Annotated in this window: 397 protein-coding genes, 2 tRNA genes, 8 pseudogenes and 6 riboswitches (2 of these 413 cut by a window edge); of the genes and pseudogenes, 102 read left to right on the top strand and 305 right to left on the bottom strand. The window is 52.3% G+C overall.

All coding sequences use genetic code 11. The features are described from left to right. The 12 genes from bioB to BA6348_RS04935 all read right to left on the bottom strand — a co-directional run. Window positions 1-912: the 5' portion of a biotin synthase BioB gene (gene bioB / locus BA6348_RS04990; protein ID WP_005827772.1), read on the bottom strand. Its footprint begins 84 nt before the window's first position; 912 of the gene's 996 nt are visible here — the first part of the coding sequence; it begins with the start codon at window positions 910-912; the stop codon falls past the left edge of the window. Beyond that, window positions 909-1,652 (bottom strand): dethiobiotin synthase, encoded by a 744-nt coding sequence (gene bioD / locus BA6348_RS04985; protein ID WP_007786062.1) that lies wholly within the window; start codon window positions 1,650-1,652, stop codon window positions 909-911. The genes bioB and bioD overlap by 4 nt, the downstream gene beginning before the upstream one ends. Then, entirely contained in the window at window positions 1,649-3,046 is a 1,398-nt protein-coding gene (gene bioA / locus BA6348_RS04980; RefSeq protein WP_122952871.1) for an adenosylmethionine--8-amino-7-oxononanoate transaminase, read from the bottom strand. Before bioA ends, bioD begins: the two co-directional genes overlap by 4 nt. A gap of 126 nt (window positions 3,047-3,172) precedes the next feature. Then, entirely contained in the window at window positions 3,173-6,337 is a 3,165-nt protein-coding gene (locus BA6348_RS04975; protein WP_122952858.1) for a phosphodiester glycosidase family protein, read from the bottom strand. Between the two features lie 219 nt (window positions 6,338-6,556). Next, window positions 6,557-7,705 carry a non-hydrolyzing UDP-N-acetylglucosamine 2-epimerase gene (wecB, locus tag BA6348_RS04970; RefSeq protein ID WP_005827778.1) on the bottom strand — a complete coding sequence of 383 codons (1,149 nt, stop codon included), beginning with the start codon at window positions 7,703-7,705 and terminating at the stop codon, window positions 6,557-6,559. 18 nt (window positions 7,706-7,723) lie between these two features. Then, on the bottom strand, window positions 7,724-8,353 hold the full coding sequence (upp, locus tag BA6348_RS04965; protein ID WP_005827780.1) for a uracil phosphoribosyltransferase: 630 nt from the start codon (window positions 8,351-8,353) through the stop codon (window positions 7,724-7,726). Window positions 8,354-8,768: 415 nt separating this feature from the next. Beyond that, window positions 8,769-10,019, bottom strand: coding sequence for a serine hydroxymethyltransferase (locus BA6348_RS04960; protein ID WP_122952856.1), 1,251 nt, complete (start codon window positions 10,017-10,019; stop codon window positions 8,769-8,771). A 43-nt stretch (window positions 10,020-10,062) separates the two neighbouring features. Continuing rightward, a complete protein-coding gene (locus BA6348_RS04955) occupies window positions 10,063-10,632 on the bottom strand; it encodes a TIGR01440 family protein (protein WP_122952855.1) in 570 nt (189 codons plus the stop codon). Then, the gene (gene rpiB / locus BA6348_RS04950; RefSeq protein ID WP_007786074.1) at window positions 10,633-11,088 is read right to left on the bottom strand and encodes a ribose 5-phosphate isomerase B; all 456 of its coding nucleotides are present in this window, start codon (window positions 11,086-11,088) and stop codon (window positions 10,633-10,635) included. Window positions 11,089-11,239: 151 nt separating this feature from the next. Then, entirely contained in the window at window positions 11,240-11,698 is a 459-nt protein-coding gene (locus tag BA6348_RS04945; protein WP_005827788.1) for a low molecular weight protein arginine phosphatase, read from the bottom strand. Between the two features lie 33 nt (window positions 11,699-11,731). Continuing rightward, complete coding sequence (locus tag BA6348_RS04940; RefSeq protein WP_035317499.1) at window positions 11,732-12,292, bottom strand: manganese efflux pump MntP; 561 nt, start codon at window positions 12,290-12,292, stop codon at window positions 11,732-11,734. A 55-nt stretch (window positions 12,293-12,347) separates the two neighbouring features. Next, window positions 12,348-13,427, bottom strand: a complete 1,080-nt coding sequence (locus BA6348_RS04935; RefSeq protein ID WP_007786081.1) for an L-threonylcarbamoyladenylate synthase — start codon at window positions 13,425-13,427, stop codon at window positions 12,348-12,350. Window positions 13,428-13,658: 231 nt separating this feature from the next. On the opposite strand from BA6348_RS04935, the gene BA6348_RS04930 reads away from it, so the two are divergent. Then, a complete protein-coding gene (locus BA6348_RS04930) occupies window positions 13,659-14,453 on the top strand; it encodes a DUF3298 and DUF4163 domain-containing protein (RefSeq protein WP_035317500.1) in 795 nt (264 codons plus the stop codon). Between the two features lie 76 nt (window positions 14,454-14,529). On the opposite strand, the gene spoIIR is transcribed toward BA6348_RS04930, so the two are convergent. The 15 genes from spoIIR to BA6348_RS04855 all read right to left on the bottom strand — a co-directional run bounded on the left by spoIIR (window position 14,530) and on the right by BA6348_RS04855 (window position 27,674). Then, a complete protein-coding gene (gene spoIIR / locus BA6348_RS04925) occupies window positions 14,530-15,372 on the bottom strand; it encodes a stage II sporulation protein R (RefSeq protein ID WP_122952854.1) in 843 nt (280 codons plus the stop codon). Window positions 15,373-15,516: 144 nt separating this feature from the next. Next, the gene (gene prmC / locus BA6348_RS04920; protein ID WP_007786089.1) at window positions 15,517-16,407 is read right to left on the bottom strand and encodes a peptide chain release factor N(5)-glutamine methyltransferase; all 891 of its coding nucleotides are present in this window, start codon (window positions 16,405-16,407) and stop codon (window positions 15,517-15,519) included. After that, complete coding sequence (prfA, locus tag BA6348_RS04915) at window positions 16,391-17,467, bottom strand: peptide chain release factor 1 (protein WP_005827797.1); 1,077 nt, start codon at window positions 17,465-17,467, stop codon at window positions 16,391-16,393. Before prfA ends, prmC begins: the two co-directional genes overlap by 17 nt. Before the next feature lie 171 nt (window positions 17,468-17,638). After that, the gene (locus BA6348_RS04910; RefSeq protein WP_007786092.1) at window positions 17,639-18,136 is read right to left on the bottom strand and encodes a hypothetical protein; all 498 of its coding nucleotides are present in this window, start codon (window positions 18,134-18,136) and stop codon (window positions 17,639-17,641) included. Window positions 18,137-18,230: 94 nt separating this feature from the next. Further along, complete coding sequence (locus BA6348_RS04905) at window positions 18,231-18,806, bottom strand: thymidine kinase (RefSeq protein WP_005827801.1); 576 nt, start codon at window positions 18,804-18,806, stop codon at window positions 18,231-18,233. Between the two features lie 29 nt (window positions 18,807-18,835). After that, complete coding sequence (locus tag BA6348_RS04900) at window positions 18,836-19,177, bottom strand: FAD-binding domain-containing protein (RefSeq protein WP_242507491.1); 342 nt, start codon at window positions 19,175-19,177, stop codon at window positions 18,836-18,838. A gap of 195 nt (window positions 19,178-19,372) precedes the next feature. Next, window positions 19,373-19,573: a 50S ribosomal protein L31 gene (gene rpmE / locus BA6348_RS04895; protein ID WP_005827805.1), complete on the bottom strand. Its 201-nt coding sequence runs from the start codon at window positions 19,571-19,573 to the stop codon at window positions 19,373-19,375. 104 nt (window positions 19,574-19,677) lie between these two features. After that, window positions 19,678-20,943, bottom strand: a complete 1,266-nt coding sequence (locus tag BA6348_RS04890) for a radical SAM family protein (RefSeq protein WP_005827807.1) — start codon at window positions 20,941-20,943, stop codon at window positions 19,678-19,680. Between the two features lie 70 nt (window positions 20,944-21,013). Then, window positions 21,014-21,916, bottom strand: a complete 903-nt coding sequence (locus tag BA6348_RS04885) for a M23 family metallopeptidase (RefSeq protein WP_007786096.1) — start codon at window positions 21,914-21,916, stop codon at window positions 21,014-21,016. A gap of 69 nt (window positions 21,917-21,985) precedes the next feature. Next, on the bottom strand, window positions 21,986-23,266 hold the full coding sequence (gene rho / locus BA6348_RS04880; protein WP_005827812.1) for a transcription termination factor Rho: 1,281 nt from the start codon (window positions 23,264-23,266) through the stop codon (window positions 21,986-21,988). Window positions 23,267-23,327: 61 nt separating this feature from the next. After that, window positions 23,328-24,290: a class II fructose-bisphosphatase gene (gene glpX, locus BA6348_RS04875; protein WP_005827814.1), complete on the bottom strand. Its 963-nt coding sequence runs from the start codon at window positions 24,288-24,290 to the stop codon at window positions 23,328-23,330. Window positions 24,291-24,318: 28 nt separating this feature from the next. Next, the gene (locus tag BA6348_RS04870) at window positions 24,319-25,602 is read right to left on the bottom strand and encodes a UDP-N-acetylglucosamine 1-carboxyvinyltransferase (protein ID WP_005827816.1); all 1,284 of its coding nucleotides are present in this window, start codon (window positions 25,600-25,602) and stop codon (window positions 24,319-24,321) included. A 79-nt stretch (window positions 25,603-25,681) separates the two neighbouring features. After that, entirely contained in the window at window positions 25,682-26,326 is a 645-nt protein-coding gene (gene fsa, locus BA6348_RS04865) for a fructose-6-phosphate aldolase (protein WP_005827818.1), read from the bottom strand. 14 nt (window positions 26,327-26,340) lie between these two features. Further along, window positions 26,341-27,195 (bottom strand): class II fructose-1,6-bisphosphate aldolase, encoded by an 855-nt coding sequence (gene fba, locus BA6348_RS04860; protein WP_005827820.1) that lies wholly within the window; start codon window positions 27,193-27,195, stop codon window positions 26,341-26,343. A gap of 104 nt (window positions 27,196-27,299) precedes the next feature. Then, window positions 27,300-27,674 (bottom strand): response regulator, encoded by a 375-nt coding sequence (locus BA6348_RS04855; RefSeq protein WP_005827822.1) that lies wholly within the window; start codon window positions 27,672-27,674, stop codon window positions 27,300-27,302. Between the two features lie 137 nt (window positions 27,675-27,811). Here BA6348_RS04855 and BA6348_RS04850 point away from each other — a divergent pair, with 137 nt between their 5' ends. Both BA6348_RS04850 and BA6348_RS04845 read left to right on the top strand, forming a co-directional pair. Further along, window positions 27,812-29,002 (top strand): ISL3 family transposase, encoded by a 1,191-nt coding sequence (locus BA6348_RS04850; RefSeq protein ID WP_129552170.1) that lies wholly within the window; start codon window positions 27,812-27,814, stop codon window positions 29,000-29,002. Window positions 29,003-29,190: 188 nt separating this feature from the next. After that, on the top strand, window positions 29,191-29,985 hold the full coding sequence (locus BA6348_RS04845; RefSeq protein WP_005827824.1) for a lipid II flippase Amj family protein: 795 nt from the start codon (window positions 29,191-29,193) through the stop codon (window positions 29,983-29,985). 66 nt (window positions 29,986-30,051) lie between these two features. Here BA6348_RS04845 and BA6348_RS04840 read toward each other — a convergent pair whose 3' ends face one another. The 18 genes from BA6348_RS04840 to speE form a co-directional block, all read right to left on the bottom strand. Continuing rightward, the gene (locus BA6348_RS04840) at window positions 30,052-31,653 is read right to left on the bottom strand and encodes a CTP synthase (protein ID WP_005827826.1); all 1,602 of its coding nucleotides are present in this window, start codon (window positions 31,651-31,653) and stop codon (window positions 30,052-30,054) included. 208 nt (window positions 31,654-31,861) lie between these two features. Next, window positions 31,862-32,416 carry a DNA-directed RNA polymerase subunit delta gene (gene rpoE, locus BA6348_RS04835; RefSeq protein ID WP_007786103.1) on the bottom strand — a complete coding sequence of 185 codons (555 nt, stop codon included), beginning with the start codon at window positions 32,414-32,416 and terminating at the stop codon, window positions 31,862-31,864. Window positions 32,417-32,731: 315 nt separating this feature from the next. Further along, window positions 32,732-34,261, bottom strand: a complete 1,530-nt coding sequence (gene ahpF / locus BA6348_RS04830; protein ID WP_005827831.1) for an alkyl hydroperoxide reductase subunit F — start codon at window positions 34,259-34,261, stop codon at window positions 32,732-32,734. A 12-nt stretch (window positions 34,262-34,273) separates the two neighbouring features. Further along, window positions 34,274-34,837 carry an alkyl hydroperoxide reductase subunit C gene (gene ahpC / locus BA6348_RS04825; protein ID WP_005827833.1) on the bottom strand — a complete coding sequence of 188 codons (564 nt, stop codon included), beginning with the start codon at window positions 34,835-34,837 and terminating at the stop codon, window positions 34,274-34,276. Window positions 34,838-35,111: 274 nt separating this feature from the next. Beyond that, window positions 35,112-38,363: a fused isobutyryl-CoA mutase/GTPase IcmF gene (icmF, locus tag BA6348_RS04820; RefSeq protein WP_005827834.1), complete on the bottom strand. Its 3,252-nt coding sequence runs from the start codon at window positions 38,361-38,363 to the stop codon at window positions 35,112-35,114. Window positions 38,364-38,398: 35 nt separating this feature from the next. After that, complete coding sequence (locus BA6348_RS04815) at window positions 38,399-39,031, bottom strand: TetR/AcrR family transcriptional regulator (RefSeq protein ID WP_005827837.1); 633 nt, start codon at window positions 39,029-39,031, stop codon at window positions 38,399-38,401. Between the two features lie 207 nt (window positions 39,032-39,238). Beyond that, window positions 39,239-40,381: an acyl-CoA dehydrogenase gene (locus tag BA6348_RS04810; protein WP_005827839.1), complete on the bottom strand. Its 1,143-nt coding sequence runs from the start codon at window positions 40,379-40,381 to the stop codon at window positions 39,239-39,241. 73 nt (window positions 40,382-40,454) lie between these two features. Beyond that, entirely contained in the window at window positions 40,455-41,597 is a 1,143-nt protein-coding gene (locus tag BA6348_RS04805; protein WP_007786110.1) for an acyl-CoA dehydrogenase, read from the bottom strand. Between the two features lie 30 nt (window positions 41,598-41,627). Then, the gene (locus BA6348_RS04800; RefSeq protein ID WP_122953087.1) at window positions 41,628-42,479 is read right to left on the bottom strand and encodes a 3-hydroxybutyryl-CoA dehydrogenase; all 852 of its coding nucleotides are present in this window, start codon (window positions 42,477-42,479) and stop codon (window positions 41,628-41,630) included. Window positions 42,480-42,492: 13 nt separating this feature from the next. Then, complete coding sequence (locus tag BA6348_RS04795; RefSeq protein WP_007786114.1) at window positions 42,493-43,671, bottom strand: acetyl-CoA C-acetyltransferase; 1,179 nt, start codon at window positions 43,669-43,671, stop codon at window positions 42,493-42,495. 187 nt (window positions 43,672-43,858) lie between these two features. Next, complete coding sequence (locus BA6348_RS04790) at window positions 43,859-45,934, bottom strand: (Fe-S)-binding protein (RefSeq protein ID WP_026557571.1); 2,076 nt, start codon at window positions 45,932-45,934, stop codon at window positions 43,859-43,861. A 401-nt stretch (window positions 45,935-46,335) separates the two neighbouring features. Continuing rightward, window positions 46,336-47,694 carry a lysine 2,3-aminomutase gene (gene kamA / locus BA6348_RS04785; protein ID WP_005827844.1) on the bottom strand — a complete coding sequence of 453 codons (1,359 nt, stop codon included), beginning with the start codon at window positions 47,692-47,694 and terminating at the stop codon, window positions 46,336-46,338. Window positions 47,695-47,866: 172 nt separating this feature from the next. Next, window positions 47,867-49,297, bottom strand: a complete 1,431-nt coding sequence (locus tag BA6348_RS04780; protein WP_005830247.1) for a sigma-54 interaction domain-containing protein — start codon at window positions 49,295-49,297, stop codon at window positions 47,867-47,869. A gap of 75 nt (window positions 49,298-49,372) precedes the next feature. Then, entirely contained in the window at window positions 49,373-49,765 is a 393-nt protein-coding gene (locus tag BA6348_RS04775; protein WP_005830249.1) for a hypothetical protein, read from the bottom strand. A gap of 76 nt (window positions 49,766-49,841) precedes the next feature. After that, the gene (locus BA6348_RS04770) at window positions 49,842-50,255 is read right to left on the bottom strand and encodes a YwiB family protein (RefSeq protein WP_005830251.1); all 414 of its coding nucleotides are present in this window, start codon (window positions 50,253-50,255) and stop codon (window positions 49,842-49,844) included. A 61-nt stretch (window positions 50,256-50,316) separates the two neighbouring features. Continuing rightward, a complete protein-coding gene (locus BA6348_RS04765) occupies window positions 50,317-51,558 on the bottom strand; it encodes an MFS transporter (protein ID WP_005830252.1) in 1,242 nt (413 codons plus the stop codon). A 201-nt stretch (window positions 51,559-51,759) separates the two neighbouring features. Next, complete coding sequence (speB, locus tag BA6348_RS04760; RefSeq protein ID WP_005830254.1) at window positions 51,760-52,629, bottom strand: agmatinase; 870 nt, start codon at window positions 52,627-52,629, stop codon at window positions 51,760-51,762. 19 nt (window positions 52,630-52,648) lie between these two features. Next, the gene (gene speE, locus BA6348_RS04755) at window positions 52,649-53,482 is read right to left on the bottom strand and encodes a polyamine aminopropyltransferase (protein ID WP_005830256.1); all 834 of its coding nucleotides are present in this window, start codon (window positions 53,480-53,482) and stop codon (window positions 52,649-52,651) included. A 324-nt stretch (window positions 53,483-53,806) separates the two neighbouring features. On the opposite strand from speE, the gene BA6348_RS04750 reads away from it, so the two are divergent. After that, window positions 53,807-55,861, top strand: coding sequence for a transglycosylase domain-containing protein (locus BA6348_RS04750; RefSeq protein ID WP_005830258.1), 2,055 nt, complete (start codon window positions 53,807-53,809; stop codon window positions 55,859-55,861). Window positions 55,862-55,913: 52 nt separating this feature from the next. On the opposite strand, the gene BA6348_RS04745 is transcribed toward BA6348_RS04750, so the two are convergent. From BA6348_RS04745 to BA6348_RS04665, 16 genes are all read right to left on the bottom strand, one after another. Continuing rightward, entirely contained in the window at window positions 55,914-56,171 is a 258-nt protein-coding gene (locus BA6348_RS04745; RefSeq protein WP_005830260.1) for a hypothetical protein, read from the bottom strand. A 311-nt stretch (window positions 56,172-56,482) separates the two neighbouring features. After that, window positions 56,483-56,980: a YwhD family protein gene (locus BA6348_RS04740; RefSeq protein WP_005830262.1), complete on the bottom strand. Its 498-nt coding sequence runs from the start codon at window positions 56,978-56,980 to the stop codon at window positions 56,483-56,485. Window positions 56,981-57,072: 92 nt separating this feature from the next. Next, window positions 57,073-57,405 (bottom strand): hypothetical protein, encoded by a 333-nt coding sequence (locus BA6348_RS04735; protein WP_026557573.1) that lies wholly within the window; start codon window positions 57,403-57,405, stop codon window positions 57,073-57,075. Between the two features lie 241 nt (window positions 57,406-57,646). Beyond that, window positions 57,647-60,472 carry a lipase/acyltransferase domain-containing protein gene (locus BA6348_RS04730; protein WP_005830267.1) on the bottom strand — a complete coding sequence of 942 codons (2,826 nt, stop codon included), beginning with the start codon at window positions 60,470-60,472 and terminating at the stop codon, window positions 57,647-57,649. Between the two features lie 70 nt (window positions 60,473-60,542). Then, window positions 60,543-64,523 (bottom strand): ABC transporter permease, encoded by a 3,981-nt coding sequence (locus BA6348_RS04725; RefSeq protein ID WP_122953088.1) that lies wholly within the window; start codon window positions 64,521-64,523, stop codon window positions 60,543-60,545. Then, complete coding sequence (locus BA6348_RS04720) at window positions 64,524-65,453, bottom strand: S-layer homology domain-containing protein (RefSeq protein ID WP_307723490.1); 930 nt, start codon at window positions 65,451-65,453, stop codon at window positions 64,524-64,526. It lies immediately after the preceding gene. A 40-nt stretch (window positions 65,454-65,493) separates the two neighbouring features. Next, the gene (locus BA6348_RS04715; RefSeq protein WP_122953089.1) at window positions 65,494-65,877 is read right to left on the bottom strand and encodes a thioredoxin family protein; all 384 of its coding nucleotides are present in this window, start codon (window positions 65,875-65,877) and stop codon (window positions 65,494-65,496) included. Window positions 65,878-66,104: 227 nt separating this feature from the next. Next, window positions 66,105-66,629 carry a YwgA family protein gene (locus BA6348_RS04710; protein ID WP_005830274.1) on the bottom strand — a complete coding sequence of 175 codons (525 nt, stop codon included), beginning with the start codon at window positions 66,627-66,629 and terminating at the stop codon, window positions 66,105-66,107. Next, on the bottom strand, window positions 66,622-67,917 hold the full coding sequence (locus BA6348_RS04705) for an HD domain-containing protein (protein WP_005830276.1): 1,296 nt from the start codon (window positions 67,915-67,917) through the stop codon (window positions 66,622-66,624). Before BA6348_RS04705 ends, BA6348_RS04710 begins: the two co-directional genes overlap by 8 nt. A gap of 588 nt (window positions 67,918-68,505) precedes the next feature. Further along, a complete protein-coding gene (locus BA6348_RS04695) occupies window positions 68,506-71,616 on the bottom strand; it encodes an efflux RND transporter permease subunit (RefSeq protein ID WP_007786138.1) in 3,111 nt (1,036 codons plus the stop codon). Between the two features lie 108 nt (window positions 71,617-71,724). Next, window positions 71,725-72,852 (bottom strand): efflux RND transporter periplasmic adaptor subunit, encoded by a 1,128-nt coding sequence (locus BA6348_RS04690; RefSeq protein ID WP_242507449.1) that lies wholly within the window; start codon window positions 72,850-72,852, stop codon window positions 71,725-71,727. A gap of 42 nt (window positions 72,853-72,894) precedes the next feature. Next, window positions 72,895-73,521 carry a TetR/AcrR family transcriptional regulator gene (locus tag BA6348_RS04685; protein WP_005830281.1) on the bottom strand — a complete coding sequence of 209 codons (627 nt, stop codon included), beginning with the start codon at window positions 73,519-73,521 and terminating at the stop codon, window positions 72,895-72,897. 329 nt (window positions 73,522-73,850) lie between these two features. Next, a complete protein-coding gene (locus BA6348_RS04680) occupies window positions 73,851-74,576 on the bottom strand; it encodes a polymer-forming cytoskeletal protein (RefSeq protein WP_235694598.1) in 726 nt (241 codons plus the stop codon). A gap of 18 nt (window positions 74,577-74,594) precedes the next feature. Next, window positions 74,595-75,218 carry a YhbD family protein gene (locus tag BA6348_RS04675; protein WP_007786144.1) on the bottom strand — a complete coding sequence of 208 codons (624 nt, stop codon included), beginning with the start codon at window positions 75,216-75,218 and terminating at the stop codon, window positions 74,595-74,597. Window positions 75,219-75,439: 221 nt separating this feature from the next. Then, window positions 75,440-76,375, bottom strand: a complete 936-nt coding sequence (locus BA6348_RS04670; RefSeq protein WP_005830285.1) for an RluA family pseudouridine synthase — start codon at window positions 76,373-76,375, stop codon at window positions 75,440-75,442. A gap of 195 nt (window positions 76,376-76,570) precedes the next feature. After that, entirely contained in the window at window positions 76,571-77,683 is a 1,113-nt protein-coding gene (locus BA6348_RS04665; RefSeq protein ID WP_005830287.1) for an aminopeptidase, read from the bottom strand. Window positions 77,684-78,383: 700 nt separating this feature from the next. Between BA6348_RS04665 and BA6348_RS04660 the strand changes: the two genes are divergently transcribed. Together BA6348_RS04660 and BA6348_RS04655 are read left to right on the top strand one after the other, a co-directional pair. Then, window positions 78,384-79,622 (top strand): MDR family MFS transporter, encoded by a 1,239-nt coding sequence (locus BA6348_RS04660; protein WP_005830290.1) that lies wholly within the window; start codon window positions 78,384-78,386, stop codon window positions 79,620-79,622. A gap of 45 nt (window positions 79,623-79,667) precedes the next feature. Continuing rightward, on the top strand, window positions 79,668-79,886 hold the full coding sequence (locus BA6348_RS04655) for a hypothetical protein (protein ID WP_129552168.1): 219 nt from the start codon (window positions 79,668-79,670) through the stop codon (window positions 79,884-79,886). Between the two features lie 153 nt (window positions 79,887-80,039). Here BA6348_RS04655 and BA6348_RS04650 read toward each other — a convergent pair whose 3' ends face one another. Both BA6348_RS04650 and BA6348_RS04645 read right to left on the bottom strand, forming a co-directional pair. Further along, complete coding sequence (locus BA6348_RS04650; protein ID WP_122953091.1) at window positions 80,040-82,736, bottom strand: DUF4855 domain-containing protein; 2,697 nt, start codon at window positions 82,734-82,736, stop codon at window positions 80,040-80,042. A gap of 36 nt (window positions 82,737-82,772) precedes the next feature. Further along, complete coding sequence (locus BA6348_RS04645) at window positions 82,773-83,930, bottom strand: THUMP domain-containing class I SAM-dependent RNA methyltransferase (protein ID WP_122953092.1); 1,158 nt, start codon at window positions 83,928-83,930, stop codon at window positions 82,773-82,775. A gap of 200 nt (window positions 83,931-84,130) precedes the next feature. Here BA6348_RS04645 and BA6348_RS04640 point away from each other — a divergent pair, with 200 nt between their 5' ends. Continuing rightward, window positions 84,131-84,940 carry an Fpg/Nei family DNA glycosylase gene (locus BA6348_RS04640; protein ID WP_005830296.1) on the top strand — a complete coding sequence of 270 codons (810 nt, stop codon included), beginning with the start codon at window positions 84,131-84,133 and terminating at the stop codon, window positions 84,938-84,940. A gap of 17 nt (window positions 84,941-84,957) precedes the next feature. On the opposite strand, the gene BA6348_RS04635 is transcribed toward BA6348_RS04640, so the two are convergent. Further along, on the bottom strand, window positions 84,958-85,866 hold the full coding sequence (locus tag BA6348_RS04635; protein WP_122953093.1) for a GNAT family N-acetyltransferase: 909 nt from the start codon (window positions 85,864-85,866) through the stop codon (window positions 84,958-84,960). Between the two features lie 146 nt (window positions 85,867-86,012). Between BA6348_RS04635 and BA6348_RS04630 the strand changes: the two genes are divergently transcribed. Both BA6348_RS04630 and BA6348_RS04625 read left to right on the top strand, forming a co-directional pair. Then, the gene (locus BA6348_RS04630; protein WP_025843677.1) at window positions 86,013-86,438 is read left to right on the top strand and encodes a 2Fe-2S iron-sulfur cluster-binding protein; all 426 of its coding nucleotides are present in this window, start codon (window positions 86,013-86,015) and stop codon (window positions 86,436-86,438) included. A gap of 14 nt (window positions 86,439-86,452) precedes the next feature. Continuing rightward, the gene (locus BA6348_RS04625) at window positions 86,453-87,094 is read left to right on the top strand and encodes a thiamine diphosphokinase (protein ID WP_025843678.1); all 642 of its coding nucleotides are present in this window, start codon (window positions 86,453-86,455) and stop codon (window positions 87,092-87,094) included. A gap of 62 nt (window positions 87,095-87,156) precedes the next feature. Here the strand turns inward: BA6348_RS04625 and BA6348_RS04620 are convergent, their stop codons facing one another. Further along, window positions 87,157-87,843: a uracil-DNA glycosylase gene (locus BA6348_RS04620; RefSeq protein ID WP_007777264.1), complete on the bottom strand. Its 687-nt coding sequence runs from the start codon at window positions 87,841-87,843 to the stop codon at window positions 87,157-87,159. Window positions 87,844-88,068: 225 nt separating this feature from the next. On the opposite strand from BA6348_RS04620, the gene BA6348_RS04615 reads away from it, so the two are divergent. Then, window positions 88,069-88,584 carry a stalk domain-containing protein gene (locus BA6348_RS04615; RefSeq protein WP_007777268.1) on the top strand — a complete coding sequence of 172 codons (516 nt, stop codon included), beginning with the start codon at window positions 88,069-88,071 and terminating at the stop codon, window positions 88,582-88,584. 159 nt (window positions 88,585-88,743) lie between these two features. Continuing rightward, window positions 88,744-89,073, top strand: coding sequence for an antibiotic biosynthesis monooxygenase family protein (locus BA6348_RS04610; RefSeq protein ID WP_005830305.1), 330 nt, complete (start codon window positions 88,744-88,746; stop codon window positions 89,071-89,073). A 74-nt stretch (window positions 89,074-89,147) separates the two neighbouring features. Here BA6348_RS04610 and BA6348_RS04605 read toward each other — a convergent pair whose 3' ends face one another. The 4 genes from BA6348_RS04605 to BA6348_RS04590 all read right to left on the bottom strand — a co-directional run bounded on the left by BA6348_RS04605 (window position 89,148) and on the right by BA6348_RS04590 (window position 94,550). After that, a complete protein-coding gene (locus BA6348_RS04605; protein ID WP_005830307.1) occupies window positions 89,148-90,602 on the bottom strand; it encodes a sigma-54 interaction domain-containing protein in 1,455 nt (484 codons plus the stop codon). A 28-nt stretch (window positions 90,603-90,630) separates the two neighbouring features. Further along, window positions 90,631-91,842 (bottom strand): trans-sulfuration enzyme family protein, encoded by a 1,212-nt coding sequence (locus BA6348_RS04600; protein ID WP_122953103.1) that lies wholly within the window; start codon window positions 91,840-91,842, stop codon window positions 90,631-90,633. 229 nt (window positions 91,843-92,071) lie between these two features. Then, the gene (locus tag BA6348_RS04595) at window positions 92,072-93,787 is read right to left on the bottom strand and encodes a GMC family oxidoreductase (RefSeq protein WP_005830310.1); all 1,716 of its coding nucleotides are present in this window, start codon (window positions 93,785-93,787) and stop codon (window positions 92,072-92,074) included. A 19-nt stretch (window positions 93,788-93,806) separates the two neighbouring features. Further along, entirely contained in the window at window positions 93,807-94,550 is a 744-nt protein-coding gene (locus BA6348_RS04590) for a gluconate 2-dehydrogenase subunit 3 family protein (RefSeq protein WP_007777280.1), read from the bottom strand. A gap of 155 nt (window positions 94,551-94,705) precedes the next feature. On the opposite strand from BA6348_RS04590, the gene BA6348_RS04585 reads away from it, so the two are divergent. After that, window positions 94,706-95,401: a hypothetical protein gene (locus BA6348_RS04585; RefSeq protein WP_005830315.1), complete on the top strand. Its 696-nt coding sequence runs from the start codon at window positions 94,706-94,708 to the stop codon at window positions 95,399-95,401. A gap of 105 nt (window positions 95,402-95,506) precedes the next feature. On the opposite strand, the gene BA6348_RS04580 is transcribed toward BA6348_RS04585, so the two are convergent. The 4 genes from BA6348_RS04580 to BA6348_RS04565 form a co-directional block, all read right to left on the bottom strand. After that, window positions 95,507-95,800 (bottom strand): alpha/beta fold hydrolase, encoded by a 294-nt coding sequence (locus BA6348_RS04580; protein WP_005830317.1) that lies wholly within the window; start codon window positions 95,798-95,800, stop codon window positions 95,507-95,509. 43 nt (window positions 95,801-95,843) lie between these two features. Next, window positions 95,844-97,178 (bottom strand): APC family permease, encoded by a 1,335-nt coding sequence (locus tag BA6348_RS04575; RefSeq protein WP_005830319.1) that lies wholly within the window; start codon window positions 97,176-97,178, stop codon window positions 95,844-95,846. A 147-nt stretch (window positions 97,179-97,325) separates the two neighbouring features. Next, on the bottom strand, window positions 97,326-98,993 hold the full coding sequence (locus BA6348_RS04570; RefSeq protein WP_035316699.1) for a glutamine--tRNA ligase/YqeY domain fusion protein: 1,668 nt from the start codon (window positions 98,991-98,993) through the stop codon (window positions 97,326-97,328). A gap of 84 nt (window positions 98,994-99,077) precedes the next feature. Further along, window positions 99,078-99,695: an SET domain-containing protein gene (locus BA6348_RS04565; RefSeq protein WP_005830323.1), complete on the bottom strand. Its 618-nt coding sequence runs from the start codon at window positions 99,693-99,695 to the stop codon at window positions 99,078-99,080. 222 nt (window positions 99,696-99,917) lie between these two features. After that, a riboswitch (cyclic di-GMP riboswitch) is annotated at window positions 99,918-100,006 on the top strand. A gap of 184 nt (window positions 100,007-100,190) precedes the next feature. On the opposite strand from BA6348_RS04565, the gene ggt reads away from it, so the two are divergent. Both ggt and BA6348_RS04555 read left to right on the top strand, forming a co-directional pair. Further along, window positions 100,191-101,909, top strand: coding sequence for a gamma-glutamyltransferase (gene ggt / locus BA6348_RS04560; RefSeq protein ID WP_007777292.1), 1,719 nt, complete (start codon window positions 100,191-100,193; stop codon window positions 101,907-101,909). A 119-nt stretch (window positions 101,910-102,028) separates the two neighbouring features. Next, window positions 102,029-104,017: a methyl-accepting chemotaxis protein gene (locus tag BA6348_RS04555; RefSeq protein ID WP_122953094.1), complete on the top strand. Its 1,989-nt coding sequence runs from the start codon at window positions 102,029-102,031 to the stop codon at window positions 104,015-104,017. Window positions 104,018-104,079: 62 nt separating this feature from the next. Here BA6348_RS04555 and BA6348_RS04550 read toward each other — a convergent pair whose 3' ends face one another. Genes BA6348_RS04550 through BA6348_RS04520 form a run of 7 tightly spaced genes read right to left on the bottom strand, consistent with a single transcriptional unit; the run spans window position 104,080 to window position 110,317 of the window. Then, window positions 104,080-104,799: a glycerophosphodiester phosphodiesterase gene (locus BA6348_RS04550; protein WP_007777298.1), complete on the bottom strand. Its 720-nt coding sequence runs from the start codon at window positions 104,797-104,799 to the stop codon at window positions 104,080-104,082. Between the two features lie 31 nt (window positions 104,800-104,830). Then, a complete protein-coding gene (locus tag BA6348_RS04545) occupies window positions 104,831-106,165 on the bottom strand; it encodes an ABC transporter substrate-binding protein (protein ID WP_005827586.1) in 1,335 nt (444 codons plus the stop codon). Window positions 106,166-106,194: 29 nt separating this feature from the next. Then, a complete protein-coding gene (locus BA6348_RS04540) occupies window positions 106,195-107,022 on the bottom strand; it encodes a carbohydrate ABC transporter permease (protein ID WP_005827584.1) in 828 nt (275 codons plus the stop codon). Between the two features lie 27 nt (window positions 107,023-107,049). Further along, window positions 107,050-108,006 (bottom strand): carbohydrate ABC transporter permease, encoded by a 957-nt coding sequence (locus tag BA6348_RS04535; protein WP_005827582.1) that lies wholly within the window; start codon window positions 108,004-108,006, stop codon window positions 107,050-107,052. Continuing rightward, window positions 108,006-109,073 (bottom strand): ABC transporter ATP-binding protein, encoded by a 1,068-nt coding sequence (locus BA6348_RS04530; protein WP_005827580.1) that lies wholly within the window; start codon window positions 109,071-109,073, stop codon window positions 108,006-108,008. Before BA6348_RS04530 ends, BA6348_RS04535 begins: the two co-directional genes overlap by 1 nt. A gap of 4 nt (window positions 109,074-109,077) precedes the next feature. Then, complete coding sequence (locus BA6348_RS04525) at window positions 109,078-109,740, bottom strand: HAD family hydrolase (RefSeq protein ID WP_005827579.1); 663 nt, start codon at window positions 109,738-109,740, stop codon at window positions 109,078-109,080. After that, entirely contained in the window at window positions 109,718-110,317 is a 600-nt protein-coding gene (locus BA6348_RS04520) for a glycerol-3-phosphate responsive antiterminator (RefSeq protein ID WP_005827577.1), read from the bottom strand. The genes BA6348_RS04525 and BA6348_RS04520 overlap by 23 nt, the downstream gene beginning before the upstream one ends. 102 nt (window positions 110,318-110,419) lie before the next feature. On the opposite strand from BA6348_RS04520, the gene BA6348_RS04515 reads away from it, so the two are divergent. The 3 genes from BA6348_RS04515 to BA6348_RS04505 are packed head-to-tail and all read left to right on the top strand — an operon-like array spanning window position 110,420 to window position 112,722. Next, on the top strand, window positions 110,420-110,560 hold the full coding sequence (locus BA6348_RS04515) for a hypothetical protein (RefSeq protein ID WP_155808538.1): 141 nt from the start codon (window positions 110,420-110,422) through the stop codon (window positions 110,558-110,560). 56 nt (window positions 110,561-110,616) lie between these two features. Next, entirely contained in the window at window positions 110,617-112,371 is a 1,755-nt protein-coding gene (locus BA6348_RS04510; RefSeq protein ID WP_026557585.1) for a SulP family inorganic anion transporter, read from the top strand. A 24-nt stretch (window positions 112,372-112,395) separates the two neighbouring features. After that, complete coding sequence (locus tag BA6348_RS04505) at window positions 112,396-112,722, top strand: ArsR/SmtB family transcription factor (RefSeq protein WP_005827573.1); 327 nt, start codon at window positions 112,396-112,398, stop codon at window positions 112,720-112,722. Between the two features lie 62 nt (window positions 112,723-112,784). On the opposite strand, the gene BA6348_RS04500 is transcribed toward BA6348_RS04505, so the two are convergent. From BA6348_RS04500 to BA6348_RS04470, 7 genes are all read right to left on the bottom strand, one after another. Further along, window positions 112,785-113,510: a nucleoside phosphorylase gene (locus BA6348_RS04500; protein ID WP_007777312.1), complete on the bottom strand. Its 726-nt coding sequence runs from the start codon at window positions 113,508-113,510 to the stop codon at window positions 112,785-112,787. A 1-nt stretch (window position 113,511) separates the two neighbouring features. Further along, on the bottom strand, window positions 113,512-114,174 hold the full coding sequence (locus BA6348_RS04495; RefSeq protein WP_005827568.1) for a sulfite oxidase-like oxidoreductase: 663 nt from the start codon (window positions 114,172-114,174) through the stop codon (window positions 113,512-113,514). A 42-nt stretch (window positions 114,175-114,216) separates the two neighbouring features. Next, window positions 114,217-115,131: an ABC transporter permease gene (locus BA6348_RS04490; RefSeq protein WP_122953095.1), complete on the bottom strand. Its 915-nt coding sequence runs from the start codon at window positions 115,129-115,131 to the stop codon at window positions 114,217-114,219. Next, entirely contained in the window at window positions 115,118-116,188 is a 1,071-nt protein-coding gene (locus tag BA6348_RS04485; protein WP_007777317.1) for an ABC transporter permease, read from the bottom strand. Before BA6348_RS04485 ends, BA6348_RS04490 begins: the two co-directional genes overlap by 14 nt. Further along, window positions 116,163-117,692 carry an ABC transporter ATP-binding protein gene (locus BA6348_RS04480; protein ID WP_122953096.1) on the bottom strand — a complete coding sequence of 510 codons (1,530 nt, stop codon included), beginning with the start codon at window positions 117,690-117,692 and terminating at the stop codon, window positions 116,163-116,165. Before BA6348_RS04480 ends, BA6348_RS04485 begins: the two co-directional genes overlap by 26 nt. Before the next feature lie 121 nt (window positions 117,693-117,813). Continuing rightward, window positions 117,814-118,842, bottom strand: coding sequence for a BMP family lipoprotein (locus tag BA6348_RS04475; RefSeq protein ID WP_005827564.1), 1,029 nt, complete (start codon window positions 118,840-118,842; stop codon window positions 117,814-117,816). A 194-nt stretch (window positions 118,843-119,036) separates the two neighbouring features. Beyond that, window positions 119,037-119,158, bottom strand: a riboswitch (SAM riboswitch). 99 nt (window positions 119,159-119,257) lie between these two features. Next, complete coding sequence (locus BA6348_RS04470; protein ID WP_005827563.1) at window positions 119,258-120,733, bottom strand: methyl-accepting chemotaxis protein; 1,476 nt, start codon at window positions 120,731-120,733, stop codon at window positions 119,258-119,260. Window positions 120,734-120,896: 163 nt separating this feature from the next. On the opposite strand from BA6348_RS04470, the gene BA6348_RS04465 reads away from it, so the two are divergent. Together BA6348_RS04465 and BA6348_RS04460 are read left to right on the top strand one after the other, a co-directional pair. Then, window positions 120,897-121,520 carry a DUF3298 and DUF4163 domain-containing protein gene (locus tag BA6348_RS04465; RefSeq protein ID WP_005827561.1) on the top strand — a complete coding sequence of 208 codons (624 nt, stop codon included), beginning with the start codon at window positions 120,897-120,899 and terminating at the stop codon, window positions 121,518-121,520. A gap of 201 nt (window positions 121,521-121,721) precedes the next feature. After that, window positions 121,722-122,138, top strand: a complete 417-nt coding sequence (locus BA6348_RS04460) for a MarR family winged helix-turn-helix transcriptional regulator (protein WP_005827560.1) — start codon at window positions 121,722-121,724, stop codon at window positions 122,136-122,138. A gap of 101 nt (window positions 122,139-122,239) precedes the next feature. On the opposite strand, the gene BA6348_RS04455 is transcribed toward BA6348_RS04460, so the two are convergent. After that, the gene (locus BA6348_RS04455) at window positions 122,240-123,673 is read right to left on the bottom strand and encodes an NAD(P)/FAD-dependent oxidoreductase (protein WP_005827559.1); all 1,434 of its coding nucleotides are present in this window, start codon (window positions 123,671-123,673) and stop codon (window positions 122,240-122,242) included. A 131-nt stretch (window positions 123,674-123,804) separates the two neighbouring features. Next, a riboswitch (purine riboswitch) is annotated at window positions 123,805-123,904 on the bottom strand. Between the two features lie 283 nt (window positions 123,905-124,187). Between BA6348_RS04455 and BA6348_RS04450 the strand changes: the two genes are divergently transcribed. Next, window positions 124,188-125,375 (top strand): amino acid deaminase/aldolase, encoded by a 1,188-nt coding sequence (locus BA6348_RS04450; RefSeq protein WP_005827558.1) that lies wholly within the window; start codon window positions 124,188-124,190, stop codon window positions 125,373-125,375. After that, window positions 125,363-126,256: a D-arabinono-1,4-lactone oxidase gene (locus BA6348_RS04445; protein ID WP_026557589.1), complete on the top strand. Its 894-nt coding sequence runs from the start codon at window positions 125,363-125,365 to the stop codon at window positions 126,254-126,256. Before BA6348_RS04450 ends, BA6348_RS04445 begins: the two co-directional genes overlap by 13 nt. A gap of 83 nt (window positions 126,257-126,339) precedes the next feature. Here the strand turns inward: BA6348_RS04445 and BA6348_RS04440 are convergent, their stop codons facing one another. Continuing rightward, on the bottom strand, window positions 126,340-127,749 hold the full coding sequence (locus BA6348_RS04440; protein ID WP_005827554.1) for an amino acid permease: 1,410 nt from the start codon (window positions 127,747-127,749) through the stop codon (window positions 126,340-126,342). A 63-nt stretch (window positions 127,750-127,812) separates the two neighbouring features. Further along, window positions 127,813-128,577 carry a dimethylarginine dimethylaminohydrolase family protein gene (locus BA6348_RS04435; protein ID WP_026557590.1) on the bottom strand — a complete coding sequence of 255 codons (765 nt, stop codon included), beginning with the start codon at window positions 128,575-128,577 and terminating at the stop codon, window positions 127,813-127,815. Between the two features lie 435 nt (window positions 128,578-129,012). On the opposite strand from BA6348_RS04435, the gene BA6348_RS04430 reads away from it, so the two are divergent. The 4 genes from BA6348_RS04430 to BA6348_RS26495 all read left to right on the top strand — a co-directional run bounded on the left by BA6348_RS04430 (window position 129,013) and on the right by BA6348_RS26495 (window position 132,584). Further along, window positions 129,013-129,753: an IclR family transcriptional regulator gene (locus BA6348_RS04430; RefSeq protein WP_005827551.1), complete on the top strand. Its 741-nt coding sequence runs from the start codon at window positions 129,013-129,015 to the stop codon at window positions 129,751-129,753. 57 nt (window positions 129,754-129,810) lie between these two features. Continuing rightward, window positions 129,811-131,448, top strand: a complete 1,638-nt coding sequence (locus tag BA6348_RS04425) for a M20/M25/M40 family metallo-hydrolase (RefSeq protein WP_122953097.1) — start codon at window positions 129,811-129,813, stop codon at window positions 131,446-131,448. 161 nt (window positions 131,449-131,609) lie between these two features. Beyond that, window positions 131,610-131,993, top strand: coding sequence for an OsmC family protein (locus BA6348_RS04420; RefSeq protein WP_005827547.1), 384 nt, complete (start codon window positions 131,610-131,612; stop codon window positions 131,991-131,993). 30 nt (window positions 131,994-132,023) lie between these two features. Next, window positions 132,024-132,584 carry a hypothetical protein gene (locus BA6348_RS26495; RefSeq protein WP_141333634.1) on the top strand — a complete coding sequence of 187 codons (561 nt, stop codon included), beginning with the start codon at window positions 132,024-132,026 and terminating at the stop codon, window positions 132,582-132,584. 181 nt (window positions 132,585-132,765) lie between these two features. Here BA6348_RS26495 and cls read toward each other — a convergent pair whose 3' ends face one another. Then, complete coding sequence (gene cls / locus BA6348_RS04405; protein ID WP_005827542.1) at window positions 132,766-134,214, bottom strand: cardiolipin synthase; 1,449 nt, start codon at window positions 134,212-134,214, stop codon at window positions 132,766-132,768. An 83-nt stretch (window positions 134,215-134,297) separates the two neighbouring features. Beyond that, a complete protein-coding gene (locus BA6348_RS04400; RefSeq protein WP_081494676.1) occupies window positions 134,298-135,242 on the bottom strand; it encodes an aminopeptidase in 945 nt (314 codons plus the stop codon). Between the two features lie 313 nt (window positions 135,243-135,555). Between BA6348_RS04400 and BA6348_RS04395 the strand changes: the two genes are divergently transcribed. After that, a complete protein-coding gene (locus BA6348_RS04395) occupies window positions 135,556-136,845 on the top strand; it encodes a haloacid dehalogenase-like hydrolase (protein ID WP_122953098.1) in 1,290 nt (429 codons plus the stop codon). Between the two features lie 148 nt (window positions 136,846-136,993). Here the strand turns inward: BA6348_RS04395 and mdh are convergent, their stop codons facing one another. From mdh to eutL, 15 genes are all read right to left on the bottom strand, one after another. Beyond that, entirely contained in the window at window positions 136,994-137,935 is a 942-nt protein-coding gene (mdh, locus tag BA6348_RS04390; RefSeq protein WP_005827536.1) for a malate dehydrogenase, read from the bottom strand. A 36-nt stretch (window positions 137,936-137,971) separates the two neighbouring features. After that, window positions 137,972-138,895 carry an ethanolamine ammonia-lyase subunit EutC gene (eutC, locus tag BA6348_RS04385; RefSeq protein WP_122953099.1) on the bottom strand — a complete coding sequence of 308 codons (924 nt, stop codon included), beginning with the start codon at window positions 138,893-138,895 and terminating at the stop codon, window positions 137,972-137,974. A 20-nt stretch (window positions 138,896-138,915) separates the two neighbouring features. Further along, window positions 138,916-140,277: an ethanolamine ammonia-lyase subunit EutB gene (locus BA6348_RS04380; protein WP_026557593.1), complete on the bottom strand. Its 1,362-nt coding sequence runs from the start codon at window positions 140,275-140,277 to the stop codon at window positions 138,916-138,918. Window positions 140,278-140,297: 20 nt separating this feature from the next. Continuing rightward, window positions 140,298-141,758: an ethanolamine ammonia-lyase reactivating factor EutA gene (locus BA6348_RS04375; RefSeq protein ID WP_122953100.1), complete on the bottom strand. Its 1,461-nt coding sequence runs from the start codon at window positions 141,756-141,758 to the stop codon at window positions 140,298-140,300. Between the two features lie 155 nt (window positions 141,759-141,913). After that, window positions 141,914-142,510, bottom strand: a complete 597-nt coding sequence (locus BA6348_RS04370) for an ANTAR domain-containing response regulator (protein ID WP_429777001.1) — start codon at window positions 142,508-142,510, stop codon at window positions 141,914-141,916. Next, on the bottom strand, window positions 142,476-143,936 hold the full coding sequence (locus BA6348_RS04365; RefSeq protein WP_005827526.1) for a sensor histidine kinase: 1,461 nt from the start codon (window positions 143,934-143,936) through the stop codon (window positions 142,476-142,478). The genes BA6348_RS04370 and BA6348_RS04365 overlap by 35 nt, the downstream gene beginning before the upstream one ends. Before the next feature lie 74 nt (window positions 143,937-144,010). Beyond that, the gene (locus BA6348_RS04360; RefSeq protein ID WP_005827524.1) at window positions 144,011-144,454 is read right to left on the bottom strand and encodes a EutP/PduV family microcompartment system protein; all 444 of its coding nucleotides are present in this window, start codon (window positions 144,452-144,454) and stop codon (window positions 144,011-144,013) included. After that, window positions 144,451-144,792, bottom strand: a complete 342-nt coding sequence (gene eutS, locus BA6348_RS04355; protein WP_005827522.1) for an ethanolamine utilization microcompartment protein EutS — start codon at window positions 144,790-144,792, stop codon at window positions 144,451-144,453. Before eutS ends, BA6348_RS04360 begins: the two co-directional genes overlap by 4 nt. Before the next feature lie 2 nt (window positions 144,793-144,794). Further along, a complete protein-coding gene (locus tag BA6348_RS04350) occupies window positions 144,795-145,082 on the bottom strand; it encodes a EutN/CcmL family microcompartment protein (RefSeq protein ID WP_005827520.1) in 288 nt (95 codons plus the stop codon). A 4-nt stretch (window positions 145,083-145,086) separates the two neighbouring features. Beyond that, entirely contained in the window at window positions 145,087-145,905 is an 819-nt protein-coding gene (locus BA6348_RS04345) for a hypothetical protein (RefSeq protein WP_005827519.1), read from the bottom strand. Between the two features lie 16 nt (window positions 145,906-145,921). Continuing rightward, entirely contained in the window at window positions 145,922-146,701 is a 780-nt protein-coding gene (gene pduL / locus BA6348_RS04340; protein ID WP_005827517.1) for a phosphate propanoyltransferase, read from the bottom strand. Between the two features lie 6 nt (window positions 146,702-146,707). Further along, on the bottom strand, window positions 146,708-146,995 hold the full coding sequence (eutM, locus tag BA6348_RS04335) for an ethanolamine utilization microcompartment protein EutM (RefSeq protein WP_005827515.1): 288 nt from the start codon (window positions 146,993-146,995) through the stop codon (window positions 146,708-146,710). A gap of 42 nt (window positions 146,996-147,037) precedes the next feature. Beyond that, window positions 147,038-148,531, bottom strand: a complete 1,494-nt coding sequence (locus BA6348_RS04330; RefSeq protein ID WP_007777369.1) for an acetaldehyde dehydrogenase (acetylating) — start codon at window positions 148,529-148,531, stop codon at window positions 147,038-147,040. After that, window positions 148,531-149,022 carry a BMC domain-containing protein gene (locus tag BA6348_RS27625; RefSeq protein ID WP_007777371.1) on the bottom strand — a complete coding sequence of 164 codons (492 nt, stop codon included), beginning with the start codon at window positions 149,020-149,022 and terminating at the stop codon, window positions 148,531-148,533. The genes BA6348_RS04330 and BA6348_RS27625 overlap by 1 nt, the downstream gene beginning before the upstream one ends. 35 nt (window positions 149,023-149,057) lie before the next feature. After that, window positions 149,058-149,708 (bottom strand): ethanolamine utilization microcompartment protein EutL, encoded by a 651-nt coding sequence (gene eutL / locus BA6348_RS04320; RefSeq protein ID WP_005827509.1) that lies wholly within the window; start codon window positions 149,706-149,708, stop codon window positions 149,058-149,060. 334 nt (window positions 149,709-150,042) lie between these two features. On the opposite strand from eutL, the gene BA6348_RS27130 reads away from it, so the two are divergent. The 3 genes from BA6348_RS27130 to BA6348_RS27120 are packed head-to-tail and all read left to right on the top strand — an operon-like array spanning window position 150,043 to window position 151,534. Next, entirely contained in the window at window positions 150,043-150,825 is a 783-nt protein-coding gene (locus tag BA6348_RS27130) for a histidine kinase (RefSeq protein WP_242507448.1), read from the top strand. Further along, entirely contained in the window at window positions 150,716-151,189 is a 474-nt protein-coding gene (locus tag BA6348_RS27125; RefSeq protein ID WP_237716577.1) for a sensor histidine kinase, read from the top strand. Before BA6348_RS27130 ends, BA6348_RS27125 begins: the two co-directional genes overlap by 110 nt. Window positions 151,190-151,219: 30 nt before the next feature. Continuing rightward, window positions 151,220-151,534 (top strand): ATP-binding protein, encoded by a 315-nt coding sequence (locus BA6348_RS27120; RefSeq protein WP_242507447.1) that lies wholly within the window; start codon window positions 151,220-151,222, stop codon window positions 151,532-151,534. A gap of 135 nt (window positions 151,535-151,669) precedes the next feature. Here BA6348_RS27120 and BA6348_RS04310 read toward each other — a convergent pair whose 3' ends face one another. After that, a complete protein-coding gene (locus BA6348_RS04310; protein ID WP_122953101.1) occupies window positions 151,670-152,566 on the bottom strand; it encodes a LysR family transcriptional regulator in 897 nt (298 codons plus the stop codon). 131 nt (window positions 152,567-152,697) lie between these two features. Between BA6348_RS04310 and BA6348_RS04305 the strand changes: the two genes are divergently transcribed. Together BA6348_RS04305 and BA6348_RS04300 are read left to right on the top strand one after the other, a co-directional pair. Further along, window positions 152,698-153,768 carry a YeiH family protein gene (locus tag BA6348_RS04305; RefSeq protein ID WP_007777386.1) on the top strand — a complete coding sequence of 357 codons (1,071 nt, stop codon included), beginning with the start codon at window positions 152,698-152,700 and terminating at the stop codon, window positions 153,766-153,768. Window positions 153,769-153,883: 115 nt separating this feature from the next. After that, window positions 153,884-155,599 (top strand): sulfatase family protein, encoded by a 1,716-nt coding sequence (locus BA6348_RS04300; protein WP_005827502.1) that lies wholly within the window; start codon window positions 153,884-153,886, stop codon window positions 155,597-155,599. Window positions 155,600-155,681: 82 nt separating this feature from the next. Here BA6348_RS04300 and BA6348_RS04295 read toward each other — a convergent pair whose 3' ends face one another. The 7 genes from BA6348_RS04295 to BA6348_RS04265 all read right to left on the bottom strand — a co-directional run bounded on the left by BA6348_RS04295 (window position 155,682) and on the right by BA6348_RS04265 (window position 163,412). Next, window positions 155,682-155,942, bottom strand: a complete 261-nt coding sequence (locus tag BA6348_RS04295; RefSeq protein ID WP_005827500.1) for an HPr family phosphocarrier protein — start codon at window positions 155,940-155,942, stop codon at window positions 155,682-155,684. 14 nt (window positions 155,943-155,956) lie between these two features. Then, on the bottom strand, window positions 155,957-157,684 hold the full coding sequence (gene ptsP, locus BA6348_RS04290) for a phosphoenolpyruvate--protein phosphotransferase (protein WP_007777390.1): 1,728 nt from the start codon (window positions 157,682-157,684) through the stop codon (window positions 155,957-155,959). Window positions 157,685-157,703: 19 nt separating this feature from the next. Beyond that, a complete protein-coding gene (locus BA6348_RS04285) occupies window positions 157,704-158,864 on the bottom strand; it encodes a mannitol-1-phosphate 5-dehydrogenase (protein ID WP_007777392.1) in 1,161 nt (386 codons plus the stop codon). A gap of 6 nt (window positions 158,865-158,870) precedes the next feature. Further along, window positions 158,871-159,305 carry a PTS mannitol transporter subunit IIA gene (locus tag BA6348_RS04280; RefSeq protein WP_007777394.1) on the bottom strand — a complete coding sequence of 145 codons (435 nt, stop codon included), beginning with the start codon at window positions 159,303-159,305 and terminating at the stop codon, window positions 158,871-158,873. Further along, on the bottom strand, window positions 159,302-161,410 hold the full coding sequence (locus BA6348_RS04275) for a BglG family transcription antiterminator (protein ID WP_026557599.1): 2,109 nt from the start codon (window positions 161,408-161,410) through the stop codon (window positions 159,302-159,304). The genes BA6348_RS04280 and BA6348_RS04275 overlap by 4 nt, the downstream gene beginning before the upstream one ends. 64 nt (window positions 161,411-161,474) lie before the next feature. Continuing rightward, on the bottom strand, window positions 161,475-162,908 hold the full coding sequence (locus BA6348_RS04270; protein ID WP_007779330.1) for a PTS mannitol transporter subunit IIBC: 1,434 nt from the start codon (window positions 162,906-162,908) through the stop codon (window positions 161,475-161,477). A 195-nt stretch (window positions 162,909-163,103) separates the two neighbouring features. Beyond that, window positions 163,104-163,412 carry a PepSY domain-containing protein gene (locus tag BA6348_RS04265; RefSeq protein ID WP_025844602.1) on the bottom strand — a complete coding sequence of 103 codons (309 nt, stop codon included), beginning with the start codon at window positions 163,410-163,412 and terminating at the stop codon, window positions 163,104-163,106. A 343-nt stretch (window positions 163,413-163,755) separates the two neighbouring features. Here BA6348_RS04265 and BA6348_RS04260 point away from each other — a divergent pair. Beyond that, a protein-coding gene (locus BA6348_RS04260; protein ID WP_170206163.1) for an IS5 family transposase occupies window positions 163,756-164,531 on the top strand; the annotation gives its coding sequence in 2 pieces (ribosomal slippage) (window positions 163,756-164,083 and window positions 164,083-164,531; 777 coding nt in all). Window positions 164,532-164,810: 279 nt separating this feature from the next. Continuing rightward, window positions 164,811-165,857, top strand: a complete 1,047-nt coding sequence (locus BA6348_RS04255) for a GrpB family protein (protein WP_025846879.1) — start codon at window positions 164,811-164,813, stop codon at window positions 165,855-165,857. Between the two features lie 98 nt (window positions 165,858-165,955). Here BA6348_RS04255 and cshA read toward each other — a convergent pair whose 3' ends face one another. From cshA to BA6348_RS04185, 14 genes and pseudogenes are all read right to left on the bottom strand, one after another. Next, the gene (gene cshA / locus BA6348_RS04250; RefSeq protein ID WP_026557602.1) at window positions 165,956-167,467 is read right to left on the bottom strand and encodes a degradosome RNA helicase CshA; all 1,512 of its coding nucleotides are present in this window, start codon (window positions 167,465-167,467) and stop codon (window positions 165,956-165,958) included. Between the two features lie 309 nt (window positions 167,468-167,776). Further along, window positions 167,777-168,634, bottom strand: a complete 858-nt coding sequence (locus BA6348_RS04245) for a transporter substrate-binding domain-containing protein (protein WP_026557603.1) — start codon at window positions 168,632-168,634, stop codon at window positions 167,777-167,779. A gap of 122 nt (window positions 168,635-168,756) precedes the next feature. Then, the gene (locus BA6348_RS04240; protein WP_005835144.1) at window positions 168,757-170,730 is read right to left on the bottom strand and encodes a methyl-accepting chemotaxis protein; all 1,974 of its coding nucleotides are present in this window, start codon (window positions 170,728-170,730) and stop codon (window positions 168,757-168,759) included. Between the two features lie 73 nt (window positions 170,731-170,803). Next, window positions 170,804-170,903, bottom strand: a riboswitch (cyclic di-GMP riboswitch). A gap of 214 nt (window positions 170,904-171,117) precedes the next feature. Next, window positions 171,118-172,745: pseudogene (locus tag BA6348_RS04235) on the bottom strand (formate--tetrahydrofolate ligase). A 138-nt stretch (window positions 172,746-172,883) separates the two neighbouring features. Continuing rightward, the gene (locus BA6348_RS04230) at window positions 172,884-174,248 is read right to left on the bottom strand and encodes an FAD-binding oxidoreductase (RefSeq protein WP_007779314.1); all 1,365 of its coding nucleotides are present in this window, start codon (window positions 174,246-174,248) and stop codon (window positions 172,884-172,886) included. A gap of 17 nt (window positions 174,249-174,265) precedes the next feature. Further along, the gene (locus tag BA6348_RS04225) at window positions 174,266-175,540 is read right to left on the bottom strand and encodes a TRAP transporter large permease (protein WP_005835148.1); all 1,275 of its coding nucleotides are present in this window, start codon (window positions 175,538-175,540) and stop codon (window positions 174,266-174,268) included. A 6-nt stretch (window positions 175,541-175,546) separates the two neighbouring features. Then, complete coding sequence (locus BA6348_RS04220; protein ID WP_005835149.1) at window positions 175,547-176,014, bottom strand: TRAP transporter small permease; 468 nt, start codon at window positions 176,012-176,014, stop codon at window positions 175,547-175,549. A 63-nt stretch (window positions 176,015-176,077) separates the two neighbouring features. After that, window positions 176,078-177,148 carry a TRAP transporter substrate-binding protein gene (locus BA6348_RS04215; protein WP_122952852.1) on the bottom strand — a complete coding sequence of 357 codons (1,071 nt, stop codon included), beginning with the start codon at window positions 177,146-177,148 and terminating at the stop codon, window positions 176,078-176,080. A gap of 78 nt (window positions 177,149-177,226) precedes the next feature. Next, window positions 177,227-177,997: an SDR family oxidoreductase gene (locus BA6348_RS04210; protein WP_005835152.1), complete on the bottom strand. Its 771-nt coding sequence runs from the start codon at window positions 177,995-177,997 to the stop codon at window positions 177,227-177,229. Further along, window positions 177,994-179,418, bottom strand: a complete 1,425-nt coding sequence (locus tag BA6348_RS04205; RefSeq protein WP_122952851.1) for an aldehyde dehydrogenase family protein — start codon at window positions 179,416-179,418, stop codon at window positions 177,994-177,996. The genes BA6348_RS04210 and BA6348_RS04205 overlap by 4 nt, the downstream gene beginning before the upstream one ends. 21 nt (window positions 179,419-179,439) lie before the next feature. Continuing rightward, entirely contained in the window at window positions 179,440-180,516 is a 1,077-nt protein-coding gene (locus tag BA6348_RS04200) for a tartrate dehydrogenase (protein ID WP_007779288.1), read from the bottom strand. A 193-nt stretch (window positions 180,517-180,709) separates the two neighbouring features. Further along, entirely contained in the window at window positions 180,710-182,572 is a 1,863-nt protein-coding gene (locus tag BA6348_RS04195; protein ID WP_122952850.1) for a sigma-54 interaction domain-containing protein, read from the bottom strand. Then, window positions 182,569-184,344 (bottom strand): sigma-54-dependent Fis family transcriptional regulator, encoded by a 1,776-nt coding sequence (locus tag BA6348_RS04190; protein ID WP_026557607.1) that lies wholly within the window; start codon window positions 184,342-184,344, stop codon window positions 182,569-182,571. The genes BA6348_RS04195 and BA6348_RS04190 overlap by 4 nt, the downstream gene beginning before the upstream one ends. Before the next feature lie 208 nt (window positions 184,345-184,552). Beyond that, window positions 184,553-184,909: pseudogene (locus BA6348_RS04185) on the bottom strand (RNA-guided endonuclease TnpB family protein); the annotation flags it as partial. A 136-nt stretch (window positions 184,910-185,045) separates the two neighbouring features. On the opposite strand from BA6348_RS04185, the gene BA6348_RS04180 reads away from it, so the two are divergent. From BA6348_RS04180 to BA6348_RS04165, 4 genes are all read left to right on the top strand, one after another. Further along, window positions 185,046-185,432 carry a hypothetical protein gene (locus BA6348_RS04180; RefSeq protein ID WP_005835158.1) on the top strand — a complete coding sequence of 129 codons (387 nt, stop codon included), beginning with the start codon at window positions 185,046-185,048 and terminating at the stop codon, window positions 185,430-185,432. A gap of 413 nt (window positions 185,433-185,845) precedes the next feature. Continuing rightward, a complete protein-coding gene (locus BA6348_RS04175) occupies window positions 185,846-186,118 on the top strand; it encodes a hypothetical protein (RefSeq protein ID WP_005835159.1) in 273 nt (90 codons plus the stop codon). Between the two features lie 739 nt (window positions 186,119-186,857). Next, entirely contained in the window at window positions 186,858-188,378 is a 1,521-nt protein-coding gene (adh, locus tag BA6348_RS04170) for an aldehyde dehydrogenase (protein ID WP_007779273.1), read from the top strand. 3 nt (window positions 188,379-188,381) lie between these two features. Next, window positions 188,382-188,723: a DUF779 domain-containing protein gene (locus BA6348_RS04165; protein WP_005835162.1), complete on the top strand. Its 342-nt coding sequence runs from the start codon at window positions 188,382-188,384 to the stop codon at window positions 188,721-188,723. A 72-nt stretch (window positions 188,724-188,795) separates the two neighbouring features. Here the strand turns inward: BA6348_RS04165 and BA6348_RS04160 are convergent, their stop codons facing one another. Together BA6348_RS04160 and BA6348_RS04155 are read right to left on the bottom strand one after the other, a co-directional pair. Continuing rightward, window positions 188,796-190,418, bottom strand: a complete 1,623-nt coding sequence (locus BA6348_RS04160; protein WP_122952849.1) for a DEAD/DEAH box helicase — start codon at window positions 190,416-190,418, stop codon at window positions 188,796-188,798. A 27-nt stretch (window positions 190,419-190,445) separates the two neighbouring features. Next, entirely contained in the window at window positions 190,446-191,069 is a 624-nt protein-coding gene (locus BA6348_RS04155) for a class I SAM-dependent methyltransferase (protein WP_005835165.1), read from the bottom strand. A 153-nt stretch (window positions 191,070-191,222) separates the two neighbouring features. On the opposite strand from BA6348_RS04155, the gene BA6348_RS04150 reads away from it, so the two are divergent. Together BA6348_RS04150 and BA6348_RS04145 are read left to right on the top strand one after the other, a co-directional pair. Next, window positions 191,223-191,915, top strand: a complete 693-nt coding sequence (locus tag BA6348_RS04150; protein WP_005835167.1) for a response regulator transcription factor — start codon at window positions 191,223-191,225, stop codon at window positions 191,913-191,915. Continuing rightward, entirely contained in the window at window positions 191,893-194,082 is a 2,190-nt protein-coding gene (locus tag BA6348_RS04145; RefSeq protein WP_007778412.1) for a sensor histidine kinase, read from the top strand. Before BA6348_RS04150 ends, BA6348_RS04145 begins: the two co-directional genes overlap by 23 nt. A gap of 148 nt (window positions 194,083-194,230) precedes the next feature. Here BA6348_RS04145 and BA6348_RS04140 read toward each other — a convergent pair whose 3' ends face one another. From BA6348_RS04140 to BA6348_RS04105, 8 genes are all read right to left on the bottom strand, one after another. Continuing rightward, a complete protein-coding gene (locus BA6348_RS04140) occupies window positions 194,231-194,494 on the bottom strand; it encodes an HPr family phosphocarrier protein (RefSeq protein ID WP_005835170.1) in 264 nt (87 codons plus the stop codon). 20 nt (window positions 194,495-194,514) lie between these two features. Next, window positions 194,515-194,892 carry an HAD-IIB family hydrolase gene (locus BA6348_RS04135; protein ID WP_007778407.1) on the bottom strand — a complete coding sequence of 126 codons (378 nt, stop codon included), beginning with the start codon at window positions 194,890-194,892 and terminating at the stop codon, window positions 194,515-194,517. A gap of 135 nt (window positions 194,893-195,027) precedes the next feature. Continuing rightward, window positions 195,028-196,350, bottom strand: a complete 1,323-nt coding sequence (locus BA6348_RS04130) for a 6-phospho-beta-glucosidase (RefSeq protein ID WP_122952848.1) — start codon at window positions 196,348-196,350, stop codon at window positions 195,028-195,030. Further along, window positions 196,347-196,673 (bottom strand): PTS sugar transporter subunit IIA, encoded by a 327-nt coding sequence (locus tag BA6348_RS04125; protein ID WP_005835173.1) that lies wholly within the window; start codon window positions 196,671-196,673, stop codon window positions 196,347-196,349. The genes BA6348_RS04130 and BA6348_RS04125 overlap by 4 nt, the downstream gene beginning before the upstream one ends. A 12-nt stretch (window positions 196,674-196,685) precedes the next feature. Next, the gene (chbG, locus tag BA6348_RS04120; RefSeq protein ID WP_122952847.1) at window positions 196,686-197,432 is read right to left on the bottom strand and encodes a chitin disaccharide deacetylase; all 747 of its coding nucleotides are present in this window, start codon (window positions 197,430-197,432) and stop codon (window positions 196,686-196,688) included. Window positions 197,433-197,454: 22 nt separating this feature from the next. Next, entirely contained in the window at window positions 197,455-198,798 is a 1,344-nt protein-coding gene (gene celB / locus BA6348_RS04115) for a PTS cellobiose transporter subunit IIC (RefSeq protein ID WP_005835176.1), read from the bottom strand. A 12-nt stretch (window positions 198,799-198,810) separates the two neighbouring features. Then, entirely contained in the window at window positions 198,811-199,113 is a 303-nt protein-coding gene (locus BA6348_RS04110; protein WP_005835177.1) for a PTS sugar transporter subunit IIB, read from the bottom strand. Window positions 199,114-199,318: 205 nt separating this feature from the next. Then, window positions 199,319-201,997, bottom strand: coding sequence for a sigma-54-dependent transcriptional regulator (locus BA6348_RS04105; protein ID WP_122952846.1), 2,679 nt, complete (start codon window positions 201,995-201,997; stop codon window positions 199,319-199,321). A 236-nt stretch (window positions 201,998-202,233) separates the two neighbouring features. On the opposite strand from BA6348_RS04105, the gene BA6348_RS04100 reads away from it, so the two are divergent. The 4 genes from BA6348_RS04100 to lplT all read left to right on the top strand — a co-directional run bounded on the left by BA6348_RS04100 (window position 202,234) and on the right by lplT (window position 207,678). After that, window positions 202,234-203,628: a sensor histidine kinase gene (locus BA6348_RS04100; RefSeq protein WP_122952845.1), complete on the top strand. Its 1,395-nt coding sequence runs from the start codon at window positions 202,234-202,236 to the stop codon at window positions 203,626-203,628. A 2-nt stretch (window positions 203,629-203,630) separates the two neighbouring features. Further along, window positions 203,631-204,269: a response regulator gene (locus BA6348_RS04095; RefSeq protein ID WP_005835181.1), complete on the top strand. Its 639-nt coding sequence runs from the start codon at window positions 203,631-203,633 to the stop codon at window positions 204,267-204,269. Window positions 204,270-204,377: 108 nt separating this feature from the next. Then, window positions 204,378-206,486, top strand: a complete 2,109-nt coding sequence (locus BA6348_RS04090) for an AMP-binding protein (RefSeq protein WP_122952844.1) — start codon at window positions 204,378-204,380, stop codon at window positions 206,484-206,486. Window position 206,487: 1 nt separating this feature from the next. After that, window positions 206,488-207,678 carry a lysophospholipid transporter LplT gene (gene lplT / locus BA6348_RS04085; protein ID WP_007778375.1) on the top strand — a complete coding sequence of 397 codons (1,191 nt, stop codon included), beginning with the start codon at window positions 206,488-206,490 and terminating at the stop codon, window positions 207,676-207,678. A 135-nt stretch (window positions 207,679-207,813) separates the two neighbouring features. Here lplT and recQ read toward each other — a convergent pair whose 3' ends face one another. From recQ to BA6348_RS04030, 10 genes and pseudogenes are all read right to left on the bottom strand, one after another. Next, a complete protein-coding gene (recQ, locus tag BA6348_RS04080; protein ID WP_122952843.1) occupies window positions 207,814-209,589 on the bottom strand; it encodes a DNA helicase RecQ in 1,776 nt (591 codons plus the stop codon). A 310-nt stretch (window positions 209,590-209,899) separates the two neighbouring features. After that, a pseudogene (locus BA6348_RS27940) lies at window positions 209,900-210,241 on the bottom strand (transposase); the annotation flags it as partial. After that, the gene (locus BA6348_RS27935) at window positions 210,214-210,522 is read right to left on the bottom strand and encodes a transposase (protein ID WP_371861791.1); all 309 of its coding nucleotides are present in this window, start codon (window positions 210,520-210,522) and stop codon (window positions 210,214-210,216) included. The gene BA6348_RS27935 and the pseudogene BA6348_RS27940, both read right to left, overlap by 28 nt. 93 nt (window positions 210,523-210,615) lie before the next feature. Next, on the bottom strand, window positions 210,616-210,909 hold the full coding sequence (locus tag BA6348_RS04065) for a hypothetical protein (RefSeq protein ID WP_007778365.1): 294 nt from the start codon (window positions 210,907-210,909) through the stop codon (window positions 210,616-210,618). 666 nt (window positions 210,910-211,575) lie between these two features. Continuing rightward, entirely contained in the window at window positions 211,576-212,112 is a 537-nt protein-coding gene (locus BA6348_RS04055; RefSeq protein WP_174768828.1) for a hypothetical protein, read from the bottom strand. Between the two features lie 296 nt (window positions 212,113-212,408). Next, window positions 212,409-212,813: a hypothetical protein gene (locus BA6348_RS04050; protein ID WP_005830112.1), complete on the bottom strand. Its 405-nt coding sequence runs from the start codon at window positions 212,811-212,813 to the stop codon at window positions 212,409-212,411. A gap of 299 nt (window positions 212,814-213,112) precedes the next feature. Next, a protein-coding gene (locus BA6348_RS04045) for an IS5 family transposase (protein ID WP_170206163.1) occupies window positions 213,113-213,888 on the bottom strand; the annotation gives its coding sequence in 2 pieces (ribosomal slippage) (window positions 213,113-213,561 and window positions 213,561-213,888; 777 coding nt in all). Between the two features lie 232 nt (window positions 213,889-214,120). Beyond that, window positions 214,121-215,509 (bottom strand): class II fumarate hydratase, encoded by a 1,389-nt coding sequence (gene fumC / locus BA6348_RS04040; protein WP_005830113.1) that lies wholly within the window; start codon window positions 215,507-215,509, stop codon window positions 214,121-214,123. A 192-nt stretch (window positions 215,510-215,701) separates the two neighbouring features. Continuing rightward, on the bottom strand, window positions 215,702-216,379 hold the full coding sequence (locus tag BA6348_RS04035; RefSeq protein WP_007778358.1) for an MgtC/SapB family protein: 678 nt from the start codon (window positions 216,377-216,379) through the stop codon (window positions 215,702-215,704). A gap of 191 nt (window positions 216,380-216,570) precedes the next feature. Next, window positions 216,571-217,926 (bottom strand): MATE family efflux transporter, encoded by a 1,356-nt coding sequence (locus tag BA6348_RS04030; protein ID WP_005830117.1) that lies wholly within the window; start codon window positions 217,924-217,926, stop codon window positions 216,571-216,573. A gap of 282 nt (window positions 217,927-218,208) precedes the next feature. Between BA6348_RS04030 and BA6348_RS04025 the strand changes: the two genes are divergently transcribed. The 6 genes from BA6348_RS04025 to BA6348_RS04000 all read left to right on the top strand — a co-directional run bounded on the left by BA6348_RS04025 (window position 218,209) and on the right by BA6348_RS04000 (window position 223,866). Continuing rightward, window positions 218,209-219,564, top strand: a complete 1,356-nt coding sequence (locus tag BA6348_RS04025) for an LLM class flavin-dependent oxidoreductase (protein WP_122952568.1) — start codon at window positions 218,209-218,211, stop codon at window positions 219,562-219,564. Between the two features lie 84 nt (window positions 219,565-219,648). Then, entirely contained in the window at window positions 219,649-220,149 is a 501-nt protein-coding gene (locus BA6348_RS04020; protein ID WP_005830121.1) for a GNAT family N-acetyltransferase, read from the top strand. A 52-nt stretch (window positions 220,150-220,201) separates the two neighbouring features. Continuing rightward, window positions 220,202-221,005: an amino acid ABC transporter substrate-binding protein gene (locus BA6348_RS04015; protein ID WP_007778352.1), complete on the top strand. Its 804-nt coding sequence runs from the start codon at window positions 220,202-220,204 to the stop codon at window positions 221,003-221,005. 14 nt (window positions 221,006-221,019) lie between these two features. Then, a complete protein-coding gene (locus tag BA6348_RS04010; protein ID WP_007778349.1) occupies window positions 221,020-221,691 on the top strand; it encodes an amino acid ABC transporter permease in 672 nt (223 codons plus the stop codon). 12 nt (window positions 221,692-221,703) lie between these two features. Continuing rightward, window positions 221,704-222,456: an amino acid ABC transporter ATP-binding protein gene (locus BA6348_RS04005; protein WP_025848081.1), complete on the top strand. Its 753-nt coding sequence runs from the start codon at window positions 221,704-221,706 to the stop codon at window positions 222,454-222,456. A gap of 24 nt (window positions 222,457-222,480) precedes the next feature. Next, entirely contained in the window at window positions 222,481-223,866 is a 1,386-nt protein-coding gene (locus BA6348_RS04000) for an MmgE/PrpD family protein (RefSeq protein WP_122952567.1), read from the top strand. An 81-nt stretch (window positions 223,867-223,947) separates the two neighbouring features. On the opposite strand, the gene BA6348_RS03995 is transcribed toward BA6348_RS04000, so the two are convergent. The 7 genes from BA6348_RS03995 to BA6348_RS03965 all read right to left on the bottom strand — a co-directional run bounded on the left by BA6348_RS03995 (window position 223,948) and on the right by BA6348_RS03965 (window position 231,151). Then, window positions 223,948-225,657 (bottom strand): adenine deaminase, encoded by a 1,710-nt coding sequence (locus tag BA6348_RS03995; RefSeq protein ID WP_122952566.1) that lies wholly within the window; start codon window positions 225,655-225,657, stop codon window positions 223,948-223,950. A gap of 17 nt (window positions 225,658-225,674) precedes the next feature. Continuing rightward, window positions 225,675-226,736: an ABC transporter ATP-binding protein gene (locus BA6348_RS03990; protein ID WP_007778343.1), complete on the bottom strand. Its 1,062-nt coding sequence runs from the start codon at window positions 226,734-226,736 to the stop codon at window positions 225,675-225,677. Window positions 226,737-226,752: 16 nt separating this feature from the next. Continuing rightward, the gene (locus tag BA6348_RS03985; protein ID WP_005830134.1) at window positions 226,753-227,541 is read right to left on the bottom strand and encodes an ABC transporter permease; all 789 of its coding nucleotides are present in this window, start codon (window positions 227,539-227,541) and stop codon (window positions 226,753-226,755) included. Window positions 227,542-227,546: 5 nt separating this feature from the next. Beyond that, entirely contained in the window at window positions 227,547-228,368 is an 822-nt protein-coding gene (locus tag BA6348_RS03980; RefSeq protein ID WP_005830136.1) for an ABC transporter permease, read from the bottom strand. Window positions 228,369-228,394: 26 nt separating this feature from the next. Next, complete coding sequence (locus BA6348_RS03975) at window positions 228,395-229,327, bottom strand: nucleoside hydrolase (protein WP_005830139.1); 933 nt, start codon at window positions 229,325-229,327, stop codon at window positions 228,395-228,397. 78 nt (window positions 229,328-229,405) lie between these two features. Continuing rightward, the gene (locus tag BA6348_RS03970) at window positions 229,406-230,479 is read right to left on the bottom strand and encodes an ABC transporter substrate-binding protein (RefSeq protein WP_007778336.1); all 1,074 of its coding nucleotides are present in this window, start codon (window positions 230,477-230,479) and stop codon (window positions 229,406-229,408) included. A gap of 321 nt (window positions 230,480-230,800) precedes the next feature. After that, window positions 230,801-231,151 (bottom strand): hypothetical protein, encoded by a 351-nt coding sequence (locus BA6348_RS03965; RefSeq protein ID WP_025848092.1) that lies wholly within the window; start codon window positions 231,149-231,151, stop codon window positions 230,801-230,803. 219 nt (window positions 231,152-231,370) lie between these two features. Continuing rightward, a riboswitch (SAM riboswitch) is annotated at window positions 231,371-231,473 on the top strand. A 122-nt stretch (window positions 231,474-231,595) separates the two neighbouring features. On the opposite strand from BA6348_RS03965, the gene BA6348_RS03960 reads away from it, so the two are divergent. The 6 genes from BA6348_RS03960 to BA6348_RS03935 all read left to right on the top strand — a co-directional run bounded on the left by BA6348_RS03960 (window position 231,596) and on the right by BA6348_RS03935 (window position 236,135). Next, on the top strand, window positions 231,596-232,429 hold the full coding sequence (locus BA6348_RS03960) for a MetQ/NlpA family ABC transporter substrate-binding protein (protein ID WP_005830145.1): 834 nt from the start codon (window positions 231,596-231,598) through the stop codon (window positions 232,427-232,429). A 40-nt stretch (window positions 232,430-232,469) separates the two neighbouring features. Beyond that, window positions 232,470-233,528, top strand: coding sequence for a methionine ABC transporter ATP-binding protein (locus tag BA6348_RS03955; protein WP_005830147.1), 1,059 nt, complete (start codon window positions 232,470-232,472; stop codon window positions 233,526-233,528). Further along, window positions 233,507-234,169 carry a methionine ABC transporter permease gene (locus BA6348_RS03950; RefSeq protein ID WP_007778332.1) on the top strand — a complete coding sequence of 221 codons (663 nt, stop codon included), beginning with the start codon at window positions 233,507-233,509 and terminating at the stop codon, window positions 234,167-234,169. The genes BA6348_RS03955 and BA6348_RS03950 overlap by 22 nt, the downstream gene beginning before the upstream one ends. A 155-nt stretch (window positions 234,170-234,324) precedes the next feature. Continuing rightward, window positions 234,325-234,765 carry a hypothetical protein gene (locus BA6348_RS03945; protein WP_005830151.1) on the top strand — a complete coding sequence of 147 codons (441 nt, stop codon included), beginning with the start codon at window positions 234,325-234,327 and terminating at the stop codon, window positions 234,763-234,765. Next, on the top strand, window positions 234,753-235,052 hold the full coding sequence (locus tag BA6348_RS03940) for a YxcD family protein (protein WP_005830153.1): 300 nt from the start codon (window positions 234,753-234,755) through the stop codon (window positions 235,050-235,052). The genes BA6348_RS03945 and BA6348_RS03940 overlap by 13 nt, the downstream gene beginning before the upstream one ends. A gap of 207 nt (window positions 235,053-235,259) precedes the next feature. Further along, a complete protein-coding gene (locus BA6348_RS03935) occupies window positions 235,260-236,135 on the top strand; it encodes an ABC transporter ATP-binding protein (protein WP_005830155.1) in 876 nt (291 codons plus the stop codon). A gap of 139 nt (window positions 236,136-236,274) precedes the next feature. Here BA6348_RS03935 and BA6348_RS03930 read toward each other — a convergent pair whose 3' ends face one another. The 6 genes and pseudogenes from BA6348_RS03930 to BA6348_RS03905 all read right to left on the bottom strand — a co-directional run bounded on the left by BA6348_RS03930 (window position 236,275) and on the right by BA6348_RS03905 (window position 242,527). Continuing rightward, entirely contained in the window at window positions 236,275-237,255 is a 981-nt protein-coding gene (locus tag BA6348_RS03930) for a siderophore ABC transporter substrate-binding protein (RefSeq protein ID WP_007778327.1), read from the bottom strand. Window positions 237,256-237,361: 106 nt separating this feature from the next. After that, window positions 237,362-238,120: an iron ABC transporter ATP-binding protein gene (locus tag BA6348_RS03925; RefSeq protein ID WP_007778323.1), complete on the bottom strand. Its 759-nt coding sequence runs from the start codon at window positions 238,118-238,120 to the stop codon at window positions 237,362-237,364. After that, complete coding sequence (locus BA6348_RS03920; protein WP_007778320.1) at window positions 238,117-239,058, bottom strand: iron chelate uptake ABC transporter family permease subunit; 942 nt, start codon at window positions 239,056-239,058, stop codon at window positions 238,117-238,119. The genes BA6348_RS03925 and BA6348_RS03920 overlap by 4 nt, the downstream gene beginning before the upstream one ends. Then, the gene (locus BA6348_RS03915; RefSeq protein WP_122952564.1) at window positions 239,055-240,008 is read right to left on the bottom strand and encodes an ABC transporter permease; all 954 of its coding nucleotides are present in this window, start codon (window positions 240,006-240,008) and stop codon (window positions 239,055-239,057) included. Before BA6348_RS03915 ends, BA6348_RS03920 begins: the two co-directional genes overlap by 4 nt. Window positions 240,009-240,270: 262 nt before the next feature. Next, entirely contained in the window at window positions 240,271-241,023 is a 753-nt protein-coding gene (locus BA6348_RS03910; RefSeq protein ID WP_007778317.1) for a DUF4097 family beta strand repeat-containing protein, read from the bottom strand. A gap of 133 nt (window positions 241,024-241,156) precedes the next feature. After that, window positions 241,157-242,527: pseudogene (locus tag BA6348_RS03905) on the bottom strand (MATE family efflux transporter). A 349-nt stretch (window positions 242,528-242,876) separates the two neighbouring features. Between BA6348_RS03905 and BA6348_RS03900 the strand changes: the two are divergent. Continuing rightward, complete coding sequence (locus BA6348_RS03900; RefSeq protein ID WP_005830165.1) at window positions 242,877-243,233, top strand: response regulator; 357 nt, start codon at window positions 242,877-242,879, stop codon at window positions 243,231-243,233. A 43-nt stretch (window positions 243,234-243,276) separates the two neighbouring features. Here the strand turns inward: BA6348_RS03900 and BA6348_RS03895 are convergent, their stop codons facing one another. Next, window positions 243,277-249,273, bottom strand: a complete 5,997-nt coding sequence (locus BA6348_RS03895) for an AAA family ATPase (RefSeq protein ID WP_122952563.1) — start codon at window positions 249,271-249,273, stop codon at window positions 243,277-243,279. A 127-nt stretch (window positions 249,274-249,400) separates the two neighbouring features. Here BA6348_RS03895 and BA6348_RS03890 point away from each other — a divergent pair, with 127 nt between their 5' ends. Next, window positions 249,401-250,012, top strand: coding sequence for a cupin domain-containing protein (locus tag BA6348_RS03890; protein ID WP_005830173.1), 612 nt, complete (start codon window positions 249,401-249,403; stop codon window positions 250,010-250,012). 293 nt (window positions 250,013-250,305) lie between these two features. Here the strand turns inward: BA6348_RS03890 and BA6348_RS03885 are convergent, their stop codons facing one another. Genes BA6348_RS03885 through BA6348_RS03855 form a run of 7 tightly spaced genes read right to left on the bottom strand, consistent with a single transcriptional unit; the run spans window position 250,306 to window position 263,576 of the window. Next, window positions 250,306-252,810: a GAP1-N2 domain-containing protein gene (locus tag BA6348_RS03885; protein ID WP_122952562.1), complete on the bottom strand. Its 2,505-nt coding sequence runs from the start codon at window positions 252,808-252,810 to the stop codon at window positions 250,306-250,308. Next, window positions 252,810-254,075: a TRAFAC clade GTPase domain-containing protein gene (locus tag BA6348_RS03880; protein ID WP_007778303.1), complete on the bottom strand. Its 1,266-nt coding sequence runs from the start codon at window positions 254,073-254,075 to the stop codon at window positions 252,810-252,812. Before BA6348_RS03880 ends, BA6348_RS03885 begins: the two co-directional genes overlap by 1 nt. Window positions 254,076-254,087: 12 nt before the next feature. Beyond that, entirely contained in the window at window positions 254,088-254,723 is a 636-nt protein-coding gene (locus tag BA6348_RS03875; protein ID WP_005830179.1) for a hypothetical protein, read from the bottom strand. Window positions 254,724-254,740: 17 nt separating this feature from the next. Beyond that, the gene (locus BA6348_RS03870; RefSeq protein ID WP_005830180.1) at window positions 254,741-256,021 is read right to left on the bottom strand and encodes a vWA domain-containing protein; all 1,281 of its coding nucleotides are present in this window, start codon (window positions 256,019-256,021) and stop codon (window positions 254,741-254,743) included. Then, window positions 256,018-258,366, bottom strand: coding sequence for a hypothetical protein (locus BA6348_RS03865; RefSeq protein WP_026557640.1), 2,349 nt, complete (start codon window positions 258,364-258,366; stop codon window positions 256,018-256,020). The genes BA6348_RS03870 and BA6348_RS03865 overlap by 4 nt, the downstream gene beginning before the upstream one ends. A gap of 14 nt (window positions 258,367-258,380) precedes the next feature. After that, window positions 258,381-261,764, bottom strand: a complete 3,384-nt coding sequence (locus BA6348_RS03860; RefSeq protein ID WP_122952561.1) for a tubulin-like doman-containing protein — start codon at window positions 261,762-261,764, stop codon at window positions 258,381-258,383. A 12-nt stretch (window positions 261,765-261,776) separates the two neighbouring features. Further along, on the bottom strand, window positions 261,777-263,576 hold the full coding sequence (locus tag BA6348_RS03855) for a vWA domain-containing protein (protein WP_122952560.1): 1,800 nt from the start codon (window positions 263,574-263,576) through the stop codon (window positions 261,777-261,779). A 176-nt stretch (window positions 263,577-263,752) separates the two neighbouring features. Here BA6348_RS03855 and BA6348_RS26490 point away from each other — a divergent pair, with 176 nt between their 5' ends. The 6 genes from BA6348_RS26490 (at window position 263,753) to BA6348_RS03830 (ending at window position 269,647) form a co-directional block, all read left to right on the top strand. Further along, a complete protein-coding gene (locus BA6348_RS26490; protein ID WP_007778284.1) occupies window positions 263,753-263,902 on the top strand; it encodes a hypothetical protein in 150 nt (49 codons plus the stop codon). Further along, entirely contained in the window at window positions 263,899-264,834 is a 936-nt protein-coding gene (locus BA6348_RS03850; RefSeq protein ID WP_005831161.1) for a hypothetical protein, read from the top strand. Before BA6348_RS26490 ends, BA6348_RS03850 begins: the two co-directional genes overlap by 4 nt. 14 nt (window positions 264,835-264,848) lie before the next feature. Then, window positions 264,849-266,600: an SH3 domain-containing protein gene (locus BA6348_RS03845; protein ID WP_122952559.1), complete on the top strand. Its 1,752-nt coding sequence runs from the start codon at window positions 264,849-264,851 to the stop codon at window positions 266,598-266,600. Between the two features lie 273 nt (window positions 266,601-266,873). Then, window positions 266,874-267,506: a LysE family translocator gene (locus BA6348_RS03840; protein WP_007778278.1), complete on the top strand. Its 633-nt coding sequence runs from the start codon at window positions 266,874-266,876 to the stop codon at window positions 267,504-267,506. A gap of 208 nt (window positions 267,507-267,714) precedes the next feature. Next, window positions 267,715-268,905, top strand: coding sequence for an ISL3 family transposase (locus tag BA6348_RS03835; protein ID WP_081592107.1), 1,191 nt, complete (start codon window positions 267,715-267,717; stop codon window positions 268,903-268,905). Between the two features lie 88 nt (window positions 268,906-268,993). After that, the gene (locus BA6348_RS03830) at window positions 268,994-269,647 is read left to right on the top strand and encodes a YHYH domain-containing protein (RefSeq protein WP_122953022.1); all 654 of its coding nucleotides are present in this window, start codon (window positions 268,994-268,996) and stop codon (window positions 269,645-269,647) included. A 338-nt stretch (window positions 269,648-269,985) separates the two neighbouring features. On the opposite strand, the gene BA6348_RS03825 is transcribed toward BA6348_RS03830, so the two are convergent. Beyond that, window positions 269,986-270,939 carry a PGAP1-like alpha/beta domain-containing protein gene (locus BA6348_RS03825; RefSeq protein WP_122953021.1) on the bottom strand — a complete coding sequence of 318 codons (954 nt, stop codon included), beginning with the start codon at window positions 270,937-270,939 and terminating at the stop codon, window positions 269,986-269,988. Window positions 270,940-271,140: 201 nt separating this feature from the next. Between BA6348_RS03825 and BA6348_RS03820 the strand changes: the two genes are divergently transcribed. Then, window positions 271,141-272,772, top strand: coding sequence for a family 10 glycosylhydrolase (locus BA6348_RS03820; RefSeq protein WP_005831151.1), 1,632 nt, complete (start codon window positions 271,141-271,143; stop codon window positions 272,770-272,772). A gap of 68 nt (window positions 272,773-272,840) precedes the next feature. Here the strand turns inward: BA6348_RS03820 and BA6348_RS03815 are convergent, their stop codons facing one another. The 25 genes and pseudogenes from BA6348_RS03815 to BA6348_RS03700 form a co-directional block, all read right to left on the bottom strand. Continuing rightward, entirely contained in the window at window positions 272,841-273,809 is a 969-nt protein-coding gene (locus tag BA6348_RS03815) for an iron-hydroxamate ABC transporter substrate-binding protein (protein WP_007778264.1), read from the bottom strand. 217 nt (window positions 273,810-274,026) lie between these two features. After that, the gene (locus tag BA6348_RS03810) at window positions 274,027-275,124 is read right to left on the bottom strand and encodes a nitric oxide synthase oxygenase (protein WP_025848125.1); all 1,098 of its coding nucleotides are present in this window, start codon (window positions 275,122-275,124) and stop codon (window positions 274,027-274,029) included. Window positions 275,125-275,341: 217 nt separating this feature from the next. Then, window positions 275,342-276,367, bottom strand: coding sequence for an MFS transporter (locus BA6348_RS03805; RefSeq protein WP_007778261.1), 1,026 nt, complete (start codon window positions 276,365-276,367; stop codon window positions 275,342-275,344). A 622-nt stretch (window positions 276,368-276,989) separates the two neighbouring features. Next, window positions 276,990-277,727 carry a hypothetical protein gene (locus BA6348_RS03800; protein WP_005831142.1) on the bottom strand — a complete coding sequence of 246 codons (738 nt, stop codon included), beginning with the start codon at window positions 277,725-277,727 and terminating at the stop codon, window positions 276,990-276,992. A gap of 360 nt (window positions 277,728-278,087) precedes the next feature. Further along, window positions 278,088-279,002 (bottom strand): LPXTG cell wall anchor domain-containing protein, encoded by a 915-nt coding sequence (locus tag BA6348_RS03795; protein ID WP_242507445.1) that lies wholly within the window; start codon window positions 279,000-279,002, stop codon window positions 278,088-278,090. 37 nt (window positions 279,003-279,039) lie between these two features. After that, entirely contained in the window at window positions 279,040-280,005 is a 966-nt protein-coding gene (locus BA6348_RS03790; RefSeq protein WP_122953018.1) for a hypothetical protein, read from the bottom strand. Then, a complete protein-coding gene (locus BA6348_RS03785; protein WP_005831136.1) occupies window positions 279,998-280,873 on the bottom strand; it encodes a cell division protein FtsX in 876 nt (291 codons plus the stop codon). The genes BA6348_RS03790 and BA6348_RS03785 overlap by 8 nt, the downstream gene beginning before the upstream one ends. Beyond that, the gene (locus BA6348_RS03780; protein ID WP_025846938.1) at window positions 280,870-281,517 is read right to left on the bottom strand and encodes a cell division ATP-binding protein FtsE; all 648 of its coding nucleotides are present in this window, start codon (window positions 281,515-281,517) and stop codon (window positions 280,870-280,872) included. Before BA6348_RS03780 ends, BA6348_RS03785 begins: the two co-directional genes overlap by 4 nt. Then, window positions 281,517-282,122, bottom strand: a complete 606-nt coding sequence (locus tag BA6348_RS03775) for a hypothetical protein (protein WP_005831130.1) — start codon at window positions 282,120-282,122, stop codon at window positions 281,517-281,519. Before BA6348_RS03775 ends, BA6348_RS03780 begins: the two co-directional genes overlap by 1 nt. Further along, a complete protein-coding gene (locus tag BA6348_RS03770) occupies window positions 282,119-282,766 on the bottom strand; it encodes a hypothetical protein (RefSeq protein WP_005831128.1) in 648 nt (215 codons plus the stop codon). Before BA6348_RS03770 ends, BA6348_RS03775 begins: the two co-directional genes overlap by 4 nt. Window positions 282,767-282,810: 44 nt before the next feature. Then, window positions 282,811-283,638, bottom strand: a complete 828-nt coding sequence (locus BA6348_RS03765) for an ABC transporter ATP-binding protein (protein ID WP_007778241.1) — start codon at window positions 283,636-283,638, stop codon at window positions 282,811-282,813. 19 nt (window positions 283,639-283,657) lie between these two features. Next, window positions 283,658-285,373: a dipeptide/oligopeptide/nickel ABC transporter permease/ATP-binding protein gene (locus BA6348_RS03760; protein ID WP_005831125.1), complete on the bottom strand. Its 1,716-nt coding sequence runs from the start codon at window positions 285,371-285,373 to the stop codon at window positions 283,658-283,660. After that, window positions 285,370-286,380, bottom strand: coding sequence for an ABC transporter permease (locus BA6348_RS03755; RefSeq protein ID WP_005831122.1), 1,011 nt, complete (start codon window positions 286,378-286,380; stop codon window positions 285,370-285,372). The genes BA6348_RS03760 and BA6348_RS03755 overlap by 4 nt, the downstream gene beginning before the upstream one ends. Window positions 286,381-286,395: 15 nt before the next feature. Continuing rightward, window positions 286,396-287,723, bottom strand: a pseudogene (locus BA6348_RS03750) (ABC transporter substrate-binding protein). Between the two features lie 731 nt (window positions 287,724-288,454). Continuing rightward, entirely contained in the window at window positions 288,455-289,351 is an 897-nt protein-coding gene (locus tag BA6348_RS03745) for a LysR family transcriptional regulator (RefSeq protein WP_242507444.1), read from the bottom strand. A 157-nt stretch (window positions 289,352-289,508) separates the two neighbouring features. Continuing rightward, window positions 289,509-290,075: a glycerol-3-phosphate responsive antiterminator gene (locus tag BA6348_RS03740; RefSeq protein ID WP_005831112.1), complete on the bottom strand. Its 567-nt coding sequence runs from the start codon at window positions 290,073-290,075 to the stop codon at window positions 289,509-289,511. Between the two features lie 20 nt (window positions 290,076-290,095). Then, window positions 290,096-290,908 carry a sugar phosphate isomerase/epimerase family protein gene (locus BA6348_RS03735; protein WP_026557649.1) on the bottom strand — a complete coding sequence of 271 codons (813 nt, stop codon included), beginning with the start codon at window positions 290,906-290,908 and terminating at the stop codon, window positions 290,096-290,098. 18 nt (window positions 290,909-290,926) lie between these two features. Further along, on the bottom strand, window positions 290,927-291,730 hold the full coding sequence (locus BA6348_RS03730; RefSeq protein WP_026557650.1) for a carbohydrate ABC transporter permease: 804 nt from the start codon (window positions 291,728-291,730) through the stop codon (window positions 290,927-290,929). A 12-nt stretch (window positions 291,731-291,742) separates the two neighbouring features. Continuing rightward, window positions 291,743-292,630: a carbohydrate ABC transporter permease gene (locus BA6348_RS03725; protein WP_026557651.1), complete on the bottom strand. Its 888-nt coding sequence runs from the start codon at window positions 292,628-292,630 to the stop codon at window positions 291,743-291,745. A gap of 33 nt (window positions 292,631-292,663) precedes the next feature. Then, window positions 292,664-294,013: an ABC transporter substrate-binding protein gene (locus tag BA6348_RS03720; protein WP_025846923.1), complete on the bottom strand. Its 1,350-nt coding sequence runs from the start codon at window positions 294,011-294,013 to the stop codon at window positions 292,664-292,666. Further along, complete coding sequence (locus BA6348_RS03715; protein WP_122953016.1) at window positions 294,001-295,146, bottom strand: ABC transporter ATP-binding protein; 1,146 nt, start codon at window positions 295,144-295,146, stop codon at window positions 294,001-294,003. The genes BA6348_RS03720 and BA6348_RS03715 overlap by 13 nt, the downstream gene beginning before the upstream one ends. A gap of 90 nt (window positions 295,147-295,236) precedes the next feature. Beyond that, window positions 295,237-296,046 (bottom strand): HAD-IIA family hydrolase, encoded by an 810-nt coding sequence (locus BA6348_RS03710; RefSeq protein ID WP_242507443.1) that lies wholly within the window; start codon window positions 296,044-296,046, stop codon window positions 295,237-295,239. A 194-nt stretch (window positions 296,047-296,240) separates the two neighbouring features. Continuing rightward, window positions 296,241-296,507, bottom strand: a complete 267-nt coding sequence (locus BA6348_RS27110) for a hypothetical protein (protein WP_242507442.1) — start codon at window positions 296,505-296,507, stop codon at window positions 296,241-296,243. A 24-nt stretch (window positions 296,508-296,531) separates the two neighbouring features. Continuing rightward, on the bottom strand, window positions 296,532-296,855 hold the full coding sequence (locus BA6348_RS27105; protein ID WP_242507441.1) for a TetR/AcrR family transcriptional regulator: 324 nt from the start codon (window positions 296,853-296,855) through the stop codon (window positions 296,532-296,534). A gap of 330 nt (window positions 296,856-297,185) precedes the next feature. Next, window positions 297,186-298,376, bottom strand: a complete 1,191-nt coding sequence (locus BA6348_RS03700; protein WP_081592107.1) for an ISL3 family transposase — start codon at window positions 298,374-298,376, stop codon at window positions 297,186-297,188. A gap of 143 nt (window positions 298,377-298,519) precedes the next feature. Between BA6348_RS03700 and BA6348_RS03695 the strand changes: the two genes are divergently transcribed. From BA6348_RS03695 to BA6348_RS03645, 11 genes are all read left to right on the top strand, one after another. Next, window positions 298,520-299,260 carry a (Fe-S)-binding protein gene (locus tag BA6348_RS03695; protein WP_005826890.1) on the top strand — a complete coding sequence of 247 codons (741 nt, stop codon included), beginning with the start codon at window positions 298,520-298,522 and terminating at the stop codon, window positions 299,258-299,260. Further along, entirely contained in the window at window positions 299,247-300,755 is a 1,509-nt protein-coding gene (locus BA6348_RS03690) for a LutB/LldF family L-lactate oxidation iron-sulfur protein (RefSeq protein ID WP_122953490.1), read from the top strand. Before BA6348_RS03695 ends, BA6348_RS03690 begins: the two co-directional genes overlap by 14 nt. Continuing rightward, window positions 300,748-301,428, top strand: coding sequence for a LutC/YkgG family protein (locus tag BA6348_RS03685; protein ID WP_026557656.1), 681 nt, complete (start codon window positions 300,748-300,750; stop codon window positions 301,426-301,428). The genes BA6348_RS03690 and BA6348_RS03685 overlap by 8 nt, the downstream gene beginning before the upstream one ends. Window positions 301,429-301,531: 103 nt before the next feature. After that, complete coding sequence (locus BA6348_RS03680) at window positions 301,532-302,248, top strand: FadR/GntR family transcriptional regulator (protein ID WP_122953489.1); 717 nt, start codon at window positions 301,532-301,534, stop codon at window positions 302,246-302,248. Window positions 302,249-302,532: 284 nt separating this feature from the next. Further along, window positions 302,533-303,420 carry an iron uptake system protein EfeO gene (efeO, locus tag BA6348_RS03675; protein ID WP_025846910.1) on the top strand — a complete coding sequence of 296 codons (888 nt, stop codon included), beginning with the start codon at window positions 302,533-302,535 and terminating at the stop codon, window positions 303,418-303,420. 4 nt (window positions 303,421-303,424) lie between these two features. Continuing rightward, complete coding sequence (gene efeB, locus BA6348_RS03670) at window positions 303,425-304,699, top strand: iron uptake transporter deferrochelatase/peroxidase subunit (RefSeq protein ID WP_005826883.1); 1,275 nt, start codon at window positions 303,425-303,427, stop codon at window positions 304,697-304,699. Window positions 304,700-304,726: 27 nt separating this feature from the next. Next, window positions 304,727-306,514 carry an FTR1 family protein gene (locus BA6348_RS03665; protein ID WP_122953488.1) on the top strand — a complete coding sequence of 596 codons (1,788 nt, stop codon included), beginning with the start codon at window positions 304,727-304,729 and terminating at the stop codon, window positions 306,512-306,514. A gap of 262 nt (window positions 306,515-306,776) precedes the next feature. Beyond that, entirely contained in the window at window positions 306,777-307,703 is a 927-nt protein-coding gene (locus BA6348_RS03660) for a decaprenyl-phosphate phosphoribosyltransferase (protein ID WP_005826880.1), read from the top strand. A 27-nt stretch (window positions 307,704-307,730) separates the two neighbouring features. Next, window positions 307,731-308,087, top strand: a complete 357-nt coding sequence (locus tag BA6348_RS03655; RefSeq protein WP_005826878.1) for an SMR family transporter — start codon at window positions 307,731-307,733, stop codon at window positions 308,085-308,087. 24 nt (window positions 308,088-308,111) lie between these two features. After that, window positions 308,112-308,546: a divergent PAP2 family protein gene (locus tag BA6348_RS03650; RefSeq protein ID WP_122953487.1), complete on the top strand. Its 435-nt coding sequence runs from the start codon at window positions 308,112-308,114 to the stop codon at window positions 308,544-308,546. Between the two features lie 23 nt (window positions 308,547-308,569). Next, entirely contained in the window at window positions 308,570-310,255 is a 1,686-nt protein-coding gene (locus BA6348_RS03645; protein ID WP_122953486.1) for a hypothetical protein, read from the top strand. Between the two features lie 131 nt (window positions 310,256-310,386). Here the strand turns inward: BA6348_RS03645 and BA6348_RS03640 are convergent, their stop codons facing one another. The 4 genes from BA6348_RS03640 to BA6348_RS03625 all read right to left on the bottom strand — a co-directional run bounded on the left by BA6348_RS03640 (window position 310,387) and on the right by BA6348_RS03625 (window position 315,834). Next, complete coding sequence (locus BA6348_RS03640; RefSeq protein ID WP_122953485.1) at window positions 310,387-311,811, bottom strand: aldehyde dehydrogenase family protein; 1,425 nt, start codon at window positions 311,809-311,811, stop codon at window positions 310,387-310,389. Between the two features lie 18 nt (window positions 311,812-311,829). Further along, on the bottom strand, window positions 311,830-313,179 hold the full coding sequence (gene gabT, locus BA6348_RS03635; RefSeq protein ID WP_122953484.1) for a 4-aminobutyrate--2-oxoglutarate transaminase: 1,350 nt from the start codon (window positions 313,177-313,179) through the stop codon (window positions 311,830-311,832). A 196-nt stretch (window positions 313,180-313,375) separates the two neighbouring features. Then, window positions 313,376-314,779, bottom strand: coding sequence for a sigma-54 interaction domain-containing protein (locus tag BA6348_RS03630; protein ID WP_007778177.1), 1,404 nt, complete (start codon window positions 314,777-314,779; stop codon window positions 313,376-313,378). Window positions 314,780-315,036: 257 nt separating this feature from the next. Beyond that, entirely contained in the window at window positions 315,037-315,834 is a 798-nt protein-coding gene (locus BA6348_RS03625) for an arylamine N-acetyltransferase family protein (protein WP_005826864.1), read from the bottom strand. Between the two features lie 600 nt (window positions 315,835-316,434). Between BA6348_RS03625 and BA6348_RS03620 the strand changes: the two genes are divergently transcribed. After that, complete coding sequence (locus BA6348_RS03620) at window positions 316,435-317,718, top strand: hypothetical protein (protein WP_005826861.1); 1,284 nt, start codon at window positions 316,435-316,437, stop codon at window positions 317,716-317,718. 140 nt (window positions 317,719-317,858) lie between these two features. On the opposite strand, the gene BA6348_RS03615 is transcribed toward BA6348_RS03620, so the two are convergent. The 15 genes and pseudogenes from BA6348_RS03615 to BA6348_RS03545 form a co-directional block, all read right to left on the bottom strand. Further along, window positions 317,859-318,950, bottom strand: coding sequence for an acyltransferase (locus tag BA6348_RS03615; protein WP_005826859.1), 1,092 nt, complete (start codon window positions 318,948-318,950; stop codon window positions 317,859-317,861). 14 nt (window positions 318,951-318,964) lie between these two features. Further along, window positions 318,965-320,392, bottom strand: coding sequence for a hypothetical protein (locus BA6348_RS03610; protein WP_122953483.1), 1,428 nt, complete (start codon window positions 320,390-320,392; stop codon window positions 318,965-318,967). A gap of 292 nt (window positions 320,393-320,684) precedes the next feature. After that, window positions 320,685-321,737 carry an enoyl-CoA hydratase/isomerase family protein gene (locus tag BA6348_RS03605; RefSeq protein WP_122952406.1) on the bottom strand — a complete coding sequence of 351 codons (1,053 nt, stop codon included), beginning with the start codon at window positions 321,735-321,737 and terminating at the stop codon, window positions 320,685-320,687. A 21-nt stretch (window positions 321,738-321,758) separates the two neighbouring features. Continuing rightward, window positions 321,759-322,058, bottom strand: coding sequence for an enoyl-CoA hydratase-related protein (locus BA6348_RS03600; protein WP_242507440.1), 300 nt, complete (start codon window positions 322,056-322,058; stop codon window positions 321,759-321,761). 35 nt (window positions 322,059-322,093) lie between these two features. Further along, window positions 322,094-323,137 (bottom strand): annotated as a pseudogene (locus tag BA6348_RS03595) (acyl-CoA dehydrogenase family protein); the annotation flags it as partial. 164 nt (window positions 323,138-323,301) lie between these two features. After that, a complete protein-coding gene (gene prpB, locus BA6348_RS03590; RefSeq protein WP_005826849.1) occupies window positions 323,302-324,210 on the bottom strand; it encodes a methylisocitrate lyase in 909 nt (302 codons plus the stop codon). A gap of 13 nt (window positions 324,211-324,223) precedes the next feature. Then, the gene (locus BA6348_RS03585) at window positions 324,224-325,663 is read right to left on the bottom strand and encodes a bifunctional 2-methylcitrate dehydratase/aconitate hydratase (protein ID WP_005826847.1); all 1,440 of its coding nucleotides are present in this window, start codon (window positions 325,661-325,663) and stop codon (window positions 324,224-324,226) included. A gap of 27 nt (window positions 325,664-325,690) precedes the next feature. Further along, window positions 325,691-326,800: a citrate synthase gene (gene mmgD / locus BA6348_RS03580; protein ID WP_122952405.1), complete on the bottom strand. Its 1,110-nt coding sequence runs from the start codon at window positions 326,798-326,800 to the stop codon at window positions 325,691-325,693. Continuing rightward, complete coding sequence (locus tag BA6348_RS03575) at window positions 326,790-327,035, bottom strand: hypothetical protein (protein WP_122952404.1); 246 nt, start codon at window positions 327,033-327,035, stop codon at window positions 326,790-326,792. Before BA6348_RS03575 ends, mmgD begins: the two co-directional genes overlap by 11 nt. A gap of 153 nt (window positions 327,036-327,188) precedes the next feature. Beyond that, a riboswitch (cobalamin riboswitch) is annotated at window positions 327,189-327,388 on the bottom strand. 126 nt (window positions 327,389-327,514) lie between these two features. Next, complete coding sequence (locus BA6348_RS03570; RefSeq protein ID WP_122952403.1) at window positions 327,515-330,190, bottom strand: YhgE/Pip domain-containing protein; 2,676 nt, start codon at window positions 330,188-330,190, stop codon at window positions 327,515-327,517. A 207-nt stretch (window positions 330,191-330,397) separates the two neighbouring features. Further along, window positions 330,398-330,943, bottom strand: coding sequence for a hypothetical protein (locus BA6348_RS03565; protein ID WP_122952402.1), 546 nt, complete (start codon window positions 330,941-330,943; stop codon window positions 330,398-330,400). A 20-nt stretch (window positions 330,944-330,963) separates the two neighbouring features. Beyond that, complete coding sequence (locus BA6348_RS03560; RefSeq protein WP_122952401.1) at window positions 330,964-331,677, bottom strand: amidase domain-containing protein; 714 nt, start codon at window positions 331,675-331,677, stop codon at window positions 330,964-330,966. Window positions 331,678-332,079: 402 nt separating this feature from the next. Further along, the gene (locus BA6348_RS03555; RefSeq protein ID WP_005826834.1) at window positions 332,080-332,418 is read right to left on the bottom strand and encodes a zinc ribbon domain-containing protein YjdM; all 339 of its coding nucleotides are present in this window, start codon (window positions 332,416-332,418) and stop codon (window positions 332,080-332,082) included. Between the two features lie 77 nt (window positions 332,419-332,495). Then, window positions 332,496-333,281: a gamma-glutamyl-gamma-aminobutyrate hydrolase family protein gene (locus tag BA6348_RS03550; protein ID WP_025846962.1), complete on the bottom strand. Its 786-nt coding sequence runs from the start codon at window positions 333,279-333,281 to the stop codon at window positions 332,496-332,498. Between the two features lie 86 nt (window positions 333,282-333,367). Next, window positions 333,368-334,855: an alanine/glycine:cation symporter family protein gene (locus tag BA6348_RS03545; protein WP_235694723.1), complete on the bottom strand. Its 1,488-nt coding sequence runs from the start codon at window positions 334,853-334,855 to the stop codon at window positions 333,368-333,370. 93 nt (window positions 334,856-334,948) lie between these two features. On the opposite strand from BA6348_RS03545, the gene BA6348_RS03540 reads away from it, so the two are divergent. From BA6348_RS03540 to BA6348_RS03520, 5 genes are all read left to right on the top strand, one after another. Continuing rightward, window positions 334,949-335,722, top strand: a complete 774-nt coding sequence (locus BA6348_RS03540) for a transporter substrate-binding domain-containing protein (protein ID WP_005826827.1) — start codon at window positions 334,949-334,951, stop codon at window positions 335,720-335,722. 45 nt (window positions 335,723-335,767) lie between these two features. Continuing rightward, entirely contained in the window at window positions 335,768-336,424 is a 657-nt protein-coding gene (locus BA6348_RS03535; protein ID WP_007778144.1) for an amino acid ABC transporter permease, read from the top strand. Next, window positions 336,421-337,143, top strand: a complete 723-nt coding sequence (locus tag BA6348_RS03530) for an amino acid ABC transporter ATP-binding protein (RefSeq protein WP_005826823.1) — start codon at window positions 336,421-336,423, stop codon at window positions 337,141-337,143. Before BA6348_RS03535 ends, BA6348_RS03530 begins: the two co-directional genes overlap by 4 nt. Window positions 337,144-337,243: 100 nt before the next feature. Beyond that, complete coding sequence (locus BA6348_RS03525; RefSeq protein WP_005826821.1) at window positions 337,244-337,921, top strand: response regulator transcription factor; 678 nt, start codon at window positions 337,244-337,246, stop codon at window positions 337,919-337,921. After that, window positions 337,918-338,913, top strand: coding sequence for a sensor histidine kinase (locus BA6348_RS03520; protein ID WP_122952400.1), 996 nt, complete (start codon window positions 337,918-337,920; stop codon window positions 338,911-338,913). Before BA6348_RS03525 ends, BA6348_RS03520 begins: the two co-directional genes overlap by 4 nt. Before the next feature lie 103 nt (window positions 338,914-339,016). On the opposite strand, the gene lpdA is transcribed toward BA6348_RS03520, so the two are convergent. The 23 genes from lpdA to BA6348_RS03395 all read right to left on the bottom strand — a co-directional run bounded on the left by lpdA (window position 339,017) and on the right by BA6348_RS03395 (window position 367,332). Continuing rightward, window positions 339,017-340,396 carry a dihydrolipoyl dehydrogenase gene (lpdA, locus tag BA6348_RS03515; RefSeq protein WP_005826817.1) on the bottom strand — a complete coding sequence of 460 codons (1,380 nt, stop codon included), beginning with the start codon at window positions 340,394-340,396 and terminating at the stop codon, window positions 339,017-339,019. Window positions 340,397-340,408: 12 nt separating this feature from the next. After that, window positions 340,409-341,725 (bottom strand): dihydrolipoamide acetyltransferase family protein, encoded by a 1,317-nt coding sequence (locus BA6348_RS03510; RefSeq protein ID WP_122952399.1) that lies wholly within the window; start codon window positions 341,723-341,725, stop codon window positions 340,409-340,411. Between the two features lie 97 nt (window positions 341,726-341,822). Further along, complete coding sequence (locus tag BA6348_RS03505) at window positions 341,823-342,860, bottom strand: alpha-ketoacid dehydrogenase subunit beta (RefSeq protein WP_005826813.1); 1,038 nt, start codon at window positions 342,858-342,860, stop codon at window positions 341,823-341,825. Between the two features lie 18 nt (window positions 342,861-342,878). Further along, window positions 342,879-343,871 carry a thiamine pyrophosphate-dependent dehydrogenase E1 component subunit alpha gene (locus tag BA6348_RS03500; protein WP_005826811.1) on the bottom strand — a complete coding sequence of 331 codons (993 nt, stop codon included), beginning with the start codon at window positions 343,869-343,871 and terminating at the stop codon, window positions 342,879-342,881. 273 nt (window positions 343,872-344,144) lie between these two features. Continuing rightward, complete coding sequence (locus BA6348_RS03495) at window positions 344,145-344,978, bottom strand: lipoate--protein ligase family protein (RefSeq protein ID WP_005835593.1); 834 nt, start codon at window positions 344,976-344,978, stop codon at window positions 344,145-344,147. Window positions 344,979-345,015: 37 nt separating this feature from the next. Then, window positions 345,016-346,926 (bottom strand): sigma-54-dependent Fis family transcriptional regulator, encoded by a 1,911-nt coding sequence (locus BA6348_RS03490; protein ID WP_005835594.1) that lies wholly within the window; start codon window positions 346,924-346,926, stop codon window positions 345,016-345,018. A 333-nt stretch (window positions 346,927-347,259) separates the two neighbouring features. Next, window positions 347,260-348,957 carry a DUF262 domain-containing protein gene (locus tag BA6348_RS03480; protein ID WP_007778117.1) on the bottom strand — a complete coding sequence of 566 codons (1,698 nt, stop codon included), beginning with the start codon at window positions 348,955-348,957 and terminating at the stop codon, window positions 347,260-347,262. A gap of 137 nt (window positions 348,958-349,094) precedes the next feature. Beyond that, window positions 349,095-349,640, bottom strand: coding sequence for a hypothetical protein (locus tag BA6348_RS03475; RefSeq protein WP_005835597.1), 546 nt, complete (start codon window positions 349,638-349,640; stop codon window positions 349,095-349,097). 184 nt (window positions 349,641-349,824) lie between these two features. Beyond that, complete coding sequence (locus tag BA6348_RS03470) at window positions 349,825-350,874, bottom strand: LLM class flavin-dependent oxidoreductase (RefSeq protein ID WP_122952397.1); 1,050 nt, start codon at window positions 350,872-350,874, stop codon at window positions 349,825-349,827. Between the two features lie 267 nt (window positions 350,875-351,141). Beyond that, window positions 351,142-352,527: an amino acid permease gene (locus tag BA6348_RS03465; protein ID WP_005830611.1), complete on the bottom strand. Its 1,386-nt coding sequence runs from the start codon at window positions 352,525-352,527 to the stop codon at window positions 351,142-351,144. 461 nt (window positions 352,528-352,988) lie between these two features. After that, window positions 352,989-353,708, bottom strand: coding sequence for a sensor histidine kinase (locus tag BA6348_RS03460; protein WP_122952407.1), 720 nt, complete (start codon window positions 353,706-353,708; stop codon window positions 352,989-352,991). A gap of 43 nt (window positions 353,709-353,751) precedes the next feature. Further along, window positions 353,752-354,498 (bottom strand): response regulator transcription factor, encoded by a 747-nt coding sequence (locus BA6348_RS03455; RefSeq protein ID WP_025844687.1) that lies wholly within the window; start codon window positions 354,496-354,498, stop codon window positions 353,752-353,754. Then, entirely contained in the window at window positions 354,470-355,396 is a 927-nt protein-coding gene (locus BA6348_RS03450; RefSeq protein WP_122952396.1) for a VanZ family protein, read from the bottom strand. Before BA6348_RS03450 ends, BA6348_RS03455 begins: the two co-directional genes overlap by 29 nt. 277 nt (window positions 355,397-355,673) lie before the next feature. Continuing rightward, complete coding sequence (locus BA6348_RS03445; RefSeq protein ID WP_122952395.1) at window positions 355,674-356,489, bottom strand: alpha/beta hydrolase; 816 nt, start codon at window positions 356,487-356,489, stop codon at window positions 355,674-355,676. Then, window positions 356,486-357,514, bottom strand: a complete 1,029-nt coding sequence (locus tag BA6348_RS03440; protein ID WP_122952394.1) for an ABC transporter substrate-binding protein — start codon at window positions 357,512-357,514, stop codon at window positions 356,486-356,488. Before BA6348_RS03440 ends, BA6348_RS03445 begins: the two co-directional genes overlap by 4 nt. A 61-nt stretch (window positions 357,515-357,575) precedes the next feature. Next, a complete protein-coding gene (locus BA6348_RS03435; RefSeq protein WP_122952393.1) occupies window positions 357,576-358,766 on the bottom strand; it encodes a helix-turn-helix domain-containing protein in 1,191 nt (396 codons plus the stop codon). Between the two features lie 437 nt (window positions 358,767-359,203). Continuing rightward, window positions 359,204-359,428 carry an ABC transporter substrate-binding protein gene (locus BA6348_RS03430; protein WP_005830628.1) on the bottom strand — a complete coding sequence of 75 codons (225 nt, stop codon included), beginning with the start codon at window positions 359,426-359,428 and terminating at the stop codon, window positions 359,204-359,206. Window positions 359,429-359,794: 366 nt separating this feature from the next. After that, window positions 359,795-361,297 (bottom strand): malate:quinone oxidoreductase, encoded by a 1,503-nt coding sequence (locus BA6348_RS03420; RefSeq protein ID WP_122952392.1) that lies wholly within the window; start codon window positions 361,295-361,297, stop codon window positions 359,795-359,797. Between the two features lie 499 nt (window positions 361,298-361,796). Next, on the bottom strand, window positions 361,797-362,438 hold the full coding sequence (locus BA6348_RS03415; protein ID WP_122952391.1) for an ABC transporter ATP-binding protein: 642 nt from the start codon (window positions 362,436-362,438) through the stop codon (window positions 361,797-361,799). Then, window positions 362,435-363,355: a DUF1430 domain-containing protein gene (locus tag BA6348_RS03410; protein WP_242507489.1), complete on the bottom strand. Its 921-nt coding sequence runs from the start codon at window positions 363,353-363,355 to the stop codon at window positions 362,435-362,437. Before BA6348_RS03410 ends, BA6348_RS03415 begins: the two co-directional genes overlap by 4 nt. A gap of 4 nt (window positions 363,356-363,359) precedes the next feature. Beyond that, window positions 363,360-364,483, bottom strand: a protein-coding gene (locus BA6348_RS03405; protein WP_129552164.1) for an IS3 family transposase whose coding sequence is annotated in 2 segments (ribosomal slippage) — window positions 363,360-364,234 and window positions 364,234-364,483 — 1,125 coding nt in all. Because the reading frame shifts where the segments join, the coding sequence is not laid out codon by codon here. 318 nt (window positions 364,484-364,801) lie between these two features. Continuing rightward, window positions 364,802-366,184, bottom strand: coding sequence for a hypothetical protein (locus BA6348_RS03400; protein ID WP_007780435.1), 1,383 nt, complete (start codon window positions 366,182-366,184; stop codon window positions 364,802-364,804). A gap of 200 nt (window positions 366,185-366,384) precedes the next feature. Beyond that, window positions 366,385-367,332, bottom strand: coding sequence for a recombinase family protein (locus BA6348_RS03395; RefSeq protein WP_122952389.1), 948 nt, complete (start codon window positions 367,330-367,332; stop codon window positions 366,385-366,387). Window positions 367,333-367,496: 164 nt separating this feature from the next. Between BA6348_RS03395 and BA6348_RS03390 the strand changes: the two genes are divergently transcribed. After that, complete coding sequence (locus tag BA6348_RS03390; RefSeq protein ID WP_025845287.1) at window positions 367,497-368,642, top strand: IS4 family transposase; 1,146 nt, start codon at window positions 367,497-367,499, stop codon at window positions 368,640-368,642. A gap of 137 nt (window positions 368,643-368,779) precedes the next feature. Here BA6348_RS03390 and BA6348_RS03385 read toward each other — a convergent pair whose 3' ends face one another. Further along, window positions 368,780-369,388: a recombinase family protein gene (locus tag BA6348_RS03385; RefSeq protein ID WP_005837104.1), complete on the bottom strand. Its 609-nt coding sequence runs from the start codon at window positions 369,386-369,388 to the stop codon at window positions 368,780-368,782. 494 nt (window positions 369,389-369,882) lie between these two features. On the opposite strand from BA6348_RS03385, the gene BA6348_RS03380 reads away from it, so the two are divergent. Next, window positions 369,883-371,085, top strand: a complete 1,203-nt coding sequence (locus BA6348_RS03380; RefSeq protein ID WP_129552163.1) for a transposase — start codon at window positions 369,883-369,885, stop codon at window positions 371,083-371,085. Window positions 371,086-371,279: 194 nt separating this feature from the next. Here the strand turns inward: BA6348_RS03380 and BA6348_RS03375 are convergent, their stop codons facing one another. The 11 genes and pseudogenes from BA6348_RS03375 to BA6348_RS03325 all read right to left on the bottom strand — a co-directional run bounded on the left by BA6348_RS03375 (window position 371,280) and on the right by BA6348_RS03325 (window position 388,789). Next, window positions 371,280-372,239, bottom strand: a complete 960-nt coding sequence (locus tag BA6348_RS03375) for an IS30 family transposase (protein ID WP_129552162.1) — start codon at window positions 372,237-372,239, stop codon at window positions 371,280-371,282. Window positions 372,240-372,312: 73 nt separating this feature from the next. Beyond that, a complete protein-coding gene (locus BA6348_RS03370; protein WP_005837343.1) occupies window positions 372,313-372,684 on the bottom strand; it encodes a hypothetical protein in 372 nt (123 codons plus the stop codon). Between the two features lie 411 nt (window positions 372,685-373,095). Then, a pseudogene (locus tag BA6348_RS03365) lies at window positions 373,096-373,632 on the bottom strand (aldo/keto reductase); the annotation flags it as partial. Between the two features lie 44 nt (window positions 373,633-373,676). Continuing rightward, window positions 373,677-378,023, bottom strand: coding sequence for a coiled-coil domain-containing protein (locus BA6348_RS03360; RefSeq protein ID WP_122953493.1), 4,347 nt, complete (start codon window positions 378,021-378,023; stop codon window positions 373,677-373,679). Window positions 378,024-378,036: 13 nt separating this feature from the next. Continuing rightward, on the bottom strand, window positions 378,037-378,756 hold the full coding sequence (locus BA6348_RS03355) for a DUF6063 family protein (protein ID WP_005835512.1): 720 nt from the start codon (window positions 378,754-378,756) through the stop codon (window positions 378,037-378,039). Beyond that, window positions 378,753-380,321, bottom strand: coding sequence for a hypothetical protein (locus tag BA6348_RS03350; protein ID WP_005835513.1), 1,569 nt, complete (start codon window positions 380,319-380,321; stop codon window positions 378,753-378,755). Before BA6348_RS03350 ends, BA6348_RS03355 begins: the two co-directional genes overlap by 4 nt. Continuing rightward, window positions 380,273-381,328: a Wadjet anti-phage system protein JetD domain-containing protein gene (locus BA6348_RS03345; protein ID WP_005835515.1), complete on the bottom strand. Its 1,056-nt coding sequence runs from the start codon at window positions 381,326-381,328 to the stop codon at window positions 380,273-380,275. Before BA6348_RS03345 ends, BA6348_RS03350 begins: the two co-directional genes overlap by 49 nt. Before the next feature lie 539 nt (window positions 381,329-381,867). Further along, window positions 381,868-384,231 carry a DEAD/DEAH box helicase gene (locus tag BA6348_RS03340; RefSeq protein ID WP_198508392.1) on the bottom strand — a complete coding sequence of 788 codons (2,364 nt, stop codon included), beginning with the start codon at window positions 384,229-384,231 and terminating at the stop codon, window positions 381,868-381,870. Further along, the gene (locus BA6348_RS03335; RefSeq protein WP_005835518.1) at window positions 384,228-384,917 is read right to left on the bottom strand and encodes a Hachiman antiphage defense system protein HamA; all 690 of its coding nucleotides are present in this window, start codon (window positions 384,915-384,917) and stop codon (window positions 384,228-384,230) included. The genes BA6348_RS03340 and BA6348_RS03335 overlap by 4 nt, the downstream gene beginning before the upstream one ends. Before the next feature lie 11 nt (window positions 384,918-384,928). Next, complete coding sequence (locus BA6348_RS03330; protein WP_005835520.1) at window positions 384,929-387,148, bottom strand: DEAD/DEAH box helicase family protein; 2,220 nt, start codon at window positions 387,146-387,148, stop codon at window positions 384,929-384,931. A 3-nt stretch (window positions 387,149-387,151) separates the two neighbouring features. After that, a complete protein-coding gene (locus BA6348_RS03325; protein ID WP_122953492.1) occupies window positions 387,152-388,789 on the bottom strand; it encodes a site-specific DNA-methyltransferase in 1,638 nt (545 codons plus the stop codon). Window positions 388,790-389,243: 454 nt separating this feature from the next. On the opposite strand from BA6348_RS03325, the gene BA6348_RS03320 reads away from it, so the two are divergent. Then, on the top strand, window positions 389,244-389,561 hold the full coding sequence (locus BA6348_RS03320) for a hypothetical protein (RefSeq protein ID WP_005835521.1): 318 nt from the start codon (window positions 389,244-389,246) through the stop codon (window positions 389,559-389,561). A gap of 5 nt (window positions 389,562-389,566) precedes the next feature. Beyond that, a complete protein-coding gene (locus BA6348_RS03315; protein WP_005835522.1) occupies window positions 389,567-390,250 on the top strand; it encodes a hypothetical protein in 684 nt (227 codons plus the stop codon). Window positions 390,251-390,660: 410 nt separating this feature from the next. On the opposite strand, the pseudogene BA6348_RS03310 reads toward BA6348_RS03315, so the two are convergent. Together BA6348_RS03310 and BA6348_RS03305 are read right to left on the bottom strand one after the other, a co-directional pair. Beyond that, window positions 390,661-391,875 (bottom strand): annotated as a pseudogene (locus BA6348_RS03310) (IS256 family transposase). Between the two features lie 183 nt (window positions 391,876-392,058). Continuing rightward, a complete protein-coding gene (locus BA6348_RS03305) occupies window positions 392,059-392,319 on the bottom strand; it encodes a hypothetical protein (protein ID WP_005835523.1) in 261 nt (86 codons plus the stop codon). A gap of 475 nt (window positions 392,320-392,794) precedes the next feature. Between BA6348_RS03305 and BA6348_RS03300 the strand changes: the two genes are divergently transcribed. Then, complete coding sequence (locus BA6348_RS03300) at window positions 392,795-393,469, top strand: hypothetical protein (protein WP_165328973.1); 675 nt, start codon at window positions 392,795-392,797, stop codon at window positions 393,467-393,469. Window positions 393,470-393,754: 285 nt separating this feature from the next. Here BA6348_RS03300 and BA6348_RS03295 read toward each other — a convergent pair whose 3' ends face one another. Together BA6348_RS03295 and BA6348_RS03290 are read right to left on the bottom strand one after the other, a co-directional pair. After that, window positions 393,755-394,714: a reverse transcriptase family protein gene (locus BA6348_RS03295; RefSeq protein WP_122953243.1), complete on the bottom strand. Its 960-nt coding sequence runs from the start codon at window positions 394,712-394,714 to the stop codon at window positions 393,755-393,757. Next, the gene (locus BA6348_RS03290) at window positions 394,689-395,009 is read right to left on the bottom strand and encodes a helix-turn-helix domain-containing protein (RefSeq protein ID WP_122953253.1); all 321 of its coding nucleotides are present in this window, start codon (window positions 395,007-395,009) and stop codon (window positions 394,689-394,691) included. The genes BA6348_RS03295 and BA6348_RS03290 overlap by 26 nt, the downstream gene beginning before the upstream one ends. A gap of 807 nt (window positions 395,010-395,816) precedes the next feature. Here BA6348_RS03290 and BA6348_RS03285 point away from each other — a divergent pair. Beyond that, on the top strand, window positions 395,817-396,101 hold the full coding sequence (locus BA6348_RS03285) for a hypothetical protein (protein ID WP_122953245.1): 285 nt from the start codon (window positions 395,817-395,819) through the stop codon (window positions 396,099-396,101). A 31-nt stretch (window positions 396,102-396,132) separates the two neighbouring features. Here the strand turns inward: BA6348_RS03285 and BA6348_RS03280 are convergent, their stop codons facing one another. Beyond that, the gene (locus BA6348_RS03280; RefSeq protein ID WP_122953246.1) at window positions 396,133-396,495 is read right to left on the bottom strand and encodes a helix-turn-helix domain-containing protein; all 363 of its coding nucleotides are present in this window, start codon (window positions 396,493-396,495) and stop codon (window positions 396,133-396,135) included. A 143-nt stretch (window positions 396,496-396,638) separates the two neighbouring features. On the opposite strand from BA6348_RS03280, the gene BA6348_RS26485 reads away from it, so the two are divergent. Together BA6348_RS26485 and BA6348_RS03275 are read left to right on the top strand one after the other, a co-directional pair. Continuing rightward, a complete protein-coding gene (locus tag BA6348_RS26485; protein WP_165328972.1) occupies window positions 396,639-396,794 on the top strand; it encodes a hypothetical protein in 156 nt (51 codons plus the stop codon). Between the two features lie 18 nt (window positions 396,795-396,812). After that, the gene (locus BA6348_RS03275) at window positions 396,813-397,919 is read left to right on the top strand and encodes a DUF2628 domain-containing protein (protein ID WP_122953247.1); all 1,107 of its coding nucleotides are present in this window, start codon (window positions 396,813-396,815) and stop codon (window positions 397,917-397,919) included. Between the two features lie 185 nt (window positions 397,920-398,104). Here BA6348_RS03275 and BA6348_RS03270 read toward each other — a convergent pair whose 3' ends face one another. The 6 genes from BA6348_RS03270 to BA6348_RS03245 all read right to left on the bottom strand — a co-directional run bounded on the left by BA6348_RS03270 (window position 398,105) and on the right by BA6348_RS03245 (window position 403,651). Beyond that, the gene (locus tag BA6348_RS03270) at window positions 398,105-399,079 is read right to left on the bottom strand and encodes a hypothetical protein (RefSeq protein WP_122953248.1); all 975 of its coding nucleotides are present in this window, start codon (window positions 399,077-399,079) and stop codon (window positions 398,105-398,107) included. A gap of 509 nt (window positions 399,080-399,588) precedes the next feature. Beyond that, window positions 399,589-400,107, bottom strand: a complete 519-nt coding sequence (locus BA6348_RS03265) for a DUF669 domain-containing protein (protein ID WP_122953249.1) — start codon at window positions 400,105-400,107, stop codon at window positions 399,589-399,591. A 254-nt stretch (window positions 400,108-400,361) separates the two neighbouring features. After that, on the bottom strand, window positions 400,362-400,631 hold the full coding sequence (locus BA6348_RS03260; protein ID WP_129552161.1) for a hypothetical protein: 270 nt from the start codon (window positions 400,629-400,631) through the stop codon (window positions 400,362-400,364). A gap of 630 nt (window positions 400,632-401,261) precedes the next feature. Continuing rightward, entirely contained in the window at window positions 401,262-401,549 is a 288-nt protein-coding gene (locus BA6348_RS03255; protein WP_122953251.1) for a hypothetical protein, read from the bottom strand. After that, window positions 401,531-401,947, bottom strand: coding sequence for a hypothetical protein (locus BA6348_RS03250; RefSeq protein ID WP_122953252.1), 417 nt, complete (start codon window positions 401,945-401,947; stop codon window positions 401,531-401,533). The genes BA6348_RS03255 and BA6348_RS03250 overlap by 19 nt, the downstream gene beginning before the upstream one ends. 408 nt (window positions 401,948-402,355) lie before the next feature. Next, window positions 402,356-403,651: an IS110 family RNA-guided transposase gene (locus tag BA6348_RS03245; protein ID WP_023555147.1), complete on the bottom strand. Its 1,296-nt coding sequence runs from the start codon at window positions 403,649-403,651 to the stop codon at window positions 402,356-402,358. Window positions 403,652-404,277: 626 nt separating this feature from the next. Here BA6348_RS03245 and BA6348_RS03240 point away from each other — a divergent pair. Beyond that, window positions 404,278-405,837: a recombinase family protein gene (locus BA6348_RS03240; RefSeq protein ID WP_122952685.1), complete on the top strand. Its 1,560-nt coding sequence runs from the start codon at window positions 404,278-404,280 to the stop codon at window positions 405,835-405,837. 206 nt (window positions 405,838-406,043) lie between these two features. On the opposite strand, the gene BA6348_RS03235 is transcribed toward BA6348_RS03240, so the two are convergent. The 6 genes from BA6348_RS03235 to BA6348_RS03210 all read right to left on the bottom strand — a co-directional run bounded on the left by BA6348_RS03235 (window position 406,044) and on the right by BA6348_RS03210 (window position 411,692). Continuing rightward, window positions 406,044-407,132: a hypothetical protein gene (locus BA6348_RS03235; protein ID WP_122952686.1), complete on the bottom strand. Its 1,089-nt coding sequence runs from the start codon at window positions 407,130-407,132 to the stop codon at window positions 406,044-406,046. After that, the gene (locus BA6348_RS03230; protein WP_122952687.1) at window positions 407,098-407,724 is read right to left on the bottom strand and encodes a hypothetical protein; all 627 of its coding nucleotides are present in this window, start codon (window positions 407,722-407,724) and stop codon (window positions 407,098-407,100) included. The genes BA6348_RS03235 and BA6348_RS03230 overlap by 35 nt, the downstream gene beginning before the upstream one ends. A 61-nt stretch (window positions 407,725-407,785) precedes the next feature. After that, complete coding sequence (locus tag BA6348_RS03225; RefSeq protein ID WP_141333642.1) at window positions 407,786-409,030, bottom strand: hypothetical protein; 1,245 nt, start codon at window positions 409,028-409,030, stop codon at window positions 407,786-407,788. A gap of 164 nt (window positions 409,031-409,194) precedes the next feature. Continuing rightward, entirely contained in the window at window positions 409,195-409,674 is a 480-nt protein-coding gene (gene rlmH / locus BA6348_RS03220) for a 23S rRNA (pseudouridine(1915)-N(3))-methyltransferase RlmH (protein ID WP_007780437.1), read from the bottom strand. A 6-nt stretch (window positions 409,675-409,680) separates the two neighbouring features. Beyond that, the gene (locus BA6348_RS03215; RefSeq protein WP_007780439.1) at window positions 409,681-409,923 is read right to left on the bottom strand and encodes a CxxH/CxxC protein; all 243 of its coding nucleotides are present in this window, start codon (window positions 409,921-409,923) and stop codon (window positions 409,681-409,683) included. Window positions 409,924-410,471: 548 nt separating this feature from the next. Then, window positions 410,472-411,692 (bottom strand): S1C family serine protease, encoded by a 1,221-nt coding sequence (locus tag BA6348_RS03210; RefSeq protein ID WP_005831709.1) that lies wholly within the window; start codon window positions 411,690-411,692, stop codon window positions 410,472-410,474. Window positions 411,693-411,968: 276 nt separating this feature from the next. Here BA6348_RS03210 and BA6348_RS03205 point away from each other — a divergent pair, with 276 nt between their 5' ends. Then, window positions 411,969-412,205 carry a hypothetical protein gene (locus BA6348_RS03205; RefSeq protein WP_122952689.1) on the top strand — a complete coding sequence of 79 codons (237 nt, stop codon included), beginning with the start codon at window positions 411,969-411,971 and terminating at the stop codon, window positions 412,203-412,205. On the opposite strand, the gene BA6348_RS03200 is transcribed toward BA6348_RS03205, so the two are convergent. The 6 genes from BA6348_RS03200 to BA6348_RS03175 form a co-directional block, all read right to left on the bottom strand. Continuing rightward, on the bottom strand, window positions 412,200-412,988 hold the full coding sequence (locus BA6348_RS03200) for an MBL fold metallo-hydrolase (RefSeq protein WP_007780446.1): 789 nt from the start codon (window positions 412,986-412,988) through the stop codon (window positions 412,200-412,202). The genes BA6348_RS03205 and BA6348_RS03200 overlap by 6 nt on opposite strands. Before the next feature lie 43 nt (window positions 412,989-413,031). After that, entirely contained in the window at window positions 413,032-413,805 is a 774-nt protein-coding gene (locus tag BA6348_RS03195; protein ID WP_005831717.1) for a two-component system regulatory protein YycI, read from the bottom strand. Then, the gene (locus tag BA6348_RS03190) at window positions 413,792-415,174 is read right to left on the bottom strand and encodes a YycH family regulatory protein (RefSeq protein ID WP_005831719.1); all 1,383 of its coding nucleotides are present in this window, start codon (window positions 415,172-415,174) and stop codon (window positions 413,792-413,794) included. Before BA6348_RS03190 ends, BA6348_RS03195 begins: the two co-directional genes overlap by 14 nt. Then, on the bottom strand, window positions 415,171-416,994 hold the full coding sequence (walK, locus tag BA6348_RS03185) for a cell wall metabolism sensor histidine kinase WalK (RefSeq protein ID WP_025846297.1): 1,824 nt from the start codon (window positions 416,992-416,994) through the stop codon (window positions 415,171-415,173). The genes BA6348_RS03190 and walK overlap by 4 nt, the downstream gene beginning before the upstream one ends. After that, on the bottom strand, window positions 416,994-417,704 hold the full coding sequence (yycF, locus tag BA6348_RS03180; protein ID WP_005831723.1) for a response regulator YycF: 711 nt from the start codon (window positions 417,702-417,704) through the stop codon (window positions 416,994-416,996). Before yycF ends, walK begins: the two co-directional genes overlap by 1 nt. A gap of 184 nt (window positions 417,705-417,888) precedes the next feature. Beyond that, window positions 417,889-419,385 (bottom strand): LysM peptidoglycan-binding domain-containing M23 family metallopeptidase, encoded by a 1,497-nt coding sequence (locus tag BA6348_RS03175; RefSeq protein ID WP_122952690.1) that lies wholly within the window; start codon window positions 419,383-419,385, stop codon window positions 417,889-417,891. A gap of 257 nt (window positions 419,386-419,642) precedes the next feature. Between BA6348_RS03175 and BA6348_RS03170 the strand changes: the two genes are divergently transcribed. Continuing rightward, complete coding sequence (locus BA6348_RS03170; protein WP_122952691.1) at window positions 419,643-420,014, top strand: hypothetical protein; 372 nt, start codon at window positions 419,643-419,645, stop codon at window positions 420,012-420,014. A 75-nt stretch (window positions 420,015-420,089) separates the two neighbouring features. Here BA6348_RS03170 and BA6348_RS03165 read toward each other — a convergent pair whose 3' ends face one another. The 10 genes from BA6348_RS03165 to ychF all read right to left on the bottom strand — a co-directional run bounded on the left by BA6348_RS03165 (window position 420,090) and on the right by ychF (window position 429,028). After that, complete coding sequence (locus BA6348_RS03165) at window positions 420,090-420,299, bottom strand: hypothetical protein (protein ID WP_007780462.1); 210 nt, start codon at window positions 420,297-420,299, stop codon at window positions 420,090-420,092. 170 nt (window positions 420,300-420,469) lie between these two features. Beyond that, complete coding sequence (locus BA6348_RS03160) at window positions 420,470-421,756, bottom strand: adenylosuccinate synthase (protein ID WP_005831731.1); 1,287 nt, start codon at window positions 421,754-421,756, stop codon at window positions 420,470-420,472. Window positions 421,757-421,937: 181 nt separating this feature from the next. Continuing rightward, window positions 421,938-423,287 carry a replicative DNA helicase gene (gene dnaB / locus BA6348_RS03155; RefSeq protein WP_005831733.1) on the bottom strand — a complete coding sequence of 450 codons (1,350 nt, stop codon included), beginning with the start codon at window positions 423,285-423,287 and terminating at the stop codon, window positions 421,938-421,940. Window positions 423,288-423,311: 24 nt separating this feature from the next. After that, window positions 423,312-423,755: a 50S ribosomal protein L9 gene (gene rplI, locus BA6348_RS03150; protein WP_025846303.1), complete on the bottom strand. Its 444-nt coding sequence runs from the start codon at window positions 423,753-423,755 to the stop codon at window positions 423,312-423,314. 26 nt (window positions 423,756-423,781) lie between these two features. After that, window positions 423,782-425,719, bottom strand: a complete 1,938-nt coding sequence (locus BA6348_RS03145; protein WP_007780468.1) for a DHH family phosphoesterase — start codon at window positions 425,717-425,719, stop codon at window positions 423,782-423,784. Window positions 425,720-425,723: 4 nt separating this feature from the next. Continuing rightward, window positions 425,724-426,611 (bottom strand): DUF2232 domain-containing protein, encoded by an 888-nt coding sequence (locus tag BA6348_RS03140; protein WP_242507439.1) that lies wholly within the window; start codon window positions 426,609-426,611, stop codon window positions 425,724-425,726. A 105-nt stretch (window positions 426,612-426,716) separates the two neighbouring features. Further along, entirely contained in the window at window positions 426,717-426,947 is a 231-nt protein-coding gene (gene rpsR, locus BA6348_RS03135; RefSeq protein ID WP_005831740.1) for a 30S ribosomal protein S18, read from the bottom strand. Between the two features lie 41 nt (window positions 426,948-426,988). Then, window positions 426,989-427,468 carry a single-stranded DNA-binding protein gene (locus BA6348_RS03130; protein ID WP_007779761.1) on the bottom strand — a complete coding sequence of 160 codons (480 nt, stop codon included), beginning with the start codon at window positions 427,466-427,468 and terminating at the stop codon, window positions 426,989-426,991. Window positions 427,469-427,497: 29 nt separating this feature from the next. Then, on the bottom strand, window positions 427,498-427,785 hold the full coding sequence (gene rpsF / locus BA6348_RS03125) for a 30S ribosomal protein S6 (RefSeq protein WP_005828370.1): 288 nt from the start codon (window positions 427,783-427,785) through the stop codon (window positions 427,498-427,500). A 142-nt stretch (window positions 427,786-427,927) separates the two neighbouring features. Next, the gene (gene ychF, locus BA6348_RS03120; protein WP_005828368.1) at window positions 427,928-429,028 is read right to left on the bottom strand and encodes a redox-regulated ATPase YchF; all 1,101 of its coding nucleotides are present in this window, start codon (window positions 429,026-429,028) and stop codon (window positions 427,928-427,930) included. A gap of 245 nt (window positions 429,029-429,273) precedes the next feature. On the opposite strand from ychF, the gene BA6348_RS03115 reads away from it, so the two are divergent. Further along, a complete protein-coding gene (locus BA6348_RS03115) occupies window positions 429,274-429,897 on the top strand; it encodes an NAD(P)-dependent oxidoreductase (RefSeq protein ID WP_005828367.1) in 624 nt (207 codons plus the stop codon). A gap of 621 nt (window positions 429,898-430,518) precedes the next feature. On the opposite strand, the gene pepF is transcribed toward BA6348_RS03115, so the two are convergent. From pepF to BA6348_RS03080, 6 genes are all read right to left on the bottom strand, one after another. Then, the gene (pepF, locus tag BA6348_RS03105) at window positions 430,519-432,429 is read right to left on the bottom strand and encodes an oligoendopeptidase F (protein WP_122952692.1); all 1,911 of its coding nucleotides are present in this window, start codon (window positions 432,427-432,429) and stop codon (window positions 430,519-430,521) included. A gap of 189 nt (window positions 432,430-432,618) precedes the next feature. Continuing rightward, complete coding sequence (locus BA6348_RS27930; RefSeq protein ID WP_025846312.1) at window positions 432,619-432,924, bottom strand: hypothetical protein; 306 nt, start codon at window positions 432,922-432,924, stop codon at window positions 432,619-432,621. 178 nt (window positions 432,925-433,102) lie between these two features. Next, window positions 433,103-433,879: an Ig-like domain-containing domain gene (locus BA6348_RS03095; protein WP_241764822.1), complete on the bottom strand. Its 777-nt coding sequence runs from the start codon at window positions 433,877-433,879 to the stop codon at window positions 433,103-433,105. Window positions 433,880-433,984: 105 nt separating this feature from the next. After that, entirely contained in the window at window positions 433,985-434,194 is a 210-nt protein-coding gene (locus BA6348_RS03090) for a DUF951 domain-containing protein (protein WP_005828358.1), read from the bottom strand. Window positions 434,195-434,213: 19 nt separating this feature from the next. Further along, window positions 434,214-435,107, bottom strand: a complete 894-nt coding sequence (locus tag BA6348_RS03085) for a mechanosensitive ion channel family protein (RefSeq protein WP_005828356.1) — start codon at window positions 435,105-435,107, stop codon at window positions 434,214-434,216. After that, on the bottom strand, window positions 435,104-435,385 hold the full coding sequence (locus BA6348_RS03080) for a putative Se/S carrier protein (protein WP_005828354.1): 282 nt from the start codon (window positions 435,383-435,385) through the stop codon (window positions 435,104-435,106). The genes BA6348_RS03085 and BA6348_RS03080 overlap by 4 nt, the downstream gene beginning before the upstream one ends. Window positions 435,386-435,601: 216 nt before the next feature. Between BA6348_RS03080 and yyaC the strand changes: the two genes are divergently transcribed. Next, complete coding sequence (gene yyaC / locus BA6348_RS03075; protein WP_122952693.1) at window positions 435,602-436,207, top strand: spore protease YyaC; 606 nt, start codon at window positions 435,602-435,604, stop codon at window positions 436,205-436,207. A gap of 81 nt (window positions 436,208-436,288) precedes the next feature. Here yyaC and BA6348_RS03070 read toward each other — a convergent pair whose 3' ends face one another. The 16 genes from BA6348_RS03070 to rpmH all read right to left on the bottom strand — a co-directional run bounded on the left by BA6348_RS03070 (window position 436,289) and on the right by rpmH (window position 454,087). Next, complete coding sequence (locus BA6348_RS03070) at window positions 436,289-437,188, bottom strand: diacylglycerol/lipid kinase family protein (RefSeq protein WP_026557679.1); 900 nt, start codon at window positions 437,186-437,188, stop codon at window positions 436,289-436,291. Between the two features lie 572 nt (window positions 437,189-437,760). Continuing rightward, window positions 437,761-438,471, bottom strand: a complete 711-nt coding sequence (locus BA6348_RS03065; protein ID WP_005828347.1) for a DUF554 domain-containing protein — start codon at window positions 438,469-438,471, stop codon at window positions 437,761-437,763. Window positions 438,472-438,494: 23 nt separating this feature from the next. Beyond that, window positions 438,495-439,649, bottom strand: a complete 1,155-nt coding sequence (locus BA6348_RS03060; protein WP_005828345.1) for an aminotransferase class V-fold PLP-dependent enzyme — start codon at window positions 439,647-439,649, stop codon at window positions 438,495-438,497. A gap of 15 nt (window positions 439,650-439,664) precedes the next feature. Further along, window positions 439,665-440,510 (bottom strand): ParB/RepB/Spo0J family partition protein, encoded by an 846-nt coding sequence (locus tag BA6348_RS03055; RefSeq protein WP_005828344.1) that lies wholly within the window; start codon window positions 440,508-440,510, stop codon window positions 439,665-439,667. Continuing rightward, window positions 440,507-441,265 carry a ParA family protein gene (locus tag BA6348_RS03050; protein ID WP_007779793.1) on the bottom strand — a complete coding sequence of 253 codons (759 nt, stop codon included), beginning with the start codon at window positions 441,263-441,265 and terminating at the stop codon, window positions 440,507-440,509. Before BA6348_RS03050 ends, BA6348_RS03055 begins: the two co-directional genes overlap by 4 nt. A gap of 1,775 nt (window positions 441,266-443,040) precedes the next feature. Further along, a complete protein-coding gene (gene noc, locus BA6348_RS03045; RefSeq protein WP_007779796.1) occupies window positions 443,041-443,886 on the bottom strand; it encodes a nucleoid occlusion protein in 846 nt (281 codons plus the stop codon). A 906-nt stretch (window positions 443,887-444,792) separates the two neighbouring features. Next, window positions 444,793-445,353: an MgtC/SapB family protein gene (locus tag BA6348_RS03040; RefSeq protein WP_005828340.1), complete on the bottom strand. Its 561-nt coding sequence runs from the start codon at window positions 445,351-445,353 to the stop codon at window positions 444,793-444,795. A gap of 851 nt (window positions 445,354-446,204) precedes the next feature. Continuing rightward, window positions 446,205-446,921: a 16S rRNA (guanine(527)-N(7))-methyltransferase RsmG gene (rsmG, locus tag BA6348_RS03035; protein WP_007779804.1), complete on the bottom strand. Its 717-nt coding sequence runs from the start codon at window positions 446,919-446,921 to the stop codon at window positions 446,205-446,207. Window positions 446,922-446,934: 13 nt separating this feature from the next. After that, window positions 446,935-448,833: a tRNA uridine-5-carboxymethylaminomethyl(34) synthesis enzyme MnmG gene (gene mnmG, locus BA6348_RS03030; RefSeq protein WP_005828336.1), complete on the bottom strand. Its 1,899-nt coding sequence runs from the start codon at window positions 448,831-448,833 to the stop codon at window positions 446,935-446,937. A gap of 106 nt (window positions 448,834-448,939) precedes the next feature. Next, complete coding sequence (mnmE, locus tag BA6348_RS03025; protein WP_005828334.1) at window positions 448,940-450,316, bottom strand: tRNA uridine-5-carboxymethylaminomethyl(34) synthesis GTPase MnmE; 1,377 nt, start codon at window positions 450,314-450,316, stop codon at window positions 448,940-448,942. A gap of 345 nt (window positions 450,317-450,661) precedes the next feature. Beyond that, the gene (gene jag / locus BA6348_RS03015; protein WP_005828332.1) at window positions 450,662-451,291 is read right to left on the bottom strand and encodes an RNA-binding cell elongation regulator Jag/EloR; all 630 of its coding nucleotides are present in this window, start codon (window positions 451,289-451,291) and stop codon (window positions 450,662-450,664) included. Further along, window positions 451,288-452,046, bottom strand: a complete 759-nt coding sequence (gene yidC, locus BA6348_RS03010; RefSeq protein WP_007779807.1) for a membrane protein insertase YidC — start codon at window positions 452,044-452,046, stop codon at window positions 451,288-451,290. The genes jag and yidC overlap by 4 nt, the downstream gene beginning before the upstream one ends. Before the next feature lie 37 nt (window positions 452,047-452,083). Beyond that, entirely contained in the window at window positions 452,084-452,308 is a 225-nt protein-coding gene (gene yidD, locus BA6348_RS03005; RefSeq protein ID WP_005828328.1) for a membrane protein insertion efficiency factor YidD, read from the bottom strand. Window positions 452,309-452,312: 4 nt separating this feature from the next. After that, entirely contained in the window at window positions 452,313-452,681 is a 369-nt protein-coding gene (gene rnpA, locus BA6348_RS03000) for a ribonuclease P protein component (protein ID WP_005828326.1), read from the bottom strand. Window positions 452,682-452,821: 140 nt separating this feature from the next. Further along, window positions 452,822-453,790 carry a nucleotidyltransferase domain-containing protein gene (locus BA6348_RS02995; protein ID WP_007779814.1) on the bottom strand — a complete coding sequence of 323 codons (969 nt, stop codon included), beginning with the start codon at window positions 453,788-453,790 and terminating at the stop codon, window positions 452,822-452,824. 162 nt (window positions 453,791-453,952) lie between these two features. Next, window positions 453,953-454,087 carry a 50S ribosomal protein L34 gene (rpmH, locus tag BA6348_RS02990; RefSeq protein ID WP_005828322.1) on the bottom strand — a complete coding sequence of 45 codons (135 nt, stop codon included), beginning with the start codon at window positions 454,085-454,087 and terminating at the stop codon, window positions 453,953-453,955. Between the two features lie 582 nt (window positions 454,088-454,669). On the opposite strand from rpmH, the gene dnaA reads away from it, so the two are divergent. The 8 genes from dnaA to BA6348_RS02945 form a co-directional block, all read left to right on the top strand. Then, on the top strand, window positions 454,670-456,031 hold the full coding sequence (gene dnaA / locus BA6348_RS02980) for a chromosomal replication initiator protein DnaA (RefSeq protein WP_005828320.1): 1,362 nt from the start codon (window positions 454,670-454,672) through the stop codon (window positions 456,029-456,031). A gap of 206 nt (window positions 456,032-456,237) precedes the next feature. Beyond that, window positions 456,238-457,377 carry a DNA polymerase III subunit beta gene (gene dnaN / locus BA6348_RS02975; protein ID WP_005828319.1) on the top strand — a complete coding sequence of 380 codons (1,140 nt, stop codon included), beginning with the start codon at window positions 456,238-456,240 and terminating at the stop codon, window positions 457,375-457,377. Between the two features lie 48 nt (window positions 457,378-457,425). Then, window positions 457,426-457,641: a S4 domain-containing protein YaaA gene (gene yaaA, locus BA6348_RS02970; RefSeq protein ID WP_005828317.1), complete on the top strand. Its 216-nt coding sequence runs from the start codon at window positions 457,426-457,428 to the stop codon at window positions 457,639-457,641. A gap of 16 nt (window positions 457,642-457,657) precedes the next feature. Continuing rightward, complete coding sequence (gene recF, locus BA6348_RS02965) at window positions 457,658-458,776, top strand: DNA replication/repair protein RecF (protein WP_005828315.1); 1,119 nt, start codon at window positions 457,658-457,660, stop codon at window positions 458,774-458,776. 9 nt (window positions 458,777-458,785) lie between these two features. Next, a complete protein-coding gene (gene remB / locus BA6348_RS02960) occupies window positions 458,786-459,073 on the top strand; it encodes an extracellular matrix regulator RemB (protein ID WP_005828313.1) in 288 nt (95 codons plus the stop codon). Between the two features lie 8 nt (window positions 459,074-459,081). Then, window positions 459,082-460,998 (top strand): DNA topoisomerase (ATP-hydrolyzing) subunit B, encoded by a 1,917-nt coding sequence (gyrB, locus tag BA6348_RS02955; protein WP_369750389.1) that lies wholly within the window; start codon window positions 459,082-459,084, stop codon window positions 460,996-460,998. A 225-nt stretch (window positions 460,999-461,223) separates the two neighbouring features. Next, window positions 461,224-461,300 (top strand) — tRNA-Ile (locus BA6348_RS02950). 55 nt (window positions 461,301-461,355) lie between these two features. Next, a tRNA-Ala gene (locus BA6348_RS02945) sits at window positions 461,356-461,373 on the top strand (it continues 58 nt past the right edge of the window).

Below are 461,373 nucleotides of genomic sequence, written 5' to 3'. Positions count from 1 at the left end.
ATAGTCGCCGACAAACAGCGAATTGGCCGCGTAGAGCGACAGCGGCTGCAAGCTGCGCAGATTCACCTCGCGTCCGCCTGCCACGCGAATTTCCTTGTCAGGGCAGACGAAGCGGAACAGCGCCAACACCTTCAGCGCCTTTTGCGCAGGCGTGCGGCCCTGGTTTTGCAGCGGAGTCCCCGGAATCGCATTCAAAAAGTTGACCGGGATCGAATCCGCATCCAGACTGCGCAAGGCAAATGCCATCTCGACGATCTCCTCGTCGCTCTCCCCCATGCCGACGATGACGCCAGAGCACGGTGACATCCCGGCTTTTTTCACCGTATCGACGGTTTCCACCCGCTGATCGTATGTATGGGTCGTCGTGATCGCCGAGTAATGGTTGCGGCTTGTGTTCAGGTTGTGGTTGTAGCGATGCACGCCCGCTTCCTTCAGCCGCTGTGCCTGCTCGTCGCTCAGGATGCCGAGACAAGCGCATATTTTCAGCGGCATTGTCTCGCGAATTTCTTTGACTGCTTCGATCACCTGGCCCAGCTCCTTTTCGGTCGGACCACGGCCGGAAGCGACGATACAGTACGTCCCTGCCTTCCGGTTCAGCGCTTCCCGCGCTCCTGCCAGCAGCGTGTCTTTGTCGAGCATGGTGTACTTGGCTACAGGAGCTGTGGAGACGATCGACTGCGAGCAGTACCCGCAATCTTCCGGGCACAGGCCGCTTTTGGCGTTCAGGATCATGTTCAGCTTGACCTTTTTCCCGAAAAAGTGCTTCCTGACCTGAAAAGCGGCGTGCAATAGCGGCAGCAGCTCATCGTCTGGCGCTTGCAAGACGCGCAACGCCTCCTCCTGCGTCAGCGCTTCCTTTTGCACAGCCTTCTCTGCATACTCGTTCCAGTTCACGGCAACCGTCTTGTTCATCCTTGTATCTCCCCTTTAATAGTTTGCTTTTTCAGCACACTCTCGACAGGCGACACGTTCACATGCGCCCTCACCGATTCAGCCAATTGCTGTTGGGTAAACGCTCCGCCCATGTACGGCAGCACTCCCCAGACAGACACATTTCCGTAACGCTCGATCATCGCGGCATTCGTGGCGATACTCTGGTCGGTCGCCGTTGCGGGGGCTGCTTCATTTAAAATCACGCCGGCCACCTCAAGCCCCCGGGAGCGCGCATACCAGACCGACAAGAGCGTGTGGTTAATCGTGCCAAGCCCTGCGCGGGCGACCAGCAACAGCGGCAGGTTCAGCCTGACGGCGAGGTCGATCATCATCTCCGTTTGCGTCAGAGGCACTGCCAGCCCGCCGGCCCCCTCTACCAGCAGCCAGTCGTGCTTCGCCATCAAGGAATGCCCGCCCGCAACCACTTCGTCGAGCGCGAGCGTCCTGCCCTCGGCTTGTGCTGCCAGCCAGGGCGTCAGCGGCGCGGAAAAAGCCAGAGGCGCAATTTCCTCGCACAAGTCCTCTACACCGCTCCAGGCCCGCAAGCGAAAAGCATCGCTCGTCTGCTCATGCGCCAACGCCCCGGACTGAACGGGCTTCCACACACCGAGATCGCAGCCTCTCTCGCGCAGCGCCGCCGCGATTCCAGCGGTGACGACAGTTTTGCCCACATCCGTATCCGTCCCGGCAACGAACAATCCTGCAAATGGCTTGGTCATCGCACTTCCTGCTCCTTTTGTTCCAGCGTGACCTCGCGGATGGATTCGGCCAAAATTTGCACCATTTCCGCAATCTCGCCCATTCTGGAGGCAAGCGGCGGGATGAAGACGATCACATTGCCCAGCGGTCTGGTCAGCAGCCCTTTTTCTCTCGCCCGCTGGCAGACGCGGACGCCGATGCGCTCGTTCCAGTGGTACGGCTCCTTCGTTTGCTTGTCCCGGACCAGCTCGATTCCTGCCATCAAGCCTTTTTGCCGGATATCGCCGACGTGCGGCTCTGCCTTTAGCGGCTGCAAAAGCTGCTTTAGACCGACCGCTTTTTCTGCCACCTGATCGACCAGTCTTCGCTCCTCCATCAGCCGCAAGTTTTCCAGCGCTACGGCACAGCCGAGCGGATTCCCGGTAAACGAGTGGCCGTGGAAAAACGTCTTCTGTTCCTCGTAGTCCGCGTAAAAAGCGTCGTAGATGTTTTCGGTAACAAGCGTGGCGGCTACAGGCAAATAGCCTCCGGTCAGCCCTTTGGCAACGGCCATGATGTCTGGCACTACGCCGTCGTGCTCACAGGCGAACATTTTTCCCGTCCGTCCAAAGCCTGTCGCCACCTCATCCGCAATCAGCAACACGTCATGCGCGCGCAAAAGCTCGGCAATCCGTTTCAAACAGCCGTCCGGCATGACGATCATTCCGCTGGCTCCCTGGACGACAGGCTCGACAATCATGGCGGCAATCTCGCCTGCTTTTTGCTGCAGCAAGCTCTCCAACTGGCTCAAGGTTGCTTCCATGGCCGCCTGTTCGCCTCCATCCCGGTACGGATACGGGTAAGGGATGACGTGCGGAGAAAACAACAGTGGCTTGTAAACCTGATGGTACAGCGGGATTGCGCCCACGCTGGTCGCTCCGATCGTGTCGCCATGGTAGGCGTTGTTCATCGTGATAAACGAATGCTTGCCCGTCTGCCCGCGGTTTTGCCAATACTGGAACGCCATTTTCAGGGAGATTTCTACCGCAGTCGCGCCGTTGTCCGAGTAAAACACTTTGCTGAGTCCAGGCGGAGCGATTCGCACAAGCTGCTCGGCCAGCAGGATGGACGGCACGTTTGCCATTCCCAGCAGAGTCGAGTGCGCGATTTGCGATAGCTGCTCCATGATCGCCTGGTTCAGCTCGGGGACATTGTGGCCGTGAACGTTCAGCCATACGGAAGAAAAGCCGTCGTAATACGCCTTGCCATTGACGTCGATCAACTTGACTCCTTCGCCTCTGGCAATAATCAAAGGCTCCTGCGCGTTGTAGTCTTTCATCTGCGTAAATGGATGCCACAAAAATTGCTTGTTCTTTTGCGCCAGCTCGTCATAGTCATAAGTATGTAACAACCATACCACATCCTTGGTTAACATATATTTGTTAACTAAAATGTTAATTCGGTTTACCATTTTTGACAACGATTTTTTCTTTGGAGCGGGAAACAAAAAAAGACCACGCTCCCCCGTGATTGGAGAAGCATAGTCTTTGCTTTGTGCGCTTTATTTGGTTTGCTGCAAAATGCGATAGAGCGCCACGACACATACCGCTCGGGTCGTCGGCTTGTTCGGCTGGTATTTTCCGCTGACCGGATCAATCAGGCCGAGCCCAACCATGTTGGTGATGGACGAGGCAGCCCAGGACGGCCATGTTCCTTTGTCGGAAACCGTTTTGGCCGCTCCCTTTTTGTTTACCAGACGGTCCAGGATGACAGCCGCTTCTGCCCTCGTCACAGGTTGGTCCGGACGGAACGTCTTGTCCTCGTAGCCTTTTACCAGGCCTTTGGCAACGGCCACCTGGACCGCTCCCTGCGCATAGGCAGGCACCTTGTCCTTGAAGCTGAGCTTCGGCGAGTCGGGCAGCTCCCAGTGGAACGTACGTGCCAGCAAGGTGACGAATTGCGCTCTGGTAAGCGAAGTTTCCGGTCCGAACCTCGTTTCCGTCAATCCTTTGACGTATCCGTTCTCCGCCATAAACATGATTTCCTTCTTGGCCGGGTGGTTGGCGATATCGGTGAACGACGGACTCGCCGCGCCTGCATCGTCCATATAGTACGGAACGTATTTGCCGTAGCTGTTCACCTCATACACCCACTGCCCTTGCGCGTTTTTGGTGCCCAAGAGCGGATCGAGCGTCTGGTTGGTTTCGTTGACGTACAGAAGTCCGATTCCTTTTCCGGCAATCCACTTCTTCGGCACAAGCGTCAGCTTGATCGGGGAAGTCGAGATCGCATCGTCCGTGCCTGCCTTGCGCTCTCCCGGCTTGATCGTGAACGAGTAGTCCGCAGGGACATACCCGGGCAGTTGCTGGTTGACGATCGAGTCGATTTCCACCAAAGCGCTGTCCAAAAACGGAGCGGTTTTCTCAAACGAGTAGGCAAGGTCAAGCTCCGCGCCCAGCGACGTGCTGCCCGGCAGCTCAGGCACGACAACCGCATTGCTCGGCTGGCCTGTCTGGTTCGGCAAAAGGAGCGACAGCTCGTCGAAGTACAGCGTTCCTTTGTCATGCGTAATGCCGTCGTTCGGCTGGTCGACTACGTAGATGCTTTTCAGCTTCAACGGATAGGCGGCGTTGCTCGGGAAGTAGCCTTTTACCTGCTTCCAGCCTGTCCAGTCGATTTCTTTGGCCAGATCGACGTAGACAGTTTTGCCGTTGGCATCGAGCACTTCTGCGCGCAGCCAATGTCTGCTGTTGTCCCCGTTTACCCACAAGCCGATTCCGAGCGGCTTGCCCGGGATGGCGACAGGCTGGGCGCCCAGCACGCCGTAAGAGATGCGCATGTTGTTCGCTGGCGCTCCGGAGAAGTTGTAGACGAGCTTCGCCGCTTTTTTCGTGCGGAACACCTGGTCCTGAACGAGCGCAAACGAGCCTGCCGAGCTGATGCTGCTCGGGTTGGCCGCGTGGTACATGCCGACCTGGTTGTCAAATGTCAGCCATGGCTGTTCGAATTGACCGACCGCAAACGGAACGGTTGTCGACACACCGTCATACGCAATCGTCAGGTGTCCATTTCCCGGTTCGCTTCCTGCTATCAACTGCAGCTTGTCGTTGACGGTAGCGACTGCGGAGTCTACGCTCGCTTTGACGCTGAGCGGCGTCGCCTGAATCGTCGCTCCTTTTTTCGTCTTGATTTTCACATCAAGCGTCACGGCTTGTCCCGGTGCGATCGTGACCGGATTCGGGGAGACGACGATTTGTTGGACTTCGCTGCCCGCAATGACGTGCACCTCTTTGTTTTGCGCCACGTTGCCCAGGCGACCCGTCAGTGTAATCTGGCCGGAGCGGGCTGGCGTAAAGCGTTGTCCCTCTACTGTTCCTGCATCGGCTTGCGGGATTTCCCACGTGACGTTCGCCGGATTGATCGCGTATGGCTGGTAATGCGTGTCGTACCCTTTGGAGGCATTGAGCGTCACGGTTTGGCCGATGAGGATGTCCGCTGGCACGTCAATTTGGAATCCTCGCAATTCTCCTGGCGGAGCGGTGTTGTACACAGCAAGTCCGGTCGGCACGCGGCGTTCGGCACCGCCGCTCGGCTTGTTGGCGAGGTTGGCATGCGTCTCGCCCAGCATGCGCGCAGCCAATGTCGTAGAGCCGCCACCGTCAAAATTCACGGCACGGTAGGAGCCGAGCTCTGCCATGATTTTTGCCAGCTCGTCCAGGTAAACGCCTTTGCTGGCATCAATGGTGACCATGTACAGCGTCTTGCCATCCTGGGACACGCCCACTGCCGTGCGTGCATTGACAGAAGTGATCGACTTGTCCGCCTGGAACGACGTCAAAGCTTTGCCCTGATCCACGAGCAGCACGTTGCCCCCGACGGCTTGCTTCAGGTCGAGTGTTTGCGGAGTTGTTTGGTACTCGATGGTCGCTTTGGCGCCCACCGGGAAATTTTGTTTGAGGAAGGCCGCTGCCGCGCCGTGTCCCCACAAGACGTATCCGTTGTAAGGTATGTAGACTCCCGGTTGGTTGACGCGCACTTCCTTGGCGACGTTGTCCACGAACAAAATCTCGACGACGTCCTTGTAGCCCGGAATTGCGCCGAGACTGGTTTTGCCAAAGGAAGGCGTGTAGACGTTCAGTTGGTTCTGGTGGCTTTTGCGGCCGTCGCTCGGATTGTACTCTTCTTTGTTGACGCCTTGAATCGAGTAGACAGCCCCGTTCGGCGCGGTGACTTTTCCGCCAAACCCGAACTTGTCGATGATCGCGACCTTGTCCCCGGTCAGCCCCAGGCTATACCAGTACGAGATCAGCCCCATCGAGGAAATCAACTGCTCGTCCTTTATTACGATGCCAAACGGCGCGCCCCGCTTGGACATGTTGAAAAAGTCGGCGTTGATCGCCGCAACCGCGCCTGTTTCGCGCGCCATCTGGGTGACGGTCTGTCTTTCCGTCAGCTTGCCGGCGGTCCCGTAGACGGGCTTGACCTCTACGTACGGGTTGTTCAGGTCGACCTTGGTAACCATGATGGTCACGACCTGATTCGCAAACGATTTCGTATATTTGAGCAAAGTGGTCCCCTCGCCAATCGGGGTTTGCCACACCATATTCAATGCACTGGTTTCCGCCCTGGCGTGCGCGACATTCGTCGCAAGGGGCACAAACGGAACAAAAGCTCCCCAGGCCATCGTCGTAGCCGTGAGCAGCGTCACTATCCTTTGCGCTCTCATGTTGGTGACTCCTCTCCATTTTCCAAACTCTGTCTGTTCCCTATGTAAGTCGGTAACTATTCGTTAGACGCACCGAAGTAGTGGATAGTTTCGCCAATTTTGCAGATTCTCTTTTGGGAAAACAAACCAAATCGTCAGTCTGCCAAAACAGCAGAAAAACCCGTCCGGATGATAGCAGTCGATACCGGACGGGTCACTCTTGGCTGTATGGGCAAATGATTACTGTCCCGGCTTGAACGGCTCAGGACGCTCGGAACGCAATCCAAAATGATGCAGGATCGCTTCTACGATACGGCGGGAAGCCTCTCCGTCCCCATACGGATTCGCAGCGTGCGCCATTGCATCGTAGGCTGCCTGGTTGGTCAGCAGCTCGTGTGCCATCGCGTAAACTTGTTCTTCGTCTGTACCCGCCAGCTTGAGCGTACCGGCTTCGATCCCTTCTGGGCGCTCGGTTGTATCTCTGAGAACCAGAACAGGCACGCCAAGGGACGGCGCTTCTTCCTGGACTCCGCCGGAATCGGTCAGGATCAGGTGAGCACGGCGGGCGAAGTTGTGGAAATCGAGCGCATCAAGCGGTTCGATCAGTATGATGCGCTCGTGATCGCCCAAAATTTCCTGCGCTACTTCCTGCACAGCCGGGTTGAGATGGACCGGGTACACGACGGCAATCTCGGGATGCTCGTCCACCAGTCTTCTGACCGCACGGAAAATGCGGCGCATCGGCTCGCCCAGGTTTTCGCGGCGGTGGGCCGTCATCAGCACCAGTTTGTAGTCGCCTACACGGTCGAGCACCGGGTGTGTGTAATCTTCGCGCACTGTCGTTTTCAGCGCATCAATCGCGGTGTTTCCGGTTACGTAAATGCTTTCCTCCGGCTTCGCTTCCCGTCTGAGGTTGTCAGCAGACCCGTTTGTCGGGGAGAAGTGCAGGTCGGCCATCACGCCTGTCAGTTGGCGGTTCATCTCTTCCGGGAACGGCGAATACTTGTCCCATGTGCGCAGGCCCGCTTCCACATGGCCGATCGCTACCTGGTTGTAAAAAGCGGCCAGGCTCGCAACGAATGTAGTCGTCGTATCGCCATGCACCAAAACGATATCCGGCTTTACTTCCTTGATCGCCGCATCGAGACTTTGCAGGGCGCGCGTGGTCACATCAACGAGCGTCTGGCGGTCTTTCATAATGTTCAAGTCAATGTCCGGCGAAATATCGAAAATCCCCAACACCTGGTCGAGCATTTGGCGATGTTGGGCGGTCACGCAGACGACCGATTCGATTTGCCCGTTGTACTTTTTCAGCTCATGCACAAGGGGGGCCATCTTGATCGCTTCCGGACGCGTCCCGAATACCGTCATTACTTTTACTGTTTTCATCTGGAATACCCTCTCCGCCTACTTTGTGCCGTACAAGCGGTCGCCCGCATCGCCGAGGCCAGGCACAATGTATCCATGGTCATTTAAATATTCGTCAATGGCAGCTACGTAAATATCTACGTCCGGATGCTCGTCCTGCACCATTTTGATGCCTTCCGGAGCAGCAATCAGGCACATGAGCTTGAGATTTCTCGCTCCGCGTTTTTTCAACGCGGCAATCGCCGCGACAGCAGAACCGCCAGTCGCAAGCATCGGGTCAATCACGATCAGTTCGCGCTCGGCTACATCGGAAGGCAGCTTGACGTAGTACTCTACTGGCTGTAAGGTTTCCGGGTCACGATACAGTCCCACGTGGCCGACTTTTGCAGCCGGGATCAGCTTGAGCAGTCCGTCGACCATGCCAAGTCCTGCACGGAGGATCGGTACGAGTCCAACTTTTTTGCCGGCAATCACGTTAGACTTACAGGTGGCTACCGGGGTGTCGATGGTGGTTTCCTCAAGCGGCATGTCGCGGGTGATTTCGTAGCCCATCAAGGTTGCTACTTCGTCTACGAGTTCGCGAAATTCTTTGGTTCCTGTATTCTTGTCACGAATAAACGTCACTTTATGCTGAATCAGCGGATGGTCAAACACATATACACGGCTCATGTACGTTCCTCCGTTTCCCTATCAATGCATCTTTTCCATCATAGCGAAGGAGAGAGTCGCCGTCAATTTGCCTAATCTTCGTACTTTTTCTTTCTTTGTCTGGGAGGGGCTGTAGTGGGGAGAAGACGGTTTCCAGGCTAGGCTTCATTCTACGTCCCGCTGTGGGATTGACTGTCCGCTACGCGACGAAGCGCGGGGGAACGTAAAAGTGGTAGCCGCTTCGCAGTTTATTCAGGGTTACGTTCCTTTTTCCCTCGCTTCGTCGCACCGCTGGGTCGGACTTCGCAAGTCGCGGCGCCTGGAAACCGTCTTCTCCGCGTGGCTGTTTGTCAGGAAAAGACAGAAAGAAAGCCAAAAAACAGACCCGCGCGAGGTTGCTCACGGGGTCTGTCTGCTTGAGAAATTTTCTTGAAAATTAAATCGTCAAGCCTTCGTACATCGGGAAGCGTTGGCACAGCGCGGCTACGCGTTGGCGGGCTTCGTCGTGTTTGGCTGCGTCTTCCGGGTTTTTCAAGGTCAGCGCGATGATGGCTGCTACTTCTTTCATCGCTTCTTCGTCAAAGCCGCGGCTGGTGACGGCTGGGGTACCCATGCGGATACCGCTTGTGACGAATGGGCTTTGCGTATCGTAAGGGATGGTGTTTTTGTTGGTGGTGATGCTCACTTCGTCCAGGAGGTGCTCGGCTACTTTACCAGTCAGGCCGATTTTGCTTACGTCAACCAGTACGAGGTGGTTGTCGGTTCCGCCGGAGACGAGTGTCAGGCCTTCTGCTTGCAGCGCTTCCGCAAAGACGCGGGCGTTGTTCACGATGCGTTTTGCGTAGTCTTTGAAGTCAGGTTGCAGCGCTTCGCCAAAGGAAACGGCTTTTGCCGCGATCACGTGCATCAACGGACCGCCTTGCACGCCTGGGAACACGGATTTGTCGATCGCTTTTGCAAACTCTTCTTTGCAGAGGATCAGACCGCCGCGAGGGCCGCGCAATGTTTTGTGCGTAGTGGAGGTGACGAAGTGCGCGTGCGGAACCGGGTTTGGATGCAGGCCAGCCGCAACCAGACCAGCGATGTGCGCCATGTCTACCATGAAGTACGCGCCCACTTCGTCCGCGATTTCACGGAATTTGGCAAAATCAATCGCGCGCGGATAAGCACTTGCTCCCGCTACGATCAGCTTAGGCTTGTGCTCCAGAGCTTTTGCGCGCACATCCTCGTAGTTAATCAAGTGGGAGTCTTGATCTACGCCATACTCTACGAAGTTGTACAGCGTACCGGAGAAGTTCACAGGGCTTCCGTGCGTCAGGTGGCCGCCGTGGGACAGGTTCATCCCGAGTACAGTGTCGCCTGGCTGCAAAATGGTGAAGTAAACCGCCATGTTAGCTTGCGCGCCAGAGTGTGGCTGTACGTTCGCATGCTCGGCACCGAAGATTTCTTTTACGCGATCGCGCGCAATGTTTTCCACGATGTCGACGTATTCGCAACCGCCGTAGTAGCGACGGCCCGGATAGCCTTCTGCGTATTTGTTGGTCAGTACCGTTCCCATCGCTTCCATAACCGCACGGCTAACGAAGTTTTCGGATGCAATCAGCTCGATTTTGTCACGCTGTCTTCCCAGCTCCAGTTGAATGCCTTCCAATACTTGCGGGTCCTGTTTACGCAAAAATTCTAGCATGATTTATTCTCCTCCTTGAAAATGGGCTTGTCCCACATTCTTTTTAGGTACAGCTTTCATTTTGGGGTACAACTTCATAGACAGCTCGCGCGCCGCCGATCAGCTTGGGGCGAGTCCGCGCGGCTGTGACGTGCGCTTCTCCCACAGTCCGCTGCGAGGGGCGCACAGGCACGGCCACTTGCTTCAGGTGCATGCCAATCAACGTGTCGCCGATATCAATGCCAGCATGGGCGCGAATCTGCTCCACCACAACCGCATCGGCAAGCTGCGTAAAAGCGTGCGCAGCCATGGAGCCGCCAGCAGTCGGCACCGGAACGACCGAAACCTCTTCCAGCCCGTAGCGTTCCATAACTTCGCGCTCCAGCACCAGCGCTCTGTTCAAATGTTCGCAACATTGAAAGGCCACAGCAAAGCCGCGCTGCTCCTGCACAGTGCGGATGCCGCGATAAATGGCGGCGGCCACTTCCCGGCTGCCAGCTTTTCCAATGTGCTTGCCCAGCACTTCACTTGTACTGCACCCGATCACCATGACTTGTCCGGCCCGAAGCTCGGCCAGCCCGGCCACTTCCTCCACCAACTGACGAACCTCTTGTTCGATAGCGGATAGGTCCACTTACTTCACTCCCGCGTGCTTCGCTTCGATTTGCGTGATCTTTTCCACACGGCGCTCGTGGCGGCCGCCCTGGAACTCCGTCTCCAGCCAAATTTTCACGATATCCAACGCCAGGCCAGGGCCAATCACCCGCTCACCCATAGCCAAAACGTTCGTGTTGTTATGCTCGCGGGTAGCACGTGCAGAAAAGGTATCGTGCACCAGCGCACAGCGAATGCCAGGAACCTTGTTGGCTGCGATCGACATGCCGATGCCGGTTCCGCAAACCAGGATGCCCCGGTCGAACTCGCCTGCTGCCACTTTTTCCGCTACGGGCAAGGCGTAATCAGGGTAATCTACCGAATCCTCGCAAGAGCAACCGAAGTCTTCCGTCTGGATGTTCATGGAGGTGAGCAGAGTCTTGATTTCCTCTTTCAGCTTGTATCCACCGTGATCTGCAGCAATCGCCACTTTCATTCTGCCATCCCTCGCTTGTTTCATGATCTCACTCATTATACATCAAAAAGCCGTAAGTAAAAAGTGAACATTTAGGTTGATTGATTAAAAAATGTTCGTACTCTCACAAGAAACAAGGTCCTGGCTACCAACCAGCACCTCCTATGTCCCGTTATTTACGAAAACGAACTTCCATCAACCGCTCCAAAAGCCTGTCCAACGACTCCTCGATTTCCTCGGCGCACCGGCGGTAATCCTCCAGCGCTCCGCCAAACGGATCGGCAATATCCCGCAAGCCTTCCACTCCCGCAAACTCCTGCAGCGTATGCACCTTGTCTGCCGCCGCCGGAAAAAAAGTCAGGATGGCGTGCTTGTGATTGTTCGTCATCGTCAAAATGAGGTCGGACCACTCGATCAGCGCCTCATCCAGTTGGCTTGACTCGTGCGCATGCGAGATGCCCCGCTCTGCAAGCACCGCCTGGGCGTGTGCAGAAGCAGGCTGGCCTGCGTAGGCCGCCACTCCGGCCGAGCGTACTTCAAATTCTTGTCCGGCTGTCTTGGCGCGAAACATCGCCTCCGCCATCGGGCTGCGGCAAGTATTTCCCGTGCAGACAAATAAGATTCGTTTCAATGATCGCCCCTCCTTTCTGTCAGCATCCGTCTCCTAGATGACAAACTTCAACCCGAAGCAAAACAAAATAAGTCCTCCTACTAATTCGCTGTAATCGCCCAACCATCCTCCCACGCTTCTGCCGAGCAAAAGCCCAAAATAGGACATGGCCGCCCCCATGATGCCGAACAGGGAGATCGCGAGAATTTTGTTTACTTCGATCAGACCAAATGAAAAACCGACCGTCAACGCGTCGAGACTGACGCTAAATGCAAACAGCAGCAGCCCGATTCCTCTTGTCTTCAAGACGCTTTTTTGATCGCCGTGAATCAGTCCGTTCCACAGCATATGCAAGCCGATCAGCATCAGGACTCCTCCGCCGATGAAAACGGCGATATCCCCAACCAAATCGGACAAATAAGTGCCGACAGCAATCCCGACGACAGGCATCATAATATGAAAAAGCCCAATAGTAATGCTCACTTTTACAATTTCCCGCAAGCGTATTCCAACCATGCCTACGCCGATCCCAAGCGAAAAGGCATCCATGCTCAAAGCAAAGGCAATAATGAGCAACGTCAAAAATTGCCCCCACTGAAACAACACCTGGTCCAAGCCGCCTCCCCCCCGTCTCTTCACCTTATGCGGACAAGGAGGAGTTTAGACTGTTTTAGACGGACAGGATACGTCCGCCCGCCGCTTTCTCCAGACGGTTCATCACGGCCATGCCCAAGCCTTCGCGTGAAAAAGTTTCCCCGACAATGAACTGAACGCGCTGATGGTCAAACTCGCGCAACACTGCGTAAAGCTGCTGGGCGACTTTCTCCAGATCGTGCCTGGAGCCTACGGACAAGACGACGTCCACCGCCGCCTGTTCCTGCCAGTAAGCAGCCGACTCTTCTGTCGCCAGCACCCCGGTTTTTTGCCCATGCCGTTTTGCTTCGGCGAGCAACTCCGCCATTTTCGCGCGAACCTGTGCTTCGTCGCCTGTCACCAGCCACATTTCCCCCTCAGGGGCGTAATGCGTATATTTCATCCCTGGCGCACGCGGCGTCTCTACCGCGCCCACCTGAAAAGAAGGATCGAGCTCGACTGGGCCAATCACGCGTTCCATCTGCTCGCGGGTAATGCCTCCAGGCCGCAGGATGACAGGCGGGTCGACCGTCACGTCAACTACCGTCGACTCGACACCGACTCCGGTAGCTCCGCCATCCACAATCCCCGCTACCCGTCCGTCCAGATCGGCAAACACGTGTGCAGCCGTGGTCGGACTCGGACGGCCGGAGCGATTCGCACTGGGAGCTGCGATCGGCACGCCCGCTTCCTTGATAAGTGCGAGAGCGATCGGATGGTCCGGCATGCGCACCCCGACTGAATCCAGCCCTGCCGTCACCAGCGATGCGACCTGATCGTTTTTCGGCAGGATGATCGTCAACGGCCCCGGCCAAAATGCGTCCATCAGCTTCTGGCCTTTTTCCGGGACGGTGCCTGCGACTGTGGACAACTGCTCCCGTTCTCCGACATGCACAATCAGCGGATTATCGCTCGGTCTGCCTTTCGCTGCAAATATTTTCTCCACTGCTGCATCAGACAATGCATTCGCGCCCAGGCCGTACACCGTCTCTGTTGGAAAAGCGACCGCTTCCCCGGCGCGTAGCAAACGGGCTGCATCCACAATCTGTGTACAACTAGGGATGTTTTCCACATCGTTATCCACAGACCACACCTTTGTCACTAAATTGATTTCCATCGTAAAAAAATCCTTTCTCTAGCTCGTTTCTTTTGTAATAAGTGCCTTTAGTATAGATGTGCATCCAGAAGTTTTCAACAGGCTGTGGGTAACTTGTGAATAACTTTTGGAAAAGTGTTGGGAAAAGTCTTTGTTACCAATTCTTAACATCATCCGTCAAAACGATGTAGTAGAATAAGTCCATACAAGCGAGGAACATTTTCCCTTAGATCGAAAGGATCGTGAATGAATATGACATTGTTGAAATCCGTTACTTCCAGCCTGCTCGGCACAGCCGTATTGCTGACCGCCGCTACTGCACCCGTCCTGGCAGCTTCTCCTGCCGCGACAGCCAAGCCTGTGCCTGCCGTACAAGCGCAAAAGCCGCAAGCAGCCGGAGTGGTGTTCACCCCGAAAACTTTGACCGTCAAATCAAAAGAGTTCGAGGGCAAGGTGACGATCCCGGTCATTAGCGGGTTGAAGGATAAAGCTTTTGAAGCCAAATTGAACGCCGACCTGCTCAAGCAAGCACAGACAGGTCTTGCCGAAGGCCAAAAAGCAGGCAAGCAAGATGCGGCAGAAGCGAAAAAATACGGCTGGGAGCCGCGGCCGCACGCACTCGATATTTCCTATGAAGTACACCAGGCTGGCAAGCTCGTGTCTTTCTCCATCCAGTCGTACATCTATACTGGCGGAGCGCACGGCATGACCGACGTCACCTACTACACGATCGACAACCAGGCCAAAGCGAAAACGCTCAAGCTCGCCGACCTGTTCCAGTCCGGCTACGACTACCGCAGCATTATCAACCAGCTCATCAGCCAGCAGATCAAAGCACAAACAGCAGCGGACGGCTACAATCCGTACAGCTTTGAGAGCATTACAGACGACCAGAGCTTCTCGTTTGAAAACGGCAATCTCGTCATTCATTTCGGACAGTACGAAATTGCCCCATACGCAGCAGGAATGCCTGCCTTCACCATCCCTGCCCATCGCTTCCACAGCTTGCTGAAGCCGGAAATTCTCGCTGCCCTGACTCAGAAGTAAGCCGTTTTTCAATCCAAAACGACACCTGCGCCATGACAGCGGGGTGTCGTTTTTTTTACGGAAAGACTTTAAAGGCTCAGGAGAACCAGCTTTCGAGCTTTTCCCACAGGTAGAAGCGCACCTCTACTTGCGGCGCAGGGGCTGCCGGCTCGCTCGTCCCTTGCCCCTCGATCTGCTCGTTTCCTTCCTCTTTTGTTTCATCGTCTACGGCCACTGCATGTCCCGCCCGGGAAACGCTCGCAGCCTGATCGTTACGGTCCGCAGCGTCTTCTCTTTCCAGACGCTCTTGCCGCCATTCTTGCCATTCCTTGCGCTCTGCGACTTCCTGGTCGAGCTTCAATACGGAAGCTGCGGAAGTCGGCTCCGGATTCATCACTGGCCGAAGCTGCTCTGTCCCGGTCTCCGCTGTTGGTTCTGCCGCCTGTACGGCATCTCCGTTTGCCATGTCGATAAAGCAGAGCGGGGGGAACAGTACGCACCACCAGTTTTGCCCTTTCGCCTCGCCGATTTGCACCCGCAGCGCCTCGTAGTTGCCAGCCGGATACACATAAGAGCCGTACAACTTTGTCGGAAAAGGCACTTGCCCGAAATCGACGACTGCTTTATAGGAAAAGCCGCGTTCGCGGATCGTTTTATCCACAACCTCTTGCAAAACAGGCAACTGGGACGCGACCATTTGCTCTGCTTCCTCAAACGACTTGATGTCTTCCGCCCACGTGTTCATCTGGGCGATCAGCGCATCGCGCACTTCACGCTTCAGCCACTGGTCCTGAACAGAGTCGCTGTTGGCGATAATGCGCAGACGAATTGATTCCTGAGGGATCGGCCCATTATCGAGTACATTGGCCGAAGTAAGCTGTCCCTCCCAGCACATCATAAGCATAAACAAACTGAACGCGATCAACAGCATCCGTTTCATATCAAACCGTCTCCCTCTCTACTGAGTCTTTCGAGCCTTTTCTCTTCTCTCTATAGCCTCAGTATGGACAAGGAGCCGAAAATCCAAACCTCAAAGCACAAACATTCATACAATTTTAGCAAAAAAGGCGAGACGCCCGGGCCATTACCGCCTTACGCCGATAACGACCCGCTCGATTCCCGCCAAATCCGGCACGATCTGCACCTGCTCGATTACGCCAGATGCCTGCAGCAACGTCGCCACATCCTGCGCCTGATGGATGCCTACCTCGAAAGCGACGACTGCTTTGTCCTTGAGCAGAGCTGGCAGCGCCTCGCACAAGCGGCGATAGCAATCCAGCCCGTCGTCGCCTCCGTCCAGCGCCAGACGCGGTTCATGCAGGCGAACCTCTTCGTCCAGCTCGTCCACATCCCGGCTCGGAATATACGGGGGATTGGAGACGAGAATATCTACCTTCTCCCCGGCTGCAAGCAACGGCTGCACCAGGTCGCCTTGCAAAAAGCGCACGGAGGCACCCAGACGCTCTGCGTTTTCCCGCGCGACCGCTGTCGCATCCGGCGATAAATCGACGGTCGTCACCTGCCAGTGCGGCTTCTCCAGAGCAAGCGTGATGCAGATGGCCCCGCTGCCTGTCCCGATATCCGCCACGGCGAGCGCTTCGCTTTCCGGCCAAATAGCCGCTGCCGCAGCCAGCACCTGCTCGACGAGTATTTCTGTCTCCGGCCGAGGGATCAGGACTCCGGGCCGCACCGTGAAGGCGCGTCCGAAAAACTCCTGCTCGCCAAACATGTACTGCAGCGGCTCGTGCCTGCTGCGGCGCTGGCACAGCTCGTCCAGCTTCGCCAGTGTCTCTGCGGCGATCGGCTCTGCCATCGAGATCAAATAGCGCGTGCGGTCCCAGCCCAGGCAGTGGCGAATCATCAGCTCCGCTTCGAACAGCGGGTCCTTTGCCCCTTTTTCCCGCAAAAAGGAAGAAGCCCGTACCTGGGCTTCTCGAATCGTCGTGACATCAGACCAATCAAGCTGAGTGTGCATGGCTTTTCAGAAGCTCCGTCTGTTCATGCAAAATCAGGTTGTCGATCACTTCATCCAGTTCGCCTTCCAGCACCGATTCCAGACGGTGCAAGGTCAGACCGATGCGGTGGTCGGTCACGCGGCTTTGCGGATAGTTGTACGTGCGGATGCGCTCGCTGCGGTCGCCGGTACCCACCAGGCTTTTGCGCGTAGCATCTGCTTCCGCGTTTTGTTGTTGCATGTAGTAGTCGTACAGACGCGCGCGGAGTACGCGCAACGCCTTGTCTTTGTTGGAGTGCTGGGATTTCTCATCCTGACAGGACACCATGATCCCTGTCGGAATGTGCGTTACGCGAACGGCAGACTTGGTCGTATTGACGCTCTGTCCGCCAGCGCCGCTGGAGCAGAACGTATCAATGCGAATGTCTTTTTCGTGAACTTCCACTTCCACATCTTCTGCCTCTGGCAGTACCAGTACGGTAGCCGTAGACGTGTGGATGCGTCCGCCGGATTCTGTCGCCGGAATGCGTTGTACGCGGTGCGCACCGCTCTCGAACTTCATTTTGCTGTAGGCGCCGCGGCCGGACAGCGAGAAGACGATTTCCTTGTAGCCGCCGATGTCTGTCGGGCTTGCTTCCAGCACTTCGATTTTAAAGCCGTGACGCTCGGCAAAACGGGTGTACATGCGGAACAAAACAGCCGCAAACAGAGCCGCTTCATCGCCGCCTGCTGCACCGCGCACCTCCACGATCACGTTTTTCTCGTCGTTTGGATCTTTTGGCAGCAGAAGAATTTTCAGGCGTTCTTCCAACTGCTCCTTGCGCCCAGTCAATTCGCTGATTTCAAGCTTGACCATTTCACGCATTTCATCGTCCAGCTTTTCTTCCAGCATGGCTTTGGCATCATCTATTTGACTCACAACTGATTTATATTCACGGTAGGTCGTCACTGTTTCTTCCAACGAAGCCTGTTCCTTGGACAGCTCACGCAAGCGTTTTGTATCGCTGATGACGTCGGGGTCACATAGGAGATTCGTTACTTCTTCAAAACGCTCTTCAACTGCGGATAAGCGTGCAAACATTGTACTTCACCCCATCGCAAAGAATACTAAGAAACGATTATAACAGATAAATTATAGGAGGAAAGCGAAAATAAGTCAAAGCGCATTATTTCAATGGAAATTTGTTCTTTTTTCGATGCGAAACAGGCCCGGCAATGCCGAGCCTTGTCATACCAGTTCTTGCGTCGCCTGTCAACGGTGAAAGCCTTCATTGGAGGTGACGTGGAAGTCATAGCGCGGAATTTTTTGCTGGAGAAGCGCAATTACCTCCTGCTCCACCGCTCGCGCCTGACTCGCCGTAATGTTATGCACAAGGTCAAGAGTAACATATGCATTGCCGCCATTCAGTGTGATGCGGGCGTCCTCGACGCCTTTTACGGACTTGGCCATCATCTCCATGTTGTTCATGTCGATTTGCGTATTGCGCACATTGGATTGGCCGATGATGACGTTTGGATTTTGATTGCGCCCCATCAGCGAATCACGATCGGCCGCAGGCGGAGCAGGACGATGGAGAATATCCCCGCTGCGCTCGCCTCTGATCGCCGCCGGATACTGCCCATCCATCGCCTGTGTATTGGTCCCTTTCTCCTGAGTCGCGTTCCGGCCACACCCGACAGTCAAGGCAGAGGAAAGCACGAGGATGCCCAGCACTGTCAGCGCGCTTTTTCCCAAAGGCTTCATTCGCACGAAAAAGCCACCTCCTGTTTTGCTTAGTCTGCGCAGTGCCTTTCAGGCTCATGCACACCTGCAGCCAGGGGTGGCTTTTTCCTGCTGATTTTCGTCAGCGATTTGCCGGGGGATGGTAGTAATGCTTGCGACAGACGCTGCTGTACGTGTCGTTGCCAGCAATTTCAATCGTCTCTCCGGTGTAGACAGGTTGTCCGTTTTTGAATTTGAGAATATGCGTCGCTTTTTTGTTGCAGTACACGCACACTGTTTTGATCTCTTCGACTTTGTCCGCTTCACAGAGCAAGGCGGCGCTGCCGGGGAAAAGCTCGTTCTTGAAGTTTTTCAGCAAGCCGTAGACGATGACGGGAATGCCCAACTGATCGACAATCGCCACGAGCTGATCCACGTGATGGCGGCTGATGAACTGCGCCTCGTCGACCAGCACACAGTGCGGCTTTACCGTCTCGGCTGCGACTATTTCGTACAAATTCGTCTCTTCGCTGATCGGAATTGCCTCTCTGCTGATGCCTACCCGCGAAGCCACTTTTCCCACCCCATACCGATCATCGACGGCTGGCGTGAACACCACTACTTTTTTGCCGGATTGCTCGTAGTTGTGAGCGACTGTCAGCAACTGAATAGATTTGGAGGCATTCATTGCCCCGTAACGAAAATATAATTGTGCCACGTCTCTATCTCCCTTTGCCTAAAGCTGATTCATTTTCGCGTCATGGCGTAGCGGTCTTTTGCCTCTTGAAACAAAGACATAGCCAGCTTCCGTCTGCTCGCATGATCGACGCGCGGAACGGGATAGTCAATTCCTAGCCTGCATCCCGCTTTTTCCTGCACATGCTCAGGCATCTCCCAAGGCTTATGGATATATTGTAGAGGGACTTGCCGCAGAACGGGAAGATATTTTTTGACAAAGGTTCCGTCCGGATCGAATTTTTCCCCTTGCGAAACCGGATTGAAAATGCGGAAGTACGGCTGCGGGTCCGTCCCGGTAGAGGCGCTCCATTGCCAGCCGCCGCAATCATCCGCAACCGATTGTGCATCCAGCCCGTTTCGTTCAACTGCTTCATCGCGGCATCGACAATCGGATAGCCCGTCTCGCGAGCGAGCTGGCAGAGCACGTCAGCCGGATTCCCCCGATGGCCGTCATCGTTTGCCCCCTTGCTGCCCGAGATGATTTTTGCTCCAGAAAAAGACAAAACCAGGCAGATCGCTCTACCTGGTTGCTCCAATCCCGTCTGATTAGGACAGATTGTATTTGCGTTTGAAACGGTCTACACGGCCGCCAGCATCCACGAATTTTTGTTTTCCAGTGAAGAAAGGATGGCAGTTGGAGCAGATCTCCACTTTCAGCGCTTGTTTCACGGAACCGGATTCAAATTCGTTACCGCATGCACATGTAACGGTTACTACATTGTACTTAGGATGAATACCTTGTTTCATCTCGCTACACCTCTTTCCGCCCTGAATCGTTTGCCGAAACAGAGTTATATAAACACATACAAGATAGTAGCATGCTGTCAGCCGAAATGCAACAGGTTGACCGCTCAGGCCATGTTTTTCCTGCGGCGCAGCTCTGCCGGCGGAATGTGCGTAAACGACCCGATCACGACATCCGGCAGCTCTTGCTGATAGATTTCAATCGCCTGCTTCATGCCGAAGACTTCGCCCTGCGCTTTTGGAATCATCGCCAGATAGCTTTCCGGATCAATGTTCAGGTTGCGCATCTGAATCAGCTTGATACCTGTGCGGCGGATGAAGTTAATCATCGCTTCCATTTCTTCTTCGCGGTCAAAAACACCCGGGAAGCACAAGTAGTTGATCGAGGTGTACACGCCCTTGGAGGCCGCGTATTCCGCAGATCGCGCTACGTTTTCCAGCGTGTAGTTGCGCGGGCGGTAGTAGGCGTTGTAATGCTCGTCAATCGCGCTGATGATGCTGACGCGCATCAAGTCCAGCCCCGCGTCGACGATCCCTTTGATATGGTCGGTCAAGCCTGCGTTTGTATTGATGTTGATAAAGCCCATGTCGGTCGTCGCTCGCACGCGGCGCATCGCCGGAACGATGATCCCGGCCATGGTCGAAGGCTCGCCTTCACAGCCCTGGCCGAAGCTGATAATGCTCTCCGGCGTCTGCAAATGGTGCAGCATGACCTCTACCAGCTCGTCCTCTGTCGGCTTGAAATTCATCCGCGTCTGCGGAGACGGGAAGCCGCTGTCGTCTGGTTGCTCGGAAATACAGCCGTAGCAACCGGCATTACAGGTATAGGAAACAGGCAGGCTGCCTTCCCAGCGGTGGAAAAAGTTGTTGGAGGCCGTCAGACACTCGTACTCCAGCGCACAGTGCGACAGGTGATGCAAAATCCGGTTGTTCGGGAACAGCTCCAACGTCTTTTCCACTCGCTGCCGCAACTCATCCATCGGGAAGTTCAGCGGGTCCCATTTGTAAATGTCGTCGCTCGCTCTGCCTGCTACCCAAAAACGGTCGTCTTTCCATACGACTGCCGAATACCCGAACAGCGGCAGCTTGCTCTCCCTGTTTGTTTTCACATAACCCGGGAGCAAAAGTCGGGTAATCCCTTGCGGAACGAGCGCCCCGACCGCCGTACAGCCGTCCAGCTTAATCATTTCGCCCGTCTCCGGGTCCATTCCGATCGGTACTGTATCCGGCAGGCTGACCAGCGTCGCCCCTTCCGGCAGCGGGATCAGCTCTTCCTCGAGAATTTCTGTCAATATATCGCCGTTGCGCGCCACCGCGAACAAGCCCGGGTGGTCGTAAACATTGCCCTTTTCATCTGCGTACACTAAATACATGGGAAAATCGCCTCGCTTCTTTGCTTTGCCCATTGTAACGCATTGAAAAAGCAATGTAAATTGTGAAGGGTTACCTGCCGAGGTACGGGAGCGGGTTGACCGGCACATCGTCCTGCCTGACTTCAAAATGCAGGTGATACCCGGTGGAATCGCCTGTCTGGCCCATGTATCCGAGGACGTCGCCCGCTTCTACGCTCTGGCCGGGCGTGACCAAAATCGTGCGCATATGGGCATAAAAGGTTTGCAGGCCGTCTCCGTGGTCCAGTACGACCATCCGCCCGTATCCGGAGCGGTTGGCGCCCGCTTCGACCACCCTCCCTGCTTTCGCGGCCAAAATCGGCGTTTTGGCCTCCTGCTCGTTCCACAAATCCACGCCTTTATGCACCTTGCCCCAGCGTGTTCCGAAGCCGCTTGTAATCGTCGCTCCCTCTACAGGCCAATCCATTCGGCCGCGAATCCGCGCCACCACTTGCCTGCTTGCCGCCTGGGTAGTGTTTCGCTTTTGCTGCAGCTCTTCTGCCTGCATCGGCGGCCCTCCGGCAACAGGGATGTACACAACCTGTCCCACATACAGGTTGTCCGACAGCCATTTTAAAAGCGGGTTGCGTTCCAGCATTAGCTCACGGCTGACTCCGTACCTTCTCGCTATGTAATCGAGCGTCTCTCCGCGCTTCACCATATGTGTCACTTCGTCTTTGGTAATAATCAGCTTCATCCCGACAGAAAGCAGATGCGGATTGCTGATTTTGTTCATCTCCACCAGCTTTTTCAGCGTAAGGCCGTAGCGTTCGGCAATTCCGGAAAGAGTGTCGCCCTGGCGCACTGCGTACACCATCGTATTGCTTTTGGCAGCAGGCGCTTGCTTTGTCAAACTCGCGTACGGATTGAACGCTTGAAACAACGCTTGCTCCACGACAGCCTTTTTCGCTTCCGTCTGGCTCTCGATGGGCACAGGAACCTGCACGTACTCCACTGACTCTCTCCTCCCTCTCTTCCAACTCTCCTTACGGTATGCAAAACAGGCAAAAAAAATGACGGCGAGTCATGAACTCACCGTCGTGCCAGCCGTTTTCCCCCGGCCTTGCTGCTTGCTTTCCAGGGTCTGCAAAAATTCTTCGTTTGTTTTCGTGTCCGCCAGCTTTTTGATAAACGAATCGACAAACTCGTTCGTTTCGTTCATGTTTTTGCGGATCATCCACAGCTTATCCAGCTCTTCTTTGGACAGCAGCAATTCTTCGCGGCGCGTTCCCGAACGGCGAATGTCGATCGCCGGGAAGATACGGCGCTCTGCCAGCTTGCGGTCCAGATGAAGCTCCATGTTGCCCGTTCCCTTGAACTCCTCGTAGATCACATCGTCCATGCGCGATCCGGTCTCGACCAGAGCCGTCGCGAGAATCGTCAGGCTGCCGCCCTCTTCGATGTTGCGCGCCGAACCGAAAAAGCGCTTAGGACGGTGGAACGCCGCCGGATCAATACCGCCAGACAACGTCCGGCCGCTCGGCGGGATCACCAGGTTGTAGGCGCGAGCGAGACGGGTAATCGAATCGAGCAGGATGACGACATCCTTTTTGTGCTCAACCAGACGCTTTGCCCGCTCCAATACAAGCTCCGCCACCTTGATGTGATTCTCCGGCAACTCGTCAAACGTAGAGGCGACCACCTCGCCTTTGACAGAACGCTGCATATCCGTAACCTCTTCCGGACGCTCGTCGATGAGCAGCACAAACAGATGAATATCCGGTCGGCTTTCCGTAATACTGTTGGCGATTTCTTTCAGGAGCATGGTTTTGCCCGCTTTTGGCGGAGCGACAATCAATCCACGCTGACCCAGCCCAACAGGGGCAAGAAGGTCCATCAGGCGGGTGGAAACACGCTCGGGCGCGGTCTCCAGCACTAGCTTGGTTTGAGGATATAGCGGTGTTAAGGCGGGGAAATGAAGACGCTCTGAAGCAGTCTCCGGGTCTTCTCCGTTCACTGCTTCTACTTGCAACAGTCCAAAATAGCGCTCGTTTTCTTTTGGCGGCCTAGCCTTGCCCGACACCACATCCCCCATGCGCAGATCAAAACGGCGAATCTGCGACTGGGAGATGTAGATGTCTTCCGAGCTGGGGAGATAGTTGATCGGTCGGAGGAAGCCGTAGCCCTCCGGCAAGATTTCCAGCACCCCTTCCATAAACATCAGGCCATCCCGCTCCGCTCGTGCCCGAAGGATTGCGAAGATCAATTCCTTCTTCTTCAGTTGGGAGTAATACGGGATATGGTACTCCTTGGCCAGCTTATAGAGATCGGTCAGTTTCTTCTCTTCGAGTTCAGAAAGTAACATACATCCACCACTCTTTATTTACTCTTGGAAAGCATGATATAAAGCCAAGCTGTTCGTTTTCCTACAAACCGAGTGACGGTTTGCGTTCCAGGCGGTGGTTTCCTTCAATGAAGCGAACCGTACCCGTTTTTGCCCGCATGACGACAGAATGGGTAGTAGCGCGAGTTCCCTGGAAGCGAACCCCTTTCAGCAATTCCCCATCTGTTACGCCCGTTGCCGCAAAAATGGCATCGTCGCCCTTGACCAAATCATCCATAAACAGCACCTGGTGCGGGTTGCTGAGACCCATCTTGACACAACGCTGAATTTCTTCTTCGCTTTGCGGCAACAGCTTGCCCTGGATTTCGCCTCCGAGGCATTTCAACGCCACCGCAGCCAATACACCTTCTGGCGCTCCGCCGGAACCGAACAAAATGTCTACGCCCGTGTCCGGGAATGCCGTGTTGATCGCAGCCGCCACGTCCCCGTCGGAAATGAGGCGAATGCGGGCACCTGCCTCGCGAATTTCGTGAATGATGCGAGAATGACGGTCACGATCAAGCACGATCGCCACCAGGTCGCTGATGTCTTTGCCCTGTGCCGCAGCAACGGCTTTCAGGTTGTCGCGAATCGGCGCGTTGATGTCGACCTTGCCAACCGCTTTTGGCCCTACTGCCATTTTTTCCATATACATGTCAGGAGCATGCAGCAAATTTCCGCGGTCCGCAATCGCAATGACAGAGATTGCGCCCCATGTGCCTTTTGCCAGGATATTCGTCCCTTCCAACGGGTCGACAGCCACGTCTACTGCTGGCGCTACCCCTTGGCCGAGACGCTCGCCGATATAGAGCATCGGCGCTTCATCCATTTCGCCTTCCCCGATTACGACTACGCCGTCCATTGGCACTTTTTCAAATTCCTTGCGCATGGCGGTCGTCGCCGCGTCGTCGGCCTCGTCTTTTCGTCCAAGCCCCATCCAACTGGCGGAAGCCAAAGCAGCCGCTTCGGTTACACGTACCAGTTCAAGTGTTAAACTGCGTTCCATTCTGGAAGACTCCTCTCCTGATGATTGGTTAACGCTGCGGGCTTTCTGTGTGCTGCAAGCCTACCCGCGTCACATCGGCACCCAGCATTTGCAGCTTGCCCACCAAGTTTTCATAGCCGCGGTCGATATGTTCAAGACCTTCCAGCTCTGTCGTGCCGCTCGTAGCCAGCCCTGCGATAAACAGCGCCGCTCCGGCCCGCAGGTCAGAAGCTACTACCTTGGCTCCGTTCAGCTTGCTTCCGCCTTCGATGACAGCGGAACGTCCCTCTACCTTGAGCGTCGCTCCCATGCGCCGCAGCTCATCTACATGGCGAAAACGCGAGCTGTAGATGTTGTCCGTCACGATGCTCGATCCTTTGGCAAGGGTCAACAGCGTCGTGATCGGCTGCTGCAAATCGGTCGGAAACCCAGGGTACGGACTTGTTTTCACATCAATGGGACGATAGGAATCCCGTCCGACCACCTGAATGCAGTCATCCATTTCCATCACTTGCGCGCCAATTTCGCGCAGCTTCGCCGTCAGCGACTCCAGATGCTTGGGGATCACGTTTTCGACCAGTACATTGCCGTTCGTCGCCGCTGCGGCAATCATGTACGTCCCCGCTTCAATCCGGTCCGGAATAATCGTATGCCGGCAGCCGCGCAGACGCTCCACGCCCTGGATGCGGATGACATCGGTGCCTGCGCCTTTGATGTTTGCCCCCATGTTGTTGAGCAGTGTCGCCACATCGACAATCTCCGGCTCGCGGGCAGCGTTTTCAATAATGGTCACGCCGTCTGCCTTGGAAGCAGCGAGCATGATGTTAATCGTCGCTCCGACGCTGACGAGATCGAGGTAAATTCTCGCGCCTTGCAGACGACCGTTCTTGGCCCGAATAGTCATCACGCCGTTTTTGTTCTCCACCTCGGCGCCCATCGCCTCAAAGCCTTTGATGTGCAAATCGACAGGTCGTGGCCCCAGATCGCAGCCGCCAGGCAATCCGACCTGTGCCTCTCCGAATTTGGCGAGCAAGGCTCCCCACAAATAGTAAGAGGCGCGCAGCTTTTTGATCTTGCCATTGGGCATGAGCATCAGCTTCATCAGGCGCCCATCGATTTCCATCCAGTCATCTTCAAACAGCACGTCAGCTCCCATTTCCCTCAGAAGCCCGTGGTAAATATCTACATCCTGAATACGGGGCAGATTTTCAATAACTACAGGTCCATCCGCCAGCAACGCGGCTGGAATCAGTGCGACTGCGCTGTTTTTGGCTCCGCTGATGGTTACCGTCCCCGCGAGCGGTTTTCCACCATTGATAATCAGCTTATCCATGCATCGCTCTCCTCAGGTGTAATCGGGAAAGAAGCACCTTCCCCAATGGAAAAGGTGCTTGAACTTTCGATCCTTGTCCTTATTTTTGCATGCTTGCCCAATCAGCGAGGAACTTCTCCAGGCCGCTGTCAGTCAGCGGATGGGCAATCAGTTGCTTGAACACTTTCGCCGGGATGGTCGCGTAGTGAGAACCGCGGCGGGCAGCTTCTGTCACGTGCACAGGGTGACGAACAGATGCCGCGATGATTTCGGTATCAATGCCATGCACAGAGAAAATCTCTGCAATGTCTTCGATCAACTGCATGCCGTCTTGTCCGATATCATCCAGACGTCCCAGGAACGGAGACACGAAGCTCGCTCCTGCCCGAGCTGCGAGCAGCGCCTGGTTTGCGGAGAACACCAGCGTGACGTTTGTTCTGATTTTGCGCTTGGCAAAATACTTGGTCGCCTTCAAACCTTCGGCAGTCATCGGCAGCTTGATGACGATGTTTTTCGAGAGGGAAGCGAGCTTCTCGCCCTCTTCGATCATGCCTTTTGCATCGGTGCTGATAACTTCGGCGCTGATCGGACCGTCTACGATGTCGATGATTTCCTTCAATGTCTCGATGAAGTCGCGGCCTTCCTTGGCAACCAGCGAAGGATTCGTGGTTACTCCGGCCAGGACTCCCCATTCGTGAATCTCGCGAATTTCATCAACGTTTGCTGTATCAATCAAAAAACGCATGATTAGCCTCCTAGTTACGCGCGGTTGCTGCTACCGAACAGGCGCATTTTTCCTTTTACAACTTCCTTGATCGCGTCGCGAGCAGGGCCCAGGTATTTGCGCGGGTCGATTTCGTTAGGCTTCGCAGCTAGCACTTTGCGAACCGTTTCGGTGCATGCGACTTGGCTTTCTGTATTTACGTTAATTTTTCCGACACCCAGGCGGATCGATTCTACAATCGCTTCGTCCGGTACGCCGGAACCGCCGTGCAGAACGATTGGCGCTCCAATGTTGTTCGCTACTTTTTCGATGATGTCGTAGCGGATTTTTGGCACGCCTTTGTACATGCCGTGAGCTGTGCCCACTGCAATCGCCAGGTAGTCTACTTTTGTTTCTTCCCAGAAGCGGATCGCTTCCTCAGGGTTTGCCAGCGTAGCGTCTTCCTCGTCAACAGACAGGTCGTCCTCTACCCCGCCGATGGTACCGAGTTCACCTTCTACAGAAACGCCAACAGCGTGAGCAGCCTCAACAACCTGTTTGGTCAAGCGAAGGTTATCTTCAAACGAGTGATGGGAACCATCGAACATGACAGAAGAGAATCCTGCGCGAATGCACTTCATTACGATATCAAAGTTGCTGCCATGATCGAGGTGCAGGGCAACAGGTACTCCTGCGCGCTCCGCCGCCACTTTTGCAATGGCGACCGTGTAGTCCAGTCCCATGTATTTGAGTGCTCCCTCGGAAACACCGAAAATCACAGGCGATTTTTCTTCCATCGCAGCTTCGGTAATCGCTTGAGTAAACTCCAGATTGTTCAGGTTAAATTGTCCGACGGCGTATTTATGCAATTTGACGTCTTCGGTAAAAGCGGTCATAGGTACCAGTGGCATTTGGTAAATCCTCCTCTGCTAGCTTCAATCACGAGGCTTATTATATCACAGACAGGCGTTTGTTAACAGGTACGCTTGTCCCCACGCATCCGTTACCAAAAGGACTAGCAGGCGAGTTGCTGCTGTACGGCCATTCTCAGCTCGTCAATATCAAACGGTTTGGTAAAATGGGTCAACGCTCCCAACTGGGTCGCTTCCTTAATCATGTCCAGCTCACCGTAAGCCGTCATCATGATTACCTTGATATCCTGATTGATCTTTTTGATGTGCTTCAAAATCTCAATGCCGTCCATGCCTGGAATCTTCATGTCGAGAATGACCAGATCTGGCGACTCTTTTTCCACGATCTCCAGGGCCATTTTCCCGTTTGCGGCCTGGAAGGTTTTGTACCCTTCTTTTCCCAGTACCTCATACAACAAAATGCGAATACCATACTGGTCATCGACAACCAGCACCTTTTTATCATGTTTGTCGAACACGGTTACTCCCCCTTGACGAATCCATTTCCTTAATTTATTGATTCATCACCATAACCCGTGCTAGACATTGAAAAAACGCAGATGTTCCTTTATCGTGGGAGTTGTCGAGACAACCACTGAAAAGGAGGAAATCTGCGTTGTGCCTTGATTTTAGCACAGACTTTATCAGACTTCCATCATTCCATCTCACACATTGGGAAAAAACAAAGGAAACGGATTGGATCGCTGTTCTGGAACCGCATTCTGCCTGTCATCTTTGTCCGATCTGCCTCGGAGCCAGTACCAACCATGCACGTCCTGGACGGCGTATTCTTCGTCATCGTTTCGTTCCTGCTTGGGGGACCGTCTGGGTATCCGTTCCCGTGTATCGCCAGCGCTGTGCGAGTTGTGGGCTTACATGGACAGTGGAATGGAACGGTATCCCGCCTCGAGGATCCGTCACCTCTGCTTTTCAAGAGATGGCGGTGGATATGTGCCACAGTCGGGATTTGCTCTCGGTTGCCAAGCAATTGAGTGTGGCCTACTCGACACTTGAACGCTGGTACTACCAACTGGCCCCCCAACGCCTTGCTCAACCAAAAGAACATGAAGCTCCTGAAGTGGTCTGTCTGGATGAGTTTGCTCTGCAAAAAGGACATAAGTATGGCGTGAACCTCATGGATGCTCAAACCGGTCATATCTGGCAAGTCACAGAAGGACGTTCACGTGAACAAGTACGAAACGCGCTGCAGCAATGGCCTTTTCGTAAGGTTCCCCAGGTAGTTGTCACGGATTTGGCTCCAGGAATGGCTGAAACCGTACGCCAGGTCTGGAAGCATACCCTTGTGGTAGCAGATAAATTTCACGTGATCCAGCTTTTCTCTAAAGCGTTGGAAGCTACCCGAAAACGCACTCATGCTCGTGGAACACATCGTCGGGGCAGACATGAGCAACGCCTGCTCCATACGATCCCTGACAAGCTGAAGCCCGAAGAGCTTCAGGAACTGAAGATTTGGTTAGCAGAAGATCCACATCTGGAACGACTCTACTTTGCGCTTCAAGACATAAGAACCGTGTATGCCGTTGAAACCCAAGAGGCAGGGGAGGAAGCGCTTCAGAAATGGATTGTCGACCATCTCTATTCTCCGACTCCTGCGGTTCGTTCCATTGCCAAAACGATTGTCCAGTGGCAAGAGCCCATTCAGCATTATTTTTCCTTTCGGGTAACGAATGCCAAGATTGAAGGGACACACAACAAAGTGAAGGTAATCAAACGAAGAGCCTACGGCTACCGCAATCTAGAGAGATTCAAGATTCGCATTAGACTGGAGTGTAAACCGGCTACATAACTACGAAAAACTGCGATAGAGGGAGATCAAGCACGTTTTATGGTGAAGAGCTAATTTATTAGGTTTTCGCCTAAAAACAGGAAACTCCTGCACATTTTGCGTATCTGCTGCTGAAATTTTCCCGCGATGTCCATTTCGAGTATAATAGGGATACTATTTTCGCACCAAGCAAGGAGCCAAAAAACAAGATGGATGCGCTCTGGTTGATCTGCCTGTTGACGTTTATTATCCATACGACAGAGACACTTTCCTACGCCATTCGCTTCGCAGGGGTCAAGACAGGAAGAATCGCAGTCGCCATGTCGCTCGTCGGCATCACGCTGCTTCTCTCCCGCACCTCCAACCTGATTCAAGGGCCGTTTACCGGAGGACTGATGGATCAAGCGGCCCTTTTGCATACCGACCCAAGTTGGCAGCTACATATGATTATAGCGGCTTCCTCTGTCGGGACGCTGGCTGCCATCGCGCTGTTTCCCACGTTCGTCCAGATTTCCAGACGAGTGATCTCGCACCTTGAGCTGGCCGGCTCGATTCCGCAAATGCTGCGCACAGCCGTCACCGTAGACAGCCTCCGCCGCGTCCGCCACCACGTGCGAATCCCGAGCTGGCAAGTCATCTCCCGTTTTCGCTTCAAAGGCATTCCCAAGCGCCTGCTGCTGCTCAACTGCCTGGGAACGGCGATTTACACCAGCAGCGTGCTCTCCGTGCTCTACGCGACGTTGCTGGCCCCCGACTACAAAGCAACGGTGCTGATGTCGTCCGGCATGATTAACGGCTTCGCTACGATTTTCATGACGATTCTGGTAGACCCGCAGGTGGCCCTCCTGACCGAGAAAGCCATGCAGGGAAAAGCGACGCAGGAATCGATCCGGGACATGTATTTGTGGCTGATGATTTCCCGATTTTTCGGGACGCTTCTGGCTCAGCTCCTGCTCGTCCCGGCCGCCTACTGGGTTGCCTGGCTGTCTCCGCTCTTTCACTGAAAAAAGCGGCAACCGAAAGAAGACGCACCGACGGTTTCAGTCGCCGGTGCGTCTTTTTGTCTCTATTTATTTATTCAGGTTCAGGGAAGCTTTGACGAAATCGCGGAACAATGGCTGCGGACGGTTCGGACGGGAAGTGAACTCCGGATGGAACTGGGTAGCCACGTACCAAGGGTGGTCTGGCACTTCCACGATTTCCACCAGACGGCCGTCCGGGGATGTACCCGCAAAGCGCAGGCCCAGTTGAGCCAACTGCTCGCGATATTCGTTGTTGACTTCATAACGATGACGATGACGCTCATAAACGAGTGTGCTGCCGTAAGCAGCTTCGGTCAGCGTGCCAGCTTCCACTTTGGAAGGACCGATGCCAAGGCGCATGGTTCCGCCTTTGTCTTCGATTTCTTTTTGCTCTGGCAAGAGGTCGATGACCGGATAAGCGGTGTCCGGGTTGATCTCGGAGCTGTTGGCGCCGTCCATGCCTGCCACGTGACGGGCAAATTCGATAACGGCAATTTGCATACCGAGGCAGATGCCCAGGAACGGCACTTTGTTTTCGCGAGCGTAGCGGGTCGCGATAATTTTGCCTTCGATACCGCGATCGCCGAAGCCGCCTGGTACCAGTATGCCGTTTACATCGCCGAGCAGTTCGGCTACGTTTTCCGGCGTCACTTCTTCTGCGTGCACCCATTTGATTTCCACTTTGGAATCATTCGCATAACCGCCATGGTACAGCGCTTCTGCTACGGACAAATAAGCATCGTGCAGCTCCACGTATTTTCCGACAATCGCGATCGTGGTCGTTTTCGACAGGTTCTTGATTTTGTTTACCAAGGACTTCCACTCGGTCATGTCTGCTTCCTGGCAAGTCAGGCCGAGGTGGCGGCAAACATAGTCGTCCAGACCTTGCGCTTGCAGTTGCAGCGGCACGTCGTAGAGAGTTTCCGCATCCACGCACTCCACAACCGCGTTTTTGTCGATGTCACAGAACAGTGCCAGCTTGTCCTTCATTTCCTGGGTCATTGGCTGTTCGGTACGAGTCACGATCACAGTTGGCTGAATGCCCAGGCTGCGCAGTTCCTTCACGCTGTGTTGGGTCGGCTTTGTTTTCATCTCGCCTGCTGCCTTGATGTAAGGAACCAGTGTCACGTGAATGTACATGACGTTTTCGCGGCCAATGTCGCTCTTGATTTGACGGATGGCTTCGAGGAACGGCAAGCTCTCGATGTCCCCTACAGTTCCGCCGATCTCGGTGATAACCACGTCTGCTCCGGTTTCACGGCCAGCGCGGAAAATGCGGTCTTTGATCTCGTTGGTGATGTGCGGGATTACTTGAACCGTTCCGCCCAAATAGTCGCCGCGACGTTCTTTGGCGATGACAGTCGAATAGATTTTTCCTGTCGTTACGTTAGAGTTGGCGCTCAGGTTGATGTCGATAAAACGCTCGTAGTGCCCCAGGTCCAGGTCGGTTTCCGCTCCATCGTCCGTGACGAACACTTCCCCGTGCTGATACGGACTCATTGTTCCTGGGTCCACGTTGATGTATGGATCACATTTCTGGATGGTTACCTTCAAGCCCCTATTTTTCAGGAGTCGGCCCAGAGAAGCCGCTGTAATTCCTTTTCCCAACGAGGATACGACCCCGCCTGTCACAAAAATATACTTCGTCATCGTTAACGTCCCCTCTTTCCCTAACCCTTTAGTAGTAGTAAAAAACGTATGAAGACGGCTCCCAAAAAAAGAAAAACAAAAGCGAGTCCTATCCCTTTTGGCAATGGGGTAGGGGCACTTTTGTTTTATAGTTTCCCTTATTTAATCCTTCTTCATGTGAAGCCCAAGGAGTATTTTATCTGTCCCTCAGGCGGAAGTCAAGGACTTATCACTTATCCTCGTCATCTTCCAGCTCTTCGTCAACTTCCTCTTCTTCGAGTTCCTCGTCAAACAGCTCGTCTTCCTCTTCTTCGAGCTCTTCTTCGTCGATTTCAGCATCAATCTCTTCGTCTTCGATATCCGCATCATCATCCACGAATTCTTCTTCGTCCTCGAAAATGACCACGTCGTCGTCTTCGTAATCCTCGACAATTTCGTCTTCGGTGTCGTAATCGTCGAAGTCGTCGTCGAGAATAACTTTTTTCTTCTTCGTTCCGCCGCCCTCTTGCGTTTCTTCCACCGTGTCAGTTGGGTACCAGCGCTTCAGTCCCCACACGTTGTCTCCAAGGCACACAAAACGGCCGTCAATATTAATCTCAGTGTATACTTGCGCGATGATAGCCATGAGTTGTTCGTTTGTCAAGTTACGAACGGCAGCCAGTTCATCCATCAGCTCGCGGAAGTTGTAAGTGCGATTGGTTTCACGCAAAATTTCATACGCAATATCAACCAACGCCATCTCGCTCAGTTTCTCGGGATCAATATGAGCAAACAATTGACTCACCCAGGGCACGTCCTTTCCATTAGAAAACTATTGGCTTGAATACCGACCTCGCCCTTTGCTGGGGGACGCAGGCTTTGCTTAGGCAACTCATAAATGATGTCGATCGCCTCACTCGTATATCGTACAACATACGAAGGCTAACATACAGTATTCCTTATTTTAGACGAAAATGCAAGGCTTTCAAACACGCAAAAGACCATTTATTCTCGACACTTGCCTCTCGGCCGTTTTCCATGCGAGTCCGCTCTGTACAGCAGCACAAAAAAAGAAAGCCGCTCCGCTACCGTACAGATAGCAAAGCGGCTCTCGTGTTCATTAGTTTCGGATTAGATAATCAAATGCACCCAAGGCTGCGGTTGCACCTGATCCCATCGAAATAATGATCTGCTTGTATGGACTATTCGTGCAGTCGCCTGCAGCAAATACGCCCGGAACGGAAGTAGCGCCGTGTTTGTCGACAACGATTTCGCCCATCCGATTGCGTTCGACTGTGTCTCCCAGCCAATCGGTGTTCGGCACAAGACCGATTTGGACAAACACACCTTCCAGTTCAATGTGATGAACCGTTTCCGTCTCGCGATCCTTGTAGGAAATGCCGTTGACCTTGTCGGTGCCGGTGATTTCCGTCGTTTGCGCATTGGTGATAACCGTTACGTTTGGCAAGCTGTGCAGACGATCTTGCAAGACGGAGTCGGCTTTCAGCTCTGCAGCAAACTCAAGAACCGTGACGTGCTTGACGATACCCGCGAGATCGATCGCTGCTTCAACGCCGGAATTGCCGCCGCCAATGACGGCTACGCGCTTACCGGCGAACAGCGGACCGTCGCAATGCGGGCAATACGCCACGCCTTTGTTTTTGAACTCGGCCTCGCCAGGCACACCCACATTGCGCCAACGCGCACCCGTCGAAAGGATAACGGTTTTGCTCTTGAGCACAGCACCGTTTTCCAGTTCGATCTCGATCAGGTCTTTTTTCTCCAGACGTTTGGCACGCTGCAAGTTCATGACATCGACATTGTACTCTTTGACGTGCTCTTCCAGACTCGCTGCGAGCTTCGGACCTTCGGTGTATTTGACACTGATAAAGTTTTCAATACCCAAAGTGTCCATGATCTGGCCGCCGAAGCGTTCAGCCACAATGCCGGTGCGAATGCCTTTGCGTGCGGCGTAGATGGCCGCACTTGCTCCGGACGGGCCGCCGCCGATAACGAGCACATCGTACGGCTCTTTGTTCGCAAATTCGGCTGCATCTGGAGCAGATCCGAGCTTGGCGAGAATTTCTTCGAGCGTCATCCGGCCGCTGCCAAAAGGTTCCCCGTTCAGGAAAACCGTCGGCACTGCCATGACGTTTTTGCTTTCGACTTCTTCTTTGAACGCAGCACCGTCAATCATAGTATGTGTAATACCAGGATTGAGAACACTCATCGCGTTCAGTGCTTGAACTACATCAGGACAATTGTGGCAGCTCAAGCTGACATACGTTTCAAAGTGATATTCGCCTTTCAGACTCTTCACTTGATCGATGAGCTTCTGGTCAACCTTTGGAGGTCTGCCGCTCACTTGCAGCAAAGCTAACACCAAGGAAGTGAACTCATGTCCCAATGGTACGCCCGCAAAAGTTAATCCGGTATCTTCACCGATACGATTGACACTAAAGCTAGGTGTACGCTGCATGGAGGTTTCTTCAAGCTTTATTTTCTGTGACATGGTTGCCAGTTCTTCCAGCAAAAGCATCATGTCACGAGATACGCTATCGGAACCAGCGCTGTACTTCAGCAGCACTTCGCCTTCCATAAGCTGAAGGTATTGCCCTAGTTGCGCTTTAATTTCTGCGTCCAGTATCATTTATCCCACTCCTTAGATCTTACCAACAAGATCAAGGCTTGGTTTCAGGGTAGCAGCACCTTCTTGCCATTTCGCCGGGCAAACTTCGCCTGGGTTGTTGCGAACGTATTGAGCTGCTTTCAGTTTGCTTACAATGGCGCTTGCATCGCGACCGATGCCGCCTGCGTTGATTTCGATTGCTTGGATAACACCATCTGGGTCGATGATGAAAGTACCGCGATCAGCCAGTCCCTCTTCTTCAATCAGTACATCGAAGTTGCGGGAGAGCGTGTGAGTTGGGTCGCCAATCATGGTGTAAGTAATTTTGCCGATTGTCTCGGAAGTATCGTGCCATGCTTTGTGAGTGAAGTGAGTATCTGTGGAAACGGAGTAAACTTCAGCTCCCATGGATTTCAATGTTTCGTATTGGTTTTGGAGGTCTTCGAGTTCAGTCGGGCAAACGAAAGTGAAGTCTGCTGGATAGAAGCAAACAATGCTCCATTGACCTTTAAAGTTTGCTTCGGTAACTTCTACAAAATTGCCTGCTTTGTAAGCTTGAGCTTTGAAAGGCAGTACTTCTTTTCCGATAAGGGACATAGTGAACATCCTCCTACATGATTGTTTTAAGAATTATTAAATGTAATAATTCTAACTTGATAACAATTATCATTCAAAACTTCCCGTTTGTCAACCTCTATTATAATAACTTTAATTTAGAATTTGTGCCTACATTAGTCTTGAATATTTAACGGAAGAATATACGCGTTTACATTGGTCCTTTTTCCGCGGCTCCCCCGTAAAAACAAACGATACAAGGACTGCCTCTGCAAAAAGAAGTGGTCCTTGTATCGTTTTGCCTTGCTCTAGCCTGTTACATATTTCTCCGGTACTGGCCGCCGACCTCGTACAAAGCGGCGCTGATCTGACCGAGCGAAGCGACCTTCACTGTCTCCATCAGCTCGGCAAAAATGTTTTCGCCTGCCATCGCCACCTCTTGCAAGCGGCGCAGCGCTTGTGGCGCTACGTGGCGGTTGCGCTCCTGGAACGCGCGCAGATTGATGATCTGCTGTTCCTTTTCTTCCTCTGTCGCCCGCGCCAGCTCGATCTCGTAATCTTCCTCAGACGCGTTCGGATTGATAAAGGTGTTGACCCCGATGATCGGCAGCTCGCCAGTGTGCTTTTTCATTTCGTAGTACATCGACTCATCCTGGATTTTGCCGCGCTGGTACTGCGTCTCCATCGCTCCCAGCACGCCGCCGCGCGAGCTGATCCGCTCGAACTCCTGCATGACGGCTTCCTCCACCAGATCGGTCAGCTCGTCGATGATGAATGCGCCTTGCAGCGGGTTCTCGTTTTTCGCGAGCCCCATCTCCTTGTTGATAATCATCTGGATCGCCATGGCCCGGCGCACAGAGTTCTCTGTCGGGGTCGTAATCGCCTCGTCGTAGGCGTTGGTATGCAGAGAGTTGCAGTTGTCGTAAATCGCGATCAACGCTTGCAGCGTCGTCCGAATGTCGTTGAAATCCATTTCCTGCGCGTGCAAGGAACGTCCAGAGGTCTGGATGTGGTATTTCAGCTTTTGGCTGCGCTCGTTGCCGCCGTAGCGGTTTTTCATCACAGTCGCCCACACGCGGCGCGCCACCCGGCCGATGACCGTATATTCCGGATCGAGGCCATTGGAGAAAAAGAACGACAAATTCGGCGCAAAATCGTCAATGTGCATGCCTCTGCTCAAGTAATACTCCACGTACGTAAAGCCATTCGCCAACGTAAACGCCAACTGCGTGATCGGGTTAGCCCCCGCCTCCGCGATATGGTAGCCGGAAATGGACACGGAGTAGTAGTTGCGCACTTTATGGTCGATGAAATACTGCTGAATGTCGCCCATCATCCGCAGGGCAAACTCTGTCGAGAAAATACAAGTGTTCTGCCCCTGGTCTTCTTTCAAAATATCCGCCTGAACGGTTCCGCGAACAGTCGACAAAGTGTACGCCTTGATCTGCTCCGCTTCTTCCTCGGTCGGCTGGCGGCCTTCCCGCTGGACAAACTTCTCGATCTGCTGCTCAATCGCCGTGTTCATAAACATCGCCAAAATCATCGGTGCCGGGCCGTTAATCGTCATCGACACAGACGTGCTCGGCGCGCACAGGTCGAAGCCTGCGTACAGCTTTTTCATGTCGTCCAGCGTGCAGACGCTCACTCCGCTCGTCCCGATTTTCCCGTAAATATCCGGGCGGTAATCCGGGTCTTCGCCGTACAAGGTCACAGAGTCAAAAGCCGTACTGAGCCGCTTCGCTTCGTCGTTTTGCGAAAGGAAATGGAAGCGCCGGTTCGTGCGCTCAGGCGTGCCTTCGCCAGCAAACTGCCGCTTCGGATCTTCGCCCTCCCGCTTGAACGGGAACACGCCTGCCGTGTAAGGAAACTCGCCCGGCACATTTTCCTTCAGCGACCATTTCAAAATCTCGCCCCAGTCCTCGTAGTCCGGCACCGCTACTTTTGGAATGCGCGTACCCGACAGCGATTCCGTGAACAGTTTCGTGATGATTTCCTTGTCCCTGATTTTCGTGACAAACTGGTCCTTTCTGTACGCTTCCTTGAGCTTCGGCCAGTTGTCGAGAATCCGCCGGCACTCGGGATGCAGTTTCTCCTCAAACAGCCTGATCTGCTTGTCGAGCACCGCAACCAGCTCTGTCGCTGCCTCTTCCTGCGCCGCGAGCAGCGTCTCCTTTGCGCCGTGCAACTGATACAGCTTGCGGGCGATGGCAGACTGCTCCTCGGTGTACGCGCGGTATTGGCGGACCGTGTTGGCGATTTCCTGCAAGTAGTTGATTCTTTCTGTCGGAATCAACGAAGTTTTATGAATTTTTACCGGAGTCGTATCCAGATTCTCCACAGGCCAATCCACGCCTGTCTTTTCCACGATCCGATGCATCAGGGCAGCAAACAGCACATTTGTCCCCGGATCGTTAAACTGGCTGGCGATCGTTCCGTAGACGGGAATCTTCTCGTCAGGCAGATCGAACAACTGGTGGTTGCGGCGGTACTGCTTGCGCACCTCGCGCAAGGCATCCTCCGAGCCTTTTCGCTCAAATTTGTTGATCGCGATCACGTCGGCAAAATCAAGCATGTCGATTTTTTCCAGTTGGGACGGCGCGCCAAACTCGCTGGTCATGACGTACATGGAAACGTCGCACACCTCAGTCACTTGTGCATCGCCCTGGCCGATCCCGCTCGTCTCTACGATGATGAGATCAAACTGAGCCGCACGGGTAACCTGGATCGCGTCCTTCAAAGCGGCGGACAGCTCCATGCCGGACTTTCTCGTCGCCAGACTGCGCATGTAGACGCGCGGCGTATTGTTGGCATTCATACGGATGCGGTCGCCCAAAAGCGCTCCGCCCGATTTCTGCTTGGACGGATCGACAGACAAAATCGCGACAGTTTTTTCCGGATACGTGCGCATAAACCGGCGAACAAGCTCATCTGTCAGCGAGCTTTTTCCGGCCCCACCTGTGCCTGTGATCCCGAGCACCGGAATCGAGTCTCGCGCTTCCCGCACGCACTCCTTGAGCGGTTCCTTCCACTCCGGCTGATCGACGGCGTACTCCGCCACAGAGATCAGGCGGGCAATCGCCTTGTGGTTTTGCTCGCGCAAGCCAGCGACTTCGTTTTCCAACTGCTTGACTGTCGGAAAATCGCTGTTTCGAATCATGTCGTTAATCATGCCTTGCAAGCCCAAGCGTCTGCCGTCATCCGGCGAGTAAATTTTACAGACGCCGTATTCTTCCAGCTCCCGGATCTCGCGTGGAACGATGACACCGCCTCCGCCTCCGAAGACGCGGATATGCCCAGCTCCCCGTTCGCGCAAAAGATCAATCACGTATTTGAAATATTCCACATGGCCGCCCTGGTAGGAGCTGATGGCAATGCCTTGCACGTCCTCCTGAATGGCGGCGGTCACGATATCATCGACAGAGCGGTTGTGACCCAGATGGATCACTTCCACTCCCGAAGACTGCAAAATACGGCGCATGATATTGATCGAGGCGTCGTGACCGTCGTACAAGCTGGCGGCGGTCACGAAGCGAACCTTGTTTTGCGGACGATACACTTCGGTTTCCATCGTTCCACTCTCCCCCGAGATTCAATTAATTGACGTCAGTCGGAGACACTGATTTCCCGAAGCAGCAGCGTAATCTGCTTCTCGGTGTACTCCTCCAACGTATAGTGCTTGTGCAGAGCCCAGCGGCGGAACACCCACATTTCGCCCAACACCATGATATTGTCAGCCATCAGCTTGACATGCTTCTCATCGAGGCGCAGCGAGCCGTCGGCAATCCCTTTTTGCAGGATCTCGACAAAAATTTGCGCAATTTCTTCCTCACGTCCGAGAACGTAGCGCAGCGTTTCTTTTGGCAACGACTTCGACTCCTGGTAAATGAGCAGGACGCGGTCGCTCATCTGATCCATCACACGAAAGAAGCTGCGGATGGCGAGCTTTAAAATTTTCAGCCCTGTGCCGTTAAAATTGATCGCTTCGCGCAGGCGCGTCTCCATCTCGGCATGAATCGCATCGCAAACGAGATAGAGTACGTCTTCCTTGGATTCGATATATTCGTACAAGGTTCCGATACTGAACCCCGAAGCCCGGGCAATCTCCCTTGTCGTCGTCTTGTGAAAACCTTTATTGATAAAGAGATGAACGGCAGCCTCAATAATTTGCTCTCGCCGTTTTTCAATCAGTTTCGGGTCCTTTACCAAGGACGGTATGGTTTTTCTCTTTTCGGACACAACAAATCCACCTTTCCAACCGACTGAGCGTTTAGTCAGACACTTTCAGGAAAAGAAAGGAGCAAACGCTCTTCTTGCGTATCTTTTCGCACACCATTATACGCGAGGAAGAGCGCAAAGCCAAACCTTTCTTTTCCGCAGGCCCTATCAAAAAATCTTTTTGCTTTCAGCTAGTTGGATTGATCGTGGCTGCCGGTTGGCGCCTCGCTACTCTTTCAGCAGGTAGTTGCTGATGACGACACGCTGGATTTCATTCGTGCCTTCGTAAATTTGCGTGATTTTCGCATCGCGCATGAAGCGCTCCACCGGATACTCGCGGGTATAGCCGTAGCCGCCAAACACTTGCACCGCTTCGGTCGTAACTTCCATCGCGATATCGCCCGCGAATACTTTGGACATGGCCGATGCTTTTCCGTAAGGCAGTCCCTGATCTTCCAGCCACGCCGCCTGATAGGTGAGCAGGCGCGCCGCTTCAATCTTGGTCGCCATGTCAGCCAGCTTGAACTGGATCGCCTGCAACGAGGCAATCGGCTTGCCGAACTGGTTGCGCTCCTTCGCGTAGTTCAGCGCGTGCTCGAAGGCGCCCTGGGCAATTCCGACCGCTTGAGCGGCGATTCCGTTCCGTCCGCCGTCCAAGGTCATCATCGCGATTTTGAAGCCTTGGCCTTCTTCGCCCAGCCTGTTCTCTACCGGCACTCGCACATCTTCGAAATTGACAGCGAGCGTCGGCGAGGAACGGATGCCCAGCTTCTTCTCTTTTTTCCCCATCGTAAAGCCGTCCATGCCTTTTTCCACGATAAAAGCGGTGATTCCTTTGTGCTTCAGCTCTGGCTGGGTTACGGCAAAAACGATGTAGATTTCCGCTTCGCCCGCATTGGTGATGAAAATTTTGCTGCCGTTCAAAATGTAGTGATCGCCGTCGCGCACCGCTGTTGTGCGCATTCCTGCCGAATCGGAGCCGGAGCCTGGCTCAGTCAGACAGTAGGCCCCCATCTTCTTGCCCTCTGCCAACGGGCGCAGAAACTTTTGTTTCTGCTCCTCCGTTCCGAACTTGTAAATCGGCCAGCTAGCAAGCGAGACCTGCGCGGACAAGGTTACCCCGATTGACGCATCCACACGGGAGAGCTCTTCTACTGCAATGACGTAGCTCAAGTAATCCGCGCCAGCGCCTCCGTATTTTTCCGGCCAAGGGATGCCCGTCAGGCCAAGCTCAGCCATTTGCTCGAAAATGGATCGGTCGAAGCGCTCTTCCTCATCGCGCTCGGCTGCTGTCGGAGCTACCTGGTTTTCTGCGAAGTCGCGGATCATTTTGCGCATCATGTCATGTTCTTCGGTAAGCTGGAAATTCATGTTTTTCACTCCCCCATGTGCTTTGCGCCGGTCCTTGTCAGGCTACACAACTCTGACCGGACAACAGGCTCTATTAATCAGCAAGCAAATGCTTGGCGATGACGATTCGTTGAATTTCGTTCGTACCTTCGTAAATTTGCGTTACTTTGGCGTCGCGGAACAATCGCTCAACCGGGTATTCCCGGGTGTAGCCGTAGCCGCCGAACACCTGGACCGCTTCTGTTGCCAACTCCATCGCCGTGTCCGTTGCAAACCGCTTCGCCATAGAGGCTTCCATGCCGCAGGAGATTCCCTGGCTGCACAGCGACGCCGCGCGGTACACGAGCAGTCTGGCTGCCTCCGCCTTGGTCGCCATGTCCGCGAGCTTGAAGGCGATCGCTTGTTGCTTGGCAATCGGCTGGCCGAACTGCTTGCGCTCCTTGGCGTACTCTGTCGCGTAGTGAACCGCAGCCTCGGCGATGCCCAGCGCCTGTGCGGCAATCCCGATGCGTCCCGTATTCAGATTGGCCATCGCGATACAGAAGCCTTCTCCCTCCTGCCCCAGCAGGTTTGCAGCAGGCACACGCGCGTTGTCGAAAACAAGCTCGGTCGTGTAGGAGCCGTGCAGCCCCATCTTCTTTTCCTTTTTGCCGACGGTAAAACCTGGCGTATCTTTTTCCACGATGAAGGCGGAGATGCCCTTGGTGCCTTTCGTGGAATCGGTGACGGCAAACGTGATGTACGTATCCGCTTCGCCACCGTTCGTGATAAACACCTTGTTGCCGTTCAGGATGTATTCGTCGCCTTTTCGCACAGCGGTCGTCCTGATGCTGCTCGCATCCGATCCGGCATGCGGCTCGGTCAAGGCAAAAGCGCCAAGGTATTCGCCGCGGGCAAGCTTTGTCACGTATTTGCGCTTCTGCTCATCCGTTCCGAAGTACAAAATCGGATTGGTCCCTACAGAGGTGTGCACGGACAGAATCACTCCTACCGTTGCGCTCACTTTGGAAATTTCGTGAATCGCCAAAATGTAAGAGACAAAATCCGCTCCGGCACCGCCCCATTCTTCGGCGATCGGGATTCCCATCAGCCCCATTTCGCCCATCTTTTTGATGACCTGGCGGGGAAACTCATCCTTCTCTTCCATAATCGGAACAAACGGCGCAATTTCTTTTTGCGCAAAGTCGCGCACCATGCGGCGCATCATTTCCTGTTCTTCATTCAACCTGAAATCCATGTCCGTCCTACCTTTCTGCCGAATCATCAGTTAGTTGTACACGTAGAATCCTCGACCGGATTTTTTGCCTAGCCAGCCCGCTTTTACATATTTGCGCAACAACGGGCAAGGACGGTATTTGGAATCGCCGAAGCCTTCGTGCAGCACCTCCATGATGTAGAGGCACGTATCCAAACCGATGAAGTCCGCCAGTTGGAGAGGGCCCATCGGATGGTTCATGCCGAGCTTCATCACTTCGTCGATCGCTTCCGGCGTCGCCACACCCTCATATACACAGTAGATCGCTTCGTTGAGCATCGGCATCAGCACCCGGTTGGAGACAAAGCCCGGAAAATCATTGACGCTTACAGGCACTTTGCCCATTTGCTTGGACAAATCCTCTGTCAGTTGGTACACCTCATCTGCGGTTTGCAGTCCACGGATGATCTCGACCAGCTTCATCACGGGAACCGGGTTCATGAAGTGCATGCCGATCACTTTTTCCGGGCGCTTCGTCACAGCCGCAATCTCCGTAATCGGCAGAGACGAAGTATTGCTCGCCAAGATCGTATGCGGCGGACATACCTCGTCCAGCTTGGAGAAAATTCCTGTTTTCACCGCCATGTTTTCCGTCACAGCTTCGATGACAAAATCCGCTTCCGCAGCGTCCGCCAAGTCCGTCGACACGACGAGACGGGACAAGATCGCCTGCTTGTCGTCCTCGCTCAGCTTGCCTTTTTCCACGTTGCGCGACAGGTTTTTCGCAATCGTCGCCAGACCGCGCTCCACAAACGGCTGCTGCACGTCGTTCAAATAAACGCGAAAGCCTGCCTGCGCCGCTACCTGGGCAATCCCGCTGCCCATCTGTCCTGCTCCGATGACCATAATCGTTTGTACGTTCATGTAAAAGGCCTCCCTATTCCACTTTAATCAGGATAGCGTCTCCCTGTGCGGCACCGCTGCAAATCGCCGCGATCCCCAATCCGCCACCGCGTCTCTTCAATTCGTAAGCGAGGTGCATAATAATCCGCGCTCCGCTCGCGCCAATCGGGTGACCGAGCGCGATCGCTCCCCCGTTCACATTCACTTTTTCGTCGTCCCAGCCGACGATTTTGCCGCTCGTCAACGTCACGGCCGCGAACGCTTCGTTCACCTCGAACAGATCAATCTCGCCGAGCGACACCCCTGTTTTTTCAAGCAGCTTGTTGATCGCAAGACCCGGTGTTGTCGCGATGTAGGGCGCTTCGGCCCCCACCTGCGCATGCCCGAGAATCGTCGCCAGCGGCTTGATGCCCAGTTGCTTCGCTTTTTCGTCGGACATCAGCACCATCGCTGCCGCTCCGTCGTTGATTCCCGGCGCATTGCCTGCCGTAATTGTGCCGTCCTTTTTGTAGACCGGAGGCAGCTTGGCGAGTCCTTCCCTGGTGGTATCCGGGCGCGGTCCCTCGTCTTTTGTGACCAGCACCGGCTCTCCTTTTTTCTGCGGAATGGAGACGGCGACAATCTCTTCGGCAAAAAGCCCGGATTCCACTGCCTTGGCAGCCCGCTGCTGACTGCGCAGCGCCCACTCGTCCTGCGCTTCCCGCGTAATTCCGTACTCTTCGGCTACGTTGCTGCCGTGAATCGCCATCGGCACCTGGTCAAACGGACATGTGAGGCCATCGTACATCATCAGATCGCGCACGGTGGCATCGCCCATCCGCATTCCGTAGCGCGCATCCGGCAGAGCGTACGGCGCGTTGCTCATGCTCTCCATCCCGCCTGCGACGATGATTTCCCCGTCCCCTGCGCGAATAATCTGGTCGCCCATCGTGACGGCGCGCATCCCGGAGGCACATACTTTGTTGATCGTCTCGCTCGCCACATTCCAGGGCAGTCCGGCTTTGCGAGCGGCCTGGCGGGAAGGCACCTGACCCGCGCCTGCCTGTACGACCATTCCCATGATGACTTCGTCGACCTGGTCGCCGGAAATGCCGGAGCGCTCCACTGCCTCCTTGATGACGACAGCGCCGAGTTCTACCGCAGACAACGCTTTCAAAGAGCCGCCAAATTTACCAAACGGGGTACGTGCCGCCCCTACAATCACCGTTTTCATCGCATGCCCTCCATTCGGCTTTTTCGTAGCTTATTAACGAAAAATAAATTGATCGAGCGTTCGTTCATTTTATCTGCTATCTTCATTTTGCCGTCTTCTGTTCGATTAGTCAATGAATTAGGAAAAAAAGAACAGCCTGAGTTTTCCCTCGTATCAGGCTGTTTTCGCGGTGCCGATCCTCTCTGTTTTAGATCGCGTCCGCCAAAATTTCCGCTACATCGCGCGTCTTGACGTCGTCTTCCTTTTCCTTGGTCTTGATGCCGTCATTTATCATGGTCAGGCAGTACGGGCAGGCACTGGCGATTGCGGTCGGATTGACCTCCAACGCTTGCTCTGTGCGCGCCACGTTGACCCGCGTGCCCTCATGCTCTTCCATCCACATCAGACCGCCGCCCGCTCCGCAGCACATGCTGTCGCAGCCGCTGCGCTTCATCTCGACTACTTCCACCCCAGGAATTGCTTCCAGAATGACGCGCGGCTTGTCGTAAATCTCGTTGTAGCGCCCCAAATAGCAAGAGTCGTGATACGTAATGCGCTCCTTGACTTCCTTGGTCGGCTTCAGGCGGCCTTCCTTCACCCACTGGGCGAGCAGCTCGGAGTGGTGGTACACTTCGGCAGTCAGACCGAACTCCGGATACTCGTTTTTGAACGTATTGTACGCATGCGGGTCGCAGGTCACGATTTTTTTGACTTCGTAGCCTTCGAACAGCGCGATGTTTTCCTGCGCCAACTGCTGGAACAAAAACTCGTTTCCGATGCGGCGCGCTGTGTCTCCCGAGTTCTTTTCCTCGTTGCCGAGGATGGCGAACTTGACGCCTGCTTCGTGCATGAGCTTCACGAACGCCTGGGAAATTTTTTGGCTGCGCAAGTCAAACGACCCCATCGAGCCTACCCAGAACAAATACTCGAAGTCCTCGACCTGTTTGACCGTCGGCACTTCGTATTGCCCGTTCAGACCTTCGATCCACTTCATCCGGTCTTTGCGGTTGATTCCCCACGGGTTGCCCTGGCGCTCGATATTGTTCAAGGCGCGTTGCGCTTCGGCTGGCATGCTGCCTTCCGTCATCACCAGGTAGCGGCGCATGTCGATGATTTTTTCCACGTGCTCGTTCATGACCGGGCATTGATCCTCGCAGTTGCGACAGGTCGTACAAGCCCACAGCTCCTGCTCGGTAATCACATCGCCAATCAAGTTTTTCTCGTAGACAGATGTCGCCTCTTCGGCTGTGGCCGCTACTTCGGACGCTTGCAAAGCGATCTGGTTGGCCGTCGTTTGCGAAAACGCGAAGTTCGGCATCCACGGCGTGCGGGAGGTGACAGCCGCCCCTTTTTCCGTCAAATGGTCGCGCATTTTCGTAATCAGGTCCATCGGCGAAAGCATTTTTCCGGTACCGGATGCCGGACACATATTCGTACAGCGTCCGCACTCGACACAGGCGTACAGGTCGATCAACTGCGTTTGCGTAAAGTCCTCGATCTTGCCTACGCCGAACACTTCCTGCGTCTCGTCCTCGAAGTTGATGCTGGACAGCTTGCCGGGCGGGTCGAGCTTTTTGAACCAGACGTTTACCGGAGCAAACAGCAAGTGCGCATGCTTGGACTGCGGCACGTAGACGGCAAAGCCCAGCAAAATAATCAGATGCGCCCACCAGAATACGTAAAACAGAACCGCTCCACCTGTCGTCCCTACGCCAATCGCGGAAAACGCCATCGCGATCACGGAGGAAATCGGCGCAAAGACGGATGCTTCATGGCCGAGCCAGATTTGCTCGAAGGCGAGGGAAAGCAGCACGGTCGCCATCAGGGAAGAGATCAGAAGCAGGACGATCCCTGACTTGAAGCCGCGCTTCAACCGCTTCAGCTTCTCGATATAGCGGCGGTAAAAGGCGTACCCGACGGCGGCCAGGATGAGAAACGTAGTAATCTCCTGCATGAGCGAAAAATATTTGTGAGCGCTGCCAAACGGAAGCTCGAAGCCTTTGGACAGCCCCTTGATAACCAGCTCAATCGCGCCGAACTGGAGGATAATGAAGCCGTAAAACATCACGACGTGCATGATCCCGCTCTTTTTGTCCTTCAACAGCTTCTTGTGGAAAATGACGTTGTCCAGCATCAGGTTGATACGTGCGCCAAAGTCATCTTTCACATCTGGCTTTTTGCCCAGCTTGATGAACAAATATCTGCTGTACACAACATGTCCGGCCAGATACAGCCCGTAAGCGAGCACCAGGAAAAACGCGATCAGATTGATAAGTGCCAGCATGTTTCTACTCCCCCACTTTCACGAGTTGTCTTTACTTTCTATCTTATCAGAATCAAAAAGAAAAATGAATGACTATTCAGTCGGTTAGTTTGATTTTTTAAAAGAATGAAATAAAACCGACTGAACGTTCGCTCATATTGCTGTAATCTGATCTTATCACATAAGTGGCAAATCAACCATCCTCCAAATAAAGTTGGAAATATTCTCATTAGAAAAGTGGGCGGCGCCAGGCTGTTTAGCGCAGCCTTCGTACCGGCATTGCTGTCTCACTTCATGCGGAGTGTGGAGTTCGGAGTTCGGAAGTCTCGCTCTCGCTATGCTGCCCTTTTTTTCGGATGTACAAAAAACAAGCGGCCGCCTGTTCGTAGCAGGCAGCCGCTTTACGTTCCTTTTTGCTCTCTTTATTTGCCGGACGCTTCTTTTGTTTCTACTGCGCTTTGTTCCTTTTTCGCCTTTTGCTCCATGCGCACATCGGCCAGCGACTTGACTTTTGTCGCCTTGATGCGCTTGTTGCGCGGCAGGTCGGCCGGCTCCAGGTTGTCTGCTTCATCCTGCATGAGCGCAGCGATACCGACTGCCTTGCCTTTTGCCGCGATGCAGTATTCGCAGTTTTCCTCGTCGTGCTCATGGTACTGCTTCGGCTCCGGATACGAAGTGATTACGCCTTCGAAGTTGCGCAGCACCACTTTGTCGGACGCCTGGGAAATAATGTAGTTCGGGCTGACCGGAATTTTCCCGCCGCCGTGCGGAGCATCCACCACGAAGGTCGGTACGGCGTAGCCGGAAGTATGGCCGCGCAGGTGCTCGATGATTTCGATTCCTTTGCTGACGGGAGCGCGGAAGTGGCCGATCCCTTCAGACAGGTCGCATTGATAGATGTAGTACGGACGGACGCGAATTTTTACCAGATCCTGCACCAGCTTTTTCATCGTGTTGGGGCAGTCGTTGATTCCGGCGAGAATGACGGCCTGGTTGCCCAGAGGCACGCCCGCGTTTGCCAGCATTTCGCAAGCCTGCTTCGCTTCCGGCGTAATTTCCTTAGGATGGTTGAAGTGTGTATTGAGCCATACAGGATGGTATTTTTTCAGGATGTTGCACAAGTTTTCCGTAATCCGCTGCGGGAATACAACAGGCGCACGGGTACCGATGCGGATGATCTCCACATGCGGGATCGCGCGCAGGCTGCTGATGATGTATTCCAGCACGCGGTCGTTGATTAACAGTCCGTCTCCGCCAGAGAGAAGCACGTCACGCACTTCCGGTCTGCTGCGGATGTATTCAATACAGGCGTCGAGCTGTTTCTTTGGCACGCCCATCCCGATCTGGCCGGAGAAGCGGCGGCGCGTGCAATAGCGGCAGTACATCGAGCATTGGTTCGTGACAAGGAAAAGCACGCGGTCCGGATAGCGGTGCGTCAGGCCGGGAACCGGAGAATCCGTGTCCTCGTGCAGAGGGTCTTCCATGTCGTACTTCGTGCGCACCATTTCCGAAGACAGCGGTACGGATTGCATGCGCACCGGATCTTTCGGATCGTCCACGTCCATCAGGGAAGCGTAGTACGGCGTAATATTCAAAGGAATGGTTTGCGTCGAAATGCGCACGCCCTCTTCCTCTTCCGGCGTCAGGTTGATGACCTGCTTCAAATCATCTACGGTCTTGATGGTGTGGGTCAACTGCCACATCCAGTCATTCCACTTTTCTTCCGGCACGTCCTTCCAAAGCTCAATGGAACGCCAGTCACGTCTTGTCGCTACTGTCATCTGCTTCACATCTCCTCTCGTCTGTAGTGAACCCTCATGCGTTTCACTCGACCAAGTAAAGATGCAAGGGTCGTGCCAATCAAATCTAAAGATTTAGAAAATAAGAAATAGATCGTTTTGTAAGCGTTTCGCTCGTCTAGTCTGTCTGTTTGGGCTGCCGAATTTTCGGCATTCAACAGGGCGGGATCATCCGTTTCGAAAGCTTGTATTGCAGCGTTTGCCTGGGGATTCCCAAAAGCTTCGCCGCGCGCAGTACGTTGCCATCAGTCTTTTTCAGTGCGTCCCCGATGATCCGCTCCTCCAGCTCGCGCAGAAGCTCGGGCAGTGTACAGCCTTCCTTTACCGCGAGCAAGGAAACCGGGTCTGACGAGAGTGTGTGCAGAGGCGTTTCCGGCAGCGCACGCTCCAGCATATGAGCGGGCAGATGCTCCAGCAGCAACATGTCGCCCTCGACCATGTTCATCGCAGCCTCGACGACGTGCTCCAGCTCCCGGACGTTACCCGGCCAGTCGTAGCGCGCAAACAGTTGGGCCACCTCCTGGCTGACTCCGCGCACATTCATGGCGAACTCGCGGTTGAATTTGCTCAAAAAGTGCTCCACCAGCAGTTCCACATCTTCTCTGCGCTCGCGCAACGGCGGCAATTCAAAGGAAACGACATTGATCCGATAGTACAGGTCGGTTCGCATCAGGCCGCGCTCCACAAGCGATTGCGGAGCTTCGTTGACGGCCGCAATGACGCGGACGTCGACTTTGGTCGACTGGCTTCCGCCGATTCGCCGAATCTGCCCATCCTGCAGCACGCGCAGCAGCTTTGCCTGCAAATCGAGCGGCATGCTGTTCAACTCATCCAAAAACAACGTGCCGCCGTCTGCCAGTTCAAACAGCCCGGGGCGATCGTCCGCTCCCGTAAAGCTTCCCTTCACCGTGCCGAACAACAGGCTCTCCAGGAGAGACGCGGGAAGCGCCGCACAGTTTTGCGCGATAAACGGCTTGCCGCTGCGCGAAGACGCCTGGTGGATGGACTGGACAAACAGCTCCTTCCCCGTCCCCGTCTCGCCGTAAATCAGCACGGGCGAAGTCGTTCGCGCCGCTTTTTTCGCCCGTTCCTTCAGCCGTTTCATCTTTTCGCTCTTCGTCAAAATGTCGTCGAAGTGAAAGGCAAGCTCCTCCGCTCCCCGCTTGGCGCGCTTCGGCTTGCTGATCTTCGCCTGCAAGTCGACGAGGCGCTCCGACAGCTCTTTCAGCTTGCCGATATCTTTGGCGACCTCGACTGCGCCGACCAGCCTTTTGCCGACGCGTACCGGAAGCGTCGTGTTGACCGTCTCGACCCGCATCCCTTTCCAGTTTTTGTACGTCTGTGTCTGATTGTAGATCGCGTCCCCGCTCTCGATTACGCGCAGCAGCGTGCTCGAATGCCGATCAAGCGACGGAAACACCTCCAGAAGCGGCTTTCCGAGCACTTCCTCTGGCGTAAGCCCGTCAAGCCTGGCCGCGACGTGGTTATAGAAAATCGTGATTCCATCCGCATCGACTACGTGAATCCCCTCATCAATTGCCCCCAGTATCGCCTGCAACATTTCCACCGTATCAGACAACGGCATGCTGGCCTCCACTCCTTTCAACCTTGCTGCCAAAAAACCATCACTATGCCGAAAATTCGGCAAATGCGCATCAGCCTACCGATTTCGCGCGACCTGAATCGAGAGCATCATCGTGTACAGCAAATGTCCCAAAACCCATATAAAAAACGCGGTCCACGTCATTTGCACCTTGCTCAGCAGGCTAAAAGGCAAAAAGGCGACCGCGAACGCAAGCATCCAGCACAGCAAATAGCGGATGGTTTTGCCGCGATTATCCCGCGGGTAAAAATACATGAGAAAAAAGGCGATGATGACACTGATGAAAAGGTGAATCAACAGCTCTGCAATCGACGGCAAATTTTCCATGCCCGGGACGTAGCTGACATCGATCAGCACAGGAAACGTACTGGTTTCGAACAAACCGTCCCCCAGCGCCAAAAAGGCAGCCAAACCAAGCCCGGCAATGAGGCCATTTACGAGTACGAACACGCCTGTGCCCTCCTTCCATATCCTGCCGCGAGTCCTTCTATTGTACGTGCAAAAAACCGCCCTTGCAAAGAGCGGCTTATTTTCCAAGTTCGATTTTCAGTTCGTGCTCGCCCGCGTACTGCTCGTTCATCCAGGTCTGGTAAAAAATTTCCACCTGCACCGGCGCTTCCTCCGCATAGCGGATGCGCAGCTTGCTCGTGTGCGTCTCCATCGCAAACGGGCCGTACGGGCTTTGGTAGGTACCGTGCGTGCTGGCCCCTTTTTCAAAATGCTGTCTGGTCGACACGCCTCCCTGGCGCACGAGTGTAACGGCTCTGTCCGTCAGCTTGAGCGTCGTACTGACTTCCCCCACGCCTTCCAACTGTTCTTTGTACGTCAAATACCAAGCGCTGGCTTTTTGCACGAGCTTCCCTTCGTACTGATGCGTCGATTCATCCCATTCGCCGTTGACGCGATGTCTGGCTGACAGCTTCATCTGTACTTCTTGCATGACGACTTCCACACTCCATGATTTCTACTTTCTGTCCGCAAATCATCCATTCATTTTACGATCATCCCTCGTGGGTTGCAACCGCCTGTTCTTTTGCGTCAGCCAAAAGGAAGCGCATCGTCGCCGCGACACCGATCGCCGCCAGCAAGAGCAATCCCGCGAGAACGAGGTAGCCTGCACCTGCTCCCGTGTAGTCGATCATGACGGTAAAGACGCCGATGAGCACAAGGCGCATCATCATGCCAAGCGAGTTGAAAAAGCTCATCACTCGCCCCATAAACTGCTTCGGCACGACGGTCATGTAGAGCGACTGCCGGATGAGGCGGACAGAGGCGTTGCTCCAGCCGTAAAACGTGTAGGCAGCGATCAAAGCCCAGCCGTAGGGCAAAGCCACCATCGCCACAATCACTACGGCAAACAGCAGCGTATTTCCGACCATGGCCGCAAGCTGTCCCATTTTGCGCACAACGACCGACACCAGGATGCCGGCTGCGACCGCTCCCAGCGCATACGCCATCTCCCCGAAGGAATACACCGAGACATCCGCCTTCAACGTTTGGCTGACGTAGACAGGCTTCAGCAGATTGCTCGCCATGACGGCGATAAACGGCATCAGCGCACAAATCCCGAAGACGAGAAAGCCTTTTTTCTCCTTTATGTAGCGCCAGCTTTGGCCGAACTGGCTGACCCAGGATACGCCCTGGCTCAGCTTCGCCTCGCCCTCCAGCGTGAACGTGTATTTCATCGTAGAGAGCAGACAGAAGGCAAACAGATACGTCAGCGCATTGAACAAAATGACAATGTGCAAGCCATAGTGGCCGAGCAAAATGCCGGAAAAAGCCCCTGCCAGTACAGACGCCGTCTGCCCCTCGATCTCCAGCAGGCTATTGATATCGCTGTAGTGCCTTGGCTCAAACGTTTCCTGGACAAGCGCAGACTGTGCCGGATAGTGAATCTGGTACATGAAGGTCGTCACCAGGTAAATCGTAATCAGCATCCACTCGTAGTACTCTCCGAAAAATCCCCAGGCAGCCAATATCCCGAGCACGCCGAAGCCGATCAGGTTTTCCACGAGCAGCATTTTTTTGCGGGAAAAACGGTCAATCAGCGTCCCGATGTACGGCCCGATGAAAAACATCAGGACCGCAGAGCTGAACATGGTAGAACCCAAAAGCTGTGCAGAGCCTGTCGTCTCCACCAAATACCAGGCAATCCCGATCATCGTCATGCCCTGACCGAAGCCGGAAAAAAGATTGGAGAAAAACAGCTTGCGAAACTGGACGTGAGCAAAAACCTCTCTCATACGAAACAACTCCCTTGAAAAAAGCTTCGGCAGCTTTTTACTCTGTATGGCAATTTTATCTATTTTTATATACTTTGTAAACAAAAATGTTGTTTAAGTGACTGAATGATAGGACTGCCTCCAGTTACCTCTAGGCGGGACAGCATGAAAAAAGCCCCCGGCTTTTTGCGAAAACCGGAGGCTTGTCTGTTGTTCGTATTGTTATTTTACAAAGCTGAGCAGCAGCTCGCGCACGATTTTCGATGCCACGATTTGCGTCATCTCGCTGTGATCGTACACAGGAGCCACTTCCACCAGGTCGCAGCCGATGACATTGGCGCCGTTTTTCGCCATGTAGTGGATGGTGTCCAACAGCTCGCGGGAAGTAATGCCGCCTGCTTCGGTTGTGCCTGTGCCAGGTGCGTGCGCCGGGTCCAGAACATCAATGTCGATGGTCAGGTAGATCGGACGGTTGCCGATCGTCGGCAGCACTTGCTTCACTGGCTCCAGCACATCGTATTTGTACAGGTGCATGTTTTCCTTCGCCCAGTCGAACTCTTCCTTCATGCCGCTGCGGATGCCGAAAGAATACACATTTTTGCCGCCGATCAGGTTGCACACCTTTTTGATTGGCGTGGAGTGGGAATACTGGTATCCTTCATAGTTGTCGCGCAGGTCAGTATGCGCGTCAAAGTGGAAGACTACCATGTCCTTGTACTTTTCATAAACGGCCTGGAATACCGGCCAAGACACGAGATGCTCGCCGCCCAGTCCGAGTGGGAACTTGCCGTCTTCCAGCACTTTTGCCACGAACGTGCGGATTGCATCCAGGCTGCCTTCGACGTTTCCAAAAGGAAGCGGAATGTCGCCTGCGTCAAAGTATTTGATGTCTTCGAGCAGCCTGTCCAAGTACGGGCTGTACTCTTCCAGACCGATCGACACTTCGCGGATACGGGCAGGGCCGAAACGGGACCCCGGACGGAAGCTGACTGTCCAGTCCATCGGCATGCCGTAAATCACTGCTTGGCTTTCTTCATAGCTGCTGTGGCTGCGGATGAAGACATTGCCGGAGTATGCTTCGTCAAAACGCATCAGGGTTGTCCTCCTCCGATTAGTCGCGGGTCAGCTCAGCCACAAAGTTTGGCAGTTTGAAAGCAGCGTGGTGAACTTCCGCATTGTAGTATTTGGTACCCAGGTCTTTGATTTTCGCCGGATCTACTTCCAACGGATCGTACTGCTTGGAAGCGATGGTGAAGCTCCACAGACCGGATGGATAAGTAGGGATGCTGCAAGTGTACAGACGAGTAACCGGGAAGATGGATTTCAGGTCTTTGAATACGCGTTTGATGAGATCGCGGTTGAACCATGGAGATTCGGTTTGCGCCACCATGATGCCGTCCGGTTTCAGCGCATCGTGAATGCCTTGGTAGAAGCCTTTTTCGAACAGACCTACCGCTGGTCCCACTGGCTCTGTCGAGTCAACCATAATCACATCGTACTCGCCTTTGTGGTCATGGATATGCTTGATCCCGTCAATTACTTGCACGTCGACCTTTGGATTACCAGTCAGTGCGCTTGCAATTTCAGGGAAGTATTTTTTGCAGGATTCTATTACGCCACCGTCGATTTCGGCCAGAACTGCTTTTTCCACAGCCGCATGCTTCACGATTTCACGGATTGCACCGCCGTCGCCGCCACCGACAACCAGAACCTTTTTCGGGTTTGGATGCGTATTGAGAGCGATGTGAGAAATCATCTCGTGGTAAACAAACTCATCGACATCGGTGGTCATAACCATGCCATCAAGTACTAACATGCGACCAAACTGCTTCGTAGTAATGACGTCGATTTGTTGAAACTCGGATTTCTCACTGTATAGGGTATCAGTAATTTTCGTTGTTATCCCGTGATTTTCCGTTTGTTTTTCGGTGTACCACAATTCCATATTCATGGTTATGTAACCTCCTTCAATTGACCGCATGAAAATACAATATAACAAGAAAATTATAGTAGCTGCCAATCAAAAAGCAAGTTTTTTTTCTGTGCGGCCGAAAAAGCTGCTCTCCCTGCCGTTTTTCAGGCGACAGGCAAGTTTATCCAGCAAACGGCTTACCCATACTAGAAGTATCATGCGTCCTTTAGTATGTCCTCTTTTGGGCGAAAAACGTCTCGCTGTTTTTTCAAAAAAAGGAGATGGGACCGCCAGTCAGTCAGCAAAACGACCATCACCGTTTTGCTCATTCAAACGATAGAAAGGAGGAGAGGCAAAATGGAAGTCATGCGCGAGCACTCCCTGCTCCGTTATTTACGCTGGGTCAAGAAATTTGTAAAATTTTCCATACTCAGCCTATTATGCTTATCTTTTGCCATTTTGCTGTTGATTTTGTACTTGCGTTCCCAACCGCTTCCCGAGACATTCGTGAAGCAGACGACAACGATTTACGCCTCTAATGGAGAAGTGCTGGACACGATGCATCGGGGAGAAAACCGCATTTCTGTCCCGATCCAGGAAATATCGCCTGCGCTCATCAACGCGACAATCGCCATCGAAGACCGTTCGTTTCGGGAGCATTACGGCTTCGACTGGAAACGGCTGGCCATGGCCGCCTACGTCGACGTCATCAACATGGACATGCGCCAGGGAGCCAGCACGATCACCCAGCAGTTGGCGCGCAATCTGTATTTGACGTTGGACAAGACATGGGAAAGAAAGATCAAGGAAGCGCTGCTCGCTATTCAGTTGGAGCTGAATTATAGCAAAGATGAAATTTTGGAAATGTACATGAACCAAATTTATTACGGTCACTCTGCCTATGGAGTCCAGGCGGCCGCCCAAACGTATTTCGGCAAGGACGCCAAAAACTTGACCGTAGCCGAAAGCGCGATGCTGGCAGGCATTCCGAAAGGCCCTACTTACTACTCTCCTTTCGTTGATTTTGAGCGGGCAAAATCGCGGCAAAAGCTCATTCTCGAAGCGATGGAACGCGACGGGATGCTCACGGCCAAAGAAGCCGAGCAAGCTTATGCGGAGCCGATCAAGCTGAAACAGCGCACTGCGGAAAATATCGCCGAGCAGGCCCCGTATTTCCGTGATTACATCGCGAATCTGGTGAAAAACAAGTACGGCATTGACGAGGAAAAATTCATCCACGGCGGCTTGAAAATCCATACGACGCTCGACCCGGTCATGCAAAAAAAGGCGGAGGAAATCATCGCTTCGACGCTGCCAAAGGACAATCCGAACCTGCAAGCCGCATTGGTTGCCATGGACCCTGCTACCGGTCATATCAAAGCAATGGTCGGGGGACGGGATTACAAAACGAGCCAGTACAATCGCGTACTCGGCAAAAGACAGCCGGGCTCTTCCTTCAAGCCGATCATGTACCTGGCAGCCCTGCAAAACGGCTACACGCCGCTGACGATGATGAAAAGCGAGCCGACCGTGTTCACCTACGACAATAACAAGCAGTACATTCCGAGCAATTTCGGCGGACGGTATGCAAACGCGATGATTAACATGCGCGAAGCCATCAAAACTTCCGACAACATTTACGCAGTGAAAACCATTGATTTTCTCAGTCCGCAAAAAGTCGTCGAGCAAGCCAAAAGCTTGGGCATTACCAGCCCGATGCAAGCCGTACCTTCTCTGGCGCTGGGAACGTCTCCCGTCTCCCCGCTGGAGCTGAATGCGGCTTATGCGGCCATCGTCAACAAGGGAGAAGCTGTTCAACCAATCGCAATCACCTCGATTGAGGACAGCGAAGGCAACATTTTGGTCGAAGAAAAGACGGAAAAAACCCGTGTAGCCGATCCAGTCGCCTCAGCGCTCTTGGTCAATATGATGCAAAGCGTATTTGAGCGCGGCGGAACCGGGTATCGAGTCGCAAACGAGTTGAATCGGCCCGTGGCCGGGAAGACAGGCTCTACCGATTATGATGCCTGGCTGAGCGGATTCACGCCTCAACTGGTAGCGACGGTCTGGGTAGGATACGACAAAAATCAAAAAGTGGACGATGTGAAAGAAGGCTATATGTCCAAAAAAATTTGGGCCAGCTTCATGGAAAGCGCGCTAAAAGGACAACCACCCGCCCTCTTTGACATGCCGGCAGGCGTCGTGTCCGTCTACATTGATCCGGCATCCGGGAAATTGGCGACCGAGCATTGCCCGAACCCCCAGTTGTTTTATTTCGCCAGCGGAACAGAACCGCACGATTACTGCACCGATCACATTCCGGCCGACCACCAGGCGCCTACACCGCTCACTCCACCTGATTCGTCGACGTTTTGGCAGCGGATGGGCAGTTGGTGGAAGCCTGAGCAATAAGGGGGCAAAAGGAAAAGGACGCACTCGCGAGGAGTTGCGTCCTTTTTTTCATTCACGAAAACGACTGGTTGTTGTCTCCGCCGCCTACAACGCCGTCTCCATCTGCGAAGACGTGGTCGTTGACGACCGTAATCAGCCCGGCCTGATCGAGTTGCTCCAATACTTCAAACAAGCTTTCCCGTTTGCCCGCCGGGAGCTTCCGGACGAAGTTGTTGATTTCAACAGGTGACACATGCGTGCGGAAATGGACGCCGCCGTGCTTCACAAAATGGTCATGGGACTGCTCCTGCTCACGCGGATTTTCACTCATTCGTACCGCCCCTTCCGTCAGACAGTTTGGTTCGAGCCTCATTAGTGTTCCGCGTTCGCCACAAAGCATGACCTGTAAAAAAAGCCTGATGTGTATTTACTCCAATGTGTATTTGCTGAGGGGAACATGCTTGCGCCATTGGCTTGAATCACAACGGCAGCATGAACACAAACAGGGAAAGAGTGACGGCTCTTTCCCTGTTTGTTGACCCAGTGTACATGTACACAGATATAGAAATAAGTTTACCTGACTTCAATTCTGGTAACAATTGATTTCACAATTTGTTCACAGACCGTTCACGATTTCCAGCATTAGGACAAACTTCGCTTTAATTCCTCTGAAGAATTTTCAAACATGGCCGCATTGTTGTCGATCAACAATTTTTTCAGCGCCGCTTTTTCCTTTTCGCCCAGTTCTTCGAGCATGATACGGCGCTTCATGGAGTAGTCCATCCGATTCACATGGTCCGCCAAAATTTTGTATCCGCGGCGCGCTTCCCGATCAATTTCCATATAGCACGCAGTCGCACCAGCATAGTACGGGCCATTTTCGTTGCGGTCAACGGTTACCCAAACGAGCCAATAAGGCTTTCCGTTCGGCACTTCTTCTTTGTTCGTCGTCCATTTGATCCCTTTTTCAACCGAGCTTTTCGCATGCAAAGCGCCCATGTCGATGTACGCCTCGTCGCCGTCGATGATGACCGACGATACCGCATTCAAGTCGAGTACACCTTGACCAAACCCGCCATGAACATCGGTTTTGCCGCTCATGATCGTAAAGCCGCCTTTTTTGTTATCAAAAATATCCATTTACACGCCCTCCAGACACAGATTCTCCTTTCTTTATTCTACTCGGAAACCAACAGCGACGCAATTTGCCCATGTGCCCGGTTATTTCCCGTTCATTTTTCGAGCGGTTCGTTGCCCGCCGCCTGCTTTCTTCGGTATCGCTTCATGACCTTGTCGAATAGCCACATTATCAAGGTAAGAAGCAGAGCAGAATGAACCGCCATCGCGGCTTTGATAATCAGCAGCGAGCCCAGCATAGTACTGGAAGGAACGGCTATCATGTAGTACAAAAAACTGGTGAGAAACGCCGCGCCAAACGTCGGCCAGCCGCGAAACCCAAACACCGCCCACATGCAGCCTGTCACAATCAGCCCGATGATCGGTCCTCCCAATTCAATGGAATACATAAACGGGCCGAGAAATAGCCAGACAAATAAGTTGTCCATTTTTCAGGTCCTTTCTAAACTTTTACTTTTTGGCTTTACTTTTTGGCTGTCGCCTGATACTGGTGGACGATCCTGTCGTCCGCTCCCGGCGCAATGTTGTTGCTTGTTGCGGTTGCGGATTGTAGCTGTTTGCGTTATTTTACTGGGCACCATTTGTTGCTTGCGAATGGTTCTCTGTGTTCGTTGTATTAGCTTCGTTTGTTGTGTATGAGTGGTTCTCCGCTTCGTTCTATGAATGCGATTAGTCTACTGAGTGCTTTTCTTGCGACAGGCCATGCTCGTCCAGGCGGTAGCGCTTGCCGTGTTCCTCATCGTCTCGCGAATCTTCTGACGAAAAACGTTTGATGATAAACTTCGGCGAGTTTTCATCCTGTTGCGGTGGAGGCGTTTCAAACTCCAGCTCCTCTTGGTCGAGCACATGGATGACGACAATGTTGCCGTGGTACTCGATAGCGAGATCGTCCCGCACTTCCTTTTCGTCGGCAGCAAGGGTGATGATACTGCCATTTTTGTGGAACGTCAGCTCAGGAAACGTTCCGTCCTCTTTGGAAATAATGTAGTACAAATACTTGGCGCTTTTCCCCGGGACTTGATTGCGCAGCCCAGGCTGTGTTTCCTCGATTCCTTTCAGCAGTTGGGTCACTTGCTTCATGACTTCCGGAATGGTCGGCAGCTTGGCATGCTCTCCTGTCACATAATACCTTTTCTTTATGTCTTTTTGGGCGTAGTTGGCGCTGATATAGGGGACGGTTCCGTCTCCCAGTCCCTGGTCGTAATAAGGCACCCATTCGTTGTGGTACGCGTCGAAGAAGTAGCCTAAAAAAGTCGTTTGACCTGTGCCGACAATGGAATACTGCGGCACATTGATCGTCTTTTTGTCCCATTTTTCATGGAGCGATCCGCCTTGCTTGACCAGTGGAGCGTAATCCAGGCGAATTTTTTTGTCCTGCAAAAATTCTGTGTAGCTGTAAGTATCGTTACGGTTTTTTCTCAGGAAACCAGCCGTTTCAAAGTACTTTTTGGACGGCAGCAGTTCGTACACAGCCGGAGCGTATTCCGAAATGATTTTTCCTGTCTCCTCATCCATCCACGGAATCGAGAAATTGTACCCGTACTTGATGGCCTGATAAGCTCGCGGGGAACCGAGAAACGGCGTACCCATGTAGACGATGCGATTGATTTTTGGCTGATACGAAACGTTTGCAAGCAGCGTCTCTCTCGTCAGCAAGCCGCCCATGCTGTGCGCGACCAAATGAACCTGCCGTGCCCCTGACCGCTCCAGGGCGAGATCGATTTTTTTCTTCAACTCGGTCGCATTTTTCGTACTGCTGTATCGCCAGTCATACGGCATGGCGAAAATGGTGCGGTGCTTTTTGTAGCCCATCCTCTCCAGTTCCTTTACCATGCTGTAATACTGCTCCGTCATATTGCGGACAGGGTCCAGCGGAGAATAGGAAAGATACTCAATGGCGCTGAATCCTTCATCGTCACGTTCCGGGTAAATAGTGACGCCCGTTTCCCTCGGCCGCACCTCGACACTGTTCGGCCTCGTCGGCTCCAGGGAGAGCAGGCGCCGATGCTTAGGGTCATTGATTCCAAGCAGACTGTCGCCAAGGCCAAGCCATATTTCTGAGGCTTTGCCGTTTTCCTCTGCAACCAGACGGGAGCCACCTATCCCCGGGATCAAGATGACCGGAATCGTCTTCGCAGCCACGTTAAGCTTGTAGGAATTGGGCGTGAAGCCGGATCGCTTGCTGGCCATTACTTTGATGATGTAGCTTCCGGGATTGACGTTCATGATGATTTGCTCGTTGGCGTTTTTCGGTTTTTCTGATTTCGCCAGTACTTTGCCTTGTTCATCCTGCACATACAGGTCCATGTCCATCCCCGCGGGAATGTCTTTTAGATCGACCATGAAAGTCGATGTCAGCGAAAAGGAATAGCGGTAGTAATCGACGTCTGTGTTCGCATGCAGATTCCCGGTAAGCGACGCAGAAAAATCGGCGGGCAGTTCATGCGCCTCCTGTAACGTGTTGTTAGGCTCGTACCCATCGGCTTTTGCATCCGACTGGTCAGCCAGAAAATCAGCCCGCAGGCGGTAGTAGAAATCTTTATGGTGGGATTCCCGTTGCCCTTTTACTGCGATGTAATACCATTGGTCTTTTTCCAGTCCGATGCCTTCGACGGACTCGTCGCTCTCTTCTGGGCGTTCGGAACGGCCAAGCTCGTTTTGCTCTGCATCAAATACGTACAGTTGATAGTCTTGACCGTATGGAATCTCGCGCAAGGAAACATTCATCCGCCCGTGCTTCGTCCCTTTGATCTTCCAATAATCCACGTCGCCTGCCGCCCCGATCTTCCCTCTGGCATCCTTTCCGTCAAACAGCCAGTCGGCTTTTCCAAACGTATCGTTAGGCTCCAGTTCAAAAATAACCTCTCTGCTGCGCAGCTCGATTTCTTCCGGCTTGCCGCTGGCTGCAAAGTCGGCGTAAAACTCTTGCGCCAACTCGTCCAGCGTCTGGTCGGCATCGTTGGAGTCAGACTCGTCTATGCCGGACTCATCCTCGTTGTGGCTGACTGCTTCAACCTCGTCTGCCTGGCTTGTCGTTTGCCCTTGCCTCTGCTCGAAAAGCGTGGTTAACGCCAGCAACTCCGCATTCACCTCTGCACGTCTGCCCCAGGACGCCTTCTTCACCGTCAGCTTTTCCGCGTAAGTCATGTCTCTACCAGCCAGATCAAGCTGCCAGCTTACCAATGGCTCGTCCTCATCCGGCTCGCGCAGGCTTATCAGTAAAGGGCTGTCTCCTGTAGGCTGTACAGCGGCGGATATACGTGAATCGTTGCGAAAGGTGCGGCTCTTGTTTTCGCCATCCTGGGCAATTTCCAGCTCGATCCGCTCAGGACTTGTTGACAATTGCGCCTGAATGCGCACCTCGCCCTTTTCCACCCAAGCCCACGCCGCTTCGACGAAAAGCTCACGCTCTCTGGCCCATCCGGTCCCGACAGCATTCGTCCAGCACATCACCAACAAAAAAAGGAAATAAGACAGGCGCTTGGCCGTTTTCATCGTAACACTCCCCCTCATCCTCCATCTACCTAAAACAGTAAAAAAAGACAGATAAGGGGTGCAAATATATTTACTGCGTCGTGTGGTTGCGGATTCCTTGCCGCTCCCAGGCATTGGCGATAATCCGGAAAGGCACCCGGTAATCCGCCTGCTCATGGCCTTGCCCGGCCGTTTTGTTCAAATAAGGAAAGCCTTTGTCAACGCCAAACCGAAACTGCACCTGATAGTAAACCGCATAGGAGCCGCCCTTTGCAAAGCCGTGCTGCTTGTCTCCCATCAACGGTGTATCTACGCCCACCTCGCGCGTCCCCAGCTTGGACGCTGAAAAGGACTGTCCGCCCCAGCGCTGGTTTGAAAATGCTTGCAACGAAAGCAAAGACTGCAATGGCGTCTGCCTCCGTCCCGTCTCGGATATCCATGCTTTTGCCGAAACAATCAGCGGAAACTGGCCGCTGACCGGATGGCGGTGACGCTCCTGCAGTTCCACGCGCGCCAAAATCCGCTCGCCCGCATAAAAATCGTTGGGCGCACTGTCCTTATAACGGTCGCGCGCATGGTATTCTGACCATTCCGGCGTATGCTGAATGAAGCTAGTCGCATTCGGCTCAAACACCTCAAAGCTGCGCTCTCCCCCTTTTACCGTAATCGTGTAGCGACCCGTCATCGAGCGAACGGCAGTTTGCGCTTCGCACGTTTCCTGGTCCTCCTCGTTTGTGGAACACACATCGTAGGTCAGCGTAAAATCAATTTTGTAATCCATGGCAATGACAAAGCCGTTGATTTGCGCTTTGTATGGCTGATTTTGCAGCACTTGTCTCCACGTCGTTTGGGTGGGGACATGCGTGCCCGTGTACAAAAAGTCTCCCCCCATGGACGTACTGGCTACCTGCCATTGCTGCGGGATTCCCGGACCTGTCACTTGTAAATCCAGCAGAGCGGGCGTGTAGACAGCAAGGCTTTTGGCGTCTGTGATCCAGCCGGGGCTGGCCGTAACGGCAATGTTTTTGACGTCCTCCCCGCTGACCGCCTGCTCCAGTTGCAGCTTGTATTCCGTAATTTTTTGATTGATCTGCTGCTGCGTCTTTTGAAAGCCTTCGTTGATTTTCGCCTGATCGATCACTACGCGAATTTTGGCTGGCTCGCGTTCCCATACGCCATCTGCTTGTACCGGCAGCTTTTGTAACTGGCGATTCTCGCTGTCGTATATCTCCAGCCCGATTTCGCCGCCATCGTAATTCTCCCCTCCCCCGGGAGGCTGCGGGATATTTCCGCCGACGATCTTCACAGGCCATTGGGCGCGGTTATCTGGCCAGATCGTTTCGTTATCCGGTTTGTTCTTGGACGGATTGATATTCGCAATGAAATCCTCTGTTTTTTGCGGATACTTGGTTGGTACAGTGATTTTGCGAACCTCGCCTGCTTTAAAGTCATTTACATCGAGAATTGTTTCTTTTGTTGAACTTTCCCATCTGATCGCCAATTTTGTATCGTGTGTCAACTTACCAGCGTTTTTCACGCTGAAAGTAATCGTCGCTTCCGTTCCTGGCGCTTGCGGATCGCCTGGATCAATGTCGAAGCTGCTCTTGACGATCAAAAGGTTCTCTCCATCGGGATCTGGACCTGGACTGCCTTCACCAATTTTCACGAAAAAGAAGCCGTGACAATTCTCGTCTTCATATGAACTTATTTCTACTTTGTAGAGTCCGTCCAAAAGTAGACCTCCATTACCTGTTGGAAAGAGAATCCAGTGGTCTTCACCTGGACTACCTGAACTGTACAAAGATTTGCCATCCCTTTTTCTTTCCCACATTCCTGTGTTCGGATCAAACCACTTTACCATGTACGAGCTGTCCTGGCTCAAAAACATCCTGAACCAGTATTCCCCTTGGAGTTCATTTGCTGCCAGCTCGATGGTTTCTCCACGTTTTATATTCTTACTCCATTTTTCGGAGTTTAATTTGGTTTCAACAGATACAAGAATATCCGGGCATTTACGGTCCGATACAATGGTAAACGTCAATTCACCGACACATCCATTCTCGGATTCAAACGAGATGAGAATGGTATCACCAACGTCAACATCGCTTGGTAGTCTGAGATCGAACTTTTGATTGGCAGGTACTACACCATCGGTCAAAGGTATCTTTTGTCCATCCCGTTTCAAGTACCATTTTCCCGACAGCTTCGTGGAGAAGCCCATGTTTGTCTCGTAGTGATCTCCTGCATCAGTGAAGTACCTCATATAGACAGGTTCAGTGAGTGTGCTTGGACCGTTAGGAGAACTATCCAGCGCGTCTCCTTCGGGTGAAAAAGGATTCGGGTATTGCCCATGGACAAAAAACACGACTTTTCGAAGATCAGCTATAGAGCAGGATGCATCTTTTACAACGATTGTTATTTCAAAGTCGCATTCAGGTTTACCATTCCATTGCGATGCGGAGTAGTTTAACCTGAGTTTGTATGTTTTTCCTTTTTCAAACACGACTTCAGGAGGATATGGCAGATTTAGTTTTTCAGCGTTGTATGGACGCCACCTGTCTTTATCGTCGTACTGGCCGGGCAAAGTGACGACGCTGCCATTTGGTTTCGTAACGTCCCACATGATTTCTGCCGGCCCCGTTTCACCGTTCTTATCTGTATAATTGGCCTTGAAATACAGAGTGTCTATCGGCAATATTTCAATCGTATGCCCGTTACGAATAACAGAATTGTTTAGGGTGATGATGGGGCATTTATCTTCGCCGTCTTTGGCTTCTACGCGAAAGTATTTTTCCCAACACTCGGTCCCGTCGTCGCTTCTGTAAACTACCTTTACTCGTCCAGATGAGCCTATACTGCCTATTCCGACCTTTTTGTTCCCTCCGGAACCAGTAGCCATTGGTGAACCATTCATCGTGAATGTGCCGTTTTTCTTCGCAAAAACAGTGATCTCTGCATTTTTCTCTACCACGATATCCGATCCACCGCTGGAAACAGCCGTATGATTTTTTATGTCTTTGTCGCCAACTACCTGAATATCCATTTTTGTTTTCGTTGTTTCTATGGAGCAGGATGGATTTGGATCTGGCTCTTCTGGATCAGGTTCTTCCGGGCCGGGTGTTACTTCCCCAACGGTAAATTGAGCTATATATGGAGTAGAAACGCTTATACTACTCGAACCTTGACGGCTCCGCTGGTGCAAATCGGTAATCGTCAAAGATACTTCGTACACTCCTGGCTCCGTCGGCTTATACTCGGTGTTTCTGTAGGTCCAAGTGTATCCAGGCGGATTGCTCGTTTCACTTACGGTAGGAACGGTGCCGCTTGGATCGCGGAAATCTTTGTTGGACAGGAAGCTTTTATAGCCACGGCCTGTCGTTTTATTGATTACGCTTAACGACCAAACAAAAATGCCGCGGTCATAGTAAGAATAGTCCGTAGCATTTGCACTGATCGTCACTGTTTCGTTGACGTTGTATTTTGTTTTGTCGGTCGTTACCGCGCCTGTCGGCTGCGGCGTTGTCCGGAAGTGGCCGACTGAAATGTACCCGCCTGAACCATTTGGAACCAAGTTATCGCCTTTTGTGTAGCCGGCACCGCCTGATGCGGATGCTAGTTCTGCGAGATTGTAGGCTTGATATTCGTTAAAAGTTGTCTTATTGGAAACTGTCTTACTATAGACGTTGGCAGATCCACCAAGAATGTAGTTCGGGTTCCCTCCAAAACGGGCGATCCAATAAGCAGCCTCACTATTATCTACAAAGTACCATCCTCTATCTGCTTTTTGATGAATGTCAGCAAAACCCAATACTCTAGTGTCATCCACTGTCCTATCTACCTCAATTTGTGATACGGTTGCGCCCAGGTTCGCATCAATGTCCTCGATCCTAAGAATAGTGAATCCCCCTTTTGGCGCAAGCTCTTTATTTTGATCGATAGTAGCAACAACAATGCCATGATAGTTAGGCGAGGCATCCGCTAATTTTGGATGAGTAGTGATTACCCCAAAAAGAAGGCAAAAAGAAAGCACAGAGAAAATTAATTTCCTGTACTTAAACAAGAGTGTTCGCACTTAGTTCTCACCCTTCGCTTGCTTATGGAATTTAGTATTGTTATTCACTCGTTCCAAAGAAGGTAATTTTGTGTATAAATAAGTTCCTGCATCGGTTGAGTCATTAACATTGCTTACTAACAAGCCAATGGAACTTACTTCATTGACAGGAATGCTAAAAGACATACCATTTATAAAGCCTTCTAGTCCACCTTGCTTTTTATTGAACTGTACAATAACCATGAAATTTTTATCTGCCTTTGGTACTTTGCCAGTTAATTTACCATTCTGGATCTTCAGGTTTCTATGAAATTCATCTGCATATTTCGCGCCTTGCTCAAGCTGCCACTTGTCAGTCCAAAGATACCGTAAAATTTCCGCCGCATCCCCACGAGTTACAGGTAAATCCTCACGGAACTTCGGTTGCCCACTAGGAGCAGCTTTCATCCACCCCCAGGTAATCAGTGCCCCAGTATTCGTTAAATTCGGATTCTTCTCCCCCCGAAACGGCCTCCACGCATTAAACACCAACGCGGCCGCCTCTTCCTTTGTCAACGGCTTGTTCGGATCAATCTTTACATTCGCCAAAATTCCCGCCTTCTGCGCTCGCTTGTAGATGTCTTTCGCCCAATGGCCCGCCGCAAGCTCTGGCACGGGGGCCTTTTCGCTCACTTGGCGGATCGCTACCAGGCTGGCTACGAATTGCGACTGGGTCACCGTTTGCTCCGGATGAAATTTTTCGTCTGGATACGTCCAAATGTACCCTTTTTGCAAGCCAAACGCGATGGCTTCTTTGGCTGGATGACTGGCGTAGTCGGAGGCGGCTGCGGGCTTAATGGCACCCGCCGCTTCCACTTTATGTACCAGCACCCCTGCGCTTCCCCCGCTTTGACCCACCGTTATCCCCAGTAGCAACAGGCTTGTCCACAATGCTTTTCCCGACAGCTTCACGGCTGATCCCCCCTCTTATCACTTGGTATTTTATCTAATTTTATCCATTTTTAGAAAGAGGCTGCGTCAAGTTTCTTTGCAAAAAGCTTTGCAGCAGCTCCTCCGGCACAGCTCCTTCCAGCTTGTCCTTCACTCGCCCGCCCTCCACGATGAAAACGGTCGGAGTCGCCTGCGCTCCCAAACGGATAGCCTCGTTCAGCTCCTGTTCGTTGTGGATGTCCAGGCGCTCGACCAGATGCTGCGGATAATCTTTTGTCACCTGCTCAAAGGTAGGTGTAAACGCCGTGCAATACCCGCAGTTTTCGCTAAAAACGTAAACGATCCTCGCCTCCCGCGCGCTGGCAACGGCCAGCCAGGCCAGCGCGACAAGCACAAAAACGCCGCAAAACAGGCTCCACCGCCACAATTGCTTGCTTCCTTTCATCATCTTCCCTCCCTAGATACTACTGAATCAGCACAAAAATGATCGCTATGCTTTTGTCAAAGAACGATGCTCGTATTATGCAGCGCCGCCCTGAGACAAAAAAAGCCGACCCGCGATGTGGTCGACTGCAAGAAAAAAACGGATTCTGTTGAAAAAAGACAAAAAAAATGACGTACCACAACTGTAGTAAGTTCGTACGCCGTGCTGGTCGGTCTATGCATAATCGGCTACATCGGTTTCGTGCCGTCTCCTTGCACCAATGAGCGCAATTCCTCAATAAACGCCTGACCCTTCTGGATTTCCTCCTCGGTGTAGCGCTGCTTGCTCTTAAAAGTAAAAATTTTGCCCTTCATTTCTTCGTAGGGCAAATGGCTGAAGTACAGGATGGTGGATACCAGTTCAAGAAAGCGGGAGTTTTCCTCGTTCATTCGCAAAATGGCCCGCTCTCCCAGCCCGAAGTCGACTTCGTGAAAACGGAGGAAGTCGCGTCCCGTTTCGTTCAGAGAATAGCGGTACATGTGAATGGCGCCCTTGCTCTCCACCTGCTCGTCCAAAAGCCCCATGTTGCACAGCTCGTCCACCCTGAGCGTCAGCTCCTCCGAATACGGGCCGTACATGTGAAACTCGTAGCGCTCATCGAAATCCATCTCCAGATGTTTTCCTATGTACACCATTTTCTGCAATTTTTTTCGCCCGCTCACTTCGCCGACAATTTCGATCAGACGAATGATCTTGGCGTGACGATTAAGCATCCTCCATCACTCCCAGACGTTCTCGAATCTTCCGGGAGAGCTCCCCCGGCAAAGCCATGACTTTATCCAATGGAAAGTACAATTTGTAGTCAAATCGCCGCTTTCCGCTAATGGCCTGTACAATCTCAGACTTCTGCGACAGTTCTACCAGCTCGCCGGAAGGCATCTGGAGCATAATCGGAATCCGCTCCTCTTCTTCTCCGGCACGGTAAAAATCATACGGAAGATCGGAGGTCGTGTCTACCTCCAAATAATACATCGGGTCGATGCCCGCCTGTTGGAACTGCTTTTTCAGTTCTGCCAGCAAGCGGAAATCTCTTGGATTATATTCGACGTATTTGAAGAGATTCCTGTCCAGAAAACGGGCGCATAAATCTTTCAAAATCGGGTCGTCTTCCTTGCGCCAAAGCTGCATGTAAAACAAAATGACCGACTCGTCCAACGCCAAATAATCGGCCAGCTCCACTTTTTCCTGCAAAAACGGCAGCAGCATGACCGGCTCCTGGGAAAACGCGTAGCCGTTCGCAAACAGCCACTTGGCCCGCTGAAAAATTTTGCAAAGCACGACTTCCGCGCTGCGCGTCACCGGGTGGAAATAAACTTGCCAGTACATTTGGTAGCGCGACATGATGTAGTCCTCGACCGCATGCATTCCGCTGAACTTGAAGACGATCCCGTCCTCCTGCGGCCGCATGACGCGCAAAATGCGCTCGATCTCGAAATTGCCGTAGTTGACGCCTGTGTAGTAGGCATCCCGCAGCAAGTAATCCATCCGATCCGCGTCCAACTGACTGGAGATCAAGCTGACAATCAACTTGTTGTCGTATGTTTTGTTGATGACTTCCGCCAGCTTCTTCGGGAACTCTTCATCCAAACGGCGCAAAATCCGGTTGATCTGCGTGTCTCCCAGCAAGATCGCACGCGTCCAATCCTCGTGATGGTATTTGAACACCTTTTCAAACGAATGGGAAAACGGCCCATGCCCGACATCGTGGAGCAGGGCTGCGCACAGACACAGCAACTTTTCCTCATACGTCAATTGAATCCGGCCTTCAAATGTCTCCAAAATTCTCCGCATCAGCTCGTACACGCCAAGCGAATGGTTAAAACGGCTGTGCTCTCCACCGTGAAAGGTAAAAAAGCTGGTGCCCAGTTGCTTGACCCGGCGCAGACGTTGAAATTCTGGCGAGTTGATTAAGTCCCAAATGAATTTGTCCCGCACGTGGACGTAGCGGTGAACGGGGTCTTTGAATACCTTTTCTTCATGTAGAAGCTGGGGCTGTTGCATCCTGGACACTCCCTTCCTGTTTTGCGTTCTCTCTCTATTTTCTATGAGTACAGTATCGTTGATTCTATCATAACACACGTCTGGGTGTGTTTCTTGCGGCAAGCAAACTCTTGCAAAAATTTGAAAAATGTACCTTTAGCATAGATCAATAGTCGTATAAATAGGAGGAAAAAAGGAAAAAACATCGAAAAATCACGAAATAATACCCAGTCAAAGAGAATCACTCCACTTTGTGTCCACCTGCATTTCCGGACAGCTTGTTAATGGCAATGCTCCTGCTGCCGCTGATTGTCTCCTAGGGACAATTCATCGCGTCCAGCTTCTGGAAAAAACGTCCCTGTCGCGCTCTGGCACAACCTTTTGTGGCAGAAGCTGTTTTTTTTCGTGGGCAGCCCGCTCTTGCTGGTCGTCTCGCTTCCCTTGCTGTAGTTCATCGGGTGGCGCAGGGCGAAAATGGCACATGCCCAATCGGTAAGCAATGTCCTGCTGCCGCTCGTGCTCGCCTCCCCCTTCACAGCCAGCAACCAAAACGAAACAGCGGCGTCCCTGTCGCAAATTGCGCGAGAGACTGCCGCTGCTGTATTTTCCTTACATCATCTCTGCCTCCGGCCCGTACAAGTCCGGACGCTTTGCCGCTTTTTTCGCCTGCTTTTTCAGCTTGCGCTGGGTCAGCACCGTGTAGAAGGACGGCACGACTATCAACGTCAACAGCGTCGAGAACAGCAGGCCGGAAATGATCGTGACGGCGAGCGGCTTGAACAGAACGTCGCCGGAAATCGCGAGCGGCATGAGACCCGCCACCGCAGTAAACGAGGTCAGCAAAATCGGCCGCAAGCGCGCCTCGCCTGCCGAAATGACAGCTTGCTTCAGCTCTGCCCCTGCATGCCGCGCCTCTTCGATGAACTCGATGAACACAATTCCGTTGCGCACGACGATTCCCGACAGCGAGATGACTCCCATCATCGTCATGAAGCCAAGCGGGGTCTGGGTCACGAACAGTCCGATCAGACTGCCCGCTACCGCCAAGTAGACGGTGCTCATGACCAGCACCGGGATGGACAGCGAGTAAAATTGCATCGCAATCAAAATCAAGATCAGGAACACGACGAGAATGGACAGTTTGCCCATGTCGATAAAAATATCCGTCTGCTCTGACGTTTCCCCGCCGATGTCAATGCGATAGCCTTCGGGCAAAGACATGCTGTCGAGCATCGGCTGAATTTCCGTCATCACTTCTGTTGCCGTGCGGTTTTTGACATCAGCCGATACCGTTACGCTCCGCGACAAATCGCGATGCGGAATCGCCTGCGTGCTGAAAGTCGGCTTTACTTCCGCCAGTTGCGACAGCGGAATCAGCTCGCCACGGGCGTTGGCGATGCTCAGACGCTGAAACAACAGAGCAGGGTCTTCTTCGCCTTTTTGCAGGAACAGCTTCATGTCGATCAATTCGTCGCCGGTGTCGAACTCGCTGACGCTGATCCCTTCGCTGACCAACCTGAGCGTCGTCGACAGGTCCGTGTAGTTGACCAGCTTTTGCTCCATCAGCTCTTTGTTGACGACAAATTCAAGCGTGTAGCGCTCTAGGCCGAAATTATCCTGCACGTCGTAGGTGCCTGCAATCCCCGCCACCTTGTCTTTGATTTGCGCCGCAAGCGAGCGGAGCGTCTCGATGTCTTCCCCGTACACGCGGATGACAACCGGCTTGCCGACAGGCGGTCCCGCCTCCAACTGCTTAGGCAAAACAGTCGCTTCCGGGTACATTTTCTTGAACTCTTCCGTCCAAGGCTCCAGCATGTTTTCGATCTTCGTTTCCTTTTCATTAAAACGCACGACGAGCTGCCCGACGGTGATGCCGCTTCCCGCCTCTGTGTCGCCGCCAAACATTTTCGGAGCGCTGCCCCCGGCGTAGGAGGCGACCGATTCGATTCCATGCTGCTTCATGATCCAGTCGGATACGCCCCGCACGACCCGATCTGTCTCCTCCAGACTGCTCCCTACTGGCACGCGAATATCTACGAGAAACTGCGGGCGGTCATCGTTCGGGAACAACTGCACGGGAGTGAGCGGAATCAAGCCGTATGCGGCCGTCCCGATCAAAACGCCAATCATCCCGGCCAACAGCGGACGCTTGAGAATTTTCGGCATCAGCTTGCCTGCGTACCAGTTCGTCAACTGCGTCAGTTGTTTGCCCAGCAGCCCCGCAGGCTTGCGGTACCCTTCCGCGCCTGCTTTGCGCCGCTCTTCATACCATTGCCGGAAAATCGGAATGATCGTCAGCGACATAATCATGGACGCCAGCATCGTCAACGAAATGATCGCCGGGACGGGGCGAATGAACTGGCCTGCGTTTCCGTTCAAAAACATCAGCGGGGCAAACGAGGCAATCGTCGCCAATGTCGCGGTCACAATCGAAATGGACACTTCCCTGGCGCCGTTGACTGCTGCCGCCAGCGGCTTTTCGCCCAGCACGGACAAGCGCCGCTCAATGTTGTCGTTCACTACCACGGCGTCATCGACCAAAATTCCCAGCACGATAATGAGCGAGACAATCGAAATCATGTTCATCGTGATGCCAAGCGACGGTAGGAACAAGAGCCCCACCGCAAGCGAAATCGGGATCGCCAAAGCCACGACAAACGAAGTAATCAGGTTCAAGCCCAGCGTGCAGACGAGCAAAACCGCGATGACGGCAATAATCATTTCCCGGGTAAGATCGCTGAACAGCTCATCCACGCGCTCGTTTTGGCTGTAGATCGAATGTCTTTCCGCCCAGACTGGCAGCGATTTGTCCAGCGTCAGCATCATTTCGTCCACGCGCTTTTGCAGCGATGGCACGTCGCTTCCTGTCTCCGCATTGATGCTGACCGAGATCGAAGGCTTGCCGTTGTAATAAGAGACCGATTTGACTGTCTCCGTCGTCAGCTTCGCCTGCCCGATGTCCTTCAAATAGATCGGGAAGCCCGCTTGTGTGCGGGAGATCAATACGTTGTTCAGCTCTTCCACATTCACGTTTTCCGCCAGCTTCAATTGATAAGTGCGTTTGTCGGTCGTCAAATCGCCCAGCGGGATTTTTTCATTTTCCCGTTTGACCGCCATCATTACCTGGCTCCACGTTATGCCGTATTGGCTCAGCTTTTGCGTATCCACCTCGATGTGAACTTCCTGCTTCGGCAAGCCTTCTACCTGGACGTCCGCCACATTGGGAATCGTGCGCAGTTGCTCTTTCCACGACTTCAGCATGTCGCGCATGCTGTACAGTTGCTCCCGCGAATCTGCCGTCACCGCAAACGTCTGGACAAACGTGCGGTTCAGGTCGTCGTTGATGATCGGCTGCTTTGCATCTGCCGGAAGCTCGGCCTCTGCGTCTTTTACCTTTTTGCGCAGCTCATCCCATTTTTGCTTCGGGTCCACATCGCTTTTCGCTTCCACGATGATCGAGGAGACGCCTAGCGAAGAGGTGGAGGAAATATAGCTCAGTCCTTGCAACTCGTTGATTTTTTCCTCCAGCTTCTTCGTCACCGTCTGCTCGACCTTCTCTGGCGAAGCTCCCGGGTAAATGGTTGTCACGGTCGCCAGGTTGACGATGATGTCAGGCGACTCCTGCTTCGGTAGCTGAAAAAAGCTAAGGAAGCCGACCAGCACGACCATGACAAAAAACAGCAGTGTGATCTTGCGTTTCTTGACAATGTACGTAATCACGGCTGGTTCCCTCCTGCCGACTCAATCGGGTCGCCGTCAAACAAACGGTCGACACCTTTGACGATCAGTTGGTCCCCCTCTTTCAGCCCGCTTTTAATTTCCAGTTTGTCATTGGAAATTGGAAATCTGTCCGATCTCTACCTTTGTTTTTACAGCCTTGCCGCCCGCATTGAGAAACACATGGGCGTCGTCTTTTCCTCGGCTGATAACGGCCTCAACCGGAACATAGACGCCAGCCTGCCCTTTGATCGTCTTGGTCGCCTTGACGACTTGCCCGGCAAACCAGTCGTGCGCGGAGTTGGCCACCTGCACTTCCACACCGATCGTCCCTGTGCTCTGGTTGGTCGCCGGGTATATTTTGGTGACCTTGCCGTCGCGCTTCTGGCCGTACAGATCGAGCGAAATCGTCTCGCCTTCCTTCCAGACGGAAATCTCGCGGTCAGGTACTGGCAGCACGACTTTTAGCGTGTCGATATTGCCGACCTTGTACACAGGAGTCCCGGATCCGACCAGATTGCCCGCAGATGTGAGCTTGGCGATGATGGTGCCATTGATGGGAGAGCGAAGCTGTGTTTTTGCCAGGGTGCTTGCCGCCACTTGTTTTGCGATCACAGCCTGGTTGTAGGTGGCCCGGCTCAGCTCCTTGTCTTCTGGACGCGCCCCCTGGGTCACCAGCGAGTACGCCTGTTGTGCATTTTGCAAATCTTTTTGCGCAAGCGTCAGCCCGTTCTGCGCCGTCTCGAACTCGCTTTGCGAAATCGCCTTTTGCTGATAAAGCTGTTCAATCCGTTTGAAATCATCCTGCATTTTTTGCAGAGCAACCGTTGCCTTTTCGACCAGCAGCCGCGCCTGGGCGATCTCCTGCTCCCGCGCTCCGTTGTTGACCTTGCTCAGATTGGCAGCGCTCTGTTGAACCGCTGCGTCCGAGGAAGCGACCTGCAGCGAATAGTCCTGCGCGTTGAGCCGAGCCAGCACATCCCCCGCCTTGACCTTGTCGCCCTCGTTTTTCGCCATCTCCACGAGCTGGCCGCCCACTTCAAAAGAGACGACAGCCTCTTCCAGCGGCTCCAGCGTTCCAGACAGCTCTGACACCGTTTCCGCCTGTTCCTTTTTGACTGCGGCCACGACGACCTGCTTGACTTCCTTTTCCGGGGCTGCGGCAGGCTGCTGCTCACTGCATGCCGTTGTTGTCAACAATCCCATCATCATTACAGACACAAGCCATTTTCTCTTCATGACTTCCCCCGCTCCTATGTACCATCACACGATTTTGTTTTTTTACGCCCGTTTGATTCCTTCCAGCAAAATTTCTGACGCATGCTCATACAGTTGTTCCTCGTCATTGATGATCGGGGCATCAAGGCTGACGCGGTACTTGGCCATGAACGCATAAAAGAACGTCGAAATGAACATCAAAGCCGCTGTGCAAGGATCAGATTTGGGCAGGTGTCCCTGCTCCTGAAATTCGGCGAGCTTTGCGCTCAGCACGTCTACGGCGGTCATCGGCAAACTGCTGAACAGCTTGACGACCTCCGGGTAATTGTCTGCCTCGACAATGCAAATCATCAAAATTTCTTTGCGCTCCACCAGCAAGTGGTAATACGTCCTTGCATACGTAATAAGCATCTCTTTGACGTTGGCGAACTCGCCCTGCAGCCCTTGCTCCAACTGCTCCCGCACGTCGAGAACGTCTTTGAGCAGCTCTTCGAGAATTGCCACCTTCGTTTTGAAATGGCGAAAAATCGTCACCTCATTAACTCCGGCCAGTTCGGAAATTTTGCGGGTCGTCGCTCCCTTGTAGCCTTTTTGCGCCATCAACTGGCGGGCCGCAGACAAAATTTTCTCCCGCGTCTCCTGCTCCTCTCCCCTCCCTCCAGAAGCCTGATCTATATGTGGGTGATCCATAATGCACCTCCGAACCATGCAAGCAATTGCTTTCATTTTCATAAATTTCCATGCACATTATATCCCGGCGATGCATGCATGTAAATACTTGCATGCGTTCGCAAACGAAAAAATTCACTTCATCTCCCCTAACAAAAAAACAAGCTCTCCCTCAGCTTGTTTTTTGTCCGGCTGCATAGCATCCACCCGCTACTCTAGGCCGTTTGTTGCTTTGCCAGAATGAGTTTTCGCATGCTTTTTTTGCAACTGCTCTTTTCCCAGAGATGTACACCACGGCATATGGCAGCCGGATATCCAAATGCCAAGCCGAGGGTTTCAACCTGTCGGCCTCACCGCTTTACATGCTGCTTGACCTGGGAGTCGGGATCGAGACGAAACTCTTCCGAAGACTCGACCAGCTCAATCTCGCAGCCCGGTCCAATCTCGACGTTTTTGCCGCGAACGACCTTGGCGTGTGTATATTCCAAATAAATGTCATCGCCTTCAATCGTGTCTACCGAGAGGATGAAGGCGTTGTTAAAAATGTGCTTCAACAGCTTGTTGAGCGTGCTGCTGCCTCCTTTGCGGACCTCGATGTACTCTCCGCCCATTTCCTTTGCCTCGCAGCCGGCGTGCAGATAGACTTCGATCCGCCCTGCATTCAGCAGGCCGCCAACGGTAAACGCGCCTTTTGCAGAGAACACTTCTGCTTCGCAATCCCCTGTCGTCTTCAGCATGCCGCGCACCTTCACTTCTTCGCCTGTCAGGCTGCCGCGCACCTTCGTGTTGCCGTCTACTCTCATTTTGGTAAAAGACAAGTCACCATCCACATCGAGCTGGCCGTACACCTCGATCGTTTCCAGCTCGGCGTTGCCGCTGATGGACGAATTTCCCTCCACCTTTGCCGATGCTCCCCGCACATTCCCGGCGATGCCGAGATGGCCCGCGCAATGCAGCGTCTCGCACTCCACATCCCCTTTGATTTTGCCAAAGCCCTGCACATCTACTTTGTTATACGTGCCTCCCGAAGCATTCACCGAGCCGTGAATGACGAGGTCTGGCTTGTTTTCGCTCATCGCCTTCATCTCCTATGCCTACAAGATTTTTGCTTTCAACTCTTCTATGCATGCGGCCAAGTTCAGCCGAACCACCCATTTCGTCCCGCTGTCAAAATGCAGATCAGCGGAGCCTTGCACCAGCGCAAACGTGGAAATCCCCATTTTCCGCACAAAAATCAGTTCGCAAGCCTTGCCCTCAAAGCTCGGATAGTGATCGACCAGCACCTGCAACAGCCCGCCGCTCTCGTCGACGCTCATTTCCCCCGTTTTCAACAACCGATCCAGGACGTAGACGTACAGCATCTGCTCGAACGAGTACACCTCCGGCTTGCCGTAGTACTTTGCAAACAGCTCCAGGGAATGCACAGAAACAATGTTTCGCGCAAGCAGCTCGTCGGAGGTCAGTTGCGTACTAGCCAAATTGGGGGAAAACATGTCGGCCAGCTCATCGAGAGACAAGTCGTCTTTCATGTGAACGATCTTTTCGATCCTGTTCATGATCTGTTCTCGCGGGAAAAAGGTTTCCTGTCCGGTAAAAGTCGCCCGCCGAATAAACCAGTCCTCTGGAATCAGGTTTTTGCGCTTCCAGCGGTACAGTTGGCCGTACGATATCCCCGTCAGCTCCAGCAACTCCTTTTTTGAGATCAGGTTAGGGTCCATGTAAAGCACCTCCAAAAACAATGTAACATAACACTGTTACGTTATTCAACTCCCTTTCGTTTTGCCCATTAGAAAATTTGGCTGAGCCAGGCCATTGACGCGGCCTTGAGTCTTGCTTCTCCCTTCGTCCCCAGTCTCGCCATCTTGCACGCATGCCGGATAAACATCGGCTCTATACGAAAAAAAGGACTTCTGGCAAAGTCCTTTTCTTTTCCTCACACCTATGCAAATTCAGCCTGCAGCAACCGCCTCATGTCTGCTGGCACCGGAGCTTCTACCGCCAGCTCCTTTTCGAGCAGCGGATGCACAAAGCGCAAGCTGGCGGCATGCAATGCCTGCCTGCGCAACAGCCCTCTCGCTCCGCCGTACAGCGTGTCTCCTGCGAGCGGGTGGCCGATATGGGCGAAGTGTACGCGTATTTGGTGCGTTCGCCCCGTCTCCAGCCAGACGCGGACGAGAGACATCCCTTCCGAAGTCTGTTTCACCTCGTAGTGCGTGACAGCGTGATCTCCGCCGTCTGTCACCCGCCTTTTCGTCGGATGGCGCGGGTCTTTGCCGATGGGCGCTTCAATCGTCCCCGTGCCATCTGCCAGCCGTCCGCTGACTACGGCCAAATATTCGCGGTGCAGGCCTCCTTCGCGCAGGACCCGGTCAGCCAACTGATGGCCGTAGCTGCTCTTTGCCACGAGGATGGCCCCGGAGGTGTCTTTATCGAGTCGATGCACGGGATGGATGCTGACGCTCTCTCCCCTTTTGGCGAACAGATCAGCCAACGAGTGCAACAATGTTTCATTATGCTCCTGCTTGACGGGATGCACCATCAAGCCTGCCGGTTTGTTTGCGACCAGCAAATGATCGTCCTCATACAAAATGTCCACCGGAACAACCTTGCTGTCCGTGGTCAACGGTTGGGCAGCAAGCTGCGGCGGCGGTTGAAGCTGCTCCTGCCGATCGGCTACGCGCACAGCGATCACATCTCCCGCCTTCACCTGCCGCTGCAAAAAAGGCGGCTTGCGGTTGAGCAAAATCCCTTTGCTTCTCGTCAGCCGCTGCATCATGCGCCCGGATACGCTCAGCTTTTGCCGGACAATTTGTTCCACGTTCATTCCGGTGTCTTCTTCCTTGACGGTGTATTCCATCCAGTCTTTGCGGCTCACGTCTGATCCCTCTGTTCCATGCTTTTTCCCTATTGTAGCAAAAGGACGCCTGACATGCCCGCCTCCCAAATTGCCCGCGCTCCCGCAAGCTGCCTGCAGGCCACAGCAATCTCGGCTGCGCCAAGCCTTTGGCGGAAACTATCGTTGCCAAAAAAACCACCATGCTCGTAGCATGATGGCTTGTTTTTCTCGTGGTTACCCTTTCAGGTTTTCCGGGTTCAGCCCTTGCAGCTCAGGCAGGACAAACAGGCCGTCCTTGCGAATCAGGACGTCGTCAAACCAGATTTCGCCGCCGCCGTACTCAGGGCGCTGGATATTCACCATGTCCCAGTGGATCTGGCTGCGGTTGCCGTTGTCCGCGTTTTCATACGCGCGGCCTGGCGTGAAGTGGAAGCTGCCCGCAATCTTCTCGTCGAACAGGATGTCGTTCATCGGATGCAAAATGTACGGGTGCACGCCGATCGCAAACTCGCCGATGTACCGCGCGCCTTCGTCCGTGTCGAAAATTTGGTTGAGCTTCTCGGTGTTGTTGGCGGTCGCTTCTACGATTTTGCCGTTTTCAAACGTCAGGCTGACATTTTCAAACCGGGTGCCCATATAGCTGGTCGCTGTGTTGAACGTAATCTTGCCGTTCACCGAATCGCGCACAGGTGCGGTGAAGATTTCGCCGTCCGGGATATTGCGCAGTCCGGAGCAGATGACGTTCGGGATGTCCTTGATCGAGAAGCGCAGGTCGGTTCCCGGCCCGACCAGACGCACTTTGTCTGTGCGGTCCATCAATTGTTTCAACGGGAGGAATGCCTCGTGCATCTTTTTGTAGTCCAGGGAGCAGACATCGAAGTAAAAGTCTTCGAACGCCTCTGTAGACATGTTGGCACTCTGGGCCATCGCCGTTGTCGGGTAGTTGAGCAGCGTCCAGCGCACATTCGATACGAGGTAATCGTTCAGCTCTTGCATCACGCTCTGGTGGGCGCGGCGACGGTCTACCGGCACATCTGACATTTCGCTGTCATTGGACGGGCCGTTGATAACGATATACGTATCGAGATCCTTGAACATCGGCTCTTCCCACTTGGCCAGATGGGTCGCCCGCTCTGCGCTTGTTCCCATCATCAGCTCCCGCTGGATTTGCATGTCCAGAACCCGCACAAACGGATAGGCTCCCTTGGCGTACGCTTGCTTGACCAGCTCTTTTGCCAGCGCGTGGCCTTCCCCGCGCACTTCAATCAACAGCGTTTCCTTTTCCTGCAACCGCACGGAATGACTGAGCAGATTTTCTGCCAGCTTGACAATTCGAGTGTCCAACATTCAATCTCCCCCGTTTTCATCATGAACTTAATAAAAAATATTTTACCGAATGTGCGGCGCTTTTTCAATCAGGCTCCGACTCTGTCCGCCTCGTCCTGACTATCATACCACCTGCGAGCGCGCAACGGGGCGGAAGCTGACAGCGCTTGGTACAATTCCAAAAAAAGCGAAAATTTCTCTTGCCTAAAATCATTTCCGTAGAGTATTCTAATCAACAAGAGTTTACCTGTTCAAATATTTTGAAAGACGGGAGTGCTGAGTTCATGGTGTTTTCTGTAGTTATCACTGCTTAGGTAGGGCCTTTTGCTGAGAGGCCCCGCCTCTTACCAACCCTATCTATCGTTTGATACTGCAGGATGCCTGAACCGCTTCCGTCTTTTTCCCGATATGACTGGTGGGTGCCGATACGCGGTGTGAGCAGTTGGCTTTTTGTACCCTTTTTTCGTGGGCACAAAGCCTTCTTTGCTCCCCGATTTTTCGGATTTTCCTGCCACCCTTGTATCGTCCGATCAAGCGCAAGCGGAAAAGAGCATTGTCTCTCCAGCCGTTTGCGCTTTTTGTTGTGGAAAAACCCGCGAAGAGCCGTGCATCGAGATGTTTGGCCCAAAAAGAGCAGCCGCCTTGTCCTCTTTCGGAAAAAAGCGCGGTCACGGCACCTGCTGATTATTTGAACGTAAAAAGAAATGGAGGAATTTGTGTCATGCAATGGCGTTCGTGGGATTTGAACTTAAAGGTGCGTCTTTTTGGCGAACTGATTACCCATACTTTTTTCTGGATGTACTTTCCGTTTATGGCGCTTTACTTCAGCGATACGTTCGGCAAGGACGTAGCCGGGCTGCTCCTGATGGTGCCGCCGCTGCTCGGCATGCTGTTCAATCTGTTCGGGGGCTATTTGGCTGACCGGGTAGGGCGGCGATTTACGATGCTGCTCTCGCTCTGTACGTCGACGGCGATGTTTGCCCTGTTTGCTTTCTCCCCATCGCCGTGGATTGACTATATCGCGTTTATCGGGATCGGGATTGGCGGGGCGCTTTACTGGCCTGCCAGCTCTGCCATGGTCGCCGACCTGACGACGGAGGAAGACCGCCGGATCGTCTTCGCCACGTTTTACACCGCGATGAACATCGGGGTCGTGGCTGGCCCTGTTCTCGGCTCGTTCTTTTTCGTCCACTACCGCTCAGAGCTGTTGCTCGTCTGTACAATCATCGAGTTTTTGTTTGCGCTCGCCCTCTTTTTCCTGATAAAAGAGACGCTGCCCGATCACATTCGCCAGGAAAAGGCCAAGGAACGTTTTTCCCTGACCCAGCAATTCAAAAGCTACGCGATTATTTTCCGCGACAAGGCTTTCGCCCTCTACATCGTCGCGGGCATCCTGATCGCTTTCGCCTTCATGCAGCTCGATATGTACATGGCTTTGTACATCAAAGAGCACGTCTTTGACCAGACGCTGCTGTCCTGGGGCGACTGGAAGCTGTCTGTGGGGGGCACGAGCGCATTCGGCTGGCTGATGGGACTAAACGGCCTGCTCGTCGTCCTGTTCACCCTGCCTGTCACGCGCTGGTTTGAAAGCTGGAACGACCGCAACAGCCTCGTGATTTCGTCTGTCCTGTACGGATTCGGCATGTTTTTCATGGCCTTTACCACAAATATTTGGCTGCTGTTCGCCTGTATGGGCGTACTGACCTTGGGCGAGCTGATCCGCACGCCGGTCGCGCAAAGCTTCATCAGCAAATACTCGCCAGAAGACGCGCGCGGGCAGTATATGGGGGCTTCTTCGCTGCAGTTTTCCATCGGACGCTTCATTGCCCCGCTGACGATCGGGCTGTCCCAATGGCTCTCTCCGCTGGGAGTGTTCAGCGTGATTCTCGGGATTACCTTGCTCAGCGCCTATCTGTATATCGTCTTGTTCCGCATGATCCCGGCCAAACAGGCAGACTAGGCACAGGTCAGGGACGAGTGGCAGCCTGTACGTAATAAAAGGTGCTTGCAACGAAGGTCATGGCGGCACTTTTCTGCGCTGAAAAGCTTGTGGAAAAAGCAAATTGCCTTGTCCGGTGTCCCTGTTTTCGGCAAAAAATGCTCCAACGGCCAAGACTACTATCACCCGTGTCCGCGGCTCGTTTCGATGCGAGCGGCGATCTTGCGCGATCTGGTAGCGATCCGTGGGCAGACGCTCGGAAAAATGCCGTCTTCTCCCGTGTAGCGAACAGCGCTGCTGCTGCAAGCAAGCTTGAAGGGGCCTGACTCTGTCCGATGCTACACGAGCGAAGTCCGCCCTGACCTCTAATCCGCCCACGCACCAAAAAAGAGTCTGTCTCCCACCACACGCGGGGAAACAGACTCTTTTTTTCACGCCCTAAGGCAGCTCGGTCGCCTCAAAATATTCTTCCCGGTCAAAACGTCCGCGCATCCATTTGTACGTATCGTCGTAAATGGCGCGCATGACCGGGTCCTTGCTGTTCGCCGACTCGATCAGCGTCTTGGAGCCGTAGTAGTAAGCGTGGATGTTGTTTTTGTCCATCCCCAGCTTGTGGGCAGCTACGAGCTGGTTGTAGTAAGTCTGGTAGAACTTCGGATCGCGGTACATCCGCTCGTCCCCTTCGATCTCTACGCCCATCCCGTACTTGCTGACGACGTCCAGCACGCCTTCGATCCGGTCGAGCTGCACAGGCTTGTCGCTGTAGTAGTTAGGCTGCAGGAACGCGTAATCGAAGGACAACGACTTCCACTCGGCCACGCCCGGCGCCCCGTAGTAAGGAATCCAGTAAAAACGCAGCGCTTCGTTATGCACCATGCTGGCCATGTCGCGAATGAGGGTGCGCTCTTTCGGGGCGCTGTCCTCGATCAGCTCGTGGAACCAGTAGATGCCTTCCAGCTTCAGATAGGCGTACCCTTCCTTGTTCCAGCGCTTTTGCAGCTCCTGGAAGTACCATTCCAGCGCCGCCTTGCGGTTCAGGTAAGCCTGTTCCTCCCCGATTCCCGCAGGATTGAACGACAAGGACGGCTTGTTGTCCGCAATCTGGCCGAAGTTGGTTTGAGCAGCGTTTGGATACGGCAAGGCCAGCACGACATTTTCCTGGGTCGGCGTCGTGTACAGCGTACCGCGCAGGCGATTGTACTCCCGCATCGCCTGGTTCAACGCATCGAGCTGCTTGCCAGTACCGAACAAGTCATTCATGTAGCCGCGCCAGCCGTCTTTGGTGACAGGCATGTTCTGGTACGGCAGGAAAAGGATCGTGTCGAACATCTGGTCGCGCATGTAGCCGTCCGCAGTGCGATAGCCGACCATCGGCAGAAAATCTTCCTTCGTCCACGTTCCGCGCTCTCCATACGCTCCCGAGTAAGCGAGCAGCATGTTTTCCACGCGGCGCGTCGCTTTTTGGTCCTGCGTCGCTTTCGCCGGGCTTGGCGGCGGCAAGAGGACAGCTCCGCCTTGCCAGTCGCTCTCGTTTTTCGCCCAGACCTCCAATTGGCGGGCAAAAGCAAACACCTTCACCGGGAACGATACCCGGACGTAACGCGTTTGTACATCAGGCAGCGTGACGGCGAGCGTGCGCACGACCACCTGATTCTCGCTAGCAGGAACGTCGTGGACAGCGCGTCCGGCGTACGACCACGCTTTACCGTCGCGGGACACTTCGACTTCCATGTATTCCGGCAGCGTGATCCCGGACGTTTTTTGCTGCTTGAACGTCAACGCGACCCGCTCCAGCGGCTTTGCTTCGTTGAGCGCAACCGTCACCTTGCGGCCGAACTGACGGTTGTACCCGGTCCATTCCTCGGAAGGCGTGACCAGTCCGCCTACAGGGCCTGGATACTGCTTTTCCACCTGCTGGAAATACGAGTCCGGCGGTCCAAAAGTAGCGACCGAGGTGAAGCTGCCAGGAGCGATGTTGACCAGCTCGTCCTGCTCGGCAGGCTCGACCGCTTCTTTCTCTTCTGCTGGTTGCTGCGCATCGTCGGCAGCCGTTGCCGGGTCAGTTTCCGTTTTCTCGCTCTCTGTCGCTGGCTTGCTCTCGCCAGCTTGCGGGCTATCGGCAGGAGCAGTGACAGTCGGGGCGGTTGTGCCAGTTGAGCCAGACTCTCCCGCCTCTGCGACAGGCGGTTTGCCAGCGTCCTTGATCTCCACCGGGACCGTCACGGTTTTATAGCCCACTGTTACGGTCAAGTTCCCTTTTCCCGGAGTCGGGCCTGCGACGAAGGTTCCGTCTGCCAACACCGTACCCAGCTCAGGGCGATCAAAGGCGAAGATCGGGGTAAAAGGCAGCTCGTCCCCTTTGGCGCTTTTTACCACCAGCCGCTCGCTCGTACCTGCAAGCACGCTCAGACGCGGCGTGTCTACCGTAAAATCCACCTGCTCCGCCTGCTGGTAGCGGGCATCGAGCACGCGCTCCGCGATGACTGCCGCCTCCGCGCGGGTCACGGTTCCGCCCGGGTTGAATTTGCCAGCCGCGCCCTGCATCCAGCGCTGGTTGGTCACTTCCTCGACCGCCGCTTTGGCGTAGTCGGCGATTTCCGCTTCGTCGCTGTAGGCGACCGTACTTTGTGCCGGCGCTTTTGTGACGCCGCTCGCCTTCATCAAGCGAGACAAGATGACGGCCAGCTCCTGCCGGGTAAGCGGATCGGAGCCGCCGAGTGTCTGATTGCCTCTGCCAGTCATCACGCCAAGGTCGGCGAGTCCGTAAACAAACGGAGCATACGGGCTTTCCTTCGGCACGTCGGCAAACACAGCCTGTTCAATCTGGCTCGGCTGCAAGCCCACTACCTTTGTCAGCAGCACCGCGATATCCTGGCGCGACATGGTGTTTTGCGGATTGAAGCGGCCATCGCCCTGACCGCTGATGAGGTGCAGCCCGGCCAGCCGATTGACGGCGTTACGTGCATAGCTGTTCCCCAAATCGGTAAATTCCACAGTCTCCTGCGCTGCTTTTCCGGTCTCTGCCTTCTGCTGTGGCTCATTTGCCGCATACGATGGCGGAGCCACCTGAACCAGCAAGGCAGACAGCGCCAGACAGGCAGTAAGCATCTTGCTCCCAAATGTTCTCTTTCTCATTGCAAACTTCTCCTCCAATATGCCCCTCTGCTGCGTTTATTCGGTCGGGGAAACCATGGGCTGACGAGGCGGCTTGGGGCCGAAAAACTGATAGTAGTCCACCTTGATGTTGCCGTTGTAGAGCTTGCGCTTCTTGCTCGCCGTCCGCCCGAAATGCTCCTCAAACTGCTCGTCCGAAGTGATGATGTAAAAAGACCACGTGTCCATGGCAGCAAACGTTTTCCCCATTTCGCCGTACAGCCTGCTGACCTGCTTCCACTCGCCCAGGCGCTCCCCGTACGGCGGATTGCAAATCAGATAGCCGTACTTGCGCTTGGTCCGCACATCGCGCACGTCCATGCGCTGGAAATGAATCAGCTCGTCCACGCCCGCTTCGGCGGCATTGCGGCGCGCGACTTTGAGGATTTCGTCATCCAGGTCAGTTCCGATAATCTCCAGCTTCTGGTCGTAGCGGGCCAAATCGTGCGTCTCGGCGCGCGCCCCTCTCCAGGCTGTCTTCGGAATGACGGGCCACGCTTCGGACACAAATTCCCGGTTCATTCCCGGTGCGATGTTTTGTCCGATCAGCGCTGCCTCAATCGGAATCGTGCCGGAGCCGCAAAACGGGTCAATGAAGACGCGATCCGGTTTCCAGCGGGACAGCAAAATCATCGCCGCCGCCATCGTTTCCTTCAATGGAGCCGTACCGATCAGCTCGCGGTAGCCGCGCTTGTGCAGCCCCGGTCCCGAAGTGTCAATCGTCAGCGTCGCCACATCCTTGAGCAGCGCTACCTCGATTTTGTACAGCGGCCCTTTTTCCTCAAACCAGTCGCGCTTGTACGTTTTTTTCAGACTCTCCACCACCGCTTTTTTCACGATGGCCTGGCAGTCCGGCACGCTGAACAAGGTGGATTTGACCGATTTTCCTTCGACCGGAAACGCGGCGTCTTCCGTAATCCAATCGGCCCAAGGCAGGGCCTTTGTCTGTTCAAACAGCTCGTCAAACGTCGTCGCTTTGAATTCCCCTATCTTTAGACGCACGCGGTCGGCCGTTCGTAACCACAAATTTGTGCGAGGAATCGCAGAAATATCGGCGGAGAACGTCACTTTGCCGTTTTCCACCTGAACCGGGCCGTAGCCGAGCGCTTTTACTTCCTCCGCCACCACCGATTCCAATCCAAAAGTCGCCGTAGCGATCAATTTTACTTTTTGCATATGTAATCTCCTGTCCGTCCAAATTGCTTCGGGGCTTACCCTTATACTATATTACCCGATTTACGAATGGGGTTGGTAATCTTGTGCAAAAACAATACCAAAAGACCCGCCACCAAAAAGAGAACGGGTCTGGCATGCTGACTGCCCATACTGGGAATCCTATGAAAATACATTCACTTCCAGGAAGGGGAGAATCGCCAATGCCGGAATTGCCAGAGATGGAAACGTATCGCGGGCTGCTTCATCAGCAAATCTGCGGCGCTGCCATTACCGCTGCCACTGTCCAGCGGGAAAAGACGATTAACGTACCCCCGGCGCAGTTTGTTCAGACTGTACAGGGCAACCGCCTGACGCTCATCGAACGGCGCGCGAAGCACCTTTTGTTTCATTTGCAGAGCGGGCACGTCCTGCTGCTGCACCTCATGCTGGGCGGCTTCCTCTACTTGGGCACAGCGGAAGACAAGCTGGCGCGAACAGCCCAGGTGACGCTGTCCTTTGGCGAGCGCATCCTTTATTTTCACGGGCTGCGCCTTGGCTATTTGCACCTTTTGACCCCCGACCAGATCGACGAGAGGATGGCCTCGCTCGGCCCCGAGCCGCTGGAGCCGGGCTTTACGCTCGATCGTTTTCTTGAGCTGCTCGCAGAAAAACGCGGCGTGCTGAAAACAACCTTGGTCGACCAGCATTGGATCGCAGGCATCGGCAACTGCTACTCCGACGAAATCTGCTTTCACGCGGGAATTTTGCCGACGCGGCGCATTCCCGAGCTGACTGCCGGGGAGCGAGCGAGACTGTACCATTCCATGCAGACGGTGCTTACGGAAGCGATCCGCTTCGGCGGCTACATGGACCAGCCGCTGTATCGCGGCGACCGCTTGACGGGTGGATTCGACGAGCGCTGCCAAGTGTACGACCGGGGTGGAGAGCCTTGCCCGCGCTGCGGACAGCCGATTGAAAAAGGCGAGCTTTCGTCCCGCAAAGTATTTGCCTGTACCAACTGCCAGCATTGAAGGGGCAAATTGCCCGGTCACTGCCCGACTTGTTCTGCCGCCTTCATCTGTTTGACCATGTACACCTGCTCGGTTTCCGACGGTCCGAAGCCCGCTGCCTCAAGCGCATCGAGCAGCAGCCCTTCCGTTGCCCGCAAATTGAATGTGGCCCTGCGGCAATCCCGCTCATACGGGGCAAACACATGGGCAAGGGCGACGTTCAAAATGCCGAGGGCATCTTCATGGTCCGGCTGTGCCACGCATTGCCGCAAAACGACGGCGTTCACCTGTCCGGCTTCATTGACCATCGTTTTGTACATCGCATACCCGACTGCCTGTCCGCGACGGTCCTCCACCACCAGCGCCTGTGCGTCGCGCAAGCTCTGCCACTGGTTTTGCCAGGCCACATCCCCCGCGTAAAACGGCAGAGCCGCCACTTCCTGGGCCAGCACGCCTCTGATCCGGTAGTCAGACTGGGTCGGCTCGTGAAAAGCGTGCTCTGGCAGCGGACCGCTTCGTTGCCAGAACAAGAGGCGGTCTACCACTTCGTAGCCTTTTTGCTCGTACAAGGCAATCGCTTTGCTGTTTTGGCTCATCGCTTCCAGAGTGGCAACCTCCACGCCCGCTTCTTGGTACAGCGCAAGCGTAGCGTCAATCAATTGACGGCCCACTCCTTGCCTGCGGTATTCGGTGGCGACACCTGTCCCCCCGTTCCACGCGACTTTTTGGCCGCCAATCGTCCGCAGTCCGCTTGCGACAAGTCCAATCGGCTCGGTTCCGTCAAAAGCGACGACAGACAACGACAGTGCATAGCCCTCGCTGCCCAGGCGCTGCACCAGCATTTCCTCCGTCATGACGATCGGAATAAAATAGCCTTCAAATCCTCTGTTCCACGCTTTCGTCACTTCAGCAAACGTACAGTCACTCATCCGCTTGATGGTAATCATCCCATCACCTTCCATTCTTTTCGATAAAATTATTTTAATTGAAGAGGTCGAAAAATTCAATCTTTTCTGTTCGGCCATTTGCTTTCTTTGTCACGCCTGCTTTTCGCGTGGTAAGATAGAAAAAATCACGTACCCGGGAGGTTCCTATGCGCAAACAGCTCACCGTAGGCTCTCTTATCGCCGGACGCTCTCCCGTGCAGACGCCAGCCCCTACTCCTGTGTCCGGTAACATGCCGGAGACAACCGGGCGAGCTGGCAGCTTTTCCAGACTTCAGACCAAGCCCCAGACTACCATAAAGCGCAAACAGGTGACGGTCAAGCAGCACGACCAAACGATTTCGGTTGAACAGGCCCCCTGTCAGACGCTGCTGCAAGCCGCACTGGCACAGGGGCAGCCGCTTTCCTACAAATGCCGGCAGGGCTATTGCGGGAAGTGCCGTGTCCTGGTCGTATCAGGCACCTCTCTGCTCGATGCCCCGACCAAGCAGGAATCGGAAAAGCTGGACCAAAAGCTTGCCTCCGGCTATCGCCTCGCTTGTCAAAGCACTTTTCGCTCTACGATATTGGATTAAAAGGTGGCAGCAGCATGAAACCAACACGCATCCTACTTTTCGCAGGAGGGAAGCTGGGTGACTGGGCCATCCGCCACATTCGCCCAGACGACTGGCTCGTCGGCGTCGACCGGGGCGCAATGTTCCTCGTTCGCCACGGCTTCGCGCCACGCCTGTCGATTGGCGATTTCGACTCTGTCACAGCCGAAGAAATGGCGGAAATCGAGCGCCACAGCCTACACGTCTCTTCATGCGACCCCGTGATGAAGGATTTGACCGATACCGAAATGGCGCTCGCCTGGGCGATTCAGCAAAAGCCCGCGGAAATTGTGCTGCTCGGTGTGCTTGGCTCGCGCTTCGATCATACGCTCGCCAACGTCCAACTGCTGCACAAAGCATTGCAGGCGAAAGCTTCCTGCCGCATTGTCGATGAGCGAAATGAAATTCGCCTGGTCGACAGCCATTGCCGCATCGAGCAGGACCATTTTGCCCACGTCTCCCTGCTGCCTTTGACGGCGGAAGTCAGCGGCATTACTTTGCGCGGCTTCATGTATCCGCTGGAAAACGCCACGCTGCGCATCGGCGACACGCTCGGCATCAGCAACGTGCTCACGGAACAGACAGGAACGATTGACGTCGCTACAGGCCAACTGCTCGTCATCAAAAGCAAGGATTGAGCCGCACAGGAAAAAAAGGATCTGCGCCGTTACAACCAAACGGTGCAGATCCTTTTTTGCGACTATTCTTCTTCGACGTGCAGCGGCAGTTGCCAATCGATCTCTTCCATTCCTTGCGAGCGCAAAAACGCATTCGCTCGGGAAAACGGGCGGCTGCCGAAAAAGCCGCGATTGGCCGAGAACGGGCTTGGATGAGGCGAAGCGATGATGCAATGTCTCGTTTTATCAATAAAAGCGGCCTTCTCCTGCGCATGCCTTCCCCACAGGATGAACACAAGCGGCTTCTCGCGCTCGTTCAACAGATGGATAATCTGATCGGTAAACTGCTCCCAGCCGATGCCCTTGTGCGAATTAGGATTGCCTGCCCGCACGGTAAGCACGGCATTCAGCATCATGACGCCCTGCTTTGCCCAGTGGCTCAAGTAACCGTGCTCGGGAATGGTGCAATTCAGATCGCTTTGCAGCTCCTTGTAAATGTTGACGAGCGACGGCGGCGGCTTGATGCCCGGCCTGACGGAAAAGCTCAGACCATGTGCCTGTCCCGGACCGTGGTACGGGTCCTGTCCCAAAATGACTACTTTGGCCTGCTCGTAGCTCGTCAGGTGGAGCGCGGTAAAAATATGATACATGTCCGGGTAAATCGTTCGCGTCTGGTACTCTTCCTTCAAAATCTGGCGGAGCTTCAAATAGTACGGCTTCTCAAATTCCCCCGCCAATATCGGCGCCCAGTCGTTTTGCAATATTGCCATTTTCCTCACCTTGTCCGCTATTCTTTCTATTACCTTACCACAGACTGGCGAATCTCTGAACCATCGTTTCGTCCTGCCCCCACCCGGGACCTGGCTCTGCCAGTCCTATCTTTCCCCCCGTTCTTAGTCTATGTTTCCTATTACCCTCGTTTGATAGCTTTTCTCCCATGATCTTTGACATAATGTTTTCTGGGAAGATTTAGACAAAGGGAGAGGTTTTTCGACATGAAATGGGACTTGAAATCATTTTTTGGGGGAATTATTGTCGGTTCAGCACTCTTTTCGGGAATCGCCATTGCGGCTCCGAACTATCCGGATGTGGCAGGAGACACAAAAACGCCGTTTACCTACTACTTTGAAGGCGTGCCAAAATCGCCAAACAGCGATGTCCAGGGCATCATGTACAAAAACTCCGTGTACGTGCCAATCCGCTTCGTAGCAGAAAACCTGAACAAGCCAGTCATTTACGATGCCAAAACCAAGTCGATTTTCATCGGCAAGCTGCCGGTTGCGAAAATGTATTCGAAAATGGAAGCAGTCGAGCTGGTCAAAAAGAAATACGCCGCCAGCCTCACTCCTACACACGTAGTCGAATATGACCACGATGACGAAAAAGGACACTACGTCATTCAGGTGTACCAAACGGTCGTGAACAACTTCCAGTCCGGAGACAGCTACACCAGCACATACGGCTGGTTCGTGGTCAACCCGAACACAGGAGAAGTGAAGTCTTTGCTGTAAGCAGCACTTATTCCTATATACCCAAGAGGACAGCGGCATTTAGGGGAGCCGCTGTCCTCTTTTACTTCCAGTAACTGGACAACTTCCGATTGACTTCGAGAATCCATCTCCCTACGATGAGAAAAGACAACATTCAATAGGGGAAGGGTGTTTTTGCTCATGATGGTCGAAATCAAGACGATCGTTGTTCAGGAAGGGTACGCCGATGCAATCGTAAAAGGCTTCGGAGAGCCAGGCGTGGTGGAAGAAGCTCCGGGCTTTGTAGATTTGAGCATTTTCGTGCAAAAGCCGCGCAAAGGCGAAGAAGAAGTGGTCGTCATGATCCGCTGGGAATCGAAAGAAGCGTGGAAGCAGTGGGAGCTGAGCGAGCCTCATCTCGAAGGCCACCGCAAAGCGCGGGAACAAAAACGGCCAGAGTACATCATCAGCTCCAAAAGCGGTCATTATGAGCTGAAAGCAAGCAAACACCCTCGCCAACCGCAAGTCTAGCTTTTGCCTGATCGCACAAAACCAGCCCTGTTTCGCGGCGCAGTTCAAGCCCGTTCGAAACAGCGGCTGGTTTTTTACAATTCAAGGCCGTACTTTTCCATTTTCCGATACAACGTAGAGAGGCTGATTTGCAGCTCGCTGGCGATTGCCGCCTTGTCCTTGCTATGCCTTTCGTCCGCCAGATGCTTTTGCAAAATGGCGCGCTCGTAATCAGCCAGCAACTGCTCCAGCCCCGCTCCCGCCTTTTCAGCGTCCACCGTCTCCTCGCCTGTGAGCAAGTACTCCGGCAACTCCGCATCGCCAATCGTCGGCCCCTCTGCCATGTTGACCATGTATTCCACGGCATTTTCCAACTGGCGGATGTTTCCCGGCCAATCGTACGCGACAAGCCGCCTGGCAAGTCCGGCGTCCAGTTCCAGCCTGCCTTTTTGCAAAATCGTCCCGTACCGATACAAAAAATGCTGCAAGTAAAGCGGGATGTCCTCGCGCCGTTCGCGCAGCGGCTTCAGGCGAAGCGGAATGACGTTCAGCCGGTAGTACAAATCTTCGCGGAACGTCCCCTCTCTGACCATGCTCTCCAAATCTTTGTGCGTAGCCGCAATGACCCGGACGTCCACCTCCAGCGTCTTGACGCCGCCGACCCGGTCGACCGTTTTTTCCTGGAGGACGCGCAGCAGCTTCGGCTGCAACGACAACGGGATATCGCCTACTTCATCGAGAAAAATCGTGCCTTTGTGCGCCAACTCGAATTTGCCCGGCTTGCCTTCGCGCCGCGAGCCTGTGAACGCCCCGCCTTCGTAGCCGAACAGCTCGCTTTCCAGCAACGTCTCGGGAATCGCCGCGCAGTTGATGGCGACAAACGGCTGTCTGGCTCGCTGGCTCTCGCTGTGGATCGCCTTTGCCAGCAACTCTTTCCCCGTTCCGCTCTCCCCTCTGAGCAACACCGTAGAGATGCTGTTTGCCACTTTTTTCGCCTTGGCGATCACATCGCGCAACCCCGTATCAGCGCCGATGAGCTGGGCGAAGTACACCGGGCTGACCGCTGCCTGGGGCATTTCCTCCTGAATGTTGCAGCCCTTTTCCCGCTCCGCGTCCAGTTCCAGCAGCTTGTGCTCGATCAGTGCGCTCGTATGCTGCAAAAAAGGCATCCATTTTTCCGAATGGTGCAGCATCTTTTCCTTTTGCTCGGGGGAAAACCCGATAATGCCGATCACGCCGACCGTCTTTTCCCGCTTGTGTACCGGAAAACCGATTGTCGCCAGCTCCCGGCATTGCGGCAAAAACTTGCAGTTCATACACTGCGAGTCGTTCTTTTTCATGTCAAAAATCATGCCCGGCTGTCCGGTCTGCAAAATCATCCGGAAAAACGATCCTTCCGGCGCAGGCAAGCCAATCAGATCCGAATAGTAGCCCGTGCCGCTCACCCGTATCCCCTGCTCGTCGAGGATCGTGACATCCAGCCCGAGCACTTTGGCGATATTGTCTGCGTATGATTGAATGAACTCCTCTATCCGGGAAAATTCGGTCATGAGCGGCCCTCCTGCCAAGTTGCGTTCCTTACCCTCTGCCCGCAGCATCCGCCGCAGGCACGCGGGAAAGCGCCTGCTTTAGATCAGCAATAATGTCGCGCGCATCCTCCAACCCGGTAGACAGGCGAATCAAACCGTCCGTGATGTTGAAGGCAAGACGGTCCGCAACGGGAACAGAAGCATGCGTCATCGAGGCGGGATGCTGGACAAGCGTTTCGGGATCTCCTAAGCTAAACGATATCATACCCAGACGCAGCGCGTTAATGAAAGATTTGGCCGCGTCGTACCCTCCCTTGACCTCAAACGAGACGATTCCGCCCATTCCCGCCATCTGGCGTTGCGCCAGCTCGTGTTGCGGATGAGACGCAAGGCCGGGGTAGTAGACGCGGGAAATCGCCGGGTGCTGCGCCAAATATTCCGCGACAACCTGGGCGTTGTGGCAATGCTGGCGAACGCGCAAGCCGAGCGTCTTCAAGCCGCGCAAAATAAGAAAAGCATCCCAGGCGTTCAAGTTTTGTCCCAGGTCGCCCATAATGTGTTTGCGCATGAACTGAATCTGCTCTTGTTTCCCGACGATAAACCCGGCAATGACGTCCCCGTGTCCGTTCAAATATTTGGTCGCGCTGTGCACGACGACGTCAGCGCCCAATTCCAGCGGCCGCTGCAAGTACGGGGTCATGAACGTATTGTCCACGATCACGACAATCCCCCGCGCGTGGGCCAGACGGGACAGCGCGGCGATATCCAGCACGGTCAGGCACGGATTGGATGGCGTTTCGATGTAGAGCACGCGGGTATTCAGGCGCAGCGAACGCTCTACCGCCTGCAAATCGGTGCAATCGACGAAATCGGCGGCGATCCCGTAGCGCGGGGCCATCGTCGTCAGAAATTTGTAGCTCCCGCCGTAAACGTCCCGTGTACACACCACATGGTCGCCCTGCTGCAAAAAAGCGAGCAGCGCCCCGGAAATGGCCGCCATGCCGCTCGATACGCCCAAAGCGGCCTCGCCGTTTTCCAACGCGGCGATTTTTTGCTCCAGCGTCTCAATCGTCGGGTTGCCGTACCGACCGTAGTACGTCCCTGCCCGCTCTCCGGCCACGCAGGCAGCAGCGGAATCCGCGTCCGGAAACGCGTAGGCTACCGCAGGCACGACAGCAGCCGCGACCGCCCCAGTCTTTCGGCAAGGCTCCTGAGCAGTGTGAATAATCGCGGTGTCCAGCTTCCAGTCGTTTGTCTTCATCATCGTCTCTCCTTTTTCGCGATCCTCTCCATCATCCTTTGGCGAATGGTAGTAGCAAGGAGCGTGCCAACGAAAAAAGCGCATCAAACCGCCCTTTTCCGCTGCTCACGGCGGGGTGTTTTCGCATTTTCGCAAAAAAAGTTTGGCCTCGAACGAGAAAAAGCCGTCAGATACACTAACGGCTTTTTGCAAAGCTGACAATGAAGTTTTGCACGGGCAAAAAAACGGCTTAGACGAGGATGCCGCCGCTCTTGTGGTACTTCAAAATTCCTTCTGCAGCGCGGTACGAGAGCGCCCCCATCGTGCCTGTCGGGTTGTAGCCGCTGTTGTGCGCAAAGGCGGAAGCGCCGACGACGAACACGTTTTCCGCGTCCCACATTTGCAAGTAGTTGTTGACCGCAGAAGTTTCCGGCGATGCCCCCATGATGACCCCGCCTGTATTGTGCGTCGATTGGTACGGGGTAATATCGTAAGGCCCCAGTTTGCCGCGCACCTCCACTTTGCTGGCGCCCATTTCCCTGGCAATTTCCCCGCATTTCTCGGACAAAAAGGCGGCCAACTGCCTGTCCTGTTCCTCGAAGTCAAACGTAATCCGCATCAGCGGATCGCCAAAGGCGTCTTTGTACGTCGGGTCGAGATCGAGGAAATGATGGCGGAACGGCATGGAAGCTCCCTGCGCCCCGACGTTGACCGTGCGGTTCGCGTATTTGATTGAAGCGGCCTTGAACTCCTTGCCCCAGCTCGGCGTGCCTTCCGGAACCGTGTTGTTGGCGATCGGGCGCTGGCCGTACTGGGAGACGCTGATGTTGGCACCGTGAATGAAGTTCAGGCTGGAATGGTCAAAATTGTCGCCGTTGTAATCGTCGAGCACCATACCGAGCGAGCCGGCGCCAGCGTAGTTGTTGAACTCTTTGTCCTCGAAAAAGCCTGTCGCTCCGCCGCGCATGACCTGATAGCAGTAGTTTTTCCCGATGACGCCCTTGCCTGTATTCGGGTCGTACGGTCTGCCCAGCTTGGACATCAGCAGCAAGCGGGCATTGTTGAATACGTAGCTGGTCAGCACCACGATATCGGCTGGCTGCTCGATTTCCTCGCCCGTCGTCACATCCGTGTACAGCACGCCTGTCGCTTTGTTGCCCGTATGTAAAATGCGGCGCACGTGGGAATGCGTGCGGATTTCGAACTTCCCGGTCTTCTTCGCCACGGGAATGACCGTGACAACCGGGTCTGCCTTCGCGCCGTATTCACAACCAAACCGCTCGCAAAAGCCGCAATATTGACAGGCGGCCCGGGAAATACCGTCTGGATTGGTGTACGCTTCCGACAGGTTCGCGGACGGGAGCGGATACGGATGCAAATTCAGCTTTTTCGCCGCTTCCTCAAACAGCTTCATGCTCGGCGTCGTTTTCATCGGCGGCGTCGGGTACGGCTGGGAACGTTTGCCCCCGAGCGGATTTTCTGCTCCCGAAATGCCCGCCATTCGCTCGAATTTGTCAAAGTAAGGTTCCAGTTGATCGTACGTGATGCCCCAGTCCTGAATCGTCATGCCCTCGGGAATTTTCTTTTCGCCATAGCGTTCGACCGTCTTGCTGCGTATCTCAAAATCGTACGGCAAAAACCGGAACGTGTGGCCATTCCAGTGAACGCCCGATCCGCCCAGCCCCGTTCCCAGCAAAAAAGAGCCGTACGAGCGCATGGGGAGCGCGCGAACGTTGGTGTTGCTGCGGAAGGTGATCGTTTCCTTGGACAAGTCCTGCATCATTTCATAGCGGAGCGCGTAGCGCAGTTCGTCGTGTACCATGAAGTAATCTTCTGTTTTCCGCTCTTTGCCTCGCTCCAGTCCAACGACTGTCAGCCCCTGCCTCGTCAGCTCCGAGGCGATAATCCCTCCGCCCCAGCCTACACCCACGATGACGACATCCACTTTGGGCAATTTTTTGGCCATGTTGTTTCACCCCGTGTTGTCAGTGTTGATGATCCCGCAAACTCAAGGGCTCCATCTTCACGAATTTGTCTTGCTCGATCACCTGTGTATAGGTCATCTGATTACCTGGGTAATTTTTTAATCTCCAGCCATCCATATTTTTATTGCCGCCGTACAGCGGGTCAGCGTAGATCCCTTCGATTGTGCTGGCGCGCAGCATTTTGAAGAAAGCGCTGGCCGAGATCGTGGTCAGCTTCACCTCGTCTGTCTCAAACGCCTTCAGCACGGCGTCCTGCTGCTCAGGCGTGATCTCGTAAAAGCGTTTGCCATGTGTAGACTGGCTGTAGTTGTTCAGCTCCTGAATTCCGATGTCGAATATTTCCCGCCGCTTCAGCCTGCCCTGATAGCCCTGGGTCACTTCCCCCGGATAAAACGGACCTTGCATGTATTCGCGCGAGTTGAACCCCCAATCGCCCGCCAACTGGTGGTCGATGAAGTAAGCCGCGCCCAACGCTTTTGCCCCCGGGCCTAGCTCGTCTTCGGGGAAAATTCGCTCGCATGCGGCGTCCACTACCTTGAACTGCTCCGGACTGAAATACATCAGCGCCTGATTATAATCGGCAGCAGGAGCCGGTGTCGCTCCCGGTTGCGGTGGTGCTTCCGGCTTGCGGAGCAGGCTTCCTGCCACTCCCCCGACAACCAGACCACCGAGCACCAGACCAGTGTTTTTCAAAAAGTGCCGACGCGACACTGGCTGCTCATGCCTGTTGTTTGATTCTGCCAAATCTACCACCTCCAGTTCTCTCTTCCCTTGGTTTGCGCATTTTTTCGACAGGCTAAACGCATTTCCCGGAAATTTTCCCAACATGCTCCACACATAGTTTCCAGAGGCAAACAAAGGATATGGTTACCTATATAGCAACAGTTGGAGGGATTACGATGAAACGCTTAGGAACATGGGTGGGCAGCACCGGATTGGGCATCGCGCTTCTGCTTTCGGCCTGCAACAACCAGGCTGCGCCGCAAGAACCGGCCCGGACACATACCGTACATCCGGACAGAGCGGGCGAGACGGTCATTCCCAGCGTAGACCGCGACAAAAAGCTGACAACCAACTCTCACGGCACGACTTTCAGCGGAATGGGCAACGGCGTGTACAGCTCCATCGGCAGCTCGCATCTGCACAGCGGCGGCCCCTCGACCAAGCTGGAAGCACAGCTCGGCGCAGCCGGAGTTCACGGCATCCAGGCATTGATCGTCGGCGATGCTATTTTTCTTGCGCCGACGACCGCCAACCAGGCTTCGATCAATTCGATGGACCCGATGCAGTCCCACCTGCTGAGCAGCTATGCGGGCAGCAGCAGCAGAGGCAACGATACGGCGAACGGCATCGCAGGGGCGAAGGCGAGAACCAACACGACAGGCGTGCTGGGCACCAGCGATCGGAACGCTTTGTTTACGCAAGCGCGCACCGTCGTAGAGCGCCTGTACGGCACCGATGCGAAAGTCTGGACGGTCAACTCGAAAAAAGGGATCGACTCGCTGGAAAAAGTGAAAAAACATTTGCGAGACAACAACCGGGACAAAAAAATGGCGGACGAGCTGGACAGGCTCTTCCGCGAGGCGAAGCGATAGACAGACCGGCAAGCGCTGACCGGCCAGTTCATGAGAAAACATGGCTGCGTCAAGCCATTGGTCAAGACAAAAAGGGACAAGCAGCGCGCGCTTGTCCCTTTCCCTTTAGCTATGCAAAAATTCATCGATGGCCTTCACCGTCTCCTGTGGATGAGTCACCATCAGCAAATGAAGCGAATCCGGTATCGTCCTCACTTTTGCCTGCGGTACGGCATGCTGATAACGGACAGCGGCTTCCCGGCAAAAGGTCCGCTGCGCTTCATCAGGCAGCTTCGTTTCATCGGCGAGCAGCAACAGCACAGGGGCATCCGCTCTGCCTGTTACGCTGTATTCCAGCTCCCCTCCCGCGATCGGGATGCGGCTTGTCCGCACTACACTCGCTCCGGTTCCCCTCTTCATTTTGCCCGCGCTCCTTTCATCCCCGCTTTCGTCTGTGAAGCTGCTACTCATCGAATTTCACCAGCTCCAGCCTGGCTCCCTTGATTTTGACCAAATAAAACAAATAAACAAGGCCGACAAACGTCCACAACAGTCCGAGCATCATCGACTTGATATCAAGACTGATCCATAAAAACGCGATAAAAGCGGTCCCGATCAGCGGCGCCAGCAGATAGCCCCACCAATCGGCCATGCGCCTTTCCTGCTTGAGCCTGAGATAGTAGGCGATGACACTCAGGTTGACAAAGCTGAAGGCGATCAGCGCCCCGAAGTTGATGAACGACGTCGCGGTCAACAGGTCCAGGTAGAGCGCGGACAGCATCAGCGTCCCGACCAAAAGGACGTTGAGCAAAGGCGTTTTCAGCTTCGGATGCACATAGCCAAACCATTTTCGCGGCAAATAGCCGTCCCGCCCCATCGCGTACAAAAGCCGCGTGACGCTGGTCACCGACACAAGCCCGGAGGCGAGCGTAGAAGACAGCGCTGCCGCCAAAAACAGTAGCTGAAACACGGAGCCGCCGATAAACAGCGCGATTTCCGCGGAGGCCGCTTCGGGGTCAGACAATACAGAAACATCAGGAAACAACGATTGCATAAAGTACGAAGCGGTAATGAACAGCGCTCCCCCTGCCAGCGCGACCAGCAAAATCCCCCGGGGAATCGTCTTTTTGGCCTCGACCGTTTCCTCGGTCAGCGTGGTCACGGCATCGAAGCCCAAAAAGGAAAAGCAAAGAATCGAGGCGCCCGACAGTAACGCGACTACGGACAGATCGGGCGAGAAGAACGGCTGGATGTTGAATACGTGCCCAAGCCCCTCTCCCTGAACCAGACTGCGAATGGACAACCCCGCGAACAAAATGACAAAGGCGATTTGAAACAGCACGAGAAACGAGTTGACAGAAGCCGTCACGGTGACCCGGAACACATTCAATAATGTAATCAGTGCGATAAATCCGATAATCCACCACCTGGTCGGCACCTCGGGGAAGACGGACGATAAATACACCCCTGTCAGCAGGGCGTTAATCATGGGCAAAAACAAATAATCGAGCAGCGACGCCCATCCGACCAAAAATCCCGCATACGGATGGATCGTTTGCTGCGTGTACGTGTACGCGGTCCCTGCCGACGGGAACGCGCGGACCATTTTCCCGTAGCTCGCGGCGGTAAACAGGATGGCGAGCAGCGTCACTGCGTAGGCAGCAGGAACGTGTCCACCGGTTTCCTCGGCTACAATGCCAAAAGTGTCAAAGACGGCCATCGGAGCCATGTACCCCAGGCCAATTACGACGATATGCCACAGCTTCAAGCTGCGTGTAAGCTCTGCTCCCCCATTCACTGCCTGTCCTCCTTCTCTGGTGCAACACGAATAATTATACACGCGAATGAGAAAAGTTCCACGCCTTGCCTGATGAAAAAACGCTGTTGCACACGGTTTTCCCATGCCGCAACAGCGTTTTTGTGTTTGTCACAGCCTGCGCCTGTACTACGCTTTTGGCAGTTCGAACGAGCTTTTCAGCGAAACGATCCGGTTAAAGACCAGCTTGTCCGGCGTCGTATGCTTCGGATCGACGTTGAAGTATCCGTGGCGGAAAAACTGGTATTTGTCCTGCGCCTTCGTGTCTTTCATGTTCGGCTCGACGAATCCGTTCAACACTTCCAGCGAGTTCGGGTTGATGTTGTCCAGGAAGCTTCCTTCCGTGTCCTCATCGTCGAGAATCAGCGGCTCGTACAAACGGAACTCGGCAGGTACTGCCTGGCTCGCATCTACCCAGTGGATGGTCCCTTTTACCTTGCGTCCTGTAAACCCGCTTCCGCTCTTCGTCTCCGGGTCGTAGGTGCAGTGCAGCTCGATGACATTGCCATCCGCGTCCTTCACCACGTCGTTGCATTTGATGAAGTAGGCGTGCTTGAGACGGACTTCATTTCCCGGGAACAGGCGGAAATACTTGCTTGGCGGGTTTTCCATGAAGTCGTCCTGCTCGATGTAGATTTCGCGGGAGAACGGAATTTGACGATTGCCCATCTCCGGATTTTCCGGGTTGATTTCCGCTTCGAGCATCTCGACCTGGCCTTCCGGATAGTTCGTGATGACGACTTTCAGCGGATTCAAAACAGCCATCGTGCGCGGTGCTTTCAGCTTCAAGTCCTCGCGGATGAAATGCTCCAGCATTTTCGCGTCGACTGTACTATTGCTGCGCGCTACCCCGACTTCACGGGCAAACGTGCGAATCGCTTCCGGCGTAAAGCCGCGACGGCGGAAGCCTGCAATGGTCGGCATGCGCGGATCGTCCCAGCCATCGACGACGTTTTCGTCTACGAGCTGTTTCAGCTTGCGCTTGCTCATGACCGTGTTGGTCAGGTTCAGGCGGGCAAACTCGTACTGGCGCGGAACGTGCTCCATCTCGCACTCGCTGATGACCCAGTCGTACAGCGGACGATGGTCTTCAAATTCGAGCGAGCAGAGCGAGTGGGTCACGCCTTCAATCGCATCCTCCAGCGGGTGCGCGTAGTCGTACATCGGGTAAATGCACCATTTGTCTCCCGTGTTGTGGTGGGTCGTATGGGAAATGCGGTACAAAACCGGATCGCGCATGTTGATGTTCGGGGAGGACATGTCGATTTTGGCACGCAGCACTTTTTCCCCGTCCTTGAACTCTCCGTTGCGCATGCGCTCGAACAGGTCGAGGTTTTCCTCCACAGAACGGTTGCGGTACGGACTGTCTACGCCCGGCTCCGTCAACGTTCCGCGCAGCTTGCGCATCTCTTCGGCAGACAGATCGTCCACGTAGGCTTTGCCTTTTTGAATCAACAGCACCGCACGCTTGTACATCTCTTCAAAGTAATCCGATGCAAAAAACAGCCCGTCCCATTCAAAGCCAAGCCATTTGACGTCTGTTTTGATCGCTTCCACGTACTCAGTGTCTTCTTTCACCGGATTGGTATCGTCAAAACGGAGGTGAGCCTTGCCATTAAATTCGCTTGCCAGTTCAAAATTCAGGCAGATGGCTTTTGCATGTCCAATATGAAGATACCCGTTCGGCTCCGGCGGAAAGCGGGTAATGACTTCCTTGACCTTGCCTGCTTGCAGGTCGTCAATCACGATATTGCGGATAAAATTGGATGACGCTACCTTGTTTTCCAATGAAATCAACCTTTCACTTCACCTTTACATTCCATAATACTGATTCTCTTCCCAGAGTTCAACAAAATCGGGCCGTTGTCCGGCCCGCTGCGTCTACCACTCCTGCTCTTTTGGCCATCGCGATTGCGGCTGGCAGTACAGCGAAATGATCGAGTCGAGCGACCGCTGCTGTTCGGTAATGCCGCGAATGGTTTGCAAATGCTTAGGTCTTACGAGGTGGAGCAGCGGCTGTTCAACCTGATTGAACCGCTCGAAGGCGGCGGCTGCGATCTCATCCCATTGGCGATAGTAGCGCAGCAAGTCGTCAGGCATCACCCTTGAACGGCTCGTGCCCGGCTCCGGCAAACAGTCAAACGGTTCATCCAGGTTCAGCGTTCCGTAATCATCGGTCAGTTCCTCGCCCGGCAAAATGTCCCGCGCCGCCAGTTCCAGATCGTACATCGTCGCCACACAGGTCGCATGGAAGCTGTGGTTGACAAACCGGGCCTTATCCCAGCACAAGATGTATTTGCCGAACTGATTTTTGAACGAATATTTTTGCACGTCCTGTTTTCTTAATGGATCCAGTTTTTCCACAAATGCCGGGTCTAATACCTGATCGAGATCATCCTGGACCCAGACAATCGTGCCTTTGGGAATGAGCTTTGTCGCAAACACACCGTACCCGATCTCGTCGTTGATATAGCGAAGCTCTGTATCGGGATGCATCATGGTCGTTGTTTCACTCCTTGGCAAATGTGCCTTTTTATCATCATAAGCAGTTCGGCCAACAGAGGTGTGTGAATGTCGGTGAAAAACGCGTATTTCCCTGATGCTTCCTTTTTTCTAGATAAAAAGAAATTTCCTTATTTACCCCAATCGACAAATCGTCTATATTATTGACAAACAGGTTTAGGAAATTTTACCTGCAACATTTGCATTAATTTTTCATTGATATCGAAACGGCAAACCCGGGGAAATCCGGCGACGCAAAGCTAGAGGGGCTACCTCCGCACGAGCGGGCATGCCAGCCAGCTACCGAAATATTGATGTAGGACAAGACCAATGATCCTATATCATTGGTCTTTTTTTGCGCACTCATTGTCTGTTTTTGTCCATTTTTGTAGGTATAAGGAATTTTCTGTCTGTCCCGGTCAAGGAGGTGAGGCTGCGAAAAGCTGTCGGATTGTTGAACCTTTTCACCAAAATACAAGGAGGCTTCATGAGATGTCACTTTGGAAAAAACTTTCTGCCGTCGCATTGACCGCCGCTATCGGCCTGACAACATTCGCTCCGGTCCAAGCTGCCAATCGTCCAACATCAATGTCGCCAAATGCCATGGTCACAACACCTCACTATCTGGCTACAGCCGCAGCCCTGAAAACGTTGGAAGACGGCGGAAACGCAGTAGACGCCGCGATTACCGCCGCCTCTACCCTCGCCGTCGTCTATCCGCACTACACGACCATTGGCGGGGATAACTTCTGGCTCATTTACAACGCCAAAACAAAAGAGCTGAAAGCATTGAACGGCAGCGGACGAGCTGGCGAAAAGGCAACCATCGAATACTACAAAAGCAAAGGCTACGACAAAATTCCTTCCCGCGGCTATGAGTCTGCCAACACGGTTCCCGGCGTTGTTTCCGGCTGGTGGGAAGCCTACAACTACGCGCACAAAAGCATGGGCAACAGCAAGCTGCCTTGGCACAAGCTGCTGGAGCCTGCGATCGGGTACGCCGAAAACGGCTATCCCGTCTCGCCCAACCAGGTTTACTGGACCAAGTACGCAACAGACCCGACTGACAACGAGCTGAAAAATCTCCAGCGCTTCGAGGGCTTCCGCAAAACGTTCCTGAAGCCGAACGGAGAGCCGTATGCCGCAGGCGAAATTCTCAAGCAAAAGGACCTTGCCAAAACGTTGCGAATCATTGCCCAAAAAGGCGCCGACGGATTTTACAAAGGCGAAGTCGCGCAAAAAATCGTCGCCGACCTGCAAAAAAACGGCGGGCTGCTCACGCTGAAAGACTTCGAGAAGCATACCTCCACCTGGGCGGAGCCGATTACGGTAGACTATCGCGGCTACAAGGCGTACAACGTGCCGCCCAACTCCCAGGGCATGGCCTCGCTCTCGATTTTGAACGTGCTGAACAACTTTGACCTCAAGAGCATGGGCGAAGGTACGCCGGATTACTACCACACGATCGTCGAAGCGACCAAACAAGCTTTTGCCGACCGTGACAAATGGCTGACTGACCCGGCATTCGTGGATATTCCTGTGGACGAGCTGTTGTCCAAGCAGCACGGAAAAGAACTGGCAGCGCGCATTGACATGAAGCAAGCGGCAAAAGCGGTCGAGCCGCTCGATCCAAAAGGCGATACTACGTGGTTTGGCGTCGTGGACAAGGACGGCAATGCCGTGTCGATCATCCAGAGCCACTACTTTGACTGGGGCTCCGGCATCGTCGCGAAAGACACGGGCGTCCTGTTGCAAAACCGCGGCAGCTACTTCTCTCTGGACCCGAAACACATCAATCACCTGGAACCGGGCAAACGCACCTTCCACACGATCAACCCGGCGATGCTCTTTAAAGGAGACAAGCCTTACCTGCTCTACGGAACACAAGGCGGCGAAGGCCAGCCGCAAACGCAGGCGGCGCTCGTCACGCGCATCGTCGACTTCGGCTTCAGCGTGCAGGACGCGATTGAAGCGCCAAGATGGCTGCACGGCCGCAACTGGGGCTCTGCCTCCAACAACCTGAAAGTCGAAAGCCGGATTCCGCAGGACGTTCTGGACGAGCTGGTGAAGCGCGGCCATCCGGTCGAAAAGCTGGAAGCAGCCTACACCGATGCGATGGGCCAGTCCGGCGCGATCTTGATTGATCCGCAAACGAATGTGAAGTTTGGCGGCGCTGACCCTCGCGGGGAAGGCGCGGCAATGGGATATTAATCGCTCGTCAGGCTGCTGAGTCTTCTCGGCAGTCTGACTGTGCATTTCTTTCGGGCAGGCAGCGTTCTACGCAAGACAGAAAGAAATTGCCAAGCACGAATTTAGGAGTGGAAAAGCCTATGTTTTTGTTCAAAAAGCTGAGGAACAAAATGATTCTCTGGTTTCTCACCGTTGCAGTCATTCCTCTGGCCGTCGTTTCGCTGTTTATTACGAACAGCTTTTCATCCATCCTGATCGACAAGCAAAAAGCGTCGTATGTCGACCTGACCTCCAGTACCGCGATGGCGATGGATCAATATTTGGACCGGCGCATGACCGAAATTCAGGTGTTGGCCCGCACCTCTGATATTCAATCGGCTGACGCGGCGGCGAAAAACGAGTTCATCCGCAAGTTTACCGAAGAAATGAAGCTGTACGACGGCAATACGTTTATCGGCAGCGACGGAAAAGTATCCGCCGATACGTTCCCGAAAAGCGTCGGGATCGACCTTGGCGAGCGGCAATTTTTCAAGGACGGCATGCAGGGCAAACCGAGCTACTCCGATGTCCTGGTCGCCAAAACAACGGGCAACCGTTCGATCATCGTCGCTGCTCCCGTCACCGGCAAAAACAAGGAGGCGCTCGGCGTCCTGACCGGGCTTGTCAACGTGGACGAGTTCGCCGCGACGTTTCTGGCCAATCTGAACGTCGGCAGCGACGGTTACCCGATTCTGGTGGACAACAAGCACCAGATTCAATACCACCCCAACCAGGAGCTGATCGGAAAGCCGCTTGCGGAATCGGCTCTGCCCCAGCCTTTGGTCGACATTTTGCAAGCGGACAAAGCCGAGAAAGGCTCCTACAGCTACTCCGACCAAGGCAAGGAATACGTCGTCACATACTCGCCGATTTCGAAAACGAACTTTGGCCTGTACTTGCACATTCCGGTCGAATCTATCACGGCCGCCGTTTCTTCCGTCAGCAACAACGTCATGCTGATCGTTTTTGGCGTAGTTGCTGTAGTCATCGCCATCGCGTATGCGATCTCGCGCCAGATCACCCGTCCGATTGTGGATGTGGCCTCTGTGGCGAACCGCATTTCCGAAGGCGAACTCACCGTGCAGCCTCTGCGAATCCGCTCGCAGGATGAGGTCGGACAGCTATCCCAGTCGGTAAACACAATGGTGCACAACTTGCGCACGATCATTCAACAGGTCAACGACACAGCTACCGATCTCGCCTCTTCCGCAGAAGAGCTGTCGGTGAATGCGGAACATACCAGCAAGGCGACGGAACAAATTGCGATTACGATTCAGGAAGTGGCCTACGGCGCGGAAAAACAGGTGAGGAGCGTAGAAGACAGCGTGCACGCCATGCAAGGGGTGTCACAAGGGGCGCAGCAAGTAGCGGCGAATGCCCAGTACGCGGACGAATCGGCCATGAGCGCTTCCCGGATCGCCGTGGAAGGCAACGAGACGCTGCAGGTCGTCATCAGCCAGATGCAGTCCATTGAAAATACGGTCAGCAACATTGCGGATATCGTCAAACGGCTGGGAAACAGCTCGCAGGAAATCGGGCAAATCGTGCAGGTCATCACGGCGATCGCGGAGCAAACGAACCTGCTCGCGCTAAACGCCGCCATCGAAGCCGCCAGAGCGGGCGAGCAAGGCCGCGGTTTCGCGGTGGTGGCAGACGAAGTACGCAAATTGGCCGAGCAGTCCGCCCAATCGGCGCAGCAGATTAAAGAGCTGATTACCGCCATTCAACTGGAATCCAATCAGGCTGTGCTGTCGATGGAGCAAGGCACCAAGGAAGTCGCGCTCGGCTTGACGGTCGTAAACAACGCCGGAAAATCGTTTGAGCAGATTCAGGATGCAGTCGCACAAGTAGCGAGCCAAATCCAGGAAGTGAAGCTATATTCCGAACAAATGTCTGCCGGAACCGAGAAGGTCGTCGAATTGGTCAGCGTCATTGAACAGGTCGCTGAAAGCTCGGCAGACGGAACCCAGAGCGTGTCAGCCGCCACTGAGGAACAACTGGCCGCCATGGAGGAAGTGAACTCCTCTGCTGCTTCCCTGGCGAGAATCGCAGAAGAGCTGCAATCTCATGTGAGCCGGTTCAAAATATAGCGGGAACATGCTTAAAAGCCGTCGGGACCGATTCTCCCCGACGGCTTTTTGTTCATGCTCGCTTAGCCCAGTGTCAGCATCCGGTCAGGATGGTTGGTGCAAATTTGCACCTCGGGATGCCAGGACATGACTTCCCGGATGTACGCAGGCTCATCTAGCGTCCAGGCTATGACCTTGAACCCTTTTTCAATCGCGGCGGCTGTCAGCTCCCGCGTCAGATACGGATAGCCCATGGACAAGATGCTGGCGCCTGCCGCCTCGATCTGCTCCAGCATGAGCACGGGACGGCCGTAGACGATCAGCCCCGTCTGCACCTCCTGATCGAGCGTGCGCACGTGGCGAATCAGTTCGTGGTCAAACGACGTCACATACACTTCCTGCTTCATTCCGTACTGCTCCACCAGCGCCAGCACCTTTTCCGCAATTCCCGGGTACATGTCGCTCGTCGCCTTCAGCTCGATGTTCAGCGTGCAGTGGCCCTTGATCGCAGCCAGCGCTTCCGCCAGAGTCGGAATTTTTTCGCCTGCAAACTTCTCGTCGAACCATTTGCCCGCATCGAGCTGGCGCAGTTCCTCAAGCGTGTGGTCTTTGACTAGCCCGCTTCCGTTCGTCGTGCGCTCCAGCGTAAAATCGTGAATCAGGACCGGAACACCGTCACGCGTCAACTGCACGTCAATCTCCATCGCCTGGATCGCAGGCTCGGCCAGCGCCAGTTGAATCGCAGCCATCGTATTTTCCGGTGCTTTGCCCGACCAGCCGCGATGGGCCATACATATGTTCATGTCGCGAGCTCCTCTCTGTATCGTGCCGCTCTTATTTTTTCAGCAGCTTGCTGCCTTTGTCCGTCGCATTTTGCAGTGCTTCGTCAATCGTTGCCTGTCCGAGCATGGCGCGTTGCAGTTCTTTCTGGATGACATCCTGCAGTTCTTTGTAGCCAGGGGCCATCGGACGTGGATAGCCGTATTGCAACTGATCGACCGCGACCTTGAAGTTCGGATCTTTTTCATAGAATGCCTTCATCTCCGGCGAATCTACAGCGTCAGTCGTCACAGGCATGTATCCGGAAGCGATCGACCACGGCACTGTTTGCTCGGTGTCGGTCATCCACTTCATGAACTCCCACGCCGCTTTTTTCTCGGCGTCAGACGACTTCGCCAGCATCACCAGGTTGGCGCCGCCTGTAGGCGTACCGTAGTTTTTATTCGCTGGCAGGAAAGCTGCCCCCATGTCAAATTTGGCATTTTTCTTCAACTCCGTCAAGGAGCCTGTCGTGGTGAAAATCATGCCGACCTTTTGGTTCAAAAAGTCCTGTTCCGCTACATCCCACGCGTTGTAGTTTTCGCCTGGAGGGTTTTTCATCAGCCCTTCCTTGACCATTTTGGACCACAGCTCAAGCGGTGCCTTGCCCGCCTCGTTGTTCAGCGTCAGCTCCTTGCCGTCCTCGCTCAAAATGCTGCCGCCGCCCTGGAATACAAGCGCCTCGTAGAACCAGATGTCAACAGGTGTGGAGAAGCCGTAGCGGGTAACTTTGTCGCCTTCCTTCTTGGTCAGCTTTTGCGAAAAGCTGATAAGCTCATCCCATGTTTTCGGGCCGTTCGGATCGAGCCCCGCTTCCTTGAGCATGTCGCGGTTGATGTACAGAAGCGGTGTGGAACGGTTGAAAGGCACGGCGTACAGTTTGTCTTTCCAGTAGGAGTTTTTCATCAGGCCGGGAATGTATTTTTTCTCCTCGCCTTGCGAGTACGGCGTCAAATCTTCCAGTACTTTCGCATCGGCAAAGGCGGCGATCGACGCGATCTCTACCATCGTCACATCGGGATTGTTGCCCGCCGCGACAGAGGCGAGCACCTTGGAGTGGTTCTCCTGATAAGCGCCCTGGTATGCCGCTTTTACTTTAATATCCTTATGTGTCTCGTTGAACTTTTTGACCATATCTTCAATCGTTTTCCCGCGCACGCCGCCGAGCGCATACCAGAAGTCGATCTCCACCGGGCCGTTTTCTGCCGCTGTTTCCGCTGCCGGCTGGGTAGTCGCGTTGCCCGTGCCGGCAGCCTGCTCCTTGCCAGTCGAGCCGCAGCCAGCCAGTACGCCTGACAAGCCGAGAGCAAGTGCACATAGAATCGTTCCTGTCTTTTTCATCGCCTTCATGATTTGGTTTCCTCCCACATCGTTTTCGATTATTTGGATTGGTAGACAAACGCTTTGATGATATGGCGCTGGGCCACGAAGAAAATGACGAGAATCGGCAGGATGAGGATCATGTTCCCCGCCATCATGACGTTCCACAGCGTGCCGCCGTCTGACATGTGCAGACTCGAAATCCCGATCGGCAGTGTGCGCACCTCGTCGCTGTTGGTCATAATCAGCGGCCAGAAGTAGTCGTTCCAGTGATAAATGAAGCTGAACAGCCCGAATGTGACCAGCACCGGCTTCGCCATCGGCACCATGATCGTCCACATGATTTTCCACTCCGAGGCATTGTCCAGCCGCGCCGCCTCGATCACCTCGTCCGGCACCTGCATGAACGCCTGGCGAAGCAGGAAAATTCCGAATGCGCTCGCCGCGTATGGAATAATCAGCGACCAGAGCGTATTGACCAGCCCCCAGCCGCTCAGTTGCACGTAGATCGGCAAAAAGATCACCTGTCCGGGAATCATCAGGACGATCAGCACGAGGCCAAACAACAAGTTGCGGCCGGGAAACTGATAGCGGGCAAACGCATAGGCAGCAGGAACTGCGGTCAAAAACTGCAGCACCAAAATTCCGACGGCCACCAAAATGCTGTTCACCGTGTACATGAGAAACGGCCCAGACTCCCAGGCGTGGGCAAAATTGCTCCACTCCCACGATTCAGGCAGCATGGTCGGCGGAAACTGCCTGACCTCCGGCATCGTCTTGAAGGCGGTAGAGGCCATCCATAAAAACGGAAACACAAACAACAAAGCGACAACCAAAAGCCCGACCCACTCTGCTGTTTTCAAAGAGATTGCACCCACTCGTTTCATGCTGTTCCTCCTTTCTCTCGCATGTCGTCAACGATAGTGCACACGCTTGGACATGAACACGAAGTGCAGTGCCGTTAAAATCCCTACCAGAATCAACAGGATGACGGATGCAGCCGCAGCCAGCCCGCCGTTGTAAAAATCCATCCCTTGCTCGTAAATGTAGTAGACGAGCATGTTCGTGCTGTTGATCGGCCCACCTTGGGTCATGATCGCAATCGTATCGAATGCCTGAAACGACGAGATCGTATTGATGATGAGCAAAAAGAAGATCGTCGGTGACAGCATCGGTACCGTAATCCGCACAAGCGTCCGCCACCAAGGCGATTGATCGAGCGCGGCCGCCTCGTAAATGTCTCCCGGAATGCTTTGCAGCCCGGCAATGAAAATGAGCGTGTTGTACCCGACGCCTTTCCAGATGCTGACGATGATGAGAGACAACAACGAGCTTTTCGGATCGGTCAGCCAGGTGTATCCCGGCAGCCCGACAGCTTCGAGCGCCGCGTTCAGCAGCCCGAACTGCGGGTCCATCAGCCACATCCAGAGCATAGAGACAGAAACGAGCGAGATGATGTGCGGGCTGAACACTGTTGCCTGGATGATTCCGTACACTTTTGCCTTCTTGTTCAGCCACAGCGCGAGCAAAAAGGAGAGCGTCAAGCCGATTCCCACTGTCGCGACGGTGAAGACCGCCGTATTGCCCAGCACTTGCCGAAAATCTTGGTCGCCGAGCAAATCGCGGTAGTTTTGCAGCCCGACCCAATCCATTTCTTCGAGGTTAATCAGCGACCAGTCCAAAAAGCTCAAATAGATGATCGACCCGATCGGGTAAAAAAAGAACAGCAAAAAGCAGATCATCGCAGGCGCCAGATAGAGGTACGGGCGAAGACGCGTCGCGAGCTCCAGCCATGCCGCAGGCTTCACAGCCGCTTTTGCCTGCACCTGTCCGGTACCCGGCAGCTCGTGGGCAGTTGCCGCCTTTCGCATCAGCTCACCCCTCCTGCAAGCGTCGATACTTGCTCGCGTCCGCCCAGTCGGCCCACTCTTTTTCCGCTTGCCCGATCAAACACGTACATGTGCGGCTTTGCGACTGTGACGGTAACGGCTGCGCCAAGCTGCCCCGCTTCCTCGGTGTCGGCCTTGACGATTACCCTGCCTTTTTCCGTCTCCACATGGAACAGCGTGTCCGAGCCGAGTATTTCCCGGGAGACGATCTGGCCTTTTGCCACCCATCTGTCGTCGGCCGGAACCGGGGAGACCGCTGCAGGCAAAAGCAGCGCTTTTTCCGGGCGAAATCCCCACAACTGCTCGCTTCTGCCTTCCGCCGGCACGACGTTCATCGCGGGCGAGCCGATAAACTGGGCGACAAACAAGTTTTCCGGCTCCTGGTACAAATCCATCGGGGCCGCCACCTGCATGATGTGTCCGTCGCTCATGACGACGATCTGGTCGCCCATCGTCATCGCCTCCACCTGGTCGTGCGTCACGTAGATGAAGGTGCTTCCGAGTTGTTTGTGCAGGCTGGTCAGCTCTACGCGCATCTGGTTGCGCAGCTTCGCGTCCAGGTTGGACAGCGGCTCGTCCATCAAAAATACTTTTGGCTTTTTCACCATCGCCCGGGCGAGAGCGACGCGCTGCCGCTGACCCCCGGAGAGCTGGGACGGCTTGCGCTTGAGATAGTCGGACAACCCGACGATTTCCGCGATTTCCTCTACGAGCACCTTGCATTCTTTTTTGGAAGTTCCCCGGTTTCGCAAGCCGTAGGCGATATTGTCGAACACGTTCATCGTCGGGTAGAGCGCGTAGTTTTGAAACACCATGGCGACATCGCGCTTTCCGGGCGGCAACGCGTTCACCGCCTGATCGCCAATGAGAATGTCCCCGCCTGACACCGTCTCCAGACCTGCGATCATCCGCAAAGTCGTCGATTTTCCGCACCCCGATGGCCCTACCAGAACGGTAAAGGAGCCGTCCGGAATCACCAGATCCAGTCCTTTGACCACCTTTTGGTTCTGAAAGGTTTTCGTTACCCCTTGCAATACCACTCGCGCCATTTCTTCATCTCCCTCCTTGCGCCTTGGCGGCCAGCATATCAGTGACAAATGACTCAAAATCGGCATAGCGGAAATCAGGCACCGCGTAGAGCCATTCCTCTTGCCCGTACCACTCCAGCACTGCGGCCGACACCCCGCCGGCAACAGCCGCCAGCACGTCGTAGCGGCTATCTCCAATCATCATCGCCTGCTCCGGGTATCTGCCCAGACTTGCCAGCGCTTTGTGCACAGGCTCGGCAGCAGGCTTGCCTCTCGTCACGTCGTCGACGGTGACGATCACGTCGAACAGCCTGTCAATCCCCGCCTGCTCCAGCCCGGCCAGCGCAAATTCCCGCTGCTTGTTGGTGACAACCGCCAGTTGGTAGCCCGCCTGCTTCAATTTTTCCAGCCCTTCTCGCACGTAAGGAAACAGGCGGACGTGCCGGGCATGGTTTTCGCGCACGTAGGCAAAGTACTTGTCCAGCACCTCGCGCTTGTCAGGCACGCCTGCTGCCGCAGCTACAGCCGCCAAAAAATCGTCAAACGACTCGCCAAAGCGCGCGAGCAGCTCTTCCCGGCTGAAGTGCCCCGGCGCATACTCTTCTGCTGTATAGGCGACCGCGTCGATGACCGCATCCCGGCTGTCCAGCAGGGTGCCATCCAGATCAAACAGCAACGCTTGAATCATGCAAAAAACTCTCCTTCCACAATAGGGGGCTGCCGACTGACACCGCAGTCGCTCCATGCTGCCATACTTCCTCCATTTGTTCCCGCTTGCGGATTAATCCTCCAGCAATAATCGGAATATCAATCACCCGCTTGTACTCCGCGATGTACTCCGGCAAGAGGGCAGGCATCAGCTCGACCGCGTCAGGCTGCGTTTCCTGCAGAGACGACAGCCCGGACTTGAGCGAGTCGCTATCGACGAGAAACAGCCGCTGGATCGTCAACAAGCCTTGCTTTTTCGCCAGCTTGACCAGCGTATTGCGCGTGGTCACAATCCCGTCCGGCTTCACGTAATGCGCCAAAAAGGCGATGCCTTCCCGGTCGTAGCTGATGCCGCCGATTCTTTCCAGGTGAAGAAACACCGGGATATTCCTGCTTTTGAAAAAGTCCACGTAGCCTTTTATCACACCGATATTGCCGATCGAGAGCACCGCGGCACTCACCTGCGCCTCGGCCGCTTTTTCCAGGTACTTCGCCTCCTTCACGGAAGCGATCAGCTTGTACGCGGCCAGCCTGGCATGAAACTGCTCCTGATTCATTCGTAAGCCTCCTTTGCCCTCAACAAAAAAACCCACAGCGACATGACAATTGCCAAAGAACTCTCGATGAAAGTGCTTGGAAAGGCTGTCGGGGGTTTCTCCATGGCTCCAACCGAAGGGATGTATTCACTTGTTACTTTGAATGGTAATGCACCAGCATTAAGAGAACTTGAAGCGTTTGTAAAAAAAGGGCAAAGTTCCTGTAAGGATGCGATTGACGAAAATCGCCGAGCAGGAGTATGATCCATCTATATTCAAATAATCAAATATTCGAATATACGAAAAGAAGGGTTGCTACCATGAAGTGGGCCGCTAGATTTGAGGGCTACAATACGCAAGCATTCAGAAAAGACTGCGTGTCAGGACTAATCGTAGGGATTATCGCAATTCCGCTTGGCATGGCGTTCGCGATCGCCTCAGGCGTCAAACCGGAGTACGGGATTTACACCACCATCATCGCGGGTACGCTCATCTCGCTTTTTGGCGGCTCCCGCTACCAGATCGGCGGGCCGACCGGGGCCTTTATCCCGATTTTGTTTGCCATCGTCATGCAGTACGGCTATGAGGATTTGCTGCTCGCGGGCTTCATGGCCGGGATTCTTCTCGTCCTGATGGGGCTGCTCAAGCTTGGCGGACTTATCAAATTCATCCCCCGCCCCGTCACCATCGGATTTACTGCCGGGATTGCCGTCATTATTTTTACGGGGCAGATCGCCAATTTCCTCGGTCTGTCGCAAGTGCAGCGGCACGAGGACTTTTTGTCCAACATGAAGGAAGTCGCCGTTCACCTCGATACAACCAGCTTGTACAGCGTAGCGACGGCAGTCTTGAGTCTCGCCATTATTTTAATCACGCCGCGCTTCGTGCGAAATATTCCAGGCTCGCTCGTCGGCCTGGTCATTTCCAGCGTCGTTGCCTTCCTCTTTTTCGAAGGAAAAGTCGCGACGATCGGTTCGACCTTCGGAGAGATTCCCAACGCGCTGCCCGGCTTCCATTTTCCTGAAATTACGCTGGAGCGCGTCCAAAAACTGCTGAGTCCCGCTCTAATCATTGCTATACTAGGAGCGATAGAGTCTTTGCTGTCTGCGGTAGTCGCGGATGGCATGACACGCAGTCGCCACAACAGCAACCAGGAGCTGATCGGGCAAGGCATCGCCAACATGGTGACGCCGCTTTTCGGGGGAATACCCGCTACAGGCGCGATTGCCAGAACCGCGACGAATATCCGCAGCGGAGCGACCTCCCCTGTGTCCGGAATCGTCCACGGCATCGTCGTCCTGCTCATTCTCGTCCTGCTCGCTCCTTACGCCTCGCACATTCCTTTGGCGAGCATGGCGCCGATTCTGATGCTGGTCGCCTGGAACATGAGCGAGCGCAAGGAATTTGCGCACATCCTGAAAGCAAGGACGAGCGACTCTCTCGTGCTGCTGATTACTTTTTTGTTGACTGTCTTTACGAATCTGACTACCGCCGTCGAGGTCGGGCTGGTGCTGGCCGTGCTGCTGTTTATCAAACGAATGCGCGAAAGCCTGCGAGTAGCCAAAGTATTGCCCGACCCTTCCTTGAAGCATGAGAAGGTCACGCCTCACATGGTGACGTCCCAGCACGATTGCCCGCAAATCAGCATCTACACGATCGAGGGACCGCTCTTTTTCGGGGATGCCGATCTGTTCGAAAGCTCGCTTGCGAACACGTTGCAGCATCAGCCAAAAGTGTTGCTGCTGCGAATGGGCAAAGTACCGTTTCTGGACATGACGGGCGAAGCCAATTTGTCGCGGATCGTGAAACAATGCATGAGTCAGGGAACAACGGTACTCGTCTCCGGAATCCAAAACGCCCCGAAACAAATTTTAGAGCGCACGGGCCTTTATGCGCTCATCGGCGAAGCACACTTTTTCGACCACACCGGAGAGGCAATCGAGTACGCCCTGCGCCGGCTGGACGTCGGCAAATGTCTGGGCTGCCAGCACTTTGCTTTCCGGGAATGCGCGAGCCTGGCTGATCCTCACTCGCAAACGGCTTGCGTGCAGCAAACATCCCAAACGTCGGTATGACGAAAAGATCGGAGGAACCTGCTATTGAATTTGGAGCTACAGCAATTTAAAGCGAATTTCTTCAAAGCACTGGGGCATCCCCTGCGGATTCGGATTCTGGAGCTCTTGGCGGAGGGAGACAAAAACGTGAACGAGCTGCAAACGCTCATCGGCAGCGAAGGCTCGGCCGTTTCCCAGCAACTCGCTATTTTGCGCAACAACAACATCGTGTACGGAACAAAGGACGGAAACAAGGTGACGTATTCCTTGCGCGACCCGATGATTATCGAGCTGCTCAGCGTTGCCCGGCAAATTTTCAACAACCACCTGATCGACACGATCTCGATGCTGGATCGCTTCAATGAAGAATAGCGGCTGTCGTATGGCAAAAGAAAAAGCCCGGGACTTCTCATCGTCCCGGGCTTGCTTCATTTTTATGCGGAAACGGACACTAGCGCATCCAGCGCAATCAGCGCCTCGGCTTCAATCGCTTTGGCCATCGTCTCTGTGTGCGGGTTGTACGAGGCAAGCAAATCGGCATCGGCGTAGCCGTCAATCGCGAGGATCGACCCGGCCTTCATGCCGCGCAGCGCGGCAATGACGAACAGCGCGGAGTTTTCCATCTCGACAGCCAACACCCCTGCTTTTTGGTACAGCTTGTGCGGAAATTCGAGGACGCCGCTGTAAAAAACATCGAGCGTCAGCGTGATGCCTTCCGCTACGTGCAGCCCCGATTCGTGCGCTTTTGCTGCTTGCACGAGCGCATCTGCCACGCGGCGATTGGCGACAGCCGGGAAACCGGGCGGAACCAACTGGCTTGTAAGCCCGTCCTGGCGCACAACAGCCGAGCTGATGACGAGGCTGCCCGGCTCGATTTCTTGCTGATACGATCCGGCCGTCCCGACGCGGATGATGACCTGTACGCCACCCTTCGCCAGTTCTTCAAAGCATACAGCCGCTCCAGGCGAACCGACGCCGTGGCTGACTACCGCTACCTCCGTGCCCCTCCAGCTTCCGGCATAGCTGTGGTACTCGCGATTTTCCCCAATTTGCCGCGTGTTTTCCAGCTTGGAGGCGATCAAGGCAGCGCGTTTCGGATCGCCGCAGACGATAGCGCGTTTTGGCAGTTGTTCCGGGTCTACTTTCAGATTGGTCAGCATCTCAATCAAACTCCTTTTTCTCCCATTCGTCTTCCGGGATCGGCAACGCCTCACCGGAAAACCGCTCTTCGCGGAACGGGTCTGCGATCAGGTGAAAGCCGTTTTGCTCCCAGAAGCCGGGCTTGTTTTCGCGCATAAACTCAATGCCGCGCAGCCACTTCACGCTTTTCCAGAAATACAGGTGCGGGACGACCAGGCGCAGCGGCCAGCCGTGCTTGTCCGTCAGCGGCTCCCCGTCAAAGGAATGGGCCAACAGCACATCGTCGCGCATCAGGTCGGCCAGCGGCACATTCGCCGTGTAATCGTGATCGCCGTGCAGCATGACGTAGGACGCGGCGGGCACGACACCGATTGCCTGCAAAAAATCACGGAAGCGCACGCCTGTAAATGCATTGTCAAACCGCGACCAGCGCGTCACGCAGTGAATGTCGCTTTTCACCGTCACCTGCGGCAGCGCCATGAGCTGTTCGTAGTTGAGCGTAACTTCCCGGTCGACCTCGCCAAACACGCGCAGCGTCCAGTCCTTCATGTCGTAGGTGGGCACTTCGCCCTCGTGCAAAATAGGAAAGCGCTCTGTCAATACTTGTCCTGGCGGAAGCCGTTTGGCCAATGCCGGGTCGACCGCCGGCACCTTCATCCGTTTGATCCGATCTGCCTTGTTCATGTTGCGTACCCCCTTGGTCTTTGCTGACTGCACCCTCTTTTGTTACCGGGTGCTCTGCTGATTATGGCTGGCGCCTTTCATCCGATCCTTCAGGAAGAACATCGCCACCACCGTGAGCAAATACGGCAGCATCGAAGTAAACTGCGTCGGAAGCGAGAAGCCTTGCAGACGAATGCTCAGCGCATCCATCAAGCCGAACAGGAAGCTCGACGCCAAAATTCCCAGCGGGTGAGACTGCCCCATCATCATCGCGACCAGGGCGATAAAGCCGCGACCCGCGGTCATCCCTTCCGAAAACATCGTCACTTGCCCCAAAGAAAGCTGCGCTCCGGCAATCCCGCACAAAGCGCCGCACATGACGATCGCGAGCACCTGCAAGCCTGCTACCTTCAACCCAAGGCTGCGGGCAGCCACCGGATTGGAACCGACGGCGAGAACCCGGAAGCCGGTAACCGTCTTGTAAAAGAACAAATAGAGCGCAATCGCGGCCACAAACGCGAGGTAGACGAGCGGCGAATGCCCCGATACGACCTCGCCCACGACGGGAATGTGCTGTAGCCCCGGAATGTCCCACTTCGGCAAGCCTGCCATGTCTTTATCGTAAAAAGCTCCCTTGACGCCAAAAATCGCCCGCAACGCAAACGTCGTCAAACCGAGCGCGAGGAAATTGATCGCCACCCCGACGACGATCTCGTTTGCTTTCAGCTTGATCGTCATATAGGCAAACAGCAGGGAAAAAAGAACGCTCGTCAGCGCCGCGATCAAGATCGCGAGGAACAGATTCCCGGTAAAGTGATTGCCGACGATGGCGGAAAAGGCGCCAACGAGCACCATGCCTTCCAGCCCTACATTAAAAATGCCAACCCGCGCGCACAGCGCTCCCCCCAATGCCGCGAGCAAAATCGGCGTCACCATCCGAATGGTAGAACTGACGAGGGACCAATCAAGCAGTTCCATGAGATTCTCCCCCTTTTGCTTTCCGCTTTTTCCACCAGTCGTAGCTGAATTTAGCCGAGATAAACAGGATCAGCACGGCTGAAATCACACTGGCCAGCTCCAGCGGTACCTCTGTGTTGCGCTCCACGCCCATCGCTCCCGTCTGGAACGCAGCCAGCAGAATCGAGGTAAACACGACACCCACCGGATGGGAGTTCGCCAAAAGCGTTGCCATCAGCCCTGTCCAGGCGAAGTTCGGCACCGTCAAAGCGCCGTCGACAAAACGATAGTGCGCCCCCAGCACCTCGACCGTTCCTGCCAGGCCGGCCAATCCGCCGCTCGCAAACATGCCCGTCAGCATGACGCGAATGCCGTTGATCCCCCCGTACTGGGCAAACAGCGGGTTTTGTCCGAGCATTTTCACTTCATAGCCAAACGGCGTAAAGCGAATCACCCAAAACAGGATCGCGGCACCGACGATGGCAAACAAAAAGCCCGCGTGCACACTCATCCCCGCAAACAACTTGGGCAACCAGACGCTTTTATCGAGCATGACCGTCTGCGCCAGCGCCGCCGAACCGCTGCGGTCGCGAAACGGCTCGGTTACGAGGTAGCTTGCGAACAGAACGGCGATATAGTTGAACAGCAAGGTGGAGATGAGCAGCGGTATGCGGAATCTCGCCTCCATAAAGCCCGGCAGCAGCGCCCACAAACCGCCTGCCGCCATCCCCGTGAAAATCGCCGCCACCAGCTTCACGACTCCCGGTGCGGGCAAATAGATCGCCACGAGCGTAGCACTGATCGCCCCGAGCACCATCTGTCCTTCTGCCCCCAGGTTGAACACTCCCGCCCGAAAAGCAAGCGACAGCCCCAAGGCGATCAGCATGATCGGCGTCGCTCTCGCCAAGGTAGAGGTGAAGAAGTAGAAGCTGCCGAAGGCCCCTTTCCACATTTCCTGATACGTGCCCAGGATAGATTCCCCTACCGAAGCGATGACGAGCGCCCCGATCAACAGCCCGATGACAACCGCCAAAAGCGGCTGAACCAGTGATTTACCCAGCTCTTTGATTGCTGCCATGAACGCTTCCTCCCGCCATTAACACGCTGATTTTTTCCTCGGTTGCCTCTTTGCGCGAAAGCTCTCCGGCGATCCGCCCTTTGTACATCACCAAAATCCGGTCTGACAGCGCCAAAATTTCCGACAGCTCGGACGAGACCAGCAAAATCCCGTCGCCTGCGTTGCGCTTGTCGATCAGCGCCTGATGGATGTACTCCATCGCGCCAATATCAACACCCCGGGTCGGCTCTGCCGCGATCAAAAACGGAGTCTCATGTCCCAGCTCGCGCGCCACGATCAGCTTTTGCAGATTTCCGCCCGACAAATTCCCGGCCAGCTCCTGAAGCTGTCTGGAGCCTGTCTTGATCGCGAACTTTTCTACCCAGCCTCTGACGACCTGGCGAAAAGCTTCGCGCAACACGACGCCGCGCCGATTGAACGCAGGCTTTCGCTGGTAGCCCATCAGCGCGTTTTCCTCGACGCTCTCCAGCTTGGCCGTCCCCCACAAGTAGCGATCTTCCGGGATGTGCGCCAAGCCCGCCTCGCGAATCGTCGCGACAGTCTGGTTGGTAACGTCCTTGCCGCCCAGCCGAATCGTTCCCTCCTGTACCGTCCGCAAGCCGCTGATCGCTTGCAGCAGCTCGGATTGGCCGTTGCCCGATACGCCCGCGATGCCGACGATTTCCCCGTGATGCACGGTAAAGCTGACCCGGTCGAGCAGCGTCTGTTTTTCCCGAACCGTCAAGTTCTCCACCTGCAAAAGCGGCCCCCGCTCCAGATCGACGCGCTCGCTCAGCTCCCGCAGCTCGCGTCCGACCATCAGCCGGGCCAGATCGTCCACATTCGTCTCGTCGCGCGCTACCGTGCCCGTCACCTTGCCGCCGCGCAACACCGTGATCCGATCTGCGACCTCCATCACTTCCTGCAGCTTGTGCGTAATCAAAATGACGCTCTTCCCGCTCTCCGCCAGATTGCGGATCGTCTGCAACAGCTCGCGAACTTCAAGCGGCGTCAGCACGGCAGTCGGCTCGTCCAGCACGATGATGTCCGCTCCCTGGTACAGCACCTTGAGAATTTCCACACGCTGCTGCTCGCCGATGGAGCAGTTGGACACTCTAGCCTGTGCATCTATCGGAATCCGGTACTGCTCGCTTAGTGCGCGGACCTTTTCCACGGCGTCCTTCCGGCGGAAAAATCCGGCCTGCTGCGGCTCGTAGCCGATCACGATATTTTCCGCCACGCTAAACTCGCCAAACAGCATGAAGTGCTGGTGCACCATCCCGATCCCGCTGCGAATGGCGTCCTGCGGCCCGCGAAAAGCGACAGGCTTGCCGCCTAGCACGATCTCGCCGGACGTAGGCTGCTCCATGCCGTACAGCATCCTCATCAGCGTCGTCTTGCCCGCGCCGTTTTCCCCGACGATGGCGTGGACTTCTCCCGCAGCAAGCGAAAACGAGACCTTGTCGTTTGCAATAAAATCTCCGTATTTCTTGGTCATGGCCCGCATTTCCAAACGATCGGTCATCCTTGCTCCTCCTTCTTTGCGCCTAGCCTTTCTCTTCCTTGCCTCTGCTCCTTGCCTTGCATATAAGGAAGACCGACTACACAGTTGTAGTCGGTCACAATCATGCACTGTGCGCTAGCTGTTAAAACGAGTCTGGCACTTTGCGGGTACCAGCGATGATCTCCTCGCTGATCGCTTTTACTTTGTCCACGACTTCCTGGCCAATAAAAGCGTTCAGAGGCGTCTGGCTCTCGTGCGTCACATACGTTACGCCTACGCCTTTTTCTTTCAAGCCGTAAGTGACGACGCCCGGCTTGAACGAGCCTTCTACGAACGACTTCACGGTTTCATACGCAGCGGCATCTGTCCCTTTGAGCTGGGACAACACGATGTGCTCAGGGTCGATCGTGGTGCGGTCAACGTCCTGTCCCGATGTATAGAAGCCTTTTTCCTTCGCGGCCTCGAACACGCCGAGGTCGCCTACTGCTGCCGCTCCGTTGATGAAGTCGGCGCCTTTGGATGCTTGCAGCAGCGCCAGCTCCTTCGCTTTTGCCGGGTCAGAGAAGCTTCCTACGTAGTTCACCAGGAACTCCGCGTTTGGATTGGTTGCTTTCAAGCCTTCCTGGAAGCCGCCTGTCCATTTTTTCAACAGCGGAATATCCATGGCGACAACCATGCCGACCTTGTTTGTCTTCGTGGCAAGACCTGCCGCAGCGCCCATCAGGTAAGCCGCTTCCTGCTCGCGGAAGGTAACGCTGCGCACGTTTGGCAAATCTACTACGGTATCAATAATCGCGAAGTTGCGGTCAGGATTTTCGGCTGCCACTTTTTTCAGCGCGTCTTCCGCTTCAAAAGAAGAAGTGATAATCAGATCGTAGTTTTCCGCTACCGCAACGCGCAAATTTTCTTCGATGGCGCCGTGGTCAGTAGACTCGATGCTTTTTACTTCTGCGCCAAATTCCTGTCCTGCTTTTTTCGCGCCTTCGTCCATTTGCTGGAAGAACGGGTTTACCCCGATTTTTTCCGGCAAAATCAGCGCAATGCGCTTCTTCGCCGCGCCTTCTTGCCCTGCCGCTTCTTCCTTTGGCTTGTCAGCAGGCGCATTTCCGCCAGCCGAACAGCCCGCAGCCAAAACAGCAAAAGTGGTGAATGCTAACAACAACTTCTTCATGGTGTCTTCCGCTCCCATCCGAACGTTCTACGTTTTTTCTGTATCCTACTACGTAATGTACGGCTTTTTTCCGAAAAAATCAATACTAAACACGAATATTTTGCAATAAAAATATTTTATCGTTCGTGTATTACCCCTCCTGACAACAAAAAAACTCTTCCCGAAGGAAGAGTTTGCGTCCGAAGCCGTCCTCTTCCTCATCTGTCAAAACCCCGGTACAGGTTTTGCAGGAATTGGCACCTTTCTGTCCATGTCACGCATGTCCAGTGGTTGCCGGGCTTCATCGGGCCAGTCCCTCCGCCGCTCTCGATAAGGAGATAAAAACTATCAAGTTACAATGCATTCATTCTAGCAGAACAAACTGAAAAAGCAATTGTTTTTTCAGACTGTTCTCGCCAATTTTACACTTTGGCGCCTATTGTCTGTGAAACGTTTCCTGCAGCCGATGCGACAGATTGTTCAGTTCCCCCAGCTCTTCGGTAATTTCCCGCACCTTTTGATGCTGGTTTTCCGCTGTGGCGAAAAGCTCCTCCAGATTGGCGACCGACTGCTCGGTGACAGCGGTAATGGTCGACATTTCCATCGCCACTTCGCCCGAGCGCATTTTTACCCGGTTCATGCTGGAGCCGACCTGCTCCGCTGCCTGCAGGAAGGCCATCATGCCGGAGCGCACCGCCTCGATCGACGCCACTGTTTTCACAGCCAGCTCCTGGCCTTTTGCCACCGAAGCTTCCCCATTGCTGATCTGCTGTACAGCGTTCTCGCTTTCCTGATGGAGCGATTTGAGAATCTCGGTAATTTCCTGTGTAGCGGTTGCGCTCTGCTCCGCCAGCTTGCGCACCTCGTCTGCCACCACGGCGAAGCCGCGGCCGTGCTCGCCTGCACGCGCCGACTCGATGGCGGCGTTTAGCGCAAGCAGGTTCGTTTGCGTCGCAATCTGGTTGATGGCTCCTACGATTTCCTCGACCCGATTGGCCTGGCGGTTGAGCTGGTGAATCGTCGACGCTGCCACGTTGACGGCAGAAACGATCTGTTCCATTTGCTGCGACAGCTCTTTCATCATGTCGACGCTTTCTTTCAGGCGGCGGTTGTTCTGGTCGGACTCGCTCTTCATCGCGTTCGTCTGCGTGGTGACCGCCACGATCTCCTGGTCGATCGACTGCACCTCTTCCTCGATCTTCACTGTCGAGTTCGCCTGCGACTCCATGCCCGTCGCCACTTCCTTGAAGGCGATCATCATTTCATCCGTATTGCGTTTCGTTCCTTCGGCATGCTCGTGTACGTGCTCTGTCGTACGGTCGATCTGCTCGGTCATCTGTTGGATATGGACGAGCATCTCTCCCAGGCGACGCTCTTTTTCTTCCGCTTCCTGGCGGGCGATGTTTGCCTTCTGCAAGGACGCTTGTCCCGCCAGACAGAGGTACGTCACCGCTCCCATCATCATCAGAATCGCCATGATGCGTAGCACCAGATTCAGCTCGGTGAAATCGCCGCTGAAAATCTCGTACGATCCTGTGTAAAATCCGACCAGCGTCACGATGATTTGCGCAATTCCGGCTGTCACTACGAGCTTCCAATCCAGGTAAGCCGCGAGAAAACCCATGACCACAAAAGCGAGAAACGTAACTTCTGGATACGTCGTGAAATGATCGAACGAAATCGCGTAAAACATAAGTCCGATCGCTACCAGATAACGAATGACATGGCTGTCTCTTTTGATGAAGTAAAAAGGCGAAACAATAAGGGTGACCAGCAATCCGAGGGACGTCACTTTCCAGAAATTAGCGTCGACTTGATAGGCAATGAGTCCCGCCATCCACAGATGGTTCCATAGGATAAAAATCATAAAGCCTTCTTTGTCCGTTAATGTGTTGCGAACCAATTGAATCATAGTTGCCCCCCTTTTCCCTGCTACTTATGTATCGGATTCTTTTTCCATTATATCGCGCTCAGATTGACTAATTTGTGAAAAAAGTGAGAACAGCCAAAACCAGTGACGAATAGGCTACTATCATACCCCTTATTTTAAGACATCTGGAAAGGAACTAAGAACCGTGGAAGAACAACGCAATCTTTTGCCAGCCACCGTGCTGACGCGGACGATCCAACGTCCGAATACCACGATTTATTACCCGCAACTGGCGGGGCTAGCCAATCAGCAAGCAGAAAAAGACATCAACCGCGCCATTTTGCAAACGGTCCAAGGATTGATTCACGAACAGCAACGGGTACAAGTACCGGGAAATACCCAAATGCAAGGAAGCTACGAAATCAAAACGAACGAGCGCGGCATTTTCAGCGTCACCATGAGCAATTACGCGTACACTCCGCAAATGGCCCACGGCATGACCTTCCTCGGGTCGGTGACGGCAAACATCCATACAGGCAAGCTCTATACGCTGCGCGAGCTGTTCAAGCCGGGCAGCGACTACGTCAACGTCCTGTCCGCGAACATCAAACGCCAGATCGAGGCGCGGCAAATCCCGACGCTGAACGGTTTTACCACGATCAAGCCCGATCAAGATTTTTACGTTGCCGACAAATCATTGGTCATTTACTTCCAACTGTACGAAATCACCCCGTACTATGTCGGCTTCCCGATGTTTCCCATCTCCATCTACGAGTTGGAGCCCATCATTGACGAAAACGGGCCGCTTGGCATTTTGGCTGCCGATTAACAGCCCTCCTTTTACCTTCTTCCCCGAGCTGATGCCCTTGAAACGGCATCGGCTTTATTTTTGTCAGAAAAACGCCTTCTTTTCCACTCGAATAAACATTTACTTATATGTCCTGAACTGCTACTATGTTATTTGTACATATTTACTTAAGCAATCAAGCGCTTCGTCTTTCGAACCAGCTTTTCCTGGAGGTCTGATATCATGCAACATTACGGTCACAAGATCGGCCAAGCTGCCAGAGTCTTCAGTAAAACATTGAATGGAATCATGTCCCCGATGGGATTATATAGCTCGCAATGGAGCATTATTCTTTGCCTGCACTACCGCAACTCTTTGACGCAGGTGCAACTGAGCAACTACCTGAATGTCGAAGCCCCGACGATTACCCGGACATTGACCCGGCTGGAAGAGATGGGCTGGATCATCCGCTCCGAAGGCGACGACAAGCGGGAACGGTACGTGTCGCTCTCGCCTGCGGCAATCGAGCGTTTTCCCCAGTGGCTGCAAGCGGCGCGCGATTTGGAAGCGGTTGCCTTGCGCGATCTGGACGAGAACGAGCTTGCCGTCTTCAACCGGGTGCTGAAAAAGATGACAGAAAATTTGAATACGCAAGCGTAGGCTTGTTTTTGATACGACGACACGACAAAAGGGCTTCTACTCCTGAGCGGCTAAGCAGCCGTGTTCAAGCAGAAGCCCTTTTCCCTGTTGCGGGTTGCTGTTTACATCATCCGTTTGACCATGCTGCGCGCCATCCAGACGCCTGCCGCACCCGCCTGCGCCAGTCCGCGCGTGATCCCTGCCCCGTCGCCCCCGCAGAACAGTCCTTTGATTTCCGTCTCAAACTCCTCTGTCAGCTTGGGACGCGCCGAGTAAAATTTCGCTTCGACGCCGTAAAACAGCGTGTGCTCCGAGGCAATTCCCGGCGTGACCTTGTCCAGCGCTTCCACCATTTCAATGAGGCTTTTCATCGTATTGTAAGGCAGCACCAGTCCGAGATCGCCCGGCACGGCTTCCTTCAAGGTCGGCTCGAGGAAGCCTTCCTTGATCCGCGCTTCCGTAGAGCGGCGCGCCCGCAAAATATCGCCGTACTTTTGCACGATCACGCCGCCGTTGGACAAATCGTTGGCGCGTTTGCATATCTCTCGCGCGTACTCGTTCGGCTTGTCAAAAGGTTCCGTGAACGTATGCGAAACGAGCAGCGCGAAGTTCGTATTGGTCGAGCCGAGCGCCGGGTCTTTGTAGGAATGCCCGTTTGCCGCCATGACCCCGCTGTGGTTTTCCACGACGACGTGCCCGGACGGATTGCTGCAAAACGTGCGGACCCGCGTGCCGACGGATGTGTTGAAAATAAACTTGCCCTCGTACAAATGCTCGTTGATTTCGCGCATAACGACATCGGACGTCTCTACGCGCACCCCGACGTCCACCTGGTTGTTGTACATTTTCAGGCGGCGCTTTTTCAGGATGTTGGTCAGCCAAGCCGAGCCGTCCCGGCCAGGTCCGATCACGACAAAGTCGCTCTCGTACTCTCCCCCGTTTTTCAGGACGACGCCTCTCACGCGATGGCCGCCGTCTTCCTTGACCGTCAAAATGTCCTCGACCTCGGTCTTGAACATCATGTCGATCCGTTCCTTCAAATATTCAAAAATCGACTGCAAAATCTCCAGGTTTTGCTCTGTGCCCAAATGGCGCACCTGTGCGCGCAGCAGCTTGAGCCCTGCCGCGTACCCGCGCTGCTCGATGCTTTTGATCGTCTCTGTCGTCGGATCGGTAATCGTGCGGGTCGCGCCGTGCTCCAGGTTGATTTCGTCGACGTATTTGATTAGACCAAGCACAGTGGAAGGACTGAGGTAATCCGTCATCCAGCCGCCGAACTCCGTCGTGATGTTGAATTTGCCGTCACTGTAAGCGCCTGCTCCACCAAAACCGCTGGTAATCGAACAGGCCGGCAGACAGCCCGCATAGTCCTTTTTCCCGGCAGGCGGCGGACAAAGCTTGATTTTTTCTTCCAGGATCGGACAGCGTCTGCTGTAAATGTCGTGCCCTTTATCAATGAGAAGCACCTTGGCATTCGGCGCTTTTCGCGTCAGCTCATAACATGTAAAAATTCCGGCTGGTCCTGCTCCTACCACAATCGCATCGTATTTCTTCACTTCCAGTTCCTCCCCGTAAGCATGTTGGAATACTAGGCTTTCACCAAGCATAGATGGCTCTTGCGCTGTCTATCCCTGCCCGCGGCAACAGACGACAACGCAAAAAATTCCCGGCCGACGAATAAGGTATGTCAAAAAACACCCTCATTCGTAGCCGGGAATTTACGGTTCCCTGTAGAGACCCTCAAACCATATCTTTGAGGATATACGAATTTGTCATGTATTCATCAAGCCAGTCTTGTAGCCAACAACAATATGTATAGTAGCGTATAAGCTGAATCAAGTCAATATTCTTCAGCCCATTTATTCGCGTTTACATTTTTTTAATATAAAAAATACGATTGAAAAACGGTTTCACAAAGCAAAATCCGAACATTACATCCGAACGTTCGTCATTTCCGGTGAGTCTCTCCGAAAAACCCGGGAGGAATCGACACAAAAAGATAGAATATATAGAATTTTAAGAAATTATTTTCGTATTACTACTCTCATACAAAAAGGATGAGGCTTGCCCATGCGGGATTATCGCTATTACCAGTCTGCCTTTGCCGGTATTCCAAAGCCGTTCGCCTTCGTCGACCTGGATCTTTTGGAGCAAAATGCAGAGCAAATCGGGTTGCAAAGCAATGGAAAGCCGATTCGGATTGCCAGCAAATCCATCCGCAGCGTCGGTATTCTCAAACACCTTTTGCAACTGGACGACTGCCTTTCCGGGCTGATGTGCTTCTCCGCGCCCGAAGCGCTCCATTTGTGCGCGGCGGGCTTTGACGATTTGCTGCTGGGATATCCTGTCTGGGAAAAAAGCTGGCTGATCGCGCTTGGCGAGCAAATCCAGCAAGGGCGCTCCCTCACCCTCATGATCGACTCTGTCTCGCACGTGGAGCATCTGGAGCAAATCGCCCGCGAGCAAGGCGTCATTTTCCCCGTCTGCCTGGACATCGACATGTCGTCCGATATATTGGGCCTGCATTTCGGCGTGTGGCGCTCCCCTCTGCGCTCGCTGGAACAAGCCGTCGCGCTTGCTTCCCGCGTCGCTTCCTCCAAACACCTCAAACTGGACGGCATCATGGGCTACGAAGCGCAAATCGCAGGCGTCGGCGATCGCTACCCCCGGCAATTTTTCAAAAACAGCCTGATTCGCCTGCTGAAGCAGCAATCGGTCAAGGAGGTGGCTCATCGCAGAGCGGAGCTGGTGAAGGCGATCGGCGAGCTGGGCATTTCGCTGCGCTTCGTCAACGGCGGCGGAACGGGCAGCCTGCATCATACGGGAAGAGAGGACGCGGTTACCGAGCTGACAGCCGGCTCCGGCTTTTTTTCGCCCGGCCTGTTCGATTACTACCAGGACTTTCATTTTCAGCCGGCTGCCGGATTTGCGCTGGAAATCATTCGCAAGCCTGCCGAGCATATTTACACATGCGCGGGCGGCGGCTATATCGCCTCCGGTTCCGCAGGGGCGGATCGCTTGCCTAAGCCGTATTTGCCAACGGGCGTTCGGCTTATGCCCAACGAGGGCGCCGGCGAAGTGCAGACGCCCATCCAGTATCGCGGCATGGAGACGTTGCAGTTGGGCGATCCCGTCTTTTTTCGCCACGCCAAAGCGGGAGAACTATGCGAACGCTTTTCACGGCTCTACTGTGTTTCAGGCGGAAAAGTTGTCGAGGAAATGACGACCTATCGGGGGGATGGACAATGCTTTCTATAAGCAAAAAGGCAAACCGCTTTCGCAACTGGACAGGAAATGTGCAAAGCCAGCCGCGGCAAATCGCGCTGCCGCAATCGCTGGACGAGGTCGTCTCCATCGTCCGCGTCAAGCTCCGTGTTCTTCCCGCCTACCGTCTTCGCTACCAGAGCCTGCGCATGCCGCTGGACGAATGCTTGTCCTCCCTGGATACTTTCAAGCAATCACACCGCCATTTCGAGTTTTTCTCCTTCCCTTACTCCGACACCGTGCAAGTGAAATTCATGAACGAAACCTCGGAGCCTTCCAGCGCGAATCAGCAATGGAGCTACCTGAAAAAAATGGTCGTGGAAAACGGGCTGTTTTGGCTGCTGTCCGAAAGCTGCCGCCTGCGCCCCGCGCTCGCCCGCTCCGTGAGCAGGCTGTCCGCCCAAAGCGTGCCGGCGGTCAACGAAAGCGGCTACAGCCACGAGCTGTTCGCCACCCCGCGCCTCGTCCGCTTTTACGAGATGGAATATTACCTGCCCGCCGAGCATATGGGCGAGGCCATCCGGGAAATGCGCCAGGCCATCGAACAGGAGCGCTTCAACGTTCACTTCCCCCTGGAATGCCGCTACGTGAAAAAAGACGACATCTGGCTCAGCCCCGCCTACGAGCGCGACAGTGCCTTTATCGCCGTGCACATGTACAAAGGAATGCCCTATGAAGCGTATTTCGCCCGCATGGAGCAAATTTTCCGGCGCTATGGCGGCCGCCCGCACTGGGGAAAAATGCACAACATGACCGCCGACGAGCTGCATCAAGTCTACCCGCGCCTGCCTGATTTCCTCGCCATCCGCTCGCGGCTCGATCCCGAAGGCATGTTCGTCAATCCGTACTTGTCCGAGCTGTTCGGGCTTTCCTGACGCCTGGAGCCATTCGCATGTCCGCGCACGCAAAAATGCCCCTGCCATTTGCCGTGGCAGGGGCATTTTGTCTGGTCGGGCGCTTAGCCTTGAGTCGGGATGTCCGGGTTGCTTTTCTTGCCGCGGCCATAGCGCACATAATAGTAGAGATAAAACAGCGCCAGTGCGCCAAGTCCGTAGAACAGCCCCACTCGCTGCGTCGGATCGAACGCCGGGAAAATCAGGATGAACGTGCACAACGCCAGGCACAGCAGCGGCATCACCGGGTAAAACGGCGCCACGAACTGCAAATCCTCCAGCTTGCCGCCCTCCCGCAAATATGTCCGGCGGAAGTTGAATTGGGACAGGGCAATGCCCATCCAGGTGAAGGTGACCGCGATCCCGGAGACAGACATCAGCAGGACATAAACGGTATCGGCAGCAATCACGCTGGTCAGCAGCGACAAGAGCGAGAAAGCCAATGTCGCCAGCAGGCTGTTGAGCGGCACGCTTCTTTTCGTCAGCCTGCCGAATACAGGATGCGCCATGCCGCTGTGCGACAAGGCCCACAACAAGCGCGTGGCCGCGTACAGGCACGAGTTGCCGACAGACAACAGCGCCGTCAGGATGACGAAGTTCATGATATCTGCCGCAAACGGAATCCCTACAGAATCAAACACCGTCACGAACGGACTCTCCAACAGCCCCAGCTCGCTTGCCGGGAACAGAGCGGACAAGATCGTCACAGAAGCCACGTAGAACACGAGGATGCGGAAAACGACGTTGCGGATCGCTCGCGGGATGTTTTTTTGCGGGTTCTCGGCTTCACCCGCAGCAATCCCGATCAGCTCAGAGCCTTGGTAGGAAAACACGACGTTCATCATCGTGACAAAGACAATGGTAAACCCGAACGGAAACAGACCGCCCTCCGCTGAAAAGTTGGTGAAGAACGGGGCTTCCCGGCCTTCCATACTGATAATACCGAAAATAGCACCTAGCCCGACAATAATGAAGATGAGGACAGCCAGCACCTTGATCCCCGCAAACCAGTATTCGGTTTCCGCGAATCCTTTCGTTGTCAAAGCGTTGAAGGTAAACAGCAAAAGAATAAACAGGGCGCACCAAATCCAGATTGGCGTATCCGGGAACCATCTCTGCATGACCATCCCGGCGGCGGTAAACTCCACGCCAGCCGTCGTCGCAGAGCCGAGCCAGTACATCCAGCCGAGCGTAAAGCCGCTGGCCGGGCCAATGTACTTCGTCGCATACGTTTGAAAAGAGCCGGTTACAGGCATTTTCACAGACAGCTCACCCAGGCAGGTCATGACCAGGTAGAGCAAAATGCCTCCGACGAGAAACGCGACGAGCGCACCGCCCGGCCCCGCCTGGTTGATCGTATAGCCTGCGTTCAGAAAAAGCCCCGTTCCGATGACCCCACCCAAAGACAGCATAAACAGGTGGCGGCTTTTCATCGAGCGCTGCAGCTCTTTGTCCTTGTGAATCCCACCGTTCATATGATCCCTCTCTTTCCCCGCTCGGGAATGGCAAAATAAGATGCCGGGAAGGAACTGCCTGCGTTAGAAGCGCAGGGACAGGCAGCTCAATCCTCCGTCTTGCTTCTGAAATTCGGACATCTCCAGCTCGATCACCTGGTAGCCAGCATCCGTAATTTGCTTTTTCGTGCTGTCGTAGCCTTTCGGAATGATGACGTAGTCGTTGATGTGGATGCAGTTCGCGGAATACTCCGCTTCTTTTTCCACGATCAGGTGCTTGTAGTCTTTGAACACGGGGGAATCAATAAATTCGCCTGCCAGTACCAAGGTGTTGTTGCCCAGGTAGGCGATTCCGGTTTTCAGATGGAAAAACTCCTTCAGCGGAACGATCGTGACTTCGTAGCCGTACTTGGAGAGAATGTCCCGGAACTGCTTCGCGCCTTCCTCGTTCGTGCGCGTGGACAGTCCCACATAAAAATGGTTTTCTACCTGCATGACGTCGCCGCCATCGAGGAAGCCGGGAGCCTGAATATATTCAATCGTGTCAAAAAAGCGCGGGAGCACTTGCTTCATGTCCTCGATCTCACCGTTGCGGCTTTCCGCGCCAGGGTTGGTGATAACCGCGCACTTTTCCGTCAGGACAGCCGTATCTTCGACGAATGTGGAGTCCGGGAAACGCTCGTCCGCTTCCAACACGGTCACTTCCAAACCGGCTTGCTTCAAAGCCTCTATGTAAGCAGCATGCTGCTTTAGCGCCAGAGCGTAGTCCGGCTTTCCGAGATCAGATGTCGTCAGGCCGTTCACATAGCTTTGCCCCGGTTTTCTTACAATCGCGCGAGAAAATCTCATGATAGTCGTTCTCCCTTCTTTTTTTGAAATCATTCTTGAGATCTGCAAATCGTTCAGGTGCCCGCTTCCGTTCAGGCGCACCGGCTTTGCCTGGAAACGCTTCCGCATAAGCCCGCGCCCTGCTGCCCGTGCGCTGCCACTGATAGCGTCGTGCCTTTGGCGGCGGCATGCTCGGCTGCAAGCCATTCTGCCTGGATCGGCCAGTGCGTTTGCTGCCTTACGCCGCCACCTTTTATTCCGTATCGTGGAATCGCTTCTACAATACAAAATCACACCCTTAATGTAAAATAGTTTTAAATTTTTTGTCAATGAATTTTTACCTGCTCGAAATCTTGTTGATTCGCCTGAACAATTCTGATAGATTGATCTCATAAAATGCTGGCGAGACAACTGGCAAGCAGTCCTACGTCACTAGAAAGCCAGGAGGGAAACACGTTGGTACAATCGATTGACCGGGCAATGAGCATCATCTTTGTCCTGATATCTGACGAGAGCAAAACGCTCTGGTCCATCTCGGAAATCGCTGAGAAAACGTCTCTCCCGCTCAGTACGGTACACCGTTTGATTAGCAGCCTGATGAAGTACGGCTTGATCCAGCAGGTTCCGGAAACCAAGCAATACAAGGTCGGCCTGACCTGGATGGAGATCGGGCTGCGCATTTTGGACAAAATTGATGTGCGGGCAGTCGCCAGAACCGTCATGGAGCAATTGGCGGCAGATGTGCGCGAGTCTGTCTATCTGAATATTCCGCACGGCCATGACGCCATCGTGCTCGAACGGGTGGAAAGCTCCATGACGGTGAGAAGCATCGACAATTTGGGCGAGCGCATCCCGCTGCATATCGGAGCCGCCAACAAAACGATCCTGGCCAACATGGAGCCACAGGAAGCCGAACGGATCGTCGCCGCGCTGATCCCGGAACCCGAGCGCCGCCGCGAACTGCTTCTGCTGCTGCCGCAAATCAGGCAAAATGGATACGCTGTCAGCTACGGGGAGAAAACGGAAGGTACCGCTTCCATCGCGGCTCCCATCATCGGCTACAATCAGCGGGTAGTCGGCGCATTGAGCATCGGCGTCCCCAGCTATCGCATCACCGACGAGCTTTTGTCCACCCTGATTGAGCGGGCCAGACAAAGCGCCAAGGAAATTTCCCATAAGATCGGCGCATTGCCTTAATTTTTTACCCACCAAACGGAAATAGTTTTCACTATACGGAAAACGGAGGCATTTATCATGCAAAAATGGCAGACAAAAGAACAACTCGTCGATCTCCTGTGCAACCTGGTCAACATCCCGAGCGTGACCGGATCGCCTGCCGAAAAAGACTTGCCCGGTTACGTCGTCGATCAGCTCCGCTCACTGCCTTACTACCAGGCCAATCCCGACCATGTCCGGGCCAACCCGACCGAGGATGGACGGCACTTTGTCACCGCTCTCGTCAAAAAGCCGGGCGTGCGCGACACCGTGATTTTGGTCAGCCACTTCGATGTGGTCGATGTCGAGGATTACGGCGGCTGGATGAAGCACGCCTTTGACCCGAAAACGCTCACTCCGCTCTTCCAGCAAAACCAAGCTGACATGCCTGCCGAAGTTCAGCAAGATTTGCGCACAGGCAACTGGCTGTTTGGCCGCGGGACGATGGATATGAAATGCGGGCTCGCCCTGCACATGTCGATGATCGAGCGGGCGTGCGCCGGGGAATTTGACGGCAACCTGCTCTTGCTGACCGTTCCCGACGAGGAAGTAAACTCTGTCGGCATGCGCGCGGCTGTCCCTGAGCTGTTGAAAATTGCCGCGGAATTTGATTTACGCTACACGACTGTGCTCAATTCGGAGCCGATGTTCACCCGTTTCCCGGGCGACCAAAACAAGTATTTGTACACTGGCTCCATCGGCAAGGTGCTGCCGGGCTTTTTGTGCTACGGAAAAGAAACGCACGTGGGCGAGCCGTTTGCCGGGCTGAACGGCAACTACATGGCCTCGCAGATTACGTGCGAGCTGGAGCTGAACACTTCTTTTTGCGAAGTCGTCGAGGGGGAAGCTTCCCCGCCTCCTACCAACCTGATTCAAAAAGACTTGAAAAAAGAGTACTCGGTGCAAATTCCGCATCGCGCCGTGACGCTGTTCAACCTGTTCCTTTTGGAAAAGAAGATGGAGGAAGTCGTGGAGCCGCTCCTGGACGCAGCGCGAAATGTAGCCGAGCGCATCCGGGAAAACTACCTTCGCCATGCCAGCCAGTTCGCCAATTTTGCTCCTTTTAGCCCGCGTGACCTGTCCATCTCCGTAATGACCTACGAGGAGTTGTACACGTACGCCCTGAAAACATACGGCGAGGACAAGCTGCGCCAGCTCGAGGCAGACGTCATCGCCAACCGCCACGACAAAGACGATCGCGACACGACCATCGAGCTGGTCGATCGACTGGCGATTCTCTGCAAAGAGTTGTCTCCGATGATAATCCTGTTCTTCGCTCCGCCGTTTTACCCGGCTGTCAGCTCGCGCAATCACCCGCTGATCCAGAAAACAGTGGCCGAGATGGAGGCGTATGCGCGGGAACAGCACCAGGTCACTTTGCGCAAACAAAACTACTTCGGCGGCATCTCCGACCTGAGCTACGTCGGACTGCAATACCCGGCAGCCTCCATGCAGCCACTGGTCGCCAACATGCCGCTGTGGGACAACGGCTACTCCATCCCGCTACAGGAGCTGGAAGCTTTTGACGTGCCCGTCATGAACCTCGGCCCTGTAGGCCGCGATGCGCATCAATGGACGGAGCGGCTCGATGTGGACTACGCATTCGACACGTTAAAAGACATGCTGCCTCGCTGCATCCAGTCTCTGCTGCAAAATGGGCAGGCGGCAAAGGAATGAGATAGCTTTTTCCCCGCTTCCAAACAGAAAGGTTCTTACGTCGCCGCGGCTGGCTGCCGTCTCACGCGTAAGAGCCTTGCTGTTTTCCGGCGCTTTTTTTCTGCCTTGCCCCCCGCTTTTTCTTTATAATGAAGAAAAGTGATCGCTGAGGAGGACTCGTCATGAACTTTGAAGCAAAAGAAAAAGGATTCGTCACCCATTTATCGTACGGCGACCTGCACGTCTCCGGCGATGAAGCATACGGCTTTCGCCCGTACCAGTTGCTGGTCTCCTCGATTGCCGCTTGCAGCGGCGGCGTGCTGCGCAAAGTGTTGGACAAGATGAGAATGCCGTGCACCGATATGAAAATCACAGCCGATGTCACACGCAACGAGGCAGAGGCAAACCGCGTCGAGAAAATTCACCTGCACTTCATCATTACCGGGGAAAACTTGAAGCAGGAACGAGTGCAAAAAGCTGTAGAAGCCGCCAGCAAAAACTGCCCGATGGTCCAGTCGGTAAAAGGCAGCATCGTCGTGACCGAGTCTTTTGAGCTGGTTTCCTGATCGGCTCGCTTTCCCTATGCGCCATCATTTTTGGAAAGGAGAGGTCATCATGGGCGACCAGCACGCAAAAAATCCTTCTCCTCCCTTTTTGGCTGCGGCCTTGTTCCTCCTGAAAAGCATGCAGCACGTCGTTTTGCCGCCGAGGAGGCTGTCGCTTCCGTCGCAGCCGCCAGCGGAGCATCCCTGTCTTTTTTCGCGTTCTTTTTCGATGTCCTGGAACCAGATGAAACCGCGCCCGGCAGCTACTCGCCCAGCCGCTCCTGGAAGCCGCACGAAGACAGCTATCAGCTTCACTCGCTCCATCGCTGCACAGAGCTTGTCCTCGCCTTGCAGGCCGACCAGCAGAGCACAAATCCGCTGGACCTCCTGCAAAATCAGATCCGTTTTCAGCAACTGCTGCACACGATCTGGAGCGCCGCCAGCACGCAACCTTCAGTCGATTCGGCAAAAGCAATCGAGCAGACGCTTTCCTACATCCATGCGAATTTTGCAGCGCCGCTCTCTTCCGGCCGATCTGGCGAACAAGGCCGGACTGACACCGCGCTACTACACCGAGGTTTTCAAAAAGAACATCGGCAAATGCCCGATTGAATATGTGACCAGCTACCGGATGGACCAGGCGAAGAAGCTGCTGCGCGAATCGAAAAAACCGTAGCCCTGTCCCGCTGGCGGCTGCCGCAAGCAGCAGTCCGTGCCCCTGCCTAAACCATGCACGTGCAAAAGGACCCTCTGCCCCGCGAAAATCCACAAGGCCAGAGGGTCCTTATTCTGTTTATAAAATCGGAGACAACAATCGCGTCAATGATTCTTGCATACGCGTGCGAAGCGGGCGGTTGAAATACTCTTCCACCGTCATTTCCCGGCAATCGGCGAGGTCTGCCACGAACAGCTCCTCCAACTGCCGCGCCATCTGCGAATCGTACAAGAACACATTGGTTTCAAAATTGAGCTTGAAGCTGCGGATGTCGACGTTCGCCGTCCCTACCGAGGAAAGCTGGGTGTCGACCACCATCGTCTTGGCGTGCATGAAGCCTTTTTCGTACAAATAGCAGCGCACGCCGCTTTTCAACAACTCGCCCAGGTAGGAGTGCGTCGCCCAGAAAACCATCAGGTGGTCCGGCCTGCCCGGCACCATCACGCGCACGTCCACCCCGGACATCGCAGCCATTTTCAACGCGGTCAGCATGCTGTCGTCCGGTATGAAGTACGGGGTCTGCAAATAAATCTTGTGGCGCGCCTTGTAGATCATTTTCAAAAACGCGTGCTTGATCTGCTGCTTTTCCGAATTTGGCCCGCTCGACACGATCTGGCAGCCGATTGTGCCCTTTGGCTCCGGCATCTCCGGGAAGTAGTCGAACGACTCCTGCATTCTTTTCGGGGCGGACAAATTCCAATCCAGGAAAAAGCGCGCCTGCAGCATGTAAACGGCTTTCCCCTCAATTTGCAGGTGCGTATCCCGCCAGTACCCCAGCTTCTTGTCCTTGCCCAAATATTCGTCGCCGATGTTGAAGCCGCCAATATAGCCGCTTTTTCCGTCAATGATCGTCAGCTTGCGATGGTTGCGAAAATTGACCCGGAAATTGAGGAACGGAATCGACGAAGGAAAAAACGAGACGACTTCTCCGCCTGCCTCTACCAATGGCCGGAAAAACCGGGAAGAGACGCCCGCCGATCCGACCGCATCATAGAGCAGCCTGACCTCTACGCCTTCCCGCGCCTTTTTCGTCAACAGCTCCAACAGCCGCGTCCCAAGTTCATCATCATTGAAAATATAGTAGAGTAAATGAACGTGCTCCTTGGCCTCCTCAATCTGCCTGAACATGAGGTCGAACAAGCTGTGCCCTTCGGCGAACACCTGGACGGCATTGTCCTGTGTATAGTAGGCGCCGTCGCTCACCACGTTCATGAAAATCATGTCGCGATGCCGCTTCATCTCCGGATCGTTCACCTGCAGCTCGCCCTGCTCCAACAGCTTCTTCTGCTTGTCGACAGCCGCACGGAAATGGGAAAACTCTCCCTGGCGCAGCCGATACAGCTTTTTCTTGCTCAGTCTTTGCCCAAAAATCAGATAGAGGAGAAACCCGATACCCGGCAAAAACAGAAGAACCATCAGCCAGGCCCAGGTAGCCGCAATGTTGCGCCTCTCCATGAAGATGAGAACAGCGGCCAAGATCAGATTCCCTATCGTAATGACCGCCACAATTTGCTCCAGCAACAACATCACACCACATCCACCCTCACAAGATATCTCCCATTTTACACCATTTCCTCCCGGGATTCATCCTGGGCCCCGGACCGGGTCGGTTACTGCCCCAAAAGCTTCCCGTTTTTCATGATGCATGTATCGTCCAAGTAAACATCCGGCTCTTTGACCACCAGATCAATGTGCACCCCTGCCACAATCGTTCCGCCGAACGTATTGTTGCTGCCGAAGGCCACGTGAATCGTTCCGTACACCTTCTCGTCCTCCAGCACGACTCCCGTAATCCGCGCCTTGTCATTCGTCCCGATCCCAAATTCGCCGAGCATGCGTCCGTCCTGGTCGCCCAAAATTTGCAACAGCCGCTCGGCGGACGTGCCTTCGGCGTGGGTAATCCGCCCTTTTTCAATCGTCAGCAGCAGCGGCGAGTCGATTTTGCCGATCCCGGAAATCGAGCCGTCCACCACGATTTGCCCTTCTGCCGTGCCCTCCAGCGGCGCCACGTAAGCTTCCCCCGACGGCAGGTTGCCCGATTCGCCTGGATTGACGTACATGCCTGTGCTCGGCACGCCATTGCGTCCAGCGATGGAAAAAGTGAGCGACTTGCCCGCCTTTTCGATGCGAACGGTGCTGGCTGCGGTCAGCAGTTCGGTCACTTTCTCCGTCAGCACTTTTACTTGCGCGTAGTCGGCAGAGATCGCGCCCTCCAAAAACATGTCGGCCGTAATACTCGGCATGGTGGCGAGTCTTGCGCCGTTGGCCGCCGCTTCTTTTCGCGCTTTTGTATGCGTCAAGGAATGCTCGGTCACGCACACGACCACATCGGCGCTTTTCATCGCCGCAGCTACAGCCGCCGGAGGCTCCTGGCCTGATTTTTCCCGCTCTTTCATCACCATCAGCATCGCCTCTGCCCCGAGCTGCTTGCCAGCCTCGAAGAGCACTTCGCCAAGCTCTCGCTTAGGCTCGTCCGCGACCACCAAAAAAGCTTCGTTCGCCTGAAGTGCCATGCAGTTTGTCAAAATAGCCTTGCTCGTCTCTATCAGCTTCATCCGATTCATCATCCTCTGCCTCTTTCTCTCTATCATTATGTCCATCACGATCCTGCAAACCATGTTGTCTTCGCTTTCTTTTGCTGCCACTCCTGCTCGCGAAGAAACTGGCGAAATTTTCTTGATTTTTTCTTCGGATTTAGTATGATGAATGTACAAATAAAAACGCAAAAGACAACGGGGTCTTTTTCTGCGCTTGTGATAGAGCGCCGGGAAGGGCCCTGTTTTTTTGCCTGGGGCCAACTTCCCGAAAAATGAGAGCGTTTTCATTTGGGGTTCCTGACAATCTCAGAAAGAAAAGGGGATGACAACAATGTCACACACACTGGCAAAGCGCAGCTTTTGGTGGCTGACGCTGCTGATGGCCGCTGCACTGCTCGCAGCGTCGCTGCCTGTCTTGGCGCACGCGGCAACACCAGCTCCACAAGTGTTCGACAAGGGGAAATGGGCACCTGCCACCTATCAGGCTGTCAACGCATTGATCGAGAAAAACGGCAGCAAAAATCCTGCCTACAACGCGGCCAAAAAGCCGTATGTCGTCTTTGACTGGGACAACACCAGCATCATGCACGATACGGAAGAAGCCCTCTTTGTCTACCAGATCAACCACCTCGCCTACAAGCTCACGCCGGAAGAGTTCGGCAAGGTGATTCGCACCAACGTGCCGGAAGGGCCTTTTTCCGATGCGTATAAAAACGTGGACGGCAAACCTGTCACTCTCGACGCGATCGCAAGCGACCTGGTTGCCGACTACACTTACCTGTACCAAAATTACGAAGGGCTCAAAGGCAGCAAAACGCTGGAGGAAGTGAAGGCAACGGAGCAATTCGCCGACTTCAGAGCGAAGCTGTATTTTCTCTACGAAGCGATCAACGACACACACAGCAACACCATCGGCTATCCGTGGGTGCTCTATCTGTTCACCAACATGACGATCGACGAGGTTCATCAGCTTGCCGAGGTTTCCAACGATGCGAGCCTGGGCATGGCGATTGAAAAAGTAACCTGGACGAGCCCGAAAGCTTTGGCAGGCAAAGCAGGCGTAGTAAAAGCTTCCCACACAACCGGGCTGCGCCTGACTTCGGAAGTGGCGAACCTGATGAACACGCTGCGCGCAAACGGCATTGACGTCTACGTCGTGTCCGCTTCGCTCGAGGACGTGGTGCGCGTTTTCGCCACCCTGCCGAAATACGGCTACAACCTGCCATCGGAAAACATCATCGGCATGCGGCTGAAAACGGAAAACGGGCTGATTACGAACGTGTACCAGCCAGATTACCCGATCACTGTCGGGCACGGCAAAACAGAAGTAATCGAGAGCGTGCTGGTCAAAAAATACGGCTATGGGCCAATCTTTATCGCGGGCGACAGCAACGGTGATTTTGAGATGATGACCGAGTTGGACAGCGTACAGCTCGCCCTGGTCGTCAACCGCGTCAAAGGCGGCAAAATCGGCCAGCAGGCAGCCAAAGCCGCCGAGCAGCTCGGCAAAGCCAGCCCAACGGTTGTCCTGCAAGGCCGTGACGAAAACACCGGCATGTGGATTCCGAGCGAGTCGACCATTCGGCTGGGCGAAAAAGAGCCGCAGTTGATCTCCAAATAAACGAGCTAGAAACGAGAAAAAACCGCCCGTACAAGCAGGCGTTTTTTTCTGTTCAGCCCATTTTTTTGCCTAGCCCAAGCCCATTCCACGCCCATGAGAAAAAGCCCCGCCAAGTGCAGGTGGCAGGGCTTCCCTCTATCACACGCTGTTATTGCATCGCTACTTTCAATACAGCACGAACAGAGTCAGCCGATTTGTCCAGCGCTGCCTTCTCGGAGGCAGTCAGATCCAGCTCGATGACTTTCTCGATGCCGTTGCCACCCAACAAGGTAGGCACGCCGAGGTACAGGTCGTGGTAGCCGTACTCGCCTTCGAGATAAGCGATGGACGGCAGGATGCGCTTCTTGTCTTTCAGAATCGCTTCCGCCATTTCCACCAGGGCGGCCGCAGGCGCGTAGTAGGCGGAGCCGTTGCCGAGCAGGGCGACGATCTCGCCGCCGCCTTTGCGCGTGCGCTCGACGATGGCATCGAGGCGATTTTGCGGGATCAATTTGTCGAGCGGGATGCCGCCTGCGTAGGAGTAGCGCAACAGCGGCACCATTTCGTCACCGTGTCCGCCAAGCACGAAGCCTGTCACGTCTTCCACGGAGACGTTCAGCTCCATGGCGACAAACGTGCGGAAGCGCGCCGTATCGAGCACACCGGATTGACCGATGACGCGGTGTTTCGGGAAGCCGGATGTTTTGAAGAACGTATAGGTCATCGCATCTACCGGGTTGGACAGGATGAGTACGATGGAGTTTGGCGCGTAAATTTTCACTTGCTCCGCTACCGAACGCATGATAGCCGCGTTCGTCGCCACCAGGTCGTCGCGGGACATGCCTGGCTTGCGGGCGATCCCTGCTGTAATGATGACGATATCGGAGCCTTGAATATCCTTGTAGTCGGACGTTCCGGTGATGTTGGCATCAAAGCCGAGCACCGGCGAAGACTCCATCATGTCCAGCGCTTTTCCTTTGGTCGGGTTCTCAAGCTGCGGAATATCGACCAAAACGATGTCAGCCAGTTCTTTTTGCGCCATGATGAACGCCGTTGTCGCTCCGGTAAAGCCGCTGCCGATGACGGCTACTTTTTTTCTGCGGAATGTCATGGTAGTTCCTCCTCGTCGTGTCGTTTCCCACATATGTTACAAGACCAGCTTCACACCGCTTGCTTTTTGCTCCAGCATTTTGGAGAGAATCGTACCGATGTGGGCGCCTGCCTCGATCGGCGACGTCCCTTGACGATGAATATTGGAAATTACCGTGCGCTCGGACTCTACCATTCCTTTGCGCGGACGGTAGCACATGTAGGCGCTCATGGAGTGGGCCGTAACCAGACCCGGACGCTCTCCGATCAACAGCACCAGCACTTCCGGCTCCAAAATCTCGCCGATATGGTCCATGCTCGCGACGCGTCCGCCTTTGACAAAAAACGGAGTCCCGCAACTCAGGCCGTAGCTTTTCAACGAGTCCATCAAGGAGGGAAGCACGTCTTTCAGGTTGGCGTCGACCGCGCTGGCACTCAGGCCGTCGGAGACGACGATTTGTACCTGCGGCTTCTTTTGGCAACGCTCCTGAAGCAAGCGCACGCCTTCCTCGGTGAGAACGCGTCCCATGTCCGGGCGCTTCAAATAGTTTTCGGTGTTGTCGTACTGGGTTTCTACCGTGAACAAGGAAAACTGGTCGAGCACTTCCTGGCTGACTTCCCCGTAGACGGCATCGACTGCCGCTGCGTGGTCGCGGCGGAGTTGCAGCATCGTTTTCGTCAGCGGTCTTACCCCTGTACGCCATACGCCGATCCGCGCAGGCGTGCTGGCCAACAACTCATCCAGCCCTTCCTTCCATTTCGGATTCGGGATTTGCGCTGTTCGCTCCGGCTCCGCTGGCGCGGCGTGTGTCTCCTGCGGGCGGGAAGCCATTGGTGCCGGAGCTGCTTCCTGCTGTGCCCCGGCTTTCGCGTCCGCCGCTGCTGCCGCTTTTGGCTCAGGCGCTTTTTCGCCCAGCTCGGCCAGCTTTTTTTGCAGCTCGGCCACTACTTTGTCTACCAAAAAATCCAATTGTTGTTCCATCCCTCATACACCCCCGCTTCTTACATGAAGATTGTCGGATCGCCTGCTATTGGCGTCAGCTTGCCGTTTTCCATGATCCCCATTTTTTCCAGCCACTTTTCAAAAGCAGGTGCCGGACGGAGGCCGAGAACCTCGCGGAACGCGGCAATATCGTGGAAGCTGGTCGATTGATAGTTGAGCATGACGTCGTCCGCCATCGCCACCCCGATGACAAAGTTCACCCCTGCCGCCGATAGCAAAATTCCGAGATTGTCCATATCGTTCTGGTCAACCTTCATATGGTTTGTGTAGCAGACGTCGCAGCCCATCGGCAGCCCGTGCATTTTGCCCATGTAGTGGTCTTCCAGCCCGGCGCGGATCACTTGCCGGCTGTCGTACAAATATTCCGGTCCGATGAAGCCGACTACCGTATTGACGATAAACGGGTTGTACTTGCGAGCAAGACCGTAGCAGCGCGCCTCCATCGTCACCTGGTCGATGCCGAAGTGCGCCTCGGAGGACAGCTCGGAGCCTTGGCCCGTCTCGAAGTACCAGAAGTTCGGCCCGTAGGAAGTGCCTTCCTTGCGCATCAGCTCGTCGGCTTCGTCCAGCAGCTTGACGTCAATCCCGAAGGCGTTGTTGCCTTTTTCGCTGCCCGCAAGACTTTGGAAAATCAGGTCGGCAGGCGCCCCCTGACGGATGGCGCGCATCTGCGTGGTCACGTGAGCGAGTACACAGTTTTGCGTCGGAATCGCCCATTTGTCCATTACCTCTTTGGTCATGTTGAGAATATCCTTGACGCTGTCCGCTGTATCAATAACCGGGTTGATTCCGATTACCGCGTCGCCGATTCCGTAGCTGAGTCCTTCGTACAGCGATGCCTTGATGCCTTGTACGCTATCGGACGGGTGATTGGGCTGAACCCGCGATGCCAGTACGCCTTGCTGACCAATCGCGGTATTGCAGTGAGTCACCACGCGAATTTTGGCCGCAGCCGTAATCAGGTCGAGGTTGCTCATCAGCTTAGCGGTAGCCGCGATCATTTCGCTGGACAAGCCGCGGCTGATGCGCTTGATCTCGTTGTCGCCCGCCTCGTGGCTCAAAATGTACTCGCGCAACTCGGCGACGCTCCAGTTTTTGATTTCGTTGTAAATTTTTTCGTTGATGCCTTCTTCAATGACGCGGGATACTTCGTCTTCCTCCGGAGGAAGCATGGGGTTGTTGCGAATGTCGGCCAACGTCAGATCAGCCAATACTTGCTTGGCAGCAACGCGTTCCCGGGAATCGGAAGCGGCGATTCCAGCCAGTTGGTCGCCGGATTTGTCTTCGTTTGCCTTCGCGAAAATTTCTTTCAAATCGCGAAATTGATAGGTCTGTCCAAGCACAGTCGTTTTCGTGTTCATTTCGTCCACCCCTTTGTACGTTACGCCTTCTCATCAAAAGCGAGGGTTTTTACCACGACCGGGATAATCGTTCCCGAAATCGGCTCACCCAGGTCGATATAATCGCCATACTCCACCCGCACCTGATCGATGCAAATAATCTCTGGCTCTCCCTTGCAGCGCAGTGCCAGTCCCTGCCCCAATGCTTTGGCCATGTCTGTCTCGCAGATGACGACCATCGTCCGGCTCTCGGCAAAATAATGCCGATATTGGTCCGACAGCTCCTGAGCGATCGTTTGCAGCAGCGCATACGAGCAATAGCCGATGCCTGAGATCGCGAGCGCGAACGGGATGCCTGTTGTTTTATCAAAAAGCCGTTCACCGAGCTGGTAGATCGCCGCTACCTCCTGATGAATCCGCGCCGGGTCCGACAGTTGTTCCTGGGTAAGCTCCAGCTTGAGAATCGGAATGTTTTTAATCGGCAAAAGCTCCGGCTTGATATGCACCGTCGAGCCGCTGATTTCCGTGCTTTGCATTCCAGCCCCGATCACGGTGGCCCGCACGGTTTGCTCCGGATCGAGCCAGCGCACCGGGTACGTTCCTTTTTCCCGCTCCTGCTGCAGCACATAGCCCAGCAGCGGACCAAAATCGCCGTAGCGGCTGACATCTGCCATGCTTTTCACGGGCGGTCCCGTCATCAACTGTCCGACCCCACCGGAGACGGTCAGCTCTTCTACCGGAAATTCCCCGCGCAAATGCGGCCCTACGACGAGCAAGCCCGATACGTGCCGTTCTTTGCCCGTCAAATAATCCAGCATGCTGCGGGCCATCTGCTGGGCCACTTCTGTTATTTCTGGCAGTCCGACTTTTTGCCCGACCGCGATGCGCAAGCCTTTTGCCTTCAGCCATTCCTGAATGTTTGGCGACACGTAGGTGACGACGTCCTCCCGATCCAGGCGAATCAGCCTGCCGCCGACGTGGAAGGTCACTGTCGCAATCGCTCGGCCGCGCTGAAAATAAGCCGCATTGGCCGTACCGCCGCCGATATCCACGTTGACGATCGTTCCTTGCAGCGTTTGCGAGCGTTTTTCCGCACCCGCGCCTTTGCCTGCCAGCACGCCTTCGAGGTCTGCCCCCGCCGTTGCCACTACAAAATCGCCGGATCGCTCTGCCAGCAAATGCACGATGTGTTGCGCGTTTTTCTTGCTGGCCGTCTCCCCGGTGATGATGACGGCCCCCGACTTGATGGACGACAGACTGATTTGTGCTTTTTCGTACTCCGCTTGCAAAATCGCCCCGATGCCTTCCGCGTCAATCTCATCGAACCCGATCAGCGGAGTGGAATGCACTTGACTCGCATACAGCAACTGGCGCTCCACGATCTGGTAGCGCGGCAGCGAAAAGGTGCTGGACATGCGCCCCAGGCGCAGACGACTGACGATCATTTTGGTCGTGCTCGTTCCTACATCGATGCCGACGCTTTGGATCCATTGTTCATCCATCGTGAACCTCCTTGAACCATTGGCGTGCCAGACAAGGCCGCAAAAGAAAAACGCCTGAACAGCCGAAAAAATCGCTTCCGGTCTGACTCAAGCGCCTTTGCTTTGCTTGCTATCTACTTGTTTCGTTTCCCGCATTTGTTTATCGGTCAGGAAAATCAGCCTTGGGAAAACAGCGTCTCCTCGCCGGCGAGAATTTCCTCGGCGAGCTTCACAAGCGGCATGCGCCGTTGCATGCTTACTTGCTGCATCCATTTGTAAGCGGCCTCTTCCTCCAGGGAGAGTGCGCTCATCAGTTTGCCTTTGGCCTTTTCCACGCATTTTCGATCCTCGATCTTCTGTTTCAGATCGCTAATATCTTTCTTCAACGACACGACTTTTTCCTTTTGGCTGAGCGCGATCTCCACAGCCGGAATCAGGTCATCCTCGGATACGGGCTTTACCAGATAAGCCGTCACTCCGGCTTTCCGCGCATCGATCACCAGTTCCTTCTGGCTGTACGCGGTCAAAAGAAGGATGGAGCAGTCCGAAAAGGAGCGGATAATCCCGCTTGCCTTGATGCCATTAAGGCCAGGCATTTTCACATCCATGATAATGAGGTCGGGTTTGTGACGATGAGCGAGTTCGACCGCCTCTTCCCCGTTTTTCGCCTCGGCCACAACCTGATAGCCTTCGTTTTCCAGCATCTCGCGCAAATCCATGCGAATGATCGGCTCGTCGTCAACCACCATAATCTTCGGCTGTGTCATCTTCATCCTCCTTCTGGATCGGATAGAGAATGGTAACTTCCGTTCCGTTGCCTGTGTTACGGAAATGCATCGTTCCCTCCAGGTCTTCCTTGACGAGCGTGTCGACGATTTTCAAGCCAAGGTGACCTTTTTTGAGAATGTGCTCCATGTCCTCGATACCTACCCCGTCATCCGTGACAGACAGACTGACGAAATCCTCCTTCGAGACGAGCGCAATGGAGATTCGCCCTTCATGAAGCTCGCGAAATCCGTGGATCATGCAGTTTTGAATCAGCTCCGTGACGATTAGGGCACAGGATGTCGCCTTGTTGGACGGCAGGTACACGGATTCTCCCGTCACGACGACGTGTATAGCTTGCTCTGAACGTCTCATGGAAGAGACGATTATTTTCGATATTTTGGTTAAAATCTCTTTGAAGTCGATCTGCTCCAGACCGTCCTGCGCCAAATATTCGTGAATAATGGCGATGCTGTTGATCCGGTTGATGCTTTCCCGGTAGACTTTCTCGATCTCGTTCGACTGCGAACGCCGCATTTGCAGGCGCAGCAGGCTTGCGATCGTTTGCAAATTGTTTTTCACGCGATGGTGAATCTCTTTGATGACAGCCGACTTAATCATCAACTGCTTTTCTTTTTCGCGGATGTCCGAAATGTCCCGGAGCAAGATGATGCCTCCGATGATGTCGAGCTTGCGCACGGACGAAACCGCTTTCATCATGATAAAATGCTTTCCTTTTGACAACTCATCCTGAATGTAGCCCCCGTGACGCACGAAGTTTTCCGGGGAAACTCGCCAGGAAAAAATGCGTTCGATGCTCACGCCCTTGTCCGGTCTCTCAAAGCCGATCAAGGAGAGCAGCTTGTGGGCGCGCCCGTTGGCGTAGGTGATGATCCCACTCTGGTCAAACAAAATCATGCCTTCATGCAAAAGTGAAGAAATCGGCATATCAGGCACTGCGAACTGAATCAGCGTCTCGCTCAGATGTTCGGTCGTTTCCTTGAGCATCTCGACATTTTTTTCTTGTTCGACCTGCTTGGAAATATCCTGCTCGGTAATCAGCGTCCCGATCGTTTTGCCCTCGGCGTTTGTAATCGGCACGACGCTTTGACGCATGACGACCTGCTCCTGCGAGACACCTCTCGACCCGATCACCGGCTTTCCTGTAGTCAGGCAGTACATGACAGCAGGCTCGTTGATCGCGGTCGCCAGATGCCCCACGACGGAGCCGCTGTACATGGATCGCGCGGTGCTAGGCTTGGCCTGCGCGACCACCAAAGCAGCACTTCGGTCTACTGTCGGGCAGTCGATGAACATGTCTGCCTGCGACAGATCGGCAAAAATCTGCAATTTGGAAGCGAGGTCCTCCACGATCTGGATGTCGTCCTCACTCAATATCGTAGACGCTTTGCACAGTTCCCGTATGGATTGCATGCGAACCTCTTTTCACCTGCTAGGAGTTGATATTGCCTTCATTTTCTCACAGACTCGCTACGGCGGAAAGAGGCTTATTCGCTTACCATTTCTTGCAAATACGCGCGCAATTCCGGCACTCCCTCACTGGTGTAGGAGGACGTCCGAAAAATTCGCGCGTCGCCCAGCGACTGGCGCAAAAAGCCTTCCGCTCGTTGCACATCGGCAGCGGGGTGATCTACCTTGGTGATGACTCCTACGCACGCCTGGGGAAAGCCGTGCGCGAAGCCCGGGGGAAAGTAGTTGCGCTCGCGTGTGGCATCCTGGACCATCACCACGATGGTCGCCTCCAGCGCGGTTGCCATCAGGGTGCGGTAAAACATCGGATTTTCGCTGTACTCGCCCGGCGTGTCGATCACCCAGTCCCGATATTCCAGCGCTTGCGTCTTCCTGGCCGGCTGTTCATCGTTGAACAGCGCTTTGACCAGAGAAGACTTGCCCGCTTCGATGGCCCCGATAATCATGACACGGCCTGTCATGATTTCGTCACCAATGCCGGTGTGAACCGCAGTTTTTCGCTCAGCACCTGATTGACCGCGTCCACTGCCATCTCTACAGCAGAGACATCCCCCACGACAATCAGTGAACCTGTGAAACGATCGAGAAACCCGAGCTCGACACCTGCTGCCTTCGTTGCGATGTCGGCAGCAATAATGGCCGTTTCCGTCGGCGTCAGGGTCAGAATGCCGATCGCTCCGGCCTCCTTGATCCCCAGCTTGGTATAGAGCATAGGGTCAGGGTTTGCGATCACATGAGCCAACGTGACCTGTTTCCCTGGGACAAATTCCTGTATGACCCGTGAACGTTCCTGTTCCATCGCTATCCCTCTCCTCCTGCGGCACCCGGCACCTCAAACGAATCGACGATGCCCACGATGATCGCATCGATCGGCACGCTGTTGCCAGTAAAAAGGATACGGGCAGGCGTCCCGCGCGAGACGATGACCTGCTCGCCGATCCCTGCCCCGATCCGGTCTGCTGCGATGACGGTTTGCCCGCTCTCTTCGCCGCGCCAGTCAATGGGCTGGACAACCATCAGCTTGAGATTTTCCATGCCGGTTTCCTTTTGGGTTGCCCAAACGCTGCCGATCACTTTTCCCAAAAACATGCGATCACCCTTTTCCTAAATAGCTGACCGTAATGCCGCGCTCTCTCATGCTGTCGTAAGCCAGCGGAGAGACAATCGCTCCTTTTTTCACATGCAAGGTCGTATCCCGCAACTCCGGCTGGGATTTGATCCAGTCAGCCGTCAGCAGCTTGCCGGAGAACACCGCTTCTGCCTCGTCCAAGGCCGTCAAGGTCGGCTGCTCAGGCTTTGCCTCTGCTTTTTGCAGTTGGGACTTCAGTTTGGACACGACGCGGTCAGCCAAGCGTTTCTGCTCCACGAACTCCACGCCAAGCTCCTTCATCGCCTCGACATGGCGCAGGAACAGCCTTTCGTATGCTGGCGTCAGCGTCAACGTTTGCAGGGTGCGGCGGTCGGCGCGCTTGATGCCCGGCACGTCGGAACCTGCGATGACGAACTTGCCTGTCACCAGTGCGGAGAAGACGATTTCTGCCTTGATCGTGCCTTTCAGGCCGGAGGCGATTCGCGCCGCATTGTCCAGATCAATCTCCGGAATGACGATCCCGGCGTAATCTTTCGGCACTTCCAACGGGGCGGGAGCATACTCATCCGCTGTGAGAATTTTGCCTGCTCCCCCGCATTCGATCTTGTGCATCCCCAGCCAGGAGGAAGTTTCCCCGTCCAGGAAAAGGATGTCGTGGCAAATCCCGTGGTTTTTCAGATGGATAAAATGATCCTGGAATGCCTCATGTGCCTGGCTGTCGCAAAAGACATACAGGACACGAGGCGCTTCCGGTTTCTTTTCTGCATTCATGGAAAGCAAAATTTCTTTCGTAATCGATGCCACCATTTCTCTGATGTCCATCAAAGCTCTACCTCCGTTAGCCGGAGTAAAACTGGCCGTTTTTGCCGATCACTTTTACCCGGTCGCCCGTTTTCAAATTGGCGGCATTCCCTTCATCCAGATCGACGTGGAAATCGAGCGCGAATTGTGGATGTACGCGAACGACCACATCCGGATAGATGACAGGGCGGTCACTCTGCGTCGCAAGGATCAGCGTGTCGCCGTCCTTCACCTGGAACTGCTCGGCATCCGCAGGCGACATGTGAACGTGCCGCTTGGCTACAATCACACCTTTGTCCAGTACGACTGTGCCTTTTGCTGTTACGAGTACCAGACCCGGTGTTCCTTCAATATCTCCAGACATCCGCACAGGGGCATGCACGCCCAGCGTAAATCCGTCCGTGCGGGAGATTTCCACTTGCGTCGCTCCGCGCGCCGGTCCGAGAATGCGCACGCCGTGAATGCTGCCTTTTGGCCCGACGATGGTCACCGTCTCCTGGCAAGCGAACTGGCCAGGCTGCGACAGATCGCGCATCGGCGTCAATTGGTGTCCTGCGCCAAACAGCTTCTCTACATCGGCTGGCGACAAATGAACGTGGCGATTGGAAACGCCAAGGGGAATTTCCTGTACGGCCCCGGCAGTTTGATTGGTGGAAGGTTGCTGCTGTTGTTCTTCAAAAGATTTCACTTGAATCCCTCTTCCTTTCAAGAAATCTGCCGCTGCTGGTGTGATTTTATCCCCTTTCTCCAGGAGAAAGGGGTTTGGGATGCCTGTCTTATGCATGGCTCGCAAAGATGCTTCTGTAATAACTGCCATAGGGGATTACCCTTCGAGCTTAGGCAGGATCAGTTCAATGTCTCCGTGCGGGCGTGGGATGACGTGTACAGATACGAGCTCGCCTACTTTTTCGGCAGCAGCGGCGCCTGCGTCCGTGGAAGCTTTTACTGCACCTACGTCACCACGTACCATGACTGTTACGAGACCGCCACCTACGTGTACTTTACCAATCAGTTTTACGTTCGCTGCTTTTACCATTGCATCAGCAGCTTCAACTGCTCCTACCAGACCTTTTGTTTCTACCATTCCCAATGCGGACATTTCTCCAGCCATTTTTTTATTCCTCCTTAATTATATGGACAAATTTTCACTAATTTACGACGTCATTTCTGTTAAAACCGATTTAATAATGTTTTTGATCTCTTCGCGGCTCAAGCCGACGTTCAGCGAAGAGACTGCTTGCAGCACGGCTTCCTCTGCCTTTGTCGCTTGTGCAGCTTGCACTGGCGCAGACTCAGGCATTTCTCTTACGCCGAAAGCGACGCGCTTGATGTTGAAAAGATGCTTGGGACCGATGTTGTCGGATGTGATGTTGTTCCCGAAAGAACCGCATCCGAGCGTAAAGGACGGCTGCACGCCAGTCGTGGCCCCGATGCCCCCGAAGGTGGTTCCGGTATTGACCGGGATGCGGGAAGCCGGCATCGCCTGGCCGTAAGATGCGATGATGTTTTCATCCTGTGCGTGAATCCCTGCGGTGTGGCCCAAGCCGCCGTGCGTGAGCAGCTCGCGGCAACGGGCAAACGCCTCGTTGTCTCCTTGAACGGTGTAGAGAGCGAGAATCGGCGCCAGCTTTTCCACGGACAGCGGATACTCTTTGCCTACGCCAGTCTCTTCCGCCACCAGCACGCGCGTTTCGGCCGGAATCGAGATGCCTGCCATTTGCGCGATGACGTGCGGGGAGCGGCCGACGATTTTGGCGTTGAGCGAGCCGTTCACCATGATGATGGCGGCTACTTTTGCCTTCTCGTTCTCGTCCAGGAAGTACGCTCCTTCGCGCTTCAAAGCGGCAATCATCTGATGCTTGACCGCTTCCTCAACCACTAGTGCCTGCTCCGAGGCGCAGATGGTGCCGTAGTCAAAGGTCTTGCTCTGCACAATGCGCTTGGCAGCGGCAGCGAGGTCAGCGCTGTGGTGGATGTAGACCGGAACGTTTCCGGGTCCGACACCGTAAGCAGGCTTTCCGGAGCTGTACGCAGCCCGCACCATTGGCGTACCACCTGTTGCGAGAATCACGTTGGTCAGCTTGTGCTTCATCAGCTCGTTTGTAGCCGGGAGCGTCGGCTTGCTAACGCAATGGATCAAGCCTTCCGGCGCTCCAGCCTGCACAGCGGCCTGTGCCATCAGCCGCGCTGCTTCCAGCGTGCATTTGGCTGCCGACGGGTGCGGGCTGAAGACAATCGCGTTGCGCGCCTTGAGCGCGATCATCGACTTGAAAATAACGGTCGATGTCGGGTTGGTCGACGGCACGATACCAGCCACGATCCCGACCGGCTGCGCCACTTCCCACACCTTGTTCTCTTCGTCCTTGCGAATGATGCCTACGGTCTTCACATCTTTGATGGAAGCATACACATCCTGGGAAGCGAACAAGTTTTTCATCCGTTTGTCCGGAACGTTTCCGAAGCCAGTCTCTTCAACCGCCAGAGCGGCCAATCGCTCGGCATTCTCTACGCCAGCCTTGGACATGGCAGCGATGATCCGGTCGATCTGCTCCTGGGTGTAGGTAGCAAGCTTCGCCTGCGCTTCCTTCGCTTGGGCGAGGTACGTGCGCACTTCCTGAATGGAATACAAATCAGCGTCCAGTGTCATTAGGCTTTGTCACCTCCGCCTTGCTGCTTTTCTTCAATCAGGCGAATCAGGTCTTCTTTCTTCGCCGTATTGATGTCATTGGTCGAAAGCGGGAAATCCGCAATCGAGCGGGCCAGCTTGCGCAAGTCGTTGATCGATTGCTCTGCCAGCGCCGGCTCTGCCTTTGCCTGTGCAGGCTGTGGCTTGGCTTCTTCCTTCGCTTCCGAACGCATCAGATTTTTAATCATTTTGGGAACATTCTCATCAGGACGCGGGATGACGTGGGAGTGCAGCAACCGTCCGACGCGTCTTGCTGCGTCAGCGCCAGCGTCTACAGCCGCCTGAACCGAAGAAACATCTCCGATTACGTACACGGTCACAATCCCTGCATCCGCGCCTTCATAAGTAACGACCTTGACGTCTGCCGCTTTGGCAGCAGCATCGGCGGCCGCGATGAGCGCGGGCAAGCCCAGCGTCTCAATCATGCCCAGTGAGTATGCATGAGCGCGCATTTACATTTCCTCCCCTTCAAGAGGGAAAATCCCTTTTATCGTTTGACTGGCTGTCGGGCGACGCTTCTTACTGCGTCGGCAAAGGCAGCGGCTGCTGCGGTGCATGCCGATTGGCTTCCTGTAAGCAGCGCTCCCCCGAAGTTGGTTTCCGTGGGCGGGCCAAAAAACTGCACCATCTGTACATCTGCTGCCTTGAGAGCGGCATCTATCCCGTACATGGCCTCAAGCGGCGGAGCGATCAGATAGGCGAGCGGCTCCCCTTCCCTGATGCCGGCAAGCCCAGACAAGTAGCTGCCCGTCCGCGACACGACATGTGCGTAATACGCATGCGTCCCCTCTTCATTCAACGAGTAAAAGCATGCTCCGCTTTCCATGAAGGCAACGGCTGCATCAATACCGCTCTGTACCTCTGATGGCGTCGCTCCCCCGATGATCCCGATGAACTCGCCGGACAACGGACCGGAAGCGTGCCCAGAGCCTGCGTAAAACGACTTGGCGTAAATCACTTCGACTGCTGCCTTTTTCGTCGCTTCATCAATGGCTGTATAGCCCACATCGTCAATGGTGGATGTCAGCATCCCCACACTGCGGATATGGGAAGGCAGGTTCAGCTTCTCCGCAAATTGTGGATCGACGTTGGGAATCATTCGGATCGCAAGCGGCGTCGCTCGAATTGGTTTTTCCATGCGTGTCACACTCCTTTCAGACAACTTCCCTTTTCAAAACGCAAAAAAAGGTGCCTAAACACGAAAGAACAAGACTCGTGTTCAAGGGCACCTTTGCCTTTTGTCTATTCACTTGTTCGGATAAGATTCACGCCAATTCTGCGATCTTATTCCTGCTTCTAATGTATGACAAGGCAAGAAAAAATGCAAGCGTTTTCGGTATTCCACGACTTTTCCATATTCCGGTCATTTGACGGACACACGGCCTGGCTATCTTGGTTGTGTAGCCGGGACGGGCAAGCCCGCAAGCTGGCACAAACAAAAAACAAACCGAAACCCCAAGGAGGAATTTTTCATGAAAAAGAAACTCGCAATGTCCGTAATCGCTCTGGCCGTATCCGCAATGGCAGGCTCTGCATTTGCCGCAGATGAATCCACAGTGCAAAAAGCTGTCGCGACTTTCCCTGCCAAAACCGTTACCGTCCAAAACGACGGCATGCAAGTGCCAATGCAGCCGGTCATTAATCTGGAGCAGATGGCAAAGGAAAAAGGCATCTCCGTGGACGAACTGCTCAAGCAGCTTGAAAAAGAAGGCAAGTTTATGAAAGCGGCGCTGACACTCGCAGTTCCCGCGACAGAGGCGGACTCTGACAAAGCGCCTGTAGCCGTAAAAATGGTGAAGCTGGCGGACGCTACCGCAAACAGCGCGGCGTTGCCGGCGATCAGCCTGGAAGAAAATCTCGCTATCGCCAGCACTGCGGTCACCTTGCCTGCCCCTGTCCAGCCCGCCGACATCCGCCAAGAAACGCGCGAGATCATCACGCTGAAAGACGCCACATGGCTGCGGGTCGGGGTGCCGTACTACGAGCAAAACACAGTGGCGGGAACGTATTACGTCAGCACCCGCCTCAACAACGATCTGGTGCATACGTACATCACAATCATGGTTTCGATCGGGATCATTACGCTTTGCGGCTGGGCGATTGGTCTACGTCCTGTCGCGTTCGCTTACGCAGCCGCTTCGCCAATTGGCGCTGGCAGCGGAGCAAATCTCTTCCGGCAACTACGAGCCAGCCCTGCCCGACTCCACCCGGGTCAAAGAAGCCGAGATCAGCCAGCTCGTCTCCCCGTTCGCTGACATGGCCAAGCGGCTGGGGCAGTTGGAGCGGATGCGCACAGACTTGCTGGCCGGAGTCTCCCACGAGTTGCGCACCCCGGTTACGTCGATTCGCGGGATGATACAGGCTGTAAAGGACGGGGTCGTCAAAGGCCCCGATGCCGACGAGTTCATGCAGATCAGCATGGATGAAGCAAAGCGGCTGCAGACGATGGTTAACGACCTGCTCGACTTTTCCTCGATGGAGGCAGGCGCTGTCTACGCGGAAAAGCAGGAAATCAAGCTCGCCAGCTTGCTGGAGCAGGTCGTCGCGCAAGTCGGCACCTTGCCTGCCTTTGCCGAAACCGCCATCGAAATCACGCTGCCCCAGCCGGAAATCGTCTGAATCGGAGACAGCGCGCATTTCAAACAAATTTTGCTGAATTTGCTCAACAACAGCGTGGCCGCAGCAGCGACGCGCATCGAAGTGGTCGCCCGGCAAACCGACAAGCTCATCCTCGACATCATCGACAACGGCAAAGGCATTCCCGCTGAAGAAGCCCCGTTCATTTTCGAGCGGTACTACCGGGGGGACAGCAAGCGGAAGAAAAAGCACGGCCTCGGGCTTGGCCTGACGATTTGCCGCCTGCTCGCCAGGGCGCATGGCGGCGAGGTAGAGCTGGTGCAGAGCAGTCCGGCGGGCACTACCTTCCGCCTGACGCTCGCCACGCCCCCTGCCGGGAAAGCATGACCGCAGGCAACAAGGCAGCAAGCAAAAACAAACCGCCAGGCGCGTTACTCGCATCTTGGCATGACCGAGAATGCCCACCTCCCAAAAATGCGGCGCGTCTGGCAGACTGCGCCGCTTGCCTGCTTTAGACGCGTTTCAGACGTGCGATCCCTCCGGCACGTGCGAGCGAATCAGATCCATGAAAATCTCCAACGCTCTCGTCTGGAACTCGTTCGATTTCGTCACCAGCGAAAAATCCCGCGTCACGGGCGTGCCCGCTACTTTCAAGGTACAGAGCGTCCCCAACTGGCGCTCTTTGCGGATCGCCCAATAGGACAAGAGACTGATCCCGAGGCCCGCTTCTACCGATTCCTTAATCACCTGTGTGCTGCCGAACTCCATTCGCTTCTGCGGCTGGAATTTGAGCTGGCGAAACATCTTTTCCGCCGCCTCCCGCGTCCCGGAGCCTTCCTCCCGCACAATCCACGTCTCCTGCATCAGCTCGCTGACCGCAACCTTCTCCTTGCCTGCCAGCCGATGCTGCGGGGAGACGATCACGTACATGCGATCGTCGGCAAACGGCTCGATGCACATTTTTTCGTTCACGTACTCCCCCTCCACGATCCCGACATCCAGTTGCCGGGTCGCTACCAGGTCAGCGATGACGGTCGAATTGTGAATCGTGATCGTCGGCGTAATCAAAGGGTAGTCTTTGCGCAGCCTCGCGATCACGTGAGGCAGGACATACTCTCCATACGTGTAGCTGGCGCCAATCGTCAAATGCCCACTCGGCGTGTTCATCAAGTCGTCGACCAGGCTCTGCATGCGCGTGTACAGCCCTAAAATTTCCCGGGCATGATGGTAAACGATCTCCCCCGCCTTGTTCAACCTGACGTACTTGTTGCTGCGCTCCAGCAACTTCGACCCGATCGCCCGCTCCAGCGAGAGAATGTACTGGCTGACGGCTGGCTGTGTCATGTGCAATTCTTCGGCGGCCCGCGAAAAGTTTTGCCTGTCTGCGACCGTGACAAATACGCGCAGTTGCTGATCCATGCAGCATCCCCCTCTTCTTTTTCCAACAACTATACGCTTTTACTTATCATCATCATAGCAATGATTTATTTTTCTTATTGTTATAGTTGTTTTATGCTTTGGTTGTCAAATCTGTTCGAGGAGTGATCGCAATGGCCTCCCCGCTGCATGAAAGCGCGCCATTGAACGACAACGACCAGGCATCTGTCAAAGCTGAAAGCAAGCCTCACAACATACCTGCCCCTGTTTCCTTCTGGCTCGGCGGTGTCGCCTTCACCTTTGTCATCGCGCTACTGGGTTACGGCTTAGCTTACATTCCCGGCTTTGACCGGGTCGGACCGTTGGCCTGTGCCATCCTGATCGCCGTGGCCTATCGCCAGTTTTGGGGATATCCGGAGCCGCTGCGGTCAGGGATTCAATTTTCCGCCAAGCGTTTGCTGCGGCTCGCCATCATTTTGTACGGACTGAAGCTGAATATGGGCGTCGTTTTGCATCAAGGACTTGGACTGCTTGTCTACGACGCAGGAGTCATCGTTTTTTCCATCGCGCTCACCATGCTGATCGCCAAATGGCTGAAAGCCGACACCTCGCTCTCGCTCATGCTCGGCGTAGGAACCGGAGTCTGCGGAGCAGCGGCCATCGCTGCCGTCTCGCCGATCATCCAGGCCAAAGACGAAGATACCGCCATTGGCGTAGGCATCATCGCGCTCGTCGGAACCGTTTTCGCAATCGCCTACACCGTCCTGCGCCCTTTTCTGCCTATGACTGCCGTCGATTACGGGATGTGGTCGGGCATCAGCCTGCATGAAATCGCCCACGTCGCACTCGCGGCCGCGCCTGCCGGGCAGGACGGCCTGGCAATGGGACTGTTGGCCAAGTTGGGACGCGTGCTCCTGCTGGTCCCGCTCTGTTTTCTCTTGATGTTCTGGATGAAGCGCAGCGGGAAAAGGCAAGGCGCAGCCAAAATCGAGTTTCCCTGGTTTTTGATCGGCTTTCTGGTCATGAGCCTGTTCGGAAGCTACGTGCTCGGCAAGCACATTCCTGTCTCCGCCGCCTTCAACGCCGGAGTGGCCCAATTGACCACCTTCGTGCTGACCATGGCGATGGTCGGTCTCGGACTGAACGTCAACCTGCGTGCCCTGCGCTCAAAAGCGGCAAAGCCGCTGATCGCCATGTCCATTACCTCGATCCTGTTATCCGCGCTGTCCTACATGCTGATCTAGCCTGTGGAGAACCCATCATCGCCTGGTGCGCAGCCAGGCGTTTTTTTGTGGATAAGGACAAAGCTTATCCCCATATGTTGATAACAGTGTGAACATCTCACCTGGAGGCGTCCATATGTTGAGTCGCTTTTTTCAAACCCGTCCGAACATCCTGTTGATAATTGTCGATCAGGAGCGCTATCCGCCCGCTTACGAGGAAGCCTCTGTGCGGGCATGGCGCGATGCAGAGCTTCCCGCTCATTCTTTTTTGCGCAGCCACGGCCTGGAGTTCAAGCGCCACTACGCAGGCGCGACAGCCTGCTGTCCCAGCAGGGCCACGCTGTTTACCGGGCAGTACCCGTCCCTGCACGGCGTCACCCAGACGAGCGGCGCCGCCAAAAGCTCCCCTGACAGCGACATGTTTTGGCTCGATCCAAACACCGTGCCTACCATGGGCGACTACTTCCGCGCTCTCGGCTACCGCACGTATTACAAAGGCAAATGGCACATATCCGATCGCGATATTTGGGTACCGGGCACGCACCTGCCCATCCTGAGCTACGATTCCGGCACAGGCATGCCCGACCCGGAAAAGGAGCGCCTGTACTGGCTCGCCAATCGGTTAAACGACTACGGCTTTTCCGGCTGGATCGGCCCTGAGCCGCACGGCAGAGCCCCGCACAATTCAGGCTCATCAGCCGCCATCGGCGTAAACGGCCGGGACGTGGTGTACGGCAGCGAGGTTGTCAGCCTGCTCGGTTGGCTCGATCAGGAAAAAAGTCGGCTCACACGCCCGGAGACGTACCAGCCGTGGCTCATCGTCGCTTCTTTTGTCAATCCACACGATATCGCCCTCTATGGGGATATCTCGGCACAAGTTCCGCTTTTTCGCTTTGAAGTAGAGCCATCCGTGCCCGCAATCGCTCCGCCTCCGACCCGGCACGAATCGCTTGAGACGAAGCCGCGCTGCCAGGCGAGCTATCGCGAGGTTTATCCACAAGCGTTCCAGCCGATCTCAGACGAGCCTTTTTACCGCCGCTTGTATTACCAGTTGCAAAAAAATGCCGATCAACAGATCATGCGCGTGCTGCAAGCATTGACGGCAACGTCCTTTTACCCGGAAACATTGATTTTGTTCACATCCGACCACGGCGAACTGCTGGGGGCACACGGCGGGCTCCATCAAAAATGGTATTGCGCCTACGAGGAAGCGATTCACCTCCCGCTCATCATCCACAATCCGCTGCTTTTTCCACAGCCTCTGTCTACCGAAATGCTGACCAGCCATGTGGATATCCTCCCGACCCTGCTCGGCTGTGCCCATGCGGATGTGGCGGCCATTTCCGCAGAATTGCAGTTGACTCACAGCGAAGTCCGCCCGCTTGCGGGAAAAGATTTCTCTGCGCTGATTCTCGGCAACGGCGAAACAGACGCAAGCGATACCGGGCCGCTATACTTCATGTCGGAGGATGATGTGACAAAAGGACAGCACCAGATCAGCCTGTTCGGCCAGCCCTATCACTCCGTCATCGAGCCGAACCGAATCGAAACCGTCATAGCCTGCCTGCCGTCTGCTGGACATGGACACCGGGAGTTGTGGAAATACTCTCGTTACTTCGCGGTGCCCCCATCACCTGCCGAGTCTTCCCCGGCCATCGAACCCGAATACGAATTGTACAATCTCAGCACAGATCCATCTGAAATGCGCAATCTCGCCGCACCTGCCTATGCCAATCCTTCCGCAGAGCCTGTGCGCCGCCAGATGGAGCGGATGCTGGTCGAACAGCGAGAGCAGAAGCGGCTCACGCCTCGACGCGCGTCACGGCAGCAAGGCAACGGAGCGCACTCTTGAAGAAAGCAAGCTTGCTGTCACGAAGCGCTTTGCTTTGTGTCAAAAGAAAAACCCCCTTTCTGACAGGGGGTTTTTCCGGAATTTATCCTTCTTGCGACAGCAACACTTTTTCCAGCGCAGCAATCGCTTCGTTCTCGTCTACGCCATCGGCAATCAGGGTAATTTCCTCCCCTTTGGCGATCGCCGAAGCCATGATGCCCATGATGCTCTTTCCGTTGACCGTCTTTTCCTGTTTGACGATCTTGATCTCGCTGGAAAAGGACGTGGCCATCTTCACAAAATTAGCTGCCGGTCTCGCATGCAAGCCGTGCGGCAATTGGACTACAATTTTCTTCTCCACCATCCTGTTGTGCCTCCTTAGATGTCTTCTTGCAAAATTGTTTCTTTGACAAACGCTTCTACCTGCGCGGATGTGCTCATCTGCAAAATCGCGTCGATATGCTTTGCCATTTCCTCCCGGCTCAACTGGCTGATCTGCTTGCGGGCTGGCAAAATGCTGCTCGCGCTCATGCTGAACTCGTCGAGGCCGAGTCCCAAAAGGATCGGTACGGCAACAGGATCGCCTGCCATTTCTCCGCACATCCCTACCCATTTGCCTTGGCTGTGCCCTGCCTCGATGACGTTGCGCAACAGCCGCAGGACCGCAGGGTGATACGGCTGGTACAGGTAGGCTACCCGTTCGTTCATTCGATCCGCTGCCATCGTATATTGAATCAGGTCGTTGGTTCCGATGCTGAAAAAGTCTACTTCCCGCGCGAATACATCTGCCATCATGGCGGCAGCAGGGATCTCAATCATGATACCCACTTCGATGCGATCGGATACAGCGACTCCGCTGTTTTGCAAGCCCTGCTTCTCTTCTTCCAGGATCGCTTTGGCCGCGCGGAACTCCTCCAGCGTCGCTATCATCGGAAACATGATCTTCAGATTGCCATGCGCGCTCGCCCGCAGCAGGGCGCGCAGTTGCGTGCGGAACAGCTCCTGTCTGTCGAGACACAGCCGGATCGCGCGATAGCCGAGGAACGGATTCATCTCCTCCGGCATGTCCAGATAGGAGAGGTGCTTGTCGCCCCCGATGTCCAGCGTGCGGATGACGACAGGCTTGTCGCCCATGCCCGCGAGCACCTGCTTGTAGGCGAGGTACTGCTCTTCTTCTGTCGGGAAATCATCCCGTCCCATGTATAAAAACTCGGTGCGGAAAAGGCCAACCCCTTCTGCGCCGTTTGCGAGCGCGCCTGCCACATCGGCCGGGCTTCCGATATTGGCCGCCAGCTCCACGTGATGCTGATCTGCCGTAATGGTCGGGTTGTGGACCAGCTTTTCCAGCTCGGCCTTTTGCTCGGCGTACTCCGCCTGCTTCCTCGTATAGAGCGCGATCTCTTCCTCGCTCGGGTCGATGATGACCACGCCTTCATGCCCGTCCAAAATAACGAGTGTAGACGGCTGAACCGCGCTTGTGATCGTCTGCGTCCCGACCACGGCCGGAATCTCCAGGGAACGCGCCATGATCGCGGAGTGCGAAGTGCGTCCGCCAATGTCGGTCACGAAGCCTTTTACATAGCGGCGGTCAAGCTGCGCCGTGTCCGACGGAGTCAAATCCTCCGCCACAATGATGACTTCCTCTGTCAAAGAGCCGGGATGAAAAAAGTTCACTCCAAGCAAATACGCCAGGACACGCTTCGTCACGTCGCGAATGTCGGCTGCCCGCTCGCGCATGTAATCGTTGTCCATCTGTTCGAACAAGCCGATAAACGCCTGCGCGACGTCGTGCAGGGCGCTTTCTGCGTTCGTCATTTCTTGTGTAATCTTGTCTTTTACGGTGTCGACAAGCTCAGGGTCCTCCAAGACAAGCAGGTGGGCTCTGAAAATGTCGGCCTGCTCCGCGCCCATCTCTTTTTCCACGCGCAGCGCAATTTGCTGCAAGTCTGCCTTCGCCCGTTCCAGCGCTTCCTCGAAACGATGAATCTCACTGGCAGCATCTTCTACCGCTACCGTCTTGATTTGCATGTCAGGAGCGGTCAGCAAAAACGCCTTGCCGATGGCTACCCCTGCGGAAGCTTTTACCCCTACGATTTTTTGGGACATTCCTTGCACCCACCTTTCTTTACTTGGTACTGGTCCACTCCTGCATCAGCCGGGCTTGTCTGCGCACCACTTCCTCCAGCGGATGGCCTGCCGGAATGCCCGTGTTGTTGTGCAACGCATATTCCCACCCGAACAGTTTCAAGTCTGACTGGATGCGCACCGCTTCTTCGTCCTCTGGCGAGTCGAACAACAGCGCTGCGGCAATCGCCAACCCCAAATGCTCGGGACTGATTCCTCTCTCCATGCATTCCAGCGCAGGGCCTACCAGCCGATCGTGGCGGGACAGCTTGCGCAGCGGCGAACGCCCTACCCGGACCACTTCGTCCGAGAGCAGCGGATTCGTGAAGCGCGCCAATATTTTCTCGATATACTGCGTATGCGCCTGCTCGTCAAAGCCGTACTTGGCTACCAAAAGCGCTCCTGTCTCCTGCAAGGCGCCTCTCGCAGCCTTCGCCACCTTCTCGTTTTGCATCGCTTCATCAATCGTTTTCAATCCCAACTGATAGCCGAGATACGCAATCACGGCATGGCCGGTATTGACGGTAAACAGCTTTCTCTCGATGTACGGAGCCAAATCGTCTACATAGGTGACGCCTTCGATCTGCGGCACGTCTCCTACTAACTGCGAACGGTCCACGACCCACTCGAAAAACGGCTCTACCACAACGAGCAGCTTGTCTTCATGCTGCTGGATCGGCACGATGCGGTCTACCGCCGCATTCGGGAAACCGATCAACTCCGTCGCCTGTGCCTGCAGCTCTGCGGAGAGCCCCGCGAAAACGTGCTCCTTCAGCTTGGCGCTCCCGCCAATCATGTTTTCGCAGGCGATTACATTGAGCGGACGCGGATTGTCTGCCAGTCGCTTCGCAATGCCTGCCGCAATCGCTCCCGAAATCTGCCCGAGGACGTTTGGCCCTACAGCCGTAGTCACCAGATCGGCGGAAGCGATAGCAGCAGCGACAGCTTCGACATCCTGCCCGTGAATCGCCCGCACTCCTTCCACGACCGACTGGGGATTTCCTGCTGTTGCCAATTGCACGTGATACATTTTTCTCTGGTTCAGCTCGTCGACCAGCGCTGTGTTCACATCGACAAACACAACCTCGTAGCCTGCCTGTCTCAACAGTTGCCCGATGAAACCGCGCCCGATATTGCCTGCTCCGAAATGGACTGCCAGCATGAGCGACTACACCTCCTCGGTGAACATCGCCATGATTTCTTCTGCTGTAGAGGCTTGGACGATCCGCTTCACGTTTTCTTCCTCAGAGCAAAGGATGGCGATATTGGACAGCACCTCCAGATGCTCATCGCCTACTGCCGCAATCCCGACCAATAGGTACGCCGTATTCCCTTCGCCAAAATCGACGCCATCCGGCACCTGCACAACCGAGATTCCGGTGGATTGGATCTCTGCCTTTGCTTCGTTCGTTCCGTGCGGGATCGCTACGCCGCTGCCGATGTAGGTGGTCGCCAGCTCTTCGCGCTCCAGCATTTTTTCCACGTATTGAGCCGTCACGTGTCCGGCGCGAACCAGCAGCTCGCCTGCCAGTCTGATCGCTTCTTCCTTGTTCGCTGCCTTTGCATTCAGCATGATTTTCTCTGTGGTCAGTATGTTTTTCATTTTGTTCTCTCCCATCCTGTCTTTTTCAGGCAAAAGGCATATAGCCTGCCTGCTATATAATCAGCAATGCGCTGTGGTTCTCCTGTCTGCAACAAGTTCTGCATGTCTTCCTCGATCAAAAGTGAGCTGACCTCGCTGAGCACCTCCAGCCCTTCCTTGGGCACTTCCTTTGGCCCCAGCAGAAGCAGCAGCAGGTCAACCTGCATCTCCTCTTCATCCATCGAGCGAAGCAATACGGGCTGCTCCAGGCGGTGAAAAGTGAACGACGCTTTCTGCACCGCCTCGTTTCTGCCGTGGAACAGCGCCATGGACGTGCCGGGGATGCCTAGCCCGCCGAGCTTTTCGCGTGCGATCAATTGCTCGACGACCGCCTCTGCCGCAAGGACGGTTTCCCGTTTTTCCAGCTCTGTGCAAATGTCCCGCAAAAGAGCTGGCATATCGTGCTGGCTGTTACTGACGCGCTGTCCCCATAAGCCATCGAGAATTTGATTGGCGTAAGTGGCATAGAGCTGCATCGCCTTCAACTGCTCCTGCGACTGCCTGCCAGGCGGCACAATTTTGCTTTCCTTTTTCGCCGCCCCCACCTGGACCGGGCGGTTGTGCAGATGAAACTTGATTTTTTGAATGTCGTCCTGCGGCAGCAGCGGGCTGACGACTACGTATTCTGCCGGGTCAAGCGCCAGCGGCAGGGTGGAAATAATCAGATCGTAGTCGCTGCGCGGCACGTTGCCCAGATCAAACATGGACAAGTTGCGCAAGCTGACGATCTCGGGAATTTCCTTTTTGATGCGCGTCGCCAAAATCTTCGACGAGCCGATGCCGCTGGAGCAGACGACCAGTGCGCGATAGCGATGGTGCTCCAGCCGCCCCCTCTCCAGCGCTGCCCCCAGATGCATGACCAGATAGCCAACCTCTTCCTCCGGCACTTGCAGCTCAGGCAGGAGGACCGCCACCACCTCCTTCGCCACCGTAAACAGCTCCGGGTAGTTTTGCTTGATCTGGCCGAGGATCGGATTGTGAATCTCCATCTGACGCCTGAGCCTGTACAGCGCCGGCTCCAGATGCGTCAGCAGGCCATGAAACAAAGACGTGTCCTCCCGCAGCGAAAGCCCCAGACGCTCTTCGCACAGGGCAATGAAGCGTGCGGTCAAGGCGGCCAGCTCGGTATTTTCCGGCCAGACGGCGTCCTCGGGGGACTGCCGCAGCTTCGCTCCACGCAAATGCATCGTAATATAGCCGATTTCATCCTGCGGAATCTCCATCTGAAAGATGTGCTGCAGCCGTTCCATGATGTTTTTGGCGACGACGTATTCGGGGGTTCCCGCCAGCTCGCTCAGCGTATGCTCGTCGAAGCGAATCTTTTCGCCTTTTTCAATCCGCTCCATCGCCAGTGCCAAATGCGCGACCAGGCCGATATAGGCGCTGTCCGCGAGCGGATACGGCAGCTCGGCTTCGAGGTGGCTCAGGGCATTTTCCACCTTCATCAGCTTTTCCCGGTCGATCAGTGACAAAAGCCGCCGGGAAATCGAGTCCATGTCCCGCGAAGATTTGTTTTGAATGTTTTCCTTAATAATCCCGATCAGCTCGTGGTCATCGAGATGCTCGGCAATCAAACGGCTGATCGCCTTTCTTTTGGACGCCTCGTTTCCCAGCAGCTCGACTCCGTATCCTCGCTTTCTCAGCAAGGTCAGGTCGTAACGGCCGAGCAGTTCCTCGAGATCGTCCAGGTCGTGGCTGATCGTGGCGGTCGTTACCTTCAGATCAATCGCCAGCGAAATCAACTTGACGGGTTCTGTGGCTGCCAGCAGGGAGCAGAGGATGATCGCCTTGCGTTCCTCGGCGGTAAACTCCGTCGTCGTCTGGTGCAGGACAGACATTTTCAGCGCCAGCTTTTGCTCGGGTGTGCCTACAACCTCTACCCCGGCCCCCGTCTTGCGCACCAGTTCCAGACCGCTTTCGGCAAACAGCGGGTCGAGGGCGTCCAGCTCCCTGTGGACGGTTCGCGTGCTCACGCCGATTCGCTCGGCGATCTGCGCTACGGTTATGCCCTTTTTCTCCTGCAATAAAATTTCCATGATCGATCGCTGCCGTGAGGATACATGCATGCCCTTGCTCCCTCCTTAACGCCAAAGAGGGAAAACGCTAGCTTTCACTAGCGTTGATCCCCTTTTACCCCAGCCGTTTGACCAACTTGTCATACTCCGGACTATTCAAGAAGTTATCAATGGAGATGTGCTCGGCAGACGGTGCTTTTGCCCGCGCTCTCTCTGTCAGCGACTTGTGCGTAATGACGATGTCGGCATCGTCAGGAATGTCGTTGATCGCGGTGTTGATAACCGTGATCTCGCCAAGTCCGGCATCCTTGAACTTTTTGCGCAGGGATGCCGCCCCCATTGCGCTGGAGCCCATACCAGCGTCGCAAGAAAAGACTACTTTTTTCACATCGGCAGCCACCACTGCTTTCGCCGCCGCTACCTCTTCTCCTTCTGCTGCTGGTTGCTTTTTGCCTTTCAGTTCCTGCATTTTTTCCGTCGCTTTTTCCAACTCGTCCTCATCAGACTTGCCGCCCATTTTCAGCAATGCAGCCGCGATGACGAAGGAAACGACTGTCGCTGCAACAACCCCTGCCAACACTGGCAGCAAGCCGCCCCGCGGAGCCATTGCACTGAGAGCGAAAATGCTACCTGGCGATGGCGATGACACCAGTCCTGCTCCAAGCAGCGTGAAGGTGAAGACCCCTGCCATTCCGCCGCCTATTGCCGCCAAAACGAGGCGCGGATTCATCAAGATGTAAGGGAAGTAAATTTCGTGAATACCACCGAAAAAGTGAATGATAACCGCACCTGGCGCCGACTGCTTGGCGTTGCCGCGCCCTGCCAGCCAATATGCCAATAGGATTCCCAAGCCAGGCCCTGGATTTGTCTCCATGAGGAAAAAAATTGATTTCCCTGTTCTCACTGACTCTTCCAGTCCAATCGGACTAAAAATACCGTGGTTAATTGCATTGTTCAAAAACAGCATCTTCGCCGGCTCGACTAAAATGCTTGCGAGCGGCAGCAATCCTGCATCCACAATCACTTGAACACCGGAAGCGAGTGCTTTGCTAAGACCAGTCACGACCGGACCAATCGCTAGGAATGCTATTATCGCAAGCACCCCCCCAATTATTCCCGCCGAAAAATTGTTAATCAGCATTTCAAAACCAGAACGAATTCTGCCTTCAAGTAGTTGGTCCACTTTTTTCATGATCCAACCACCGAGAGGTCCCATTATCATTGCTCCCAAAAACATCGGGATGTCTGATCCAACTATAATCCCCATTGTGGCAACGGCCCCTATGACACCGCCACGTACATCGTGAATCATTTTCCCACCCGTGTATCCGATCAAAAGCGGTAGCAGATACGTAATCATTGGAACAACCAACTTGGCCAGTTCCTCATTAGGCCATCGCCCCGTGGGGATAAACAACGCCGTAATCAGTCCCCAGGCGATAAACGCACCGATGTTCGGCATCACCATCGCACTGAGAAACCGCCCAAATTTTTGTACCGAGACTCGCACACCGCCGGAAGATTGGTTCTTTGTCGCCAAGTTCTCCATACTGGACCCTCCTTTACCCTCTCTATAAATTGTTGACAAGATTAAATTAATAATGTGCACACCTCAAATATAAAGCGTTTACATAAGCGTCACAACAAAATCAAAGCGCGAATTTGTCGTTCTCATTGTTGCCAAAACTTAATAACCGGCACACATAAAAAAGACTCCAGCCCCCAAAGCCGAAGTCTCTTCTCCTTAAAAATCTTCTCTTTCCACCTTCATTACTTTTCCCGTTTCCGCATTGACCTCTACTTCGTACACCTGGTTCTGGTCGGTCAAAATGATGAACTCGTACACAAGCACGCCGTTTTCCGTGTCCAGCTCCGCGTGCAGCACGCGGCCTTGCACTTGCTGCAGGGCGATTTGCCTTGCCTGCTCCTGCGTAATACGCATCGGCTCTACTGCTGCTGTCTGGGTGTTTACTGCGTGAATCGGCGCAGGTATTGCCGCTCCGAGTGCCACTGCCAGCGCGACTGCTGCGGTCCAGGGGATTGGGGTTTTCATGGATGGGCTTCCTCCTTTGATGTATCGCATAACAAATCATTCAGTAGTCTGACCAATCTGCTCGGTTACATGCAAGTGAAAGCCTCTGTTCATCACTCTAAGCTTTACAAAGTGATACTCGTTCACTCCACAAGAAGGATTGGCTTGTCCAGCTTTGGATTTTCAAAGCCAGGCATTTGCACTTCTGCAAACATAACAATAGAAGTTGAATAGTTATCTTGAAGTTATCCGAACTCGTATTAAGCACGATTTTGATGATTTTGTGAAAGGATTCATACTAGGACGTGTCTGAAAACTAAAGAAAATGTGGTATGATTTAGGAAAAACGAATGGAGCAACGAGCATGATTCAAAGACGGTACGAAATAAACGATGAACAGTGGGAACAAATTCAGGACATGTTCCCCCCCTATCGAACAGGACGTCCGTCCAAATTAAGTAATCGTACCATGTTTAATGCCATTCTTTGGATTGCCCGAAGTGGTGCGGCTTGGCGAGATTTGCCGGAAGAACGTTATGGTTCATGGAAAACGGTCTACAGTCGCTTCTGCAAGTGGAGAGATACCGGATTACTTGTCGCCATCTTCCAAGCTCTTCACGTAGAACCTGACTTTGAAAACTTGAGCATCGATTCTACATCGGTCAAAGCTCATCAACACAGTGCGGGTGCTAAAAAAACGCAGAAGGACACGAAGTAAATCAGCACATAGGCGTCAGCCGTGGCGGAAAGACAACCAAACTTCATACCGTCGTCGATGGATTAGGGAATCCCCTCGCTTTTCTTCTCACGGGGGGGCACGTCTATGATTCCGTTCCAGCGATCAATTTGCTTCAAGGGTTTGATCTTACGGGAAGCCATATTGTTGGTGACAAAGCCTACGGCTCAGAAGGCATTCGGCATTGGATTACGGCTAAGCAGGCAGCGTACACCATCCCGCCTAAAGCGAATAATAAAAATCCTTGGAAAGTGGATTGGTACCGCTATAAAGAACGGCACTTGGTGGAGTGCTTCTTCAATAAAATCAAACATTTTCGACGAATCGCTACTCGTTACGACAAGCTGGCCAAATCATTCCTAGCGTTTGTATATGTCGCGTCCATCTTTAAACTAACTCAATAATGAGTTTTCAGACACATCCTAGATTATGTAATTAAAAAATATAAAAGTAAAATTTCTCAGGATGGATTTAAGAATGGTGAACAAGCATTTAGTGTTATTGGTAGTGACGGTAGAAAATATAAACTTGTAATAAAAGGTGGTAAGGTAATCACCTTCTATCCAGATGGCTGGAACATTGCGAAAATTGAATAGCAAAGAAATAAAAGATTTTTGATCTAAATGATAACAAGGAGGAAAAGTCAATTCTCCTCCTTGTTGGATTGTATAGGGGGGATATTAATGGAGGTAATTTCCTATCTCAAATATCCGGATAAAAAATTTGACAGATTCCCACCGGAAAATGAACTTGGGACATTCTTTTTTGATATTGATTCTGATGAGCTTACCCTTATTAACGATATAAGGGTGGGTATTAGAGGCTTCATTTTGATGAAATGTGACAATACTCTAATTTTGAACTCCCAACTATACGGCTGGGTCGATGCCTTATGGATTACATTACTTGAGATCGTTGAAAAACTTATTAAATTTGGATACGGTAGTAAGCTAATCGGTTCGATTAATAAAAGAATCATTGTGGAATCACTCTCTGAGAATGCATTATGCTTAACAGTTACTGCTAATCAAGAGATTACTCACCGAGCTTTTATTCCTTCCCAGGAAGAATTTATTCATGCAGTAATTGATGGTTCCAGCCTGTTCTTTGGTAGAATTAAAGAACAATTGCGCACCGATTCCTACGATGATGTCATCCAATTCATTAACTGCTTAAAAGGCAATATGAAAAATTTTTCTCCTGTCGAAAAGTATTACCATTATCCTCAAAGCAATCTAAAGGTAAATGACCTCTTATACAATTATTCTACCGATTGGATGAAAATGTTTGATAAGGAACGGGAATATTTGGAAAGTATCATTACTGAACCGGGTGTAGTAATTCAACATATTGGAAGCACTACTATGCAAGCTGTATCTTCTCGCCCAATTGTTGACATACTCATTGGAACTCAAACATCCCTATCAGCAGAAATGGTTTATGACGACCTGAAACATGACTACTTCAGTACAGAAGATTTCCCAGGCCCAATGCCTATATTCTACTTAACAAAAGCTACACCCAAAGAGGTCTATTATAATGTCTTTATCACCACAATAAATAGTTCATTTTGGGAGTCTGTATTAAATTTTAGAGATCTGATTAATTCAAACGATCAATTAGCCAAACAATTTAATGAAATGAAAATTAGTGCTAGTAATATTAGCTATGCAAAATATCAAACGCAAAAAAATCAATTTATTACGAGTATACTAAAACATAATGGATAACAACCCATTCCATACAGGCTTCAATGGAAACGTAAAAAGGGGCCGTCTCAAAAGCCGAGATTTCGACTTTGAGATGCCCCTTTTCTTATCCACAGCGCTTACCGCTGCTTGTTATACGGTCTTCCTGCCGACTCGCTGCTGCGGGAGCGGGACTCGCCGCCGCGCGGGCGGGAATCGCCACTGCGAGGACGGAACTCGCCGCTGCGCGGGCGAGGTGGGCGTTTGCCGCCGAAGCCGGAGCCAGAGCCGTATCCGCCTTTTCCTTTCGGGAACGTCTTTTTCTTGCCTACGCGCAGAGGCGCTTCTTCGGTCAGGCGAACCGGAGTCATATCCGGCTCTTTGGTCAGCAGCTTGAGGGCAGCAGACACGAGCGTCACAGAATCAATATCCTCCAGCAATTGCTCCGCCAATGTTTTGTAGGCGCTCAAGTCTTCGCGGCCGGACGCCTCCAAAATTTTCTCCACGGTCAAACGCTGCTGGCCTTCCAACGCTTCTGCCATCGTCGGCACCGAGCGGCGCTCCATGCGGCGGTTTGTCGCGCGCTCGATCAGACGCAGATGGTCGATTTCGCGGGAAGTGACAAACGTGATCGCCAGACCTGTTTTCCCGGCACGGCCCGTACGGCCGATGCGATGAACGTAGCTCTCGGAGTCTTGCGGAATGTCGAAGTTGAATACGTGCGTTACGCCGCTGATATCCAGACCGCGGGCAGCAACGTCCGTCGCCACCAGCACCTCGATCGTGCCTTCCTTGAACTTGCGCAGCACGCTGTCGCGTTTTGCCTGGTTCAAATCGCCGTGGATTCCTTCAGCGCCGTAGCCGCGCTTGGTCAGCGCTTCCGACAGCTCATCTACACGACGCTTGGTGCGCCCGAAAATAATCGCCAGCTCAGGCGAGTGAATATCGAGCAAGCGGCAGAGCACGTCGAATTTTTGCTTTTCGGCAACTTCCATATATTGCTGTTCGATGTTTGGAACGGTGACTTCCTTCGGCTTGACGGAAATCAGTGCCGGCTCTGTCATGAACTGCTGCGCGATTTCCTGAATCGCTCTCGGCATAGTCGCAGAGAACAGCAACGTTTGACGGTTGTCAGGCACTTCTTGCAAAATTTCCTTGATGTCATCAATGAAGCCCATGTTCAGCATTTCATCCGCTTCGTCCAGGACGACGATCTCGATCGCGTCGAGGCGGATGGTTCTTCTGCGCATATGGTCCATAAAACGGCCCGGCGTTGCCACGATGATTTGCGGACGCTTTTTCAGCGCCTTGATCTGGCGGGTAATGTCTTGACCGCCGTAGATCGGCAGCGCGGAAATGTTTTTGAACTGGGCGATCTTGTTGATTTCTTCTGCTACCTGCACAGCCAGCTCGCGAGTCGGCGTCAGGACAACCCCTTGAATGTTGCCGTTGTTTTCATCGAGGCGTTCCACCAGCGGAATCCCGAATGCAGCCGTTTTCCCTGTACCTGTTTGCGCCTGTCCGATCAAGTCCCGGCCTTGCAGAGCAACAGGAACGGTTTGCTCCTGAATCGCAGTCGCCTCTTCGAATCCCATATTGCCAAGCGCTCTTACAACAGAATGATGCAAACCAAAATCATAAAATGTAGTCAATGAACGTCAGTCTCCTTTTACTTTACCTTCTTCTATAAAATCCTCACTAAAAAAGGGCACTATTCCTTACAGCCGGAACATGCCCTTTTATCTCCGATTGTACATAAGCACCCCACAAAGAACATAGCTGTAATCGTACCATGCATCCTGTAAAATTGCAAACGGCATTTGTGCCCATTTTCCTCTAGTCTCAACAGATTGGCGCAGAAACATACCTCCGTTAACTGCAAAAACAAAAGCAGCCCTGCCCGGATCATCCAGACAGGACTGCTTTCTTCCGTCATCGCGCTTTCATACCCGGCACCGCGATTATTTTACCCATTTATGGAACAGCTCGTCGAATTTCCCTTGCAGCTTCATTTCGTCCATCCAGACATCGAGATAGCTGGCGAAAATAAAGTCGCCGCGCGGAATCATGTACGCTTTTTCGCTGCGGGTAAACGGCTTGTCCGTCAGAGCCGCGTACAGGCGGGAATCGGCTTTGGAATACACCATGGCTTCGATCGTGTCGGTAATCATCACATCGTATGTGCCGTTGGCGACAAGGCCAGGGATGTCCAGGTTGTTTTGCACGACAGTAACGGTAGCGTTTTTCAAATGGTCGCGCACGAACTGTTCGTTGGTACCGCCCGGATTCACGCCAATGCGCACTTCTTTTTTATTGATGTCTTCCAGGCTTTTGTACTTGTCCTTGTCCTGCACGCGAATCAGCGGAGCTTTTCCGAACTCGATGTACGGATCGCCCATGTGCGCTTTTTTCTGGCGATCGGTGTTGCGGGTCACGCCGCCGACCGCGATGTCAAATTTGTTCGCCAGCAGATCGTCCATCAGCGTCGGCCAGGAGGTTTGCACGAAGCGCGCTTCTACTCCAAGGCTTTTCGCAAACTCTTTCATCGCGTCGATGTCGTAGCCTTCAAATTCGTTCGTTTTCGGGTTCAAATATGTGAACGGCTTGTAGTCGCCCGGTGTGCCCACGAGAATGTATCCCCGTGCGATAATCTCGTCGAGGCGGGACTCAAACTGTTTGTTTTCCTGTTTTTTGACCGCTTCCACTGCTGCGGTCTGCCCGGTTTGCGCGCCTGTAGTAGCAGCAAACGCTCCGGTTCCAGTCATCAGCATCGTTGCAGCGAGCGCGCTCGCCATCATTCTTTTTGTCCACTTTTTCATTAGTTTCTTCTCCTCCCGATTGTCGATCAGTCTGTCTCATGCCCATCTGCTGTTTCGAGCTGTCTCATCCCTTACATGGCATCCCCCCTTTAACCAGGGACGGGCTTTAGCCTTACAAGGTCTTACAAGGTGAACTTGCCTACGCCCTGCTGCAACTCCTCCGTGACCGTGTTCAACTGCTCGACCGAACGGGCAATGTCCTGAATGGCTTGCAACTGTTCGGCCGTGGCCTCCACGACCTTCTGCGCGTCTTCCGAGGCAAGCTTGGCAATGTTGTACATTTCGTCGACCGAGGCGCTCACCTGCTCAGAGCCTGCAGACATTTCCTCCGATGCCGCCGACACCTCCAAAATATGGGCGGCAACATTGCGCGACGATTCCAAAATATGCGCGAAAATATCCCGCACCTCTTCGATCATCGAAATGCCTTCCTGCGCCTCGCGATTGCCGGTGTTCATCACTTCTACCGCGTGGCGGGTATCCTGCTGGATTTCCCCGATCAGCGCCGCGATTTTCGCAGCCGACTCCTCGGATTGATGCGCCAGATTTTTCACTTCTCCCGCCACGACGGCAAAGCCGCGGCCGTGCTCGCCAGCCCGCGCTGCCTCAATCGACGCGTTGAGCGCAAGCAGGTTGATTTGCGAGGTTAACTGGCTGATCGTATCGAGAATCCCTTCGATCTCCTTGGATCGGCTGTTCAAGCGCTCAATGGCTTCAGCCGCTCTGGTCGTGCCCTCTCCGATGCTGCCCATTTGCCGGACGGCCTGCTCGACGACTGCTGCGCCTTGCTCGGCCTGATCCGATGCCTCGCGCGCCGCTTCGGACACATGCGCGGATGTCTCTGCAATTTTCACAATCCCCGCCGCCATGTCATTCATGGACAAGGCGACGTCCTTGGAGCTGGTAGCCTGTGCCTCGGCCCCGCTGGCAATCTGGTTGATTGACGTCCCGATCCGGTTTACGTTTTCGGTCGCGTGTTCAATTCCTGCCGACACTTCATGCGTAAAGCGCAGCACCTGCTCCGACGATTGCGACACGCCTTCGATCAAGCCTTTCAAGTGCGAGACGGTCTGGTTGAAGTCGCGGGAAAGCACTGCGATCTCATCTTTTCCGGCCACCGTGACCGTCTCTGTGAGATTGCCCTGGGCGACGACATTGACGGCCTGGTTCAGACGCTGGATCGGTCGAACCAAACGAACCGACAGCCAGTACACGAAGACGATGCCCACCGCCAGAACGACCAAGGAAATAGCCAGTAGCTTGATCGACAGTTCGTTGACCGGAGCGTGCAGGTCTTTGGCCGGAGCAGTGATGAACACTCCCCAGTTCAATCTGGTCGAAGCGTAGGAGGCGAATTGCGCCGCTTGTCCCTCTTCGTATTGAATGACTCCGCGGCCGCCTTGTGCCGTTGCTTCAAAGGCGGTTTTCAACTCAGGAATATTGCTGTCGAGCACCGACTGCTTCAAAATGACTTCGCTGTTCGGATGCCAAATATACGTTCCTTTTTTGCTCACCAAAAAGGCATAGCCACTATGTCCGAACTTCTCCTCGGAAACCGTCTTCTGAATCTCGTTGATCGGAATGGTCGAACCGACATAGCCGTATTGGCGATTGTCCTTCATCAGCGGAACGATGATCGTCACGATGTAGTTGCCTGTCCGCTGCGACACGACCGGCTCGGAAACGATGATTTTCCCCTCGCCTCGTCCTGCCTCCTGAAAATGCGGACGATCAGACGGGTTCGTCTCCTCGCCCTTGAAGTTGATGACTTTTTTGCCGCTCAGGTCATAGGAAAAGAAAAACGTCTCAAACTCGGGGTTTTTCTTCTGCGCCTCCTGAATCAGCTTCAAGTCATGGTCGAAATTGTTGTCGGCGGAAATCATCTCTCCGATCGTTTCAACAATTCCGATTTTTTCTTGGAAAAAGCTGTCGATTCTGATGGAAAGATTGCTGGCCGTAAGTTCCGCTTCTTTGTCCAGGCTGGACGACAGCAACTGCGACGAGCTGTAGTAGCTGGCACCGCAGACCGTACCCAAGCTGACAATCAAGAGCAGGCACATGACGACGATCAGCTTTTTCTTCAAACTGGATTCCATCTCACGCTGTACCTCCTATCTTTTTTTGGCAACAAAAAAGACTGCCACCCGGACAGCCTTCTTACGTGTACGGCATGGCAACCCGGCTATCGTAGCAGCAGAAGATGCGCTCTGCTTGCCTTAGACCCGTGGCTTTGCGTCCCTGCCTTTCAACAGGTTTGCCTTTGTCATTTTTTGTCGTTTTATCTGTATAAAAATACTATAGCACAACATCGGAAAAATGTGGGTTAACTTTAAAATAATGGCTTGGATTTTTTTCCACACAAAATCTTTACCCAAATTGTTTGACAAGTAAACTACTTTCTGCGAAATAATTGCGAAAAAATCGCAAAAAGGCTGACACCTTGTTGTTGGTGTCAGCCTGTCGTCCACTTTTGACTTCTTCGTTTAGCTCAGCCCTTCCACGTGGCCGTGCTCATCCACATACAGCGATTCGGCCGCAGGTTTCTTCGGGAGTCCCGGCATCGTCACCAGGCTTCCGGTCAAGGCGACGATGAAGCCTGCTCCTGCCGAAATCCGCACTTCGCTCACCTGAATGGTAAAACCGACAGGGGCGCCAAGCTGATCGGCCCGATCTGTAAAGGAGTACGGCGTCTTCGCCATGCACACAGGCAGATGGGACAGCCCCATTTCCTCTACCTTCTGGATCGTTTTTGTCGCCAGCGACGAAAAGACTACCCCGGAGCCGCGGTAAATTTCTTTGACCACCGTCTCAATCTTTTCCTTCACGCCGAGGTCTTCTTCGTACAAAAAGCGGAATTGCCCAGGGCGCTCTGCCGCGCGCGTCACTTTTTTCGCCAGTTCGATTGCGCCTTCTCCGCCTTCTGCCCACGCCTTGGACAGCGCCGCCTCGGCACCTGCCTCCTGGCACAGCGCCATGACTGCGTCGATCTCCGCTTGGGTATCAGTGGCAAAATGGTTGATCGCTACAACCGCCGGCACGCCGAACTTCTGCAAGTTTTCCAGATGGCGACGCACGTTGGCGAAGCCTTTTTCCAATGCGGCGAGGTTTTCTTCGGCCAAATCCGGCACTTTGATTCCGGCGTTGTACTTCAAGGAACGCACGGTAATGACCACGACTGCTGCCGATGGCGTCAGCCCGGCTTTTCTGCACTTGATGTCAAAAAACTTCTCCGCGCCCAGGTCAGCGCCGAAGCCCGCTTCCGTTACGACGTAGTCGGCCAGCTTCAAGGCTGTCTTCGTGCCGATCACGCTGCTGCATCCGTGCGCGATATTCGCAAACGGACCACCGTGGACGATGACTGGCGTGCCCTCAATCGTTTGCACGAGGTTTGGCTTGATCGCTTCCTTGAGCAGTACGCACATCGCCTCGACCGCATTGATTTCTTCCGCCCGGACTGGCTTGTCTTCAAAATCGTAGCCGATGATGATGTGGTTCAGCCGCTCGCGCAAGTCGGCGAGGTTCTCGCTCAGGCACAAAATCGCCATGATTTCCGATGCGGTCGTAATCATGAAGCCGTCTTCGCGCGTCATGCCGTTGCCGTCTCCCAGCCCGACCACGATATTTCTGAGCGCGCGGTCGTTCATGTCCATCGCCCGTTTCCAGACATTTTTTTCGGATTGATGCCCCGCGGATTGCCGTGGAAAATATGGTTGTCGATCATCGCCGCAAGCAAATTGTGCGCCGCGGTAATGGCGTGAATGTCGCCAGTAAAATGCAGATTGATTTCATCCGCAGGGAGGATTTGCGCCTTGCCGCTTCCGGTAGCTCCTCCTTTTATCCCCATGCACGGGCCAAGGGACGGCTCGCGGAGCGCTGCAATCGTCCTTTTTCCAAGCAGATTGAGCGACTGCGACAAACCAATCGTGGTCAGCGTCTTGCCTGCTCCTGCCGGATTGGGATTCATCGCGGTAACGAGAATCAGCTTGCCATCAGGTCGGTCTTTTATTTTATCCCACAGCTCATCAGAGATTTTTGCCTTATACTTTCCGTAAAGCTCCAGATCCTGTTCATCGATACCTGCTGCCTTGGCAATCTCAACAATCGACTTCATACCTGCCTCCCTGCCTTGCGAAATGTTTATTTACCAATCTTCTACATTCCACATTGCAGTTTGTTCTCCTTTCCGGCGCTCCACTTTTCGCAAAAAGAAAACCTGCATTCTGTTGCGCATTCAGAATGCAGGCTGTCATTATTTGTCGAATATTTTTCCCGGGTTCAAAATGCCGTTCGGATCGAGGACTTGCTTCATCGACCGCATCACGTCCAGCGCCGCTCCGTGCTCCTTGCGCTGGTATTTGACCTTGCCGACTCCGACGCCGTGCTCTCCGGTGCACGTCCCGCCTCTGCCGAGCGCGTACTCTACCAGATGCGCATTCAGCGCCTCGGCGCGCGCCATTTCCTCGGGATCATGGACGTCTATCATCACAATCGCGTGGTAGTTTCCGTCGCCCACATGCCCTAGTACGGCTCCGTCCAGACCCGAGCGGTCAATAGCCTGTCGGGCGTCGACCACTGCTCCGGCCAGTTCGGAAAACGGCACGCATACGTCTGTCACCATCATCTTTTTCCCTGGCGACTTATGCACGAAGGCGTAGGCCAGATTGTGGCGGGCATCCCAGAGCACAGCCCGCGCCTTGGAATCGGTCTCGAACAAAAACTGCGTGCAGCCGTGCTCGGTCGCGATCGTCTGGGCAAACTCGATGTCGTGCGCCAAGCTCTGCTCGCTGCCGTGAAACTCGATAAAAAGCGTCGGGTTTTCCGGGTAGCTCGTCTCTTTGTACAAATTCACCTGGCGAATGGAGCGCTCGTCAACCAGTTCGATCCGCGCCACCTGAATCCCGGCTCCGAGAATATCGACGACAGTATCTACCGCGTCCTGAACTGTCGGGAAGCTGGCCCGCGCTGCCATCGTCACCTCCGGAATCCCGTACACGCGCAGCGTCAGCTCGGTGAACACACCCAATGTCCCTTCCGAGCCGACGAACATTCCGGTCAGGTGATACCCGGACGAAGACTTGGCTGTCATGCTGCCCGTATGGATGATACGGCCATCGGCCAGCACCACTTCCAGATCGCGAACCTGATCGCGCATCACTCCGTAGCGTACCGAGGTCGTTCCGCTCGCATTGGTGGCCGCCATGCCGCCCAGCGTCGCGTCAGCCCCAGGGTCCACGGAAAAAAACAAGCCGTGCTTTTTCAGCTCGCGATTTAGCTGGGTGCGCGTCACGCCTGGCTGCACCCGCACGAGAAAATCTTGCGGCCGCACCTCCAGCACCTGGTTCATCAGCGAAAAGTCCATGCTGATGCCACCCGCGTACGGAATCGCGTGCCCTTCCAGGCTGGTCCCCAGTCCAAACGGCGTCACCGCAATCCGCTTTTCATTGGCCAGCTTCAGGATTGCGCTGACCTCTGCCGCCGTCTGCGGAAACACGACTACGTCCGGCAAATGCGGCGTGTGATACGATTCGTCATGGCTGTGGTGCACAAGAACGGTCGGGTTGGTCGTCACCCTGTCTTCTCCTAGCAGACTCACTAATTGCTGTTGATAGTCCACGCATACTCTCTCCTTCGCTACTTGCTCAGATTGACGAGGAACAGGCTGATTTCCGGAATGTACGTAATCAGCATCAAATCTACACACAACAGGATCAGAAACGGAATGGCTGCCTTCTCAATTTCTGTATTCGACAGCTTGGCAATATTTCCCGCTACCAACAGATTAATTCCGACCGGAGGAGTCAACATGCCAATGGCCGAGTTGACGACCATGATAACGCCGAACAGGACGGGATCAATCCCCAGTGTGTGAATGATCGGCAACAGAATCGGGGTCAGGAGAATGATGGTCACTGCCGTCTCCATGAACGTACCGAGAATCAGGAGCAGTATATTGATAATCAACAGCGTAATGATCGTGCTATCCGTAATCCCCAGCATGAACTGCGCGATCTCCTGGGGAATGTTTTCTCTCGTCATCAAAAACCCGAACGCGTTGGCGGTCGCAATAATCAGCATGATGACAGCCGTCATGCTGGCTGCGCTGTTGAAAATTTCGCCCAGGTCCCGCCACTTGATTTCCCGGTAAACGAACAGGCCGACGACAAGCCCGTACACGACCGCCACGACCGCAGCTTCCGTCGATGTAAAGACGCCGCCGTAAATCCCGCCCAGAATAATGACTGGCATGAGAATCGCCAAAATCGCATCTTTGAACGCCTGCCAGATTTCTTTTGCCGAATGCTTTTCACCGCCGCCCCAGCCCTGCTTTTTGCTGACCCAGTACGCGTAGATGATGAGCGAGATCGCGACAAGAATGCCCGGGCCGATGCCCGCGATGAACAGATCGTTAATCGACGTGCTCGCTGCCACTCCGTACAGCACCATCGGCACGCTGGGAGGAATCATGACGCCAATCGTTCCGCCTGCTGCGTGCAGCGCCGAGGAAAAGCGCACATCGTACCCTTTTTTAACCATGTGCGGAATCAGAATGCCCCCTACAGCAGCCGTCGTCGCAGCCGACGAGCCCGAGATCGCGGCGAAAAAGGTGCACCCGAGAACCGCCACGATAGCCAGTCCGCCGGGCAAATTGCCGACGATCGTATTGGCAAAGCGAATCAGCCTTGCCGAGATCCCGCCCGTTTCCATCAGCTTGCCCGCCAGCAGAAAAAACGGAATCGCCATGAGCGGGAACGAATCAGTTCCGTTAAACATTTTTTGAATGACGACCAAAAGCGGAATATTACCTTCGACTATAAAGGCCACGACTACCGACAGCCCCAACGCAACCGCAATCGGGACGTTAATGATTAAAAGCACAAGCAGCGTCAAAAACAATATCGTGCCCACGATGGCTCACTCCTTCCCGGTAATGTCTTTCCATGTCACATGAATCACGTTCATGATGAGCAGAACACCGCTGATAGGTATCACCATGTAGACATAGCCCATGGGAATGAGCAGGGTGGGTGATTTTTGAACCATGCTTCTGGCAGACAGCAGATAGCCTTGCTGAACCATCACGAGAAAAAAGAAAAGGCTGCACAGAGCCGCCACGATCAACACGACCTTATTCATGAATGGCGACAAATGCTTTTGGATGTATTCGGTACCGATATGGGCCTTGATCGCCATGGCATAAGCGGAGCCGAGAAAAGTAATCCAGATCAAAAGATAGCGCGCCAGCTCCTCTGTCCAGGCCAGCGGCTGGTCAAGGAAAAAGCGGAAAAGGACTTGCAGGAAGACGGCGACGACCATAACGGCCAGCAAGGCAATAATGACTAGACGCAGAGCGCTGTTTAGTTTGGATATGAGATTGCTCACACAGTTTCTCCTTTCGTGGAAAAGGGGGGAGAAAAGCCGCCTGGCCCCTCTCCCTTTTGCCGTTTATTTCGTGTTGACGATTTCATCCACCAGCTCTTTGCCAAACTGGTCGGAAAACTTGTCGTACACAGGCTTCATGGCCTCGCGGAAAGCCTGCTTGTCGACGTCCTCTGTCACGACAACCCCTTTTGTCTTGAGGTTGGCAATCGCTTCTTCCTCCATCTTAATCATCAGCTCACGCTCGTACTGCCCGGCTTTTTTCGCTTCTTCCGCAATCAGTTGCTGAACGTCTGCGGGAAGTTTGTCCCACACCGGCTTGCTGAACAAAATCATCGCCGCGGAGTACACGTGCCCGGTCAGCGACATGTGCGTTTGCTTCGAATCGTACAGCTTGTAGGTCTGTGCGACGATCGCCGGATTTTCCTGCGCGTCTACCACTCCTTGCTGCAAAGCGGTCAACGCCTCTGTCCATGCCATCGGCGTGGGCTTGGCGCCCAGCGTCTCGAAGGCAGCGAGGTGAATCGGATTTTCCTGGGTACGAATCTTCATGCCGGAGACGTCCTCCGGCTTCTTGATGTCTTTCGTTCCGTTCGTGATGTGGCGGAAACCGTTTTCAGCCCAAGCCAGGCCAACGAGGTTGGCGCTTTCCAAGTTTTTCAGCATCTCTTCTCCGACTTTTCCATCGAGCACCTTGTACGCTTGCTCGCGGCTCTCAAACAGGAAAGGCAGGTCGAGCACGCCCAGCTTGGCATAAAAATTCGTGACAGGCGCGGTTGACGTAATCGACATATCTGCCGTTCCAAACGTCAGTGCCTCTGTCAGCTCCCGCTCGGCCCCGAGTTGGCTCAATGGATACACCTCGATTTTCACTTTTCCGTTCGAACGCTTGTCTACATCCTCGGCCATCTTTTTCAGCGCCAGATGGTACGGGTGGTCTTCGGTCAAGGAGTGCCCCGCCTTGAAGACATAGCTTTGCCCGTCGCTCGACGGCGCTCCCGTTTGCGCGGCTGGCTGTCCCCCGCCTTGTCCGGAAGGCTGGGCGGCCTGTTGACCGCCTCCGCCTCCGCATGCCGCCAGTAATAACGAAACAGACATGATGCCAGATAGCACGAAACTCCACTTCTTTCGAGACATATTGCAATACCCCCTATTTGTGTTTGTTTGTTTTTAATTTATTTAATAATATGAAAATTCCGCTCATTTGACTAGCTACTAGATTCCTCTTCCACCGTCCACATTCATGACCTCGCCCGTCACGATTTTCGACAGATCAGATGCCAGGTACAGGGCGGCTTGCGCGATATCCTCCGGCTGAATCAGCTCCCCCAGCGGAACGCTACTGATGAAAATATCTTTTTTCCCGGCTTCTACCTCTGCTTCGTCCCCGTTGATGAATTTGCCCAGCATCGGCGTCTCGGCCGGGCCCGGATTGATGACATTGACCCGGATGTGATGAGGGGCCAGCTCGATCGCCAAAGCCTTGCTCAGCATGATCGCCGCTCCTTTGGAGGCGCAGTAGGCGTTGAGGCCAGGCCGCGCGCGAATCCCGGCAATCGAGGCGATGTTGATGATGCTTCCTTTGTTTTTCGCTTTCATATGCGGAACCGCATGCCTGGTTGTCAAATAGATCGATTTGGTATTGACGGACATGATCCGATCCCATTGGGCGAGCGTCAGCTCCTCGATAGGGGTGAACGCCTGTGGCACTCCGGCGCAATTGACCAGCACATCGGGCGCTCCGTAGACATCGAGCGTTTCCCGGACGAGCGCGGCTACGCTCTCATCGTCAGCTACATCGGCTTGCACCGCGTGCCCGCTTCCTTCCGGCAATTCGGCGACCACCTGCAAAGCGGCTTCTTCGTTTAGATCAGCGAGGATGACATTGGCTCCTTCTGCGGCAAACAGCTTGGCGATCGCTTTTCCCATCCCTGACCCGGCACCTGTTACCAGCGCGGTTTTTCCTTGCAGCAGTTGTCCGTTCATAGATTAATCACCACCATTCTTTCGTCGGTCATTTCTTCTACGGCGTAGCGCGGGCCTTCCTTGCCCAGTCCGCTGTTTTTCACGCCGCCATACGGCATGACGTCGTTGCGGTAGGTCGAGACGTCGTTGATGACGACACCGCCGTATTCCAAGGTACGCGCCGCTTTCATCGCGACATTCAGATCGCGGGTGAAAATTCCCGCCTGCAAGCCGTACTCCGAATCGTTGGCCTGGGAAAAAGCGTCCTCCAGATCGCTGTACGGAATGATCGTCACGACAGGAGCAAACACTTCCCGGCACACGACCTTCATCTCCGGCTTCGTATTGACGAGCACCGCCGGATAGAAAAGAGCGCCTTCCCGTTTGACTGGCAAAAGCGACTGCGCCCCCTGGCTGATCGCTTCCTGCACCCATTCCTCCGTGCGTTTGGCTTCTTTTTCGCTAATCATCGGCCCTACGTCTGTTTCCGGGTCTTCCGGATTGCCTACTTTCAACTGCTTGACGTGCGCGATGTACAGCTCGCTGAACTTTTCCACCACGTCCTCGTGTACGTAAATGCGCTGCACGGCGATGCACGCCTGGCCTGCGTTATGAAAGCTGCGCGCGGCTGTCTGACGGGCCGCCAGCTCCAGGTCTGCATCGTGGTGTACGAGATTGGGCGAGTTGTTGCCAAGCTCCAGCGCCACCGGACGCATGCCGCTGCGCTCCTTGATATGGCGGCCCACCTCGCCCGACCCGGTGAAGGTGTACATGGCGATGCGTTCCTCATCCAGCAGCCATTCTCCCACCTCGCTGCCTGCGCCTGTCACGATGTTCACATACCCTTTGGGCAGGCCCGCTTCCTCCAATACGTCCAGCAAAAGGAAGGTCGCGATCGGCGTGACCGTCGCCGGCTTGACTACCAACGTATTTCCCGCGGCGAGCGCAGGAGCGATCTTGTGCGTGCTGAGCAAAAGCGGGTAGTTGAACGGAGTAATCGCTCCGATGACGCCTTTAGGTACGCGGATCGTAAAGCCCAGGCGATTTTCCGAGCCTTCCGTCGATTGCAGCGGAATCATTTCGCCGTGAATTTTTTTCGCTTCCTCCGCCGACAGGCGCAGCGTGTTGATCGTGCGGTCCAGCTCGTTCTGCGCGTCCTTGCGCGTTTTCCCCACCTCGCGAATCAGCGACAGCTCCATTTCCTCGCGGCGCTCCTCCATCAGCGCGGAAGCCTTCAGCAAAATTTGATAGCGCTGAAACGGCGTCAGCTTATCCTGCTTGAACGTCTGCCAGGCCGCTTCTACCGCCGTCGTGACGTGCTGCTGTTCGGCGCGGGCGATATGCGCGATGCACTCGCCGCTGTATTTGTGAAAAACGGGAATGTAGCTCTCTGTTTTGATCCATTCTCCGCCGATGTACAGGTCATACGTTTTTGGTTCCATGCTCCTTTTCCTCCTTTGTTTTTATCTGGTTGCCAGGTAGATGTGCCGGACAAGCTCGTCTCCCACTTCCTTTGTCGTCGCCTTGCCCCCGAGGTCAGGCGTCAGCACCTTGCCCTCCTGCAGCACTTGTTCGATCGCGTTCATAATGACGGCGCTTGCATCCGGCAAGTCGAGGTGGTCCATCATCATGCTGAGGCTCCACACCTGTGCGATCGGGTTGGCGATGCCTTTTCCGGCGATATCGGGCGCAGAGCCATGAATCGGCTCAAACATGGACGGGTATTTGCGCTCGGGATTGATGTTCGCAGACGGTGCCAGCCCCAAGCCGCCGACAATCGCTGCCCCAAGGTCTGTCAAAATGTCTCCGAACAGGTTGCTGGCGACCACGACGTCAAACGTCTCCGGGCGCGTGATAAAGTAAGCGGCCAATGCGTCGATATGATACAGGTTGGTCTGAATGTCTGGGTGCTCCCGGCTGATTTCCTTGACGATCTCATCCCAGAAAGGCATGGAATGGTTGATGCCGTTGGACTTGGTCGCCGCCGTCACGCTCTTTTTCGGCCGCTTTTCCGCCAGCGCGTACGCGTATTTGAGAATGCGCTCGGTGCCGTAGCGAGTAAATACGTTGTTTTGCACCGCCATCTCGTACGGCGTCCCCTGGTGCATCCGCCCGCCCATGTTGGAATACTCGCCCTCTGTATTTTCCCGGACGACGACGAAGTCGAGATCGGCGTGCCCTTTGTAGCGCAGCGGGCTCTCCAACCCTTTGAGCAGCTTGACAGGCCGCAGGTTCACATACTGCTGGAAGGCACGGCGAATCGGCAAAATCAGCTCCCACACCGACACGTGATCCGGTACTTCCGGCGCCCCGACAGCTCCCAGCAAGATCAGATCGTAGTCCTTCAATGTATGTAGTCCATTTTCCGGCATCATCCTGCCATGCGTGAGGTAGTACTGGCAGTTCCAGTCCATGACGTCACGGGTAAAGCGAATCCCGCCGTGCGCTTCTTCCAGCGCCGCCAAAACCTTCAAGCCTTCGTCCATCACCTCTGGACCAATACCGTCTCCCGGAATGACTGCAATCGAATAGTGAAGCAATCGACTCCCCCCTAAATGATCTAAATTTTTTGACTATATGCACCAGATAGTAAATGCACGTTTGATGCCAAGCAGGTGCAATCGCGTTAACGCGGTAAAACGCTTACATTTTGTCTCGACTGTCCACGCCGTCTCGATGCTTCCTCCCTCATAAAACAACAAAGTGTTGCAACACAACGTTGCAACACTTTGCTCACTCCAGACGATACTGTTTCATTTTCCGCCACAGTGTAGTTCGATCCATGCCCAATGCCTTTGCCGCAAGAGTCTTGTTGTATCTCGTCTGCTGCAGCGCGCTGGCAATTTGCTGCGCTTCGGGGTTCCGCTCTGCTTCGCTTGCTTCCGGCGGCACGGGCAGCCTGCCGTCGTGCCCTCCCTTTTGCCTCGCGAACAAAAAGCCTGCGTCCTCCTTGCCGATTCTTCCCCCTTTTGCCAGCAGCACCATCCGCTCGACGACATTTCTCAGCTCCCGCACATTGCCTGGCCACGAGTAACTCTGAAACAGCGGGTAGATGTCTTCATCGACTTCCTTGATCTTTTTCTCGTGCTGCTCGTTCATCTCGCGAATCATGCTCTCGACCAGCAGCGGAATGTCGCTCAGGCGCTCCCGCAACGGAGGGACATCGAGCCTGAGCATGTTGATGCGGTAGTAGAGATCGGCGCGAAACTGCTCCTTCTCGATCTCCTTGGCCAGCTCGCGATTCGTCGCCGCGACAATCCGTACATCGACGGGAATCACTTTTTCGCCGCCGACGCGACGCACGCGCCTCTCCTGCAGGACGCGCAGCAAGAGCACCTGAATGCGCAGCGGCATCTCCCCGATCTCGTCCAAAAACAGCGTGCCTCCGTGCGCCAGCTCGAACAAGCCCGGCTTGCCGCCCTTTTTCGCCCCTGTAAAAGCGCCATCCTCGTAGCCGAACAGCTCGCTCTCCAGAAGCCCCTCCGGGAGCGCCGCACAGTTCACCGCCAAAAACGGCCCGACAGCGCGTCCGCTTTCCAGGTGGATGCCTTGGGCAAACAGCTCCTTGCCCGTTCCCGATTCCCCTGTAATCAGCACGGTCGCGTTCGTTTTCGCAAACAGCGCCGCCTGCTCCTTCGTTTCGAGGATGGCAGGCGAGGAGCCGACGATGCTGTCCAGGCGGTATCTGGCTGACAGTCCGTTGTCGTGCAGCTTTTTGCGCAGCGTCATCTCCATCTTCTGAATGTCGATGATTTCCTTGAAGTTGGACACCGCCCCCACAACCTGATCCTTGACGATCACCGGAATGCGATTGATGACGATGGAACGGTCGCGCACCGTCGCGATTTCGCCCAGTTCCTCCCTGCCCGTCTTCAGCACGCGCAGCATGTCAGAGTGCGGGATGTAGTCCGTGATCGGTTTGCCCAGCACATCTCCTGACAGCCCCAGCAGCATTTTGGCATGCTCGTTGACCAGCGTAATCTGACTGTGCCGATCGACGGCGATCACCGCGTCATGGGCCGAGTTTACGACGGCTTCCATCTGATGCTTTTCGCGCAGCCGCTCCTTTGTGTAAGTGACCAGCGAGGCTGCCTGCTGCACCGCTTTGCGCAGGGTGGCGAGCGAAGGCTCGACGGGATGCCACTGCTGCGAGGCCGGGTGCAGCGCAAAAGCATGGCGGTTCCAGATCGGCACGAGATAGACGGCCTGCTCCTGCGGATACGCCAGCTCTTTTGCGCAGAGAAACGTGCAGTCTGGCTGCGGTTGCCCCTCTTCCAGAGCGTACTCCTGCTGCAACCAGCTTTTTTCTTTTTGCGTGGCGCACACCACGACGACCTTGTGGCCCCGCCCTTCCTCCGGAAGCGTTGCGATAGCCCGGCGCACGTCATTCATGTCTATCGACAGGCTGACGACGGGCAACGAGAGCGCCTCCAGCTCCTCGCTGTATTTTTCTGTAGTGATGGCGACAAACGGGTTCATCATCTGGTCGAGAATGGATTTGATCGAGTAAAAATATCCGATGTTTTGCCCGCTGTTTTCCAGCAGCGCGGTCATTTTCCGCTCCAGCTCCTTATCCAGCCTGTACAGGGCGATCATGGTTCCTCCTGGTTGACGGGCGCTGTCAGATGGTATTCCGCCATTTTGCGGTACAAGGTGTTTCGCCCGATTTGCAGCAGCTTGGCGGCCCGGCTCACATTGCCTCCGCTCGAATCAAGCGCCCGCTTGATCGCCACAAGCTCGGTTTCCCGCAAGGATGGGACCGCATGCACAGGCTCCGCCTCTCCGGTCAAGCCTTCAAGCTGGATGTGCTCCTCGCCAATCTCCCCGCCGTCGGACAAAAAGGCAGCCTGCACCAGCACGCCCTGCAACTCGCGAACGTTGCCCGGCCAGGAGTAGGCGGCGAGCTTTGCTTTTGCCTCCGGGAGCAAGACGTATGGCTGTCCCATGGCGATTTGCTGCATCAAATGTTCGGCCAGTTGGACGATGTCGCTTCGCTTGCGCAGCGGCGGCAGGTGGATGGAGACGCTTTTGAGCCGGTAGTACAAATCCGCCCGAAAACGCCCCGCCCTGATTTCCTCCGGCAAATTGCGGTGCGTGGCGGCGATGATCCGCGCATGAATCGGCCGCGACTGGTTGCTGCCTACAGGCGTGACGACCTTTTCCTGCAACACGCGCAGCAGAGCGGCCTGTCCGCGCAAAGACATGTCCCCGATCTCATCCAAAAAGATCGTCCCTTTCTTCGCCGCTTCAAACTTGCCGATTCTTCCTTCGCGATTGGCCCCGGTAAACGCCCCGCTTTCGTATCCGAACAATTCGCTTTCGATCAAATTTTCTGAAATTGCACTGCAGTTCACGGCGATAAAAGGCTCCTGCGCTCGCGGCCCTGTCTCGTGAACCATCTGTGCGAACAGCTCTTTTCCGGTGCCGCTCTCGCCGAGAATCAGCACGGGAAAATCAACCTGCGCCGCCTTTTGCCCGAGCATTTTCGCCTGCAAAAAGAGCGGGCACGATCCGGCGAGACGCGGAAACGGCTTGAGTGCAGGCATCGGCTTTTGGTTTGGGGCAGCCGCAGCGTTCCTGGAAGCACCGTCTGTTGCAGCTTGCGCCCCCCAGAAACGCTGGCGGTTATCCTGCACATCCCGTCCGGCGCGCTCCTGCTCCGGGGACAGCCGCGTTCCCAAAGCGTCTTTTCCCAGCCGCTGCTTGGCCAATTCGTTCAAGCCCACGATCCGCTCGTCCCTGTCGAGAGCTACGAGCGGCACTTTTCCCTGGCTGCTTTTCACGGCCGTGCTGCCGGGCAGGGCAATGACCCGCTCGGCGTTGGCATACAGAAAGCGATTTTGCAGGGCTTCCGCAATCATGCAGGCAATCGTCAAGGCAAACGGATGCGTGTACTCCTTGCGCGTGCTGATGTCGATGACGCCAAGCAGCTCGCCCGTCGGTGAAAAAATCGGCGCCGCCGAGCAGGAAAGAAAGCGGTTCTCCAAAAAGTAATGCTGGTCGCCCTGCACGGAGATCGGCTGCTGCGCGATCAGCGCCGTTCCTATCGCATTGGTTCCTTTGTAATCCTCCGTCCAGTTCGCCCCGATCTGCAGTTGCACCTTTTGCGCCTGATTGGCAAACACAGGGTCCCCGACGGTGTGAATGATATTGCCATCCCGATCCGACAGCAAAGCGATATGCTCTGTCGACAGCAAAAAAGGAGCAAGCTTGTTGAAGAGCGGGAGGCTTTCTTGAATCAGAGGGTGATTTTCCTGAATGATTTCTTTGATTCGTTTGCTGGAAATGATCTGGTCATTGGCTTTCTCCCAAGCTTTGAGGTTCGATTCCTGGCAGCGCTTCCAAGATTGCTGGACAATCGTTGACAACACTCTTCCCTCCCTCAAAAATCATTCTCTATCAGTATAGCATGATTGAGACTCCCACGGCTAAAGCCGCAAGCTGAAGCCTTTCGGTATCAGTGGGATTCTTGGGTGGATTCTTGGGTGGTAGTCGGAAGTACATTTCTGCTATCCGTAGTTCCCCCAAGTTCAGGGCTGTCTCATCAGCCCGTCCTAAGACAGTGCCTCTAGCATCTTAGGCTGACAGATTGTTACCATCTGTCACAGGTTGACGTATGATATTGATCGCTCCAACCCGATCACGATGCGTTTTGAATCCGCATGAACATTCGTATCTTCTGTCTTTCGCTTTATTCTTCTCCCCGCAGACAGGACAAGTTTGAGAAGTGTAGGCAGGATTGACCTCCACAACTTGTATGCCTACAAGGGTTGCTTTATTGGAGATGAATTGTTGAAGCTGATAGAACGTCCAACTATGCAGATTCTTGGCGTTTTTACGGCTTGTTCTTGCCGTCTTGCGAATATTCTCTAGTCGCTCAAGTTTGATGATCGACACGCCTTCCTGAATGACTGTATGGACGATGTGACGACTAGCTAGTGATATGGTTGATGGATTATACAAATAATTCATATTAAACAGAACATAAAACAAAATATAAGAAAATATTTACAAATTTACCAATAAGATATAATGTTGTTATATACCAAAAAATAAGAGTGATTGAACTGTGTTTAAGAAAAAATCAATTGCTATTTTATGCACATTAAGTCTACTGGCTATGTTGCCATCCCTTTCGTTTGCAAAAGAAGATTATAGTGAGTCACTGAAACTCCTTGGCGCCGAAGATCAAGAGGTCGTTGTAAACATCGCCGAAGAAGCCCAAGGCATGGTCACAAAAGAGCAAATCGAACAAATAGTAGAGCAAGCTGGAGATGCTAAAAGTATAACTATTCATAAAGTTGGTAAAAACACTGATGACAAAATAAAACCAATGTACCTATCTGATGTAGTTAAGCGGGTAGAAAGTTCCAATAACCCTACAGCAGCAGTGCAAATTATTTCTGTTCCAAAGGGAAGACAATTAAACTTACTACGACCCAAGCAAAGAAAGTAAATTCCTCAGCAAGAGTTAAAGCTAGTGTTTCTGTTGGGAATGGCCCAGCATCCGTCGGCGAAGAAGTAGAAAGCACTTTGACTACAGAGATATCGACAACATACACAACAGAAGAAACTTGGACTGGACCAGCCGAAAGTTCATCATATGTTTCAAGAATTTATTATTGGACAGGATTCTATGACAGAGGAACTTGGAAAGTAGATGAGATTAACTGGCTTACTGGAAAAGTAACTAATACGTATACTGGATCTTATACTGAACCTACCCATTATATTGAATGGTCTAGAGATTTCAAGTAATATACAATTATATGGAAGAGTAGCATAATGTTACTCTTCTTTAATTTTTTGTATAAATCCTTTTGCTTCTGTTTTGAATGAATGACTTGCTCTATACGAAGGAGGCTGTTTATGTCTAAGTTGCAAGGAGTTTTGTTGATCGTCTCGGCTTTTGTTGCTGGGTCTTTAACTTGGGCAATAATTTCTACGGCACAAACAAGTGAATCTCTACAGGACTACAGGGTCTTTTTTAGGGATGAGAACGGGAGTGGATTAGTCCACGTCACGACTACTGCTCAAGGTGACCTATGGATCTATAACGCAGGTGCTCAGGAGATCTACTACATAGATAATCCGAAAGAATCTAAACAGATTAACATCCTAAAGAAGAAAATCGAGCCCTAAGTATATAGAACAAATCATTCGGAATCCTGTACGCGATTCCGTTTTTTTCTTTATAGAAAAGCATATTCGGTTGGGAAAACTATTCATTCCGTCCCTTGTCCCCCCTTTTCTCCTATGAAGAATAGTAAGTTGATTGGTCCGGGACTAGTCAGTGGCGAAAGGACAAGAGTCTAACGTTAGCCTTTTTATATAGCGTTTACGAGAAAATGGACGGTTAGACAACGGCTTTACATGGATCGACTCGTTTGCCATAAGCTGCATGACTTGCCTCACTGGTTAGCTTAACGCATGGAACTACCTTTGTAGGTCATTCCGTTCTTTAGTCATTTGAAAGCGGAATTCAGCTCAGAAAAATCAGTTTATTTTTTTGCATTTAAAACAACATTAAAATTCAACAGAGCCAAATAAAAAGAAAAGCACTCGCACAGGTCCTGTGTGTTTGCCCTGCCCATCCTATGAGGGGTGTTCGGGCAAAGCCGTCTTTCCTCCCACGCTGAAAACCGTAGGCTTTCAATAGGCGATTACTGCGAAGCCTCGCGCAAAAAGCAGATATTTGTCAGATGCTCCCAAAATTATTGCAAACTGTCCCAAAACGGAACAATGCCTGCTCCATTTTGGAACATTTTTGGCGTGTTTCGTCTGCGAAAACGCTGTCATTTCAAGCCTTCCGGCGTTTGGTACAGGATTTGCTTTTAGAGAAGGTTGTAAAGAAAAAGGTGATATAAGAGGAGGCGCTCGCATGATCTATGCTCAACCCGGCCAAGCCGGATCCAAGGTGACTTTCAAGACTCGCTACGACAACTACATTGGTGGCAATTGGGTACCGCCAGTGAAGGGTGAATATTTTGAAAACGTCTCTCCTGTAAACGGCAAGGTCTTTTGCGAGGTTGCCCGTTCGACGGCAGAAGACATCGAGCTCGCACTGGACGCCGCCCACGAGGCAAAAGCTGCTTGGGGACGCACCTCGGTTACACAACGCTCCAACATCCTCCTGAAAATCGCAGACCGCATGGAAGCCAACCTGGAGCTTTTAGCGACTGCCGAGACATGGGAAAACGGCAAGCCCGTCCGCGAGACGCTGGCTGCTGACATTCCGCTCGCTATCGACCATTTCCGTTACTTCGCCGGAGCTATCCGCGCACAAGAAAGCTCTCTCGCTGAGATCGACAACGACACGGTTGCTTATCACTTCCATGAGCCGCTCGGAGTCGTCGGACAGATCATTCCGTGGAACTTCCCGCTCCTGATGGCGACGTGGAAGCTGGCCCCGGCCCTGGCCGCAGGAAACTGCGTCGTGCTCAAGCCTGCCGAGCAAACACCTGCTTCGATCATGGTGCTGATGGAGCTGATTGGCGACTTGCTGCCTCCAGGCGTCGTCAACGTCGTAAACGGCTTCGGTCTGGAAGCGGGTAAACCGCTGGCATCGAGCAACCGCATCGCCAAAATCGCCTTTACGGGTGAGACGACAACCGGACGTCTCATCATGCAATACGCTTCCCAAAACATCATTCCGGTGACGCTGGAGCTGGGCGGAAAATCTCCGAACATCTTCTTCCCGGATGTGTGTGCAAAAGACGACGCGTTCCTCAACAAAGCCATCGAAGGCTTCGTGCTGTTTGCGCTCAACCAGGGCGAGGTTTGCACGTGCCCGTCCCGCGCCCTCATTCACGAAAGCATTTACGATCAATTCATGGAGCGCGCCCTGAAACGCGTTGCCAGCATCAAGCAGGGCAACCCGCTCGATACAGAAACAATGATCGGCGCCCAAGCTTCCCTGGAGCAAGTGGAAAAAATTCTCTCCTACCTCGACATCGGCAAGCAGGAAGGCGCAGATTGCCTGATCGGCGGCGCGCGTGCGCAGCTTGAGGGCGATCTCGAAGGCGGCTACTACATCCAGCCGACCGTGTTCAAGGGCCACAACAAAATGCGCATCTTCCAGGAAGAAATCTTTGGTCCGGTAGTCTCCGTGACGACCTTCAAAGACACGGAAGAAGCGCTCTCCATCGCCAACGACACCTTGTACGGTCTCGGCTCCGGCGTATGGACACGCGATATGAACACTGCCTACCGCATGGGCCGCGAAATCCAGGCTGGCCGCGTATGGACCAACTGCTACCACGCTTACCCTGCGCACGCTGCGTTCGGCGGATACAAAATGTCCGGTATCGGTCGCGAAACACACAAAATGATGCTCTCTCACTATCAGCAAACCAAAAACCTGCTGGTCAGCTACAGCGACCAGGCACTGGGCTTCTTTTGATCGATGAGCCAGCCTGAGAAAGTGCTCGCTACCGATGCTGCCCTGCAGTTGATCGAACGGCTGCGCGCCAAGCATGGCGACTTGATGTTTCACCAGTCAGGGGGCTGCTGCGACGGCAGCTCTCCCATGTGCTACCCGCTCGGCGAGTTTCTCGTCGGCGATCAGGATGTGCTCTTGGGTGAGATCGGCGGCTGCCCGTTTTACATGGGCAAAGCACAGTACGAGTATTGGAAGCATACCCAGCTCATTATTGATGTAGTCGAAGGCCGCGGCGGCATGTTCTCGCTTGAGGGGCCAGAAGGAGTGCGCTTCCTTACGCGTTCGCGCGTCTTTCCTGACAGCTAAATGCACAACAAAAGACCGTTCCTGCCTGTCTCACGGCCGGAACGGTCTTTCTTTTTCCCCGCTTTGCTTCACTCAGCGCTTCTTGGCCCTTCGAGCGGTGCTGCCGCGTTTTACTGGCGCCGGGCCTGGCCGTTTTCCTGATGTTTTTTTGCCTTCAAAACGTGCGCTTCCGCCTGCTGCCCGCTCGCTGCTCTGCCCTTGTTTCGTCGCACGCCCTGCTTTGCGCTGGTCATCCCGATCCGGTTTGGTCATGCGAGCGCCTTGCTGCTGGCGATCGTCACCGTGCCGCCCGCGTTTTCCGTTCCCTCGCTTCCCTTGGCTGGCCTGTTGCTTAGTCTCAGCTTTGGCTGGTCTGCTCGCACGATGCTCGTCCTCAGCCCGGGCTTGCCTGCCACTACGATGCTCGTCCCCAGCTCGGGCTGGTTTGCCGCCACGATCCCCGTCCCCAGCTCTGGCCGACCTGCCCCCGCGATGCTCGCCTCTGCCTGCGCTCTCCTGCCCCTTATGCTGCTTCTTTTGCTGCCTCTTTTGCTGCTTACGCTCCTCGTGCTCCCCGAAATCCGCCGTCCGCTCACTCGCACGCCGCTCCAAAGTCTTGGCGATCCCTTTTTCAATCTCTGCGAGCTGCGCCCGATCCTTCGCCGCCACCAATGTGTAGGCCACGCCCTTCTCCTTGGCCCGGCCCGTTCTGCCGATGCGGTGAATATAGCTGTCTACGTCCTCTGGGATGTCGTAGTTGAATACGTGTGTGACTCCCTCGACGTCAAGTCCGCGAGCCGCCACGTCCGTTGCGACGAGAAACTGGATTCTGGCTTCGCGGAAACGCTTCATCACGTCCTCGCGCTTCGCTTGTGACAAATCGCCGTGCAGTTCGTCAGAAATATAGCCGAACCCTTGCAGTGCGGCGTTCAGCGTGCTTGCCCTGCGCTTGGTCCGGCAAAAGATCACTGCCAAAAACGGGCGTTCCTCGTCAAGCAAGCTGCGCAAGGTAGACTGCTTCGCCCGGTCCGTTGTCTCCACGACGATCTGCCGGATATCCTCCAGCGTGATCCGCTTGCCTTGCACGTGAATATCCTCCGGGTTTTGCATGAACCGCTTGGCCAGCGCACGCACCTGTGGCGTCATCGTCGCGGAAAACAGCATGGTTTGCCGATCAGCAGGCGTCTGCGCGAGAATGTCCTCCACCTCGGGCAAAAAGCCCATGTGCAGCATCTGGTCCGCCTCATCCAGCACGAGCATGGAAACGGTCGACAAATCAATCGTTCCTCTTCTTATATGGTCCAGCAACCTGCCGGGAGTAGCGATCACGACCTGTTTTTTGCCCGCCAGCTTGCGCAGTTGCCGATCGACGTCTTGTCCGCCATATACGGCAAGCACATGCACCTCGTCCACGGCCGCCGTCAGCTTTTGCACCTCTGCCGTAATTTGCAGCGCAAGCTCCCGCGTAGGCGTGAGGATCAGCGCCTGAACGTCGTTTGTCTCGGGATCGACTTTCTCCAAAATCGGCAGGAGAAAAGCAAGCGTTTTGCCCGTCCCCGTCTGTGCCTGGGAAATCGCATCTTTGCCTGTCATGAGGACAGGAATTGCTTTTTCCTGGATCGGAGTCGGTTCCGCAATCCCGTTCGCCTGCAGAGCGTCTATCCATTCTTTTCGTATGCCCAATCTCAAAAAATCAGCCAGTTTCGCCATCTCCATTCATTACGTATCCAAAACCATACAGGATTATTTCGTACAAACCGCCATCCCGATAAAATAACGCACGCCGTCACGAGGCTTTTCAAACGTCGGCCCTCGCTGGTAGTAAATCTCCACCTGCGAAAACCGGACGAACAGCTCCTCAAACTCGGCGGGGGTCAATTGATGCACATGAAAAGGCTCGCTCGTCTGCATGCCTCTCCCTCTGCCAAACGGACTGGACAAGACCAGCGTTCCGCCCGGCTTCAGCATGCGGTACAGGTTGTTCATGAACAGCAGGTCGTCGGCGACGTGCTCAATCGTTTCAAAGCTCAAAATGGTATCAAACAAGCCCAGCTTCTCCGGGAGCAACGGATCGAGGGCATCGCCCTTTTGATACGTAATCTTTTGATGATGGTATTCCCGCTTCGCATAAGTGATCGTGTCGTCATCGTTGTCGACGCCGATCAGCTCGGTCAGCTCCCGCTTTCGATCCTTTGCCACCATGTGGCAGCCGTAACCCGTACCGCAGGCGATATCGAGCACTCTACCTTTGATATACGGCGTGGCAAAATAATAGCGGGCAATATGTTCCAGCAGCATGCCATTCGTCGGCTTCAGCAGCTTGGGGATAATCCTCTCCCCGGTCCATTCCAGCAAGGCCATCACCATTTTCTCGTTTTGACTTCCTCACATCTTACCTTATTTTCGGGCCAGATCCTATCTCGGGCGTATATTAAGAAATTTGTAAGAGATTTCTATGCTGTTTTGTCAAACCTGGGCGTTAAGATAGAACCATGAATGCATTCACAAGGTGGGAAAACAATGACGACTTATCACGTCCTCGTAGTCGACGACGAGGAAGAGATCCGAGACGCAATCGAAATTTACTTGAAAAACGAATCGTTAGTCGTGCATAAAGCAAGCAATGGCGTGGAAGCATTGGACGTTTTGGAGCGGGAAGAAATTCACCTCATTATTTTGGACATCATGATGCCGCAAATGGACGGGATTACGGCTACGTTTAAAATCCGCCAGGACAAAAACATCCCGATCATCATGCTTTCTGCCAAATCGGAGGATACGGACAAAATTTTGGGCTTGAACATCGGAGCCGACGACTATGTGACCAAGCCTTTTCATCCGCTGGAGCTGGTGGCCCGGGTCAAATCCCAACTGCGGCGCTACACCAACCTCGGCAACTACAAAACGACCGAGGATGAAATCCAGGTCCGCGGCTTGTCGTTGAACAAAAGCACGAAAACCGTCACTGTCGACGGCAACGAGGTGCGGCTGACAGCTACGGAGTACAAAATTTTGGAGCTGTTGATGGAAAACAAGGGCCGGGTCTTTTCCATCGAGGAAATTTACGAGCGCGTCTGGCGCGAACCGTATTTGAACGCGGAAAACACCGTTGCCGTCCACGTCCGACGCATTCGGGAAAAGATCGAGATCAACCCGAAGGAACCGAAATATTTGAAGGTGGTATGGGGAATTGGATACAAAATCGAAAAATAGCCGCTTTACGCTGCCTGCCCTGTTCGCCCTGGTAGTCAGCCTCTCGCTGCTGATGCTGACCGCAGCAGACGTTTACCAAAACCGCGAGTATTTGCAAAAAGACTCCTACTTCCAGAGCGAGAACTTCAACAGCGAAGTCAGGCTGTTCGTAGAGCTGGTGAAAGATGTTCATGTAGACTTCGCCGGCTACGAGCGCAAAACACCGGAAGAAAAGCTGGGCAAAGCGACAGTGGAGCAATTCCAGCGCGAGCGCGAGGATGCCTTGCGGGAAGTCAGGGAAAGACTGGAAAGTGAATACGCCCACGAGATCGAGAACGCCAGAAACGCCTCCGATACGAAGGAGCTTGACAGGCTCGCGACTGAACAAGCAGCCAGGCTGAAAAAGGCGCTCGAGAAAGAAACGGCCAACTGGGATCGACAGTTCCAACAGATGGTCGCGGAAAAGGACGCCGAGTACGAAGAGCGAAAAAACAGCCTTGCGCTGCGAACCGGCTCATTCAAATACTATGTCAGAGACAACAAGACGGGCAAAGTGTACACCAACATGTCCCACGAGCCTTCCGAAACAGAAGTGAGTAAAAACGCCCGCTATGCAATTCGTTTTCCGGAAAACTCCTATCAGAAATACGGAGAGTTTGCCGATATCAACCGTACTTATCAATTGAGTCAATGGAGCGGAATCTTTTACGTTCCGAAAAGCCCGGAAGGCTACAGCCAGATTCATGCCGATGCCGTCTATTTCGATTCCAAACGGGAGCGGCTGCTCGGAGAATGCGCCCTGCTCACGGTGACGCTGCTCGTGACTGCGCTGCTGCTCTGGTATTTGAAGCTAAGCCGCGCCGCCGCACAGCCGATTGTCGTCAAAAGCCTGGCACTGTTCCGGCGCATCCCGCTCGATATTCGGATTATCATGCTGCTCCCGATTGGGGTCGCGTACCTGGCTCTGATTTTCAATTTGCGCTTTTTCTTTTTCTTCTTGCCGATTGACGCCGAGCATTTCTTTACACTCGGGATCATCTCCCTGTTCACTGCCTATTTGCTGCTACAAGCTCTGGAAGCATGGCATATGTACCTGCACCCGGGATCGCTTCGCGAGCAATGGCAAAGAAGCTTGTTCGTCCGGCAAAAAGTGCTCTTGCGGGAAAGCTACACCAACCGAAGCCTGTTTTTCAAAGTCTCCCTGCTGTTCATTTTGACCGTTGGCTTTGGCATGAGCGTAGCGCTCGGCTTGGTCGCCATGGTAAAGGCCTCTGAGGAATTGTTCTCCCTCTCTTTTTTATACGGCTTGTTCTACCTGGCAACCGTCGTCCCTTACGTCCTGCGTCGCCTGGGGCTCATGAACCGCATCATGCTGGGAGCCTCCGAGATGTCAGCCGGAAATTTGGATGCAACGATTGAAAAGATTCGTAAAGGAAACCTCTCCAATCTCGCTCACTCGCTCAACAACATCAAGCTCGGATTAAAGAGTGCGATGGAGGAACAAATGAAGAGTGAGCGCATGAAATCGGAGCTGATTACCAATGTATCGCACGATTTGAAAACGCCGCTCACCTCGATTATCAACTATGTCGATCTGCTTAAACGGGAAAACCTGACAGCAGACGAGATCAAAAGCTATGTCGATGTATTGGACCGCAAAACGGCCCGCTTGCGGGTGCTCATCGACGACCTGTTTGACGCGGCGAAAATGTCCAGCGGAGCTGTAGAGCTGCACATCGAGCAGGTGAACGTAGCATCCCTGCTCAACCAGGCCATCGCGGAGTTCAGCGAAAAGATCGAGCAGTCGTCCCTCACCTTCCGCGTCAACGTCGAGCAGCCGAAAATCGTGGCACCGCTTGACGGGAAAAAGACGTGGCGCGTCTTCGAGAATTTGATTGGCAACGCCTTGAAATACTCCTTGCCCAACACGCGTGTCCTGATCGATCTGTACGAAAAGCCGGGAGAAGTCATCATGACGATCAAAAACGTCTCTGCCTACGAAATCGACTTCGACGCCCAAGAGCTTTTCGAGCGGTTCAAGCGTGCCGACCAATCGCGCAACACCGAAGGCTCCGGCCTCGGACTCGCGATTGCGAAAAGCATCGTCGAGCTGCAAGGCGGCCGCCTCTCCATCGAAATTGACGGCGATTACTTCAAGGTGATGGTCGTGTTTCGCAAAAACGCCTAGTGCCTGCCTGCCTTTTGTCGGGACCCTGTCGTCCCCAGCGCTGCACTGGCAAACCCGCATGCGAAGCATTGCCCGAAAATGACGAAAAGCCAATGCCCATTTGTTCGGGCACTGGCTTTTTTGATTTGCTCCTGCACTTTTAACGCTACTAGATGGCGAAATTTCGCTCAAACAACGACCGCAGAGCCGTTGCCGCCTCCTGTTCGTCGACGCCCTCCACCTCAAACGTCATCTCGTCCCCGGTCTTCACGCCCAGCGCCATGACGCTGAGAATGCTTTTGCCATTGGCCTGCTTGTCGTTGTAGATCATTTTGACTGACGAGCGGTATTGGTTGAGCAGGTTTACCAGGACAGAAGCCGGACGGGCATGAAGGCCGCCACTTACGGTAATTTCGACGCTAAAACGGACCATTGCACTCCTCCTTTTCTGCCTCATGCATCGTGTATGGTGAAAAACTTGCGGATGACAGCGGCCACGCCGTGCTGGTCGTTCGTGTCGGTCACGTAGCGGGCCAGCCGCTTCACATCGTCCGGGGCGTTGCCCATCGCCACGCCCATTCCGGCATATTGCAGCATTTCCGCATCGTTGTAGTTGTCGCCGACGGCTACGATTTCTTCCGGACCGATTCCCAGCTTTTCTGTCAGTACCGCGAGTCCGCTTGCTTTGGATACCCCTTCCGGCAAAATCTCCAGATTGCGCTCGCCGGATGCCGTCACTCTGATTTTTTCCAGACTGGCGCGTTCCAGCTCCCGCCTGGCCGCCGCGATCCGCTCCGCTTCTCCGGTAACGAATATTTTGGGGGCGCACACTTGCTTGGCCCGGACGTACTCCGCGAGCGCTGACGCCGGCTGGATTTTGAGCGGATACCGATCCTGCTCAGGGCAAGCAGCTTGTATCTCATGCTCCTGCCCCGCCTGCTACGCCGTTCCACCAGTCTCCCACCTTCACGTCACCGGCTTGAAAAACTGCGGCAGATACTCCTTGTGCGCTTCCAGCATTTCATCGAGAATTTGCTTCGCGACCACGTCGGACGGCACCAGCGGGTTAATCGCCATCGCCAGCAGCGCCTTGTGGTAATCGCCCGTGACAGCCGCCTCCGCCGCTACCCGTTCGAACGACTTGATCTGCTGCACAAGCCCGCGCACAGGGACAGGCAAATCTCCAACGGCCAGCGGGATCGGTCCTTGCTTCGTAATGACGCAGTTCACTTCTACCGCCGAATCGTCAGGAATACTGGCAATCGCGCCATTGTTGCGGACGTTGACCGGCTGAATATCCCGGCGGTCGTTGTAAAAGGAGTGAATCAGATTGCAGGCCGCCTCGCTGTAGTACGCTCCCCCGCGCTTTTCCAACTGCGGCGGCTTGATGTTCAGGTCGGGATCTTCATAGAGCGCAAACAGCTCCGCTTCCACCCGCTTGACCACTTCTGCACGCGTGCCGTTTTTGCTCGCTTCTTCCTGCTCGTGCGCAAGCATGGTGCTGGTCTGATAGTAATAGCGATGGTACGGGCAAGGAAGAATGCCCAGCGCCTTGATGAAGTCTTTTTCCCAGCCGAGGTCGAGTATGTTTTGCATCGTGATTCCCGATTGCTCGCCCGTCAGCTTGTCGATTACTTGCGAAGTGACATTGTCGCCATCCACGTACACTCCAAGCCCGAACACCATATGGTTCAGCCCGGCAAAATCAATGTGCACCCGCGACTGCTCGACACCCAAAATCGTCGCGACGCCCATTTTCATCCCGATCGGAACATTGCACAGCCCGATGACCTTGCTGCGGTTCGCATGCCGGAGTACCGCCTCTGTCACCATGCCAGCCGGGTTGGTGAAGTTAATCAGCCAGGCATCCGGGCACAGCTCCTCCATGTCGCGGCAAATATCCATAATGACCGGAATCGTGCGCAATCCTTTGAACAGCCCGCCCGGACCGTTTGTCTCCTGCCCGATGACCCCGTACTTCAGCGGGATGCGCTCATCTTTAATCCGCGCGTCCAAAAGCCCCACGCGCATTTGTGTCGTGACAAAATCGGCTCCCGCCAGCGCTTTGCGCCGATCCAGCGTCAGGTGCACCTGAATCGGCACCCCGGCCTTTTCCACCATGTGCTTTGCCAGCGCCCCGACGATTTGCAGCTTTTTCTCGCCCTCGGGAATGTCCACGAGCCACAGCTCGCGCACGGGCAGCTCGTCGTACCGTTTGATGAAGCCCTCTACCAGCTCCGGCGTATAGCTCGATCCTCCGCCAATCGTAACGATTTTGATTCCGCTCACACTCCTGCCTCCTTCCCTGCGTGGACATGGCTGTACAGTTCGACGAACTCGCTGGCCAAATCTTTGATCGTCATCGCATTCATCAGATGATCCTGCGCGTGGATCAACAGCATGCTGATCTCAGGCTTCTCTCCCGCGATTTCCTTTTGAATAAAAGCGGTTTGATGATGATGGGCCCGGCTCAGTTCTTCGCCAGCTCGCCTCAGTGCATCCTGTGCGCCTGCCATGTCTTTGTTTTTCGCCAGGGCGATTGCTTCCATCGCCAGGCTTCTTGCGTTTCCTCCGTGCAAAATCAACTGAAAAATAACGTCTGTATGGTCCACATCAATCTCCACCTATCCGAGTTCTTTATAAGTTACCAGCCGTACATTGCGCTTTTGCACGTACTCCTTTATCTCTTGTCCGGTCAAAATGTGCAGCTCCCGCGCGCGTTGCAGCGTGTACGAGCTGCCTGTCAACACCTCTTCGTCCAAATACGCCGGATGTGTCATTATCTCCGCCACATCGCAGTCCGCAAGCTCCTCCACCACGTCGATAAACGACTGCGTAGTCAGGCCGTCTCCGTAAAACCGTTCGGAAAAGCCTTCTGTCGTCATCACCTCCGGATGCTCTGCCCGCGCTTCGGGCGAAAACGACCACGGATACCGAACCGGAACCTGGTATTCTTTTGCCAGGCCAAGCACAATCGGCAAGACCGCGGCATGGGCATGAACGTGGTGATGGCTGTCGATATGCGTCAAAGCAAGACCTGTTTGCAAATACTTTTCCAGTTGGCTGCGCAGCTCCCTTTCCACTTCCTCCGGCGACGCCAGGCTCAAATAATCGTGTCCGCGCCGAAAGCGCCCGTGCTCATCTGTCAGCGACGGCACGTTTTGGCTGACCGGGAAGCCGCAAGTGAGCACCAGATGGATGCCTACCCCGAGCGTGGGCGTCTTTTTGGCAAGCTGAACCGCATGCTCGAACCCGTTCATGTTGACCATGACCGTCGCAGAGGTGACGACACCCGCCCGATGCGCCTCGATGATCCCCAGATTCACCCCTTTGGAATACCCGAAGTCATCTGCATTCACAATCAGCTTCATATCATGCCTCTCCTCCGGGAAATTACATATTTACGACTTTGTCGGAAGCGGCATGCGCCTGTTCCTCGTTCAACTTTTGCTTATCCCACAGACGGAAGAACGGGTAGTAGATCAACAGCGAGATGACGAAGTTCACGAGTTGGAGCACGCTGCCCGAAAGCTTCCCGCCAGTAGCCAAATATCCGCTGATAATGACCGGAGTCGTCCACGGTACAGCGACACCGCTCGGCTTTGCTACCCATCCCAGCGACATCGCCACATAGCTGACAATGACCAGCACGACTGGGGCGAGGATAAACGGAATAATCAAAAGCGGGTTCATGACGATCGGCATGCCGAAGGTGACAGGCTCGTTGATGTTGAACAGGCCAGGGCCGATGGAGAGCCGACTGATGTTTTTCATCTGCTCGCTGCGCGCCCGAAACAGCATCAGGACGACGAGCGCCAGCGTCGCGCCGGAACCGCCCGCATAAATCCACAGGTCGAAAAACTGGGTGGTAATCACGTTGGGCAGTTCGGCATTCGGATTCGCCTGGAACGCCGCCCGGTTTTGGTCCATCAAGGTGAGCCAGATCGGGCTCATGATACCGCCGACAATCGCCGCTCCGTGCAGGCCGAGCGACCAAAGCAGTTGGACGAGCAGCACGCAGACAATCGCTCCGATCAGACTGCTGCCGAGCGCGCTCAGCGGACCGACCAGCAAGTCAGACACGATGTTGTGGATGCTTTCAAACGAGGTGTTTTCAATCAGGATGCGCAGCAACCAGACGACCAGCAGCACGGCCGAAGCGGGAATCAGCGCCACGAAAGAACGGGAGACAGCAGGCGGAACCCCGTCCGGCATTGTGATGACGATTTTCTTTTGAATGATTTTGCGGTAAATCTCCGTGGACAACACGGCCAAAAGCATCGCTACGAACAGCCCTTGGCTTCCCATCAAGGCGACAGGAATGACTCCGCCTACCTCTTGGGCTGCCGTTGCACCTTCCGGGGTGAACATCGTCTTGTAAGGGGTCGCGAGCAAAAAGGAAGCGACCGAGATCGCACCTGCTGACAGCGGATCGACCTTGTACTTTTCCGCCAATCGGTACGCCACCCCGAAGCTGACGATGAGCGCCATGATGTCAAACGTCGCGTTCACCGGATACAACAGCTTGGTCAGCCATTGATCGCCGAAGATTCCGCTCATGAATTCGCTGTAACCAGGGATGGGAATAAAACCGATGATGAGGAAAAGAGAGCCGATAATGAGCAAAGGCATGGTAAGAATGATTCCGTCGCGAATCGCCTGCAAATGCTTCTGCTCCGCGATCCTGCCCGCGACAGGCATCACGCGGTCTTCCAGAAAAGAAATAAACCCTGCCATACGCATCCCCCTCTACTGTTTTAGACGAAGCGCAAATTCCAGCACGTTTTTCCCGTTCAGGGAGCCGTAGTCAACCGTGCTAATCACATCGACCGGAATCCCTCTCGCCGCCCCTTCTTTTTTCATTTCCGCCAGCTTGTAGCGGACTTGCGGGCCCAGCAGAAGCACCTGTGCCTGGTCAATATGGTGCTTCACCTCATCTGCCGACACCGCCCAGATTTTCGCTTCCAGCCCTTTTTCCCGTGCCGCCTGCTCCATTTTTTGCACGAGCAGACTCGTTGACATCCCCGCTGCGCAGCATAGCAAAATATTCAATCCAGCTTCCTCCCCTCAGTTGGTTATGTCCTTTTCCTAGAGCAAGTCACGTGCCAAAACACCCTTTTTGTATGCGCTTTCAAAACAAAACGCATCGTTATCGCGTTTGCCGGGCAGCCGCATTCTGGGCAGGCGAGTAGTGTTTGAATGTAAGCGCTGTAGTGTTTTGTTAACAGGGACAAATTGGCAAAAATTAAAACACTAGCTACGCCAGTGTTTTGTTGTGTATGAAAAAATTCATGACGAAGCATACATCGTCCTCGCTGAAGACCACGTCGTATTTGTCCTCCAACGGCTGCAACTCATGGCGAATCAGGCTGTACAGCTTGCGGTTTTCCGCCAAAAACGGCACCTTGTCGGTATAGGCTACGGAACGCTCCCCGGCTTTCAGCCGATCCACCAGGCAGCAGATGTGCAAATACGCCCCGATTCGCGTATCGAAAACCAGCTTGTTGCCAAGCCGCTCCTCCATGCGCGCCACACACGTCCTGACGTCGTCGAGAACGTCTTGGCCCCTCACCATTTTCAGGTGCTCCCTGAGCGATTCCTTCATCTTCACATAAGCTTCTTCCAGATCGATCAACTGCTGGATATCGGACAGCGCCTCGCCGTTCACCACATCGTCCATGCTGTGGCAGCGCAAGTCGCGATCCAGCATGTAGTTGCTCACGACGCACAGAACCGTCCGCTCTTCCTTGAGCTTTTTCAACCGGCTTTTCGCCTGCGCTTTGTCCATGAGCTGCAGCGGAACAAATTCCAGCAGCTTCTCGTCGTAGCGCAGCTTCGATTCGAGCAGCTTTTTCAAAAACAGCGCGCTGCCCTCGCCGGACAGGCAGGCCGCTACGATCGTCAAGGCAGGCACCGCCTTGTCTGCCACCTCTTTGGGTAACTCCTCCCGCTGCCCCATCGAAATGCCGACGACATCGCGGTACACTTCGTCCAGCGAATGCCCCAGCATCGCTTTGCGCGTCGCCTCGATCACATGCGGAGTGCTCACCATCGGCACCACCTTCACCGGAATGCCCAGCTCCTTTTCGATGATCTCCCCGAATCCAAGCAGCGAGCCCATGTCGACGAGCAAAAGCAGCCCGGCTGCGCTCCCGATTTCCCGCGCTGTCTTGATCGCTTGCTCCAGGACGACCAGCGAGTCTTCCTCCAGCGGCAGGTCGATGGCACGCGCGTATTGGGTGACCAGCAGGCGGTTGGTCACGTCGACCATCGCCGTCGCTCCCCCGCTGCCGTGCGTGATGACCAGGACACCGATCGTTTCCCGCTCCTCCTGCATGCTCTCGTCATCCAGCACGAAAAACATGGTCAGGTAGCCCGCTTCGCCAATGGGCAAGTCCATCAGCAGCGCTTCCTCGATCATGCGCACGCACTCCAGCGCTACGGCAAACTCCTTTTTGTATTTGAGCCGCACGCTGTTGATGTGCGGATGGACGATTTGCTTTCCTTGCGACAGCCGCTCCTTGGACGTCTGGATGTGCAGCGCCAGGCCGAAGATGACCTTTTGGCTCAAAATTTTCTCTAGCTTCGCCTCGGCATAGCGCACGATGTCTTCGACGAGGTGAATGATGATCGGATCAATAATCCGCGCCATGTCGCCTTTGTTGATGCGCTGATGAACCCCTTTGATAAACGTGGTGAAGTAATGCTCGATATCAAATTCCAGTTCTTCCTCGCTGACCCCCTGGTTTTGCAACTCGTATATTTTTTGCTCGATCTTTTCGTAGACGCTGTCGGCGGCATTCTCCGACTCGCCGCCAAACCAGATGCTTTCCTCGGACGGCTGCACCACAAAGCATTTGTGCTCGGTGCCAATCAGCTCCTCCAGCTCCTGGCGGTAGTCTTTTGCCAAAAGCAGCCCTTGCTTGACGTGATGCGGAACGTCCTGAATCGAGACGTGCAGCAGATTTTTTTTCAAGGAAATAAACTCGGCATAAGCGCTGGCGCAGGTCAGTTGGATATCCGTCTTCAACTGGCCGATATTGTTCGGGCAATGATAGCAGAGAAACGCTTGCACCACGCTTGCCGATACCTGAATTTCCCGTCCCAGCCGAAACGCTTCTTCGCGAAAAATTTCCATGACAAGCCCCAAGCGCTCCTCCATCCCCCGCTCCACCAGGGAGGGCAGCTTGATGACCATCGGGATGCGGCGCATGAACGTCTTGAGCAGGCTGGATTCCGGGTTTTCGGTCGTTGCCATGACGATTTGCACCTGCGCGGAACGCTCTACCTCTGTTTCTCCGACCCGGCGGAACGTCCCTTTGTCCATGAACGTAAAAAATATTTCCTGCCCCTCTGCTGGCAAGCGGTGAACCTCATCGAGAAAAAGAATCCCGCCGTCCGCCTTTTCCACCAGCCCTTTGCGGTCCATCTCCGCTCCGGTGTACGCCCCTTTTTTGACGCCGAACAGTTGGCTTATCAAAAGCTGCGGGTTGTTGGCGTAGTCGGCGCAGTTAAAAACGACAAAGGGCGCCCCCTTGTCCAGCCGGCCAATATCGACGGCAAACTCGTGAATCATCCCCGCAAACCACGACTTGCCTACTCCCGTTTCGCCCAAAATCAGGCAGTGCATCCCGCGCGGCGGGTACAGCACCGCTGCCTTTGCCTGCTCGATGCGGGTAATCAGGCTTTTGTTCGTCTTCGCCAGCCTGTCCAATGCCGTTTGCGCCAAATAAAGCGAGTCATTCGCTTTTTTGACATAAAACAAGGTAGGACGCCCCTCTTCTTTTTCAATGCGGCCTTCCTTCCATAAGCGGTTCAAATCGCTGCTGACATTGGCGCGGCTAAGGCCCAGGAGCTCGGCCAGCTCGCCTGCGCTGATTTTTTTATCGGGACCGGACTCAAGCAGCTTCTGGTAAATGAAATCGACTCGTTTCACCACTGTTCACCTGCCACTCAACTGATTCGTTTTCATTTCCACGCTACACTGGAAAAACCTTCTTACCTATGAATATGCTGGATGGACATGCCTCATCCCGGCAAAATAAACAGCCACCCTTCTCTGAGAAAAGGATGGCTGCTTGCCTATTTTTTGGAAACCGATTCATTTTCGTTTTCTGCCTCCCAGGTACGCTATAATGGGTGTAACATGACTGACACAGGAGATCGCTTGCCATGATGGTTTTCATCTTATTCACCATATGGGCGCTAGGTCTATTGGTCCTGTTCACGGACCCGAAACGCACGTCGATCCGCTGGGCCTGCGCCACTGCCTGTATCGGAGGGGGCGGCTTCCTCTCGGCGGTCATTGACGAGACGATCATGCCGCTCTGGGCCGATGCTTTTACCATGAATGCCGGGACGGAGCAGACTTTGCTTTTTCTTAGCCGCCTCTCGTCCTTTATTTGCCAGGTCGGGTTGCCTTATTCGTTTCTCATGTTCGCCGTCCATTCGGCGGAGTTTCTCACCCGGAGAACAAAGCTGATTGCCCAGTTCGCCGCGCTCTGCCTCCCGGCGCTAATGCTCGCGATCACCCCCATTTATCCTGTACTGGCCTTCAATTACTGGATCATGGTGGCATGGGTCATTCCTTTTTTTCTGATCGCCTGCACTCTGCTGATCGTACAGTACCGGAACGAGAAAGACCCACTGGTCAAAAAGAACAGCTTTTTCACGAACGTGTTAATCATCGTCCCGCTCTTTTTCGTCTTTATCTTCATCTACATCATGCGCATCCAGAATGACTACGAAGCATGGCGCTACAACATGCTGGTCGTCGCGATCCAGTTCATTTTGATTGTTGCCATCAGTTTGAAATACGGCTTTTTGGGCGTCCGGCTCCGCGTGGAAAAAAGACGTCTGGACAGCACGTTGCGCGCTCTCACGTCAGGAGCGCAAATCATTAATCACACGATCAAAAACGAAGTGGGGAAAATCTCGCTGTACGCCGATCGGATCGAATCGTACGCGGAGGAAACAAACCAGCCGAACCTGAAGGAAGACGCGCTCGTCCTCCTGCAATCGTCCCAGCACATGCTCGACATGATGAACCGGATTCAAAACCAGCTTCGCGACGTCGAGCTGCGCGAATCCCCCAGCGCGCCTGGCGAGATCATCAAGCAAGTCATCCAAAACTTGAAGCCTTACATGGAAAAGCAGCAGGTGCTGGTGGAATGCGAGCTGGATGAGAGCCTCCACCTGTACGGCGATCCCGTGCAGCTTAGGGAAATTCTCACCAATTTGTGCATGAACGCGATCGAAGCGATGAAGTCCGGCGGCAAGCTCACCCTGCAACTGTTTTTGTCCAACCGTCACCTCGTCATCGCCGTCGCGGATACGGGTACAGGCATTTCCAAGGAAAATTTGCCGCATGTGCTCGACCCTTTTTTCTCTACCAAACGAACCGGACAAAACTTCGGCCTTGGACTTTCCTATTGCTATAACGTCATGCAAAAGCATCAGGGAATGCTGGAGATATACAGCGAGCCAGGAAAAGGAACGACGGTGTTTTTGTTCTTCCCGAAAAAACGAGTCATCACAAGCTCTGCCCAAACAGAAGGGAGGATATGAACATGGAGACTATCAAAGTATTTCTCGTCGAGGACGACCCTGTCTGGCGAAAAGGACTGGTCGACTACCTGAACAAAGAAGCAGACCTCACCGTCGTCGGCGAGGCGGGCACGAAGGCGGAAGCGACCGAGCGCTTTTTGGCGGCAGAAGCCGACGTCGTCCTGATGGACATCAACCTGACCGAAAACAACCTCGACGGAATCGAAACCGCGATGGAGCTGATTGCGCTTGAGGCAGACTGTAAAATCATCATGCTCACGTCCTTGACCGCCGAGGATGTGATTGTCGAGTCCTTCTCTGCTGGCGCCGTCAATTACATCAGCAAGTCCAGCTTCAAGGAAATTCCCGACGCCATCCGCGCTGCCCACAACAGCCAGTCGGCGATTCACCCGACAGCAGCGGCTGCTTTGCGCAACGAGTTTTTGCGCCTGAAAAACGAAGAAAACCAGAAGCTGCTCTCCCCCGCGGAGAAGGACATTCTGCAACTGATCCATCAGGGAAAGACGCAGACGCAAATCGAGCAGTCCCTGCACATCACCAAGCGGACCATCAAAAACCACATCAACCGCATCCTGAAAAAAATGGGCGTCAAAACGAGCAAAGAAGCGGCCGCAAAAGCGAGCCAGAAAAAGCTATTCTAGGTATTATGACCAGGTACCAATGAATGTTGGTACTTTTTTTACTTCCCCCACTCCTTACAATGAGGACTATAAAGCAACGCCATTATCCTTTGAAAAGGTGTGGTCTACATGGTCCTCATTCATGCCTTCCTGAAAATGATTTTGCTGCTGTGGTTTCGGCCTCGCATTCACGGTGTAAACAAAATCGACCTGACGAAGCCGTCACTTATCATTCCCAATCACGTCTCCCTGCTCGACGCGGTACTCCTTTCCTTTTGCTTGCCTACGGGAGCTACCTTTGTCGTCAACACCGGGATCGCCAAGCGGTTTGCCTTTTTCCTGCGCTTCCGCAAGCACATCGCGATCGATCCGCTCAACCCGTACTCGATCCGCCACATGCTGCGGGTCATCCGCAAAGGAGAGACGCTGGTGATTTTCCCGGAAGGCCGCATCACCACAACGGGCGGCCTGATGAAAATTTACAGCGGCGTCGGCTACCTCGCCATGAGAACAGGCGCAACCGTCTACCCGATCGCGATCAACGGCCTGGAGCGCTCGATCTTCTCTTATTTGCAAGGCAAGCTGCGCCGCTCGCTGTTTCCTGCCGTCACCATGACAGTCGGCACGCCGTTCACCATCCCGCGCGACGAAAACCGCTCGATGCGTGAACAAAAGACGGCCGCCAACGACCTGATCCTGCGCACGATGCAGGAGGAGCTGTTCCAAAGCCGGATGAAGCAAAACGTCAACCTGTTCGATGAAGCGCTGGCAGCCGCCCGCCTTAACGGGCCGAAAATGGAGATCGCCAAAGACTTGACCTCGGCCATCAATTACCGCACCCTGCTCATCGGCAGCTATCTGCTCGGCAACAAACTGCAACAGCCCTTAATGGGGAAACCGGTCGTCGGCGTATTACTCCCCAACTCGGTCGGGCACCTGGTTACTTTGCTGGCGCTGTTTTGCATCGGGAAAACACCTGCAATCCTGAACTTTTCGCTCGGCATCCGTTCGCTGCTCGACTGCTGCGAGACAGCCCGTATCGATACGATCCTGACCTCGCGCGCCTTCATCGAAAAAGGCAAGCTGGAGCACATTATCGCGGGCCTTTCGCCGAGCATCCAGATTATTTACCTGGAAGATTTGAAAGCATCGGCCACCGCTTTTGACAAGCTGGCTGCCCTCACCGCGTATATGACAAAGAAAAAAGCCGCGAAGAGTGCCAATGAACTGATTCTGTTCACCTCCGGCAGCGAAAGCAAGCCAAAAGGCGTCGTGCTGACGCACACCAATCTGTACGCCAACATCCAGCAAGTGACCAGCATGATCGACATTACGAGCCGCGACAAGTTTTTCAACGCGCTGCCGATGTTTCACAGCTTCGGACTGACTGCTGGCACGCTTTTGCCCATCATCAAGGGCATTCCGGTGTATCTGTATCCGAGCCCGCTGCACTACAAGGCGATTGCGGAGCTGGTGTACGATCAGAACGCGACCATTTTGTTCGGGACTTCGACGTTCATGGCTGGCTACGGACGGATGGCGCACCCGTACAACTTCTACTCTTTGCGCTACGTGTTTGCAGGCGCAGAAAAGCTGAAGGACGATGTGCGCAAGCTGTGGATGGATAAGTTCGGCGTGCGGATTTTCGAAGGTTACGGCGCGACCGAAACCGCTCCGATTCTCGCGCTCAACACGCCGCTCGCCAACAAGCCTGGAACAGTAGGTCGACTCGTGCCCGGCATGAGCTATCGGCTGGACCCGGTCGCAGGCATTGACGAAGGCGGAGAGCTGCTCGTCAAAGGCCCGAACGTCATGAAAGGCTACCTGATTCACGGCAAAGGCTTCGTGCCCGCCGGGGAATGGTACCACACAGGCGATCTGGTGACGGCTGACAAGGAAGGCTTTCTCAGCATTCAGTCTCGCCTGAAACGTTTTGCCAAAATCGGCGGCGAGATGGTGTCGCTCAATCTGGTGGAAGAGCTGGCAATGCAATGCTTCGGTCACTCCGGCTTTGCCGCGATCACCGTCAACGACCAGCGAAAAGGCGAGCGCGTCCTGTTGTTTACTACAGATGAAACCGTTCAGCTCAGTCAACTGCGCGCGTATTTGACGGAAAAGCAATACTCGCCGCTGCTCATTCCCGGCACGATGCAGGTCATCAAAACTCTGCCACTTCTCGGGAGCGGAAAAACGGACTACGTCAGTCTGAAGCAACTGGCGGAAAGTGGAGGAAACTGATGTGAAGATGCGACTACAACCGCTGCAAGCCTTGTATTTCACGCAATTTCTCTCGGCCTTTGCCGACAACATGATTTTGTTTGTCATTGCCAACCTGCTGCGGGAGAACGGCTTTTCTCCCGCAATGCTCGCACTCGTTTCCATTTCCTTTTTTCTGCCGTACGTTTTTCTCGCTCCGCTCGTCGGGCCTTTTGCCGACAAACACGCCAAATCGTTCGTTCTGGTGATCGGCAACCTGATAAAAGCACTCGGTGTCGTGCTGCTGTTCGTCATCGATCACTCCAGCATTTTGCTGTTGATGCTCTGCTACTTTACGGTGGGGGTCGGCGCGGTTGTCTACTCGCCTGCCAAGTACGGCATCCTGCCGGAGCTGACTCGCAATGAACAGGAGCTGTTCCAGGCCAACGCGCGGATTGAGGCGTACACGATCGTCGCGATCTTGACCGGAATCGGCGGGGGCGGAGCGATCGCCTCCATGACAGCGCCGCTGTTCTCTTCGAGCATCTGTCTTGCCCTCTACCTGTTGTCGCTGGGCATGACCTTTTTCATCCCGCGCATCCGGGGGAACGCCTCGATTCGTTACGGTACGGAAGCACGCCGCTTTTTCATCGACTTCCAGCACCTGATGAACCGTGCGGAAACGAGCTTTGCGCTGATCGGAACCGGGGCCTTCTGGATGAGCTCGGCTGTGCTGCGGGTCGCCGTGCTGGCCTGGATACCCGCCGCACTCGGGATTAACCCGCAAAGCTTTTCCGTCTCGCTGATCCTGGCTACGACGTCAATCGGGATCATCATCGGCGCTTTTCTCGCCCCGCGGCTGATTCCGCTGTCCCGGTTCACCCGCTCAGTCGGCTACGGCTTCGGCATGTTTCTCATCATCGTGTTGTTTCCGTGGATTCACGTGACAGTCATTGCGATCTGCCTGCTGCTTCTGGTCGGGTTCATGGGCGGGGTGTTCATCATTCCGATGAATACGATCTTGCAGGACGAGGGCAAAAAGATGGTCGGCTCCGGCAAGACGATTGCGATTCAAAATTTTATCGAAAACTTTTTGATGGCTGCCGGGTCGGGGATTTACTACCTGGTCGTATTCCTGGGCGCCTCCATCTCCGTTGCTATCGTCGCCCAAGGGTTGCTGCTTCTGGCTTTTCTGCTGTATCTGATGAAGCATCGCAGTCGAATCGCGGGCTAAAGCGGGGGAAAGAGAAGACTGCTGCGTGCGTGAGTGGATGGCGCCAGTGCATAAAGTAGCAAAAGCCGTGATAGTCAGCGTCACGGCTTTTGTTTTGACCACCGCTACAATAGCGAAAAGCCGTGACAGTGACCGTCACGGCTTGACAGCGGCGTAGTTTTGCAAACATTCCAGGAAGAGGTGGCCGTACTTGTCGAACTTGGCTTCGCCCACACCTTTGATCTTGAGCATCGCCTGCTTGTCGGTCGGGCAGAGGCTGCTCATTTCCTTCAACGTGCTGTCGTGGAAAATGACGTATGGCGGCACGCCTTCGCTCTGTGAGATTTCCTTGCGCAGCGCACGCAACTGCTCGAACAGCTCGTCGTCCTCTGCGAGCGCCACAGGGCGGAGCGAGATTTTTTGCACGACGCGCTCCTCGCCCTTGAGCACTGGCAGCGCCCGCTCTCCCAGCTTCACAGTCGGGTACTGGCTTTCCGTCACCTGCAAGTATCCTTCGGCAATGAGCAGTTGGATCAGGTCGGCGATTTCTTTTTCCTTGTACTCCTTCATCAACCCGTAGGTAGGAAGCTGATCGAACCGGAACTGCGTGACCTTCTTGTTTTTCGAGCCTTTGAGTACCTGGGCGACCAGTGCCGCGCCGAAGCGCTCCCGCATCCGTTTGACGCAGGAAAAGATTTTTTGCGCTTCGAGCGTGATGTCGGTCAGTTCGGTTTCATCGGTGCAGTTGTGGCAGCGCCCGCACTCAGGCGCATCCGCCTCGCCGAAATACTGCACGATGTACTGCTGCAGGCAGCGCGGCGTCCGGCAGTAGTCGACCATGGCATACAGCTTTTTGTACTCGTGCTCCTTGCGTTCGTCGGTCAACTGGTTTTGCTCGATAAAAAACGACTGGGTCTGGATGTCCTGCGGCTGGTACAGCAAAATGCACTCGCTCGGCTCGCCATCGCGCCCGGCGCGTCCCGCTTCCTGGTAGTACGCCTCCAGGTTTTTCGGCATGTTGTAATGGATGACGTAGCGCACATTGGACTTGTCAATGCCCATCCCGAATGCATTGGTCGCGACCATCGTGCGGACGTCATCGAACAGGAACGCTTCCTGATTCGCCGCCCGCTCTTCCTCTGACAGCCCGGCGTGGTATTTGGTGACCGAAAAGCCGCGCTTCGCAAGGTCGGCGTGCAGAGCATCGACGTCTTTTCGCGTGGCGGCGTAGATGATTCCGGCATGCTGCCTGTTGGCTTTCAAATACGCCTGGATAAAACCGCGGCGGTTTTCTCCTTTGCGCACCGACAGGATGAGGTTGTCGCGGCCAAAACCAGTGATAAAGAGACGCTCATCCTCCAGGGAAAGCTGGCGCTTGATATCGGCGGTCACTTCCGGCGTCGCCGTCGCTGTCAGGGCTGCGACGATGGGACGCTCTGGCAGCGTGCGCAAAAAGCGGGCGATCTCCAGGTAGCTGGGGCGGAAATCGTGGCCCCATTGCGAGACACAGTGCGCCTCATCGACAGCGACGAACGAAATCGGCACATTGCGGATCAAATTTTGAAACGTTTCCGACTCCAGCCGCTCAGGAGCGATGTAAAGCAGCTTGTACTCCCCGCGCGCCGCCATCCGCAAGCGCTCGCGCACCTCGCTGTAGTCGAGCGAGCTGTTGATCTGTGTCGCCGCAATCCCCATGTTGACCAGCACATCTACCTGGTCCTTCATCAGCGAGATGAGCGGCGAAATGACGATCGTTACGCCGTCGAAAAGCATGGCCGGTACTTGATAGCAGATTGATTTTCCACCGCCGGTCGGCATGATGCCTATCGTGTCATGGCCTGCCAGCAGGCTCTCGATAATCTTCTTTTGTCCTTCGCGAAATGATTCGTAGCCAAAGTATTTTTGCAAAACTTCCTGTGCTTTATGGAGCAAAGAGAATCACCTTCTCTTTCGATAGATTGGTTTAATCGATTCTATTTAGTGTAAACATAGGTGCTGGGACAAAACAAGGGGAAGCACAGCACACGAAAAACGGTTTAACCCCTTAAAATTAGAGCCTTTCTCTTCATATGACTCTCTTCTTCTTCAACCACCTGGGAGCGCAGGATAAAAATCTGATTTTTCTGAATTTGTTCTTCGTTTTCAAATGGCGAAAGAACGGAGTGACCCACAAAGGTAGTTCCGTCCATTTTGGTATTTATATGCAGTTATACTAGATGCTACACAACAGGTTCTTTCCCGTTTATGTATCAAGCTTTCTTCGCTTCGACGTTAATCGCTCCCACCAAATTTGGCTATCCTCCCAGAGCATGACACGTAACCACCGGTAGGCTTGCAACAAGCTCGCTTGGCCAGCGGAGAAGATTTTGACCAAGAAAAGTAAGCAAAAGGCGATCAGCACAATGAAAACTTGGTTCAGAACGGCTTCTTGGCTTTTCCCGTAAAACGAAGTAATCTTCACGTGCTGCCTCAACCATTTAAAAAAGATTTCAATGGCCCAGCGACTTCGATGCATCTCACTGATCCCTTGGGCAGATAACTCCCATCGATTCGTAATCAGCAGAAGGGATTTTCCTGTGAATCGGTTGTCTCGATGAGGCGAAGGACATGGTTCATGCGATTTTGCTGTGTCCCTATTTGTACATAACCATTCCTTTTGATGGAACTCCCTTCGGAAACAGGATGATCAAACAGATAGCGAATCGCTGCCTTCTTCTTTGCTCGCGTAACGAAGAAGATCCGGCGTTCACAGAACGCGTCAAACTTGGCGTAGTCCACAAATCCCCGATCAAACACATACGTCGTACCAGGCTTGTCTACAAGCGTGTCAAGTTGAGTCCGGTCATGAACACGCGCTGGAGTCAGTTGGATGGTTTTTCTGTAAAGGATTTTTTTGTGTCCTGCGTAAATACAAAGTTTTTTGGTTATTTCGACAACATTAATGCAACGCTAGTGGTTTCATCTTTCGTTTAGGGGTTCTATAGAAACAAGTTTCGGCAATCCTATAAAGCTAGACTCATACTCTACAAAATATTCTTCGTTCGCTTTAATTAATTTCGTAATAACCTTCGGGACATCAATAGTTGTTTTCACGTTGAGCTGATCCTCAATTACTATGAAGTCATTGCTAACCTCTTTTACTTTTACGATGGCTACTGTCTTTTCCTTAAAATAAATACTCCATATTAGTAAAAGCCCCATCATTACAAGAAACAATGTACCCAAAAAAACAATAAGTTTTTTCTTTTTCATTTACATATCCCCTTCATTTTACAAATATTGACACATTTCCATAATATGGTTACGGTCCAAATATACCATACATTAGGAGGTTTTCAAAATGTTTCCCTTTTCAAGAAAAAAATCATAGCTTCTCTAGTTGCAACTGTTACACTGACTAGCTTGATCCCATTTACTGTAGGTGCTGCCAGCAAAGACTTTAAAGAGATTGAAGAAGAGGTTAGTTTTGACATGGTTAAGGTCAGCGATCTCGATGTAAGAGTTTATGAAGACGGAAGGATTAAAGGTCTCGGAAAATCAAAATCCCAAAATATTTCAAAAAACGAACGAAAAAAAATACTTAGGGCGTCGTCTACGATTAATATTCTCATCGGCTGCACCTCCGCACGAATCTGAGTCATTACTGACCACTATAGCAAAAATGTTTAAAGAAAATCTAAAGAGTGCGTGGGAGAGATTAATTCTGGCAGTGGGATGCGGGGTAGGGGCTTGGGAGGATGATGTAAGTTGTTGCTACGATGTAGTTCGCTTGATCGGGACTTTCGGTGGGCGAGGAAAGAGGCGAAATCGCTGTAGCTTCTTGGGCTCCCTGCTGGGGGTTGGACTGCCCGGCTCCGGGGAAAAAGCGAAACCGCGTCCAAAAGTGGTTGATTCAGGTAGCCGCTCAGAGTTGGACGCTCATACTTCTTTGTAATGCTCTTCGAAGTTATTAAGTTTTCGGTCCAAGTCCATAACCGGTTTAGCGATGTCTTTCAGATAATGATACTGGCAGTATTGATACGGGACGTCGGGGAGCAATGTTTCAAAGGCTAGTCGAATGGATTGTTGCCCATCACTTACAATGCCAATAATAGGGTAACCCAATTCTACGATAGGGCGAATCAGGTTCTGTAGTTCCTCTGATGATCCGCTTTTCAGATTCTTGGCAGCTAGTACCGTCCCACTAAACACTTCACGGATGACATATAAAGTTTCATTCCCTTTTTTTGGTTGCACACCATCCATGGAAAGCATCAATCCTCCGTTTTGTGAACTTACATGATGCAACACTTCGCGTATATGTTGGTCTACACTGGCTCCAAGGAGAGTAAGATAACGCTCGTAAAGCATTTGAACATTGCGGTCTGTCGTTCTCACACCACGTCTGTTTAACTCTTCCGCAATCTCTTGTCGGGTCATGTGATTCTGGGGAATAATTCGATTTTTTGGACGCATAAAAACCTCTGTTCATCAAGGAATGGTTACTCCATTACTTCGATCCACAGAGGTAATTTCCTGTGTAGTATGTTTATTCCATTGTAGAAAAAAGCAAGGAGCCCCAATACACTTTTATCTCCGAAAAATCTTGGAGCAAAAAGGGGCTCCTTTACTATGAAAACTTCGAAACGAGTTGATGGTTTTAAGAAACATCTCAGGTCTTAGAAAATGAGGATATCAAGAGATAGAAGAATATAGTTTGAAAAAGGTCGAAGCCAGATTTGTTACTACGACGACAGCTAACATTCTCTCTATTATTTTACCGCTGTAAATGTTACAACAGTTGAATATGAAGTATGCACTTTCTTATCTTTAACCACAACCTGAACCCTCATATTATGATCTGCTGCATACAATACTTCATTTTGAAGTTGTGCATTAGCAGAAAGTGCTGTAGCCGCCATTGCTACTGTTGCTCCAGGCCCTAAAAACCCGATCAGAGTTTCAGCAATTGTCGCACCTCCACTTGTCGCACCTCTCATAATACTGGCCATATACTTTACTTGATCTTTTGAAAGATAATAAGACCCAAGTACAATGTACTCGTCGCTACTTGCGGCGTATGCGCTTTGATTAGCTATATTAGCTACAGGCAAAACACCAGTGATTCCAAGGGTTAAGGAGAGCACTGCAGCAGTACTTTTAAAAGCTTTTTTCATTTTTATAACCTCTTTTCGATTCGATATGATCTCACGCAACTTTTATTCCTACTCTTTCTATCTCTCTTTTCGTAGACCTTACTTTGAAGTGTACCAATGCTATACAATATTTTTCCAACTCCAAAAAAGCATTTTTCATCCAATTCCAGCTATTAATTCCAAAAAATGATAATATACTCCCAAATCCTTGGAATTACATTAAAAAAACCCTTTTTTCTAAAATGATACAAAGCGGCAAAAGTTTTTGAAATCCTTCCCACGGTATAGAGCCTCGATACTAGGATGTGTCTGAAAACTCATTATTGAGTTAGTTTAAAGATGGACGCGACATATACAAACGCTAGGAATGATTTGGCCAGCTTGTCGTAACGAGTAGCGATTCGTCGAAAATGTTTGATTTTATTGAAGAAGCACTCCACCAAGTGCCGTTCTTTATAGCGGTACCAATCCACTTTCCAAGGATTTTTATTATTCGCTTTAGGCGGGATGGTGTACGCTGCCTGCTTAGCCGTAATCCAATGCCGAATGCCTTCTGAGCCGTAGGCTTTGTCACCAACAATATGGCTTCCCGTAAGATCAAACCCTTGAAGCAAATTGATCGCTGGAACGGAATCATAGACGTGCCCCCCCGTGAGAAGAAAAGCGAGGGGATTCCCTAATCCATCGACGACGGTATGAAGTTTGGTTGTCTTTCCGCCACGGCTGACGCCTATGTGCTGATTTACTTCGTGTCCTTCTGCGTTTTTTTAGCACCCGCACTGTGTTGATGAGCTTTGACCGATGTAGAATCGATGCTCAAGTTTTCAAAGTCAGGTTCTACGTGAAGAGCTTGGAAGATGGCGACAAGTAATCCGGTATCTCTCCACTTGCAGAAGCGACTGTAGACCGTTTTCCATGAACCATAACGTTCTTCCGGCAAATCTCGCCAAGCCGCACCACTTCGGGCAATCCAAAGAATGGCATTAAACATGGTACGATTACTTAATTTGGACGGACGTCCTGTTCGATAGGGGGGGAACATGTCCTGAATTTGTTCCCACTGTTCATCGTTTATTTCGTACCGTCTTTGAATCATGCTCGTTGCTCCATTCGTTTTTCCTAAATCATACCACATTTTCTTTAGTTTTCAGACACGTCCTAGTAATCTACATTCCACTGAGAACTAACGAGTGTTTCAGTTCTACAGTGAAAGGCGATCACTGAGAGAGAATAATAAAAAAAACTGACGCCTATGAATGGAGTCAGCCAAGTGGCCTAGCAGCCAAAATTTTTATTGTTTCTTGCCATCATCGGCTCTGTGAATCCCACTATTCCTTCGGATGAATCATCTGCTCAGGACGCACGATTTGGTCGAATTGCTCCTCGGTCAGCAGGCTGCTCTTGATAGCCGCTTGCTTGAGCGTGATGCCTTCTTTGTGCGCCAGCTTGGCTACTGCCGCTGCGTTTTCGTAGCCGATATGCGGGTTCAGCGCGGTTACGAGCATCAGGGAGTTGTTCAGGTTTTCCTGGATGACAGGCAAGTTCGGCTCGATGCCGACCGCGCAATGGTCGTTGAACGACTTCATGGCGTCTGCGAGCAGTCGGGCCGATTGCAGGAAGTTGTAGATGATGACAGGCTTGAACACGTTCAGCTCAAAGTTCCCTTGGCTTGCGGCAAAGCCGATCGCGGCATCGTTGCCCATCACCTGGCACGCCACCATCGTAATCGCTTCGCTTTGTGTCGGGTTGACTTTTCCTGGCATGATCGAGCTGCCCGGCTCGTTGGCAGGGATGACGATTTCGCCGATGCCGCAGCGCGGTCCGCTCGCCAGCCATCTGACGTCGTTGGCGATTTTCATCAGGTCGGCTGCCAGCGCCTTCAACGCTCCGTGTACGTGAACAAGCTCATCGTGGCTGGTCAGCGCGTGGAATTTGTTTTCGGCGGTCACGAATTTTTTGCCGATCGCTTCGCTGATTTCCGCAGCGACCATTTCACCGAAGCGCGGATGGGCGTTGATGCCGGTTCCGACGGCTGTACCGCCAATCGCCAGCTCACGCAAATATTCGTTGCTTTCCTGAATCATTTTCTCTGTTTTTTCCAACATACGCACCCAGCCGCTGATTTCCTGGCCCAGTGTCAGCGGGGTGGCATCCTGCAAATGCGTCCGGCCGATTTTGATGATGTCTATGTAGGCTTCGCTTTTTTCCTTGAGCGTCTGCTTGAGCAGCGCCAGGGCAGGCAGCACTTGGTCCTCAATGGCTACCAGTCCCGCCATGTGCATAGCAGTCGGGAACGTATCGTTGGAGCTTTGCGATTTGTTCACATCGTCGTTGGCGTGAATCCGCGCACTGCTGCCTTTTTCCTCCAGCAACTGGTTGGCGCGGCGAGCGATGACTTCGTTGACGTTCATGTTGGATTGGGTGCCGCTTCCGGTTTGCCAAACAACCAGCGGGAAGTGCTCGTTCCATTTTCCGGCGATGACTTCGTCGGCTGCCGTTACGATCGCTTCGGCCTTTTCCGCGTCCAGCTTGCCCAGCTTTTGGTTCGCCAGGGCCGCGCTTCTTTTCAGGATGGCAAACATGCGGATGACCTCAAGCGGCATTTTCTCCTCGCCGATCTCGAAGTTTTGGAAGCTGCGCTGCGTTTGCGCCCCCCACAACTTGTCCGCAGGCACTTTCATTTCACCCAACGTGTCTTTTTCGATCCGAAATTCCATCTCGCATCCTCCTCTATGAATGATTGCCTCTTTTATCATGTCCACTTTTTCCATTTTGGAATGAGAGCAGACGTATTCATTTAAAATGATAATGATTTTCATTCTTGTTATCAAGAGCAGAAGTGTTCCTCGCATGCAAAAAGACCGCAGCGCCATCTGCAAACGGTCAGCTACGGTCTTTGTTTCTACCCCTTATCTACTCTCTACCTCAACAGAAATGACGTGATCGACAGCTTTCAGCAAGCTGTAAATGTCGGTCGTATATGTGTTTTCCGAAGCGGTAATCATCATTTCCAACTTTTGCAATCCGTTGTCCAGGTCTTTGACCTTGACCCGTTTTACCTGCAGGTCGATGTGCTTGATCTGTTTGAAAACGCCGTCCAGATCGCCGCCCCCTTCGACGACAATCTTGATCGACAAATCCCGCTGCCGCAAAGACTCGGGACCGATCCATTTGAGAATGAGCGGAAACAGGTTGATCGCCAAAATAATCAGGATGGTCGCTGTCACCGCCTCAAAGTAATACCCCGCCCCTACGGCAATACCCAGTCCGGAGGCAGCCCAGACCATGGAAGCCGTGGTCAGCCCGGAGATTACATCGTTGCTTCTGCGCAAAATCACGCCAGCTCCGAGAAAACCGACGCCGCTCACGATTTGCGCGGCCAGGCGCAGCGGGTCCATGTTGGTGTGTCCAGGCAAGGAGAACCGATGTACCGACTCAATCGAGACAATCGTAATCAGGCAGCTCGCCACTGATATGACCATGCTTGTTTTCACGCCAAGCGGCTTATGCTTGAGCTGTCTGTCCATCCCGATCAGCAAGCCCAGAAACATCGCTATCCCCAGCTTCATCAAAAAATCATACGTCATTCGCTTCTCCTCCCCCTTTCAATGTCAGCTTTTCTCCCATCACTCTATTAGAAAGTATATACGCTCTCCTTGAAAAATAGGAGAGAAATTTTTCATGGCTGCTCATAGTGTAAGCTGGCCCTTCTGTCTTCATGCAAAAAACGGGAAACCCCTCATCCGGAGTTTTCCCGCTTTGCTTGCGCCACGCTTGGTTACGAGACGCTGCGTATCATGCGTTTTTGCAGGGACAGCAGGCGTCCGAACAGGAAGATCGCGCCTGCCGCCAAGCCTGTAATCAGCCCGATCCAGTAGCCAAAGGCAGCCAGCGAGGTGTACTGCGCCAGGACGTACCCGAGCGGCAGCCCGATGACCCAGTACGAGACAAGGGCGACGATAAACGTGACCGTAACGTCCTTGTAGCCGCGCAAAATCCCCTGGATCGGCGCCGCCACCGCATCGGAAATCAAAAACAGAATCGAGTACATCAAAAAGTGCTGCGTAAGCTCCAAAACCTCGATGTCCGTCGTATAAAATCCGGCAACCTGCCTGTTGAACAGCAGCAAGCCTGTGCCGAACAGCAGGGCAAGTCCAGTGGCGATGCCGATGCCCAAATAGCTGTACTGCTTGGCGTCGCGAAACCGCTTCGCCCCGACCTCGAAGCCGACCACGATAGTCAAAGCCATCGAGATGCTGAGCGGAACCATGTAAATAAACGAAGCGAAGTTCATCGCCGCCTGGTGCGCCGCAATCGTAATCGTGCTGTACTCGCTCATGAACAAGGTAACAGCGGCAAAAATGCTCACTTCGAAAAAGATCGAAAAGCCGATCGGCAAGCCGAGCTTGAGCAGCTCTTTCCACGCGCTCATGGAGACGCGGTAAAACTTGCGGAACACCCCGAAATCGGTAAACGGCTGCACGCGCTGCACGACAACCAGGCTAATCAGCAAAATGCACCAGTAAGTCAGCGCCGAGGCGTAGCCCGCCCCGATTCCGCCCAGGCGCGGCAAACCGAAGTTGCCGAAAATCAGGGCGTAGTTCAGCACGACGTTGATTGGCAGCGAGAGCAGCGTAATGAACATGGTAATTCTCGTCTCCCCCAACGCGTCGATGAAGCAGCGAATGACCGTGTAGAGAAACAAAGGCACAATCCCGATGGCTATCGCATGCAGGAAGCCGCGGGCAATGTGTCTGACGTCGCTTTCGAGCTGCATGCTGTTCAACACCGGCTCAAGCGCCAAGCCGCCGACGATCAGCACCCCGATGGCAATCGCCACTCCCAGGTACAGTGCCTGCATGACCGTGTAGGGCACCTGGTCTTTGCGCTGCGCTCCGATCATTTGCGCCACCATCGGCATCACTGCCATGAGAATACCCGTCAATCCGGCTTGAATCGGCGTCCAGAGGCTGGCCCCGATCGCCACTCCGGCCAAGTCAGTCGGACTGGCGTGCCCGGACATGATCGTATCGGCAAAAGTCATGGAGAAAAGCGCCAACTGCGATATAAGGATGGGCAGCAACACCATCAGAAACTGCCGCCACTTTTCTTTTAACGAATAAGTCTCATGCATGATTGTTCTTCCTCATTTACATTAGAAATATCTACACCATTAATATAGTAGAAACGTGTTGAAAAGCACTGCAAAAAGCTTCTCTATGCACTTTAGCACAAAATGAAAGTCTAGCATAAGAAAATTGCAGACATCGCGAAAGAAAACTCACTGTTAAAATTTTTTATATACATTGACAATGGTGCGCGAACAGGCGTATATTTTAAAACTATAAAAACCGACTATTTAAATTGGAATTGTGCACTTTGATTCCTACCCACAACCAAAGGAGCGTAGAAGGAGATGGCACAGGCCCCCAAACATCTGAAAATCGGCGTTTTTCTCGCCGGCACTGGTCATCACGTCGCATCCTGGCGTCACCCTCATGCGCAAACCGACGGCAGCATGAACCTCGCCTATTTTCAGCAACTGGCGCAAACAGCCGAACGCGGCAAGCTGGATATGCTGTTTCTCGCGGACAGCCTGTCGATCAGTCCCGACTCCCATCCGAATGTGCTGGCACGCTTTGAACCGTTTACGCTGTTGTCGGCGCTGTCTGCCGTCACTTCGAAAATCGGCCTGGCCGCCACAGCGTCTACGACGTACAGCGAGCCTTTTCATATCGCCCGCCAGTTCGCTTCGCTCGATCACATCAGCAACGGCCGTGCAGCGTGGAATGTCGTCACCTCCTCGATCGAATCGACGGCCTTGAACTTTAGCGGAGAAAAGCATCCCGAGCACAGCCTGCGCTATCAGCGCGCAGAAGAATTTGTCGAGGTCGTAAAAGGACTGTGGGATTCCTGGGAAGACGACGCCCTCATTCGCGAGCAGGAATCCGGCGTTTTTTTCGATCCGGCCAAGTTGCATGAGTTGCAGCACCGCGGCGAGTTCTTTTCCGTTCGCGGACCGTTGAACGTAGCCAGACCGCCCCAGGGGCATCCCGTCATCATTCAGGCAGGGTCTTCCGAGCCCGGTCAGCACCTGGCCGCCCGCACAGCGGAAGTCATTTTCACGGCGCAAAACAACTTGCCGGACGCCCAAGCCTTTTACCAAAGCGTGAAGGCAAAAGTCGTCTCCTACGGCCGCTCTCCTGACGAGGTGAGCATCATGCCGGGAATCTTCCCGGTTCTCGGCAATACGGAAGAAGCCGCACAGGCCAAATTCCAGCAGCTTCAAGAGCTGATTTTGCCCTCTGTCGGGTTGAAAATTCTTTCCAGCTATCTCGGCGGCTTCGATCTGACGCCGTATCCGCTCGACGGTCCGCTGCCAGACATCGACATCCCGGAGACGAACAGCGTAAAAAGCCGCTTCGAGCTGGTGCTGAACCTGGCGCGCCGGGAAAAGCTGACGATCCGCCAGCTTTATCAGTACATCGCCGGATCGCGCGGCCACCACATCTTTGTCGGGACGCCAGAGCAGCTTGCGGACGAGATGGAGGAATGGGTGCAGCAAGGCGGCTGCGACGGCTTCAATCTGATGCCGCCTCTTTTGCCAGAGGGTCTGGACGTGTTCGTCGATGAGGTCGTGCCGCTCCTTCAGCAGCGCGGGCTGTTCCGCACCGAATACGAAGGCAATACGCTGCGCGAGCATCTCGGCTTAAAGCGCCCTGCCAATCGTTATACGAACCGGCAAGCCAACGGGACACACGTATCCAGCTAAAACATAAACGCCGCAAACGGCCAGCCGATGCCGACAAACGTATCGCCTGGACCCGTTTGCCGCGAGAAGTGCGAGGGAGACAACATGACAACAACTTTCCGTCTGGCAACCGCTGACGATGCAGCAGAGCTGCTGGACCTGACGCTGCGAGCCTACGCTCCCATCCGCGAGTTGGGCATTCACTTTGCCGCAGCCACAGCCGACCTGGCACTCGTCCAGAAAAATATCCACAACAACGCCTGCTACGTCCTGGAGGAAGCTGGGCGGATTCAGGCAACCGTCTCGCTGCGCATGCCTTGGGGACCTCAGCCCGGACCGTTTGGCCTTCCCCATATATGGTGGTTCGCCGTCGATCCGGCCATCGGCAAAAAAGGCGTCGGCTCCACTCTCTTGACATGGGTGGAGGAAAGCATTGTCCGGGATACATTGAAGGCTCCTGCCGTATCGCTCGGCACGGCCGACAAGCATCCGTGGCTATCCGCCATGTACGAGCGCAGAGGCTATGTGCGTGCCGGAGAAGCCGATCTCGGCCGCGGCCACACGACGATCTTTTTCCGCAAAGAGCTGTACACGCCACTGCCATAGCTCAACGGGCGCAGCACTCCCCCAAAAAATCAACCAACTAGGAGAGATTCACATGAAAAAACATAAAGGCATCCTCGCGATTACACTCGGCCTCTCCCTCCTGCTCGCTGCCTGCGGCAGTGGCGGCGAGCAGGCTGCATCAGGCGCCCAGGAGGAAAAAGTTTTACGCGTAGGCGCAACAGGCCAAAGCTACCCGTTCGCTTACAAGGAAGGGGAAAAGCTGCAAGGCTTCGACGTCGAAGTTGCAGAGACAATCGCAGCGAAGCTCGGCTACAAAATCGAATGGCACCTCGCCGAGTTCAGCGGCGTGATGGGCCAGCTTGAAACAGGCCGGATTGATACGGTCGCCAACCAGGTAGCCGTTACGGATGAGCGCAAGCAGAAGTTCAACTTTTCCCAAACCTACGCTTACGCCGGAACGCAAATCATCGTCAAAAACGACAACAACGACATCCATTCCGTCGCCGATCTGAAAGGAAAAACCGTCGGAGCGGTGCTCGGCTCGAACCATACGAAAAACTTGCAAAAACAGGACCCGAACAACGAAATCAACATCCGCACCTACGAGACGCAAGAAGGCACGCTCAACGACGTCGCCTACGGCCGGATCGACGCCTACATCAACGGACGCAGCGTGCTCCTGGCGCAAATCGAAAAAACCGGGCTGCCGCTGAAGCTGGCCGGAGATCCGATCACCTATGAGGAAGTAGCCTTCCCGTTCCCGAAAGACGAGAAACACGACCAACTGCGCACAGAGTTTGACAAAGTGCTCACAGAGCTGCGCGATAACGGCACCCTGAAGCAGCTCTCAGAAAAATATTTCAAGGCTGATGTTACGGCGCCAATCCAGAAATAGGCGGTGCGTGCACGATGAATTTTGACGGGCAATACATGCTAGAGGTTTTCCCTACCTTGCTCAAATATTTGCCGCTCACGTTGGTAATGGCGGTCGTCGCGATGATTTTCGCCATTGCCATTGGGCTTGTGCTCGCTCTCATCACGAAAAACCGGGTACCCGTGCTCTATCAGCTCGCCAACGTGTACATTTCCTTTTTTCGCGCCACGCCTACGCTCGTTCAGCTTTTTCTGATCTACTACGGCTTGCCGCAGCTTTTCCCGTCGTTTAGCGCGATGAACGCCTTGACGGCAGCGATTATTGGCTTGAGCATCAAAAATTCGGCTTATTTGGCGGAGATTTTCCGTGCCGCCCTGGACTCTGTCGAGAACGGCCAGCTTGAGGCGTGTCTGGCTGTCGGCATGACCAAGGCCCAGGCGTACCGTCGCATCATCCTCCCGCAAGCGACACGCAATGCCATCCCCGCCTCGGGCAATACGTTTATCGGGCTGGTGAAGGAGACGTCTCTCGCCTTTACGCTCGGGGTCGCCGAGCTGTTCGCCCAAGGAAAAATGATGGCGTCTGCGTCGCTGAAGTTTTTCGAAATCTACCTCGCCGTCGCGATTGTGTACTGGGCGTTGACGATCGTCTACAGTCTCCTGCAGGAATGGCTGGAAAAACGACTGAGCAGGCCATATAAAAACTAGCGAGGGATTGCCATGATTAAAGTAACGAATCTGCGCAAGCAGTTTAACGATCTGGTCGTGCTGGACGGCATCGACATCGAAGTGGCGCAGGGCGAGGTCGTCGCCATCATCGGCCCTTCCGGCTCAGGAAAATCAACGCTTTTGCGCTGCCTCAACCTGCTGGAAAGCCCGGACGCCGGACGAATCGAAATCGGGCAGGCCACACTGGACGCCCAGAAATACTCGCGCAAGGAAGCGCACCACCTGCGCCAGCAGACCGCGATGGTTTTTCAAAACTACAACCTGTTCAAAAACCGGACCGCGCTGCAAAACGTCACGGAATCGCTCATCATCACGAAAAAGATGAAGCAGAGCGAAGCGGACAAAATCGGCAGGGCGCTTCTGGAGCAGGTCGGTCTGGCGCACAAGGCCGACAGCTACCCGATCACCTTGTCAGGGGGCCAGCAGCAGCGCGTTGCCATCGCCCGCGCGCTCGCTGTCGACCCGCATGCGATTTTGCTCGATGAGCCGACCTCCGCGCTCGATCCCGAGCTGGTGGCAGAGGTTTTGCAAGTCATCAAGGCGATTGCGGAAAAGCGCACGACCATGCTGATCGTCACGCACGAGATGGCTTTTGCCCGCCATGTAGCGGATCGCATCATTTTCATGGCGGATGGCAAAATCGTCGAGCAAGGAACCCCCGAAGAACTGTTTGACCGCCCGCAAAACCAGCGCACGCAGCGGTTTTTGCAGCAAATAAACGCCCCGGCCTCCTTCATCTCGTAGGCGGGGAAAGGGAGTGGCCCTACCGTGACACATGTACATGCGAGCACAGGACGAGACAGACGGCTGACAGAGAAGCTGGCTGATCTCGTCGTTTCTTCTCGCCCGGAAAACGACGCTGCCGCCATGGCAGCAGCGCGGCTGGGAATTCTGGACTACCTGGCTGCCAGCTTTGCCGCGCGCGAGGATGCGGGCCTGGCGAAGCTGTGGAGCATTACCGAAGCAGAAGGCGGCCGCGCCGAAGTTCCTGTCATCGGGCAACAGCGCAAGGCCAGTTTTCTTTCGGCTGCCCTGTTGAACGGCTACATCGGGCACGCGCTCGATTTTGACGACGTGCATTCCGATGTGCGCGGCCATCCCAGCACAGTGATTTTGCCTGCGCTCATCTCCGTGGCCGCCGTGTCTTCCGTCAGCGGCCAGCGGTTTCTCGCCGCCTATGTCATCGGCGTCGAAGTCATGGCCCGTCTCGGACGCGCGATTGGGGACGCCCATTACATCAAAGGCTGGCACAATACGTCTACGCTCGGGGTGATCGCAGCCGCAGTTGCGGCAGGCTACGCCAAAGGCTTTTCTGCCGAACAGTTACAAAAAGCGATCGGCTTTGCCGCCACCCAGGCGAGCGGCCTGCGCGCGCAATTCGGCACGGAAACAAAGCCGCTGCACGCAGGGCTCGCCGCCCAGTCTGCCTTGCTTGCAGTCAGACTGGCGGAAGCAGACTTCGGCGGCAGCTCGCAGGCGCTGGACGGGAAACACGGCTTTTTTGCCGTCTACGGAGATCCAGAGCTGGCAAACTCCGTGCTGCTGCAAGACTGGGGCGCCTCCTGGCGAATCGTCACGCCGGGACTCTGGTTCAAAATTTATCCGTTTTGCTCCGCTGCCCATCACGCTGCGGACGCGGCTGTTCGCCTGGCGGCGCGCCACGCCTTTGCGCCTGCTGAGCTGGAGGCGGTTCGCATCATTTTTCCGCCCGAGGGGGACGCTGCGCTCGTCGAGAGAGAGCCGCGCACGGGCGAGCAAGGGCGCTTCAGCGTCGAGTATGTGGCGAGCCTCGCTTTGCACAGACGCTCGCTGTCTTTGGAAAGCTTCACGGCAGCGCCGATTGCCCCGGACATTCTCGCCTTTTTGCCGCGTGTACAGCGGGCCTACGACAGCCAGATCGCGCCCGCGCCGGAAGCGGTGCCCAAAGGGCGTTTTACCATCGTCGAGATCACGACAAAAGCCGGACAGGTGTATTGCGAGCGCGTCGATCGTCCGCGCGGCGCTCCGGGCAATGCGCTGACCGCAGCAGAAGTGCAGCAAAAGCTCGCTGACGTGCTGACAGCCGATCCCACGCTTGCCGAGCGGTTGGCGAGCACGACTGCCTCGCTCGCGTCAGAGGCCGATACGGCACACCTCTTGGCGCTGCTGGCATGAACAATGCATTGCCGATGCACATGCAAATATGCAAATAACCCCGGGAGCACATCTGCTGTTCCCGGGGTTTGCTATGTCATCCTACATCAAAAGCAGCGGCACGACTTTTCCTGCATTCACATCAATCAGGCCCAAATCGGTCAGCTTCAGCGCAGGGCTGACTGGCAGCGAATGCGTGCTGATCGACATGATCGGGTTGTAGTGCTCGTACCCGAGCGATTCCATGGCCCGGCGCAGCTTCTCGACTTCCTTCGCCGTCTTCTCCAACGGTTCCTCTGTCAAAATACCGCCGACAGGCAAGAGCAGGTTGGCGATTACTTTGCCGTCCTCGACTACGCAAAAACCGCCCTGGTTGCGGATGACCTCGTTGGCTGCCACCATCATGTCGTGCGGATTGTGGCCGACGACGAGCAAGTTGTGGTTATCGTGCGAATAGCTGGTCGCTACCGCTCCGCGCTTGATCGTGTCGCCGCTGATTAGCCCGTAGCCGCGGTTGCCGTTTTTGCCGTAGCGCTCAAAGACCGCGATCAGGCCGTACGGGCTTTCTTCCCAGCACACCTTTCCTTCCCGCACCTCGACGATCCCGCGGTGATCCTCGGTAAACGTCGAGCCATTCTGGACGAGCATGACACGGCATGGATAGCGGTTGTCCGGCGCATCTGTAGTGACCTGGAAGTCGCTCTCTGTGAGCGGCGACAGCTTGATGCTCTCGTAAAAATGCGCCGGGAACTGCTTCGTCCGCGCGACCTGACGGTATTGTTCGCGGGCGTCGAACGCTTTTTGCCCGTTTTTGTACACTTGCTCAATCACAAGCTCGCGCAAATCCGACACGAGTACAAAATCGGCAATCTTGCCCGGAGCAATCGCCCCGCGATCCGTCATGTTCATGCGTCTTGCTGGTGTAAACGTACTGGCGTAAATAGCGCGCTCCGGCGGCATGCCCATGCCGATCGCCTTTTTCACGATATGGTTCAGATGGCCGCGCTTGTACAGCGAGTCGGTCATCACATCGTCCGTCACAAAGCAAAAATGCTCGGAAACATCTTCGCGGATCAAGTAGTCCATGACTTCTTCTGTCATTGACTTTTCCTGAACCTCCAAAAACATGCCCGCCGCGATTCTCGCTTCCATACCTTCCGCCGTCTGGTGCGTATGGTCGGAGTCCACGCCCGCGTAAATGACGCGATGCAAATCCAGGTCAAGCAGCTTCGGCACGTGCCCCTCGACGACCAGCTTCGGATACGTTTTGCGAATGTGCTCCAAAATCCGGTTCGTTTTGCAGTTCTCGTCGCGGATGATATCCACGTAGTTCATGATCTCGCCCATGCAGACGATGTCGCCGGAGGCCAACAACTCGTCCATGTCGGCAATTTCCACGGACCCTCCAGTCGTCTCCATCGAGGTCGCCGGAACAGAGCTTGGAATCGCGTACTTCATGTCTACTACGCAGTCCTGGCTGGCGCGGATCATTTCCTTGACCCCTTCGATTCCGAACACGTTCGCCATCTCGTGCGGCTCCGGGACGATTGTCGTCACTCCGTTTTGAATCAATCCGTAAGAAAACGTCTCCGGGGTTACCATCGTGCTTTCGATATGCAGATGGATGTCGACCAGGCCGGGGATCATGTAGCGGCCTTGGCCGTCGATGATCTCGCTCGCTTCAAACGTCTCGGCATTCCGCTCGCCGATGTAGAGAAAGCGCCCGTCCAGAACCGCGACGTTTCCTTCCCGGAACTGTTTGAAATAGCTGTTGAACACTTGTACGTTTTGAATCAATAAATCAACTTTCACAAAAAGCCCTCCTGTCTTTAGTCCACGAGCACCACTTTGTCTTTCGGGAACAGCAGGTTGACCTTTTGGCCGCTCCGATAAGGGGTCTCCATTTCCTGGTTGACGGTAAAGTCGCCCAGCTCTGTTTCCACGACGTACTGATAGCTGCGGCCCAAAAACGTGCTGACTTTGACGCTGCCGTGCAAACGGTTCATGCCTGGCTGATCGGCCTCTTCGGTCGTCACCAGCAGATCGTCCGGACGCATCGCGCATTTTTTGCCGGTAGGACTTGCTGTTCCAGGGTGCTTGGCTGCTACGAACTGATGGCTGCCCACGCGCAGTCCGATCTCTCCGTTCGCTTCCGTGCGCTCGGCGAAGTCGATGAAGTTGGTAAAGCCGATAAACCGCGCGATAAACTCGGTCTTCGGATATTTGAAAATCGTCGCCGGGTCGTCCAGTTGCTCGATAATTCCTTTGTTCATGATCGCCACCTGGTCGGAGATGGAGAAGCACTCCTCCTGGTCATGCGACACGTACACTGTCGTAATGCCCAGCTCCTGCTGGATGCGGCGAATTTCCACGCGCATGTTGATCCGCAGGTTCGCATCGAGGTTGCTTAGCGGTTCGTCGAACAACAGCAGATCAGGCTGAATCACCAGGGCACGGGCAATCGCCACGCGCTGTCTTTGCCCGCCGGACAGCTCCTTGGGGAACCGTTTTTCAAAACCGCCAAGACTGACAACCTCCAAAATTTGCAGGACGCGCTGCTTGACCTCTGCTTCATTCACCTTGCGCAGACGCAGGCCGAACGCCACGTTGTCGAAGACGGACAAGTGCGGAAACAAGGCGTAGCTCTGAAACACAAACCCGAAGTTGCGCTTGTTGACCGGCACCCGCGTATAGTCCTTGCCGTCAAACAGGAAGCGGCCGTCCTTTGCTTCCAGAAACCCCGCGATCAGGCGCAGCGTCGTCGTTTTGCCGCAGCCGCTCGGCCCCAGCAGGGAGATGAGCTGGCCCTTCTCGATATTCAGATTGAAGTTTTGCAAAATGTACTGATTGTCATAGGCAACCGATACGTTTTCCAGCGTGAGCAATGCCATATGTTTGATGCCTCCGTTATCGTTTTGTAAAGTAGGAAAGCCCCATCAATCGTTCGATGATGAACATGAGAACAGCCGTAATCATCATGAGCACGACAGAAATGGCAGCGATCGTCGGGTCGAAGTTGTTTTCCACGTAAGTCAGCATCTGGATCGGCAGCGTGCTTACTCCCGGTCCGGTCATGAACACAGAGATATCGACGTTGTTGAAAGACTCCAGAAAAGCAATCAGAATCGCCGCAATAATTCCGGAGCGAATGTTAGGCAAAACGACCTTGAAAAACGTCTCCAGCCGGCCAGCGCCGAGACTGAGCGCCGCCTCTTCAATGGCGAAATCGAAGTTGGACAGGCTGGACGCGATGACGCGAATGATAAAAGGAAGCATCAGCACCGTATGGCCGACGAGCAGCCCGGCGTAAATCGGCAAATGATAGACGACAATGACGTATTTCAGCATGGCAAAGCCCATGACAATTCCCGGAATCAGGACAGGCGAGATGAAAATGCCGTTCAACAGCCCTTTGCCGCGAAACTGGAAGCGGCTGAGCGCATACGCCGCCGGAATCCCGAGCAAAAGCGCCAGCAGATTGCCCAGTAACGATACGAGCATCGACGTCTGGAACGTCGTCATGAACATTTCTACGTTAAAGATGTTTTCATACCAGCGCAGGGAGAAGCCTTCCGGCGGGAATTTCAGGACGCTCCCAGGCTCAAACGATGTAAAGGATATGATAATGAGCGGCCCGAGCAAAAAAGCAAAGACGAGAAGGGTAAACAGGGCCAACCCGCGATTTTTTTCCTGCATAGCTTCTACCCCTTCGGATTTAGTTTCGTCGCCAGCTTGTTCATGAAGGAAATGACGACAAACGTAATGACGATCATGATCGTGGCAATGACCGAAGCCATGTACCAGTCGTTTAGCGTAATCGCGTTCTGGTAGAGAAACGTCGAGATGACGCGTTGCTTCCCGCCCAGCAGCGCAGGTGTAGTGTAGGCGGTCAGGCTGCCGACAAACACGAGAATGCTGCCGATGATAAGCCCTGGCACACTAAGCGGTACAATCACCTGGCGGAACGCCGTAAATTTGGACGCGCCCAGGCTTTCGGCCGCTTTGATTAAATCCGGGTCGATGTTTTCCATCACGCCCACCAGCGTAATGATGATGAGCGGCAGGAACAGATGGATCAGACCGATCATCATCGCAGTCGGGGTGTACAAGATTTCCAGCGGTTTTTCAATCAGTCCGATCGACAACAGCGAGCTGTTCAGCAAGCCTTTTTTGCCGAGAATAATCATCCAGGAAAACGAGCGCACGACAGAGCTGGTCAGCAGCGGGAAAATCGCCAATGCCAGCAAAATCCCCTTTTTGCGCGGGCCTAACTTGGAAATGTAGTACGCAGCCGGAAAGCCGAGCAGGATGCAGGCAATGGTCGTGACGAGACTGACCTGCAGCGTCGTCAGCAAAATTTTCATGAAATACTTGTCCGTCAAAAACTGCATGTAGCCTTGCAGGGTAAAGCTTCCTTCATGGAAAAACGTGGACGCAATCGTCAGCACGATCGGAATGACCATGAACAGCGTCAAAAACAGCACACCAGGCAGCAGCAATAAATAAAGACCCTTTTTTCTCATTCAATTAACTCCTGTTCACGGTATCGTCAGGCTTTCAATGCGCCGAGAAAACGCGCAAAGAACGCATCTGCATCTACGTCCAGACAGACGTTCATGTTGGGTTCTTTTTTCAGGCGGTTCTGAAAGTCGCAAACCGTTTGCCCGTCACAAAGCTCGCTTTTCGTTTCGATATCGACATACAGCTTCTTCGTCGTCACCAGCGAACGGTCCAGCGCGACCGCAACAGCCAGCGGATCGTGCATGGCGCAGGCGCGCACGCCGTTGCGTTCAAAGTAGCGGTCCAGGTAATCGGACGTGCTTTGCTTCACGTAGCGGCCGATGGGCGTATCGCCCAGTTCCTTGATATGTTCTTCGGTAAGCAGGACTCGTCGTGTGACATCCAGCCCGACCAATGTCAATTGCGGAAATCCGGCGTGAAACACTACCTTGGCTGCTTCCGGATCGACGTACATGTTGTACTCCGCCACCGGGGTCACATTTCCGTGCTCGGTCACTACCCCGCCCATAAAAATGACTTCCTTCACCTGCTTGACCAGCTCGGGGCACCTTCTGACAGCCAAGGCCAGATTCGTCAGCGGCCCTGTCATGACAAGCGTGACTTGCCCGGGACGAGCCAGCACTTGCTCGCAAATGAAATCAGGCGCAAAGCCTTCCCGCGGCTGCGTCAGCACCTCCGCATCCCGCAGTGCCCCGCCAAGCCCGTCCTCGCCATGAATGCGATGCTCGAAAAACAACGGACGAAAAAGCGGCTGGGAGGCTCCGCGTACGACAGGAATCGTTGCTCCCACTTGCAGGAAATCGAGAATTTTGCACGTATTTTCTGTCGCTTTGCCAAGGGATACGTTGCCGTTTACGGTAGTGATTCCGATCAATTCACATTGACCGCTCTTGATAGCCAAAATAATTCCCAGCGCGTCATCAATTCCGGTATCGACATCAAGAATGATTTTTTGCTCCACGAGTGGTCCTCCTTCAGTTGAAACAAACAAGGGTATATCCGCCTGACGTCTATACCCTTGTCCTGTTTCAAGCGCTTGTTATTGGGTAATTTCGCGATTCCAGCGATCAATCCACGCCTTGGAATGCTCGTTGACGAACTTCATGTCCAGCTTGCGCAGCTTGTTCACTGTCTCTTCGCCGTAAGTCACGCCTTTTGCTTCATCGGCTGTCAGCTCCACAGACGTGTTTACAGGAGAGTCTACTTTTGCTTTCGCTGTTTTCTCCTGAACTTCCTTGCTCAACTGATAGTTGATGAAGTCCTCGGCCAGTTGCTTGTTTTTGCTGCCTTTGACGATGTTGACGGTGTTCATTACGGCGTAGCCACCGCTTGCCGGAGCGACGAATACCGCTTCTGGCACGGCTGCCTGGATGTCTTTGAAGTACATTTCCATGATCGGACCCACTGCGATTTCTTCCTGGCTGAACATGTTCACGTACTCGGAAGTTTTGTCGTAATACTTCACAACGCCTTTATTCGCTTCTTTCATTTTTGCAAACGCCTGGTCTTCGTTAAACTCTGCGCTACCTGCTACCATCGAAGCGCTGTCGAGAATCATCGGGCCTGTGGTGGACGTGATGTTCGGCAGTGTCAGCTTGCCTGCCAACTCAGGGCTCCACAGGTCTTTCCAATCTTTGATCTCGGTTGTGACCAGCTTCGGATTGTAGGCAATCCCGAATTGTCCGATCGTGTAGGCTGGACCGTAGTCCTCGCCCAGCGGCGCTTTGGCGATATCGTAAATCTGGTTCAGGTTCGGAATGCGACTGCGGTCGATTTTTTCAAATACGCCGCTGTCGATTCCTTGCTGCGCATAGTAGTCGGAGAGATAGATCAGATCGACGTCGGAACTGCCTTGGCGGATTTTGTTCAGACGCTCGGCGTTGTTTCCGATTTCGAGCACGATTTTCACGTTGTGCTCTTTTTCAAATGGTTCGTAGATTTCTTTGCGGAAAAAGTCTTCAGAAAAGCCCCATGTAGAGATTACCAGCTTTTGCGGCTCGCCTTTGGCAGCTTCGCCTGCTGCTCCCTCCTGCGGTTTGTCGCTGCTGCCGCAGCCTGCAAGCACCAGAGACAGCATGGAAGCAGAAAGTATTCCTGTCAGCATTTTTTTCATCGTAATGTTCCTCCCGTTCGGCTTATAAATGACGAATGATTCCATCTCATAGAATGAAGTGTTTTCTCGTTTTTATACTGCGTGTCGTGAAACCCCCTACTGTTTCCCTCGTTCGGTGATTTTATTCATCAACCACCCCCTTTGCCAAGCGTTGAGAAGCTGAAAAAGAAAAAAGAAAAGCACCCTTGAATAGAACGATACATTCTAAACAAGAGCACTTTTCTTCGTAAACAAAGAGAAGCGACACCCGTTTCACACCATTTTCACGGTCTTCCCTTGAGATAAATCAAAAGGGAAAATCCGAACGAATGGGGCAAGTATTTAATTTTCCGAGCCGCTCACAATCACATTCGTGATCGCCCACTGCGTAGGCGCGTCATAGTCTCTTAGCACAGCTTCCAGCTTCAGACCCATCTCTTCTTCCAGCCGTTCTTTCAGTTTCCTCTTATAAAGAAGAGACATGCGAAAATCGACTTCGAGCTTCAGGGCCGGGGCTTCGCCTTCAAGCGCGGCAGAGCGCGGTGAACGGCGATGCTTGGCGTGGAAGGTAATCAACTGATTCTCAATGGTCACTCTCAGCAAAGTCGTTCCAAATCCGAACAACTCTTTCGCTATCTCATTATAAATGGCAGACAGCTTTTTTCTCGTTTCATTCGTGTCTGTTAAACTCATGACATCACCCGCGAGAGCTGTTATCGGATTCGTTGCTCCCATTATACATATGATTTCTGGCTAGAGCAAGCAAACATTCGTATTTAGATCATTTTTACATTTTTCAGTCAAAAATTCGTTCGGAAAAACAATTGACAGGTCGAAATCGGCAAGCTATAATCCAACTAACCTAATATGAATTGTAGGCAATTTGCTTTGACCGAATTTCATAAGCCACTTCTCTTATAAAGAGAGGTCGAGGGACTGGCCCTATGACACCTCGGCAACCTATCCCACCGATATGGTGCCAAATCCAGCGGAAATCAATTCCGACAGATAAGAGAGGCATTGACGACTGTGAATGTTGCATGCGCAGTTACAAGCCTCTTCTTAGCGGAAGAGGCTTTTTGTTTTCCCGGTTACTATTTTCAAGATATACAAACACCAAAGAAAAGGGGAATTTTCATGAAAAAGACAGGCTTATTTCTCACTTCGCTTCTGCTAGCTGCTTCTCTCGTTACGGCGTGCGGCGGCAAACAGGAAGCGGCTCCCGCAAACGGTGGAGCTGCTGCTGAACAGCAAACCAAAATCAAGGTCGGCGTGACAGGCGGCCCTCACGAAGAAATTTTCAACAAAGTAAAAGAAGTCGCCAAAGGCCAAGGAATCGACGTGGAGCTGGTTGTGTTCAACGACTATGTGCAACCGAACCAGGCTCTCGATAAAGGCAATCTCGATATGAACAGCTTCCAGACCATCCCGTTCCTGGCCAAGTTCAATCAGGACCACAAAACCAAAATCGTCGAGATCGGCAAAGGCGTAACCTTCCCGATGGGGCTCTACTCCACCAAGCATAAAAAAGTAGAGGACATCCCGGAAGGCGGCGTGGTCGGCATCCAAAACGACCCGACGAACCGCGCCCGCGCTCTGTTGCTCTACCAGGCTGCCGGACTTATCAAGCTCAAAGACGGCGTGAAAGACAACGCGACTCCGCTGGACATCGTGGAAAATCCGAAAAAACTGCAATTCAAGGAGCTGGAGGCAGCGTTTTTGGCTCGCTCGCTCGGCAACGTGGAAGTCGCTTCGATCAACACCAACTTCGCCATGGAAGCAGGCTATTCGCCGAAAAAAGACGCGATCTTCTCGGAAACGTCTGATTCTCCTTACGTCAACATCATCGCCGTCAGAGAAGCAGACAAAGACAACCCGACCTACAAAAAGCTCGTGGACATCTACCGCTCGGAAGAAGTGAAGAAGTTTATCGACGAACACTTTGAAGGAGCCGTGCTGCCGTCCTGGTAAAAACATGCCGGGAACAACCGACAACAAGGAGACACTCGTGATGATACAGCTAACTGATATTCATAAAACGTACAAGGTAGGAGCCAGGCAGGTCGAAGCCTTGAAGGGCGTATCTCTGAACGTGGAAAAAGGGCAAATCTACGGCGTGATCGGCTTTAGCGGAGCGGGGAAAAGTACCCTGCTCCGCACGATCAACCTGTTGGAAAAGCCGACGAGCGGCTCCGTAGTCGTCAACGGGCAAAATCTGCTTGAGCTGAAGGAAAAAGAGCTGCGCCAGGCGCGCAAAAAGATCGGCATTATTTTTCAGCACTTCAATCTGCTTTCCTCCTACAACGTCTTTGACAACGTGGCGGAAATATTGCGGATGAACCGAGTGCCAAAGGACGTTATCAAGCGCAAGGTAGAAGACTTGCTGCGCCTCGTCGGTCTGGCGGACAAGGCAAACGCCTATCCTTCCCAACTGTCCGGCGGGCAAAAGCAACGGGTAGGCATTGCCCGGGCACTCGCCACCGATCCGGAAATTTTGCTGTGCGACGAAGCGACATCTGCTCTCGACCCGCAGACGACCGAATCGATCTTGGAGCTTTTGCTCGACATTAACCGCAAGTTCAATCTGACAATCGTGCTGATTACCCACGAAATGCAGGTTATCAAAAAAATATGCGACCAGGTCGCGATCATGGAAAACGGCGTCATCATCGAGCAAGGGACTGTGCTTGATATTTTCAGCAATCCGCAGCAGCAGACGACGCGCAATTTCATCAAGACGATTTTTGACGATGAAGTGCCGGGTGAAATTTTGGCCAAAATCAAGCCGTCCGGGCCTGTCTCGAAAATACTTCGCGTAGCTTTTCGCGGGGATGCCGCGCTCGATCCGGTGCTCGGCACGCTGTCCGCGCGTTTTCCGGTCAGCACCAACTTGCTGTACGGCTCGATTACTTCCATTAAAGGAACGGCGCTGGGCATTCTGCTGCTGCATATCTCCGGGGAGGAACGGGCGATTGAGGACGGCATTGCTTTTCTGCGCGAATCGGTTTACAGAGTGGACATCGTCGAACGAGAGGAGGGCACGCACTCATGGACCGCCTTACTGAAATGATTCCTGTCTTCGGACAGTCCTTGCAGGAAACTGTCATCATGGTGGGCATCGCGCTGTTCATTGCGACGCTCATCGGCATTCCGCTGGGGATTCTTCTCGTCGTTACCCAGGGCAACCATCTGTTTCCGAACAAATTCATCTACCACGCACTCAATACGATCATCAACATCGTGCGCTCGCTGCCTTTTATCATCCTGATGGTCGCGATCATCCCGTTCACCGAGCTGATCGTCGGTACCTCCATCGGCATCGAGGGCGCCATCGTCCCGTTGATCGTCTACACGGCTCCTTATATTTCCCGCTTGATGGAGACGGCGCTGCACGACGTGGACCGCGGCGTCATCGAGGCGTACCAGGCCATGGGAGCCTCGCGCCGACAAATTATTTTTCGCATCATGCTGCGCGAGGCAAGACCGGGCATCGTGCTCTGCCTGACGATTGCCACCATCGGCCTGATCGGCGCGACCGCGATGGCCGGAGCCGTCGGAGCGGGCGGGCTGGGCGATCTGGCGCTGCGCTACGGCTACCAGCAATGGGATATCGAGGTCATGATAATTACCGTCATCATCCTCGTCGTTTTGGTGCAACTGATCCAGTCGCTCGGCAACTGGGCGGCTCGCAAACTGAAAAAAAGCGCATAGCGAGAAAGCCCTTGGCTGCTGCTGCACGTCAGGGGCTTTCGTTTTGTTTTCTTCTTCCATCCAGCAATGTTCACCGAATGTTTGGTGGAAAAGCTCCAAATATTCATGTACACTTATATGTAACTCAATGAATAGAGAGGGGCTACTCAAATCACATGAAAAAACTCATCATGCTGTTGGTCGCCGTTATGCTCGTACTCGCTCCTGGCGGATTCACAGATCACGCCGATGCAAAAGGCTACAAGTCTGGCAAAAAGTCGTTCAATTCCAATACAGCTCCAACGAACACGCAAACTCCAACCAAAGCCGATTCGAATGTAAATGCCTCTACCAATAAAAGCACGACAACCAATACACCGGCAACTGCTGCTCCGACCAAAAGCAGCGGCGGCTTCATGAAAGGCCTTCTCGTCGGTGGACTGGCTGGATTGCTGTTCGGTAGCCTGTTTGGCGACATGGGAGCTTTGGGCGCAATCTTCGGCTTCCTGATTAACATGCTGGCGATTGTGGCTGTGATCGTCCTGATCCGCAAAATCTTCGTCTACTTCAAAACGCAACGCGCGAAGAAACAGGAACTGAACGCATGGAAAAGATAACATTTTCGGAGCAAATGCTCATCAACGCCATCTGCCTGCATGTGGCGAGCAAAAAGCAAGTTCAGCCGCAAGACGTAGAAGTTGAGCTGATGTGGGACGAAGACTACGGCTTTTCCGCTGAAGTTTACGCCAACGGTCGCAAGCAGGTGTTCGTCGAGATCAACCTGATCGAAGCCATCCGCTTCTATCTGGAGACGCAAATGCAACGCAACCCGTACTCTGCGGGTATCGAGCTGGTACTGGATGACGAGGAAGGCATCATCGCCCACATCACGTACCAAAGCTAGTCGCCTATTTTCATAAGCTTGTTATTCCCAAGCCAATTTGCTCACACTAGAGAGCAGGTTGGCTTTTCTCATGCCTCGATTGCACGCGATCAAGCGATCAAGTATTGAAATTGCCTGCATTCCGTTATATACTTTAATGAAAATGATTATCATTGTCTGCTTTTACTCATACATGTACATACTTTCCTATAAAGGAGTTGGCCTATTGTGGAACGCTTATACACGCAAAAGCTGGACATCGGTTACGGCGAGCTTTCCATTGTCAAAGACCTGAATATCAGCATCCCTTCCGGCAAAATCACCGCGCTGGTCGGCGCAAACGGCTCGGGCAAATCGACTATCCTCAAAACATTGGCCCGGATCATGAAGCCGTCAGGCGGACAGGTGTTTCTGGACGGGAAGTCGATCCATCAGCAGTCGACCAAAGAAGTCGCCAAGCAACTGGCGATTCTTCCGCAGAACCCAACTGCTCCCGATGGATTGACCGTGTCTGAGCTTGTTACCTACGGCCGCTTCCCGCATCAAAAAGGCTTCGGCTCCCTGACCAAAGAAGATAAGGAAATCGTCCAATGGGCCATTTCCATGACGGGTATGGTCGACTTCTACGACCGTCCTGTAGACCAGCTCTCCGGCGGTCAACGCCAGCGCGCCTGGATCGCCATGGCTTTGGCGCAAGGGACCGACATTCTGTTCCTGGATGAGCCGACCACCTTCCTCGACATGGCACACCAGTTGGAAGTGCTCAAGCTGCTGCAAAAGCTGAACGAGGAAGAAAACCGCACGATCGTCATGGTCGTCCACGATTTGAACCATGCGACACGCTACGCCCAGCACATGGTGGCGATCTCTCGCGGCACCGTCATGGCAGAAGGTACTCCGGCAGAAGTCATGACTCCCGAGATGCTGCGCAAAGTATTCAACATCGAAGCGGACATTTTGACCGACCCGCGCACAGGCGTGCCGCTTTGCCTCCCTTACGAGCTGAGCCATGCCGTTGAAAACAAGCAACCTGCATCCAGCCTAGTTCAACCAGCCGCCCAAGCGGTACAAGAAGAAGAACGCAAGCTGGTCGGCACTCGTTAATTTTCTCTATCATCGACAGCACAAGCCATTCTCCTGATCGGCCAAAAGGAGAATGGCTTTTTTGGTGCAAAGAAAAACAAGCAAGCAGCCCGGGGCTTGATCTGCCCCGGGCTGCTGCCTATCTGTCAACGAGGTTTGATTACCACTTGATGTCTTTCAGGATTTCATCAGCCATGTTCGCTGTAGACACCAGTCCGCCACCGGACAGGTACCAGTAGTTGGCATCCAGGTAAATGATGTTGCCGTTTTTGAACGCTTTGGTGTTTTTCACCAGGTCGTTTTCTACCGCTTCTTTTGCTGCAGCAGAAACGCCTTGGTTTCCGGAGATTACGCCGCGGTCTACGACAAACAGGTAGTCAGGGTCTTTCTCTGCCACGTACTCAGCCGATACGCTTTGACCGTGTGTTGAAACTTCAATGTTTTTGTCTACAGCAGCAAAGCCAAATACGTCATGCAAAATGCCGAAGCGGGAACCAGGACCGTAAGCGCTCAGCTTGCCTTCGTTCACCAGAACGATCAGCGCGTTTTTGCCGCTTGCAGTCGCTTTTTCATTCAGTTGCTTGATAGAGTCGTTGATTTTTGCCAGTTCTTCGTCTACTTGCGCTTCTTTGCCGAAGATAGTGCCGAGAGTTTTCATGTTCTCGGTGAAGGACTCCATGTACTTGGTCGTATCTACACCCAGGAAGATGGTTGGGGCGATTTTGTTCAGTTCTTCATAAGCGTCTTGCTGACGGCCGGAGATGAAGATTACATCCGGTTTCATCGCGTTGATTTTTTCAAAGTCAGGCTCTTTCAGGCTGCCGATGTTGGTGTATTTCGCGTCCTTGAACTTCTCCAGGTAAGGAGGAATGCTGGATTGCGCTACCCCTTTCACTTCAATGCCCAGTTTGTCCAGGGAATCGAGTACACCGTAGTCAAAGACTACTACGTTTTGCGGGTTCTTCTTCAGTTTTGCCTCGCCCAATTTATGTTTGATCGTGATTTCTTCGGATTCCTTCGCGGCGCCGTTGGAAGCCTCTGGCGTTTGGGAAGGAGCTGCACTATTGGAGCCGGAACCGCATGCCGCTGTAAAGACTGCCAACAGTACGGCCATGAACAGCACAAGGATTTTTTTGTTCATTTCTCTCACCTCTATAAGTTTTTTAATATATATAAAATTATTGATAGCTTGCTGATGAACCCCCTTGCATGCCATCAAAATAATTTTATCGAAGGGAAGAAAAGCGTTACGCGAAATATACGCATATTTTGTTTTGGTCGATGTCCTCGATGTGGATGTCCATATCGTACACATCCTTCAAGGTTTGCGGGTCGATGATCTCGTCGGTAGTGCCTTCCTTCACGACCTTGCCATCCTTGAGCGCCACGATATAGTCCGAGTAGCAGGAAGCAAAATTGATATCGTGAATGACGATCACGACGGTTTTGCCCATCTCGTCCACCAGGCGGCGCAGCACCTTCATGATCTGGACCGAATGCTTCATGTCCAAATTGTTCAGCGGCTCATCGAGAAGCACATACTCCGTGTTTTGCGCGACAACCATGGCGATGTACGCCCGCTGCCGCTGCCCGCCGCTCAACTGGTCGAGGTATTTGTGCTGAATGTCCGTAAGCTCCAGGTAACGGATCGCTTCGTCTACATACTTCCAGTCCTCTTTGGTCAGGTTGCCTTGCGAGTACGGGAAGCGCCCGAAGCTGACCAGCTCGCGGATCGTCAGGCGAACGGTGATGTGGTTGGACTGCTTGAGAATCGAAATCTTTTTCGCCAGGTCGTTGCTTTTGTACTGGCCGATCTCTTGCCCCTCAATCAATACCTCGCCCTGGTCCTTCGTCAACAAACGGCTGACCATGGACAAAAGCGTACTCTTCCCGGCTCCGTTCGGCCCGATAAAAGACGTGATTTTTCCCTTGGCAATCTTCACCGAGACGTTTTCCACGACGTTTTTGTTCCCATACTGTTTTGAGACGTTACGGACTTCTATCACGCTTTATTCTCCTTTAACAGAAGATAGATGAAGTAAACCCCACCGATAAAGTTGACGATCACACTGAGCGTCGTCGAGAACGTGAACACGCGCTCTACGACCAACAGACCGCCTACCAGCGCCACGACGCTGATTAACGCCGAGCCTGCCAGCAAATACTTGTGCTGATACGTCTTCATGAACTGATGAGCCAGGTTCGCCACCAGAAGCCCCAGGAAGGTGATCGGTCCAACCAATGCGGTCGCAATCGACACCAGAATCGCAATCACGATCAGGAAGCGCTTGACGACAAAATCGTAAGGAATCCCCAGGTTGATCGCCTGATCGCGTCCCAGCGACAGCACATCCAAATATTTGGTGTAGCGCCAGAAGTAGATCCCGATCGCGATCACCAGCACAAAGCTGAGAATCAGCAGGTCTGTGTTCACGTTGTTGAAGCTGGCGAACATTTTATCCTGTACGATCTGAAATTCATTCGGGTCGATCAACACTTGCATGAACGTCGACAGACTGCCGAACAGCGTGCCGAAGATCAGCCCGATCAACAGCAGGAAGTAGATGTTTTGGCCTTCCCGTTTAAACAGGAATTTGTACAGCACGCCGGCAAACAAAACCATCAAGCCTGTCGAGATGAGAAAGTTGACATTTTTGTTCATGATCGTCATGTGCGTAGAGCCAAACACGAAAATGACGAACGTCTGAATGAACATGTAAAGGGAATCAAGGCCGATGATGCTGGGCGTCAAGATGCGGTTGTTGGTAATCGTCTGGAAGACCATTGTCGAGAATGCGATGATGCACCCGGTCAAGATGATGGCGAGAATTTTTTTCGCCCGCCGGGGAAGCACGTAATCCCAGTTGCCTCCAGCGTCAATCAGCATGAATACGGCTATCAGAGCAACGGCGACTATCGCCATGCCACCAATCTTAGCTTTCATCGTTCATATGCCTTTCTTCTCATGAGTAAGTACACGAATATACCGCTGCCCACTACCCCGACCATCAAACCGATCGAAATTTCGTACGGGAAGATGATGAGGCGTCCCAAAATATCGCAGCAGAGGACGAACACCGCGCCCAGCAAGGCGGTATGGGCCAAGCTTTTTTTCAGGTTGTCACCGAGATAAAGCGTCACAATATTAGGAATAATAAGCCCTAAAAACGGGATCGTTCCCACTGTGAGGATGACGACGGACGAAACCATCGCGACAATCGCCAGCCCGATATTGACGACCTGCTTGTAATTCAGCCCGAGGTTGATGGCAAATTCCTCGCCCATCCCTGCGATCGTAAACTTGTTGGCAAACAGGTACGCAATGACGACCAGCGGAATGCTTATGTATAGAAGCTCGTAGTTGCCCCTCATGATGGAGGAAAAATCGCCGTGCAACCAGGACGACATGTTCTGGATCAGGTCGTGCTTGTAGGCGAAAAACGTCGTGATCGACCCGACGATATTCCCGAACATTAGCCCGACCAGCGGAATGAAGATCGAGTCTTTGTACTTCACTCTGTCGAGAATTTTCATGAAGATAAACGTTCCGAGCAGAGCGAAAACGAATGCCACGAGCAGCTTCACCCATACAGAGGCGTCGACAAACACAAGCAAGGAGACGAGAATCCCGAAGCGGACAGAATCTTCGGTCCCCGCCGTCGTAGGCGAGACGAATTTATTGCGGGTCAGTTGCTGCATGATGAGGCCGACCACACTCATGCTGATACCGGCGATGATGATGCTAATCAGGCGGGGAATCCGGCTGATCCACATCACCTGAACCTTGTCGTCGCTGAGATTGAACAGCTCCAGGGGCGAAATGTCCTTCACGCCGATAAACAGGGATACCATTGATAGCAGAATCAGGGCCACAACCAAATATCTTTTTTTCATCGCTTCCCTACTCTTCTCTTTGTTCACGTGAATGATGCGTTGCTTTTATTGTGCTTATTGAGAAAGGGATTCATTCTCAATAATAAAGAATCTCATTCTCAATCGTTTCTCCATTTGTTATATTAGCACTTCTTTATCCTGGATAAAAGCATTTTTTCATTAGTCGACTAAATTTCTCTGGATTGACAAAAGTAAGAATTTTCCGGCCTGTGTCTTCCTAATAAAAAAGCGCCGCTGCGCCAAAGGCAACGGCACTCTTTTTTCAGTTCTCCGTGTACGATCCGCTGACGTTTTTCACCGAACGCTTTCCAGAGCCATCCTCTACGATTTCCACGTTTCCATCGACTGTGTAAATGTCGATATCGCCGCTTTCATCCGATATGCTCAGGTTGCCTTTGTGCCGGACGATGTTCATATCGCCCGACTGATCGCGAATCTCCACATCGCCAACCGTATCTTCCAGCAAAATGTCGCCGGAATCGTCCTCAATCAGCTTGAGGGCAGTCGCCTTGCTGATTTTGATATCACCGGACTGGTCGTTGATTTCCACTTCGCCAGTGACATCCTTCAGCCGGATATCGCCGGAGTCATCCGCAATCGTGAGCGGCCCCGCCAGCTTGGATACGTCGATATCCCCTGAACCGTCCGTGATCGCGACCTTCAAACCGGATGGAACCGTGACCTCCAGTTTCAGCTTCATATACGCCACGCCGAACTGCGCGCGACTTTCTGACGTCAACTGGGCGACAGCCCCGTCCTCGGCGAGCGTTACTTCTATATCTTCGGGATTGATATTTGGCGATCTGTTGATCGTAGCGTCTACCTGGATAGAGGTGGCCTTGTCGTCTCCCTTCACGATCAAATCACCCGACGCTGTCGCTATCTCCAGCGTTTCTATCGCCGCAATCGGCAGCTCCAAATGCCGTTTTTCCTCTACAGTCTGCAAGCTTCCGTTGCTACAGCCCGCAAGACCTATGGCCAAAGCCAAAAATCCAGCTCCTATCCAACTTTTCATCTCTATCTCCTCTATACGCAAGCTTATCTGTTCTTGCTATTCATTGTACTCGACAGACGGAGAAGTAGAATCCGCCTCTGGGGTTGTTTTCCAGTCGGTCTGCAGACGGAGTCGTTCGTTGTGCTGGCACGCGCTACGGGTCGATGAGCGTTTTTCGCTCCCACGCCCTGCTCCGCCAGCGGAAAAACATCATGATGCCCCGTATCCATTCATCGGTTGCGACTGCCAGCCATACCCCAGCCAAGCCCAAGCCCGCGTAAAAAGCGAGCACATAGCCAAGCGGCAAGCTGATCCCGATCATCGAGATCAGGCCCATATACACCGGAAACTGGGTATCTCCCGCCGCGCGCAAGGAATTAATCAGCACGATGTTGAAAACACGCCCCGTCTCCAGCAATATGCTGAGCAAAATGATCGTCGAGCTGATCTGCAAAACTTGTGGATCAGTCGTGAACATGCCCATAATCGGTTCGCGGAAGACGATGATGAGCGTATTGACTACAGCCGTGTAGAGCAAGCCCCAGCGCAAGCTTTTCCACACCCTGCCGTAAGCTTCGTCCGGCCTGCCTGCCCCGACCAGCTTGCCGGTAATGATCGCCGTCCCCATCCCGATCGCGACGCTGAACAAGTAAATGAACATGGAGAGCTGAAGCACGTACTGGCGGGAGGCGAGCGACGCTGCGCCCAGAAACGTCACGTAGTAAAAAAAGACGAGCTGACAGGCGTGGTACATGATTTGCTCGCATGCGGCAGGAATGCCCACCCGGCAAATTTTGCCGACGTACGACCGTTTGATCGCCACGTACTCTTTGAACCCGACTTTGACCTCGATCAGCCGATAAAACGCCCAGAAAAAGACGATCAGCCCCAACGCTCTGCTCAATACGGTAGAGATCGCCGCACCCTCCACGCCCAGTTCGGGAAAGCCGAAGCGGCCAAAGATCAGCAAATAGTTCCCGATCACGTGAATCACGTTGATCCCGAGCGAGATGAACATGCTCTCCTTCGTGAAGCCGTAAGTGCGAATCATGCTCGCCAACGTATTGATGAGCGCCTGCAAAAACAAGCCGCCCCCGACGATGGCGATTTACGACTGGGCCAGCGCCAAAATCTCTCCCTGCAAATTGACATGGGTAAGCAAGGCATTGCCAAACAGGACAAAGCCTACGCTAATGACGATGCCGATCAGCAGGTTGAGCGTGATGGCAACTGCCCCGACCCTCGCCGCATCGACCATTTTTTTCGAGCCGATGTATTGCGCGACGACATTCGAAGCGCCGTTGCCCACCACCTCCAAAATCAAAATCGCAATAAAGATCAGTTGATTGGCAGCTCCAACTGCCGATACTGCCTGATCGGACACCCCGCTCAGCATAAACGTGTCGGTAATGCCGATCAGGGAAAAAAGCAGCAACTCCAAAAAGATAGGCCAAGTCAACGCAAATAGATTGTACGCGCTGATTTCTCGTCGGCCTGTTTGCCGCTCGGCTATTTTCGCATCCATAGTGTCACCTTTCCTGTCATGTACCCCCTGTTATCCTAGCGACATTTTACACCTTACCCTTTCAGGTGCGGGGAACTCATCGCTTTTTTTACAAGATCTTCACGAAAGAAATGTCATTCTGGCGAAAGGATACAACGTTTTCAGCCGCTCCTTTGCGGCAGGAGCGGCTTCACGGGAGCGATCCTGGCCGTCAAGGACTCACAGTTGACTGATTTGTGACGTTTCCGTCAAAGATCGCTCAAATTTTCTAATAATGGGATTGCGACCATTTTCCTAACAATGTTATGGTTAAGGCAGGCACACCATACACTGCACAACACTATCACACCGCTTCGACACAGGAGGTTTTATGGCTCGTATATTAATTGCTGATGACTCGATTGTTGTCCGAGAATACATTAGAATCATCCTTCAACGGGCTGGCCATCAAGTCATTGCAGAAGCGGCGGATGGATTAGACGCCTACCATCAGTACATGACGCACCAACCTGACGTAGTCATGATGGATATCAACATGCCAGGCATGAACGGTATCGACACTGTCAAAAAAATTATTAGCGAATTCCCCAATGCCTACATCATCATGATTAGCACCTACGGTTTAAAGCATTTGGTCTTTGAAGCGATCAATGCGGGAGCGCGTCACTATATCACCAAGCCGATTGATGAAGAGCGCCTTTTGGATTCTATTCAAAACACGCACTGAACAGTCGGCCGGAGCACAAAAAAACTGAGGGCTTGTTCGCGCCTCAGTTTTTTCTTTGCTTCGATATTTGTGGAAGCTTGTCTTCCAGCGGAATCCGGAAAAGAAAGCGGGTGCCTTGCCCGGTCTGGGAAGTAACGCTCACTGTGCCCCGCAGTCTCTCGACCTCCCGTTTGACAATCAGCAGCCCTAATCCTCTGCCCGAATAAATGTCGGCCTCTTCTTTGACGCTGACCTGCTCGTAAAACAGGAAGCCGAGCTCCTCTTCGTCCTGCTCTGCCTCCCAGCCTTTTTCCAGCCCCTGCTGCTTGAGCCTGTCGATATCAATCCCTCTGCCGTCGTCCTCGATGGCGATCAGCAGCGCAGCGTCCTCCTGCCAAATCCGGCAACTGATCGTTCCCCGGCCTTCTTTGCCTTGCGCCAGCCGCTCACTTTCCGGCTCCATGGCGTGGACGATCGCATTGGAAAATACGTGCAGCAAGCTGCATACAAACGGCTCAAAGCGCTCAGGGTCCACCAAAATCTCCTCTGCCTCCAGCCGAAGCGGATGGATCGTTTTGTTCAGGCGCTGGGCAAGCTCCGTTACATACTCCTGATAGCGCGCCATCAATTCCTTGATCGGACGCTGGTGCAGCTCGCGAATGCATTGGTCGAGCTGGGCAGCAGAGCTGTCAGGCAACAGCTTGCTCACCTTTTCGACAAAATGCTCCCACCTGTCCTTGGCAATCGTCATGTCTCCGTCGCCACTTTCCAAAAAGCTGTTGCCCAATTTGTTGCGGATGATCTCCAAATCCTGCTCCATGGCAGCCTGGACTTGCGCAACCGGCAGTTGGCTCGGGAAATCTCCGTCGGTGAAGCGCTCCTGCTGCCTGTCCCGATCCATCAGCCACGTTTCCAGATCGTGCAGCTTTTGCGGCGTGTGGATCAGATGGAATTGACTGAAATCCCCTTTGAACTGATGGATTTGCGCCGCCAGCTTGAACAGGCTGTCGGACTCGTCCACGCCCGCGCTGAACAGCGTTTTCCAACCGCCCGCGAAGAAAGCCGTGAAGGAGCGATATACTTTTTGGAAAAGCGGCAAGCTGATCGCCACGGTCAAAATCATGTTCAGCCTTTGCCACTCCTGCTCCATTTTGCTTTCCAGCGCCCTTTGTTCGCTCAAGTCGGTCAAAATCAGCATCAAACCCTCGGGAGAATCGCGGCGATCCTCATGGATTGGCTTGCACTCCAGCTTGAGCGGAAGCTGGTTGATGTAAATTTCCGTAGGGAAGAGGCTCAAATACAGCTCTTTTTGTCCCTGGTCCTTCGTCTCAAAATACTTTTCCAGAAGCGATTCGACAAACGCCCGCTCTTCCGGACGGTTCGGGTACAAAAGGCTTGCCACCGATTCGCCTGCCAGCTCTCTGCCGAACATCCGCAAGCATTCGCGGCTGTATTCGGAATGGACGAGCAAATTTTTGGAAAACGACAGGAAGCCTTGGCCTGCGTTGTTCAGCAAGTTTTTGTTCGCCTGCAAAAGCGATTGAATCTCCGTCGTTCGCTCGGCGACGATCATCTCCAGCGACTGGTTCCATTGCTCCAACTGGTGATACAGCCGGGCATTTTCAATAAAGATCGCCATCTGCGAGAAAATGAGCCGCAGCGGCTCCGAGCGTTTTTCGTTGAAGACGTGCGTCGTCTCGTTGTTTTCCAGGTAAATGACGCCGATCATTTTGCCCTGCTGCCACAGTGGCGAACACAAAATCGACTTCGGCTTGTTTTTCGTGATGTACGTATCCCGGAAAAAGACGCCTTCGACCGAAGCGTTGTGCAACACCAGCATTTCTTCAGTCCGGATCGTGTAGTTGACCACGGCGACAGAGAGCATCCCGCTGTGCTCGTACGGGACGGACTGCATGATTTCCACGTCCAGATCGACAGACCCGGCTGCCTCGATGACCCATTCGCTCTCGTTTTTCAGGATCAGGATGCCTTTTTCCGCTCCCGCGTTGCTCATGACGGTGCGCAGCATGGTCGCGAGCAGCAGCTCCAGCCTGATCTCGCTCGCCATCGTTTGCGACGCCTTAATCACGCTCATCAGATCGACCAGATCGGCGGACTGGTCTGTCGCCGCAAGCTCTGCCGATGCTTCCAGCCCTCTCCCCCGCTGCAAAAGATGCGGGTAGCGCTCTTCAATCTCTCTGGACTTGGCCAAAGCTCCCCACTGCAAGTACGTCTCATACGCGTCCGTCATGTACACCCTGGCGATTGTCTCCAGGCCCAATGCCAAATAATGATGGGCAGCCAGTTCGCTCGCCAGTGCCTCATTTTGCAAAAAGCCATCCTTTTTCGCCAGTTGCAGTGCCTGATCGTACAGCTCTCCCGCTGCCTGCCGCTTGCCGTTGACACGGCTCCACTCGGCGCTCATCAGCAAGTATTTGTGCTGGAAGTTTTCCGGGCAATTGTCGGCCCAAGTCTTCATTTTTTTCAAATGCGCCTTGATCTTTTTCGCGTAGCGCAACTGCTCGCGGCGATTGGCGTGCTCGTACAGCTTCGTCAACGACAGGGCGTGCATGAAAACATGCTGGCTGACCAGCACCTGGCCGCTGACCGACTCCATCCATTGCTCTGCTTCGCTCAGCAGTTGCGCGGCTTCCGCGTAGTTGCCGTACATGAGATGCGCCAGCGACTTGTAAAAGTGGTACATGTAGCGCTTGTAGCTGGTGCCTTCTGTTTGCAGGCTGCTCACGTATTGCGCCTCATCGAAGCCGTCCCGGCAAAACGCCGTCTTTGCGCCCTCTGTCCAGTGTGTAAACGTGTACAACGCTTGCCGCAACAACAAGAGCCGATCATCGTGATCGACCACCTTCATCTGGCAGATCAGGTCGGCATGCTCCTCGATTTGCTGCTCCAGCTCTTCCAGCGGCAGCCCGCAGTAGAGCATGGCTTCCAGCAAGCCGTGGGCATTGTAGGCAGCGTAAATGTTTCCTCCGCCTTCCATCCCGAGCTGGATCGCTTTTTTCAGCAGCGGAATGTTTGTCCGCGCATGGTCGCACCAGTGGTTGATGAGCAGGGCAAACGCTCCGTACGCCTTCGTCATCGCGATCGGGTCCGCAAAGCCATCCGCCACCCGGCAGGCCAGTTGCCCGAACTCGTACGCCTCCCGGTAGTTGCCGAGCTGCGAGCCGAGCACGATCCCGTAGCCGGTATAGCCGTTCGCTGACGCAACCGCATTGCCGTGTACGAGCGACAGGTGCAGCACGCGCAAGATCGTCAGCGCAAACCAGTTCGGATTGACGAAGTACGAGGAAGGTCCTGCGTCGCTGATGATGCTCATCGCCAACTGGTAGTTCTCATCCGGTATGTCCGGCAAATAGAGCAGCTCGTCAATTTTGCGCCCTCTCAGCCGCCGCTTGATCTGCCACATTTCCTTGATGATATCGAGCTTCCCTGGCTTGTGCGGAATGGGCACGCCAAGCAGCCCCAACGCTTCGCTCGCAATATCCATCACCCGCGAAAACTCGGCCAGGCGGGTGTACATGTGGATTTGCAACTCCAGGACCCGCACGCGCTCACGGTTGGTCCTGGCATGCGAAAGGGTAAGGTCAAACAGCCGATTCGCGTCCTCCATCTGGTTGCACAAATACGCCGACTCGGCATAGAGCGTGTACAGCTCCATCGCCAGTTGATGGTGCTGCTCCCACGCCGCTTCGCCGATGAACATCGTCCCCCGCTGGAAATACTGCAGCGCCGCATCGAAGGCAGTAGAGGCCATCGCTTTTTGGCCGGCGAGCAGATGGCAGTGGGCGACCTGGATTCTTTCCGCCGAATCTTCAATCATGTCTGCGCCGCGATACATGTGCTCGCATATTTCAAACAGCAGCACCGATTCATACGAGTGGGACATGTCCCACAACATTCTCCCGAGCTTTACGTGCGCCTTTTTCTGTTCCTCCACCGACAGCGAGGAGTACGCCGCCTGCTGAATTCGGTCGTGAACAAAATTGAACTGGATCGTGACCTGCGCGAGATTTTCTTCTTCCTCAACGGCCGCATAGGCCAAATACTCTGCGCCTTCCAAGGGATAGATCAGCCCTTCCTCCATGGCAGGCCAAATATCCCGGACCGCTTCGGATTCACTCCGATTTTGCGCTTTTGCCAGCATCCCCAAATAAAAGGAGTTACCGAGGCACGCCGCGTAAGCCAGCAGCTTCTGGGTCACTTCAGGCAGGCGCCGCACTTTTTCCACCAGAAAATCAGCGACGTTCTCCGTGGTGCTGAGCTTCTCAATCTCAGCCAGATCCCATTGCCAGCCGCGCTCCTCCGGGACGTACCGCAGCAGGTTCTGATCGTACAAAGACTTGATAAACTGCCTGGAGTAGAACGGATTCCCTGCCGTTTTCCGCATTAAAATCATCGCCAGCGGCTGCGTGACAGCAGGGTCTGTATGCAGCGCGTCGGAGAGCATCGCGTTGATCTGGGCGAGCCGCAGCGGCAACAGCGTGATTTGGCGCAGCATCCTGCTTTTGACTCCCGCCTCCGTCAAAATCGCGATCAAAGGATTGATCGCGCCTCCATCCTGATCGCGATAGGCGCACACGAGCAAAAAATGGCTGAGCGGCAAATCGGCGACAAGCTCGCGGATGAGAAACAACGACGACGAATCCGCCCATTGCAGGTCGTCGAGAAAAAGTACCAGCGGATGCTCGGGGCTTGCCCAGATGCGGATAAACCTTTGCATGACCAACTGAAAACGGTTTTTGGCCTCTGCGGCGGGCAGCTCCGGCACGGGCGGCTGCTTGCCGATCACCGCGGCCAGTTGGGGAATCACGTCCATGATGACCTGCCCAAGCCCTTGCATCGCTTCGAGAATCGTTTCCCGCCACGTCGCCAGCTCTCTTTCATTTCCGGCCAAAAGCTGCTTTATCAAATCCTGAAAGATTTGAATGATGGCCGAATACGGCACGCCTTGGCGGTATTGATCGAACTTGCCGGAAATAAAGCGCCCTCTGCCCTTCAGGAAAACTTTTTGCGCCTCGAAAACGAGAGCGGACTTGCCGACACCTGCACTGCCGCTCAGCATGACCATTCGCGACGCGCCATTTGACGCCTCTTCAAACGCGTCGATCAGCATCTGGATTTCCTGCTCGCGTCCGTACAGCTTTTCCGGGATGTGCATGCGGTCCGCGCGGTCGTGCTGCGCCAGCGGGAACAGCCCGATCGTTTCGTTGTTCACAAGCTGGTCCAGGCAAAGCTGCAAATCGGCCACCAGGCCAGCCATGCTGAAATAGCGGTCTTCGGTATTTTTGGACAGACACTTCATCACGATGTCCGACAAAACTGGCGGAACAGATGGTTTCACCTGCACGGGAGCGATCGGTTTTCGGGCCATGTGGGCATGTACCAGCTCAAGCATGTCCGATGTGAGAAAAGGCGGCTTTCCTGTCAGCAGCTCGTAAATCGTCACGCCAAACGAGTAAATATCCGTCCGGTAATCGACCGTCCGATTCATTCTTCCCGTCTGCTCAGGCGATACGTAGCGCAGGTTGCCTCTCCACTCCTTCGGATTCATCACGCCCTGGTGCTCCTGGTATCTCCTGGTCGCCAGGCCGAAGTTAATCAGCTTGACCTCATACGTCTCCGGGTGCACCAGTATATGGGCCGGATTGATGTCTTTATGGATAATGCGCTGCTGATGAATGTCCTCGATGCACGAAGCGATACGAATCGAAATGGTCAGGATTTCTTTTAATGACAGCTCTTTCATTTTGCAGAGCAGGGAGAGCGGCACTCCCCCGAAATCTTCCGTGATAAGCGCAGTTTCCCGATTGTGATCGATCAGCTCAACGGCAGTTTCCACAGCATGTGATTCGAGAGATTGCAAAATGCGATACTCGTGCTTCAGTCTCCAAAGCGACTCTTTGTGCGTGGGACCTTCACGCGGCTTCTTGATGATGACGGGCAGGTTGTCGCTGTTACGAAAACCGCGGTAAAATCCCATATTTGAATGTGTTGAGAGAAACTCTGTCACTCTGTATCCCGGAATCACGATCATGCCGCTCATACTATCCACTCCATCTAGGCAGAACATCCTATCATTTATATTGTTGCTTCAGGACAAATAATCTATATTGAATATATATTCTGTCATAAAATGCTATTTTTCTACTAATACTTATGGAGGTATCTCTATGGCAAATTTGAGTCGAGTTGTAAGCAACCCTTACACAAATGAAACGGTTACCTTTCTGAAGACGACAGAAGAAACCAATGGGGAATATTTGCTTTTCCGCACAGACCTGCCACCGGACAATGGAATTTTTCTACATTATCATACTGAACTTACGGAGACGTTTGAAGGGATAAGCGGAAATTTGGAGGTAAAAATTGACGGAAAAAAAATCATTTTGAAGCCTGGCGAGAAGCTGGACATCCCTCGCGACCATATTCACGGGTTTTACAACCCTTCCAATGAATTCGTCAGCTTCACCGCGGAGATCCGCCCTGCCGGCACTTTCGAGTCGTTCGTCCGCTGCGGATACGGCCTGGATACGGACGGACGGAGCTTTTACATGCCATTTTTGAAGCAGTACTTGCCGAAAAACATCCTGCTTTTGGGCACGCTGTTCAAAATGGGACAGTTCTACGTCCCCTACCTGCCGCTGTTCCTGCAAAAAGCGCTGTTTGGTTTGCTCGCCAAGCTGGCGCATTGGACAGGCTCCGACAAATCCCTGGAAAAATACTACAAAGGCTCCGTCGCCAAAGAAGCTTTGCCCCAAGAACCGCTGCAAAAAACACCCTAACTGTCCAATCCGGTAGGGTGTCTGCAAATGCTGATTATTTTCACACATTTTTTGCTCATCGAGCGCTACCCGTTCAGTGATTGAATTTGCCCCTGCACGTCTTTTGGCAGATACCTCCATAATAGCAAATCACTGAATCGTTTTCCATTGCTGCAAATTTTTTCTAGGACCGATTTACCAGCTTGCCGCTTGCAAAAGCGCGATGTCAGGGAAAATCGGTCCCGCTATTTATAGGGCCTGCGCTCTGCCCGAATGCCCGAAGCTTCCGGGAGCACGCGCACAAAAACCCGCTTCTACGGCGTAGCTGGCTGATCCGTTGCACCCGGGGCTTGCTGGCCGTTTTCCCCGGCAGCTTCTCTCACTGGCTGGATGTGCGGCTCCTCCAGCATGAGCCGATAGACAGGGACGAATTGCGCCTGGACCACATCGGGCGGCACGGGCTGCTGATCTCCCGGTTGCTCCTGCGGAGGCTCGGCCACCGGCTTTTGCTGCGAGAGCATATAGCCTGCCGTGCCACCAGCCGCCACGAGGACAACCATCGCGGAAATCATCAACGTCTTGTGGCGAAACAGCTTGACCAGCGGGTTGGCCGTCTCGCTGCGCACCTCTTCCAGCAGCTTGCGAAAATCGGCATGGCGGACCGTGTACCACCGCTTGCGCCACTCTTTGTTGCGCAGTCTTGCCGCCTTGTTTTCCAGGAAAAGCGACCGGAGCGCTTGCCGATACGCTGGCAGCAAACTTCTTCCTTCCACAAACATGCGCTGCGTCATCGTCCACTGGATGAACGCGTGCAATGTTTCCTCGCCGCCATTTTTTTGCACGAAGTCGAGCATCTCTGCAAACTGGAAGCCTTCCTGGCCAAAATGGTCCTCGCGATAGTAGACGAGCGGCACATGGGCAAAGCAGTCCGCGTCAAGCGGCCGCGCCAGCATGTTGGCGATCATCTGCTGCTGCACGCTGACCTCGTCGCGCTCCCATTTGCGGAAAAACTCCGCCGGGTGCAAGCCGCCTCTCGCTTCACGCAGCGTCGCTACATGCATGAGCATCTCTTGCTTTTGCCTGCTCGCCACATCAAGCGTCCCGAAAAAGCTCTGCGGCTTTTCCTCCAGAAGCGCGATCATTTTCTGAAATTCCTCCCTGGACAGCTTCTCCAGCTCTATCAGCTTCAAGAGCGACTTGTCCAGCTCGTCCAGCAACGGATCGGCATAGCTGCGCGCTCTGTCGAGGTTGTCAAAAAACTGGTGAATGGAAATCGCGGCTTCCAGCTTGTTTTTTTCGCGGGCGAACAAACGGAGCAGCTTTTCCGTCGATTCGGCGACAAAAAAAGGATGGCGCAAAGCTTCCGGGGCTGTTTTCGTCCAAAAGCGAATTTCCTCCAGCATGCCGGATAGCGCGGTCACTGCTGCCAACCGCTCGCTCGCGTACCCTTCGAAAAGCTGCTTCACCAATTGCTCCGAGTGAAAAATCGTCTTCATCGTCATGCCAAACAGCTCGGGATGGGCGGACAAATGCTTGTACACTTCGCTTGCCAGCCCGCGCTGCCCCGACGACTTCGCTCTCACCAACACATTCAGCAAATAGCGGACCATGTCCATGCGCAGACGGTCCTGCCTGCTCAATCCGCAGGAGTCCAGCATCTGCCGGATCGTCTCGCCCTCGGGCAACTTTTTGGCGGCAAGCGCGCTTACTTCGCCGTGAAACAGCAGCACTTGCAGCTCCAGCAACCGTTTGTTGTTCGCCAGCGCCGGCTGGCGCAAATAGCCGTTCAACGCCTGCCATACGCCCGCCGGATTGCGTTCGTAGACAGCCGTCCGGCCTTTTTCGATCAGGTAGAGGGCGCACAGCTCGTAATACGTGCGCACCTGCAAGGTCAGCGCCGTCTCCGCCCCTGCCAGCACTTCCTCGCAAAAAGCATGGAACGACGCCAGAGCCTGCGGGTCGTTCACGTACTCCCAGGCAAAATCGAGGTATTCGTGCGCCCCCTCCTGCAAGTCGACGTTCTGCACACGTCCGAGCGCCAGATCAAACAAAAAGTCTTTGTCACTGTGTCCGCCGCCGGGGCGAATGCTGCCTTTTTCCACAAACATGACGTGGATATGCTTCTTGCTCTGCGGCTCGCTGCTGTAGGTGAGAAAGCCAAAATGTCTGCGCAGCTCATACGGCAAGCAACTGTACAGAACCTCGAGCAGTTGGCTGGCGCTGGTTGCGGCCGCGCTGATGTCCACGTCCAGACTGATGAATACTTTCTTTTTCGCCGTAAGCGAAGTCATGACGGCATAGAGCAGTTGTTTGAACAGCCGCTCGTCGAACCCGAGCTGTCCGAGCAGCCGCTTCCGGTCTGCGGGCAAGGTCGACTGCGCCGGAAGCTCCGCTACAGGCGGCAGCTCCTTGCCCTGCGTATCGTCGTGACGGTCGGCAAAGGCGCGCACGCCGAAAATTTTCTCCGGATTCGTAATAAACTCGTCCCGCCGCCCCGCCGGAATGACGTAGTTGTGACTAAAAAACGTGTTTCGCTGCCCGGTAAAGTCCGCCCCGACAAACACGCTTCTGCCGAGCACCATCTCGCCAGATTCGGCGTGGAAGCAGACGAGCGCTTCCGGGTAGGCGGACAGGTCGCTCTCCGCCCGCTCCTGAAGCTGTCTGGGGGCATCGTACACGCAAAAAGGATGGAGTGTCTTTTTGATGAATAGGTTGTCCAGCCCTGGCGTCCTGGCTACCGTATCGTAGCCTTCGTTCGAGCGGAAAACCCCCTGTCGCCCGCGGGTGTAGAATTGCTGCAAAATGGGCTGACGGTTCACTACTGCTCCCTCCCCTCGATGTAATCAAGCTGATGCATCAACCAGATGAACGGCTCATCGACGCGAATCGGCGTCACGACGCCGCTCACCTTTTGATTGACCGGATTGCTGCCCAGCGCTGATACAGCGAAGTAGGCCGTATTGGTAAAGTAGACCTCCAGCGCGTCTTTGAACGGGCGATCCACTTTTTCGATAAAGCGGCTGATCTCTCCGTTGATGTTCTCGAATTCAGCCGTGTTCAAATACTGTTCATGGACGAAATTGCGGAACACATTGCTGTTGGACTTGATGTATTCGCCGTCGTCTTCCTTGATGAGATGCAGCATGTCGCTCTTCGTCAGCACGACCGCCGTCGGGATGTCCGTCTTGCTCTGCTCCTGATAGCCGATGAAGTTCTCGAACAACGTAATGACGACCTCGCGCGGCTCATCGTACCTCGCCGTGAATTCGCCCGGCTCGTCGCCCGCCCGCAGCATGACCCGGTCGCGAATCGTCTTGATTTGCAGCGGATCGACCAGAAACAGGATGCCGGACGAGTTTTTCACATGCGCGGCGTACAGCTCCAAATACTCGCGATCGACCATGCCTTCGCCTGCGACGTCGAAAAAGACGAGGATGAGCGGCGCTTTTTGGCTGTCTTTGAAAATGAACTGAAAAATAAACGGTTCCTGACGCTTTTCTTTTTGCGTGGAATCGAGCAACTGGCCGCGCTCAAACAGCGGCGCTTCGTAGTTCTCGCGGAACTTGCGGCTGATCTGCGCATTGAGCGGCATGCAGGCAGCGTTGAAGCGGCTTGCCGTCGAGTTTTGCAGCGTATGAATCAACGACGTCATATACACGGATTTGCCGACCTGCGACGCCCCGACGATGGAAATGATGTTGCTCGGCGCTTTGCCCGCCGTAATCGGCAGCTCGTTGTGGCACTTCGGGCACAGCCTGCGCTTGGACACCATTCCGTAGCGGTCGGTCACGCCTGCCAGCACATTGTCGACGTACAGGTGATTTTCCGGCGGGATCGAGTCCGGGTCGATGACCGCTTCCAGCTCGTCGATGGCATCCAGGCCGAATTTGTCGCGATAGGCGTTGAGAATCTCATCCTCCTGCAAGGCGTAGTCCTCGTCGTCCTGGCGGTAGTGTGTCGCGCGGAACACCACCTCGTCCGGTCCGTACTTGGCAAAGCAGTACGGGCAGACAATATCGTAAAAAGGAAGCCGTTCGCTTACTTGCGGCTTTTTCTCAAACATGTTTTTCAAAAACGACAGCATGGCTTCACCCTCCTATTCCGGAATCAGTTCGTACATTTCCCCGTATTTTTTTCCGTCCGTAAAAAAGAGGCGGATGACGTCCTTTTTCCTGACCTCGATTTCGGGCAACAGATTGACGCCTGGCACCAGATCGCGAATGAACGGGTATTGCGTCCCGTCATCTTTGTGCGCGGGGGGCGAGCCTTCCTTTTTCACATAGCAGAGGACGTCTTTGGCGATCGGAATTTCGGAGAAAATGCGGATTTGCAACGTTTGCTGCTTGCGAAACCAGCTTCCGCTCCGCTTGAACGAGTAGTAAATTTTCGCCTTCCCCGTACTGACATGGATGACGTGCGCGTCGCCCTGCGGAATGAGCAGAATCGGCTTGCCGTCTTCCAGGCGGCAGGGAAAGATGCGGTACGTATATCGGCCGATGCCCTCGGCTTTTTCGCGCAGTCCTTTGTGTACCTTGTATTCCTCGCGCGTGTACAGCTTCAACTCTTGATCCTCGATCAGACCGGCATCAAACGGAGCGCCGTACAGCGACTTGTGCACGTACACGCAAGGAATATCCTGCCCCCAATGCCAGGTCAGCACGAAGTCGCCTCCCTGCTGCTGGCACGAAACGTTCTTAATCAGCGTTTCAACTGTTTCCTCCCGGTTCATCATGGTTCATCAGGCTCCCTCTACAGATCAAACCGTTTGCTGGTTTCGTTCCCTGCCCCGAGAGCGCGCGGACTTTGCTGGACGGCCAGCCTCCGTTTTTGAAAAGACGATCCGCCGCTGGCCGGAACTGGGATGAAGACTGTAAACAGCGTCAGAACGACGGCGAGCAAGGCGCCGGCGATCAGGCGCACCGCCATGTCGAGCAAGTAGATCGAGGAAAGCCCTGTCTCCAGCACGATCCCGGCCAAAAGACCGGATACCGCCCCTCCGATCGTGAAGCTTTTTGCCAGATGGCGATTGTCAAAAATCAGTCCCAGTGACAAGCCGAGCAAAGCGCCGATCACAAGCAGGCTCGCTACCCGCAAAATCGCGTAAAACGTGCTGTCTGCCGTGGCACCCGTCCGCTCGGAGACAAGATTGCGGTCCTGGCGGCTCATATCGTAAATCTGCCCAAAGATGCCTGTCATTTCATTGGCGTGCTCGACGTTGAAATAGCGGCCCCCGGTTTCTGCCGCAATCTGCTCCAACAGACGCGTGCCTTGTTCATCAATATTCCGCATCCCGACTGTATGGACCAGCACCTGATGCTGCTTGAAAGGAGCCAGCGTTGCCGGAATATCCAGGCTGGTGTAGCCATCCGACATCAGCACAACGGTACTGTTCTCCACCTGCTGGGCTGCCGTTAGCTGCTCTAACCCCGTTTGCAGCGCCAGCTCGATCCGCGTCCCGCCGTCCGTCCCCGAATGATTGAGCAGCTTTTGCACGACGTCATCCTTGACTGCCTGGCTGCTGAGCGCCACGAGCGGCTGCAGCACGTTCGTCTCGTCGTTGAACGTAACGACGGCAATCTTCATGTCGCTGTCCATTTTTTGCACCATGTCCGCTGCCGCCTTGAACAACTGGTTGTCCGGGTCAGACTGCCGCATGCTGCCAGAGGTGTCCAGCAGCATGACGATATTGTTGGCTCCGCTGGGCGCCTGGAACGACGATCCGTAAAGCAGTTGGAGCAGCATCGCTGCCACGCCTACCATCACAAACGTGCTGGGGACGAGCATTTTCCAGGAAAAACCTGCATATCTCTGCTTCCAGCCTGTACCGTTCAGGCGTGGCGAGATCATTTCCGCAATGAGGCACATCAGTCCAACGAAAAATGCATATTGACCAAAATAAAGTCCAATTAACAGCCATTGCGCGATCTCGCCAGCCAGGCGATCCAGAATGACCTCTCCTACCAAAAAGCCGATCACACCACCTACCAGGCTGCACACAACCATGAGCAGGCTCAGCTTTCTCTGGCTCATGACGCTCCCTCCTCTCCCGCACGGTCAAAGACAAATCCGCTCTCCACGTAGGAGGCGTGGTACTTTTTGTTATTGCGGTAAAACATCAGGTCCTCCATGCCGAATCCACCCATCAGGTTCATTTTTTCTATCCCGCTTTTTTGCTCTTCGTGGATGCAGCCTTGCTTGTACGTCCGAATGCCCTCATCCTTGCGCAGCACGTACTGGACGAAGTCGTTGTGAATATCCGCAAACAGATACTTTTCCTCGTAGCGGTGCTTTTGCAGGAAGTGAAACACTTCCATGTGCACAGCCGCCCGCTGTTCGAGCACCTGGGACAGATCGAAAAACAAATCCTCGCGGGTCAGCACGCTTCTGTTGTCGTAAGCGGCCCCGACGTTGGCACGCGCCAGCAGCTCCGCTTCAAAAGACAGGGCGAACGGCGAACGGGTCAAAATCTCGTTGCGGCAAAACTGGCACAGCCGCTCCACCAGTCCCGCTATCCGGTTCTGGAACAAAAGGGCGCCGCTGCCGATGTAGCGCTGCTCCATGTAAAACCCGCTGCCTTTGGCCGCTTCCAGCGAACGCATCGTGTCGCGGACGACGGACTCGTAATACTCGTCCACGTTTTTCCCCAGGTAGTCGGTCGCTTCGCGGACGCTCGCCTGGGCGATCTCGCGCAGTTGCTTTTGCAGCCCTTCCAGTTGGTCGACCTGCTCGCTGATCTGCCTGTGAATGACCTCCGTCTGCCGCTCGTAGTCGACGAGCAGGGCGTGCAGCAGCTCCCACTCCAAAAGCTCCAGCTTTTTCTCGTACACGACGTGCAGCAGATGGCGGACGAGCGTGCGGACACGCTCCTTGTCGCGCGTGAAAAAGCCGCCAACGCGAATGTCCTGCCGATCTACCCGCTGCTGGTAAAGCTCGGCCAGCTCAGCGCGAATCAGCTCCACTTGCCGCGCAGCCTCCCTGATTCCCGTGCGCAGCTCGTCCAGCAGATTGGCTCCGTTGGCATGCTCCGCCGTCAACTGATACGCGGCGTACAGGCCGAAGCGTTCATCTGCCATGACGCGATCCTGAATCAAATCCGCCAGAGGCTCCTGCACCAGCAGGCGTTCCAGCCTCTCCTTCGCAACGGATGCCATATTCGTCTCGAAAAAAGCCTGGCTGCTGCCGTCAAACAGCGCCAGCTCTGCCTCGCGCATCGTCATGCCGGACAGCTCGCTGTAGCTGACCCCGGAGGTCATGAGGCCCGTCATTTCCTCCAGCATGTGCGGTTCGGGCATGATCGCCGCCATTTTCCGCTCCAGCTCATGCGCAGACAGCCCCAGCTTTTCCCGCGCTTTTGTCTTCGGCACCAGCTCTCCCTCTTTGAGCCGCTCCCAGTAACGGTCAAAAACAGCGGCAAGCACTGTCAGCGCAATCGCGTGAGTCGGGCGCTTCACCTTGGACAGCCCCGCAGACGCGAATCGGGTCTGCCCGCCGTCGCCTGCAATGCTGCGAATGAACTGCAGCTTGTTGTAGCCTTCGTTGCCCTCGCTGAACTCGTGCTCTGCCTGCTTGTTGTTGAGCAGCACGAGCTTGCTAATCAGCTCGTAATTTTCCTGCATCCCGCCTTCGAGAAACAGGCCGTGCTCCGTCTTGTCGCTGAGCAGATAGGCGATGGAAAACAGAGGCGCCTTCTCGTGCTCGACCGGCAGCTTGACGAGATCCTCGGTCACGAGCAAATTGGCGCGATAGCTGTAATCGCTTCGCTGATAGCGGTTCAGCTCCTCCAGGAAGCTGACGGAGAGCGCCGCCGAAAAGCCGAACGCCTCTCCGTTGTTCCGTTCCTGCAGCAAGACGTACAGGTCAGCCGACACGTTTTTGAACAGCTCGTTCAGGTAGCTTTTCAACAGCAAGGTCAGCTCTGGCAAAAGAATCGCGGCAGGGTCGTCCGCTCTGGTCACGACGGCGATGTTCACCTGCTGAAAGGCAGAAAACAGCTTGCCTGTTTCCGCGATGCGCACGCTCGCCAGCTTCATCGCCTTGTTCAGTTCCATTTTGCTGGCTTCGTCCTCGACAAAACGCTCGTGGACCGATGAGCGCATCGTCTTCTTGTCCGCATCCGCCTGCGGCAGCCGGCAGCCGAGCACTTGCGGATGTTCCCACGTCTTCTCCTGATAGGCGTGCATGTAGAGGACGCCGCGGCTGTTTTGCCAGTCGCGCTCATTGCTCGCGCAGACTGCTCGCAGCGCCTCTACGCTCTTGTCCCCGATAAAGAGGAAAAGCACGGGGTTTTGAAGGCTGCGCTGCCCGTATCCGCTATCCAGTTGCCGCTGTAAATCCGCCACGTATTGGGTCGCGAACTCGTTAATCAAATCCCTCATGCTTCCTCCCTCGTTTATTGCAGCGTCTTGCGCATGTCGTTTACTTTTGCCCACACTTTTTTGTAGAACTGGTACATTTCCTCGCCGTTTACGTACTCGTCGCGGTCGTACTCCAGATCGTTTTTCACGCTCTGGAACGCCGTTGCGATTTCATCCAGCTTTTTCACGAGTTGCTCGGTATCCTCCGCCGAGACAAACGCGTCGCTGCGCTTGGCCGACTTGCGCTGAATCGCCGCCATGCTCTTGTGGTCGAGGGCGCGGAACTTTTCGTAGATGGCGAACTCTACGTGCTTGTTCACTTTCATCAGGTTGACGAACGGCTCCCACACTTCTTCTTCCTCGTCCTTGTCGTAGACGTACAGGGCGCCGCGCTTGCAAATCGTGCCGGTGTACAGCGCCTCGATATAGCGGGTCAAAAGCTCCTCCTCACCCTGGATGGCGTTGACGATTTGCTCCAGCTCCTGGATTTTCGCTTCGATCTCCGCGTATTTGCGCACCTCTTCTTCGAGCAAGCGAATGAGCTGCGGCGAGCGGATCAGATTTTCCTTCGCCAGCTCTTCGTTGATGCTGCCGAAAATGTCGCGAACGCTCTCCTGCGCAAGCCCATCCTTCATGAAGCCTCTAAGCTCTGCCAACGCCCGCTTGATTTCGCCGGGACTGAGCTTGGCGGTGTCGCTTTGGTACTTCTCCATAAATGCGTTGATCGAAAACGGCTTGGACACTACGCACTCGTAACGGTTGCTCGTCTTGCTGTCGTCGCCTTTTTCCCGAATGCAGCCGTAGCGCATGGCCTGCGCAAACAGCTCGCGAACCTTGGCGTTGTAAGCTTTGATCCGCTCGTTTTGGTACGTGTCGCCCCACGATTTTTCCGGGATTGGCGACGGGAGGTACGCCCAGTTGTTTTTCTCCGTCTGCACGAGGTGGCGGCCGATGCCTTCGCGGTCGAGAATCGTGCGCTCGTAGCTTTCCTCGTACACCTTCAGCGGCGTGTAGGCAAACAGCGGCACCCCGTTTTTCGTATTCAGCCAGAAAATGCGGTTTTTGACTTCGCTTTCCTTAACCGTGAAGCGCGAGCCGCTAATCGCCGTATTCTGATAGTTTTTGATTCCTTTCAAAATCGACGGTGCTTTCAGCGGAACAGACACGAAGCCCCACGACGGGAAGTGCATGTTGCCGAGATTGTTGCTCAGATGGAAGACCGGAATCGCCTCTTCGTCCAGCTTGCTGGCGATCTTGCGCTCCACGATGCGGTCGAGCGTCTCGTCCTGACCGTATTTGATGACGAGGAACTCTTCCATTGATTTGGTAATCAGCTCGCCGAACTTCTCCGAGAGAAATTCCGAGATCGAGCTGACGATATCCAGCTCCTGCTCCTTGACCCATTTGTCGGAGTGGCGCAAAAGCTCGCTCGTGAAGTCGCGGATCAGGTCGTCGGCGTCTTTTTGCTCCATGATGTTTCCGACCACCTTGGCGATATCCGGCACGCTGACGATGTTCCAGTAGTACGTCTTGTTGCCTGTGCGGTCCATCTCTTCTCCGCCGTTAATCAGGATGTCGCCGTTTTGCTCGAAAATCTGGTTGAGCGCGTTCAAAACCTCCGTGAACACGTTGTAAATCCGGTTGTTTTCCGCATTCAGCAGGCGGTGCAGCTCTTCGTAAAACTCGATCATCTGCTCCAGCTTCTCCTGGTCGGCCAGGAGCTGGTACTCGTTGATTTTCGCCTCGATGTAGAGGTTTTTCTTTTTCTCCTTGGAAATGAACGCGCTGCGAGCATCGCCGAGCTTTTCGTTGGCGTTTTCCCTCGCGGCCTCGATCTCCCGCGGGTAGCTTTCCAGCGTGGCCTTCAAGCTTTCCACGTAGGAGAGGATCATTTTCATCAGGCAAAAGCCTTTGTCCGAATGAATCAGACGCGACGCGTAGAACGGCCCTTGCTGCGGGTGCAGGAAGACGCGGGTAATCATCTCCCCGAATACGCCGATCATTTCGCCTGGCGTCTGCTTCTTGCATTTGATGTACGCCTCACGCGCTTTGGCGAGGTAGCCTTGCTCCAGCTCGTGGTCGATGCTCACGACTTGTTGCGAAATCACGTTGCTGTAGCTGAGGCGCTCGCTGTTCTCGTAGCCTGGCAGCGGCTCCGGCACTCGCTCCTCGAATTTGCGGGAGACCGAGTCGATATCAATTCCCAGCTTGCGGGCGAACTTCTCCGCATCTTCCTGCGTCGGCGCTACGTGGAACATTTTCTCCATCTTTTTGAACAGGCGGTACGCCAGGTAGGTCGTCATTTCCTCGATGGGCAATACTGCCGAGGAAGCGCCGATCACGTTGTACTGGTAGTTGGCCGCGTACGCTTTCGGCATCTGGTTGATGTTCGTCCGGATGTTGCTGATGTAGTCGTGAATGGCGAACTCTTCGCCGGAGCGCTTTTCCTCGCTCGCCATGAAGTTGGTGATGTTCTCCGCCGTCACGTTCATGCAGTAGTCATAGGCGTTTTCCAGCGCCTTGCCTTCGAGGTTCGTCGCCGAGATCAGATGGCACAGGTTGAACGGCGGCATTGGCGATTGCACCGTCAGCACATTGCCGTACTGCTGGCGAAAGCGCTCCTGGCGCTCGTCGGCGTTCATCCAGTAGTCAAGCTCCTTGAGCGCGGCGTAGCCGTTTTTCATGATGTAGTCGCGCGTGTGCGAGCTGAGGCTTTTGTTCGACAGGTTGACGTCCGGCGTAAACAGGTAGCCGAGCGTATTGACCTTGTCCACCCCGGCGCTGCCGAAGTCGCGCTCCAAAATTCCGCGCACGATGTAGGCGATGTCGAGGAAGCAGCCGCTGCCTGTCCCGCCGGACAAGCCGCTCAACAGGAAGACGGTCAGCTTTTTGTTCGTGCCCTCGCAGAGCATTTTGATCTTTTTCTCAATCGTCTGGACGACTTGCGTGATTTTGGTAAACAGCAGCAGCCGCCCTGCCTGGCGCACGCCGGATGCCCCGCTGATGCCGTCTGTAATCGTCAGCTCGGGCGAGAGCCATTCCGTTATGTACGGCTCCAGAATGCTGCGGTTTTGCAGCACGCCCCCGATTTCCGGATTGGACAACAGGACGAACTCGGTCACCGGATCGAGTCCGATGCCTTTGTACTTTTTGTTGCGGTCGTGCTCGTTCGTCTCAAACGCGATAAATTCAATATTGTCCGGCTTTTCCTTGCGTTTTTTCGACAGCGCATCGACTGGCAGCTTGAAGCGTCTGTTCACCTGATATTTGAGGCGCAAGAGCGCGTCGATGCCTGTCCCGCCCAGCCCGATGACGAGCATCGGGTTGTCGATGGTGTCTACACGAATCTTGTCGCTGACGATACCGCCGCCAAGCGATACGTCCAGTTGCTGAATATGTTCTCTCACTACTGCTTTCATACCGATCCACTCCTAGACGATGTAGTCTACATAAACGGACTTGTTGACATTCGTTAACGAAATTTTGATGCGATCGTTTTTCTTCAGTTCTTTGCCACGGCTGACATCCAGCACGCGTCCCGCCTTTTCGATCCGGCAGGTGGAGCGGTTCTCGATAATCAGCGTATCATTTCTTCCCGGCAAAAAGATGACTTTCTCCGTCTCCGCAAACTCCGGTGCGAGCTGCAGAAGCTGGTGCAGCTTCACTTTTCCTTTGAACGCGCTCAGTTTTTTGTACTGCGGATTGGATTTGTCGCCTGTGTCCTCGTCCACGATTTCGATCGCGATCTGTCCGATGAAGCCTTTGTTGGCCTTGCGCCAGAGCGCCAGCGCGTACAGCCCGGCTCCGATCAGGAGGGTAAGGAGCACCGCACCTCCTACTACGGTCAGCCACGGAAATGGTTTCGATTGTTCGCCAGGCGCGGTCGTTGTCGGCTGCTGCGGCTTCGTCGTTCCTGCGCCAGCCGTCTGCGATGCATCCACGACCAACGGCTTCGTCTCGCGGTAAAAGCTCGTATCCTCCGCCTTGATTTTCAGCTCGTAAGCATGGTCGGCGGGAATCGTGAAGCTGCCAGCAAATCCGCTGCCAGTGTTATTCAAAGCAACTTCGCTCGTTTTGTTGTCCGTCTTGTCCTCCACGATCAGCGTCGCCTTCATCTGCTTGTACAGGTCGGGGCTTGTGATCGGCTGGCCGTTGGACACGAGAGCGGCCTTGATCGGCACGACGTCCCCGGCTTTGAAGCTGGTTGCCTGGAGCGGCTCTGCCTCCAGTTGCAAGTCGTAGTTGAAGATCAGATTGATGTCGATTTTTTCCTTGGGAGCGCCTTTTACCTGAAGCTTCCAGTCGCCCTGCTGTGGCTTCACCAGCTTGACCATCGTGTACGCGCTCGATTTGCTCAGCCGCACCTGATCGGACGGAATCGCCACTGGCTTGCCCGCCGGGTCAAACAGCTTCACTTCCACCGCTTTTGGCGACATGATCGAAATATTCGCTTCCAGGACGCTCGCGTTCGGGATGGAGATCGGAACTTCCTGGGCTTGGCCGTTCGCTGTAAAGCTTTTGACCGGGACGACCTTGAGCTTCAAATGATTGGCAAAAATTTCACTCAATATTTGCGGGAGCCTGTCCGCTGTGCTTGTTTCAAAAAACTTGCCGTTCGTCTCGGAGGCAATCTGCTGCAAAGTCGTGCGGTTGAGCTGGCCGTCCGCGTTCAGGCCGATCGTGTAGATCGGGTAGCCTTTGTCTTTTGCTTCCTTGACCGCTTTTTGCAGGTCCTGGTCAGACTGGGCCTGCGTCCTGCCAGACGCCTTGTTCAAATAGTTGTTGCCGTCAGCAAGCAGCACGATGATCGGCGCATTGGCCGGATCGCGCCCTGCGTCGAGAATTTTCACCGCTTCGGTCACCCCGACGGAAATATCGGTGTACGCCCCTTTTTGCAGGCTGTCGATAAACGCCTTGATATCGTTCTTGTCTTCCTCGGAATTGACCTGAATCAGCGCTTTTTCCCGCTCGATCTTGTCGGTGTACGAAATCACGCCGATCTTGTTCGCCTGAATCGAGGTCATGTCGACGAACATTTTCATCGCTTCATTGCTGACCTTGTTCTTGTCGCTCTGCGTCATCGAGTTGCTGACGTCCACGACGAGTACCGCATCCATGCTGTTTCCGGCGGTTTGCGCAAAGCCTGAGTGCGCACCGTAGATGACTGACACAAACAGAACCATGAGACACAATGCGTATCGATACCACAAGCCAAAACGTAACTTTTTCATGAGGACCCCTCTGCGTACAGAATTTAAGTACTATTGCAAACAAAGTAAGACTGTGACACTATACCACTAGATTAAAGAATAGTGAAAAAGTAGTAGATGATTGCGCTCCTACTCGTAATACGATACGACGTGATTCTTTGTTACAGATTTCGACACTTTTATGAGGGAGAATTTTTATGTTAACTTATTTCCTTCTCTTTGCCGCTTTTTTGCTGCTGGCAGTGCGTTTCTTCAAGCTGCTGCGACTGAAACGGCGCAACCTCTCCGCAGCCGAAATCGATCAGCATCTTCACCGTCTGTTAAATGAGAAGAGGAACCAGCCATGAGAAAACGAATCGGTGTTCAATTTCGAAAGAGTCGGAAAACGGCGCACGCTTTTGAACGGATCATGGCCTGCAAACGATGCCACACTTACCACGTCTTCTGGGATACGCACTGTGACGCGTGCGGCAGAGCCTACACCCCGGTTCGCGAAGTCTCCGCTGCCGTGACGCGCCGCTATGTGCAGACGCGCTTTTTGCTGCTCGGCCTGTTCATTTGCCTCGCGATCCTCTGTGCCGACACGCTGGTGCAGATAGCCGTTGCTTTTGGCGTGGGCTTGCTGCTCGTTTGCCTTTTTTTCGCGATGCAAAAAAAGTACGGTTCGTATGAGAGAGACGCCCAGTTGCTGACGTTTTTCACCCGCGAGGAAGAAGCGCTCAAAAAATCGCTGCTGCAGCATCTGGAACAGGTCGGAGCAGACGTCAAGGCCGGACAGATCAAGGAAGCCTACGAAAAAACGCGAGAAATCGGCTATTTTGTCGATTCTGATACGATCAAAATTCGCAAAATCATGTTTCTGAATCACTTCGTGCTGCGCAAGGACATGGAGCTTGAACTGGAAACGCTGATCCCCTCCACCTATGACAAAGACTTCATGGAATACGTGCGCGAAGTCGTCAAAGTGCAGCCGTCGCTGGTCAAAAAAGCCGTACTGGATTACGTCCGGCGCTACAAAAAGCAAATTTTGCTGCTGGAAAACGGGGAGCAACTGATTGGGCAAGTCGCTGGCGCGGCTTTACGGATGAGGACGTATGTGGACGAGTATCAGGACCTGATTATCGAATTTATGGATTATTTGCCTCGCGAACGGCTGCTGAGGCTCGCCAAAATGCTCCAGACGCATCGAAGCGAAGGCTGGGAGCAACTATATCATTCTACCAAAAACAGGGTAGATACGCATTTCGCCTTTGATCCTGATTTTAAAGGCGTACTGTGAAGGAGCCGCCTTTGATGAAAATCTCATCCTATCAAAAATCGCTGTTTGTCCGAAATGTGGCGCTCATCGTGTTTTCCGTCGCGCTTGTCGCTGTTTGCGTCAAGCTTGTGCTCGGGTACAGACAGATGACCCTGTACGATCAGGCCAAAGCCTATTATGAAGCCAACAACCTGCTGCAAGCCGAGGAAAGCTTTGCCCGGGCCAGCGACATCGGCGCCATCTCCTACGGGGACGAGCAGTGGAGCGCGCTCATGTCGCAGTTGACCTCGATCCGTCTGGAAATGGAGGGGCTTCAGCAAAAAGCGCAAACCGCCATGCAGGCCAAACAGGACGCGGACGTTTTGGAGACGTATGAGACATACCAGGCCATGCGAAAGACATACGCGAACCAGCCTGGCGCAGCGGCTGCGTTTTTCCAGCAGTTGTCCGCTCATTTGCGCCTGGAAAAAGGCTGGTCCGACTATTACCAGCAGGCGATGCAGGCTGCCCGCGGCCAGTCGCAGGCGAATCTGGACAAAGAAAGCTATCGTGACGAATCGTTCATTGATACGCTGCTCGCCATTCCCGCGGAGTACTACGGCGGCCAGCCCCAAAAGCAGGAAGCGCTGCTGGCGCTGTTTGAGCACTATGAAAAAACGAAGCTGCGCTCCTTGATAAACAACGCCTCTTTTGAGGAAGTGATTTTCAGGACGGCGAGCAGTCTGCGCCACTATGCCGAGCAGAGCTTTGCGGCAGACTGGCTGCTGACGCGGCTGGAAAAGTACGCGCAGGACGAACTGAAAGAAGCAATTCGCAAGCAGGACCTCGCCTCGTTCGTCAAAATGGCGGCCGCTTACCGGAAAATACAGGATGTGCTCCCGGATGATTCCCGTGCGCTCGATACGATCAGCGACCATCTGAAAGCTCGCTTGCGGGAGGCGGAGCAGTACGCCAAGTCGCGCCAATTTTCCAAAGCGATTGAGTTGTATCAGGAGCTGAGCCCACTGGAAGACACGGCGACGCTCGTAGCGGAAGTGGAGAATCGCTGGCTCGACTATGACCCAGGCCGTTTGCTTGCGGTCAAATACCCGGACAAAATTTTTACAGAAATCTTCTCCGGTACCGATCTATGGGGAGCCAAGCTGTATGCGTATGGCCTCGTGGAAGAGGATCAGCGTCTGTACGTTGCAGCCAAGCTGCAGGATGATTCGCTCGTCTATCTGGAGCACAGCTTTGACGGCCTTGACATAAAATCGGGGCGCGTCCATACCGCGGACGCTCTGGGCGGCGCCAAAGCGCCTGTCATGCTCGTGCAGGCGGCGGGCAAAGAGCGGGAGTTTTCCTACACGGGCCTGCTGCCTGACTTGTCGCAAAAGACGATGGAGCAGCGCTTTGCGATCGAAGCGGACGAATTTGCGGTAGAAGATGCCGAGCATGCCATCATTAAGAATGCGGTAGGAAAAGGCAAGCAGGAGTACGCCCGGTTCAAGCTCACTTCCGAAGGGCTGGCCTACGTCGAAAAGGTCGCCGACATGGCGCCTGACGCGGACGAAGCTGAAACGGATTCCTCCGGCACTGGCACTGGCGTTGACGCCCCGGCCGCTGAGGAGCCTGCCGCCGAGCCGCAAACCGTGCAGGTGTTTGCGGGGCCAGGCGAAGAGTATGACGTGATCGGCGAAGTGGTGGCAGACGAGTCTCTCGCCATCGGCGCAGAGCTGAACGGCTGGTCCCGGATTACACTGGACGGACAAGAGGGGTGGATACGCACTCCGCAAACCGCTCCGTAAGGCGTTCCATCAGCGCACTAAGCAACTTGTCGCTGCTTCGGCCATGGCAGTCGGCACGGATATGAGAAAAGCTCCTGTCACCGATTTTGTCGTCAGGGGCTTTTTTTCGTACTCGGATTGAATTACGGACTGTTTCGCAAACCATGTTGTTATTGACACAGATTTTACAGTGTTGGCAAAATAAGAGCAGTTGTTTAAGCAAAAATAGGGGAACGCGCGCCCAGACAGGCATGGTGACCGTCCTGTCTTACGATGAATGGAGTGTGAAGAGAGATGTTTGGCATTGTTCATTACGAAGCGTTTGTACTGACAGCGATCATGCTTAACCTGATTCCCGGAACCGACACGATGTACATTATCAGCCGCAGCATTTCGCAGGGACGTCAGGCTGGCATCCTCTCTGTTCTCGGCATCCTGACAGGCTCGCTCATTCACACCGTGCTGGCTGCTTTCGGCCTGTCGCTCATCCTGGCCCAATCGGTCGTGCTTTTTAACATCGTCAAAATTCTCGGCGTCGCCTATCTCGTCTACCTGGGCGTGCGCATGTTCATGACCAAGGAAGCGCTGTCGTTCGACTCCACGGCCTCGCCTGGCCGGAAAGCGGGGAAGGTGTACGGGCAAGCGATTGTCACGAGCGTTACCAATCCGAAGGTCGCTTTGTTTTTCATCGCGTTTTTGCCGCAATTCGTCGACGCGACCCACACAGGTCCGCTGCCTTTTCTCCTGTTGGGCCTGACTTTCACGCTGACGGGCGGAATCTGGTTCAGCCTGGTCGCACTGTTCGCTTCGTTCGTCACGCAAAAGATGCGCAACAATCCGCATTTTTCCTCTATCCTGAACAAATTGACCGGGATCGTCTTTATCGGGATGGGGTTGAACCTGCTGCGGGCCAAAGCTACTCCTTGACCACTGCGGTCATTGGCAAAATACATTTCGGACTTACACCGGGTAGGGCAAACTACCCGGTTTTTTTGCGTCTGTCCTCGTCCAAACGCCAGAAAAATTGGTATAATATTGATTCATCACCATAACCCGTGCTAGACATTGAAAAAACGTAGATGTTCCTCTATCGTGAAAGTTGTCCTGACCATCACAAGATAGGAGGAAATCTACGTTGTCTAACCAGTTTACCACAGACTTAATCGGCCTTCCATCGTTTCAACTTTCCCATTGGGACAAAACGACTGAAACCGATTGGGTAGTGACTCTCACTCCCAATCCAGCCTCTCATCTGTGTCCTCTCTGCCTGAAAGAGAGCACCAATCATGCTCGCCCAGGGTACCGTCTTCTTCGTCACCGCTTTATTCCTTCATGGGGTACTGTCTGGGTACGTGTTCCTGTATATCGACAACGTTGCCACGATTGCCAGATCACCTGGACTCTCGAATGGGATGGAATTCCCTATCGAGGAACGGCTACTTTTGCGTTTCGTCAAATGGCCGTTGAGTTGTGTCAGAAGAGGGATTTGCTTAGCGTTTCCAAACAACTCGGAATCTGCTATACGACATTGGAACGGTGGTATTACCAACTGGCTCCTCAGCTTCTCGCTAAGCCCCAAGATCATCTTACGCCTACTATGGTCTGTCTGGACGAGTTTGCTCTCCAAAAAGGACACAAGTACGGTGTCAACCTCATGGATGCACAAAGCGGGCATATCTGGCAGGTTACAGAAGGGCGTTCACGTGAGCAGGTTCGTCAGGCTCTCATGAACTGGCCCTTTGCTACGCCTCCACAGGTTGTTGTGACAGACTTGGCTCCTGGAATGGCTGAGACGGTTCGCGGTGTTTGGAAGGATGCCACGGTAGTAGCGGACAAGTTCCACGTCATTCAGCTCTTCTCCAAATCGTTAGAAGCTGCTCGTAAACGTACCCGTTCGCGGGGAACTCATCGCCGGGGTAGACATGAACAACGTCTGCTCCACACACCTCCTGATAAACTGAAACCTGAGGAACAGGAGGAATTGAAAGCCTGGTTCGCTCAAGATCCCCATTTGGAACGCCTTTACAACGCTCTTCAGCACATGAGAACGGTATATGCAGCTCAGACAGAAGAGTCGGGAAAAGAAGCACTCCAACAATGGATAACCGAGCACCTCACATCTCCCACCTCTGCCGTCCGTTCGATTGCAAAAACAATCGTTCAATGGCGACAGTCGGTTCAGAATTATTTTTCGTTTCGAGTTACAAATGCTCCGATTGAAGGGACACACAACAAAGTGAAAGTCATCAAGCGACGAGCCTATGGGTATCGCAACATCGAGCGGTTCAAGATTCGAATTCGGCTGGAGTGTAAACCAGCCATATAAAAAAGTGAAAAACTACGCTAGAGGAAGATCAAGCACGTTTAATGGTGAAGAGCTATAATATTCAAAATGATACTTTTGGAGGATAGCCATGAAAAAAGCAGCATTTTTGTTCGCTCTCATTCTTGCCGTTATTTTATTCCCTCTTCAATCGCTGGAAGCGCATCCCGGTCGCACAGATGCAAACGGCGGACATACTTGCAGAACGAATTGCGAAAAATGGGGCTTGAAGTACGGCGAGTACCACTACCACAACAAAGGAAGCAACTCTTCCGGCGGCCGTTCTTCCGGCAACAGCCAGGCGAAGCCCGCCACACCCAAGCCGCCAGCGGCCAAACCAGTGCAGCAGCCGAAGCCAGTCGCACCCAAAGTCATTGTAGCGGTAGAGCAAGCGAATGTTTTTGCCGCTCCCTCTGCCGACTCGCCGGTGACCACGACGCTCTGGTATGGCTTTGAGCTTGTCGACTCCGGCACTCACCCGGAATTCGTCGCCATCGGACAAGGCTTCGTCTCCAAGAAAGTCATTACCAGCTATACTCCCATCACCCCTAAAACGGTCAGCATTCATGCAGAAAAAGGCTTCTTCTTCGCTACGCCTTCTGCGGAAAGCCGCGGCAGAGGCTATGCCGTACAGCATGCGCTGGTCCAGGTCGTCGGCGAGCACGGCGACTGGTATTACGGCTCCACCCAGGACGCGCAAGGAAATGTCCTGGTCGGCTTCGTCTCCAAAAGCGTCGCTTACTGACAGCGAGCAGACGAACCACACATTCGTCAAAAGAAAACAGCAGGTCGGGCTGGAGATTTCCTTCGCCCGGCCTTTTTACTGTGCGCAGCCTGTCCGCCCCGATGCCAAAGCTGTCCAGACACATGTTGAGAATTTGTATGGGCCGAAAAATTACCGTAGCCTACGTTGCACGAATACTGGCTACGCCTCGCATCCATTCTGCTCTGCATTAGAAAACTTGGCTGCGCCAAGCCATTGACGCAGCCTTGGTTGCCCTTATACTGGAAAAAGAGGACTTGTGCCCGGTTCCCCCTGGCCCAATCCTCTTTTTTTGTCGAAAAGCACCTGCCACATTCGCTTCACGATCCCAGAAGCTGTCTCAGCAGCGGCTCGCTCTTGTACAAAATATCCAAATGAGTTGCTTCGACGTAATATTTGTCTCCCTCCAGCGTAAACACGCTTTTGGCCATGACGCTGCCGTCGCCTGCCGAGCTGCTGATGGAACCAACGACTCTCCCGTCGACCCATTTGGTCGGGGAAAGCGACGGCACCGTGCGCAAGTAATGAATCGTTTCTTGCCCAATCCCTGCCACAACCGTGATGCGGATGTTGCGCTCGTAAATCAGCCCCATCGTGCTGTTGAGCAGGTCCATGTAATGATTTTTGACCACCATGCTGCTGTACGGAACAAAGCTCTCCGCCCCGTTTTTCTTCTCCAGCAAGTAGTCCCCGTAGTCGGCGGCAGGCACCAGGTCAAGCAGGCTCGGAAAATGCCTCTGGATCGCCTGGACGCGTTTAAACGGCCTGCCCTGCTCCAAATAAGCGAGATATACGTTCATGTAAATTTCCAGCACATTTCTTTTTCCCGGAACCGGGCGCGGGAGCTTTCCTCCTGCCCAGTAGCAATAGCTGATCGGCGAGCCTGCGTTGGGCGTGGCAAAAACAAGCAGTTGGTCCACGTCGTTTTGGTACGTATCGCCTTGCACGTACGCTCTGGCTACCAGGCCGCCCATGCTGTGGCAGACGAGGTTGACATGGCTTGCACCCGTCACCTGCTTCGCCCATTGGATGACGGGCACGAGAGAGTGCTCCGCGGAAATGCCAATGGGCCTGCGCCAGTCATAAAAAGCGACAAACAACTGTTCATTCAGTCTGTACCCCATATTTTCCAGCATGCGAATAAACGGCTCGTATGCGGTTCGCGCAAGACCGAAGCTCCAGTCCCCCGTCCCCGGTATAATCTGATCGTTCATCGACCCAAACAGCCCCGGAACAAACACAATCGGCACCTTTTGCGAAAGAAAAGAACTCATGCAGCTATTCCTCTCCCTAAAAAACGGCCTATGTCTTTGCCTATTCCCCGTCGGCTTGGGTGGTTCCAGCCAGCTTTTTTGTCGAAATGAACAGAATCGAATCAATTCTCCTCCCACACCACCGTAACAAACGATATAATAAGACGTCTAACGATTAGCGAGAGTTTTGCAGCAAATAATACGTGTCGGAGGATTCACAAAATGAAGTTACGCAAGTGGTTTATGCTTTTGCTTACGTTCGTGCTGTGCATTCCAGCGATGGGGACATCTGTGCAGGCTGCGCAGGCATCTCCTGCGATCAGCATCTTTCTGGACGGGCAGCAAGTCAGAAGCGATGTCGCTCCGTACATCATCCCCAAAGTCAATGTCACGATGGTCCCTCTGCGGGTCATCAGCGAAAGTCTTGGCGCAGAAGTTTACTGGGATCAAAACTTGCAAACGGCCACGATTTTGAAAGGCGATACCGTGCTGTCCATGACGATCAACCAAAATTACGCGCTCGTCAACGACAGCACCGTGCCTCTCGATGCCTCTGTCCAAAATAAACAGGGCCGGGTCATGGTTCCGCTCCGCTTTGTCTCCGAGCAGCTTGGCCTGCAGGTAGGCTGGACGCAGGAAACGAGAACGATCACGCTGTCGACGGGAAGCCCCGTAGCCGTCACTCCGCCGCCGCAAGACATTCCGGGTGGAAACGACAGCTCCGTCGTCGTTCCGCCAACGCCTCCCGTCTCCAATAGCGGTTCGCTGCGCGGCGTATGGGTATCGACCGTGTACAATCTGGACTGGCCTTCGACTGGCTCCTACGGAAACCAGGCCAAGCAGCAGCAGGAATACATACAGCTTTTGGACGAGCTGCAAGCGATGGGAATGAATGCCGTGTTCGTGCAGGTGCGCCCTTCGGCAGACGCCTTGTACCCGTCCTCCCTCGTGCCGTGGTCCAAATATTTGACGGGCACCCAAGGGAAAAATCCCGGCTACGACCCGCTCGCCTTCATGGTGGCGGAAACACATCGCCGCGGCATGCAGTTCCACGCCTGGTTCAATCCGTTCCGCGCCAACGTGGACGCGAAAACAGACCAGCTCGCCGCCACTCACGTCGTGAAAAAACATCCGGAATGGATCGTCAATTCCAGCAACAAGCTGTACATCAATCCGGGCATCCCGCAAGCCCGCCAGCAAATCATTGCCGAGATCATGGAAGTCGTGCAGCGCTACGACATCGACGGCGTGCATCTGGACGATTACTTCTATCCGTCCAACGGCACCTTTAACGACGATGCGACCTTCAAAAGCTACAACAGCAAAAAAATCGCGACAAAAGCGGACTGGCGCCGCGACAACATCAACCAGTTCGTGCAGCAGCTCAACCAGGCGATCAAAAGCGCCAAGCCGCATGTCCAGTTCGGCATCAGCCCGTTTGGCGTCTGGCGCAACATCGCCGTCGACAAGACAGGCTCCGATACAAAAGCAGGCGTCACTGCCTACGACCATATGTACGCCGACGTCCGCACCTGGATCAAGCAAGGCTGGATGGACTATGTCACGCCGCAAATTTACTGGAGCCTCTCCTTTGCCCCGGCCCAGTACGACAAGCTCGTCACCTGGTGGGCGAACGAGGTACGCGGCACCAACGTCAAGCTGTTCATCGGCCATTCTCCTTACAAGCTGGGCACAGCCGAAGCAGGCTGGCAAAGCTCTCAGGAGATTATCAATCAACTGAATTTCAACGCGACAATCCCTGAAGTCCAGGGCAGCGTCTTCTTCAGCGCCAAAGATTTGCGCAAGAATCCGCTGGGCCTGCTGCAAGCACTCAGCAGCTACTACAGCCGTTAACAGCAAAAGACCCCCGAGTCAGACAGCGATTGTGCTGTTTCTGACTCGGGGGTTTTCTATTGATCGGCTTAGTTTTGCGTCAGTTTTTCTACGATGAAATCAAGCTGGGCTTCCAGCGAAATCGGGTCGTTGAAGTAAGAACCATCGCGGTCGAGCTGGAATACTTTGTTGTTTTTCACAGCGGGAAGTCCCTTCCAGACATTAGAGCCGTAGACAGCTTCCGGATCGGCGTCATCTCCGCTCCATGCGCTTGTGAAAATGTAATCGCCAGCGAAGTCCGGCAATGTTTCCAGCGAGACTTCCGCCCAACCGGTGCCGCTGTCAATGGCAGCCTTTTGCGTAGCAGCAGGAGCCTTCAACTGAAATTCGCCGTAAATGATTTCGCCGCCTCGGCCGTAGTTGTGTCCGAATGCATAGATGCCTTTGGCGTAAGGCTGCAGGATGGCAACCGTTTTGTCGCCTACCGCCGCCTGTACTTTTGGCTTCAGCTCAGCGATCTTTTTGTCCCAGGAAGCAATCCACTCATTGGCTTTGTCTTCTCTGCCCGTCATTTTGCCGAACTCTTGAAGCTGCTCGCGGAACGTTTTCTTGCCGTATGGAATCGCAACGGTCGGCGCGATTTTGGAGAGCTCCGCCAGATTTTTGTCGCCTTCGAACACGACGATCAAGTCTGGATTCATGGTGAGCACCTTCTCTACGGAAGAGCCGTCGCCAACGCTTTCAATGCCGTCCAGCTTGCCTTTCATGTACGGGTTTTTCATCACATGATCGGTAATCCCGATCGGCTTGATGCCCAACGCGAGAAAATCACCGACGTAGCTGTCTGCCAGCACGACCACCCGTTTCAAGTCTTTCGGGATTTTCACCTCTCCGTTTTGTGCCTGATAGGTGATAAACTCGTCGCTGCTCTCGGTTTTGGCCGGAGCAGCCGGTTGGGCCGCATTATTGGCCGGAGCTTGTCCGCATGCCGACAAAACCCCGACGAGAACCAGCATAAATGCCAGTAAGATGACTTTGAAAGATCCGGTTTTGCGCAAAATGAATCTCCCCCACATTTTTAATAATGATAATCATTATCGACTAATTTTATCACATCTTGCCGATTTCGCCACCTATTCTGTGCAAGAAAATAACTGTAAATCCTTTACAGGCCCTGCTTTTGCGCAAACTTCCTGGCAGGAGCTTGTGCGCCCATTTATCTGTACAAAAAAATGCCGCGAACCGTCGTCCGCGACATTTTGCCTGTTGTTTCCCTTATTTTTTGGGCAAATCCGGCTTCGCCTGATAGTGGAAATTCGGCGACTCCATCTTGTTGTCGTACGTGCTGTGAAAAATGTGGGTAGCCGCAGGAGAAATCGGCGGAATCAGCCACGTCCAGTCCCCTGTAATCTCCCGGCCGTTTTTGGCTTCTCTTTCCTCAAAGCGCTTGAACTGTTGACTGGCTGTGTGATGGTCGACAATCGAAACGCCTTTTTCCTTGAAGGAATGCAGCACGGCCACGTTCAGCTCCACCAGCGCCTTGTCTCTCCAGAGCGTCGCTTCCCGGCTCGTGTCCAGGCCCATGACCTCCGCGACTTTTGGCAGCATGTTGTAGCGCTGTTCGTCCGCCAGATTGCGCGCCCCGATCTCGGTCCCCATGTACCACCCGTTAAAAGGAGCCGCCACATAATCCAGGCCGCCGATTTCCAGACGCATGTCCGCGACGATCGGCACGCCGTACCATTGCAGGCCAAGGTCTGCAAAGCCCGCTATTTCCGGATGCGTGATCGGCACTTCGATGACCAGCTCTGGCGGTATCTCAAAAAATTGCGGCTGCCGATCCCCAATCTGCACGACGAGCGGCAATATGTCGTAGTGCGTGCCAGCCCCTTGCCACCCCAGGCTCAAACAGAGCTTCGTCAGCTCAAGCGAAGCCGGATCGCCCAGAATGCCGTACTCCGTCTCATACCCGGCGTAGCGAATCAACTGATGGTTCCAAATGCGCATCTGCGGCCGCCCTGGTATGGCAGGGGCAAAAACGGTAATGGTCGGACGCACTTTCCCGCCGTTCGTCGCGAACTCGATGTGCCGCAGCAACGCCTGGGCCATCTCCTCCTCTGTCTGGACATGGCGCTCGTCCATCACAATGAGCGATTCCCAGAAAAAGCGTCCAATACATCTATTGCTATTGCGCCAGGCCATCTTCGCCCCGTGGCGCAGTTCTTCCTCTGTGTGCTCGTAATAGCCTTGTGACTCGATCTGGTACCGGACTTCCTGCAAACGCTGCTCTGTCTCGGCCGCCGTCTTGTTCAACTCGCTGTAGCAGGTGCGGATAAAACGTTGAGCTGCTTCCATCAATTGATTTGGTTCCATAGTACCCTCTTTCCCGCTGAAAAGGCGCTTGCTCGCTGCGTATGTACCTTCATTATAATTTTCCCCAACTTGCATTACCAATCTCCCAGGCGTTTCGACACATAACTGTAAAACCTCGTGCCATCTTTGTGAACAACAACAGCCAGAACCACCTGACGTGACCCTGGCTGTTTCTATGCAGACGTCTACTGGTTTGCTTGGGCAGCCTTCAGCTCTCTCACCGCTGGAACGAGCGAGGTGAACACTCCGATAAGCACAATGGCCCCGATATCCCCATCAGCCCCGACAGCAGCACAAACCCGACAAAACCGGACGCAGGCAAAAGCCCCGAGAAGAACAGTCCCAGCCCCAACAGCGCTATTCCGCCCGTCAGCAAGTACACGCGATTTTGCCTGGCCCCCCAACTACCCAACAAAATCGAGCCGACGAGCATGCCTGCCGCAAAAGAAAACTCGACCACTCCGGCATGCCACGCCCCTTTGCCAAAGTGGCTTAACACCATAAGCGTAAACAGCGCCCCTACCGGCACGTACACGAAGCTCGTGAACCCGATGGCGGCCGTGATGACCACCAAGCCTCTTGACTTCATCAGTTCCCGCAGCCCTGCCTTGATCTCGCTGCGCATGCCGCGCTCGCCTTCCTCCGGCACGCTGCGCTCGGGATTCGGGATATGCACGAGCAGCAAGGCGGCGCTTGCCAGCAGCGCCCCTGCGACATCAAGCAAAAGCACGGTTTCCATCGAAAAATAAGCCAACAAAAACGCACCGAGCATCGGGCCAGCCATGCTGACAGCAGAAGTCAGCGTCTGAATCCAGCCCTGCACCTTCATGAGCTGATCCTCCGGCGCGATCAACGGAATCGAAGCCTGCATTGACGGCATGTGAAACGCCGTACCAATCGAACGCAAGCCAAGAACGGCGTAAAAGACCCAAACAGGCGGCTCGATCCCGCTCAGGAACAGAATCGCCAGGGCGAGACTGACGAGGGCGATGAACATATCGGCGGCAATCATGATTTTTTTGCGGTCCAGCCGATCGACAATCGTTCCGGCAAAAGGGCCGACCAAAGCCTGGGGCAAAAAGCCGGCCATCGAAGCGATGGTCAACACCAGCGCCGAGCCCGTCTTCTCTGTCAGCCACCAGATGATGCTGAATTGCACAACGGCACTGCCCAATAGCGAAAAGGCCTGCCCGGCAAAAATCGTGTAAAAGGTTTGCTTCCAGCTTTCTTTTTTCGTACTCATATACATCCTCCTCATGTGGACATTCATGTGCGACATCCGTTTTTGGACGCAAAAAAGCACGGAGAACGTCCCGTCCGAGGGGATGCCATCCGTGCAAAAGCTTGCTCAATCCAAGCACATGAAACCGACTGCCTGACGAATCAGAATCAGGCAGCAAGGAGCTTTGGAGGTACATACGCAAGCTAACTATGCAGGCATGACAAATAACCCATCGAAAAACGGGCGAGTCGTCCGTGCCTGATTAGCGCATGCGTACAGAGTACATAAAAGAGCCTCCTTGAAAAACCGTAGTGAATTATGATTTATCGTAAGGGAAAGCCCGCTTCGCTGTCAATCCTTTCTGTGCTTGCAGATTTATCCTGGCTATTGGGGGTTAACCCACAACCGTGGTCACCTTTTAGGAAATTGGATTTCTATAAATTGGAAAAGATACGTTATTAACAATAGACAGATACTAATCCACCAATACGCTGGATCAATCACATAAATAATGATTGAGAGAACTCCGCCATTAATGTACCCAAACAAGTTCCCTTTTTTTACCATGGATACTAAAGTGGACACAATCATTATTCCAAAGATAATGTAGGTAAAGTAGGCTTGAATAATAAATCACCCCTGTTTATCTAGCCCTGCAATAAATTCCTCCACTGTAGGCTCGAATGTAAATGCCCTTTCCCTCATTTTTATTGCTTAGGTAAGCAGCACCTGCCCCACACATAAATGTAATTACATCTGCTGACAAAGCAAGGCCTTTAGTTTGTGGGAACAAAGAAAGCACTTTTCCTAGTACGTAAGAGAAAACCGTACTAGCTATCAATACATTGACAACCCATCTAGTATCTTCGTCACTAAGATACAGCCAATCTCCAACATCCCAATTACTTCCTTGAAAATAGTAGGTTTTTGAATGGTATCCATAATATTTCGTTGTTTCCCCAGGATCAGGATAATAGACAGGTCCTTCTACTTTAGAACTCGATTTCTGTTTCACTTTCTTTGCTTCGGGTTTATTCAATTCCTCGTTGGCCGATTCGAAAGTTTCTGACATAAGTTTGTAAACATCGGCTGGAATATATTTATCTGCCTCTTTGACAAAATGATATCCATTACTGTCAACTTGATAATAATCGCGATACGCTTTTAATCCATCGATTAATTTTTTCGCATCCTCAGATTCAAGCATTTGCTTAAACTTCTCAAAAGCAGCTTTTTCTTGCGGGTCTTTGATTTGAGAAACGTCTATGCTCGAAATATCGAGATTATACGATTTTACTGTGGCAGCATGAGCGGAACTAGCGCTATAAAGAGAGCTGGAAAACAAAGAAATTGACAATGCTAAAAATATCGCTTTTTTCATTTTGAAACTCCTTTACCATAATTGAATTTTTTCAGGATAGTAAAGGTTAGCCAACCCATCTCACGAAGATACTTACAATAATAACATTTTTTAACAAAAATTCAACCAAATAACATTGTCAAAATCTTGTGTTCACAAAAAATTCATCTATAAGTATTGCAAGAAGTACAAGGAAATATATTTTTGATTCCAGCTCTATTAAGTTGCTTTTTGTTTTATGGCGCACTTGGCATGTCATAAAGTAGCTCAGCTTAATTTGACATAGGGCTGCCAGAAAAAAACAGGGGGGCCTCGCTTTCCGAAGCCCGCCCGTTTCCCGTTCGCGTTCGCTTTCACTACGTCAACACCATAGCAGCGGCGTTATTTTCGTCTCCGCGCAAAAAGCCAGCCCCCGACGAGGGCGAGCAAAACGACCGCCACAACCAGCGGAACCATTGACGCCCCTGTCTCGTCGCCGCTCGCTGCCGCTGCGTGATCGGCATGGCCTGCGTGCGCGTGATCGGCTGTCGGCGCCTTTTCTGGTCGCGCGGATTGCCCGGAAGCGTCTGCGCTTTTGGCAAACAGGATCAGTTGAAGCTGTGGCTTGCCTGCCACGTTCATCAGCCACGCTTCCTCAACCGTTTTTCCTTCCCACTGCGCCGGATCGACCGCAGCCTGCAGCACGCGCGGATGCGCAGAGAGATCATGCACGGTGCCGGAGATAGTCAGCGAGTACACCTTGGAAGTTTTGCCTGCTGCATCTTTTTCTTCCCGGACCGCGACTTTTTCCACTTTGCCTGTCGGCCCGGCCACAAAACCGCCCCGGTCGTACAGGCTCTTGCCCTCGACGGCATCGTTTCTGTGCTCGAAGACAAACACGGCAAATTCTTCTTTGGTCAACTCGCGCGCGGCATCCTGCTCAGGTACAGCGAGCTTGCCCGCAAAATACGCCTGGTTGACATCCGCATAGGTGGCATTGCCGTCCAGCGAAGGCACGAGCCCTTTTTCCAGCGCAGCCGCCGTCACTTGCTCGCGGGCAGCCCCGCTCTCCTTCAGCTTCCAAAAAGCTCCTGCCCAATGCGCCAGTTCCTCGCGCGTCAGCTTTTCCTGTGGCGAAAACAGCGTGGAACCGTGATCGTAGGCAATGACCCCAAGCCCGCTCAATTGCACGATCTGCGGCGTGGCCTTGGAATATTGCAGGTCGTCGTACAAATTTTGTTCGTTGACGATGTGCGCCGATACGACCGTTGGCAACAGCAGCAAAAGCATCGCCAGCAAACACAAGCTCCTTCTCATGTCTTTCTCTCCCATCCAGATGGTGTGCCCGTTGCGGCTACTCTTTTGTCCGTACAATCAGCCCTCCGCTCGTTTGCTGGAGGTACAAAGGCACCTGTGCGTCCGGCAATTGCCCAAGCTGCGCGTACGGAATGCGGAAGCCTTGCAACTCCTCGATCAACGTCTCCGGCATCAAAAAGCCGTTGAAAAATCCCGCCTCAAAAACAAGCGCAGCCGCAGCGGGCGACTCTTCCAGCACCTGCCCGATCAAAATGACGTGCAAGTCCGGCTTTTGAAACACGACGTACACATGATCTGAGCGGAAAAAGTAGCGCAGCTCGCTGCGTTCGTTAAGCCAGCTCTCGTCCAGCCGATACGGATTCGGCCCGGAAACGGCTCGCGCAGAAGCCCAGGCGGCTGCCTCGTGTTCGGTCAAGGCGCGGTCTTTTGCCAATATCGCAAGCAAAGCCGGCTCGACCTCGGCCATCCAGTCGATGTCCAAATAATTGGCCAACTGCTCAATCGGCAGCTCCGGATTGTCCGCGAGAAACGCCCCTCTCGCTTGCAGATTCTCCTCGATGACGGCGAGCAGCTTTTCGTGTCCTTCCAGCGTCTCTTTGGTCGCGACCAGTTGCTTGTAAGCGAGGTACAGCTTGTCCAGCTCCGCCATGTAAGCGTCCAGATTGCGCTCGATCAGCCATTGGCTGCCGAGAATATCGACTGGCTCCTGCTCCTGCAGCAACAGCGTGACCCACGTATCCAGTCCCAGCTCGCTGTAAAATTGCAGCTTGTCGACCGCTACCTGCTGGTCGGCCTTGTAGCTTGCTTCCAGCTTCGCGATCTGCGGCATTAGCTCGGCAATCTGCTTTTTCGTCTGGGCTACTTCCTCTTTCAGCCGTTCGGTGGTGCTCTCGTCGTTGACCGTGACGAGAAAATTCGCAAACGCCCCCGTCAAATGAGCGTACGCCCCTGTGGCGCACAAAAGCAGCGCGACTGCCGCTGGTATGAACAGCTTTTTACGCATGATCGATCAGCTTCCTTGTCGACACGTAGCTGGCCGACAGTCCCACGAGAGAGCCTGCGACCGCCATGCCGCCCATCATTTCGTACACCATGCCCTGCGAAAAGTGGAACACCAGCGGAAAACTTTTTTGCAAAGGTAGCAGTATGCTCGAAAACAGCGCGTAAACAGCCAGCGCCGCGGGCAAGCTGCCGACGAAGCCGATCAGCCAGCCCTCAAACAAAAACTGCCCCCTGACGTGCCACGGATTCGCGCCGAGCAGCAGCCGGACGCGAATCTCCTGCTGCCGCTGGTACAAGGCCAGATTCATCGCGATAAACACCATGCCGAACGCCAGCGCCGCCATGCCGAGCAGAAGCCCCAGCCCATAGCGGTTCAGCTCGCTCGACCAGTGCAGGATCGTTTCGGCGAATTGCTGCGGATAGACGACCTTCGTGATGCCGTTCATCGCCTGTAGCTGCTCCGCGACGAGCTTCATCTGCGTCTTGTCTCGCAGCTCCAGCCGGATGGCGTCGGGAATCTGGCTCTCCTGAAACGAGACGAGCAGGTGCTCTCTCCCGGTAAAAAACGCCGCCAATCGGTCCAGCATCTGCTCCTTCGTCTCGATCTCAGCCGACTGGACGAAGCTTTTCTCCCGCAAAATGGTGGCAATCGCCTTCGTGTCCGCGGCAGGGTCTACATACAGCTTCATCGCTACCTGTGACTCCAGATAGCCCAGCAAATCCCCGACGCCGAACCGTCCGAGCAGCAGGATGCCCGCGATGAGCATTGCGACAAAAATCAGGACGGCTGCTGCCGCCGCAGCCCCGATGTTTCGCTGAATGCCTTCGCGCGCATCCCTGAGCATGTACATGCACGACTGTCTGTTCATACGACACGTACCCGCCCCTGCTCCATGATCCACGTCTTTGCCGGAAATTGTTCAATCAGACGCTCCGAATGCGTAACGATCAGCATCGCCATGTTTTCCTCCACGTGCAGCTCCTTTAGTAATTGCAAGACTTCAAAAGCCGTCTCGTTGTCCAGATTGCCTGTCGGCTCGTCTGCCAACAGAAGGCGCGGGCGATTCAGCAAAGCCCGCACGATGGCGACGCGCTGCTGCTCGCCCCCGGAAAGCTGGTCAGGAAAACAATCCTTCACGTCGGACAGCCCGACCCGCTCCAGCAGCCGGTTCGCCTCAGGCTCGATCTCCGCCCATGGCTTGCCGACGACCTCTCCGGCAAGCGCGACATTTTCCATGACAGTCTTTCGCGGGAGCAGTTCAAACGATTGAAAAATGACGCCCATCTTGCGCCGCAGCTCGAATTTCGGAATTTGCCCGATCGGGACGGCATCTATTTCGATGCGTCCCGCAAAATCGGTTTGCTCCCGGTACAACAGCTTGAGCAGCGTGCTTTTTCCCGAACCGGAGCGCCCTTGCAAAAAGGCGAACTCCCCTGCTTCCAAATGCAGGTGAAGGTCTTGTAAAATCACTCTTTTCCCATAGCTCTTGTACACATTTTCCAGCCAGATCATCAGACGTTCCCCTCTGCCAGCCACGGGAGGAAGCCGTCGAGGAACCGCTCTGTCGCTGGCATGAAGTACGAGCCGAAGTGGAAGTCCGGGTCGAGCGTGGTGACGATCCACGTCCCCGCCGTGCTGACTTTGTCGACGTAGAGTACAGCTCCGCCATCCTCGGTCGAGATCAGCACCTCCGCCCCTTCCGGCGGCCAGTAGACGCCGTGCTGGTGCCAGGTCGCATCCTCCAGCGTAATGTAGGAAAACAGGTCGTATTCCGGCTTTTGCAGCACCAGTCCGCTCCTCGCGTTTTTGTCCAGCCACCACCAGAAATTCGTCGGGCGCAGCTCCCAGTTTTGTCCGGGAATCCATTCGCGCGGCTGCGGCCCGAATGCGACGACGATCCCGCCCCGCTCGGAAAACTCCCTGATTTTGTCGCGCGATTTCATCACCAGGCCCATGTGCAACTGCGAAGGGACGACCAATGCGTCAAATTCATCGAGAGACGTACGCTCCAAATCGGGCAGGTAGATGAGCTTTTCGTAATAGCGGCGGTATTTTGGTTCGTTCAGGCTGCGAAAATGCTGCGAGCTGCCGCCGTACAGGGCTGCGATTTTTCTCATACGTACGCGCCTCCTTCTTGAAGTTGCTGAAGCTGTCGGTATTCATCCCGCACCCACTTCGTGAGCTGGACCGCGATGCGTCCGGTTGATTTTCCCGGGTGGTTGTAGCCGAACAGGTCGTTTCCGGCATGGACGAGAATCGTTCCCTTCGTGCTGGTCCGGTCGATATAGGTAATCGGTTCGCCGCCTGGCAAGGTCAGCAGCACCTCGGCGCCTTCCGGGAGCGGGTGGTGTCCTCTGGCGAAAAAGCCTGCAACGCCTTTGTTGTACGTCATATCGTACGTCTCTACCCCGGCAAAAATCGGGTGTTCCTTGGCAATCCGCACCTCGTAGTCGGCATGGCTGCGAATTTGTTTCGGCACGAACCGAGACCCGCCCGGCAGCCAGGGCAAAAACAGGTTGCCGCTGAAAACGAGCACCTTTTTCTCGTCGAGAAAGCGGCGAATCTTGTCTTTTTGCCTGTACAAAAGCTCCTGGTCGATCAATCCGGTAATCACGAGGCATTTGTACGGCGACAAGTCGTGCTCCGGCAAATCGTACACATCAATGAAGGTAAAAAAATCCTGATAATTCGGGTCTTTCAGACGCGGCTCACCAAAGCAGCAGCCCGAATCGAGCATCAAAAAATCGGTTGGTTGATTCATGTATGCCTCCTCGATCGTCGTTGTATCCGGTACAGCCGTTTCGGTTAAAACTGGTCAAGCTCCCGCACTGCCCCGATCAGCCGCAGCGTAAAAGGATGCTGCGGATTCTCCGCCACTTCCTCCGGCGTGCCTGTCTCCACGATCTGGCCCTGGTCGAGCACAAGCAGCCGATCGCAAAAGCCCCGCGTCAGCGCCAGGTCGTGGGTGATGAACAAATAGGCGATCCCGTGACGCAGGCTCAGCTCGCGCATGAGCCGCAGCAAATCAAGCCGCAGGGACGTGTCCAGCATCGAGGTCGGCTCGTCCGCCACGATCAACTGCGGGCGGGTGACAAAAGCGCGCGCCAGGCCGACACGCTGCCGTTCCCCGCCAGACAGCTCATGGGCATAGCGGTGCATGTAGCGCTCAGGCGGCAGCGCGACTTCCTGCAACGCTTCCCGAACAAGCTCCGTCCGTCTTGCCGGGTCATTTTTGTACAGCCGGGCGATGACCAACGGTTCCGCGATCAACTGTGCAATCGTCATGCGCGCGGACAGCGACTCGTACGGGTCCTGAAAAATCATCTGGATAGACCTCGTGGCCTCCCTGCGCGCCTTGGGCTTCATCGACAGCAGGTCTTGCCCCTGGTAGATGAGCTGGCCCTTGTCGGCCTGCTCGATCCCCGCGACGATTCGCCCGATGGTGCTTTTTCCGGCGCCGCTCGAACCGACCAGCCCGACCGTTTCGTTTGCCTGTATGGAAAAGCTGGCCCCATTAATGACAGGCGCTGCCTGTTTGCCGGAGCTTTTGCCCTCGTAGGTCTTGTACAGTCCGGACACCTGCAGCAGTTCCTTTTGCCGCAGCATATCCCGCTCTTGTTTTTGCGCTTCCATCCTTCATGCCTCCGTGAGATTATCGTTGCTCCTGCAAGGAACGCTCCGGCGCAGGCGTCAGCCTGGGGATCGAATCAATCAGCCGCCGTGTGTACGGATGGGTGGACGTCTTCGCCAAGGCGAGCGTGTCGCCCTGATCGACAATTTTGCCCTGATTCATGATGATCGTGCGGTCAGCCAGGCTCAAAACGACAGGAAGATCGTGCGAAATGAACACCATGGACAGCCCGAGCGTGCGCTGCAAGTCCTTCAGCAGCTTGATGATCTCCACCTGAACCATGACGTCGAGCCCCGTCGTCGGCTCGTCGGCAATGACCAGATCGGGCTTGTTCATCAGCGCCATCGCGATGACGACCCGCTGGCGCATGCCGCCGCTCAGCTCATGCGGAAAAGCGGTGGCCCACTTCGGAGCGAGTCCGACTTGCGCAAGCACCTCGTCGATTCGTTTCTGCAACTCGTCCTTGGGCATTTGCTGATGCGATCTGACCGCTTCCGCCAACTGCTCGCGCACGCTCATCACAGGGTTGAGCGCGTTCATAGCCGCCTGGGGAATCAAGGCAATCCGGTTTCCCCGCAACTCCCTCATCTCCTCCGGGGAGAGCCGGGTCAGATCGCGGCCCGCAAAATAAATCGCGCCGTGCGAAACGAGCGCTGGCGGCTTCAACAACTGCATGACTGCCGAAGCTACCGTACTCTTGCCGCTGCCCGACTCTCCGACCAGGCCGAGCACCTCGCCCTTGGACACCGTGAAGCTGACCTGATCCACCGCATTGACCACTCCGCTCTCTTTTGGATAGCGAACAGTCAGATTTTGGACTTCCAGCAGCGCCTCTGCTGTCGCAATCTTCGCAGCGGACGCGGACGGTCCGTTTTGCGGCGTCGTCTGGCCTCCCTTGGCAGCAGTCGCCTGATAAGCGCGCAGCCGCGGATTTACCCGCTCCTCCAAGTAGTAGCCGATCAACGAAAAGGCGAGCACCGTCACGACAATGCACAGCCCCGGCGGAATTACCCACCACATCCACGCCTCCGTCAAAAAGGCGCTGCGCGAGTTGGCGTAAAACAAAATGCTGCCCCAGCTTTTGGACAACGGATCGCCCATGCCCAAAAAGCTCAGCGAGGATTCCATCATGATCGAGACGTTGACAGCCTGCACGAACTGCGGAATCACCAAAGGCAGGATGCTGGGAAAAACGTGCCGACGCAAAATGTAGAGATGCCCTGCGCCCATCGACCGCGCAGCCTGGACCGGGCCTCGCGTGCGCAGCGACAACGTCTGCGCCCGGATTTTCCGCGCCTTTCCCGCCCACATGACCAAGGTAATCACTAGCACCTGCGTAAACAGGCTCGGGCCGATGTACACACCAATCACGATCATCAGGGGCAAAAACGGCAGCGTCAGGCAAATATCCACGATTCTCATAAAAACAGCGTCCAGCCAACCTCCCGAATAGCCGGAGACCAGGCCGACCACCGTGCCGATCAGCGTAGCCAGCAAGGCGGCGACAATCCCAACCGTAAGCGAGGTCCTCGCGCCCACTACCAGCTCGGCCAGGATGTCCTGCCCCATGTCATTTGTGCCAAGCCAATGCTCTCGGCCAGGCGGCTGGAACGGGGCGCCAGACTGCTCGCTGGCGTCGTACGGAACTGCGTAAGGTCCCACGAGCGCGAGCAGCAGGACGATTGCCAGCAAGACAACGCCAAGCCAGCCAATCATTTTGGAACCAATCCGACTCATGGGGACTCCTCCACCTGCTTTCTTTGGCGGGCGCGCGGGTCAAACAGCGGATAAGTCACATCCGCCAGCAGGTTGGCCGCAATCACACCCAGCGTAATGATTAAAAATACCCCCTGCATCATCGGGTAATCCCGTGCGATCACGCTCTCATAGAGCAAGCGACCGACGCCCGGATAGGAAAAGACTGTCTCCACGACAACAGCGCCGCTCACCAAAATACCGAGGCTCATCGTAATGTGCGTATAGACGGGCAAGAGGGCGTTTCGCAGGGCATGATTGAAAATCAGGCTGCGCTTGCTCGCCCCTTTTGCCTCCGCCATCAGCACATAATCCTGGCCCAGCGTGTCGAGCATCGACGACCGGGTCAGCAAAAAATTGCCTCCGACGGTCGCAACCGTAATCGTCATCACAGGCAGGGTCATATGCTTGAGCACGGCCAGCGCGTAGTCGGCACCGCCTCCGGAAAAGGCGATCGGCACCGCGCCAAAGGAAGGGAACCAGCCCATGCTGACGGAAAACACCGCAATCAGCAGCATGCCGATCCAGAAGCCGGGAATGGATTCAATCGTGAGCATCCCCGTCAAAAAAAGCAGGTCGCGCCGCTTCCCCCGGCTCCACGCGGCATAGGCACCGATAGCAATGCCTATGACCGCGCTCAGAACGAGGGAGGGAGCTACCAGCAGGAAAGTCCACGGCAGCCTGTCTGCCAATACTTCCGTCACTGGCTTTCCGTATTTGATGGAGCTGCCGAGATCAAACCGGAACACTCCTGTCATAAAATCCGCGTATTGCTGCCAGAGCGAGCGATCCAGCCCAAGCTCCCGCTCCACTTGCTGGCGCTGCTCTGGCGTCAGCTCGTTGATTGTCGTTTCGCCAAAGAAAAATTCCAGCGGATCGCCGGGTGCGAGCCGCGGCAGGGCGAAGTTGATCGTCAACGCCACGGCGAGCACCAGCACATATTGAATCAGTTTCTTGCCGAATGCCGCGGAGAACCCGCTCCCACTCATCGCAGCTCCCCCGTCTTACTCTTTGGCTACAGCCTTTTTCGCGCCGTCTGGCAGCATGGAAAACTTGTTGATGACGCCAAACCCGGGCGACTCTACCCATTTGTCAAACTTTTGCGCGTTGTAGGCGAACTTCTCTTCCGGGTAGTACAGCACGATGCTGGTCGGTTGCTTGTTGAACAGCTCCTGCATTTTGAACGCGATTTCCTTGCGCTTGTCTACGCTTGTTTCCGCCATCCACTGCTTGGTCAGCTCGTCCATCGCCGGATATGGAATCGTTTTGTTCCACAGGTAAGAAGAACGGTGAGACATGACAAACTGATCCGGGTCTGCTACCCCGTGCGCCCCGATGGTTCCGATCACGAGGTCAAAGTCGCGGGTTTGCGATACGGTCGCCATCGTGCCGGAGTCGAGCACTTCGACGGTAATTTTGATCCCGACTTTGGCGTACTGCTCCTTGAGCATCTCGGCCGCGCGAATCCACGCCGGCTCTGTGGAAGGCACTTTCAGCGAAAAGGCGAGCGGCTTGCCGTCTGCCATCTCGCGGACGCCGTCGTTGTTTTTGTCTGTCAGCTTCAATTCGTCCATGACGGCTTTTGCTTTTTCTGCGTCATACGGCGTGCTCAAGTTCGGGTTGGTCCACGGCGAATCCGGGTGAGGATAGCCTTTTAAGCCCGGACGCCCTTTTCCAAGCAAGACCGTATCCGTAATCGCCTGGCGGTCCACCGCGAGCGACATGGCATTGCGGAACGCTTCCTGGTTGAATGGCGCCTTTTCGTAGTTGAGCTTCAGCTCGACCAGCGACAGCGGCGCGGTTTGTACCACTTTCATGTTGGCCTGGTTTTGGAAGGATGCTTCCAGCTCGGCCGGGACAGGTCTGGCGGAAATGTCGATCTCTCCTGCACGCAGTGCGTTGAAGATCGCGGTCGGGTCTTTGATGACCGGCATCACGAGCGTGTCGACGAGCGGCTGCCCATGAAGTAGTCTTTGTTCGCTTCAAACTTGTAGTATTGATCGGCTTTGTACTCGACCAGCTTGTACGGCCCGGTTCCGATCGGCAAATCTGTATATTTGCGCGGGTTTTGCACCTTTTCCCAAATATGCTTGGGCAAGATCGGCAGGTCGGCAAAAGTAATCCGCTCCAGCGTCGGGCACGCGTAGGCGCAAGTGAAGCGGACCGTCGAAGGGTCGTCCAGCTCGATTTTGGAGATGTGCGGCACTTCGCTCACGTGGTGCGTATGGCGGTTGGCTGGACCGTCGCGATAGTATTCGTACGTGAATTTGACGTCCTCCGCAGTGAATGGCGTCCCATCATGCCACTTGATGCCGGAGCGGATTTTGACCACCCAGGTCACATCGTCCAGTTGCTGGGCCGATTCCGCCAGCCACGGCTGCGGCTTTTCCACGTAAGGCGACGGCGAGAACAATTTGTCAAACACAAGCTCTGTCAAATAGTCGATGTTTCCGGTGTAGATGTTCAGCGGGCCGGCGTCGCTCGGCAAGCCGATTTTCAACTCTGGCACTGTTTGCGGCGCGGCGCTCGCGGCTTCGCCGGATTTGGCCGCGTCGTTCTGGGGCTGGCTCGGTGCGGCGCCCTGATTGGACTGGCAGCCAAGCACGAAGGTCGACAGCACTAGCAAATAACTGAGAAAAAGTCCGAAAGACTTGCGCTTCAACAAGGAAATAACCTCCTACATTCCTGTATGTGTTTGTATCCGAAAACTAGGTCCATCTTAATTTGATTGATAATGAATATCATTCCCACTTGTAGGGGGCGTTTTTTGAAATTCCGCGCGCTTCAACCGCCCTCATTCCCGCATAATATTTTTGAATCCATCTATTCATTTTCTTGATAGCACAAATCTTTCCAACGCTTGTCCCGCAAGCGTCGCGCATTAGCAAACCCGGCTGCGCCAAGCTACTGGCAAAGCCTTGGTGCCCACAGAGCACAAGCCTTGCTTTTTCGCTTCGTTCGCAGTCTCGCCATGTTGCGCTTATGAAAAACAGCCTGTCCCCCACACCGATACGTGCGGGAAACAGGCCGTCTTTTTTATGGCAATGCCAATGTCCACTAAACCTAAACCGTCCGCAAATACTGCTCGACGTTTTGGCAAAAGGCGCGATCCGCCTGGCTCAACTCGGCATTTTTGCGGAACACAAAGCCGTTTTGCCGTCTGATTTGCAAAGACGAGACGGGCACATTGACCAGCTCGCCTCTTTTCAGCTCTTCCTTTACCGCCCCGGATGGAAGGAAGGCGATGCCGTGGCGCGACTTGACCGCCTGCTTGATCGTCTCGAAGTTGCTCATTTGCAAAAAGCGCGTTTTCACCTGGCGGCTGCTCAAATGGTTGATGACGTATTGCTGCAAATACTCGCTTTTCGGAAGCAGCACGGTTTCGTTGTGCAAGTCGCGCGCGTACAGCAGCCTTCTTTTGGCCAAAGGGTGGTCGACAGGCAAGATGAGCAGAAGCTCCTCCTCGAACAAAACAGAAGTCTCAAAGTTTTTGCGTATATAATCATCCTCGGGATAGATCGGCATTAACGCGTAGTGCGTCCGGCCCTCCTGAAAGCAGCGGATGAGGTCGCTGTAGCAGTACGTATTGATCTCCAACGGCTTGTGCGGCAAAATCGTATGAAACTCATTGAGAATGTCGGAGAAAAAGTACCCGGCAATGTAGTTGCTGACGTAGACAGACAGTACCCGCTCCTGCTCGCTGATGCGCTTCAGCTCCACAGCCGCCTCCTCGACCAGATGCGAAATCTGCTTGGCATAGCGGAGCAAAATCTCGCCCTGCCGCGTCAGTTGCACCTGCTTCCCCGACCGTTGCACGAGCGGCGACTCAAACAACTCTTCCAGTTGTTGAATATGGTGGCTGATGGTTGGCTGTGAGCAAAAAAGCCGCTTCGCAGACTCGGTAAAAGAGCCGCATTCCGCGAGCACGATGAAGGTTTCCATTTTTTCCAGCGTATTCATAAGCAGCACCCCGTAAAAGACGCACATAAAAAGTAAACTGGTTATTTATTGAAAATGATTATTGTTATCAATTATCAACAATTTTACCTGATCCGCCAGCAAGTGTCTATGCGCAAATGTGCATATGTGTACCGGAAAACTGCGGCTTTCCCCCATCCTACTCGGTTATGTCATTCCACATCTCCGCCCTGCTCAAAGAAACGGCATCCGCGCCATTCGCCAGCGCTTCCGCGACCTGCTGCCTGTTCCAGATCAGCCCGCCCAAAATGATCGGCTGCGGCAAATGCTCCTTGATGTGCGCGATAATCGACGGGGCGATGCCCGGCATGATTTCGATGGCGTCCGGCTGGTTTTCCAGCACGTTTTTGATCGTCGTCGTAAGCGAGGTCGTATCAATTAAAAACACGCGCTGGATCGTCAGCATCCCTTCTTTTTTTGCCGCGCGAATCATCGGGCCTTTCGTCGTGACAATCCCGGTCGGTTTGATATACGCAGACAGGAAGCGGAACGACTCTTTGTCATTGGACAGGCCGTTCATCAGGTCGGTGTGCAAAAAAATCGGCTTGCTCGCCTGGCTGATCGCGTCCGCTTCGGCCATCAGCCGAGTCAGCTTCCCGTACATGAGCAAAATCGCGCAGGCCGCCGAATCCATCGCCTCTGCCAGCCGATCCTGCTCCGTCGCAGCGATAATCCGATTCGTTTTCAAAATCGTCTCCATATCCATAATAGGAGCCTCCTGTTCGTTTAAAGCTGCGCAATGATTCGCTCCACGCTGCGCCGTGCGCAGGCGAGCTGCTTTGTTTCGATCACCCGGCTTCCCGCAAAGCTTCCGGCTTGCAAAGCCGACCACACCTGCGCATACGGAATCGTCCCCTCCCCTACCGCCAGATGCTCGTCTGTCTCGCCGCCGTTGTCGCTGATGTGCAAGACAGAGACGTAAGGAAATACCGTTTCCAGCGCTTCAAGTGCGTACCCTGGGCGGATCAGGTGGGCGTGTCCGACGTCATAGGCAATTCCCAGATGCGCAGAATCGACGGCCTTGCACACCGCGAGCAAATCATCGACATTCCAGCCCAGCACGCGAGGATAAGGCGGCACGTTTTCCAACGCCAGCGTCGTTCTGCCGTCGCTGACTTCCGCCGTCAGCAGCCGAGCAGCCTCGCTGACATGCTCGACCCCGCGCGCACGGCTGTCCGCATCGTGAGCGTCGGCTACTTCCCCTGCGTGCATGACTACGTGCGTGCTGTCCAAAAAGCGGGCAATCGCCAGACACCGCTTCATCGTCTCCAACGTCTTTTCCCGGCTTGGGCCTGTGCCGGCGGCGAGGTTGCAGCCGCTGATCGGCGCGTGAATCGACCAGGTGATGCCCCGCTCTTCTCCCTGCTTTTTCAGCTCGGCAAGCTGCTCCCGGGACCAGGCCAACAGCTCGGCATGGCCTGCTTCGCACATGATCTCGATCGAAGTCCAGCCCGCGTCCATCAGCCTGGCGACGGCTTCGCGCAGCGGCAGGTCAAACAAGGCGTAGCTGGATACGGCAAAAGCACTTTGCTCCTTCATGGATCGTTCCCCTTTCCTTTATTTCACCCCGGAATGGATGAAGCTGTTGATGAACTGGCGTTGGAACAGCAAAAAGGCGAGCAGCAACGGAAAAATGACCATCATCGTAGCCGCGCTGACCTCTGCCCACTGTGCCCCGGTCTCAAACGACTGGGCAAAAATCGCCAGCCCTACCGTCAACGCGCGGTTTTCTACCGAGTTGGTGACAATCAGCGGCCACATGAAGTTGTTCCAATGATAGCTGACCGAAACGAGGCCGAACGCAATGTAGGTCGGCCGCGCCAGCGGAACGTACACCCGCCACAAAATTTGCAGCCAGGAGCAGCCTTCCATGCGCGCCGCTTCCTCCAGTTCGTGCGGGATCGTCTTGAACGTTTGCCGCAACAGGAACACGCCAAAGGCGGAAGCGAAGTACGGCAGCATGATGCCAATTTTCGTATCGAGCAACGCCAAGTCGCGCAGCACGTTGTAGTTCGGGAAAATAAGGATGTCAGCCGGAACCATGAGCTGCACGAGAAACAACACGAACAGCACATCCCGCCCCCAGAAGCGCAGCTTGGCAAAGGCATATGCCGCCAGCGTAGCCGTAATCATTTGCGCGATCAACACGCCTGCGACGATCAAAAACGTATTGAAGTAATACTGGGCAAAAGGAGCCGCGTCCCACACCTTCGCGAAGTTTGCCAGCGTAAAGTCGGCGCTGAGTGTCCAAGAAGTCGCCAGCTCTCTCGGCCGAAGCGACGTCCAGAGCACCCATAGCAAAGGGAACAGCCAGAGTACAGCCAGGACGTACATGCCGACGGTTGTAATTTTGCGGGCCATCTGCTCTCCCCCTCAGTTGTAGTGAATTTTTTTATCCAGACCAAAAAATTGCACAGCAGCCACCGCGAGCAGCAGCACGACCATCACGATGGTCAAAGCGGACGCCATCCCTTGATCCCAGAAGGAGAACGCCGTTTCGTAAATGTAGTACAGCAGCAGGTTGCTGGCATTGTCCGGGCCGCCCTTTGTCATGATGACCAGGTGATCGACCAGCTTGAACGAGTTCGTAAACGCGATAATGCTGACAAACATCGTCGTCGGCATGAGCAGCGGAAACGTCACGCGGCGAAACACCGTCCACGCCGATGCTCCTTCCATCGCGGCAGACTCGTACAGCTCCTGGGAGATGTTTTGCAGCCCCGCCAAGTAAAAGATCATGAAGTAGCCCGCTTCCTTCCAGATCACCATGAAAATCATCGCCCACATCACGTTCGCCTGATCGCCGAGCCAGTTGATATCGCCTTTTCCTAACCACTCCATCACGTGGCTGAGCGCCCCGTACTCCGGCGTGTAAATAAACAGCCAGATGTTGGCGACGGCAATCATCGGAACCACCGTCGGGTAAAAGTAGGCGGTGCGGACGAAGCTTTTGCCCCGCAGCGCTTTGTTGGCAAACAGCGCCATGCCGAGCGCCAGAGCCACGCTCGTCGGAACCGTTCCCAACGCAAACCAGAGATTGTTGGTCAGCACCTTCCAAAACACATCATCTTCCAGCATCTGCTTGTAGTTGTCTACCCCGTTAAAAAACGGCTCTGGGGAACCCAGATCCGCTTGATGAAAGCTGAGAATGACCGTTTGCCACACAGGGTAGAAGGTAAACAGCAGCAGGAAGATGAGGGAGGGAAGGAGCAGCAGCCAGGCGTACATATTCACTTTCCATTTTGCTCGTAGTTCCCCCATCGTCGCTCCTCCATATGCCTCGCTCGATTTCGCTTATTTGTTGAATGCCGCAAGCACTTTGTCTGCCTCTTCCTGCGCCTTTTTCAGCGCTTCCGCAGCACTCGCCTTTCCGGTAATGACCGCTTGCAAGTTGTCGTTCAGCGCTTTTGTCACCTTGCCGTTATTGTGCGTGGAAAACTCGGCATGGCCGTACTCCAACTGGTCGCGCGCGACTGCCGCTGCCGGGAAGTCCTTGACGTACTGCTTCATGATCTCTTCCTCATAGGCAGATTTGCGCGTCGCGACATAGCCCGTGTCGATGCTCCACTGTGCCGCGCGCTTCGGCTCGGTCATGAAGCGGATGAACTTCCAGGCCGCTTCCTGCTTCTTCGCATCCGTTCCTTTGAACATGTAGAAGTTGCCGCCGCCCGTCGGACTGCCGAAGTTCTTTTTCGCTGGCAAAAACGCTACGCCGAAGTCAAACTTGGCGTTGTTTTTCACGTTGGTCAAGTTTCCGGTCGTATGGAACATCATCGCTGTCTTGCCTTCGAGGAAGTCAGAAGGAACGGTCGCCCACTCGATCACGCCCTCCGGCATCGCCTTATGCTTTTTCGCCAGGTCGACCCAGTATTGCAGCGCTTCTACATTTTCCGGCGTGTCGAAAAACACTTTTTTGCCGTCCTCGGTCATCAGGTTTTTGCCGTTTTGCAAGGCCAGCGCCTGATACATCCAGTAGGTGAAGCCGGAGGAAGGGATTTCCAGACCCCAGCGTCCGTCCTTGGTCAGCTTGCTCGCGTACTCGGCCAGCTCCTCCCACGTCGCAGGCGGCTTTTCCGGATCGAGGCCCACTTCCTTGAACGCTTCCTTGTTGTAATACAAAACGATCGTGCTGCGCTGGAACGGAATGCTGTACGTCTTGCCGTCGACCTGCGAGTTGGCCAGGAAGCCGGGGAAGAAATCGTTCACGTACTCGCTGCCGCCGTCTTTGGCAATAAATTCGTCCAGCGGCAGGATGGCGTCCATGTCCATCATCGTGTGCAGCTCGGTCGAGAGCATGACAGCTACGTCAGGTGGCGTTTTTCCTTGCACGGCCGCCTGGATTTTCGTCGTCGTGTCCTGGTAGCTGCCTGTGTAGACCGGCTTGACGGTAATGCCCGGGTTCGCCTTGTTGAACTCTTCTGCCATCCCGTCGACGATTTTGGTCAGGGGACCGCCGACTGCCACCGGATAAAAGAAGGACAGCTCGGTATTTTCCGCGGGCTTTGTCTCCGGCGTCCCCGTCTGCGCAGCTTGTCCCGTCTGCCCCGACGAATTGCCGCTTGTGGTGGAAGTCCCGCTGGAGCACCCTGTAATAAGCGCCAGACTCATGGCGACTGAAAACAGACTTTTCACTACTGTACGCATCGCAGTATCTCTCCCTTTTCTGTTCCGGCCGTGATGGCCAAATTTTTTCCCGATTGCGAATCAAACAGGCTGACTTGCTCTGCGGCAAAGCCGACGCGCAGCACATCTCCCCGGCGGCACGGCCATTGCCCGTTCCATTTTGCCTTCCACAGCTTGTCGCCCAGCCTGAATTCCACAATCGTCTCGGAACCGAGAATCTCCACGCCCTGCACGCTGACAAGCAACGAACGGCTCTCATCGAGCGGGCTGCCTGCCTCCAGCGGCTGCAACGCCTCGGGGCGCACGCCGAGCACAACGGGCGTCCCGCCCTTGATGCCTGCCTGTAGACCGAGCGGCAAAAACCGTCTGCTCGGGTCATTCGTCAGCTCGACGCCGGACTGCGCGCCATTGCTTCGCCAAACGCCCTCTGTCGTATTCATCGGCGGCGCCCCGGTAAATTCGGCCACAAACAGGTTCGCCGGACGGTTGTACACGTCGAGCGGCCTGCCTACCTGCTGCACCTCGCCGTCGCGCAGCACCATCATCCGGTCGCCCATTGTCATCGCCTCGACCTGGTCGTGCGTGACGTAAATCATCGTGATTCCCAGCTCCTGTTGCAGTTGCCGAATCTCCGTCCGCATATGCCCGCGCAGCTTGGCATCGAGATTGGACAGCGGCTCGTCCATCAGACAGATCGGATGCTGGCTGACAATCGCCCGGCCGAGCGCCACCCGCTGCCGCTGACCGCCCGACAGCTCTTTTGGCTTTCTGTGCAAAAGCTGGGCGATCCCGAGCATCTCGGCCACCAGCTCCAGCCGCTTGGCCTGCTCCTGCTTGTCCACTTTGCGAACCTGCAAGCCGAACAAAATGTTATCTTTGACCGTCAAATGCGGATACAAGGCGTAATTTTGAAAGACCATGGATATATTTCGCCCGCTCGGCGCGACTTCGTTGACTCGCTTGCCGCCAATCAACAGCTCTCCTTCGCTGATGTCTTCCAGTCCGGCAATCATGCGCAGCGTCGTCGATTTGCCGCAGCCCGAAGGACCGACCAGCACAAAAAACTCTCCCGGCGCAATGAGCGCGCTGACTTCATTGACGACCTTTTGCCGCTCGTACATTTTGGAAATGCGTCGCAATTCCACTTCTGCCACGACAATCCCCCCTGAACCTCTGGCGTTGGTGCTTCATCACCCGATCATATCAACCGCTTGATAAGCAAATATTTGGAAAATGTAAAGCTTTTATCTACATTGCTGCTGCTCTTGCCTGTCGTGCGCGCTGCCATCCAGCGTAGGCAGGACAAAATCCGGCCGGATGCCCGCACGCTCCAGCTCATGGCACGTCGTCACCCCTGTCAGCACGAGCGCGGTTTTCATTCCGCTGTTTTTGCCGAGCAAAATATCCGTCTCCAGCCGATCGCCTACCATCAGGCACTGTTCCGGCCGGACGTTCAACTGCTGAAAAACTTGCTCCGCATAGAAGCGGGACGGCTTTCCCGTCATGGCCCAGACAGTCGCGCCGCCTGCGGTTTCAATCGCCTGCGCCAGCGCTCCCGTATCCGGAATCGCACCGCCTGGTACGGGGCATACCGGGTCAGGGTTGGCTACAATCAGCTTGGCTCCGTTTCGCAGCGCATCGGCCGCCAGCAGCAATTTTTCGTAGGTGAACGTTCTGTCCATGCCGACCAGCACATGCGTAGCTTGCGACGGCGCTTGCACCTGCCTGATCTGAAAACTCGCCAGCTCTGCGGCAAGCTCGCGCTCCCCGACAACCAGCACACGCGCGCTGTCTGCCTGCTGCTGAAAATACAGGCCCGCCGCATAAGCTGCCGTCATGATTTCCTCGCGCTCCACGCAGAGGCCAAGCTTTTCCAGCCGCGCCTGGCAGTCCGCTCTCGTCTGCACCGTGGTGTTCGTCAAAAACATGATCTTCTTCTCGTTCGCACGCAAGGCGGCAAACGTTTTTCCCACGCCGGGCAGCAGCCGATCCCCAATGAAGATCGTCCCGTCCAGATCAAAAAAATACGCGTCATACAAAGCGGTATCTAACAAAGCCTCCTGCTCGCTCCTTTCTTTTTGGGGAAACACAAAAAGCCCTCACGCAAGACAACAGCATGCAAACAACAAACCGATACCATCGGTCCGCATTGCCAAAGCTGTCGCTGCATGAGGGCTTTCTCCACGTCTCGGCCCACTTACAGACGTTATTCACTTGGTGACTTTAAGACAAGCATAGCAGGGAAGTGTTAAGAGAGTGTTGAGCTTTGCTCTCGTTTGTGTAAATCGCGCCCGACTTTTGCCCCGTAGCCTTCCAGCATCACCTGAAAAATCAGGCGATTCCACTCTGTCTCGGCCACTCCCGGATGCTTGGGGATTTGGATGGCCTGAAACAACAGACTGGCGATCAGCTCGCTCGGAATATCGCCCCGAATCGCTCCGTCCTGCTTGCAGGTGTCAATCAGCTCGATCAGCCGCCGATTCAGCAAATGATGCTGCTGGCGCAGTGTCGTCATCGCCTCGTTCACGCCGGGAGACGACTAGCCGTTCACAAACGGAGCAAACAGCAAAATCTGGTGAATGTCCGCGTACTTCATAAACGAGTCAAACATCTTCCGCAATCTCGCCAAAGGAGCCGGCTCGCTGTCTGGTCGCTCGTATTCGCTCATGACTTTTTCCATCAAATGGACCATCAAAGAGGCGATCAGCTCGTCCTTGTTGGAAAAATACTCGTAGATGGTGCTGCGGCTCACATTCAATTGATCGGCTACCAGCTTGAAATGAAAGCCAGCGTAGCCTTTTTCCACGAGTATCTTGCCCGACACTTCGTACAGTTCGTCGATGTGCAGTTTTTGTCTCGCCATGCGCAACACCTTCTTTGCCTGCTTTTTTCCCTGAACGGCTTCCCGCTTTCGTCGCTTCCTGCCGCTTAATTATGAACAGTTTACACAAGCTGCTACCCAAGCTCAACCCTTGCGGCAGCACAAAAATCAGGCAGGAAAAAATCCCCTGGTCGCCCCCTGCCCCGGTACGTCCTGTGCGCATCCCAACGCCCAATACGAACGCTTCTGCCAGCTTTTCCGCTTTACGCGTCGATCGTTTCATTTTTCAGACTATTAACCTCCCGACATGTATAATAAAGCTCTTCACCATTAAACGTGCTTGATCTTCCTCTAGCGTAGTTTTTCACTTTTTTATATGGCTGGTTTACACTCCAGCCGAATTCGAATCTTGAACCGCTCGATGTTGCGATACCCATAGGCTCGTCGCTTGATGACTTTCACTTTGTTGTGTGTCCCTTCAATCGGAGCATTTGTAACTCGAAACGAAAAATAATTCTGAACCGACTGTCGCCATTGAACGATTGTTTTTGCAATCGAACGGACGGCAGAGGTGGGAGATGTGAGGTGCTCGGTTATCCATTGTTGGAGTGCTTCTTTTCCCGACTCTTCTGTCTGAGCTGCATATACCGTTCTCATGTGCTGAAGAGCGTTGTAAAGGCGTTCCAAATGGGGATCTTGAGCGAACCAGGCTTTCAATTCCTCCTGTTCCTCAGGTTTCAGTTTATCAGGAGGTGTGTGGAGCAGACGTTGTTCATGTCTACCCCGGCGATGAGTTCCCCGCGAACGGGTACGTTTACGAGCAGCTTCTAACGATTTGGAGAAGAGCTGAATGACGTGGAACTTGTCCGCTACTACCGTGGCATCCTTCCAAACACCGCGAACCGTCTCAGCCATTCCAGGAGCCAAGTCTGTCACAACAACCTGTGGAGGCGTAGCAAAGGGCCAGTTCATGAGAGCCTGACGAACCTGCTCACGTGAACGCCCTTCTGTAACCTGCCAGATATGCCCGCTTTGTGCATCCATGAGGTTGACACCGTACTTGTGTCCTTTTTGGAGAGCAAACTCGTCCAGACAGACCATAGTAGGCGTAAGATGATCTTGGGGCTTAGCGAGAAGCTGAGGAGCCAGTTGGTAATACCACCGTTCCAATGTCGTATAGCAGATTCCGAGTTGTTTGGAAACGCTAAGCAAATCCCTCTTCTGACACAACTCAACGGCCATTTGACGAAACGCAAAAGTAGCCGTTCCTCGATAGGGAATTCCATCCCATTCGAGAGTCCAGGTGATCTGGCAATCGTGGCAACGTTGTCGATATACAGGAACACGTACCCAGACAGTACCCCATGAAGGAATAAAGCGGTGACGAAGAAGACGGTACCCTGGGCGAGCATGATTGGTGCTCTCTTTCAGGCAGAGAGGACACAGATGAGAGGCTGGATTGGGAGTGAGAGTCACTACCCAATCGGTTTCAGTCGTTTTGTCCCAATGGGAAAGTTGAAACGATGGAAGGCCGATTAAGTCTGTGGTAAACTGGTTAGACAACGTAGATTTCCTCCTATCTTGTGATGGTCAGGACAACTTTCACGATAGAGGAACATCTACGTTTTTTCAATGTCTAGCACGGGTTATGGTGATGAATCTATAATAAGCTGATAAGTAAAAAATTGGTTTGAGAAGGTGATCGCGTGAAAGTCTCTCTGTTCATTACCTGTTTGAGTGACGCCCTGTATCCGCAGGTGGGAGAAGCGATGGTTCGCCTGCTTGCCGGATACGGCGTGCAAGTGCAGTTTCCCGATGTACAGACGTGCTGCGGTCAGCCGGCCTTTAACAGCGGATACTGGGACGAGGCCAGAGCTGCGGCCAAAACATTGCTTGCGGCTTTTGACGACAGCGACTTTGTCATTTCTCCGTCCGGCTCCTGTACGGGCATGATTCATCATTACTACCCGAAGCTGTTCGAGCACGACCCTGTGTTGCGGCAAAAAGCGGAGCAATTGCGCGACAAAACGTACGAGTTTACCCAGTTTGTCGTGAACGTGTTGGGCATCACGGACTTGGGGGCTGTTTTTCCGCACAAGGTTACCTACCATCCCTCCTGTCACGGGAGCCGCCTGCTCGGCGTCAGCGAGGAGCCGCTGCAACTGATACAGCAAGTTCGGGGACTCGATTTGGTTCCGCTTCCGTTTGCCGAAGATTGCTGCGGCTTCGGCGGTACTTTTGCCGTGAAAATGAGCGAAATATCAGGGGCGATGGTGACGGAAAAGGCCGATCACGTCCTGGAGACAGAAGCAGAGGTGCTCGTTGGCCTTGATCTGGGCTGTCTGCTCAACATCTCGGGCAACCTGCGCTTTCGCGGAGAGCCTGTGCGCGTGATGCATCTGGCTGAATTACTGTACGAGGGAGTGAAAAACGGTGAAAAGCGCTAAGGAAGCATCCGTTGCAGACAGGGCCAGGGCGGCTTTGCAGGACGAATTTTTGCGCAATGCGGTCAAATACACCACCGAGCGGCTGCGGGACGGTAAGCAGCTAGCAGCGTCAGAGCAAGGCAACTGGGAGGAGTGGCGCGAGCGCGGACGGCAAATTCGCTTGCATACGATCGCCCACCTCGACTATTACCTCAATCAGTTCATCGACAACGCCCGCGCGAACGGCGCCCAGATTCATTTTGCCTACACGGCGGAAGAAGCGGCGGCGATCACGCTCGCCATCGCCGAGAAACGCGGAGCGCGCACCGTCGTCAAGTCAAAGTCGATGGTGTCCGAAGAAGTACACATCAACGAAGCGCTGGAAGCACAAGGCATCGAGTCGATCGAAACCGATCTCGGCGAATACATCATTCAATTAGCGAAAGAAGGACCGTCGCACATCATCATCCCCGCCATCCACAAAAACAGGACGCAAATCGCGGAGCTTTTGTCGAAAGAAGCAGGCGAGGCGCTGCCCCCCGATACGGCCGTGCTCGCCGGGTTTGTGCGCCGGAAGCTGCGCGAAAAGTTCCTCGAAGCAGACATCGGCATGACGGGCGTCAACTTCGCCATCGCCGAGTCAGGCTCCATCGTCCTGTTTGAAAACGAGGGCAATGCGCGGATGGTCAGCACTGTGCCGAAAACGCAAATCTCGCTCATGGGCATGGAGCGCATCATTCCGACCTGGGCTGACTTGGAGGTCATGGCTACGCTCCTGCCGCGCTCCGCCACCGGGCAAAAGCTGACCGTCTACATGTCCGGCATCAGTGGACCGCGCCGCGCCCTAGACAGCGACGGGCCGGAGGAAATGCACATCATCATCGTCGACAACGGCCGCTCGCTGCAGCTCGGCGACCCGGATTTTCAGGAGCTGTTGAACTGCATCCGCTGCGGAGCCTGCCTCAACGCCTGTCCCGTGTATCGGCACATTGGCGGACACGCTTACGGCGGGCCGTACAGCGGGCCAATCGGGGCTGTACTCAAGCCTGCCTTGCAAAAAAACGTGGCGGAGTGGGACGACATCGCCTACGCCTCCAGCCTGTGCGGCGCCTGCTACGAAGCGTGCCCGGTCAAAATTCCGCTGCACGACATGCTCGTCTACTTGCGCAAGCGCAAGGCAGAAGCAGGCAATACCGCCCCCGAAGAAGCATGGGCCATGAAAGGCTTTGGCTACATCATGTCCGACCACAGACGGCTCAGGCGAGTCCTTACGCTGGGCAGGCTCGGGCAAAAGCTGGGGCTGCACGACTTTGCCATCAAAGCGAAGCGCGGACCCTTGCAAGGCTGGAGCAAGTATCGGCACACGCCTGCGACTCATGCGCAGTCTTTTCGCGAAAAGTGGCCTGCCCTGGCGCACGTGCTCGGCGACGAACGCAAGGAACTAAGCCCGCAGCTACAAGCCCGGCTGGAAGAGGAGCTGCGCAAACGCGAAAGGAGAGTCGACGACCATGAGTGACGCGCAAAAAGCCTTCATTCAAATGATTACAAACCGACTGGGCAGGCCGATGCCCGCTTCGCCGCCTGTGCACCCGTACAAAGGCGCTCCTGATTTTTGGCGAACCCACGCGCTTGCGCTGGAGGACAAGATCGCGCTTTTCCGCGACAATTGGCAAAAAGCTGGCGGACACTTCTGCCGTTTTGCGACCATGCGTGAAGCCAAACAGTTCATCGTGGAAAAAGCGGCCGAACTGAAGGCCCGCCAGTTTCTTTTGCAAAACCAGCCAGAGCTGCTCGCGCTCGGGCTATCCGAGAGCTTGCCCGACTCCACCTTCACCGTCTGGCATCCAGCCAATCGCGACGTGCTGCTGGCACAGGCAGCCCAAGCCGATATCGGCATCGCGCTCGTCGATTGCGGCGTCGCGCATACCGGAACGGTCGTCGTGACCTCGTCGGAAAACAGCGGACGCTCGGTCAGCCTGCTGCCTGCCGTGTTTATCGCCATCCTCCCCGCAGAGCGGCTCCGGACAAGGCTCGGGGAAGCGTTGGCTGCCTACGACGGACGCGAGCTCGCAGACTTTCCTGCCGGGATTCATTTCATCTCCGGCCCCAGCCGTTCCGCCGATATCGAAAACGATCTGACCATCGGGGTGCACGGCCCTGGCGTCGTGTTTGTTTTGCTCGTCGGCTAAGCACCCGGTCGCGCCCTGGCCTGCGGGAAGCGCGCTCTTTTTCCGGCGTCGTCACGTGTTACAATAGCTTTTGGAAAAAACCGGATTGTACAGGAGTGTTGAAATGGACCTCTCCAGGCTCGCCAAAAAAAACCATTACGAACACATCACCGAGCAGTTAAAAGCGCTCATTCTCAACGGAGAGCTGCCACCCGGAGCCAAGCTCCCCTCCACCAAGGAGCTGTCGGAGCGATTCGGCGTCGGCCGCTCCACCACGCGCGAGGCGCTCAGTGCCTTGAAGGCGATGGGGCTGATTGAGATTCGCCAGGGCGGCAATTGCACGGTAAGAAGCATCCCCTCCCCTGCGCACAGCCTGCTGCCTGATCTCAGCGGCTTGCAAACGAACAAACAAACCATTCTCGAACTGATCGAGGTGCGAAAATCGCTGGAAGTCTCCAACGCCGCCATCGCTGCACTCAAGCGTGACGATCACGACCTGCACTCCTTGGAAGCCATCCTCGCGGAAATGGAGCAGCACGTCGGCGCCGAGGAAGTAGGCGAGCGCACCGATCTGCTTTTTCACCTGACACTCGCCAAAGCCACCCACAACTCCATCCTGGCGCATCTGTTTGAATCGCTCTCCCACCAAATGGAAATCGGCATTCGCGAGACTCGCAGAATGGAAATTTACTCGAACCACTCCGTCTCCGCGCAGTTTTTCCACGAGCATAGAGCGATCTACGAAGCGATCAAGAGCAAAGACCCCGAAGCGGCCCAGTCCAGGATGAAGGAACATCTGCTCCACGAAAAGAGCATTCTCCTGAAGTATTTGGCTGATTGAACCCCGCGCAAAAAGGCTTGTCGAGCAACGGACTCGGCGGCCTTTTTTTCTGTCTCGCTCCCCCCTCGTTCCGGCATGCAAAATAAACCGGTAGGCAAGCCTGTCAGAAAACTTGGCGCAGACTTAGTTGCGCTGATACTGGATAAGAATCTTATACATTCTTCTCTGTACAAAAAAATATTGCAAACCGCCAAAGAAAGGTTTACATTTTTCCTGAATGATAATGATTTTTATTATCAATGTATAAGAATCTACTTATATGGTAATTAAGGGGATGTTTTCAGATGATGAAAAAATGGGGTTACCCGCTGTCCGCCGTTGTGCTCGGATCTTCTCTCTTGTTGTCTGCTTGCGGCAGCACCGAGACGGCAAAGGAAGAGAAAAAGCCTGAAGCCGCTCAACCGGACAAGCCGGCCGCTGCCGAAACCGCCGCGAACACCGCTGCCGTAGACCTGCAAGCTCCCATCGACGCCTACCGCAAATGGGTCATTGAACAGACAGACCAGTTGGTAAAAGCGACGGAAAGCTTTACGGCCGCCGTCAAAGCTGGCGACATGGAAAAAGCGAAAAGCGAGTACGCGCCAGCTCGCGCCTACTTTGAACGAATCGAGCCGATCGCGGAATCGCTCGGCGACTTCGACCCGTGGATTGATGCTCGCGAAGGCGATGTTCCCGATAACGAATGGCGCGGCTATCACAAATTGGAAAAAGCTCTCTGGGAAACCAAGTCCGTCGCTGACCAAGGCCCGGTGGCAGACCAGCTTCTGCAAGACGTCAAGCAACTGCGCGTGAAAGTCGAGAGCGTGGATATCGACGTGAAAATGCTCGTAACAGGCGCAGTAGAGCTTTTGAACGAAGTTTCGACCAGCAAGGTGACAGGCGAGGAAGAGCGCTACTCCCACACCGACCTGTACGATTTCGCGGCAAACGTAGAGGGCGCACACGAGATTTTCAAAGTGCTCAAGCCTGCTGTCGATGCCAAGGACGAAGCTTTGTCCAAAGAGATCGAAACCCGTTTTGCCGAGCTTGACGCAGCGCTCGCGCCTTACCGCAAGGACAACGGCTACGTGTTGTACACCGAGTTGAAGGAAGACCAGGTGAAAAAACTGAGCCAGTCTCTCGATGCCCTGGCTGAACCACTGTCCAAAATGGGCACGATCATTGGGGGCTAACCTGATGGAAAACAAGCATCCCGCAAGCGACAACACAAAGCTGACACGTCGCGAGGCACTGAAGCTGGCGGGTGTCGGCGGACTCGGGCTGATTCTCGGCGCTACCGGCGTGAAATCGCTGCTGCCGTCCGCTTCTTCCAGCGAAAAAGCCGCTGCAGCGCCTGTGCTTGCCGACGGCATCATTCCTTTTTACGGCAAGCATCAGGCCGGGATCATTACACCTATGCAGGATTTTATCTGCATGGGTGCTTTTGATTTAACGACGGCCTCGCTCGACGATGTGCGCAAGCTGTTCCAGAGCTGGACCGCAGCAGCAGCCCGCTTGACGGCTGGCAAAACCGCGGACGAGGAAAGCGGCAGCCCTCACCTCCCGCCCGCCGATACAGGCGAGAGCGCGGGGCTGAACCCGATGCGCCTGACGATTACGTTTGGACTCGGCGCTTCCTTCTTCGACGAGCGCTTCGGACTGTCTGGCAAACGGCCCGCCGCTCTGGTCGACTTGCCCCGCTTCAACAGCGATGAAATACGCAAGGAATGGTCTGGCGGCGACGTCGTCGTCCAGGTGTGCGCCAACGATCCGCAGGTGGCTTTTCACGCGCTGCGCAACCTGGCCCGCATCGCGCGCGGCAAAGCTGTCCTCCACTGGGTTCAGGAAGGCTTTCAGCGCACGGGCGCAGCCGATCCGAGCGGTTCTACCCCGCGCAATTTGATGGGCTTCAAGGACGGAACCAACAACCCGAAGGTCAGCGACCCGGCTGTAGCCGATGAAGTCGTCTGGGTGCAACCTTCCGACGAACCGGCCTGGATGACTGGCGGCAGCTACATGGTCATGCGCAGAATCCGCATGCGGATCGAGGTCTGGGACCGCTCTGCCCTGGACGACCAGGAAAATACGTTTGGCCGACATCGCGACTCCGGTGCGCCGCTCGGAAAAACAAACGAGTTCGACGATCTGGAGCTGGACCGCAAAGACGCTAACGGCAATCCGGTCATTCCAGTCAACTCCCACGTCGCTCTCGCCCACATGGAAGGCAAAGTCAAAATACTGCGCCGCGGCTACTCTTATTCGAGCGGACTGGATGCGCGGACCGGGCAGTTGGACGCCGGACTGCTGTTCATCTGCTTCAACCGCGACCCGCGCAAGCAGTTTATCCCGATGCAACAAAAGCTCGCGTCTGTCGATTTGCTCAACGAATACATCACCCACGTCGGCAGCGGCCTGTACGCCTGTCTGCCGGGTGCCAGCGAAGGCGGCTACATCGGAGACACACTGTTTTAACCAACTAGCAAGGATGGAGTGAATCCCTTGAAACGCTATCTTTTTTCCGTTTTCCTCTGCCTGCTGCTGCTTCTCTCCGGGCTGTCGTCTGCCTTCGCAGCGCCACTTGCTTCCGAGCAGCTCAAACAGTTGATCGCCCTCTCCAGCGACGCGCTCATCAGCAGCGGCGATAAAAATTGGGACGAAGCGACAAAAGCCGTTGCCAGCATGAAGACGATCTGGGCTGCGAACGCAGAGGATACTTCAGCAGACGCACAGGCGCTGTCGGCTGCCATCGCGCAAGCCGAGCAAGCTCTCGCCCAGGTACAGTCCAAGCCGGAGGACGCGGCCGCAGCCATCTCCAACCTGGCCAAAGCCGCCGATCGCTACGTCACGGCCCAGGAATCACCGGCACAGCCAAAAGAAAAGGCGCACAAGCAAATCGCTGCCCTGCTGCCTTTTCTGGAAAAAAGCCTGGCTGCAGTCGAAGCAAGCGACTGGACACAAGCCAAGCAGCAGTACAACAGCTTCGTCGAAGGCTGGTACAAAGCCGAAAGCCTCGTTCGTTCGGAAAACGCCGCCGTCTACGGCGATATGGAAGTGAAAATAAGCGGCGCACGCATCGCCTTGAACACCGAGCCGCCCAATCCGCAAAAAAGTACGGAAAAGCTGCAATCGCTGCTGCAAGCGGTCCAAGACTACGTGTCAGGAAAAGCCGGGCAGCAGGCGGCGGGGGCGACAGACTCCACAGAGCAGCCGTCCATCTCCACCCTGCTTGAACTCATCGGCTCTGTGGAGGCGGACATCGCCAGCCAGAACGCGGAGGAAGCGGCCGGAAAAATGGACACCTTCATCGCCACATGGCCTCTGGTGGAAGGCGTGGTCATGACCAAATCGCCCGCGACCTACAGCAGCATAGAAGCCAAGATGGTCGCCGTACCGACGCTGATTTTGTCCAGCCCGCCACAGTGGGACAAAGCAGCCGCCCTGCTCGCTGAGATGAAGGCAGAGCTGGAGCCGTTCGCCACCGCTTCCTCCTACACCGCCTGGGATGCGGGACTGATTTTGTTCCGCGAAGGCTTGGAGGCGATACTGATTATCGTGTCGCTGCTCGCCTTCCTGCAAAAATCAGGCAATGCGGACAAGCGCAAATGGATTTGGTCAGGCGCCGCGCTCGGGGTAGCGGCTTCGGCGATCCTCGCCGTCGTGCTCAGCATCGTCTTTTCCAACCTCACGACAGGCAGCTCCCGCGAGACAATCGAAGGCATTACCGGACTCATTGCCGTGTTCTTCATGCTGACCATCGGCGCCTGGCTCCACAAAAAGTCGAATTTGCAGGCGTGGAACGATTTTGTGCAAAAATCAATCGGCTCCTCGCTGGCAAAAGGCGCGCTCTGGTCGCTTGCTTTCACTGCGTTTCTCGCTGTCGTCCGCGAAGGCGCGGAAACGATCATTTTTTACATGGGGATGGCCGCGACGATTTCCATGACCGACCTGATGCTCGGCATCGTCGGAGCGCTGGTCGTGCTCGCCGTCATCAGCTTCGTCATCATCAGGCTGAGCGCGCGGATTCCTGTCCGTCCGTTCTTCCTCGTCGCCAGCCTGCTGCTTTACTACATGGCCTTCAAGTTTATCGGGGTCAGCATCCATGCGCTACAGGTCACAGGCACCCTGCCTGCGCACAGCGAGGACTTCCTGCTCCACCTGCCGGACCTCGGCATTTATGCGAACTGGGAGACGACGATTCCGCAGCTTGTCATCCTGGCCGTCATTTTGCTCAACTTGTCGATTTACTCGTGGAAAAGGCCAGCCAAAAGGGTCCCACGCGTAAACTGACCGGAACAGAAGGGAAAAAAACGCAGCTTGCTGGCACTCCGCTTTGCCAGAAGCTGCGTTTTTTCGTGAGATCGCAACCATTTGCCCCACCGTCCGCCGCCTCCGAATGACCAGTTACAAAATTTTACAAAATCTCCATAAGATATGGACAAACCACAAATTTTACGCAAAAATGAAACGTTATATTGGCGAGGTGTAACTTTCCATTTACATTTTTCGTCATTAGGAGGATAGCAATATTCTTTTTGGATTGGAGAGAAATATGGGGGTAACATCTAATTCCGTAAAAGTTGACGTGAAAACGGCTTCCCGCTTCCGGCAAAATATCGTCTACCTGCTGATTCGTCAATTGCGCCCACACCAGTGGACGAAAAATTTGCTCGTCTTCGCAGCACTGCTCTTTTCCTTGCACAAAGTCAGCACGGATGTCATTGGCAAATCGTTGTTCGCGTTTTTGTTGTTCTGCTTTGTATCCGGCTGCGTCTACATCCTGAACGACTTCGTGGACATCAAAAACGACCGGAACCACCCGGAAAAGCGGTTTCGGCCCATGGCCTCCGGCACCCTGCCGCCTGCGCTTGCCCTGGCGTTTGGTGCGCTGCTGTTGGCTGGCTCGCTTTTTTCCGCCTTTTACTTTGATCGGTTGTTCGGGGTTGTCCTCGCTGTTTATTTTGTGCTCAATGTCGCCTATTCGCTCAAGCTCAAGCACGTAGTCATTCTCGACGTCATGATTATTTCCGCAGGGTTTGTGCTGCGGGCCATCGGCGGCAGCCTGATGATTAACACGCCGTTCACGCCGTGGTTTTTGCTCTGCACCATGCTGCTGGCCCTGTTTTTGGCGATCAGCAAACGGCGCCACGAGCTGCTTCTGCTGCAAGCGGACAAAGGAACGCATCGCAAAGTACTGGACAGCTATTCGTCCGAATTGTTGAATCAGCTCAATACAATTGTCACTACGGCGACGATTATCAGCTACAGCTTGTTCACCTTTACTTCGGGACGCACGATTCATCTGATGTGGACAATCCCGTTCGTGATCTTCGGCATTTTCCGCTACCTGTACCTGATTACGATCACAGACAAAGGCGGCAGTCCTGAAAAAGTGCTGCTGCAGGACAAGCCGATTCTCATCACAGTCGTGCTCTACGCCATCACCGTAGCGGGCATCATTTACACCTTTGAATATTAATCACACAGACAGGTTGTGGATCACACTATGCCATCTATCGTTCTCATCCTCATCTCGGTGCTGCTCAGCGCCAGCGGTCAGATTGCCATGAAAATGGGGGCGTCCTCGCTGTCCGGCAACAATGACATGCTGCTGTTGAAGTTTCTGCATTATTTCACCAACCTGCCGATCATGGCGGGGCTTGCGCTTTACGGACTGTCTGCGTTCATCTGGATCGCCGCGCTGGAAAAAGTGCAGCTTTCCTACGCGTATCCCATGGCGGCCCTCGGGTACGTGCTGGTAGCCGGGCTGTCCTTTTTGATCTTTCACGAGCCGCTGTCGCTCACACGTATCGTCGGGCTGGCGATCATCGTCGTTGGCGTGGTTGTCATTTCCCAATCGTAATCACCAAGAAAGAGGAGCTTGCCCATGTTTTATGCGATCGCGCCATTTATTGGCTGGCTTGTGTCCGGAGTAACCAAATTTTTGATAAATTACCTTCGCTTTGGACCAGAAGCGAAAAAGATGGTCGGAAACGGCGGCTTTCCCAGCACGCACACGACCGTCATGGTCACCACCGTGTTTTTGATCGGCTTGCAGGAGGGCTTCACTCATCCTGTTTTCGGTCTGGGCGTGGCGGTGACGTTTATTGTCATCATTGACGCAACCGGGCTGCGCCGAGCCGTAGGCAAGCATGCCGCCGCACTCAACAAGCTGGCAAAGAAGCACCCTGGCAGCCTGTTGCCCACGCCGCTGCGCGAGAGCATGGGCCATACCAGATGGGAAATTGCCGGAGGGCTGGTGCTGGGGATCATGCTCGCCACGCTCCTGCACCTGTTGGCTGGCGCCTTCCCAGTCCTTTAGCTTGCAAAACAGGAGACATACAGATGAATAACCGTACTGCAACGTATTCGTTTTTGATCGGGGCCGCTTTGCTGTTTTTTATGGCCGCGATCGTGCTTTGTACCTCGATTTTCTTTTTGTTGGGCATCCCGGTCACGGCCGTCAGCTTCTGGCTCGCCGTCTTCGCCGCTTTGGCCTGCATGTTCGCCATGACGGCCGTATTTGTGCCTCTCCGCCGTCCAACCTGGCTGCTCGCCCTGCTCGCGGGACTTGGCCTCGTCGTCGGAAGTAGCTGGTACATCAGCGCCAATACGTTCGACCTTTCCTTTGACGGGCAGACCTATCACCAGGAAGCGATCATTTTGCTGAAAAACGGCTGGAATCCGGTCCACGACGCGCCCGTGCTCAAGCCGCTCGCCAAGCCAATCGAGGAAATGGACAACAAGGAGATTTTGTCCGCGTTCCACCTCTGGATCAATCATTACGCCAAAGGGCCGTGGATGCTGGATGCCGTCATGTACAAGGTGACCGACCAGATTGAAGTCGGGAAAATATTCAACCTGCTGCTCATGGCCGCTTCCTTTTTCTTCAGTCTGGCTGCCATAAGAGTCGCCTTTCCCGCGAAAAAAGGGCTGGGGATCGTCCTGGCGCTGCTTTTGGCCGGCAATCCGGTCAGCGTCACGCAGGCTACGTCCTACTACATTGACGGACAGCTCGGCTCGCTCGTGCTCATCATCTGCGCGCTCGGGTACTTGCTGCTCAAGCGCTATCACACCTGGATCATGCTGGCTCTCTGCTCGGCGCTCATGCTGCTGGCACAGATCAAATTCACGGCGCTGGTATACGCCGTGCTGCTCGGCTGCGCCTTGCTGGTGCTCTTCTTTTTCTACGATCGGCAAAAGCGCTGGAAAAGACTCCTGACGTGGCTCGCAGCGAGTCTGGTTATCACCGTCCTGGTAGTGGGCTACAATCCGTACGTCACCAACACGCTCGCCAAAGGGCATCCGTTTTATCCGCTGGCGGGCAAAGGAGCGGTCGATATTATGACCTCGAACAGCCCGCATGATTTCAAAGGCATCAACCCGGTGAGCAAGCTCGCGATTTCGCTGTTCGCCAAATCAGAAAACATCGCCACGCCAAAAGAAACGACGCTGAAATGGCCCTTTACCGTCTCGACTCCGGAGTTGAAAGTGTTTCTCTCCCCGGACGTCCGCGTGGCAGGCTTCGGGCCATGGTTCGGGGGAGCTGTGCTGATCGCCCTCCTGCTCGCGCTTGGCTTGCTTGTAGACCCGGAGCGGAGAAAAGCCGTGCCGTTTTTCATCGCGAGCGGCATCCTGCTCGCCACGGTGCTCGTCAACCCGGAAAGCTGGTGGGCGCGGTATGTTCCCCAGCTCTGGCTGATTCCCGTTCTCGTGGCATTGGCAGGCTGGGAGGCGCGCTCTGCCTTGTTGCGCTACGGAAGCACGCTCCTGGTCGGCGTCATGTTCGTCAACATGCTGCTGGTTGGCAATGCACATCTGCTGGCGCAAAAATCCGTCAACGAAATGGCGCGGCAGCAGTTACAAGACATCAAAGCTGCGAACAAGACGATGGTCGTCGATTTCCGCCACTTCAACGCCAACCGCGTGCGGCTGCAGGAAGCCGGGATTCCGTTCGTAGAGCAAAAAATCAGCGACGAGCAAAACGTCAAAGGCATTGTCAGCTCGCGGGCGATCTACTACTTGCAGTAACCCGCTTCGTTATTTGGCGCTCGCTCTGTATGCACAAACGGGATCAAACAAAAAACCTTCTCAGCGACGCTGAGAAGTTTTTTTCATGTGGTGCTGCACTCTCCTGTTTACTCGTGGAAAAACAGCGGCAGCTACAGCTTGATCGCAATCAGTTTCAGCTCTGTCAACTCTTCGACGGCATACTTGATGCCTTCGCGGCCAAAGCCGCTGTCCTTCACGCCACCGTATGGCATGTTATCCACCCGGAAGGTCGGGATGTCGTTAATCATCACGCCGCCCACTTCCAGCTCTTCTGCTGCGCGCATGGCTGCATGAATATCGCTCGTGTAAATCCCTGCTTGCAGGCCGAAACGGGAGTCGTTTACTGCCGCAATCGCCTCGTCCATCGTCTCAAACGGCGTGACGACAACGATTGGCCCAAACACCTCCTGGCAAGACACGGAGGAATGGCTGCTCACGTTGGTCAGGATCGTAGGGGCAAAAAGTCGGTCGCTCACGGCTTTGCCGCCTGTTACGACGCGCGCTCCGGCGTCAACCGCTTCCTGTACCCACGCCCCCATCCGCTCATGATCTTTGGCGGAAATGACGGAGGACATGTCGGTTGCCTCCTGCAGCGGGTCACCCAGCACGAGCTTTTCTGTCGCTGCCTTGAACTTTTCCAGAAACTGTTCGTACTTGCTCTGGTGAACGTAGACGCGTTGCAGCGAGATGCACACCTGACCGCTAAAGGAGAAGGCTCCTGTCACGCAGCGATCGACCAACGCTGGCGTGATCTCTACGTCGTGGTCGATAATGACCGCGGAGTTGGAGCCAAGCTCCAATGTCACGCGTTTCAGACCTGCCTTGTTTTTCATCGCAATCCCGACCGCAGGACTGCCCGTAAACGTAATCGCGGCGATCCGGCTGTCGCTGACGAGCTTTTCGCCTACGACCGCGCCTTTTCCCGGAAGGATGTTCAACGCGCCGGCCGGCAATCCGGCCTCGGCAAAAATATCGGCCAAAATCAGCGAGCTGAGCGGAGTCTGACTGGCTGGCTTCAGTACGACCGTATTTCCTGCCGCAATCGCCGGACCTACTTTGTGGGCAACCAGGTTAAACGGGAAGTTGAATGGCGTAATCGCCCCGACCACGCCGATCGGCTTGCGCACGGTAAAAGCGAGTCGTCCCTCGCCTCCCGGAGCCGCATCGAGCGGTACGGTTTCCCCGTGAATCCGCTTTGCTTCCTCTGCCGCGAATTTGTACGTCTGAATCGTGCGGGCGATCTCGACCCGTCCCGTGCGCAGCGGTTTGGCAGCTTCCTGGGCGAGAATCACAGCCAGCTCCTCTTTGCGCGCTTCCATGATCGCCACCGCTTTTTCCAAAATCAGCGCCCGCTGGCTCGCTGGCAGCTTCGCCATCACTTTTGCTGCGGCGCTGGCCGCGCGGATCGCCTCGTCGACATCCGCCTCGTTCGCCTGGGCGACCTCTGCCAGCAGCTCGCCGGAATAAGGCGAGTACAGCGGCGCGTATTCCGTTGCTTCTTTCCATTGACCGTTGATATACAGATGCTTTTTCATGCGTACCTCCCAGATGAATTAGTGGGTCACGTATTGGCTTTTCAGCACATCGGTCATGATGTCCAGCGCTTCTTGCAGTTGCTCGTCGGTAATCACCAGCGGAGACAGGAAACGCAGCACGTTGCTGTGCACACCTGCGGAAAGCACGATGACGCCGGACTCGTAGCAGCCTTTGGTCAGGCCCGCCACAAGCTCTTTGGCAGGCTGCTTCGTTTGCGGGTCGATAAACTCTACCGCGCACATTGCCCCCAGTCCGCGAATTTCCGCAATCACAGGGAACTCGGCTTGCAGCGCCTGGAAATGCGTCTTGATCGCCTTGCCGATCTCTTTTGCGCGCCCGGACAAATTTTCGCGCTCCATTTTTTCGATCACAGCGAGCGCCGCTACGCAACCGAGCGGGCTGCCGCCGTAAGTGCCGCCGATTTCCCCCGGATTTGGCGCGTCCATGATCTCTGCGCGACCTGTCACAGCAGAGATTGGCAAGCCAGCCGCAAGCGACTTCGACATCGTAATGATATCAGGCTCGATTCCGAAGTGAGTCGAAGCGAACATCGCTCCGGTCCGGCCGAAGCCTGTTTGAATTTCATCGGAAATGAACAAGATATTGTGCTTTTTGCAAATTTGGAAGACGCCTTGTACGAATGCTACTGGCGGCACGATGAAGCCGCCTTCGCCCTGGATCGGCTCCATGATGACAGCCGCGACTTCTTCCGGCGCGACTTCTGTCAGGAGGAAGTCTTCGAATTGGCGCACGCAAAATTGCGCGTACTCATCCTCTGTCATGGAAGCAGGCTTGTTCAGCGGATAAGGGAATTGCGCCTTGTAGGTAGCTGGCGCGAACGGCCCCATCTCGAATTTGTACGGCTTCACTTTGGAGGTCAGCGACATGCCGAGCAGTGTGCGTCCGTGGAAGCCGCGGCTAAACGATACGATACCGGGACGTCCGGTGTATTTGCGGGCGATTTTCACGGCGTTTTCCACCGCTTCCGCTCCGCTGTTGGCAAACATCGTTTTCTTTTCGAAGCTGCCTGGCGTGATTTCGGCGAGCTTTTCCGCCAGTGCCACATACGGCTCGTACATGCCTACGTGGAAGCAAGGATGGATGTATTTGTCCAGTTGCTCTTTGACCGCGTCGACTACTTCCTGCGGACAATGCCCTGCGTTCAAAGTGCCGATCGCGCCTGCCAGATCAATGAACGTGTTGCCATCTACGTCTGTCACGAGCGCGCCGGAGGCTGTCTCTACAAAAACCGGGGTGTTGTTGCCGATGCCTTTTGGCACAAACTGTTTTCTTTTCTCGATCAGGACGGACCCCTTCGGACCAGGTACACCAGCGGCTACATTGACGAATTTGCGTTGTTTGGACATATCGTGATCTCTCCTCGTATGAGATTGATAACAGCAAGGTGATGCCTTCGCTGACGATATGTAGCAATACTCGTGCCAAGCGAAAAAGCTTGCCGGAAGCGCATTTGCCGCACGCGCGCGGTGTACGTTTATTCAAAAATGAATTGAAGACCACGAAATTCCCGATTCATTTTTGAATGAAAAATTCATTTTTGAATCAAGTGGAACGAATCCGGTATTTTTGCAGCTTGCGCACGACAGACGGCTGGCTGATGCCGAGAAACTCCGCCATCTCTGCTGTCGTCCGGCAGCGCTCTGCCGCATGGCGCAGCCATTTTTCCTCCACCTGCTCCAGCGCATCCCGCAGCGACATTCTCGATGCCGCTACACTCGGCTCCATCGCTGCCTGCTCCTCTCCGACCGCCCGGATTTCGGCAGGCAGATGCTGCGGCGTAATCACGTCTTCGTCCGCCGTCACGACCATCCGCTCCAGGACGTTTTCCAGCTCCCGCACGTTCCCCGGCCAGGCGTACTGCATCAAGGCGTGGGTCGCCGCTGCATCAAGCCGCTTGTTCATTCCGTACCGCTCATTGAGCGTGCGCACGACAAGCTTCAACAGCGCGGCAATATCCTCTGGCCGATTGCGCAGGGCGGGCACATGAATCGGCACGACGTTCAGCCGGAAATACAGGTCCTGGCGAAACTTGCCTTCCTTGACCATCTTCTCCAGGTCGCGGTTGGTCGCGGCAATCAGGCGAAAATCCACGTCCCGGTACTGCATGCTGCCCACGCGCTGCAGCCGTTTTTCCTGAATTACCTTCAGCAGCTTGGCCTGCAAAGTCAGCGGCAACTCCCCCAACTCGTCCAAAAACAGCGTCCCCTGATTCGCCATCTCGATAATCCCTTGCTTGCCCTGCTTGCCTGCGCCCGTAAACGCGCCTGCCTCGTAGCCGAACAGCTCCGACTCCAGCAGCCCTTCCGGAATCGACCCGCAGTTGATTTCCACGAACTGTCCGCCAAAGCGACGGCTGTTGCGGTGAATCTCGCGCGCGATCACGTTTTTCCCGACCCCTGATTCCCCCAGAATGAGCACGGTCGAGTCGACCATCGCCACCTTTTTGATGAGGCGGTCAATGTCGCGCATCGGCTGACTGACAGCCACGAAGCCCTCCTGGTTTTTCTCGCGCAGCTCCTCGATCTCGGATTCAAACTGCTTCAATTGCTCGGTCAGGCTCTCGTAGCGACGCTTCAATTCCAAAATTTCCGTCAAATCGTGCGAATAACTGATGACCGAATGCATGCTCCCATCGGCATTCCACAACGGATAGGCCGTCACCATCAGCTTGCGGCCCCCGGGGATTTCCTGCATCATCGTCTGCGGGGTCTTCGTATCCATGACCTTGCGCGTGACGGAAGGCGAAAATACTTTTTCTTTTTCCAGCTCGATGACGTTTTTGCCCAGCAGCTCGTCTTTGCCGATCCCGTACATTTCGTAGGACGAATCCCCGACTAGCTGAATGTAGCCTTCCGGGTCCGTGATGAGCAGATGATCGCGCGACGTCTCCACAATGCCTTCCAGCACGCGGCTCATCCATCGCGCCCGGCTCTCTTCATTATTCATTCGTCCGCCTCCTTTTGGCCTCAGGCTGCTGTCGCCGCTCCCGCTTGCTTGCTCGCCCGTAAAATCTGCCTTGTCCCAAAAGCCGTGTCTGCCTTCACAGTTGTCTCTGAATCCTGTTTTTTACTCTCATTATAGAAAATAGAGCTTGCCAGAACAACGAATGCCCAGAAAGCTGAGCTTTTATCCACCACACACGTGTTCATGCAGCATCGCAACTGCTCAGCAAAAAAAGACAGCTTTTCAAGCTGTCTTTTTGCTCATTCGTACGAATCCCAGTCTCTCCAGGCAAAATGCTGCTTCGCCAGCTCTTTGAACCTCGCGCTGTCGATGCTTTCTTTTGTAACGACGCCATCGGCCCATTGGGTAAAAGACGTATTCGTCAGCGTAATATTTCCGCTTGCTGTAAGCTTTGTGAGCAGCGGGTTTTTGTTGAAGGGAGATTGCTCGTGGGATACGATGATCGCCTGAATCTCGTCGCATTCGGACAGTCCGGCTATCGGCTTGTTTGCATCAAAAGCATAGCCGATGCGCCAGTCGGTATCCTTGTGCTTCAATTTCATTTCAAGCACATGATCGCCGTGTTCGCTGTTTTCCTTGCGTACCCGAAACTCGCCGTTGGCTGAGCTTACCACCTCGCCGCTGAGCGGAACGGGCTTCAACGGCAGGTTGCCGCCAAACCCGGTATCCACCAGGTACGTCTGCCCCGCGTGCGCAAGCAAAATCGTCAGGTGCGTTTTTCCGATCTCCAAATACTGCTGCTCCGCTGGCCTGTAGACGACACCTCGGGTCAGCACGGCGTCAAAGCCGTTTTCGATCAGGAAAAAGTAGAGCAGGGAGTTCAGCTCGTAGCACAGCCCGCCTTCGCGATGGAGCAAAATTTTGCTTGCAACGTTTTCCTTCGTGATCGCTGTCGTCTTCCCCTCGATCACGCGCAAGTTTTCAAACGGGATGCTCAGCGCTGCCTTTTCCAGTACGGTGTCCAGCTTGTCAAACGTAATCGCTTCGTGTTCGGAAATGCCGATTCTTTTTCGAAACAACGCATTCAGCTCGCTCATGCTTTCTCCTCCAGATGGTTTGTTTTATACATTCTCCAAATGCCGATGCCCCGCTCTTCTGCAACCATTTGCTTTCAGATCAGTCCCATGGCGCTGCTGGGACGCGTAGCAGCTTGGGATGGAACGGCAGCGGCATCTCGCCAAATGGCCCATCACTAGAGAGCTTACTTGACGGCTACGAAATAGGGCGCGCTTATACTCAACTCCCCTCCCTCGGTCGACGCTTGCAGTCACACCTCCTTACTTATGAAAAAGCTCGACGCATATTTCACATAAAAAAGGCATGGGCAATGGTGTCCATGCCTTTTGTTATGCCAGCAATTATTCTACCACTCTGCTCTTTTCTGAATTGTATCCTAAATCGCTACTCTTTCATCTAGTTTATTGTTAATCGCTTTCCAATTTCTAACGAACACCTCTTAGAGCTGCCACCACAATGGAGCACTCAAATAAAACCAGAATATTTAGACTTAAAATCACATTATTTACATATTAAGTATTTAGAGTTAATATTATGCAGTAAGTTTATTCCATAAAAAGGGTTATGCTTCTTCTTGTTCTATTTTTTTACATATCATAATATAGAGTGGAGAGAAAATTATGAAACTAACCTCGAAAAGTATTCTAGTAGCATCATTAACCGTACTTCTAGTCACGAGTGTCACAAGCATCACAACTGCAAAGAAGTCTGAGGTAGCATTAGAAATCGCTGGCGTTACTTTTACTGAAAGAGAAATTGAAGCTAAATTGCGAGAGTCTAAAGAAAATTCTGAACTTAGCGCACAAAAAGATCTTGCACTGATGGAAAACCCCCAAATAGTTCCAGAAGATATTGGGCAGTATAGCTGGGGTACCTATACTAATCCAGTAAAATTATCATTTACAAATGGTGGAAACAAACAAATGTATTCCAATAATCCAGAGCCCATTCTCGGTAGTTATCTAAACGGAGTTGGCGCAACAATCTTAGAAAATAAGCTCGTAGCTAACGAACTGTACACCAGCGAGCTATACCATCACAATAATACTTCCTTAAACGGTGTTATCTTCGGAGTAGCGATTAAAAACAATAATAGTTACAACGCAAATATTACAGTATATGGAAATAAAATCGATTATACTACAAATAACTACCCTAGTATGGCTGCTAGTGTCCAAACGGCTGTCTTAAACTCTAGTGAGTCTACAAAATATACGATCTATCCTGGTTCAACTAAAGTGATTCTGAGCAAAGCCGTTCCAAATCAAGCGGTTGTTGACGGCGTCGTCAATTTTAAAGCTCATGAACCAAACATGGTAGCGCGTCATTTTGTGTTGGCTCCTGGTACTCCAGAGCATAAAATTTTTTCTACCAAAATTTTAACCTCTAGCGATTTGGAGAAATATAATTCTAAAATGACAACTGCGACTCTTCCAAATAATACTCACATTAGTATTATTGACGGAGAAAGCTATTTAAGCAAAAGATCCTATTCATATATTTTTGGCTTCCCTAGCACAGGAAATAAAGATGAGTATGAGCCAGCTATAACTTCAACAAGCAATTTGATTGGCTCAAATATATTGAGCGGAAACTATGGACATCGCTATATTTTAGCTATTAGAGACGTAGCGGGTAAAAAACTTCGAGTCACTGCTAATGTTAATACCTCCGGTTGCACTAATGTCCCGGCCAATTTGGTCTATTCAACCGACTACAGTAAAACTGCTAAAGATTTGACTAATTGGAAGAAGATATCGCCAGTAATCACCTCCAATTCAAGCCAAAAATATTGGGATATAACAATTCCTCCTTATGTTGCAAGTGATTTCAAGTTAAGCAATGTTGGACTTATGTTGCCATCTGGTGGTTGCGGAGACTATAGAATTGAGGTAGTAAATTAACATTCTGAATAGTCTTTGTCACGCAAGGAAAGGTATCTAAAAACCTGCTGATTTCCTCCAACACTAAGAGAAGCCAGTCACACACTTTTATATCGAGTGTGGACTGGCTTCTCTATTTTGTTATCATCAGAAAATTGCTTTCATAATAGTATACACTTCTCGTTATTACTTTTGGTTTTACCAGATTTTGCATGAGTTAACCTCCCTGTATACACTCCCCCTAAAATATGTATTAGTTTAAATTTGCTTCCTATATAAGTTAAAAGTGTTGACAAGATTATTGTACTGATAAATATTTGAAGCAATCCAATTGTCCCGCCCCAATTATGTGGAAAAACCAATACCAAACAACTAATTATGAACGGATGAATTAAATAAACAAAGAATGAATGAGTAGAGTACCAAAGTATAAGAGAAGACATTTTAGGTGTAACATTGGCTGCGTAACTAAGTCCTTTAAAAAGGAACACGAGACTCGACAGTGTATACAGGATCGTACTTGGTTTAGTAGAAGAACCAGAAGTATTTGTATACTTACTATCTAAAAGCAAAATAATTAGCGTTAACAACCAAATTAATGTAGTTTTTACGAAGGTTATCTTTTGAGTTAATCTTATAAAACGTTCAATTTCTATAGAGATATACATCCCTAACACAAAATAAAAGACCCAAACAGGAGAAAGTATTACATACGGAACTCCTAAACTTGGAAGCACGATAATACCAACTGCATGTAAATATATTGCCAAGTGCATACATAAAGAAATAAAAAATGATCCAACAAGCGTATGGTATCGCTTTTCTAGAAGCCACTTTTGAAGTACAGGAAACACCAGATACAACTGAATCATAATAACTAAAAAGTAAAGATGTACATAAGCAGTTCCACTGTATAGTTGTTTGATTAACAACGGAAAAAGCTCCATAGCATCTGTAGAGATAATCTGGTGTCGATTTGAAAAAATGAAATATATGATGCTCCATAAAAAGTATGGAAGTAAAATCTTGTTGTACCTTTTCTTTAGAAAAAGGAGAAAAGTGGTATTCTTTTTCCTCTCCGAAAAAGCAAGCCCAAATCCAGATAATAAAATAAACAACGGAACAGCATAACGAGCAATCTGATTTAACATGTAAGCAATAGAATTTTGATCGATATACCCAGCAGTTACATGGATGGCTATAACCGAAAATGCACAAAATGCCCTCAAATAATCAATCTCTTTAATTCGCATAGTTCATCTCTTTTCTATTGCCGGAATGGATTTCTTACATTATTATTCTGCATCCACTTTTCTTTATTGTTTATAAGTATATTTATTTCGTTGTTATCACTCCCGTAAATAATCCTATGCCACTTTTGCGTCTCTAATAAATCATTGTAGGTTAAATAAGGATAATCTGTTCTCCCAAATTCCCCATTTCCAAAATATGCGTAATGTAAGTCACCATTCTTAGCAATCCATCTGCTTCCCAAATTAGTCACACCATACAATAAGTTCTCAGCAAGTTCTTTATAACTCGGGTCTTTGAAATGGTTGTACATTTTGTATAGATAATTAATCTCGGCTAACTGATGATTAAGTGAAACATGAGTGGGCTTATTTCCATTTGGGTGGGCATAATCAGGTACTAACCATCCATCTCTAGAACCTCTTACAATGTATTTGTTTTTTACTGCATGGCTTTTGAAATAATTCATGAATCTTTGCGTTGCACCACAAAATTTTCTCTCCCCATACTTTCTACATCCCTCAAGAAATAAATCTGCCGCTCCAATATTAAATCTTGTATCGAAAAAACCGTCTTGAATCAAATAATCTTTTTGAAGCCAAGTCGATAAAGGGAGTGTATCCCAATAGCCCTGTTTATTTTGATTTTGTAATGCTGTATCCAGCATCACATATCCCATATCATCTGCAGCCCTACTTTCGCCAGTATACAATAAGGATTTTAGAATATAATTCTCAGGAATTCTCCAGAAAGAATAAGCTGTATGAGGTAAATAAGATTCTGGAGTTTTTATATAGTATCCATCATAGGACCATTTTCCTTTACTGGTTAAATCGAGGGCTAGCCATACATCAGACATCTTCTTGTAATTCCAAGGAACTAGCTGAGCGTCAGATTCAAGTGCCCATACCTCACTTATTAACCCTTGATAAACTGGCAAAGTAACTTCCAAGTTATAACCTTTTTCGTCTTTTGCTACTTTTATTTCCTTAGATAAATTGTATTTCTCCTCCATCGTCCCTTTACCTAATTGTGAATATACATTTGGCATACCAATCCACAAATTTTTTCCGGAAGTTTCTATAAATCCTGTGGATAGGGGAAGAGTCTCTATTTCATCCAATTTTACTATCTTCCAGACTATTTTATCTTTCTTACTATCCTGATAATCTGTATACCGAAACACTCCATTTCTACCAGGGATATATAGCGTTAGTTTGTAAGGTGAAGAGTTTTTTTTAGCCTCGATTCTTTTGATCCAATAAATATCGTCATTAGAAAACAGGTACGTTTTTTCTTTGAGCAGACCGAAATCCTTTTCCGTCTCCAGCGCCATAACAATTGGTTTTTCAAAACCATGTGTTTTCTGACCTTCAAGAAGAAAAGGAACTACAAGCATAAACAAAGCTAATAATACCAACCATTTTCTTGGTGCTTTACTCATTTAATCACCTGCTAGATGTTGTTTTTAATCCATCGAAATAAATGGGGGTTTCATTAACTATATAACAAAAATACAAAAAATTGGATACACAACTTTTGACGTATGAAAAATGAATTTGTTACAACTGAATTTACTTTTTATTAAAAGCTATATGCAAACTGTTACCATTCGAGGAACCAATGGCCCTATGTCGCTTATACCCGCCTTCTTGGCGTCTGTCGTAAAAAAGCCAAAAAGTGTCCTCGCGAAAAGTTGTCTTTTCGACGGGACACTCTCTTGTTTTGCGATCAGGTCACCCTGTCGCTTGAACGAAAAAGGCTTGGACCACCTCCTGCGACACATCCTCCAACGTCCGGTACGCATAGCGGGGAGAGCGGTCTTTATCAATCAGCACCGAGCGAACCCCTTCAAAAAAATCGGGGTGCCGCATAAAGTTTTGCGCAAGCACAAGGTCTGTCGCAAAGCATTCTTCCCTCGTTTTGCTCTTGCCATCAACGAGTTGCTTCAAGGTGACCTTCAAGGAGCTTGGAGACTTGGACAGCAGAGCTTGCTTGGTTTCCTCGGCAAACTCGCTCGCCTCTGTCTCCAGGGAAGCCAAGATTTCCTCCATCGTTGCAAAAGCAAAGTGGCGGTCAATCTGTTCGCGCAGAGCAGCAAGCTTCCCCTCTGCTGCTGGCGTCTCTGCGTACGCCTGAATCAACTGGTCCAGCTCTGCTGCCGTCTTTTCTCCCGACCAATTCTTCTGCTCCAGCTCGCGACAAAACGCTTCCAGCCGCTCGCTGGTCATGTAAACGTTCGCCGCCTGGCTGTACAGCACATCAGGCGCCTGAATGACAGCGGCCGTCAAAGCGAGGTATCGGCCGACGTGTCCTGGCGCCTGGTTTAAAAAATACGCTGCGCCAACGTCCGGGAAAAAGCCGATATTCATTTCCGGCATGGACCATTTCGTGCGCTCGGTCACGATTTTGTGGCTGGCTCCGTAGGTCAACCCGACTCCGCCTCCCATCACCACTCCGTCGAGTACAGCGACGATCGGTTTGGCGAACGCGTAAACCATCTGGTCCACCTGGTACTCGTCCGCAAAAAAACGAACGGCTTGTTCCATCGCTTCCGCACTTGTATTCGCCTCGTACAGCGCTTTTATATCTCCGCCTGCGCAAAAGCCTTTTGTCCCTTCTCCCTTCATGAGCACGAGGCGGACGTTCTCATTGCCCGCCCATTCCCGCAGTCGTTGCCCGATAGCCAAAACCATGTCGTGCGTAAGCGAATTGATCGCTTGCGGGCGATTCAGCGTGATCGTAGCCAGGCCATTGTCACCAACGGAAAACAGCACATCGTTTGTCATCGAATCCGCTCCCTCCAGGTTCTAGGAATGAGTAAAATGAGGCGTTCGCTTCTCAATGAACGCTTGAATCCCTTCTTTGGCATCGGCTGTCGTGAACAGCTCGGCAAATTTTTGCCGTTCTTTTTCCAGCCCTTCCGCCATGCTTCCTCTCGCGCTGTGCGTGATGCACGCCAATGCCCGGGCAACGCTCGTCATGCTCTTGCCTTCTATCAGTGAGCGGGCGATCACCACAGCCGCAGGCAGAAGTTCCTCCGGGGATACAACAGCCTGAACGAGTTGGAGCTTTGCCGCTTCTTCCGCTGTCAGTTGCTTGCTGCTCAAAATAAGCTGTATCGCCGCGGCGGTTCCGATTGCTTTTGCACGGCTTCGTCCACGATCTGATCCTGCATCTCGGAGCTGTACACTTTATTGATGGCACATTCCATGGCAAAATCGGCCAGCCTCCTGGTCATTTCATCGCTGCTGTCCACTGCCTGCAGAGCTTCGTCCAGCGCCCCGGCGGTCCGGTAGGCCGCGCTTTCCGCTCCGTAGATGGACACAGCCATGTTGGCGATTTTCTCCTGGATCATCGTGAAATCGACCAGCGACTTTTGAAACTGCTTGCGAACCTTGCCGTACGCGACCGCAAGCTGCAACGCCTGCTTGGCCGAGCCGATGTTGGAAAAAGCCAGCTTCAGCCGCGCCATGTTCAATATATTCAAAGCGACCCGATGGCCTTGCCCGGGCTTGCCGAGGACATTGGACAAAGGAACCTGCACATTGTCCAGGAGCAACGTAGCCGTGGACGAGCCTTTGATCCCCATTTTCTTCTCTTCCGGTCCGACAGACACGCCGTCAAACCCGCGTTCCACGATAAACGCCGTCATGCCTTCGCCCGTATTGGCAAACACAACATACACGTCCGCCAGTTGGGCGTTTGTAATCCATTGCTTTTCCCCGTTCAGCAGCCAACTCGTTCCGTCCTCGTTCAAAACAGCGCTCGTTCTCGCATGCAGCGCATCAGACCCGGCATTTGGCTCTGTTAACGCATACGCGCCAAGCCACTCCCCGGAAGCGAGCTTGGGCAAATAGCTCTGCTTTTGCGCCTCCGTGCCGAAATACACGTATGGCAATGTCCCCACACCTGCGTGGATGTTGTAGGACACACTGAACGATCCGGCAAAGCCCATTTTTTCCGCGACCAGTCCGGCGACTTTCTTGTTGAGGGAAAGCCCTCCGTATTCCACCGGCACCTCGATTCCAAGCAAGCCAAGCTCCCCGGCTTTGCCAAACAGCTCTCTCCCCGCAGCATAATCGTGCTGCTCGATCGCTGACAGCTTCGGAGCTACCTCTTGTTTGACAAACAACTCGGTCGTTTTGGCAATAAGCTGATCTTCCTCCGTAAAATCCTCTGGCGTAAAACCATCCTGATACCAACGCAGCTTTGCTGTTTCCACGCTTGCCCCTCCTTCACCTACAGACGGAAGAAAAAAGGCGATGATCCGATTCGCTGTAAGCATGAAGTGTGCCCAAGGATGCGTATCATCGCCTGTGAGGTTGTAGGCCGTCTTTTCCGTGTCTGGCGCTATTGTTCGTCCGTGAGAACCGTCCGGGAAATCCGTTTGTCCAGCTCCTCGTATCGGTAGTACGAGATCGCCTCGTACAATTCGCTTCGCGTCTGCATGTCGGACAGTCCCTCTTTTTGCGTTCCCTGCTCCCGGATCAGCGAGAAAATCCGTTCATACGCCTTCGCCGCTGCCCGAAGCGAGGTCACGGGGTAAATCACCATCTGATAGCCCATGTCCGCAAACTGCTGTGCCGAATAGTAGGGCGTTTTTCCAAATTCCGTCATGTTGGCGAGCAAAGGAACCGTGATTTTTTCCGCAAACAAGCGGAACTCTGCTTCTGATTCCAGCGCTTCTGGGAAAATCGCATCCGCTCCCGCTTCCGCATAAGCGGTTGCCCTCGCTACCGCTGCCTCCAGCCCTTCCACAGCACGCGCATCTGTCCGGGCCACAATCAATAGCGTAGGCGCGACTTCTTTCATGACGCTGATTTTTTGCACCATCTCTTCTGTTGTGACCAGTTGCTTTCCGTTCAAGTGGCCGCATTTTTTCGGAAGCTGCTGATCTTCTATTTGCACCGCCGCGACATGGGCTTCGACCATTTCCCGAGCGGTGCGGGCCGCGTTCAGCACGCCTCCGAAACCGGTATCAATATCGACCAGCACAGGCAAGTTGGTTGCCCGGATGAGGTCTTTGGCACGCTCAGCCGTTTCCGCTGAGGTGACGATGCCGAGATCCGGCAACCCTCTGCTCGCGGTATAGGCAGCTCCCGACAAGTAAAGAGCGGAAAATCCCGCCTGCTTGGCGACGATAGCTGCCATTGCATCGTGCGCCCCGGGTATTTGCAAAATGTCAGGCGCTGTCATGAGCGAACGAAACCGCTCGGCCAGCTCCTTTTGCGTCAAAGGTTGATCCACAATCCACGCCAAGCGAAACGCCTCCTTATCCCAGCAGGAACAAATTCACGAACTCGTTTACGCGCATCTGCGCAAGCTTCTCGTGGTCAAAGCAGACTTGCTCGATTTTTCGCTGCTGCCCGCTTGGGAAATGGGTGCGCAATGTATCGGAGAACTTCTCCTCGATCTTAGGAATGGCTTCCTGCCTGCGGAAACGGTGCCCGAGCGGATATTCGCACTCGACTTTTTCCGTCTCGGTGCCATCCTTGAAATGAATCTGCACGGCATTCGCAATCGAGCGCTTGTTCGGATCGAGGTAATCGTACGTGTACTGCTTGTTCTCGATCACCCTCATTTTCGCCCGCAAGCTGTCGATTCGCGGATCGCTGGCGGTTTCATCTTCATAGTGCTCCGCTGTAATCGTGCCTTTGAGCAGGGCGATTGCGGTAATGTATTGCAAGCAATGGTCGCGATCGGCCGGGTTGTGCAGCGGGCCGACCTTGTCGATAATGCGGATGGCCGATTCATGGGTAGTAATGGTGATCGAGTCGATGTCATCCAGGCGGTCTTTTACTTGCGGATGCAGGGCTACTGCGCATTCCGCAGCGGTTTGGGCGTGAAATTCTGCCGGATACGATACTTTAAACAGCACGTGCTCCATGACGTAGGAGTCGAGCGGGCGCGCGAGCTTCAGTTCTTTTTTGTTGAACAAAACATCCTGGAATCCCCAGCCTGGCGCAGACAGAGCGGACGGATAGCCCATCTCTCCCTTGAGCGCCATCAATGCGAGATGAACGCCCCGGCTGGTCGCGTCCCCGGCTGCCCACGACTTGCGCGATCCCGTATTTGGCGCGTGACGATAGGTGCGCAAGGCGGAATTGTCGATCCACGCATTGGACAAAGCGTTGATAATTTCTTCCCGGCCGCCGCCCAGCATCTTCGTCACGACAGCCGTTGTGGCGATTTTGACGAACAGCACGTGATCCAGGCCGACGCGGTTCAGGCTGTTTTCCAAAGCGAGCACACCCTGGATTTCGTGCGCTTTCACCATCATTTCCAGCACATCGCGCACGACGAGCGGTTCTTTTCCTTCTGCCAGGCGTACGCGGCTCAAATAATCGGCTACTGCCAAAATACCGCCGAGGTTGTCCGACGGATGCCCCCACTCTGCGGCCAGCCACGTATCGTTGTAATCGAGCCAACGGATCATGCAACCGATATTGAACGCTCCGCGCACCGGGTCAAGCACGTACGAGGTTCCCGGTACACGGCAACCGTTCGGAACGACGGTTTCAGGCACGATCGGCCCGAGCAGCTTCGTGCACTCCGGATAGGACAGAGCCAAAATGCCGCATCCGAGCGTATCCAGCAGCACGTAGCGTGCGGTCTGGAACGCTTCTTCACTCGTAATCTCCTTCGTCAGCACATAGTCTGCGATTTCCTCCAGCAACTGGTCTGTTTTTGTCCGTTCATTCATTTTCAGCATGCGAATCATTCCTTTCTCTTTTTGGATTTACGCGCGGCGTTGGCCGATGTAGTTGACCCGGGGCCGGAACAGGCGGTTGTGTTTATGCTGCTCGATCACATGCGCGCACAGCCCTACTGTTCTCGCACTGAAAAAGATCGGGGTGTACAGCGGAATCGGAATCCCGAGCATCCAGTACACCGGAGCGGCGTAATAATCGAGATTCGGGTAAATGCCCTTCTCGCACTCCATGATTTTCTCTCCGGCTTCGCACATCTGATACAGCAGGTCGTCTCCTTTGGCGTCGCACAGTTGCCTCAAGGCGTCCTTCATCATGAGGGCACGCGGATCGATCTTTTTCATGTACACGCGGTGGCCGAATCCCATAATCCGCTCTTTGTTGGCCAGCTTGGACTCCAGCAATTGCTCAAATTCCTCGACCGAGCTTGCCTCAAGCAGCATGTGCATCACCGCTTCGTTTGCTCCGCCGTGCAAGTTTCCTTTCAGCGAAGCGACCGCTCCGGTCAATGCCCCGTACAAATCCGACAAAGTGGAGGCGATCACCCGCGCCGTAAAGGTCGAATTGGGCATTTCGTGCTCGCTGTACAAAACCAGGGATCGGTCGAAGATGGCCTCTTCGAAGGCAGACGGGATTTTGCCCGTAATCATGTAGAGAAAATTGGCGCTGTACGACAGCTCCGGCAACGGTGCCACCAGCTCGGCTTTTTGAATCACGCGGTAGCTGTTGGCGACGATGTTCGGCACTTTGCCGAGCAGCTTGTAGGCCCGCTCCTTGTTGGCTTGCGGCGAGCAGTTGTCGAGGTGACTGTCATAGCCGGCCAGCGCCGACAGCCCCGTCCGCAAGCCGTCCATCGGATGCGTTTTTTCCGGCAGCAGCTTGAGCATGTCGAACACTTCTCTCGGGATGTCGTACTCGCTCTTCAGCTTCTCTTCTACCGCCCGCTTTTGTTCCTCGTTCGGCAGCGCTTCCTCCAGCAAAAGATGGACGATATCCAGGTAACGGTACGCTTTGGACAGCTCGATCAAGTCGTACCCTTTGATGACGATTTCTCCTTGCTTCGTATCCAGAAAGGAAATGCTCGTTTCCGCAGCCACTACCCCTTCCAGACCTGGAAAAAACTTTTCTTCAACTCCCATGTTCCTCATCCTCCGCCCCAAATAGGTTGATCTTTAGACGTTGATAAGCCTTGTCGAGATTTTGCAAAAGCTTTTCTTGATCCGCTGGACTGTCTGATCGCCTGATGACCTCGTCTTTTAATTTCGAGTAATGCGCCTTGATAACGCTCGGGTTCTCTATCGTCAAGTTGTTCATAATGCACGCCTGAAAATCGTTGGTAAAATACTCAACCGTTCCAAACAAAAAATCGCTCATCCGTCACGTACCCTCCTGAAAATCCGCACAAAAAAACAACTTCCGCAGAAGTTGTTAAGAGGCGAATGAATACTCAAATAAGCATGCTGATTGTCCAAATCAAAAACACGCCTATCCATTTCGCACTTAACACCCCCTATCCTCGTAGGTATTGATGTTGTGCTCAAACAGGCAGGTCTCCTGGCTTATGTTCATCGCTTTTCGAACCTTCCCATTTTCGGCTGGCGAAAACAGTGGCATCTTCGAATCGCTCCCAATTACAGTTGCGGGACAGCGTCGGATTCTAACCGAACTTCCCTTTTAAGCAGATAAAAGATGGTGAATTTATCTGCACCTGTTTGTACACGTATTTAGTTTGTCTCGAATATACCACCGATTCAGAAAATTAACAATTGGATTCTTTCCTAAAAATTGGGTAACCCGATTGAACGCACACGAAAAAACCAGCCAATAACGATGATTGGCTGGTTACTGATGGCTTACCCGATAATTTTTGTCTTCTTGGCATTCTCCATCGATTTTTGAATCAGACCGCTCAACGGACGCTTCAAGGCAAGCGCGATGAACAGGCTGATTCCGATGAAACCGAACAGAAAGAGAATATCCCGGATCGCCGTCTCCCAAAGCACCCCGCCTACGCCCTCCCGCAGCAAGCTGATCGCGTAGGTGAACGGCATGAACGGATTCAATGCCTGGAAAAAGGGAGCGGTCATGCTGATCGGGAACGTCCCGCCCGAGCTGGAAAACTGGAACACCATGAAAATGATCGCGATGCCTTTGCCCACGTTGCCGAATACGGACAGCAGCGTGTACGTGATCGTGACGAATACCATGCTGACGAGCATCGCGAAAAGCACAAACGGGACTTTATCCGCAACATAAGCTTCCAGAATGTAAATGTCTCCAAGCGTAATGCACAATGCCTGAAGCAGACCGATCGTCACAAACGTGCCCAAGCGGCCCAAATAAAGCTGGTACGGCTTGTAGCGGCCATCCGGATTTTCCGCATCCGGCTTGAGCAGGGAAATCAGCAGCGTGGCCCCGACCCATAGCGACAGGACGCCGTAAAACGGAGACATCGCCGAGCCGTAGTTCGGGATCGGGTATTTGCGGTTTTCCTTGATCTGCACCGGGCTGGCGAGAAATTCGCTCTCTTTTTGAATATCCCCGCGCAAAAGCTTGGCGAGATCGGCGAAGTTGTTGTTCGCCTCTACCTCTCTCAGCTTGTCTGCCGCCTGCGAAATCGCGCTCTCCAGCTTGGGCAAATCGTCGCGAACCAGCGCCGCCACTCTGTGGACGCCGTTCTCCACCTCCGGCAGCTTGTTGCGCACAAAATCAGCCAGCTTCACAAGTTCCGCTTCCGCCTGCGGCAAATCGTTGCGAATGAATGCCGCCGCCTGGTCGAGCTTTTGCCCGATGGCTGGCAAGTTTTCCTTCAAGAACGGAGCCGCCGTGCGAATCGCTTTGGCAAAAGCGTCCGACTTCGCTTGCAGCGTTTGCGCCAACTCGTGAACCCGCGCCTGAATTTGCGGCAGCTCCTGCTCGATTCGTTTCAGCTCTGCCAGGCCAAGCTCCAGACCTGCCTTCGTTTCCTTGAGAATCGTCTCGATATCCGGGAGCTTTTCCTGCGCTTTGTGCAAAAGCTCGGCGGACGTTCCCGTGATCGTCTTCAGCTTTTCAATGCCTTCCTCGATTTTCGGAACGATTTCGCTATCGTAGCGCCCGAGAATATCGCCCAGTTCCGCGCTCGTGTTTTTCGACAGTTCGTTCAGGCTCTCGACCAAGTCTCGCGCTGGCTTTTTCCCGTTTTCCAGCGCGTCTGCAATCGTGCCGAGAATTTCGATTTGCCGATTCATCCTGTCCTCGAGCCCGTGCAGCCGCTCTGACAAACGGTCCAGCGGCTGTCCGGGGATGTAGCCGTTCAGCTTGTCGGCCAGCGCTGCGGTATGTTCCAGCACGCGCACGACTCGGGACAGCCTGTCCTGGACGGCATGAACCTCTTCTGCTGTCGGCAAGCGCTCCGGATTGAGCTGCAAAAGCCTGTCTGTAAGCTGCGCAAGCGCATCGGCAGCTTGCTGGGCCAGCAGGAGATTTTGCTTAATCAGCGGCGCGATTGTGTCCCATGCGCCGTCATGGGTTGCAAAAAACCGATTCAGTTGATCGGCCAAATCGGCTCCTTTGTCCGTCAGCTCGGCAATGCGCGGCAGGGCGTTTTGAGCCGCCGAAACAATCTCAATTGCCTGACTGGCCTTCTCTGTGGCCGTGGTGACCGCGCTTGCGACTTTGCCGAAGTTTTGATCGAGCTCGGCAATGCGCCCGACCGCCTGCTCGATTGTCGGCAGCTTGTCTTCCATGCCGATGATAACCGATGCGGCTTCGTTGATTCGCGGCCAGTTTTGCTGGACTTTCAGCACGGCATCGGCCGCCTGGTTGATTTCCGGGAGGCGCTTTTCCACTTCCGGGATGATTTGCGCCTTCTCGTGAATTTCCGGCAGCTTCTTTTCAATCTCCAGCACCTTTTGCCCCGCTGCATGAATCTCGGGCAGCTTTTTCTCCAGTTCAAAAATACCGCTCTCGATTCGGCGAATGGTCGGCAGTTGCTCCTCGAGCTTCACACCGATTTCCGTCAGCTTTGTCAGCAGAGCCTCGCTGACCTCTTCCGTGAAGCTTTCGTTGATCTGCTTGGCGATGGCCGAGACGCCGGAAGAGGTGATTTTGGGAGCCACGGCGTTGACTTTTTCGTTGACCGTATAGATCACTTCGGGCCTGTCCAGTCTGCCGTTGACGATCCCGGTAATTTTCTCGGAAAAGTCGGCCGGAATCAGGATGCTGGCGTAGTAATCGCCCCGATCCACGCCGCGCTCGGCCTCCTCCTTCGTCACGAAGGTCCAGCCCAGCTTATCGTTGTGCTGCAAGCTCTTTAGCAGCTCGTCCCCGATGTTGATCTGCTTGTCCATGACCGTCGCGCCCTGGTCCTCGCTCGTTACCGCCACTTTTACGCCTTGCGTATTGGCGTACGGGTCCCAGACCGACTTGATGTTGACCCAATCGTACAGGCATGGGAGCAAGATGATCGCGACAATGAGGAAAATTCCCGTCGGTACTTTGAATATGTTGATCCAGTCCGTTTTGTAAATCTGCCATATGGAACGCATGCATGTACCACCTAATTTTGGAGGAATGAGGGCCATCTGATACTTCCATGACAGTCTACCATAAAAGGAAATAAGCAGGAAGGAAGCTGCCAGTAGTAGCATGAGCCGCTGCCTGTCATTTTATGTTTGGCCTGTCCACCTGGACTGCTCATGAAAAGGGCGCTGCCCTGGTGAGCAACGCCCTTTGTTTTTCGCGTACATGTAGCCTTATTGGTCGCTTTGCGTACTGATTGCATCTTTTTCCTGTTGAAATTGTGCCAGCAACTGTTCTGCTTCTTCTTTGGCATCTTCAGACTGCCTTGCCATCTTTGCTCTTTTTTTTAAAGAAGCCAATTTCTCTTCAAATTTTGCAACGAGTTGTTTCTGCTGTTCGATTTGCGCTAACATTTTCGTTACCTCGGGGTCGTTTGCATCTGCATCGCTGTTTTTGTAGCTTGATTCATGAATGAGTGTCATTTCTTTGAAACCAGCTAGCTTACGTGCCAATACATCCTCGGGGTTTTCGGGGTACAGCTCTTTTTTCAGCTTGCCTATCTCCCACCCCAGATCTTTTATTTTTTGTCTTTCTTCACTTGGCGCATTTGGATCATCTTGCTCGGCCAGCTTTTGATACTCTTCTTCCATTTGCTTAAGCATTTCTGTTTTGGATGCATCATTCGCATATGCTTGATACCCCAAAAAACTTGCAACGCCTAAAATGGCAAGACCGCCTATTGATGCAGCGATAAGTTTTTTGGTTCGCTGTATAAACATGGTATCACCCCTTTAGTGTTTTATTTCTTGATTTTTATTGTTACAACATATGCTCCGCCATAATCGAGCCATTCACTTAGCGGAAGGTCTGTCCCCCATGTATAATCACTGTCATTTAACGAATGCTGAGCCATATACACTTCCCCATCCTTAAAGTGATGAACTACTTGTGAATGAACAGTTCTTCCAGCACTGTTCACATACTGAACAATATCACCTTCATACAAATCGTTGTAAATGTCTCTAAAGTTCTTTTGTGCATCTTTGACTGAGTACTTTTTGGCCTGATACGCAAATTCTCCTCCGGAACCATTAACTACTGCCCAGTGTTCTCTAAATTGATGAGCTCCAGTCCAAGATGATGTGCGGGATTTTTTATCATTTGTATTTTTGGGAACATTAGGGCCATAATAATACCAATCCTTTGTATTCCTATTATAACCAACTTTTCCATGTAAATCCAGACCTCCGCCCTCATGTAATACTTGAGAAACAAAGTTTGTGCAGTCACCACCATCGCTGTTACTTCCATAATTCGCGTACTTTTTATTCCCAGGTCGTTCAGCATACTTTTCAACGTATTTTTTTGCACCTCTTCGGTCAAAATCGCTATTTATTTTCGAGTCCTTATTCGTAAACATAATCTCTGGTGCTGCAAATGCTTGTCCAGTCAGTAAAGTTGTTCCTAAGAACGTAAAAATCAACGTTTTTTTCAAAGCCTTCTTCAAATTCATCATCCCTCTCCAAGGAAATTTTTGCAAAATATCTTCACTTTATTTTTATGTCAAAACTCCCAAAAAAATCAATAAATTTCCTTTTTAATTCTATTTATTATTCGTTTCTCCTATTCCTTGCTTCAGACAACATGAAAGACCTGTCCCGTCTGTTCAACACGGAGACGTTCGTCGCAAGTCATCCACGAAAGCGAGACAGGCGGCGAAAAAAGTTTTACCTTATCGCGCGGGGACGTGTCGAAGTTGTCCTGTCTTTCCTTAACCGTTCCAATTGAAAAAAGTGGTTGGCAACGGAAAATGTTGCTCAACCACTTTTTATATGTTATATGTCTGCCGTCTGAGGGAAGCGTATGCAAGATGAGAAAAAAAACCAGCCTCTCTACAGAAGCTGGCCTGACGTTGCTACACCTTTTTCACAAACTCCGACTTCAATTTCATCGCACCGAACCCGTCGATCTTGCAGTCGATATCGTGGTCGCCGTCCACCAGACGAATGTTTTTTACCTTCGTCCCGATTTTCAAAACCGACGAGCTCCCTTTTACTTTCAGATCCTTGATGACGGTTACGGTATCGCCGTCTTGCAGGATGTTGCCGTTCGCGTCCTTGATTACTTTTTCGCCGCTGTCCTCGGCTTCTGCTTGCAGTGTCCACTCGTGGCTGCATTCCGGGCAGATCAGCATGCTTCCATCCTCGTACGTGTACTCGGAATTACATTTCGGGCAATTTGGCAATTTACTCATGCATTTCATACCTCCATCCAATTACGGCTCATTTTAACACAAATGCCCGTTGGATACATGTCTTGCCGCCCAATTTCTTAACGGTTGGCAGAGGTACAAAGGTTATCCATGTCTATTCGCCTCTTCTTGGCGGACTCGATAAATAGCATAAACAGCTTCAGTTGTTCCTCATCTGTCTGAAACATCATCTCGGGATGCCACTGAACAGCCAGTAAAAATGGATACTGCGGATGTACAATCGCCTCAATGATGCCATCCTCTGCGGTTGCAATCGCTTCCAGACCTTCTCCGAGTCTTTCGATCACCTGATGATGAAAGCTGTTGACGTCCAGCTCCTCCTTGCCAAAACAACGATAAAGAACATGCTCCTTTGAAAGCTTTACCTTGTGAGCAATACTGGATTTTGGCCCTATATACCCGGCGTGGTTGATCTCCGTGGAATAGCCTCGCTCAATGTCTTGCACGAGCGTCCCGCCAAAATACACATTCAGAAGTTGAAGTCCGCGACATATCCCGAATATCGGCATCTTTCTTTTTACCGCTTTGTCCAGCAGCTTCCATTCAAACTGGTCCCTGGCCGGATTGATCTGACCAAGACCTTTTTTATACGGCTGCCCGTAGAAGCTTGGGCTAATGTCGCTCCCGCCAATAAACATCAGGCCATCGAGACGATCCAATAGCGACTCCAGATAACTGTCATCATCAATGAGTGGAATCGGTACAGGTATTCCGCCTGCACGATGAATACTCTCAGGATCGTCTATCGCTGACATAAAGTGGTCCTGGGCAATGACAAATCGATGTTTGCTTTCCTCAAAGGCACTGACGTAATAGGTTGTACAACCAATGAGAGGCTTCGTCACATTCCATTTCTCCTTCATCTGCTGATCTTATGTGACCGATTTTAGGGGAAAAATTCTGGAGAAAAATCAAAAAATTATGTGATCGCTCACTCAATTGTCTTTGTAGCGCTGGCCATTCCCTTATCTTCATAAAACAGTCGGACATCTTCGTCAATCTGCCCGATGTTCAAATATCTGGCTTTGTAATCTTGCAACAGCTTTTTAAACTGATGGCTGAGAACCAGCAGGAAAAATATGTTGATAAAGGTAGGTACAGCAGTCATGATGCCTGTCATCAACCATACATCCTTGTCGGGAAAGTGAAAAGTGACGACATAGACGACAAAGAGAAATTCGGGAAATGCGCAAAATATCTTCAAATATTTCAGTACATGTTTTTTAGCGACCTTCTTTTTATTCAGCAGGTGTTTTACCATTATTTCCCTGCTCACATACCAGCCGCTTGCCGACGTTAGTGCAAACAAGAAAATGATGACCGTCACCATGTATTTGCCCGCTAACCCCAATGTTTGTTCAAACGAATGCAAAGCCAGTTCAATCCCCGTTCGTCCGGAAACCCAATCATCAGACAAAATCACCACGAAAGCCGTAATTCCACAAATCACAATGCTTGTAAAAAACACCTCAAAACCACCCCACAGCCCTTGCTTTACCGGATGGTCGACATTGGCCGTCGAATGAACAATCGGTGTAGTGCCCCAGCCGAATTCGCTGGTGTACACTGCCTGGGATACCCCGATCGTAATGACCTGGGCCAAGGTTGCTCCCGTGAAACCACCGATGGCGGCCGAGCCATAAAAGGCGTGCCGAATAATCAATTCCAGGGTCGGGATGACTTTTTCCACGTTCATCAAAATAATCAGGAAACCTAAAGCAAGATAAGCCACGATCATGAACGGCACTATGAATAAAAATATCCTTGCCAAATACGGAATGCCGCGCACAATGATGAAATAAACCAAAAGCGCAAACAAAAAGGATACGCCAAGAATGTTCATATGAAACGTGGTGCTGATAGCGACGGAAGCCACGTAGTTTTGGATCGAGAGAAAAATGGGCGCGATCATGCCAATCACAAACAACACGACCAGAAACATCCAATTTTTTACATTCATTTCTTCACCGATACCTTTTTCGATGTAAACAGTCGCCCCCCCGATGAATTGCCCATCCTCGTCTCTCGTTCTGTAATAGACGGATAAAGTTACTTCTACCATTTTGATAATCATCCCGGCTGCGGAGGCAACCCACATCCAAAATACCGCTCCCGGACCGCCGATGGAGATGGCTGTAGCCACCCCGCCTATACATCCAACCCCTACCAGACAGCCAAGGGCAATATTTCCGGCGATGTAAGAAGGCAGTCCTCCTCGTTGGCTTGTTTTTTCCGTTTTTTGGCGAGTGGAGCCCCAAATGTGGCGAAATATATGCAAAAGCTGACGAAGCTGAAAAAACCGATTATCCACCGTAAAAAAGAAGCCCGCGAAAAGAATAGCAAAAGGCATGGGGATATCCCAAAGGATGTTGACGATGGAGTTTGCCATTTTCTCTATCAAGACGACCAAACCTTTCACGAATTTTCACACATTTCTTTGAAATTTATTTTACATTATTTTTTTATGATATAGGCACAAAGTACGTATCTTTTTTCAAAGAGGAGGGTTTTTATGCTTCGTCGTAAACATTGGATTTCTTTCGTAGTAAGCTGTTTGACAGCCATTGGATTGGTAGGGTGCGGAGCCCAAGAGACCGGGGGCAGCGCAAACAATACTCTCATTTTTGCCGTCGCTCCAGATGGAGGCGCTTTCAGTTCCCGAGACAGCTCCGGCAAACTGACCGGATTTGATATTGAACTCGTTGAGTCACTCGCTGCGAAAGAAAACCTCAAAGTAGAGTGGAAAGAGATGAAATTCAACGGAATTATCCCTGCCTTGCAAGCGAAACAGGTTGATGGCGCTGCAGCTTCAATCACCATTCGTGACGATCGTAAGGCAGTGACGAATTTTACCGACCCCTATTTTGATTCCGGCCTTGTGATGGTAGTGAAAAAAGATAGCCCGATCAACTCCGTCGATGACTTGAAGGACAAGACAATCGTCGCCAAACAAGGAACATCCGGACTTGAAAAAGCAAACGAGCTCGCCAAAGAAAAAGGCGCCAAAGTAAAGATTTTGGAAGATGAAGCCACACTCTATATGGACGTGGAAGCGGGAGGCTCCGATGTGCTGATTAACGACTTCCCTTTTGTCGCCAATAAAATCAAATCCGGAACAGCTACCAACTTGAAAATCGTTGGAGACAAATTGACAGGTGAAGAATACGGGATCGCCATTGCAAAAGGAAAAGAAGACATTCTGGAAAAATTCAACAAACACCTGAAAGAAATGAAAGAAAACGGCGAGTATCAAAAATTATACGATAAATACTTCGGTTCAAACTAACGGGTGCAGATTGCACCTTATTTCTTTCAGGAAAGGAAGCGAAGCATGGACACATTAAACCTGATTGCAGACGCATCTCCCCTTTTGCTGAAAGGGCTTGAGAATACGATAAAAGTAGCTTTTCTTTCTTTGCTTTTTGCCACTGTTCTCGGACTTTTCTTCGGCCTCTTGCGTGTATCGAAGCGAAAGTCGCTACAAATGATTGCGAAAGTCTATGTAAGCATCATTCGGGGTACCCCGCTGTATGTACAAGTTATTTTCTTTTACTTCGGCGTGTTTCCACTACTGTTTGGACGAGCTACCGATGCGGTGTCTGCCGGCATCTTCGTTCTCAGTCTTAATGCAGGGGCGTATTTGGTAGAAATATTTCGCGCCGGCATAGAATCCATCGACAAAGGCCAAATGGAGGCAGGCCGAGCCATCGGCTTTACCCATGGCCAAACAATGGCATACATTATCATGCCGCAAGCAATCAAGCGAATGATCCCCGCAATCGTCAACCAGTTCATTATCAGCATTAAAGATACGTCACTGCTTGCCACCATCGGAATTGCGGAGCTTACATTCACGGCTCAGACAATTTATGCGGTAAACTTCAAAGCTTTCGAGTTTTTAGGTACAGTTGCCGTCATTTACTGGGTTCTGATCTATGTGCTCACATGGTTCTCCCATTGGCTGGAAAGGAGGTTGGCGGCACGATGATTCAAGTGAATCAGTTGGCAAAATCATTCGGGAATCTCCATGTACTCAAGAACATCAACGCCCATATCAAACGCAAAGAGGTCGTATGTGTCATCGGCCCCTCGGGCTCCGGCAAGTCTACTTTTCTCCGATGCATGAATCTTCTTGAAGAACCTACAGCCGGTGAGATCATCATCGACGGGATCAACATTATGGATAAGCAAACAAATATTAACGCCCTTCGGCAAAAAGCCGGAATGGTATTTCAGCAATTTAATCTCTTCCCACACAAAACATCATTGGAAAACATTACGCTGGGCCTGATTAAGATCAAAAAATACAGTACAGCATCTGCCGTTGAAAAAGGAAAAGCCCTGCTTGCGAAAGTAGGTCTTCTAGAAAAAGCAGATGTCTACCCGCGAAATCTGTCTGGCGGTCAGCAGCAAAGGGTGGCGATTGCAAGAGCTTTGGCTATGGAGCCGGAAATCATGCTGTTTGATGAGCCTACATCAGCACTCGATCCCGAAATGGTCGGGGAGGTTTTGCAAGTGATGAAAGACTTGGCCCAGGAAGGAATGACGATGGTGATCGTCACACACGAAATGGGTTTTGCCAAAGAGGTAGCTGATCGAATCCTGTTTATGGATCAAGGAATTGTTGTAGAAGAAGGCACGCCTGAACAGATGTTTTTCCACACCCAACAAGAAAGAACACGGGAGTTCCTGAACAAGGTACTGTAGCTCGCTTCTCTTTTTCAACCTCTGGATTCTCTTGAATTCAGAGGTTTGCTCCATTCCGGTATAATAGTATGTATTACATCGTGAGGGGGAGTTTTTGCAGATGGCGTACACCGTCTTTTTAGTTGAAGATAATCAGGATTTAAACTCCATCTTGCAGAAGTATCTGGAAAACGCAGGCTATACCGTGGAAGCATTTCTGGACGGCTTCTGTGCCCAGCAAAAAATCCGGGAGACACCTGACCTCTGGATCTTGGACATTATGCTGCCCGATACGACCGGATACACCTTATTCAAAGAGATCAAAGCAATCCACCCGGATATTCCTGTGATCTTTATCTCTGCCAAAAACCAGGAAATCGACCGGGTTGTCGGTCTGGAACTAGGCTGCGACGACTACATCTCCAAACCATTTTTACCGCGAGAACTGATCTTGAAAACGCAAAAGCTGCTGGAACGCAAAAACGGCACAAAGCCTCATCGGCACGCTATAAACAAAATAAACGACTATACCATTCACCGCGAAAACCACACCATTCATCACGAAGGTGTTTCCATATCCCTGACCAGCAAGGAGTTTGAGCTATTGCTGTTTTTCATTGACCATCCAAATCGTGTGTTCTCTCGGGAACAAATTTTGGAACGATTGTGGGACAAAAACTATTATGGCTCTGATCGTGTAGTCGACGATACTGTGCGGCGCATACGAAAAAAAATGCCAAAGCTGTCCATAGAAACTGTCTATGGCTACGGTTACAGGTATAGGCTGGTGAATGGATGAGAGACAAACCGTTTGGACTCCAAATATGGGTAATCATGACCGCTTTTCTCACTTTTATTACGGGGATCATCACGGTTGTACTCGTCACATATGTCTCGGTCGATGTCCTAATCAATCTCGTTCGGCTTCTCGTCATACTCTCTATCATCAACATCTGCATAGCCAAGTTTATCTCGAATAAAATTACCGAGCCATTGCGCTACTTGGAAAAGAAGGTTCGCAAAATTGCAAACAAGGAGTGGGAAGAACCGATTGATCTAAATCGCGGAGACGAATTCGGCAAACTGGCTTCCTCTATTAACATGATGCAAGAATCGCTCAAGAAAATGGAGATGGAGGAAGAAATTTTTTTACAAAGCGTTTCCCATGATTTGAAAACACCTATCATGGTCATCCACAGCTATTCCCAGGCGCTTTTGGATCGAATCTATTTGAACGACTCTTTTGACGAGACGGTTGCTGTCATTATTAAAGAAGCGAAGCATCTCGAAAAAAAGGTAGAAAAACTGCTGTACCTCAACAGTCTCGACTATATATTAGAAAGAAAAAGTGAATGTAAGCCCACGAACGTCCAAGCAATTGTTCACAATCTCATCGAGAGATTTTTACTGGTGCAAAACAATATCGTCATTCACAACCAGTTGAAAACTGTGTTTGTCTGGGGAAACGAGGAAGAGCTTACGGTAGCACTGGAGAACATTTTGGAAAACAATATGCGCTTTGCCAAATCTTCTATCTGGATATCGGTGAACCGCGTTCTCGTCCAAGAAAAAGAACTCGTGGAAATCATCCTGGAAAACGACGGTCCCCCGATCGAAGCTGAACAGCTAGATCAGTTGTTCAACCATTTTTACAAAGGGATGAACGGAAAATTCGGACTTGGGTTATTCATCACGAAAAAAATCATCCAATTCCATAATGGAGAAGTACACGCAGAAAACAGGGGAAAACGCGTGAGGTTTACCATCTTGCTGCCAAGCACGACCAACTGACGCTGCTTCTTCTCGATAAAAAACAGATAGCCCTCCCTTGGCTCGGTGGAGGGCTATCTGTTTCACATTTTTGCATCGCTTGCAGTCATCGACTTTTGTTCCGCTATCCGTGAATCGCATGTCCCAATGCCCCGCGGACGGCCTCGTTCAGCGCCTCTGAAAGCGTAGGATGCGGAGCGATAAAGTTCTCCATGGCATCTGCCGTCATTTCGGCATGCAAAAGAAGCGCCGCCTGCCCGATCAGCTCTGTTGCCAGCGGCCCCACCAACGTCACGCCGACGATCTCGTGGTACGCCGGCTCCACCAGCACTTTTACTTTGCCTGCGGCTTCCTGCAAAATCATCGCCTTGCCGTTGGCCGAAAAAGAAAACTCGCCGACGAGCAGCCCTGCGTATTGCTCTCTGGCCTGACGCTCCGTCAATCCGACGGAAGCCACCTCCGGCGATGTATAAATGCAACGAGGCACAGCGCGCAGGTTGAGCATGGCTTCCTCGCCGCATGCGTTGCGAGCAGCAGTCTCGCCTTCGTGAAAAGCTACGTGGGCAAGCTGAATCGTTCCGCGCGCATCACCTGCGGCATAAATATGCGGCTGGCTCGTCTGCAAGCGCTCGTTTACCTCGATCCCGCGCGCTGTCGCTTTTACCCCGGCTCGATCGAGCGAAAGTCCGTCCAGACGCGGCTTTCTTCCGATCGCTACCAGGACGGCATCTGCCTTGAGTTCCTTTACCCCCTCCGGAGTACGGATGCGCGCCAGCCTGCCCGTGCGATCCAGTGCTTCCACGCTGCTCCCCAGATGCAACTGCACGCCCTCCTGCTTCAAGCTGCGCTCCAGAAATGCCGCGATGTCAGCGTCTTCTCCCGGCAATAGTTGCTCCGCCAGCTCCACCATGACGACCTGGCTGCCCATTCTGCTGTAAACGGAAGCAAATTCGCAGCCGATCACTCCCCCGCCCACGATGAGCAGCACGGGCGGAGCCTTTTCCAATGACAGGCAGTGACTGCTGTTCAAAATCCACTCCCCGTCGAATGGAGCAAAAGGAAGGGCGATTGGCTCCGCCCCGGTCGCTACAATAAATTTCTCTGCCTCTACGCTGCTCGTGCCGTCTGCCGTTTCTACCCGCAAAGAGCGCTCGTTTTGAAACGTCGCGCGTCCTCGCATGACCTGCACCTGATTGCGCTTCATCAAGTACTGCACGCCGCCAGTCAACTTTTGAACGATGCCCTGCTTGTAGGCGTGCACTTTCTCCCATTGGACTCGCGTCTGGTCCACAGGGCTTTCGATGCCGAAGCGTCCTGCATGCAAGACGTGCTGATACGTGTCCGCGCACTCCAGCAGCGCTTTGGTCGGCATGCAACCTTCGTTCAGGCAGGTGCCGCCCAGCTCCTTTTGTTCGATCAGCACAACCTGCTTTCCGGCACGCGCCGCCGTAATTGCCGCCACGTAGCCCGCTGGTCCTCCGCCGATAATCGCGATATCGTACATGCCCTTCCCTCCCTAGACCAGCAGGCTGTGCGGTTCTTCCAGGTAAGACCGGACTGTCGCCAAAAACGCCGCAGCCGGAGCGCCGTCGAGCACCCGATGGTCAAATGTCAGGGAGAGCGGCAATATGCTGCGGCGTTGCAGCTCGTCGCCGACAAATACAGGCGTGTCCTTCGCCGCGCCTACGCCCAATATCCCGGCTTCCGGCGGATTCAGCACAGGTGTAAAGGTGTCTACGCCATAGCTGCCCAGGTTGGTGATCGTAAAGGTAGAGCCTTTCATTTCTTCCGGCGCAAGCTGATTTTGTCTTGCCCGTGCGCTGACGGATTTCAGTTGGCTGGACAGCTCGGCAAGCGTCTGCTGCTCGGCCTGGCGAATGACGGGGACGACCAGACCTTTTTCCAGCGCGACGGCTATTCCGAGATGAACCTCTTCGTACAGCTCGATCCGGTCTTCCACATACGCGCTGTTCATCTGCTTGTGCCGCAAAAGCGACAGAACGACCGCCCTGGCAATCAAATCGGTAACGGACAGCTTGAGCTGGTAGCGGCGCTCCATTTCTGGCGAGAGCTTTTCCTTCAGTTGCAAAAGCTCGGTAATGTCCGCCTGCATCGTGATCGTCAGTTGGGCGCTTTGCTGCAGGCTCTGGTACATCCGCTCGGCAATGACTTTGCGCATGCCGGAGACAAGAATGCGCTCAGGCTGCTTTTCGGTTGTGTTCACGGCCGCCGCCGCATGGTCGCTGCTGCCCGCGACAGGTGCAACGCTCGTTTGCACGCCAGCAACTTGTGCCGCCGCATTCGTCTCTTTTTCCCCGCCAGCCTTAATGAAGCGCTCCACGTCTTCTTTGGTGATTCTGCCCTGCGGCCCTGTGCCCGTCAGCTTTGTGTAGTCAATGCCCGCTTCTTCTGCCATCTTGCGCGCTACAGGCGAGATTTTGATCCCATCCCGCGGACGATCCAGTACGGCAGTTGCAGTTGTTGCCGCTGGCGCTCCTGCTTTTGTCCGCTGCTCATCCGAAGCCGCCAGCGCAGCGACCGACTCGGCAGTCGCTTTTGCCGACGCGGCGACAGAGGCCGTCCCTGCCAGTTCCCCTGGCTGTCCGATCACTCCAAGCACGGTGCCGTAGGGGACCACGCCACCCTCGGGAACCTCGATTTTCAACAGCACGCCGTCTGCAGCGGCCTCTACTTCCATTTCAATTTTTTCCGAGCTGATGTCGACGATGCCCTCGCCTTTTTTTACCGCCTCTCCCTCGCGCTTCTTCCAGGCGATAACCGTACCTTCCACCATTGCCATTCCCAGCTTGGGCATAATGATATTTTCTGCCATTTTGCTCTCTCCTCTCCTGCCTTGCCTACGCGCTTGTTTTCAGCCGAAAAAGCACCCGGCATTGCTCGTTGCCGACAGCCGGGTGCTGCCCAGTCGATCAGGAAACGGCGGTAATCGAAGCGTCTCCGATCATTTCCGACACGACCTGAATGACCTTTTGCGGCGATGGCAGATACAGATCCTCCAGCACCGGAGAAAACGGAACAGGGGTATGCGGCGCTGTGATCCGTTTGATCGGCGCATCCAACGTGTCGAAGCCTTTATCGGCCACAAGCGCTGCGATATCGGTGGCGATGCTGCAGCGCGGGTTCGCCTCGTCGATCACGATCAGGCGATTCGTCTTCGCGACGGAAGCCAAAATCGTATCCTCATCCAGCGGCGACAGCGTGCGCGGATCGACTACCTCGACCTCGATTCCCTTCTTCGCCAACTGGTCGGCTGCCGCAAGCGCTGTCTGTACCTGCTTGCCGATGGCGACAATCGTCAGGTCGCTGCCCACGCGCTTGATGTCCGCTACGCCGAGCGGGATCGTGTAGTAGCCTTCCGGAACTTCTCCTGTGGTGTTATACAGCGTTTTGTCCTCGAAGAAAATGACCGGGTCGTTGTCCTCGATGGCGGCGAGCAGCAAGCCTTTTGCCTCATACGGCGTGGACGGCACGACTACCTTGATGCCCGGGATGTGCGTGAACATGGCGTACAGGCTCTGCGAGTGCTGCGCTGCCGCCCGGAATCCGGCGCCGTGCATCGTGCGAATCGTGATCGGAACCTGCGCCTTGCCGCCAAACATGTAGCGGAATTTCGCCCCCTGATTCATCACCATGTCAAGGCAGCTTCCGATAAAATCGTTGAACATCAGCTCGGCAATCGGCCTCATCCCTGTTGCCGCAGCCGCCATGGCCGCCCCGATGTAGCCCGCTTCGGTAATCGGCGTATCCAGCACGCGCTCGCGGCCGAACTCCTGCACAAGCCCTTTGGTCACGCCAAGCACGCCGCCCCACGCTTCATCGTCCTGCAAATGGTCCACCTGCGCGCCGCCAGCCACGTCCTCGCCCAGCAAAATCACGTTCTCGTCGGCTCTCATCGCCAGCTTCATCGCTTCGTTTACAGCGGCAGAAAAGCTGATTTTTCTCGTCATGTTCTCCATCCTCCTCTCTTAGTACGACACGTACACGTCTGTCAGCAGCTCTTCGGCGTTCGGATACGGGCTTTCCTCGGCAAAGCGGATTGCCTCCTGAATCGCCGCTTCCACCGACTGCTCGATCTCTGTCAGCTCCGCGTCAGCGAGCGTTTGCGATGCAGTCAAATGATTGCGGAACGTCGCAATCGCATCTTTTTCGTTCAAGTGCTCCTGCTTGTCGCTCTCTTTTTTGTATTTTTGCGCATCCCCTTCGAAATGCCCGTAGTTGCGGTAAGTCACACATTCAATCAGGGTAGGGCCTTCGCCGCGCCGCGCACGGGCTACTGCTTCCTCCGCCGCCCGGTAAACAGCGAGTACGTCTTTGCCATCCACTCGCACGCCCGGCATATTGTAACCGCTTGCACGATCGGCGATATGAGTGCAGCTCGAGGCGTATGTAAACGGCGTCGCCTCTCCGTACCCGTTGTTTTCTGCCACAAACACGACAGGCAGCTTCCAGATCGCCGCCAGATTCAAGCCTTCGTGGAAAGTTCCCTGGTTGTTTGCGCCATCCCCAAAGAAACATACGCTGACCGCACTGGTCTTTTTCAGCTTGGCTGTCAACGCCGAGCCACACGCCAGCGGGAATCCGCCTCCGACGATGCCGTTTGCCCCCAGCATCCCTTTGTCCAGGTCCGCGATGTGCATCGAGCCGCCCTTGCCTTTGCACAGCCCTGTCGCCTTGCCGTAAATCTCCGCCATCATTCCATTCAAGTCGCACTCTTTGGCAATGCAGTGGCCGTGACCACGGTGCGTGCTGGTAATGCTGTCCTGCTGGTTCAGATGTACGCCCAGCCCAACCGCAATCGCCTCTTCTCCCGCATACAAGTGAACAAAGCCTGGCAGCTTGCCCTGTCCGAACAACACGTGAACCGCGTCCTCGAATTTGCGGATCTCCAGCATTTTGCGGTACATCCATTTCGCCTGCTCACGGGACAGCACCTGTTCTTCCGCCTGGATTACTTTCATCAGATACGCCTCCTCCATCGTGACTTGTCTGGAACGACCGGTCGATCGCTCTTGCCCTTTTCTATGTGCAATCCTTGTGCCAGCCTGGGCCTGTCCGACAAAAACGCGTATTTGCGCCATGTTTCCGCCTCGTTTTGCCGGGACATGTCCCTCGCAGGTGAGACAAACTGAGACGGGCGTCCCATTTTGTCCCATTTTTTCTCACATTCTCACTGGGCCGCACCTGCCTCTGTCCGGCTTGGTCGATGGCAGAAAATAAAAAAGGCCGGTTCTTTAAGAACCGACCAGGTGACGCTGTCTTCCTTGCAGCATATGGAGCGCGCTCTCCGCCTCCCGGGCAAGCCATGGCGGACAGACATCCAGCACCGAAAACGAAGATGCTGCCTGTGCGTGCAACACCTTGCGTATTCGCGCGGCCAACCATTCGGCTCCACCCGGCACGCCCAGCTCGGACAGGCTTGCCATCCGTTCAGGCTGCACCTGCGGATACTGCTCGACACAGGCTCCTTGGGCAGCCGTCTCGTAAAAGGACTGGACGACCTCACCGTACGCACGCCCGCAGCCCTCTGCATTGATGAACGCCTGCACAGCAACGGCGCGTGTCAAACGCCGCTGGGCAATCCCGCAAAATTTATAGCCGTCGATGGCAAGATCGTACGTCCCTGGACAATAGGAACCTACGACCTCGCCGCTGTTCATGCGCTCTCCATCGTCGCCCAACGCTGCGCGAATCAGCTCGACCATTTGCGCGAAAAACGGCTCGGGATTCAAGTCGGCAGCTCCGACAGGCATCACCAGCGACAGATTGACCACGCCCGGAGCGAGCGGAACGGCCGCGCCCCCCGATTGGCGGACAGCCGTGCGATATCCTTTTGCCTCCAGCTCGCGAACAGCCTCCGCCGCCTGTGGCAGCTTGGCGTCCCGCGAGCCGAGCACCACTGCCTTTTCGTGCCGCCAGAGGTGAACCAGCGGCGCGATTGCCGCATCTTTTGCACACAGGCGGGCGTACGCTTCGTCGATGCCAAACGGGACAAGCACGTCCCCCGTATGTATCCGGGAGGTCGTGTCGAGCAGTTGCAGCGTCGTTTGTCGCCATGTCGGTTGCATACGTGCGTTCCTCCCTGTTGTTTTCGTCGTCAGAGGCTCAGAGCCGATACTTTTTCAGCTTGCGGTAAAAAGTGCTGCGCGGAATGCCCAGCAGCTCGGCCGCCACAGACGCGCTGCCGCCGCTCTTTTCCAGCGCCTGGACGATCGTTTGCCGTTCCAGCTTCTCGCGATAGCGCAAGGAGTCCGGTTCGTAAAAAGCTGGCTCGTTTGCCGCGTGACCTGCGCCGAGGCGCAAATCTGTACTTGGCTGGTCCGGATACACGGAGACGGAAAAATCGTGGTTCAGATCGGGCTTGGTCAAGCCGGTAAGAAAACGCTTCCAATCTTCTCTGGGAATCACCCTGAGACGCTCCACCACGTTGTACAGCTCGCGAATGTTTCCCGGCCAGTCGTAGGCTAGCAGCTCCTTTTGCAAAACGTCCGGCAACTCCAGCTCGTCGTAGCCGTTTTTGCGGCAATAATGCCGAATGAGCAGCGGAATGTCCTCCTTGCGCGAACGAAGCGGCGGCAGCGAGACGGGCAGCACGTGCAGCCGATAGTACAAGTCCTCGCGAAACGTGCCTTCGCTCACCTGCTGGCGCAAATTGCGGTGCGTAGCCGCGATGACGCGAATATCCAGCGATTGTTCTTCCGCACTCCCGATCGGCGTGACTTTTCGCTCCTGGAGGACTCGCAGCAAAGCTACCTGCATCGCCGCCGGAATTTCCCCGATCTCGTCGAGAAACAGCGTTCCCCCGTTGGCCTGCGCCAGCTTGCCCTTGTACCCGCGGCGGCGCGCCCCCGTGAAGGCTCCCTCGACGTAGCCAAACAGCTCGCTTTCCATCAGCTCGCGCGGGATCGCCCCGCAGTTGACCGCGACAAACGGCCCTTCCCGGCGCGGGCTGTTGTCGTGAATCGCTTGCGCCGCCAGCTCTTTTCCCGTGCCGCTCTCGCCGTAAATCACGACATTGCCGTCCGTTGGCGCAATTCGCTCCAGCTCCCGCAGCACACGGGCAAAAGCCGCGCTTGTTCCCTTCTCGCCTTTGAACTGAAACGCGGGGCTGCCGCTGAGAAAAATGCGCGGAGCCCGCGTGCTGCTGGGAGTCAGCTCGACAATCCAGCCGATCAAGCCGTTATGGCGCCCGGAGAACACCGGGGCTTGCCTGACCTCCATCAGCCCGTATTCGGCCAGCTCGCGCCGCGTCCGTCCTGACCAGCCAGCAATTTGTTTGCGTATGCCCGCACTCGCGTACACCACCCGCTCTTCCTGGTTGTAGACGATCAGATGCCGTTCCGGTTCGTCCGCCAAAAGCACGGAGCGCTGCAGCAATTCCAGCTCGTCCTGCTGCCGCTGCTTCATCCACGCCTGCTCGATGGAGTACGCCAATGTCATAACGGTCGCCATCGTCTGGGGATGGCTGCGCTCCAGCGGGCTGGATACGTCAATGACCCCGAGCAGGCCGCCTGCTTCGTCGCGAATCGGCGCGGCAAAACAGCTCCAGCGATGAGAGGCAACAGAATAATGCTCCGTCCCGTTGACCATGATCGCTTCCTTTGCCATGAGCGCCGTTCCGATGGCATTGGTCCCTACCTCTTCCTCCGTCCAGCGCACGCCCTCGACGAAATTGATCGCGTTCGCATCCAAAAGTGCCCGTTTTTCGCCGCGCATGCTCAACACATAGCCCTCGGGATCAATCACGAGCGCAATCATTCCCACATCGTGAATAAAAGGCGACAGTCGGTCGATCTGCGGCAAGGCAAGCTCCAGCAAAAGCCGGCTGCTCTCCTGCTGCCTTTTCAAAGCGTCTCCTGCCAACACAACCTGTCCCGTTCCTGCGTACGGATTTACCCGATTTCTTTTGCAGCGATGCCACGACTCTGTAATCCGTTTGTTGATTCGTGCTGAGTCAATTACACCTTCTTGAACAAAACGTTTCCACATCCGCAACGAAACGCTTTCCTCGAACATGCATCAACCACCCTCCGCTTTACGAATCAATCCTTTCCCTCAAGATTATCCCGAATGTTCAGAAGTTTCAAGGTCTGTCTGTTTTTGACGGCTGCTCTCCAAAATCACCGTCCGCATTCACACGAACAACCAAAAAAGACGATGGCCCCTGCTCTACCAGCAGCCATCGTCCCACTTCTCCTTTTTCCACATAACTCATGCGCCAGCAGCAAACACACACGGGACGTCCGCGTAAACGCCCGGCCTCTCCACCACGCGCCCGTCAAGGCAGCGAAGTTTTCTGCCATCCGGCAAAAACGGCAGTCCTTCGAACTTACCGAAGGCGTCCATGTGTCAAGGTCTCGTCGTCGTGCTTTTCGCGTGCAGGTTCCAGGCGTTTTTGAGCAAGTCGATCAGCTTCTTTTGTCTCTTTTTCAAAACATCCGGCGTCCACTCTTTCTCCTGAATCACTTGAGTCGTGAGCGCAAATGAGCTGATCCCGTTGCTCGTTTGAAAATAGGAGGCTTTCTTCTTTTGAAAATCATAGTTTTTGGCCTGCGCATTTTTGGCCCGTGTCAGCAACACGAGATTGCCCAGTTTATGAACGTACTCGGAAGGATTGGGGAAATGCTGCAACCAGTCGCTGTTCGGTTTGGGCGTTTGCGGCAAGACGTGCTCGACGGTAATAACCGAATAGTCGTAGTAAGGCTGCCCTGCCGTCAAAAGCGAGTCCAGGCGCAAAAGCAAATAGCGCTTCGCCGTATCCTTGAGATCCGTGTACACATCTCCGTTCAGCATGCGAATGACTTCCTGCTTATCCTCTTCCGTCACCTCAAGAGCCGACTCGTCGGAAAACATGTCGACGCCTTTATCCATCTCTCGCAAAATTTGCGAGTACCGCGACATGCGCCAGTTGAAGTTTTTCCGCAAAATCATGCTCGTACCAGCCAGCACCTCCAGGCGGTAGAGAAAATCTTCTACCTTTTGGTTGTGATGACGCATGTAGTACATGGCAGGCGGAATCCAGTCGTTGTTGTCAATCCGGTTCAACAAGCTCAAAATCTTGATAAGCTGTGGCTGCTGGCTGAAAAATGAATTGTAGTTTACCAGCTTTAAATAAATCTCCCCATACGGGATCAAGTATTCATCAATAAACCGGCTGCCGCTGATCGTGGAAAAAATCTCGTTGTACTCGTCTTTGTAATTCGCGCTGCCTTTTCGCTTCTGGATAATCATCCTCATGTGATCGAACAGCTTGTTGAAACGGTCCCTGCCGAGAGAAACCTCGACGTCTTCCCACTTGCTTGTGTAGTGGTCCTGCTCATGTTTCGGGATATCGCCAATGACCTGCGCTTTGAAAATATCGCTCGTCATCAGATCCAGCCCGCGATCATTCAGCACGGTAAAAATGCGGAAAGCCGAATCAAAATTGGGAGTCGACACCACGACAATATAGCAAAGCGTTGCGATCACGCCAGGCAGCGTCTTGACCGTCTGCGGATCCAATTCGTTGAGCCGCTCCAAAAAGTACAGGGCGTTGTCCCGAATCGCCTTTTGACTGTCCGTTTTCACGGGCGTATCTGCATTCAGCTTTTGCGTAGCGCCCCGCTCCTGAATGCTCACTTTGAAAAAGTCGCTGTCGCGATTGCGCAGACAGAGACGGTACGTATCGGCAATGTTTCGAATCTTGCTCCCTCTTTGCACGATCATGTCATCAATCTCGGCAGCGTAGTCGTCGCCCAAATAATCCCGCAATACCGCAAGCAAAATCGTCAATGTCGTAAGCCGCTGCTGGCCGTCCAACACTTCTGCATGAGGGCCGTCTTTCTTGACCAGCACAATGCTGCCGAGAAAATAAGGCTCCTCTACATCGCCAATATTTTTTTCCGTAATCCCGTAATGTTCGATAAAGTCGAGCAAATCATCCAGCAGTTCTCCCGCTTCGTTGGTCGTCCATGAGTACGGACGCTGAACGGAAGGAATCGTAAACAAGTAATCATCGGAAAAGACTTTATGTAAAGGAGTCTCCTGCGCAAATAACGTCGTCTTCAAAATGCTGCCTCCCCGAATGCTTGTAATGGGTGATCCAACTAATGAAATAGGTATTATTGCCCACCTAGGAATATACCCTACTTTCCAGTTCTTTGAAACCGTTAATTCATCCGATTCTGGAAAACGTGCCTATTCGCCTATTTTTTCAGTACAAAGTCAGACATGACGACTTTTTCCCACTGTATCCCTTTTGGTTTTACATTGGTGTAAAGCGTGACAGAGCCGTTATGTTCGATTACCGCCTTCAAATGAAAGTTCATTTCTTTGGGCTGCAAATACTCGTCGTGCAACTGCTGATATCGCGGGTCGCCTTTGGCTTTTGCCGCCTTGATGTAGTCTACGGTGTCCGGGTCTTTTTCGAAGTTTTTATATTTCACCTGATACCCGAAAATGGCTTCCACTTTTCCATCGACGGTTTTTTCCTCGTAGTCGGACAAAGTAAACGCCAGCAGCTCATAGTAGGGCGAGAACGCCTTTTTGCATTCCTCCACCATATAGCTGGCGATTTTGTTCTGGTTTGCGGAGATGTCTATCGTCTGATTCAACGCAGCACCGGCATCAGCCGCGGCCGGAGCTTCTTTCGGCGCTGGCAAGGCGTTCTCCTGTACAGTTTCCTCCGGGGCGCAACTGCTGACAAAAGCTGCGAAAAGCATGCAAAAGCACGTGACGACCACTTTTTTCATAGGAAGCCCACCTTATTTGCTTTGATGATTGGTTACAAGGTAGACGTTCCTGCCGTACGTTACGTCTCGTACTATCCAAATAAAAAAAGGTGGAGCATCTGACTGCTTCCACCTCATACAATCTGCCTTTTTGCTCGTCACGAGGACTCCCCAGACAGAGCAGACCACGCTGCCGACGGCTGGTTCACTCTGCCGCTTCCCACTTTGCCACTTCTTCGCGCACGCGCGGCGCCACCTCGGTGCCCAAGAGCCGAATCGCCTGCATGACCTGATCGTGCGGCATCGTGCCTACAGGAACGTGCAGCATGAACCGGGTGATCCCGACCTGTTTGCGCAGGTGAATGATCTTCGCCGCTACGGTTTCCGGGTCGCCTACGTACAGCGCGCCTTCAAAGCTTCTGGCCGCGTCAAAGCTCGAGCGGTCGTAGTGCCCCCAGCCGCGCTCCCGTCCCAGGACGTTCATGACTTGCTGGGTAGACGGGAAAAATTTGTCGGCTGCCGTCTCCGTATCCCAATCGATGAAGCCGTGCGAGTGGGAAGCCACCTGCAGCTTGCGCGGATCGTGACCGCCTTTGATCGCTGCGCGCCTGTACAGCTCGACCAGCGGCGCAAACTGCACTGGGCGGCCGCCAATGATGGCGAGAACGAGCGGAAGCCCCAGCAGTCCGGCCCGAATGGCCGATTGCGTGTTGCCGCCACTGCCGATCCAGACGGGCAGCGGGTCCTGGACAGGCCGCGGATAAATCCCGAGATTTTGGATGGCAGGCCGATGCTTGCCGCTCCAGGTCACCTTTTCCGACGCGCGGATTTTCAGCAGCAGCTCCAGCTTTTCTTCGAACAACTCATCGTAATCGTTCAAATCATAGCCGAACAAAGGAAATGATTCGATAAAAGACCCTCTCCCGGCCATGATTTCTGCGCGTCCGTTCGAGAGCGCATCGAGTGTCGCAAAGTCCTGGAATACACGAACCGGGTCAGCCGAAGACAGCACCGTCACCGCGCTCGTCAGTCGAATCCGCTTGGTCTGTGGCGCAGCCGCCGCAAGCACCATCGCGGGAGAAGACGCAGCAAAGTCTTTCCGGTGATGCTCGCCAACGCCAAACACATCAAGCCCTACCTGATCCGCCAGCACAATTTCCTCGACCACTTCCCGCAAACGCTGCGCATGGCTGATAACCTCGCCGGTTTGTGGGTCCGGCGTCGTTTCGACAAAGGTGCTTACCCCTATTTCCACGCAAAAAGCCCCCTTACTGTTTCGCATTTTTCTTCCAGTGACACACGTAGCTTCTCACCAAATAATATCTTTATTTTAAGATTCTCGAACTTAAATTTCAACCCTGCAACTGCACCGCCTCTTTTTCCCGCACAGATTAGAAAACTTGGCTGCGCCAAGCCATTGGCGAACCTCGAAGGTTAGTTGCCCTGATACTGGATAATTTTTATCTGCACAAAAAAATAGGGACATCGTCGCCAATGTCCCTATCTGTTGCCCAAACGATTATTACCGCTTGGCGTTCCCGTCCTGCTCATCGAGCGGAACCGCCTTGCCAATGCCAAAAGCGTAAAAGCTGATCGTCATGATGCCCAGGAACACAATCCCGGCAATCAGCGAGATGCGTGTTTCATCGTTAATCCACATTCCGACCAGTACCATCAGCAAAAAGGCAATCGTGACGTAGTTGGTCAGTGGAGCAAGCGGCATTTTGAACGGATGATCGCGCAGCTCTGCCGCTCTTTGCTTGCGGAAGCGGATTTGGCTGATTAGAATGACGAACCACGGAACCATTCCAGGCAGCACGCTTGCGCTGTACACATACACAAACAGATTTTCCGGCGCGATATAGCTCAAAATCACGCCGACGCCCAAGCCGATCAGCACGCCGATCGTCCCCAGAAGCGGCACGCCGTTATGGGACAGCTTGGTGAAAATTTTCGGAGCCTGTCCGTTCATACCGAGCGTATAAAGCATGCGACCCGCACTGTAAATACCACTATTACAGCCGGACATCGCTGCGGTGATAACGACAAAGTTAATCAGTCCAGCCGCTGCCGTAATCCCGATTTTCGCAAACGTCGCCACGAACGGGCTGCCAATCGACTGCAGTTGATCCCATGGGTAAACGGTTACAATAACAAAGATTGCACCGATGTAGAAAATGAGAATACGCCAGATGATGCTTTGGATCGCGCTCGTCAACGTTTTCTTTGGATCTTTTGCCTCACCAGCCGTAATCCCGATCAGCTCGACCCCTTGATAAGCCCCGATTACCAATGATAAAGCGAAGAAAAAGCCTGTCCAGCCGCCAGCAAAAAAGCCGCCGTGTTCCCACAGGTTCGACAATCCGATTGCGTTGCCGCCGTTGCCGATTCCGAAGAAAATCAGGCCAAATCCGGCGATAATCATCAAGACGATCGTAACAATTTTAATCATAGCGAACCAAAACTCAAATTCACCAAACGATTTAACGGAGAACAAGTTCGCTGCCCCGAGAATCAGCATGGCAATAATCCCGGGAATCCAGGCCGGCAAATCCGGGAACCAGTACTTCATGTACGTCCCGACGGCGATAATCTCCGCCATCCCCACGACGACCCACTGGAACCAGTTGCTCCAGGCCGTCAAGTAACCAGCCAAGGGATGAATGTACTTGTAGCCAAACGTCGCGAACGACCCGGTGCTCGGCTCTACATACAGCATTTCCCCCATGGCGCGCATGATAAAAAATATAAAAATTCCTACAATTGCATAAGCAAGCATTACGGATGGACCCGTCCATTGAATCGTGCTTGCCGAACCCATAAAGAGCCCTACGCCAATTGTACCGCCCAATGCGATCATTTGAATGTGGCGCGTTTCCAGACCCCTTTTTAACTCTTTCTTTTCCACTTCGGTTCTTCTTCCTCTCTGCTTTGGCTAGCTGTATTTGCGAAAAAGCTGTAGAGTACTACCTAATCGTACACATCATGAGCAGGCGATCATTTTTACTTGATAAAAAACGTTCTCCTGCATCATGTCGTGCTTCTAATAAAGCATTCCTAATAGTTGGTAAGATTATTCTTCTCCCCCTTTTAGCGTGCTTTACTCCAGAAACACTTGTTTATTGTAATATGTTTTTCTGATAATAACAATTATATTCACTAGAAAAACAGTTGGTAAATCAATATATTCAGACTTATATAAAATAAAAAATATGTGATAGATAAAATAAATTTCTGTGATCCAAACCTCCCACAAACCCGCATAAAAAAGACACCCTGCACAGGTGTCCCGCTTCCCTACATGATTATCTATAAAGTAATCTCTACTACAGTTCCGCGTCCTTCCTCGCTGTTGATGACGATCTCTCCCTAATGCGCCTTGATGATATCGTGAGCAATCGCCATGCCCAGCCCGGAGCCTTTATGCGCATCGCCCGTGTTCGTCCCCCGGTAGTAACGGTCAAAAATCCGGTTCAGCTCTTCTTTTTTAATCCCTTTTCCATCGTCCGCAATCGTAATGCGCACGCGTTCTTTCTTTTCAACGCTCACCGTAATCTTTACCCCGTCATCGTTGTGGACGAGCGCGTTGTAGATCAGGTTGTTGATCGCCCGCCACATCAAGATTTCATCTGCCTCTACGGGGATGTACTCTTCGCTGAACGCAAATTCGATGTGGCGGTTGGCGTACTTCGGGTCGTTGAGGATGTCAATCACGATGCTGCGCAAGAGCGTGACCATGTTGACCGTCTTCCGCTGCAGCGACAGCTCTTTGTTCCTCAGCCGCGTCGTCAAGTTCAGGTCTTCGATGACCTCTTTGATGTACACTGACTTTTTCTCGATAATCGCTGCATACTCCCTGATTTCGTCCAGCGTAAAATGATAGTCCGGGTCGCGCAGCATTTCCGAGTGCAGGATGACCTGGTTGTCGTAAAAAATCACGTACCGACTGAGATTCGGGTTTTCCATTCCGATGAAGTAGCTGTAGCGCCTGTCTGCGCTCGCCTTTTCCCCTACGAACACGGTCGTATCGCCATTCACTTCCTGGTACTTGTACATTTGAATCATGTCTGCTGGCGTATAATGCTTCATCACGCCTGCGGGCACCCGATAGCCCCACACTTCGTTGCCGTTTTCATCGAGAATCTGAATCCACGCGTTCTTTTTTTGCAGCGCATCTTTTCCTTCTGGTGTCAGCGTGAATGTACCCCAAGCCTTTCATCGTAATCAAATACTTCGGCTGGTCCTCGATTTTTTCCCGCAGCCTGCGAATGTGCACCATGACGGTGTTGTCGATTCCGATAAAATCCTCGCCCCAGACCGTGTCATACAGCTTTTCCTTGCTAATCACTTTGTTGACGTTTTCCAGAAACACCTTCATCAGCCCAAGCTCTTTCGGCTTTAACTCAATGGCAACGCCGTTCTTTAACAGCTCTGCTTTTTGCGGATTCAACTCGATGGGGCCTGCCTTTAGCACAGGGTCTGCTTCCTCCACAGACTCTGCTGCGGCATAGTCTGCTCGCCTCAACTGCGCCTTGACGCGGTAGGCAAGCTCTTTCGGGCTGAACGGCTTTGTAATATAGTCGTCACCGCCGATGGCAAAGCCGAGAATTTTGTCAATTTCCTCTGTTTTCGCCGAAATGAACAAAATCGGCACCTTCGAGATGCTTCTCATTTGTTTGCATACGTCATAGCCTTCCCCATCGGGCAGCATGATGTCCAGCAGCACGAGATCCGGCTTCTTTTCCTGAAATTGAGCGAGGCCGTCTTTGGCCGTCGCAGACGTATAGACGTGTTCGATGCCTTCTTTTTGCAGTACCGTTTTAATGAGCCTCAAAATATCTTCTTCGTCGTCAATGATTAACACCTTTTTTGCAGACATCTCGGCTTAGCCTCCTCAACTGCCCAACCTTTTTATGTGAGAGTATGCCTGACCGCTCCCCATTTATCAAGCCGGGCTTGTTCACCGATAGCGAAAATGCGCAAAAGAGCAAAGCTTTCCGCGAAGGCGTCTCTCCCTGCGGATCGGCAAGCTTGAAGCGCAGCAGGTTCGTCCCTATCGTTTTGCCGCCGCACTGGAGCGGAAGCGCAAAGTAGACAAGCAAAAAGCCCACAGTGGTGCAGAGCATCTCAATCAGTTCATTTGCCGTAAAAAAGCCAATCGTGACAAACAAGACTGCCTGAATCGCAAAATAATCGACCCACACCGCCAGCAACTGCGACAGTGGCGGAACCCGCTCGCTTTGCCGGATTTTGGCCGTTTTCGCCAGCAGCGTTTTTTTCGATGGAAACAGGGCGAGGATAATCGGGCCAATCCAGTAGCCAAACAGCGCTCCGCTGCTGTTCAGCATCAAATCGTCCACGTCAAAGATGCGATACGGACAATTGTAGATGCCGTAAATTCCGGTGACCTGCGTGACCTCGTAAAACAGGGACAGGGCAAAGCCGAAAGCAAGCGCTCGCTTCCAGTGCCGTTTTTCTTGCCAAAAATAGCGCAAATAGACGCCAAAAGGGAGCAGCAGGAGAAAGTTGAAGGTTGCTTGCCAAAAGGCGCTCTGCTGAAAAACCTGCATGTACGTGGTCGGATTGGACCAGACGATTGAGCTGGCCGCAAGCGTATCGCTGACAAAGGAAAAGGGCACAAGCGAATAGTACACCGTATCCGCTGACTGGTGCGCGCACGTATCCCGCGTCTCCGGGAGCGGCAAAAGCACAAGAAACAACGCGGACAACATATAGTACATAAACGAGTAGGCCACGACAGAAGCCCACAGGCTCACATAGCCGTACTTCGGTAGCTGTAGATCAGCCACGGGATTACAAGCACAAATTCGAGCAGGAAAAAAGCGATAAATGCGGTTTGAATCGGGATCAAGTATGCCGACATGCTGCACCTCGTTCGATGGTCATGGACGCGCGTTGGCTCCCGACGCACGCCCACCTGGATGATTCGTCTGTACGATAGACTTTACAAAAATTATCATAGACGGTTGCTGTCATGCAATAAAAAAAGGTTCGGCTGTCATTTTCTGCTGACAGCCGAACTACTGATTCGCGTTATGTGTTTTCTTTTCCGGACCACAAAAACCGCGGCAGGCGGCTGAGCATGGCGGGCAAAACAGTCACATGATCTTCTCCGGCGAACTTGATCCATTCCAGATGAAGCCCCTGCTCTGTGAGCGGACTCAACCCCCGGGCGACCTCTTCCGCGCCTTCGAGCATATCCTCCAGCTCATCTGCCCCGATCGTCAGCAGCAGATGACGCTGTTCCTCGCGCTGCCAGCCCGCTTTGAACTGCTCCATTTCCTTGAGCACCTCGTTGTCGGCCCACCAGACGGAAGGGCTGCCCGCCGCATAATGCGTAAACAGATGCGGTCTGGTGAACAAGGCGTGCAGCGTAAACAGTCCACCGAGGGAATGTCCGACAATCGCCTGTCTGGCCGGATCAATCGGCCACTCCTTGGCGATGGCTGGCATCAATTCTGTTTCCAGAAAATCGAGGAAGTCGTCTGCTTCGCCATGCGGCGGCCACGGTGAACCGTCAGGCCGTTTCGGAAGCGCTCCTTCGCTGGCCTGCATCGTAAAGTCGCGGCAACGCCGCTCCATGTCAAACGGCTCCTTGGACGGATAGCCAATGCCGATCACCAAGATCGGGTCGAAGCCCTTCGGCTTGCGCGTCTGCAGCTTGACCGCCTCTGCGAGCGTCTGAAACAGCGCATCTCCGTCCAACGCGTAGACGACTGCGTAACCGCTCGGCGGCGGCTCGTCTTTTGGCGTGGCAATCAAAATCCGGTAGTCGAGTTGCCTGCTCGACGTCATCTCGTACTCAAAGCAACGCTCCGCGATATGAGGTCTTTCTGTCATTTTGTTCATGGCTGCAGGAACCTCACTACATCGTCCATCACTTTGCTTTGGGCAATAAACCCGCCACTCAGCCAGTAATCATTGGACGTCTCGAAGACGCGACCGTTTTTCACTGCCGGAACGTTTTTCCACACTTCGCTTTCCTTCAACTCTTTTACAAAGCGATCTCCCTGATTGCCGTCGTTCACGAGGAAAATATAATCGGCATCCAGCTCAGGCAAAATTTCCAGGGACACTTCAAAAGCGCCGCCTTTCACCAGGCTGCTTGGCTCGAAGCCCAGCTCATGCGCGAGCACATAGCCGCTGAAATAGTCGCTATTCATGAAAAACATGCCTTTGGCATTAAAGCGGATGATTGCAGCTTTTTTCCCTTTTGTGATTCCTTCCAGCTTGGCTTTTGCGTTTGTGACCTTGTCGGCGTAGTCTTTGATCGCTTGCGCTGCCCTGTCTTCCTCCCCCAGCAATTTGCCTAGTTCGCGAATCGAGCTGTTCAAATCGGTGGATGCACTCTTGAACACATACGTAGGCGCGATTTTGGCATATTGCTCGTACACGCCGTTCTCCGCTGCATACGCATTGTGCAAAATAATCAGGTCCGGCTGCGATTCCAAAATCGCTTCAAAAGAAGGCTGTCCGCCCGCAAAACTGATCTGCGGCACGCTGCCGAGCTGATCTTGCAAATATTCCTGCGGGCTTACGCCGTTCGACCATTGCCGTACAGGCTTGATACCCAGCGTGAGCAAAGAATCCTCCATGACCGGAGCAAAAACTTTGGTCGGCTTCGCTGGAATCGTCACCTCATGCCCAAGCTCGTCTTTGACCGTCAGCGGGTAGATGCTCGCCTGCTCAGCCTTGCTCTTTTCCGCGTCTGCCGCATTGTTCTGTACCGCTGTCTCCTGTTTGCTCGCCTGCGCCTCGGGTGCATCCGCATTCGTCCCGCATGCAGCCAGCAGTCCGGATACAAGCAACAAGGCTGACAGCAGGGCCAACGGTTGGCGAATGCGTCCCCGTCCTTTGTTTCCCGCGTTTATCATCAAAAAAGCTCCCCCTCCAAGTGATAACGATTCTCACATGAAGGAATTATAAAGCAATCCGCTACGTGACTCCATGGACTGGAACAGGTGAAGGGGCTGGATTTTTCCCTGTTAGCATCAAGATAGCCTCTTCCAGCATCCGGTTCATTGCCAGAGCGGAATATTCGAACCACGGGTTGGAAGGAATGACGTACATCTGCCCGTTCTTGACCGCATTCAGCCCCCGCCATTGCGTGTGGTACTGCAAAGACAGCCAGTACCTTCTGGTGCTTGCGTTCGGACAAATCAACAGCAGCAGCCTGTCAGGATTGAACTGCGCCAACTGGTCGAGCGTAATCTCTTTGTTGGACAACTGCTTTAGCTCCGGGATCGTCGCAAGCGCCAGGTCCCCGTAAAGCATGTCGCGAATCCCTCTGTTGCTGTAGAGGTAGATTTGCTCGCCCGATATGCGAAGCGTGATGAATACATCCGCCCCGACTGCCTGGCTCACGCTCTCCCTCGCCTCCGCCGCCCTCGTCTCATAGTCTGCTATCCATTGTTCACACACGGATTGCCTGTCTACGACTTCGGCCGTTTGCCGAAGTTGCTCCCGCCAATCCGCCGCTCCGATTTCGACGCATTCGATCCCGGAGCTGAGCAGTTGCTTTCGAACCATCGGATCGTGTTCATGGTGCAAAATCAGCACGTCCGGCTTGGCCGACATCAGCTTCCGGAGACTTTCTTCGTCCAGGTCGGCTTCTGGCGAGCTCAGATGGACCTTGATCTGCTCTTGATAGTAGTAGTGGTAATACGGGCTCCACTTCGGATCAAGCGGTGCGGCAACCGGAACGACCCCCAGCACGAGCAGATTGCCGATGGCAGCCGCCGAAGTGACGGCTACCCGCTTTCTCGTGTCCCTGCTGTATGCAGAAGGCGAAACCCCGACTACTTTTTTAAACTTTCTGCTGAAGTAAAACTCATCGTGGTAGCCGACCTTGCGCGCGATTTCGCGCATATACAAATCGGAATCGCGCAAAAGCTGCTTGGCGTGGCCGATGCGCAGCTCCGTCAAATAGTCCATCACGCTCTGTCCGTACGCTTTTTTGAACGCCTCACCAAAATAATTGGGACTAAGCCCCGCCAACTGCGCCAAGCTCTGGATCGACATCTGCTCCGCAAAACGGCTGGCTATGTACTCACGCACTTCATCCAACGACATGTGCGGCGCATCCGTGCTTCCTGCTTCGCTATGGTTCCGCTCATTACTGAACATGCACAGCCACCTCCTGCACTTTTCAACAATGATGTTTATGCGAATGTGATATTGATAATCATTTTCATAATTGTAGCACAGGATAGCTGCTTTGGGACGGCAATCTTCCGAATCGCTTCAGACGTGTCGCAATAAAGCAGGCAAAGCAGGGATGAGCTTCGTTGGCCGCAAGTGCCTGTCTCCTTTTTATGAAAAATACCAGGGGCTTATCTATCACAGAAAAAGGGACTGCGACGCCAAGTAGTCTGCGCCCTCCGGCTGATGCAAAACCGCTGCTTTTTTGTACGTGTGCAAACGCAGCTTTTCAACGATTGTTTTCGTCATGCCAATCCCCTTTCGATTTGCCGGGCGATCTGTTCCACACAAAAAAGCCGCTCGCACAACCGGGCGTCGATCCGTCCCCGTGGCATGAGCAGCTTCTTCGGTTGTCGTTTGCTTTATTTCTTGTCAGCCTTCCCCGCACCGGCCATGATCTGAACGATTTCATCCAGCAGCATGTCCAACGTAATCGGGTCGTCGAAGTTGAATTTGCTGTCCAGCGTGTAGACGCGGCCTTGCTGGACGGCCGGAATCGTTTTCCACAACGGGCTTTCTGTCAGTTGCTTCTGGTGGACGCTTGTTTCATCACTGCCGTTGGTCAAAAGAAAAATATTGTCCCCCATGACTCCACCCCTTGGATATTGGCGCCGTGCATGTCTACGCCACATACGGCATTGCCCCGAAAACACGCGTTTTGCAAGTCAGCGTTTCACAAGGCTCCCGTCTCCACGCAAACTCTTCTGAAGTGTCTTTCGCCGCTTTGCAGAAACGATTTTAGTTCATGGATGGTTAAGTCTTGATCTATTACCATGTAACGCCTCCTCTCTCCCTGCGTTTTTGACTGCACGCCATGCTATCTTTGCAAAAATTCTTCGAGGCTGATCTACCGCTTTTTCTAATCGGCGCCAAAGACAAGCTGAAAAAAACGGCCTTCCCCCTACAAATCGCAGGGAAAAGGCCGCTTCGCTCGTATATTGATTACTGGCTGGCTACCGGGCGACAGCTACTTTCCTGTCCAGCCCCAGCGCCTGTGCTGTGTAAGAGTGAATTTCATGCAACAACTCTGGATTGTCCATCAATGACACGCCATAAGAAGGAATCATTTCTTTGATTTTGACTTCCCACTCGTTAATATGCTGCGGGAAGCATTTTTTAATGACCTCAAGCATGACGGACACGGCAGTGGAAGCTCCCGGAGAAGCACCCAGCAACGCTGCAATCGAGCCGTCCGACGCCGTAATGACTTCGGTACCGAACTGCAGTGTTCCTTTTCCGCCTGCCTCGGTGTCTTTGATAACCTGCACGCGCTGGCCGGCCACGACCAAATCCCAATCCTCGCTCTTCGCGTTCGGGATAAACTCGCGCAGCTCTTCCATGCGCTGCTCTTTGGACAGCATGACTTGCTGGATCAGGTACTTCGTCAACGACATTTCTTTCGCGCCTGCTGCCAGCATTGTCAGCACGTTGTTCGGTTTGACAGAAGTAATCAAATCGAACATGGAGCCGGTTTTCAGGAACTTCGGCGAGAACCCGGCAAAAGGCCCGAACAGCAACGATTTCTTGCCGTCGATGTAGCGTGTGTCCAGATGCGGAACAGACATTGGCGGAGCGCCAACCTTGGCTTTTCCGTAAACTTTTGCATGATGCTGCTCCACGATATCCTGGTTTTTACAGACCATAAAGATACCGCTTACCGGGAATCCGCCAATGCGCTTCCCTTCCGGAATACCGGATTTTTGCAGCAAATGCAGGCTTCCGCCACCGCCGCCGATAAAGACGAACTTCGCCTTATGGCGTTGGACGATGCCGTTCTTGAGATTTTTCACCTTCAATTCCCAAGAGCCGTCGCTGGTACGTTTAATATCATCAACGCTATGCTCATAGTTTACTTCAACGTTTTTCGTCTTCAGGTGGTCAAACAACATCCGCGTCAAAGCCCCAAAGTTCACATCCGTTCCGGAGTCGATCTTTGTGGCTGCGATCGGCTCATCCGAGGAACGACCCTCCATCACGAGCGGAATCCATTCCTTCAGTTTTTCCGGGTCATCCGAAAACTCCATGCCCTGGAACAGAGGATTCTTGGACATCGCTTCGAAACGTTTCCTCAAGAAAGAGACATTTTTCTCCCCTTGCACCAAGCTCATGTGCGGCAAAGGCATGATAAAATCTTGCGGATTGCTAATCAGCTTGCTTTTTACGAGATAAGACCAAAACTGCATGGAAACCTGGAACTGCTCGTTGATCTTGATTGCCTTGCTGATGTCGATCGTTCCGTCTTTCTTTTCTGTTGTGTAGTTCAGCTCACAGAGTGCAGCATGCCCCGTTCCGGCATTGTTCCATTCATTAGAGCTTTCCTCTCCCGCTCTGGAGAGCTTTTCGAATACTGTAATTTTCCAGTCTGGTACTAATTCTTTCAGCAGTGACCCTAGAGTCGCACTCATGATGCCGGCACCAATTAAGATAACGTCTGTTTGCATTTGTCTGTTACTCATGTTTACCGTCCTAACTCGCTGGTATTTGGAGAAAAGATGCAGGCGGCTCCTGATCTGGCCCCGTTGCAAGTCAGGGTGCTACCTAGTACACACCTTTTCTGGAATAATTACAACCTGTTATATAGTGTATCACTTTTATCTTTAGAATAAAATATTTGCTATATATTGATAGTTATATGCTATTAAAAGGCCCGTAAAGTGTCGGAATGATATACTTTTTATAGGGAATGTGTTGGCAATTTGTGTAAAAAAACTCATGGATAGACAAAAACCAAAGCTTTTACCCGGTTGCTGCACGGATGTCGCTTTGGTTTATAGCGGATTTGTTACGAGGTCTTTATTTCTTCATCAGTCAGTATATTGCAATCGTCGCTTTTTGTGCCACCACTGATACGTTTTGCCACACTGCTCATTGGTCTTCGCGGGACATTTTTCTTTATGTTTTCCTAAAACGGGGTATTATATGACTGCCTGAGAATTGGATCGGGCAACCTCTTCCTCATGACAGTGTAATCATTCTGCCACATTCTCCCGCAACGTACTCATCATGAGTGACGATAATAATCGTTTTGCCTTTATGATTCAGTTCCTTCAGAAGCTTCACAATTTCATTGCGGTTGTCGACGTCCAATGATCCTGTCGGTTCGTCGGCAAGGATGAGGTCGCATGGCTTTAACAATATCCTCGCAATTGCCACCCGTTGTTGCTCCCCGCCCGACAAACCGTATGTTTTTTGCTTGAGTGAGATATCCAGCCCCACTTTCTCCAGTGCCTCTTTTTTTAATTTTTGCTTTTCCGCTCTTGTTTTTCCCGAATAAAGCAGCGGGACCTCAAGGTTATAGTCAACGGTTGCATCATCAATCAATGCGAAGTTCTGGAAGAGATAAGCAATTCTTGTTCTAAGCAGTTTGTTTGCCTGAGCCGATCCAATCCGCGGACGCTGCTTATCAAACAGTTTCACTGTGCCACTACTCGGATCTTCAAGCAATCCCATAATATTGAGAACAGTCGTCTTGCCAGAGCCGCTTTTACCCGTAATAGCGAGCATATCTCCTTCATATACTTTCAAATTGATTTGTTCAAGAACCGTGTGATCTTGATAGCGTTTGCTGACATCAACCAGTTCACATACCGTTTTCATGCTGCTCCCCCACCTCCTTTTAGTACTTTTCCTTTATTTTTCCGCTCGATAACAAACAGTGCGAGAACAGACGCTACAAATTCAATAGCGAGCACCCCGCCGCCTATTGCAAGCAGACGATCGCTAGATGATCCGACTGCTTCGTTGACGGATGACGCTACCATAGATACACTTCCGGCCATTTGAAGCAAACTGGATGCAAAACCACTGTTTACCAATAGGCAGGCGCCGATCTGGATCGCCCATGTCACCGACAGCAACCACATATATTCCTGGTACGTTTTGAAAAAACCGGTACCGAATAATCTGCGCACGATAAATCTTCGTTGAAATTTGCTAAAAAACACGCTCAGATTTTGTACGACAAGCACCAGCAATCCGGCTAACAGTCCGAGACTGATGAATGTAAGCTGGGTCCTTGTATTTTTCAATTCATATATCTGACTCAGAACATATTGGTCGACTGATATCAGATTTGTCAGGTTATCGTCGAGCTTCAGCCTTTTCAGTTCAGGTTCGAGCAACTCGAACGTCCGTTCACTGTCTCTGTTTATCAATTTCACCTTTAACGGATCGCGGCCCCCCCCTCCGCTCATCATGTTGGCTTTGTCTGCAACAAGGCTGTTTTTCTCAGTAACGACGCGAATAATCGGATCTACAATCATATTGTTTTCTAATGGAAACACTTCTGGATTGAAGCTAAATATTTTCTGGTTATTTGCTGTCCAGATGATAGACAGCCGTTGATTTCTTACACGATCCGGAACTTCCACCTGAAACCGGTTCTCATCTACCTCAACAAGATTCTTTCTTACTTTCGTAAAGTAATCCAAAATTTCTTTTTCCTTGTTACGGTATTTTTCAGGAACAAGCAAAATGAAATCGCTTGTATCCTCTGAAATGTGGACTGTCAACACCAAACTAGACGGATTTCTTAAGTGCCTTCTGTTTGTAAACGAGTGGACTCAGATACCCCAATGTCGAGTGAATTCTTGTTTCGTTAAACCACTTGACGTATTTTTCTAATTCTAGCTTCAACTGTGTCAACGACTCAAACTGCCGATTCTTTACGAACTCTGCTTTGATTAGCTTAAAGGTAGCTTCAGCAACTGCATTGTCATAGGGACAGCCTTTCATGCTCAGGGAACGTTTGATTTCGAACGTGTGGATGACTTCATCAATCGTCTGATTTTTAAATTCACTACCACGATCCGTATGAAAGAGCTGGATCTGACGCAAGTCTCCCTTTACGCTTGCAAAAGCCTGGTAGACGAGAGCAGCATCTTTGTATTTTCCACAGCTATAGCCAATGATCCCCCGGTTAAACAAGTCTACGAGCAAGCAAATATAGTGCCATTTATTTGCGACCCGAACGTATGTCAAGTCACTCACAACGGCTTCCAATGGTGCTTCTTTCGCAAACTCGCGATTCAGTTCGTTCTGGATCGGCGATTCGTTACATGACGACATATGCGGTTTATACTGCGCCACTGTGTAGACCGAGACCAGGCCGTTTTTCTTCATCAGACGTCCAATGCGCCGTCTGGAAACCGTCATTCCCTCTTCTTGAAGTTTTGCTTTGATCTTCCTTGCTCCATACACGCGCTGATTCTCTTCAAAAATACGGATAATTGCTTGTTCCACTTCATCATTGACAGATGATTGCTCATTACTCTCGTAGTAGTAGGTACTCCTATTGACCTGAAGAATCTTGCACATGGCCGATATGGGATACTTATGAGCGTTTTGCTGGATCACTGTTATTTTCGTCCGAAGATCAGCGCTGCTTGCTTTAAAATATCGTTCTCCATTTTCAATCGTTGAATTTCCTTACGTAGCGCAAGGAGTTCATTCTGTTCCTCTGTCCGGTTGTCCTTTTCTTTGAAAGAACCTGTTGTTCTACTCTGTTTGACCCAACGGTCAAACGCAGATGCACTCAGATCATATTCTCTCAAAATATCTGCCCGCGGTTTCCCATTCTCGTAAAGTTGAACCATCTGCTGCTTGAACTCGTCTGTAAATGACCGACGCTCACGTTTCTGCATGACATTCTCTCCGTTCCTTGTCGATTTGATTTCAATCTACTAGACCTTAAGAGAATTGTCCAATTCAGTGTAGCCGATCCACAAGTTATTAGGGCACCTTTTGGGGTGCCCTTAACTAATATGCCTCCAGCTTTTACTTTTGCGTAAGCTTACAAGAAAGGGTCTGGGAGTTTTCGCAAAAAACGGTTGTGCGAGGTAAATAAGCTTATGGTATCAGGAAATACGAATCCTTTCCTTAAAAAACGATTTGAGAGGATTAATATTTGATTCGTATGGGAGCAGCTTGCTCTCTCAGGAAAAATTATGATAGAAAACTCATTAAAAAAACCGATTCTTGAACTGTGCGAAGTTATTTTCTCCGGAGCGGACGTCACTTGGTGTCTTGGCAATAGAATGCGAATAGCGATCTTCACCCTTAATCTTAAGCTTGTAGTGTTTTCCATCATCAGTCAACTCAAACCCGAGTTTAATTAGTTCCCTTTTTCCCTGACTCGACAAGCCGCCAGACTCCGTCAGCACGGCTTTCACCTGATCGATAAACGTTTTCTTGTTGTTCGTTCGCTCGTTGGCTTCCAGAATGGATTCCAACATATTTCGGATGCGTACTGAACAGCTTCCGCTCCTGAGCTTCTCCTCAATGATGTCGAGAATAAGTTCCGCCTGCTCGTTGGCGAATAGTTCCACTTCGGCGCCTTTGAAAATCAACGGTCTCTGCTCGTCCAACTCATTTGAATACAGCATCTGCTGTATTCCCTTCAAATAATAGTTTTCTGCCTCTAGGCTCCTGACCTGTTCCCGCAGCTCCTCGTTTTCCTGCAAAGCGTACTCGATCATCCCGTTGTTTTCGGCTTCGCCTTCGCGGTACCGCTCGATCGCCCGTTGATATTGCAAGTGTTGAACGTAGGACCAGCGGTATTCGTCAGCCGTTTTCCGCGTATTCAACACTGTTTTTACGTAATTTTGGATTTTTTGATTGATGTTTTCGTCTGTGTCGTTCAACACAAATCTTCTGAAATTACGGTCTTGCCAATAGATACCGATTGAGCCATTGTACGCATTTTTTCCATCCGTCAATGCCTTCAGCATCGTTGATACCTTCGTATCCGTCTCGAAATATACATGCGCCAGTCCGGCCAGTTTCAATGCCAGCCTTCGAGGGTCCGTCAGATACGCACCGCCGGAAAACGGCTTGCTGACGTAAATGACTGGCATTGCATTGCTTTTCTGGCAGTTGATCAACGCAGCGAGCTCGGCGACGTTTTCTTCCGTGACCTCTTTGGGCCCCGCTTCGATGCGGATGCCGTCGTCAAACATCGGGCCCGTCTCCCGAATGAGCAGACTTACGATGTATGGGGTAAACGGGAGCTCAGTATAGGTCGTCACGTTGAAATGTGAACGTGACGAAACAATCGCTACCTTGAAATCAACCGCCGTTTTATACCCAACGACATCGGTTCGCCATTCGCCGTCTTCGTCTTTTCGGATATGCCGCACACCACAGTGCACGCCTTCACTTCCCGTCACATGGACGAACTCCATTATTTCCTGATCGCTCTCATACTTCAGACCATTCTGAATAGGCTGGTCGTCAAAAATCATCGTTGTATGTGGACTCCGTTGTTGCCATACCCGGCAAATATTAAGAAAGTGTTCAACCGATGTATCCGTTGAAAGTGGAAGTACGGTATTAAATCCAATCATGTTTTGACTCCTCCCCACATACATAAATATACCATGCCCCGTTTGGTGAATGGGTCCATTTAAATCTCATCTCTAATTCATTTTTTCAGCGCTTTACGTTAATGGTCAGTTTTGGAAAACCCAAGGTACACTCTCGTAATTTGTTAGAATGGCTCCTGAGTGCTCGAAACTCAAAAACTTGCCGTCACTTATGATAAGGCTCACCGCAACTCATTCTCTGGTAAAACAAATTTCGTAAAAGTATCGTCTTCCGTGAACCAGAAGACGATACTTTTGATATCCTTTCGATTTGATTCAACCTCAATGCTTTTAATAAGTGATCGTAACAACGCACGCTTCATTTCATTATCAGCAGTCTCAGATAGATTATTAAAGTCCTTTAGAGCCTCTATAATAAACTCACGACTAATCTGAAAAACTGAAGTATGAGTGGAAATAGACTTTTGGATTTGTTCAATTTGACTTCTTATTCTTTCTTCGTTTTCCAATGCACTAATCATTGTTGTATTATAAACCCGAACGTCCAAATCCCCATTCAGATAATATCCCTCAGTATCCCGTTTCAACTTTTCTACTTTTCTTAATTCTGTTTTTGCTATAGATAAGTGCACTTGCAGATCCTCAATACCTTCATTTTTTTCTGTATTCAATGCTATGCAAATATTTTCTACGATTTGAGGATTTGTAAGTAATCCCTGTATGCCCGCAAGAACCTTTTCTTCTATTAGTTCCTTCTTTATCAGATTGGAACTACAAGCGGTTATCCCCTTTGAGTGATAATTTTGGCACATGTAATAAAGATGATAGCCTTCTTTATTCCTCTTTTTGGCTTTAGTCATTACAGTCCCTGCACCACAGGAAGGACATTTTAATATTCCCGCTAAGATAAAATCACCTTTAAAATTGCTATATGTAATATTATTCCTATTCTGTTCTGCATTTATATTTTGAACTTGATTCCAAAGTTCCATCGTAATTATTGGTTGGTGTTCACCCTTGACAATGCAGTATTCTTCTTGTCTTCCCTTTCTGCGCTTTCGTTCCCATTCCCGATGTTTTCCCCATTCTATCTGCCCAGTGTATGTTGCATTCTCCAAAATTGTTTTAACGGTATTAATGCTGAAGTGATTACCTTTTTTTGTTTTCATCCCACTATTATTTAAGTAATGGGCAACACTAGCGTTGCATTAATCTTTTCCCATCATTCAAAATACACATAATCTTTGGTATTTGGTTGTCTAGGGAACAAAAAAATCCTTTACACTGGAAAGGTCAGGTAGTTCCTGTCCAAATCCAACGCAAAGGATAGCTCATGGACAAGAATACCCTATTTTCTTCATTTGGTAAATGGGTTGCACCCATCAATATTATGAAACTTCAACAACGAATTGACGAAACGGATCAAGACAAGTACGTGAAGAAGCTGACGACAAAAGCGTATCTTCTCCTATTTTTACATGCCCAACTTCAGCAACGCGAAGGGCTTCGAGCCATTGCTGACGATGTTCTATCAAAGAAATTTCAGCAAGAATTAGGACTGTCATCGATCAGCCCCGCACAGCTTAGTCGAAAAAACAATCGGGTAGAACCTGCTTTGCTTGAAGAAGTTTTTGTCGACCTTGTCCAGCAAATTCAACGCGTTTCCGGAAAAGCCTGCTCTCTTCGAAAACACATAAAGATCATTGATTCCACTACAATTGGATTATGTTTGCAAAAGTATAAGTGGGCAACCTTTCGCGAAACAAAGGCAGGAATCAAAATTCATCTTCGTCTCGTTTTCGCAAGCCAGGAGGATGTCTATCCTGAAAAGATTTCCCTAACTTGTGCCAAATCCAATGACCGCACCCAAATGGAGTCGCTGATTGATGAGATCGGAGCCATGTACGTCTTTGATCGAGGGTACGTGGATTATGAAAAGTTCGATGAGTATACCGATCAGGGCATCTTTTTTGCTTCACGTCTCAAGGATAACGCGGAAACTCGTCATTTGTATACTTTCAAAGTACCACCAGAAAGCTCCGTTTTATCCGACTCCATGATCCTTCTTGGAACGCCACAAAAACGGGTGGATAATGTGTTACGACTGATTGAAACGCATGATTCGAAAGGAAATCGTATTCGAATCATCACCAATCGGTTCGACTTAGAAGCAGAAGAATTGAGCGACATCTACCGTTGGCGCTGGCAAATAGAACTGTTTTTCAAATGGATGAAACAACACGCAAAGATCAAGACGTTCTATGGAACAAGTGAAAATGCGGTCTGGAATCAAGTTTTTCTCGCTCTCATTGCTTACTGCTTGTTGCTTCTTGTAAAGCTGGAAAGAAACAGTCAGCACAGTCTGCTGCAAATCAGTAGATGGCTCAAAGTGTTTCTCTGGCAGACCTTTGAACAATGGATAGGCAGAATGGATTACCAATCCAAACGAACATCCAGAGGGCGACAGAAAAGGAAGTAAGTGTTGTTTGTTGTTGTCGATGTTGTAATAAATGTATAAAACTACCAAATGGATAGTGGCTACCTTTTGCTTGGCTGTTCTCGTTTTTGGTTGTGAAGTTGAAAATGTCATTCAGAATAATTTGACAATAGATGGATTCATTTTTTATGCAACGCTAATGAATGGGCAATAAATTTATAACCTTTCCCTTCGGCCCTTAGATCAAATATTTTTTGAACAATTTGACTTTCAGCTGTGTTAATAACTAACTGTTTTTCCACGATATCATATCCTAGTATTATTCCCCCATTCCATTTTCCATTTTCAGCTCTTTTTTGCATTCCATTATTGACTCGATCAATAATCTGGGCTCTTTCGTATTCAGCGAATGTTGACAGTAAAGAAATAAACATGTATCCGTTCGTTGTAGAACTATCAATATCACACGTACTGACTAATAACTTTAGATCATTAGGCTTTAGATGGTGATTGATTAATGTCAAAACATCGTTGTTAGAACGAGATAATCTATCCACTTTCCAAACTGCGATTGCCTCAAATTTACCTTGTTGCATGTCTCTGAACATTTTTTGCACTGCTGGACGTTCAAAATCTTTTCCAGAATAACCATCATCTATATAAATCTCATATACAGTGTAACCTTTCCGTTCAAGATATCTGCGAACCTCATTAATTTGTCCGTCAAGAGAAAAGCCTTTTGTTTGCTCTTCTGTAGAAACCCTGACATAAATTACTGCATACCTCATATTCAATCCCCTCCTAAATGAGCCACCTCGTAAATAGATTTATTTATTTTGTTTTTGTTGTGCATATTGTTTAATGAGTTCTGCCAACAATTTTATTAATTCTTGCTTCTTAATTTCCTCAATTGTAAGTTGAACTACTGAATGATTTTTTTCCATACTATCTACTCCCCCTCGTGTTTTTTTAAACAAGGAGTGCACTACTTTGTCGAGGGAATGTTGATAAACTATATTGAAGTTTTATTGAGTCTCCTTAGTTTGTAGATGTAATATAACATGAATATCAAAAGACGAAATAAGTATGAAATAACATTTTTGATAAGCCACAACAATATTTTTTGAGATTTTTGTAAATTGCATTTTACACATGAGCCTTTTGCAGATTTCTGAGCCCTTTCGTATCAAGCACTTGAAAAGCATAAAAAAGGACTTCACCCCAAGAAGGAGAAGTTTTCAAGCAACCACACACGAAAACTTTTCGAGGAAGGTGAAGTCACTTGTATATTCTCCAGCCATCACTTTTTTCCTTTGAGGAACTGCAAAAACTTGAATCGAAAGAACGTCTGCCCTTATTTTTTTCGGTTCTGGACTTACGCCCGTACGCCAAAGAATTGAGAAGCATTACGCCCCAAGGGGCAACGGGACACAGCCGCGAAGCGATTTTACGGTCTTTGTTGGCGGCTCCTTTCGAAGGAATTTCGCAATTTACTGCTCTTCATCTGAGACTCACAAGTGATTTACGCTTTCGTTACCAGTGTGGGTTTCCCATTGATCGACCCGTTCCATCCATTGCAACGTTTAGTCGCGTATTTGCTCAAATTGTCCAGAAAAGCGTTGCCGAGAAGCTGTTTTACGACCTCGTCATGCAATGCCGTGAAGAGGGAATCATTACAGGAACGACCATTGCCATCGACAGCACGGCGATTGATGCGTATGAAAAAAAGCAACCGAAATCTCGCTGCCAAGGAACAGGAAACGCCACCTGGGGAGCCAAGTTCGACTCCTTTGGCAATAAAATCACGTGGTTCGGTTACAAAATTCATCTGGCAGTAGACGCGGACAGCGAATTGCCTGTTGCTTTAGAAGTCACTCCTGCTCACGTCAACGATGGAGACATGGCTCCTCCTCTCCTGGCACAAGTGAACAACCAAGCCAAGGAAGTGTGTAAGAATTACGTGATGGATGGTGGATACGATCATCTCAAGAACTACGAAATCGCTCATCAATACAAGGCACAGGCTATCATTCCTCTAAACCTCCGAAACGAGAAAGAGCCACCTGCTGGTTATACGTCAAACGGAACGCCTCGATGCAGCATGGGATTTGAAATGGTGTACGCAGGTGCTGACGGAACCCATCTCAAATTTCGTTGCCCGCATGTGATGGGAAAAGTAGAGTGCCCACACGGCTCAGCTTGGTGCTCTTCCTCCAACTACGGAATGGTCGTAAAAGTGAACGTCCACGATGATCTCCGCAGATTTTCTTTGCCACATCGGGACACAAAGAATTGGAAGAAGATGTATCACAAACGGACGAGTGTAGAGCGATGCAATGCCCGTTTAAAGGAAAACCTGACAGCGAATGATCTACATGTCGGTGGCATTCAAAAAGTGAAAACGTATGTGTATTTGAATGCTATCGTATTATTGGTGTCTGCTCTGGCAGGAAAGAAAGCCAAGCCATCCAAAAAAACGGCCTAAGCACTCTTTTGAAAAAAGCAGCATCGCAAAATTCTGTCCGAATGCCCATCTTGCTTTTAGGCTTTACCTTATAAAAGTGGCATTTCCCACTTTACGTACCATTAAACTTCATTTTTTAAACGAAAACCTAATTTTGCAAAAGGCTCACATAAAAAAGAAAGCAACCACTGATTGCTTTCTTAATCGACGAATTGTCAAGACAAGTGCGACAGAGCTTCCATGAATGATTCGTAAGCGGTCTTCCAACCCAGACATTTTCTTGGCCGATTGTTAATGAGCTCCAAGGCCTGAATCAGTTCCTCCTCGGAGACTTCGGCAAAATCCTTGCCTTTGGGAAAAAATTCTCGCAGAAGGCCATTTGCGTTCTCGTTCGTGCCCCTTTGCCAGGAAGAGTAGGGATCGGCAAAGTAAATGTTTACGCCATGTGCTGACTCCAGCCGTTCGTAACAGGCAAACTCTTTGCCACGGTCAACGGTAGCTGTTTGAAACGATCCTTTCGGTAACGATTCAGCAACGAAACCAAAGGCCTTTTCCATGGAAGCCGAGGTACGATCAGGCATCTTTACGGCAAGGTAAAAGCGTGTCTTGCGCTCAGCGAACGTCGCGACACACGCCTTACTTTTTCCACGGCTGGAAACAACCGTATCCCGTTCCCAATGACCAAAGCTCTCACGCTTTCGTACTTCCTTGGGTCGCTGCCGAATGGACTTTCCTACGTTGAAACGACCACGTGTTTCGATTGGTCTCCGGCGTTTCCCTTTGTGGCGTAAAACGGTGGTATCTCCTTTAACCAAAAAGCCCTGATACAGCCAGCGATACATCGTTTTAAACGACACTTTCTGTTCGGGGCATTCCTGACTCATCCGTCCGGCAATCTGCTCGGGAGACCAGGTCTGCGCCAGCTTACTGGCAATGTAATGCTCACGTTCAGGAGTCCGCTTGCCTCTGGGAACAGACCGTTCGCGACGTTTCTCGTAAACCTCATGCGCGGCTTCTGCCTGATATTCCCCTGCCTTACAACCCCGTTTTAACTCACGGGCAATGGTAGCATGATGCCGTTTGAGTTCTCTGGCAATGGCGCGGGCAGACCAACCCAAACGATGAAGGAGTGCTAGCTCACTACGCTCTGTTATGCTAAGATGTGTATAACTCATGATTGATTCTCCTGTGTAAATGGTGTTGTCGTGACTTCATTTTACACGAATCAATCATGGGCCGTTTTTTTATCTAGGTGTCGCACTTGATATTACAATCTGTCTTATTATAATCAACAAATGTCATTCCAATTGGACCTAACTTAACTAAGGTTGGTGTCTCACAACGGTCCATAATATCAATTTCACGTTTAGCCCTTGCCAATACGTCTTCCCTAATATCCTCCATTGGGGAGACCGTTAACTGTGAGTCTAGACCTAACAAGTCTTGTGGTCCCTGATCGCTTTGAACATTTGTTAAATCCAGAAATTTTATTGCGTATCTGCCTCCATCAATTAGGCAGGAGAATACGGCCTTTTGCCCACCTTTACCCAAAAACTCAATATTATCACACTCAGGACAAATGTCTTTAACTTCGTCTGCTGTTAAATCAGGTGCTCGCAAGGACCTTCCTCCCCAAAAGTAAATGGTTTCCAATATAGTCCCAGTATACTACTTTTTCTGCCATAGTTAACAGTCCTAAGTCCTATCGAGTATAATTCCTTGATATTATTAGATTTGTTAATCAAAGGAAGGCGATTAAATTGAAGAACTCAACAATATCGAAGATAATTCGATTGTGTTGAGTTCAAAAGTAGCGTGATTTTTTGTTCATGATAATTTTAATCGAAATCTCCTAATATATCTCCAGTTACCTCTAGTTCAACCTTTTGCTTTAACACTATTTGTGGTATGGTTCTCCACACTGTCGGTAACGGCAAGTTTTAGGGCCAACCCTTGCGGGATGGCCCATATCATTTGAGATCGCTTTGTTCAACTAACATTTCCCTTTAGCCATTAAGAGAAACAACTACATCATTCAACGAACATCTTAAGAGTGTCCGTCCGAAGAGCAGTTGTGTTTATTGTGTTCCCTACCAGTTGATGCGGTACATAAAGTTCTTCTAAACTCGTGATTTCTTCAGGTGTCAATTTAACCGTCCGCGCCGAAACCACATCTTCGAGATGGATGATCTCGGTCAACACGATAATCGGTGCTGTGACTTCTTCTTTTTGCAACAGCCACGCAAGTGCGATTTTTGCACGTGGAAGGCCTCGGTTAGCGGCAATTTCCGTAACTTTGCGATCAGCTTCTTCCGTTCTTGAAAACAACCCCTTTGCTACCTGGTCATTCTCGAATTACAAGGTCTGCTCATTCCAATCTCAGGTTAACCGGCCAGCAGCCAAAGGCAATACGGAGTGCCGCCAACTCCCTCATCTTTGCAAAGGCGGGAGCATTCCCCTTTCTTCTTCCCGATAGAGTAAGTTAAGTCTATTTTCCATGGAAACGAACCGTGTCCAACCATTGCGCTCCGCGACGTGCTGAGCTTTCGAGAGCTGCCATGCCAAAAGGAGTTTATCTGTAATCTGATACATCGGCTTTTGCCGTTGCACTTTTACGAGCTGGCTGAAAAGTTAACATGGATTGAGCGAAGAGCCGAAGGTGATTTGTTCTCCAACTTGCTCTGCATGATCTCGACACTTCCTGTGTGAAAGTAGCGGTTGCTGTAGACAATGTCGAAGTGGGAGACAATCCCTTCATCCCGTATTGCCGTGAGGCACACTAGTTGAACATGGTTTGCATTACACACGGCAAGGAGCGGCTCCAAGATATGATGCGAGGACGCAGAGCCGAAGGGGTTATCCGCCACAATCACTTTCCAGGATTGATCGCTCCCCGTCAGTTTCATGCGGACCGCTGACAAGAGTGAAACAAATACGGCCATATACCCAAAATATTTTTGTCCTCCGCTCCATACATGCACGTTTTCCCAAGAGTGGTGAGAAATCGGCTGGACAATATTTTCGTCGTTGAGCGGTTTCGCCACTTTGAATTCACAAGTGGAAAACGAAGATACCACCGACAGGAGCACCGACGTCCTAAGCTGGGCGTGGATGTAGGCCTCCATCTTTTGTTCCGTCTCTCCCTGCTTTTTCATGGCGGAGAGATCCTGAAGTAGTGCGTCCAGGTGGAATTTCAGCTTTTCCCACACGATCGTGTCCTCCCGCCACGGGTATACGATTTCCACGACACGCACCCGCTTGCCGTTCCAATCAATACGGGAGCGCTTTGGAATTTCCATAATGGCGTCATACATTTCTTTGACGCGAGTATGGAAACGGAAGATCATCTCTTCCCGATCTTTGGCGCGCTGCTCCAAATCCAATTCATACTTTCTTCGGTATGCTTCCACCGCCTCAAAACTTTCTTGAAACCGTGCGTTCACATACAGAAAATCGTAACGCTTGGGCGTAGCGGTTAGGGTATCAATCTGCCGAAGCATTTGGGAGACATACGCATTCGCGGAAGACTGCAGATCTTTGCGGAAGGCGTCGTACACGCTTTCAACCTTCCACTCTGCATTTCGTTTTTCCCGTTCCGCAAGAGACTCATCGTCTTTCAACCGTTTATGCTGGAATGTCCATGTAGGTCCGAACGTAAGGCGCTCTTCTTCCACCATTGGTGCAATCCCTCGGTCTTTGATCTGCGCCATTACGGTGTCGTACCCGTCCACGATTTTGTCGAGCTCGTGCCACAGGTCGTTCTGCTTCTTCTGCTCCACCTCTGCTTTTTCTCGCTGCTGGGTATTCAGGAGCATGCGCGCCTTTAGTTCAGTCACGCTCGGTGTTTCGACGGCAAGCGGATCGACTCCGTATGTGCCTGTAAATTTTTTGGTAAGAACGGCTTCCTGCTCTGACTGACGGTTGTGCTCAGTTTCGTGCCGAATATACACCGTTGAAGCTTGTTCTTTACGGTATCGAGACTCCTCCACCTCCTGCTCCCGCTCCTGCACCATCAATGGCGTGGTGTGCTCATGGTGCGCCTCCATGTCCATTATGGTATATTTCAGAAACTCGATCTGCTGCTGGGCGGATTCCATATCTGCCTTTGCTTTGTCCATGTTTTTTTGAAGCTCCGTGATGCCCAGACCGATTTGCTGTATTTCCGCACGAATTGCTACATATTCACTTTCTGCGGTCGGCAGGGGCACAAAGCAGAGGTCGTCGCTCGTGCCAAGCTCATACTGCTCTTTCTTGCTTTGAAGCATAGCCTTACTTTGGATCAGTTGGTCCCGACGCTCGCTCAATAGTTTCTCCGCTCGCTCCAGTTGTGCAAATGCATCCGTGAGAAGAGGGAGCTGTTCAGTAATTTCTTCCAAACGAATGAGGGCTTCAGTAAGCCGTGTCTCTTTCTCGGGCCAAAGCGCTGCGCGTGCCGCATAATGCTCTACATCGCGGACGAGGGTCATGAGGCTTCCTTTGTCGTGTAACCACTGTTCCATTTTTGCTCGGAGGTCATTTTGGCACGATAAGCACGCCTGCGCTTTTTCTTTGATTTCTTGAAGCACAACATTGTGCGCAGCGATTGCAGCATTAAAACCCGCCAGTTCGGATTCAAAGTCAGGGCGTGTTGGATATCGGGAAAGAAAATTGTTCCATGTAAACAATGCCCGTTGAACCGCGGCAAGGTCAGCCTTGGCTTCGGCATCTGCTGCTTCTTCCGTTTGAAGCTGAGATTCCAGTTGAAGAACCTTCTGGCGAATGACCTCTTCTTCAACGAGGGAGAGCACCTCATGTGGCTGAAATATGGAAAACGACGATGTGACCCGCACAAACGCCCCCTCATCGCCAAACGGCACATCTGACCCGAGACGTTCTAAAAGGAAGAACCAAGTCGGCAGTTCCTTAAGAGGCGCAGGGGCTCGATGCATGAGCTGCTGCACTCTCCCCCACTCTTCTTCCCGAATGAGCAGACCGAACGGCAGCAGCCGAGTGAGATGCGGGTACTGATCGCGGAACCGTTCATCCTGCGCTTTGACATATTTGACGCCGTACTCTGCAGATACCCCTCTCTCTTCGAGATAGTCGTGGACGGACATCAGTTCATCGGAAGTAATGATATGGTCCCGATTGGTATAACGGGCAATTTGTCTCCGCAGCGTGTCGACGGCATTGCGCGTTTGTTGTACGCGTGCGCTGGCTTTTTCCTCTGCGCCTTTCAGCCGAAGCGTAATGGACGTTTCCTGGTCATACAGCGAAGTATGTACACGGAACCACGGGTCAATCGCGGAAGAGGTGAGGCCCGAGAGGTGTTCAAATGCCTCTTGCTTTCGGACCACGTCCTTACGCGATTCTTCCGCCGTCTGCAGCAGTGCCAAAGTTTCTCTTTCCTCTTTGGCGATTTGCCGACCGCGGCTTTCAGCTTCGTCGAGATCGAGCCTATGCTGCTCAAATGACGCCTCACGGTCCCGATAGTTTGTTTTGAATTCCATTTCCACGCCTTTGGGGTCGAAACTCAATTTGGGCCCGATGATCGGTAGCAGCCTCTCGCGCTCCGCTTCCGTTTCTTCCACCCAGGTTTCGAGCTCCTCCCGCACAGCATCTAGCCTAGCCTGCTCCACCGAAAGCTTTTGCCGTTGCAGGGCGTTTTCCCGCTGGCATTCCTTGTTTTCCTGGATGGAAGCCTCCACCTCATCCGATTGGGACTGGGTACCGCGAAGTTCCCTTGCGATTGCTTGCTCGAACTGCGTCTTTTTTCTGAGATACATCTCCAGCTGCTCATCATGTTCTGCTTTGCGGGCCTGCATTTGGACCTCGGCACCCCGGTAATCGCCTTGCGCCTTCTGGTATGCCTGAAAGTAAAGATTGCCTCGGGCAAACCGATACGCATCTTCGGCTGCCTGCAAATTCTGCTCTTGCTGGCGGAGGCGTTCCTTTGCTGATTCCATATCGCGCTGGAGAGACTCAGTTTTCCCATGTTCCATCTGGATCTGCTGTGCATGCTGCAGGCGCTCCAATTCCATGGACTCGCTTTGATTGGAGGCGAGATCGTGCTCCAGTTTCTCAAGTAGGTTTGCAACGTCCTCCTTTGCCTTCGACACAGCGGTAAGCCATCGCTGCTTGCGGTCCACAGCGCCTTGGTACGCGGCCGCATAGAGGTGCAGAGTTTCGAGCTCAGCAAGCAAACGCTTGGCATGAGTCTCAATTTTCTCCGCTTCTTCGAGATTGTTCTTGATCTGTGGGATTTCCATCAGATTTTTTTGGAACACCCCAAAGCTTTGAATGAGGCTTTTTTTTGCTTCCTCCGTTGCATAGATAGCATCCTCCAGCGTCGGAACGATGAGGCGTTCCATAAGCATTTCCACAGATTTTGCATTTTCAAAGTATTTGTCCATGGAAGACTCGCGGCCGTTTACCTCTTGGATGCTTTTCCACTCCTGGGAGTGGATCCCGTACTTTCCAAGATGGATGGCATAATCTCCGTTATTTTCGGGGAGATACACCTGCCACTCGGTCTGGTTTTTAAGGAACCGCCGCAACTCATGAAATCCCATCACACTCCGATGCTCCGAAACAAACGGAAGGGATGAGATATTAAAGTTGTCCCGAGGACCATACTCGTAGACATAGTTAAAATATTGAAGCTCGTGCTTCGAATCCACGCTGTTATAAAAACAGAACCCTGTACACACGTACCGCTCCAAAACCCCGTCGATCCTCCATTCAACCGCAATATGCCCCGTGCTTTTCGTCTGCACCACATCTTTGTAATGGCGGGATCCGAGCATGACGTTCGGAAGCACTGTTTGCAGGACGGATTGGATCCAGCTCGTTTTGCCGCCTCCGTTCTCCAGAATGTAGAGCGCGTGAAGTGCTAAAAAAACGTAAGTTTGATCGGGTATGACCCTCGTGCCGTTTTCGAGCTTAATATTTGCCAGACGAACCCGGTGCATGGATGGCATCTCTTTTCCTCCTTTACGCGAGAAGATTGGTGATGTATTCTTTCCGCTCCAGCATGCCGTAATGTTTGCTCATGATGGCGGACCACTTTTCGGTTGGAGCCAGTTCGCGTTCGTCATAAAACTGCACCAAACCTTCCTCCTGCAGATGCTGCGCGACTTTTTTAAGGAAAGAGATTTTCTCGCTGCGGCTCGCCCGATAAGTTTCTGCGCCTTCTTTCAACCGCATGCGGTGCCATTTTTCGACGATTCCCGTAATGTTGATTTCCGTCTGCAGTTCCTGGGCCTCAAGCTCCTCTTTGCGTCCTGTGAGGTACTCCTGCGTCCATTTTTCGATGTTACGGTCCACCTCATGGAACCATTCGCTTAGGCCGATGACCGCACGTGTCGGCCTGCTATGAGCTGAAGAATTGTAGAATACGGAACCAAGCACCATGGCGCAAAAATCCGCTAGATGCAGTTCGTCTTGATCCCGTAATTTCATGGCTTCTCGGCGAACCTGATCACTTTTGTAGATGAGGGACTGTGCGTCGGAGGGTACGACGTACAGCACCTCATCTTCTTGAAATACATGCACGCGGAACACAGGCTGAAACACGTCGAGAATGACCTCTTTTACGTCGGTTTCTTGATACATGCGAAACTCCGCTTCGCCGATCCCGACACGGCCCTGCAACATGGCCCTTTTTAGCACAAGGCATGCTTTTTCGAGTGCGTCCCTGCTATATTGGCTCATAAATCCACCTCCTCTCCATGCCATGTGTTGTATTGAGGTTCGCGCTCAATGGTGCAAAATTCAAACTCCGCAACTTCAATCCCGTTTGGAAGGCGAACCGTTTTTTCTCCTATGGGTACCATTTCAAAGGATCGAAACGCCTGCTCCATATCGTACGTCAAGGCATCAGAGATGCCGCGGTAGTATAGCGGAAGGCTTGCAACGATGCTGTCATCCAGCCCCAAAAGCACTTCCTTTTCCTGAAATAAAAACAGAAGGAAGGAGATGAACGAAGGTTGTTGCATATTGTCGGCAAGTTCGGGGTCCGCGCGGTGAAGCAGTTCTGAGTAGGAACATCGCCCCTGTTGAAGGAGAATGAAGAATAAGAAGCGGAAGAACCTTGCGTACAGCTCCCTTCGTGCCTCACGCTCCTCCTTCTCCCTTCGCTCGATTTCTTCCACCATTTCGGGATCAAGCAATTCCAGCGTCTCCTTTATGTGCTCTTTTCGTTTCTGTTTTTTCTGCGGTCCGTAAAACTGGTTGGCCATCAGCCAGCGCGGCACCTTCGGATGAAACAGCGGTAGCAGAAATTCTCGGGCCTTAGCAAAGCGTTCGGGCTTTTCGGTGAGGGGTGCAAGCAATTCCTGTTCGATGTTCAGGGTTGTTGAAAACACACTAAACACCCGCTCGGTAATGAGTTCGGTTAACAGGAATTGAAGACGCTGCTGCATTTCAAACAAGGAATCGTGTTTTGTAGTCGAGGCGTGGAGACGGCGCTGCACTTCGTACGCTTTTTGCAGCGTCATGCGCTCCCGATCGGACAAATTGTCATTTTCATGCCGACGAATCGAATCTTTCGAGATTTTCATCAGATCCGCGAATACTTCTTTTTCCCTTGCAAATTGCTCGGCGTTTTTTTGCAGCTGTTTTTCCCAGAGCGCCTTACGTGAAAAATCGAGCACATCACGACGCATGTCCCACTCAAGATGTTCCATTTCTCCGAGCTTCGTTCGGATGGACAAATTCAGCTCATCGATCGTTCGGAGCGCACCGTCAAACACGCCTTTTTGAATCTGCTGCCGCAGGAACAACTGGGTAATCGAAATTTGGTATTCAATGAACATTTCTTTCGTCTTAAACAGCATGTCGATGCAGGCATTAGACAGCACAAGCCGCATTTTCTTTTCTTTCAATTGTTCAAAACTTGGTTTTTCTGTTTCAAGCAGGTCCCAATAGACTGTCTCTTCCTGCAATGTCTCAAAATTGAAATATGTAAATTCCAACTTTCTGCCTTGATTCCGGAGATGATTATAGATGAGGTCGACGATCGCGTCGTACACCTCTTTGTAGGAAAGATTCTGGTCCGCCCACTGTTCATGGAAGAATTTCACAATATCGTCGTACGTATTTTTCTTCCCGTAGGTGAGCATATTCTCGAGCAGGTACAAGATAATCCCAAGAGCAACATCAAACCCTCTCATATGGAGACAAGAGCGCTTTTCAAGGGCGAACAACACCTGAAAAGGCGCCATGTTTTTCACTCGCTGCGCGTATCCTTGAAATACGTTGGATGCTTGCAGTGCCATGTAATCAGCTCCTCCTTTGAAATGGCTTCTTGGGGAATTCGAAGCCCCTGAGAGAACAACCGTTCAATTGCCGATCGTTCGTCAGTGCTCAAGTACTGAAGCAAAGGCGCTTTTACGGGCGGCTTCGCGAGCCGACGGGATGATTCATTCGGCACCGCTTCACGCATCTCCAGCATCTTTTGATACATCGGCACAAACGGCCGAAGGAGAAACGGGTATTCGCTCGCTAATTTATCGTAGATCCAGATGCCTTTTGGATCGAGGTCGCCGATATAGTAAAAGACGATGTCATCGGTACAGGACGGCCACACTTCCCGTGCAAATGCAAAACTGCGGTGAATCTTATCCCCTTCCCCATAGATCACCGCTTCGAAAGGAATACCGAACAGCGCGCGGTGTTCCCCGATCCATCCTTTGCAGGTGTGGAACGTGTCTTTGTTTTCGACAATCAACGCATTTTTTGGTGTTGGGTCCCACGACAAGTAGAAGAAGGGTTCATTGGTTTCCTCGCAGTGCAGGTCTGAAAGCGTGATGCCGAGCCGTTGCAGTACAGGCTTTCCTTTTTGGACAAGCCATTTTTCGTCATGAAAGAGTTTTAGAGACCGCTCATTTGCCGTGATCACGGTAGGATGGAGAGACCGATCGTGCAAAAATGCTGATATAGCATGAATGTAACGCCGATCCTGTTCCCAGAGAGCAGCATTGTGGTAATATGACTTAAGGGATAGGGCCCAATGCAAGGCGTAGAATTCGCTTTTCTCTGGTGCCTCGGTGCGAGGAATGACTGCGTACTTTGCGTGAAGAGACGGAAATCCAAACATTGCTTTCCCGACAGGCTTAACGTGGTGCTCCGCAATGAGTTCTGTCATAGCGGCGTGGAAGACGGAGTACCCTCCCAATTCGTAGTAGCGCTCCCCCATTACTCCTTTGACGTATTTTTCCGTTTCAACGACGGAAAAGCGTTTTGTCGTCAGACCGCCGATAAAATCTCGAATGATAGATTTCATCATAAGACTCCTCTATGATTTCTACTCTATCATTCTTCACCTTTTGTCCTAGGAACATACTGTCAGTTTTACACCTTAATAAAAAAAGACCCTCGGCAATTTTGGGTCCAAATCTCACATATTACTATTCTTACTATAGAGTACTCGGAAAAATATGCGTCATTTATGATATGGCTCACCGCATTGTACGTTACGGGAAGTTAACCTAGATAAAGAGGAGATTCCGAAAATTCCCTCTCTTTGTTGTAACAACCATTGTAAGTCCCTCCCAAGTCAACAAGTTACTTGATGTTACAGCTTATGTGCATGACTTGTGGCAACGGTCTTGTAGTCATTTTGTCTACAAATTTTTCAGCACAACGAGTCCCCATATCTCCTGTCTACAAACAAACAAAAACCCGACTCATGATGTCGGGTTTCTCGTGGTGGAGACAGAAGAGTCCAACCCCTAACCTCATCTCTGCCAACGATGCGCCCTCTCGCATGAGAGGTTTTACTACAAAGTTGGAGTAGAAAAAACAGTTTCATCCATGACATGATTAGGATTCAGGTTGTCCTTTATTATCTGTTGAATAATGAAACCTTTCCAGCACAGCGAGTTGGTCTTCGGTTAATTCGTCATATTTTTCATTAAAGACAATTTCTTGTTCATCAATCGACTCTATACAAGGTGCCGCCCATTCGATATCCTCAAATGTTAAACCATATCTAAGCATCCAGATTTCACGCTCGACATCCGTACCATAGCGGATATATTTTGCCAACCGTAAAGCTCGAGGGTCTTTTGACAATTCATAATATTGATGGAAAATAGCATAAAAAATATCTGCTAGCTTAAAACCAATCAGTTTATCCAAATAATCATAAGTATCATAGATTATTCGGTCGTAATCCACCTTTTCGGCGGGTGTACCACCAAATAACGAGTAGTTATGAAGTTTCATATCAGGTATGTCGGCATATTCGCGAAGAAACTGGGACTTTAGTTTGCTTTTCTCCTCATCATTTCCCTGCCTGTCCAGCGCATCTCTGTCTTTCTTCCTTGAAGCATAGTCATATCGATATTGGCAGATAAGACTAAACGTTTTCTTGTAAACTCTCCAGAGCATGATTTTTATTGCTTGGTTCAGAATGCTTTTTTCTGCGGCAGTTAACTCCCTGCCTAAATACATTTGGTATAACGAATAGAAATCCTGGTACATAGCCTTTCTGTCGTTGATTTCTTCATTGTCCCACCTCGGGTAGATTAAAGAGCCATCCTCGTTGAACATGATATCAAGTAAAGTTGGAATTATTTCTGTAATATCATCGCTTGCCAGTTTTTCCACATCATTGTTCGTCAAGTTATACTCATCATTAAACTGGTCAGTTTTTATTGCTTCCTTGAACTCCTCATATTTTGGGTCTAATCCCTCATTTTCTTTATCCAAATGTGATTTTTCAGAAATATTCTCCGACTTTGTTATCACGAAGCGAAAAGGGCTCATATTATTTTTTTTGACTATAGCTGCTCCAAAATCAAATACATCATTCGGCGTTGACCGACCGGCTCTTCCGATAAGATTTTTAACTGAAAGAGGCTTGCTTCTTTCAAACCGGTCGAGATATACAACATCGAAAGGCATGTTAATCCCTTGCTCCAACGTAGATGTCGCAAAGCAAATGCGGCAAAATCCTTGTTGAGTGAAATGTTCTAATATGAGTCTAGCTCGGAGAGGGATGGAGCCATGATGCACTACGATGCCACGCTTCAGGTATTCGAGCGTTTTTGAAATATAATTTTCGTTCTTGCCATTTGATGCTCCAACATATTCCCGCATTTTTTCAACTAACTCAAGTGCCGCTGGATCAGAGATTGGCTGACATAGGTCAATGTACTTTTTAAATCCTGAATACACCTGTTCGTTATAAATATGCTGTTTTGGAACATAAATAAGTATACTCCCGCCATCCTTAATTGCTTTCTCGATTGGGTCGAACCGAGCCTTTATTTTCCTATCTCCCATCACGTTCTTGTCGATGCCGAAGTGATGGAACTCTCCAGTAGAGGTATCATGAGTGTAAAATATCTGTCCAACATTTTTCTGCTCGTACTGCAAGGCTGCGGCATTTTCATCAATGTCAACATGATTTTTCTTAAGCTGGGCTTCGGGATTGGCTATAAACGGATGGGCAAAAATACATTTCGCAAATGGAAACGCTTTCTGAACACGTCTCACGATACTGTCAAAATAAAGTCCGCGCACAGATTCTTCGTCACTCAGCTGGGCTTCGTCAAACAAAACAAGCCCGATGTTGAGCTTGTCTTTTAGCTTGAACAACTCTCTTGCGCGTTCGGGCGTGAGGATGAACACATTTCTCTTGGCGTGTTTTATGTTTATGATGTCGACGAAGGTAAGTATGTTAACTGCCTTGTCATCGATAATATCATGAACTCTGTCATAATACTCATTTATCAAGGCTCGTGACGGTACAACGACAGCAACGTCATAATCGGCATCTTTTATCAAACTACGGAACACGAATGATTTCCCCGTACTTGTTGGAGCAGAGAAACTGAACGTCTGCATCTTGCGAATTTTCTTCAGGATATCCGCCTGTACGGGCGTATATTCTTCACCGAACTCTGCTTGTATGTATTTTCCATAATCAGAAAAAATGAGACTTATAAATGATTCAACTTTTGGCTTTTTGAAAAACAAGCCCATCATCTCAACAACATCATCCTCATGCTCTGCAAAGAAACTCGGCTGAAACAGTTTCAAGTAAGAGAGGATCTCAAGCACGGAAATATTGACGGAACCCTCTTTGAAGAGACGTTCCCTTGCATAAGCAAAATGCTCACCCAGATTTTCCCCATCTCGAATCTCAGCTATCCGGTTTTTCGATTCTGTAGCCATCATATATTCACCGCCACTATTACTATCTCCTCGTGCCTTGATACCTCCCCGAAATTGGTATGCTCTAAAATGTTGGCTATTAAGGTATCGCTTGATGTGGATTTTGCTGAAAACGCAATTGCAAAGCCTTTAAACCCGCTGTTCGCTCTGGTTAGAGCTTCTTGGGTACAGAAAGGATGTAAGTCTACGATTTGCTTAATGTCTTTTTTATCCGTTATAAACTGATATACTTGCTTGATTGCTGAATCGTATGCACTCTGCCGAGAATTATATTTTGCTTCTCCGAAAATGACTGTGTGCGTACAGTTATTCTGACTGTGAAAATCAAATCCGGGATTGCCCGAGACTTTCATACCGAGCAACTCGGCAAGGGGAATATCTAGATAGTTCATCTTACTTATTAGGGATTCTCTAGCTAACTCAGATACCACATATTCTCCTGCTTCTTTGGTTACTTTGTCATCTGAAGAATCAGCAATTTTTTTCCGTATGTCGGCAATTGTTTCGTTGGCTCGCAGACTAAAGCTGTCTTTCATATAGTCCTGATCGAAACGGCTGAGCCACGATAAATCCATCAAGGCCTTAATGATTGCAGAAAGCGTATCTTGCAGATTTTCTGGATCAATACGTATGAAGGTAATACTGCAGGTACCTGTATGTTGTATGGGTTTGCATTCAATAACCTTCACCGCTATGCCCCCTAACTTATAATATCTCTCAGGAGCGACCAGGACGCACTTGACACATCATCGCTGTATTCCTCCATACAGATACAAAGCTCATCACTTTTTTTATCCTCGCGAACGAAGCCACCCTTCAGGTTGTACTTATCGATGTATGCTTTGAGAACAGCAAATTTGCGCGGTGAGAACTTGTCGATATCTTCGCTGTTGCCATACTTATCAAATCCGCCCTTTGTTTCGATAATCCAAATCTCTCCATTGACGCAAACAACGTAATCAGGGAAAAACACCCGAGCTTTGCCGTAGGCATCTTCATAAACAATGGATAAATATTCTGCTCCCTTATCGCCGTTCTTATAAACCCACTGAACGCTTGCCGCCGATTCACAATATTTCTCAAATTTCTTTTCAGAGGATGACCGTGGTGCGGCGGATGACAAATAGCCTTCATACACGCTTTTTAATAACACCCTCTGTGATTTTTCAGTTGCGTCATAGGTGAACAGACATTCACGAGGTAACCAGAAGTCTTTTTTCGTTGTTTTATCTGACAATGCATTAAATTCAAGGTGCAGTTGATCACCTAGTTCAGATGCCGCATTTCTTACAGCGTTTTTGAGCAATTCGCGGTTATTAAGCACAAATGCGTAAAGCTCTCGGTTCTCTAGCAGGAGAATTTGATTGATATTTGGCTTCTTCCCAGCAGTCCTAACGAACAAACGACGGAAGATCGCGTTTAGATCTTCGTATTTCAAGCCGACGCGCAGGGAGATTTCCCCTACAATATGATGATATTCCCTACCATGAATGGTTGTATTAATAGGAGCCTGAATATACGTCATTTTAAGGTCTTTGTAGCTGCTTCTATCACCGGCTGCAATAATCTTATTTTCTTCGGTCACATATTGGCGCACATAATTTGAAATGAGAAAATCGTTAGCCTCTAGGCGCTTTTTGTTCTCGATAGTTCTTGTATCGATATTATAGTGTTTTTTGAAGTACGCATATATTGTCTGGAGTATTTGACGCTGATCACGTGAAAACGCAATTCCAGACACCTGTTCGCAGACCAGTTTAACTGACTTAAGAGATTCCTTTAGATGCAAGTTAGCTGCCTCCAGCGCACCCTTTCCAAGACTCATCTTAACGCTTTCGGTAAACTTTTCATCCATGGTATACAGGTAACAACTGTCGAGAAGCGGTTCATCATAATGCTTCCCCTCCGGCATACGCCGGATCCGCCCAATCGTCTGAATCTCGAAAGTCTCGCTCATATGGTCGCGGAGCTTAACAAGGATATGTGCCCTCGGGCAATCCCAGCCAGTAGCGATTGCCTGTTTAATAATGATAGCGACGGGCTTAGCTGTCGGTTCTTCGATGCCTGCGGTATTCTCATGACGTTCGGCAAGGCGAACAGCAAGAAGTCCGTTTTCGTAGGTTATCTCTTTAGAGGCAAACCATCTCTCCACGCCATCCAAAAGAACATCGTTTTTATTCGGCAATTGCACGACAATAAGAGGGTTAACGTTCGCGCCATGGGAAGCAAACGAAGAATATAGCTTCCGCTGCTTTTCAAGAGCCTTAGTTAGCAGATAATCAATCTGGTCTACAACTTCATCTCCCTGCTTCACACCCTCATTTATGATTAGGACTTTCTTTATCAATTCAGCAGCGATAACCTCGGCTTCCGGGACAATAATCCATGTCGCGTCGGTATAATTTTTTGGGGTAGCAGAGGCACGGATAATTTTATCTGTCTGAAAATATTCAATGATTTCCTTGCCCTTAATCGTATCTCCCTCATGGCTTTCATCGACAATGATTTTGAACGACAAGTCGTCGTTAAATGCCTTTTCGATATGTTCAAGAAAGTTTGTACGTTCGCCGTCTTTCAGGGCGTTGTTGCTTTTCTTATTGAGTGTTTCCCAATTGATGAAGCAAACGTCGTTTGCTTCAAAGCCAGTCGTCATGATATCGACGAGGGTCTTCGTCTGAGCTCCATGAATATATTTATCCATCTTTCGCTTGCTCTGAACTTCAAGATCTCCCTTTCCTGGAGTAAGCCAGATGAAGACAGTCTTATCAAAACACTTCAAGTACTCATCCATAAAAAATGTGAGAATGATAGTCTTGCCGCTACCAGTGCAGCTTTTTAAGATGATCTCACGTTTATCGCCCTTCATAGCGTCCATAAGGTCAGCGATTGCCTTCAGTTGAAAATCTGCTGGTATACTCATCTTTTAGCCCTCCAGTTCCTTGTAGAAGTAATTGGGGATCGTGATAATCTCCACGCCCCGTTCTTTGAGTATCTCTTCTTGTTTTCCGGAGAGCAGAACGTCATGACCTTTATAGAGTCGGACGCATTTCTCGAATGCGTCCGTGTTTTCGACAAACTCATCCATCTCATCATCCGTCAACACAATGGCAAGCTCGGCATTACGCGTGAAGTTAACGCCATTCTCTAGTTCCACCAATTCACGAATATGAAGCAGAAGTTCATCTGCATACTCGTAGTACATTCGTTCGTTAATTGATACGTAATCAATCTTATAGTACTTCAAGCTGGCTCTGTATCCTTCATTGGCAATTACACGCTTGATTCGTTCATATGTGACCTTGCGACAAATTCCATTTTCATTGTTAGTGCAAAGGATAAATTTGCGTTTGCTTTTTTCTTGCACTGCATTGTGTGCCAACACGGCATGACCAGTAGTACCGCTGCCTGCAAAAAAGTCCAATATGATACTGTTTGGGCCAGAAGCAATAGTAATAATACGATCTATTAAGCGAATAGGTTTAGGCGTTGAAAATGCTGTCATATTGTCAAGGATTATCCCTGTTTCTTTTTTTGCTTCATCTGTATGTCCTACTTCTTCATGTGGCCACCAACTCCACGGGACAAGCCCCTTCGCTTCGTATAAAAACTGCTTTCTGCGAGGTACACCATTTCCATCTGATCCAAAATATATACGATCGTCGTTAAAAGCCTTTAGAAATTCGCTTTCAATTGTGCTCCAGCACCGACCTTGAGGTGGATAATGTTCAGTACCATTAGGAGCGATTATTTTATACATTTGATTCGTCCTATATCCCTGTGCTAGTAATGAAACTGACTGCCATGGGCCACGTGGATCATTGTCTGGATTTTTATATAGTTTCTTTTGTTTATCTGTTAGTGGTAATCTATTCCGAAACTCTTTGAATTTATCAACATCATATGCGTAAATCACAATATATTCATGTGAATCACCGATCGCTTCACGGTTTTCGCGCGAATATCTTTTTTGCCATGCTATAGTAGCGACATGTCTTTCTTCCCCCATAATTTGATTGCACAAGAGCCTGAGGTTGGCATACTCATGCTCGTCAATTGAAATAAAAATCGATCCATTCTCAGAAAGCAAGTTCTTTGCAATCTTCAAACGACGTTCCATAAATGAAAGCCATTTGCTATGAATATAACTATCTGTCTTATCCACGAAAGAATCATCATAGATAAAATCCTTATTTCCGGTGTTATATGGCGGATCAATATAAATTAGATCAATCTTTCTGCGATAGGTCTTTTCCAGCAACCGTAGCGCCGCCAGATTATCACCTTCTAACAGAAAATTAATATCCCCGCCATTTTCAATAAACAGACTTGGTTCTTCAGATAGTATAGGAATATGAGAATCTAGCACTTCGTCAATCGTTTCCCGATGCTCTTCAAATACCAAGCCATATTTTTTGCCCTTGACCTCTTTTTCGATCTGCCCAAGGAACGTCAAAAGACTCTCCTTATTCTCGTCTTGCGAGGCCTTCAATAGAAATGAACGAATTGCCTCTATCTTGGTTGTCAACTCGTCACGTTTTTGCTTTGAAATGTTGATACTCATCAAGCGTGCTCCTTTTGGATTACTTCAATATTTAAGCACGTTCCAACCGTGCCATTATTTCTTCGGGAATACCCTCTGTTGTGCAATACTCCGAAAACCGTATTCGGGCCAGTCGGCTCGGAACACTTCGACCGTTTTTCTAGTGGTTAATAGTCGAAGAAGCAACAATTCCGCTTATTGAAATAGAAGTAAGCAATCCACTGTAGATGGGGTAATAATTCGACAGAATACGTGAAAATCCTCCAATTGGAGGATTATTCCATGGGAAAAAATACTGTTTCTTGTTAACAGTAAAGTTTGCAAGTACAGAATTGGAACTCGCTTTGGGCTTATTAGGAATTTGTTGAGTTGACAAGCGGATCATTCTAAGGTAAAATCGTCTCCAGTCTCAATTTTTACTTGTCATTTTAAGTTGCTATTTTTGCAACCAATTTCATTGAAGGGATGGCGCTCATTGGCTAAAATTGAACAAAAAACAAGGACTGTAAAAATCAATAAATCCTTTCTGTTGGAGCTGGCTGAAGACGATAGGTTAAATAAAAAGGATTTCCGTCTGATCCTGTACCTCTTGACGGAACTGGATGATGTGGAATTTGTACGAATTACACAGAAACAAGTCTGTGTAGATCTATTTTTGGAAAAATCAGTAGTCTCTAAATCTTTCGCTAGTTTGATTTCCTTGGGTATTCTTGAGGAAGGGGTTACCGAAAATTTTGAGAAGGGATATCGCTTTAGGTGGCTACCTCGATTGATTGATCAAATAAGGAGATGAACAATATGGGTAAAAGAACAAAATTGGATCGTATCTTGTGGAAGGCTATTCAGAATCTTAGTCCCAAAAATGACATTGAAACACGAATTAAAGAAACAATGAAGCGAATCGCGTATGAATACAAAAACTGTCTAGACTACCGGGTTGGGTATGAATATTTTCCACTACAGCAATTTCGGCTCTTAATGGAGAAAGTCGTCAATGTAATGAACCTTCGGAAATTCGGTATAGAGTACTATAGTTATCTAGAATATGTTACAGAAACCACTTCCATTAAGAAGAATTGGGAATTTATCCGAGGGGGCATTAACCAAAATCTCCTGAACAATCGCAAAATCTTTAATGAAAGAAATCCTCTACGAAACAACATCCGAGACGAGCATCTCTATACCCATAAATTTTATCAATTTGATTACGACTACAAAGCCCTTCAGAGAGATTCAAGCCTAGTCATTCATGATGATAACTCTACATATAAAATGAAGATCCCTGCTAAAACTATAGAGGAAATAAAAAGCATTGTCCTCTTTTTTATAAGTAATCTTTTTATTCCGTTTACTCATAAAAACAAACACAAGGATTATTTAAAAAAAGTACACCGTACAAATAAAGACAAGGTAATCGATAGTGGAGTGGTCAAAGAAAAGGTAGCAAAAGAGTTAAAGGAAATAGTACGTCATACTATCTAAGCATACGGATACCATATACTAGGAAAAACGGCAGAAAGATATCCAAAAAACACCCAATAAACCTGCATGAGTTCACCTGCGAGCGGTTACGCCCACAGGTGGGCTCACACAAAAGCAATTTCCTATTCCCCCTGATGGGATCAAACTGATTAATCTATATAAATATTAGTGTTTCATTATAGAAACAGGTAAAATGCTATTCCAGTTGGTGAACAAAGGAAACAGCTTATCAGGAATTCAAGAATATGAGTCTGTCAAGATTTTTGTGTAAACGTGAAAACGATGCTTCATATGTCGGGCTTGACATGGAGCCACTGGCGGGCATGAGTTCTTGCGATTGGGCGATGGAGAAGTTCACACCATCGCAAGGCAAAGTAGCCTATCATGCCCGCCCCTCCATGTAAAGCCCTTCATCGAATCTGTACCCGTTCTGGGAAATGTACAGTCAACTGGAGAAGGATTTGCCCCCAATTTTGGACCCGCCCTGTCCACTTCCGAATGACATCCATCGTCGCCAAATATAGCATTTTGAGTAGCGATTCATCCGTCGGAAAGATACTTTTTCCCTTTGTCACCTTCCGGAGTTGTCGATGGTAGCTTTCGATCATATTCGTTGTATAGATGAGCTTGCGCAACTCAGGGGAGTACTTGAAAAAGGTCGCCAGTTCATCCCAGTTACTCCGCCACGACCGGACAATCAGGGGATACTGTTTTCCCCAGGTCTCCTCAAATTGATCCAATTCCAGGAGAGCCGCCTCTTCCGTTGGGGCCGTATAGATCGGACGCAAGGCCGTAGTAATCTTCTTCAAATCCTTGTACGACACATATTTGATGGAATTGCGGATCTGGTGGATGATACATTTTTGAACCTCCGTTTGCGGATAGCTGGCTGCAATGGCTTCGCTGAAGCCTTTTAAATTGTCTACACAGATAATCAAAATGTCCTAAACGCCACGATTTTTCAGATCCGTCAACACATGTAGCCAGAACTTGGCTGACTCGTTTTCTCCGATCCAGATGCCAAGAACGTCCTTATAGCCTTCCAAATCAATGCCAATGACCATATAGGCGGCTTTGCTGATAATTTGCCCGTCCTGTTTTACCTTAAAATGAATGGCATCCATGAAAACAACGGAATACACGCTTTGCAGCGGGCGATTTTGCCATTCCTTGATAAGAGGTAACAGTTTAGCTGTTACGTTGGAGATAAGGGTCGGGGATACCTCAAGTCCATACAGATTGTGCAAATGATCCTGAATATCCCGTGTGCTCATGCCTTTGGCGTACATAGAGACGATTTGATCTTCAATACCCGTTACATGTCTCTGGTGTTTCTTGACAATCGCAGGTTCAAATTCTCCAAGACGATCACGGGGAATCGTGAGATCCAACTCCCCATACTCAGACGTAACCGTTTTTTTGCTATAGCCGTTCCGACTGTTTTTCGTCTGCTTCTGCTTGCTGTCATGCTTGGCATAGCCCAATTCGGTATCCAATTCGGCCTCCAACATTTCTTGCAGTGTTTCTGCAAAAATATCCTTCAGGGCTTTTTGAACATCCTCCATGGTTTGCAAGTTGTGTTCTTTGATAAGTTGGCGCAGCTGGTCTTTTGGAATGAGTCCCATGTGTTCTCTCAACCTCACTTTGTTTCATTGTAATGGAATGTGGAATGAGAGTTTACACAAAATATTTTACAGTCCCAAGAATATCAAAAAACTACAGGGTTCCCAACAATTTCGTAGGAGATTGGACAGGCTACTTTTCAATGATGTTATACTTTGGGAAAACTACAAATTGGTTAATAAAGTCTACCAATCACCCTTTCTAATCCTATTGTCCATTAAAATTGCAAACAAATACGACGGAGCCTGGAGATTTTGTACTGGCACAGTATTTTCAAGTGGAACATATTTTAGTGCTTCTTGAAAGGTGCTTTTTGATACTGAACGGTTAGTTCTGCTCAACTCAATAACATTACCTTTGACCTGATAAAAAAATTCTCCGCCTCTAAGTTGCCGGAATACTTGACCTTCACAATCTTTTATTCTACCCCAAACCACCTCAATCATAGTAACTCCCTCCTGATAAATGGTAGGCATTATTCTAGCAACTTTTCAATGTAGAATTTATCAACAACAAATTCTATTTTCTGGTTTACCACTATTTGTGATACGGCTCACTGTGAATGCTAATCAAAAAGTTGACCATTTTTGGAGCAAACGCTCATCTTCGAGTTGACCACCTACGATGCTTTTTTTCACACAAAGTAGCATTTTATTTCCTGCACCAAGGATCGTCAAGGATAAAGGGTAAACCCCTTGCTACGCAAGCCCTTGACGATCCTTGGCTCAGTAAAAACATTTGCAATTAGGTGTGAAAATGATGACGTGTGCTCAAACTGTCAGGTGGGTAACTTTATGATGAGCAAAGTGGTCAACATTTTGGTGAGCGTTCACAGCTCACCGAGTTTTGAAAATCTGCAACGAAACCAAACTCTTCTAATTTCGTAACATATAGCATTCTTTTATTCATGGAGGGATACTATTGTTATATTTTTTTAGATGTTTTTTTTCGTTTTTAGAGAGCTTTTATAACTGGATTTTCACCCCAAGTTATTTTGGTTTTCTACGAGGAGTATATGTTATGTTTGGCTCTGCTGCCATAATAGTTCCTATGAACAAATCACTAATAATTCCAGATAAAATGGCTGCCTCTACTCTATCAACTATCTGGATTACAGTTCTTATACTTGGAATGTTTAAATTTAGTCCTGTATGGCTACCCAAATTTATAATTGGCCCCAATAAAATTCCTGTTGAGATTATAAAAGTTTTCAGTCATAGATCGTATTTATTCTGTATCAGTTACTTCGCGATTTATGTTTCACTCATTATTTACACGCCTATTTTATTATCAGGCGTACATGGAAATGGTCTTGATCTAAAACTTATATTAGCGTTATGCGGTGTCAATACTGTCCTCTGGTTTATGTATCATCTGTTAAATGGAACAGCTACAGTTAAACAAGTGAAGGCTAGAGTAAGTTTATACGCCGCAATTTCCGGTACACTCTCTCCATTGCTTGTTGGGAATATATTTGAAAGTATCACTCCTATTCTAGTGTCTATCGGAATCGGATATTTATGGCTTCAACATTTTACTGAGCAGTACGAATTAGAACAAGAAATGATTTCAAAGCTTCGTAATACGGTTGACTAGTAAATTTTTTCCTCCCAATTTTGACCACCCACATCTGAAAAATACTAAAAGAGGAGGTCTGATGCTTCCCTCCTCAAACTTACACTTCTTATACATGTATAGCTAACCACTATTTATTACCTCTTACCTTTTCAAACAAAGATGTGGTCCATATTCCTTTTTCAGCAAGATTCGCAGATTTTAATAATTCTCCATGTATAAATTATAATGAAATACACTTTGGTCAGTTAAGTCCCATTATTCGGTTCCACTTTGCGTCGGCCTTTTGCATGCTCAATATGTATACTATTTCGATAAATTAATCATACTGTTTTCTACCAAGCGGTTTATCTCTGGGAATATTCCCTTTTTCACATTCCTTGCAGCCTGTAATTGTCCTTTTAATGAACGAAGATCACTTTCTAGTTGATACGCAATCTTAGCTTCTTTTTTATTACCATTTACTTTCTTCAACTTCATGGCATTATCGTATATCTTCTTCTGTAATTTGTTTGCTACCAAAAGATTATGATCTTTAGAAATAACAACGCCAGTAACAAGCTTATTGCTATTTCTTGAATAATATTGAACTTTACTATATTTCGGCCTATGCCCATATTTTCTCAGTTCAATATCAATTTCATTTCTAAGTTTGTCAGGATTAAATGGCCTTTTACTAGAAAAAGTCATATCATCAACGTACAATGTAAAAACACAATTATATTTGTTAGCAATTTTTTTAATATTCTCAAACATCTCTTGATATGCATAATACGCTATCAATTGACTAGTCGGACATCCTGTTGGTATTTTTTGCTCGAGTGTAACTATATTAGTTAAAATTTCCGCAATATCACCAGACATACACATTGTATATCGAAAGAATCTATACACAAATTCTCTCTTACAATTTTCGTAGAACTTCTTAATATCCATTGTTAAAAGATAATGTGATTGCTGATGAAATTTCCCGTTGTCAATATAATTTTTTCCACGTTCACCCGAAATAAGCCATTCGGGTCTCTTGACAAATGTAATTAATTTTAATATTCGTTTTTGAATCTTTTTTAAGTTATTTCTAGGAGCGGTTATTAGTCTTTTATCTCCATCATTCTTATCTGTAGTAAATGAGTAATACTCTATCAATTTTTCAAGGTTATCAAATTCTTCTTTGTTCATGTGAAGAAGGTATGCTAAACGACCTTTACCTCTACATTTATATAAAGCGCATTGATTAAGATCATACCTTTTCTTCTTCAAACTCATCAAAAGCACCCTCATCTTTTGACATTGAATTAATTAACCCAAGCATCATTTTTTTAATAAATTCCTGGCTCTTATTTCGCTTAGTTGCGTTTTCTAAATTTTCAGAAAGTAATATTAATGATGACAGCCTGATACCTAAAATTTCCGAGTATCTTTGAAGTAGTTCTAATGACGGCTGCTTTTTATTATTTTCTATCTCCGATAGGTAACTACTGGAAATCCCAAGTTTAGAACTCATCTCAGTTGCTTTGTAACCATAGATCGCACGAGTTTTTTTTAGCACATCACCTATCATTACAATCATCCTTTCGAACCAATAAAAAAGGGGAAAATTAAAATTAGGTAGGTTTCCCATGCCACAGCATCCTAATTACTTTTTTAGAAACTCAAAAATAATGTGCGCAATTCTTAGTATGAGGGATAGAACCTCTAGACTTTTAAACGAGAATTGAAAGATTTTCCGTTTCAATTGCACACTACTTTTTTTCTGAGCTTTTCTGGAATTTCTGGATACTGTTGGGATGCCCAGCAAGGACAGCAATTTTTTGTTCATAAATATTCTCCTTCTGGAACTAAGAGGATTTTGGGCTTAGTTCCCTCCCGAGAAGAAGATGGTGCATGCTGGGCACCTACCTAACTTATTTCTGAACGTGCGCCTCTCCCGGCGCACGTTGCGGCGCTGCATGACGGTGGTCGAACCACATGCGGCCCCTAAAATGTAGAATACCTCTACAGTATTCCTCGAGTGTACAGTACACTCCATCCGATGGGAGATGACCCGTTGACTCTATCAGTCTATCAACGTTTCGCTGCATTTATAGAGTACTATGTATAAACCTATTTGTAAATAGAATTTTCGCTATTTGCGAAAATTTATATTCAAATAACAAGACATGATATTTAATTGACTATGCTCTTACCTAATATCTCTATAACCTGTGCAATTCATTACTTCTCATTACATTACCAAAATGTAAACAAAGCGCCAGGTTTTATCTTGCTATAAAATTATCTCCCCCTCTTTACTTCCCGCTCCCCTGCTGAAAAAATGCCAAAAAAGCGGGATTTCCCCGCTTCATCAGCAAAAAGGGGATGAATTGAAATGAACACCCAAAAAGCTTCCGAACGCTATGAGCATCTTATTGACGAAGAAGATCACCTGGTAGCACAAATTGAAACCTACAACCAGATGATCGAATCCACGCTCACTTACGCCTACACGAATGCCAGCAATCTGCACCTTGAAACGCTCAAAGACGTACTGACCGACATTCACCACAAGAACCAACAAGCCCAACTCCAGCTTCTTCATGTGAAACTGGAGAAGAACACCCTCGCTCATAGGCTGAAGTACGCCAATAATAGCAATGCCCCATCCTCTGCTTGAGGAATGGGGCTAATCGTGTCACTTCTATAATTCATAGGTTTTTCTGTTCGTCAATAGTTGCCAGTATGTCTTTTGTGAGCCGATGAACCAGCTTAACTTCTTGAAGATTGCGTCCAATCAACAATGAATTGAGAGCTTCCAATACCTGTTTCTTATCAATTTGCTCCTGTTCAGTATCAGCATAATCGAACAGGAATATTTCAACCGGCAATACTCCCAGTGCATCAATAATCTTTTCCAGTGTTTCAAGCGAGATATTCCGATCTCCCCGCTCCACACCGCCAATGTAGGAGTAATGGAGACCAGCTTTTTCTGCAAGGGCTTCCTGTGTTAAGTCTTGCGCTTTTCGTATAGAACGAATCCGTTCACCCACTGACTTTAGAAATGCCGACACCGCAACCACCTCTCTATCAGACTAGAGAAGCGGGACAATGCAAAACAGTAACAGGAAGTCAAAACACAGATCTTTAATTGTACTCATGAGTATTGTATATTAGTTTTATACTACTTTTTCCAATTTAGAAGGGATGAGCGAACATGGAAAACACAAAAATCTATGTCATGGTAAATAAAGAAAACGGGGCAAAAGTCGAATGCACCGAGAAGTTCTTACCTGAGTGGTTTGCTAGGGGTTTTGAAGTAGATTCGATAAAATTAGATGCTCAGCTAATAGACGATTCTAATAATGAATGATACGGGGGATTCCTAAATATGGAAAACACAAACCGAAACGATATGGATAATAGAGAAGAAATAGATATTCCATTGGCGGTTACCCAAGAATCTTCACCTTTAGCATACCAACAGACTGCCACTCTGGATACAGAGCTTCGTCTGTTTATCGGGCATAACGCTGATTACTACTTGTCAAAGTGGAAGAAAACAAGCGGCAATCGTGCAAGTTGGAACTGGGCAGCATTTATTGGGAACATTTATTGGATGGGGTACAGAAAAATGTACCTCCAAGTCCTCATTCTTGCTGTCTTTTATATCATTGCCGAACGGTTTCTCTTTCACAGTCCCATATCTGCTACTGCCGCTTTAGCTGTCTTTTGTGGATTTTTGGGCAATACCATGTACTATAACCATGCACAGAAAAAAATCACTGCCATTAAGAGCCAGCAAAATGACCCATCTACTCTGCTAAACAAAATCAAAGACGCTGGTGGAACTAGCTGGAAAGGCGTGGCGGCAGCCATCTTACCATTTTTACTTTATGGGCTACTGATTGGTTCTGGTACTCCGAGTAAAGCAGAAATCGAAGCTATCAACCTGACCGAATATTTCCCAACTAAACATATGTCAGAGCGTAGCTACAATATGTACGATAAAGATGGGAAAGTCATCATGAATTCGCTGGAAGTTACTCACGCCATGAATAATGGGGTAGCTGGAAACCAATTTTCTGTCACAAAAAAGGTCACCATAACAGACAATAACCCATCCCTTACACCTACTTCTCTATTGGAAACAGTGTATTCGGTTAGCTCAAACACGATTATGCAAGTTCAGTCTTACAATACTCTTTTAGACCGTACAGATTCTACGGAACATATTCTATTGACCACATCGGAATCTAACTGGGTCAGTGATCAGGGCGAAAACAGTAAGATTACAGGAGAAATTACTGCAGTTGACCAAGAAGTGACAACACCTGCCGGAACATTCAAAAATTGCATAGAAGTGACGGAAGAGCTTTCTGATAAAGATGGAAAAGCAACCGTAACCAAATACTATGCCCCGCATATTGGCTTAGTTCTAGCCAAGTATGACAACGGCAATGAAGAACAACTGGTCAGATACAACAACGGAATGTAGATCATTAGACAGAAGATAAAGCAAAAAGGGAACCGCTCATCTTGAGTTGGTTCCCTTTTTGCTTAGCTGGCAATCTGTTCGGTATTTCTCTTATCTACCTCTTCTTGTATCAAATCAGCTAGGAGCTTAATAAACAGCAGATATTGTTCTTTTTCATCCCATTCTGTCATGGCTTGGCTCACTCCTTACCAGTCTTGATCTTCTTTTGCTTCTGTTCCTGGTACAATGGCAGGGTCGATCAAACGCTCAATGGTGTAGGTTCCGTTCTTACATTGCCAAGTTATCATCTGAAGTTGTTCCAGTTCGTCTGCATACCTAACCAGATTTTGTACTGCTCTATTACGATTTTTTCCAATCTTAATTCCCAGCATGGAAAGTAGTGTATCTTCCCTACGAATGAAAACGGGATTAGGAAATACCATGACTGTCATGAACAGATTCTTGGCCCCATTAGAAAGAGTAAGATAATCTGGTGTATATATTCGGATGAGGTTTCCCCACTGGACATTGTTTAAATAGAGTCGCCCCCATTGAGTCGCAAAATAGATATTGTACACGATACTATGGTTACCCCCTGTTCCTATCTCAAAATGAAGCAGCGTTCCATTGATCGGAACATCAAGTGTTCCCTTTTCAGATCGTACCTTATAGATTCCCTCCACTCTCATCTGTGAAAGGCGTTGTAGGGAACGGGTAATGGTAGGTGTAGGAAGCTGTTTATTTGTCACGTTGCCAAGCCGCTTCCGTATTTGTTCTGGAGTAATGCCTATCGCAATGGCTTTTCCATCATGCCATAAGTCAAAAATGTCTGAGGAATCTACTATTTTTAACTGGGCACCTGATAATGATTCATCGACCCACTCCGTGGGGTCTGGTGTGGCAAATGGGCAATGTATTTCCTTTATCTCTGCATAATGGATCGTGATCGCCCGTAAAACGTCTAGATCATTTTGCGTAATTTCTTCGTACTTTCCGTCTATAAAAGGCAGTTGTAACCTTATCTCCTCTTTATTACTGGATTGGTATACTCGTTCTGCTGGCAAATTTCCTTTAGAAAGCCTGCCCCGATTGCCGCATAGATTCATGGCATCCAATGCTCGCTCACTCAAGAGATGAAAAGCTAGATGCCCTCTTGGCATGCTTGAGGATATAATTTCCATATTATGCACTCCGATACTGTTTTCGATGATAATGAAAAAATCAAACAATCTGGCAATATATCTTATAAAGTTAGGCTAGGCATTTCCCTGTATTCTTACGGAAGCCTACCTTCCTCCCAATATCTCCACGTCCTGATTCCCCACTGATTGCATTACCTTTCACAAGTGGAAGATTTACGAGGACAGGTGTAGAAGGTAAGCGGACAGGTGGTGGACTTAAGAGGGTAACTGGAGGATTTACGAGGAAATATAGCCCTTTATCCATACGGAACGGTGATAGATGAATCCTTAAAAGAGTTTAAAAGAGAAAATAAAAGAGAAATAAAAGAGTTTTACTGATTCCCCTGCGGGGTGGGGGCTGCGCCCCCATGTCCGCTTGGTTTTCTCTTCTTTTTGGGAATGTATGCTCTCCTGTACCCTCTCCAGTTCCCTTTCCTCTCAGAGCCACTTTTTCCCGTTCAGCGGAATAGGGCTGGTATCGCCCGCTTCCCGCTGACACTCGAATATTCTTATCCTTGCATGTCCTTTTTCTCCCGTTTCTTACGTATGATGTCCTTTACTTGCTCGGTCATCTTGTCTATAACCTCATCCTCAGTTGCTGGAAGCTCAGTATCTTCGCTAAGCTCCAGTCCTTTTTTGTATGTGCTGATACGCTCTCTTGTTTTTTCTGGATTATATTTGTCAGGCTCATGAAGTACCTTGACCTGTACAGGCTTATGCAAGATATAGTCTCTGAACTGCTCCAACGAGGTAATTTCTTGGTCTTCTGGGAACCCTGTAGCCTCAGCAACCAGATCATATTTGTACATGGAACTCTCTACAAGTACTAAATTGTCAAAAAGTTTACGATTTCCGCATGGTTGCTCCACATCAGTACGAATGGTTAACATGAGGTTCAGTCCCGGATTACCAGAACTAAATGTGGTGATATTTACTCTGGTAATGATCGCTTCATAGACCCCCTCAGGTACGGGCGTAAAACCCGTCCCTTTTTCATTCTTAACTCCGTTAATGTTGATCTTTGCCATGCTAATCAGCCTCCACAATTGTGTATTTGTAGATGGAAAATGGAGCGGTCATTTTGTCGTACAAAACGTAGCCCGATAAAAAATCCATCTAAAAGAAATAACCCGAAACATCAAAATTTACCCCCTCGTACTATGACCAGTGTGGAGAATACTGGGCTGGGCAATCTGGTAAATTTTATATACTGATGTAATTAAAAGGAATATATTTACTCAAAATGGTTTTATTGTCATTTATTACAGGATAATAGCCGCCCTTATGGACGGCTATGGTCGGTAATCAGTGTAAACTTTTCTTCCAGTTCCTTCACTTTCTGGATAACTTCTTCTGTCTCGAACACCTTGAGCAAGATGTTCGCCAGATAGCCAATCGAATTGGCACTCTTACTGTCTATCTCGCCATTCCTTAGTTCATTGATCGTATTATTGAGCAGTCGTTTCACATCACTGGCAGACTGCACATACACATTCCGCTTCTTTGGCTTACCCTCTTCTGCTTTCACTGAAATACGCACAATATTGCTCATTCCGAGTTCCATCCTTTCATTGCTTTCGTTATTCTTAAAAATCAATCTGCCTCTGCTCCCCCTCTTCAGCACATCACCAGACCGATTTTAGCCTAGGAACTTTATAGGCTATCTGCCTTTGCTGGTATGTTTTATCGTCCTCGACCGTTTCGTTGAAAATTGCCCTATAAGTTCCTAGGAACTCCTACATATCACACCCCAACCACATACTGATGATATGGACACGGCAGAATCACCTTGTTCTTCATCTGCTCCATCTGTCCGTAATCGGAAGCCCCGAACCAATTCGGCAGCGATCTGGGCGATTTTCGTCTATCAACTTGCTTAGCTGATCGGTTCCGTCAAGGTGTTTCATCGTCAGAAATTTTTTCTGCGAAAATTGGTTATCATCTCTTTATCATGGGCGGCACAACCCATCCCGCTTATCTGCCACATAACAGGGGGGATGAGCTTACATTTCCAATACCCAGCATAAGAAAAAAGCAGGTTTCTCATGGAGAAAAACCTACTTTTTGTTGATCGGGATTGTGTAATTTTTGAACTCGTTTCCATCATGGGCGGTACGGCTGGGATGGTAGTATCTAAGGAAACATAAGTTTCTTATCCAGTAAAAAGAAAACTTTAGGGGGGTTACTTCTCCACTACAGCCGCTATTGCTTTCAACAGAGTCGATGTTTCGGTACGATTCAGCTTCTTCCCATGCAGCACTTTGTCAAATATCTGCTGTAGTGCCGCTTGATTCCCAGACCGTTTCGGCTTATTCCCCACTTCCTTGTCCAGATAGATCATATGGTCAACCGTAGTGATCTTTTTCCCCCGCTCTTCTTTATCCGTTATCGTCATGACGGATGTGAGCGAGTCTGCCGTTTTATCCGGCAAGGGTATTTTGGTCTCAATGGTTACACCTGAGCTAGACATGCTCTCCACTTCCTTTCCAACTGATCAAAGTTTTGCATTACGTCTGGATTTGTAGCCACAATCAAGTCTCTGTAAACGTCTATTTCTTCTGCTGGTAAAAGCCCTACCTCATCCAGCATATAATGCAGGTATTCGATCATCACGCTGGGATAAAAGGTACAAGAATAATGGATTTCTGTTATATGGGAACAGGCATACGCCTGATTGATCTCTTCGTATTCCAAGAAAACGAGCAGTCTTGCCCTTGTAGCTCTCTTTTCCAGTGGTAACGTTGCCAGCACTTCATCTGGAACAAAGCCTAATCGGGCTATTCTCTTCTGTATCTGTTCCCGATCTTGCTTTTCCAATTGGCTGAGCATCTTTTGTGATCGGTTCAGTGCCACTTTTGTTCCTGCCATTATGTTCACTCCCACTATAAATTAATGTTTTCTCGCGTTTGCTCACTCATTCTTAGATTTTCAACCATCAACATTCCAGAGAAGTGGGCGAAGCATGTAATTATGGAATATTTTTCTGGATGAGCCGGTGGCGGGAATAAAGATTCGAATCTTTTTTCCAATCTATTGGTAAATCGTATGACCGCACATTTGGATATCCACTCCATTCCCCTGACGGCTTACCCTCCCATGTCACGCTGGGTCTTCGCCCTTACATTCCTTCGTTCTGCCTCTCAAGGTGTGGACGCCGCTTCTTGCTCCTTTACTGGGTCGTTGCCCTTACGGAATAGATCCTGCGGCTGCTCCGTGCTTCTGTTGTCATTGGTTTACTTCCAAGCTCTTGTGAGAAACGAGAATTATCGTTTGAATTTAAGCTACCATCTGTATTTGGGACTGGCGTACAGGTCCTAATACGTCGGACGCATTGTACGGAATGCACTTCGTGCCTAGTGTGTACAGTACGCGAATGAGCTTCCCGCAGAGTGCCACTATAGACTGCTTCTTCTTGAGCGGATTATGACTTCGCTTCGTAAAGTAATGGTGCAACGCCTTGAATTCGGCGTTTTTGGCGACCATCGGCATCATCGCCCGAAATAGCAAGGCTCTTAGTCGGGATCGTCCACGCTTGGTAATCGTGGACTTGCCCTTCTTCTTGCCGGAACTGTTCTCTTTGAGGTTAAATCCAGCAAGACGGATGATCTGCTGCCCATGGTCATAACCGCTAAGATCACCAACTTCAGCCAAGAAGCCCGCCAGCGTAACAACGCCGATTCCTGGTACTGTCAGCATTTCATTTGTACCTGGAATTTGTGCAAGCAATGCTTCCACTTGCGCCATGATTTCTTCAAGTTGCCTTGAGAATAGTTCATATTGTTCCAGTAAGGCCTTGAGCTCGATTTTCGCCGCCGTCAGCCCTTCGGTAAGTCCAATTGAGTTTGTGGCAGCTTGTAGGAGTTGCGCTGCACGTTTGGAGCCAACCGCTCGCTTCACGTCTTCCTTCCATCGGTTCACGATTGTACTCGCGCCAAGCGATACAATCTCCTGTGGCGTCGGAAATTCACGAAGCGTGATGAGCGAGGCCTTTCCTTCCCAATCTTTAAACACAAGGCTGTACTCCGGAAAGAAGCGATCAAGCCAGTTCTGGATACGCCGTTGGACTTGACCGAAGTTCACCATCACCTTCTCTCGAAGGTTCATGAGAATACGAAGATCGGCATAAACGCTCGTAGGCAATTTGGGCTCGCTGTACTTGCCATTGCGAACTAAATCAGCGATTAACCTAGCATCCTTGTAATCATTCTTCGTCGGTGAATTGTCTTCAAGTTCTTTGCTTTTATTGACGTGATGAGGATTCACGATAACGACTTTGATGTTTTCTCGATGCAGAAATTCGGCCAGTGGAAACCAGTAGTGTCCGGTTGGCTCAATGCCCAAGATGATATCCGTCTTGGCGTATTGCCGCTGAAGCTCCTTCATCCACGAAACGAGTTTCGTCAGGCCAGAATGGTCATTGCCGAACACACAGTCCTTACCAATCTCGATTCCGCGGAAATCGACAGCTCTGGCAACATGCGTTTTCTTGGCAATATCTGCACCGACAACAAGGGTTAATTCGGTAATTTGTTGAATACGTTGATTCTGCTTTTTCGATTGCTTATACTTCATTGTGGAGTACCTCCTGTACGGGTAATTGTTCTTTGGACGGAACGTTTCCCAGTTTACAGAAGGTGCTTTTTTTATTCAAACCCCAAATTCATTCATTACAGGAATGGCTCCTTAACTCGGCAATGAGCTTGGTTGCTGAGCAGATGAAGTCGGCAGGATAATAACCATACCCGCCTAAGGATACAAACCTTCTAGTTCTGCTCATTTTCCTCTTACCTTAAATGATCGAATGACAAATCGTTTTCTTCCACGATTTCTAAGTGTGGTATGCTGTCCCGTCCATTCTTTTAGCCTGTGCTGTAGAATCCTATCCCAGCAATACAGTCCAAACAACACACATAACACATCCAGTCCCGTCATTGCCGTTCCCTCCAAACATGTCCACTTTACTTCTAAACTCTCCCGCTTCTGTAATTGGCTCAAAGTGTTATCTATATCTCAAAAAGCCTGTAATCTTCACAGTCGTCATAGATACAGGGAGTAAATTTTGATGTTCTCGCCTTCTTTTATGTAGAGCATTTTCACGAAAAAAGGGATTGAGATGCGGTTCCCTCATCGAAAAAATTTGTGTTTGATGAGGCTCTGCCAAGTGTGGAAATGCACTGATTCATAGGGAGGCGTTGTAGATGTTTGATAACTTGAAATCCGTTGCGATCTATGCTCGAGTAAGTACTGAGGAGCAAGCTGAGGAAGGTTACTCTATACAGGCTCAGTTGGACACATTGAGACAATATGCTAAACAAAACCGATATATAGTTTCCAAGGAGTATAAAGACGAAGGTATATCTGGCAAGTCAATACAGAATCGTCCTCAACTCCAACAGTTACTGCGAGATGCCAAACAAGGGCTGTTTCAAGAAGTGATCGTTTGGAAGATTAACCGGATTTCACGTAACCAACTTGATCTGTTGACCATCGTAGACGAACTGCAAAAACATGGTGTTTCCTTCCGCAGCTATACCGAGAATTTTGAAACAGAGACACCAATGGGCAGATTTGCTCTCCAAATGATGGGGTCAGTTGCGGAACTGGAGCGTAATACAATTGTCGATAACGTCAAAATGGGCATGAAACAACGTGCCAGACAAGGGAAATGGAACGGTGGTAAAGTTTTGGGGTATGAGTCTGTTGAAGTGGAAGGCAGTACATTCCGTAAACGAAAGGAGACCAGACTCGTAATTGTGGAATCAGAAGCGGCATTGGTACGGATGATCTTTGAAAAATACGCCAGTGGAAAAGGGATAAAAGCGATTGCCAATGAACTAAATCACCTCGGCTACAAGACCAAATGGGGCAAGCCTTTTAGTGTAGTGGCAGTTAAAGACATCCTGAATAACCCGCTTTATGTAGGCAAAATCCGTTTCAATAAACAAGAGAATTGGACAGTTAAAAGACGTAAAGGTACCAATGCCAGCCCCATTCTGGCAGATGGTGAGCATGAACCAATCATTTCTGAAGAACTCTGGAACACCGTACAAGCCATGTACAAGACAAAATCCGAAAAGCCAGCACAGGTGTTTCATGGCTCCTTTCCCTTTACTGGGGTCATGCGCTGCCCTATGTGTGGGCATGGTATGGTTGCTCAGCGTGCCACTCGTAAAAACAAGAATGGGGAAATCAAATACACACTGTACTATCAATGTGGACAGTTTGCCAATAAAGGCTCTGCGGTATGCCGGGCGAATAGCGTTAGGGCAGATTATGCTGAAGAAGAGATTCTTGCTCGTATAGAGAAGATAGTAAGCCAGCCACAAATCACAGAAGATGTGGCAAGGGAACTGGGACAACGACAAGAAGTGGATAAAGAGCCACTAGTACAGGAATTGAAACATCTGGACAAGGAACTGGCAGATATTAAGCGTAAGATGGGCAAGTATATGGGGCTGTACGAAAACGATATGCTCGAAGTTGAAATATTGAAAGCAAGATTTCAGGAGCTAAAGGAACAGGAGCAGAGGTTGTCGGCTCGAAAAGCGGAAATCGAGTGCCAGTTGCAATCTGGTGAAGCCGCTCCAATACCGTTTGAAGTGTTGAAGGGTATGTTGAGGGAGTTTCGGAATGTGTTTAAAAGGGCTGATCATGCGAAGCGGAAGCAGCTTGTCCATGCGTTGATTAAGGAAATAACGGTGACGAAAGATAGGAAAATTGATAGTATTGAATGGCAGTTTGATAGCATGCTAAATTAATTGTTAGCTGGGGTAACGTATTTTTTGTAAGATAAGGCGAAGACAATGATACACTTCGCCTTACTCAATGTATTCTATTGTCCTGAAAAAAGTCTCAATTAGGGAAAGTACTTCCTGGTATATTTTGGTTGGTCAAGCACAAAATTATTGGCAGAAGCGCTAGTGAATTTGGTTCATACAAATCTTAGGATTTTTTGTTCTTAAACTCAAAATTTCTCGTATTGAATATTTATTGATTCTTGCTGTAGTAGTATGCTTTTATCATTGTCATGGGTACTAATTTTAACTTTTCTTTGTGGAGTAAATGTAACGCTGTCTCTTTTTATCTCAGGAGTCAATCTTATCCTAGTTAATGCATCTAGATTTTGATTATAGATTTTAATTTCACCATAGCAATTTTCATTTATACTAACAAACGCATCTTCTAGTAAATCTAGAGACTCTTTGTGCATCATTCCTACTTCAAATATATCTAGAATTGTACCATAACATTTAAAAATTATTTCATGGTTGTGGTTGAATATATTGATTACATATCTGTAATTCTTCATCATTATTGGAAAATAGATATTTAGTTCATAGCTATTCAAATTATTTTCAACAGGGTTTGAGTATAACTCGACAATCGGACAGGTTTTATACAAAAGCTCACTAATATCAATATTTTGCTTACTAATGAAATCGACGTCTAACAATTGATTCACTATTGGCAAATATCCCTTAGTTAATGGATTTTTATTATTCCTAGACTGATTAATAACAAAAAGAATTAAAATAAATATTGTAGCCATTAGAAACCAAAAGGAATATAACCCAAAATCAACAATGCTCTCTACTGATAGGGTGCCATTTAGCCTAAGGATTGAAAATTTAGAATAAATTAAGATTATAGTTCCCCAAAAAACAAAAGACAAGAATGATAGCAATAGTAATATGAAGTATATATAATTTAGAAGTCTATCTTTCGCTGTTAAAGAATGGTATTTTATTAGTCCATGCCTTAATTCCTCAAGTGATAATGTATAGGGTCTATAGAAAGAGTTCAAAATTTCAGTTGCGGCTATCAATTTGTGTTCATAAGAAAATGTTACGAATATCGTCAAGATAGCTACCAAAGACATTATTCCTGCATAAATCCAACTTAACAATTCTGCTTTGTCGTTTATATTAACCTTAGATAAATCCTGATCCCCATAAATGTAAACAATCACTAAAACTGCTACAATAGATAAAAAAATAACAAATAAAAATGTACCCCACCTAGTTAATATTTCCCGTAATTTTAACAATGACATCCAAGATCTCCTTTATCCCATCTGTATCATTAAACGAGACTACTGATTGGCTATCCAAGTAAAAATAAATGTTATTGCTTTTTAATGTAAGATTGGTTATTAAATTTGAATCATAAAAATTTCTAATTTCGCTCCTACCTATTTCTTCATTGTTTATTTCCCAAAAAATATTTTCATTATAAGTCGTAGATGGTTTTTTAACATGGTAGTTTATTATTTTGAACAACGTCTTTTTTTCATCTAATCGACCGTTAATAAAAATATTAAACAGATTTAGTTTTTTGAAAGAAACTTGTGAGATGTCTATTAACTTTTTTATTATGAATACCATCTTACTTTCTGAATTTAAAAAGAAACATATTATGTTACTTGGTCCCAATAATAAAAAGCTAACCGTTTTTTGTTCTCTACCTACAATTTTGTCCCTCACCCTAATATGATCAATCCACGTATATGTTACTTTAGTGTAATCTGAACAATCTTCTTCAATCTGAAATTTATCAAACAAAGAAGTATTTATCTTTATACTATTTTTTATTCTATTGATATCATCTACATTATAGAACACACAATTTCGCTCTAGATCAAACATATTAATCCCCCCTTTCCGTATTCTTGGTAAAGAAATATATCTAATATACTCTGGTTACAAATTAAAACTTTTTAATATCACTAAGACTTTTTATTTCAGCCTTATACCCAGTCGAGTGTAAGATGGTTTCATTTGCACTAACAATGCTTTGCAATACTTCTTTGATTTCTTGATCTTCATTGTCTAATTTGTTTAGCAATTTTGCTACTGATTCAATAGTAATGATTACACTATTTTCAATAACCTCAGTATAGACCTGGTCTTTTTTGGCAAACCGTTCATAAATTGAGTTTAACAATTTCTTAATTCTTAGAAGGTCACCAATCCCTTGTTCGCACATTTTAATATATTCTTCTTGAATAATTTCCATTACCCTATTTTTTAGTTGCTCATTGGTTGTATCAACAATAACTATCTTCAGATAATCTAAATCTTTTCCTTTTAGTGAAAATTGAACTGCAAACGAATTTCCATTAAATGAGGCCTTAAGCTTAAATTGAATGATATCTTTACCTAAAGTAATATATTCACATGCCAAATAAGATGTAAGTAATTGATTTCCATTCATTGTTACATCTTTAACGTCATCTTTTTCACTTCCAACTTTGAATTTTATTTCCTCAAATCTAGCATCTATACCTTGGTCTTTTAATCGGTTATAGACCAAGTCTAAGAGAATTGTAGTTTTATAACTAGCATTCTCAGAGTGTGTATATGAATTTGATTTACTAATTCTATATGTTGATAAGGGCCATCTGCAAACATATTTCAAATAATTAAGAACCATATCATGGATAGCATCGCTTCCTGCATTAATTGATACAACTTTAGTACTTAAATTAATTACCACGTTGGCGGTATCAATCGCTGTTAAGCTATCCAAATCCTTAATTCCAGTTTTCCAACTCCCCTCAAATTCTTTTATACGAAATTTTAGAGAGAATGTACTAGTTTCAAAATTTGTAACCTTAACAGTCACAGTGTTCCTTCCAGTAAATGGGTGATCCAGTTTCTCATATTCTGTCTTTAATGTTGTTAAATCCTTTCCATATAGAAAATCAGTATTTTCCAATTTGTGGGTATAAGCAGGCAATCCGATCACTTTTTTCATTACAGCCATTTCTACAAAATCTTTAATTTCTTCTGGCCTTATGAACTGTTCAAGTAATAAAAATTCCTGCATTAAATCCTTTTTCTTTATTTTCTTTCCTGCATCCCAAGTTGGGCTGTATTTGCTAATTAGCTCCTTAACATCTTCGGTCTTTAGTCTTGTATATAACTTTTCCAAAACACCTTTAACGTACATATTTTTGTTCCTCCAATTCCAAGTCCCCTTTTGATATATGAAAAACAGTTCAATTCTCACATCTATTTTATATCCATTTTCCATAAAGGGGTACTTTTTCCTATAGTATCTCTTTCAAAATTGTAGTGAACTTTTTCTAATAAATCAAATTCAAACCGTTGCCGCTACTTGTGATACGGTTCCCCCCGACTAATCCGAAACCCCCGATAAACCTGCTCCAACAACACCAACCGCACCAACTGATGCGGAAACGTCATCTTCGAAAAAGACAACAGCGCATCCGCCCGCTTCAGCACCGTGTCTGCCAGCCCGAGCGATCCGCCGATTACGAACGCCACCTGGCTGCGCCCGTGCAGCGCCAGCCTGTCCAGCTCCGCCGACAGCTTTTCCGACGACCACATCTGCCCCTCGATCGCAAGTGCGATCACATACTGGTCCTGTTTGATCTGCGCGAGGATGCGCTCGCCTTCCTTGCGCTTTACCTGCTCCATTTCGGCCGCGCTCATTTCTTCCGGGGCTTTTTCGTCGTTGACCTCGATTACTTGCAGTTTGCAGTAGGCAGACAGGCGCTTGCTGTACTCGTCGATGCCCTCGCGCAAATACTTTTCTTTCAGCTTGCCTACGGTGATAATCGAAATTTGCACGTTCGTCTACATTCCTTTCTCTTTCAAAAGCGCAATCTGGCCTGGCTCGCCGCATACCCGGCAGCGCTTGTCGGCTGCGCTGTCGTCGATCGCCTGTGCCGGATACGTGTCCGGTGCCGTCTCGAAGTCGTTCACGTAGTCATCCAGTTCCTGCTCCAGATGCTCCATGCAGGAAAAACGCACCGGATATCCCGCTTGCAGCTCCACTTCCTTGCCCTCTATGCGAATGCTTTCCATCATCTTGTCCATCTCCATTGCCTCTTTTCCGCGCATTTTCATGTCGCTTCTTATTCTACCCCAGAACGACAGCAAAACAAATCCATGACGTGCTGATTTGCTGCTCCGAACTAAGCTAAGCTGACACTTCACCCCAGTTTCCACACAAAAAAAGAAAGCGCCGATCTCAGCTCGACGCTCTACAAAGAAGGGATCTATTTTACAAATAGATAGAGGGGGGAACTACTTATATGCAAACGGGACAAAATCGTCCCGGAATTGCTGTCAGTTGTTGCTGGCGAGACGCTCCGGTTTGGCAACAGGCTTCCAGAAGACTTCTGGATTCCGTCTTTCACCAGCCACCAGAGCGCCGCCAAGCTCGATCTTTACTCACGGAGCGGACTTGCATTCACAGCCCTTATTCATGCTACATGCCATGCCATGCCATGTCCGCATCTCCATCTATGGAAACTCTATGAAAGGAAGCGCAACGCCATAGCAACAACGCAACGCTTGCCATCCATAAGCTTAATCGACCACAAAAGCCTTACTGTTGTTACTCACAATATCACGTCAACTCATCACTGCGGTGTTTTCGTCAGCTTGACAGTAGCCGTCTTCTTGAAGCCGTCACGGTAGTACGTAATCACAACCGTGTCGCCCGGCTTTTTGTTCAAGGTCAGGAACTTGCGCAGTTGAGCGCCGTTGGCAATGTCCTTGTTGTCCATTTTGACGATGACGTCGTATTGTCTCAGGCCGACTTCGCCCGCTGGGGAGAATTTGCCGACTTCGCCTTGGATGACGACCCCTGCTTTTACTTCATCCGGCAGGTTCAAGGTTTCTTTCCAATGCACGCGCGGCACGTTGGTCAGGTCGAATGGCTGTACGCCGAGGTAAGCGCGTTCCAGCTTGCCTTTTTCCATCAACTCGCTGACGATGACTTTCACGTCATTGATCGGCAGGGCAAAACCAAGACCTTCTACACCGGCTTTGGAGATTTTCAGCGTATTGATCCCGATGACCTGTCCTTGAATGTTGACGAGTGCGCCACCGCTGTTGCCCGGGTTGATCGCTGCGTCCGTTTGCAAAACATCCAGCTCCCAGTCGTCCTGGCCGTCTTCGTTAAAGTCCATCGGCATGGAGCGCTCCAGAGAACTGATGATGCCCTGTGTCACCGTGCGGGAAAACTTCATGCCCAGAGGGTTCCCGATGGCGATCGCCGGCTCGCCTACTTGCAGCGTGGAGGAGTCCCCCAGCTCGGCAACGGCGGTTACCTTGGAGCCGTCGATTTCCAGGACGGCGAGGTCGGCGTACGGGTCAGCACCCAAAACCTTCGCGTCCACCTTTTCCCCTGTCGGCAAGGCGATTTCCAGCTTCTGCGCCTGGTCGATGACGTGGTAGTTGGTGATGATGTGGGCTTTGCCGCCCTTTTTCTCGAAAATGACGCCAGAACCTTCACCCTGCTCGACATCTTGCGTATTGCTGAACCAATTGCTGCGGGCACGGCCGATATTGATGACGCCGACAACCGCGTTCTCCACTTTTTTCACTGCGTTTACTGTACCGGTTTCTACCTTTACAGATACAGGCGTGGCAAACAGGTTGGCCGCGGGATTGCTCATGACGTTTGACGCTCCTGGCTTGACCATATTGATATATCCGGAGTTGGAGAGAGTCGGCAGCATGAGCAGGACGACCATTCCCCCAATCACCGCCGACGTTACGGACGTCAAGACAGTGCGACCGATAGAACCGCTTCGTTTTTTCCGCTCCACGTGAGTCAAATCATCGTAAAACCCCATGATTCACACTCTCCTTCTTCCTCTACTAATACTAGGGTTACAGGTTTTTCATTCTCCTATACCCCTGTGTCAGCCGATTGCATGTATGAGTTCGTTGCTGTCTGTTCCTTTTGACACCTTTAGTATACGTCCTGGTTTCGGCAAAATCGCGTGAGAAATATGGAAAGGTTGTGGAATGAAAAAAGCAAAAAGCCCTCGGAATATTTCACCGAGAGCGCGGATATGATAGATTAAAAGCTTTTTCTGACACCAGCTAAAAGAAAGGGTTGATAGAGTATGAAAGAAGTACAGCTCATCGCCAAGCTCGCCGATCTGCAGGAAACGGATTACCACAATACGCTTGTCCTGCATGCCCTGATCGACCTCCTCGTTGCAAAAGGACTGCTGACGCATGACGAGCTGACAGCCAAAGTAAAGGAGCTCGACAGCCAGCTCAGCTTTCAGCTCGATACGATGGTCAAGCTCTCCGATGCGATCAGCAGCCGCCAGACCCGGATCGAACCGCTCCTATAGCTCTTCCAGCTTGGTCGGGCGGTCCGGGTAGGTATCGCGCAAATGCACGTCATCCCCGACGGTCAGCCCCTTTTCTTCCAAAATGTTTTTCACCGTCAGTCGGGCCAGGTCGATCATGTTGTTTTCCTTGCTCAAATGGGCCAAATACACGCGCTCTGCTCCGCCCGTCAAACACTCGGTCAAAGCGTCGCCTGCCGCCTCGTTCGACAAGTGGCCCACGTCGCTTAAAATGCGCCGTTTAATGCTCCACGGATACTGCGACATACGCAGCAGCTCGACATCGTGATTGGACTCGAATACATACGCGTCCGCACCGCGAATCGTCTCCTTGATCCGGTCGCTGACATAGCCCAGGTCTGTTGCCACACTGAGCTTTTTCTTGCCGTGATAAAAGCAAAAGCCCATAGGTTCCGCCGCATCGTGCGAGATGCCGAACGACTCGATGCCCAAGTCCTCCAGCTCCCGCTTCTCCCCTACGGCAAACAGGCGCTTTTGCTCTTCCTTGATCGCGCCAATCTGTCCGTTCAGCTCCGCCCACGTTTTTTCATTGGCGTAAATCGGCAAATCGTATCGCCGCGCCATGACGCCGACCCCTTTGATATGGTCGACGTGCTCGTGGGTAACGAGGATCGCGCTCAAATCGGCAGGATTGACGCCGATTGTTTGCAGCGCCGCCTCTGCCTGCTTGCCTGTAATCCCCACATCGATCAGCACGGAAACACGGTCTGTCGCCACGTAGATGGCATTGCCTGTGCTCCCGCTTGCCAACACACTAAATCTCACCGAACATCCCTCTTCCCGTCGCTTTCCCTGGCTGTCTATTTGTTCATCGCTGCGTGACCATCGCCCGCTCCAAAGCCCCGGTGAACGCGTTGACAAAATGCTGCTTGCCATCGTGGACGACCCGCCATACCGGAGCCAGCGCCTGAATATCCGCATCGTATGAACCGTAATAGCCCAGGCTTACATTCTCAATCCGTTCACCCGGCTGGATAATTTGCTTCTCGACCAGCGAGAGCAGCGCCTTGTAGCCGGAGATGACCTGCCGCCCGCCTTTTTGTTCCCGCACGTGGAAAAACGTTTGCCGATAGCCCAAAATCGCTCCGTTTTCCAAATACACTTCCAAAGGGGCGACGAAGATCGGCATTTTTTCGTGAACCTGCCAGTACAGCAGCCGTGATTGATTCGACTGGTACGAATCCGGCCCGTACTGCTCGGCGTACATCAGCCTTGGCCCGATCTGACGCAGCAGCTCATTCGGCGTCAGTTGGCCGCGAATCTGAATCGGCGGATCCAGCCTTGCCGCAAGCGACATTTTCTCCACCGTAGCCTGAATGCCAGGCAGCTCAAGCAAGTTAATCGGACTGATTCCGACGTATTCCGCATCGAGATAAGCCATCTCCGGAGTTTCTTGCGGAACCTCTGTGTCCAGGGCAATATTTTGCTGATTCAGATACAGCTCCATATTCCACTTTTCTCCCTGCGCCACTTCCTTGTCATTCCAGAGGCTGATGCGCGTCACGTACACCTGATAGAAAAGAAACAGATCGAGCAGAAGAAAGGCCCAGATCAGAATGGTCTTCGTTCTACTCCAATCCATGCGCCCCTCCTCCTCCCTGCTTCACTCGCGCGAGAATGTACAGATTCCCCTGATTCGCCAGCTCGACGATCCAGGTCGGAACCAGATCGACGTATCCGTCTCCTATGACCGTTTGATAGGCGAGGTAGGCATTTGTGATTTGTTCCGTATCGGCCAGCTTTTTGTCCCGGATCAGCTTGTACAGCTCCGGCCCCGACATGATCGTCTGCTCGTTGTTGCCGATGTATTTATCCAGATCGAGCAGGGAACGGCTCATCGTTACAACCTGTCCCGCTTCCGATGTAATCTGGATCGTATCAATCTGGATCGGCTCACTTGTGCTCACCAGAGGATACGCCCCGACATACTGGCGGAAGGTGATTAAATCTTTTTCATTGTAGCTTTTCTTGATTCGTTCAAAATGAAAATCGTCCAGCCAACCGAGATGCTTGTTGATAAACGTAACCGCACTCTGGACTTTTTCCTCGTCAGACAGCTCCTGCGCCCGCTGCTGGTAAGCCGGGTCTGTGAAGGTGATCGCCTGCTGCTCTGCCCTCAACTGGATGGATCTGCTGCCGTCTGTGAAAATGACTGTTTTGTCCCGCTCCATGATTTGTCTGACCAGCGACTGGTCGATAAAATACGCCTCCATCAGCCGCTCGTTGGTGACAGGCACATAGCTGTAGCGGAACTGCTGCATCCGCATCTGGTTTTTCGGCAAGTAATACATGCTCCAGATCGGCGTCGGGCCTTCGAGTACCGAATAAGTCCGCTCCGGCCTGACGACCTTCATGATTTGCTCCGGCATAGAACTGCCGGAAGCCAAGTACGACTCCCGCAAATCTTTTGGGCTGATCGAAGTACGCGAACGCATCATGCGACCTTCCTCTGTCGAGAGAAACAGCGCATAGACGACGTCCTCGTCTTTTTCGTAGTACAGCCACAAGCGGTCAATGCCCTTGATGCCGCTGTCATACTCGTCGCGAAACGTGACCAGTCGCGATACGATCGACAGCGGTACTGTACTGCGAAACCGGACCTCCAGCCCCAACTTTTCCCGGGCAATTTCCCCCCACTTTTCATTGGACAGCGCAAACGGGGAGAAATCGAGGAAAATCCATTTCGACATCTCGCTTACGATCAGGCTGTAAGGCGCATCTGTCGCTACTGCACGCGTATGGCGCTCTTCCCCGTAATGAAACACGACCGACTCCGGGGTCACCAATTGCTCCAGCGTCTTTTCCTTAACCGGTTTGGACTCTGTGTATTGTGCGGGCTCGATGAACTGCAAATTGGGCTGGTTCGACCACAGCATAGCTGTCAGGCAAAAGCTGGCCACGACCAGCAGGATCAGCAAGACGGTCTTGGCAGGCTCCAGCATCCGCTTCATCCCGCATTACCTCCTTGGGCAAATGGGACCCAGAACGTCACCGTCGTCCCCACGTTCCATTCGCTGGTAATCTCGATATCTGCGCCGTGAGCCTGAACCAGTTCGCGGGCGATAGCCAGTCCCAAACCTGTGCCGCCTTGTCCACGCGAGCGCGCTTTGTCTACCCGGTAAAACCGTTCAAAAATTCGCTTCAAATCACGGGCCGGTATCCCGATCCCTGTATCGCTAATCGAGATTTGCACCCGCTTCTGACTGCGGTTTTCTTTGGCGGACAGCACGACCGTGCCGCCTTGGGACGTATATTTGATCGCATTGGACAGCAAATTGTCCAGCACCTGGTTGATCGCATCCAAATCAATGTACACAGGCGGCAACTTGTTTGGCACATCAACAGTAAGCTGTACCTCCTGCTGCTCGCTGAACATGGAAAAGCGATCGGCCGCATAGCGCAAAAGCCGGCTGATGTCCGCCTCCTTGCAGTGCAGACGCACGCCCTGCGAATCGAAGCGGCTAAGCTGCAGCAAGTCATTGACCAGGCGAATCATCCGCTCTGTCTCGGACATGGTCACCTTCAAAAAGCGATTGGACAGCTCCGGCTCATCTACTGCACCGTCCAGCAAGGCTTCCACGTAGCTTTTGATCGTCGTCAGCGGAGTGCGCAGCTCATGCGAGACATTGGCGACAAACTCCCTGCGCTGCTGCTCCAGTCGCTGCTGCTCGGTTACATCCGCGACTACCGCGATGATCCCGCCCTTTTTTCCGCTGTCGTGCTGCAAAGGCGTAAACGTCACGCGCAAAATGACTTCTTCCTGATTCGGGAGGCGCATTTCAATAAACAGCGGCTCCTCCTGCGCGTACAAAGACATCTCTTCTTCGGGAGGCAGGCTGAGCAGATCGGCCAGCGTCCTTTTTTTTCGCAAAACATCTGCCATGCGCACTTGCAGCATCTCTTCCGCTGCGCGGTTGAACAAAATAATCTGCCCGTTGCGATTGGCCGCGATCACGCCGTCCGTCATGTTGCTCAAAATACCCGCGAGCTTTTCCCGTTCTTCCTCCTGCTGCAAAATCGCTTCCTGCAGCCGCAGCGTCATGTGGTTAAAGGCCATTCCCAGTTGGCCGATCTCGTCGTCGCTGTACACCCGCACGCTGCTGTTGAAATCGCCGTCGGCAACGAGCCTTGCCTGTTTGGTCATTTCCTTGATCGGCTTGGTAATCGTTCGCGCGAGCACGACCCCCAGGCCCGCCGTAATGACGAGCGCAAACATCGTGCCCGTCGCCAAAATCCCGTTCATTTTACGAATCGTCGTGTAGGTGCCTTCCATCGAAGCCATCATGTAGACTGCGCCATAGACGATCTGGTCGCCTTTTACGGGCAGCACCAGCACCTTTACCCTTGCTCCGGTGCGCGGGTCAATCCGCATCGACTCACTGCGCGTTCCGAGCAAAGCTACTGTGACCTCCGGCTGCGAGGTGCGCTGACCAATCGTGCTCTTGTCCTCTGTCGTGCTGACCACTGTTCCGGTCTGGTCGATGACCTGCACATTGGCGCCGTTTATTTTCACCAGGTTGTTAATGAGGTTGTCGATGTCCTGGCGGTTTTGCTCCGCGCTCGGCTCCTTCCCGTCGCGCGGCCGCAGATCGCTCTCCAGCAAACTCGCCAAAAGGCTCGCCTGGGCATTGAGCGCCTCTGAAAAGTTATTGATGTAATAGCTCTCCACTTCCCTGGCAAAATAAGCGCCGATGAACTGCATGGCGAGCAGAATCAGCAGCATGTAGATGACGACCATTTTCCACTGGATCGTTTTGAACAGCCGCCTCATCATCCAGGCGTGCCTCCCACCCCGGGATTGCGCATGGTGTAGCCTAATCCGCGCCGCGTAATAATGTACTTCGGCTGGCTCGGGTCGTCCTCGATCTTTTCGCGCAAGCGGCGGATCGTGACGTCCACCGTCCGTACATCGCCAAAATAGTCGAAGCCCCACACCGACTGAAGCAAGTGCTCCCGCGTCAAAACTTGTCCCTGATGACGGGCCAAGTACATCAGCAGCTCAAACTCGCGGTGCGTCAGATCCAGCGGTTCTCCCGCCTTCTCCACCGTGTACGAGTTCAAATCAATTTCCAGCTCGTGCACACGCAGCAGATGCTGGCTGTCTTTTTCCTCGGCTCTTGGGCGGTGGCGGCGCAAATGCGCTTTGACCCGCGCCACCAGCTCACGGGTACTGAAAGGCTTGGTCACGTAATCATCCGCTCCCAGCTCCAGCCCCAGCACTTTATCCAGCTCCGAGTCCTTTGCCGTCAGCATGATGATCGGCACGTCGTGCGTTTGCCGGACAGCCCGACAGACGTCCATTCCGTCCCTGCCCGGCAGCATGACATCGAGCAAAATCAAATCCGGCCGCTCATCCTGAACGACAACAAGCGCTTCGTCGCCATCGTAGGCGCACACGACCTGATACCCTTCTTTTTCAAACGTGAACTTCAATATATCTGCAATCGGCTTTTCATCGTCTACCACGAGGAGTTTTGCCATCCCGCTCCCTCCTTTTCTCTATAAGGATTCCACTTCGAACATCGCTATTCCTCTACAATACACCATGTCCACCCGGCATAGAAGCCCCTGCCAGCCACTCCCTGCCTTTCGCATCGTCAAAGTGCCGACATAGCAAAAAGGGCTCCTCCAAAGAGTCGCCCTTTTCTATCCAAAAATTACATGTCTATTTTAAGAAACGCATCGGGTTCTGAACTCGTCCATTTTGATGAACCTCAAAATGGAGATGGACACCGGTAGAGTCTCCGGTCGAACCTTTTACGCCAATTTTCTTCCCTTGTTCAACTACATCGCCGACCTTCACGCTGATCGTGCTCAAGTGGCCATACAGCGTTTCCATCCCGTTTCCATGGTCGATGATGATCGCTTTTCCGTAATCGCCGTCCCAGCCCGCGAATTTGACGCGGCCGTTGTCTGCCGCCATGACAGACCCTGATCCGGCAATGTCGATTCCTTTGTGCAGTCGGCCCCAGCGAGAGCCGAATCCGCTGCTGATATATCCGCTTGCAGGCCAGCTCAGACGGCCTGTCCCACGCGAAGGAATAACCTTTGTTCCGCGCTCCATGATTTTTGCGACTGGCTGTGCAATGACTTCTTGTTTGACAACCTTGCGCTCGACAACTTGTCCATTTTCTTTCACGACTTCATACTGAACGAGCTTCGTACCGTTTTTGCCTTCTTGAACAACTTTTGTTTCCCCTTTGGGAAGCTTGTCATTGTTGTTGATCTGGGTAGGGAATGCAATGACTTCTTGCTGCGAAACGTCTTCCTTCACCCGTACCGTAACCAACGGGCGAATCGCTGTGACGTTGATTTCCTGTCCTAGCTGCAAAAGCGTGTTTTCCGTAATGCCAGGGTTATTGGCATAAATGTCTTTTGTGGTAATTCCGTACTTTTTGGCAATACAGCCGATGCAATCGCCCTCAACTACCGTGTGCTTCAGTTCCTTGAAGGTGCCCTTGACCAAAAGCTCTTCGACTTTTTCGGCAGGCAAAATTTGAGCTGCAGGTACTGTTTCCGTCTGCAACTCTACGTTTTCTTTGAAAGTCACTTCTTTTATCGGGGTTGCCTTCATCTCCGCCATGGACGCCGCCGCTACTGCGGCTTTTTTGCCAGTGAGAATAGGCACGCCGGAATATTTTTGCTTCACTTCGGCCAGCACTTCTTCAGCCGATTGCTGATCGGGCAAGTAGCCAACCACTTTGCCGTCGATCACCAGCTTCACTGCCTGAACCTTGATGTCTGCCACGGAAGCCAGCGCTTTGACTGCGGCATCGTTGTCAAAAGGAGCCTTGAACTGGCGCTCTTCCTTGAAGGTGATGTAATCCGCCAGCGTCAGATTCAGCCCTTTTTTGGCTTTTTCTTCTGCCAGCTTTGCTGCCGTCCAATCCTGAATGACCTTAGGATCGTTCACCACACCGATTTCCTGTCCGTTTACGATGACGTGATAGACCGATGTGACATTGCTCGTATAGTAATATTGCGCCGAAGCTCCGGCGGCCACCGTCACCAGCAATCCCGCTGCGATGGAAACCGTTTGCTTTTTATGTCCCTGGATGTACGAGCTTGTACGTTTCATTGCACGTTTCGCCAGATCGCTGCAATCCCGAACGATGCGTTCGGACCGTTCCTGCAGCTTGGCCTTCCACTCAGACCATTGCATAACTTGTCCCTCCTGAAAACAGATACAGCTATCTCGTTCCATTTCCTGAAAATTTTAAATATACCGACTAGGTCATATATCCCAATGTTTAGTTACCAATTATCTGCCAAAATGCCTAAAGAAACCAACTATGTCGACTTTACCATAAATTTCACGACAACATCAAGTGTAAATTGCTGTCGAATAAAAAATATGACGAAGCGTCACCATATGGACATACAATTGGGGGTTTTTTTCATTACTGGGAGGCTGATTACGTGAAAGAACGCAACATTTTGGCTGGATTCCATACCGAGGATGAGGCGAAACAGGCAGAAAATGCGCTTCGACAAGCCGGCTTTACGACCATTCAAATCGACAAAATCGGCCAATTTCCAGGGGACGGATTAGAACAGATCACCACCCCGCTCTCCGGCGATTTTCCGGGGGTAGGGGTGCTGACACTGGCTGGCGATTTTCCAAGCGGACCGGATGCACGCATCCTGGCAGCGGCGAATCCGGATGCCAGCGGGCTGTCCGATCGCGGTGACGATAATCTGACCCGTACGGTGCTGCTGACTGCAGTCGTTGCGGAAGAACGGGGGGACGAAGCGATCGCCATCATCCGCTCTCATAGCGGCCTGATCTGAAATGTGAAACACAATAAACAGCCATCTTTCCCTTTTTGGAGGAAAGATGGCTTATTTCGTCTCAGGCATCCAGGCTTACACCTCTTGCATTGATGTCACGTCTTTCAGGGCGAGTCTGCGAATCGTCGTTTTCTCTGCGTCGTTTTGCTGCTTGTAAGTGGTGATGAAGCAAAGGTAACCGTTGTTGAAATGAGTCATGGTCCCCTTGATAACGACGCCGTTAATCATTTTCACCTGTACGTTTTTCCCCAGCAGCTTCTTGGCTTTTTGGTCAAACCCCATCATCACGATCACCTCTCCATTTCTCCTTATGTCTAACCTTATGCCCAGAGGGTGCCGTTTCTTGTCTGTCCGTAAAAAAAGGAAAAGCTGCCGAATTATCGACAGCTTTTTTCATACGGCTTGCCCATGAAAATGGTCAGGCCGACTTTTCTGCTACGACGTTGGAACTAGGCTTATCCCCAGATGCCGCGCACAACAACGGTTTGCTCGCGATCTGGCCCTACGGAGAAGATCGACATTGGGATACCTGTCAGTTGTGTGATGCGCTCGATGTAGTGGCGAGCGTTTTCTGGCAGGTCGTTCAGATTGCGAACACCGGTGATGTCCTCGGTCCAGCCTGGCAGTTCTTCGTAAACAGGCTCGCATTTTGCCAGCAGGTTGAGGTTTGCCGGGAACGATTCAATGATTTCGCCATTGTATTTATACGCTGTGCAAATGCGCAGAGTCTCAACACCAGAGAGCGTATCCAGCTTGGTGATAGCCAGACCAGTGATACCGCTCACGCGACGGGCATGACGAACGACTACGCTGTCAAACCAGCCTACGCGGCGGGCACGGCCGGTTGTCGTACCGTACTCGAAGCCAACCTCGCGGATGTGATCGCCAGTAGCGTCAGTCAGCTCAGTCAGGAACGGACCGTCACCTACGCGAGTGGTGTACGCCTTCGCTACACCGATTACTTGATTGATTTTGGTTGGTCCCACGCCGGAACCGATAGTCACGCCACCCGCAATCGGGTTGGAGGAGGTGACATAAGGATACGTCCCTTGGTCGATGTCGAGCAGTACGCCTTGGGCCCCTTCAAAAAGAACACGGTTTCCGTTGTCAATCGCATCGTTGAGCACAACAGATGTGTCGGTTACGTATGGACGAATGATTTCTGCCAGAGCGAGGTACTCATCCAGTACTTCTTGCAGGTCAAAGCCAGTCGTATTGTACATTTTCTCCAGCAGCATGTTTTTCTCTGCCAGGTTGCGTTCCAGCTTGCGGGCAAACTCATCGCGATCCAATAGATCGGCAATGCGGATGCCGATGCGAGCTGCTTTGTCCATGTATGCCGGGCCGATCCCTTTGCGGGTCGTACCGATTTTATTTGCACCGCGGCTGTCTTCTTCCACGCCATCCAGCTTGATGTGGTACGGCATGATGACATGCGCGCGATCGCTGATTTTCAGATTGCTAGTGGAAAAACCGAAGCTGTGAATGTACTCCAGCTCTTTTACCAATGCCTTCGGATCGATTACCATACCGTTTCCGATTACGCAGGTCTTGTCAGTATAGAAAATTCCGGATGGAATCAGGTGCAGCTTATATTTGTTACCATCAAAAATAATGGTATGGCCGGCGTTGTTACCCCCTTGGTAACGTGCCACTACCTCTGCGCTTTCAGCCAAATAGTCTGTAATTTTACCTTTACCTTCATCGCCCCACTGGGTTCCGACGACAACGACTGTTGACATCGAAAAACACCTCCTGATATCATCATGTCCTTTTGGGCCTGAAACAATCTAAGTGTACTAAACCATTTCTTGCATGTCAACGGAAAATACGAACATTTAAATAGTGCAAAGATTATATGTTCGGCAATTCAAGCAAGAAAAAAAAGCCGGAATTGCTCCGGCTTTTTCTCCATTTGCTCTATTATCCAGCCTGATTTCGAAAGCGCTGATCCAAGCTTACGAATTTGTTAAATTCTTTGAGGAATGCCAGCTCTACCGTCCCGGTCGGGCCGTTTCGCTGTTTGGCGATGATGACCTCGATGACGTTTTTGTTTTCCGTTTCCTTGTCGTAGTAGTCATCACGGTACAGGAACGCAACGATATCGGCGTCCTGCTCGATCGAACCGGACTCGCGGATGTCGGACATCATCGGGCGCTTGTCCTGCCGCTGCTCTACGCCACGGCTCAACTGGGACAAAGCGATTACGGGAACATTCAGCTCACGGGCGATTCCTTTGAGCGTACGGGAGATTTCCGATACTTCCTGCTGGCGGTTGTCTCCCTTGCCGCGGCCGTGAATCAATTGCAGGTAGTCGATGAGAATCATGCCCAGGCCGCGTTCAGCCTGCAATCTGCGGCATTTTGCGCGAATGTCCTGCACGGTTACGCCTGGCGTATCATCAATAAAAATCGGTGCCTTCGCCAACGTACCAATCGCCATCGTCAGCTTCTGCCAGTCGTCTTCCTCCAGCGTACCGGAACGCATCCGCGAGGCGTCCAGATTGCCCTCGGCACAGATCATACGCTGTACCAACTGGGAAGCGCCCATCTCCAGAGAGAAGATGGCGACAGTCTCTCCAGCTCGTGCAGCGACGTTTTGCGCGACATTCAAGGCAAAAGCCGTCTTCCCGACAGAGGGACGGGCTGCCAGAATGATGAGGTCACTGCGCTGAAATCCGGCGGTCATTTTATCCAAATCGGTATATCCGGAAGGAATCCCGGTAATGTCTCCACGCCGTTGACTCAAAAACTCGATCCGTTCATACGTTTCCAGAAGCGCGTCTCGGATTGGCGTAAAACCGCCGCTGTTGCGGTTTTGCCCGATCTCCATGATGTACTTCTCGGCATCCGCAATGATCTCCGTTACGTCGTCCTCGCGGGAGTAACCGTCGTTCGCAATTTTTGTTGCCGTATGAATCAAGCGCCGTAGCAGCGCTTTTTCTTCTACAATTTTGGCGTAGTATTCGATATTGGCCGCGGTCGGAACCGAGCTGGCGATTTCGGTCAAATACGTGACGCCGCCGACTTCGTCTAACAGCTTGTGGTCCTGCAGCTCAGCGGTTACGGTAACCAGATCGACTGGCTCGCCCTTTTCGTACAGGTCCACCATGGTTTGAAAGATGCGCTGATGCGCTGTCTTGTAAAAATCCTCCGGACGGAGAATCTCAATGGCCGTGATTAAAGCTTCCTTAGACAAGAACACGGCACCCAGCACTGATTGTTCCGCTTCCTTGTTCTGCGGCGGCACACGATCCAAAAACAGGTCGCTCACGTCACACCCTCCAGGATTGCGTCATTATTCTTCTACCACGTGAACTTTGAGTGTCGCAGTTACTTCGTTGTGCAGCTTGACTTTGATTTGCGTTACGCCAAGCGCGCGGATGGCGTCCATCTCCAGCTTGCGTTTGTCCAGCTTGATTTTGAACTGCTCTTCCAGCGCTTGTGCCACTTGTTTGCTCGAAATTGCGCCAAACAGTCGTCCGCCCTCGCCGGCTTTTCCTGTTACTTTTACTGTCAGCTCGCTCAGCTTCGCGCCCAGCGCTTGTGCTTCCAGCTTTTCCTGCTCCTTGCGCTTCTCTTCGCTGCGCTTTTGCGCATCCAGCGTTTTTATGTTGCTATCTGTAGCTTCCTTCGCCAGCTTGCGCGGCAGCAGGAAGTTGCGTACGTAGCCTTCAGACAGGTCTTTGATTTCGCCTTTTTTGCCTTGGCCTTTTACATCTTGAAGAAAAATGACTTTCATCATCGTTTCCCCCTTTTCAAATTGGCCTACACGACCGAATCAATCGCTTCTTTCAAACGTCGAGTCGCTTCCTTCACGGAAATGCCCTGAATTTGCGTGGCGGCTCCTGTCAGGTGTCCGCCACCGCCCAAGAGCTCCATGATCGCTTGCACGTTGATGTCGCCCAAAGAGCGTCCGCTAATCAGGATCGTATCGTCTCCCCGCTCGGCAATGACAAAAGATGCCTGGATGCCCGAGAGCGTAAGCAACTGCTCGGCCGCCTGGGCCACCTGGACTTGCGTGTAGTTCTCGGTAGGATCCCCAATGGCAATCGCCATATTATCTCTGTACGTTTCCGTGTTCATAATGATGCGTGCCCGCTTCACATACTGCGTCAAATCTTCCTTCAGCAAACGTTGAACAGCAGCCGTATCGGCCCCGTTGCGCCGCAGGAAGGACGCCGCTTCAAACGTGCGCGAGCCTGTACGGAACGCAAAGCTTTTCGTGTCTACCACAATCCCTGCCAACAGTGCGGTGGCAATCAGATTGTCGATATTCAAGCGCTCGCTCTGATATTGCAAAAGCTCTGTGACCAGCTCAGATGTCGAAGACGCATACGGTTCGAGGTACAACAGAACCGGCTCGATAAACTCTTCGGAGCGTCGATGGTGGTCAATGACGACGATCCGGCTTGTCTCACCGAGCAACTTCGGCTCAATGACCAGCGAAGGACGGTGCGTATCGACAACCACGAGCAACGTGCGGCCCGTCACCAGTCTGATCGCCTGCTCCGGCGTAATAAATGTTTCAGCCAATTCCTCATTGGCGTAAATCTCCCGCATCAAGCGTTCGACAGAGTTGTTGCCTTCATCCATGACGATATAGGCTGCCTTGTTGTGCAACTGCACGGCCTTCAATACACCAAGCGAAGCACCGATGGAGTCCATATCTGGCTGTTTGTGGCCCATTACGATCACATGCTCAGCCTCGTGGATCAAATCACGCAGCGCATGGGCGATCACCCGTGCCCGAACGCGCGTCCGTTTTTCTACCGCATTTGATTTGCCACCGTAGAAGGTGAGCTTGTTACCGATCTTGATCGCGCACTGGTCGCCACCGCGGCCCAGCGCAATGTCCAAGCTCGATTGGGCCATTTGCCCCAGCTCGATGTACGTCGTCGCCGCTGCCCCAACCCCGATACTGAGCGTAATCGGAATTTTGTTGTCAGCCGTCATTTCCCGAACCACATCGAGAATGTCAAAACGCGTTTCTTCCAATTTATCAAGGGCTTCCCGTTCCATCAGCGCCAAAAATTTGTCAGCCGTGATTCGGCGAAGGTATATGCCATGTTTGTTGGCCCACTCTGTAATCACACCAGCCACGCTTGTCGACAAAAGCGTACGGCTCTGATCGTCCATGACTTGTCCAACCTCGTCCAGGTTGTCGAGGTGAATAATGGCGAGAGCAGCCTTTTCGCGATGGTAACGCGTCGTCAATTCTTTGAAGTCCGTAATGTCCTTGAAATACAAAAGACGCTCATCGGACCGAACCATGACTTCGTAAACCCGCTCATTGTAAGTAAATTCGAGCCGTTTTTGTTCCGGCTTCCACACGAGTTGGGGGAATACCTCTTGAAGGCTCTTCCCGATCATCGACTCATCCCCGGACATATGTGTCATGAACGGGTTGACCCACTCGATTGCCTTTTCCTCGTTGTATAAGAGAATTCCGATCGGCAGCTCCTGAATAACGCCTTCTCCGGCTTTTTTCACGCGGTGAGTGACTGTCGCCAAATACAGGCGCAAGTCCCGCTGAAATCCTTTTTCTGCTTGAAGGGCGTATAGAACCAGGCCAATCAAGCAAACAATGCCGATCGCCCCGTACATCCAATGGTGCAGGGTCAAAATCCCCAACAACAGCAAGCTAAAGCTGAGTGCCAGGACCATGTGCATCCCGTACCAACGCTTTAACAGGAATTTGGGCATCTCCTCAGCCCCTCTTCACTCTTGTTTCCAGTTTTTCACGCAAACGAAGCCCTAAGTCAAATATCCCTACCAGACTAAGTATAGTGCTTAAGAACGGAAAAATAAATAGACAGACAACAAGCACTGGAGTCAATCTCTTCCACCCGTACAGGTACGCTGCAAACAGGCAGAAGCTCAAACCTTGGAGTGTAAAAATCCCGTCCAGCATGACTTTTACGTTCATGATGGCGGTCTCCCAGAACGTTCCCTGCATGCTGCCGCCAAACACCAGAATGCTAATCATGGCGAGGAAATAATAGTACAGCAAAGATCGCGGGAAACTCCACTCCCGGATTGGCTTCAACGCCGGAATCGGCTTTTTGATCCGTTTTCCAATCAGGCTGGCCAATCCATGTGTGATCGCGCTGGAGATAAAGCTGAACATCACGATGCTCGTAGGCAGCACCATTTTGATAAGAGCAACCGTCTGGTCAAATTGCTCTTTTGTCACGAAGGAAGGGCGCATTTGAGCGGTCTGTTCCAGCATGGTCTGGAAATTCAGGTTCATTCCAAATGCCATGAAGGCAAGCCCGAAAACGGTGCTGAGAAACACAACACCAGCTCCGGCTACAATCGCCGGAAGTGCCTTCCCTCTTTTCGCATAAACAATTCCCATGGCAGAGCCCCAAACCGCTCCGCTCAAGGCGATCGCAGCAGCGATCGGTCCTGCGATGATCCAGCCAAGGAACGTGTACACGACAGAGATCCACACCATAATCGACACGTTGCGGCTTACGGCCAGGAAAATAAACGGCAGCGGTAAAAGGAAACTGACCAGTGCTCCCAGTACGGTATATGTACTAAGGAACAACAGTACCAGTGCAATACCCAGCATCAGGGCATTTTCAGCCAATTGCTTCGTTTTGGAAGGCATGTCAGCACCTCATTTGCGAGTAGCGAAAAATATGGAAAAAAGAGGGCCACGCAATTGTGTCCCCCTTTTTATCGCTTGTGTAAATTATTCAGCCGTGTAAGGCAGCAGTGCTACTTGACGAGCGCGTTTGATCGCAATTGTCAAAGCACGTTGATACTTCGCAGAAGTACCAGTTACACGACGTGGCAAGATTTTGCCGCGTTCGCTGATGAATTTTTTGAGCAAGTCTACATCTTTATAGTCGATGTGCTTGATTTTGTTCACTTTAAAGAAGCATACTTTACGACGCTTATTAGGACGTCCTTTGCGTGCCATGATAGTCCCTCCTTCTTAGGAATGTGAAAGTTTTACGATTCTTAGAACGGCAAGTCGTCATCAGAAATGTTGATCGGCTTGCCTGCACTCGCGAAGGGATCACCAAACGGATCAAAGTCATTGTTTCTCTGACCGGATGGCTTGTTTCCGCCACCAAATCCTGGTCCTGGATCGTATCCTGCGTTGTCTCCGCCGCCTTCATTGCCTCGACCGCCCAAAAATTGAACGTTCTCCGCAACGACCTCTGTTACATATACGCGTTTTCCTTCTTTATTATCGTAGGAGCGCGTTTGAATGCGTCCTTCGATGGCAGCTTGTCTTCCTTTGCGCAAGTAGCTTGCACAAAGATCGGCAAGTTTTTGCCAAGCGACAATATTAATGAAATCGGCTTCTCTCTCGCCTGCCTGATTGGTGCGAGGACGATTGACAGCCACGGTAAAAGTAGCAACGGCAACGCCATTCGGCGTGTAGCGAAGTTCAGGATCTTTCGTCAGGTTGCCGATGAGAATAACTTTATTCATCTTGGTTCCCCCTCTGACCGCGACAATGATTACTTCTCATCACGAACGAACATGAAGCGGATTACGTCGTCGTTGATTTTCATCAGACGCTCAGCTTCCGCAACAGCATCAGCGTTCGCTTTGAAGTTCATCAGAACGTAGTAACCTTCACGGAACTTATTGATCTCGTACGCAAGACGACGTTTACCCATTTCTTGAAGCTTAGAGATTTCGCCACCGTAGTTGGTCACAATTTCACTGTAACGAGCTACATTGGATTTTACTTTCTCTTCTTCAAGGTCTGGACGCAATACATACATAACTTCGTATTGACGCATACCTTTTCACCTCCTTATGGACTTTGCGGCCCTGTACGGGCAAGGAGCGAGTGCTAAAACGAAACGCACAAAACATGCACTCCATAAATACTCGCATTATCGTATTATAGCAAAACGCCTATAGTGAAGCAACTATTTCGTACTAAACATTGAAGCGGAAATGCATGACATCTCCGTCAGCCACAACGTACTCTTTCCCTTCAAGACGGTACTTCCCGCGCTCTCTGGCTGCCGCAACCGATCCAGCATCTACCAGGTCGTCGTAAGCAATAACCTCTGCGCGAATAAAGCCGCGCTCGAAATCGGTATGAATCACGCCTGCCGCACCTGGAGCCTTTGTGCCCTTGCGAATGGTCCACGCGCGCACTTCCTGTACCCCTGCCGTAAAGTAGGTAACCAGACCGAGCAGCTTGTAAGCAGCGCGAATCAGGCGGTCCAGACCGGACTCGGCCAAACCAAGCTCTTGCAGGAACATTTCTTTGTCTTCGCCTTCCAGTTCAGCAATTTCTGCCTCGACCTTGGCGCTGATGACAACGACCTCTGCTCCTTCCTTCGCCGCATGCTCGCGAACAGCCTGCACGTGAGGATTGTTGTCTGCGTCATTGATTCCGTCCTCTGCCACGTTGCACACGTACAGCATCGGCTTGATCGTCAAAAGGTGCAGGTCGCGAATCCATTTGCGCTCTTCGTCGTCCAACTCCACGCTGCGCGCGGACTGGCCTTCTTCGAATGCAGCCTTCAGTTTTTCCAGCACGTCCAACTCCTGCTTGGACTCCTTGTCGCCGGATTTCACCTTGCGCGCGATACGGTCGATACGGCGCTCGACTGAATCCAGATCGGCAAAAATCAGCTCCAGATTGATCGTTTCGATATCGCTCAGTGGATCGACACGGCCTGCCACGTGCGTGATGTTTTCATCCTCGAAGCAGCGAACGACATGCGCGATCGCGTCTACTTCCCGGATATGTCCGAGGAACTGGTTGCCAAGCCCCTCGCCTTTGCTCGCGCCTTTTACCAGGCCGGCAATGTCCACGAACTCAAATGCCGTCGGAACGACTTTGTTCGGCACTACGATCTCTGTCAGCTTTGTGAGACGCGGATCCGGAACTTCTACGATCCCCACGTTCGGGTCAATCGTACAGAACGGGTAGTTCGCCGACTCCGCACCCGCTTGTGTAATGGCATTGAACAGTGTTGATTTCCCCACGTTGGGAAGCCCAACAATACCGCAAGATGCACCCATCTATATACACTCCCTTGTCATCGTCCTAACATCCTTTTAAGTATATAGATTTGGATTTAAGAATACAATTGTCTCCTTGTGGCAACTTTGGGCCCTGACAGGAAGCTCACCGTGCTGTCGGAATGTCCCCCTTTCCACTTCCACGATAGCTGATGGTGGTGGGACAAAAAAAGAAATGCTAGACTTACACTAGCAAAAAAACTGTTGACCCGATCACTCATTCATGTTCATGAGGTGAATACATAATGAAGCTTTTGCTTTTCGGCGCCACCGGCCGCGTCGGCAGCCATATTTTACGGCACGCGCTGGCAGATGGCCATGAAGCTACGATTTTGGTGCGCTCTGCGGACAAGCTCCCCCAGCCTTTGCCCGAAAACGTGCGCGTGCTTACGGGAAACGTCTTGAATGAACAGGACGTCAAACTGGCGATGCAGGGCGTCGATGCCGTTATCAGCGCCCTTGGCACAGATGGCACGACCACACTGTCGGAGGGCATGCCGCTCATCCTGCATGCCATGAAGCAGGAAGGCGTCTCCCGAATTGTCACAGTAGGCACAGCGGGAATTTTGCAAAGCAGAGTCTCCCCCGATTTGCTCCGCTACCAGTCCAGCGAATCGCGGCAAAAGCTGACCAGGGCCGCCGAGGAGCACCACAAGGCGTACTTGCTCCTGCAACAATCCGGACTGGACTGGACGATTGTGTGCCCGACCTATTTGCCTGACGGCAGCTACACAGGCAATTACCGGGTCGAGGCCGATTACTTGCCTGCAGATGGCATGCAAATTTCCGTTCCCGATACGGCGGAGTTTACGTACAGGCAGCTCGGCAGTTCTGATTATTTGCGTGTACGGGTAGGGATTGCTTATTAGTTACCGTTTGAATGAAGCACGAAACCTTTTCCTTTTTTTCCGTCCTATTAAATAGCTCAAAATGATGTGTCACTTTATGTGGGAGGGAAAATGATAAAAAAACTTTTGCTAGTATGCGCGAATAGCATCATCGCCATATGGTTCTTTCTCCTTTGGTGTAACAAGATGCTGCTTGCCAGTGATATTCCCATAAACATCAGTTATGAGGAGATGAAAAGCGAAATTATTGCCATTCTCGTTTCTACAGCCATTGCTGTCCTTTACGTGAAACTGACTCCCGGCAACCCACTATATTATTTCCTTATATTTCCTACCTTTCTTTGGGGCTTTTCCATGACTCAATCATTCATGTACAACTATCACAAATACGATACGATCATGGCTATTACCGGATTTCTTTGCAGTACGTTTATTTGGATTGTTTTATTTTGTACGGCTAGACGTACAGCCACGTCCCCGTAAATACGGTCCTAACAAGAAAAACGTTCTTGTTCTTGTTTCTTCGTGGCATAAGCTATTGTGTCACAGTTCGCAGCTGAAAAGTCCTTTGATTGCCCAAAAAAGGCTCCCTGCCGCTTACAGACAGGGAGCCTTTGCTTTGTTTATGCAGCGCTAAACGCTTTACTTTTCGTTCACCAGTTTTTCCAGCTCATTCAAAGTCTCTTCAAAAATCTCCATAGCCTGCTCGATCGGCTTCGATGTAGACATGTCTACGCCCGCTGCCTTCAGCACCTCGATTGGCGGAGCAGAGTTACCCGCTTCAAGGAAGTTTTTGCGGATGCGGTCAACTGCCGGCTGTCCTTCATCCAGGATTTGTTTCGCCAGCGCCTGGGACGCCGCAAAGCTCGTAGAGTATTGGTACACGTAGTACTTATAGTTGAAGAAATGGGAAACGCGCGCCCACTCCATCGCGATTTCCTCGTCGGAAACCATGTCTTTGCCGTAGTACTTTTTGTTGATGTCGAGGTAGATTTTTTTGATCGCCTCGGCGTTGAGCGATTCTCCTGCCTGCTCCTTGTCGTGAATGGCTTTTTCAAACTCGGCAAATTGCGTTTGGCGGAACAAGGTCGAGCGGAAGTTCTCCAGGTAGTGGTTCAGGAGATACATTTTCTCTTCCTTCGTCTTCGCCTGCGCGTACATGCTCTTGAACAGCAACGTCTCATTCATCGTGGAAGCCACTTCCGCCGTAAAGGTCGGATAGTTGGACGAAATGTACGGCTGATTCTTGTTCGTGTAGTACGACTGCATCGCATGGCCCATCTCGTGGGCGATCGTGTACACGTCATCGAGCGTGCCCTGATAGTTCAAAAGCACGTACGGATGCGTATCGTAGGCTCCCCACTGGTAAGCGCCGGTGCGTTTGTCGTCGGTGGAATAGACATCTACCCAGCCGCCATCCAGTCCTTCCGCCAGCACTTTCACGTAATCGTCGCCCATGGCTTTCAATCCGTCGGCGACGATTTTTTTTCCTTCCTCGAAGGAAATGTATTTGTCGTCGGATGGAACGATCGGCACATAGATGTCGTACATGTGCAGCTCCTTCACTCCGAGCATTTTTTTCTTCAAGGCAATATAGCGGTGCAGCAGCGGCAAGTTGTCGTTGACCGTGTCGATCAGCTCATCGTACACCTTGGTCGGGATGTTGTTCGGCGTCAGGCTCGCTTCCAGCGCAGAGTTGTAGTTGCGTGCCTGCGCGTAGAAATTGTCTGCCTTCACTTTTGCTGCCAGTGTCTGTGCGAACGAATCCTGGAAGTCAATCAAGGCGCTGTAGTATGCCTTGAAAGCATCCCTTCTCACACGCTGGTCCTTGCTTTCCATATACGAAATGAAGTTGGCACGCGTCAGTTGGACTTCCTTGCCTTGCTCATCCTTGATTTTCGGGAACTTCACATCTTTGGACAGCATGCTGTAAATGTTGGTTGGCGCATTGCCCAGCGGAGAGGATTTTGCCAGCAGCTCCTCCATCTCTGTGGAGAGCGAATGCGGCTTGGTTCTCAGCATGTCCTCAATGAAAAGCTTGTACGGCGCCAAAGACTTGTCAGCGAGCAAGCTCTTCATTTTCTCATCCGGAATGGCAACGATTTCTGGCTGGAGCCATGCCGTTTTTTCCGAAACAAGCGTGTACATTTTCTCGGCGCGGTCTGCCAGCTTCTGCAGCTCAGAGTTGGCCGAGTTTACGTCCAGCGACATGTTGGCGTACACATACGCCTTGTCGTTGAGCCGCATCATGTCCACGTAATCATCGAAAGCAGCGAGCATCGCCGCAGCAGAAGTCCCCAGCTTGCCCTGGTGCTTGGTAAAAGCATTCGCCAAAGCCTCCACCTTGACTACGTCTTTTTCCCAATCCTGAACAGTCGGGTAAATATGATTCAGTTTCCACTTATATTGGTCTGGAATTTCAGCGCGGGTCTGATAATTTGGCTTTTCCGCAGCAAAAGCGACTGCCGGCGTGCTGTACGGAATAAATGGTACCGATACGGCCGAAAACGCAATAGCCAAAGCTGTAACTGATGCAAACACTTGCTTTTTCAAATCTCAATCGCCCCTTTTCCTTACTCTTTATCTTTTCCAATTTCTAGTTAGTGTAATTACGTTGTTGCACGTCCAAATTCCTTCTTATTAAGAAAAATATTTTAAATATTTACTAACAACAGTCAATTTATCCAGAGAAAATTCAGATTTGTGGATAATTTTGTGGATAACTGTCTATCCACAGCTTGTTTATTCCCAACCCCCTTTTCCGTTTTGCATTTTTCGACAAAAAGTTGTCCACATTTTCTGTGGATAGAGTGTGAATAACTTATTTTCGTCGGAACCAGGGCATTCGCCCATACCCATTTTCATGTTCCTACATAGCATGAGTATTGAAACTAGGGTAGGAGGTGTTAGCAAGTGGGTCTCTTTAACGGCTTCGACGATTTCGCGCTGATCCTGGTTCTTTTCATCCTTCTCGTAATCGTAGGTTGTGACTGCGACTAAGCTTCCCGCTGCCATCCGGCCTATCTGAAGGTAAGCTTGCACGACCATGCATCTTACCTTCCCCATTCCACATAGATCATTGACTGGCTACGCAGCCGACGGAAAATGATCGGTCATAACCTTAAAGTACAATCACCGGGAGATACATCTGATCGTACAAAAAGGAAAAAAGGATGCGCCGCTTGCTACGGGTTGCATCCTTTTTTTATCCACAACCAAACTTCCATTACTTCGCGCCACTCGTGAAACTCGACCATTGTGACTTATTCACATTGCCCGCCTGATCTTGCAGCAGGCCGCCAGCGAGACTGACCTGATAGCTCGTATGCGGCTGCCATTTTCCTTTTGGCTTGATCGACAGCATTCGCTTGCTCTTGTTCCAGGTGACGGTATGCGGGACAGCCTGGCCTTTTTCATCTGTCAAGCGCACAAGTCCTGCCGCCGTTTTGCTGGAGAGTGCTCCTCCGCTTGCCAGAGTCACTTCCTCCGCAAACTGCAGCGTCACTTTCTCCTCCAGCTTCACCTGCTTGGCGCCATGACCAGGCAAAATAATCGCCTGCGGAGCAATGTTATCCACGGGCTTTTTTGTCGTGAACGCAGCGGACAGCTCCGGGTTCAGCTCCCCTCGCGCATCCTTCAGCTTTTTGGCGGGCAGTGTGACGCGATACGCTTTTCCCGCCTCCAGGTTACCCACAGGGTCGATCACGATGCTTCTCGCTGTCTTGTTCCACTTGGCTGTGAACGGGACTTTCTTTTTCTTTTCGTCCCCAAGCTGCACGATGGACAGCAACGACTTGTCCGTGATGTCACGCGAATTTGCCAAACGGACCGTCCCGGAAAACGTCAGCGTAATGACAGCGTCTGCTGCTACCTCTGTCGCTTTGTCCGTCGGCGAGACGCTTATCTTCCAGTTGCTTGCGTCCTTCGCCCATGCCGCCTGTGAAAACGCAAGCAGCATCCCCAGCACAGCGATCCATTGCATCCACAACCGTCTGGCACTCATCCTAACCATCCCTTTCGTCTGCGTGGCGAAAGCTTTTGGTCAGCTCCACCACTGTTTACGGACAGTGTAGAAAAAGACAGACGGTTCCTTCAAAAGTTTTTTGCTTTACTCTTTCGGCTCTTCCTCTGCGCGCACCAATATTTTTTTCAGTTTGCGTTCAAATTCAAGACGACCGATCATGACACTGTGGTCGCAGCCCGTACATTTGATTCGCACGTCCATGCCCATGCGAATGACTTTCCACGCATTTGTTCCGCATGGATGCGGCTTTTTCATTTGTACGATGTCCCCCAGCCCAAATTGCTTCCTTTCCATCTCTCTTCTCCCCTCTACTCTATGCTTGGCCTTGTGCCTTGCCCGACATCGCGACGATTTTCGGATACGGAATCTGAATGCCCCGTTTGGTAAACTCGGTGCGAATCATCGCCCGCAGGTTGCGATTGACGCCGTGGTGGGTGTTCGGCTTGCACTCGGCAGTCACCCGCATGACGACCTCAGACGGCCCCAATGCTTGTACGCCCAAAATTTGTGGCTCCGCCACGATATCTGTCAGCTCGGCTTGCGCTTTTGCCAGCACTTCTTTCAGCACTTCTTCAACCTGACCCAGATTTTCCTCGTACGCTACCGAGACATCCACAACAGCCAACGTATTTTGCAGTGAAAAATTGGTCACTTGCGTAATGGTTCCGTTCGGGAAAATAAATACTTCTCCCGTCCAACTGCGCACGCGTGTGATCCGCAGGCCAATCTCCTGTACGGTCCCGGTCATGTTATTGATCGTCACGACATCCCCTACAGCAAACTGGTCTTCAAAAATGATAAAGAAACCAGTGATAATATCGCGCACGAGACTTTGCGCCCCAAAGCCGACAGCCAGCCCGAGCACCCCTGCGCTCACCAACACAGGCCGCAAGTCGATCCCGATCAGTTGCAAGATCATCAAAATCGCCAGGAAATAAATCGTGTACTGAATGATATTGTTAACGAGCACGCGCATCGTATCGACACGGCGTTGATCCAGTTGGAGCTTGCCGCCTCCGTGGCGATGATGAAAAATGCGGTTGACTGTCGCGTGCAACAACGAAACAACGATACGCGAGGCAACGATGATCGCCAAAATTTTCGCCAGCACCATCCCTACAGTTACCCACATGTCGGCATCTGTGAGATAGTCGTAAATTTGGTTGTACAGCTTTTGAAAAAAGCCTTCTGCATTTGTAGTATTCATTCTGTCCTCTCCTTCTGTCTGCCGTATTCGTCAACCTCCTGGTATCGGCCAGCAAACTGACGAAAATATCCTCGAATGACTACTTGCTGCTCTTCCATGATCGTTTTCGCGCGAGAATAGTCGGGCAAAGGAAACTCAATGGAAAGGGCACAGCCAGCCGTTATCTCTTTTGGCGTCGGTCTTGTGTCGATATCAATATCTTCGTACTCCAGCAGCATTTCTGCACGCAAAGCTTGCTGTGTGGAATCAAATGCAATCAGTACAGTCTCTCCTTCCATCCCTCTCCCTCCTTCGCGTCCTTGTTTTCTTTTTCACAAGGCTTTGCTGACGTGCTTCTCTTATTTTACCCGTTCAATTTCCGGCTTGCCAGCTTCGCTGATTTTTCAAAACCTCCACAACCTTCCCATTAGCAGGTATAAAAATGACTTCCCGGTACTATACTGTGAATACTCTTCTATAACGTTTAGGCCAAGTCCGCAAGAGTGGGGGTAGCCATGAGTACATTTGAAAATCTCAAAAGCTGTTCTTTGCCACCTTTTAAAGTGGAATACCGCAGTGAAAACGCAGACGATCATCTGGCTAGACACCTTGCGCAGCGCTTTCGCTTAAAACCGTATGATGAAGACATTGTAATTATATGTATCGGCACAGACCGTTCGACAGGCGACGCGCTTGGGCCGCTCGTCGGAACCAAGCTGCAAACTGCCGCGCCCAGTCATTTGCAAGTGTACGGAACGCTGGACGATCCGGTGCATGCGATGAATCTCAAGGAAAAACTCGATTCCATCCAAACGAACCACCCCAGCGCTACACTGATTGCCGTAGACGCCTGTCTGGGCCAATTCAGCCACGTCGGCAACATCAATGTCATCAGCGGTCCGCTAAAGCCAGGTGCCGGGGTCAAAAAGGAGTTGCCGCCTGTCGGTACGTTTCACATTACTGGAATCGTCAATGTCGGCGGCTTCATGGAGTATTTCGTACTCCAAAACACGCGACTTGCCGTCGTCATGAACATGGCCGAGATTATTGCCTCTGGTTTGGCCAAAGCCGCGACACTCGCTGCTGCGCCGAACCGTTTGGATAGTGTTTTGCACGACTGACCATCTTCCCTCGACCTTTTCAAATCAATAGCCATTTTCTTTGACTTGCCCGGTCCCTCTGCGGATGGCAAGTCTCTTTTTTTAGACGAAAATCACCTGTTGACCGGGAAGCATTTTCACCTGAACGGGGGTTTCCCCCATCAATTCGCCATCGGCATGAACCATGAGCGGCACAGCCGTTTCAATCGTGACCTGGCTCCCGCGGAAAAAGGAAACTTTCGGATGCGTGACATGGGTGCCTGTGTATATTTTCAAAAAGGCGCGCAGCAGCTCTCCCCGGCTTGCATTGCTGACGACGCAAATATCCGTCAGGCCATCGTCGGCGACCGCCATAGGGCAAATTTTCATTCCCCCGCCGTAATTCGGAATATTGGCTGCTGTCACAAGCCAAACTCCCGACTTGTCGATCGTTTGCCCGTCGACCTGCAAGCTCAGATGGCCCGGCTTGAAGTTGCGCAGCTCCCGTAAAACGGAAATGACATAAGCCAGTCCACCCAGTCCGTATCGGTTCAGCCACGCTTTATATTGCGCTGCATCGGTCGCTTTCGCTACTTGCGCATCAAAGCCTGCTCCAATCGAATTTGCAGCAATTCGCCCGTTCATCAGCATCAGATCAATCCGTCTTTCTGCTTTTTCTGACAAAATTCGCTCCACTGCCTCGCTCGGATCGTTGACAATGCCGTGCGCCCGGGCAAAGTCGTTCCCTGATCCAGCCGGCACCAAGCCAAACTTGCATGCTTGTCCGGACTGATAGATCCCGTTCAACACGCCATGAACGGTTCCGTCTCCCCCTATTGCAATGATTTTATTTACTCCCTCTTTTTGAATCAACTCTTTTGCCAGCTTTTCCGCGTCTCCCTCTCCCGATGTCTCCCTCACGGAAAAAACCGCTCCTAAGCCATTTACAGCAGGCTCTATCCTCTCCCATACTCTCTTCCCTTTGCCATTTCCCGCCACGGGATTGACGATAAAACCCACCATTGACTTTCTCTCCCCACAAGACGCTTTCCGTTCTAATGGTCATTATCGCACGACATTTTCTTTTGATGATAGCGGTTTTTTTTATGCCAAACTTACATGTCGCATTCCTTTCGCTCCGTTGTTCCTCGCTGTATGGTTTACAGTGGCATGGCCCGTTCGTCGCGTCAAAAAAAGTAAGTCTCAGCAGCTCCGTTTACTGTTTACTTGGTCTCACACTATTATTGCGAGTTGTTGTGGACAGTCCCTTGAAATCAAATGGCTATGTGTGTGCCTTTTGCAGTAGGTCATTTCAAACGGCACAGCGCACGGCTACCTGTCATGCTCTCTGGTTTCTGGTTTCTTCTTTCTGCCTTTTCCCTTTGTCCTGCTTCATTTCTCTTCCCCACTCTTCCTACTTGCTCCCTAGCTTTTACTCCGAACCCCCGACTCCCCCTACAGCTTTGCCTTTGCCTGCTCCCATCTTTAAAATGTCCGCCCTGAGTTCTACGCGCCCCATCGCCCTGCATGAAAAAAAGACCCCTCCTGCACGCTACCCGCGCACAGAAAAAGTCTTTTCCCGCTATCTTGCCATCTTATAAAAAACTGGACAACCACTGGCTAATCGGAACTCCCAATGCTGCAATCACCAGTGCGGGCAGCATGTTCGCTACATTGATATTTTTGATCTCCAAAATGTTGATCCCAATCGCGATAATCATCAAGCCACCCACTGCCGTTACTTCTGCCAGCATCGCATCGAGCATCGTTTGGCTCACCACACTGTAAATTTGGGTAGCCAGCAACGTCAGCACACTTTGGTACAAAAACACAGGTACTGCTGAAAATATGACGCCAATCCCTAGCGTCGAAGTGAAAATAATCGCGGAAAAGCCGTCCAGAAGCGCTTTGGTGAACAAAATGTCGTGGTTGTTTCGCAACCCGCTGTCCATCGCTCCCAAAACAGCCATTGCGCCGATACAATAGACCAGAGTAGCTGTTACAAACCCGGTGGCAATACTGCCTTTTCCGCCGCCAACCTTCCGCTCCAGCCAGTGCCCCAGACGATTCAAGCCTTTTTCAATCCCCATCAATTCCCCTATAATTGCCCCCAAAACAATGCTGACGATCACCAATAAGAAGTTGCCCGATCCAAGGCTCATCTTGACGCCCAAAATCATCACAGCCAGCCCGATTCCTTGCATGACTGTATGTCGGATCGAATCGGGAATCCTCGTCAAGAGCCTCCCCAACAAAGCTCCTACTATGATGGCGCCAGCGTTTACCAGGGTTCCTAACAAGATCACGTGTGTGTCCTCCTACCGCTACCTTACGAAAACGCCGATGCTATCTCTCTAACAGCGTTCATAAGAGCTTCTACGTCTTTCTCTGTATTGAACATCCCAAAACTGGCCCGCACCGCTCCCCGCTGCTCGGTCCCTGCCGTATGGTGCCCCAGCGGCGTGCAATGATAGCCCGATCTCGTTGCGATTCCGTATTGTTGATCGAGAATAAAGGATACCTCCGATGCATCCACCTGCCCGATGTTGAACGCGATTACTGCGACCCGCTCTGTTTCAATTCCCGGACCGTACACCTCTACTCCAGGAATTTGCTGCAGACCTGTGATCGTTTGCTTGGCAAGCTCCCATTCATGCTGGCGAATGTTTTCCACGCCTTTTTCCAGGACAAATTCGACCCCGGCCAGTAATCCTGCCAAACCGACTGTATTCAACGTCCCGCTCTCGTAGCGGTCCGGACGCGTAGTCGGTTGCTCAATCGCTTCTGATTGACTGCCAGTTCCCCCATGCAGCAACGGCTCCAGATCAATGTCGCTGTGCACATACAATCCGCCTGTCCCTTGTGGACCATACAGCCCTTTGTGCCCGGGAAACGCCAGCATGCCAATATTCATTTCTTCGACGTGAATAGGCAGCACTCCCGCCGACTGCGAGGCGTCTACCAGAAACGTGATACCCTTCTCTTTGGCCAGTTTGCCCAACTCTGCAATCGGCAAAATAACACCTGTCAGGTTGGAAGCGTGGCTTACGACCAGCAGACGCGTGTTTGGCTGGATCGCCTTGGCAAAATCGTCAACATGAAAAAGATGATCGCCTCTAGGCTCGACAAAAGTAGCTTCTACCTGATGGACGCGGCGCATATATTCAATAGGACGTCTCACTGAATTATGCTCCACTGACGAAGAAATCACATGATCGCCCGGCTTTAGAAACCCTTTGATCGCCTGGTTGAGTGCTTGTGTCGCATTTAGATAAAAAAAGAGGTTATTCGGGTTTTGAATCCCAAACAACCGCGACAACTGCACTCGTGTCCGAAACACGGTCTTGCTCGCTTTCATCGCCAAGGTATGTCCACCCCGGCCAGGGTTGGCGGCAAAATCTTCGATGACTTCAGCCATCCGCTCTTTCACGCCGGGTGGCTTCGGCCAAGTTGAAGCTGCGTTATCCAAATAGATGATCGCCATGACTACCTCCTGGACTTACTTCTCATCATTCAGTATCTCAATGATCCGCTGCAAATCTTCCTGCGAATAAAAGTCAATTTCGATCTTGCCGCGTTTCGCGCCTTTTTTAATTTTCACGGCGGTTCCAAAGCGACTGCGCAGCCGTTCTTCCAGCTCAACCAAAATTGGCTCGCTTTTTGCCGGCTTTTTCTTCTTTGTTTCACGTGAAACACTCAACTGTTTGACCAACTCTTCCAGTTGTCGCACGTTCAGCCCTTTTTCCACTACATCCTTCGCAAGCTGCTTTTGCACTTTCTCATCTGAGACACCCAAAAGCGCCCGAGCGTGGCCCATGGACAACTCTGCTGCTGAAACCATTTTTCGAATGCTTTCCGGAAGTTGCAACAGCCGCAGCATGTTCGCTACATGCGGTCTGCTTTTTCCGATTCGCTGAGCAAGCTGCTCTTGGGTATAATCGTGGTGCGCGATCAGCTTTTCATATGCTTCCGCTTCTTCCAACGGATTGAGGTTTTCCCGCTGCAGATTTTCAATCAGCGCAATTTCCATCAACTGCTGATCGGTGTAGGCTTTGACGACTACCGGAACCTGCTTCAAGCCCGCGAGCTTCGCTGCACGCAAGCGTCTTTCTCCCGCTACCAGCTCGTAACCCTTGATGCTTTTCCGGACAATCAGCGGCTGGATAATGCCATGTTCCCGTATCGAGTTTGCCAATTCATCAATAGCCGATTGTTCGAATTCTTTACGGGGCTGATACGGGTTGGGACGAATCTCACTGACGGAAACCTCTTTTACTTGCTCCCCTTCTTCAATGAGATTGGACGTAATAAGTGCATTCAGCCCTTTTCCCAAACCTCTACTCATACCCCTACCACTTCCTTCGCCAAGTCAGAATAAACTTCTGCACCACGCGAGCGTGGATCGTACGTTATAATGGCTTGTCCATGTGATGGCGCTTCGCTCAAACGAACATTTCGCGGAATAATCGTTTTGTACACTTTCTCCTGGAAGTACTTTTTCACTTCCTCAATCACTTGCAGCCCCAAATTCGTGCGTGCATCCAGCATGGTCAGCACGACGCCTTCAATCGCCAATTGCGAATTGAGATGCTTTTGTACCAGGCGAATTGTGTTCAACAGTTGGCTCAATCCTTCCAATGCGTAGTATTCACATTGAATCGGGATCAAGACCGAGTCAGCAGCAGTCAGGGAGTTGACTGTCAAAATTCCCAAGGAAGGCGGGCAATCGATAATGACAAAGTCGTATTTGTCCTTCACAACCTCCAAGGCTTTTTTCAGACGAACCTCCCGGGATATCGTTGGAACCAATTCAATTTCTGCTCCCGCCAATTGAATCGTCGCCGGAATAATCATCAATCCTTCAATCTCGGTAGGCAGAGTCGCATCTACGGGGCTGATGTCGTTAATGAGAACATCATAAATACAATAGCGGACATCGGCTTTGTTTACTCCGATACCACTGGTTGCGTTCCCTTGTGGATCAATATCCACCAGCAGCACCTTTTTCCCCAATGCGGCCAGACAAGCACTTAGATTGACGGACGTAGTCGTTTTCCCGACGCCGCCTTTCTGGTTCGCAACCGCAATGATTTTACCCAACTTCTCCACCTCATTTTTCTCGTGTAGGAAAGCTTGTGATTTTGCCTAGCAAGATACAATCGCCAGCTTTCCGGAACGCCTTCAAGAATATCTGGTTTGTGCCAAAAGACTCGTGATCGGTTATCTTCAACTGCCTATGCTCTGCCTGATCCGGCTGGACCCGGGCAGATTCTTTAACTATCTAAGAACTTTTCAATGTGGGGCCTGTGACGTTGCCTCTGAAATGTGTGTATCAGGTAGCGTTATGGAAAAGCTTTTTGCGGGATGGCGGTTGTTGTTTCCAACCAGGAAGAAGCTTTCGGACAGCTTTTTCAGGCTTCCATCCGTTCCAAACTTCCCCTTCTGAAGCAAAAAGCTGCGCTAGCTTGTCTGTTATACACAAAACGAAACCTCATCGCGAAACAACGACTACCCCAAAACGTAAAAAAAGCTTGGTACTACCCATGTTACCAGATTTATTGCTTGCCCGTACGCTGTTTTTTTGATATTGAGACAATTTGTCCTTAATTTTGTCCGAACAGTTCCGATTGTCCCCTTTTTGCCAGAAAAAGATGCTTCTTACGCAAGCAAAGCTTGGAAAAAACGGTCAAGGCCGCGCATGCAAACTCCCAAAAAGAATCGGTCGTGCAGGTAGTCGGGCACAGTCGTAAGTGCTCGCTGCTCCGATCTATTACTTTTCTCATTCGGATTTGCCCAAAAAGAAAGGCGACCCTGTCGCCACGCCCTTGCCGTTTTTTCGTTTTATGTTTTGATATGTTCTTTTTTTATGGGAGTGGCTTTCTGTTCTCTATTATCTATTATTATAGAGACAGAGGTATAGTGGGGCAGGTGTTGCCGTTCATGCTCTTATGTTGCGATTCTTGGCGTTTTTTCGGACTGTTGGCTTTCTAAAGGGTACGGGACACGATTTGATTTCAACTCGCATGGATTTCGCGAGGTCACGCGGGCGGGCACGACGGCACTTTAGTTCGTAAGCTTTTGCAAAAGCATGATCCGCAGCGTCACTTCAACTCGTTAGGTTTTTGTAAGGACATCGTTTTCAACGGTACTATCGCTCGTAGGCTTTTGGCAATGCCAGATTTACAACGGCATTTCAACTCGTAGGCTTTCGCGAGGACACGATTCACAACGCCATTTCTCGCAAGCTTTTGGCAATGCCATGATTCGCACGCCATTTTAGCTCGTCAGCTTTTGGCAATGCTATGATTCACACGCCATTTCAGCTCGTAACCATTTGGCAAGCCACGGTTCACAGCGCCGCTTCTATTCGAAATCTATTCGTAAGATCACCATTCACGACGGCACTTCAACCCACAATCTTTTCTCACAGCCTTCATTCTCGCCGCCCTTTTAACTCGACAACTTTTGCAACGCTCCGCCCTTAAATCGCAGGCTTAGCGCAAGGGCACGATTCGGAATATCACTTCAACTGGCGAGCTTTTCCCAAGTCTACGATTTTTGACGCTATTCAACTCGCAAGCTGTTTCCCAAGTCCACCATTCACAACGCAACTTCAACTCACAAGCTTTGCGCAAGGCAACGATCAAAACCGCCTTCAAATCGCAGACTTTTTGCAAGGCCGCGATTCTCAATACGTGTTCAACTCGTAGGCTTTCGCTAGGACACGATTCACCATGCCCACAACTCATGACGAAGCCCATCTCGCCCAAAAGCCACTACCCGAAATCGACTACGCCCTTCTTGCAAAAACAGCCCTTCTCATAGAAGAGAAGGCAGCTAAGCCCTTCGCCTACCATACTTCGTACACTTGCTTCCTACTTGTTATTTTTCGGAATCCGAATGGTGAATTGATAAAATTCATCATGGTCTTCCTCGTTCGTCTCTACTGGCAAGCCCGTCTGCATGACCATGTCAATCGACTGGCGCACTGTATTGATCGCGATGCGGGCATCTCTGGAGAATGCTTTCCAGCGCGGTTTTGACTCTTTTTCCGCCTTTGGATTTTCCGCCGCTTCCAGAAGCTGCTTGACGCGCACCTCTGTCTGCTTGACATTCCACTCTCGCTCCAGGATTTCTGCCAGCACTTTTACTTGCAGTTCCGCGTCCTTGAGTGGAATCAATGCTCGCGCATGGCGCTCTGTCACCTGGCGAGTCAACAGCGCATCTTGCACCTCCTGCGGCAAATGCAAAAGTCGCAGCTTGTTGGCGATGGTCGACTGCCCTTTTCCCAGACGCTGCGCCAGACTCTCCTGCGTCAAATCGTGCAAATCGATCAGCTTCTGATAGGCAACAGCCTCTTCAATCGCCGTCAGTCCTTCGCGCTGAAGATTTTCAATCAAGGCAATCGAAGCTGTTTGTGCATCGTTGAAATCTTTGATGATCGCAGGAATTTTCTCCATGCCTAACTTTTTTGTTGCGCGCAAACGCCGTTCTCCGGCAATCAACTCGTAGCGGCCGTCTCTCACCCGGACAACGATCGGTTGAATCAGCCCATGAGTGCGAATCGTTTGACACAGCTCGTCGATTTTCTCGTCATCAAAAACCGTTCGAGGCTGATATGGATTTGGCACAATCTCTTCGACTGGAAGCTGCCTGATTTCTTCATTATCTGTCTTGTCTGTCAATCCAAAAATCCGAGAAAATGAATCCTTCACTGCCATAGAAAAATCCCCCACTTCTACCCGTTCCATCGCGCTAATGTAAAACCACTGCTGCTCTGTGCGTAAAGCTTTCGAGACTCCAGCTCTCTAAGCATCTGCCGAAGAACTGAATGCCAAGCGGCACGGGCTTCTTCATCAGTCATTCCAAGCCTCGCCGCCAAGTCGACGCGACTAGCTGCGCTGCCTTTGCATCATCACCTGCAAAAAGTAATCCTGCGACGCCAAAAGCTGTCTGTAATCAACCGTTTTGCTTAAACAGGCAATCCTGTACAAATTTTTGCGTGGTGAAAACGAAAAACATCCCTCCACGTGAAAAAAAGGTCCTGTCCATTCACATGGCAGAATCTCGGCAAAAAGCTATTTGTCTTTCTGGTGTAAATATCGGCTGGAATTGACTGTTAAAACATATACACATTCGCTAGTCCGCGCGCCTTGCCATTTTGTCAGGCATGACGAAGTGCATCAGCGCCCGCTTCAGGCATTTTTTCGCTAAAAACCCTCCGCTATGCTGCCAGCAGCCGCTCAGAGTTGCATGGGACTGATAGAGTCTCCCTATACCGTTAAGTGGATGCTGCTGTCCGGTGTCCACTGTGAAACGAGGCTAGTTCTTCAGAGCTAGTTTCCGTCCCCCTCGCCTTTCAGATCGTTAGCCACTTAACGCAGAAATGCCCCCTTCCTTGCATTCCCCCATTTTCATTGGAGAATTGCGGTCAACACCCGCGAACAAGGTTCCCAAGCACTACACGATGCACTTCCTGCCAGACTCGTATTGCCTATCCGATCGTTTTGAAAAATCCCCTTTGACCTATTGCCATTTTCTCTGTAAATGACTTAGTTTTCTTTTATATTAGTAATTCTGCAAGCTTCGCCCAATTCCTGCTTGGGAAAAACGTTTCACGTGAAACATCAATCGTGATCGTGGTCATAGAAATTGGCTTTGCCACTGTGTTTTCCCCGCTCTTCCCCACCTATGCTCTCATCGGTAGGATGTGAAATCTTGGTGACAGAAAAGAGCTTGGGAAACAACCGATGGAAGTCCAGAGTCAGGTAAGCAAAAAATGCAGCTACAATCGCCGTTATGTACATGCCCGCACTAAACATCAGTCCGATCGCCGACGCCACCCACATCCCGGCCGCAGTCGTCAAGCCTTTCACTGAGCCGTTGAATTTGATGATCGCCCCCGCCCCCAAAAAACCCATGCCCGTAACCACCTGTGCAGCTACCCTGCCGGGATCGTTGTTCACCCCGCTGGATTGAAAGCCGTAAATGGAGGCCAGTCCAAACAGACAAGATCCGAAACAAACGAGGCTGTAAGTCCGAAAGCCAGCTCCTCGTTGCCTGCTCACGTCCTTAATAAAACGCTCCCGCTCCCACCCCATGATGGCTCCCGCCAAAAAGGCAAGGAACAGCCGCAACAAAATAGTCGGAAGCTCCGGTGGAAAAAGGGAAGTCCACGCTTCTTCCATATCTATCATCCTCTCAGAACGGTAATCGTTATCGTCACTGTTACTCGTATGTATATGCGCCCTGAGAGAGCTGCATGCGCCTAAGCGGTAGATTCATTTTGGCGTGTAAGGACTCGAATGTTGGTTGGTCGCGGGTAAAAGGACTTCTCATAAAGGACCGAAGAAGCTTTGGAGGTCGACTGTCCGCTCGCGCAGGCCACGACTACCTCCACCCGAACTCGCCTCTGCTCACGAGAGTAAGTCGCTTCGTTCCAAACGTTCTGCCGTGAGAAAAGAAAACTTCGCCAACCAAGCCAAAACAGCTTATGGGTCCGAATGTCTGGCTGGTGTCTGGCTGGCTGTCCACCTGCCTGCCTGTCTGCCTGTCTGTCTGCCTGCTCGCCCACCCCACAACCACCTACACTCCAATTTTCCTCTCTACACACACATATCCCCTTTAACCTCGCGCTAATCGTTCCTCGCGCACCATAGCCATATAAGAAAAAGAACTTTGACCTAAGCAAAAAAGCCCCAAAAGTTTTCAGGCTGCTTTTCAGACCGCTTTTCAGCCTGTTCCCCAGGCCGCTAGCCACTCTAACTCCCCAAGACCACGCCCGCCTCGCTCAAAAACACCTCCCCACTTACAACACATGCCCACCCCCTCCGTTCCAATCCCACCAATACCGACTTACGCTCTCCCGACCAATAACGACCGATAGCAAAAAAACTCCACCAAAAACCCTTTAACTCCCTTAGCCCCCTAAAACAATAAAAACCACCTTATCCCCGCTCATCTTCCCCTAACTCTCTCTCCACTTCCCAAAACAAAAAAAGACCGCAGCCCCGCTCTGCGATCTTCTCCAATCCTCTTACTATACCAACGGCTTCTTAGCCGGAACCCCCGCCTTGCGCGGATAGTTTTTCGGCGTCGCCTCTATTTTTTCAATGATGACGATGTTGCGCTCCCCTGCGTCCTCCAGCAGTTGGAACGTCTCCACCTTTCGCGTTTTGCCGCCCAACGTTTTGATCGCCTTTTTCGCTTCGTTCAGCTCAGTCGTAATATCTGCCCCTTTGAGAGCGATAAAATGGCCCTTCGGCTGGGCAAATGGCAGACAAAATTCAGCCAGCAAGTTCAGCCGTGCCACAGCGCGGGCAACTACGAGATCGAACTGCTCGCGATAGCCGGCCTCTTGTCCGCGATCCTCTGCCCGTCCATGGACGGGATGAACATCTGCCAGCCCCAATTCGCTCGCCACATGCTGCAAAAAGCTCATGCGCTTGTTCAGCGAATCAATAATCGTCATTTTCAGATGCGGGAAGCAAATTTTCAGCGGGATGCTCGGGAAGCCGGCACCGCCGCCAATATCTACGACCGACTTTACCTGGTCAAAAGGGAAGTAAAAGGCAGGCGTGATCGAATCGTAAAAGTGCTTGATGTACACTTGCCCCTCTTCGGTAATGCCCGTCAGATTCATTTTCTCGTTCCATTCCACAAGCAGACGGAAAAATTGGTCAAACTGCTCCTTCTGACGATCCGTTAACGAAATGCCTTGCGCTGCGAGAGCCTCGGCAAACTGTTCTTTGGTCATTTAGCTGATCTCCTTACTCCGCTGCACCTGCGCGTTTATACTCCAGATACACCATCAAAACGGAAATGTCTGCAGGAGTTACCCCTGCGATGCGCGCCGCTTGCCCGATGTTCAAAGGACGGATTTTGGACATATTTTCCCGGGACTCTTTGGACAAGCCGGAAATCTGATGGTAGTCGATGTCTGCCGGAATGCGGCGTTCCTCCATCTTTTTCATCCGTTCGACCTGCTGCAAAGACTTTTTAATGTAGCCGTCGTATTTGATCTGGATTTCTACCTGCTCTTTCACTTCCTCCGGCAACGCTTGCGGCGCGGGAACCATCGCTTCGATATGGCTATAAGTCAGCTCCGGGCGGCGCAGCAGTTGCGCCAGCTCAATCACTTCTGTCAGTTCTGGCGAGCCCGCTGCACGCAACACTTCCTGTACATGCTCCATGTCGGGACGCACGCGCGTATTTTCCACGCGCTCCTTTTCCTGCTCGATCAAGCGGCGTTTTTCGGTAAAACGCTTGTAGCGTTCTTCGCTAATCAAGCCGATTTCGTAGCCGATGTCGGTCAGACGCAGGTCGGCATTGTCATGACGCAAAAGCAGACGATACTCGGCGCGGGAAGTAAGCAGACGATAAGGCTCATGTGTCCCTTTTGTCACCAGGTCGTCGATCAAAACGCCAATGTACGCCTCTTCCCGGCCCAAAATGACTGGCGGTTTGCCCTGAACCCGGCGCGCTGCGTTGATGCCCGCCATCAGCCCTTGGCCCGCTGCCTCTTCATACCCCGAAGTTCCGTTGATTTGACCGGCCGTAAACAGGCCAGGCAATTTTTTCGTTTCCAAAGACGGCCACAGTTGCGTCGGCACAATCGAATCGTACTCGATCGCATAGCCTGGGCGCATCATTTTGACTTCTTCCATCCCCGCCATCGAACGCAGCATCGACAATTGCACGTCTTCCGGCAAGCTTGTAGACAAGCCCTGCACGTACATTTCTTCCGTATTCCGCCCTTCCGGCTCCAGGAAGATTTGATGGCGCGGTTTGTCGTTAAAGCGCACGACTTTGTCCTCAATAGACGGGCAGTAACGCGGTCCGGTCCCTTCGATCATGCCCGAGTACATCGGAGCACGGTGCAGGTTCGAATTGATGAGCCCGTGCGTCTCCTCATTGGTATATGTCAGCCAGCAAGGCAACTGGTCCATGATAAACTCCGTTGTTTCATACGAAAAGGCGCGTGGCACCGAGTCTCCAGGCTGAATCTCCATTTTGGAAAAATCGACGCTGTTTTTGTGCACGCGCGGAGGCGTACCTGTCTTGAAGCGCGTCATTTCAAAGCCGAGTTCTTTCAGATGATGGGCCAGGCGAATCGACGGACGCATGTTGTTCGGGCCGCTCTCGTACTGCAAATCGCCGAGAATGATTTTTCCGCGCAAATACGTTCCGGTCGTCAAAACAACCGATTTTGCCTTGTACCGCGCCCCTGTCTGGGTGATAACCCCTACACAGACACCGTCCTCGACGAGCAGCTCCTCTACCATCGCTTGACGGAGGATCAAATTTGGCGTATTTTCAATCGTTTTTTTCATTTCATGCTGATAGGCGAATTTGTCCGCCTGCGCGCGCAAAGCATGTACAGCAGGACCTTTTCCCGTATTGAGCATGCGCATTTGAATGTGCGTTTTATCGGTATTGCGTCCCATTTCGCCGCCGAGGGCATCCAGCTCCCGCACGACGTGGCCTTTTGCCGGTCCACCTACCGACGGGTTGCACGGCATGTACGCAACAGCGTCCAGGTTGATCGTCAAAAGCAACGTGCTGCAGCCCATGCGCGCCGCCGCCAAAGCCGCTTCACAGCCGGCATGACCTGCCCCGATTACGATGACGTCAAACGAGCCCGCTTCATACGCAGGTACAACGTTCATTTTTGTTTTCCCCCTTACTCGTGAGTGACTCTCTCGCACACGACTTCCTTTTAAACAGGACGATGTGTCCTCCAAATACTTCTATGCTGCGTCCATTTCGCTTCGATTACTTGCCCAGACAAAACTGAGAGAAAATCTGGTCGATCAAATCTTCGCCGACACTCTCCCCAATCACTTCGCCGAGCAGCTCCCACGACTTTTTGATGTCGATCTGGATCATGTCGACAGGCATCAAATCATCAATTCCGGCCAGCGCCTCGTCAATCGCTTTTTCAGCCTGGCGAAGCAGTTGAATATGACGGGCATTGCTCACATAGGTCAAATCATCCTGCTGCACGCGTCCACTGAAGAAAATGTCCCCGATCGCCTGCTCCAGCAAGTCGATCCCCTTCTCCTCACGCGCGGAGGTCATGATAAGCGGCTGCTGCGGGAAATGACGCTTGATCTCTTCCAGGTCCACTTTTTGCGGCAAGTCGAACTTGTTTACGATCACGATGACCTGAAAGCCTTTTGCCGCTTCAAAAATCGCATAGTCGTCAGCCGTGAGCGGCTCATTGTAATTGACGACGAGCAGAACAAGATCAGCCTTTTGCAAAAGCTGACGCGATTTTTCCACCCCGATTTTCTCCACGATATCTTCCGTATCGCGAATCCCTGCCGTATCAATGAGACGCAGAGGAACCCCGCGCACGTTGACGTACTCTTCAATCACGTCACGAGTCGTTCCGGCCACATCGGTGACGATTGCTTTTTCCTCCTGAACGAGACTGTTCAGAAGAGAGGACTTTCCTACATTCGGCCGCCCGATAATCGCCGTAGACAAGCCTTCGCGCAATATTTTCCCTTGCTTGGCTGTCTGCAAAAGCCGCTGAATCTCGCCTTTTACCTCCTGGCATTTTCCGCGCAGGAAGTTTTGCGTAAACTCCTCGACGTCATGCTCGGGATAGTCCAGCGTTACTTCTATATGCGCCATGGCTTCAATCAAATTTTGGCGCAACTGTCGAATGAGCCGCGACAGCTTGCCCTCTACCTGGTTCAAAGCCACCTTCATCGCTCTGTCTGTTTTCGCCCGGATCAAATCAATCACGGCCTCAGCCTGAGACAAATCGACGCGTCCGTTTAAAAACGCACGCTTCGTAAATTCGCCCGGCTCCGCCAGTCTGGCGCCGTTATCCAGAATCAGCTCCAACACCTTTTCAACGGACACGATTCCTCCGTGGCAGTTTACCTCCACTACATCCTCTCGCGTGAACGTACGCGGAGCCTTCATCACAGACACAAGCACCTCTTCCACCCGTTCACCCGTTTCTGGATCGTATAGGTGACCGTAGTGAATCGTATGGCTATCCACTGTGGACAACCGCTGTTTTCCTTTATATATCTTATCCACAACGTCGATCGCTTCCGCACCGCTTACCCGAATGACGGCGATGCCGCCTTCGCCCATCGGTGTCGCAACCGCTGCTATTGTATCGAATTTCATGACCTTCACCTCAAGCTTTCCAATCAGACAAGTCAGCCACTAACTTACTAGCTTAACAGATCGCCCTGAAAAATTCCAAATGAAAGTGCAAATTTTGCACGCTCTCCTTCCCCAACCAGAAAAAGCAACCCCGCCGTCCAAGGTTGCTGTCCGTTCTCGTTATCCACAGTATGATCTTTTTGCGAAAAGCTCAACCCTTCCCGCGCTTATCCACAGTGGACAACTGTTTTTGGCGGCCACGCTGCAAGCGCGCACGTCGCAATTTGTCGATTTTCCTCGCTCTCGCGCCCGCTCCAACTGGCGAACCGTTCTCCGTCTATTTCGAGCGAAGCCAAAAAAAGAAGCCTAACGAGAGGCTTCTTTCGGTGCAATGACGATATATCGGTTTGGCTCGTCTCCTTCGCTGAAGGTGACGACATCCGCTCTTTTTTGCAGGAAGGCGTGAATTACTTTGCGCTCCGCGGCTGACATCGGCTCCAGCCGCACGTCCCGCCTGGTCGACAGAGCCTTTTTCGCGACACGGTCAGCGAGCTGCTCCAATGTTTCCTTGCGGCGCATCCTGTAATTTTCCGCATCCAAGGTGATGCGTACATGTTTGTCCGCATGACGGTTCGCTACGACGTTTACGAGATACTGTAAGGAATCCAGAGTTTGCCCTCTGCGGCCAATGATAATTCCCAGGTTGCTGCCCTGGATATCAAACAGGATGCCCTCTTCATTAGTACGAGTCTCCACTTTGGCGTTCACCTTCATGTTAGACAAAACATCTTGAAGAAAGTCACGTCCCTGTGCAACCGGGTCAAAATGAAATTCCACTTCCACTTTGGCGTCCTTGGCCCCAATCAGTCCAAAAAGGCCCCTGCTCGGCTCCTCCAGAACGCGGATACTCGCCTTTTCACGCGGTACACCCAATTCCAGCAAAGCTTTTTGCACAGCATCGTCTATCGTTTTTGCCGTAGCTACCACCTTTTTCACTTGGAGGTTCCCTCCTTGGGAGTAAGCTTATTGCCTTTATCACGATACAGGAAGTACGTTTGTACGATGGTAAACAGGTTGCCGTAAACCCAGTACAGAGACAGCGCAGATGGCAATGTGACGGCGATGGCCAAAATCATCAGCGGCATCATGACCAGCATCATTTGCATTTGCGGGTTGCCCTGTGTCGCTTGTCCCATCATTTTCGACTGCAAGTACGTCGTAATCGCAGCGATGATCGGCAAGATGTAGTACGGGTCTTTTTCACCCAAAGTCAGCCAGAGGAACGTTTGCGTCTTGATTTCCTCCGTCCGGATGATGGCATGGTAAAAGGCGATCAGGATAGGCATTTGCACCAGCATCGGCAAGCAACCCGCGAGTGGATTGACGCCGTTTTTCTGGAAGACAGCCATTGTTTCCTGTTGCGCTTTTTGCGGATCGTTTTTATACTTCTCACGAATTTTTTGCATCTCCGGTTGAAGCTCTTGCATTTTCTTGGAGCTCTTGATTTGCTTAACCATCAATGGCAGCACAATCAAACGGATGATGACTGTCGCTACCAGGATACCGAAACCGTAGTTGTCTCCAAGCACCAAAGCGCTTTCTTTAATCAACCAGGACAAGGGATATACGAGATACTTGTCCCAGAAGCCGGTTGCGTCAGGGCCGATAGGCTCAGCAGTCGCCGGGTTACAGCCTGACAGCACAAGAACCAGCATAGTCAGCATTAGCATGCTGAGGGTACGTCTACTCAAGGGTGATCCTCCTTTTCCCCGCTTCAATGAGGTATGCTTATTTGCGTTGATCCGGAACTGGATCAAACCCGCCCGGGTGGAACGGATGACATTTCAGGATGCGACGAAGAGCCAGCCAGCCTCCACGCCACGCCCCAAACCGGCGAACCGATTCGATAGCGTAGTGCGAGCAGGTGGGCGCGAATCTGCATGTAGGAGGTTTCAGCGGAGAAATAAACAACTGGTATCCGCGGATCAACCAAACCATGACTTTCGCAATCATCGTTTCACCCTCTTTTTCCATTATGTACGGGTGCCCGTTTGATTACTTTGGCGCGCTTCATCACGTGCAACAGAGATTGCTCAATGGCTTCAAGCGACATGGCTTCCACTCCCGGACGGGCGATGATGACAAGATCGAGGCCGAGTGGAATGTCTGACTCCAGCCGCGCTACCGCTTCGCGAATCAGCCGTTTGACTCTGTTGCGGATAACAGCGTTACCAATTTTTTTGCTGACAGAAATTCCGGCGCGAAAAGCAGCCTGTCCCTCTTGTTTGGCTGAATACAGGACAAATTGCTTGTTGGCAGCCGAAGTTCCTCGTTGAAACACTGCTTGAAAGTGCTCATTTTTTTTGAGCCGGTGTGAACGATGCAAGGTAAACAACCCCTAACATCACAATTATAGTAGAAAACGTAAACAGCATCTACCAGTATATCCTTGTTTCGTCCACTTTTTTCCCAAAGTCTGCGCACTTTGTGCGAAAATCAAAAAACACCAGGGAAAATCAGGGAAAATTAGTCTATTTTTGCGATCAGCTCGGCCTTTGCCCTGCGCAGCTCAGAGACTCCCAGCTCATCCATCTGGAAAAAACCAAGTTCCAAAAGCGCCTCGCCCAACTCGGGCGGCAGCTCTCCCCAATGCTCCTCCCACCAGTTGCCCTCGTCCGTGCTGGAATACAGCCACACGGCCTCGGAAAACAGCAGAAAGCCCGCCTCTACGTACTGGCCTTGTCGCAGCAGCCTGTCGATCTTTCGCTTCAATAGAACGTCATTCTCTGCTCCCAGCGAAAACGTCTCCTGACCGCGGCGCGTTTTCAAATGGGCACGATAGGCCGCAAGCACCGCCAGCCCATCCATGAGCGCCTCTTTTGTCTGATACGTCTCCGCAAAACACTGCTCAAGCGCTGTCCATTCGCCCAGCTCCCGCAGCAACTGATACAGCGCACGATCGCTGAGCTTTCCATGCGAAACGCAAGCGATCAGTTGCAAAGCTTCCAACCAGCCGGCCCACTCAAGCAGGGCAACTGAATAAAAGCGTCCTTCTGCAAGCGCCTCATCTCCGCTCCGCTCATACGCCGCAATCGCCGCCTTCACCTGGCCAATCATCTTTTGCCGAGCCTCTTCCGATTCGAGGTAATCTTGCATCTGCACAAACCAGCCCGCAAAACGAGCCGTGGGATCGGCAATCAGCCGGGCCTCCTGCAAATACCGCCACGCCCACGGGTTGGCACGCACGTCCTCTATCGTCGGCACTGAATGCACGTGAAGCTGAATCAGTTGCCCGCGAAACTGGCGGTTTTCACTTCGATGTTCAGAGGCTCCCTCCATGAACACATTCAGGTCGAGATCGCTGAAGGCGTCTGCCTCCCCCCTCCCGACCGAACCGCCCGCATAGGCGCATACCATCCCCGAAAGCGATAGCTGCTCGACAAAGTCACGGCCCAACTCAATAAAAAAGTCGGTTTCATCCTTATAAGGCTTCATCGGTTCCTCCCGCTCTTTGCTATGCTGCAAGAGCCTTTCCATAGCTAGGTAATGATTCTCCCCCAAGAAAGGTTCCACATCGCGGTTAGACTTCCTCTTCACACCTTAAAAAGAATTTTCCGACATCATTGCGCAAACAAAAAGGCCACTGGAAATGTGGCCTTACGCGGAAAGAACTTTTCTACCTTTTTGACGACGAGCAGCCAAAATTTTACGGCCGTTTTTTGTGCTCATGCGCTTACGGAATCCATGATCCTTTTTGCGCTTGCGATTGTTAGGATTAAAAGATGGTTTCATTTCGTATTACACCTCCGTCTCGCACAGACATTCTTTTGCATTATAAGGACATATAGTAAAAAAGTCAAGCGACAGTGGAATTTCGTTACCAAGGCAAATATCCCCATAAAACTATTTCCCGGATCTGTGGATATCATCTTATCCACAAAAGCAGATTTCGACAAGTTTATCTACAGCTTGTACACAAAATATAGATATGTGAATATGTGCCTGGTACCAGTGGTTGTGTTTGTGGATAAGTATGAAAAAACCATTGATGCCATGCCTTATATCTGTTATTATGTTTTTGTTTTGAAGCGTGAATAACTCCGATAGGCTAATCGGTTTTTCCACAGGGTGTGGATAAGTTTGTGGACAGATTCCTTCCTATGTGTATGTCGTTACTCACAGGGATGCGGATAACCGTCTGCTTTTTTTCTCTTCTACGAGCGGAATCCCTATTTTTCGACTTTTTTTATCCACAGTCGCTGTAAACGACCGTGTTGACAATTGGGTCACACATATGAGGTTTTTTGCAATTGCTATCGTTTGTTTCTTATCGGTGATTTTATTTTTCGGACGGCCCAAAAGGAGGGATTCTGGTTGGATGCAGCGATTAGCGAACTATGGCGCAAAGTTCTCGCCAAGATAGAAAAATCGCTAAGCAAACCAAGTTTTGATACCTGGCTCAAAGCGACGAGAGCAACAACCTTGGAAGAAGATGCACTGATCGTCGTCGCGCCCAACGACTTTGCGAGGGATTGGCTTGAAACCAGGTACGCTCAACTGATTACCGATACACTATATGAAGTGACAGGTATCAATATGAAGGTAAAATTCGTCGCCCTGCAAAATCAGGACGCCGCATTTGCCGAAGAACAACCAGCCCCGCGGGTGAAAATGAGCGCTCCGCCCTCAGCAGCGGATGACCAGCCACCCAGCATTTTAAATCCCAAGTACACCTTTGACACCTTCGTCATCGGTGCCGGGAACCGATTCGCTCACGCCGCTTCGCTTGCGGTCGCTGAAGCTCCTGCTAAAGCTTACAATCCTCTCTTCATTTACGGAGGAGTCGGACTTGGCAAAACCCACTTGATGCACGCAATTGGCCATTATGTCATTCAACACAATCCATCGGCGAAAGTGGTCTATTTGTCGTCAGAGAAGTTCACCAATGAATTCATCAACTCTATTCGCGACAACAAGGCCGTCGAATTCCGCAATAAGTACCGGAGTGTAGACGTTCTTTTAATTGATGATATTCAGTTTTTGGCAGGCAAGGAATCGACGCAGGAAGAGTTTTTCCATACGTTTAATGCCCTGCACGAAGAAAGCAAGCAGATCATTATCTCCTCTGACCGGCCTCCCAAGGAGATTCCGACTCTGGAGGATCGTCTGCGCTCCCGCTTTGAATGGGGACTCATTACCGACATTCAGCCGCCAGATTTGGAAACGCGGATTGCCATTTTGCGCAAAAAGGCAAAAGCTGAGAATCTCGACATCCCGAATGAGGTAATGGCGTACATCGCGAACCAGATCGACAGCAACATCCGCGAGCTGGAAGGCGCCCTGATCCGCGTCGTGGCTTACTCTTCGCTGATTAATCGCGACATTGATACGCAGTTGGCCGCTGAAGCGCTGAAAGACATCATTCCGTCTTCTCGCCCTCGCGTCATTACGATCATGGACATCCAGCGCGCAGTCGGAGAAGCCTTTAGCCTCAAGCTGGAAGACTTCAAGGCGAAAAAGCGAACCAAAACCGTCGCTTTTCCGCGGCAAATTGCCATGTATTTGTCTCGCGAGCTGACAGATGCCTCTTTGCCGAAAATCGGGGACGAATTTGGCGGACGCGACCATACGACCGTCATTCACGCACACGAAAAAATCTCTCGGGCGCTGGCAAGCGACCCGCAGATGCAGACTACGATTCAGTCGCTCATTGAAAAGTTAAAAGCAAACCATTAAACCTGTGCATAACGCAAAAAGCCTATACACAACTTACCCACATGTGTATAGGCTATCTTTTACGTTATCAATCCACATATCCACAAATCCACAGGCCCTATTACTACTTCTGTTTAAAAAGATTTATCCTAATAAGATATGATAAAGACGCAGCCATTATGCATAGCCACTTAAAAAATGGCGCAGATAGAGGGAGGATCACGTTGATGCATATTACCGTTCAGCGAGACAAGCTGTCTAACGCCGTGTCACATGTCAGCAAAGCGGTTTCCAGCAGAACCACCATTCCGATTTTGACAGGGATTAAGATAAAGACGGATGATGAGGGACTTACTCTGACTGCAAGCGATTCGGATGTATCCATCGAGGTGCAGATTCCTTTGGAAGAAGCGGGAGAATGGGGAGTAACGATCCATCAGCATGGGAGCATTGTTTTGACAGCGCGCATTTTCAGCGAAATCGTGCGCAAGCTGCCAAGCAATGAGATTCACATTCAGGTAGACGACCGTCTCGTTACGCAAATCCGTTCGGGACAAGCCGAATTCACCATTAACGGAATGGATGCCAGCGAGTATCCTCAACTGCCGCATCTGGAAGAAGACAAAGTTTTCAGCGTTCCCTGTGACTTGCTGAAAGCCATGATCCGGCAAACCGTTTTTGGCGTCTCTACTTCCGAAATGCGTCCGATCTTGACTGGACTCATGTGGTCCCTGGAACAAGGCAAGCTGCGCTTTGTCGCTACTGACAGTCACCGTCTGGCCAGCCGTACTGCGATGGTAGAATGCCCGGAAGACTTGTCCTTCCACAACGTAGTCGTGCCAGGAAAAAGCTGCAACGAACTGGTGAAAATTCTCGATGACGACCAAAACCCGGCTGACATCGTCGTAGCCGACAATCAGATTTTGGTGAAGTCCAAGCACATTCTGTTCTATTCCCGTCTGCTGGAAGGAACTTACCCGGACACGACCAGAATCATCCCGCAAGGCAGCAAAACCGAGATTACCGTCAGCACCAAGGAATTTTTGCAATCAATTGAGCGCGCTTCCTTGCTCAGCCGCGAAGGCAAATCGAACGTGGTCAAGCTGGTTACATTGCCGGACGGCAGCGTGGAGATCACTTCCAACGCACCGGAAATCGGTAAAGTTACGGACATTTTGACGCCAAAAGCCACGAACGGCGAAGAGCTGAAGATTTCCTTCAACGCGAAGTACATGATTGACGCCTTGCGTGCGATCGACAGCGCCGAGATCAAAGCCAGCTTTACCGGCCCGATGAGTCCGTTCGTGATTCGTCCGACAGACCACGACTGGATGCTGCATTTGATCCTGCCAGTCCGTACTTACTAGGTCTTTTTCGTAAAAAAGTTCTTTTTCGTAAAAGAAAGGAGCCAAACCATGCGTGAGGTTTCCATCAACACCGAATACATTGCGCTCGGCCAATTTTTGAAGCTGGCTGACGTCATTGACACAGGCGGCATGGCTAAAGCGTTTTTGGCAGAAGTGCCGATCAAGATCAATGGCGAGTTGGACAACCGGCGCGGCCGCAAGCTATATCCTGGCGATGAAGTGGCGATTGAAGGCCATGGCCGCTTTCAAGTGGTACGCCGCTGAGAGGAGAGCGTGATTCTTGTTTCTCAAGAACCTGTCGCTAACCAACTATCGCAACTACCAATCCTTGTCCTTGGATTTTGACGGACCGATCCAGTTGTTCATCGGGAACAACGCCCAAGGGAAAACCAATGCACTCGAGTCGATATACGTTCTGGCTCTGGCCAAATCCCACCGCACGCCCCGAGACAAGGAGCTGATTGCGTGGGATGCCGATTACGCCACGATCCGTAGCGATGTTCTTCGTCGCTACGGTTCTGTTCGTTTGGAGCTGCAGTTGACAACCAAGGGAAAGCGGGCCAAAATCAACGGAATGGAGCAGCAAAAGCTGAGCGCCTACGTGGGAGCTTTGAACGTAGTCATGTTTGCGCCGGAGGACCTGTCCATTGTAAAAGGAGCGCCTGCCCAGCGTAGGCGTTTCATTGACATGGAAATTGGCCAAGTTTCGCCCACCTATCTGTATTATTTGAGCAACTACAACAAGGTGCTGGCTCAGCGGAACCAACTGCTGAAGGACTTGGCGATGAAAAAAAGCCATTCGCTGGAAATGCTGGCAATTTGGAATACCCAACTGGCCGATTTAGCGGTAAAATTGTTGAGGAAGCGATTTGAGTTTCTGCGCAAGCTGGAGGTGTGGGCGCAGGAGATCCACACCGGCATTACCAACGGCAGGGAAATGCTTTCTTTGCATTACGTGAACTCATCGCCCGTTACGGATGAAATGTCGGCAGAGCAAGCGGTTGAAAAAATGCTGGCTGCCTATGAAGAGGTTCGCGACCGGGAAATTATGCGCGGAAGCACGCTGATCGGACCGCACCGCGATGATTTTTCACTCAAAGTGAACAACATGGATGTCCAGACGTACGGTTCGCAAGGGCAGCAGCGCACGAGCGCCCTGTCCATCAAATTGGCCGAAATTGAGCTGATTAAAGAAGAAGTCGGGGAATACCCCGTTCTTTTGTTGGATGATGTCTTGTCAGAGTTGGATGAACATCGGCAAACCCTGCTGCTCGAAACCATTCAGGATCGGGTTCAGACGTTTGTAAGCACGACAGGTGTGGAAGGCTTAAAGCATCAGGTTCTCCAGCAAGCCTCTCGGTTTTACGTGAAGGAAGGGACAATCTCGGGAGAAAGGTAGGGGTCAGGGATGTTTATTCACATTGGTGGAGATACTGTGGTGAGCACTAAGGAAGTTATTTCCATCCTCGACCATCAAACCGTGAAATCCTCGAAGGTCAACAAGGCTTTCCTGGAGGAAAAGCGGAAAACGATTGTCGATCACAGCGTGGAAGAAACAAAATCTTATGTAATCACCCAGGACGCCATTTACTGTTCACCTATTTCTTCTCTGACGCTAAAGCGACGCGCTCAGTTCGTGGACAGCTTGGATCAGTTTCCCTTTGTACAAGCTGAAGTGGAGGAGTTGACAGAGTAGTGGATCAAGTGACGACGAACGATACAAACTATGATGCGAGTCAGATTCAGGTTCTGGAAGGTCTGGAAGCTGTTCGGAAACGTCCCGGCATGTATATCGGCTCGACCAGCAGCCGCGGTTTGCATCACCTGGTATGGGAGATTGTCGACAATGCTATCGACGAAGCGCTTGCCGGTTATTGCGACAACATCTTGGTGGTCATTCATCCGGACAACTCCGTATCTGTAACTGATAACGGCCGGGGAATCCCGACCGGCATCCATGAAAAAACCGGAAAATCAACCGTTGAGACGGTTTTGACTGTCCTGCACGCCGGCGGAAAATTCGGCGGTGGCGGATACAAAGTCTCCGGCGGTCTGCACGGGGTAGGTAGCTCGGTAGTGAACGCGCTATCTGAATGGATGGAAGTAGAAGTAAAGCAAAACAACAAAATTCACTATATGCGCTTTACAGTCGGAACGCCTGATGCTGATCTTGCCGTCATTGGCGAGACAGAGGAGACGGGAACAAAAGTCACCTTCAAGCCAGATCCGACGATTTTTACGGAAACGACTGTTTTTGAATACGACGTTTTGCAAAAACGTATTCGCGAGCTCGCCTTCCTCAACAAAGGGCTGCGCATTACGCTGAAGGATACGCGCCCGGACCAGGAGCGAGAAGAATCGTTCCACTATGAGGGCGGTATCGTACAGTTCGTGGAATACTTGAATAAAAACCGGGAACCGTTGCACGAAGAGGTCATTTACTGCGAGGGCGAAAAAGACGGCCTTTTCGTTGAGGTTGCTCTGCAGTACAACGACAGCTATGTGAGCAACATCTACTCGTTCGCCAACAACATCAACACGCATGAGGGCGGAACGCACGAAACAGGCTTCAAGACAGCTCTTACCCGTGTCATTAACGACTACAGCCGCAAATTCAATCTCCTGAAGGAAAAAGATCCGAACCTCTCCGGCGATGACGTGCGCGAAGGGATTACGGCGATCATTTCCGTGAAGATTCAGGAGCCGCAGTTTGAAGGGCAGACGAAAACCAAGCTCGGCAATTCGGAAGCGCGCAGCATTACCGAATCTGTCTTTGGCGATCGCTTCAGCACCTTTATGGAGGAAAATCCGGGCGTAGCGAAAAAAGTGGTGGAGAAAGCCCTGATGGCTTCCCGTGCTCGTGAAGCAGCGCGGAAAGCCCGTGAAATGACTCGCCGTAAAAGTGCGCTCGAAGTCAGCGCTTTGCCGGGTAAATTGGCGGACTGCTCTTCGAAGGACGCTTCGGAATCTGAACTGTTCATCGTTGAGGGGGACTCCGCGGGCGGTTCTGCGAAGTCCGGCCGCGATCGCCATTTCCAGGCCATTCTTCCTTTGCGTGGAAAAGTGCTGAACGTAGAGAAAGCGCGCTTGGACAAAATTCTCGGCAACAACGAGATTCGCATGATTATTACTGCGCTCGGCACCGGGGTAGGCGAAGATTTTGACATTACAAAAGCGCGCTACCACAAAGTTGTGATTATGACGGACGCGGACGTGGACGGCTCGCATATTCGCACGCTGCTGCTGACGTTCTTCTACCGTTACATGCGTCAGCTCATCGAAGCGGGGTACATTTATATCGCGCAGCCGCCGCTCTACAGCATCAAGCAAGGCAAGACGCTGCATTACGCGTATAACGACAAGCAGCGCGATGAAATACTCGCGACCCTCAAGGCTACACCGAAGCCAAGCGTCCAGCGCTACAAAGGGTTGGGCGAGATGAATGCTGACCAATTGTGGGAGACGACAATGGACCCTGCCATGCGCACGCTCCTGCAAGTGAACCTGGAAGACGCCATGGAAGCAGACATGGTGTTTGAGACGCTCATGGGCGACGAAGTAGAGCCGCGCAGGGAGTTTATCGAGCAACACGCGGCATCTGTAAGGGATTTGGACATTTAAGCTTTGAAATAGATTCGGTATATGGCAAGAAGGCTCAGCGATCCAGGCGGTATGAAAATGGCTTCAACAGGCGGTTTGCGCTGAACGAAGCTATTATTTTGCTGAGCTTTGGATAGCTGAGTCTGCCTTCTTGCAAAAAAATTCACTGCCGCACGATAAAAAAATCAAAAATTCTATTGCAATGAATTAAAATGTATGCTAGATTAAAGATCCAGGAAGTGATACGGGCCTATAGCTCAGTTGGTTAGAGCGCACGCCTGATAAGCGTGAGGTCGGCTGTTCGAGTCAGCCTAGGCCCACCACTTATACAAGGCGATAGCGCCGGATGCGACATCGCTTCTCCATTTTTTGGAAAATGGGGCTGTAGCTCAGTTG

The sequence above is a fragment of the Brevibacillus agri genome (genome assembly GCF_004117055.1).
Lineage (GTDB): Bacteria > Bacillota > Bacilli > Brevibacillales > Brevibacillaceae > Brevibacillus > Brevibacillus agri.
Note: the sequence above shows the minus strand (reverse complement) of the source record. Positions and strands in the feature narration are given on the sequence as shown.

Coding starts and splice junctions, on each gene's coding strand:
- bioD (WP_007786062.1), bottom strand. CDS start 1,652: ATGACCAAGCCATTTGCAGGATTGTTCGTTGCCGGGACGGATACGGAT.
- bioA (WP_122952871.1), bottom strand. CDS start 3,046: ATGTTAACCAAGGATGTGGTATGGTTGTTACATACTTATGACTATGAC.
- BA6348_RS04975 (WP_122952858.1), bottom strand. CDS start 6,337: ATGAGAGCGCAAAGGATAGTGACGCTGCTCACGGCTACGACGATGGCC.
- wecB (WP_005827778.1), bottom strand. CDS start 7,705: ATGAAAACAGTAAAAGTAATGACGGTATTCGGGACGCGTCCGGAAGCG.
- upp (WP_005827780.1), bottom strand. CDS start 8,353: ATGAGCCGTGTATATGTGTTTGACCATCCGCTGATTCAGCATAAAGTG.
- BA6348_RS04960 (WP_122952856.1), bottom strand. CDS start 10,019: ATGCTAGAATTTTTGCGTAAACAGGACCCGCAAGTATTGGAAGGCATT.
- rpiB (WP_007786074.1), bottom strand. CDS start 11,088: ATGAAAGTGGCGATTGCTGCAGATCACGGTGGATACAAGCTGAAAGAG.
- BA6348_RS04935 (WP_007786081.1), bottom strand. CDS start 13,427: ATGGAAATCAATTTAGTGACAAAGGTGTGGTCTGTGGATAACGATGTG.
- BA6348_RS04930 (WP_035317500.1), top strand. CDS start 13,659: ATGACATTGTTGAAATCCGTTACTTCCAGCCTGCTCGGCACAGCCGTA.
- spoIIR (WP_122952854.1), bottom strand. CDS start 15,372: ATGAAACGGATGCTGTTGATCGCGTTCAGTTTGTTTATGCTTATGATG.
- prmC (WP_007786089.1), bottom strand. CDS start 16,407: ATGCACACTCAGCTTGATTGGTCTGATGTCACGACGATTCGAGAAGCC.
- prfA (WP_005827797.1), bottom strand. CDS start 17,467: ATGTTTGCACGCTTATCCGCAGTTGAAGAGCGTTTTGAAGAAGTAACG.
- rpmE (WP_005827805.1), bottom strand. CDS start 19,573: ATGAAACAAGGTATTCATCCTAAGTACAATGTAGTAACCGTTACATGT.
- BA6348_RS04890 (WP_005827807.1), bottom strand. CDS start 20,943: ATGTATTTAGTGTACGCAGATGAAAAGGGCAATGTTTACGACCACCCG.
- rho (WP_005827812.1), bottom strand. CDS start 23,266: ATGTTACTTTCTGAACTCGAAGAGAAGAAACTGACCGATCTCTATAAG.
- glpX (WP_005827814.1), bottom strand. CDS start 24,290: ATGGAACGCAGTTTAACACTTGAACTGGTACGTGTAACCGAAGCGGCT.
- BA6348_RS04870 (WP_005827816.1), bottom strand. CDS start 25,602: ATGGATAAGCTGATTATCAATGGTGGAAAACCGCTCGCGGGGACGGTA.
- fsa (WP_005827818.1), bottom strand. CDS start 26,326: ATGCGTTTTTTGATTGATACAGCAAACGTTGATGAAATTCGCGAGATT.
- fba (WP_005827820.1), bottom strand. CDS start 27,195: ATGCCACTGGTACCTATGACCGCTTTTACCGAAGACGTCAAATTGCAT.
- BA6348_RS04845 (WP_005827824.1), top strand. CDS start 29,191: ATGGATGCGCTCTGGTTGATCTGCCTGTTGACGTTTATTATCCATACG.
- BA6348_RS04840 (WP_005827826.1), bottom strand. CDS start 31,653: ATGACGAAGTATATTTTTGTGACAGGCGGGGTCGTATCCTCGTTGGGA.
- ahpF (WP_005827831.1), bottom strand. CDS start 34,261: ATGATACTGGACGCAGAAATTAAAGCGCAACTAGGGCAATACCTTCAG.
- ahpC (WP_005827833.1), bottom strand. CDS start 34,837: ATGTCCCTTATCGGAAAAGAAGTACTGCCTTTCAAAGCTCAAGCTTAC.
- icmF (WP_005827834.1), bottom strand. CDS start 38,363: ATGGAAACCGAAGTGTATCGTCCGCAAAACAAGGTTCGCTTCGTGACC.
- BA6348_RS04810 (WP_005827839.1), bottom strand. CDS start 40,381: ATGAATTTCCAGCTTACCGAAGAACATGACATGATGCGCAAAATGATC.
- BA6348_RS04805 (WP_007786110.1), bottom strand. CDS start 41,597: ATGGATTTCAGGTTGAATGAAGAACAGGAAATGATGCGCCGCATGGTG.
- BA6348_RS04800 (WP_122953087.1), bottom strand. CDS start 42,479: ATGAACGTACAAACGATTATGGTCATCGGAGCAGGACAGATGGGCAGC.
- BA6348_RS04795 (WP_007786114.1), bottom strand. CDS start 43,671: ATGAAAACGGTGATTGTAGGGGCGGCACGTACCCCGTTTGGTAAATTT.
- BA6348_RS04790 (WP_026557571.1), bottom strand. CDS start 45,934: ATGCTGGCACTTATCAATCTGATCGCGTTTTTCCTGGTGCTCGCTTAC.
- kamA (WP_005827844.1), bottom strand. CDS start 47,694: ATGACAGTAGCGACAAGACGTGACTGGCGTTCCATTGAGCTTTGGAAG.
- BA6348_RS04780 (WP_005830247.1), bottom strand. CDS start 49,297: ATGCCGTTGTCTGATACGGTGGAAATGTTGCAGGCGATACTGGGGGCA.
- BA6348_RS04770 (WP_005830251.1), bottom strand. CDS start 50,255: ATGCAAGAAGTACAGATGAAGCTGTCAGCCAGACATCGCGTCAACGGC.
- BA6348_RS04765 (WP_005830252.1), bottom strand. CDS start 51,558: ATGAGAGAGGTTTTTGCTCACGTCCAGTTTCGCAAGCTGTTTTTCTCC.
- speB (WP_005830254.1), bottom strand. CDS start 52,629: ATGCGTTTTGACGAAGCATACTCCGGCAATGTCTTCATCCGCAGCCAC.
- speE (WP_005830256.1), bottom strand. CDS start 53,482: ATGGAATTGTGGTACACCGAAAAACAAACGGAAAATCACGGGATAACA.
- BA6348_RS04750 (WP_005830258.1), top strand. CDS start 53,807: ATGGAAGTCATGCGCGAGCACTCCCTGCTCCGTTATTTACGCTGGGTC.
- BA6348_RS04745 (WP_005830260.1), bottom strand. CDS start 56,171: ATGAGTGAAAATCCGCGTGAGCAGGAGCAGTCCCATGACCATTTTGTG.
- BA6348_RS04740 (WP_005830262.1), bottom strand. CDS start 56,980: ATGGATATTTTTGATAACAAAAAAGGCGGCTTTACGATCATGAGCGGC.
- BA6348_RS04735 (WP_026557573.1), bottom strand. CDS start 57,405: ATGGACAACTTATTTGTCTGGCTATTTCTCGGCCCGTTTATGTATTCC.
- BA6348_RS04730 (WP_005830267.1), bottom strand. CDS start 60,472: ATGAAAACGGCCAAGCGCCTGTCTTATTTCCTTTTTTTGTTGGTGATG.
- BA6348_RS04715 (WP_122953089.1), bottom strand. CDS start 65,877: ATGAAAGGAAGCAAGCAATTGTGGCGGTGGAGCCTGTTTTGCGGCGTT.
- BA6348_RS04710 (WP_005830274.1), bottom strand. CDS start 66,629: ATGCTTAATCGTCACGCCAAGATCATTCGTCTGATCGAAATTGTCGGC.
- BA6348_RS04705 (WP_005830276.1), bottom strand. CDS start 67,917: ATGCAACAGCCCCAGCTTCTACATGAAGAAAAGGTATTCAAAGACCCC.
- BA6348_RS04690 (WP_242507449.1), bottom strand. CDS start 72,852: ATGAAGAGAAAATGGCTTGTGTCTGTAATGATGATGGGATTGTTGACA.
- BA6348_RS04685 (WP_005830281.1), bottom strand. CDS start 73,521: ATGGATCACCCACATATAGATCAGGCTTCTGGAGGGAGGGGAGAGGAG.
- BA6348_RS04680 (WP_235694598.1), bottom strand. CDS start 74,576: ATGAGCGAAAACAAGCCAGACCTCGTCATTCACGGCTCGGTGAATGCT.
- BA6348_RS04675 (WP_007786144.1), bottom strand. CDS start 75,218: ATGGACCCTAACCTGATCTCAAAAAAGGAGTTGCTGGAGCTGACGGGG.
- BA6348_RS04665 (WP_005830287.1), bottom strand. CDS start 77,683: ATGTTGGACACTCGAATTGTCAAGCTGGCAGAAAATCTGCTCAGTCAT.
- BA6348_RS04660 (WP_005830290.1), top strand. CDS start 78,384: ATGCAATGGCGTTCGTGGGATTTGAACTTAAAGGTGCGTCTTTTTGGC.
- BA6348_RS04650 (WP_122953091.1), bottom strand. CDS start 82,736: ATGAGAAAGAGAACATTTGGGAGCAAGATGCTTACTGCCTGTCTGGCG.
- BA6348_RS04645 (WP_122953092.1), bottom strand. CDS start 83,930: ATGCAAAAAGTAAAATTGATCGCTACGGCGACTTTTGGATTGGAATCG.
- BA6348_RS04640 (WP_005830296.1), top strand. CDS start 84,131: ATGCCGGAATTGCCAGAGATGGAAACGTATCGCGGGCTGCTTCATCAG.
- BA6348_RS04635 (WP_122953093.1), bottom strand. CDS start 85,866: ATGATTACCATCAAGCGGATGAGTGACTGTACGTTTGCTGAAGTGACG.
- BA6348_RS04630 (WP_025843677.1), top strand. CDS start 86,013: ATGCGCAAACAGCTCACCGTAGGCTCTCTTATCGCCGGACGCTCTCCC.
- BA6348_RS04625 (WP_025843678.1), top strand. CDS start 86,453: ATGAAACCAACACGCATCCTACTTTTCGCAGGAGGGAAGCTGGGTGAC.
- BA6348_RS04620 (WP_007777264.1), bottom strand. CDS start 87,843: ATGGCAATATTGCAAAACGACTGGGCGCCGATATTGGCGGGGGAATTT.
- BA6348_RS04615 (WP_007777268.1), top strand. CDS start 88,069: ATGAAATGGGACTTGAAATCATTTTTTGGGGGAATTATTGTCGGTTCA.
- BA6348_RS04610 (WP_005830305.1), top strand. CDS start 88,744: ATGATGGTCGAAATCAAGACGATCGTTGTTCAGGAAGGGTACGCCGAT.
- BA6348_RS04605 (WP_005830307.1), bottom strand. CDS start 90,602: ATGACCGAATTTTCCCGGATAGAGGAGTTCATTCAATCATACGCAGAC.
- BA6348_RS04600 (WP_122953103.1), bottom strand. CDS start 91,842: ATGAAGACAAACGACTGGAAGCTGGACACCGCGATTATTCACACTGCT.
- BA6348_RS04595 (WP_005830310.1), bottom strand. CDS start 93,787: ATGGCCAAAAAATTGCCCAAAGTGGATGTCGTCATCGTGGGTGTAGGC.
- BA6348_RS04585 (WP_005830315.1), top strand. CDS start 94,706: ATGAAACGCTTAGGAACATGGGTGGGCAGCACCGGATTGGGCATCGCG.
- BA6348_RS04580 (WP_005830317.1), bottom strand. CDS start 95,800: ATGAAGAGGGGAACCGGAGCGAGTGTAGTGCGGACAAGCCGCATCCCG.
- BA6348_RS04565 (WP_005830323.1), bottom strand. CDS start 99,695: ATGATGCATCCCGATACAGAGCTTCGCTATATCAACGACGAGATCGGG.
- ggt (WP_007777292.1), top strand. CDS start 100,191: ATGTCACTTTGGAAAAAACTTTCTGCCGTCGCATTGACCGCCGCTATC.
- BA6348_RS04555 (WP_122953094.1), top strand. CDS start 102,029: ATGTTTTTGTTCAAAAAGCTGAGGAACAAAATGATTCTCTGGTTTCTC.
- BA6348_RS04550 (WP_007777298.1), bottom strand. CDS start 104,799: ATGAACATATGTATGGCCCATCGCGGCTGGTCGGGCAAAGCACCGGAA.
- BA6348_RS04545 (WP_005827586.1), bottom strand. CDS start 106,165: ATGAAGGCGATGAAAAAGACAGGAACGATTCTATGTGCACTTGCTCTC.
- BA6348_RS04540 (WP_005827584.1), bottom strand. CDS start 107,022: ATGAAACGAGTGGGTGCAATCTCTTTGAAAACAGCAGAGTGGGTCGGG.
- BA6348_RS04535 (WP_005827582.1), bottom strand. CDS start 108,006: ATGCGAAAGGCGGCAACTGCCCACGAGCTGCCGGGTACCGGACAGGTG.
- BA6348_RS04530 (WP_005827580.1), bottom strand. CDS start 109,073: ATGGCGCGAGTGGTATTGCAAGGGGTAACGAAAACCTTTCAGAACCAA.
- BA6348_RS04525 (WP_005827579.1), bottom strand. CDS start 109,740: ATGATTCAAGCGTTGCTGTTTGATCTGGATGGCACCCTGCTGGACAGC.
- BA6348_RS04520 (WP_005827577.1), bottom strand. CDS start 110,317: ATGAATCAGGAGCAGTTTCATGCCAGGCTGGCCGCGTACAAGCTGATC.
- BA6348_RS04515 (WP_155808538.1), top strand. CDS start 110,420: ATGGCTCCAACCGAAGGGATGTATTCACTTGTTACTTTGAATGGTAAT.
- BA6348_RS04510 (WP_026557585.1), top strand. CDS start 110,617: ATGAAGTGGGCCGCTAGATTTGAGGGCTACAATACGCAAGCATTCAGA.
- BA6348_RS04500 (WP_007777312.1), bottom strand. CDS start 113,510: ATGCTGACCAATCTGAAAGTAGACCCGGAACAACTGCCAAAACGCGCT.
- BA6348_RS04495 (WP_005827568.1), bottom strand. CDS start 114,174: ATGAACAAGGCAGATCGGATCAAACGGATGAAGGTGCCGGCGGTCGAC.
- BA6348_RS04490 (WP_122953095.1), bottom strand. CDS start 115,131: ATGGAACTGCTTGATTGGTCCCTCGTCAGTTCTACCATTCGGATGGTG.
- BA6348_RS04485 (WP_007777317.1), bottom strand. CDS start 116,188: ATGGCAGCAATCAAAGAGCTGGGTAAATCACTGGTTCAGCCGCTTTTG.
- BA6348_RS04480 (WP_122953096.1), bottom strand. CDS start 117,692: ATGACCGATCGTTTGGAAATGCGGGCCATGACCAAGAAATACGGAGAT.
- BA6348_RS04475 (WP_005827564.1), bottom strand. CDS start 118,842: ATGAAGAAGTTGTTGTTAGCATTCACCACTTTTGCTGTTTTGGCTGCG.
- BA6348_RS04470 (WP_005827563.1), bottom strand. CDS start 120,733: ATGATTCAATTGGTTCGCAACACATTAACGGACAAAGAAGGCTTTATG.
- BA6348_RS04460 (WP_005827560.1), top strand. CDS start 121,722: ATGCAACATTACGGTCACAAGATCGGCCAAGCTGCCAGAGTCTTCAGT.
- BA6348_RS04450 (WP_005827558.1), top strand. CDS start 124,188: ATGCGGGATTATCGCTATTACCAGTCTGCCTTTGCCGGTATTCCAAAG.
- BA6348_RS04445 (WP_026557589.1), top strand. CDS start 125,363: ATGCTTTCTATAAGCAAAAAGGCAAACCGCTTTCGCAACTGGACAGGA.
- BA6348_RS04440 (WP_005827554.1), bottom strand. CDS start 127,749: ATGAACGGTGGGATTCACAAGGACAAAGAGCTGCAGCGCTCGATGAAA.
- BA6348_RS04435 (WP_026557590.1), bottom strand. CDS start 128,577: ATGAGATTTTCTCGCGCGATTGTAAGAAAACCGGGGCAAAGCTATGTG.
- BA6348_RS04425 (WP_122953097.1), top strand. CDS start 129,811: ATGCAAAAATGGCAGACAAAAGAACAACTCGTCGATCTCCTGTGCAAC.
- BA6348_RS04420 (WP_005827547.1), top strand. CDS start 131,610: ATGAACTTTGAAGCAAAAGAAAAAGGATTCGTCACCCATTTATCGTAC.
- cls (WP_005827542.1), bottom strand. CDS start 134,214: ATGTTGTTGCTGGAGCAAATTGTGGCGGTCATTACGATAGGGAATCTG.
- BA6348_RS04400 (WP_081494676.1), bottom strand. CDS start 135,242: ATGAAGCTGATAGAGACGAGCAAGGCTATTTTGACAAACTGCATGGCA.
- BA6348_RS04395 (WP_122953098.1), top strand. CDS start 135,556: ATGTCACACACACTGGCAAAGCGCAGCTTTTGGTGGCTGACGCTGCTG.
- mdh (WP_005827536.1), bottom strand. CDS start 137,935: ATGACATTCCGCAGAAAAAAAGTAGCCGTCATCGGCAGCGGCTTTACC.
- eutC (WP_122953099.1), bottom strand. CDS start 138,895: ATGGAACAACAATTGGATTTTTTGGTAGACAAAGTAGTGGCCGAGCTG.
- BA6348_RS04380 (WP_026557593.1), bottom strand. CDS start 140,277: ATGAACACGAAAACGACTGTGCTTGGACAGACCTATCAATTTCGCGAT.
- BA6348_RS04375 (WP_122953100.1), bottom strand. CDS start 141,758: ATGGATGAACAATGGATCCAAAGCGTCGGCATCGATGTAGGAACGAGC.
- BA6348_RS04370 (WP_429777001.1), bottom strand. CDS start 142,510: ATGAAGATGACACAGCCGAAGATTATGGTGGTTGACGACGAGCCGATC.
- BA6348_RS04365 (WP_005827526.1), bottom strand. CDS start 143,936: ATGCAATCCATACGGGAACTGTGCAAAGCGTCTACGATATTGAGTGAG.
- BA6348_RS04360 (WP_005827524.1), bottom strand. CDS start 144,454: ATGACAGGCCGTGTCATGATTATCGGGGCCATCGAAGCGGGCAAGTCT.
- eutS (WP_005827522.1), bottom strand. CDS start 144,792: ATGGAACAGGAACGTTCACGGGTCATACAGGAATTTGTCCCAGGGAAA.
- BA6348_RS04350 (WP_005827520.1), bottom strand. CDS start 145,082: ATGTTTTTGGGAAAAGTGATCGGCAGCGTTTGGGCAACCCAAAAGGAA.
- BA6348_RS04345 (WP_005827519.1), bottom strand. CDS start 145,905: ATGGACATCAGAGAAATGGTGGCATCGATTACGAAAGAAATTTTGCTT.
- pduL (WP_005827517.1), bottom strand. CDS start 146,701: ATGGCAGTTATTACAGAAGCATCTTTGCGAGCCATGCATAAGACAGGC.
- eutM (WP_005827515.1), bottom strand. CDS start 146,995: ATGGCTGGAGAAATGTCCGCATTGGGAATGGTAGAAACAAAAGGTCTG.
- BA6348_RS04330 (WP_007777369.1), bottom strand. CDS start 148,531: ATGACACTGGACGCTGATTTGTATTCCATTCAGGAAGTGCGCACGTAC.
- BA6348_RS27625 (WP_007777371.1), bottom strand. CDS start 149,022: ATGCGCGCTCATGCATACTCACTGGGCATGATTGAGACGCTGGGCTTG.
- eutL (WP_005827509.1), bottom strand. CDS start 149,708: ATGGAAAAACCAATTCGAGCGACGCCGCTTGCGATCCGAATGATTCCC.
- BA6348_RS27130 (WP_242507448.1), top strand. CDS start 150,043: ATGAAAAAGAAACTCGCAATGTCCGTAATCGCTCTGGCCGTATCCGCA.
- BA6348_RS04310 (WP_122953101.1), bottom strand. CDS start 152,566: ATGGATCAGCAACTGCGCGTATTTGTCACGGTCGCAGACAGGCAAAAC.
- BA6348_RS04305 (WP_007777386.1), top strand. CDS start 152,698: ATGGCCTCCCCGCTGCATGAAAGCGCGCCATTGAACGACAACGACCAG.
- BA6348_RS04300 (WP_005827502.1), top strand. CDS start 153,884: ATGTTGAGTCGCTTTTTTCAAACCCGTCCGAACATCCTGTTGATAATT.
- BA6348_RS04295 (WP_005827500.1), bottom strand. CDS start 155,942: ATGGTGGAGAAGAAAATTGTAGTCCAATTGCCGCACGGCTTGCATGCG.
- ptsP (WP_007777390.1), bottom strand. CDS start 157,684: ATGTCCCAAAAAATCGTAGGGGTAAAAGCTTCCGCAGGGGTAGCCATC.
- BA6348_RS04285 (WP_007777392.1), bottom strand. CDS start 158,864: ATGCTGGCAGTCCATTTCGGAGCAGGCAATATCGGGCGCGGTTTCATC.
- BA6348_RS04280 (WP_007777394.1), bottom strand. CDS start 159,305: ATGAAAAACATACTGACCACAGAGAAAATCATGCTGAATGCAAAGGCA.
- BA6348_RS04275 (WP_026557599.1), bottom strand. CDS start 161,410: ATGCATGTATCCTCACGGCAGCGATCGATCATGGAAATTTTATTGCAG.
- BA6348_RS04270 (WP_007779330.1), bottom strand. CDS start 162,908: ATGGAGAACTTGGCGACAAAGAACCAATCTTCCGGCGGTGTGCGAGTC.
- BA6348_RS04265 (WP_025844602.1), bottom strand. CDS start 163,412: ATGAAAACCCCAATCCCCTGGACCGCAGCAGTCGCGCTGGCAGTGGCA.
- BA6348_RS04255 (WP_025846879.1), top strand. CDS start 164,811: ATGGAGGTAATTTCCTATCTCAAATATCCGGATAAAAAATTTGACAGA.
- BA6348_RS04245 (WP_026557603.1), bottom strand. CDS start 168,634: ATGAAAAAGTGGACAAAAAGAATGATGGCGAGCGCGCTCGCTGCAACG.
- BA6348_RS04240 (WP_005835144.1), bottom strand. CDS start 170,730: ATGGAATCCAGTTTGAAGAAAAAGCTGATCGTCGTCATGTGCCTGCTC.
- BA6348_RS04215 (WP_122952852.1), bottom strand. CDS start 177,148: ATGTCTCGAAAGAAGTGGAGTTTCGTGCTATCTGGCATCATGTCTGTT.
- BA6348_RS04210 (WP_005835152.1), bottom strand. CDS start 177,997: ATGAACGGACAACTGCTGCAAGGAAAAACCGCGCTGGTAACAGGTGCC.
- BA6348_RS04205 (WP_122952851.1), bottom strand. CDS start 179,418: ATGGAACCAAAAACGTATGACCTGTACATCGGCGGAGAATGGATCAAA.
- BA6348_RS04195 (WP_122952850.1), bottom strand. CDS start 182,572: ATGATCGCCCTGTACAGGCTGGATAAGGAGCTGGAGCGGAAAATGACC.
- BA6348_RS04175 (WP_005835159.1), top strand. CDS start 185,846: ATGTCTAAGTTGCAAGGAGTTTTGTTGATCGTCTCGGCTTTTGTTGCT.
- adh (WP_007779273.1), top strand. CDS start 186,858: ATGATCTATGCTCAACCCGGCCAAGCCGGATCCAAGGTGACTTTCAAG.
- BA6348_RS04165 (WP_005835162.1), top strand. CDS start 188,382: ATGAGCCAGCCTGAGAAAGTGCTCGCTACCGATGCTGCCCTGCAGTTG.
- BA6348_RS04160 (WP_122952849.1), bottom strand. CDS start 190,418: ATGGAGATGGCGAAACTGGCTGATTTTTTGAGATTGGGCATACGAAAA.
- BA6348_RS04155 (WP_005835165.1), bottom strand. CDS start 191,069: ATGGTGATGGCCTTGCTGGAATGGACCGGGGAGAGGATTATCCCCAAG.
- BA6348_RS04150 (WP_005835167.1), top strand. CDS start 191,223: ATGACGACTTATCACGTCCTCGTAGTCGACGACGAGGAAGAGATCCGA.
- BA6348_RS04140 (WP_005835170.1), bottom strand. CDS start 194,494: ATGGTCCGTTTTAGCGTCGAAATTACCGTAAGTGGCGGCCTTCATGCC.
- chbG (WP_122952847.1), bottom strand. CDS start 197,432: ATGAAGCTGATTGTGAATGCAGATGACTTCGGGTATTCCAAAGGGGTG.
- celB (WP_005835176.1), bottom strand. CDS start 198,798: ATGGCAGGGTTTATTTCTTTTCTGGAAGACCGCGTGATGCCTGTCGCG.
- BA6348_RS04100 (WP_122952845.1), top strand. CDS start 202,234: ATGATGGTTTTCATCTTATTCACCATATGGGCGCTAGGTCTATTGGTC.
- BA6348_RS04095 (WP_005835181.1), top strand. CDS start 203,631: ATGGAGACTATCAAAGTATTTCTCGTCGAGGACGACCCTGTCTGGCGA.
- BA6348_RS04090 (WP_122952844.1), top strand. CDS start 204,378: ATGGTCCTCATTCATGCCTTCCTGAAAATGATTTTGCTGCTGTGGTTT.
- BA6348_RS04065 (WP_007778365.1), bottom strand. CDS start 210,909: ATGAAAAAGAAAAAACTTATTGTTTTTTTGGGTACATTGTTTCTTGTA.
- BA6348_RS04055 (WP_174768828.1), bottom strand. CDS start 212,112: ATGCGTCCAAAAAATCGAATTATTCCCCAGAATCACATGACCCGACAA.
- BA6348_RS04050 (WP_005830112.1), bottom strand. CDS start 212,813: ATGAAAAAAGCTTTTAAAAGTACTGCTGCAGTGCTCTCCTTAACCCTT.
- fumC (WP_005830113.1), bottom strand. CDS start 215,509: ATGGAATTTCGGATCGAAAAAGACACGTTGGGTGAAATGAAAGTGCCT.
- BA6348_RS04035 (WP_007778358.1), bottom strand. CDS start 216,379: ATGACGTATGATTTTTTGATGAAGCTGGGGATAGCGATGTTTCTGGGC.
- BA6348_RS04030 (WP_005830117.1), bottom strand. CDS start 217,926: ATGCATGAGACTTATTCGTTAAAAGAAAAGTGGCGGCAGTTTCTGATG.
- BA6348_RS04025 (WP_122952568.1), top strand. CDS start 218,209: ATGGCACAGGCCCCCAAACATCTGAAAATCGGCGTTTTTCTCGCCGGC.
- BA6348_RS04020 (WP_005830121.1), top strand. CDS start 219,649: ATGACAACAACTTTCCGTCTGGCAACCGCTGACGATGCAGCAGAGCTG.
- BA6348_RS04015 (WP_007778352.1), top strand. CDS start 220,202: ATGAAAAAACATAAAGGCATCCTCGCGATTACACTCGGCCTCTCCCTC.
- BA6348_RS04010 (WP_007778349.1), top strand. CDS start 221,020: ATGAATTTTGACGGGCAATACATGCTAGAGGTTTTCCCTACCTTGCTC.
- BA6348_RS04005 (WP_025848081.1), top strand. CDS start 221,704: ATGATTAAAGTAACGAATCTGCGCAAGCAGTTTAACGATCTGGTCGTG.
- BA6348_RS03990 (WP_007778343.1), bottom strand. CDS start 226,736: ATGGCATTGCTCACGCTGGAAAACGTATCGGTTGCCTATGACAATCAG.
- BA6348_RS03985 (WP_005830134.1), bottom strand. CDS start 227,541: ATGCAGGAAAAAAATCGCGGGTTGGCCCTGTTTACCCTTCTCGTCTTT.
- BA6348_RS03980 (WP_005830136.1), bottom strand. CDS start 228,368: ATGAGAAAAAAGGGTCTTTATTTATTGCTGCTGCCTGGTGTGCTGTTT.
- BA6348_RS03970 (WP_007778336.1), bottom strand. CDS start 230,479: ATGAAAAAAATGCTGACAGGAATACTTTCTGCTTCCATGCTGTCTCTG.
- BA6348_RS03965 (WP_025848092.1), bottom strand. CDS start 231,151: ATGAGTTTAACAGACACGAATGAAACGAGAAAAAAGCTGTCTGCCATT.
- BA6348_RS03960 (WP_005830145.1), top strand. CDS start 231,596: ATGAAAAAGACAGGCTTATTTCTCACTTCGCTTCTGCTAGCTGCTTCT.
- BA6348_RS03955 (WP_005830147.1), top strand. CDS start 232,470: ATGATACAGCTAACTGATATTCATAAAACGTACAAGGTAGGAGCCAGG.
- BA6348_RS03950 (WP_007778332.1), top strand. CDS start 233,507: ATGGACCGCCTTACTGAAATGATTCCTGTCTTCGGACAGTCCTTGCAG.
- BA6348_RS03945 (WP_005830151.1), top strand. CDS start 234,325: ATGAAAAAACTCATCATGCTGTTGGTCGCCGTTATGCTCGTACTCGCT.
- BA6348_RS03940 (WP_005830153.1), top strand. CDS start 234,753: ATGGAAAAGATAACATTTTCGGAGCAAATGCTCATCAACGCCATCTGC.
- BA6348_RS03930 (WP_007778327.1), bottom strand. CDS start 237,255: ATGAACAAAAAAATCCTTGTGCTGTTCATGGCCGTACTGTTGGCAGTC.
- BA6348_RS03920 (WP_007778320.1), bottom strand. CDS start 239,058: ATGAAAGCTAAGATTGGTGGCATGGCGATAGTCGCCGTTGCTCTGATA.
- BA6348_RS03915 (WP_122952564.1), bottom strand. CDS start 240,008: ATGAAAAAAAGATATTTGGTTGTGGCCCTGATTCTGCTATCAATGGTA.
- BA6348_RS03910 (WP_007778317.1), bottom strand. CDS start 241,023: ATGAAAAGTTGGATAGGAGCTGGATTTTTGGCTTTGGCCATAGGTCTT.
- BA6348_RS03900 (WP_005830165.1), top strand. CDS start 242,877: ATGGCTCGTATATTAATTGCTGATGACTCGATTGTTGTCCGAGAATAC.
- BA6348_RS03895 (WP_122952563.1), bottom strand. CDS start 249,273: ATGAGCGGCATGATCGTGATTCCGGGATACAGAGTGACAGAGTTTCTC.
- BA6348_RS03890 (WP_005830173.1), top strand. CDS start 249,401: ATGGCAAATTTGAGTCGAGTTGTAAGCAACCCTTACACAAATGAAACG.
- BA6348_RS03880 (WP_007778303.1), bottom strand. CDS start 254,075: ATGCTGTCGTTTTTGAAAAACATGTTTGAGAAAAAGCCGCAAGTAAGC.
- BA6348_RS03875 (WP_005830179.1), bottom strand. CDS start 254,723: ATGATGAACCGGGAGGAAACAGTTGAAACGCTGATTAAGAACGTTTCG.
- BA6348_RS03870 (WP_005830180.1), bottom strand. CDS start 256,021: ATGAGCCAGAGAAAGCTGAGCCTGCTCATGGTTGTGTGCAGCCTGGTA.
- BA6348_RS03865 (WP_026557640.1), bottom strand. CDS start 258,366: ATGAGGGATTTGATTAACGAGTTCGCGACCCAATACGTGGCGGATTTA.
- BA6348_RS03860 (WP_122952561.1), bottom strand. CDS start 261,764: ATGAAAGCAGTAGTGAGAGAACATATTCAGCAACTGGACGTATCGCTT.
- BA6348_RS03855 (WP_122952560.1), bottom strand. CDS start 263,576: ATGAAAAAGTTACGTTTTGGCTTGTGGTATCGATACGCATTGTGTCTC.
- BA6348_RS26490 (WP_007778284.1), top strand. CDS start 263,753: ATGTTAACTTATTTCCTTCTCTTTGCCGCTTTTTTGCTGCTGGCAGTG.
- BA6348_RS03850 (WP_005831161.1), top strand. CDS start 263,899: ATGAGAAAACGAATCGGTGTTCAATTTCGAAAGAGTCGGAAAACGGCG.
- BA6348_RS03845 (WP_122952559.1), top strand. CDS start 264,849: ATGAAAATCTCATCCTATCAAAAATCGCTGTTTGTCCGAAATGTGGCG.
- BA6348_RS03840 (WP_007778278.1), top strand. CDS start 266,874: ATGTTTGGCATTGTTCATTACGAAGCGTTTGTACTGACAGCGATCATG.
- BA6348_RS03830 (WP_122953022.1), top strand. CDS start 268,994: ATGAAAAAAGCAGCATTTTTGTTCGCTCTCATTCTTGCCGTTATTTTA.
- BA6348_RS03825 (WP_122953021.1), bottom strand. CDS start 270,939: ATGAGTTCTTTTCTTTCGCAAAAGGTGCCGATTGTGTTTGTTCCGGGG.
- BA6348_RS03820 (WP_005831151.1), top strand. CDS start 271,141: ATGAAGTTACGCAAGTGGTTTATGCTTTTGCTTACGTTCGTGCTGTGC.
- BA6348_RS03810 (WP_025848125.1), bottom strand. CDS start 275,124: ATGGAACCAAATCAATTGATGGAAGCAGCTCAACGTTTTATCCGCACC.
- BA6348_RS03805 (WP_007778261.1), bottom strand. CDS start 276,367: ATGAGTACGAAAAAAGAAAGCTGGAAGCAAACCTTTTACACGATTTTT.
- BA6348_RS03800 (WP_005831142.1), bottom strand. CDS start 277,727: ATGAAAAAAGCGATATTTTTAGCATTGTCAATTTCTTTGTTTTCCAGC.
- BA6348_RS03795 (WP_242507445.1), bottom strand. CDS start 279,002: ATGAGAAGGAGCTTGTGTTTGCTGGCGATGCTTTTGCTGCTGTTGCCA.
- BA6348_RS03790 (WP_122953018.1), bottom strand. CDS start 280,005: ATGCGTAAAAAGCTGTTCATACCAGCGGCAGTCGCGCTGCTTTTGTGC.
- BA6348_RS03785 (WP_005831136.1), bottom strand. CDS start 280,873: ATGAACAGACAGTCGTGCATGTACATGCTCAGGGATGCGCGCGAAGGC.
- BA6348_RS03780 (WP_025846938.1), bottom strand. CDS start 281,517: ATGATCTGGCTGGAAAATGTGTACAAGAGCTATGGGAAAAGAGTGATT.
- BA6348_RS03775 (WP_005831130.1), bottom strand. CDS start 282,122: ATGAGAAAAATCGCAGCCCTGTACGGCGGCAGCTCGCAGCATTTTCGC.
- BA6348_RS03770 (WP_005831128.1), bottom strand. CDS start 282,766: ATGAATCAACCAACCGATTTTTTGATGCTCGATTCGGGCTGCTGCTTT.
- BA6348_RS03765 (WP_007778241.1), bottom strand. CDS start 283,638: ATGGAAGCGCAAAAACAAGAGCGGGATATGCTGCGGCAAAAGGAACTG.
- BA6348_RS03760 (WP_005831125.1), bottom strand. CDS start 285,373: ATGAGTCGGATTGGTTCCAAAATGATTGGCTGGCTTGGCGTTGTCTTG.
- BA6348_RS03755 (WP_005831122.1), bottom strand. CDS start 286,380: ATGAGTGGGAGCGGGTTCTCCGCGGCATTCGGCAAGAAACTGATTCAA.
- BA6348_RS03745 (WP_242507444.1), bottom strand. CDS start 289,351: ATGAATACGCTGGAAAAAATGGAAACCTTCATCGTGCTCGCGGAATGC.
- BA6348_RS03740 (WP_005831112.1), bottom strand. CDS start 290,075: ATGGATATGGAGACGATTTTGAAAACGAATCGGATTATCGCTGCGACG.
- BA6348_RS03735 (WP_026557649.1), bottom strand. CDS start 290,908: ATGAAGGAGCAAAGTGCTTTTGCCGTATCCAGCTACGCCTTGTTTGAC.
- BA6348_RS03730 (WP_026557650.1), bottom strand. CDS start 291,730: ATGGCCCGCAAAATTACAACCGTCGGCATGTACGTCCTGGCTGTACTC.
- BA6348_RS03725 (WP_026557651.1), bottom strand. CDS start 292,630: ATGGGGGAACTACGAGCAAAATGGAAAGTGAATATGTACGCCTGGCTG.
- BA6348_RS03720 (WP_025846923.1), bottom strand. CDS start 294,013: ATGCGTACAGTAGTGAAAAGTCTGTTTTCAGTCGCCATGAGTCTGGCG.
- BA6348_RS27110 (WP_242507442.1), bottom strand. CDS start 296,507: ATGACGACACTGCGCCAGCAGCATCATTTGCTGAATCGGCGGCTGATC.
- BA6348_RS27105 (WP_242507441.1), bottom strand. CDS start 296,855: ATGGCGAGACAAAAACTGCACATCGACGAACTGTACGAAGTGTCGGGC.
- BA6348_RS03685 (WP_026557656.1), top strand. CDS start 300,748: ATGAGTGACGCGCAAAAAGCCTTCATTCAAATGATTACAAACCGACTG.
- BA6348_RS03680 (WP_122953489.1), top strand. CDS start 301,532: ATGGACCTCTCCAGGCTCGCCAAAAAAAACCATTACGAACACATCACC.
- efeO (WP_025846910.1), top strand. CDS start 302,533: ATGATGAAAAAATGGGGTTACCCGCTGTCCGCCGTTGTGCTCGGATCT.
- efeB (WP_005826883.1), top strand. CDS start 303,425: ATGGAAAACAAGCATCCCGCAAGCGACAACACAAAGCTGACACGTCGC.
- BA6348_RS03660 (WP_005826880.1), top strand. CDS start 306,777: ATGGGGGTAACATCTAATTCCGTAAAAGTTGACGTGAAAACGGCTTCC.
- BA6348_RS03655 (WP_005826878.1), top strand. CDS start 307,731: ATGCCATCTATCGTTCTCATCCTCATCTCGGTGCTGCTCAGCGCCAGC.
- BA6348_RS03650 (WP_122953487.1), top strand. CDS start 308,112: ATGTTTTATGCGATCGCGCCATTTATTGGCTGGCTTGTGTCCGGAGTA.
- BA6348_RS03645 (WP_122953486.1), top strand. CDS start 308,570: ATGAATAACCGTACTGCAACGTATTCGTTTTTGATCGGGGCCGCTTTG.
- BA6348_RS03640 (WP_122953485.1), bottom strand. CDS start 311,811: ATGAAAAAGCATCTGTATATCAACGGTCAATGGAAAGAAGCAACGGAA.
- gabT (WP_122953484.1), bottom strand. CDS start 313,179: ATGTCCAAACAACGCAAATTCGTCAATGTAGCCGCTGGTGTACCTGGT.
- BA6348_RS03630 (WP_007778177.1), bottom strand. CDS start 314,779: ATGAATAATGAAGAGAGCCGGGCGCGATGGATGAGCCGCGTGCTGGAA.
- BA6348_RS03625 (WP_005826864.1), bottom strand. CDS start 315,834: ATGAGCGAGCTGAATGCGTTGTTTCGAAAAAGAATCGGCATTTCCGAA.
- BA6348_RS03620 (WP_005826861.1), top strand. CDS start 316,435: ATGAAACTAACCTCGAAAAGTATTCTAGTAGCATCATTAACCGTACTT.
- BA6348_RS03615 (WP_005826859.1), bottom strand. CDS start 318,950: ATGCGAATTAAAGAGATTGATTATTTGAGGGCATTTTGTGCATTTTCG.
- BA6348_RS03610 (WP_122953483.1), bottom strand. CDS start 320,392: ATGAGTAAAGCACCAAGAAAATGGTTGGTATTATTAGCTTTGTTTATG.
- BA6348_RS03605 (WP_122952406.1), bottom strand. CDS start 321,737: ATGACAAACGATGTGCTGTTTTCCGTTGGTGACAATGGCCTGGCTACG.
- BA6348_RS03585 (WP_005826847.1), bottom strand. CDS start 325,663: ATGCTGAAAATGAATGAACGGACAAAAACAGACCAGTTGCTGGAGGAA.
- mmgD (WP_122952405.1), bottom strand. CDS start 326,800: ATGGGAGTTGAAGAAAAGTTTTTTCCAGGTCTGGAAGGGGTAGTGGCT.
- BA6348_RS03575 (WP_122952404.1), bottom strand. CDS start 327,035: ATGAGCGATTTTTTGTTTGGAACGGTTGAGTATTTTACCAACGATTTT.
- BA6348_RS03570 (WP_122952403.1), bottom strand. CDS start 330,190: ATGCGTTCCATATGGCAGATTTACAAAACGGACTGGATCAACATATTC.
- BA6348_RS03565 (WP_122952402.1), bottom strand. CDS start 330,943: ATGTTTATACAGCGAACCAAAAAACTTATCGCTGCATCAATAGGCGGT.
- BA6348_RS03560 (WP_122952401.1), bottom strand. CDS start 331,677: ATGAATTTGAAGAAGGCTTTGAAAAAAACGTTGATTTTTACGTTCTTA.
- BA6348_RS03555 (WP_005826834.1), bottom strand. CDS start 332,418: ATGAGTAAATTGCCAAATTGCCCGAAATGTAATTCCGAGTACACGTAC.
- BA6348_RS03540 (WP_005826827.1), top strand. CDS start 334,949: ATGCTTCGTCGTAAACATTGGATTTCTTTCGTAGTAAGCTGTTTGACA.
- BA6348_RS03535 (WP_007778144.1), top strand. CDS start 335,768: ATGGACACATTAAACCTGATTGCAGACGCATCTCCCCTTTTGCTGAAA.
- BA6348_RS03530 (WP_005826823.1), top strand. CDS start 336,421: ATGATTCAAGTGAATCAGTTGGCAAAATCATTCGGGAATCTCCATGTA.
- BA6348_RS03525 (WP_005826821.1), top strand. CDS start 337,244: ATGGCGTACACCGTCTTTTTAGTTGAAGATAATCAGGATTTAAACTCC.
- BA6348_RS03520 (WP_122952400.1), top strand. CDS start 337,918: ATGAGAGACAAACCGTTTGGACTCCAAATATGGGTAATCATGACCGCT.
- lpdA (WP_005826817.1), bottom strand. CDS start 340,396: ATGTACGATATCGCGATTATCGGCGGAGGACCAGCGGGCTACGTGGCG.
- BA6348_RS03510 (WP_122952399.1), bottom strand. CDS start 341,725: ATGGCAGAAAATATCATTATGCCCAAGCTGGGAATGGCAATGGTGGAA.
- BA6348_RS03505 (WP_005826813.1), bottom strand. CDS start 342,860: ATGACGAGAAAAATCAGCTTTTCTGCCGCTGTAAACGAAGCGATGAAG.
- BA6348_RS03500 (WP_005826811.1), bottom strand. CDS start 343,871: ATGAAAGTAATCCAGGCGGAAGAACAGGTGCTGTCCCGTGAGCAGGCG.
- BA6348_RS03495 (WP_005835593.1), bottom strand. CDS start 344,978: ATGCAACCGACATGGCGACAAACGACGCTGCAACTGCTCGACACGACC.
- BA6348_RS03490 (WP_005835594.1), bottom strand. CDS start 346,926: ATGTTCGAGGAAAGCGTTTCGTTGCGGATGTGGAAACGTTTTGTTCAA.
- BA6348_RS03475 (WP_005835597.1), bottom strand. CDS start 349,640: ATGAAAAAAGTGGTCGTCACGTGCTTTTGCATGCTTTTCGCAGCTTTT.
- BA6348_RS03460 (WP_122952407.1), bottom strand. CDS start 353,708: ATGAAGCATTATACGCCAGCAGACATGATTCAAATGTACAAGTACCAG.
- BA6348_RS03455 (WP_025844687.1), bottom strand. CDS start 354,498: ATGTCTGCAAAAAAGGTGTTAATCATTGACGACGAAGAAGATATTTTG.
- BA6348_RS03445 (WP_122952395.1), bottom strand. CDS start 356,489: ATGAACAAAATGACAGAAAGACCTCATATCGCGGAGCGTTGCTTTGAG.
- BA6348_RS03440 (WP_122952394.1), bottom strand. CDS start 357,514: ATGATAAACGCGGGAAACAAAGGACGGGGACGCATTCGCCAACCGTTG.
- BA6348_RS03435 (WP_122952393.1), bottom strand. CDS start 358,766: ATGTTCAGTAATGAGCGGAACCATAGCGAAGCAGGAAGCACGGATGCG.
- BA6348_RS03430 (WP_005830628.1), bottom strand. CDS start 359,428: ATGGGGGACAATATTTTTCTTTTGACCAACGGCAGTGATGAAACAAGC.
- BA6348_RS03420 (WP_122952392.1), bottom strand. CDS start 361,297: ATGAGTAACAGACAAATGCAAACAGACGTTATCTTAATTGGTGCCGGC.
- BA6348_RS03415 (WP_122952391.1), bottom strand. CDS start 362,438: ATGAAAACGGTATGTGAACTGGTTGATGTCAGCAAACGCTATCAAGAT.
- BA6348_RS03400 (WP_007780435.1), bottom strand. CDS start 366,184: ATGATTGGATTTAATACCGTACTTCCACTTTCAACGGATACATCGGTT.
- BA6348_RS03395 (WP_122952389.1), bottom strand. CDS start 367,332: ATGAAAACAAAAAAAGGTAATCACTTCAGCATTAATACCGTTAAAACA.
- BA6348_RS03390 (WP_025845287.1), top strand. CDS start 367,497: ATGGACAAGAATACCCTATTTTCTTCATTTGGTAAATGGGTTGCACCC.
- BA6348_RS03385 (WP_005837104.1), bottom strand. CDS start 369,388: ATGAGGTATGCAGTAATTTATGTCAGGGTTTCTACAGAAGAGCAAACA.
- BA6348_RS03375 (WP_129552162.1), bottom strand. CDS start 372,239: ATGAGTTATACACATCTTAGCATAACAGAGCGTAGTGAGCTAGCACTC.
- BA6348_RS03360 (WP_122953493.1), bottom strand. CDS start 378,023: ATGCCATCCATGCACCGGGTTCGTCTGGCAAATATTAAGCTCGAAAAC.
- BA6348_RS03355 (WP_005835512.1), bottom strand. CDS start 378,756: ATGAGCCAATATAGCAGGGACGCACTCGAAAAAGCATGCCTTGTGCTA.
- BA6348_RS03350 (WP_005835513.1), bottom strand. CDS start 380,321: ATGGCACTGCAAGCATCCAACGTATTTCAAGGATACGCGCAGCGAGTG.
- BA6348_RS03345 (WP_005835515.1), bottom strand. CDS start 381,328: ATGAAATCTATCATTCGAGATTTTATCGGCGGTCTGACGACAAAACGC.
- BA6348_RS03340 (WP_198508392.1), bottom strand. CDS start 384,231: ATGATGGCTACAGAATCGAAAAACCGGATAGCTGAGATTCGAGATGGG.
- BA6348_RS03330 (WP_005835520.1), bottom strand. CDS start 387,148: ATGAGTATACCAGCAGATTTTCAACTGAAGGCAATCGCTGACCTTATG.
- BA6348_RS03325 (WP_122953492.1), bottom strand. CDS start 388,789: ATGAGTATCAACATTTCAAAGCAAAAACGTGACGAGTTGACAACCAAG.
- BA6348_RS03315 (WP_005835522.1), top strand. CDS start 389,567: ATGGGTAAAAGAACAAAATTGGATCGTATCTTGTGGAAGGCTATTCAG.
- BA6348_RS03305 (WP_005835523.1), bottom strand. CDS start 392,319: ATGATTGAGGTGGTTTGGGGTAGAATAAAAGATTGTGAAGGTCAAGTA.
- BA6348_RS03295 (WP_122953243.1), bottom strand. CDS start 394,714: ATGAGTTTGAAGAAGAAAAGGTATGATCTTAATCAATGCGCTTTATAT.
- BA6348_RS03290 (WP_122953253.1), bottom strand. CDS start 395,009: ATGATAGGTGATGTGCTAAAAAAAACTCGTGCGATCTATGGTTACAAA.
- BA6348_RS03285 (WP_122953245.1), top strand. CDS start 395,817: ATGAACACCCAAAAAGCTTCCGAACGCTATGAGCATCTTATTGACGAA.
- BA6348_RS26485 (WP_165328972.1), top strand. CDS start 396,639: ATGGAAAACACAAAAATCTATGTCATGGTAAATAAAGAAAACGGGGCA.
- BA6348_RS03275 (WP_122953247.1), top strand. CDS start 396,813: ATGGAAAACACAAACCGAAACGATATGGATAATAGAGAAGAAATAGAT.
- BA6348_RS03270 (WP_122953248.1), bottom strand. CDS start 399,079: ATGGAAATTATATCCTCAAGCATGCCAAGAGGGCATCTAGCTTTTCAT.
- BA6348_RS03265 (WP_122953249.1), bottom strand. CDS start 400,107: ATGGCAAAGATCAACATTAACGGAGTTAAGAATGAAAAAGGGACGGGT.
- BA6348_RS03260 (WP_129552161.1), bottom strand. CDS start 400,631: ATGAGCAATATTGTGCGTATTTCAGTGAAAGCAGAAGAGGGTAAGCCA.
- BA6348_RS03255 (WP_122953251.1), bottom strand. CDS start 401,549: ATGTCTAGCTCAGGTGTAACCATTGAGACCAAAATACCCTTGCCGGAT.
- BA6348_RS03250 (WP_122953252.1), bottom strand. CDS start 401,947: ATGGCAGGAACAAAAGTGGCACTGAACCGATCACAAAAGATGCTCAGC.
- BA6348_RS03245 (WP_023555147.1), bottom strand. CDS start 403,651: ATGAAGTATAAGCAATCGAAAAAGCAGAATCAACGTATTCAACAAATT.
- BA6348_RS03240 (WP_122952685.1), top strand. CDS start 404,278: ATGTTTGATAACTTGAAATCCGTTGCGATCTATGCTCGAGTAAGTACT.
- BA6348_RS03235 (WP_122952686.1), bottom strand. CDS start 407,132: ATGTCATTGTTAAAATTACGGGAAATATTAACTAGGTGGGGTACATTT.
- BA6348_RS03230 (WP_122952687.1), bottom strand. CDS start 407,724: ATGTTTGATCTAGAGCGAAATTGTGTGTTCTATAATGTAGATGATATC.
- BA6348_RS03225 (WP_141333642.1), bottom strand. CDS start 409,030: ATGTACGTTAAAGGTGTTTTGGAAAAGTTATATACAAGACTAAAGACC.
- BA6348_RS03215 (WP_007780439.1), bottom strand. CDS start 409,923: ATGGACAAGATGATGGAAAGCATTCGCATAGAGGGCAAGGAAGTGGAG.
- BA6348_RS03210 (WP_005831709.1), bottom strand. CDS start 411,692: ATGGGGTTTTACGATGATTTGACTCACGTGGAGCGGAAAAAACGAAGC.
- BA6348_RS03205 (WP_122952689.1), top strand. CDS start 411,969: ATGAAAGAAGTACAGCTCATCGCCAAGCTCGCCGATCTGCAGGAAACG.
- BA6348_RS03195 (WP_005831717.1), bottom strand. CDS start 413,805: ATGGATTGGAGTAGAACGAAGACCATTCTGATCTGGGCCTTTCTTCTG.
- BA6348_RS03190 (WP_005831719.1), bottom strand. CDS start 415,174: ATGAAGCGGATGCTGGAGCCTGCCAAGACCGTCTTGCTGATCCTGCTG.
- walK (WP_025846297.1), bottom strand. CDS start 416,994: ATGAGGCGGCTGTTCAAAACGATCCAGTGGAAAATGGTCGTCATCTAC.
- yycF (WP_005831723.1), bottom strand. CDS start 417,704: ATGGCAAAACTCCTCGTGGTAGACGATGAAAAGCCGATTGCAGATATA.
- BA6348_RS03175 (WP_122952690.1), bottom strand. CDS start 419,385: ATGCAATGGTCTGAGTGGAAGGCCAAGCTGCAGGAACGGTCCGAACGC.
- BA6348_RS03165 (WP_007780462.1), bottom strand. CDS start 420,299: ATGATGGGGTTTGACCAAAAAGCCAAGAAGCTGCTGGGGAAAAACGTA.
- BA6348_RS03160 (WP_005831731.1), bottom strand. CDS start 421,756: ATGTCAACAGTCGTTGTCGTCGGAACCCAGTGGGGCGATGAAGGTAAA.
- rplI (WP_025846303.1), bottom strand. CDS start 423,755: ATGAAAGTCATTTTTCTTCAAGATGTAAAAGGCCAAGGCAAAAAAGGC.
- BA6348_RS03145 (WP_007780468.1), bottom strand. CDS start 425,719: ATGCCCAAATTCCTGTTAAAGCGTTGGTACGGGATGCACATGGTCCTG.
- rpsR (WP_005831740.1), bottom strand. CDS start 426,947: ATGGCACGCAAAGGACGTCCTAATAAGCGTCGTAAAGTATGCTTCTTT.
- BA6348_RS03130 (WP_007779761.1), bottom strand. CDS start 427,468: ATGAATAAAGTTATTCTCATCGGCAACCTGACGAAAGATCCTGAACTT.
- rpsF (WP_005828370.1), bottom strand. CDS start 427,785: ATGCGTCAATACGAAGTTATGTATGTATTGCGTCCAGACCTTGAAGAA.
- ychF (WP_005828368.1), bottom strand. CDS start 429,028: ATGGGTGCATCTTGCGGTATTGTTGGGCTTCCCAACGTGGGGAAATCA.
- BA6348_RS03115 (WP_005828367.1), top strand. CDS start 429,274: ATGAAGCTTTTGCTTTTCGGCGCCACCGGCCGCGTCGGCAGCCATATT.
- BA6348_RS27930 (WP_025846312.1), bottom strand. CDS start 432,924: ATGGTCGTGCAAGCTTACCTTCAGATAGGCCGGATGGCAGCGGGAAGC.
- BA6348_RS03095 (WP_241764822.1), bottom strand. CDS start 433,879: ATGAGTGCCAGACGGTTGTGGATGCAATGGATCGCTGTGCTGGGGATG.
- BA6348_RS03090 (WP_005828358.1), bottom strand. CDS start 434,194: ATGGAAAGGAAGCAATTTGGGCTGGGGGACATCGTACAAATGAAAAAG.
- BA6348_RS03085 (WP_005828356.1), bottom strand. CDS start 435,107: ATGAATACTACAAATGCAGAAGGCTTTTTTCAAAAGCTGTACAACCAA.
- BA6348_RS03080 (WP_005828354.1), bottom strand. CDS start 435,385: ATGGAAGGAGAGACTGTACTGATTGCATTTGATTCCACACAGCAAGCT.
- yyaC (WP_122952693.1), top strand. CDS start 435,602: ATGAGTACATTTGAAAATCTCAAAAGCTGTTCTTTGCCACCTTTTAAA.
- BA6348_RS03070 (WP_026557679.1), bottom strand. CDS start 437,188: ATGGTGGGTTTTATCGTCAATCCCGTGGCGGGAAATGGCAAAGGGAAG.
- BA6348_RS03060 (WP_005828345.1), bottom strand. CDS start 439,649: ATGGCGATCATCTATTTGGATAACGCAGCTTCAACTTGGCCGAAGCCA.
- BA6348_RS03055 (WP_005828344.1), bottom strand. CDS start 440,510: ATGAGTAGAGGTTTGGGAAAAGGGCTGAATGCACTTATTACGTCCAAT.
- noc (WP_007779796.1), bottom strand. CDS start 443,886: ATGGCAGTGAAGGATTCATTTTCTCGGATTTTTGGATTGACAGACAAG.
- BA6348_RS03040 (WP_005828340.1), bottom strand. CDS start 445,353: ATGGAAGAAGCGTGGACTTCCCTTTTTCCACCGGAGCTTCCGACTATT.
- rsmG (WP_007779804.1), bottom strand. CDS start 446,921: ATGACCAAAGAACAGTTTGCCGAGGCTCTCGCAGCGCAAGGCATTTCG.
- mnmG (WP_005828336.1), bottom strand. CDS start 448,833: ATGAACGTTGTACCTGCGTATGAAGCGGGCTCGTTTGACGTCATCGTA.
- mnmE (WP_005828334.1), bottom strand. CDS start 450,316: ATGAAATTCGATACAATAGCAGCGGTTGCGACACCGATGGGCGAAGGC.
- yidD (WP_005828328.1), bottom strand. CDS start 452,308: ATGATTGCGAAAGTCATGGTTTGGTTGATCCGCGGATACCAGTTGTTT.
- BA6348_RS02995 (WP_007779814.1), bottom strand. CDS start 453,790: ATGAAGCCTTATAAGGATGAAACCGACTTTTTTATTGAGTTGGGCCGT.
- rpmH (WP_005828322.1), bottom strand. CDS start 454,087: ATGAAACCATCTTTTAATCCTAACAATCGCAAGCGCAAAAAGGATCAT.
- dnaN (WP_005828319.1), top strand. CDS start 456,238: ATGCATATTACCGTTCAGCGAGACAAGCTGTCTAACGCCGTGTCACAT.
- yaaA (WP_005828317.1), top strand. CDS start 457,426: ATGCGTGAGGTTTCCATCAACACCGAATACATTGCGCTCGGCCAATTT.
- remB (WP_005828313.1), top strand. CDS start 458,786: ATGTTTATTCACATTGGTGGAGATACTGTGGTGAGCACTAAGGAAGTT.